Annotated in this window: 340 protein-coding genes, 6 tRNA genes and 1 pseudogene (2 of these 347 running past the window's edge); 206 read left to right on the plus strand and 141 right to left on the minus strand. The window is 40.9% G+C overall.

Annotated elements, in window-relative coordinates; translation table 11 throughout:
* On the plus strand, window positions 1-646 hold the 3' portion of the coding sequence (locus SY85_RS22205; protein WP_066407857.1) for a toxin-antitoxin system YwqK family antitoxin. Its footprint begins 71 nt before the window's first position; the window shows 646 of its 717 coding nt (coding positions 72-717); its start codon lies beyond the left edge, outside the window; it ends in the stop codon at window positions 644-646.
* A 351-nt stretch (window positions 647-997) separates the two neighbouring features.
* Here SY85_RS22205 and SY85_RS22210 read toward each other — a convergent pair whose 3' ends face one another.
* The 3 genes from SY85_RS22210 to SY85_RS22220 form a co-directional block, all read right to left on the minus strand.
* Entirely contained in the window at window positions 998-1,867 is an 870-nt protein-coding gene (locus SY85_RS22210; protein ID WP_066407861.1) for an alpha/beta hydrolase, read from the minus strand.
* Between the two features lie 386 nt (window positions 1,868-2,253).
* A complete protein-coding gene (locus SY85_RS22215; protein WP_066407863.1) occupies window positions 2,254-4,647 on the minus strand; it encodes a M1 family metallopeptidase in 2,394 nt (797 codons plus the stop codon).
* Between the two features lie 139 nt (window positions 4,648-4,786).
* A complete protein-coding gene (locus SY85_RS22220) occupies window positions 4,787-5,362 on the minus strand; it encodes a HupE/UreJ family protein (protein WP_099459405.1) in 576 nt (191 codons plus the stop codon).
* Between the two features lie 81 nt (window positions 5,363-5,443).
* Here SY85_RS22220 and SY85_RS22225 point away from each other — a divergent pair, with 81 nt between their 5' ends.
* A complete protein-coding gene (locus SY85_RS22225; protein WP_082886654.1) occupies window positions 5,444-5,983 on the plus strand; it encodes a DUF6702 family protein in 540 nt (179 codons plus the stop codon).
* A 10-nt stretch (window positions 5,984-5,993) separates the two neighbouring features.
* Here SY85_RS22225 and SY85_RS22230 read toward each other — a convergent pair whose 3' ends face one another.
* Complete coding sequence (locus SY85_RS22230; RefSeq protein WP_066407867.1) at window positions 5,994-6,857, minus strand: sulfurtransferase; 864 nt, start codon at window positions 6,855-6,857, stop codon at window positions 5,994-5,996.
* A 131-nt stretch (window positions 6,858-6,988) separates the two neighbouring features.
* Entirely contained in the window at window positions 6,989-8,044 is a 1,056-nt protein-coding gene (locus tag SY85_RS22235) for a linear amide C-N hydrolase (protein WP_066407869.1), read from the minus strand.
* Between the two features lie 257 nt (window positions 8,045-8,301).
* Here SY85_RS22235 and SY85_RS22240 point away from each other — a divergent pair, with 257 nt between their 5' ends.
* Together SY85_RS22240 and SY85_RS22245 are read left to right on the plus strand one after the other, a co-directional pair.
* Complete coding sequence (locus tag SY85_RS22240; protein ID WP_066407872.1) at window positions 8,302-9,594, plus strand: aminotransferase class V-fold PLP-dependent enzyme; 1,293 nt, start codon at window positions 8,302-8,304, stop codon at window positions 9,592-9,594.
* Window positions 9,595-10,221: 627 nt separating this feature from the next.
* Window positions 10,222-11,115, plus strand: a complete 894-nt coding sequence (locus tag SY85_RS22245) for a cyanophycinase (RefSeq protein WP_066407874.1) — start codon at window positions 10,222-10,224, stop codon at window positions 11,113-11,115.
* 49 nt (window positions 11,116-11,164) lie between these two features.
* Here SY85_RS22245 and tyrS read toward each other — a convergent pair whose 3' ends face one another.
* Window positions 11,165-12,442, minus strand: a complete 1,278-nt coding sequence (gene tyrS, locus SY85_RS22250; RefSeq protein ID WP_066407877.1) for a tyrosine--tRNA ligase — start codon at window positions 12,440-12,442, stop codon at window positions 11,165-11,167.
* 200 nt (window positions 12,443-12,642) lie between these two features.
* Here tyrS and SY85_RS22255 point away from each other — a divergent pair, with 200 nt between their 5' ends.
* From SY85_RS22255 to SY85_RS22265, 3 genes are read left to right on the plus strand one after another with little or no spacing between them, the layout of a single operon-like run.
* A complete protein-coding gene (locus tag SY85_RS22255; protein WP_066407878.1) occupies window positions 12,643-13,776 on the plus strand; it encodes a putative type IX sorting system protein PorV2 in 1,134 nt (377 codons plus the stop codon).
* Between the two features lie 23 nt (window positions 13,777-13,799).
* Window positions 13,800-18,836 (plus strand): putative type IX secretion system sortase PorU2, encoded by a 5,037-nt coding sequence (porU2, locus tag SY85_RS22260; protein WP_066407880.1) that lies wholly within the window; start codon window positions 13,800-13,802, stop codon window positions 18,834-18,836.
* A 9-nt stretch (window positions 18,837-18,845) separates the two neighbouring features.
* The gene (locus SY85_RS22265; protein WP_066407881.1) at window positions 18,846-19,853 is read left to right on the plus strand and encodes an acyltransferase family protein; all 1,008 of its coding nucleotides are present in this window, start codon (window positions 18,846-18,848) and stop codon (window positions 19,851-19,853) included.
* Window positions 19,854-19,893: 40 nt separating this feature from the next.
* Here SY85_RS22265 and SY85_RS22270 read toward each other — a convergent pair whose 3' ends face one another.
* Complete coding sequence (locus SY85_RS22270; RefSeq protein ID WP_071892085.1) at window positions 19,894-20,508, minus strand: riboflavin synthase; 615 nt, start codon at window positions 20,506-20,508, stop codon at window positions 19,894-19,896.
* 75 nt (window positions 20,509-20,583) lie between these two features.
* Here SY85_RS22270 and rpsU point away from each other — a divergent pair, with 75 nt between their 5' ends.
* From rpsU to SY85_RS22340, 14 genes are all read left to right on the plus strand, one after another.
* The gene (gene rpsU / locus SY85_RS22275; RefSeq protein WP_066407882.1) at window positions 20,584-20,781 is read left to right on the plus strand and encodes a 30S ribosomal protein S21; all 198 of its coding nucleotides are present in this window, start codon (window positions 20,584-20,586) and stop codon (window positions 20,779-20,781) included.
* Between the two features lie 62 nt (window positions 20,782-20,843).
* A complete protein-coding gene (locus SY85_RS22280) occupies window positions 20,844-21,740 on the plus strand; it encodes a tyrosine-type recombinase/integrase (RefSeq protein ID WP_066407885.1) in 897 nt (298 codons plus the stop codon).
* A gap of 142 nt (window positions 21,741-21,882) precedes the next feature.
* A complete protein-coding gene (gene hpf, locus SY85_RS22285) occupies window positions 21,883-22,182 on the plus strand; it encodes a ribosome hibernation-promoting factor, HPF/YfiA family (RefSeq protein ID WP_066407889.1) in 300 nt (99 codons plus the stop codon).
* Between the two features lie 892 nt (window positions 22,183-23,074).
* Window positions 23,075-23,147: transfer RNA gene (locus tag SY85_RS22290), tRNA-Thr, on the plus strand.
* A 36-nt stretch (window positions 23,148-23,183) separates the two neighbouring features.
* Window positions 23,184-23,265: transfer RNA gene (locus SY85_RS22295), tRNA-Tyr, on the plus strand.
* Between the two features lie 49 nt (window positions 23,266-23,314).
* Window positions 23,315-23,387 (plus strand) — tRNA-Gly (locus SY85_RS22300).
* An 84-nt stretch (window positions 23,388-23,471) separates the two neighbouring features.
* A tRNA-Thr gene (locus SY85_RS22305) sits at window positions 23,472-23,543 on the plus strand.
* A 183-nt stretch (window positions 23,544-23,726) separates the two neighbouring features.
* Window positions 23,727-24,914 (plus strand): elongation factor Tu, encoded by a 1,188-nt coding sequence (gene tuf, locus SY85_RS22310; protein WP_066407891.1) that lies wholly within the window; start codon window positions 23,727-23,729, stop codon window positions 24,912-24,914.
* Window positions 24,915-25,027: 113 nt separating this feature from the next.
* A tRNA-Trp gene (locus SY85_RS22315) sits at window positions 25,028-25,098 on the plus strand.
* Window positions 25,099-25,180: 82 nt separating this feature from the next.
* On the plus strand, window positions 25,181-25,372 hold the full coding sequence (secE, locus tag SY85_RS22320; RefSeq protein WP_066407893.1) for a preprotein translocase subunit SecE: 192 nt from the start codon (window positions 25,181-25,183) through the stop codon (window positions 25,370-25,372).
* Between the two features lie 3 nt (window positions 25,373-25,375).
* Window positions 25,376-25,957 carry a transcription termination/antitermination protein NusG gene (gene nusG, locus SY85_RS22325; protein WP_066407896.1) on the plus strand — a complete coding sequence of 194 codons (582 nt, stop codon included), beginning with the start codon at window positions 25,376-25,378 and terminating at the stop codon, window positions 25,955-25,957.
* A 325-nt stretch (window positions 25,958-26,282) separates the two neighbouring features.
* A complete protein-coding gene (locus SY85_RS22330; protein ID WP_158513021.1) occupies window positions 26,283-27,851 on the plus strand; it encodes an LTA synthase family protein in 1,569 nt (522 codons plus the stop codon).
* Window positions 27,852-28,074: 223 nt separating this feature from the next.
* Window positions 28,075-30,528 carry a DUF5916 domain-containing protein gene (locus SY85_RS22335; RefSeq protein WP_226999100.1) on the plus strand — a complete coding sequence of 818 codons (2,454 nt, stop codon included), beginning with the start codon at window positions 28,075-28,077 and terminating at the stop codon, window positions 30,526-30,528.
* Between the two features lie 164 nt (window positions 30,529-30,692).
* Complete coding sequence (locus SY85_RS22340) at window positions 30,693-33,131, plus strand: DUF5916 domain-containing protein (protein WP_066407899.1); 2,439 nt, start codon at window positions 30,693-30,695, stop codon at window positions 33,129-33,131.
* A 3-nt stretch (window positions 33,132-33,134) separates the two neighbouring features.
* On the opposite strand, the gene proC is transcribed toward SY85_RS22340, so the two are convergent.
* Window positions 33,135-33,932 carry a pyrroline-5-carboxylate reductase gene (gene proC / locus SY85_RS22345; RefSeq protein ID WP_066407901.1) on the minus strand — a complete coding sequence of 266 codons (798 nt, stop codon included), beginning with the start codon at window positions 33,930-33,932 and terminating at the stop codon, window positions 33,135-33,137.
* A gap of 199 nt (window positions 33,933-34,131) precedes the next feature.
* Here proC and rplK point away from each other — a divergent pair, with 199 nt between their 5' ends.
* From rplK to rplL, 4 genes are all read left to right on the plus strand, one after another.
* Window positions 34,132-34,575 (plus strand): 50S ribosomal protein L11, encoded by a 444-nt coding sequence (gene rplK, locus SY85_RS22350; RefSeq protein ID WP_066407902.1) that lies wholly within the window; start codon window positions 34,132-34,134, stop codon window positions 34,573-34,575.
* A gap of 28 nt (window positions 34,576-34,603) precedes the next feature.
* Complete coding sequence (gene rplA, locus SY85_RS22355; protein ID WP_066407903.1) at window positions 34,604-35,299, plus strand: 50S ribosomal protein L1; 696 nt, start codon at window positions 34,604-34,606, stop codon at window positions 35,297-35,299.
* A gap of 40 nt (window positions 35,300-35,339) precedes the next feature.
* Complete coding sequence (rplJ, locus tag SY85_RS22360) at window positions 35,340-35,876, plus strand: 50S ribosomal protein L10 (protein ID WP_066407905.1); 537 nt, start codon at window positions 35,340-35,342, stop codon at window positions 35,874-35,876.
* Between the two features lie 126 nt (window positions 35,877-36,002).
* Complete coding sequence (rplL, locus tag SY85_RS22365; protein ID WP_066407911.1) at window positions 36,003-36,374, plus strand: 50S ribosomal protein L7/L12; 372 nt, start codon at window positions 36,003-36,005, stop codon at window positions 36,372-36,374.
* A gap of 75 nt (window positions 36,375-36,449) precedes the next feature.
* Here the strand turns inward: rplL and SY85_RS22370 are convergent, their stop codons facing one another.
* Window positions 36,450-37,376: a ComEA family DNA-binding protein gene (locus SY85_RS22370; RefSeq protein WP_066407912.1), complete on the minus strand. Its 927-nt coding sequence runs from the start codon at window positions 37,374-37,376 to the stop codon at window positions 36,450-36,452.
* Between the two features lie 236 nt (window positions 37,377-37,612).
* Between SY85_RS22370 and rpoB the strand changes: the two genes are divergently transcribed.
* Window positions 37,613-41,419, plus strand: coding sequence for a DNA-directed RNA polymerase subunit beta (rpoB, locus tag SY85_RS22375; RefSeq protein ID WP_066407915.1), 3,807 nt, complete (start codon window positions 37,613-37,615; stop codon window positions 41,417-41,419).
* A gap of 108 nt (window positions 41,420-41,527) precedes the next feature.
* Window positions 41,528-45,820: a DNA-directed RNA polymerase subunit beta' gene (gene rpoC / locus SY85_RS22380; protein WP_066407917.1), complete on the plus strand. Its 4,293-nt coding sequence runs from the start codon at window positions 41,528-41,530 to the stop codon at window positions 45,818-45,820.
* Between the two features lie 676 nt (window positions 45,821-46,496).
* Here rpoC and SY85_RS22385 read toward each other — a convergent pair.
* Window positions 46,497-46,754, minus strand: coding sequence for a GlsB/YeaQ/YmgE family stress response membrane protein (locus SY85_RS22385; protein ID WP_066407920.1), 258 nt, complete (start codon window positions 46,752-46,754; stop codon window positions 46,497-46,499).
* Window positions 46,755-46,890: 136 nt separating this feature from the next.
* On the opposite strand from SY85_RS22385, the gene SY85_RS22390 reads away from it, so the two are divergent.
* The 6 genes from SY85_RS22390 (at window position 46,891) to SY85_RS22415 (ending at window position 52,881) form a co-directional block, all read left to right on the plus strand.
* A complete protein-coding gene (locus SY85_RS22390; protein ID WP_066407922.1) occupies window positions 46,891-47,490 on the plus strand; it encodes an OmpH/Skp family outer membrane protein in 600 nt (199 codons plus the stop codon).
* Window positions 47,491-47,808: 318 nt separating this feature from the next.
* A complete protein-coding gene (locus SY85_RS22395; RefSeq protein ID WP_066407925.1) occupies window positions 47,809-49,257 on the plus strand; it encodes an APC family permease in 1,449 nt (482 codons plus the stop codon).
* Between the two features lie 4 nt (window positions 49,258-49,261).
* Window positions 49,262-50,251 (plus strand): bifunctional heptose 7-phosphate kinase/heptose 1-phosphate adenyltransferase, encoded by a 990-nt coding sequence (locus tag SY85_RS22400; RefSeq protein WP_066407928.1) that lies wholly within the window; start codon window positions 49,262-49,264, stop codon window positions 50,249-50,251.
* Between the two features lie 112 nt (window positions 50,252-50,363).
* On the plus strand, window positions 50,364-51,311 hold the full coding sequence (locus SY85_RS22405) for an isoaspartyl peptidase/L-asparaginase family protein (RefSeq protein WP_066407930.1): 948 nt from the start codon (window positions 50,364-50,366) through the stop codon (window positions 51,309-51,311).
* An 84-nt stretch (window positions 51,312-51,395) separates the two neighbouring features.
* Window positions 51,396-52,082 (plus strand): 2-C-methyl-D-erythritol 4-phosphate cytidylyltransferase, encoded by a 687-nt coding sequence (locus tag SY85_RS22410; protein ID WP_066407933.1) that lies wholly within the window; start codon window positions 51,396-51,398, stop codon window positions 52,080-52,082.
* A complete protein-coding gene (locus tag SY85_RS22415; RefSeq protein ID WP_066407936.1) occupies window positions 52,075-52,881 on the plus strand; it encodes an FkbM family methyltransferase in 807 nt (268 codons plus the stop codon). The genes SY85_RS22410 and SY85_RS22415 overlap by 8 nt, the downstream gene beginning before the upstream one ends.
* Before the next feature lie 72 nt (window positions 52,882-52,953).
* On the opposite strand, the gene SY85_RS22420 is transcribed toward SY85_RS22415, so the two are convergent.
* From SY85_RS22420 to SY85_RS22450, 7 genes are all read right to left on the minus strand, one after another.
* A complete protein-coding gene (locus tag SY85_RS22420) occupies window positions 52,954-53,886 on the minus strand; it encodes a hypothetical protein (RefSeq protein ID WP_066407938.1) in 933 nt (310 codons plus the stop codon).
* Complete coding sequence (locus tag SY85_RS22425) at window positions 53,886-56,735, minus strand: M1 family metallopeptidase (RefSeq protein WP_148661262.1); 2,850 nt, start codon at window positions 56,733-56,735, stop codon at window positions 53,886-53,888. The genes SY85_RS22420 and SY85_RS22425 overlap by 1 nt, the downstream gene beginning before the upstream one ends.
* A 63-nt stretch (window positions 56,736-56,798) precedes the next feature.
* On the minus strand, window positions 56,799-58,370 hold the full coding sequence (locus SY85_RS22430; protein WP_066407942.1) for a M1 family metallopeptidase: 1,572 nt from the start codon (window positions 58,368-58,370) through the stop codon (window positions 56,799-56,801).
* Window positions 58,371-58,427: 57 nt separating this feature from the next.
* Window positions 58,428-59,834, minus strand: a complete 1,407-nt coding sequence (locus SY85_RS22435; RefSeq protein WP_066410078.1) for a sugar transferase — start codon at window positions 59,832-59,834, stop codon at window positions 58,428-58,430.
* Window positions 59,835-59,842: 8 nt separating this feature from the next.
* On the minus strand, window positions 59,843-60,817 hold the full coding sequence (locus tag SY85_RS22440; protein ID WP_066407945.1) for a Gfo/Idh/MocA family protein: 975 nt from the start codon (window positions 60,815-60,817) through the stop codon (window positions 59,843-59,845).
* Window positions 60,818-61,007: 190 nt separating this feature from the next.
* A tRNA-Asp gene (locus tag SY85_RS22445) sits at window positions 61,008-61,081 on the minus strand.
* A 330-nt stretch (window positions 61,082-61,411) separates the two neighbouring features.
* Window positions 61,412-63,772, minus strand: a complete 2,361-nt coding sequence (locus SY85_RS22450; RefSeq protein ID WP_066407948.1) for a PAS domain S-box protein — start codon at window positions 63,770-63,772, stop codon at window positions 61,412-61,414.
* A gap of 422 nt (window positions 63,773-64,194) precedes the next feature.
* Between SY85_RS22450 and SY85_RS22455 the strand changes: the two genes are divergently transcribed.
* The gene (locus tag SY85_RS22455; RefSeq protein ID WP_066407951.1) at window positions 64,195-64,533 is read left to right on the plus strand and encodes a hypothetical protein; all 339 of its coding nucleotides are present in this window, start codon (window positions 64,195-64,197) and stop codon (window positions 64,531-64,533) included.
* 332 nt (window positions 64,534-64,865) lie between these two features.
* The gene (locus SY85_RS22460) at window positions 64,866-65,318 is read left to right on the plus strand and encodes a hypothetical protein (protein ID WP_148661263.1); all 453 of its coding nucleotides are present in this window, start codon (window positions 64,866-64,868) and stop codon (window positions 65,316-65,318) included.
* 427 nt (window positions 65,319-65,745) lie between these two features.
* Here the strand turns inward: SY85_RS22460 and SY85_RS22465 are convergent, their stop codons facing one another.
* Window positions 65,746-68,142, minus strand: coding sequence for a hypothetical protein (locus SY85_RS22465; protein ID WP_066407965.1), 2,397 nt, complete (start codon window positions 68,140-68,142; stop codon window positions 65,746-65,748).
* 899 nt (window positions 68,143-69,041) lie between these two features.
* Here SY85_RS22465 and SY85_RS22470 point away from each other — a divergent pair.
* The 13 genes from SY85_RS22470 (at window position 69,042) to SY85_RS22530 (ending at window position 95,353) form a co-directional block, all read left to right on the plus strand.
* Window positions 69,042-73,400 carry a hypothetical protein gene (locus SY85_RS22470; RefSeq protein WP_066407968.1) on the plus strand — a complete coding sequence of 1,453 codons (4,359 nt, stop codon included), beginning with the start codon at window positions 69,042-69,044 and terminating at the stop codon, window positions 73,398-73,400.
* A gap of 17 nt (window positions 73,401-73,417) precedes the next feature.
* A complete protein-coding gene (locus SY85_RS22475) occupies window positions 73,418-75,481 on the plus strand; it encodes a fibronectin type III domain-containing protein (protein WP_066407970.1) in 2,064 nt (687 codons plus the stop codon).
* A 9-nt stretch (window positions 75,482-75,490) separates the two neighbouring features.
* Window positions 75,491-81,142: a SprB repeat-containing protein gene (locus SY85_RS22480; RefSeq protein ID WP_066407972.1), complete on the plus strand. Its 5,652-nt coding sequence runs from the start codon at window positions 75,491-75,493 to the stop codon at window positions 81,140-81,142.
* A gap of 23 nt (window positions 81,143-81,165) precedes the next feature.
* Window positions 81,166-85,032, plus strand: a complete 3,867-nt coding sequence (locus SY85_RS22485; RefSeq protein ID WP_066407975.1) for a Tox-REase-5 domain-containing protein — start codon at window positions 81,166-81,168, stop codon at window positions 85,030-85,032.
* A gap of 7 nt (window positions 85,033-85,039) precedes the next feature.
* A complete protein-coding gene (locus tag SY85_RS22490; RefSeq protein ID WP_066407978.1) occupies window positions 85,040-85,753 on the plus strand; it encodes a hypothetical protein in 714 nt (237 codons plus the stop codon).
* A gap of 349 nt (window positions 85,754-86,102) precedes the next feature.
* Entirely contained in the window at window positions 86,103-86,801 is a 699-nt protein-coding gene (locus tag SY85_RS22495) for a hypothetical protein (protein ID WP_066407985.1), read from the plus strand.
* 170 nt (window positions 86,802-86,971) lie between these two features.
* The gene (locus SY85_RS22500) at window positions 86,972-87,646 is read left to right on the plus strand and encodes a hypothetical protein (protein ID WP_066407987.1); all 675 of its coding nucleotides are present in this window, start codon (window positions 86,972-86,974) and stop codon (window positions 87,644-87,646) included.
* A 127-nt stretch (window positions 87,647-87,773) separates the two neighbouring features.
* A complete protein-coding gene (locus tag SY85_RS22505; protein ID WP_066407988.1) occupies window positions 87,774-89,414 on the plus strand; it encodes an AHH domain-containing protein in 1,641 nt (546 codons plus the stop codon).
* Window positions 89,415-89,425: 11 nt separating this feature from the next.
* Window positions 89,426-90,088 (plus strand): hypothetical protein, encoded by a 663-nt coding sequence (locus tag SY85_RS22510; RefSeq protein ID WP_066407990.1) that lies wholly within the window; start codon window positions 89,426-89,428, stop codon window positions 90,086-90,088.
* A 477-nt stretch (window positions 90,089-90,565) separates the two neighbouring features.
* Complete coding sequence (locus tag SY85_RS22515) at window positions 90,566-91,261, plus strand: hypothetical protein (RefSeq protein WP_066407991.1); 696 nt, start codon at window positions 90,566-90,568, stop codon at window positions 91,259-91,261.
* A gap of 334 nt (window positions 91,262-91,595) precedes the next feature.
* Window positions 91,596-92,036 carry a lipocalin family protein gene (locus SY85_RS22520; RefSeq protein ID WP_066407997.1) on the plus strand — a complete coding sequence of 147 codons (441 nt, stop codon included), beginning with the start codon at window positions 91,596-91,598 and terminating at the stop codon, window positions 92,034-92,036.
* A 592-nt stretch (window positions 92,037-92,628) separates the two neighbouring features.
* Window positions 92,629-94,404, plus strand: a complete 1,776-nt coding sequence (locus tag SY85_RS22525) for a hypothetical protein (protein ID WP_066407999.1) — start codon at window positions 92,629-92,631, stop codon at window positions 94,402-94,404.
* A 151-nt stretch (window positions 94,405-94,555) separates the two neighbouring features.
* The gene (locus tag SY85_RS22530) at window positions 94,556-95,353 is read left to right on the plus strand and encodes a CPBP family intramembrane glutamic endopeptidase (protein ID WP_066408002.1); all 798 of its coding nucleotides are present in this window, start codon (window positions 94,556-94,558) and stop codon (window positions 95,351-95,353) included.
* 575 nt (window positions 95,354-95,928) lie between these two features.
* On the opposite strand, the gene SY85_RS22535 is transcribed toward SY85_RS22530, so the two are convergent.
* A complete protein-coding gene (locus tag SY85_RS22535) occupies window positions 95,929-97,344 on the minus strand; it encodes a PAS domain-containing sensor histidine kinase (protein WP_066408004.1) in 1,416 nt (471 codons plus the stop codon).
* A gap of 668 nt (window positions 97,345-98,012) precedes the next feature.
* Between SY85_RS22535 and SY85_RS22540 the strand changes: the two genes are divergently transcribed.
* On the plus strand, window positions 98,013-99,332 hold the full coding sequence (locus SY85_RS22540) for a DUF5690 family protein (protein WP_066408006.1): 1,320 nt from the start codon (window positions 98,013-98,015) through the stop codon (window positions 99,330-99,332).
* Here SY85_RS22540 and SY85_RS22545 read toward each other — a convergent pair.
* Window positions 99,329-99,784, minus strand: coding sequence for a response regulator (locus SY85_RS22545; RefSeq protein ID WP_066408008.1), 456 nt, complete (start codon window positions 99,782-99,784; stop codon window positions 99,329-99,331). The two genes, SY85_RS22540 and SY85_RS22545, sit on opposite strands and share 4 nt — an antisense overlap.
* Before the next feature lie 349 nt (window positions 99,785-100,133).
* Between SY85_RS22545 and SY85_RS22550 the strand changes: the two genes are divergently transcribed.
* The 3 genes from SY85_RS22550 to SY85_RS22560 all read left to right on the plus strand — a co-directional run bounded on the left by SY85_RS22550 (window position 100,134) and on the right by SY85_RS22560 (window position 108,922).
* Window positions 100,134-106,172 (plus strand): HAMP domain-containing protein, encoded by a 6,039-nt coding sequence (locus SY85_RS22550; RefSeq protein WP_226998940.1) that lies wholly within the window; start codon window positions 100,134-100,136, stop codon window positions 106,170-106,172.
* 103 nt (window positions 106,173-106,275) lie between these two features.
* Window positions 106,276-107,613 (plus strand): sensor histidine kinase, encoded by a 1,338-nt coding sequence (locus tag SY85_RS22555; protein ID WP_066408010.1) that lies wholly within the window; start codon window positions 106,276-106,278, stop codon window positions 107,611-107,613.
* A 256-nt stretch (window positions 107,614-107,869) separates the two neighbouring features.
* Window positions 107,870-108,922 (plus strand): hypothetical protein, encoded by a 1,053-nt coding sequence (locus SY85_RS22560; protein ID WP_066408012.1) that lies wholly within the window; start codon window positions 107,870-107,872, stop codon window positions 108,920-108,922.
* A gap of 7 nt (window positions 108,923-108,929) precedes the next feature.
* Here the strand turns inward: SY85_RS22560 and SY85_RS22565 are convergent, their stop codons facing one another.
* The 5 genes from SY85_RS22565 to SY85_RS22585 all read right to left on the minus strand — a co-directional run bounded on the left by SY85_RS22565 (window position 108,930) and on the right by SY85_RS22585 (window position 111,966).
* Window positions 108,930-109,571 (minus strand): hypothetical protein, encoded by a 642-nt coding sequence (locus SY85_RS22565; RefSeq protein ID WP_066408014.1) that lies wholly within the window; start codon window positions 109,569-109,571, stop codon window positions 108,930-108,932.
* A gap of 209 nt (window positions 109,572-109,780) precedes the next feature.
* Window positions 109,781-110,080 (minus strand): hypothetical protein, encoded by a 300-nt coding sequence (locus SY85_RS22570; protein WP_066408015.1) that lies wholly within the window; start codon window positions 110,078-110,080, stop codon window positions 109,781-109,783.
* A gap of 156 nt (window positions 110,081-110,236) precedes the next feature.
* Window positions 110,237-110,731, minus strand: a complete 495-nt coding sequence (locus SY85_RS22575; RefSeq protein ID WP_066408017.1) for a hypothetical protein — start codon at window positions 110,729-110,731, stop codon at window positions 110,237-110,239.
* On the minus strand, window positions 110,706-111,569 hold the full coding sequence (locus tag SY85_RS22580) for an AAA family ATPase (RefSeq protein ID WP_066408020.1): 864 nt from the start codon (window positions 111,567-111,569) through the stop codon (window positions 110,706-110,708). Before SY85_RS22580 ends, SY85_RS22575 begins: the two co-directional genes overlap by 26 nt.
* 94 nt (window positions 111,570-111,663) lie before the next feature.
* On the minus strand, window positions 111,664-111,966 hold the full coding sequence (locus SY85_RS22585; RefSeq protein ID WP_066408023.1) for a hypothetical protein: 303 nt from the start codon (window positions 111,964-111,966) through the stop codon (window positions 111,664-111,666).
* A 109-nt stretch (window positions 111,967-112,075) separates the two neighbouring features.
* Here SY85_RS22585 and SY85_RS22590 point away from each other — a divergent pair, with 109 nt between their 5' ends.
* From SY85_RS22590 to SY85_RS22605, 4 genes are all read left to right on the plus strand, one after another.
* Window positions 112,076-112,813, plus strand: a complete 738-nt coding sequence (locus SY85_RS22590) for a LexA family transcriptional regulator (protein WP_066408025.1) — start codon at window positions 112,076-112,078, stop codon at window positions 112,811-112,813.
* A gap of 373 nt (window positions 112,814-113,186) precedes the next feature.
* Window positions 113,187-114,185 carry an acetyl-CoA carboxylase carboxyltransferase subunit alpha gene (locus SY85_RS22595; protein WP_066408028.1) on the plus strand — a complete coding sequence of 333 codons (999 nt, stop codon included), beginning with the start codon at window positions 113,187-113,189 and terminating at the stop codon, window positions 114,183-114,185.
* Between the two features lie 106 nt (window positions 114,186-114,291).
* Window positions 114,292-115,194, plus strand: a complete 903-nt coding sequence (dapA, locus tag SY85_RS22600) for a 4-hydroxy-tetrahydrodipicolinate synthase (protein ID WP_066408035.1) — start codon at window positions 114,292-114,294, stop codon at window positions 115,192-115,194.
* Entirely contained in the window at window positions 115,187-116,329 is a 1,143-nt protein-coding gene (locus SY85_RS22605; RefSeq protein ID WP_066408038.1) for an alpha/beta hydrolase-fold protein, read from the plus strand. The genes dapA and SY85_RS22605 overlap by 8 nt, the downstream gene beginning before the upstream one ends.
* Here SY85_RS22605 and SY85_RS26175 read toward each other — a convergent pair.
* The 4 genes from SY85_RS26175 to SY85_RS22625 form a co-directional block, all read right to left on the minus strand.
* On the minus strand, window positions 116,311-116,541 hold the full coding sequence (locus SY85_RS26175; protein ID WP_066408042.1) for an ATP-binding protein: 231 nt from the start codon (window positions 116,539-116,541) through the stop codon (window positions 116,311-116,313). The two genes, SY85_RS22605 and SY85_RS26175, sit on opposite strands and share 19 nt — an antisense overlap.
* Window positions 116,531-117,433, minus strand: a complete 903-nt coding sequence (locus SY85_RS22615) for a ribonuclease Z (protein ID WP_066408045.1) — start codon at window positions 117,431-117,433, stop codon at window positions 116,531-116,533. Before SY85_RS22615 ends, SY85_RS26175 begins: the two co-directional genes overlap by 11 nt.
* Window positions 117,434-117,460: 27 nt before the next feature.
* Window positions 117,461-118,330 (minus strand): fructosamine kinase family protein, encoded by an 870-nt coding sequence (locus SY85_RS22620; protein ID WP_066408052.1) that lies wholly within the window; start codon window positions 118,328-118,330, stop codon window positions 117,461-117,463.
* Between the two features lie 66 nt (window positions 118,331-118,396).
* Window positions 118,397-118,780: an STAS domain-containing protein gene (locus SY85_RS22625; protein ID WP_066408054.1), complete on the minus strand. Its 384-nt coding sequence runs from the start codon at window positions 118,778-118,780 to the stop codon at window positions 118,397-118,399.
* 97 nt (window positions 118,781-118,877) lie between these two features.
* Between SY85_RS22625 and SY85_RS22630 the strand changes: the two genes are divergently transcribed.
* The 3 genes from SY85_RS22630 to SY85_RS22640 all read left to right on the plus strand — a co-directional run bounded on the left by SY85_RS22630 (window position 118,878) and on the right by SY85_RS22640 (window position 124,003).
* Window positions 118,878-121,406, plus strand: coding sequence for an ATP-dependent Clp protease ATP-binding subunit (locus SY85_RS22630; RefSeq protein ID WP_066408055.1), 2,529 nt, complete (start codon window positions 118,878-118,880; stop codon window positions 121,404-121,406).
* Between the two features lie 88 nt (window positions 121,407-121,494).
* On the plus strand, window positions 121,495-122,181 hold the full coding sequence (gene cmk / locus SY85_RS22635; RefSeq protein WP_066408057.1) for a (d)CMP kinase: 687 nt from the start codon (window positions 121,495-121,497) through the stop codon (window positions 122,179-122,181).
* 319 nt (window positions 122,182-122,500) lie between these two features.
* On the plus strand, window positions 122,501-124,003 hold the full coding sequence (locus tag SY85_RS22640; protein WP_066408059.1) for a T9SS type A sorting domain-containing protein: 1,503 nt from the start codon (window positions 122,501-122,503) through the stop codon (window positions 124,001-124,003).
* 97 nt (window positions 124,004-124,100) lie between these two features.
* Here the strand turns inward: SY85_RS22640 and SY85_RS22645 are convergent, their stop codons facing one another.
* The gene (locus tag SY85_RS22645; RefSeq protein ID WP_066408061.1) at window positions 124,101-124,811 is read right to left on the minus strand and encodes an FKBP-type peptidyl-prolyl cis-trans isomerase; all 711 of its coding nucleotides are present in this window, start codon (window positions 124,809-124,811) and stop codon (window positions 124,101-124,103) included.
* Between the two features lie 69 nt (window positions 124,812-124,880).
* Between SY85_RS22645 and SY85_RS22650 the strand changes: the two genes are divergently transcribed.
* Both SY85_RS22650 and SY85_RS22655 read left to right on the plus strand, forming a co-directional pair.
* Window positions 124,881-126,086, plus strand: coding sequence for an MFS transporter (locus SY85_RS22650; protein ID WP_066408063.1), 1,206 nt, complete (start codon window positions 124,881-124,883; stop codon window positions 126,084-126,086).
* Window positions 126,087-126,088: 2 nt separating this feature from the next.
* Window positions 126,089-126,526 (plus strand): acyl-CoA thioesterase, encoded by a 438-nt coding sequence (locus tag SY85_RS22655; RefSeq protein ID WP_066408066.1) that lies wholly within the window; start codon window positions 126,089-126,091, stop codon window positions 126,524-126,526.
* Here the strand turns inward: SY85_RS22655 and SY85_RS22660 are convergent, their stop codons facing one another.
* A complete protein-coding gene (locus SY85_RS22660; RefSeq protein WP_066408068.1) occupies window positions 126,527-127,897 on the minus strand; it encodes an exonuclease domain-containing protein in 1,371 nt (456 codons plus the stop codon). It lies immediately after the preceding gene.
* Between the two features lie 60 nt (window positions 127,898-127,957).
* On the opposite strand from SY85_RS22660, the gene SY85_RS22665 reads away from it, so the two are divergent.
* Entirely contained in the window at window positions 127,958-128,908 is a 951-nt protein-coding gene (locus SY85_RS22665) for a class I SAM-dependent methyltransferase (RefSeq protein ID WP_066408071.1), read from the plus strand.
* A 51-nt stretch (window positions 128,909-128,959) separates the two neighbouring features.
* On the opposite strand, the gene SY85_RS22670 is transcribed toward SY85_RS22665, so the two are convergent.
* The 3 genes from SY85_RS22670 to SY85_RS22680 form a co-directional block, all read right to left on the minus strand.
* On the minus strand, window positions 128,960-129,784 hold the full coding sequence (locus SY85_RS22670; RefSeq protein WP_066408074.1) for a M57 family metalloprotease: 825 nt from the start codon (window positions 129,782-129,784) through the stop codon (window positions 128,960-128,962).
* A gap of 266 nt (window positions 129,785-130,050) precedes the next feature.
* On the minus strand, window positions 130,051-130,875 hold the full coding sequence (locus tag SY85_RS22675) for a M57 family metalloprotease (RefSeq protein WP_066408077.1): 825 nt from the start codon (window positions 130,873-130,875) through the stop codon (window positions 130,051-130,053).
* A 242-nt stretch (window positions 130,876-131,117) separates the two neighbouring features.
* Window positions 131,118-131,945, minus strand: a complete 828-nt coding sequence (locus SY85_RS22680) for a M57 family metalloprotease (RefSeq protein WP_066408079.1) — start codon at window positions 131,943-131,945, stop codon at window positions 131,118-131,120.
* 169 nt (window positions 131,946-132,114) lie between these two features.
* On the opposite strand from SY85_RS22680, the gene SY85_RS22685 reads away from it, so the two are divergent.
* Window positions 132,115-134,703 carry a S8 family serine peptidase gene (locus tag SY85_RS22685; RefSeq protein ID WP_066408081.1) on the plus strand — a complete coding sequence of 863 codons (2,589 nt, stop codon included), beginning with the start codon at window positions 132,115-132,117 and terminating at the stop codon, window positions 134,701-134,703.
* 50 nt (window positions 134,704-134,753) lie between these two features.
* Here the strand turns inward: SY85_RS22685 and mdh are convergent, their stop codons facing one another.
* Window positions 134,754-135,683 (minus strand): malate dehydrogenase, encoded by a 930-nt coding sequence (gene mdh / locus SY85_RS22690; protein ID WP_066408083.1) that lies wholly within the window; start codon window positions 135,681-135,683, stop codon window positions 134,754-134,756.
* Window positions 135,684-135,873: 190 nt separating this feature from the next.
* Window positions 135,874-136,383 (minus strand): TlpA family protein disulfide reductase, encoded by a 510-nt coding sequence (locus tag SY85_RS22695; RefSeq protein WP_148661264.1) that lies wholly within the window; start codon window positions 136,381-136,383, stop codon window positions 135,874-135,876.
* A 583-nt stretch (window positions 136,384-136,966) separates the two neighbouring features.
* Between SY85_RS22695 and efp the strand changes: the two genes are divergently transcribed.
* The 3 genes from efp (at window position 136,967) to accC (ending at window position 139,622) form a co-directional block, all read left to right on the plus strand.
* Window positions 136,967-137,530, plus strand: coding sequence for an elongation factor P (gene efp / locus SY85_RS22705; protein WP_066408090.1), 564 nt, complete (start codon window positions 136,967-136,969; stop codon window positions 137,528-137,530).
* A gap of 167 nt (window positions 137,531-137,697) precedes the next feature.
* Window positions 137,698-138,183: an acetyl-CoA carboxylase biotin carboxyl carrier protein gene (gene accB / locus SY85_RS22710; RefSeq protein ID WP_066408092.1), complete on the plus strand. Its 486-nt coding sequence runs from the start codon at window positions 137,698-137,700 to the stop codon at window positions 138,181-138,183.
* 101 nt (window positions 138,184-138,284) lie between these two features.
* Complete coding sequence (accC, locus tag SY85_RS22715) at window positions 138,285-139,622, plus strand: acetyl-CoA carboxylase biotin carboxylase subunit (protein ID WP_066410081.1); 1,338 nt, start codon at window positions 138,285-138,287, stop codon at window positions 139,620-139,622.
* Window positions 139,623-139,674: 52 nt separating this feature from the next.
* Here accC and SY85_RS22720 read toward each other — a convergent pair whose 3' ends face one another.
* Both SY85_RS22720 and SY85_RS22725 read right to left on the minus strand, forming a co-directional pair.
* A complete protein-coding gene (locus tag SY85_RS22720) occupies window positions 139,675-140,256 on the minus strand; it encodes a DUF1542 domain-containing protein (RefSeq protein WP_066408099.1) in 582 nt (193 codons plus the stop codon).
* Between the two features lie 98 nt (window positions 140,257-140,354).
* Window positions 140,355-141,023, minus strand: coding sequence for a metal-dependent transcriptional regulator (locus tag SY85_RS22725; RefSeq protein WP_066408102.1), 669 nt, complete (start codon window positions 141,021-141,023; stop codon window positions 140,355-140,357).
* Between the two features lie 94 nt (window positions 141,024-141,117).
* Here SY85_RS22725 and SY85_RS22730 point away from each other — a divergent pair, with 94 nt between their 5' ends.
* On the plus strand, window positions 141,118-143,427 hold the full coding sequence (locus SY85_RS22730; RefSeq protein ID WP_066408103.1) for a TonB-dependent receptor: 2,310 nt from the start codon (window positions 141,118-141,120) through the stop codon (window positions 143,425-143,427).
* Between the two features lie 2 nt (window positions 143,428-143,429).
* Here SY85_RS22730 and SY85_RS22735 read toward each other — a convergent pair whose 3' ends face one another.
* Entirely contained in the window at window positions 143,430-144,626 is a 1,197-nt protein-coding gene (locus tag SY85_RS22735) for a hypothetical protein (RefSeq protein WP_066408106.1), read from the minus strand.
* An 855-nt stretch (window positions 144,627-145,481) separates the two neighbouring features.
* Here SY85_RS22735 and SY85_RS22740 point away from each other — a divergent pair.
* A complete protein-coding gene (locus SY85_RS22740) occupies window positions 145,482-146,216 on the plus strand; it encodes a hypothetical protein (protein WP_066408109.1) in 735 nt (244 codons plus the stop codon).
* Between the two features lie 169 nt (window positions 146,217-146,385).
* Here the strand turns inward: SY85_RS22740 and SY85_RS22745 are convergent, their stop codons facing one another.
* Genes SY85_RS22745 through SY85_RS22755 form a run of 3 tightly spaced genes read right to left on the minus strand, consistent with a single transcriptional unit; the run spans window position 146,386 to window position 150,568 of the window.
* Entirely contained in the window at window positions 146,386-147,210 is an 825-nt protein-coding gene (locus SY85_RS22745; RefSeq protein ID WP_066408115.1) for a type 1 glutamine amidotransferase, read from the minus strand.
* A gap of 50 nt (window positions 147,211-147,260) precedes the next feature.
* Complete coding sequence (locus tag SY85_RS22750) at window positions 147,261-148,892, minus strand: amidohydrolase (RefSeq protein ID WP_066408117.1); 1,632 nt, start codon at window positions 148,890-148,892, stop codon at window positions 147,261-147,263.
* A gap of 26 nt (window positions 148,893-148,918) precedes the next feature.
* Entirely contained in the window at window positions 148,919-150,568 is a 1,650-nt protein-coding gene (locus SY85_RS22755) for an amidase (RefSeq protein WP_066408119.1), read from the minus strand.
* A gap of 63 nt (window positions 150,569-150,631) precedes the next feature.
* Between SY85_RS22755 and SY85_RS22760 the strand changes: the two genes are divergently transcribed.
* Window positions 150,632-151,651: a proline iminopeptidase-family hydrolase gene (locus SY85_RS22760; protein ID WP_066408121.1), complete on the plus strand. Its 1,020-nt coding sequence runs from the start codon at window positions 150,632-150,634 to the stop codon at window positions 151,649-151,651.
* On the opposite strand, the gene SY85_RS22765 is transcribed toward SY85_RS22760, so the two are convergent.
* The 3 genes from SY85_RS22765 to SY85_RS22775 all read right to left on the minus strand — a co-directional run bounded on the left by SY85_RS22765 (window position 151,648) and on the right by SY85_RS22775 (window position 154,351).
* On the minus strand, window positions 151,648-151,911 hold the full coding sequence (locus SY85_RS22765; RefSeq protein WP_066408130.1) for a hypothetical protein: 264 nt from the start codon (window positions 151,909-151,911) through the stop codon (window positions 151,648-151,650). The two genes, SY85_RS22760 and SY85_RS22765, sit on opposite strands and share 4 nt — an antisense overlap.
* 130 nt (window positions 151,912-152,041) lie before the next feature.
* Window positions 152,042-153,154 (minus strand): carboxylate-amine ligase, encoded by a 1,113-nt coding sequence (locus SY85_RS22770; protein ID WP_066408132.1) that lies wholly within the window; start codon window positions 153,152-153,154, stop codon window positions 152,042-152,044.
* 126 nt (window positions 153,155-153,280) lie between these two features.
* Window positions 153,281-154,351 carry an ATP-grasp domain-containing protein gene (locus SY85_RS22775; RefSeq protein WP_066408135.1) on the minus strand — a complete coding sequence of 357 codons (1,071 nt, stop codon included), beginning with the start codon at window positions 154,349-154,351 and terminating at the stop codon, window positions 153,281-153,283.
* A 916-nt stretch (window positions 154,352-155,267) separates the two neighbouring features.
* Between SY85_RS22775 and SY85_RS22785 the strand changes: the two genes are divergently transcribed.
* On the plus strand, window positions 155,268-160,028 hold the full coding sequence (locus tag SY85_RS22785; RefSeq protein ID WP_148661265.1) for a translocation/assembly module TamB domain-containing protein: 4,761 nt from the start codon (window positions 155,268-155,270) through the stop codon (window positions 160,026-160,028).
* Between the two features lie 111 nt (window positions 160,029-160,139).
* Here SY85_RS22785 and SY85_RS22790 read toward each other — a convergent pair whose 3' ends face one another.
* A complete protein-coding gene (locus tag SY85_RS22790) occupies window positions 160,140-161,339 on the minus strand; it encodes a bifunctional 3,4-dihydroxy-2-butanone-4-phosphate synthase/GTP cyclohydrolase II (protein WP_066410085.1) in 1,200 nt (399 codons plus the stop codon).
* A gap of 175 nt (window positions 161,340-161,514) precedes the next feature.
* Here SY85_RS22790 and SY85_RS22795 point away from each other — a divergent pair, with 175 nt between their 5' ends.
* Window positions 161,515-164,826, plus strand: coding sequence for a TonB-dependent receptor (locus SY85_RS22795; protein WP_066408141.1), 3,312 nt, complete (start codon window positions 161,515-161,517; stop codon window positions 164,824-164,826).
* Between the two features lie 103 nt (window positions 164,827-164,929).
* Here SY85_RS22795 and SY85_RS22800 read toward each other — a convergent pair whose 3' ends face one another.
* From SY85_RS22800 to ggt, 4 genes are all read right to left on the minus strand, one after another.
* Window positions 164,930-165,778 (minus strand): alpha/beta hydrolase, encoded by an 849-nt coding sequence (locus SY85_RS22800; protein ID WP_066408143.1) that lies wholly within the window; start codon window positions 165,776-165,778, stop codon window positions 164,930-164,932.
* Between the two features lie 193 nt (window positions 165,779-165,971).
* Entirely contained in the window at window positions 165,972-166,658 is a 687-nt protein-coding gene (locus tag SY85_RS22805; RefSeq protein ID WP_066408145.1) for a porin family protein, read from the minus strand.
* 49 nt (window positions 166,659-166,707) lie between these two features.
* Window positions 166,708-167,220: a DUF1572 family protein gene (locus SY85_RS22810; protein WP_066408148.1), complete on the minus strand. Its 513-nt coding sequence runs from the start codon at window positions 167,218-167,220 to the stop codon at window positions 166,708-166,710.
* Window positions 167,221-167,236: 16 nt separating this feature from the next.
* Window positions 167,237-168,952 carry a gamma-glutamyltransferase gene (gene ggt / locus SY85_RS22815; RefSeq protein ID WP_066408150.1) on the minus strand — a complete coding sequence of 572 codons (1,716 nt, stop codon included), beginning with the start codon at window positions 168,950-168,952 and terminating at the stop codon, window positions 167,237-167,239.
* 174 nt (window positions 168,953-169,126) lie between these two features.
* On the opposite strand from ggt, the gene SY85_RS22820 reads away from it, so the two are divergent.
* The 3 genes from SY85_RS22820 (at window position 169,127) to SY85_RS22830 (ending at window position 177,284) form a co-directional block, all read left to right on the plus strand.
* Window positions 169,127-171,967, plus strand: a complete 2,841-nt coding sequence (locus SY85_RS22820; protein WP_066408152.1) for a TonB-dependent receptor — start codon at window positions 169,127-169,129, stop codon at window positions 171,965-171,967.
* Between the two features lie 218 nt (window positions 171,968-172,185).
* Window positions 172,186-174,711, plus strand: a complete 2,526-nt coding sequence (locus tag SY85_RS22825) for a M14 metallopeptidase family protein (RefSeq protein WP_066408154.1) — start codon at window positions 172,186-172,188, stop codon at window positions 174,709-174,711.
* Between the two features lie 83 nt (window positions 174,712-174,794).
* The gene (locus SY85_RS22830) at window positions 174,795-177,284 is read left to right on the plus strand and encodes a PIG-L family deacetylase (RefSeq protein WP_066408155.1); all 2,490 of its coding nucleotides are present in this window, start codon (window positions 174,795-174,797) and stop codon (window positions 177,282-177,284) included.
* Window positions 177,285-177,300: 16 nt separating this feature from the next.
* Here the strand turns inward: SY85_RS22830 and SY85_RS25740 are convergent, their stop codons facing one another.
* Window positions 177,301-177,543 carry a hypothetical protein gene (locus SY85_RS25740; protein WP_066408157.1) on the minus strand — a complete coding sequence of 81 codons (243 nt, stop codon included), beginning with the start codon at window positions 177,541-177,543 and terminating at the stop codon, window positions 177,301-177,303.
* A 20-nt stretch (window positions 177,544-177,563) separates the two neighbouring features.
* On the opposite strand from SY85_RS25740, the gene SY85_RS22840 reads away from it, so the two are divergent.
* The 7 genes from SY85_RS22840 to SY85_RS25800 all read left to right on the plus strand — a co-directional run bounded on the left by SY85_RS22840 (window position 177,564) and on the right by SY85_RS25800 (window position 189,425).
* Window positions 177,564-179,312 (plus strand): sodium:solute symporter family protein, encoded by a 1,749-nt coding sequence (locus SY85_RS22840; protein WP_066408158.1) that lies wholly within the window; start codon window positions 177,564-177,566, stop codon window positions 179,310-179,312.
* Window positions 179,313-179,315: 3 nt separating this feature from the next.
* The gene (locus SY85_RS22845; protein ID WP_066408161.1) at window positions 179,316-181,112 is read left to right on the plus strand and encodes a MutS-related protein; all 1,797 of its coding nucleotides are present in this window, start codon (window positions 179,316-179,318) and stop codon (window positions 181,110-181,112) included.
* Between the two features lie 438 nt (window positions 181,113-181,550).
* Complete coding sequence (locus SY85_RS22850; RefSeq protein WP_071892086.1) at window positions 181,551-184,961, plus strand: SusC/RagA family TonB-linked outer membrane protein; 3,411 nt, start codon at window positions 181,551-181,553, stop codon at window positions 184,959-184,961.
* Window positions 184,962-184,995: 34 nt separating this feature from the next.
* Complete coding sequence (locus SY85_RS22855; RefSeq protein WP_066408163.1) at window positions 184,996-186,468, plus strand: RagB/SusD family nutrient uptake outer membrane protein; 1,473 nt, start codon at window positions 184,996-184,998, stop codon at window positions 186,466-186,468.
* A 17-nt stretch (window positions 186,469-186,485) separates the two neighbouring features.
* Window positions 186,486-187,388 carry a zinc-binding metallopeptidase gene (locus tag SY85_RS22860; RefSeq protein ID WP_066408165.1) on the plus strand — a complete coding sequence of 301 codons (903 nt, stop codon included), beginning with the start codon at window positions 186,486-186,488 and terminating at the stop codon, window positions 187,386-187,388.
* Window positions 187,389-187,428: 40 nt separating this feature from the next.
* Window positions 187,429-188,733: a DUF4302 domain-containing protein gene (locus tag SY85_RS22865; protein WP_066410086.1), complete on the plus strand. Its 1,305-nt coding sequence runs from the start codon at window positions 187,429-187,431 to the stop codon at window positions 188,731-188,733.
* Window positions 188,734-188,819: 86 nt separating this feature from the next.
* Window positions 188,820-189,425: a hypothetical protein gene (locus tag SY85_RS25800; protein ID WP_066408167.1), complete on the plus strand. Its 606-nt coding sequence runs from the start codon at window positions 188,820-188,822 to the stop codon at window positions 189,423-189,425.
* Window positions 189,426-189,612: 187 nt separating this feature from the next.
* On the opposite strand, the gene SY85_RS22875 is transcribed toward SY85_RS25800, so the two are convergent.
* From SY85_RS22875 to SY85_RS22905, 7 genes are all read right to left on the minus strand, one after another.
* Entirely contained in the window at window positions 189,613-190,653 is a 1,041-nt protein-coding gene (locus tag SY85_RS22875; RefSeq protein WP_066408169.1) for a PorP/SprF family type IX secretion system membrane protein, read from the minus strand.
* A gap of 45 nt (window positions 190,654-190,698) precedes the next feature.
* Window positions 190,699-195,507, minus strand: a complete 4,809-nt coding sequence (locus tag SY85_RS22880) for a PKD domain-containing protein (protein WP_066408170.1) — start codon at window positions 195,505-195,507, stop codon at window positions 190,699-190,701.
* Between the two features lie 259 nt (window positions 195,508-195,766).
* The gene (locus tag SY85_RS22885; RefSeq protein ID WP_066408171.1) at window positions 195,767-196,354 is read right to left on the minus strand and encodes a hypothetical protein; all 588 of its coding nucleotides are present in this window, start codon (window positions 196,352-196,354) and stop codon (window positions 195,767-195,769) included.
* Window positions 196,355-196,378: 24 nt separating this feature from the next.
* On the minus strand, window positions 196,379-197,140 hold the full coding sequence (locus SY85_RS22890) for a hypothetical protein (protein WP_066408174.1): 762 nt from the start codon (window positions 197,138-197,140) through the stop codon (window positions 196,379-196,381).
* 196 nt (window positions 197,141-197,336) lie between these two features.
* Window positions 197,337-198,173, minus strand: coding sequence for a DUF2911 domain-containing protein (locus SY85_RS22895; RefSeq protein WP_066408176.1), 837 nt, complete (start codon window positions 198,171-198,173; stop codon window positions 197,337-197,339).
* A 113-nt stretch (window positions 198,174-198,286) separates the two neighbouring features.
* Entirely contained in the window at window positions 198,287-199,555 is a 1,269-nt protein-coding gene (locus tag SY85_RS22900) for an energy transducer TonB (protein ID WP_066408179.1), read from the minus strand.
* Complete coding sequence (locus SY85_RS22905; protein ID WP_066408181.1) at window positions 199,536-200,138, minus strand: RNA polymerase sigma factor; 603 nt, start codon at window positions 200,136-200,138, stop codon at window positions 199,536-199,538. The genes SY85_RS22900 and SY85_RS22905 overlap by 20 nt, the downstream gene beginning before the upstream one ends.
* Before the next feature lie 84 nt (window positions 200,139-200,222).
* Between SY85_RS22905 and SY85_RS22910 the strand changes: the two genes are divergently transcribed.
* Entirely contained in the window at window positions 200,223-202,136 is a 1,914-nt protein-coding gene (locus tag SY85_RS22910; protein ID WP_066408184.1) for a vWA domain-containing protein, read from the plus strand.
* A gap of 479 nt (window positions 202,137-202,615) precedes the next feature.
* Window positions 202,616-202,975 (plus strand): rhodanese-like domain-containing protein, encoded by a 360-nt coding sequence (locus SY85_RS25745; RefSeq protein ID WP_158513022.1) that lies wholly within the window; start codon window positions 202,616-202,618, stop codon window positions 202,973-202,975.
* A gap of 298 nt (window positions 202,976-203,273) precedes the next feature.
* Here the strand turns inward: SY85_RS25745 and SY85_RS26130 are convergent, their stop codons facing one another.
* Complete coding sequence (locus tag SY85_RS26130; RefSeq protein ID WP_257739091.1) at window positions 203,274-203,399, minus strand: hypothetical protein; 126 nt, start codon at window positions 203,397-203,399, stop codon at window positions 203,274-203,276.
* 487 nt (window positions 203,400-203,886) lie between these two features.
* On the opposite strand from SY85_RS26130, the gene SY85_RS22920 reads away from it, so the two are divergent.
* Window positions 203,887-204,282 carry a hypothetical protein gene (locus SY85_RS22920; protein ID WP_066408187.1) on the plus strand — a complete coding sequence of 132 codons (396 nt, stop codon included), beginning with the start codon at window positions 203,887-203,889 and terminating at the stop codon, window positions 204,280-204,282.
* A gap of 91 nt (window positions 204,283-204,373) precedes the next feature.
* Here SY85_RS22920 and SY85_RS22925 read toward each other — a convergent pair whose 3' ends face one another.
* Window positions 204,374-205,525, minus strand: a complete 1,152-nt coding sequence (locus SY85_RS22925; protein WP_066404563.1) for an IS4 family transposase — start codon at window positions 205,523-205,525, stop codon at window positions 204,374-204,376.
* Window positions 205,526-205,884: 359 nt separating this feature from the next.
* Window positions 205,885-206,955 carry an IS110 family RNA-guided transposase gene (locus SY85_RS22930; RefSeq protein ID WP_066408189.1) on the minus strand — a complete coding sequence of 357 codons (1,071 nt, stop codon included), beginning with the start codon at window positions 206,953-206,955 and terminating at the stop codon, window positions 205,885-205,887.
* Window positions 206,956-207,438: 483 nt separating this feature from the next.
* Between SY85_RS22930 and SY85_RS22935 the strand changes: the two genes are divergently transcribed.
* The 5 genes from SY85_RS22935 to SY85_RS22955 all read left to right on the plus strand — a co-directional run bounded on the left by SY85_RS22935 (window position 207,439) and on the right by SY85_RS22955 (window position 210,277).
* Window positions 207,439-208,008 (plus strand): REP-associated tyrosine transposase, encoded by a 570-nt coding sequence (locus SY85_RS22935; RefSeq protein WP_066408191.1) that lies wholly within the window; start codon window positions 207,439-207,441, stop codon window positions 208,006-208,008.
* An 89-nt stretch (window positions 208,009-208,097) separates the two neighbouring features.
* The gene (locus tag SY85_RS22940; RefSeq protein WP_066408192.1) at window positions 208,098-208,340 is read left to right on the plus strand and encodes a hypothetical protein; all 243 of its coding nucleotides are present in this window, start codon (window positions 208,098-208,100) and stop codon (window positions 208,338-208,340) included.
* A gap of 192 nt (window positions 208,341-208,532) precedes the next feature.
* Window positions 208,533-209,018: a hypothetical protein gene (locus SY85_RS22945; protein ID WP_066408194.1), complete on the plus strand. Its 486-nt coding sequence runs from the start codon at window positions 208,533-208,535 to the stop codon at window positions 209,016-209,018.
* 348 nt (window positions 209,019-209,366) lie between these two features.
* Window positions 209,367-209,864, plus strand: coding sequence for a RidA family protein (locus SY85_RS22950; protein ID WP_066408197.1), 498 nt, complete (start codon window positions 209,367-209,369; stop codon window positions 209,862-209,864).
* Window positions 209,865-209,998: 134 nt separating this feature from the next.
* Window positions 209,999-210,277: a hypothetical protein gene (locus SY85_RS22955; RefSeq protein WP_066408200.1), complete on the plus strand. Its 279-nt coding sequence runs from the start codon at window positions 209,999-210,001 to the stop codon at window positions 210,275-210,277.
* A 102-nt stretch (window positions 210,278-210,379) separates the two neighbouring features.
* On the opposite strand, the gene SY85_RS22960 is transcribed toward SY85_RS22955, so the two are convergent.
* Together SY85_RS22960 and SY85_RS22965 are read right to left on the minus strand one after the other, a co-directional pair.
* Entirely contained in the window at window positions 210,380-210,670 is a 291-nt protein-coding gene (locus SY85_RS22960) for a hypothetical protein (RefSeq protein WP_066408202.1), read from the minus strand.
* A 401-nt stretch (window positions 210,671-211,071) separates the two neighbouring features.
* Entirely contained in the window at window positions 211,072-211,683 is a 612-nt protein-coding gene (locus SY85_RS22965; protein WP_066408206.1) for a hypothetical protein, read from the minus strand.
* Between the two features lie 676 nt (window positions 211,684-212,359).
* Between SY85_RS22965 and SY85_RS22970 the strand changes: the two genes are divergently transcribed.
* Together SY85_RS22970 and SY85_RS22975 are read left to right on the plus strand one after the other, a co-directional pair.
* Window positions 212,360-213,154 (plus strand): T9SS type A sorting domain-containing protein, encoded by a 795-nt coding sequence (locus SY85_RS22970; protein ID WP_066408208.1) that lies wholly within the window; start codon window positions 212,360-212,362, stop codon window positions 213,152-213,154.
* A 59-nt stretch (window positions 213,155-213,213) separates the two neighbouring features.
* The gene (locus SY85_RS22975) at window positions 213,214-214,197 is read left to right on the plus strand and encodes a T9SS type A sorting domain-containing protein (protein WP_066408211.1); all 984 of its coding nucleotides are present in this window, start codon (window positions 213,214-213,216) and stop codon (window positions 214,195-214,197) included.
* A 96-nt stretch (window positions 214,198-214,293) separates the two neighbouring features.
* Here the strand turns inward: SY85_RS22975 and xerD are convergent, their stop codons facing one another.
* A complete protein-coding gene (gene xerD / locus SY85_RS22980; RefSeq protein ID WP_066408214.1) occupies window positions 214,294-215,199 on the minus strand; it encodes a site-specific tyrosine recombinase XerD in 906 nt (301 codons plus the stop codon).
* Between the two features lie 203 nt (window positions 215,200-215,402).
* Here xerD and SY85_RS22985 point away from each other — a divergent pair, with 203 nt between their 5' ends.
* Together SY85_RS22985 and SY85_RS22990 are read left to right on the plus strand one after the other, a co-directional pair.
* On the plus strand, window positions 215,403-215,906 hold the full coding sequence (locus SY85_RS22985) for a YkgJ family cysteine cluster protein (RefSeq protein ID WP_066410088.1): 504 nt from the start codon (window positions 215,403-215,405) through the stop codon (window positions 215,904-215,906).
* A 72-nt stretch (window positions 215,907-215,978) separates the two neighbouring features.
* Complete coding sequence (locus SY85_RS22990; protein ID WP_066408216.1) at window positions 215,979-216,587, plus strand: XAC2610-related protein; 609 nt, start codon at window positions 215,979-215,981, stop codon at window positions 216,585-216,587.
* A 132-nt stretch (window positions 216,588-216,719) separates the two neighbouring features.
* Here the strand turns inward: SY85_RS22990 and SY85_RS22995 are convergent, their stop codons facing one another.
* Window positions 216,720-217,076 carry a YraN family protein gene (locus tag SY85_RS22995; protein ID WP_066408218.1) on the minus strand — a complete coding sequence of 119 codons (357 nt, stop codon included), beginning with the start codon at window positions 217,074-217,076 and terminating at the stop codon, window positions 216,720-216,722.
* Between the two features lie 41 nt (window positions 217,077-217,117).
* Between SY85_RS22995 and manA the strand changes: the two genes are divergently transcribed.
* Window positions 217,118-218,338 (plus strand): mannose-6-phosphate isomerase, class I, encoded by a 1,221-nt coding sequence (gene manA, locus SY85_RS23000; RefSeq protein WP_066408220.1) that lies wholly within the window; start codon window positions 217,118-217,120, stop codon window positions 218,336-218,338.
* 69 nt (window positions 218,339-218,407) lie between these two features.
* Complete coding sequence (locus SY85_RS23005) at window positions 218,408-218,959, plus strand: DUF6580 family putative transport protein (protein ID WP_066408222.1); 552 nt, start codon at window positions 218,408-218,410, stop codon at window positions 218,957-218,959.
* Window positions 218,960-219,301: 342 nt separating this feature from the next.
* On the opposite strand, the gene SY85_RS23010 is transcribed toward SY85_RS23005, so the two are convergent.
* From SY85_RS23010 to SY85_RS23020, 3 genes are all read right to left on the minus strand, one after another.
* On the minus strand, window positions 219,302-219,973 hold the full coding sequence (locus SY85_RS23010; RefSeq protein ID WP_066408223.1) for a Dph6-related ATP pyrophosphatase: 672 nt from the start codon (window positions 219,971-219,973) through the stop codon (window positions 219,302-219,304).
* Between the two features lie 2 nt (window positions 219,974-219,975).
* Window positions 219,976-220,449 carry a ribonuclease HI gene (gene rnhA / locus SY85_RS23015; protein WP_066408225.1) on the minus strand — a complete coding sequence of 158 codons (474 nt, stop codon included), beginning with the start codon at window positions 220,447-220,449 and terminating at the stop codon, window positions 219,976-219,978.
* Window positions 220,450-220,723: 274 nt separating this feature from the next.
* Complete coding sequence (locus SY85_RS23020; protein WP_066408226.1) at window positions 220,724-222,343, minus strand: acyl-CoA carboxylase subunit beta; 1,620 nt, start codon at window positions 222,341-222,343, stop codon at window positions 220,724-220,726.
* A gap of 111 nt (window positions 222,344-222,454) precedes the next feature.
* Here SY85_RS23020 and SY85_RS23025 point away from each other — a divergent pair, with 111 nt between their 5' ends.
* From SY85_RS23025 to SY85_RS23060, 8 genes are all read left to right on the plus strand, one after another.
* On the plus strand, window positions 222,455-223,045 hold the full coding sequence (locus SY85_RS23025) for a biliverdin-producing heme oxygenase (protein ID WP_066408229.1): 591 nt from the start codon (window positions 222,455-222,457) through the stop codon (window positions 223,043-223,045).
* Complete coding sequence (locus SY85_RS23030; RefSeq protein ID WP_066408230.1) at window positions 223,018-224,547, plus strand: GAF domain-containing protein; 1,530 nt, start codon at window positions 223,018-223,020, stop codon at window positions 224,545-224,547. The genes SY85_RS23025 and SY85_RS23030 overlap by 28 nt, the downstream gene beginning before the upstream one ends.
* A gap of 60 nt (window positions 224,548-224,607) precedes the next feature.
* Window positions 224,608-229,155, plus strand: coding sequence for a chemotaxis protein CheB (locus SY85_RS23035; protein WP_066408232.1), 4,548 nt, complete (start codon window positions 224,608-224,610; stop codon window positions 229,153-229,155).
* A gap of 135 nt (window positions 229,156-229,290) precedes the next feature.
* Window positions 229,291-232,368 carry a peptidase MA family metallohydrolase gene (locus tag SY85_RS23040; RefSeq protein ID WP_066408234.1) on the plus strand — a complete coding sequence of 1,026 codons (3,078 nt, stop codon included), beginning with the start codon at window positions 229,291-229,293 and terminating at the stop codon, window positions 232,366-232,368.
* Window positions 232,369-232,657: 289 nt separating this feature from the next.
* Window positions 232,658-236,107 carry a pyruvate carboxylase gene (locus SY85_RS23045; protein ID WP_066408236.1) on the plus strand — a complete coding sequence of 1,150 codons (3,450 nt, stop codon included), beginning with the start codon at window positions 232,658-232,660 and terminating at the stop codon, window positions 236,105-236,107.
* A gap of 104 nt (window positions 236,108-236,211) precedes the next feature.
* On the plus strand, window positions 236,212-236,607 hold the full coding sequence (locus SY85_RS23050) for a hypothetical protein (protein WP_148661267.1): 396 nt from the start codon (window positions 236,212-236,214) through the stop codon (window positions 236,605-236,607).
* A gap of 291 nt (window positions 236,608-236,898) precedes the next feature.
* Window positions 236,899-238,017, plus strand: a complete 1,119-nt coding sequence (locus tag SY85_RS23055) for an alkaline phosphatase family protein (protein WP_066408240.1) — start codon at window positions 236,899-236,901, stop codon at window positions 238,015-238,017.
* Between the two features lie 84 nt (window positions 238,018-238,101).
* The gene (locus tag SY85_RS23060) at window positions 238,102-240,666 is read left to right on the plus strand and encodes a family 20 glycosylhydrolase (RefSeq protein WP_066410089.1); all 2,565 of its coding nucleotides are present in this window, start codon (window positions 238,102-238,104) and stop codon (window positions 240,664-240,666) included.
* Window positions 240,667-241,056: 390 nt separating this feature from the next.
* Here the strand turns inward: SY85_RS23060 and SY85_RS23065 are convergent, their stop codons facing one another.
* The 3 genes from SY85_RS23065 to SY85_RS23075 all read right to left on the minus strand — a co-directional run bounded on the left by SY85_RS23065 (window position 241,057) and on the right by SY85_RS23075 (window position 248,590).
* Window positions 241,057-242,121, minus strand: a complete 1,065-nt coding sequence (locus tag SY85_RS23065; protein WP_066408242.1) for a sensor histidine kinase — start codon at window positions 242,119-242,121, stop codon at window positions 241,057-241,059.
* Between the two features lie 4 nt (window positions 242,122-242,125).
* Entirely contained in the window at window positions 242,126-242,698 is a 573-nt protein-coding gene (locus SY85_RS23070) for a cupin domain-containing protein (RefSeq protein ID WP_066408249.1), read from the minus strand.
* Window positions 242,699-243,214: 516 nt separating this feature from the next.
* On the minus strand, window positions 243,215-248,590 hold the full coding sequence (locus SY85_RS23075) for a PAS domain-containing sensor histidine kinase (RefSeq protein WP_066408251.1): 5,376 nt from the start codon (window positions 248,588-248,590) through the stop codon (window positions 243,215-243,217).
* A 419-nt stretch (window positions 248,591-249,009) separates the two neighbouring features.
* Between SY85_RS23075 and SY85_RS23080 the strand changes: the two genes are divergently transcribed.
* Entirely contained in the window at window positions 249,010-251,568 is a 2,559-nt protein-coding gene (locus SY85_RS23080; RefSeq protein WP_066408253.1) for a CheR family methyltransferase, read from the plus strand.
* Window positions 251,569-252,057: 489 nt separating this feature from the next.
* On the opposite strand, the pseudogene SY85_RS23085 reads toward SY85_RS23080, so the two are convergent.
* The 5 genes and pseudogenes from SY85_RS23085 to SY85_RS23105 form a co-directional block, all read right to left on the minus strand.
* A pseudogene (locus SY85_RS23085) lies at window positions 252,058-253,094 on the minus strand (chemotaxis protein CheB).
* A 117-nt stretch (window positions 253,095-253,211) separates the two neighbouring features.
* Window positions 253,212-254,219: a chemotaxis protein CheB gene (locus SY85_RS23090; RefSeq protein ID WP_066408255.1), complete on the minus strand. Its 1,008-nt coding sequence runs from the start codon at window positions 254,217-254,219 to the stop codon at window positions 253,212-253,214.
* Between the two features lie 188 nt (window positions 254,220-254,407).
* Window positions 254,408-254,878 (minus strand): hypothetical protein, encoded by a 471-nt coding sequence (locus SY85_RS23095; RefSeq protein WP_066408259.1) that lies wholly within the window; start codon window positions 254,876-254,878, stop codon window positions 254,408-254,410.
* A gap of 299 nt (window positions 254,879-255,177) precedes the next feature.
* Window positions 255,178-255,519: a hypothetical protein gene (locus tag SY85_RS23100; RefSeq protein WP_066408262.1), complete on the minus strand. Its 342-nt coding sequence runs from the start codon at window positions 255,517-255,519 to the stop codon at window positions 255,178-255,180.
* 363 nt (window positions 255,520-255,882) lie between these two features.
* A complete protein-coding gene (locus SY85_RS23105) occupies window positions 255,883-256,317 on the minus strand; it encodes a response regulator (RefSeq protein WP_082886663.1) in 435 nt (144 codons plus the stop codon).
* A 527-nt stretch (window positions 256,318-256,844) separates the two neighbouring features.
* Here SY85_RS23105 and SY85_RS23110 point away from each other — a divergent pair.
* The gene (locus SY85_RS23110) at window positions 256,845-257,084 is read left to right on the plus strand and encodes a KGG domain-containing protein (protein ID WP_082886664.1); all 240 of its coding nucleotides are present in this window, start codon (window positions 256,845-256,847) and stop codon (window positions 257,082-257,084) included.
* 110 nt (window positions 257,085-257,194) lie between these two features.
* Here the strand turns inward: SY85_RS23110 and SY85_RS23115 are convergent, their stop codons facing one another.
* Entirely contained in the window at window positions 257,195-258,082 is an 888-nt protein-coding gene (locus tag SY85_RS23115) for a cyanophycinase (RefSeq protein WP_066408265.1), read from the minus strand.
* A 135-nt stretch (window positions 258,083-258,217) separates the two neighbouring features.
* Here SY85_RS23115 and cphA point away from each other — a divergent pair, with 135 nt between their 5' ends.
* On the plus strand, window positions 258,218-260,827 hold the full coding sequence (cphA, locus tag SY85_RS23120; RefSeq protein WP_066408267.1) for a cyanophycin synthetase: 2,610 nt from the start codon (window positions 258,218-258,220) through the stop codon (window positions 260,825-260,827).
* Window positions 260,828-261,168: 341 nt separating this feature from the next.
* Here the strand turns inward: cphA and SY85_RS25515 are convergent, their stop codons facing one another.
* The gene (locus SY85_RS25515; protein WP_148661268.1) at window positions 261,169-261,408 is read right to left on the minus strand and encodes a hypothetical protein; all 240 of its coding nucleotides are present in this window, start codon (window positions 261,406-261,408) and stop codon (window positions 261,169-261,171) included.
* A 397-nt stretch (window positions 261,409-261,805) separates the two neighbouring features.
* Here SY85_RS25515 and SY85_RS23130 point away from each other — a divergent pair, with 397 nt between their 5' ends.
* Window positions 261,806-263,353: a hypothetical protein gene (locus tag SY85_RS23130; RefSeq protein ID WP_066408273.1), complete on the plus strand. Its 1,548-nt coding sequence runs from the start codon at window positions 261,806-261,808 to the stop codon at window positions 263,351-263,353.
* Window positions 263,354-263,546: 193 nt separating this feature from the next.
* Here the strand turns inward: SY85_RS23130 and htpG are convergent, their stop codons facing one another.
* From htpG to SY85_RS25520, 6 genes are all read right to left on the minus strand, one after another.
* Window positions 263,547-265,454 carry a molecular chaperone HtpG gene (htpG, locus tag SY85_RS23135; protein WP_066408276.1) on the minus strand — a complete coding sequence of 636 codons (1,908 nt, stop codon included), beginning with the start codon at window positions 265,452-265,454 and terminating at the stop codon, window positions 263,547-263,549.
* Window positions 265,455-265,755: 301 nt separating this feature from the next.
* Complete coding sequence (locus SY85_RS23140) at window positions 265,756-267,042, minus strand: cation:proton antiporter (RefSeq protein ID WP_226999101.1); 1,287 nt, start codon at window positions 267,040-267,042, stop codon at window positions 265,756-265,758.
* Between the two features lie 143 nt (window positions 267,043-267,185).
* Window positions 267,186-269,894 carry an AsmA family protein gene (locus SY85_RS23145; RefSeq protein ID WP_066408278.1) on the minus strand — a complete coding sequence of 903 codons (2,709 nt, stop codon included), beginning with the start codon at window positions 269,892-269,894 and terminating at the stop codon, window positions 267,186-267,188.
* Window positions 269,895-270,596: 702 nt separating this feature from the next.
* A complete protein-coding gene (locus SY85_RS23150) occupies window positions 270,597-270,851 on the minus strand; it encodes a hypothetical protein (protein WP_066408280.1) in 255 nt (84 codons plus the stop codon).
* A gap of 913 nt (window positions 270,852-271,764) precedes the next feature.
* Window positions 271,765-272,181, minus strand: a complete 417-nt coding sequence (locus SY85_RS23155) for a response regulator (RefSeq protein ID WP_071892087.1) — start codon at window positions 272,179-272,181, stop codon at window positions 271,765-271,767.
* A 224-nt stretch (window positions 272,182-272,405) separates the two neighbouring features.
* Window positions 272,406-272,627: a hypothetical protein gene (locus SY85_RS25520; protein WP_148661269.1), complete on the minus strand. Its 222-nt coding sequence runs from the start codon at window positions 272,625-272,627 to the stop codon at window positions 272,406-272,408.
* 231 nt (window positions 272,628-272,858) lie between these two features.
* On the opposite strand from SY85_RS25520, the gene SY85_RS23160 reads away from it, so the two are divergent.
* The 3 genes from SY85_RS23160 (at window position 272,859) to SY85_RS23175 (ending at window position 276,141) form a co-directional block, all read left to right on the plus strand.
* Entirely contained in the window at window positions 272,859-273,089 is a 231-nt protein-coding gene (locus tag SY85_RS23160; protein WP_066408284.1) for a DUF3820 family protein, read from the plus strand.
* Between the two features lie 599 nt (window positions 273,090-273,688).
* Window positions 273,689-274,621: a hypothetical protein gene (locus tag SY85_RS23170; protein ID WP_066408288.1), complete on the plus strand. Its 933-nt coding sequence runs from the start codon at window positions 273,689-273,691 to the stop codon at window positions 274,619-274,621.
* Between the two features lie 50 nt (window positions 274,622-274,671).
* The gene (locus tag SY85_RS23175) at window positions 274,672-276,141 is read left to right on the plus strand and encodes a T9SS type B sorting domain-containing protein (protein ID WP_066408290.1); all 1,470 of its coding nucleotides are present in this window, start codon (window positions 274,672-274,674) and stop codon (window positions 276,139-276,141) included.
* 107 nt (window positions 276,142-276,248) lie between these two features.
* Here SY85_RS23175 and SY85_RS23180 read toward each other — a convergent pair whose 3' ends face one another.
* From SY85_RS23180 to SY85_RS23190, 3 genes are all read right to left on the minus strand, one after another.
* Complete coding sequence (locus SY85_RS23180; RefSeq protein ID WP_082886665.1) at window positions 276,249-277,511, minus strand: T9SS type A sorting domain-containing protein; 1,263 nt, start codon at window positions 277,509-277,511, stop codon at window positions 276,249-276,251.
* Between the two features lie 37 nt (window positions 277,512-277,548).
* Entirely contained in the window at window positions 277,549-279,147 is a 1,599-nt protein-coding gene (locus SY85_RS23185; RefSeq protein ID WP_066408300.1) for a tail fiber domain-containing protein, read from the minus strand.
* Window positions 279,148-279,244: 97 nt separating this feature from the next.
* Window positions 279,245-281,209 carry a DUF8202 domain-containing protein gene (locus tag SY85_RS23190; protein ID WP_066408302.1) on the minus strand — a complete coding sequence of 655 codons (1,965 nt, stop codon included), beginning with the start codon at window positions 281,207-281,209 and terminating at the stop codon, window positions 279,245-279,247.
* 1,125 nt (window positions 281,210-282,334) lie between these two features.
* Here SY85_RS23190 and SY85_RS23200 point away from each other — a divergent pair.
* The 3 genes from SY85_RS23200 (at window position 282,335) to SY85_RS23210 (ending at window position 284,763) form a co-directional block, all read left to right on the plus strand.
* On the plus strand, window positions 282,335-282,556 hold the full coding sequence (locus tag SY85_RS23200; RefSeq protein WP_066408304.1) for a hypothetical protein: 222 nt from the start codon (window positions 282,335-282,337) through the stop codon (window positions 282,554-282,556).
* Between the two features lie 599 nt (window positions 282,557-283,155).
* Complete coding sequence (locus SY85_RS23205; RefSeq protein ID WP_148661270.1) at window positions 283,156-283,368, plus strand: hypothetical protein; 213 nt, start codon at window positions 283,156-283,158, stop codon at window positions 283,366-283,368.
* Between the two features lie 240 nt (window positions 283,369-283,608).
* Entirely contained in the window at window positions 283,609-284,763 is a 1,155-nt protein-coding gene (locus SY85_RS23210; protein WP_066408308.1) for a lipase family protein, read from the plus strand.
* Between the two features lie 103 nt (window positions 284,764-284,866).
* Here SY85_RS23210 and SY85_RS23215 read toward each other — a convergent pair whose 3' ends face one another.
* Window positions 284,867-285,433 (minus strand): HD domain-containing protein, encoded by a 567-nt coding sequence (locus SY85_RS23215; RefSeq protein ID WP_066408309.1) that lies wholly within the window; start codon window positions 285,431-285,433, stop codon window positions 284,867-284,869.
* A gap of 245 nt (window positions 285,434-285,678) precedes the next feature.
* Here SY85_RS23215 and SY85_RS23220 point away from each other — a divergent pair, with 245 nt between their 5' ends.
* Complete coding sequence (locus SY85_RS23220; protein WP_066408310.1) at window positions 285,679-286,734, plus strand: BON domain-containing protein; 1,056 nt, start codon at window positions 285,679-285,681, stop codon at window positions 286,732-286,734.
* A gap of 120 nt (window positions 286,735-286,854) precedes the next feature.
* Window positions 286,855-287,085 carry a hypothetical protein gene (locus SY85_RS23225; RefSeq protein WP_066408311.1) on the plus strand — a complete coding sequence of 77 codons (231 nt, stop codon included), beginning with the start codon at window positions 286,855-286,857 and terminating at the stop codon, window positions 287,083-287,085.
* Between the two features lie 293 nt (window positions 287,086-287,378).
* Here the strand turns inward: SY85_RS23225 and SY85_RS23230 are convergent, their stop codons facing one another.
* Window positions 287,379-287,594, minus strand: coding sequence for a hypothetical protein (locus tag SY85_RS23230; RefSeq protein ID WP_066408313.1), 216 nt, complete (start codon window positions 287,592-287,594; stop codon window positions 287,379-287,381).
* Between the two features lie 157 nt (window positions 287,595-287,751).
* Between SY85_RS23230 and SY85_RS23235 the strand changes: the two genes are divergently transcribed.
* The 3 genes from SY85_RS23235 to SY85_RS23245 all read left to right on the plus strand — a co-directional run bounded on the left by SY85_RS23235 (window position 287,752) and on the right by SY85_RS23245 (window position 291,018).
* Complete coding sequence (locus SY85_RS23235; protein ID WP_066408315.1) at window positions 287,752-287,970, plus strand: hypothetical protein; 219 nt, start codon at window positions 287,752-287,754, stop codon at window positions 287,968-287,970.
* Between the two features lie 713 nt (window positions 287,971-288,683).
* Window positions 288,684-289,919, plus strand: coding sequence for a hypothetical protein (locus SY85_RS23240; protein WP_066408317.1), 1,236 nt, complete (start codon window positions 288,684-288,686; stop codon window positions 289,917-289,919).
* Between the two features lie 586 nt (window positions 289,920-290,505).
* Window positions 290,506-291,018 carry a UpxY family transcription antiterminator gene (locus tag SY85_RS23245; protein WP_066408319.1) on the plus strand — a complete coding sequence of 171 codons (513 nt, stop codon included), beginning with the start codon at window positions 290,506-290,508 and terminating at the stop codon, window positions 291,016-291,018.
* Between the two features lie 11 nt (window positions 291,019-291,029).
* Here the strand turns inward: SY85_RS23245 and SY85_RS23250 are convergent, their stop codons facing one another.
* A complete protein-coding gene (locus tag SY85_RS23250) occupies window positions 291,030-291,752 on the minus strand; it encodes a DUF4184 family protein (RefSeq protein ID WP_066408321.1) in 723 nt (240 codons plus the stop codon).
* Between the two features lie 85 nt (window positions 291,753-291,837).
* Between SY85_RS23250 and SY85_RS23255 the strand changes: the two genes are divergently transcribed.
* From SY85_RS23255 to SY85_RS23350, 20 genes are all read left to right on the plus strand, one after another.
* Entirely contained in the window at window positions 291,838-292,848 is a 1,011-nt protein-coding gene (locus tag SY85_RS23255; RefSeq protein WP_066408323.1) for an SDR family oxidoreductase, read from the plus strand.
* Between the two features lie 35 nt (window positions 292,849-292,883).
* On the plus strand, window positions 292,884-293,711 hold the full coding sequence (locus SY85_RS23260; protein ID WP_066408324.1) for a polysaccharide biosynthesis/export family protein: 828 nt from the start codon (window positions 292,884-292,886) through the stop codon (window positions 293,709-293,711).
* A gap of 9 nt (window positions 293,712-293,720) precedes the next feature.
* Window positions 293,721-296,105 (plus strand): GumC family protein, encoded by a 2,385-nt coding sequence (locus tag SY85_RS23265; RefSeq protein WP_066408326.1) that lies wholly within the window; start codon window positions 293,721-293,723, stop codon window positions 296,103-296,105.
* A 101-nt stretch (window positions 296,106-296,206) separates the two neighbouring features.
* Window positions 296,207-298,003 carry an ABC transporter ATP-binding protein gene (locus tag SY85_RS23270; RefSeq protein WP_066408328.1) on the plus strand — a complete coding sequence of 599 codons (1,797 nt, stop codon included), beginning with the start codon at window positions 296,207-296,209 and terminating at the stop codon, window positions 298,001-298,003.
* 32 nt (window positions 298,004-298,035) lie between these two features.
* Complete coding sequence (locus tag SY85_RS23275) at window positions 298,036-298,884, plus strand: glycosyltransferase family 2 protein (RefSeq protein WP_071892088.1); 849 nt, start codon at window positions 298,036-298,038, stop codon at window positions 298,882-298,884.
* Window positions 298,885-298,978: 94 nt separating this feature from the next.
* The gene (locus SY85_RS23280) at window positions 298,979-299,698 is read left to right on the plus strand and encodes a glycosyltransferase (protein WP_066408335.1); all 720 of its coding nucleotides are present in this window, start codon (window positions 298,979-298,981) and stop codon (window positions 299,696-299,698) included.
* Window positions 299,683-300,162: a glycosyltransferase gene (locus SY85_RS23285; RefSeq protein ID WP_257739146.1), complete on the plus strand. Its 480-nt coding sequence runs from the start codon at window positions 299,683-299,685 to the stop codon at window positions 300,160-300,162. The genes SY85_RS23280 and SY85_RS23285 overlap by 16 nt, the downstream gene beginning before the upstream one ends.
* A complete protein-coding gene (locus tag SY85_RS23290; protein ID WP_066408340.1) occupies window positions 300,159-301,259 on the plus strand; it encodes a glycosyltransferase in 1,101 nt (366 codons plus the stop codon). The genes SY85_RS23285 and SY85_RS23290 overlap by 4 nt, the downstream gene beginning before the upstream one ends.
* Window positions 301,260-301,287: 28 nt before the next feature.
* Window positions 301,288-302,460 (plus strand): glycosyltransferase, encoded by a 1,173-nt coding sequence (locus tag SY85_RS23295; RefSeq protein WP_066408343.1) that lies wholly within the window; start codon window positions 301,288-301,290, stop codon window positions 302,458-302,460.
* A gap of 86 nt (window positions 302,461-302,546) precedes the next feature.
* Complete coding sequence (locus SY85_RS23300) at window positions 302,547-303,668, plus strand: hypothetical protein (protein WP_226998941.1); 1,122 nt, start codon at window positions 302,547-302,549, stop codon at window positions 303,666-303,668.
* Window positions 303,669-304,706 carry a polysaccharide deacetylase family protein gene (locus SY85_RS23305; protein WP_066408347.1) on the plus strand — a complete coding sequence of 346 codons (1,038 nt, stop codon included), beginning with the start codon at window positions 303,669-303,671 and terminating at the stop codon, window positions 304,704-304,706.
* Window positions 304,707-304,717: 11 nt separating this feature from the next.
* Entirely contained in the window at window positions 304,718-305,716 is a 999-nt protein-coding gene (locus SY85_RS23310; RefSeq protein ID WP_066408349.1) for a GNAT family N-acetyltransferase, read from the plus strand.
* A gap of 52 nt (window positions 305,717-305,768) precedes the next feature.
* Entirely contained in the window at window positions 305,769-306,938 is a 1,170-nt protein-coding gene (locus tag SY85_RS23315) for a glycosyltransferase family 4 protein (RefSeq protein WP_226998942.1), read from the plus strand.
* Window positions 306,901-307,518 (plus strand): sugar transferase, encoded by a 618-nt coding sequence (locus tag SY85_RS23320; protein WP_148661271.1) that lies wholly within the window; start codon window positions 306,901-306,903, stop codon window positions 307,516-307,518. Before SY85_RS23315 ends, SY85_RS23320 begins: the two co-directional genes overlap by 38 nt.
* Window positions 307,515-308,480: an ATP-grasp domain-containing protein gene (locus SY85_RS23325; RefSeq protein WP_066408352.1), complete on the plus strand. Its 966-nt coding sequence runs from the start codon at window positions 307,515-307,517 to the stop codon at window positions 308,478-308,480. Before SY85_RS23320 ends, SY85_RS23325 begins: the two co-directional genes overlap by 4 nt.
* On the plus strand, window positions 308,464-309,153 hold the full coding sequence (locus SY85_RS23330) for an HAD family hydrolase (protein ID WP_066408354.1): 690 nt from the start codon (window positions 308,464-308,466) through the stop codon (window positions 309,151-309,153). Before SY85_RS23325 ends, SY85_RS23330 begins: the two co-directional genes overlap by 17 nt.
* Window positions 309,154-309,217: 64 nt before the next feature.
* A complete protein-coding gene (locus SY85_RS23335) occupies window positions 309,218-310,372 on the plus strand; it encodes a DegT/DnrJ/EryC1/StrS family aminotransferase (protein ID WP_066408356.1) in 1,155 nt (384 codons plus the stop codon).
* Window positions 310,373-310,503: 131 nt separating this feature from the next.
* Window positions 310,504-312,561 (plus strand): polysaccharide biosynthesis protein, encoded by a 2,058-nt coding sequence (locus tag SY85_RS23340; RefSeq protein ID WP_066408358.1) that lies wholly within the window; start codon window positions 310,504-310,506, stop codon window positions 312,559-312,561.
* 11 nt (window positions 312,562-312,572) lie between these two features.
* Window positions 312,573-313,652 carry a hypothetical protein gene (locus SY85_RS23345; protein ID WP_066408361.1) on the plus strand — a complete coding sequence of 360 codons (1,080 nt, stop codon included), beginning with the start codon at window positions 312,573-312,575 and terminating at the stop codon, window positions 313,650-313,652.
* A 289-nt stretch (window positions 313,653-313,941) separates the two neighbouring features.
* Complete coding sequence (locus SY85_RS23350) at window positions 313,942-314,940, plus strand: glycosyltransferase family 2 protein (protein WP_066408363.1); 999 nt, start codon at window positions 313,942-313,944, stop codon at window positions 314,938-314,940.
* 234 nt (window positions 314,941-315,174) lie between these two features.
* Here the strand turns inward: SY85_RS23350 and SY85_RS23355 are convergent, their stop codons facing one another.
* Window positions 315,175-316,167, minus strand: coding sequence for an SDR family NAD(P)-dependent oxidoreductase (locus SY85_RS23355; protein WP_066408365.1), 993 nt, complete (start codon window positions 316,165-316,167; stop codon window positions 315,175-315,177).
* Window positions 316,168-317,376: 1,209 nt separating this feature from the next.
* Here SY85_RS23355 and SY85_RS23360 point away from each other — a divergent pair.
* The 6 genes from SY85_RS23360 (at window position 317,377) to SY85_RS23385 (ending at window position 324,991) form a co-directional block, all read left to right on the plus strand.
* Window positions 317,377-321,054, plus strand: coding sequence for a PKD domain-containing protein (locus tag SY85_RS23360; protein WP_066408367.1), 3,678 nt, complete (start codon window positions 317,377-317,379; stop codon window positions 321,052-321,054).
* Between the two features lie 222 nt (window positions 321,055-321,276).
* Window positions 321,277-321,876, plus strand: a complete 600-nt coding sequence (locus tag SY85_RS23365; RefSeq protein ID WP_066408376.1) for a TetR/AcrR family transcriptional regulator — start codon at window positions 321,277-321,279, stop codon at window positions 321,874-321,876.
* A gap of 65 nt (window positions 321,877-321,941) precedes the next feature.
* Window positions 321,942-322,574: an NAD(P)H-dependent oxidoreductase gene (locus SY85_RS23370; protein ID WP_066408379.1), complete on the plus strand. Its 633-nt coding sequence runs from the start codon at window positions 321,942-321,944 to the stop codon at window positions 322,572-322,574.
* A gap of 55 nt (window positions 322,575-322,629) precedes the next feature.
* A complete protein-coding gene (locus SY85_RS23375) occupies window positions 322,630-323,205 on the plus strand; it encodes a DsbA family protein (protein ID WP_066408381.1) in 576 nt (191 codons plus the stop codon).
* Window positions 323,206-323,901: a DsbA family oxidoreductase gene (locus tag SY85_RS23380; protein ID WP_226998943.1), complete on the plus strand. Its 696-nt coding sequence runs from the start codon at window positions 323,206-323,208 to the stop codon at window positions 323,899-323,901.
* Between the two features lie 55 nt (window positions 323,902-323,956).
* Window positions 323,957-324,991 (plus strand): LLM class flavin-dependent oxidoreductase, encoded by a 1,035-nt coding sequence (locus SY85_RS23385; protein ID WP_066408384.1) that lies wholly within the window; start codon window positions 323,957-323,959, stop codon window positions 324,989-324,991.
* On the opposite strand, the gene SY85_RS23390 is transcribed toward SY85_RS23385, so the two are convergent.
* Window positions 324,988-327,645 carry an MGH1-like glycoside hydrolase domain-containing protein gene (locus SY85_RS23390; protein WP_066408386.1) on the minus strand — a complete coding sequence of 886 codons (2,658 nt, stop codon included), beginning with the start codon at window positions 327,643-327,645 and terminating at the stop codon, window positions 324,988-324,990. The genes SY85_RS23385 and SY85_RS23390 overlap by 4 nt on opposite strands.
* Window positions 327,646-327,691: 46 nt before the next feature.
* On the minus strand, window positions 327,692-328,852 hold the full coding sequence (locus SY85_RS23395; RefSeq protein WP_066408387.1) for an MFS transporter: 1,161 nt from the start codon (window positions 328,850-328,852) through the stop codon (window positions 327,692-327,694).
* A 1,133-nt stretch (window positions 328,853-329,985) separates the two neighbouring features.
* Here SY85_RS23395 and SY85_RS23400 point away from each other — a divergent pair.
* On the plus strand, window positions 329,986-332,217 hold the full coding sequence (locus tag SY85_RS23400; protein ID WP_066408388.1) for a bifunctional alpha,alpha-trehalose-phosphate synthase (UDP-forming)/trehalose-phosphatase: 2,232 nt from the start codon (window positions 329,986-329,988) through the stop codon (window positions 332,215-332,217).
* Window positions 332,218-332,526: 309 nt separating this feature from the next.
* On the opposite strand, the gene SY85_RS23410 is transcribed toward SY85_RS23400, so the two are convergent.
* On the minus strand, window positions 332,527-333,927 hold the full coding sequence (locus SY85_RS23410) for a HAMP domain-containing sensor histidine kinase (RefSeq protein WP_066408392.1): 1,401 nt from the start codon (window positions 333,925-333,927) through the stop codon (window positions 332,527-332,529).
* Window positions 333,928-333,931: 4 nt separating this feature from the next.
* Window positions 333,932-334,621, minus strand: coding sequence for a response regulator transcription factor (locus SY85_RS23415; RefSeq protein ID WP_066408394.1), 690 nt, complete (start codon window positions 334,619-334,621; stop codon window positions 333,932-333,934).
* A 170-nt stretch (window positions 334,622-334,791) separates the two neighbouring features.
* Between SY85_RS23415 and SY85_RS23420 the strand changes: the two genes are divergently transcribed.
* The 4 genes from SY85_RS23420 to SY85_RS23435 all read left to right on the plus strand — a co-directional run bounded on the left by SY85_RS23420 (window position 334,792) and on the right by SY85_RS23435 (window position 343,174).
* Window positions 334,792-336,402, plus strand: a complete 1,611-nt coding sequence (locus SY85_RS23420) for a tetratricopeptide repeat protein (RefSeq protein WP_066408396.1) — start codon at window positions 334,792-334,794, stop codon at window positions 336,400-336,402.
* A 785-nt stretch (window positions 336,403-337,187) separates the two neighbouring features.
* On the plus strand, window positions 337,188-342,305 hold the full coding sequence (locus SY85_RS23425) for an MBG domain-containing protein (RefSeq protein WP_066408399.1): 5,118 nt from the start codon (window positions 337,188-337,190) through the stop codon (window positions 342,303-342,305).
* Between the two features lie 12 nt (window positions 342,306-342,317).
* Window positions 342,318-342,722, plus strand: a complete 405-nt coding sequence (locus tag SY85_RS23430) for a hypothetical protein (protein ID WP_066408401.1) — start codon at window positions 342,318-342,320, stop codon at window positions 342,720-342,722.
* Window positions 342,723-342,976: 254 nt separating this feature from the next.
* On the plus strand, window positions 342,977-343,174 hold the full coding sequence (locus SY85_RS23435; RefSeq protein ID WP_066408403.1) for a hypothetical protein: 198 nt from the start codon (window positions 342,977-342,979) through the stop codon (window positions 343,172-343,174).
* A gap of 374 nt (window positions 343,175-343,548) precedes the next feature.
* Here SY85_RS23435 and SY85_RS23440 read toward each other — a convergent pair whose 3' ends face one another.
* Window positions 343,549-344,727 (minus strand): MFS transporter, encoded by a 1,179-nt coding sequence (locus SY85_RS23440; protein WP_066408406.1) that lies wholly within the window; start codon window positions 344,725-344,727, stop codon window positions 343,549-343,551.
* Window positions 344,728-344,931: 204 nt separating this feature from the next.
* Between SY85_RS23440 and SY85_RS23445 the strand changes: the two genes are divergently transcribed.
* From SY85_RS23445 to SY85_RS23460, 4 genes are all read left to right on the plus strand, one after another.
* The gene (locus SY85_RS23445; protein ID WP_066408414.1) at window positions 344,932-346,209 is read left to right on the plus strand and encodes a TCR/Tet family MFS transporter; all 1,278 of its coding nucleotides are present in this window, start codon (window positions 344,932-344,934) and stop codon (window positions 346,207-346,209) included.
* A gap of 419 nt (window positions 346,210-346,628) precedes the next feature.
* Window positions 346,629-349,037 carry a TonB-dependent receptor gene (locus tag SY85_RS23450; RefSeq protein ID WP_066408417.1) on the plus strand — a complete coding sequence of 803 codons (2,409 nt, stop codon included), beginning with the start codon at window positions 346,629-346,631 and terminating at the stop codon, window positions 349,035-349,037.
* A gap of 353 nt (window positions 349,038-349,390) precedes the next feature.
* Complete coding sequence (locus SY85_RS23455; RefSeq protein WP_066408418.1) at window positions 349,391-350,665, plus strand: zinc dependent phospholipase C family protein; 1,275 nt, start codon at window positions 349,391-349,393, stop codon at window positions 350,663-350,665.
* 605 nt (window positions 350,666-351,270) lie between these two features.
* Window positions 351,271-352,506 (plus strand): exo-beta-N-acetylmuramidase NamZ family protein, encoded by a 1,236-nt coding sequence (locus tag SY85_RS23460; protein WP_066408420.1) that lies wholly within the window; start codon window positions 351,271-351,273, stop codon window positions 352,504-352,506.
* A gap of 178 nt (window positions 352,507-352,684) precedes the next feature.
* Here SY85_RS23460 and SY85_RS23465 read toward each other — a convergent pair whose 3' ends face one another.
* The gene (locus SY85_RS23465) at window positions 352,685-353,491 is read right to left on the minus strand and encodes an SDR family NAD(P)-dependent oxidoreductase (protein WP_066408423.1); all 807 of its coding nucleotides are present in this window, start codon (window positions 353,489-353,491) and stop codon (window positions 352,685-352,687) included.
* Between the two features lie 151 nt (window positions 353,492-353,642).
* Here SY85_RS23465 and SY85_RS23470 point away from each other — a divergent pair, with 151 nt between their 5' ends.
* Window positions 353,643-353,891: a hypothetical protein gene (locus SY85_RS23470; RefSeq protein ID WP_066408425.1), complete on the plus strand. Its 249-nt coding sequence runs from the start codon at window positions 353,643-353,645 to the stop codon at window positions 353,889-353,891.
* A gap of 168 nt (window positions 353,892-354,059) precedes the next feature.
* On the opposite strand, the gene SY85_RS25525 is transcribed toward SY85_RS23470, so the two are convergent.
* Window positions 354,060-354,584: a hypothetical protein gene (locus SY85_RS25525; protein WP_148661272.1), complete on the minus strand. Its 525-nt coding sequence runs from the start codon at window positions 354,582-354,584 to the stop codon at window positions 354,060-354,062.
* Between the two features lie 119 nt (window positions 354,585-354,703).
* On the opposite strand from SY85_RS25525, the gene SY85_RS23480 reads away from it, so the two are divergent.
* The 4 genes from SY85_RS23480 (at window position 354,704) to SY85_RS23495 (ending at window position 358,620) form a co-directional block, all read left to right on the plus strand.
* Window positions 354,704-355,744 carry a BON domain-containing protein gene (locus SY85_RS23480; protein WP_066408429.1) on the plus strand — a complete coding sequence of 347 codons (1,041 nt, stop codon included), beginning with the start codon at window positions 354,704-354,706 and terminating at the stop codon, window positions 355,742-355,744.
* A gap of 282 nt (window positions 355,745-356,026) precedes the next feature.
* Window positions 356,027-356,953 carry an AI-2E family transporter gene (locus SY85_RS23485; protein ID WP_148661273.1) on the plus strand — a complete coding sequence of 309 codons (927 nt, stop codon included), beginning with the start codon at window positions 356,027-356,029 and terminating at the stop codon, window positions 356,951-356,953.
* A gap of 207 nt (window positions 356,954-357,160) precedes the next feature.
* Window positions 357,161-358,297, plus strand: coding sequence for a Gfo/Idh/MocA family protein (locus SY85_RS23490; protein WP_066408434.1), 1,137 nt, complete (start codon window positions 357,161-357,163; stop codon window positions 358,295-358,297).
* A 116-nt stretch (window positions 358,298-358,413) separates the two neighbouring features.
* A complete protein-coding gene (locus SY85_RS23495; protein WP_066408438.1) occupies window positions 358,414-358,620 on the plus strand; it encodes a hypothetical protein in 207 nt (68 codons plus the stop codon).
* A 44-nt stretch (window positions 358,621-358,664) separates the two neighbouring features.
* Here the strand turns inward: SY85_RS23495 and SY85_RS23500 are convergent, their stop codons facing one another.
* Entirely contained in the window at window positions 358,665-359,717 is a 1,053-nt protein-coding gene (locus SY85_RS23500; protein WP_066408441.1) for a YihY/virulence factor BrkB family protein, read from the minus strand.
* Window positions 359,718-359,995: 278 nt separating this feature from the next.
* The gene (locus SY85_RS23505; protein WP_066408444.1) at window positions 359,996-361,444 is read right to left on the minus strand and encodes an NAD-dependent succinate-semialdehyde dehydrogenase; all 1,449 of its coding nucleotides are present in this window, start codon (window positions 361,442-361,444) and stop codon (window positions 359,996-359,998) included.
* 442 nt (window positions 361,445-361,886) lie between these two features.
* On the opposite strand from SY85_RS23505, the gene SY85_RS23510 reads away from it, so the two are divergent.
* Together SY85_RS23510 and SY85_RS23515 are read left to right on the plus strand one after the other, a co-directional pair.
* Window positions 361,887-362,882 (plus strand): glycosyltransferase family 2 protein, encoded by a 996-nt coding sequence (locus SY85_RS23510; protein ID WP_066408446.1) that lies wholly within the window; start codon window positions 361,887-361,889, stop codon window positions 362,880-362,882.
* A gap of 74 nt (window positions 362,883-362,956) precedes the next feature.
* Entirely contained in the window at window positions 362,957-364,627 is a 1,671-nt protein-coding gene (locus SY85_RS23515; protein WP_066408447.1) for an ArnT family glycosyltransferase, read from the plus strand.
* Window positions 364,628-365,275: 648 nt separating this feature from the next.
* Here the strand turns inward: SY85_RS23515 and SY85_RS23520 are convergent.
* The 3 genes from SY85_RS23520 to SY85_RS23530 all read right to left on the minus strand — a co-directional run bounded on the left by SY85_RS23520 (window position 365,276) and on the right by SY85_RS23530 (window position 367,325).
* Complete coding sequence (locus SY85_RS23520; protein WP_066408450.1) at window positions 365,276-365,794, minus strand: GAF domain-containing protein; 519 nt, start codon at window positions 365,792-365,794, stop codon at window positions 365,276-365,278.
* A 179-nt stretch (window positions 365,795-365,973) separates the two neighbouring features.
* The gene (locus tag SY85_RS23525) at window positions 365,974-366,669 is read right to left on the minus strand and encodes a DUF4397 domain-containing protein (protein WP_066408453.1); all 696 of its coding nucleotides are present in this window, start codon (window positions 366,667-366,669) and stop codon (window positions 365,974-365,976) included.
* 224 nt (window positions 366,670-366,893) lie between these two features.
* Entirely contained in the window at window positions 366,894-367,325 is a 432-nt protein-coding gene (locus SY85_RS23530) for a hypothetical protein (RefSeq protein ID WP_148661274.1), read from the minus strand.
* A gap of 246 nt (window positions 367,326-367,571) precedes the next feature.
* Between SY85_RS23530 and SY85_RS23535 the strand changes: the two genes are divergently transcribed.
* Window positions 367,572-368,453: an AraC family transcriptional regulator gene (locus SY85_RS23535; RefSeq protein ID WP_066408457.1), complete on the plus strand. Its 882-nt coding sequence runs from the start codon at window positions 367,572-367,574 to the stop codon at window positions 368,451-368,453.
* A 136-nt stretch (window positions 368,454-368,589) separates the two neighbouring features.
* The gene (locus SY85_RS23540) at window positions 368,590-368,928 is read left to right on the plus strand and encodes a DUF983 domain-containing protein (RefSeq protein ID WP_236938260.1); all 339 of its coding nucleotides are present in this window, start codon (window positions 368,590-368,592) and stop codon (window positions 368,926-368,928) included.
* Between the two features lie 169 nt (window positions 368,929-369,097).
* Here the strand turns inward: SY85_RS23540 and SY85_RS23545 are convergent, their stop codons facing one another.
* Window positions 369,098-369,535: a VOC family protein gene (locus SY85_RS23545; protein ID WP_066408459.1), complete on the minus strand. Its 438-nt coding sequence runs from the start codon at window positions 369,533-369,535 to the stop codon at window positions 369,098-369,100.
* Between the two features lie 351 nt (window positions 369,536-369,886).
* Here SY85_RS23545 and SY85_RS23550 point away from each other — a divergent pair, with 351 nt between their 5' ends.
* The 3 genes from SY85_RS23550 to SY85_RS23560 are packed head-to-tail and all read left to right on the plus strand — an operon-like array spanning window position 369,887 to window position 377,486.
* Entirely contained in the window at window positions 369,887-372,208 is a 2,322-nt protein-coding gene (locus tag SY85_RS23550; RefSeq protein WP_071892090.1) for a GH92 family glycosyl hydrolase, read from the plus strand.
* Between the two features lie 8 nt (window positions 372,209-372,216).
* Window positions 372,217-375,123: a DEAD/DEAH box helicase gene (locus SY85_RS23555; protein WP_066408461.1), complete on the plus strand. Its 2,907-nt coding sequence runs from the start codon at window positions 372,217-372,219 to the stop codon at window positions 375,121-375,123.
* Window positions 375,124-375,176: 53 nt separating this feature from the next.
* Window positions 375,177-377,486 (plus strand): GH92 family glycosyl hydrolase, encoded by a 2,310-nt coding sequence (locus SY85_RS23560; protein ID WP_066408463.1) that lies wholly within the window; start codon window positions 375,177-375,179, stop codon window positions 377,484-377,486.
* 138 nt (window positions 377,487-377,624) lie between these two features.
* Here the strand turns inward: SY85_RS23560 and trhA are convergent, their stop codons facing one another.
* Window positions 377,625-378,305, minus strand: coding sequence for a PAQR family membrane homeostasis protein TrhA (trhA, locus tag SY85_RS23565; RefSeq protein ID WP_082886667.1), 681 nt, complete (start codon window positions 378,303-378,305; stop codon window positions 377,625-377,627).
* Window positions 378,306-378,581: 276 nt separating this feature from the next.
* Here trhA and SY85_RS23570 point away from each other — a divergent pair, with 276 nt between their 5' ends.
* Window positions 378,582-379,457, plus strand: coding sequence for a hypothetical protein (locus SY85_RS23570; RefSeq protein WP_148661275.1), 876 nt, complete (start codon window positions 378,582-378,584; stop codon window positions 379,455-379,457).
* Here the strand turns inward: SY85_RS23570 and SY85_RS23575 are convergent.
* The 7 genes from SY85_RS23575 to SY85_RS23605 all read right to left on the minus strand — a co-directional run bounded on the left by SY85_RS23575 (window position 379,454) and on the right by SY85_RS23605 (window position 386,574).
* Window positions 379,454-380,278, minus strand: a complete 825-nt coding sequence (locus SY85_RS23575; protein WP_066408472.1) for a class I SAM-dependent methyltransferase — start codon at window positions 380,276-380,278, stop codon at window positions 379,454-379,456. The two genes, SY85_RS23570 and SY85_RS23575, sit on opposite strands and share 4 nt — an antisense overlap.
* On the minus strand, window positions 380,275-381,741 hold the full coding sequence (locus SY85_RS23580) for a B12-binding domain-containing radical SAM protein (RefSeq protein ID WP_066408475.1): 1,467 nt from the start codon (window positions 381,739-381,741) through the stop codon (window positions 380,275-380,277). Before SY85_RS23580 ends, SY85_RS23575 begins: the two co-directional genes overlap by 4 nt.
* A gap of 6 nt (window positions 381,742-381,747) precedes the next feature.
* A complete protein-coding gene (locus SY85_RS23585) occupies window positions 381,748-382,794 on the minus strand; it encodes a radical SAM protein (protein ID WP_071892091.1) in 1,047 nt (348 codons plus the stop codon).
* On the minus strand, window positions 382,795-383,520 hold the full coding sequence (locus SY85_RS23590; RefSeq protein ID WP_066408477.1) for a class I SAM-dependent methyltransferase: 726 nt from the start codon (window positions 383,518-383,520) through the stop codon (window positions 382,795-382,797).
* On the minus strand, window positions 383,513-384,106 hold the full coding sequence (locus SY85_RS23595) for a methyltransferase (protein ID WP_158513023.1): 594 nt from the start codon (window positions 384,104-384,106) through the stop codon (window positions 383,513-383,515). The genes SY85_RS23590 and SY85_RS23595 overlap by 8 nt, the downstream gene beginning before the upstream one ends.
* A gap of 75 nt (window positions 384,107-384,181) precedes the next feature.
* On the minus strand, window positions 384,182-385,681 hold the full coding sequence (locus SY85_RS23600) for a B12-binding domain-containing radical SAM protein (protein ID WP_066408486.1): 1,500 nt from the start codon (window positions 385,679-385,681) through the stop codon (window positions 384,182-384,184).
* A complete protein-coding gene (locus SY85_RS23605; RefSeq protein WP_158513024.1) occupies window positions 385,678-386,574 on the minus strand; it encodes a glycosyltransferase family 2 protein in 897 nt (298 codons plus the stop codon). Before SY85_RS23605 ends, SY85_RS23600 begins: the two co-directional genes overlap by 4 nt.
* 78 nt (window positions 386,575-386,652) lie before the next feature.
* Between SY85_RS23605 and SY85_RS23610 the strand changes: the two genes are divergently transcribed.
* The 3 genes from SY85_RS23610 to SY85_RS23620 are packed head-to-tail and all read left to right on the plus strand — an operon-like array spanning window position 386,653 to window position 389,689.
* Complete coding sequence (locus SY85_RS23610) at window positions 386,653-387,651, plus strand: polysaccharide deacetylase family protein (protein WP_066408495.1); 999 nt, start codon at window positions 386,653-386,655, stop codon at window positions 387,649-387,651.
* Window positions 387,641-388,591, plus strand: a complete 951-nt coding sequence (locus SY85_RS23615) for a GNAT family N-acetyltransferase (RefSeq protein ID WP_066408497.1) — start codon at window positions 387,641-387,643, stop codon at window positions 388,589-388,591. The genes SY85_RS23610 and SY85_RS23615 overlap by 11 nt, the downstream gene beginning before the upstream one ends.
* Window positions 388,592-388,597: 6 nt before the next feature.
* Window positions 388,598-389,689, plus strand: coding sequence for a glycosyltransferase family 4 protein (locus SY85_RS23620; protein ID WP_082886668.1), 1,092 nt, complete (start codon window positions 388,598-388,600; stop codon window positions 389,687-389,689).
* Here the strand turns inward: SY85_RS23620 and SY85_RS23625 are convergent.
* The 3 genes from SY85_RS23625 to SY85_RS23635 form a co-directional block, all read right to left on the minus strand.
* Window positions 389,677-390,639, minus strand: coding sequence for a glycosyltransferase (locus tag SY85_RS23625; RefSeq protein ID WP_158513025.1), 963 nt, complete (start codon window positions 390,637-390,639; stop codon window positions 389,677-389,679). The genes SY85_RS23620 and SY85_RS23625 overlap by 13 nt on opposite strands.
* Window positions 390,640-390,727: 88 nt before the next feature.
* Window positions 390,728-392,389, minus strand: coding sequence for an ATP-binding cassette domain-containing protein (locus tag SY85_RS23630; RefSeq protein ID WP_066408504.1), 1,662 nt, complete (start codon window positions 392,387-392,389; stop codon window positions 390,728-390,730).
* 269 nt (window positions 392,390-392,658) lie between these two features.
* Window positions 392,659-392,886, minus strand: coding sequence for a hypothetical protein (locus SY85_RS23635; RefSeq protein ID WP_066408506.1), 228 nt, complete (start codon window positions 392,884-392,886; stop codon window positions 392,659-392,661).
* Between the two features lie 298 nt (window positions 392,887-393,184).
* On the opposite strand from SY85_RS23635, the gene SY85_RS23640 reads away from it, so the two are divergent.
* The 9 genes from SY85_RS23640 to SY85_RS23680 all read left to right on the plus strand — a co-directional run bounded on the left by SY85_RS23640 (window position 393,185) and on the right by SY85_RS23680 (window position 400,700).
* Complete coding sequence (locus SY85_RS23640) at window positions 393,185-393,742, plus strand: YciE/YciF ferroxidase family protein (RefSeq protein WP_066408509.1); 558 nt, start codon at window positions 393,185-393,187, stop codon at window positions 393,740-393,742.
* Between the two features lie 381 nt (window positions 393,743-394,123).
* Window positions 394,124-394,837 (plus strand): RNA ligase family protein, encoded by a 714-nt coding sequence (locus SY85_RS23645; protein ID WP_066408512.1) that lies wholly within the window; start codon window positions 394,124-394,126, stop codon window positions 394,835-394,837.
* A complete protein-coding gene (locus SY85_RS23650) occupies window positions 394,815-395,921 on the plus strand; it encodes an AAA family ATPase (protein WP_066408514.1) in 1,107 nt (368 codons plus the stop codon). Before SY85_RS23645 ends, SY85_RS23650 begins: the two co-directional genes overlap by 23 nt.
* Before the next feature lie 328 nt (window positions 395,922-396,249).
* Entirely contained in the window at window positions 396,250-398,166 is a 1,917-nt protein-coding gene (locus SY85_RS23655) for a cytochrome-c peroxidase (RefSeq protein ID WP_066408517.1), read from the plus strand.
* 51 nt (window positions 398,167-398,217) lie between these two features.
* The gene (locus SY85_RS23660) at window positions 398,218-398,592 is read left to right on the plus strand and encodes a c-type cytochrome (RefSeq protein ID WP_066408526.1); all 375 of its coding nucleotides are present in this window, start codon (window positions 398,218-398,220) and stop codon (window positions 398,590-398,592) included.
* 689 nt (window positions 398,593-399,281) lie between these two features.
* Window positions 399,282-399,536: a PepSY domain-containing protein gene (locus SY85_RS25530; protein WP_226998944.1), complete on the plus strand. Its 255-nt coding sequence runs from the start codon at window positions 399,282-399,284 to the stop codon at window positions 399,534-399,536.
* A 199-nt stretch (window positions 399,537-399,735) separates the two neighbouring features.
* Complete coding sequence (locus SY85_RS23670) at window positions 399,736-399,939, plus strand: hypothetical protein (RefSeq protein WP_066408533.1); 204 nt, start codon at window positions 399,736-399,738, stop codon at window positions 399,937-399,939.
* 207 nt (window positions 399,940-400,146) lie between these two features.
* Window positions 400,147-400,392, plus strand: a complete 246-nt coding sequence (locus SY85_RS23675) for a hypothetical protein (RefSeq protein ID WP_066408535.1) — start codon at window positions 400,147-400,149, stop codon at window positions 400,390-400,392.
* Entirely contained in the window at window positions 400,389-400,700 is a 312-nt protein-coding gene (locus SY85_RS23680; RefSeq protein WP_066408537.1) for a hypothetical protein, read from the plus strand. Before SY85_RS23675 ends, SY85_RS23680 begins: the two co-directional genes overlap by 4 nt.
* Window positions 400,701-400,881: 181 nt before the next feature.
* Here SY85_RS23680 and SY85_RS23685 read toward each other — a convergent pair whose 3' ends face one another.
* Window positions 400,882-402,363 (minus strand): S41 family peptidase, encoded by a 1,482-nt coding sequence (locus SY85_RS23685; protein WP_158513026.1) that lies wholly within the window; start codon window positions 402,361-402,363, stop codon window positions 400,882-400,884.
* 577 nt (window positions 402,364-402,940) lie between these two features.
* Window positions 402,941-403,900 carry a S1C family serine protease gene (locus tag SY85_RS23690; RefSeq protein ID WP_066408542.1) on the minus strand — a complete coding sequence of 320 codons (960 nt, stop codon included), beginning with the start codon at window positions 403,898-403,900 and terminating at the stop codon, window positions 402,941-402,943.
* Between the two features lie 443 nt (window positions 403,901-404,343).
* Here SY85_RS23690 and SY85_RS23695 point away from each other — a divergent pair, with 443 nt between their 5' ends.
* The 4 genes from SY85_RS23695 to SY85_RS23715 all read left to right on the plus strand — a co-directional run bounded on the left by SY85_RS23695 (window position 404,344) and on the right by SY85_RS23715 (window position 408,733).
* Entirely contained in the window at window positions 404,344-406,188 is a 1,845-nt protein-coding gene (locus tag SY85_RS23695) for a cytochrome c oxidase subunit I (RefSeq protein WP_082886670.1), read from the plus strand.
* 26 nt (window positions 406,189-406,214) lie between these two features.
* Window positions 406,215-406,820, plus strand: a complete 606-nt coding sequence (locus SY85_RS23700) for a hypothetical protein (RefSeq protein ID WP_066408543.1) — start codon at window positions 406,215-406,217, stop codon at window positions 406,818-406,820.
* 86 nt (window positions 406,821-406,906) lie between these two features.
* Entirely contained in the window at window positions 406,907-407,248 is a 342-nt protein-coding gene (locus SY85_RS23705) for a hypothetical protein (protein WP_148661276.1), read from the plus strand.
* Window positions 407,249-407,599: 351 nt separating this feature from the next.
* Window positions 407,600-408,733, plus strand: a complete 1,134-nt coding sequence (locus SY85_RS23715) for a hypothetical protein (RefSeq protein WP_066408547.1) — start codon at window positions 407,600-407,602, stop codon at window positions 408,731-408,733.
* 101 nt (window positions 408,734-408,834) lie between these two features.
* Here SY85_RS23715 and SY85_RS23720 read toward each other — a convergent pair whose 3' ends face one another.
* A complete protein-coding gene (locus tag SY85_RS23720; RefSeq protein ID WP_066408550.1) occupies window positions 408,835-409,965 on the minus strand; it encodes a fatty acid desaturase family protein in 1,131 nt (376 codons plus the stop codon).
* A 446-nt stretch (window positions 409,966-410,411) separates the two neighbouring features.
* Here SY85_RS23720 and SY85_RS23725 point away from each other — a divergent pair, with 446 nt between their 5' ends.
* The 10 genes from SY85_RS23725 to SY85_RS23770 all read left to right on the plus strand — a co-directional run bounded on the left by SY85_RS23725 (window position 410,412) and on the right by SY85_RS23770 (window position 426,264).
* Window positions 410,412-411,596 carry a thioredoxin family protein gene (locus tag SY85_RS23725; RefSeq protein WP_066408552.1) on the plus strand — a complete coding sequence of 395 codons (1,185 nt, stop codon included), beginning with the start codon at window positions 410,412-410,414 and terminating at the stop codon, window positions 411,594-411,596.
* 149 nt (window positions 411,597-411,745) lie between these two features.
* Entirely contained in the window at window positions 411,746-413,272 is a 1,527-nt protein-coding gene (locus SY85_RS23730; protein ID WP_066408554.1) for a S1C family serine protease, read from the plus strand.
* 170 nt (window positions 413,273-413,442) lie between these two features.
* The gene (locus SY85_RS23735; RefSeq protein ID WP_066408555.1) at window positions 413,443-414,084 is read left to right on the plus strand and encodes an RNA polymerase sigma factor; all 642 of its coding nucleotides are present in this window, start codon (window positions 413,443-413,445) and stop codon (window positions 414,082-414,084) included.
* Window positions 414,085-414,089: 5 nt separating this feature from the next.
* Window positions 414,090-415,130, plus strand: coding sequence for a hypothetical protein (locus SY85_RS23740; RefSeq protein WP_066408556.1), 1,041 nt, complete (start codon window positions 414,090-414,092; stop codon window positions 415,128-415,130).
* Window positions 415,131-415,204: 74 nt separating this feature from the next.
* Window positions 415,205-416,860, plus strand: a complete 1,656-nt coding sequence (locus SY85_RS23745; protein WP_082886672.1) for a caspase family protein — start codon at window positions 415,205-415,207, stop codon at window positions 416,858-416,860.
* Window positions 416,861-416,942: 82 nt separating this feature from the next.
* Entirely contained in the window at window positions 416,943-420,674 is a 3,732-nt protein-coding gene (locus SY85_RS23750; RefSeq protein WP_066408560.1) for a CHAT domain-containing protein, read from the plus strand.
* A 357-nt stretch (window positions 420,675-421,031) separates the two neighbouring features.
* Window positions 421,032-423,248: a caspase family protein gene (locus SY85_RS23755; RefSeq protein ID WP_066408562.1), complete on the plus strand. Its 2,217-nt coding sequence runs from the start codon at window positions 421,032-421,034 to the stop codon at window positions 423,246-423,248.
* Window positions 423,249-423,281: 33 nt separating this feature from the next.
* Complete coding sequence (locus SY85_RS23760) at window positions 423,282-424,463, plus strand: CHASE2 domain-containing protein (protein WP_066408565.1); 1,182 nt, start codon at window positions 423,282-423,284, stop codon at window positions 424,461-424,463.
* Complete coding sequence (locus SY85_RS23765; protein WP_066408567.1) at window positions 424,464-425,333, plus strand: hypothetical protein; 870 nt, start codon at window positions 424,464-424,466, stop codon at window positions 425,331-425,333.
* A complete protein-coding gene (locus SY85_RS23770) occupies window positions 425,326-426,264 on the plus strand; it encodes a hypothetical protein (protein WP_066408568.1) in 939 nt (312 codons plus the stop codon). The genes SY85_RS23765 and SY85_RS23770 overlap by 8 nt, the downstream gene beginning before the upstream one ends.
* 314 nt (window positions 426,265-426,578) lie before the next feature.
* Here the strand turns inward: SY85_RS23770 and SY85_RS23775 are convergent, their stop codons facing one another.
* Window positions 426,579-426,998 (minus strand): hypothetical protein, encoded by a 420-nt coding sequence (locus SY85_RS23775; protein WP_148661277.1) that lies wholly within the window; start codon window positions 426,996-426,998, stop codon window positions 426,579-426,581.
* Window positions 426,999-427,235: 237 nt separating this feature from the next.
* Here SY85_RS23775 and SY85_RS23780 point away from each other — a divergent pair, with 237 nt between their 5' ends.
* Window positions 427,236-429,182 carry a sensor histidine kinase gene (locus SY85_RS23780; protein ID WP_066408570.1) on the plus strand — a complete coding sequence of 649 codons (1,947 nt, stop codon included), beginning with the start codon at window positions 427,236-427,238 and terminating at the stop codon, window positions 429,180-429,182.
* A complete protein-coding gene (locus SY85_RS23785) occupies window positions 429,148-429,780 on the plus strand; it encodes a response regulator (protein ID WP_082886673.1) in 633 nt (210 codons plus the stop codon). The genes SY85_RS23780 and SY85_RS23785 overlap by 35 nt, the downstream gene beginning before the upstream one ends.
* Before the next feature lie 407 nt (window positions 429,781-430,187).
* On the opposite strand, the gene SY85_RS23790 is transcribed toward SY85_RS23785, so the two are convergent.
* Window positions 430,188-432,449: a TonB-dependent receptor domain-containing protein gene (locus tag SY85_RS23790; protein WP_066408575.1), complete on the minus strand. Its 2,262-nt coding sequence runs from the start codon at window positions 432,447-432,449 to the stop codon at window positions 430,188-430,190.
* Window positions 432,450-433,519: 1,070 nt separating this feature from the next.
* On the opposite strand from SY85_RS23790, the gene SY85_RS23795 reads away from it, so the two are divergent.
* Complete coding sequence (locus SY85_RS23795) at window positions 433,520-433,849, plus strand: HPF/RaiA family ribosome-associated protein (RefSeq protein ID WP_066408577.1); 330 nt, start codon at window positions 433,520-433,522, stop codon at window positions 433,847-433,849.
* A gap of 199 nt (window positions 433,850-434,048) precedes the next feature.
* Entirely contained in the window at window positions 434,049-434,447 is a 399-nt protein-coding gene (locus tag SY85_RS23800) for a GreA/GreB family elongation factor (protein ID WP_066408580.1), read from the plus strand.
* A 221-nt stretch (window positions 434,448-434,668) separates the two neighbouring features.
* On the opposite strand, the gene SY85_RS23805 is transcribed toward SY85_RS23800, so the two are convergent.
* Window positions 434,669-435,322, minus strand: a complete 654-nt coding sequence (locus SY85_RS23805; protein ID WP_066408581.1) for a hypothetical protein — start codon at window positions 435,320-435,322, stop codon at window positions 434,669-434,671.
* 356 nt (window positions 435,323-435,678) lie between these two features.
* On the opposite strand from SY85_RS23805, the gene SY85_RS23810 reads away from it, so the two are divergent.
* A complete protein-coding gene (locus SY85_RS23810) occupies window positions 435,679-436,599 on the plus strand; it encodes an NAD-dependent epimerase/dehydratase family protein (RefSeq protein WP_066408582.1) in 921 nt (306 codons plus the stop codon).
* Between the two features lie 163 nt (window positions 436,600-436,762).
* On the opposite strand, the gene SY85_RS23815 is transcribed toward SY85_RS23810, so the two are convergent.
* Both SY85_RS23815 and SY85_RS23820 read right to left on the minus strand, forming a co-directional pair.
* Window positions 436,763-437,692: a pseudouridine-5'-phosphate glycosidase gene (locus SY85_RS23815; protein ID WP_066408584.1), complete on the minus strand. Its 930-nt coding sequence runs from the start codon at window positions 437,690-437,692 to the stop codon at window positions 436,763-436,765.
* A gap of 438 nt (window positions 437,693-438,130) precedes the next feature.
* Window positions 438,131-438,802 (minus strand): hypothetical protein, encoded by a 672-nt coding sequence (locus SY85_RS23820; RefSeq protein ID WP_148661279.1) that lies wholly within the window; start codon window positions 438,800-438,802, stop codon window positions 438,131-438,133.
* Between the two features lie 141 nt (window positions 438,803-438,943).
* Here SY85_RS23820 and SY85_RS25750 point away from each other — a divergent pair, with 141 nt between their 5' ends.
* On the plus strand, window positions 438,944-439,081 hold the full coding sequence (locus SY85_RS25750) for a hypothetical protein (RefSeq protein WP_158513027.1): 138 nt from the start codon (window positions 438,944-438,946) through the stop codon (window positions 439,079-439,081).
* A gap of 43 nt (window positions 439,082-439,124) precedes the next feature.
* Here the strand turns inward: SY85_RS25750 and SY85_RS25535 are convergent, their stop codons facing one another.
* From SY85_RS25535 to SY85_RS23845, 6 genes are all read right to left on the minus strand, one after another.
* Window positions 439,125-439,316 carry a hypothetical protein gene (locus SY85_RS25535; RefSeq protein ID WP_148661280.1) on the minus strand — a complete coding sequence of 64 codons (192 nt, stop codon included), beginning with the start codon at window positions 439,314-439,316 and terminating at the stop codon, window positions 439,125-439,127.
* Between the two features lie 343 nt (window positions 439,317-439,659).
* Entirely contained in the window at window positions 439,660-439,923 is a 264-nt protein-coding gene (locus SY85_RS23825) for a hypothetical protein (protein WP_066408597.1), read from the minus strand.
* Between the two features lie 146 nt (window positions 439,924-440,069).
* The gene (locus SY85_RS23830) at window positions 440,070-440,357 is read right to left on the minus strand and encodes a hypothetical protein (RefSeq protein ID WP_066408604.1); all 288 of its coding nucleotides are present in this window, start codon (window positions 440,355-440,357) and stop codon (window positions 440,070-440,072) included.
* A 320-nt stretch (window positions 440,358-440,677) separates the two neighbouring features.
* Window positions 440,678-440,992, minus strand: coding sequence for a hypothetical protein (locus SY85_RS23835; RefSeq protein WP_066408607.1), 315 nt, complete (start codon window positions 440,990-440,992; stop codon window positions 440,678-440,680).
* Window positions 440,993-441,447: 455 nt separating this feature from the next.
* Entirely contained in the window at window positions 441,448-441,744 is a 297-nt protein-coding gene (locus tag SY85_RS23840; protein ID WP_066408609.1) for a hypothetical protein, read from the minus strand.
* 34 nt (window positions 441,745-441,778) lie between these two features.
* Window positions 441,779-442,087: an RNA recognition motif domain-containing protein gene (locus SY85_RS23845; RefSeq protein ID WP_066408612.1), complete on the minus strand. Its 309-nt coding sequence runs from the start codon at window positions 442,085-442,087 to the stop codon at window positions 441,779-441,781.
* Window positions 442,088-442,381: 294 nt separating this feature from the next.
* Here SY85_RS23845 and SY85_RS23855 point away from each other — a divergent pair, with 294 nt between their 5' ends.
* The 4 genes from SY85_RS23855 (at window position 442,382) to SY85_RS23870 (ending at window position 445,291) form a co-directional block, all read left to right on the plus strand.
* The gene (locus tag SY85_RS23855) at window positions 442,382-442,678 is read left to right on the plus strand and encodes an RNA recognition motif domain-containing protein (RefSeq protein ID WP_066408616.1); all 297 of its coding nucleotides are present in this window, start codon (window positions 442,382-442,384) and stop codon (window positions 442,676-442,678) included.
* Window positions 442,666-442,956: a hypothetical protein gene (locus SY85_RS23860; protein ID WP_066408617.1), complete on the plus strand. Its 291-nt coding sequence runs from the start codon at window positions 442,666-442,668 to the stop codon at window positions 442,954-442,956. The genes SY85_RS23855 and SY85_RS23860 overlap by 13 nt, the downstream gene beginning before the upstream one ends.
* Before the next feature lie 165 nt (window positions 442,957-443,121).
* On the plus strand, window positions 443,122-444,201 hold the full coding sequence (locus tag SY85_RS23865) for a fatty acid desaturase family protein (RefSeq protein ID WP_066408619.1): 1,080 nt from the start codon (window positions 443,122-443,124) through the stop codon (window positions 444,199-444,201).
* Window positions 444,202-444,529: 328 nt separating this feature from the next.
* On the plus strand, window positions 444,530-445,291 hold the full coding sequence (locus SY85_RS23870; protein ID WP_066408620.1) for an NYN domain-containing protein: 762 nt from the start codon (window positions 444,530-444,532) through the stop codon (window positions 445,289-445,291).
* 167 nt (window positions 445,292-445,458) lie between these two features.
* On the opposite strand, the gene SY85_RS23875 is transcribed toward SY85_RS23870, so the two are convergent.
* Window positions 445,459-445,773, minus strand: coding sequence for an RNA recognition motif domain-containing protein (locus tag SY85_RS23875; protein ID WP_066408624.1), 315 nt, complete (start codon window positions 445,771-445,773; stop codon window positions 445,459-445,461).
* A 315-nt stretch (window positions 445,774-446,088) separates the two neighbouring features.
* Here SY85_RS23875 and SY85_RS23880 point away from each other — a divergent pair, with 315 nt between their 5' ends.
* The 3 genes from SY85_RS23880 (at window position 446,089) to SY85_RS23890 (ending at window position 449,493) form a co-directional block, all read left to right on the plus strand.
* Window positions 446,089-446,361 (plus strand): hypothetical protein, encoded by a 273-nt coding sequence (locus SY85_RS23880; RefSeq protein ID WP_066408626.1) that lies wholly within the window; start codon window positions 446,089-446,091, stop codon window positions 446,359-446,361.
* 704 nt (window positions 446,362-447,065) lie between these two features.
* Window positions 447,066-447,704 (plus strand): reverse transcriptase domain-containing protein, encoded by a 639-nt coding sequence (locus SY85_RS23885; protein ID WP_158513028.1) that lies wholly within the window; start codon window positions 447,066-447,068, stop codon window positions 447,702-447,704.
* Window positions 447,705-448,275: 571 nt separating this feature from the next.
* Window positions 448,276-449,493 carry a glycosyltransferase gene (locus SY85_RS23890; RefSeq protein WP_066408629.1) on the plus strand — a complete coding sequence of 406 codons (1,218 nt, stop codon included), beginning with the start codon at window positions 448,276-448,278 and terminating at the stop codon, window positions 449,491-449,493.
* Between the two features lie 5 nt (window positions 449,494-449,498).
* On the opposite strand, the gene SY85_RS23895 is transcribed toward SY85_RS23890, so the two are convergent.
* The 3 genes from SY85_RS23895 to SY85_RS23905 are packed head-to-tail and all read right to left on the minus strand — an operon-like array spanning window position 449,499 to window position 452,279.
* The gene (locus SY85_RS23895) at window positions 449,499-450,320 is read right to left on the minus strand and encodes a glycosyltransferase (protein ID WP_066408631.1); all 822 of its coding nucleotides are present in this window, start codon (window positions 450,318-450,320) and stop codon (window positions 449,499-449,501) included.
* Window positions 450,313-451,431, minus strand: coding sequence for a UbiA family prenyltransferase (locus SY85_RS23900; RefSeq protein ID WP_066408633.1), 1,119 nt, complete (start codon window positions 451,429-451,431; stop codon window positions 450,313-450,315). The genes SY85_RS23895 and SY85_RS23900 overlap by 8 nt, the downstream gene beginning before the upstream one ends.
* Window positions 451,432-451,439: 8 nt before the next feature.
* Window positions 451,440-452,279, minus strand: coding sequence for an ABC transporter permease (locus SY85_RS23905; protein WP_066408635.1), 840 nt, complete (start codon window positions 452,277-452,279; stop codon window positions 451,440-451,442).
* Window positions 452,280-452,539: 260 nt separating this feature from the next.
* Between SY85_RS23905 and SY85_RS23910 the strand changes: the two genes are divergently transcribed.
* Window positions 452,540-453,724, plus strand: a complete 1,185-nt coding sequence (locus tag SY85_RS23910) for an ABC transporter ATP-binding protein (protein ID WP_066408636.1) — start codon at window positions 452,540-452,542, stop codon at window positions 453,722-453,724.
* Window positions 453,725-453,827: 103 nt separating this feature from the next.
* Here the strand turns inward: SY85_RS23910 and SY85_RS23915 are convergent, their stop codons facing one another.
* The 8 genes from SY85_RS23915 to SY85_RS23950 form a co-directional block, all read right to left on the minus strand.
* Window positions 453,828-454,877, minus strand: a complete 1,050-nt coding sequence (locus tag SY85_RS23915; protein ID WP_066408641.1) for a prenyltransferase/squalene oxidase repeat-containing protein — start codon at window positions 454,875-454,877, stop codon at window positions 453,828-453,830.
* Window positions 454,878-455,232: 355 nt separating this feature from the next.
* Window positions 455,233-456,228 carry a phytanoyl-CoA dioxygenase family protein gene (locus tag SY85_RS23920; protein WP_066408644.1) on the minus strand — a complete coding sequence of 332 codons (996 nt, stop codon included), beginning with the start codon at window positions 456,226-456,228 and terminating at the stop codon, window positions 455,233-455,235.
* Window positions 456,229-457,307: 1,079 nt separating this feature from the next.
* Window positions 457,308-457,871, minus strand: coding sequence for a hypothetical protein (locus SY85_RS23925; RefSeq protein ID WP_066408646.1), 564 nt, complete (start codon window positions 457,869-457,871; stop codon window positions 457,308-457,310).
* A gap of 59 nt (window positions 457,872-457,930) precedes the next feature.
* On the minus strand, window positions 457,931-458,539 hold the full coding sequence (locus SY85_RS23930) for a DUF417 family protein (protein WP_066408648.1): 609 nt from the start codon (window positions 458,537-458,539) through the stop codon (window positions 457,931-457,933).
* A 65-nt stretch (window positions 458,540-458,604) separates the two neighbouring features.
* Window positions 458,605-459,438, minus strand: a complete 834-nt coding sequence (gene ygiD, locus SY85_RS23935) for a 4,5-DOPA-extradiol-dioxygenase (RefSeq protein WP_066408649.1) — start codon at window positions 459,436-459,438, stop codon at window positions 458,605-458,607.
* An 88-nt stretch (window positions 459,439-459,526) separates the two neighbouring features.
* The gene (locus SY85_RS23940; protein ID WP_066408652.1) at window positions 459,527-460,276 is read right to left on the minus strand and encodes an SDR family NAD(P)-dependent oxidoreductase; all 750 of its coding nucleotides are present in this window, start codon (window positions 460,274-460,276) and stop codon (window positions 459,527-459,529) included.
* A 122-nt stretch (window positions 460,277-460,398) separates the two neighbouring features.
* Window positions 460,399-461,061, minus strand: a complete 663-nt coding sequence (locus SY85_RS23945; RefSeq protein ID WP_066410107.1) for an NADPH-dependent F420 reductase — start codon at window positions 461,059-461,061, stop codon at window positions 460,399-460,401.
* A 110-nt stretch (window positions 461,062-461,171) separates the two neighbouring features.
* Window positions 461,172-461,373, minus strand: the 3' end of a protein-coding gene (locus SY85_RS23950; RefSeq protein WP_066410113.1) for a Crp/Fnr family transcriptional regulator. Its footprint extends 380 nt past the window's final position; only the last 202 of its 582 coding nucleotides appear in the window; its start codon lies beyond the right edge, outside the window; its stop codon occupies window positions 461,172-461,174.

Raw genomic sequence — 461,373 nt, forward strand, 5'->3', positions numbered from 1 at the left:
CAGTGCTAAGGGCGATACCCTGAACTGTACTGATATGAAAGGAGTGAAACAAGGGCCTTGGGTGGTGCGAGTAGACAACCTGAGAGGTGAGCGGGGGTATGAAGAAGAAGGATTTTTTAAAAATGGTGTCAAAGAAGGTACCTGGAGACGTTTTTCTCTGGAGGGCGATTTGATAGCCATTGAAAACTATCGTTGGGGCCAAAAGGATGGACGTAACCTTTATATGACATATATGGGTGAGCCTTTGCGTGAGGAGAACTGGCGCGCTATTGACCCACAGAATCCTTATGATACGGTGAAAGTGTATGACGTTAATGACCCCACGAAAGTAGTGGGTACCAAAGTGGTTAAGATAGAAACACTGGCAGTTAAACATGGTACCTGGAAATATTACGGTGAAGGTGGCGTAGTTGAGAAAACCGAAGAATGGGTAATGGATAAGCCCAAGGTAAAAGAAACAGCTACTGCCGCTACTGGTGTAGAAGATGATCTTGCTCCGATAGACGTATCGACTGGTAAAACAGCTACTAGTGCAAAGGCGACTGATCCTAAGACATCAAAAAAGCCACAAGCCGTTTTAGATTATGAAAAGAAGAATTCTGGTAAAAAGAAGATAAAAGTGCGTGATGGAAGTACGGGGGGATGATTAAGGTGAGTGGTGAGAAAGGGTTGACAGGTTGATAAGTTGACAAGGAGAAGATTAATGAACAAGGAACAAGAAATGATGAAGGAAGAAGTAGGAAAAATTCGAAAGGGGAAATTCGAAATGGGAAAGGAAGAAAGAAGGAATGTTCAATGCTCAATTATCAATTATCAATGTTCAAGGTACAAGGCACAAGGAAGGATGAGTGAGGAATAAGGAGTAATGAGTGAGGAGTAGGGAAGTTATTAAATTGGCAATATAGAGAAAGCCCCGGAGTGCCGGGGCTTTTCTGTTTTATATAATTTGCTGAATAGTAAAGACTATTTCACTTCTAACGAACTCACCATTCACCACTCACATTTTCCCTTCCTTAGCTTTCTCTCCACGCTTCAGGGCTTCTGCATTAGACACGCCATTACGATCAAAATAGTTTCTGAAATACAATAGCTGATACTCTACAGCTGTGCCCCAATAGGTCCAATCGTGTTTTCCGGGCCGTTCTGTATAGTCGTGCGGAATTTTTAATTGTAACATTTTTTGATGGGCCATGCGGCTCATTTCGATAATAAAGTCTTCGGTGCCGCAGTCCATAATAATAGCAATAGAATCTTTAGGGTAATGATCCATTTGCCCCATAATGGAATATTGATGCCATAAAGCTTTATTCGTCGTATCGCCTAAAAGCTTTTCAATCCGGTATTTGTTTGTAATATGTTCAATAGATAATGCTCCACTCATGCTACCGCAGGCGCCAAAGAAATCGGCATGACGAAAACCCAGGAACAGTCCGCCGTGGCCACCCATACTCAAACCTGTTATGGCCCGGGCTTTACGGTCTTTAATAGTGCGGTAAGTAGCCTCTATATAAGCGGGTACTTCGTTGGCTATATACGTTTCATAGCGCATGGAGCTATCAACTGGGCTGTCCAAGTACCAGCCAGCGTAATCGCCATCGGGGCAAACTATCAGTACCTGGTAGGTATCGGCATGTTTCTGCAGCTCGGGTACACGTGTAATCCAATTCCAAAAGCCACCAGAGTAGCCATGTAGTAAATAGATAGTAGGGAAGTGGTTGTTTTTATTCTTATACGTGTCTGGCTTAATGACTACACACTTAATATCCTTACGCATACTATTGCTGCGAATGGTTACCGTATCTACAGTACCTGCCTTGGCAAACGTGCTAATGATGATGCTACATACTAAAAGAAAGAGGGTGCGCATGTGTTGAACCTATTTAAAATTTCAAGTTAAGGCTTTCAGCCAAAAGAAAAGGAAATTGCCGATTAGTAGTGTAAAATTTCTTTATATGAATATGGGGTATTGTGCACTTTATCCAACTAAAATATCAACTCATTACGTTGAACAAATTAAAAATAAAATGACTCGGTAATTTGGATGCAGAGTAGAATACAACATTTATCATCTCGCTGTCTTTCTTTTTAGAATAGAGAGAATGGACATGTTTGTAAATAGATTCACTCCTATGATTACTACTATCTATCCCTATGATTGCTAGTAGTCCAATCCTATGTAAAGGTGCTCTGACAAACATTAGTGCAAAGAAAAAGCCACTCTTTATGAGTGGCTTTTTCTTTTATAGGGATCTATTAGAAACCTTTTTTCTCTTGTGCTTTTTGCATTGGGTTTGGTCCTGGTACTGAACCACGAGCCGGGCCACCTTGCTTTTGCTTAAATACCTGGAAGCGGCTAGGTGTAACATTTGCACTACCCCAGCTATTATTAGCTTCGTTGATATCTGCTGTTTCGCGCATTGGATCCAGCTTGATAGACGCTACTTCTTTATCTTTCACGAAGAACTTGGTAACCTTGTTCTCATTATGGCGCCATACCTGCGCAGGAATGCGATCTACTTCTTTAGAACCATCCTTATAGGTCCACTCAATGATGATTGGCATAACCAGACCACCTTTGTTACCAAAGCTTAACTCGTAGAAGTGTTTATTAGATAAGCGTTGCTTTGTAGCTTCATCAACAGCTTCTGCGTTAGCAGGAACAATCGTTGCATAGCTAGTGGTGTCATAAGCCTCTAAGCCGCGGTCATATTTCCAATAGAAATCACGTAAGCTGGTATCTACGTCTGTTAAGAATTTAATATTGGGATCCTGGCGGTTACGAATCTTTGAAATGTCTTCAAAGCTGTTTACCTGAGGTTCAGCCAATTTTCTTTTCACGGTAGCATCCTGTAAACGTGTTTGCATAGTAGCGGTTGGAGAGAAGTCAACACGGGCGTATTTAACGCTATCTAAAGAGATATCCGTTACATCTGTGCTGTAGAACCAACCTCTCCAGAACCAATCCAGATCTTCAGCGCTGGCATCTTCCATAGTGCGGAATAAGTCGGCAGGAGTTGGATGCTTAAATGCCCAACGGCGTGCATACTCTTTGAAAGCATAGTCAAACAGCTCGCGACCCATGATCGTTTCACGTAAGATGTTCAAACCTGTAGCTGGCTTCGCATAGGCGTTAGGACCAAAACCAATAATGTTTTCAGAATTGGTCATGATCGGCTCTAATTGATCTTTAGGCAGCTTCATATAGTCTGTGATAGCGAAGGCTGGTCCACGACGAGAAGGGAATTTGTTATCATACAATTCTTCTGTCAGGTATTCAACAAAGGTGTTCAAACCTTCGTCCATCCAAGTCCACTGACGCTCATCAGAGTTGATGATCATTGGGAAGAAGTTGTGACCTACTTCATGGATGATTACACCCAACATACCATATTTTGTCTGCTCAGAGTATGTACCATCTTTTTCTGTACGGCCATAGTTAAAGCAGATCATTGGATATTCCATACCGTTGTTAGCTTCAACACTGATAGCTACAGGGTAAGGATAAGGAATAGTAAACTTAGAATAAGACTGAATGGTGTGTGCTACTGTTTTAGTAGAGAATGGACGGTACAAACCATACGCTTCTTTACCATAATAGCTCATGGCCATTACTTTTTTACCCTCTATGATAGTAGGCATGGCATCCCAAACCAGTTTGCGAGAGCTGGTCCAGGCAAAGTCACGAACGTTATTAGCGTTGTAGATCCATGTTTTAGTTCCAGTGCTCTTGTCTTTTTCGTTCTCTTTAGCTTCTGCCAGTGTAACTACTTCTACTGGCTCTTTAGAAGTTTGGGCTTTTGTCCAACGAGCCAATTGAGCCGGAGATAAAACTTGTGCATAGTTCTGACACTCACCTGTTGCACCAATTACGTGGTCAGCAGGAACGGTCATTTGAACCTTGAAGTTGCCAAATGTTAAAGCAAACTCACCACGTCCAGTGAACTGGTGGTTTTGCCAACCTTGGAAATCTGAATAAACGCAAAGGCGAGGATACCACTGCGCCATGGTAAACAAATGGTTACCATCTTCTGGGAAATATTCATAACCACCGCGGCCACCTTCTTTCATGCGGTCGGAAATGTTATAATTCCAGTCGATATTTACAATAGCTTTCTGACCAGGTTTTAATGGTGCAGGAAGGTCTACACGCATCATGGTTTTGTTGATCACATACTTCAGCGACTTTCCAGTAGCATCGGTAAGCTTAGTGATGTTGAAACCAAAACCGTTGTCTTTGCCGGTTTCTTGCAAACTTTCCAGGTTCTGCGCACTTATTTGGCGTGGCATCATGCTGCTGGATTGGTAGTTAGCATTCTTTGTGGAGCTGTGCTCATTTTCATCTAACTGGAACCACAGGAACGTTAACTCGTCTGGAGAGTTGTTGTAGTAAGTAATAGTTTCACTACCTGTCAGGCGTAACGCTTTTTCATCCAAAGAACACTTGATGTTGTAATCGGCACGTTGCTGCCAATACTTTGGACCTGGAGCACCACTGGCGGTGCGATACTCGTTAGGAGTAGGCAGAGTAGAACCTAGCTGCTCAAACTTGTTCGCGTGATTTGAGCCTGGATTGTTCTGAATGTTTTGTGCAAACAGTAAGCCGCCAGTTACTAACTGTAGGCCACACGCCAGCGCAACTTTCCTCATTTTAGACATGTGTTTATTTAATTTATGGTATAAAACAGAAAAACGAATTTGAAATTTATTATTTGATATTATTGCCCTCTTCTCACTTATTATTCATCCCTTAATACTCATTTTCTGGCAGCTCATAGCTTTTCTCCTCTTACCACGGCAATCTTTCCACGGCAATTTTTAAAGCTACAATAAATCCGGCTGAAGACAACAACCATACCCAGTAGCGCCGGTTTAGTTTGATAAAGTAAATGAAAAGATACGCTACCAGCAGAATTCCTAACACCACTACCACCTGTCCGGCCTCCAAACCTAAGTTGAATTGTAATAAAGGCCAAGCTAAATTTTCATCTTTTGCCAGCATGAAGCGTAAAGTATTGGCAAAGCCCAAGCCGTGGATCAACCCGAAGAACAGCGCTAGCGCATAATTCCATCTAATACGATTAGGGTTATAGTCCTTACTAAAGAAGTTAAAGGCTGCCGTAAGTACAATGGTGCAGGGTATCAGAAACTCTACCCATTCGGTAGGGACTTGAATGATATTTAAAGTGCTTAAAGCCAGTGTAATGGAGTGGCCAATAGTGAAGGCTGTAACCAACACCAGTACTTGTTTCCAATCTTTTATGGTATACACAGCGGCCAGCACTAAGATAAATAGCTGGTGGTCCAAGGCGTCGGCACTTATAATATGCCGCCAGCCTTCAGTAAAATAATTCAGTTCTTCCATCAGGGTTTTTCTTTTAACCTTTTCTATATTCCCGCCTTTAAAATAAATCGCATTTTTGTATTGATAAAAATTATTCTGTCAATGGCGCTTCTATCATTTAAATGGTTATTCATTTCCTTGTTTTCCTTGTTCTCTCTTCAATCGCAGGAGCATAGCATAGTTGATAAAGGTACAGAGAGTTTTCACCCCTTTTATGTAAGTGTGACTGAGATCAATCATAATGCTAAGGAGAAAACCCTAGAAGTTAGCTGTAAGATCTTTGCGGATGATTTGGAGGCGGTGTTAAAACAGAATTATAAGACAAAGGTTGACCTGGTTAGCCCGCAACAACATGAGCAGATTAATAAGTTTATAGGCGATTATATTACCAAGCATTTGTCCTTTATAGCTGATGGTAAACCAGTTAAGCTTACTTATGTAGGTTTTGAAAAGGAAAGTGAATCGGTGTATTGCTATTTTGAAGTGGATAACCTTCCTACACTTAAAAAACTAGATGTTAATAATAGCATTTTGCAAGACTTTAACGATACCCAGATCAATATCATGCACGTTATTGTAAACGGTAACCGTAAAAGCTACAAACTAGATTATCCAAATAAGCAGGCCAGTTTTGCTTTCTAATTAAACCCATTTAGGGTTTATCGCCAGTATTAATGGGGCGGTCTGTTCTGGACCATTCTCCCCACGATCCTACATATAATTGAGCACCGGGCATACCCGCCTGCTCCAATGCTAGCAGTGTATGGCAGGCTGTAACGCCAGACCCGCAGTGCACTATGATGTGATCCATGGAGCGGTCACCTACAACTGGTTTATAGGTTTGGGCTAATTCATCTCCAGTTCTGAAATCATTTTGTGCGTTCAGGTTTTGACTAAAGGGAATATTGATAGCTCCGGGAATATGACCGGCTACTAAATCAATAGGTTCGCTTTCTCCTCTATAGCGATAAGCATCGCGCACATCGATTACTACATAATCAGGGTTCTTGCTTACGGCTTCAACGGTTTCAATGGAAGCTGTAGGTAGTTGCCAGTCGGTAACCGGGTAGGGCATGGTGGCTTTAGGATGCGTTACTTCTGTGGTAAGGGCAATGCCAGCTGCCACTGCCGCCTGCAAGCCACCGTCCAGCACATAGACATTTGAGTGGCCTGTGGCCCGCAGCATCCACCAAAAGCGAGCGGCTGCATTAGCGCCACTTTTATCATCATATACCACCACGGTACTAGAAGGTGTAATGCCCAGGCATCCTAAGAGTGCCGCGAAGGAACTGATACTCGGTAATGGATGCCGACCTCCTTTAGCAGCGTCTTCAGGCTTTTCTGCAAGATCTTGATCCAAATCTACAAATTGAGCATGTGGTAAGTGACCGGCCTGGTATTGGGAAATAGCTTGTGGGCCAGATCGTGCATCAATGAGTATATAATTTTCTGCAGCCAGTGTTTGAAACTGTTTGATAGAAATGATCGGTGTAGGAAAAAGAGGTTTGGCGTTCATACCTCTAATGTAAGATTTCTGTTAGAGAGAATATGAGTCTAATAAACAGATTGAAGACAACTGTCGATTGACAGTCTTATTTCATTTCTCTGTTAATAAAATTCATAATAGTAGCTTGTTCAGGGTAAATACTATTTATGATCACACTGTATTGTTTTGAAATAGGCGGCAGCTTGCGATATAGATGCTTCCGGAATATCAATATTCTTTTTGCTTTCACGAGCCGATTGTTCAATCAGCTCTTTATTTTGCTGGAAAGAAAGTGGGGCAAAATAGGTGGCAATATCTCCCTTTTGTTGACGCTGAAGAGGGTAGTACAAAGTGGAGTTGTTACAAGTGAAATCTACGTTCTTAAAAGAAATTGATTTTCGTTGTTGTGCGTCCTGTGTTACAAAATGTACTTGCTTATTTGTAATGTCATATACAATACGCCACTTTGTATATGATCCTTGTGCTACGTTATCCAGAATACTAAATGCATAATCAACAATAGGCTTGTTGGTGGTTGTTGTTTGAAAGTCTTGCACCATACGGCAAGCGGTAGCAAAGCGTTCAACAGAGTTGTCGGAATATCCATTTGAGCTACCATGCAGGCTTACCTGGCGTTCAGCCTCTTCATAAACGGTATTGGTTAATACCGGGTTAGAAAGATCCTTTCCGCTGTGTACTTTCATTTTGCCATTAATAAACTCAATAGTGGCAGCGTTACCGTTAGCATCAGCTACCAAATAGTGAAGGGGGGCAGCATTATCGCGGCTAATGCGGATAGCGCTGTCAGTGGCAATCACTTCACTAACGGTAGTGCAATTGTCTAACTGGTACTGGATCCACTGCAGCTCATTCATGGCAGCACGTTGATCAGCCCTTGGGTACGTGGTTTCAGTTAGCCACATCAGTTCTACCACCAGGCCTTTTTCATTCATGCCACCATGCGGAAACTCTTTGCCAAATTGGTTAAATGTAATACTGCCACATTTTGATATCCATGTTATGGCTTTTTCACCAACGGGTGTAAAAGATGTTTTCTTCACACCTCGTGCATTGATCATTACCGCCCCGTTACCTGTTACCCAATCGTAGTTTCTGCCAAATACCAGTTGTCCATCTTTCTTTAATAAGAAGGTAGAGCAAGCATACAGAAAAGAGGAATATAAGATCAGGAAAAAGAGGGCAAGCGCTTTTCTCATACTATAAGTTACTAAACCTATATATAATTTAGAAGTTAATTAAGGATACCAGTTTGCATGTTTATAAGTTCATTTGCTCTAGAGTTCACCAGTAATTTAAGGAACTTGTAAACTTGTGAACAAGCGAACTCTTGAGCGTTTTTAAGGACGCTTTTTTTTATTTCTCAACTGTAGTTGCTTGTATCTTTTGCCTGACATAACACATTTGTCTAACCTGTTTTGCTAACATTGACTATATTTAGTCAAACTTGCTGCTGATGCCTAACCGTCGCTCTTTCTTACAAAAGGTAGGAATGGCTTCTGCCTCTGCCTTTTTTACTGCATTAACGCAGCCTTCGTGGGCCCGCCAACTGGATCGGGCTATGAACGAATACCATCTGTTATCAGCCGATCAATTGGCTGAAGAGGAGGATTTTTGGTATTACATACAGCAAGCCTTTACCGTTTCTTCTTCTATTATCAATCTCAATAACGGAGGGGTGTCGCCGGCACCTAAAGTTGTGCAGGACGCTATGAAGCGGTATTACGATCTCAGTAATGAAGCACCTAGTTATTTTATGTGGCGCATTTTAGATCAGGGCCGGGAAACGCTAAGAGCCAACCTAGCGGGGCTTGCCGGCTGCAGTGCAGAGGAAATTACCATTAACCGCAATGCATCTGAGGGCTTAGAAACTGTGATCTTTGGCTTGCCGCTGCAACGTGGCGATGAAGTGGTGGCAACTAAGCAGGACTATCCCAACATGGTCCATGCCTGGCAGCAACGCGAGATCAGGGATGGCATAAAAGTGAACTGGATCAACCTGGAGTTGCCTAGTGAAGACGAGAACTACCTGGTACAGCAGTATGTAAAGGCCTTTACTCCCCGTACCAAGCTGGTACACATAACCCATATGATCAATTGGAACGGGCAGGTAATTCCGGTCAGAAAGATTGCTGACCAGGCAAAAGCCAAGGGTATAGAAGTGTTGGTAGATGGTGCTCATACCTTTGCCCACCTCAATTTTAAAATACCCGACCTCAATGCCGACTATTTTGCTACCAGCCTGCATAAGTGGCTCTATGCACCTATTGGCAGCGGTATGTTGTATATAAAGAAAGATAAGATCAAGAACATTTATCCCTTATTTGCCGCCGACAACCCACATAAAGATGATATCCGGAAATTTGAAAACCTAGGTACTCGTCCCTTCTTTATTGAGCAGGCCATTGGTAAAGCCATTGAGTTTCACGATATGATTGGTGCCGAACGGAAAGAAAAGCGACTGCTGTATTTGAAGAATTACTGGATGGAAAAAGTAAAGGACCTGCCTAAGGTAAAGCTTCACACCTCTCTAAAAAAGGAATGGGGTGGGGCACTAGGCCTGGTATCGTTGGAAGGCAAAAAGCCAGCAGAATTGGACAGTTTTCTTTTTTCCAAGTATAAAATACACACCACCTCTATAGAATGGGAAAACATTCATGGGGTACGTATAACTCCCAATGTTTACACCACCACCAAAAACCTCGATGTTCTCGTTGAAGGCATTACCCAATTTGCCCGTAGTGTTTGAGGGAAAGAAGTGAGAGGAGTCCACGGTCGACAGACGACAGTCCATGAAAAGAGAGTTAATGGTCATTAGTCAATAAGTCATTGGTCAGTGAGTCATTAGTGAACCTTTAGTGAAGGTATATAGGAGGAGTAGAGGAGGATATACTCTGCAACTCCTCCGTAACTCCTCTATAACTCCCCGGAAAGTGACCACGGATTAATAGGATTTATAATGAATGAATGGGATCTCAGAGCGGGAGGTTCCTGTGCGTGAGTGCTCCCCTTTAGGGGTCGGGGGCTTGCTAGGGCCTGCCTCTCCTGTGGGTCTCTTGTACCTCTCCTGTACCTAGTCTGTACCTCTTCTGTACCTCTTCTGTAGGTAAGTCCGTACCAACTGCACAGAAAAAGCCCTCTACCTGCCTTCCACATTCACTACTCCTCCTATACTCATTCATTACAAATCCCTCCCTGCTTAATTATTCCCTTCTCGAGGCTCCTAGCTCATCGTTAATGGCTTTCTCCTGCTGGTACTAGTTCTATAATCTTAATTCTAACCTCTCTCATAACTTTCACAAGCCTTTTGGGCGAATACATTAAACTATTGCTCTGTTTTAGGGTTAAATTTGTAGAGCTAATATCCTAATGAAAAATGCTAAATCCTAAAGGAAAACTTATTGCGGTTGGAGGTGCTGAAGACAAAGGCACAGACCTGGAAACAGGGGAAATCCACCGCAACAACCTTAATTTTTTTGAACTGGGCATTCTGCGCCGCATTGTGGAAGAAGCCGGCGGCAATTCAGCCCGTATAGAAGTTATTACCACGGCTTCTACGATTCCCACAGAAGTAGGGGATAATTACCTGAACGCATTTGGCAAGATTGGTTGTGAGAATGTGGGTGTGATGCACATCCGTAACAGGGCAGATGCCACCAATGAAGAATATTTGAATCGTATTCGCCAATGCGATGCGGTAATGTTCAGTGGCGGCAACCAGCTGCGCCTAACAGCCACTTTTGGCGGTACAGAGTTCTTGAATATCCTGCTTAATCGCTTTCAGTACGAAAACTTTGTGGTGGCTGGCACAAGCGCAGGAGCCATGGCCATGAGCAATACCATGATCTACGAAGGAAATGCCACGCGTGCCCACCTGAAAGGGGAGGTGAAGATCACTACCGGTCTTGGTTTTATAGACGATGTGATCATCGATTCTCACTTTGAAAAGCGTGGGCGTTTTGGTCGCCTCGCACAAGCGGTGGCTACGAACCCATCCTGTATAGGACTTGGACTAGGTGAAGATACCGGTATGCTAATCACGGATGGTAACAGGATGGAAGCCATTGGTAGCGGGCTTGTTATTATTGTTGATGGTCATGAAATTCAGCATAGTAATGTGGCTGATATTCCGGAAGGCAACCCAATTAGTATTGAGAACCTAAAGGTTCATTTCTGTGAAAAGGGTAATGGTTATATCCGCAACAGCCGGAAGTTCTTGATGGAAGCTAAGGAGGGTGCTTTGATTAAAAAGCAGATAGAAGTTGAATAACCGAATTTGTATAAAGTAAAAGGGAAGCTACTGCTTCCCTTTTTAGTTCTTATTGTGCTGAAACCAGGTAGTAATTCTTTTTTCCTTTCTGCACCAATAAATATTGTTCATGAAGTAGAAGAGAGCTGTCAACTGTATACTGTATATTGTCAACTTTTTTCCTATTAATGCTTACGCCACCGTTTTGGATCATTTTGCGGGCTTCACCCTTACTAGGGAAGATGCCCGTGTCGGCTAGGAAGCTGATGATATCTATACCTGTAGCTAGTTGCTCCTTACTCACGTTCACTTTTACAATGCCTTCCATGCCTTCCAGATCTTCAACACTCAGGCTTTCTGCCGGTGCATTTTGCTGGGCAAACAGTTTTTGAGTGGTTTCAATGGCTTTCTGGTAAGCCTCTTCACCGTGAACAAACTTTGTCACTTCCTCGGCCAAACGCTTTTGCAATACACGCTTGGAGGCGTCTTTTTGGTGTTCGGTAGTTAATTCGTCTATAATTTCCTTAGGCAGGAATGTAAAGATCTTGATCCATTTTTCAGCATCTGAATCAGCGGCGTTTAGCCAGAACTGGTAGAACTGGTAAGGGGTTGTCTTTTCCGCATCCAGCCAGATATTGCCGGATTCTGTTTTGCCAAACTTTCCGCCATCAGCCTTGGTAATCAACGGGTTAGTGAATACAAAAGCCTCTCCACCTACTTTGCGGCGAACCAGTTCGGTACCGGTGGTCATATTGCCCCACTGGTCGCTACCGCCCATTTGTAGCTTACAGTTTTTGTTCATGTATAACCAGTAAAAGTCATAGCCTTGCATCAATTGGTACGCAAACTCGGTATAGCTGATACCGGTTTCGCCTTCTATGCGCTTTTTTACACTATCCTTGGCCATCATATAGTTCACCGTAATATGCTTGCCAGTATCGCGGAGGAAGTCAATAAAGGAAATGGACTTGAACCAGTCGTAGTTGTTAGCCATTTCAGCGGCATTAGGCTTAGATGGGTCAAAATCCAGGAATTTGGCTAGCTGGTTGTGTACGCCCTTAATATTTTTCTGTAAGGTGGCTTCATCCAATAAGTTGCGTTCCTCGCTTTTCATAGAAGGATCGCCAATCATGCCGGTGGCTCCACCCACTAAAGCAATAGGCTTATGTCCGGCTTTTTGCAAGTGAACGAGCAATAGAATGGGTACCAGGCTTCCAATATGCAAACTATCGGCTGTAGGGTCAAAACCTATATAGCCGGTTGTCATCTCTTTTTGCAGTTGTTCTTCGGTACCAGGCATAATGTCGTGGATCATGCCACGCCACCGTAATTCTTCTATTAAATTCATGGAAATGAAGCTTTAAGGCGCAAAAGTAAGGGAGTATACAATCTTAAGATAGATTATACCGTTTTAATATATGGTGAAATAACTCTCAAAGCGGCTTGAAAGCTGTGAATTGTAGGGTTTAAAGTATAATTTTGTTTTGCAACCTAAATTGACTGACGATTCGTCCCTAAGCAATTGTTGCTTATAAGTAAACATACCAAATGAAAGTTAACCTACTGCTCGCTACAATCTGTACCTCCTTCACGTTGATTGGAAAGGCACAATTTCGCAAATACTCAAATGAATTTCTCAATATAGGTGTTGGGGCCCGCGGGTTGGCCATGGGGAGTGCTCAGGTGGCCTCTGTGAGTGATGGAACTGCCGGTTACTGGAATCCAGCTGGATTAACTGGCGTTCAAAATGTTCCTAGTGTGAGTGCTATGCATGCGGAATATTTTTCAGGTATTGGAAAGTATGATTATGCGAATTTAGCTATACCAATGGCTGGCAATAAGCGCACATTAGGACTGACAGCGATTCGGTTTGGCGTAGACGATATTCCCAATACTTTATTTTTGGTAGAACCAGATGGAACTATCAATTATAATAACATAAAGGAGTTTAGTTCTACTGACTATGCTTTTTTGCTTTCATTGGGCCAACGGTTGCGTCAAAGCGAAAACAAGAATGTGAATTTTGGAGTTAATGCAAAAGTGATTCACCGCAGCGTGGGTACGTTTGCCAAAGCATGGGGATTTGGCTTAGACGCCGGACTTCAGATTCAGGCCAAACAGTGGCGTTTGGGCTTTGCTGCAAAAGACATAACGACAACGTTCAACTCTTGGACATTTAACTTCACAGAGCGCGAGAAAGAGGCGTTATACTTAACGAATAATGATATTCCTGTAAAATCTACAGAAATGACTGCTCCCCGGTTAGTGGCGGGCTTGGCACGTGATTTTAAGTTTAATAAAAAGTTTAGTTTATTAGCGGAAGCTAATTTCGATTTTACGTTTGATGGACAACGTAATACGTTAGTAAGCACTGAAAATGTAAATGTTGATCCGAAGATAGGTTTAGAAGCTAACCTAAGTAATGTGGTCTTTTTACGGGCTGGTGTAAATAATTTTCAAAAAGCTCTGGCAGATCAGGATACACTGAATCAAAAGAAAGTGTGGATCTATCAGCCAACGCTAGGTGCCGGCTTTCGGTTACAGAATGTGCACATTGACTACGCCTTTACCAACCTGGCTAACCAATCCAATGCCTTGTATACCCATGTTTTCTCTCTCCAATTAGATCTGGTTAAACCAAAAAATAAAACCAATACGAAAACCAAAGCGAAAACAAAATAATCCTGCTACCCAAACACTCTTATATGAAAAAGTTTTTCGTCTGCTTACTGATACTCTCAGGCTTTATTTCTAAAGCGCAGGTATATAATAACGAATGGATAGATCATTCAAAAACCTACTATAAGTTTAAAGTAGGTAAAACGGGTCTGCATCGCATTCCTCAAACTGTTGTTTCTGCTGCGGGTTTAGGTAGTACGCCTGCAGAATACTTTCAGCTTTGGCGTAATGGTACCCAGGTACCTATTTATACAACCGTTTCTTCTGGCCCAATGTCTGCCAGTGACTATATAGAGTTTTGGGGTGAAATGAATGATGGTAGACCCGATAAGGAATTATATAGAAATCCGGGATACCAATTGAATGATAAGTATAGTTTGTTAACAGATACTGCTGTTTATTTTTTAACGGTAGACCCTGTTGTTTCTAATAATTTACGATTGAGAGATGTTGCCAATAATGTGGGAGGTAATACGCTGGCTCCAGAGCCTTACTTCATGTACACTGTTGGCAATTATTTTAATAAGGCCAGATTAAATAATGGTTATGCTGTCAATGTCGGCGAAACACTATATTCTTCTTCATATGATAGAGGTGAGGGATGGACTTCCGCAGAGATAGGGGGGACGCCACACACGTATACTTTTTCTGATCTGAACGTATCTACAACTGGCCCTGATGCCAAATTCACAATTGCTCTCTCTGGAAACCGGGTAAATCCACGCAGTTATCGTGTAAAAGTCAACAGTGACTCCCTACTAGGAAAACAGATGGATTACTATAACGATAGCAAGGACTCGGGAACTTTTTCTGCTAGCAAGTTAGCAGCTACAAACAAGGCTCTCATTGAAGTGGCACAAATTAGTAGCGTTGGATCGGATGCAATGGTTATTCACAAATATGAGTTAACCTACCCTCGGCAGTTTAATTTTGGCGCGCAACAAAATTTCGAGTTTGCATTGCCTGCTAGCGCCTCTGGCAATTACTTGGAAATTAAGAATTTTAATTTTGGGTCAGTTGCTCCAGTTTTATATGACCTAACAAATGGCAAACGATATGTAGGCAACATTTCTACACCTACCATTGTAAAAGTAGTATTAGAGCCGTCTTTGGCAGATCGGCGCTTGGTGTTGGTATCGCAGGTAGCAGCAAATAATACTTCTATTGCTTCTTTGGAAACGCGCAAGTTTGTAGATTATGCACAAGCCAGCAATCAAGGTAATTATATAATCATAACCAATTCATTATTGGTGCCCTCATCAGGAGCTAATCCTATTGAAGATTACAAACAGTATCGCAGTTCAGTTGAAGGAGGAAGTCATTCTGTAGTAGTGGCAATGATTGATGAATTGGTAGACCAGTTTGCTTTTGGAATTAAAAAGCACCCGATGGCGGTTCGGGACTTTCTTCTTTATGCGCGAGAGCAATTTACAGTAAAGCCGAAGAATGTTCTGTTAATTGGTAAAGGAGTTAATTACGTCCATCAGCGGGTATATGAAAATTATGCCGATTTAGATAAACTCAACCTGGTACCAACATTTGGCTGGCCGGCCTCGGATATATTGTTAGCTTGTGATAAAGGGTATGCTATTCCAAAACTTCCGATTGGTCGATTATCTGTAGTTAGTCCAACGGAAATAAGCGACTATTTAAATAAAATAAAAGAGTATGAGTCTTCACAACGTGTATCTTCTCCGCTAGTTAAAGACAGGGCTTGGATGAAAAATGTTATGCATGTAGTTGGGGCTAGTGAACCGAGCTTGCAAAGGATACTAGATTATTACATGCAAGGCTATAGCAATACAATATCAGATACTTTATTTGGGGCGAAAGTATATACCATTTCAAAAAACTCGCCTGAAGTCGTTCAGGAAGTGAATAATGGTTTAATTGATAAATTATTTGAAGACGGGTTAAGTCTAATTACTTATTTTGGTCATTCATCGGTTACTACTCTGGCATTTGATCTAAATGGTCCAAGCAAATATAATAATCCAGGAAAGTATCCTTTTTTTGTTGCATTAGGTTGTATGGCTGGGGACTTTTATAACTTTAACACTACACGTTTTGTAAACAAAGAAACACTTTCTGAAAAATTTGTTTTAGCACCCAAGCGAGGCTCTATAAGTTTTATTGCCAGTAGTTCTTACGGTATTCCCCATTATCTGGATATCTATAACAGTAGATTTTATAAGAATATTTCAGTAAACGGTTACGGCGAATCTATAGGAGAAAGTATGAGCGCCACAGTATCTCAAACAATGTCTTATACAACTCAGGAGGACTTCTATGCAAGGTCCACCTGTGAGCAAATAGCCTTACACGGTGATCCTGCACTGAAATTAAATTACTTTTTGAAACCAGATTTCGTAATCGAAGAACCAAATTTAAGAGTTAGTCCAAGTTTTGTATCTGTAACAGATAAGACGTTTAGTTTAAACGCCAAAATCTTAAATATAGGTAGGGGCATTAACACCGATTTGATTGTTGAAGTAAAACGTGAACTCCCCAATGGATCTTCCGGAATTATTTTTAGAGATACTATTCCTGCTACCCGTTTTGAAGATTCAATTCATGTTTTAATTCCAATTAATCCAATATCTGACAAGGGGTTAAATAAGTTAACGGTTACGATTGATCCGGAAAACTTAATAAATGAAAGTTACGAGACAAATAATACCATTACCAAAGAGGTAGTTATTTATAACGATGAGATTCATCCTATTTACCCATATAATTACTCTATTGTAAATAGACAGGGAATAAAACTTATAGCTTCTACTGCTAATCCTTTTGCAGAAGAGAAAGAATATAGACTTGAAGTAGATACCACAGAATCATTCCAAACACCGCTATCTGTAAAAACAATAAAAGCAGTAGGAGGGATAGTTGAATTTAATCCTGGTATTACATTTAATGATAATTCTGTTTATTATTGGCGGGTAGCCCCAGTTTCTAGCAGTATACGTACTTGGAATTCAGCCTCATTTGTCTATATCCCTAATCATGATTTAGGGTTTAACCAATCTCACGTTGATCAACATCAATATTCTGAGAAGCAACAAATTACGTTAAACAAAAGAGGCCGTTGGAATTTTGATTCTGTGCTACAAAATTTAAATATTCGCAATTGTGTAACTATTTCAGCATCCTCTGCTGAAACAGACTTTAGTATTGCGATCAATGGAGATAGAAGCCTCTTACGAAATGCTTGTGGGCGTTCTATTCTGGCTTTTAATGCGTTTGACCCTAAAACCTTTAAAATGTTCCAAAATGATAAGTCTGGAAAATATGGAAATATAAGTTGTGGCAGGCCTATGTCTGATTGGACTTTTGAGTTTGATTATTTGACATCAAGCTCACGCAGACTCGCTAGAGATTTTATAGATAGTATTCCTAATGGATATTTTGTTGTTGTAAGAAATATAATGAGGTATACTCAAGTGGGCGGGTTTGTTAATGAATGGATGGCTGATGAGTCAACAATGGGTGCAGGGAAAACACTTTATCATAAATTAAAAAATGCGGGCTTCGCAGATCTTGATTCATTCTATCGTCATAGGGCATTTATATTTATATATCAAAAGGGTAATTCTGGATTCAAACCAGTTTCAATGTTTTCTGATAATGAATATGATGTCATAATGCTTTCTCAAAACTTTAAAACTCCTGATTCCATTGGGCACATAACTTCTCCATTATATGGTCCATCAAGAAAATGGAAGCAGGTTAAATGGGACGGTTATACTGCAGATCAGGTTAGTACAGATAAAGTAACTTTTGATATAATAGGAGTGCGTCCTGATGGAAGTTCTCAGACATTGTTTGCAAATATTGATCCTGTAGAAAAAGGTCAGGATGTTTCTACAATTAATCCTATTGATTACCCCAACTTGCAGTTAAGAATGACAAGTAGGGATAGCATAAACTATACACCTTATCAGTTAAATTTTTGGCGAGTGACTTATGACCCTGTACCAGAAGGAGCTGTGGCACCAAATATCTTTTTCAACATGAAAGACACTTTTGATGTAGGAGAGCCTGCTACTTTGAAACTAGCTTATAAAAATGTTAGTGATGTAAAATTTGCAGATAGTATAAAAGCAAAACTAACAGTAACAGATCGCAATAATATAACTCATACGCTAAGTGTGCCAAGACAAAAACCATTGATTAGCGGCGATACTTTAATCCTTACTTATGATATTCCAACTCAGAACCTTGAAGGAAACAATACATTGTTTGTTGAATTAAATCCAGATAGAGATCAAAATGAACAGTATTATTTTAATAACAATGTTTTCCATGATTTCTTTGTGAAGGGGGATACTTTAAATCCTGTTCTTGATGTTACTTTTGATGATAGGCATATTTTAAACGGTGATATTGTTGCGGCAAAGCCTAGGATTCAAATCAAACTAAAAGATGAAGCACGATATATGTTATTGGACAATGAAAGTTTGGTGACCGTACAGGTAAAATACCCAAATGAACAGACGCCAAGGAGTTTTAATTTTAATTCAGATACATTAAGGTTTACTAAAGCAGTAGAAAGCTCTGGTTCAGAAAATGAAGCAACTATAGACTTTATGCCTGACTTAACAGAAGATGGAGATTATGAGCTGATTGTTTCTGGCAAAGACAAAAGTGGTAATAGAGCGGGTGAACTTGAATACAGAGTGAACTTTCAGGTGGTTAGGAAGCCAATGATTTCAAATATGCTGAATTATCCTAACCCATTTACAACTTCTACATCTTTTGTATTTACAATTACAGGTTCAGATGTGCCACAAAATCTCCGAATCCAAATAATGACTATTACAGGAAAAGTTGTTCGTGAGATTACAAAAGAAGAGCTGGGAAGATTGCATATAGGCAGAAATATTACAGAATATAAGTGGGATGGAACAGATCAGTACGGGCAAAAGTTAGGTAATGGGGTATATCTATACCGCGTGATAACCAACCTGAATGGAAAAGCATTAGAAAAATATAAGTCTGCTAACGGAGACACAGATAAGTATTTTAATAATGGATATGGTAAAATGTATTTGATGAGATAATTCTGTGATTTGAAGAAGTATTTTGAAGAGTTAGACAGTCTCAGGTTTTTCATATTTATTATGATTTCAGCCCATCATATTGGTGTCTGGCAATATGATCATGGGCATACTTATTTTTTTGCTTTGTCTGGATTTTTAATTGGACATACCACATTCAAAAGGCTTGAGCTTAACCAAGCATTTTCAATAAAGTATTTTTTACTAAATAGGATATTGAGAACATTTCCTGTCTACTTCCTTGTCCTTTTGATTTGTGGTATTTCCTATCTTATATTTCAGTTTTTAGGAAAGCATATTTCTATTAATGACTATTGGTCATATTTTTTCTTTCTACAAAATTACTTTGCAGGCGATGCCTTGTTTATACTAAAAAATCTTTGGGCAATGGCTGTAACAGAGCAATTGTATCTTGGATGGGGTATCCTGATGGTTCTGTTCAGAAAAAATATGATCACTTTATTACCCTGGTTGGCACTTAGTTTTACTATTCTAGCTTTCATGGTAGGGTGTTTTACCAATAATGTCTATGAAAGTACGCTCTCATATGCAGGAATATTTTGCTTCTCTGCTTACGCCGCGAGTTTTTATTTTACGAAAAACAAGATTTTTCGATTCATTTATAGTTTAAGCTCAAACACTATACTATTTTTTGTCAGCCTCTTTATAGTTGCTTTAATTAGCGGATTTTATTTTTTAGCAGGCATAGGCTATCTTTTAAAGGAGCATATAATGACATTTTTGTTCTGCGGCTTATTGATGTTGGTTTGTTTTAAAAAAGATGGAAACTTTCATATTCTAGCCAATAAAAAAGGGCGCTATTTAGGCAAATTGTCTTATGGGCTTTATTGTTACCATGCTTTTGCTATTACAGCGGTGCTTATGTATAGTAATTATAAAAAGTGGGAGATAAATCGAGTTGGACTTTTTTTAATAGCACTATCACTTACAATTATTATTTCTACTATTAGCTATGAGTATTATGAAAAACGATTTCTTAAACTAAAGCATACAATTTAATAATTGTCACTATACCAATGCAACGCATTAATAGTTGTCTTTAATTTTTTAAAGATAAATTCCTTACTATATACTTACCCACCATATCAAATTCCAAGTTCACTTGCTCACTTTCCTTTAAATATTGTAGTATAGTATGTTCATAAGTATAAGGGATGATAGCAACGCTAAAAGTATTCTTTCCTACATTATATACAGTCAAACTAGTGCCATTCAAACTAATTGAGCCCTTTTCTATTACAAGGGGGGCAAAGTTTTCTGAGAATGAAAAGGTGAACTCCCAACTCCCTTTTTTGTCTTCTATCTTTTCGCATATCCCGATTGTATCTACATGCCCTTGGACAAAGTGCCCATCTAACCGGCTGGAGGGCAATAAGCTACGCTCAATATTGACAAAGAAACCTTCTCGCCATTGATTTAGAGCTGTTTTTTCAAGCGTCTCTTGTACTGCTGTTACTCTATGGCTGTCGCCCCGAATTTCTTCAACAGTAAGACATACCCCATTATGGGCTATACTTTGATCTACCTTAAATTCAGAAGATAGAGGGGATTGAATCCAAAATGTCTTATTCGTCCCATTGATTTCTACCTCTTTAACCTGGCCTAAAACCTCAATAATGCCTGTAAACATGGGGCAAATTTCGGGTTTTTGCATTTTATTTTGGTTTGATGTTAAAAACCTTGCTATCTTCGCGTTTCCAAAAAAAATTATTTAAAGGAGGTATAACGCATGTTAATCATTGATTCTAAGGACTGCGAGAACATAGACAAAGCTTTGAAGAAGTATAAAAAGAAATTCGAAAAAGCTAAGATCTTATTGCAGTTGCGTGAGCGCCAGTCATTTACTAAGCCATCTGTAAAACGCAGAGGTGAAGTATTGAAGGCGATCTACAAACAACAGATTGCCAGCGGAAAAATTGAAGGTTAATACCTCTTTCACCGATAGTAAATAGCTGCAAGGTTTTTATATCTTGCAGCTATTCTTTTTTTATGGCCATCGCACATCCAATTATTCAACCCTTCCTCGATTATCTCAAATTCGAGAAGCGATTCTCGCAGCACACTATCCTTGCGTATGAGAATGATCTCACCGCTTTTTGGGACTTTATCATTACCCAGTATGGTGAGCTGAAGCTATCTGAAATCTCCCATTTATATATACGTACCTGGTTAGCGTCTTTAAAAGATGCGGGCCTAACGGCCAAAAGTATCAATCGCAAGATATCTACCCTCAAGTCCTATTTTAAGTATAACATGAAAGTAGGCGAGGTGGAGCAGTCGCCTATGGTGAAGATCATTGCGCCTAAGAACGAAAAGCGGTTACCTCAATTTGTGGCCGACAAGGATATAAATACGCTATTCCAGCATGTGGAGTTTCCTGACAACTGGCAGGGAAAAACTGAATACCTACTACTCTCTATCTTTTACCAAACCGGGATGCGCTTAAGCGAGTTGATCAACTTAAAAGAGTCAAGTATTTCTTATTATAATCAAACCATACGGGTTTTAGGAAAAGGCAGTAAAGAAAGGGTGCTTCCCGTAAGTGGTGAATTGCTGGCACTGATAAAGTCATATTGTGCTGAAAAAGTGGCTTTGGATAAGGGCAATACTGAGAACTTGTTAGTTACGGAGAAAGGAAAACCGCTGGCACCTCGGCAGGTTTATAGCATGGTGAAAAAATATTTAAGCCAAGTCACCACTATAGAAAAGAGAAGCCCGCACGTGCTGCGCCATACATTTGCTACCCATTTAGTCAACAATGGCGCTGATTTAAATGCTATAAAAGAGATGCTGGGACACAGCAGTTTAGCCGCCACACAGGTATACACCCACAATACCATTGAAAAGCTGAAGAATATACATCAAAAAGCACATCCAAAGGCTTAAAATTATTTTCCACATTTCACATTTTTCTGCGTATTTCTTTTTGTGAGTAGAAGAGCTATTACTAACTTCATAGGGAGTCCTATGGACACACCCTTAACATTGAAGCTCTTTATTTATTGTTTCACGATTTAAAATGAATTCTATGAACGTTCACATTCAAACAGTTCACTTTGATGCTGACAGCAAGTTAATAGCCCATGTAGAAGAAAAATTGGCAAAATTGACGCAATTTCATGATCGTATCATCAAAGTAGACGTGTTTTTAAAACTGGATAACGTAGTACACACCATTAAAGACAAAATCGCTGAAATTAGAGTGCATGTGCCCAGAGCCGACTTTTTCGTGAAATCTACTAGCAAATCATTTGAAGTTTCTTTCGACGAAGCCTTCGAATCACTTGTGAATCAAATCAAGCGTAAAAAAGAAAAGCTTGCCGCATAATACTTCAAGACCTCCTTCGGGAGGTCTTTTTATTTATACCCATACCATTTCCTCAATAATTTATTTCTGCCAACTGATTTATAAATTAAGCATCCTTACGGCTAGGCTACATAAATTGCTTTTTATGCCAACAAATTGGAATCTAGGATGATAACCTATAAAGGTTAAGGTTACCCGCCAGGAAATGAATTGATATATTATATCTCTCGTTTCATTTTAGATCTACATCTAATATTAATGCTAGTTGTTTCCGTATCCATTGATGCTAAATGCATCTTCAATTTTCTTTATCACTAAAAGCAATGGCGCAGCCAAACCTTCCCAATTTCTAATCTTATGTCCGTAGCCTGTTTTCAGCTTGGTCTTGTTCCGGTTTTGTTTTACTCAACTCCGTAAGGTTACGGAGTTGAGTAAAACAAATTCAGAATGAAGCCAAAGTAATTTCAGATTGGTACCGAACTAAGAAAGTACAATAGAGGAGGAGTATCCTTACGAAAGTATTTGGTTAGATGAGAAATAGGCTATCGTATAGGAGATGTTTGTTACATCTATCCAACTCAATATTCAGGGATCGCCCTGGTCGACTTTTTTAATAGCAAGGTGTACAAGCCGCCATCTATTCGAAGGGACGCTTCATTTAAAAAAGTTGGTACAAAAGAGTGCGTTTAATGAGAGGTAGTAGTCCGGTTATCTTTCATTTATGCATTGTAGCAACCATCTATTTAAAAATTTTTTTAAGAAATTGAATGCGTGGAAATTAGAAGAATCAAGGGTTTTAGAAAAAATGAAAAAAAAACTTGCTGAAAAGTTTTGAAAATTTTTTTCAATTGCAGAATTCCTTTACTTTTGCCTTCCCAAAAACAAGGGGTAGTTCTTTAACAACACAAAAAATGCCACTTTAGCTCAGCTGGTAGAGCAACTGATTTGTAATCAGTAGGTCGTTGGTTCGATTCCGACAAGTGGCTCAATACTGGCGCATATGGTGGAAACGCCATTCAGTAGGGCAGGTTCCAGAGCGGCCAAATGGGGCGGACTGTAAATCCGCTGTCTTCGACTTCAGTGGTTCGAATCCACTCCTGCCCACTAGTTCTTTACATTATTAGTTATTAATTGATAATTAATAATTGAACAAGCGGGAGTAGCTCATTTGGTAGAGCGATAGCCTTCCAAGCTATAGGTGGCGAGTTCGAGCCTCGTCTCCCGCTCTTTTGAGTTGTCGGATTGAATGATGACAGATGACAGAACGTTGCCACTGTCAACCTATAGCGGTCAACTGTCAGCTGACACAAGCCGTTGTAGCTCAGTGGTAGAGCACTTCCTTGGTAAGGAAGAGGTCTGGGGTTCAATTCCCCATAACGGCTCAAAAAACATTAAATAGGTTTACTACTTGATGTTATAGAAAGGACCAAAAACATGAAGTAAGAGTTGCTAGCAATGGCAATTCTCTTTTTTCATAAAGAATAACCTTCAACCAGCCTTGGCAGGGTGGAGGATAAATTTGCGATAATAAATATTTAAGAACTCCACAACTAAAAACGATAAAGATGGCAAAAGAGAATTTTAAGCGGGATAAACCGCACGTTAACGTTGGTACCATCGGTCACGTAGACCACGGTAAAACCACTTTGACCGCTGCTATCACTACCATTCTGTCTCAGAAAGGTTTAGCAGAGGCTAAGAAGTACGATGAAATTGATGGTGCTCCTGAAGAAAAAGAAAGAGGTATTACCATTAATACAGCTCACGTTGAGTATCAGACGGCTAACCGTCACTACGCTCACGTTGACTGTCCTGGTCACGCTGACTACGTAAAAAACATGATTACCGGTGCTGCGCAAATGGACGGTGCTATCTTAGTTGTGGCTGCTACAGATGGTCCTATGCCTCAGACAAAAGAGCACATTCTTTTGGCTCGTCAGGTAGGCGTACCTCGTATCGTTGTTTTCATGAACAAAGTTGACTTAGTTGACGATCCAGAATTGTTAGAGCTTGTAGAAATGGAAATCCGTGACTTGTTAAGCTCTTACGGTTTTGACGGTGACAATACTCCAATCATCCAAGGTTCTGCTACTGGCGCTTTAGCTGGTGATGCAAAATGGGTTGCTAAGGTTGAAGAGTTGATGGACGCTGTAGATACTTACATTCCATTGCCTCCTCGTCCAGTTGATCTTCCATTCTTGATGTCAGTTGAAGACGTATTCTCTATCACTGGTCGTGGTACTGTTGCTACTGGCCGTATTGAAAGAGGTCGTATTAAAGTAGGTGAGCCTGTTGAGATCGTAGGTTTGATGGATGCTCCTTTAACTTCTACTTGTACAGGTGTGGAAATGTTCCGCAAACTATTAGATGAAGGTGAAGCTGGTGATAACGCAGGTCTGTTATTACGTGGTATCGATAAAACTCAGATCCGTCGCGGTATGGTTATCGTGAAGCCTGGTTCTATCACTCCTCACACTGAATTCAAAGGTGAAGTATACGTACTGAGCAAAGAAGAAGGTGGTCGTCACACTCCATTCTTTAACAAATACCGTCCTCAGTTCTATTTCCGTACAACTGACGTAACTGGTGAGTGCGTATTGCCAGAAGGTACTGAAATGGTAATGCCTGGTGATAACACTAGCTTAACTGTAAAACTGATCCAACCAATCGCCATGGAGAAAGGTTTGAAATTCGCTATCCGTGAAGGTGGTCGTACAGTAGGTGCTGGTCAGGTTACTGAAATCTTAAAATAAGCTTTAAGCTCTAGCTTTTAGCTTTAAGCCGAAAGGCGTTGCAAAAGATTCCTATATTTGCAAAATAACTCTAAAAGCTATTCTGCCTCCAAGCAGGATAGCTTTTAACTTCTACGGGTGTAGTTCAATGGCAGAATAGCGGTCTCCAAAACCGTTGATGGGAGTTCGAATCTCTCCACCCGTGCTAAATGATTTGATATTTTAAATTTGAGGTCTTAAATTGCTAACACAATTTCAAATATCAAACTTCAAATCTCATATTCTATATGAACAAAATTTCTAACTACTTCAGCGATTCTATTAAAGAATTGACAGAAAAAGTGACCTGGCCTACATGGACACAGTTGCAACAATCTACGATGATTGTTCTGGGTGCTACCTTGGTTACCACTGCTATTGTAGGTTTAATGGATTTCGTGGCTGCAGGTGGCTTGAATTTTATTTACAAATTGTTCTAATTGATGGAGTCAACTACACAAAATACACAGTCACAACAGCAAGAGACCAAATGGTATGTACTACGTGTGGTTAGTGGCAAAGAGCGTAAGGTAAAAGAATACTTAGATAAAGAAGTATCAAGAGGGGGCTGGGACAATATCGTTAAACAGGTATTTCTTCCAGTAGAGAAAGTGTATAAAGTGCAGAATGGTAAAAAAGTAATGCGTGAGCGCAACTATTATCCTGGTTATGTGATGATAGAAGTGGCTGACGGTAAATTAAACGACGATTTAAGAGATACTATTAAAAATACCTCTAACGTTATTCACTTCTTAGGTAAAGACAATCCAATTGCTTTACGTAAAGCTGAAGTAAATAAAATGTTGGGTAAGATGGATGAAATGGCTGAAGCGGGTGGCTTGAGCATGAGTGAGCCTTTCATTGTTGGTGAAACGATCAAGATCATCGAAGGTCCTTTCAACGATTTTAATGGTGTAATTGAAGAAGTTAATGACGAGAAGAAGAAATTGAAAGTAACTGTAAAAATCTTTGGTCGCTCTACACCTGTTGAGCTAAACTACATGCAGGTTGAAAAGTTGAGTTAATTACAAAATATTTCATAGAAAGCCATCCTACTTTTGGATGGCTTTTTTTTTTCGTACTATGTTAAGCAGAGTTAGATTCTTATTGGGCTATTTATCTATTTGGGTAATACTATTCGAGTTATTTCGACTACTATTTCTGCTTTACCATTTTGATGCTGCTCATCAATTGTCGTTTTCTACCCTCATTCAAACTTTTTGGTATGGATTACGAATGGATTTGTCTACGGCAGCCTATGTTACTTTGCCCGTTTGTCTATTTGTACTTATAAGTCTCTTTGTTCCTTTTTTTAGGAAAAGGTCTCTTTACTTTATATATACAGCTATTGTGCTGCTGTTAACTGTATTAATAGTTACAGCCGACCTAGAGGTTTATAAGCAGTGGGCATTCCGTATTGATGCAACTCCTTTAAAATATCTCAATTCACCAAAAGAGGCGTGGGCATCAATCAGCCACTTGCCTGTATTCTGGATTCTGCTGGCAGTGACCATTTTTTATGTGCTTTTATTAGCTGCATTCAAAAAAGGTATCGCCCGACTTATCTACCTCTTAAGTAAGCCAATTCATTGGGGAGTTGGGGTACTGTCAGTTAGTATGTTTTCGGTTTTAATGATTGTTGCTTTACGTGGTGGACTACAATTAGCTCCTTTAAACCAAAGTACAGTTTACTTCAGTACAAACAATTTTGCTAATCAGGCTGCTATTAATGCTTCCTGGAATTTCCTGCATGGTGTTATGAATCAATCAGGAGTGAATCGGAATCCGTATAATTATTTCTCGTCAGAAAAAGCAAAGCGAACTGTAGATAGTCTATTTAAGACATCCGGAACAACACCAGCACTACTAAATACTACAACACCCAATATTATTCTGATCATCTGGGAGAGCTTTACAGAAAAAGCTACTCACCTTGCTATTGATGGTACAGAAGTAACACCCGGCTTTAATCAGCTAAAGAAAGAGGGACTATATTTTAGCCAGTTATATGCAAGTGGAGATAGAACTGATAAAGGACTTGCAGCTGTACTAAGTGGTTATCCAGCTTTGCCAAACGCCTCTATTATCCGAACACCCAATAAGGCAGCCAAGCTGGCTGTTTTACCAACTCTATTAAAAGAAAGAAACTACCAGATTCCTTTCTTTTATGGGGGAGAACCTGAGTTTGCCAATATCAAATCATACTTATTACATGGGAACTTTAATCCCTTGGTAGATGTTAGCGATTTTGATAAAAAAGATCAGAATTCAAAATGGGGTGCACATGATGGCGTGGTGGCTAATCGCATGTTACAATATGTAAACAGCGTTAAAGCACCATTTTTTGCTACCTGGCTTACTTTAAGTAGTCATGAACCCTTTGAAGTACCAGAAACACCAGCCTTTAAAGGCAATGATAATACATCAAAATTCCTCAATTCATTACACTATACCGATCGGGTACTTAGTGATTTTATAGAAAAAGCGAAACAGCAGCCCTGGTGGAAAAATACACTTGTAGTTGTTATTGCCGATCATGGGCACCCACTTCCGGAGACGCCCCATCGGATTAATAACTTTAAAATTCCCATGTTGTGGTTAGGTGGAGCATTGAAAGCCTCAGGTACGGTTCATGATAAGGTTATGAACCAAACAGACTTGGCAGCTACCTTATCGGCTCAATTAGGAATAACAAATGCATCATTTCCTTTTAGTAAAAATAGTTTTGATACTACTTCAAAGCCTTGGAGCTTCTTTTCTTTCAATAATGGCTTTGGCTGGGTAACACCTACAGGTTATGTTCTTTATGACCATGTAGGTAAACAAGTAATTGAAAAAGGAGGGCAGATGGATACTACAAGTATAGATGATGGAAAGGCCTTACAGCAATTTATATATTCTGATTACATCAATAAATAGCTCCCAATTACGGAAAGTGGATTGATTTACTCAATTCATACTTGAAAAACTACAATTCATCGGTGTAATAGATGAAAACAGATGCTTAAGTGACAACTTCGCGACTATTTAGCCTTTTATCAGGCGGCATCTATATCTGTTGAAACACTGTAAAGTCCATATCTCCCCACAGAATATTTTTGTTTCTGTTTCTACCCATATTTTTTATTGGCGGCTTTTGTTTGTGCTACTTCTTGGGACTTGTTTTAATGTACGAGCCTTTGCTCAAAACGTTTCAAGAGAATTATCCGCTACCCGAAGTGTAGGTCCCATAAAAGTAGATGGTATTTTAAACGAAACTGCCTGGAAAGAAGCTCTGCCTGCCACCCATTTCATAGAAAGTAGACCATATGTTGGGAAAGCGGAAAGTGAAGTGAATAAAACGGTCGTTTATCTTTTATACGATGCTTACGCTATTTACGTTGGGGGTACTTGTTATGAGCCATCAAAAGATAGTATTTCCAGGGAGCTGGTAGGTAGAGACAAATTGGGAATCAATGATTTTATTTCTGTAGCTTTTGATCTATATAATGATAAGATCAATGGCGTCGGTTTTTTTGTAACCCCTTATGGAGAGCAATATGACGCCAAGTACTCAAACTCTGGTGATGAAGATGGCTCCTGGAATGCCGTGTGGGACAGTGAGGCTAAAGTACATCAAGACGGTTGGAGTTTTGAAATGCGTATTCCGTATTCTGCCTTACGATATAGTAAACAGCCTGTACAAAATTGGGGTTTGCAAATAACCCGACGGCGCACAAAAGCTGGGCAACAGTTAGTGTGGAACCCTATTAATCCTGAAATAAATGGTTTTTTAAACCAGGCAGGAATGTGGAAGGGAATACAAGTAACAAAGGCTCCCGTTCGATTATCTTTCTCTCCCTATATAGCAAGTTACATCAATCATAATGGGACTGTTGATGCTAACAGAACTAGCTCTTCATTAACCGGTGGTATGGATGTAAAATATGGAATCAGCCAAAGTTTTACATTAGACATGACCTTAGTTCCAGATTTTGGCCAGGTAAAAAGCGATAACAAAGTGCTTAACTTATCGCCTTTTGAGGTGCGCTATGAAGAGAACCGAAGTTTTTTTACAGAAGGAACAGAGCTCTTTAATAAAGGTGACCTTTTTTATTCCAGAAGAATTGGGCAGCAGCCAATACACTATTATGCCATACAAGACCCGCTTAGAGAAGAGGATCATGTTCAGGATAATGAAGTGATCATCAGCAATCCTACTGAATCAAAACTGGTAAATGCTACAAAGGTTTCCGGCCGTTTGCATAAGGGACTCGGTATTGGAGTTTTTAACGCTATTACTCAACCCATGTATGCTATAGTTGAAAATGATAGAGGGGAAAAAAGAAAGATTCTTACAGACCCATTGACCAATTATAACATCACAGTTTTGGATCAGACACTGAAAGGCAATTCCTCTATATCCTTCATCAATACTAATGTTTCACGTGCCGGAAAGGATTACGATGCTAATGTTAGTTCAGCACTACTTAATCTAAATAACAAACATAATACCTTCAACTTTTTTGGTAATTTTTCGCTGAGTAAATTATTCTATCCGGACTATACTCTTAGCGGTTATGCTCATACCATTCGGTTAGCAAAAACAAGTGGACGTTTCTTGGTTAATGTCACGCAGGATTTACAAGATCAGAAGTATAATAAAAACGATCTGGGGATCAACAATACCAATAACTATTTAGATCACAACTTAGGCATAAGCTACAATTGGTGGAAACCCACTTCTTGGTATAACCAATTAAGTATCAATTCCAATGCAGCTTATAGTCGTCGTTATTTACAAAATGACTTTCAACGGTTTCAGGTATACTTTTTTGTAAGTGCACAATTGAAAAACTTGTGGGGTGTGGGTAGCTATGTCAGTTATAATCCTGAAGGCCATGACTATTATGAGTCGCGCAATGGGAGTTTGTTTATTAATACTGCAAGTGTAGGATTACATGGGTGGGTTGAGACAAACAGGGCTAAGAAATACAACGGGAACGCATATTACTGGGTTTACATAGACAAGTTATTCAAAGCAAGGCGCTATGAGTTTGGGCTGGCGCATCAATATCGATTTAGTGATAAGTTCTCCTTAAGTCAAGGTATCAATTACTATCCTTATTTTAATGAAGCCGGTTATTATTCAAATTATAGTAACCCTGGTTCATGGAGAACTATGCCGGTTCTACTTTTCTCAAAACGTGACCGCAATACGGTAGAGAATACATTTCAAGCAAAATATAATTTTAATAAACGGTCTGGTATCAGCTTGAGGGTACGTCATTATTGGAGTCAGGTGGAACATAAAGCATTTTTTGATTTAAAAGAGAATGGACTGTTAGAACCAACTGTTGTTCAAGACGTGGAAGTGCGCAATCAAAATCAAAACTTCTTTAACATCGATATGGCTTATTCTATGCAGTTTGCTCCAGGAAGTTTTATCAATATTGTTTGGAAGGAAGCAAGTACAACCTATAACGATCTAATTAGCAGCAGCTATTTTTCTAATTTTAAGAGTACTGTCTCAGTACCGCAGATCAATAATTTATCTGTCAAAATACTTTACTACTTGGATTGCCTGGCATTAAAAAAGCGCAGAAAGCTGAATTAGACTTATTTGCAATTGTTTTTTATTCTCTTTCTTTGCTGCTTTTAGTTTTTCGCCGTTCATCAATCGAAAGACACCTGTACATAAAAAACAATAAAAACTCAGTAACAAAGTTGTAATTAACACGTCTAAGGAATTATTGTTAAAACTTTTCGGCACAAATACACATGAGACTCTTTTTTGCTTGCCTATTTACACTGTTTATAACTAGCTTGTCGGCACAAAGCCTGCCTAAGCAATTGCCTGCACATCGTACAACTGCTACAATTAAGTTAGATGGATTACTGGATGAGATGGATTGGAAGGATGCTGTGCCTGCCACCGGCTTTGTAGAGTGGCGTCCCAATGCTGGCAAAATAGAAGACTCTGCAAATAGAACTGTTGTTTATTTACTATACGACAATACATCTGTTTATATAGGCGGCTATTGTTATGAACGCACAAAAGACAGTGTTTCAAGAGAGTTGATTGGTCGCGACCAGGTTGGGGTCAATGATTTTGTTGGTGTTATTCTAGATACCTATAATGACAAAATCAATGCAGTGGGGTTTTATGTAACTCCTTATGGGGAACAATTTGATGCCAAGTACTCAAACTCAGGCGATGAAGATGGTTCCTGGAATGCCGTGTGGGACAGTGAGGCTAAAATACATCAAGACGGATGGAGCTTTGAAATGCGTATACCATATTCGGCACTACGCTTCGTTAGCAAGGATCAACAAACATGGGGGTTAAACATTACACGACGTAGAAATAAGACCGGGCAGCAGTATATGTGGAATCCGGTAGACCCTCAAAAAAATGGTTTTATTAACCAAGAAGGTGAATGGGCAGGTATTGGTAAAATTGATGCTCCTATCCGTTTATCATTTTCACCATATTTGTCAGGCTATGTGAATCATTATCAGCCAGATACAAAGCAATGGAGAACATCTATCAATGGTGGCATGGATGTGAAATATGGTATAAGTGAAAGCTTTACGTTGGATATGACCTTGATTCCGGACTTTGGACAAGTGCCGTCTGACGCTAAGGTTTTAAACCTCTCTCCATTTGAAGTAAAGTACCAAGAGAATAGGGCGTTCTTTACAGAGGGCACTGAGTTGTTTAACAAAGGCAACTTATTTTATTCCAGAAGAATTGGGGCGGAGCCACTTCGTTATTGGGATGTTGAGAATATGGCCGGAAACAATATTAAAGTAATTGAAAATCCAGCCAAGGCCAAGTTGCTGAATGCGACTAAAATATCGGGTCGTACAAAGAAAGGGCTAGGGATAGGATTCTTTAATGCTATAACAAAGCCCATGTTTGCTACGATAGAAGATGAAACATCGAAAACACAGACAAAGATTGAAACGAACCCCTTAACAAACTACAATATTGTTGTTGTTGATCAAACGCTAAAGAATAACTCCTCGGTTTCTTTTATTAATACTAATGTAATGCGCAGTGGCCATGATTATGATGCTAATGTCAGCGCGGCACTGTTTAATTTCAACAATAAAAAGAATACCTACAACTGGAATGGAAAAGTATCTGTAAGCAGGCTATTAGGCGATGCTGTTAACAATACAAACGGGTATTCGCATAACCTTGGCTTTGGGAAAACAGGAGGTCGCTTTAACTTTCAGCTAACTCAAGAATTGGTAGATGATAAGTACAACATTTCAGACATGGGGTACTTTACAGCTATCAATTATTTTGACCACTATTTTTGGATGGGCTATAAGTGGACTAAACCGGGTTCATGGTTTAACCAATTGCGTATCAACTATAACCTAGGTCATAGCATGCGATTTACAGGTAATAAGTACCAATCTCTTTTTACCAACGTTAACTCTAATGCACAATTAAAGAACTTAGCTTGGGTAGGTGGTTTTATTGGTTATAATCCAGAAGGCAATGATTATAATGAGCCAAGGAAAGGCGGCGATCTATACTTTACTACTTCTAAGCGTTGGAATTTAGAAGCCTGGTATGAAAGTAATAGCGCCAAGAAATACTCTTTTGGTGGAGATGTGTTTGCCGGCTTATACCAAATGGAAAAAGGAAGAAGCTACTTCATTAACTTGTATCATAAATACCGCTTCAACGACAAGTTTTCCTTAAGTCAATCTATCAACTTTCAGCCATTTTATAATAATGTAGGTTTTGATGGCTTCGATGGCGATCAAGTTGTTTTTGCTTTACGAGACCGCAGGACAACTGAAAATTCTATTAGCGCTAAGTATAATTTCAATTATAGATCTGGTATTACGATACGTATTCGTCACTATTGGAGTGAAGTAGATAAAAGCCGTTTTTATCAATTGAATAAAGATGGCTCAACTAGCGCATATACGCCTGGCAGCACTTATAATGGTGGTGACGTAACCTTTAACCAGTTTACATTATTTGCAGAATACACCAAGCAGTTTGCTCCAGGTAGCTTTATCAATATCGTTTGGAAAAATGAAAATGATAACGATGCGACAATGGCTAATCACCAATATTTCAAAAACTTTAATAGAACGATATCAGAGCCTCATTTAAATAATCTATCGGTACGCGTATTATACTACCTTGATTATTTAGATCTTAAAAAATGGCGTAAAAAGAAGGCCTAACCATCAGCCTTTAATAATCTTATTAAAGCTTGCTGCTATTCCTTTTATAAGGGATGAACTGAAACCTTGGTGTTCCATTTCATTAAGTCCGGCTATCGTGCAACCCTTAGGGGTGGTTACTTTATCAATCTCCTGTTCAGGGTGGGTGCCTCTTTGAAGCAACAATTCTGTAGCACCTTTAACTGTTTGTGCAGCTATTAAACTGGCAGTGGCGGCATCAAAACCTATTTCTATACCGCCTTGAATATTGGCGCGGATATAACGCATTGCATAAGCTGTACCGCAGGCACCCAGTACCGTAGCCGCATCCATAAGCTTTTCATCTATCACAGTTACTCTGCCTAGATTACTAAATAGTTGCTCAACAAGTTTTATGTGATCGAGCTGAGCGTTTTGGTAGCTTAGACAGGTCATACTTTCTAAAACGGCAATGGCCGTATTGGGCATGGCCCTAAAGAGGGGAAGTTTTTTTTGAAGGACACTTTGTATGTCTTCAATAAAAATGCCTGTAACTACTGAAACCAGAATATGTTTATCGGGGTGTAAATCATTTTTGAGTCCTTCCAGTACTTCCTTTATTTGAAAAGGTTTTACAGCTATAATTACCAGATTACTATTTTGAATGGCTTCATTGTTATTGGCTGTAACTTTTACTCCTTTCTTCTCCAGCTCCCGTAAGGTAGATGGGTTTCGCTTAGTAATATATATATCAGAAGCTTGCGAATAGTTACTTTTCAATAAACCCTCGGCAAGGGCTACTCCGAGGTTGCCGCCACCAATTATGGCCACTTTTTTATTCATAAATAGTTGTTTGGAAACCTGAAGTTATAATGGGCTTAACAAAAAAACACTTGAGGTATGCCAATTTTTAATGTGGAAAACCTACCTTTGCGACCCCAAAGTAGTTCTTTATCGTCCGTTTCAAACGGAAATTGAGGAATTTGGGAGACCCGGTAGTCGCTGAGATGAAGGGTCGCTTGAACCAATAAATCAGAAGAAAATGGCAAAAGAAATCACTGGCTATGTAAAGCTTCAGTGCAAGGGTGGCCAAGCAAACCCTGCACCTCCAATTGGTCCAGCATTAGGTTCCAAAGGTGTTAACATCATGGAATTCTGTAAGCAATTCAATGCTCGGACTCAAGATAAAATGGGAAAAGTACTTCCTGTTTTATTAACTGTTTACTCAGACAAGTCTTTCGACTTCATTATCAAAACTCCTCCTGCAGCTGTACAGTTAAAGGATGCCGCTAAAATTCAAAGCGGTTCAAAAGAGCCAAACCGTAACAAGGTTGGTAAGGTAACTTGGGCTCAGATCGAAGAGATCGCAAAAGACAAGATGCCTGACCTGAATGCGTTTACTTTAGAAAGCGCCATGAGCATGGTAGCTGGTACAGCGCGTAGCATGGGTCTGACTGTTGAAGGTCAAGCTCCATGGGAAAAATAAGTTTTGAACCTCTTAAATGAATTGAAAAATGGCTTTCATTCCTAAAAAAAGAAAAGCAGTAAACGGTAAAGTTGATGCCAACAAGGTATACAGCTTGAAAGATGCTTCTACTTTAGTAAAAGAAATAAATACAACAAAGTTTGACGCTTCCGTTGACTTACATATCCGTTTAGGCGTAGATCCTAAAAAAGCTGACCAAGCTATCCGTGGTACAGTTACTTTACCTCACGGTACTGGTAAAACAAAGAAAGTATTAGTGCTTTGCGGCCCAGATTTGGAAGCTGCTGCTAAAGGTGCCGGTGCTGACTTTGTAGGTTTAGATGAGTTTGTACAAAAGATTGAAGGTGGTTGGACTGATGTTGATGTAATCATCGCTACTCCAGCTGTAATGCCTAAGATCGGTCGTTTAGGTAAAATCTTAGGTCCTCGTAACCTGATGCCAAACCCTAAAACTGGTACAGTTACTAACGATGTGGCTGGTGCTGTAAATGAAGTTAAAGGCGGTAAGATCGCGTTTAAAGTTGATAAAGCTGGTATCATCCATGCTTCTATCGGTCGCGTTTCTTTCTCTCCAGAAAAAATTGCTGAAAACAGCCAAGAGCTGATCAACGCAATTATCAAGGCAAAGCCTTCAACTGCAAAAGGTACTTACCTGAAAGGGTTGACTATGGCCAGCACAATGAGCCCTGGTATTACTGTAGACACTAAATCTTTTGTTCACTAATTCAGGTGATTAATTCACTAATCATCTAAAACTTATTATCATGACTAAAGAACAAAAAAATGAAGTAATAGAAGCGTTGAAAGAGAAATTTTCTCAATACAACAACTTCTATGTTACCAATACTGAATCCCTTTCTGTTGAGCAAGTAACCAAATTGCGTCGTGCTTGCTTTAACAAAAATGTGGAAATGCGTGTGGCTAAGAACACGCTGATCAAGAAAGCATTAGAATCTTTAAATAACGAAAGCTATACTGGTGTTTACGATTCTTTAAACAATGTAACTGCTTTGTTGTTTTCTGAAAATCCAAAAGAACCAGCTTTGATCATCTCTTCTTTCCGTACGGAGAGCAAAGGTGAGAAGCCTGAGCTGAAGGCTGCTTTCATCAATGGTGATATTTACACTGGCGACAACAACCTGGTTACATTAACAAAGATCAAGACGAAGAACGAGTTGATCGGAGAAGTTATTGGCTTGTTGCAATCTCCAGCGAAGCGTGTATTGGCTGCTTTGTTGCACCATCACGAAAAGCAAGCTAACGGTGGCACTGCTGAAGCAGAAGCACCTGCAGCTGAATAATTAGCTAATTAGCTAATGTGAAAATTAGCTGATGATATAACCCAGGCCTGAGGGTCAATAAAGGCAAATTTTTTTAATAACATCCTCCGGAGTCTAAAACAATGAAGGGGGAAAAAATTTTAAACAATGGCAGACGTTAAACAACTTGCTGAACAATTAGTAGGCCTTACTGTTAAAGAAGTACAGGAATTGGCTGATTTCATGAAATCTGAGTACGGTATCGAGCCTGCTGCTGCTACTGTAGTAGCTGGTCCTGCTGGTCCTGCTGCAGCTGCTGCTGAAGAAAAAACTTCATTCAATGTTATCCTGAAAAGCGGTGGTGCTTCTAAACTGAACGTAGTTAAGATCGTTAAAGACTTGACTGGTTTAGGTCTGAAAGAAGCTAAAGATTTAGTAGACGGTGCTCCAAAACCTGTTAAAGAAGGTGTTGACAAAGCAACTGCTGAAGACATCGCTGCTAAGCTGAAAGAAGCTGGTGCTGAAGTTGAAATCGCTTAATTCTATTTCAACAATATACTAGAACCCCGCATTAGCGGGGTTTTTGTTTATAAGGGCTCGTTATCAATCTCTCATTTAGAGAATAAAGTAGGGTGAGATCTTAGTGTAAGTGGCCTCATCAATAATGAGTATCTTCTTTAAATCCTCAATAGTTTTAAATTCTCCGTGCTGGTTCCGGTATTCTATAATTGCATTAGCCAATTGCCATTTAATGTAAGGGTGGGCCTTTAGCTCCTCTTTTGTTGCAGTATTTAGGTTGAACTTTTTGACTGAAAGTGTATTTAACTGTAAATATCCTTTTATGGCTTGATAAGTTGAGTCTGGCAGGCCATAGGTTTCTTTAATTTGCTCAATTGAATGGAATCCACCTAATTTGTCTCTGAAGTTTACAATTCGGTTGGCTAACTTACTGCCAATGCCAGGAAGAGCAATGTAAGCTCCTGTATCTGCACTGTTTATATCCACTATTTCTATTTTTTTCTCTTTCCTTTCATATGTGTAGGTTGGGTTGGTATAGTTGCGTTCATATTTGCTCTCTACCGAAGTAACTTGAATGTAATTAGCTATGTAGTTATAAAAACCTTCGGGCAAACCCCATATCTTTTGAAGATCTTCCGGTTTATAAAACCTTCCACCTTTGTTCCTATAATTGATAATTGTTCTAATGGTTCGCTCTCTAAGTCCCAACTTAGCCCACCCCTCAGCTGGTAATGTATTTGGATCAAAAACAAAGCGTTTACCTTTGGTAAAACCTGGCATACTGCTGGGCTCATAATTGTAAGAGGTAATACTTCTCGTTTCTGAATTGGTTTCATTTTGGTGTTGTACAGTATCCAGCATACGTGCAATGGTTGGATCAATAGGGGTAGGGGGATGGTAAGTACGGGAGAAAAACCTGGGCAAAAAGCAGATGATCAGGATCAAGGATAAAACAAAATAAATTCCTATTCGGTCCTTTTTAGTAAAAGTCAGATAGTCTCGAAGGATTTGTTTCGGACTCATGCAGTTAGTTTGATTTCTGAAAATTATCTAAAAATTTGTGGCTTAATATTTGTTGTCGTGAAAAATTCTGGTTTTCCCAGCAAAATTCTTACTTTTGCTGTCCTTTAGTTTTGGCCAAAAACAATTTTGACGTTACAATACATTCTCAAGTAATTGATTTTCAATAGCTTTTATTTTTCAAATAAGAGCCTGAGAAAGTCTTGTCTCGTTTAAAACAAAAACCGGTTTTTATACATATGTCTGCTACAACAATGAATCAAAGGATCAATTTCGGAAAAATTGGAAACATTGCCGATACTCCTGATCTTCTGGCAGTTCAAATTCAATCCTTTAAAGAGTTTTTTCAGCTTGAAACAACTCCTGACAAACGAAACATTGAAGGCCTGTTCCGTGTGTTTAAGGAAAACTTTCCTATCACTGACACCCGTAACATTTTCGTTCTGGAATTTTTGGACTACTTTATCGATCCGCCTCGTTATACTATTGAAGAGTGTATGGAGCGTGGTTTGACGTACGCTGTGCCTTTAAAAGCAAAGCTGCGCTTAAGCTGTAATGATGAGGAGCATATCGATTTCCAAACAATCGTGCAGGATGTATTCTTAGGAAATATCCCCTACATGACTCCACGTGGTACGTTTGTTATCAACGGTGCTGAGCGTGTAGTAGTTTCTCAATTACACCGTTCTCCTGGTGTATTCTTCGGTCAGTCAGTTCACCCAAACGGTACTAAGATTTACTCTGCGAGAGTAATTCCGTTCAAAGGTGCCTGGATGGAATTTGCTACAGACATTAACAATGTGATGTATGCATACATTGACCGTAAGAAAAAGTTCCCGGTAACTACTTTATTGCGTTCAATTGGTTATGAAACCGATAAAGACATTCTGGAGTTGTTCGGAATGGCTGACGAGGTAAAAGGAGATAAGAAATCATTACAGAAGTTTGAAGGTCGCCGCTTAGCTGCGCGTGTATTACGTAGCTGGGTAGAAGACTTCGTGGATGAGGATACCGGTGAGGTGGTTTCTATTGAGCGTAATGAAGTGATCTTGGATCGTGATCAGATCTTAGATGCAGAAGCTATTGATACTATTTCTGAAATGGATATCAAGAGCATCTTCGTGCAAAAAGAAGATGTAGGTGGCGATTACGCTATTATCTATAACACGTTAAATAAAGATACCTCTAACTCAGAGCTGGAAGCCGTACAGGTAATCTACCGTCAATTGCGCGGTGCTGATGCTCCTGATAACGAAACAGCGAGAGGTATTATCGATAAATTATTCTTCTCTGATAAGCGTTATGATCTAGGTGAAGTTGGTCGTTATAAGATCAACCGTAAGCTAGGTTTGCACTCTCCTGTTGAGCAAAAAACGCTGACAAAAGAAGATATCATTGAAATCATTAAGTATCTGGTTCGCTTAACTAATGGTAAAGCGGAAATTGATGATATTGATCACCTGAGCAACCGTCGCGTACGTACAGTAGGTGAGCAGTTATACGCTCAGTTTGGTGTAGGTCTTGCTCGTATGGCTCGTACTATTCGTGAAAGAATGAACGTACGTGATAACGAGGTATTTACGCCAGTTGATTTGATCAATGCCAGAACACTTTCTTCTGTAATCAACTCGTTCTTTGGAACTTCTCAGTTGTCTCAGTTCTTAGACCAAACCAACCCGCTTTCAGAAATCACGCATAAACGTCGTATTTCAGCGCTCGGACCAGGTGGTTTAAGCCGTGAGAGAGCAGGTTTCGAGGTACGTGACGTACACTATAGCCACTATGGTCGTTTGTGTACTATTGAAACACCGGAAGGTCCAAACATTGGTTTGATCTCTACACTTTGTGTACACGCTAAGATCAACGAGATGGGCTTCATTGAAACGCCTTACCGTAAAGTTGATAACGGTAAAGTGAACATGAAGCAATTGACTTTCTTAAGTGCTGAAGAAGAAGATACGGCAAAGATTGCACAGGCTAACGTGCCTGTTGATGAAAAAGGCAACTTCGTTGAAGATAGAATTGTGAGCCGTGAAACGGGTGACTTCCCAATTCTAGATAAAAACGAAGTAGAATATATGGACGTAGCACCTAACCAGATTGTTGGTTTAAGTGCTTCATTGATTCCGTTCTTAGAGCATGATGATGCTAACCGTGCCCTGATGGGATCAAACATGCAACGTCAGGCTGTACCATTATTGCGTCCAGACGTACCTGTTGTAGGTACTGGTTTGGAAGCTAAGGCAGCTCGTGACGCACGTATTCAGATTCATTCGGAAGGAGAGGGTGTAGTAGAGTTTGTTGATGCAAACGAAATTCATGTTCGTTACAATCGCAACGATGAGCAACGTTTAGTTTCTTTTGAAGATGATTTGAAAGTTTACAGACTAACAAAGTTCATTAAGACTAACCAAGAAACTTCTATCAACCTGAAGCCTGCTGTTAAGAAAGGACAGAAAGTAGTAGAAGGCGATTTCTTAACTGAAGGTTATGCAACTCGTAATGGTGAGCTGGCCTTAGGTAAGAACCTGAAAGTAGCCTTCATGCCTTGGAAAGGTTACAACTTCGAGGATGCGATTGTAATCTCTGAAAGAGTTGTAAAAGAAGATATGTTTACTTCAGTTCACATTTCTGAATATGAACTGGAAGTACGTGATACGAAGTTGGGTGAGGAAGAATTGACTCCAGATATTCCAAACGTTTCTGAAGAAGCTACAAAAGATCTGGATGAGAATGGTATCATTCGCATTGGTGCTCAAATTAAGGAAGGTGATATCTTGATTGGTAAGATCACTCCTAAAGGTGAATCTGACCCAACACCAGAAGAGAAGTTATTGCGTGCCATCTTTGGTGATAAAGCTGGTGATGCGAAGGATGCTTCTCTGAAAGCACCAAACGGTGTGGAAGGTGTAGTGATCGGTAAGAAACTGTTCCAGAGAGCGAAGAAAGATAAGAACGCAAAAGTTCGTGAGAAAGCTGCCATTGAGAAGTTAGAAAAAGTACACGAAAAGAATGTGTCTGATCTAATGGAAGTATTGTTGGATAAACTACTGACATTATTGAAAGACAAAGCTTCTGCAGGTGTTTCTAACAACTTTGGCGAGGTGTTAATTGGTAAAGGCTCGAAGTTCACTCAGAAAAACCTTTCAGGTATTGACTACATGAACGTTAATCCGTTGGGTTGGTCTGGTGATGCGAAGATTGATGATCAAATCAACATTCTTCTTCACAACTATAGCATTAAGTACAACGAAGAACTAGGTCGTTACAAGCGCGAGAAATTCAACATCTCTATTGGTGACGAATTACCTGCAGGTGTACTGAAACTGGCTAAAGTATACATCGCTGTTAAGCGTAAGCTGAAAGTAGGTGATAAGATGGCCGGTCGTCACGGTAACAAGGGTATCGTTGCTAAGATTGTTCGTGCTGAAGATATGCCGTTCCTGGAAGATGGAACTCCTGTGGATATCGTATTGAACCCGCTGGGTGTACCTTCTCGTATGAACCTTGGACAGATCTATGAAACTGTGTTAGGTTGGGCTGGTATGGAATTGAGTACCAAGTTTGAAACGCCAATCTTTGATGGTGCTTCAACTGACGACATTGCTAAGTTCTGTGAGCAGGCTGGTATCCCAATGTTCGGTCACACATACTTGTATGATGGTGAAACCGGTGAACGTTTCCACCAGAAAGCTACTGTGGGTGTTATCTATGTTATCAAACTTCACCACATGGTGGATGATAAGATGCACGCACGTTCTATCGGACCATACAGCTTGATTACTCAACAGCCGCTGGGTGGTAAAGCGCAGTTCGGTGGTCAGCGTTTCGGTGAGATGGAGGTTTGGGCTTTGGAAGCATACGGTGCATCTAACATCTTACAAGAGCTGTTAACGATCAAGTCTGATGATATCATTGGCCGTGCTAAAACGTACGAAGCCATTGTGAAAGGTGAAAATATTCCTCGCGCTGGTGTACCTGAATCATTCAATGTATTGGTACATGAATTAAGAGGCTTAGGCTTGGATTTAAAATTCCATGACTAATAAGATCGTGAAACGTGAGACTCTAAATGTGAAAGTTTGAGTCTCGCGTTTCTTGATTCATTTTTCGCGAAAAAAGAATTAGAAACTTCAAATTAGAAATCAGCTAATATGGCTTTTAATAAAAGAGATAATCGTCCAAGACCATCGTTTTCAAAGATTACGATTGGTTTGGCTTCTCCCGACAGCATTTTAGAAAAAAGCTTTGGTGAAGTACTAAAGCCGGAGACCATTAACTATCGTACCTATAAACCTGAAAGAGATGGTTTGTTCTGCGAAAGAATTTTTGGTCCCGTAAAAGATTACGAGTGTGCTTGCGGTAAGTATAAGCGTATTCGTTATAAGGGCATCGTTTGCGACCGTTGTGGTGTAGAGGTAACTGAGAAGAAGGTACGTCGTGAGCGTATGGGCCATATTAAATTAGTAGTGCCTGTAGTTCATATCTGGTATTTCAAATCTCTGCCTAATAAAATTGGTTACCTGTTAGGAATGAGCTCTAAGAAATTAGAGTCTATTGTTTACTATGAGCGTTTTGTAGTAATTCAATCAGGTATCCGTGCTGATAAAGGTCAGAACTACGGCGACTTATTGACTGAAGAAGAGTATTTGGACATTTTGGATACCCTTCCAAAAGATAACCAATACCTGCCTGATGAAGATCCTAACAAGTTCGTAGCCAAAATGGGTGCGGAAGCTGTTAGTGACTTGTTGGCAAGAATCGACTTAGATCAGTTGTCTTATGATCTACGTAATGCAGCAGCAACAGAAACTTCTCAGCAACGTAAAGCGGACGCCTTAAAGCGTTTGTCTGTTGTAGAAGCTTTCCGTGATGCACAAACAAGAATTTCTAACCGTCCTGAATGGATGGTAATGCAATACATTCCGGTAATTCCACCAGAACTGCGTCCGTTAGTGCCGCTGGATGGTGGTCGTTTTGCGTCTTCTGACCTGAATGATTTATACCGTCGTGTAATTATCCGTAACAACCGTTTGAAGCGTTTGTTAGAGATTAAAGCGCCAGAAGTAATCTTACGTAACGAAAAGCGTATGTTACAGGAAGCGGTTGACTCTTTATTTGATAACAGCCGTAAGTCTAACGCCGTTAAAGCGGAAGGTGGCCGTGCCTTGAAATCACTTTCTGATGTATTGAAAGGTAAGCAAGGTCGTTTCCGTCAGAACTTGTTAGGTAAACGTGTTGACTACTCTGGTCGTTCTGTAATTGTAGTGGGACCTGAGATGAAGTTGCACGAGTGCGGTTTGCCAAAAGATATGGCTGCTGAATTATTCAAGCCATTTATCATTCGCAAGTTGATTGAAAGAGGTATCGTAAAAACAGTGAAATCAGCCCGTAAACTGGTTGATAAGAAAGAGGCTGTGGTTTGGGATATCTTAGAAAATATTTTGAAAGGTCACCCGGTAATGTTAAACCGTGCCCCAACGCTGCACCGTTTATCTATCCAGGCCTTCCAACCGAAGTTAGTAGAAGGTAAAGCGATTCAACTTCACCCGTTGGTAACAACAGCCTTCAACGCCGACTTTGATGGTGACCAAATGGCGGTACACGTGCCTCTGAGCCATGCCGCTATCTTGGAAGCTCAATTGTTGATGTTGGCTTCTCATAACATTTTGAACCCGCAGAACGGTACGCCAATCACCCTTCCTTCTCAGGACATGGTACTTGGTCTGTACTATATTTCTAAGGGTAAGAAATCAACTGAAACTGAAAAAGTTCGTGGTGAAGGAAAAGCTTTCTATAGCCAGGAAGAAGTTATCATTGCTTACAATGAAAAGCGTGTAGATCTACATGCGCATATTAAAGTAAAAGCAAATGTGCGTCAGGGTGAGCAATTGGTAAACAGATTAGTGGAAACTACTGTAGGTCGTGTATTGTTCAACCAATTCGTTCCATACGAAGTAGGCTATGTAAATGCCTTGTTGACCAAGAAAAACCTGCGTGAGATCATTGGTGATATCATTAAGATTACAAACGTTCCAAAGACGGCTAAGTTCCTGGATGATATCAAACAATTAGGTTTCCGTATGGCGTACTCTGGTGGTCTGTCATTCTCTATCAATGACTTGATCATCCCAGATATTAAGCAAGAATTACTGGATAACGCGAAGAATGAAGTAGACGAAGTGTGGGAAAACTACAACATGGGTCTAATTACAAACAACGAGCGTTATAACCAGATCGTAGATATTTGGTCTCGTGTGGATACCCGTATCACTGAAACATTGATCCGCGAATTAGCAACGGATAAGCAAGGTTTCAACTCTGTATACATGATGTTGGATTCCGGTGCCCGTGGTTCTAAGCAGCAGATCAAGCAGTTGGCTGGTATTAGAGGATTGATGGCAAAGCCACGTAAATCTGGTTCTACTGGTTCTGAGATCATTGAAAACCCGATCCTTTCCAACTTTAAAGGTGGTCTGAACGTATTGGATTACTTTATCTCTACGCACGGTGCTCGTAAAGGTCTTGCGGATACGGCCCTTAAAACAGCCGATGCCGGTTACCTGACCCGTCGTCTGGTAGACGTTGCACAAGATGTTGTAATCACTGAGGAAGATTGCGGTACACTACGTGGTATAGCTACTTCTGCATTGAAAGATAACGAGGATATCATTGAGCCATTGTCTGACCGTATTGAAGGTCGTACTTCAGTACACGATGTATATAATCCTGTAACGGAAGAATTAATCATTGCGGCTGGAAACGAGATCACTACTGATATTGCGAACTTGATTGAAGAAGTTGGTATTGAAACAGTAGAAATCCGTTCTGTACTGACATGTGAAGCCAAGCGTGGTACGTGTGTGAAGTGTTATGGTAAGAACCTGGCAACAGGTATTCTGGCTCAACGTGGTGATGCGGTTGGTATTATTGCTGCACAGTCAATCGGTGAACCTGGTACACAGTTAACACTACGTACCTTCCACGTGGGTGGTGTGGCTGGTTCTGCTTCAGTAGAATCTACATTGCCAGCTAAGTTTGACGGTACAGTGCAGTTTGATGGTGTACGTTCAGTAACAACCACGAATAACGAAGGTGATAAAGTACAAGTAGTAATTGGTCGTACAGGTGAAGTGAGAATCGTAGACGAGAAGAACGATCGCTTGTTAATCACTAACAACGTTCCTTACGGTGCTACTTTATTAGTGAAAGATGGTCAGAAGATCAAGAAAGGTGATGTAATCTGTACATGGGATCCATTCAATAACGTAATCGTAGCTGAACAAAATGGTAAGCTGAAGTTTGAGAATGTGCTTGAAGGTATTACGTTCCGTGAAGAGGCTGATGAGCAAACTGGTCACCGCGAGAAAGTGGTAATTGAAACCAGAGATAAAACTAAGATTCCATCAATTATTGTTGAAGGAAAAGATAAGAAATCATACAACTTACCTACAGGTAGCCATATCGTAGTTGACGAAGATGAGGATGTAAAAGCAGGTCAGGTTATTGTGAAGATCCCTCGTGTGTTAGGTAAGTTGAGAGATATCACCGGTGGTCTTCCACGTGTAACCGAGTTGTTTGAAGCTCGTAACCCAAGTAACCCTGCTATCGTATCTGAGATCGATGGTGTGGTAACCATGGGAGCAGTTAAACGTGGTAACCGTGAGATCATCATTGAAGCAAAAGATGGCGTAACCCGTAAATACTTAGTTCCATTGACTCGCCAGATCCTGGCACAAGATGGTGACTTTGTGAAGGCTGGTTCTCCATTATCTGATGGTCAGATTGCACCGCAGGATATTCTTTCTATTCAAGGTCCATTTGCCGTACAACAGTATGTGGTGAATGAGATCCAGGAAGTTTATCGCTTACAAGGTGTAAGAATTAACGATAAGCACATTGAGGTGATTGTGCGTCAGATGATGCGTAAGGTATCTATTGTAGATCCAGGTGATACGAAGTTCTTGGAAGATGATCTGGTTGATAAGTTTGAGTTCTTAGAAGAGAATGATTACATTTTCGATAAGAAGGTAATTACTGAAGCCGGAGAATCATCAAGAATGCGTCCTGGTCAGATTGTAAGTCTGCGTGAGATTCGTGAAGAGAATTCAATTTTACGTCGTAGCGATAAGACGTTGGTTGAATACCGTGATGCGAAGCCGGCTACATCTGCTCCAACCTTGTTAGGTATCACGAAGGCTTCATTAGGTGTAACCAGCTGGATTTCTGCAGCTTCGTTCCAAGAAACAACTAAAGTGTTGTCTTCAGCTGCGATCCAAGGTAAGACCGACGACATGCTAGGCTTGAAAGAAAACGTGATCACTGGTCACTTAATACCTGCAGGTTCTGGTCTGCGTGAATTCGATAACTTCATAGTAGGTAGCAAAGAAGAATATGAATTGCTGCAAACAGCTCGTGAAGCCATGAATTTCGACGAAGAAGAATAATCATTTATAAAGGCTTTTTATTAAGAACCCCACTTTTAGTGGGGTTCTTTTTGTATATAGCAATATTCATTTAAAAAAGCTTTACATGGGGACGGTTGGATTGTCCAGCTCAATTATATTATCAAAAGACTTCCAAGTGGCATTCATTTTTAGCCATTACATTATATCTGTTTTAGTTATTGCTATGGGCAATGTTGTTTTAAACTGTAAGAAAGGCTGCTATTTCGTACCTTTATAGACTACGCATTTGATTAATTATCGCCCTTCTTATTATACTTTTCTTTACTATTTCTTATGGGTTTATAACAGTAGATGGATAGCCTGATACGGGTCTAGTACGGGTAAGGTACGGGTAAGGTAGGGGTGAGATACGGGTGAACCTACAGGCTACCATGACGTTACTATGGCTTTACATAGGCTTTGCTATGAAGGTACATAGGCGGAGCTGTGAAGTAGTAGAGGAGTGATTATGGAGGTAGGCCATGGAGGAGTAGGATTGAGATTAGTCTGCCCAGCTATAATTTAGCATCATCTTCAAATTACCTGATAAACATTTATTCAGTGATCATAAGATTCTAATACGCTAATCAAAGTGCGTTTTAATAGCTTATCCCTTTAATAAAATGACCTCGTAGTTACAAGTACGAGGTCATTTTATTGTGTTTATTATGCTTTGCTATCGTCGACTGCCGGTGATAGCCGTATAAATAGCCAAGGCCAAAACTGCACCGCCTGTGGCTACTAAAATACTGTAAAGATTAAAGCCATCAACTGTGCCCCAGCCAAACTGGGTGGCTATCCAACCGCCTAAAACAGCACCAATAATTCCAATAAACATCGTAACAAAACATCCCTGAGGATCTCTACCCGGATGAAGGGCCTTTGCAATAGCCCCAGCCACTAAGCCTAGCAGCACCCATGAAATAATACCCATACCCTTTAATTTAAGCTTTAACAATTATTAGCCTTTACGCAAAGGGTGTACCTGCTGTTAATCGTTTGAAAAAGTTGTTATTGTAAAAGCGCGTCCGTATCATTTTGCCCCTTATTTTGCACAAAATTGTTCTTGAATGAAAAACGGCTTACTTATTTTAAACGTCGTGCTTTTAGCATTGGTTGGTGTTCTTTTTTACCTACATTTCTCTTCTAAGAACCCATCAGCTGCAAAGACTGCTAATAATCAAACAACTGCTGCTGCCAATACTCCCGGTTTTAAGATTGCTTATTTTGAAATGGATTCGGTAGAGAACTCCTTTCAAATGGTAAAGGATGTAAAGGCTGAACTGACAAAAAAAGAAGAAGCTATTGGATCTGAATTAGAGCGTTTAGAAAAGAATTACCGTAGTAAGGTAGCCCAATATCAAGCGCAAGCTCAAGGTAACAATATGACGCAGGTGCAATCTGAGATGGCTCAACGTGATGTTATGCAAATGCAGCAAAGTATGCAAAGCCGTCGTCAATCACTTGAGCAAGAGTACCAAGATCTGCAAATGCGTAAGTTGAAAGATGTAAAAGCTAAGATTGAAGATTATCTTAAGCAGTATAATAATGATAAAAATTATACTTACATTTTTGCGTATGAGCCAGGTATCTTTTATTATAAAGACACTACTTATAACATTACAGGAGATATTATTAAAGGTTTAAATCAACTGTATACAAAGAAATAAGATTACTGATACCGCAGATTGAGTATGAAGTTTGCGGATTGATCATAAAGTATTTTAAAGAAGGTCCCGCCATTTGGCGGGATTTTTCGTGACCGCGGATTTGATGGATTTATGGGATTAACAGGATTACCATTTTTTAGAATAAATGATAGTATGCTGGAGGAAGAATGGATTGGAAGTATTTGAAAAGATGAAAAGGCTTGTAATTCGTTATTTCTGGGCTTATAAATGGGGTAGTTGTCTAAATCCTTGAATTCTGTTTCAAAATCATATATATCAGCGGTCTTTCTTATCTTGACGTAAAATTGATTGCTAGTGATGGAAACTATTGAAACTATTGCCACGCCTCAAAAGGCCATTCAAGAGGATAAAGATTTTAAACGGTCTTTGGGGTTATTAGATGCTACGATGATTGTAGCAGGCTCTATGATAGGGTCGGGTATTTTTATTGTGAGTGCTGATATAACCCGTAATGTAGGAAGTGCGGGTTGGTTAGTGGCTGTGTGGTTAATAACCGGCTTTATGACCATAACGGCAGCTTTGAGTTATGGTGAGTTAAGCGGCATGTTCCCTAAAGCTGGTGGTCAGTATGTGTATTTGAAGGAGGCCTATAATCCACTTGTTGGGTTTTTGTATGGCTGGAGTTTCTTTGCCGTAATTCAAACGGCCACTATTGCCGCAGTGGGTGTGGCTTTCGCCAAGTTTACCGCCTACCTGATTCCCTCGTTAAGTGAAGACCTGGTAGCAATAGATCTAGGGTTTCGAACCATATCTCCCGCGCAATTATTATCCATAGTTGTGATTGTTTTACTTACTTATATCAACACCCGTGGGGTAAAGAATGGTAAGATAATCCAGACCACTTTTACCATGACTAAGCTTTTGAGCCTGTTTGGTTTGATTGCATTTGGCTTGATCATGGCAAAAGGAGATGTATGGACAGCCAACTGGAGTAATGCATGGGATTTACATGGATTAGCAAAAGATGGCAGCGTTACATCTTATACAATGGTGGCGGCATTGGGTGCCATAGCAGCTGCCATGGTAGGCTCAATATTTAGTAGTGATGCCTGGAATAATGTAACCTTTATAGCCGGGGAGATTAAAAACCCTAAACGCAATATTGGCTTGAGTTTATTCCTGGGAACTCTTATTGTAACACTGATTTATGTAACTGCCAATATTATGTATACGGCAGTTTTGCCTTTACAAGAGATTGCTGCTGCTGATAAAGACAGGGTAGCTGTAGCCGCTTCTCATGCCATCTTTGGTAATGTTGGAACTATTGTAATAGCCTTAATGATCATGGTATCTACCTTTGGCTGTAACAACGGATTGATCCTGGCAGGTGCCCGTGTGTATTATACCATGGCACAGGATGGATTATTCTTCAAGCAGACGGGGCATTTAAATAAGGCTGCAGTACCAGAGACCGCGTTGTGGATTCAGTGTATAGCTGCATGTATCTGGAGTTTGAGTGGAAACTATGGACAGCTGCTTGATATGATATCTTTTGTAGTGGTGATGTTCTACATGCTTACGATAGCTGGCATTTTTATCTTGCGCAAGAAGCGCCCGGATATGGAGCGTCCATATAAAGCATTTGGTTATCCTGTAATGCCAATCCTGTATATTCTGATGGGATTAGCTTTCTGTATTTTATTGATCATCTATAAACCTGAGTTTACATGGCCAGGTTTGATCATTGTGTTAGCTGGAATTCCAATTTATTTCATTGCTTTGTCGCGCCAAAAAAGGCTTGTCTAACTAGATGAAGGATTTACAGCAGTTATTTGCAACGTTTAAAGAGGTTAAAGTAGGAGTGATTGGTGATGTGATGTTGGATACCTACATGTGGGGGCATGTGGAAAGGATTTCACCTGAAGCACCTGTTCCTATTGTTTCACTGGATAAGAAAGAGTACAGAATAGGTGGTGCAGGTAATGTAGCGTTGAATTTGCATTCATTAGGCGCACAAGCATATGTATTATCAGTAACGGGAAAGGATGAAGATTCCGTAAACCTGAATGCCTTATTTGCACAATGTGGCATTAATGTTCAATACTGTATTCAAAGTACAAGTAGAATTACAACCAATAAAACGCGCATTATTAGTCGCAATCAGCAAATGATGCGATTGGATAATGAAATTACATTCGACCTAAACCGGGAAGAAGAAGCCGCTTTATTGGACAAGGTTGAGCAATTCATTGTAGCTGAAAAGCCTGATATTATCATCCTTGAGGATTATAACAAGGGTGTGTTGACTGAAGCCGTCATTAGAAGTGTGATTAGCATTTGTAAAAAGGCTGGTGTATTAACTGCCGTAGATCCAAAGCGCAAGAACTTCTTTACTTACAAAGGTGTAGACCTATTTAAGCCTAACCTTAAGGAGGTAAAAGAGGCGTTAAACATGCTCTTTACGGATGCTGATCATGCGTTGCTGGAAAGTATCCACGCAGAACTGCATAACCTGTTGCACCATAGGATCTCCTTTATTACGCTTTCCGAAAAAGGGGTGTTTTATAAGGATGGAGAGGAAACTAAACTGATTCCTTCGCATGTGCGGAACATAGCTGATGTTTCAGGGGCGGGTGATACGGTAATTGCTGTAGCCGCTTTGGTATATGCTGCTACAAAAGATGTATACCTGATGGCCGCTATTGCTAATATTGCCGGGGGACTGGTTTGTGAAGAGGTTGGGACAGCTGCCATTGATCCAAAGCGTCTATTGGAGGAGAGTGAGCTTCTTATTCAATAAGACAGTGCTCTGTTCTGCATTAACAAGAATTACAACATCAATTGCGCCTTCTTTCATTGTAAAAAGGCGCAATTTTGTTTATTAGATATTCACTTTCAATACTTAGATACTCATGTCGACATTTACAATAGCTATACATGGCGGTGCTGGTACCATTTTGAAAGAAGATATGACGCCGGAGTTGGAAAAGGCGTACATGGATGCACTTAACGATGCTTTGGAGGCGGGGTATGGAGTTTTGCAAAGAGGGGGAAGTGCCGTAAATGCTGTGAAAGCTGCTTGTATTTTGTTAGAAGACAATGTCTTGTTTAATGCGGGTAGGGGCTCTGTTTTTACTAAACAGGGATTGCAGGAAATGGATGCTGCCATTATGGATGGCGCCAATTTAGATGCAGGAGCAGTTGCCGGTGTACGTAATGTGCGTAATCCTATTGCATTGGCCATTGAAGTAATGCAGCATAGTAACCACGTTTTCTTAAGCGGGCAAGGAGCTAACGATTTTGCTTTACAACAGGGCATTAAGCTTGAGGCGGATGATTATTTCTATTCACAGTTTCGGTATGATCAATGGAAAGCAGTGAAGGATACCGACGACTATGTGATGGATCATCAGCATGAGTCAAAGGATGAGTTGATACGTGATAAAAAGTTTGGTACCGTAGGAGCTGTTGCCTGTGATAGTAATGGAAATATTGCAGCGGCAACAAGTACTGGTGGTATGACCAATAAGAAATGGGGACGTATTGGAGATAGTCCTCTTATTGGTGCTGGGACTTATGCTAATAACGCAACCTGCGCCATTAGTTGTACAGGGCATGGTGAGCTATTTATCCGCTCTGTAGCGGCCTATGATGTTAGTTGCCTGATGGAATACAAAGGCCTCAGCCTACAAGATGCTATGGACATAGTAGTGCGGGATAAATTAGTAAAGATTGGTGGGGAAGGGGGGATGATTGGTGTAGATGCAAAGGGTAACTTTGCTATGCCCTTTAATAGTGCCGGTATGTATAGAGGCGCTAAAAGTAGTATGGGACGATTTGAAGTTTTGATTTATAAATAAAGTTTTACAATAAACAAGAGAAATCTATTTAATTTTCATTGCTGGTAAATGCCAGACAAATAAAGGCTAATTAATTAAAATGCTATGAAGAAATATGCAATAATCGTTGCTGGTGGTGTTGGTACAAGAATGGAAAGTGCAACGCCTAAACAGTTTCTCCTTTTACATGATAAGCCAGTTCTATATTATACCATCAGAACTTTTTTGGAGGCATATGATGATTTGAAAATCATCCTAGTGCTTCCTGAAGATTATACAGATATGGGGCGTGAGATTATTGATGCTTACTTTGATTATAACCGCATTCAAATTACAGCAGGTGGAGAAACCCGGTTTCATTCTGTGAAAAATGGTTTGCGGTTGTTAGATGAAGATGGGATTGTTTTTGTACATGATGGGGTACGTTGTTTGTTAACAACTGAACTTATTCACCGTTGTTATGAAAAAGCATTAGAAAATGGAAGTGCCATTCCTGTGGTGCCAGTAAAAGATAGCGTACGCTTACTATCTGGCGAGAGTAATGAGGCGATAGAACGCAATAGGGTAGTTTTGGTTCAAACTCCTCAAACTTTCCACAGTCGCATCTTATTACCTGCCTTTGAAATTGATTACAAAGAACGTTTTACCGATGAAGCATCTGTCGTGGAGTCCTTTGGATTAAAAATAGAACTGGTGGGAGGCGAGGAAAATAATATCAAAATCACTCGACCTATTGATTTAGTAGCGGCAGAAAGTTTACTCTCTATGGCACAATCACTTCATAATGATTAGTCGATTGAACCTAGCTGTTTCAAAGCTTTTGTTCTGTTATAAGATATCTTTAAACACATTAACATTTTTAAAGTTACTCTGGAATACAAAGCGGTTTTCATTGTTTCCAAATCAGTCGTATTTAATTAGTGAAATACCAACTTCTTATGAGCTAAAGTTGAATGGTTTTGTGCGTGAGTTATACTTGCGTACTTATGCTGGGGATATTGCAATACTTTATGAGATTTTTTGGCAAAAAGCATATGATAGATTTACAATTAATTATGCCTCTTTAGAAACAATTGTTGATCTAGGCGCAAATGTTGGATTAGCAAGTTTGTTTTTTAAATCCGTTTCTCCTCAAGCCAGCATCTTAGCAGTAGAGCCCGAAAGTAAAAACTTTGAGGTTCTTCAAAAGAACTTGAAAAAGATAATTAACTCTGAAAATATAATTGCCATAAAAGCTGCGGTGAACTATGTTGATGGTCCTTTAGCGTTGAAAAGAGAGCGCTTTGCATTTAATACCAAAATTGATAGTTCATTTAAAGGGGAAACTATTGAAGGTATTTCTTTAAATACGCTTTTTAACAGATATAATCTTCGTAAGGTCGATTTACTTAAAATAGATGTAGAGGGGTTTGAACATCAGATTTTTAGCGCAAATTTAGATTGGATAGATAAGGTTGAAAATATTATTATTGAAGTACATTCAGAAAAAGATTATCGTACCTGCATTGATACACTTACTCAAAAGGGATTTACTATTAAGCCTCTAAAACAAAATATTGAACAGGAAAATATTTACTGGGCATCTAGATAGGTTTACATTTATCTAGATGCTTTCTTATCAATTAAGAACCCAATTTTTATATAAATGTGGGACCAGCTCATTTTATTTTTTTAACCACCTGATAGGTTTAGGCAAACTGTTTCTTCTGATATGTAAATATTCTATAGGGTAAGATCCAAATTGAAGATCAAAAAAAGCAATGCCTGGTAAATCGGAGCCTTCAAACCGAAAGATCTTTTGTGAGCCGGCAACATTTTGAATAGCAGCATCGGTAAGTGCATAAAAGGCGCCGATGCTCTTTCCTTTTTCAGTACTTCCTCCGAGGATAGAATAAACAAATCTTTTGTCGGTATAGAGCAAATAAAAGCCAAGAACCTCATTACTCTTGGTGTGGGCCATATATGTTTGGGAGTTGTTTTTGCTAAAGTTGTTTATTGTCTTTTTAAGGTTTGTATAAACGCTATCGGGAATAATTCTATTCTTTTTTTCATACTCGTTAATGTAATGATCTATAACATCATTTGCAGAAACCCCTTTTGTGATAATTATTCCTTCTTCTTTTGCCTTTGCTAATTTTCTTTTTGCTAATCGACTATAGCCTTGATAGAGTTTATCATAAGTATCTAACTTCAAAAAGATATTTTTTCTCTGTCTCAGTTCTAAGTGTTGGTGGTTGTTATAATTACAGACCTTATTCCTTTCATTGAGATCTAAATCCCAGTAAAGAAATTTGGCGGGAATAGCATTCAGAAATTGCCCGACTATTTCTTTCGAAACAATATTACCAAATACTCCTAGCGTATTTACAAAGTAGGGCTGGTATAAATAGTAAATGAAGTACTTCCGTCTCCAAGGCAAAGGCATTACCGCTTTGTAGTCATCCAATATCAGGGCATCCCAATTGTCGCACATGGCATCCAGGTAAAAAGAATAGCCATAGATCAAACCATTATCCGCATTGTCTATACATGCATCCCAGCGAGTACGATCAATTTCATGCTGTCGTAGGTATTGTATGTTACCTGAAGTTGGCATTAGAGACCCAATTGTTGAGTTAATTTTTTGACATCATTATAATGCAGGTTAATGCTAAATGTCATGGTTTTGAAAAAACGATTATTCGGGTACATGGACTTTGTATAATCACTGAATACCTGACTATAAATGATTGGGAAGTATAGATTGATTGTTTCTTTAAATAAAGGTACATGCAGCCCAATATCAAATAAGAATCGATCTGTGTCAGCTTCTGGTTCCCACGCTTCTGCATATGTTCCAATGTCTGCAAAGACGTGCAATGGAATTTTAATAGGCAATATTGACAGCGGATTAAACTTAGAGGGTATGGATGTATTTAGATTAATAGCAGCTAACCAATTACTGGTTTTCCCAACTTTGTTGGATAAAAGGTCCGTCTTTATTTTAAACCCACCATCTCTTATCATGAGTTGTTGGCTGGCCAATCCTTCAAAGCGGTTGCGACCAATAAAGTAATCACTGTAGGTGTAATCTTCTTCACCGTTTGGACCTGAAAGATTCAGGGCATAACGATCTATGTAATAGCCGTAAGGATAGGTTTTATTTTCATTATAAAAGAACTTTCCTGCAAATACACGTACATCCAGACCACCTTCTTTGTAATTAAAGAAGTAGTTTCCTTCTAAGGCTAGTCTTACAAAGTTTTGTGATGCCTGTGCTGTGAAGTTGGCCGCATAGGGATATAGGGCTCTGGTATTTTCAATACCTAGTTTCAGTTGGTGAATGGTTAAGTGAAGATGCTCCTTGTTAACAACATCTACTAAAGTAGTATCTCCATTCTCGAAAATGGAATCAGTTGAAAGGCGCAAAGGCTGCTCGTTGATCAAGTAAGATTTCCATTGCAAATACTTTCTTGAAGTAGATTGTAGCGACTTCTCTTTGAAGGTGAGCTCAAAGCCTGGAACTACTTTACTAAAACCAAATACGTGCCGTGTGTTTGTGTTATCGGTAAAATCATTATTAGAAAACTTTGATGCATTAACAAAGACCTCTGCTTTTTGAAATCCTTTTTCTGGATAAATAGCATAACTGATCTTTCCAATTCCGTTTAATGAATTTGCTCCTGTACTATATAGGGGAACTAAAAGATACTGTAATGAAGATGGGGGCAGCTTATAGTTAGTAAAGACACCACCAATCATGATTTTATCATAGACATTAAAACCTAGTGCTGGAGAGATCAATAGTGTATTCTTGGTCGGTGTTTCCATATAAGCCTTAATACTTTTGGGAAGGAATGGCGTTACAATACTAAACTTACCACCATCCTTTTGCGGTATGTTGCCTTTTGTATACAAAAGAGGAAATACTTCTGTTGTATCTGCTTTTAAGTATTGAGCCAAACTTGCTTTAAAATCTGCTGGCTGTGGATGTTTAAACTGCCATTGCTGATAATAATGCTGCATGGCATTTTGGAAAGTAGCTGGACCTAACTTCTTTTCAACCAGTTGTAGCCATTCACTCGTTTTGTAATAAGAAACTAGCTGGTAGTTTTCTGCCGTCATTTTATCGGCAGGGGTAACTATAGGTTGATCGTGATGTGTCTTGACTAGTGTTTGTAATAAAAGATTTTCTCCTGTAGGATTAGTGCCATATTTCTGTTGAGCATACTTTCTATCATAAAATGTGTTCACACCTTCATCCATCCATGGGTTCTGACGTTCATTGCTAGCCAATATGCCATAAAACCAATTATGTCCAATTTCATGCGCTAGTGTGATGTCTAAATCCTTTTCTGTAGCTGAAGGCGAAATAATAGTAATGGTAGGATATTCCATACCGCCTCCAAAACTTTCTGGCCCCTGTACGGCGCTCAATGTAGCATATGGATATTCGCCTACTTCGACGGAATAAAAGCGCAGTGCGTCTTTTGCTAAGGCTACACTGTTCTCCCAATCAGCTTTATTGGCAGAGGTATAAAAACTATGCACATTAACTATTTTGCCTGAAGCAAGTTGACATGTATCACTATTGACTATAAAATCTTTATTAGCAAACCATGCGAAGTCGTGCACATTATTTTGTAAGAATTGTAATGTTTTGGTAGCAGCGTTTGCTATAGGTGTGGATGTATTTTGAGGGGATTTTTGCTTTGCTGACTTACTAACTGGTTTCTTTGCTAATGTTGAAGCACTCTTTGTGGGTTTGGGTGCTTCTTTAAATTGTTTAGTCTTTAACCATTCTTTTTCTTCTTCATTTTGTAATATACCAGTAGCTGCCACTACATACTCTTGAGGTACAGTGATACGTACGTTATAATTACCAAACTCGCTATAGAATTCTCCCTGATCTAAATAAGGCATAGGGTGCCAACCATTATGGTCATAAACCGCAGGCTTTGGGTGCCATTGGGTGACTTGGAAGGTTTGTTTGTCATAGCCACCACGTGAATAATTATAAGGCAGCTTTACATGGAAAGGTGTGGTGATTACAGTTTGCTGCCCAGGTAATAATGGAGTTGGTAGCACAAGTTTTATGATATCAATATGCTCTGGATGATCTTCAATTTTAGAAGAAACGCCATTGACTTTAAAATCCAGTTGGTTGATATAGCCTCGCTGTTCTTTATCTGCAAAGTAAAATTCCGTATTACCATTTTGCAGGTGCTGATTGCTAAATGCCGTGCGATCTGTTTTATAGGCATTCGGCCAAATATGGAACCATATATAGGTAAGCGTATCTGGCGAATTATTATAGTAGGTTAGCTTTTCAAAGCCTTGTAATGTCTTGGTCTGATCATTTAGGGAAACTTCAATAGTGTAATCTACTTTCTGCTGCCAATATTGGGCTTTAGAAATGCTACAAAGAAAACATAGAAGTACAAAGGTGTAGGCGGCTCTTTTCACGCGACTAATGTATAAAAAAAGCACCGACAATGCCGGTGCTTCTCTTACTTGTTTTATGGACTATTATAAGTTACCCTTCTTTTTGAGCGCTGCAAAAAAGGAAGTTAAATCCTGACCAATGGCTTTTTCTAATGAAAGTTTCAAATCTTCAGGATAAGGATGTTTGAACTTCCAGTCGTTGAAGTAGGTCTGCATGCCTTTATCTACCTTCTCTTTACCGTACTGTTGTTCTAGTAAATGAAGCCAAACAGCTGTCTTTAAATAGGTAATAAGGCCATATTCCTCCTTGCTTTTAAAATCACCAGCAGGAATGTCTATTGCTTCTTCCATGGGAATTTGAGTTTGTGCTGCATAGTAAAGAATATCCTGGTATTCATTTACAGGCTTTTGCTTAATCTCGTTTGGTACGCTATTACCAAAAACAGAGTTGAACTTATATAGTTCAGCTTCATAGCGGAATTGGTAATAAGTGTTCAATCCTTCATCCATCCAGGCATGTTCTCTTTCATTGGAAGCCAAAATACCATAGAACCAGTTATGGCCTACCTCATGTGCAATAACACCATCCAATTGCGGCTCATCGGCCTCAGGAGAAGTAATTAAGGTAATCATTGGGTATTCCATACCGCCAGACATATCATTCTTGGGGCCTTCTACTGCAGCGGCAACGGGGTAGGGGTATTCTCCCAACCAGTTAGAATAGTGGCGGATAGCACTTTCTACATAGGAAGCGCCTTTTTCCCAGTTTTTATTGCCATCTGGGTGATGGTAGGCAAATGCATCGATGATTTTACCAGATGCCAGTTGCAAGGTATCATACTCTATTATAAAGTCTTTATCGGCAAATAGAGCAAAGTCGTGAACATTTTCAGCTATATAGCTAAGCGTTTTAGATTCTTTTGTATTTGTATACTTCTTATTGTTGGTGGTCGTAGCAGCGTTTTCTTTTCCTATTTTCTTATAGGTATCCAGTTCTGCTTTTGTTTGTAAAACACCGGTTGCACCTACTACATAGGAGCCGGGAACAGTGAAGTTTACTTTATAGGTGCCAAATTCACTGTAGAATTCGCCCTGATCCAGATAAGGGAAGGCGTGCCAGCCTTTACGGTCATAAACCGCTGGTTTGGGATACCATTGGGTTATCATGTATGATTGTCCATCATGACCACTACGTGAATTGTACGTGGATAGTTTTACAAAGAAAGGAGTCGTTATTGTTATCTTTTGTCCCGGAGCTAAGGGGGTAGGTAACAGGACTTTTACAATATCAATATTCTTAGGGTCTGCTTCCGTTTTTGCGACTATATCATTGACTTTAAAGTTTAAACTATCAATGTAGCCTTTGTCAGTTATAGCATCCCATCGCTTTTTACCATCGGACTCCCGGAAAAGTTGTTTGGCAAAAGCGGTACTATCATTTTTATAAGCGTTTGGCCATAAATGAAACCAAATGTATTCCAACTTATCCGGAGAGTTATTGGTGTATTCAATGGTTTCAAAGCCTTTGAGCGTATGAGCTTTGTCGTTTAAGTTAACATCTATATTATAGTTTACCTGTTGTTGCCAATAGGGTGTTTGTTGTGCAAAAGAAGTTATTGCCATTAAAAGGGCTGCAAACGAAAAAAGTCTCTTCATACGAATCTGTTCTTCCTATAAAGAACGGCTTTTTTTCTTTAACAGCTTGTGAAGGCTTTACTTACCTTTTCCCAAAAAAATGATGCGTAGGGTGTGTAATAAGATCTTAAAATCCAAGGCTAAGGAGATGTTTTCAATATAAATCAGGTCTAAGCGACTACGCTCAATCATTTCCTTTACATTTTCAGCATAGCCAAACTGTACCATACCCCACGATGTAAGTCCTGGTTTTACTTTCAAAAGGTATTTATAATAGGGGAATTGCTGAGTGATTTGATCGATGTAGAACTGGCGCTCTGGCCGGGGGCCAACCAGGGACATATCTCCTTTAAGGATATTCCATAGCTGGGGAAGTTCATCGAGCCGCCATTTACGCATGATGCGTCCCCAACGAGTAATGCGATTATCTTGGTGAGAAGAAAGCATCGGACCATTAGGCTCTGCGTCTACCACCATAGAACGGAACTTATACATGGTGAACGGCTTTCCTTTTAAACCTACACGCTGCTGAGTAAATATAATTGGACCTTTAGAGGACAGGCGTACACGTAAGGCAATAAACAGGTAAAGCGGAAAGAGAAGAAACATGCCAGTTATTGCTATTACTATATCTAATAAGCGTTTAATATTTTGCTGCCAGTCGGGCATTAGTCCGGTGTGTAAATCAATCAAGGCAGTTCCAAGTATATTACCAGGTTTTACAGAGCCTGAAAGAATATCTAGCGTATCGGGTTGCGCTTTTATCGTAACATCTTTTTCACTAAGTCTTTCAATTAGTTCTGTAAATACATTTTCATTTTTTGAGGCTGCTACTACTACACATTTAACCTGGTGTGACAGAATAACTTGTTCCAACTGATTTAACTCGCCAATTTTTGGAAGTGCAACTGTGAGTTGTTGTTGTTCAGATGTGGGTATATATCCGATTATTGTAAACCCTTCTTCTTTAAGCTGCTCTTTTGTAGACAGGTATAGCTGTTCTACATCCACATTTGAACCTGTAATAATTGCGTTAAACTGAACGACTCCTTTAGCCAATTGTTTCTTTGTCTGGTTTAAAAAGAAAAGCCTAGCAGAAAAGATTACAAACAGGTGTATGCTCAATAAAGACAAAAAAGCTTTGGGATAATAGGAGCTGCTGTCTGAAGTATCGTCTAGTAATAGGAGGAAAAACAAAAACATACTGCCGATACAGCAGCACACTAAAGTTTTAAAAAACTCCGCGAGTCTTGACTTGTGATACAAGGAATGATAACTGCCTACTAAGGCAAACATCACCAGCCAACCAAGAGGGATTAAAATAATGCCCTGCCAAAAATGATCATCAGTAAATAAATAACCATTGCTATTGAACAATGGTTGGTCCAATAAATATTTGCGCCAGAAAAAGAACAAGCCCCAAGCTAATGCGCCAGCTGTATAATCCAATATAGCATACCAGGAGGTCGCAATAGGCTTTTTCAAGGGCATTATTATTTTAAAGACAGGTTGTGATAGATCTTTTCTAAAATCTGATGGGCTACTTCCATAGCACGCAAACCATCAATTTCGTTAACAATTGGACGCGAATTGTTCTTAATTGCCTTAACAAACTCCATTAATTCCATCTTAATCGCATTCACCTGCGGCACCTGTGGACTGGTGATTGCAATGGTGCGTACGCCGCTTGGCGTTTCAATATCAAATGCAAAAGCATTGGCATCTTCAACACCTTTTAGCTTTATAATTTCGGTAGACTTGCTTAAAAAGTCAATGCCAATGTAGGCATCTTTTTGAAAGAGACGCATTTTGCGCATCTTCTTCATAGAGATGCGGCTGGACGTAAGATTGGCTACGCAGCCATTGTAAAATTCAATGCGTACGTTGGCAATGTCAGGCGTTTCAGTCATTACGGCTACGCCGCTAGCTGAAATATGTTTCACGTCGCTATTTACAATACTTAATACGGCATCGATATCGTGAATCATTAAATCCATGATAACGCTTACTTCAGTGCCACGTGGATTGAATTGAGCCAAGCGATGCACCTCAATAAACATTGGATGCAAGTCAAACTGATTAGCTGCTAAGAAAGCAGGGTTGAAACGTTCTACATGTCCTACCTGTAGTTTAACATTGGATTCCTGTACCAATTTTACCAGTTGCTGGGCCTCTTCTACGGTATTGGCCATTGGCTTTTCCACAAATACATGTTTGCCTTTACGGATAGCCTTTTCGCAAATGGCAAAATGGAAAGGGGTAGGAGATACTACATCTATAGCGTCTACGGCGTTTATGAGTTCGTCTTCATTGTGAAAACGTTTAAGACTATAAGTGTTTTCAATTTCTTTTGCGGTTTCATCATTTGGATCAAAAAAGCCGATTAAGGTGGCTTCTTGTATCTCTAACCAATTGTTAATATGAAATTTACCTAAATATCCTGCGCCAAAAAGGCCAACTTTCACCATAATTAATACTTAGAGGTTTCAAAGATAACAGCAAGCTTCTTAGAAAAGGTTTAAAAAAGATTTTGCGGCTACAGAACCGCTTTTTGTAAGCACTTCTTTTAACCAAGGAATTATAAAAGGTAGAAGTGCTTGAAGGGAATTAAAAGAAAAAAGCCTTACAATTTCTTGTAAGGCTTTTGTTTCTGTTTTGCGGACCGGACGGGACTCGAACCCGCGACCTCCGCCGTGACAGGGCGGCATTCTAACCAACTGAACTACCGATCCTTTTTCCGTTGGGGTGGCAAAAATAAGAATCTTTTTTATTCCACCAACAATTTTTGAAAAAAGTTTTTTCTTTTTTTTATCGAGCTCCAACTCAATGTCCCTATGACACTTGTGCTCATATTTTATGAATTCCTGAGGGCTCCTTTTTATTGGGGTGTTAAAGTTAAGCTTCCTGCCAATTTTATTCATCCGTACAATTCAGTAATAGAAATGGCGGATACGCTTTTATGTGGCATACTGATTTAAATAAGCCCTAAGTTTTGTGGCGAGAGCTCAAATTGCAAGATGGATGGGTGGTAAGGCAAGTTGGTAGAAGGTATACGAACGCGTTTAACCTGCCGGAATTTCGGCGATTAATGTACAACCCTTCCCAAGTGCTGAATTTACAACCAAGCTTCCGTTAAATGCTTGTACTCTTCTTTTTATATTCTCTAATCCGATTCCTGATTTTTTAAGAGAAGTATCAAACCCCTTTCCATTATCTTGGATGGAAAAGACATAGTTGTCTTTTTTGTGACTTAAACTGATTGTTACATCAGTAGCATTTGCGTGTTTCAGTATATTAGAAAACTGCTCCTGTAAAATGCGGTAGATTGCTAATTGAATATCGTTATTGACAGACCCTTTCAGTTTTTCAAATCTATAAGATACATGTATGGCGCTCGTGACATTCATTGTGTCAACTAAATCTTCCAGCATTTGTTTTAATGACAACGTTGAATCAATTACAGGAGCTAATTGGTGTGAAATTCTTCTTAATTCATCTATCGCGTCCTGTAGGTATTTTTTTACATTATTAATGATTTTTAGAGACGTATCCGGATCATTTAGTGCCATAGGAATGAAGTCTACATTCAATAAAGTAGCAGCTATGATTTGTTTTACATTATCATGCAGCTCCATACTGATTTGTTGTCGTTCATTTTCTTGTGCATCCGTTACAGCTTTACTAATTCTTTGTTCTTCTTCTACTTGTTCAGAAATATCTATGATTGTACCGATAACAGCCAGTTTTGATTTAAATGTAATGCTGGATACAATAATGTCTATATGCCGTAGGGTGCCGTCTTTTTTTACTGCTCTTAAGACATAATGGTCTGACGGCTTTTTGCCTGTAATTCTTTGCTGGTTTTTTTGCCGTACAGTTTCAAAGTCATCGTTGTAAATCAATTGTTCAAAAGTGACGTAGTTTAATAATTCATCTTTTGAATAGCCGGTTATCTTTTCAAACTCTGGGTTTGTATATATAAACTTGCGCTCTTGTAAAATAAAGACACCAACCAGTGTTTCCTCTACTAGAATTCTGAACTTCTCTTCACTTTCTTTCAAATCTATTTCCGCTTGTTGCTGCAATTTTTTTAATTCAATCTTTTCAAGTGCAAAGGCAATATTGCTAGTTACTTCAAGTAAAATATTGCGTTCTTCTTGAGTGAAGAAGAACGTTTCGGACATATAAAGTGTAAATACCGAATCTAATTTTGTGTTTACTATTACGGGTAAAGAAATGGCAGATCTATAGCTGCGTTTAAGCGCTTCTTCCTTCCACGGTAAATCGGGACGTTCATTAGCAATGTCATTACAGTAATTAAAACTGTGGCTATGTATTGCCTTTCTTGCTAACCAAGCTTCTGAGGTATAGTTATTTGTTAAAGCTTTAATTTTAATAAAGTAGCCATCTTCATCGCCGGCAAAAGTAATAGGAGTTAGGCTGTGTACTTCCTCACTAAAAGCGCCCATCCAAGCCATTTTGAAGTTGCCATACCTGATGGCTATTTTGCAGGTTTCCTTTAAAATGGTTTCCCGGTCTTCTGCTTTAAGCATCATTTCATTTATCGCACTTCTAAATTGAAGCAATCGATTCAGTTTGATAATTTCTTTGTTTGCCATTTTTCGTTCTGCTGCATTACCTAAAATATCGGCAATAGAATTTATCAGCGAACGTTCCTCTTTTAGAAAGGGCCCTTCATAGGCTTGAGGCATTTCTTTTTTGTAAAAAACCTTTACAACCCCAGCTAGCTCACCATTCAATTCAATATTTGCTTCTTGCTTCCACTCTGATTTTTCAAAGTTGTAAGACGTATATTCTTGATCTCCAAAATGAATTAGTGCACAGGTGATCTCTGGGTATTGGTAGGCCGCAGGAGTGATGTTGGCGCACTCCTGCATGATTTCATCTACTGTGTATTTCGGATCATTTGCCAGCTCTGATAATTGATAGAGACATTGAAGTTCCTTTACCCTTTCTTTGATTTCTGTATTCCTGTTAAGCAGGGTTTGTTCTGCCGCCTTCTTCTCTGTAAAGTCGATTCCTATTCCAAGAATACACTCTTCATTATTGTAAGTAAAGGGCATTATCGTAATGTAGTAAGTTAGCGTATGCCCTTTTTTTGTTTTCAAATTAATCTCAGCACTTGCTTTTCCCTTTTTAAAAGCTTCAACTCTTTTATTTAAAATTAAACGCACCTGGCTTTTGTCAACAAAGTCTGTGGTTTTCATTTTCCTCAGCTCATGATGGCTACAGCCAGTTATATTTTCTAAATTCTGATTCCATTTAAGAAGTTGCCCTTTTTTGTTTGCTAGGTAAAAGATGCCGGGTAAGCCTTCTATAAGTGCATCGGACAAATTCTTTTCAAAAGCTATGGTGTTGTCCGTACTAGTGACAGTGTTTTCGGTGGCCTTCATTTTTTTCATCTATTTAGCAATAGAAGCGTTTTGGATAAAATTTTAGGAAAAGTTGAATCTATTCAATATCAACATCCTGTTAAAACAGTCATCCTTCTGCGACATGAAAAAATATGCATATTTACCATTCTCTTTGCCATATATAAAAGAGAGGTGAAGTGGTATTTAAAGTTAGTCAATAATGCCGTCAAAAACTTTATAATGTTGATTCATTATGTAGTAGTTTATTTATAAAAAGCATCTGCTTTCTTTATTCACTTTGTAGGAAACAACGTCTTTATTCGCGTTTTACAGAAGCTAAATCGAACCTTAGAATTGCCGGTTAAATTGGGTTAAAGTTCTTTTTTGATATTCTGCATCAACATTTACAAACTCATCAATTGCTTGTATCATTTCTGATCAGTAGATTGTCATTATAAAAGCTAACCGATATGAAACTATTATTCTTAACCCTCCTTCTTTGTGGTGCAGGCATTTTCGCCTCCAATCAACTAAACGCTCAAACACAAAACAACAGTAAGTATGAAGAGCAATGGCCGCCAGTAATTGTCCTCAGGGCAGCAGAGCAGGCTGTGAATAATTCAACCAATTTTCCCGTTGGCACTTATGATTATTACTACTTTTTATTTTCCTTTTCTAAAGGCCTTTGGAAGACGTATGTAGAACATTATTCCTATAGTGCTGAGCCTTCTTCCTATTTAGGTATTGAAACCTTTTATTTTAAAAATAACGGGCAACAAGTTTTCGAGAGTAAAAAACTATCTAATTAAGTGTAGAGCAGATAACTCTTTAAGGCTACAACGATTTACTCTGCTATAGCGGGTATGAGAATTGCTGTACTTGAAAACAGCAAGCGAAATTACTCGCCATTTCCTCGTGTATTTGATAAAATCTGTTACTCAATGAATAATAGGGATAAATCTGTCAAATACCCCGAAATCGTTTTGAGTCTAATAGGTTAGTGCCTTTGAAAGCGCGGCGATTTCATGCTGCTTATTGATCATAACAATTGTATGACAAGGGGGGAGACAAATGTATTCTGCCTGTCAAATGACATAGTAAAGTATTATTTTGAATTATAGGTCAATAAACAACTTTAACCATGAAGCTAAAACACTTTCTATTGACTCTGACAATGGCGACTACACTACTATTTACAGCTTGCAAAAAAGATAAAGAGGATGACAGCACAACTACAGATGATGGTGTAAATGAAGAATTTGTAATGCCGACTGGTGAGCCTGCCAAGGTAATGGGCAAATGGCAGGTGGCAAGTATTACCACAAACAACCATTTTGCTGGCGTGGATCATATAGAGACCTACAATGGCACAGCTGCCGATTATGCTGAATTTAAGAATAGCGGTAAACTTCATACCTTTTTTCAAGGCGTATTAGATGTATCAAACTTTACCGTTAGAAGCGCAACTCAGATCACCATTGATGGTGACCCAGCTGATATAAAAGTATTGACCGATTCTAAATTGGTTATCTACGACAAAGACAAAACCGGCACATTTGGCTTTACAGAAATTACATACGATTTAAAGAAGTAAATAATCAGGTATACCTGATTATTTACTTCTTTGTACATACTAGCGCCTTTTCTTACACCTTTCCTACCTCTTACTGTCCTCCTCGTCGTAACAGGCTCAGGACTGCTTAGGTATTAGCTCGGTTAATTGCGTCTTTAAGCGAACTTGTTCCGACACAGTCTGGAACTTGATACTACGATGAGGACAGCTAGTCCACAGTAAGGTGTAGGTAAGCTGCAGCTACTTACTTATGAAAGGAAGCATTTACCTAGACATTAAAAAAGGAAAGGCTTACTAAAGGGTATTTGGCCCTTAAAATATTCTTTTAATGTCTTTAAATCAGCATTAGCTGCAACAAGCAATACGGATTGCGGCATGCTATGGTTAACATTCAAGCATATAGGTTTAAATAGTTTGATGTCAATAATGCATAGGTTGTATTGAAGCATTAATTTACTTTACCTATTTCTCTTTCCTCAATATTAATTTCTACCCGTATTGCTTTTAGTCCTTTAACGCCTTGAAGTTCTTCCAGTTCTAACGACTCAATATCTGGCTTCAAGATGTCTTTCTTTTGCAGAAATCGAATGTACTCCTCATATTCAGTTACCTCTTTTTGGTTAGAGTAAACAATAGCAATTTTGCCAGGCTGGGTTAAGCGTTCATCTGTTCCTTTTATATGTACTTTATCAAGGCGCTTTTTAATAATCTCATAACGAATATTATATGAGCCTTCTACATCAAATCGTCGCTCATCTCTTCGAAAGCTAATGGCTATTGGCTGGCTATGAATAAGAATCAGTTGAGTAGTATGCAAGGGTACTTTTAATTGAGAAAGAAGTTTTTGGGTAACCCGTGCAGTGCCAGCCATTGTTTTTAATTGCCACAGGCGTATGTTCTTTAAGTAGAACATGTCAAAAGGAATAGTAGGCGCAATTGTTTGGCCAATATAAATATTGTATTCAATACCGTCTGTACGGTACTTTTCAAAATAGTGTGGGTAAGCGCGTTGTATGGACTCTTCCTCTTCTTCAATATAAGTGAGCACAGCTTCATTAATAGCCATTACTGAACTTTCATAGTCTTGACGGTTTTGATACAGTCTGCTGTCACTTTGTTTTAGGAGATTGAAATAGTCGGTAATAATTTTTTCAGCCTGGTTATTTGTTTTTTGTAAATGAATGAATAACGGTTCTACTTCATTATTTAAAAAATCATTTATGGCGATCTCTTCTTCTGCTGTCATAGTATCTTCTAAAGACAGTCGTAAGTTTTCGTTTTTAAATTCCAAGCCTTCCAGTAGCGGTAATTGCATAATTGTTTGCAATTGGGTTAAAATATCTGCTACTACTACCAAATGTTCTTTTAGGTCTTTTTGAATGGCACGACTTCTTTCCAATGAAGAGTTGCGAATATCTACAGCACCATATAGAGGGTAAACATTATCAAACACTACGTTTGTTGTGCAGGCAGATTTGTCATTGTTATGCAAATGTGTCCAGGCTACCTCTGCAAACTTCCACTCTACAGATTGTTGTAAGGCGGTAAACTTTTCCCGGATTACTTTTTCTATTCGATCATTAAATTCATCTCGGCATTTAAGAACAGCCAGGGAAAGTAAAGGAATGGCAGGCTCCAGATCCATTACCGTTTGTTGGGTTAGTGCGTTTTTATGAGGAGAGGCTAATTCCAGATAACCAATTAAACCGTCACCGTTTAGCATTGGGTAATAAATATAACTTCTGGCGCCTTGCTCAAAAATAGAGGTTAAGAATGGCGCCATGCCCAACATTTCCTGGCTAAGATTTGTAATTGGCATTGGAACAGGGCGTTCTTTCAAAAAGTTGATAAATTGTCGGAATTCAGCTTGTTGGTCTGGAGTTCCATTCCTCCATTGCCTTGCCACAAGGCTGTGCATACTGGCCTGTGTATCTAAAACGATCTGACCATTAATAGAAACAAAGGGCATAATACCTATCTCCGTATCATTTAAGCCCACCAAGGCTTTTATAGCCTTCTTTACCTCATCCATAGCATCCATGCCACAAGATTCGCGCAGCAAGGCTCTCTTAAGGAGTTCAAGAGATTCGGTTTGGGTTACATCATCTGCTAACCATAAGCCAAATCCCTCTGCTTGAAAGAGATCAAGCGGCATCGTATTTAACTGTTTCTCCAAATCCAATATGCGGAAGGTATTCATACAAACTGCGCAGTCCTGAATTGGTGGCAATTTACCTTTTAGGTTTAAGTTAATAAAGCGCCGGTCATACTTTATCCGGTAGAAGCGCATCATTCCTGATTCCGAATCTGTGATTGGATATATGAGTTGTGGATCTTCGTTTAGGTGCATGCCATAAAACTTTTCCAGTACATGATCATAAATGGCTGCACATTGAATAGCTTTCAGCTCTTCTTTATCTAAGCCTGCTGGTAGTAGAATGTATTGTTCATCTGTATCCAGAAATAGTTTTTTAAAGTTGTCAGAATAATAAAACACTTTATACTGGTGAGGTGAAGCAAGAGCAAAGTTGTTCATGTCATGCCCTCCAATTACCGGGAATAGTGAAGTAGTTAATAACTCCATAAGGCTGGCATGCTCATCAATTAAATGCATATCATTGACCGGTTCCAATAATGTTCTTTTATCTTCAAGCTCCTTTATTAGCCGGCTATATAACCATTCTTTAGATTCTGAAACTAAAGAGCGTTTTTCTTTTAAATAACTTACAAAAGGTTTAAAAGAAATTTGGCTGTCAAAAGCTGGTAACGATTCACTAATAGTTGGTGATGCAGATAAAATTTTAGTCTTTTTGGGTGACTTCAGCACAGGTGTTTCGTCTAGCATAGAAAAGCATTTAAGTGACGAAAGGTTATGGTTTCAGGTAGCTTTACTAAGTTACAATTTTACCTTCTAAAATGGTCTTGAAAGTGCCTTTGTAACAAACGTAATGTGGTTAAGATTAAGTAGATGGGGTACAATTTATACTAGAAGACAAAAAAGAAGCTCTGCAATCTGTATCTATATAAAATATTTAGTGACTAAACATTTATACTGTTGTTATGGAAGTCTTTTATAATGTTTGCTGCTATTAAGACAAAGCTAAATTCTTGTGAGAAAGAGTTTAGCGAGTTTAAAATCTTTGTAAATACAATTGACGCATACCTGTCTGAAATATTAGTTATGATTTATGAATTAATACTACCTAGTGTTAGGTAAGTATTTATACTAGATTTAATTTTTAATAGTGAGAAGTGTTTAAAAGTATTTCTTGAAAAGAGTTGGTAATAATTTGATGTCAAGGTGTATATGTATAATTAAAACTGGTCATTAGTATAAATACTGAATTGCGTCGTATATGTACGGTTGCGCTTGAGCGTTACTGTCTATAGATTTGCAAGATAAATGGATGGTTATTCTATGAAAATATTTACTTCAACGCGTGCATATTCATTGCAAATAAATTTTATAATAGGTGCAAATGGATTATTTAATTCTGCAAACTCACTATTGCAATTGCTACGTCAGACCTAGTCAAAGAGCTTAACAATATTTCCGTTTACTCTGCTTGATTTTACTATATGGATTATCCGATTTTTTCAGCTTTAAATTATTGTTAATAGACCGTTCCTCTACTGCTTATCCTAGTTAATTTTTTCAGATAACTGCTTGATGGCTTCTAAACATTGCTGGCTTTTGTCATGTAATAAATTAAGAAGCATAATAAATTAATACCAAACTAACGCATGAGAAGTATTGCTTTGCTAAAGCCAATTACTGCTTTACTATTTTTCTTTTTCCTGACTTCTTTAATTCACGCGCAAGTATCTTCTAGCGCCTTACAGATTAATAGCCTTTTTCAAAAAATTCAAGCGGAGAATCGTTATGTCGGATCATTTAAAGAATCAGACTTAGCCTCTTTGCCTGTTGGCATAGCCAAAGAGATAAATGGTAAGCAATATTTAATTGTTATTGATAGTGCCCGCTTTACTACCCATGGTGCTTTCTTTAATGTGTATGCACAGTTGAACTTACCTGGGACAGATGAAACACTTGCATTCGCAGCTCGAAATGTGTCGTTTAATCCTGGGGGCATTAGTGTTTCTAGTGGTGCCCGCCTTGAATTAGTAAGCGAACATTCTATTAAAATTAGTGAGAAGGTAAAGCTGGTACTGCCAACTAGTGCCAATTATATTGAATGGGATTGCAATGGCTTCAAAAGTGTGAACCTGAAAGGTGTATTTGAGTTTGCTCGTGATTTTTTAGAGCCCTTATCAGATCAAGAACAAGTTGTAAAGGCAGATTTTCAAATTAATGCCAAAGATCTCAATAATATTTTAGTGCGTGTCGATATGTCGCCTTTTACATTGGCTGGCTTGAAGGATTTTGGCTTTGAAGTACAGGAGGCTGTTGTTGATTTAAGTGATATAGCTAATCCCGAAGAGATGATAATGGCCAATAATGAAGAAGGCGCCTTATGGCGTGGCTTTTATTTAAAGGAGTTGAACGTATGGCTTCCGAAAGAGTTTAGCAATGATAAAGGAGTGAGGCCAACTCTACACGCCAGAGATCTCGTTATTGATAATCGTGGAATGTCGGGTCGGTTTGGAGGAAGCAATTTAATACCACTGGGTAATGCTTCTGCCAGTGGTTGGCCATTGTCTGTCGAGTTGTTGGAGGTGCAACTGCAACATAATCGTATTAAGAGTGGAGGGTTAAAAGGAAAGATGAATATTCCTTTTTTAGGAGATGATCCATTGGCTTATGAAGCCAATGTGGGGCAAAGAGAAAATGATGTTTTTTACTCCTTTGCTTTACAAACAACAAAAGAAAAGAAATACGACTTTTTTGCGGGTGAATTGATCTTGGCCTCCAATAGTGAAGTGAAGATTGAAAAATATAAAGGACAGTTTGTAGCCAGTGCAGTTTTGCATGGAAGCCTTGATATAGCTAAAGGTGTTTTCAAAGCCCCTGGAATTCGCTTTCAGGATTTAACGTTAAGTTCAGAGAAGCCGTATGTTCATAAAGGGTATTTAAGTGTAGATGGAAATGTAGGCTTTAAGCTTGGTAGTTTCAAATGCGGGTTGGATTCAATAAGATTGGGCCTGGTAAATGGTGAATTGGCAGTTAGCTCCAAGGTTCGTTTGAATTTAATGGACGAAGCAGATAAGAGTTTTAGCGCTGAAACTCGAATAAAAGTAATTAGCCGATTAAGTGAGGAGAAGCAGCTGGTAACAAAGGATGGAATCGGTGCAGAAAATACAAAGCTGAAATGGACATTTGATAAGCTGAAGGTTGATGAAATTTCACTAACATGTAAATCAGGCGCTTTTGAATTGGATGGTACGATTGCGCTTTATGAAAATGATCCGGTGTATGGGACAGGCTTTAAAGGAAAGATTGCCATGCAGCTTCCGGTTATCAAAAGGGTAGAAGCGCATGCCTGGTTTGGATCTACAGATGAGTATCGTTATTGGCATGTGGATGCTTTTGTTCCTACACATATACCCATTGCGCCGACATTAGAGATTCGTAGGGTGTTAGGTGGGCTTTCTTACCACATGGAGCGCCCTGCACAATTTGACCCGTTTCAAAGCATGAGTAAGGATTCTGTTGGCCTGCAATCTGCAGATGCCTTACTAACCTATACACCCTCACGAGAAGCGGGATTAGGTTTTTTGGCTGGTGCAACTATTGCCACAAAGCCCTCGGCAGATGTTTTTAATGGGGATGCGATGTTTGAAGTCTCATTCTCGACTTCTGGCGGCTTCCGGTATGCACAGTTTGATGGAACTGGCTTTTTCTTTTCAGACGTGGCAAAATTGGGCAAAGAAAAGCCCAATGGTGATGGTGGCGGAGCTCCTGTATTTGCCAAACTATACATGCGCTATGATAACACTAATAAAAGCTTCCATGCTAGTGTAAAAACATATGTGAACATTTTAGGTTCTATAAAAGGAGTAGGCGAGCGAGGCCTTGTTGGTGAAGCTGTATTGCACTTTGATCCAAATGATTGGTGGATTTATATAGGGCGCCCTTCTCAGATGATGGGGCTGGATATTGCTAACCTGGCTGTAGTAAAAGGATATTTTATGGTGGGTACAAAAGTGGAGAATATGCCTTTGCCACCATCTGAAGTAACAAACCTGTTTGATTTTGGCAATGGTGATTTTATGGAAAAGGAAAATGCCCTTTCTACAGGTCGCGGTTTTGGATTTGGTGCACATTTCAGAACTGATTTTGGATTTGGCAAGGATGGTGGTTTTTTATATGCTTACCTAGGAGTGGGAGCAGGAGCAGACATTTTATTGCGTGATTATGGTGAAGCGCGCTGTAAAGGTGGCAATGGTCCTATTGGTGTGAATGGCTGGTATGCTTCGGGACAGGCGTATGCTTTTCTGCAAGGGCGTGTAGGTATCCGGGTTAAGGTCATGGGCTCAAAAAAAGAGTTTGACATTATTAATTTGGCTGCTGCGGCTCTTTTGCAAGCTAAGCTGCCTAATCCTTCCTGGTTCAGGGGCGCCGTGGGCGTGCGTTATTCCGTTTTGGGCGGACTTGTAAAAGGAAAAGTAACAGTTAAGGTAGAGCTAGGCTCTCAATGTGAAGTTATAAGTGGAAAAGAGATCGACGTAAAAGTTATTAATGATATACGGCCGGACAATGCTTCTAATGATGTTAGTGTATTTGCAGCTCCTCAGGTAGCCTTCAATATACCAGTAGAAAAGCCGTTTAGCATGATGAATAATGAGGATGTAGTGACGACCTATCAAATAAAGCTGGATGAGTTTACGCTAGTTGATAAAAAGGCCGGATCATTAAAAGGAAGCTTAGAATGGCATCCTAATAAAGATGCAGCTACCCTGAATTTCCTAGATATTTTACCTCCTAGTGCTGATCTCTCTGCTAGCGTAAAGGTTCATATTGAAAAGTGGACAGGTTCTTCATGGGTACCATTATCAGAGGGCGGTAAGGTCGATTATGAAACAAAAACAGTGAGCTTCCGTACAGGTGAAGCGCCTAGTAATATACCGGAGGAGAATATTGCGTATAGCTATCCAGTTCATCAACAGTATAATTTCTATACGAACGAATATGGACGTGGCTACTTTAAGCTAAAGAGAGGACAACCCTACCTGTTCAATCAAAAAGACAATAATGGCAGTTGGAAATATTACGTTCGCTTTCAACATGCAGACGGCACTTCTAAAGACGTTCCGGTAACTTATAATGCTACTGCTGCTCAACTGGACTTTGATATCCCATCACAATTGAAAACAGAATCGGTTTACAGCCTGATCGTTATCAAAGCGCCTGCAGATGGAGTTGCATCTACAGAGAATGTAGCGGTTCGTTCAACTACTGTCCAGCAAGGCGAAGACAGTACTTCTATTAATGAGAAGGTGCTGAAAGGCGTGGCAACTGCTGCCACAGAAACCTCATTATTGGACAGAAGTTTCCGTACCAGTAAATACCTGACGTTCCGCGACAAGATGAATGCGGCCGGCAACAGTATGGATCTCTTTGATATTGCGCAGAACTATATTACTGTAGTGGGTAAACGATATGATATTGATGAAACGTTTGACCGTTTTGAATTGGCTGGGATTGATGAAAGAACGCAACCCTTGGTTTTTGCAAAGGCGAATACGAATAACAGTTGGCTTCAGAATAAGTTGATACCATTGCTTTATCAATCCTATCCACTTGATAATACATTAACAATTGAGCAGCGCGATGTGAAGAAGTTGGGCACACCACCATTGGGTGCCGTGAGTGTGTTTAACAATGATCCTGCATTGTACCAATTGTCAGGTGAAGATGTTAATGCTGGTACGCCTGCGGGCAAAGCAGGGCGCTTCCGAATTATGTATTTCCTTTCCTATATAGGTAACCAGGATTATCATGAGTTGCTGGAAAAGGCTGTTAATAAATACTTGTCTACTAATGCTTTGCAGAATGTAATGCCACAAAGTGTGCAGTACTTATTCCGCACACCATTTCAGGATCTGGAATCTAATCAAAGCTATCAGGTAGAAGTTAACTATCGTTTGCCTGGGACCAATACTATAACTACTTCAATTACCTGCAATATCCTATTTAGATAATATTCGATTGTGTACGTATGAAAAAAGCTGTTAGTCTTTTAATTGCTGTCATTTTTCTTGCTTGTCATCTTCAAGCTCAACAACGTGAACATAGGGTTATAGCGTTAGCTAATCCTAAAGGAGACTCTATTGTGCTGAGATGGGCCCCTGCCAGTTTTATAACCTGGCAAATGGGAAACAAATATGGTTATTGGATAGAGCGGTTTGTTATAGCTAAAGATGGTAATGCTGCCAGCTTTTCTACCGCTTCTGCTTTTAAGCTAAACAATGCACCGCTGCGGCCCTGGCCAGAAGCACAAATGGAGAATGCAGCAGTAATAGATGAAAAAGTAGCTATAGTAAAAGAAGCCATATACAGCAAGGATTTTCAATTGACTTCGCCAGAAAAAAATATTGGCAATTACATAACACAGCAGGGCGAAAACGATGTACGTTATGGGTTTGCGGTACTGGCATGCGATCTTTCTCCACTGGCAGCACAAGCGGCTGCTCTACGTATTGTGGACCGCAATGTAAAGAAAGGGGAGCGATATGCTTATCGAATATCTGTAGCACAACAACCCAAAGGTCTTACCATTGAACCTGGTATCTATGTGACCTCTGTTAACGAACCAGTAAAGCTCTCGCCTCCACAAGAATTTGCTGTAACATTTGATGATCGTCTGGCTCGTTTGCAATGGTTGTCTGCCCTGGACAGAGGTATTTATACGGCTTATGTAATAGAGCGGTCTACAGATGGTAAGTCGTTTCATCCTTTAACAGATCTACCGGTTATTAACGGTAGCGAGCGTCCCGATGCGCAATTAAGCTTTTATACTGATTCCCTTACTGATAACGAGACTACTTATTACTACCGTATAAAAGGTATTACACCATTTGGTGAAACTGGTCCTTATTCTACTGTTGTATCGGGGTTAGGAAAGCCTATTTATGATAGGCCTTTTATTGATACTGTCATCATTCTAAACAATCAAAAACTGCAATTGAGATGGACCCTGTCGCAGGACTTAAAAAAGAAAACACAGTCTATTTATGTAAGTCGGGCTACAAAGGCAGAAGGCCCTTATCAGGATATCTCTCCTTTACTTATAAAAGACGTTGTTAGCTATGTCGATGAAAAACCTTATGCCAATACTTATTACCGTTTGAAGATCAAAACTATTGATGGACAGACTATTTATTCGTTGCCCCAATTTGGTCAAGTGATTGATACTATTCCGCCGGGTAGTCCTACTGGTTTGCAAGGAGCTATTGACCAAGGAGGAAAGGTACAGATTAAATGGACCTCTAATGCGGAAGCTGATTTACAGGGTTACCGGGTATTTAGGGCCAATGCATTGCATGAAGAGTTTGTAGAAGTGACGGATAAGCTTTTAACTAGAAATGCTTTTGTTGATTCTGTTATGGTAGAAACGCTTTCTGAAAAAGTGCACTATCGTGTAGTAGCCGTTGATAAGAATTTTAATCCTTCCGATTATTCGGCTATTCTAACCTTAGCGCGCCCCGACAAGATAGCGCCGTCTGCGCCAGTATTCATCACTACTAAAATGGTGGATAGTATACCAGCTATTCAATTGGCGTGGAAAACAAGTACCAGTGGAGATGTGATGAGGCAGGAGCTATACCGGGTAAACAAGTTGTTGAATCAACGAACGGCGGTTTTGCTTGATACTACTAATCAAATCAATCAATGGATTGATACGACGACTGTTTTAGGACATACCTATTATTACGAGTTGATTGTGTCTGATGAAGCAGGTAATTCCGTAAGTACTCGGACAGGTGATATTTATTTTGAAACAGGTTTCCGTCCTGCTATTAAAAGTTTGACCGCCCAGGTAGACAGAATGAAAAAGCAAATTGTTCTGGAGTGGAAAGAACGCTCAATACCTGATGTATATTATATCTATAAATCGATTAATAATCAACCATTGGTATTATTAAAAAAAGTAGATAATAAGGTAGCCTTGTTCATTGACGCAGAAATTAAGATTGGTAATACCTATACCTATAAAATTAAGGGGGAGTGGGGTAATGGGAATACTACACATATAAGTAAACCTATAACGATCACCTATTAACCTGACCTTATGCAAAAGTTTTACAAACAATTGATCATTGCTGTTTTCTTTGCCATTTTCTGCTCTATAACTACAGTGGCGCAGCCCATAAAAGTGGAATTGAAAATTACTAAGCTAAGCGCAAACTATACAGACGGAAGTAGCAATGGAAGTCGGTTCCGTTTTCAAGCATATACTTCATCATCTCTTATTTATCCTTGTATTAAGCGACCTGAAAGTTTTACATCGAGTGAAAGTATTTTACTATATCCAATTTGGTTGCCTAATGTTGCTACTGCCTTTAACATAGTAATGACCACGCATAATGAGCGTAAAGACGGTAGTGATGATTGCACTGCACAAGATATTTCTGATGTAAGTTTTAAAAAGCCTGATCTGCATGAGGCCTCGAGCTCCCCATTTAGTGTCGTATTAAGAAATTATGCTCCTGGAAAGTTTGTGCCATTAGAAAGGATAGAAGTAAACTTTGAGGGAACAAAAACATATGCTGATTTAGAGATTCGTTATACAATTCCAACACCAGAAACACCTATTATTTCCGGGACGGACTTTTGTGCAGATAATTTGATATCACTTAATACAGTTGTTAAGCCTAACCCTAGTGAATTACGATACGAATGGCAGTATGCTTTACCAGAGGAGGATTATGAAATACCTAATCCGGCTAAGGATCCACGGAATACTTATGATTCTTGGATGGGGGAATGTGGCCATTGGGAAACTGTTTGTGATATAGATCCTTGGGATGGTCGAGAAACTTGCAATGATGTTTGGTTTTCAGCAAATGATTGTGATCTGCCGACTACTGTTATGACACATTCTTGGCGAGCATTATCTATTGGAAACTCGCCGTACGACAATTTTGCTGTTTTTACTCCATTGAATCAAATATTTGGAGGCACGCTAACTGAGAAGAGAAATGCTTCTTTCCGTGTGCGGGCAGTAAGTGGTGAAGGACAGTACAGTGAATGGTCAGCTGAGAAACCACTTACATTTCTACCACCAGCGCCTGTAGCTGATAAAAGTAAATTCATCATTAAACCATCTTGTTCCTTCGATGCTACAGGAAGCATTACGATTCCGGCAGGTGCACTCCAATCTCAAAGTGGTCAGATCCGCTGGATTTTAAAAGCCGGGGAGCGTAATTCGGAACCTTGTAATGGGGAAGATTGCGGAGCATCCTATGTAGATGGGAGTGGTGGAGCTATTAATGTACCTACAGGAAGTGAAAAAATTGAAATTAGTGGTTTGGCAAAAGGCGGGTACACACTTTTGGTGCTAAATCCTGGCAGCACCTCTGGTAGTTGCTATAAGGCAGTTACAGAAATTTTTGTAGCTGGCCTGCCAGACCTGCAACTCGTACAAGATGCAGCCAGTAATGTTTCCTGCTTTGGGGGATCGAATGGTAGCTTTAAAGTGCATGCTACAGGAGGCGATGCATCCAGTGGTTATCAATTTAAACTGACCGCTACTGCTAATACACATTTAAATACTGATTTTGCTACAATGCCTGGCGGGGTATGGGAGCTATCAGGCTTGCCTGCTGATACCTATCGCATTGACTTAAAAAATACTTGTTCTCCAATTAAGTCAATTACTATAACCATCACTCAGCCTGCTGAGATAAAGGCTGAAATAAGTAACCGGCAACCTACCTGTAATACTCCATCTGATGGACGCATTACAGCTAATGTTACACAAGGTGATGGTAATTATGTGTACCAACTTTGGAAAGATGGCACTTTGGTTAGTGAAACTACTTCTACAGCAACCAATCAGACATGGGAGGCTTTAACCACTGGATCATATACTGTAAAAGTGTTAGATGCTGATCGTATTTCCTGTGCTGGCTGGCTTGGTACAACTACCTTGTCTGCTCCACCAGCTATTGATATCAATACCTTATCTATAGGAGGAGTTTCATGCTTTGGTGGTAATGATGGCAAGCTGGCGTTTACAGCAAAAGGAGGTAAAAGAAGCTATAGCTATCAGCTACAGGAAATATCAACCAGTAGCAATACTGCAAATACCATAGGTGTGTTTACTGGATTATTAGCTGGAAATTATGAGCTAACTATTACTAATGAGCCAGCTGCAGGCTGTATAGATAATTTTGTGAAGACCATTGTTGTGCCACAGCGTGATCCTTTGGATGTAAGCTTGAACGCTACTTCAATAAGTTGTAAAGGAGAGGCAGACGGAAGAATTAGTGCTACTGCTACGGGAGGTTCTGGTAACTATGAATACCAATGGCAATATTGGGATGGCGCTAGTTGGAAGAGCAATCCTTTCTGGTTCAGCACCGATACTGAAATTACAGCATTGGAGCCAGGTCGTTATCGTCTTACCATTAAGGACCGCGAGAGTGCTATTGATTGTAGTATTACATCTGGAGAGGTATTGATCACAGAGCCCACGCAACTTAAGATTGACAATATAACCATTAGCGATGCTGTATGTAAAGCAGATGGCGCGCGTATTGCCATGGCCGCCAGTGGGGGGAGTAGCGGATACCAGTACTATTATACTATTGACGGAGGGGCAACCTATACTGGTTTTTCTGGTAGCACGCCACTACATACTACTGGTTCTTATGCGCTGAAAGTGATCGATAGCAAAGGTTGTTGGGTGGAGAGCGATAGAGCGTATTCTGTGCTAGTGCCATCTGTTGCCTTAGGTTTTTCTACTACACTTTCCAATTTCAATGGTTGGCAAATTAGTTGTAAAGGTGCTGCTGACGGGCAGATAACCATTGCTGCAACCGGTGGTAATGAGGGTGGCTATAGTGGTTACTCCTATAAATTAAACAGTGGGGCATTCCAGACTAGTAATGTATTTGACCATTTGACTGCTGGTACGTATACCGTTACGGTTCGCGATGGCAGAGGATGTGAAGTTGTGAAGACCCTTACCTTGAAGGAGCCAGAAACATTAGGATTAGCTATTTCTAAAACCGATATTAATTGTTTTGACGCCAGTACCGGCGCTATCAATGCTACTATAGAAGGCGGTACTGCCGCCTATACATTAAAACTGAATGGGACAGCTGTAGTGCCTGGTATGTTCAATAACTTAATAGCAGGCGACTATACTTATATGCTGCAAGATGCCAATGGCTGTTCCTTTACCACCACCGTTACGCTGGTAAATAAGTTCCCAGCCTTAACCATAACCCGCGTAAAGGCTGCCGATATCAAATGCTTTGGCGAAAAGACGAATATTGAAGTAACGCCCGCGGGTGGTAATGGTGTGTATAGCTATGCCTATAGTGATAATGATGGCGTTACCTGGAAACCCTTTACCGCTGCTACGCTGTTTTCAGCAGGCACTTATAAAGTTCGTGTAACAGATGGTGTTGGTTGCACTACAACTTATGCAGACCCTGTTGTTATTACAGCACCAACGGAAGCATTAGACTTTACGTATACCTTATCAGATTATAATGGAAATAATATTTCTTGTTTTGGTGGCAGCAATGGCTGGGCAGCGTTGACCGCAACGGGTGGTAATGGAAGCGCTTATACGGGCTATGCCTTTGCCCTGGATGCAGGGGCTTTTCAAGACGCTCCATTATTAAATAGTATAAATGCCGGTGCACACCAGCTACAGGTAAAAGATGGAAGAGGATGTATTGTAAGTAAAACAATAACCTTCACACAGTCTACAGTAGCGTTGTCTGTGGCGCTGGTGAGTAAGCAGGATGTGACCTGCCAGCATGATAAGAATGGCGCCATTACCGTAAAAGGGACAGGCGGGACCGGCTTATTGCGTTATGCCTTGAATGGTGATACGCCACAAGACGCTGCTGTATTTACAGGGCTGGCAGAGGGTACATATACTGTATCGGTTATAGATGCCAACAACTGTAGTAACACTATTACTGTAACGATTGGTACTGTGCATACACCTATCGTTATTAATAGCGTAACAGTTAACGATATTGTTTGCAAAGGCGATAAGGGTCGTGTATTGATGACGGCGACGGGTGGCAGTGGTAGTGTCTTTTTTGAATATGCTGGCGATGACATGCTTTACAAGGTATTTACCAGTGGTGCTTCTTTTGCTGCAGGGCAATATCAGTTACATGCAAAAGATGCAGCCGGTTGTATACAGCCATGGGCTACGCCGGTTATCATAACAGAGCCAGCCACACCACTCAGCTTTACTACAACGCTTTCCGACTATAATGGCGTTAATATTTCTTGTGTAGGTCAGCGTGATGGCGAGATTCAACTAACACCTTCTGGTGGTAATGATCATACCTATAATGGCTACATGTATGCCTTGAATGGTGGTGCCTTTGCTGGTAGCTCACTGTTTACCAACCTGGCAGAAGGCATCTATCAACTGCGGGTGAAAGATGGAAGGGGGTGCGTGGTGCAGCAGGACGTTACTTTACGGCAGCCGACTGCCAGTCTTACACTGAGAGTGGTGCGTAAAACGGATGTTCTTTGCGCTGGTGCGGCAACAGGTTTGGTAGAGCTGGAAGCGCTTGGAGGGACAGCGCCTTATCGTTATAGTAAAGATGGTGTGACCTTCCAGTCATCATCAATCGTTGCCAACCTGTATGCAGGTACTTATGGCTTTACGGTGCAGGACGCTAATGGTTGTCAGCAGTTGCTTACTGTTACTGCTGTAGATAAGTATCCCGCATTAATGGCTACACACACGATGCTGCCGGTAAACTGTTTTAACGGTAGTGATGGCCAGGTGCAGCTAACTGTAAAGGGTGGCTTGGCTCCTTATTCTTATCTGTGGAGTGGTACTGCGCAAACAACACAACATTTGCAAAACGTGCCGGCAGGTACTTATACCGTAATCCTCAAAGATGCTGTTGGGTGTGAGTTGTCGCATACGGCTGCCGTTACTCAACCCATAGCAGCACTTACCGCTACATTAGCCACCAAGCCTGCCTGTGCTGGTAGTACAGGTGGACGCATAGCGGTAAAGGTTAATGGAGGTTCACCGCCTTACCAATATTCAATTGATAATGGCAATAGCTTTCAGGAAGAACCATTATTTACTTCACTTATAGCCGGCGCTTATGCTGTGGTTGTAAAGGACAAAAATGGTTGTACGTATAAAACAAGTGTGGTTGTTGCGCCTGCCAATGAAATGCCAACGGTCAACTTCCTGGTAGCTACGCGGCAAAATGCCTTAGATACATTAGTGATCCGGGAGGTATCCGTACCAGCTCCCGATTCTGTATCCTGGGCATTTGATCCAGCAGCTATAGTAATTAAGGCTGATGGGGTAATGCCACAAATACGTTTCCGCGAGCCTGGATCCTACTGGGTAACCATGACAGGCTATTTTAAAGGATGTGATTATACTTTACGTAAGACCATTGAAGTCAGGCCCTATGATCCGATTGCTGGACCGGTAACTCAGACGCCTGTGCGTATAATCGATACTGTGACATTGACACCGAATCCAAACGGCGGGCAGTTTGATGTGCAGGTACGCCTTGGTCGCAAGCAGAAGGTTATTTTGCAGGTACTGCAAATGGGAACCGGTAATGAATTAATGCGGAAAAATTATGAAGGCACCTTGCTTATTGAAGACCGCTTCTCGCTTGGCAATGTAGCCGGTGGCACTTATGTATTACGTGTTATTACAGAAAACGATAGCCAGGACGTGCTCTTCATCATTGCCCGTTAAGGAAACCAATCAAACTAATCAACATGCAGTCCGTACACACCATATATCGTAAAACGAGGTCTATCAGCCGGAAACGGCTGGTAGCTCGTTTTCTCAACCTGGTTCTTTTTAATTTATTCTTATCCTTTTTCACCTCGTCACAAACTATTCATCCTGTAACGACAGCGGTGCAGCTGGTGCCGCCTTATAGTGTGTACCTGCCGGACTATGCTGCTTCCGGGACGGACAAGCTGCGGGTGATCCTGACGCTGAATGACATCACCCAGTCTTCCTACCAGGTGAAGCTGGCTATAAAAGTGGAACTCAATGGGCGGCTGATCTTACAAACAGATCCCGCCTTTCAGCCGCAACCGATAGTGCTTATGCCGTGGCAGCCTGTGATAATTTCCGGTGCTATCTTAAGTGACTATTTGTCTACGGCTAATCTGCAATTTGCTGGTGGGTTTTCCCGAGAAAACTATGAACGCACCAAAGCGCTCCCTGAAGGCACTTATAAGATCAGTTTTACAGCTTATGACTATAACCGCCAAGTGCCGGTAAGTAATGAAGGCTATAATGTGTTCTTTTTCAAAAAGAGTGAGCCGCCTGTTTTGAACCTGCCTTTTCATAAAAGCCGTGTAGAGAGCAAGCAACCACAGTTCATGACATTCTCTTGGAGTGACAGAAATACTCCCGCTCTTCAAAGCGGTGCCTGGAATCGACCTTCTTACCGTTTTGAACTCTTTGAAGTACGCCCGGCAGGTAGTAATCCGGAATACATTGTACGCAGTAGTAAACCGCTTTTCAGTACTACTACCGATGCGGCCACTTTGATCTACGGCCCTGCGGAGCCCCTGTTGCAGGATAGTATGGAGTATGTGTGGCGGGTGCAGGCCATTGACCGGGAGGGCCGGGAAGCCTATAGCAATGGAGGCTATTCTCAAGCCTATTTATTTACGTACGGCGGTCAAGATCCGTTCATGTTAAATAATATTGGTCGGCCTGTATTGAATGGCGAAGCCTTAGGAGAGCGGAGTGGACATTGGAATTGGAAAGTCTCTAACCAAAGTAAGGTAGAAGGATGGAAGATTCAATATAGAAAGTCCGCAGCCAATGGACAACAGTCTATAACCGACGCAGAACAGTGGACGTGGAATACCGAAGAGACCTCAGACACAGTATTCTCACTGTTTAACTTAGAAGGTGACCATACTTACGAAGCACGTGTGCAGGCCCGGGTGAAAGGGATCTATGGGCCTTGGAGCGACATCGCTAAATTCCATACCTCACCAAAACGAGTATTTGAGTGTGGGCAACAATATGATCAACAACCCTTAGATAATGCACAGCCGCTGCAAGTGGCTACTGCTGGTATGATCATACGGGTCGGGGATTTTGACATGCAGCTCCTAAAAGTAGAAGGTAGTAGTGGTTTCTTTTCTGGCTATGGTGCAATAACTACTCCACTGTTAGGTTTTCAGGTGAATGTTAAGTTTACGGGTATTGGCATCAATGATAAACTGGTGATGACCTCGGGGGAGGTAGTGGCATTGAGTGAGCCGATGGAGGAGTGGGTGAATGAGCGCCTGGAAGTGCAAAAAGATGTACAGGTGATCAAGGGCTGGGGGGAAACGATGCCTGACTTTGAAGCGGCTTCGCTGGAGGCGTTACAGGACTTTGTTCAAGAACTATTGGGTATAGAAGATGGCATTTGGAACGACACCTATGTGTATAGCGAAAAAGAGCGGGCCGAAGTCAAGGGCTATATCGGGGAGGTAAAAGCCGCGGTGCAGGAACTTAGTGACAGCGACTCCTCCAATGATGGGGCGGCAGCCACCAAGCTGCGGAAGACCTTACAAGCGGCAAAACCGCTCTTGCAAAAGCTCTCTGATAATATTGGCAAAGGCGTACTGGTGAGATTAGGGCTGATACGGGATGAATTATATACGACGCTAATTGAAGAACACATTCAAATACTAGAGCAGGCTACAACTGAGACAGTCCAAGAATCGGCTAGTCATGATAAAGGACCGAACATCAACCTTTACGATTGGATAACAGGTAACCCTACTTGTTGGGATAACTATCCCCAAGATAAGAAGTTGGCCATATTGGCATTCTTAAAGAAACACCGTAAGGACAAAAGCCTCTTTGAGGACTTTAAACAGGCATTGGATGCCGCGATCCGGCAAGAAGAAGCCATCCATAAAAGTATTGAGGAATTAGAAAAGTACGTGGAAGAATGGCGTAAAGATCACCCCGGTGAGCAAAAGAAGGTGTCTGATATTGTGGGCAACCTGCAAGCGTGGATTGGGGTGAATCGCGATTACTTCTGTGGCATTATTACTACTCTCTGGCAACGAGCACAACTTGCAGGGAAGTTTGCTGACGAACACACCCCTGTAATCCATAAAATCAGCTCTATTGCTGCAGCGAAGCTATGGAACAATGAGTTGAGTCAGTGGTTAAGTCAGCATGCCATCAGTGCCAAAGTCTATTTGCACAAGGTAGCTGGGAGCGACGTGGACATCCGGCAGGCGGCAGGCAGTAAAACAGTTGGAAAGGATGACGCGGCCAAAGAGTTTGATGAGGGTGCGTTTAGTCAAAACGTGGCCTTATGGATAGAGCACAATGAACAAACCGGGGAGATGGAAGTGTACCTGAAGTTCCGCAACGGCTACTTACAGCCGCCCCAATTTGCCAAGGGTAGAAGTGGAGATTGGTTTGCCCAGAAAATCATTGACCGCATAAACAAGAAGTTAGCGAGAAGCAATTGGGATCAGCCTATTTTACGAAAACAGGAATTAGCTGGAGATATAGATGGGCGCTACCGTAGTGAGGAAATGGATGTACTGCAATGGGCAGTTTTTGGTATGGAGGAGTTAGGGTATGTAGTTAATAAAGCCGAGATCAACCCTCATTTGTGGAATGATATAGATGATAAAGCAGCCTATAGTAAGAGCGTGCTTAATGTATGGGCTCCCATAGCGGCCGGTGGCGATCAGGGGCTCCAGGAAGTAAAAGACCTGTATGAACTGGTAGACTTTGCGGGCGAAGTGATTGAAAACCCATCGGTGGTCAAAGACATTTACAACAGTGTGACCAGCCTCTCGTATGAAGATATCAAGGGGATGGTGCAAAAGGCCTATGAGGAAAAAAAGGCGCAGTATGAAAAGGGTGGTACTGTGATGCAGTACCATACGACCCGCGATGGCATACAAGCTGTAATGATAGTAGCAGCTGCCGCGAAAAACCTGCCCGGTATCATAAAAAAGGGAGGCAATGTCCTGCAAAATCTTAAGCAGCTATTGAAGGAAATCCCCCATGCCGATGTAAAAGCCAAAATCAGAAACCTGGATCAGCTATTGGCGCAAAAGTTTATGGAGGCTTTTGAGGGGGTGGATAATAAACTCAAAGAGTTGCTAAAGGCCAACCCCAAGGTATTTGATGCCTGGGAAAGAGTGGCAAAGGCTGATGTGGAAGGGTTAGAGTTGAAAGTGAAAAAGTTTCCTGTAAATAGTAAGCGACCAGATGTTTATAACGCAGCTAAGGAATACCAAAAGAAGTTTAGTGGTGATGCAGACCTGAGTTTTGATTTGGATGGAGTAAGTTTTGATGATTTCAAAGACGGTGTCTTATTAGATGCCAAATTCGGTTATGGTAAAAGTGTATTTATAAAAAGTATTGACGATTTTGAAGAATATTCAATTGAGGTTATTAATAAAAGTTTAGCAGATAAATTAATTGAACAGGCAAGACGTCAACTTTTAGTTGCTAGTAAAAAGGGTCTAAAAGTCGAATGGAGAGTATCAAACCGGTTAGCTGAAAATGGAATAACAGAACTATTTACTAAAGAAGCCTTAAATAATCCTTTATTCAAAAACATTAAAATTGTGTTCGAAAAACCGTAATTCGATTATGAAGAATCAATTTTTTATATCACTAAATTGGGATGACCGGAAGTTAAATCTAATGGAGGTTTCGGAGCTGCTTGCATCTTTTCTTATTTGGATTGCTAGGTATGATATCCACTTTTTGAAAATGAATATGTTAATGAAGGGCAAAGATGATGTTGTTATAAATACTATTGAATTAGAAAAGAGTGGGACTTTAATAAACTTAATACAACAGTGTTTATACGAGAATAAAGAGGTGGAATTAAAAGATATTGGCAAAGAGTATCTTTTGAATTCAAAATTTGAAGAAGAGGTTGGATTTACTACTACATTTTATAGTGGAGGAGTTGAGCTTGAACAGTTTGTTTTTAAAGTGACAACAGGAGCGTATGATTTTCCCGGTAACGGAGTCTTTATTGATTTTCCTAATTCTTTTTCTTCAAGCTTTGAATGGTATTTCAACTTATTTAAAAACTTAGTTGAGTTCTTTAATCCTAAATGGGGAGCAGTACTTCTTAAGTTTATGATAAAAGAGCATTTGCCGTTTAGACCACCTGGCTATATTACTTACTATTCTAATTCAGTTAAAGTCCCTGACTTGCCAAGTTGGGTTAATATTGATCGCGGTAAAAATGGACGCATTCTAACACTAGATCATGAAAACATTCTTAGTAATAAAGCTACTTACCAAAAGTACAAACAATTGATAATGGACCTCGTGGCTTTATTTAGATAGTATATGAAGATATTGCTTAAGCCATGGATATGTTTGGGAATCAGTTTTATCCTCTGTGAGCTCCCCTTATTTTAGTGCCAGGGTCAGTTAGAGTTTTTTGCGGCGTTGTTGGTGTTCTATTTATGTGGTCTCTATTCTCAAAGCGACCTACACCAACAACTGGATTGGAAAGACTGATGTACAGTAAGTTGGGGGATTGGCAAAACCAATAACAGGTGCAGTTTTTTAACATAACTAACAGTTCTTGCATTTAGCTGTTGGTGCAGCTACCGCACGAGGCTAGACGAAACACCAACAGCGGCGTAAAAGGATCGAACTATAACCTTATTATTAAACCAATAAAGCCATAATGAAACAAATAGATAAACTGATTTTAAAGGAAGTAAAGGGATCATTTAAAAGGTTAGGATATGAGCAGAAAGAAAAAGATAGACTGTATTTTATAAAACAAACAGAAGCCGGTTGTGAGCAAATAGGTATCGTAACCACCTATTGGGCAGGTGAATACAACGGCTTTTTTCTACTGAGCAAGAGAGTCAATGCTATTGAGAGCTGGCTATGGAGTTACAAAAATGAAATCGGAATTAGAAGTATAAAGGATGACATCGATGTTACAATTTCTTTTAGCATGAAGTATATGTGCCCTGCTATAGCAGGGAAACTAAACGAGATACGTCAGCTAACCATTAATCCAAGCCCTGAAGGTATTGCTTCATTTTGTCAATTGGTGGTAGAGACAATCGAGAATAAAGCAATGCCACTAGCCGATCAGTTTAATGATATTCATTTTCTAGAACAACAGATACGCTCGGCCTTAAAGGATTACAGCGACTTCTCTGTAAAAAATAAAGAAGACAACTTATACAGCTTTTTAAATCGATTAGGACACAATTTCCGAATGCTAGTAATTGCCAAGCTGGCTGGTGTAGCGGATTATGAAATGATTTATGAAAAGTTACTAGACGAATCCGTTAAGTGGGCTAATGAAAAGGCTTTTTTTAAAGACTATCCTTCAGTGATGCAAAGTTTGTATCAAGACTTAGCATAACAGCTTAAACAAGCCTTTACAACCGTTAAGCCTTTCCTGAGGAAAAGATATAGTATGTCTATGATTCAGAAACGACGACATTCTTTGAAATAATAAGTAAGTAGCATATAGTAGCAACTCACTATGGTTTAATATGATTGGCTGGTTATTAAGATGAAATAGATGTGTAAATGAAAAATCTGCAAAAAGTAATAGCCCAAAAGCTGGCGGAGCAATTAAACAATTATGGGTTTGTCTATAAAAATAAAAATAGCTTGGTTAAAGATGACGATGTGTTTTTTACAGAAATAGGATTAGACTCTTATTCTAATGGAACAAGTTATTATTTCACGCTAATAATAATACGCACCTTCAAGCGAATGGAAAAAATGATTGCTCCCAAGCTTGATATAGTGGATAAGATGCGAAGGCTGGGTAGCTCCTCAGAGACATTGCGTTTTGATGAAAATACTGTAAGGGGCATCTATAATGTTGGAACAAGATATGGTTTTGAGCCTACAGAAGCAGGTATTGAGAAGCTAATGGGAGATGTGCTGTATGTATTTAAGCACAAATTTTTTCCTTTATTGAACACGTTACAATCTTATGAAGATCTGCATGCCTTTATTAATACACCACCCGAGTATTATGAATATAATTGTAAGTATTTCAGCTTCGATGGTGGTATACTGTTTCGAAAGATGATTGTTGCTAAGCTGGTTAATAAAGACTATGATGCTGTTTGTGATTGGGTATTGAATGATATGATTGAGCAACGAATGAAAGCAGCCGATAAAGACCAGTATGAAAGATATAAGGGGGTTTATTATGATCTTAAAGAGCAACTAGATAAAGGCGAGTATTAAGTATCAATACTCTTTACTGTCTGTATAGGTAAGGAGCATCAAGATATTTACGCCTTTGTTGGTGTTCTGCGCCGGGTTATGTGGATAGGCTTCACCAACAAAAGCGCTGTAGTTCTTTGACATCAGTATGAGCTGTCATTATTGGCTGTTGGTGCAGCTACCGCACAGGGCTCTCCGAAACACCAACAGGGGCATAAAAATCAGTGCTGCTGCAGCTCAGAAGCTTTGGAACAGCCCGCTGAGCCAGTGGTTCAGCCAGCATGCCCTCAACGCCAAAGTCTATTGGCACAAGGTAGCTGGGAGCGACGTGGACATCCGGCAGGCGGCCGGAAATCAAACAGCAGGAAGGGAGGCGGCGGCCAAAGAGTTTGATGAGGGTGCGTTTAGCCAAAACGTGGCCATCTGGATAGAGCACAATGAACAAACCGGGGAGATGGAAGTGTACCTGAAGTTCCGCAACGGCTACTTGCAGCCGACCCAATTTGCCAAGGGGAGAAGCGGAGATTGGTTTGCCCGCAAAATCATTGACCGCCTTAACCAAAAGCTGGCGAGCAGCAATTGGGACCAACCAATATTAAACAAACAGGAAATACCGGGTGGAGCGGATGGTCGCTACCGTAGTGAGGAAATGAATGTGCTGCAATGGGCCGCATTTGGTATGGAAGAACTCGGTTATGTGGTCAATAAAGCCGAGATCAACCCTCATTTATGGAATGATATCGATGATAAAGCAGCTTATAGTAAGAGTGCGCTTAATGTATGGGCTCCCATAGCGGCCGGTGGCGATCAGGGGCTCCAGGAAGTAAAAGACCTGTATGAACTGGTAGACTTTGCAGGCGAAGTGATTGAAAACCCATCGGTGGTCAAAGACATTTACAACAGTGTGACCAGCCTCTCGTATGAAGATATCAAGGGGATGGTGCAAAAGGCCTATGAGGAAAAAAAGGCGCAGTATGAAAAGGGTGGTACTGTGATGCAGTACCATACGACCCGCGATGGCATACAAGCTGTAATGATAGTAGCAGCTGCCGCGAAAAACCTGCCCGGTATCATAAAAAAGGGAGGCAATGTCCTGCAAAATCTTAAGCAGCTATTGAAGGAAATTCCCCATGCCGATGTAAAAGCCAAAATATCTAATCTTAGTTCAGAGCTGATTACCAGATTTGTCGAAGATTTTGGAAATGCCAGCACAAATTTATTAAAGCGATTAAAAGAAGACCCGTTTGTTTTTGATGATTGGTATGGTTCTTTGCAGTCTGGTTTTAAACGTATTAATGTTAATGGTAGATTAGACCAGTTTGGGGAATATGCCATAGAAAGCATCAATAATACTAAGCTCAAATGGAAAAAGTTAAATGGTAAAATTGATTTTGGAGATAGAAAGGATTTGAGAAAAGTACTTAACCTTACAGATGAAGGGATGGAAGCGCATCATAAGCTTCCTTGGAAGGTTTGTGAAAATAATCGAGTTATCCAAGAAGCGGCTAAAAATGGTTTCCATCCGAATATGCCTGAAAATGGAATAAGTCTGTCGAAATATAAGGCGGGAGACTTAGATGAAGTAGGGCTTCATGCAAATCATCCTAAGTATGATGAATGGGTAAATAAAAAATTGAATGAATGGAGTGCTTCAAAGGGTAATAGATTTACGCCAGATGAAGCAAATCAATTTATACAACAAGAATTAATACCAGATTTAGATGAACTAATAAATGCAGCAAAAAGTTCAAATAAAAATTTGAATGACTTTTTTAGGGACTTGTTTTAAACAAAAACACAATGGAGTTTTACATATTAGATAACGCAAATGAACCTAGTATTACAGGTAACGTATATCCTCAGGTAGCAAACTATCGAAATTGGTGTTATGACAATTATGAGTATATCGTTTCACAGCTTACCCCTGATCAACTGCCCGAAAAAGATTTTTCTCTTGATTATTTAGAGCTTGATACTAAGGCAGTTTTAACTGATTTTATATCAGTATATAATCCTATTTGGGGATTTATAATTAGTGATAAAGCCAAAGAAGTATTTGATGGTTGCAATTTGCCTATTCACAAGTACTTCAAAACTATATTGAAGGGTCAAGAGTTAATTTATACAAATTATAATTGGCTTTATTTGGTTTCTGAAGTTGGCCATAAGGTTGATTTTAAAATGTCAAGCTTCAAATTGATGAAAGGATTTTTATCAAAACAAATTGATGAAAGGGGCTTTTCGTCGGTAAATGAAATTGCGGAATTTCAGAAGTTGAATAGCAGAATGAGAATTCTCCCAAACAAAGTTTATATCCAATCTAGCGATGTTTCGACTGATATTTTTAAGATTGGCATGTTCAATTTTGATTGGATTGTTACTAAGAAACTAGTCGATAATCTAAAAAGTAAAGGTGTTACAGGTTATATAGCAAAGAAAGTTGATTGGTTATATACAATTTAATGATTTATTATAATATCTAACCCTATATATAGCTCAAAGAGTTAAAGGGGATTTGTATTGATATTAACAACTTGTAAAGATGGGCGTTAGTATTTCACTCTTACTAACATCTGCTGTATTGAATAAAGGTCCAAAAGCGAGTTATTGGAAAAACTTTATCTAGATAAACTCAAAATACTAAACAGTATATAAAAAAAACAATATGATAAACTAGTAGAATATTTTTTGCGCCGTTGTTGGTGTTCTATTTATATGGTCTCTGTACTCAAAGCGACCTACACCAACAGCTGGATGGAAAGAATGTTGTGCGGTAAGTAGGGTGATTGGCAACACCAATAACAGGTGCAGTTTTTTGCCATAACTAACAATTTTTGCATTCAGCTGTTAGTGAAGGCAACCACGCAGGGCTAAACGAAACATCAACAGCGGCGTAAAAGGATCGAACTATAACCTTATTATTAAACCAATAAAGCCATAATGAAACAAATAGATAAGCAGATATTGAAAGTGATAAAAAAAACATTTGAAGAATTAGGCTTCCAACAGAAAGAAAAGGACTTACTCTCTTTTAAAAAGATGACGGAAGCTGGCTTTGAACATATAAGTATTGTAACGGCTTACTGGGCGGGAGAATATAATGGATCTTTCGGTTATGCCAAAAGGCTTGATGTAGTTGAAAGTCCACTATGGAAATATAGAGAGCAGATCAGATCTAATTATAGAGAGGATATTGATGTTACCTTATTTTTTAGCATGAAATATATGGATTCTGCTATAGCGAGGAAACTAAATGAAATGCATCAGCTAACCATTGATCCCAGCCCTGAAGGCATTGCTTCATTTTGCCAGTTGGTAACGGATACAATCGTAAATAAAGCAATGCCTTTGGCCGATCAGTTTAATGATATTCAATTTCTAGAACAGCAGATACGTGTTGCTTTAAAAGAGTATAGTGACTTTTCTAATGAGAATAAAGAAGCAAACTTGCTCAGTTTTGTGAATCGTTTGGGACATAACTTCCGGATGCTAGTAATTGCTAAGCTAACTAGTGTAGCGGATTATGAAATGATTTATGAAAAGTTGCTAGATGAATCCGTTAAGTGGGCAAACGAAGATGAATTTTTTAAAGACTACCCTTTTGTAATGAAAAGCTTGTATAAAGGGTTAAGCTAGGAGTACACTGCATCTTATCAGATACTAGTCTTCCATATGTATGCGGTTGTGTACACTGGATTGCATCATGATTTTAGCTCTTTTACTAACCTATGCTAAAGGAAAAGCCCACTATAGTGGTACGTGTCATTCAGGAAGCAAAAGCTCTCATGTAAAGCCAAGCGTAAATAGTGGCTAATTGTAGCTTTTTGCAAAAGAAAGACCATTTTCTCATCTGGTTGTTGCTTAGGCTAGCGTTATAGGATAACCGGTATACTAATAGCAGCGTAACTGTGGGCAGTAATGAAATGATTAAAATATTGTAACTCTTTTTTTAAAACCAAAACCAATTATTATGAAGAAAGCAGTGAAGCTTCTCTTTGTGTTATCTCTGTTTAGTCTGTTTGCTACGTCTTGTAAAAAAGACAAAGATGACCAGTCTTCTATTGTTGGCAAATGGGGTTTATTTGAAGAGACCGTAAAAACCTATCTTAACGGCAATCTTTCTAATAGCAGCACAGAGCCTGTAAATTCTACAAACAAGGAATTGTATTATACTTTGGAATTTAAAGCCGACGGTAAATATGTAATCGAATATATAGATGAAGCTCCTGAAAGTGGCTCATATCGTATTGAAGGTGCTAAAGCCTACATTAAAGGGGATGGACAAACTAGTAAAAAGGCCTTAGATTGGAGTGTTAACAACAACGAGTTAACCATAACTATCATCGACGAATCTGCCGGTCAAGGGAGCAATTTCCGTAAAGAGTATATTTCAAAATACAAAAAGAAGTAAGTAACATCAACTAATAAAGAGTGCTTTCTTACCGGGCGCTCTTTATCTGGTAATACCAGTTTTAACCATTACCTATTTTGACTAATAAATACCCTATCGTAAATGTGTATTCAGACGTTGGGCCTATACCTGTCAATAGAGTTCTGTATAGAAAAGAATAACCAAAAGCTTTATACTTCATTAAGGATTAATAAAAGTCTATTTCAAAACCAAAACTAACTACAATGAAAACAAACAATATCTTACCCCTATTATTACTTGTTGTATCAACAACAACTGCTTTTGCTCAAAACAAGAAAGCGATGATGCGCCTGAATCTTCTCCATTAGAAGAAGTAAACGGCTATGTGATTACGACAAAAGGTGATATTCTTTATGGAAAGATATCAACATCGAAAAGGGGCCGTGGTGGAACCTGAAAAACGTAAAAGAAACAACCGCAGATGGCAAGGCTGCAAATACACAATGGATGCTGCCAGTTACAAAGTAATTGCATACTCCGGCACCTCCACTATTCATTGAGCTAGTTCCGATAAATACATTACTAGTTCAATCTTGCTATTGATTCGTTTAACCAAAACTATCCCAAAACTATGAAGCGATGCTATAAATACTTTTTACTTTTAACACTCAGTAGTACTTACGCTACTGCTACCTGTGCACAGGCGCTAGACCAGCTAGGTATAAAAAAGGGCGTCAAGATTAATGGCTCTGTTAGTGCCAATACAGTGGCTTATATGGCTGCCGGTATTGATTCACGAAGAGATCCCTTTAATTGGTTCTTGCAAGGCAACTTGAATCTTTCGTTGTTTGGTTATAGCATGCCCTTTTCGTTTAGTTACAGCAACCAGAATAGAAGCTTTTCGCAGCCTTTTAACCGATTTCAGTTTGCTCCGTCGTATAAGTGGGCTAAGGCTTACTTGGGTACTACAAGTATGGCATTTAGCAATTACACTCTGGCGGGGCATATGTTTGATGGTGTAGGAGTGGAATTAAGTCCCGGAAAGTGGCGAGTGTCTGTTATGCAAGGACGACTGCTAAAAGCCGTGCCTTTTGATATTGCGAATAAAGAATCTTATAACAGCGCGGCCTTTGAAAGAAAAGGGTATGGTATAAAGGCAGGATTTGATAATAATGGTAACAGTTACAGTTTCAGTTTGTTTAAAGCTCTTGACAATGTCGGTTCACTAGAGTTTATACCTATTGATGCTACGCTTAGCCCAAAAGAGAATGTAGCAGCAGCAGTAGCCGTTCGGCAAACCATCTGGAAGCGACTCTTTATGGATATGGAGTATTCAGTTTCTGCATTGAATAGAGATGTCCGTTCTTCGAAATCTGTTGAAGATAGTAGTAGCAATAAGGGACAGTATAATTTTTTAAAATCGTGGTTATCACCTACTCAAACAACTACCTATTTTGATGCTTTGCAATCAGGCATTGGATTTACTGGAAATTTTTATAATGTGCAGTTGCGTTATGAAAGAGTGGCGCCGGGCTATACCACGCTAGGAGCCTACAATGTAATTAATGACTTGCGGAATATAACAGTTGCGCCTACACTACAACTGTTTAGCGGACGCTTGAACTTAGCTGCCAACGCTGGTGTGCAGGACAATAACTTGGATAGGGATAAGGCAAGTACTACACATCGTTGGGTTGGAAGTGGTAACCTAAGCTTTATGCCTAATGAGAAATGGCTGTTCAATACATCCTATTCCAACTTTAGTACAATTACACGTGTGCGTCCGTTAACAGATCCTTTTTTTAATAATCCACTCGATTCACTGAACTTCTACCAGGTAAATACAACCTACAATGGCATGGCATCTTATAGCTTTGGTAGTAAAGAAGTAAAGCATAGCATGATGACTAACCTAAGTTATCAAAAGGCTAGTGATAAGCAATGGCAGCCACAAAGCCAGCAACAGCAGATAAGTGCTTTTTATACTGGCAATATAGGGTATACCTACAACTTGATTCCCAAAGGGTTTTCTTTAACGGCAGGAGGCAACTATTATGTTCAAGAAGCGCCTGATATGCAAACAACATTCCTGGGGCCTTCCATTAATGCCAGTAGGGTATTAATGAAAAAGAAATTACGTTTGAGTACTTCATCGGCCTACAATATTACACATGCTACTATAAGCGGTGCTTCTACTAAGAGTGCTGTATGGAATGCCGGTTTTCAGGCGTCGTTTGCACCTAAAGCGAGAGAAACAACAAGTGTTACTGATAGTGAGAAGAAGAAGGGCATTAATGGGAAGCATGCTATCAATGTTGCCGTTAATTATTTAAACCAATCAGCAGTGGCTAACCGCCCCTCCTTTAGCGAGCTGACTGCTACTGTAGGCTATAATTGGAGCTTTTAAGCAGTGTAGTAGTAGTGTGTAAACGTTTCGTTTTCGTTTGCAACAGTTTATAAGTATCTGCAAAAGCATTTATGAATAAACTCTTTTTGAAATGCAGTAGTTTCAATTATATAATTGAGGATTGTAGTTTTGTTAGTACTAATAAACTGCCATGCTTTCCAACCCTATTAAATTTATTGCCGGCTTTTTGCTTTTGTTCTCTTTGTATCATGCTGCTGAATACTTCGTTTTGTTTACGTATAACCCAGGAGCCTTTCTAGCGTTTCAATTAGTGTTTTTTATAGCAGCTTGGATGTTGGCTAAATGGCAAGGTTACAATGGCCCGGCAGCTTGGGGATTAGATTTGAGAAAAGGTTGGTTCATTAATTTACTACTCGGCATGGTAATGGGATTGGTGCTCTATGGCGGAACGTTTGCTATAAGTACTTGGTTAAAAAGCGAGGAAGTGTTTCAGGTGCCTTCTCTCAAAGACATCTGGCCACAATTGGCACTCTTTGGTTTCGGTACGTTATTCTCATCGTTTTCAGAAGATGTACTTACTCGAGGATACTTGTATAAACATTTAGCCAATAAAACATCCGCATTGGCTTTTGCATTGATTTCTTCAATAATCTATTTGTTAAACCATATTTATCGGTTAGGCGATGGGGCGGCAACCTTGTCTTATATTTTCTTACTAGGTGTTCTATTCGTTATACCTGTTTTATTAACCAAGCGCCTTTGGCTTACTGGTGGTATGCATTGGATTGGTAACACAACCTTTTTTTATACCCATACTATCATGTCTGTAAAAGATGGAACTGGGAGCTTATTGCCTAATACTATTTTTTGTATTTGTATACTTGTTTTTATCCCAATGGTTGTATTAGTCATTCACTTATGTAAGGGGCAATTAATTTATAATGGGGGCGATACACAAAAAAACTTCACAGTTACTGATGCTGCATAATGGCAAGTGTATATAAGAGATATCTTCTCAACACAGTATGCTATTGGTTTGGTTCAGTTTTAAAGGAGATATGATATTTTGATTGCCAATGCACATGAATGTCCTGTTAAAGCGTATTCTCCTCCCTAAAAAGCTAAGTGATTAATTAAATAAAGCAGGTAAACTATTGCAATGATTCCAATTGCAGATGTAGTAGCGTTAATGGCTAGCCGAACTTTTCGATTATGGTTTGATTTGCTGATCATTTTACTACAGGTTTAAGAATGGTGGTCATTGTGTTCTTATACCGGGTACGATCAGTTGGTTCGTTTGTATAGGATAAAAAGGTAAAAGCTAATCCAGTTGGATAAATGAGCGCTAATTGGTTTTCAGAAGTGTACTACTTAAATTCTTATAGGGGAGTGGGAGTGGAAAACTTGAAAAACAAGTGCTAAAGAATAGCTTTTCAAGCCTGATGGTTTGTTACAGATGAAGGTAATAATGAATGAGCATTTATACAATAGGTCAAGAAAAAATACTAGTAATTGAAATCGCTATTCATTACAATGAGCGTTGGAGTAAATAAATATGTTTTTCTAGGTGTTAAACATACAGGTTACAATACAGCCTTTTCCCGGCTCGCTTTGAATATATAATTGGCCGTTAAGGGCTTCAGCCCGTGTGGTCATGTTGGTAATGCCGATTCCCTGGCGTTGCAGTTTTATATCGAAACCTTGGCCATCGTCCTCTATACGTAAAGTAATTAAGTATGGCTCATTAGTAATATCTACTTTAGCATGTTTTGCATTGGCATGGCGCAATATATTGGATAGCTGTTCCTGTAAAATTCTATAGATACCTAAATGCAGCTCGGTGGGTAATGCGTTTTCTTTTGTGCCAAACCCTATAACCTTCAGTTTTATTTTTAGTTTATTGGTATCGGTAATCGATTTGATCAGTTCTTGTATTGATTCTTTAAAACTAATATCACCCAATGTGGGTGCAGAAAGCGACCGCGAAATGGCCCTGATCTCGTTGATGCAGTCAGTAATGTATTGAATAGATCTTTGTTGTAGTTCCAAGGTGTTAACCTCATTACTGAGCCCCATTTCCAAATAAAGCTTAACTGTTGTAAGCACCTGATTTACATTGTCGTGTAGTTCCCTACTAATTTTGGCTCTTTCTTTTTCTTGTGCGTCTATTACAGCTCTGGTTAAAAATCGTTTGTGAAGTTCTTTTTCAATTTCCAGTCGTTTTTCCAATAAAACCTTTTCGGTTATGTCTTGCGAAACACCTCTAAGCTTAATTATGGCACCTAGTTCGTTTCTAATGATGGTGTAGATGGTATTTACATAAATAGTGCTGCCGTCTGGTTTTACAAAACGTAGTACGTATTCTGATTTATCTTGTGTTTTAAAAGAAGACAATTCTTTCCATAAAGAGGCTTTGTCTTCGGGATATACAAGTTGGCTAAATTTTTCCATAGAAGGCACCCCAAATGTCACTTTATCCAATTCGAACATTGTATACATACTATCCGACCAATAAATCGATTGGTCTTGTAAATTATATTCCCAGTAGCCCAATTTGGCAATTTCCTGTGCTTTCTCGAGCTTCTCGTGCTGATCTGCTATTACATGTGCTTTTTGCTTCCTTTCAGTTATATCACGGCCAATGGCATAGGCAATTTGTTCATTTGGTTCATATATAGTTGACCACTCCATTTCTACAAGAGTGCCGTCTTTTCGTACGTACCGGTTTTCGAAATTGGAAACGAATTTTCCTTCTGCGATGGCTTGATGTGTTACCTGTAAGGTATGCTCTAAATCACCTTCATAGATAAGATCAAATATGTTACACCCAATTAGTTCTTCTGGTTGATAGCCCCAAATTGTAGTAGATGCTTTACTAACCATTAAAAAAAGACCTTGTGCATCCAGAATGCAGATTACATCTATTGATAAATTGAATAGCTTGTGGAAAGAGTGTAGTTCAGCGACTTGATGTGGCATTGCTATGCTTCTTCTTCAATATATGTAATATTTGTAACATAACCTTAGATCGAAACTATGGAGGCGTAAGGAAGGGAAATAGCTGATGAATGCTAAGAGAATGAAAGAGAGAAAAGAGGAAAGAAGAATATTGAACAAGGAACAAGGAAGGAAGAATAATGAAGGAATGTTCAATGCGCAATATTCAATGTTCAAGGCACAAAGTCCAAGGTGCAAGGAGGAATGTTGGAACGGGGATTGAGGGAGATGAAGGGAGGCGGCGTAAAGGTGAGCTGTATTTTGTATCTTTATAGCCTTCTCTTTTGGAACAGTTTCAGCTCTTCTTATTGCATTTTTTTTTACTATTTCTTGTTTATTTATCATGGCTACCGGTTAGCTCAGTACGGGCTAAGATACGGGTGAGGTAGGGCTCAGGTAGGGCCGAGGTACGGGTGAGGTACGGGTGAACCTACAGGTTCCCTACAGACTCATAGGACGTTACATAGGCTTTACTATGAGGTTAGGATGAAGTAAGGTGGATTGGAAATTGGGGATCGGGGGGAGATTAAGGGATTAGGGAGAGAATAAGGAAGCGTGTTGTGTCGTATTTTGATGGGAAGCTCTTCACTATTTCCGTAATCCAAAATACTATGCTATTTTACTACATCAAGAACAGACCACTATAATTGATGGAAAATCATTCTAAGACAAAACCTTTTACGGCACAAATGCTTTTGGCAGCTGTTGCAGCCTTTTGCACCTATACCTGCATGTTTGCGTATCGCAAGCCGTTTACGGCAGCGGGCTTTGATGATATTTCTTTGTTGGGTGTTAATTACAAAGTGTGGCTGGTAATTGCGCAAACGATTGGCTATACCCTGAGTAAGTTTTATGGCATTCGCTTTATTGCAGAACTTACTCATCGGCGGCGGGCGCGGTTGATTGTAGGGTGTATAATTGTGGCCTGGCTGTCGTTGTTGTTTTTTGCTATCATTCCACCTCCATACAATATTCTTTTTTTTATAATCAATGGCTTTCCCTTGGGTATGATCTATGGCTTGGTGTTTAGCTACCTGGAGGGGAGAAGGGTTACAGAGTTTTTAGGTGCTGTGTTAGCTACCAGTTTCATTTTTGCTGCTGGGTTTACCCAATCTATTGGCAAATACCTGATGGAGGCATTTCAATTAAATGCCTGGTGGATGCCCTTTGTAACCGGTGCTGTTTTTATTGTACCTACGATAGTTTGTGTAGCCTTGCTTGACAAAACCCCGCCGCCTTCGCCCGATGATATTGCGCATCGTACGGAACGAAAGCCTATGAATAAGAGTGAGCGACGCGCTTTTATACAACGCTTTCTTCCCGGGCTAGTGCTTTTAATTACAGCCTATGTGCTATTGACCATATTACGGGACTACCGAAGCAATTTTGCTTCTAATATTTGGAATGAACTGGGGCAGGGAAAGGATGCAAGCATTTTTACCAAAACGGAGTTGCCGGCCTCTTTAGTTATTTTGGTTTTAATGAGCACCTTGGTGGTTGTGCGCAACAATATAAAGGCCTTATTGATCAACCATTATATTGTGCTATTTGGATTCTTGCTTTCGTTGGGGGCTACTCTGTTATATTCCTATGGGTATTTGTCTCCCTTTGCCTGGATGGCAACGCTGGGGGTAGGATTGTATATGGGCTATGTTCCATTCAACTCAATTTTATTTGACCGGTTGATAGCTTCGTTTCAGCATGTTAGTAACGCGGGGTTTTTGATCTACCTGGCTGATTCCTTTGGTTATATTGGTAGTGATGCTGTTTTAATAGTAAAAAGCTTTTTCCCACAACAACATTCATGGACCAGTTACTTTATAAACCTGGTTATTATTCTATCTCTTGTGGGAATAGCCTTAATGATTGGCTCTATTATCTATTTCAACAGGAAATATTCTATTTATAATCTTTCTGCTGTTTCAATTAATGATAAAGTAGAAGAGAAGAAAAGAGAAGTGAACGTTTAAAGCGTGTGGCCGTCACAAAATGTCAGCATTTCTTTAGCAAGAGAAGAAATACCAGATATATCGCTTGGCTTTGTAAAATAGGCCCTAGCGCCTAATTGAAGGCAGGCATCACGATACGTATTTGAGTTAGAAGTACTCCATACTACTTTAGGCACATTGTAGTAGCGTTCCTTTTGGGAAAGAAATTTCAGGATCTGGGCGCCGTCTGCTTCCGGCAAATTATAATCCAGCACAATAAGGCAAGGTAAAACGGTAACAGGGAGCGTTTCTAAAAACTCAATTGCCTTTTTTCCATTGGAAACACTTTGTATTTGGATCGTATTGTTGTGTGTAGAGATAGCCTCGGTAAATAATTCCTGGTCATCAATATCATCTTCGGCAAGAAAAATGAATGGTGCGGCTGTGTTAATTATATGCCTTTCTCCATTTATCGTTAGCACCTCATGATTCATGTTAATATTTGTGGAAAAAGAATGACAGTTTTTGTAAAGGTATCATAGTTAAACGGCCTCTCCTACAATTTAAGGACTCCTGTGGATTTCGTTTGTTGGGTGAATCAGTGAAAACACTTAGATATTGCTTAGTTATTTGACTTTTTAGAAGTGCTTAACACAAGAATTAACCCTATAGGATACTTGAAATTGGATACTTTTCTGTAGGTTTGGATTTCCCAATCGACCCTTAATTATGAGTAACGAAATGCCAACCACAAATGGCTCTGCACAAGAGCCAGTTGAACTTATTGTACCTGATACCTCTGATACAACCCCAGGTTCAGGCACTCCCAAAAAAACTAGGAAAGTGAAAACCAAAATTGAAACAGTCCCCCCTGCGGCGGATGGCGAAGTTTTGGACAAGAAAGAATTGTTGCGTGTTTTATCGGAAGTGCGCAATGGTAATTTCTCTGCCCGTATGCCAGTGGACCAGACAGGTATTCCTGGAAAAGTATGTGATACACTTAATGAAATAATAGCCCTTAACGAACAGCTGATGTCGGAGCTGACCAAGGCAGGAAAGACCATTGGTAAGCAAGGTAAGCTGAACCATAGGGTAGAACTGCCTTATGCCCGTGGCTCCTGGAGTACAGGGGTAGAGGCTTTAAATGGCTTGATCTCTGACCTGGTGCATCCAACGATTGAGATTGCGCACGTAATCTCATCCGTGGCAAAAGGTAACCTATCGCAGGAAATGACGCTTCAGATAGGCGATCACGTGCTACAAGGGGAGTTTGCCCGTATTGCCCGCGAGGTAAATGATATGGTGAAACAGTTGAATTTGTTCTCCATGGAGGTAACGCGTGTGGCCCGTGAGGTAGGTTCTGAAGGTAAGCTGGGTGGCCAGGCCCGTGTAAAAGGGGTAGCTGGTGTATGGAAAGACTTGACGGATTCGGTAAACCAGATGGCGGGTAACCTGACAGCCCAGGTTCGTAATATCGCCGAGGTGACCACCGCGGTGGCTAAAGGTGACCTTTCTAAGAAAATTACGGTGGACGTACAAGGAGAGATCCTGGAGTTGAAAAACACGATCAATACGATGGTGGATCAGCTAAACTCGTTCTCTTCAGAGGTAACGCGTGTGGCCCGTGAGGTGGGTACGGAAGGTAAATTGGGCGGACAGGCTGAGGTACAGGGTGTGGCCGGTACGTGGAAAGACTTGACGGACTCGGTAAACCAGATGGCCTCTAACCTTACGGCACAGGTAAGAAATATTGCCGAGGTAACGACCGCGGTGGCGAAAGGTGATTTGTCGCGTAAGATCACCGTGGACGTAAAAGGAGAGATCCTCGAGCTGAAAAATACAATTAACACGATGGTGGATCAGTTGAACTCGTTCTCTGCCGAGGTGAGCCGTGTGGCTCGTGAGGTGGGTTCTGAGGGTAAGCTGGGTGGTCAGGCAACGGTAAAAGGTGTAGGGGGTGTATGGAAAGACTTGACTGATAACGTAAACCAGTTGGCGGGTAACCTGACCACGCAGCTGCGTGACGTATCTAAAGTAGCAACCGCCATCGCAAATGGTGACTTGACGCAGAAGATCACGGTGGACGTAAAAGGAGAGATCCTGCAGATCAAGGATGTAATTAACCGAATGGTGGACCAGTTGAACTCCTTTGCCTCAGAGGTAACCCGTGTGGCCCTAGAGGTAGGTACAGAAGGTAAACTCGGTGGCCAGGCGAAAGTGCAAGGAGTAGGTGGTACGTGGAAGGATCTGACAGACTCGGTAAACCAGATGGCCTCTAACCTTACGGCACAGGTACGTAACATCGCCGAGGTAACGACTGCGGTGGCCAACGGTGACTTATCTAAAAAGATTACGGTTAACGTACAGGGTGAGATCCTGGAATTGAAAAAGACCATCAATACGATGGTGGATCAGCTTAACTCGTTTGCCTCTGAGGTAACGCGTGTGGCCCTTGAAGTGGGTACCGAGGGTAAACTCGGTGGTCAGGCCAAGGTACAAGGTGTGGGTGGTACGTGGAAGGATTTGACGGATTCAGTAAACCAGATGGCATCAAATCTAACGGCCCAGGTGCGGAACATTGCGGAAGTAACGACGGCGGTAGCGAAGGGGGACCTTTCCCGTAAGATCACGGTGGATGTGCGTGGTGAGATCCTGGAGTTGAAGAACACGATCAACACGATGGTGGACCAGTTGAACTCCTTTGGTTCTGAGGTATTCCGTGTGGCCCGTGAAGTAGGTTCTGAAGGTAAGTTGGGTGGACAGGCGGATGTACCTGGTGTGGAAGGTTTATGGAAAGACTTAACAGACTCTGTAAATAAAATGGCCTCTAACCTGACTGCGCAAGTACGTAACATTGCCGAGGTAACAACGGCGGTGGCCAACGGTGACTTGTCGCGTAAGATTGAGGTGGATGTAAAAGGAGAGATCCTTGAATTAAAGAACACCATTAATACGATGGTGGAACAATTACGTGCCTTTGCCTCTGAGGTAACGAGGGTTGCCCGTGAGGTAGGTACGGAAGGTAAGCTGGGTGGTCAGGCCAACGTACCGGGAGTAGGTGGTACGTGGAAGGATTTGACGGACTCTGTGAACCAAATGGCTGGTAACCTGACCGCGCAGGTACGTAATATCGCCGAGGTGGCCATTGCAGTGGCGAACGGGGATATGAGCCGTAAGATCACGGTGGACGTACGTGGTGAGATCCTGCAATTGAAAGAAACTCTGAACACGATGGTGGATCAGTTGCGTGCCTTCGCTTCTGAGGTAACCCGTGTGGCCCGTGAAGTAGGTTCTGAAGGTAAATTGGGTGGTCAGGCCTTCGTACCAGGTGTAGCCGGTACGTGGAAGGATTTGACGGACTCCGTGAACCAGATGACTGGTAACCTGACATCGCAGGTGCGTAACATTGCCGAGGTAACGAAGGCGGTGGCATCTGGTGACTTGTCTAAGAAAGTAACTATTGACGTAAAAGGAGAGATCCTTGACTTGAAAAATACCATCAACACGATGGTGGACCAGCTGAACTCCTTTGCCTTTGAGGTAACGCGTGTGGCCCGTGAGGTGGGTACAGAAGGTAAGCTCGGTGGTCAGGCTGAAGTACAAGGTGTGGCTGGTACGTGGAAAGACTTGACCGACTCGGTGAACATGATGGCCTCTAACCTGACCAACCAGGTGCGTGGTATCGCTAAGGTGGTAACGGCGGTGGCCACTGGTAATTTGAAACAAAAACTATCTATCGTATCTCGTGGAGAGGTAGCCCAGTTAACGGATACCATCAACGAGATGATTGATACACTTGCCACCTTCGCCGACCAGGTAACTAACGTGGCCCGTGAGGTGGGTGTGGAAGGCCGATTGGGTGGTCAGGCATCGGTGCCGGGTGCCTCTGGTATCTGGAAGAATCTGACAGAGAACGTAAACCAGTTGGCAGAAAACCTGACCACACAGGTGCGTGCGATCTCTGAGGTGGCATCGGCGGTAACCAAGGGTGACTTGACACGAACGATTCGTGTGGAGGCAAAAGGAGAGGTGGAAGAATTGAAAGATACCATCAACCAAATGATTGCCAACCTGAAAGAAACCACACTACGAAACCAAGAGCAAGACTGGCTGAAATCTAACCTGGCGAAGTTTACACAGATGTTGCAAGGTCAGAAGGATCTGAATACGGTAACCCGTCGAATTCTATCAGAGTTAGCACAGGTAGTAAATGCACAGCAGGGTATGTTCTATATATTAGAACAAGATGAGACTGCTATTAACCAGAAATTGAAACTGTTCTCGTCCTTTGCATACGATGAAGAACTGAATCTAAATAAAGAATTCGCCATCGGTCAAGGCCTAGTAGGGCAGTGTGCCGTGGAGAAAGAAAGAATATTGTTGAAGAACGTTCCTAAAAGCTACTTGAAAATTGGTTCTGGCTTAGGGCGTGCTACTCCAAAGAATGTGGTAGTATTACCGGTACTGTTTGAAACGGAGATCAAAGCGGTAATTGAGCTGGCCTCATTCGATGACTTTAGTGAAACACACTTGGACTTCTTAGGTCAGTTGACCGAATCAATTGGTATCGTATTGAACACCATTGAAGCCAACTCTCGTACAGAGGATCTGTTGGAACAATCACAGTCACTGGCAGACGAATTGAGAAGAACGAACGAAGAATTACAAGATAAAGCCCACCTACTGGTAAAACAGAAAGAAGAGGTGGAGGAAAAGAACAAAGAGGTAGAAGAAGCAAGAAAGTCGCTGGAAGAAAAAGCCGAGCAGCTACAGCTTACTTCTAAGTATAAATCTGAGTTCCTGGCGAACATGTCGCACGAGTTGCGTACGCCGTTGAACTCACTGTTGATCCTGGCGCAGCAACTGTATGAGAACCATGAAGGTAACCTGAGTGAAAAGCAGGTACGTTATGCGAAAACCATCCACAGTTGTGGTGATGACCTGATCCAGTTGATCAATGACATCCTTGACTTGTCGAAGATCGAGTCTGGTTATATCTCTACCGACTTTATCAACGTACGCTTCAACGAAATCACATCGTTTGTGGAAACCACGTTCAAGCATATCTCAGAAAGCAAGAGTCTCAAGTTCTCCATTGAAATGGATCAGAACCTGCCGGATAAGCTGGAAACAGACGTACAGCGTTTGAACCAGATCTTGAAGAACCTGTTGTCTAACGCCTTTAAGTTTACTGAAAAAGGTGGCGTACGCTTGAGGGTTTATGAAGCTCACAAGAACTGGAAACAGCTCAATCCAAGCCTGGATAATGCGAGTAAAGTGGTGGCCTTTGAAATTAAAGATTCCGGTATCGGTATCTCTAAGGACAAGCAGAACATCATCTTTGAAGCCTTCCAGCAAGCTGAAGGTTCTACGTCCCGTAAGTATGGTGGTACCGGTTTAGGATTATCCATCAGCCGGGGTTTAGCGGACCTGTTAGGTGGTTCTATTGAACTGGAGAGTGAACCAGGTAAAGGAAGTACGTTTACGCTGTACCTGCCTATCGACTACAATCCACAGCACGTAAGAAAAGAAAAGCAAAGCTCATTAACAAATACTTTGACCATTAGTGAGTACCAGGTAGCCAGCGATAATGAAGAGACCATCCAGACTGTACAAACGGTAAAGCTGCCAGAAACAAGAGATTTGGAAGTAGTTAGTGAAATCATCAATGAAACCGGTGATGATCGCCATAACATAAATATGGGCGACTCTGTAGTGCTGGTTGTTGAAGATGATCTGCGGTTTGGAAAGATCATGATCGAGAAAGCGCACGAGTTTAATCTGAAAGTGGTTGTGGCTACATCCTTTGGCGAAGTCTTTGACCTGGCCAATAAGTTTACACCGATAGCAGTAACGCTTGATGTGAAACTGCCAGATGCCAGTGGATGGAGAATCCTTGATCTGTTCAAGAACGATATTAACTTCCGTCATATTCCTATTCACCTGATCTCTGGTGAAGAGAATCGCTTACTGGCTATGCAACGCGGTGCCAGAAGCTTCCACCAGAAGCCATTGAAAAATGAGGCATTGCAGGTGTTGTTCAGTGATATGGTTCGGTATAGGGATCATAAGCCGAAGAATCTCTTACTGGTAGAAGACAATGAGCTGGATTCATCGCAAATCGCCAAGATCCTGGATAATGGTGAGGAGATAGATATTGAAATTGCCAGCACAGGTACGCAGGCATTAGAATTGATTAAAGAGAAAGAGTATGACTGTATCATTGTCGACTTCATGCTCCCTGATATTGGTGGACTGGATTTTGTAACACAGATCAACTCATTGAAGAAAGTGCAGATGACGCCGGTGTTGATCTACTCGGCTAAAGACTTTTCTCCAAAAGAAAAGACGCAGCTGAAGCAGTATGCCAATCGCATCTTGCTGAAGGACGTGCAGTCGCTGGAACTGTTGTTAGAAGAAACGGTGATGCACTTGCATCTGGATCATAAGAACCTGCTTTCTGAGAAACGTAAAATCATTGAGAATCTGCGCTCTCGTGAAGATGTATTGATAGGTAAAAATGTACTGGTAGTGGATGATGATGTGCGTAACCTGTTTGCGTTGACCACAGCCTTTGAACGGTATAACATTAATGCCATTACAGCAGAAAGTGGACAAGAGGCGATCAATATCTTAATGGAGAACGACACTATAGATATTGTACTCATGGACATTATGATGCCGGAAATGGATGGATATGAAACCACACAGAAGATTCGTAGGGAGCATAAGAATACGAAGCTGCCAATAATAGCAGTAACGGCTAAGGCGATGAAAGGAGACCGTGAGAAGTGTATTGAGGCGGGTGCATCTGATTACATCACTAAGCCTGTAAAAATTGATCAGCTACTATCGTTGATGCGTGTGTGGCTTTATAAATAAGTGAAGTTTGAGTCCACGGGCAACAGGCGACAGTCCACAGCAAAATTTCTACTGTTGACAGTCGTCTATGGACTGTGGGTTTCTTTCACGTAATACCTTGTAAATGGAAACTATCAAGACAGAAGATCTTACTAATAAAAATCCAATCAAGATACTGGTAGTAGATGACCGGGAAGATAACCTGTTCTCTATTGAAACCATATTGGATAGGGATGGCTACCAGATCCGAAAGGCCAATTCTGGCAGGGCAGCATTAAAAGTTTTGCTCACCGAGCAGGACTTTACCCTTATCCTTATGGATGTGCAAATGCCGGAAATGAATGGTTTTGAAACGGCCAGCTTGATCTATGCTCGTGAAAAACTAAAGCATATTCCTATCATCTTCATAACGGCGCACAACCATGATGAAGAGTATATGTTTGAGGGTTATAAGATGGGGGCTGTAGACTTCATTTACAAACCTATCAATCCTGAGCTGTTGCGTTTTAAGGTTAGTGTGTTTGTTGACCTGTACCGGAAAACACACCAATTGATGATTCAGGAGCGGAAACTGATGGCCGCAAATCTGGACCTGGAAAAAGAAATTGAAGAGCGACGCATAAATGAAGAGAAGATCCATTTACTGAACGAGCAGTTGCTGATGAATAACACCGAGCTGAAAGCGATCAATGAAGAATTAGACCGCTTTGCTTATGTGGCTTCGCACGATTTGCAAGAGCCGCTCCGTAAGATCCTGATCTTTAGCGATGTGGTAAATATGAAACTGAAAGGGCAGGTAGAGCCTGATGTTCAAAACAGTCTGGATAAGATCATTAATGCCTCTAACCGAATGCAAAAGCTCATTAACGATCTATTGCAGTTTTCAAGACATGCTAATAATGTTGATGAGTTTCGGAAGGTTAACCTGAACGAAGTGTTGGCCAATGTGCTTAATGATATGGAAATGGATGTCAGAAAAAAAGAAGCTCGTGTACAGGCCACTGACTTGCCCGTTGTATGGGGGGTGCCCAGTTTGTTGCATCAACTCTTTCAAAACCTGATCAGTAATTCGTTGAAGTTTAGCAAGAAAGATGTACAACCTACTATAAGTATTTATAGTGAGGTGATTAAGCAGGTCAATTCAAATAGCCTTACGAATGGCGCTCAGCCAAATTCCTTTTACCGGTTATACATTAAGGATAATGGGATAGGGTTTGATGCTAGGTATGCAGAAGAGATATTTGTAGTGTTTAAACGCCTTCACAGTTATCATGAATTTGAAGGAACAGGCATTGGTCTCTCTATCTGTAAAAAGATAGTGGAAAAGCATAGCGGCCAAATAGCAGCAGATGGCAAGCTGAATGAAGGCGCAACATTTATAATAACATTGCCAAAAAAAGATTGGGCCGGTCTTGAGCAGAATAGCACTGTTTCCAACCAATTAGCTGCGCACCAAGCGTAGAAATAAATGCGCATCCTTTATTTAGGATGTATTGAACTAACACCACTTACGGCAGAGCTTGCTGCTTTGCTATAGGTGGTGTTATTTTTGTTTGCTATATTGTTTTGAATCCCATCTGGAACAACCAACATTTTTCTTTCTCCTATGTAGCCATCCTCCCTAATTCCTAAGAAAGGCAAAATACCGACCCGGAAATAGATGTCAAGTACGTGTAGTGCCTAATGTGCTATACGGTTGTCAACTTAAACAGTGACGTATGAGGCCTTTTTACCTTTTTTATATATTCCTAATAATTAGTCCGTTTGCTAATAGTCAGCAGTTTAGCATAAAAGATTTAATTGATTTTACAAGCTATTCTGCCAATAAGTTTGATAATCACATTGCCAAAAAAGACTTCAGGCGAGACTATTATGCTCCACAGGAAAGTGTGTCTATTAGTAATTATGTTCAAAAGATTAAGAAGGGTGATTCAACAATACGGTCTATAGCATATGGATCAACTAACGGGAAGTTTAGTATTCATTATCAGACTTCATCGCAAGGGGAGCGCGAGGCCTTAAAGCAACAATTAGCTGCCGTTGGATTTCACTCTTTAGCCAATTCCGCTACTACAAGTGATGAAGGTGTAATGATGCAGCAGGGAAACTTAAGGGCTTATTCCACTGTGGAAATAAGGGATAGTGTTCCCCTTTATACCTTTATTATTGAACGTAAAGAATTGCCCAAAGCCAAGGATATTCAGTTTGCGGAAGATTTGTTGTCTATTCCTTCTCATGAATATCTATCCTATGTATTTGGAGCGGATGCTGTAAAAAAAGATGTCTTTTACTATTCGGACACGGATACTAATAAGTGCACTGTTTTGTTTCCCAACTCCAATAAGCAGGTCATTTTTATCTGGGATGATGAGGCAAACTATAGCAATACCGCCTTTATTCTAATAGGTGGACAGTTGCAAACCACAAATACGGCACAGACCAATTTATCAATAGAACATAATCTCTGGCATTCCCGGCAAGGCATTTACTCTGGTATGACATTGAGGGAATTGCAAGCATTGAATGAGGGCCCTATAAACTTCTATAGTTGGGGGCAAGAGCAAGAGGGAATGTTGGCGCCAAAGAACCATGGGAGGATTGATTTTACCAAGGTGGGTGTGGTCCTGAACTGTTTGAATTGTAGTGATGGACGTTACCAGAAGACGAGTGTAGTAAGTTCTGATACACAGATACAGCAGGATAAGAAAATCTATGTGTCTACGATTATCATAATACCGGAAAAAGAGAAGTCGGCTACGGCCTCTCGGTAAAGAAGCCTTAGCCGCTCATTTTCTTTGTCATATCTACAACCACGCCCTGGTGAAACAAATCGTTGAGTTGTGTAGGCTCTGGAGCAATGCGTGCTACCGGTCCTATTTGTTTCAATTCCAATTCTTGTTGTTCTTTCAGTTTCAGGTATGCCTGATGGCGGGCCTGACGATAGCGTTCCAGCAACTGTAAAATCGCTGTTGTATTTACCAGTGTTTTAATGGCTCCATAGTGATTGACTTTAGCGCGTTGTAAAAAGAGAATCACATCTTCTAGTGCCAGGAAGTCTTCATAAGAAGAAAGCATGATCTCGCAAGCCAATACACTTACTTGTGTGTCAGTAGGCTGCTTGTAGCGCGGAAAGCCTAAGGATGCAATAAACTCTTTTAAGATCATTGTTAAAAGTTTATGCATGGTCTTGTTACCATACTTTAAGATCAAGCCCGGTATACGATCTTCAAATGGTATAGCCAGCAAGGCATCATAGCGTACGGCGTTGTCTGTCTGGTATTGCTGGCTAACCAGGTTCGCTATCATGGTATATTCTACCGTTGATGTGAACAGGCGGGAGGATGTGCGTTTGGCCTTTGGCTTATCAGAAGCCGGCTGCGCTACTTTGCCTGTGGTTTTATAATTTATTTTCTTGATCATTGTGTAGTAGTGTTTTCATTATTTGAAGAGTAGGATCGTGAAACGTCAAATGTGAGACGTGAAAGAAGATCGCTTATAACGTAACTCTCATTTAATGCTTCTAGGTTGTTTTGTGGAGAAGCAGGTTAACTGATAGGTAAGATGCTCACGTTTGGCGTTTCACTTCTCACGAATCCCTACTCACCATTCACCACTGACCACTCACCGTCTTAGCTCGCTTTTCTGTACTGCACGCTCATCATGCGGAGGCGTTGGTACAAGCTGCCTATGACTAGAGCGGCATTATCGTCTTCCATTTCTAATTGGTGCCACTCGGAGTCGCTATCCATTACATAGATGTCGTCTTTGGGACTTACTGCTACCGCCCATGCAGCAAAAGGGAGGGAGTGAGGGGTTACTTTTATTTCAATGGCATGATCGAAGTATAGATATTCATGACCCACTAGCTCTTTAATAATAGCGGCACATTCTTTATAAATGGTTGGTGTCATAGCTTTTGTGTTTTTCATGGTTAGTGGGTCGGATTGTGAAACGTCAAACGTGAGACGTGAAAAGGGTCAATTGTAGTGTCGCTCTCGTTTAATGTTTCAAGACTAGCTTAATAAAAAACTAACGGTTTATCATAGGTTCACGTTTGACGTTTGACGTCTCACGATTTCCTTTAGTTAGCCTCGTTCCAGCGTTATTCGATACGTCGACCTGGATGATTTAAAAGCTCCTTCAATCACTTCGCCTGTCTCATGGTCTACGCCAATTCTGCCGGGAGCAACGCTACGTAAACGTTCTTCTAACACTTTCTTTTGTTCTTGTAAAGCCTGGATCTGTGCTTCCAGTTGGTTCCATTCGTCATTGTTGCTGTAGTCGTAGTTAACACCGGCCTCACACATTTCAATCTTGGCTCCGCTAGTGGTAATCAGCCTGCCATGATGTTTTACTAATTCATCGCGCAGGAAATGAATGTAACGTTCATCTTTCCGCATGGTCTTTACAAATTCATCCATTGCCGCTAAGGCTTCGGCCACCTGAAACACGTTACCGTTTTCCAGTACATGCTCCACGGAGTTATCAGCCAGGTCGCGTATTTGTTTTTTGTTCAGCCCTTCCTGTATGGAAGGAAGTCCCGCCTGGGCAGGATTATGCTGCGCTAAGTGTCTTACCATTGATTTGTGATCTACGGTTAGTAATTAATTGTTGTAACAGCGGATTGGTATCGATTTCTACTTTGTTCTTGTTATACAGTTCTACCAATTCTTTTTGTGTGCTGCACTGTTCCACCTTGTCGTACCAGGCGCTGCCGGGTTTTACCGAGTTGAACACTTCTTCACCCTGCTCACACCATTTTGCTATTATTTCACCGGTTTTTTCTGAAGGAACAAAAGCTGGCTTATCGATGAACAGTCCTGTGCGATCTTTACTTGTCCAGGCGTTGTGTTTGGTATCCATTTCCAGGTTGATGGTCAGCTCATACTCAAAGCCTTCCCTGGTAATTTCTTTCAAGCCACTCTTTTCAACCTTAACGCGTCCATTGTTGTCTTTAGTCATCTCGTAATCCTGTTTGCGGCGCACCGTAGTAATGATATGCGATGGGCTGTGCAGGATTGCCTCTAAAAATGCCTGGTGGCGAGGTGTTACCTTAGCCCAGTCCTGGTACTTACCGCCAAGGCTTTCTACAATTTCTAAACATCCACCTTTACCATCCCATTCGTGCGAGATGCTGTCGACAATAATTACTTCCATACCTGCTTTTTCGCAGGTGCGAATTGCTTCAATATAACGTTCTGGTGTAAACGGCGCCGTTAGTGGCAGTACATTGAAGTTGCCCAAGTGTGCATACAGGTCGGCGCTGCCATTTTCGGTGTCAATAACAGCTACCTTGCCCAGATCGCCACAAAGGCCTTTTGCAATTTGTATGGCACTATAGGTTTTACCAGCGCCAGATACTGCAGATAGTCCTAAGCGGATCTTGGCTTTCTTTCGTGTTGCTTTTCTTAATTCCATTGTATATCGTATTTAATCGTACTCGTGTGATGAATGATGAGTAATCAGTAATGAGTGACTGATTTGTTCATCACTCATTATTCATTGCTCATTTTTACGCAGCCTTGTTCATGCTATTCTCCAACTGGTTGGCGAAGTAGCGGATGGCGGCTTCTTCTAGATCTTCCAGTACGCCGGTCACTTCCAGTACTGGTTTTATATCTGTACCGTTCCATCTGATAAACTCAATGTCTACGGTATAGCGGTCAAAAACATCAATAGGGCTGGCAGAAGGATTGAAATAACCGATGCCTTCGATCACTAAATCACCCACATGTTCTGTTACGATCTTCAGGTCCTTCACCACTTTATGCTTAAGTGGATAGTGAAAAATGAATTCCTTTTTGAGCTTATGCATAACCACTTGGATTTGTGAATAAATACACTAAATTTGTGAATAATAAAGTTACATAATTTCACATTATCCACATAATATTCACATTTAAATTCACAATTGGTTAACACATATGAAAACTGAGTATAACATAAAGAATATCAGGCAGTTGTATAACCTTACCCAAGAGGAATTTGCTACTGCATTGGGCATAACACGTGAATTGGTCAATAAAATGGAGAAAGGCAAGTGTGGCGTGAGTAAGGCCACGAAATTGCTCATTAATAACTTCATAGAGGAGCGAAAAAGTGAAGATTATTCACATTCAATTGTTAGCGATGTGCAAATTTTTGGTACGGCGCATTCTAAAACGCGTAACCTGCCTTACTACTTAGAGCGCAGAGAGCAGAAGAAAGAGGTGCGCCAGTTGGAAGTGCCCCTGGTTGGTATTAAGGCGCAGGCGGGCTACGTAAAGGCTTATGAGCAAACGGATTATTTAGATACCTTAGAAAAATACTCTTTGCCTCCTGGAGTGAACCCTACAGGAGCTGTTTGGAGCTATTTTGAAGTAGACGGGGAAAGCATGGAGCCTACCTTGTTTGCTGGCGATCTTATCCTGGCTACGATGTTGCCGCATGAAGACTGGCCCGATATCCGCAATTTTAGCGTATATATCATATTAACCGGGGAACAGCTGTTGGTGAAACGCGTTTACCAGCTTAATGATAAAGAATGGGTACTGATCTCGGACAACGAAGACGTAGCTCCACAAATGCGTATCCTTGTAGACGATATCAAGCAGGTTTGGACATTCCGCCGCCACATACGCTCTCGCGTACCGCAGCCAAGGGAATTTAAGATTACGGCATAAGGGATGGTCAAAACCAGGATTTGGGGAGATTAATGGATTAGGAGGAAGGAATAATGAACAAGGAACAAGGAATGATGAAGGAAGAAGGGAGGGAATGTTCAATGCTCAATTCTCAACGATCAATGTTCAATAAAGAGAGAATAAATTGATAAATGAAAAGCACTTCAATTAGGGAGTGCTTTTCATTTATAGTCAGCCCTTCATTTCTTGGTGTCTTTTAATCTTATCGCCTTTGCGTGAAACCTGATCTCCTTTTCTCTGTGCGAAACCCTTCCCTGCGCCCCCGGCGCCTCTGTGTGACACTAATTTTCAAATAACAAATTAACAATTCCCTAAAGCTGCTTAATTTTAGCGCCACTATTGATACTTGCCTATGCCATCTAATGCAAACAGACAGTTCCTGGATTTTGAGAAGCCTATTAAGGATTTGATCGATGAGATTGAACGTCTGAAACACGCCGCTGAGCAAAAGAAAATTGATTATTCTGAGCAAATTGCCAAACTGGAAGAGCAAATATTGGAGCGTCGTCAACAGATAACGCAAAACCTGACCAGCTGGCAAAGGGTGCAATTAAGCCGTCATCCGGATCGCCCCTATACCTTGAAGTATATTGAGAAAATGACTGAAAACTTTGTGGAGCTGTATGGCGACCGCAATGTGAAGGACGATAAAGCCATGGTGGGTGGATTTGCCCAGCTAAATGGAGAAACCGTAATGTTCATTGGTCAGCAGAAAGGGATCAATACCAAGACGCGTCAGCTGCGAAACTTTGGTATGGCCAATCCTGAGGGGTACCGCAAAGCGCTACGCCTGATGCGCCTGGCCGAAAAGTTCAACAAACCCATTGTTGCCTTAATTGATACACCGGGTGCCTATCCGGGCCTGGAAGCAGAAGAGCGTGGACAAGGGGAAGCTATTGCCCGCAATATTTATGAAATGATACGCCTGAAGGTGCCGGTAATTGTCGTAATTATTGGAGAAGGCGCCTCTGGTGGTGCACTGGGTATAGGCGTGGGCGACCGCGTATATATGATGGAGAACACCTGGTATACGGTAATTTCTCCTGAAAGCTGTTCTTCAATCTTATGGAGAAGCTGGGATAAAAAAGAAGTAGCTGCCGAGCAGCTGCGTCTGACAGCCGATCACATGAAAGGCTTTGGACTGGTAGATGATATTATTCCTGAACCAGCTGGTGGTGCGCACTGGAACTACGATGTGGCTGCCCAGATTTTGAAGAACCATTTAATTAATGTTTTAAAAGAGCTGAAAGCCATTCCTACTGAAGAGCGCATTAATCAGCGTATTGATAAATTCGGCCGTATGGGCTTCTGGGAAGAGGCGGCTTTGGAAATTCCTGGAGAAGAAGCATAGTTATCGGGATCCGGGAAACGGCAATCGTGAATTTAGAAATTCATTTTCGATTGCCGATTCACAATTCACGATGCATTATTGACACTAAGAAACTTTATAAATACTCATGGTTAGAGATATTTTAAGAGGAACGGGTGTGGCATTGGTAACACCGTTTCAAGCAGATGGCTCTGTTGATTTTGATAGCCTGCAAAAGCTAATCAATTTCGTTATAGAAGGTGGGGTGCAGTATGTGGTAACCTTGGGTACTACAGGTGAGACTCCTACCTTGTCAAAAGAAGAAAAGCAAGAGGTTGTTCAGGCTACTTTTTCAACTGTTGCTGATCGTGTGCCTGTAGTGATTGGTATTGGTGGTAACAATACTAACGAGGTGGTAAAAGAATTGGAAGCATTTCCAATTGAAAAAGCGGCGGCTATCCTATCTGCCAGCCCCTATTATAACAAACCTTCCCAAGAAGGAATTTATCAGCATTACCGAGCAATGGCCCAGGCAACCAACCGGCCTATTCTTTTATACAATGTTCCTGGTCGTACAGGCAGTAATATAGCACCTGCAACCGTGGTGCGCCTGGCTAATGATTTTGAGAACATTGACGGTATTAAAGAAGCTAGTGGCAATATGGGGCAGTGTATGCAGCTATTGCGTGATACGCCACAGGACTTTATGGTAGTGAGCGGTGATGATAATTTAACCCTGGCCCAGATAGCCTGTGGTATGGATGGTGTGATCAGTGTGGCTGCTAACTGCTTCCCTAAAGACTTTACTGGTATGGTAAATGCCGCTTTAGAAAATGATTACGTTACAGCGCGTTCTCTGAATAATAAATTGTTGTCAGGTTATGACCTGCTGTTTGCTGAAAACAATCCGGCTGGTGTGAAAGCATTTTTAACCGAACTAGGTATCATTGAAAACAACCTGCGTTTGCCTTTGGTTCCACTAAGCGATCGCATTTATGAGCAAGTGAAAGAGTACCTGGAATCACTTCGCCAAAAAGGAATTCATGCATAAATGGTTATTGCTAGCTGGCTTAGGCTTAGCTGGCACATTGCAAGCACAGTTTCGCATTACTCTACTTATTAAAGAATTACCTTCTTATCATCAATTAAATGAGCCTGTATTTATTGCAGGCTCATTTAATAACTGGAAGCCGGATGAGAAAACGGCCCAACTAGAAAAAGACGCTAGCGGTGTCTATCGTATTTCGTTTGTGGCGCCTCCTGGGAAACAAGAATTTAAGTTTACCCGTGGCAGTTGGGAGCGTGTGGAATCGGGCCAGAATGGATCTTCCGTTGCTAACAGGGTGCTAACGGTTTCATCGGATACTACCATTGAGGTATCTATTTTGCATTGGGCTGATCATTTTCCTAAAAAGCCTAAAGTGAGTACTGCCAGTAAGAATGTGCATTTAGTTGATACTTCGTTTTACATACCGCAGCTGTTGCGTTACCGCCGCGTAATGATCTATTTACCGGAAAGTTATAACCGTAGTAATAAGACCTACCCGGTATTGTATATGCATGATGGGCAGAATGTGTTTGATGAAATTACGGCATTTGCAGGTGAATGGGGGGTAGATGAGGCCTTAGATACCATGAATGCCCAATATGGTGAAACCATTGTGGTAACTATTGATAATAGCAGTGAAAAGCGGATAAACGAGTATTGTCCTTATGATATGCAGCAGTTTGGAAAGGGGGAGGGGAATCAATACGTTGATTTTTTAGTTCATACACTAATGCCTTATATCAACCGGCATTATAAAACCAAACGTTCCGCTAAGTATACATCTATAGCAGGAAGCTCAATGGGTGGCTTGATTTCCTTTTATGCTCTATTAAAATACCCAAATAAGTTTGGCGCCGCTGGTGTGTTCTCACCAGCCTTTTGGGTGGCACCTGCTCTGAAGGAGGATATTGAAAAGAAAGCCAAGAAAGTAAAGGGGCGAATGTATTTCTTTGCCGGCAAACAGGAAAGTGAACATATGGTTACGGACATGTTGGGTGTATTTGAGCAAATGACACGCTTGTCTAAAGCGGATATTACCACCGTTATTCGTGCAGAGGGAAAACATGATGAAGCAACCTGGCGTCATGAGTTTCCTATATTCTACCATTGGCTTAGCCATTACAAATCCGGAAAGTAAATCTCAAAGGCTGTTTCATTATTTGGCGCGCTGAAGGCCTCAATAAAGCCATTATGATTTTGCACTATCTTTTTGCAAATGGTTAAGCCCTTGTCTGTTCCTTCATAGGCATCTTTTGTATGTAAGCGTAGGAATACTGTGAATATTTTTTGCGCAAAGGTTAGCTCAGAAAAAATACAACAATTTTGTTGGCTCAGCAGTTTAGACTTCATAGGTAACGCCTTCTATAGCCAGTTCGGTATTGGGAAAAACCTGGCGGGCTTCGTCTTGAAAGACATCCAGAGAATTGTATTTGGAACTAAAATGGCCAATAAGTAAGCGTTTTACCATGGCTTTACGGGCAAGGGCTGCGGCCTGCTTAGTAGTGGTGTGGTAACGTGAATAGGCCTTGTCCTGCATATTGTCCAAGTAGGTAGCCTCATGGTAAATGGTATCAAAGTCGTAGATGTGCTCTATCAGGCCTTCGTCGTAACGTGTATCGGCGCAGAAAGCATACCTTTTTCCTTTCCCTGGAGCTGCTGTAACCGTATCGTTTTTAATGACCTTTCCTTTGGGAGTAATATAATCCAACCCATTTTGCAAACTGCTGTAAAAGCTAATGGGGATTTGTAGTTTGCGTATTTGCTCTATTAACAACTTGCGTTTTCCCTCTTTTTCTTCAAAGCTGAATCCAAAACATGGAATACGGTGCTGGGTACGAAAGCATTTTATGCGGATGCGCTCGTTATCGACCAGGGTAGCATTTTCGGTAAGTGTATGAAAGAAGATGGGGTAAGAAAGAATAGTATCTGCTACCTTCAGCTGCATTTCAATAATCTGCTGTAAAGGCTCTGGTCCATACACGTGTATCTCTTGTTTGTGTGATAAAAGGCTGAAGGTATTGATCAGGCCTACTAAGCCAAAGTAGTGGTCTCCGTGGAGGTGAGAGATGAAAATATGCGAGATCTTACCTCTTCGAATCTTGTATTTGATCATTTGTATTTGTGTGCCTTCGCCACAATCCACTAAATAATTGGTGCCATCGTGAGAAACTACCTGGCTGGTAGGGTGTCTATTAAAGGCTGGGACTGCTGAGTTATTTCCTAAAATCGTCACAGATAACATGCGCTAAAATTACTAGTCTGAATCAATTTATTGAAAATCGCTGAGTGTGCTCTCTATTGAGGATAAATAACTTTTCCCAAACAAAAGCAAGTGAATTAAGAGTGGGTATAAATTACAAACTTTCCATTGTTCTTTATAGTTGGTGGGAAGAGGAGTATGATAGTGGTAGGCCTCATAAAAGGCTTTGTCAAAACCACCAAAAAGGGTTGTCATGGCCAGGTCTATGGAAGGATGGCCGTAATAAGTAGCTGGATCAATCAATACGGGCTGTTTATCTACAGCGCACAAATAATTGCCACTCCAGAGATCGCCATGTAAAAGAGCTGGTGATTGTTCATTGAAAATGCCTGGAATATAGGTATAGAGTTTTTGAAAACTTAAAAGATGATGTGTCGTTAGTAGTTGCTGGGAATGACACTGCTGAACGAGCGGTTCCAAGCGGTTTTGAATGAAAAAGGTTGGCCAATCTGTGGCTGATTTGTTTTTCTGTGGTAAGGAGCCCATAAAGTTATCTGTCTCTAGCCCTAAAAGTGATTGCGTATGGGAATGCAAGGCTGCCAATCCTTCACCAAAGCTTTTCCAAAACGTATGATTTGGTGTTGAGCGTTCTATCCACTCTAATAAAAGAATTTGAAAAGAATGGGTTTCGAGTAAGCCAATCACCTTTGGTGTTCTCAGTGGTCCAGCATGGTTTAGCAATTGCAGGCCGGCTGCCTCTGTTTTGAATAAGTGTGGAAAATTGGTAGCAGAATTAACCTTGCAGAAAAGAGTGCGATTATTAGCTGATAATTTAAACGTCTTGTTAATGCTGCCACCACTTGTTTCCTCTAAGTATATTTTGTTAACACTAAGTGTTTGACAAAGTTGTTGGTAGATAACCGGATCAATGGATATCATCGATTCGAATCATGGTTTCTGTGTAATGCGACCATTACTTTTAAAATAAAAAGAATTTCAGTAAACTTACTCTTCATCTTCATCGCCTAACAGTTCACGCTCTATCTCTTCCATTTGTACAATGTCCCAAGCTTCGCTCTCTGTAGGTGTTGTGTTCATCAGTTCTAACAGATTCTTTTGATCAAGAAACTGTTCCATATTGGCAGTAAGTTCACAAATGACAAATGAAGCTCCGGCATCATAAAACTGTTGCTGAGTTTTTACTAAATGCTCTGCGCCAGCCTCATCCATAGTGTTAACACTGTTTAGTTTTAATACTACATTTTTTATATCTTGTTGTAAATAGGTGGCCAGTTGTTTGCAAAGGTCTTCTGTCATATTAGCAGAAAGATGCTCAGATTCGACGCTAATGACATGAAAACGTTCTTTGGTATCAGTTTTGACTTCCATAATAAGTGCGAAATATATTGCGAAAAGTATTAACAGTTTGTCGTTAAACCTCGCATAAAAATATTCGTTATTATTGTATTAAAGCATAATTAATCAAATGGATAATAATTTTTCCTCGCAAGTAAAAGAAATCATCTCTTTCAGTAGAGAGGAGGCATTGCGATTAGGAAATGATTTTATTGGGACGGAGCACTTGCTTTTAGGTCTAATTCGGGAAGGCGATAATACAGCGGTACGCATTTTGAAAAGCAATAGCGTAGACTTGTATGAGTTGAGAAAGGAAGTAGAATTGGCTGTAAAAGATAAAACCGGTAAAAACATTGCTAATATAAATAGCCTGCCTCTCACCAAACAGGCTGAGAAGGTGATTAGAGTAACGGTACTGGAAGCTAAGGCGCTTAAGAGTCCAACAGTGGAAACCGAGCACTTGATGCTTTCTATTTTAAAAAACAAAGAAAACATAGCCACTCAGATTTTGAATCAGTTTGATGTGGATTATGAATCATTCAGACAGGAGTTAGGTATGATCAAATCAAATGATGTAAGAGCCGAATACCAGGATGAGGATGATGAAGGTTTTGAAGATGAAAAGAAATACTCTGGTTCAAAAGCAAGAGGCGGTGCCGCTGCTAAGAGCAAGACACCTGTACTAGACAATTTTGGTAGAGACATTACTAAGTTAGCCGAAAGCGGTACGCTGGATCCGATTGTGGGTCGTGAAAAAGAAATTGAAAGGGTTTCTCAAATACTTTCACGTAGAAAGAAAAACAACCCGATTTTGATTGGTGAGCCTGGAGTGGGTAAAACCGCTATCGTGGAAGGTTTAGCCTTACGTATAGTACAGCGTAAAGTGAGTCGCGTGTTGTTTGACAAGCGTGTGATATCTCTGGACTTAGCTGCATTGGTAGCTGGTACTAAGTATCGTGGTCAGTTTGAAGAGCGCATGAAGGCCATCATGAATGAACTGGAAAAGAATCGCGATGTGATCTTGTTCATCGATGAGATCCATACGATTGTAGGTGCCGGTGGCGCTTCTGGTTCATTGGATGCTTCTAACATCTTCAAACCAGCGCTGGCACGTGGTGAACTGCAATGCATAGGCGCATCTACGTTAGATGAATACCGCATGCATATTGAAAAGGATGGTGCCTTAGACCGTCGTTTCCAAAAAGTAATGGTAGATCCACCAAGTGTAGAAGATACTATTCAGATCTTGAATAACATCAAGTCTAAATACGAAGATTACCATAATGTAATCTATGATGATGAAGCGATCAATGCTTGCGTGAAGCTGAGTGACCGTTATATCACTGACCGTCTGTTGCCAGACAAGGCTATTGACGTATTGGATGAAGTAGGTGCACGTGTTCACTTAAAGAACATCAATGTACCTCAGAACATTTTGGACTTAGAGAAGAAGATTGAGGATATTAAGGTTGAAAAGAATCGTGTAGTAAAGAGCCAGAAGTTTGAAGAAGCTGCTGCTCTGCGTGATACAGAAAAACGTTTGGGTGAAGAGCTTGAAAGAGCGAAAGCACAGTGGGAAGAAGAAAGTAAGCACAAGCGTTACCCAATCGGTGAAGAAGAGATTGCCGAAGTGATCAGCATGATGACGGGTATACCTGTACGCAGAATGGTTGAAGCTGAAACGGAGAAGTTGCGGAAGATGGCCGATGATATGAGAGGTATGGTAATTGGGCAGGATGAAGCCATTTCTAAAGTAGTGAAGGCGATTCAGCGTAACCGCGTAGGTTTGAAAGATCCGAAGAAGCCTATTGGTACTTTTATCTTCCTGGGACCTACAGGTGTCGGTAAAACGGAGTTAGCTCGTTCATTGGCTCGTTATATGTTTGACTCTGAAGATGCCTTGATCCGCATTGATATGAGTGAATACATGGAAAAGTTCACTGTATCTCGTTTGATTGGTGCGCCTCCAGGATATGTTGGTTATGAAGAAGGTGGTCAGTTGACAGAGCGTGTACGCCGTAAGCCTTACAGTGTAATTCTTTTAGATGAGATTGAAAAAGCGCACCCTGATATTTACAACATCTTGTTGCAAGTATTGGATGACGGCCAATTGACAGATGGTTTAGGTAGAAGGGTAGACTTCAAGAATACCATGATCATCATGACATCAAATATCGGTGTACGTCAGCTGAAGGACTTTGGTGAGGGTGTAGGTTTTGCTACGCAAGCCAGAGTACAGAATGCAGATGAATTAGGAAAAGCCGTAATCGAAAAAGCGCTGAAGCGTACTTTCTCTCCGGAGTTTCTGAACCGTATTGATGATGTGATCATCTTTAACTCTCTGTCTAAAGAGAATATCTTCCAGATCATTGATATTTTGATGAAGGGTGTAATGAAGCGCCTGACAAATCTGGGATTCAGTCTGGAGTTATCAGAAGAAGCAAAAGAGTTTATTGCCGATAAAGGATATGATCATCAGTTTGGTGCTCGTCCGCTTCACCGCGCTATCCAGAAGTATTTAGAAGATCCTCTGGCTGAGGAAATCCTGAATATGCATGTGAAAGCAGGTGATGTGTTGAAGGCTGACTTGGATAAGGAAAATGGTAAGTTGGTATTCACCTTGGGTGAATCCAAACCGAAAGAAGAATCTAAAGCATAAACGGCTAAATTGTATAAAGCCCCGCAAATTGCGGGGCTTTTTTTTGTCATTCCATTAATACGAAGCAATTTTGTGGTAGCTGATAGATATGAAAAAGATTATAGTAACAATAGATGGTTGGTCATCTTGTGGGAAAAGTACCTTGGCCAAGCAATTAGCCCAGGAATTGGGGTATATATATGTAGATAGTGGAGCGATGTATCGGGCAATAACCCTCTATTTTTTACGTAACCATGTGGATTGGACAAATCCTGAAGAAGTGCACGAAGCATTAGAGAATATCTCGTTAGAATTTGTATTCAATCCGATCAGTGATAGGTCGGAAATGCACTTAAACGAGGAAAACGTAGAATACGTAATCCGCGACCTGGTAGTAGCTGAAAAAGTAAGTGAGGTGGCTGCTATTAAGGAAGTGCGTGAGTTTGCTGTAGCGCAGCAGCAGCAAATGGGCAAGGGGAAAGGCATTGTGATGGATGGAAGGGATATAGGAACTGTAGTATTCCCGAAAGCCGAATTGAAGTTGTTTATGACTGCTGATAACGCTGTTCGTGTAGAACGTCGATTTAAAGAACTTTTTGAGAAGAATCCTAATATTTCGCTGGAAGAAGTAAAGGCAAACCTCGAAATGCGTGATTACATCGATTCCAATCGTGAAGTAAGTCCATTGCGGAAAGCTGAGGATGCCATCATTCTGGATAATACTAATTTGACTCCTGAAGAACAATTCAAAAAAGCGTTGAGGCTGGTTCATGATAGCAGTAAAGCGATGGCCTAACCGAATTCTTTGTAGACTTTATTATACAAATGGCGCTTTAGGGCGCCTTTTTCTTTTTAAAATTACAGTTATGCTTTGGCGTAATACCGATGTGGCATAACTATTTAATAAACGTAAGGGACAAAGCTCCCGGCCGGGGTTGTGCGCAGTTACAATATCCTATAAGTTAAGCTGTTCCTACCTTATTTATACTTCAGTATTTCATTACCTATTGAATTCCATCCATTAGAATGACTTGGGCGTATGTCTATGCCTATTCATTCTCAGAGGTAATCCCTCCTGTACCCCAAGAAGCACAATAATTCTAAAAACTCTGAAAATGAAAAGATTTTTACACAGCTTAATAGCTATCCTAACTCTATTGTGTCTAAGCAAAAACTCCTCAGCACAGTCTTGTTTAATCAGTGATGCCGTATTTCAAAATGTACGTATTAATGAAGGCGGTATAGCAGACAGGAAATGTACAGCAACTTTCGATGCTAGTTTTACAATAGCTAACAACCCAAATAACAAGTACATTTTTATACAGACCTATATAGAATCGGCTACCCAAGACGGTCATAATGTACCAGGTCCTAACCCTAGCCCTTATCCGAATACATTTCAGTGCAAAGATGGGGTAGCTGGAAAAAAAGTTCCTCCGAGAGGAAATAAAGAGGTAGGTACTCCTTTATTAAATATTGCAATAGACAATAGCGGTGCTGCACCAAGCTTTACAAACTATGTTCTTGATCCAAGTATGGCAACGAAAGGAAATGTAGCCGCCTCTACCATTCAGAAAACAGTGTTGTCAAATGGAAATGTACGTTATGAATTAACAGGTATTCAAATGGAGCTGCCATATGATTGTATGACTTTAACTGAATACGTTTTTATTTCTAATTTTTTTACCACGGCTAGTGCTGATGCAACAACTGTAAATTGTGTAAACTGTGGCTTACAAACTCCACTACCCAATATCACAATTACCGGTATAACGAATTGTGATCTAGTAACTGCCAACATTACCAACCTTTCAGATAAAACGCAGCAGCTTGACTACGCTCTTTATGTAGATGCCGATGCAAACGGAGAGCTTCTGCCAACAACTTTAGGAGGAGCGGATATATTGGTTACATCAGGTAAAGTCACAGTTCCCCGCGGACAAACAAGAACTGCTACAGCAACTCTCACAAATAGTTTGGCAGGACAGGATGTATTTGTGGCAATTAACTTTGACGGTATGATTGTAAGCCAACTATTGCCCACCATTGCTTGTGCGCTACCTGGTCCTTTGCCGGTATCCTTAAAATCGTTTAATGCTAAGCGTGTAAATAATAACGCTACTTTAAGCTGGGAAACGGCCTCCGAAAATAATAACAAGGGCTTCTCTGTGCAACGCAATTCTGGAAATGGTTGGGTAGATGTATCCTTTGTAGAATCAAAAGCAACTGGTGGCAACAGCAGCTCTCTGCTAACCTATGAGTATAGTGAGGCAAATAATCAAAAAGGTGTTACGCAGTACCGCTTAAAGCAGGTTGATATTGATGGCAAATTCAAGTTAAGTGAAATACGTAGTATCAATGGTGTTAACCATGCTGGTAAAGTCATGGTTTATCCAAATCCGAGCAGTGATGGCAGCGTAAATATCATTTTTGATAGTGAGCGAGGAAACCGCGATGTGCTTATTTCCGATATGGGTGGTCGCATTATCAAACAATATCGGAATGTGAGTGCTTCTAACTTGCGTGTTGATCAACTAAGCCCAGGTATGTATTCATTACGAATTACAAACCAGGAAAATGGGGCGCAACAAATTGAAAAGTTGGTTGTAAATAAATAATATTTATTACAGAAAGGCGATACCTGTTAACTGCCTTTTATAAGTGAAATAAATAAAAAGGTGGTCGATTGACCACCTTTTTATTTTAGGAGATATATTATTTAGAACTACTAACTTTTAAAAGTTCAACTTCAAAGATCAACATAGAACCTCCGGGTATAGGACCTTGATCGTTAGGGCCGTACGCCAATTGGTAAGGTATATATAATTTGTACTTAGACCCTTCTGGCATCAATTGCAGCGCTTCTGTCCAGCCTCTGATTACACCTGTAACAGGGAAGGAAATTGGCTCGCCTCTTTTGAAAGAGTTGTCAAATTCATTACCATTCAGCAAGGTGCCAACATAATTAACCGTTACGGTATCTGCTGTTGTAGGCTTGGGGCCAGTACCTTCCTTAATTACTTCATATTGTAAGCCTGAAGCCGTAGTCTTTACGCCGGATTTGGATTTGTTTTGTGCCAGGAATTTTTCACCCGCATCAATATTAGGCTTTGATTTCGCCTCTTGTGCTTTATTGATACATTTCATCATTACGGAATTGGCCTGGTAGTCGTTCAGTAACAATGTCTTTTTGCCTAAAACGTCATTGATTGCTTTTGCCACCAATGAAGTATTCAGATTGGTAATACCTTGTTGTTCATAGAAGCTAGCCACGCTAACACCAATAGCATAACTGGCTGAATCGGTTAAGTTTTTTAAAGGCGAAGCCGGGGTAGTGCTAGTCGTTTTTTTTACAGGTACAGGCTTCTTTTGTGCCGCTGCTGTAAGCGTTACAAAAGCTGTTGCCATGATAAGTACTTTTTTCATAATTCAAGTTAAAGGACAAATTTAAGGGATCAAGCTTCAGACCTTGTAAAGGTTCCTTTAAATTCGTAAATGCTTCAGGCTTCCGTTGAATTATATAAAAAAGCATATACAGGTATTCCACGACCCATCTGGTGGCTTTCGCTGGTGATGTTCATTAACCGTAGCGGTACAATGGTTATTCCATTCCTGACGGTTTATTTAATCTCTAACGGGTATACACTTTCTCAAGCTGGGACTGTAATGTCTGCTTTTGGGCTAGGGGCTATTCTGGGTAGTTTTATAGGCGGGAAGCTTTCTGACCGTTTGGGGTTCTTTTGGGTACAGTTCTTTAGCTTATTATCGAACGGTGTATTTTTTATCATTCTGAGCCATATACATGGTTTCTGGTCCTTTGCCATTACTATTTTTTTATTGGCAAGTGTGGGTGAATCTTTTCGGCCTGCAAACGCGGCCGCTATTGCCGCTTATAGTACAGATAGTAGTAGAACAAGGGCCTATTCGCTTAATCGGCTAGCTATAAACCTAGGATGGGCCATTGGGCCTGCCATTGGAGGCTTGCTAGCTTATAATTTTAGTTATACAGCCTTGTTTTGGGCAGATGGATTAACCTGTATAGCCGCCGCATTATTACTATATATTTTTTTATTTCAATTTCACCAGGAAACAATCTCTCAAAAGGCTACACAAAAGGAAACTGTTATAGCAAGCAATTCTGCATACAAGGATAGGGTTTTTATGAAAGGGATGTTTTCGCTATTGCTAATCGGTATTTGCTTTTTCCAGCTGTTTAGTATGCTGCCAGTTTATTATAAAGAGGAGGTGCATCTTTCTGAAAACATTATAGGGTTGATCCTGGCCAGTAATGGTGTTATTATAGTGCTGGTAGAAATGATATTGGTGTATAAGTTGGAACATAGGCGACATCCACTTTTTTATATGGTTGTTGGTGCTTTGCTGATTGGACTTTCTTTTTTAATGCTGGCATTTGTACCGCAAATAGCTTTAGTACTAGTGAGTATGCTACTGGTAACCTTTGGAGAGATGCTGCTTTTCCCCTTTACCAATTCTTTTTGGGTATCGCGTACTAATAATTTCAACAGGGGTCAATATGCGGCTGCTTACTCCATGACCTTTGCTATAGCACAAGTGCTTTCTCCTATTTTAGCTTCTAAGGTGGTGGCTAAATCAGACTTTCCTATACTGTTTATAGGCGATTTTATTCTTTGTGGTTTCGCTGCCTTGGGTTTTCTTTGGCTACGAAAAAAAGAAGCTTAAGCATGGAAGAATTCAGCCGTATCGTACAAGTTCGCTGGTCAGACCTGGATCCTAACTTTCACTTGCGTCATTCGGTATACTATGACTGGGGCGCGTTTTGTAGAGTAGAGTTTTTAAATGAATATGGTCTTGATGCGCATGTTATGCAGAAACTGATGTTTGGTCCCATTCTTTTCAGAGAAGAATGTATATTCCGTAGAGAGATTCGTTCTGGTGATGAAGTGAAGATCAACTTGCAACTATTGCGCTCAAAAAAGGATTTCGCCCGCTGGAGTATTCAGCACCAGATCATTAAGAACGGTGATATACTTTCTGCTGTACTAACTGTAGACGGCGCCTGGATGAACTTAAAAGAGCGGAAACTGACGTCTCCTCCAGAGCAAGTATTTGAGGTATTTAACCAGATGCCAAAAACAGAAACATTTGAATGGTTGGCTTAATTAGCCAGGCAAGTGTTTGATCTGATCTGGAAAGTTGTTAATGTAAGTGTTTAATAACGTCCTTATATAACTGTTTTCCTTGTAGGGCTTAATATATTCAGCTATTGCCTCTTCAGTGATGGTGTCAAAGTTCTTGGGCAAATAGCCCATTCCAAAGAAAGAACCTTTTACCACCATGATGCAAGAAACTTCTTCGTCATTTAGACCCTTGTCTAATACAATATAGGAGGGGCGACTGGTAAGAGAGGCAATGGCTTGCAAAACCCTGTCGTTATAGGCCTTCGGGGCTTCCTTTTTTTCGCATGCGCCATGGCAATGGTTCTCAATCATTCCCTGGCAGTCATCATTGTCGGTTTGCATAAAACACAGCTTCGGGCAAAGGTCAAATTCCTTCATCAGTTTCCGTATCACACCATGCCCATCTACTTTATAATGGAAAGTATAAATGGGGTTTGAGTTCTTACGTTTTTTCTCTATGGCCAAGCGCATATAGCCCGCCTGGTCTTCATAGACAAAGATGCCATACACATCTTCCGGCTTTTTCTGTGCATTATTGAAGGAAGGCCATAGTCGTTTTATTTCTGTACTTTCTAATATGGCTGCCATCAGTTCTGTAGCAGTTGCCTGAAAGGAAATGGCATGAACATGGCGAACAAAATTCTGCTTTTGCTTACTATCAGAATTATTGCTAAAGTGGCTGTTAACACGCTTTTTTATGTCTTTGGCCTTGCCCACATATACTACCTTGCCCTTGCTGTCATGAAAATAATAGACGCCCGGTGTAGAGGGCAGGGCATCAAAATGAGCTTTAGGAACATTGGGCGGTAAGGTTTGTTCCTTGGAGTTGCGCTTTAAACTAGCTGTAATATGATCGTTGGTATCATTTTGTAATAACAGTTTGAACAAGGTGACAGTTGCCGCAGCATCACCACCGGCCCGGTGACGGTTTTCCAAATCAATACCCAGTGAGTGGCATAAGTTGCCTAAGCTATAGGAAGGGTAGCCCGGAAAAATCTGGCGCGATAGGCGTACCGTACACAGTTTCTTGGTGTTTAAGGTATATCCGTAAAGCTGTAAATGGTTTTTAACAAACGAATAATCGAAATTGACATTGTGTGCCACAAAAATGTTGCCTTGTAAAATGGTATATACTTTTTCGGCTATTTCCTCAAAATAAGGCGCATCGGTTACCATTTCATTGGTTATTCCTGTAAAGGCCTGAATGTAGCGGGGGATCTTCTGCCCGGGATTGACCAGACTTTCAAATTTTTCTATAACATTTTCACCATCAAATACTTGAATGGATACCTCAATAATGCCATTGCCAGCAGCATAACTCCCTGTCGTTTCAATATCCACGATGGCGTACATGTCGTTATAGTATTTTTGGGGCTTGTTAGAAAAGTGACCGAAGTTCTAAAATATTTAGCAATGAGCCAACCTTCCGGGAAATATTTAATGTTCTATAACAGGCTGCAGAAAGTATATAAGCACTTAAACAAGCAGGCTAGCCGGCAGGGCATCTCTTGTTTCCGCATCTATGATCATGATTTGCCTGAATTTCCGCTGATCATTGAGCTTTATGAGCAGAAAGTCTATGTTTCAGAATACAAACGCAAACATGCCTTAAGCGATGAAGAGCATGATGCCTGGTTAACGCAATGCCAGGAAATTATTGCAGAAGTTACCACTATACCTGTTAATGAGATTTATGTTAAACTGCGGAAGCGGAAAGAAGACAGGAAGGATCAATACCAGAAACTGGACCAGGCTAAAAATGAGACTATTGTCCATGAGGGAGGGCTAAAGTTTATAGTAAACCTTAGTGATTACTTAGATACTGGCTTATTCCTTGACCACCGTATTACCCGTGGTATGGTTAAAGAAATAGCAGGGAATAAGAAAGTATTGAACCTTTTTTGCTATACCGGTTCCTTTTCCGTTTACGCTATTGCTGGTGGGGCAGGGGCAGTAACATCGGTTGATTTGTCTAAGACTTATTTAGACTGGACGGAGCGCAATGTGATGCTTAATTTTCCTGAATTTACACAGCACCAGGCTATTCATGCGGATGTAAAACAATATTTAAAGGAAGCGGCATCTAATAGCTTTGACATCATTGTAATGGATCCGCCAACGTTTAGTAATAGTAAGCGTATGGAAGATATTCTGGATATTCAGCGCGATCATGTAGAATTGATCAACGACTGTATGCAACTGCTTACGGAGGGCGGCATTTTATTTTTTAGTACCAATTACCGCAAGTTTCAGTTAGATAGACCTGCTATAAAGGCCAATTCTGTTAAAGATATTACCAAGGCGACTACCCCTTTTGATTTTGCAGGAAAGCTGCACCGCCAATGTTTCAGTATCACAAAATAAAAAACCGCTGTAAGACTACAGCGGTTGATGTGTGTGTGTTTATGGAAAAAATTAATAAACGTATTTCAATGCTGTAACGTCTGAGCTGGTGAATGGACGGTTTACTCCGCTTCCAACACAGGCCAACATCCAGGAGTTAGCTGAAGGACCAGATGGAGTACCTGGAATAAATACAGCACCTACAGTAGATGCGCCTTCATTTGCATATGCACCGCCGCAGCTATAAGATCGGTCCATATAGTCGGTATGGCGGAAGCCAATGCAATGACCTAATTCATGCGCCATGATGGTAGCAATGTAGTTGACATTGCTAGAACTGGTGCTTGTGCTGTAATGATAGGTATTCATCTTTACCTGGCTATATGGTGCACCGCCGCCAGTAGGGAAGCCAGATGACCCCAGGACATTGCTTACTTCATAGAAAGCAACTACTGTGGTATTAGCGCCTGAAGTAACACGCGAAAAGCGTATAGTTAGGCCCTGTGCATTATAGCGACGGATAGCTTCATCCAAAGCCGCTGAAAAGACAGCCTGGTGGGCAGAAGAACTGTTGTTTAGCGCTACTTTAATAGTAGGGTAGGTGCTTGCTTTCACTACATTGTTTGTGCGATAATGTTCTTCATTAGCTACAACCATGTCGGGAGATGTAGGCTTTGACCTGAGATCATCTTCTGTTAGAACGATGTCACCTTCTACTAAGTAGCCGCCGTCTACTTTTTTTACGCCGCCGTTATAAAAGCCTGCTGCTTTTATCTGGCTTAGTGTTTCTTCAGATACCTCTGTTTGAGCATTTTCTTCTTTTACATCTTTTTTACAAGAGGTGATGGTTAGCGCCAATACGGCGGCAAGGGAAAGGGTTTTGAAAGTGTGTTTCATGTGTGTGTTTCGTTGAGCGTTTGGGTTAAAAAATGGTTTCGAAACATCAATTTATCACACTTAGAATTATGTTAAAAAAATATTAAAGCAACACAGTTGCAATCTAACGCTAATGTGTAAATGATACGCAAATAATTGAAAATGAGGTTTTTACTATTTTGATATAGTAAAAGTTACCTATTTGTTTTATATGTAATTGAAACCGAATAGCATTAAAAAGAGCCGCTGGATGCAGCGGCTCTTTTTAAGTGAAGTAATTCTACGAATTAATAAACGTAGTTTAATGCTTTTACATCATTAGAGTTGAATGGTCGATTTACATTGCTGCCAATACATGCCAACATCCAAGAGGCTGCATCCGGACCAGAAGGTGTACCAGGAATAAGTACAGCGCCTACACCATTTTTAGCCTGACCTTCATTGCCGCCACTACCACAACTGTAAGCTCTTCGCATATAATCGGTATGACGGAATCCAATGCAGTGACCTAATTCATGCGCAATAATTGTAGCGATGTAGTTGATATTAGTGGAACTGGTACTAGTGCTATAATGATAGGTGTTCATTCTAACTTGGTTATATGGTGCACCACTGCTTGTTGGAAAACCGGAAGAACCTAAGACATTGCTCACTTCATAGAAAGCAACTACAGTAGTATTGGGACTGGAGGTTACGCGAGAGAATTTGATAGTAAGACCAAGCGCATTATAGCGGCGAATGGCTTCGTCCAAAGCTGAAGAAAAAACAGCTTCATGTTGTGAGGAGCTGTTGTTCAACGCTACTTTAATAGTTGAATACGTATTGGGATTGACCAAATTAAACGTTCTGTACTGTTCTTCTTCTGCAATGATCATATTTGGCGAAGTAGGCTCAGATGCTAATTCAGCATCTGATAGGAAGATGTCGCCTTCTACTAAATAACCGCCATCCATTTTTTGAATATTATCAGTACTAAAACCTGCTGCTTGAATCTGGTTAAGCGTTGCTTCAGATACTGATGCTTCCGGGCTGTCATGTACATCTTTTTTACAGGAAGTAATTAATAGAATAGCTGTTCCTGCAACAGCAAGGATGTTTAAGGTGTGTTTCATATGTGTATTTTAAAGGTGAATAAGGGAGAAATTGGTTGGGTAGGCTATAGTCTAGCCAGTGCTAAATAAAATTAAACAACATATTTGCAAATTCTAAATAATATGTAAGAATTATAGAAGCTGTTGATAACGGATAAACTAAGGCGCTGGATGCTAATTATCAGCTTATTTACTGTGTTAAGTATGAAATTAAAAAAGCCGCTGTGTTTCAGCGGCTTTTTTAATGGTTGTATTTCTACGTATTAATAAACGTAAGAAAGAGCAATTTTATCATTCGCATTGAACGGACGGTCAACATTGCTGCCTACGCAAGCCAGCATCCAAGAGTTAGGATCGCCGCTGGTAGGAGTGCCAGGAATGTACACGGCACCAACACCTGTATTAGCCTGTCCTTCGTTTTGTTTTCTACCACCGCAGCTATAAGCACGGTTCATATAGTCCGTATGGCGGAAACCAATACAGTGACCTAGTTCATGAGCCATAATGGTAGCAATGTAGTTGACATTGGTGGTTGTAGTACCGGTGCTGTAATGGTAGGTGTTCATCTGCACCTGGTTGTAAGGATCGCCAGTGCTAGTAGGGAAGCCGGAAGAACCTAATGTATTGCTTACTTCATAGAATGCAACCACTGTAATGTCAGCTCCTGTAGTTACACGCTGAAAGCTTACTGTCAAGCCTTCTGCATTATAACGGCGGATCGCTTCATCCAACGATGCAGAAAAAGCAGCTTCATGTTGAGAAGAACTGTTGTTCAGTGCTACTTTAATCACTGGATGTTTGCTGGTGCTTACCAGGTTAAATGTGCGATACTGTTCTTCTTTCGCAACTACCATATTGGGTGAGTTAGGATTAGAAGAAAGAGTAGCATCATTTAACACGATGTCTCCTTCTACTAAATAACCACCTGCCACTTTTTGGGCACCATCTGTACTAAAGCCTAAGGCTTTGATTTGAGTCAGTGTTGACTCTGAAATGTCATTCGATTCAACATTCTTAACGTCCTTTGAACAGGCAGTCAATGTCATAGCAGCTACGCATACTGCTGCAAACGTTCTGATGATTTTTTTCATGTGTGTGTGTTGTGTGTGTTTAATGAAAAAAAAGAGGTTTAAGATATGTAGGAAAATGATTACGTTAACAATTTATTAACGCAACATTGTTGCAACAACATATTGATAATCACTAAGTATACAGTTGTGGTTAAAATCACATATTAAATTTGGTATATTGCTTACTACTATGAATCGTTTGCTGACCCTTACACTTATCTGTCTATTTATTTCACTATGTTCTAACGCACAACTTTCACGGCAAGATGCAGGTGTAAAAGTTTCAGCTTCCCTTTCAAAAAAGCTTTTGTCGGCAAGAGATACGGATAGCATTGATGTTTATGTCTCTTATACGAATGCTGATTCCATACAGGCCAGTGTTCGTTTTTTATCTACCTACCAAGCGGGGCGAGTTTCACTGTTGCGTACTAAGGTGAGCGAGCTGCAGCAGTTATTAAAAACCAAGCATATTCTTTTTGCAGATGCTTATGTGCCGCCTAAAGAAGAATTGACAACTGCAACACTAGATCTGGCAACTAACAAAATCAACTTGGCTCACAATGATTTCCCTGCTTTGAATGGAAGCGGGTTAAATGTTTCGATAAAGGAAAACTTATTGGATACTACCGACTTGGATTATATAGGCCGGTTTTTTAATACAGGATTGAATGCGGCATCGGTTACAGCGCATGCCACTATCATGGCTACTACTATAGCAGGTGCTGGCAATACTTCCTCATTTGGAAAAGGAGTGGCACCTAACAGCTATTTAACATCGTCAAACTTTGCTTCTTTATTGCCAGATGCTGATGCGGTATTTAAGCAAAATGGTATAAGCGTGCAAAATCATTCCTATGGCACTGCTATTCAAAACTATTATGGTCCAGAGGCAGCTGCTTATGATATCTCCGCCGCTAATAATCCTGAACTGCTTCATGTATTTTCTTCAGGAAACTCTGGTACGTCAAAGGGCACTGAAAACTATAATGATTTAGACGGTGTGGCCAACCTTACAGGCAATTTTAAAATGGCCAAGAGTATTCTCACAGTTGGCGCTATTGATTCTTTTTACCAGGTTTCTCCTCTTAGCTCAAAAGGGCCTGCTTATGATGGTAGAATAAAGCCCGAGTTAGTAGCTTTTGGTGAAGATGGCAGTTCTGGGGCCGCCGCTATGGTTTCAGGATCGGCCTTATTGGTGCAGCAAGCTTATAAGTTGAAGTACGGCCGTATGCCTTTGGCCGCCACTACAAAGGCTATATTAATAAATAGTGCTGATGATGTTGGCCAAAAAGGTATTGACTTTGCTTCTGGCTTTGGAAACCTGAATACGCATGCTGCAATAAAAACAGTACAAGAGGGACGTATGTTTGAGGGAAGCCGAAACGCTAATACTTCAGCATTTTTTCAAATTGTTGTCCCTCAGAAGGCCGCCTTATTAAAAGTAACACTTGTGTGGGCTGATCCAGCCGCTGCTGTAAATGCTACCAAGGCCTTGGTCAATGACTTGGATCTTACCGTTTCATCTCCCGATGGCATAAAATGGCTGCCATGGGTATTAAATAGCAAGCCCAACAAACAGTCTCTCCTGTCTGCTCCAGAACGTAAAACAGATACCTTAAATACCATTGAACAAGTAAGCATTGAAACGCCGGTAGCGGGTACATATACTATTCAAGTAGCGGCAAAGACATTGCAATCAACTTCACAGGCCTTTAGTATTGCTTACCAGATAGATTCAGCAGAAACCGTTTTTTGGACCTTTCCGGCAGCTACAGATAAACTGGAGGCAAATGCCACTAGTGTCATCCGCTGGCAAACGAATATCAGCAGCAGTGGCACCATTGAATATAGTACAGATAAAACCACATGGAAACCTGTAGCAAGTATTGCAGATATAGGTACTGGCTATTTTAAATGGCAGGTACCCGATATTACATCTACTGCGTGGCTCCGGTTAAAGACTGCAGATAAAACAATAATAACAGATACGTTTGTTATTAGTCACATCCCCACCATGGATGTTGGTTTTCAATGTGCTGATTCCTTTCTATTGCTATGGAACAAGCAGCCCGTGCAGCAATTTCAACTGTATGAGTTGAAGGATAAGTATCTCTCTACATTTGCTACAGTAACCGATACATTCAGCTTGCTTAAAAAAACACAACATCCTGCTATATACTACAGTGTCATTCCTATTGTAAATGGTAAACCAGGCCTCCAGGCTTCCATACTTAATTATACCGCTCAGGGAGTTAATTGTTATTTCAAAAGCTTCTACGTGCAGAGCCAAACGCCTAAAACGGCTATATTATCGGGTTCATTAGGTAGTGTGTATGGTGTGTCCGCATTGGTTTTGCAGAAATTAGTAAACAATGCTTTTGTAAATAATAAACCCATTGGTCAGCTGCAAACAAAACAGTTTGTTATTGAAGATTCCGATATGCATCAAGGACTTAACCAATATCGATTGGCCTTGCAACTAACCAATGGACAAACCATATACAGTGAAATAATAGGTGCGTATCAGTTCAACGGACATAACGTTATTATTTATCCCAATCCAGCCTCGCAGGGACAGCCTATACAAATTATCACCAGCAGGGCGGGAAGAACGGCTATCAAAATTTATAATAGTGCCGGGGCTTTGCTTAGTGAGATGCGTTTAAAGGATCTGAAGCAACAAATTCCGCCGCTCCGTTTGAACACGGGCATGTATGTAGTAAAAGTAGTTGATGAAGAAACCGGAGATATTTCTTCCCAGAAGATCATTGTATACTAACAAAAAAGCAGCGTTTGATACGCTGCTTTTTTTATAAAGGTATGAACTGATTACAGTGTCTTTAAAACATCGTTCATGTTACGAACGGAATCAGCGCTTTTGTTGAAAACCTCTTGCTCTTGAGCATTCAGCTTATAATCAACAATCTTTTCCCAACCATTCTTGCCAATGATTACAGGAACGCCTAAGCAAATATCATTTTGTCCGTACTCGCCATTCAACGATACGCAACAAGCAAATAATTTCTTCTCATCACGTACAATGCTTTCTACTAAAGCGGCTCCGGCTGCACCAGGTGCATACCAGGCAGATGTACCAATCAGTTTCGTTAAAGTAGCACCACCAACCATTGTATCAGCTACAATTTTTTGTTGTTGCTCTTCGCTCAGGAACTCAGTTACAGGAGCACTGTTCCAGGTAGCGTAACGGATTAAAGGAATCATAGTTGTATCGCCATGACCACCAATTACTACAGCATTCAAGTCGTTAGGAGAGCAGTTCAATGCCTGGCTCAAGTAAAACTTAAAGCGAGAGCTATCCAGGATACCACCCATACCAATGATACGGTTCTTTGGCAGACCACTGGTTTGCTGGGTCAGGTAAGTCATTGTATCCATTGGGTTAGAGATCACAATGATGATAGCCTCTGGAGAGTGCTGCAAAATATTTTGAGTAACGCCTCTTACGATGTTGGCATTAGTACCAATCAGCTCTTCGCGGGTCATACCGGGCTTACGAGGAATACCTGAAGTAATAACCACTACGCTAGATCCAGCTGTTTTGCTGTAATCGTTAGTGCTACCAGTAATTTTTGTGTCAAAACCTAACAAAGCAGCGGTTTGCATCATATCGATGGCCTTACCTTCTGCCAATCCTTCTTTAATATCCAGCAATACCAATTCTTCGCACAATTCTTTGCGGGCTATGTTATCCGCTACTGTTGCACCAACGGCACCAGCGCCTACAACCGTAATTTTCATTGAACTCAGTGTTTATGGGTAAAAATATAATTTGCGGTGCAAAGGTAGGGGCCTTGAGCTATGCAAATATTAAATTGTGTGATCGGCACATGAAGGGGGATAGCTGCAAGCTAAACGCTATACGCTGTACGCAAATGAATAGGCTCATAATGCGTGGCGCGTGCAGCGTAAAGCGTATAGCGTAAAGCCTTTACAGCTGCCCACTATTCTTAAACGTCTCAATAATCTTTTTTATCGGCATGGAGCCTTCGAAACCTTTGATTAGCTGTCCTTTTTTATCATAAAAGCCTAAGTAGGGGAGGCTGTGCATGTCATAAAAGCCCTGTAATATATAATAGATATCACGCCCTGCCACTACATTATCCAATTGGTTAAGGTGGTATTGCTGTACAAATGCATTCATTTGGGAAATGCTGTGCATTGTGGCCATAACTATTTGTATACCCTTCAACTCGTCTTTATACTTTACCAACTCTTCGGCTGTATGTTGGCAGTGGCTGCACTCTGGACTAAAAAGCATGATCAGTACAGGCTTCTTTTTAGGCAGATTGTCCTTTGTGTACTTGGTAGCACTATCGCCCAATAATAATTGTAAAGGGGGAAGAGTTGGATATTTTTTGTAGGGTGGCGTTGTGCTGTCTACTTGGGAAAGTCCGGCTATTGTACCTAAACAAAGGAAAAGGGTAATTAGAAATCGCATATCCAAAGAAACAAAAAGAAACTGAAGAGGATGATAGTTTTAAGGATTTGAAAATAGAAGCTTGGTATTTAAAATTGGACGTTCCATACATTGCCTCAATCTAAGTGGACAAGAGAGCCGCGGAAGAAGGGCTTGGCGGAGAAGGACGGGAACAAGAAACAAGGAATAAGGGAGGAAGAAGTAAGGCCTAGATGGGTTGCTACCAGTTTACCCTTTTTCCTACTCATTGGTCGACCTTTCTTTGGGATTTCTTCGAGACTTGTTCGAGAGTTCTTCGAAGCCGCCCGAAGGATTCCCGAACAAGTCTCGAAGAATCTCCGAAGAAAAGGGTTAAAAAGCCCCTGCAAAGGTCAAAACTGCCGCCTACAACCTAGGTGCCTTTCTAGCGTTACAGAAGGTAAAAAGCCTACTATTTATAGGTGATGATCCTATCAATCCCATAAATCCCATATATCCGCGGTTCTTTTTCTCCTTAGCTCTATGCGGAACCATTCTCTCCACAGGGTGAAACTTACCTAAGAAACTTGGCCAATAGTGATTTTCCGTTACTTTTGCCGCCTAAAACCGTAATACATACAATTTTATGGCAACTACTTCTGATATCAGCCGTGGCCTTATAATCAAGCTGGACGGCAGCCTTTATAAGATAGTGGAGTTTGGCGAAAACAAAACAGCGCGTGCTGCCGCTAAAGTGTGGGCTAAATTAACGGGTGTGGATAACAACCGTACCATTGAAAAAACGTGGAACAGTGGTGATACTATTTACCCTGTTCGTGTAGAGAGAAAAGAATACCAGTACCTATATAAGGATGATACTGGCTACAATTTCATGGATAACGAAACCTTTGAGCAGGTAGCAGTTGCAGAAGCACTGGTAGACGCCCCTCAATTCCTGAAAGAAGGTGATGTTGTTTCTGTACTGTTTAATACAGAAACAGAGACTCCAATGAACGTAGAATTGCCTGAAAAGATCGTGGTAAAAGTTACTTACAGCGAGCCTGGTTTAAGAGGTGATACGGCTACCCGTACATTGAAGCCTGCTACTGTTGAAACAGGTGCAACTGTAATGGTGCCTTTATTTGTAAATGAAGGTGAAATGATTCGTGTAAACACCAAGACTGGTGAATACGTAGAAAGAGTAAAATAATTGAACTAAGATTATTGGATATTATAAGATCATATGGAAAGCTTCTCGTAAGGAAGCTTTCTTATTATCAGCATTTTTTTTACATCATCCAATTATATCCTATAAATCGCGGTTCTTGCATATCTTAGCCGCCTGTTTAAACCAAAACCCCAAACAAATTGAAACAAATGGATTTCAAACAGATACAAGAGTTGATCAAGTTGGTTAATGAGTCCAACTTGGGCGAAGTAACTATCGAGCAGAAAGAATTTAAGATTTCTATTAAAGCAAAAGAGGAGCAAGTAACACAGATTGTTGCATCCAGCGTGACATCAGCTCCAGTATATTCTCAGTTGCCACAAGCAGCACCACAAGCTGCGTTGCCACAGGCTGCTGCACCAGCTGCGCCTGCCGCTGCTGCTGCTCCTAGCAATACAGTAACGATCAAGAGCCCTATGATCGGAACATTCTACCGTCGTCCGGCACCTGATAAACCCGACTTTGTAGACGTGGGTACAGAGGTGTCTCCAGGCAAGGTGGTATGTATCATTGAGGCTATGAAGTTGTTCAATGAAATTGAAAGTGAAGTAAAGGGTAAGATCGTTAAGATCCTGGTAGAAGATGCTTCTCCAGTTGAGTACGATCAGCCATTATTCTTAGTAGAACCTGCGTAAATATAATTTGGCGATGTGCTAATTTAGAAATTTGGTAATTCTTGTTGCCAGATATTCATATTCAGTTCATTGCCAAATCTTCAATTACCAAATTAAATACCGTGTTTAAAAAAATATTAATTGCCAACCGTGGCGAGATTGCTTTACGTGTTATCCGTACAGCTCGTGAAATGGGCATTAAGACGGTGGCTGTTTATTCTACTGCAGATAGAGACAGCTTGCATGTAAAATTTGCTGATGAGGCGGTTTGTATTGGTAAGCCTCAAAGCAGTGAATCTTATTTAAATATTCCGCATATCATGGCGGCTTGTGAGATCACCAATGCCGATGCCATTCACCCTGGTTATGGTTTCCTGGCTGAAAACGCTAAGTTCTCACAGATCTGCGCTGACCATGGTATTAAGTTTATTGGACCTACCCCAGATATGATCACCCGGATGGGTGATAAGATCACGGCCAAAGAGACCATGATCAAAGCTGGTGTACCCGTTATTCCAGGTAGTCAAGGTTTGCTGGAAAGCCTGGAGCAAGCTAAGGGAGAGGCTAAAGAAATGGGTTATCCTGTTATCTTAAAAGCTACTGCCGGTGGTGGTGGTAAAGGTATGCGTGTAGTATGGGAAGAATCTGAAATAGAAAGAGCCTATAACACAGCTAAAGCTGAAGCAGGTGCAGCCTTTAAGAATGATGGTATCTATATGGAGAAGTTCATCGAAGAACCACGCCATATAGAAATCCAGGTAGCTGGCGACCGCTATGGTACCGTATGCCACTTAAGTGAGCGTGACTGCTCTATTCAGCGCCGTCACCAGAAGCTGGTAGAAGAATCACCTTCTCCGTTTATGACGCCTGAACTGCGTCAGAAAATGGGAGAGGCTGCTAAAAAAGCTGCAGCCGCTATCAACTACGAGAGTGTAGGTACTATTGAATTCCTGGTAGATAAGCATCGCAACTTCTACTTTATGGAAATGAATACTCGTATCCAGGTAGAACACTGCGTAACGGAAGAAGTGATCAACTTCGATCTGATCAAAGAACAGATCAAGATAGCCCAGGGAGAAAAGATCTCTGGTAAAGATTATGAGCCTACAATGCATGCCATTGAGTGCCGTATCAATGCTGAAGATCCATATAACGACTTTCGTCCTTCACCAGGTAAGATCACCGTATTACACCAGCCGGGTGGACACGGTGTACGCGTAGATAGCCATGTGTATGCAGGGTATGTTATTCCGCCGTATTACGATTCTATGATTGGTAAACTAATAACGGTAGCACAAACACGCCAGGAAGCTATCGATACTATGTATCGTGCCCTGAGTGAGTATGTGATTGAAGGCGTTAAAACCACTATTCCTTTCCATTTGCAATTGATGCAAAATGAAAAGTTCAGAGCCGGTGATTTTAATACCAAGTTCTTAGAAACCTTTAAAATGCAATAAAGTAAAAACCCCGCGAAAGCGGGGTTTTTTGTTACTATAGAAAAAACACTACTTAGTTCTTTTTGCCTTTGCCTTTTCCATTATTTCCATTGGAATAGTTACTGCTTTTGTGCGGATTGCCTTTTCCTTTCTCCCAACCATAGTGGTTACCATTATTTCCTTTGTTTTTATTATTACCGTCGTAATCATCATCATCATGGTGACGGTATCTTCTATCATCATCACGACGATCGTTGTAATTGCGGCCATTAATCTGGCGAATCACACGTGCCCTGTCGTTATTCAGATCGCGGATAATTCTTTCTTTTTCAGCATTAGATAGACGTGAGTTATTGCGGATAGAGCGGATTTTAGCATCGTAATCGCGGTTTACCTGGTCTATCTGTGCCTGGCGGCTACCGCTGGTTGGGTAGGTACCAGGATAAGGATAATTGGTATTAGTGCCTTTTTCATCATAGATGCTCCGATCGCCACCTAAAATAACATCCCTGGAATTGCGGGTATCCTTATCGGTTTTAGTATCTGCGCCACCACCGCTTAAAATAACTCTTCTGGCTTTATCCTGCTCAGAGGTCTGAGCAAAGGCAGCTGTAACAGCGCCTACACAGAATAATAGGGTAACAATTTTTTTCATAGTTAGTGTTTTTATTTTCATAGATAACTAATAGAAAGACATGCCAGAGTAGCCGAAGTTTAAACTTGCTTTGTTAAAAGATTTACAAATGGATGGGTTTATTCCAGTGTGCTTACCAGTAAGTTGGTAGCTATCTTTTCACTTAGAATTACCTCTTTTTTTTGAATAGAAACGAGCAAGGAATTGTCAAAACTGTTCTGTTCCAGTAGTTTAACCTTTGTTTTAAGCTGAATCTGAAGTTTACTTAAAAGCTTTAAAAACTGGTCGTCGGTATCGTCTAGCCGAATAATCTCGTACATTTTCCCAATTTGACCTTCTGATAGAGGGATGGCAGCTGAATATTTGATCTTGCCCTTTTTATCGGGTATAGGATCACCATGAGGGTCAAAACTAGGGAATTCTAAAAAGGCCTCTAGGCGGTTAATAAGGTCATCTGATTCAATATGTTCTAACTGCTCAGCCAGGTCGTGCACTTCATTCCATTGGTAGTTTAGCTTTTCTACCAGAAATACTTCCCATAGGCGGTGCTTGCGTATAGTGAGCAGTGCTTTCTTTTTACCTTTTTCAGTGAGCGCTATGCTTTTATCGGCATGCACCTCTATATCATTTCGGCTAGCCAGTTTGCGCACCATTTCCAATACGGTAGCGGGGTTTAGGTCAAGAGTCTTAGCCAATGCAATATTGTTGACCTTCTTTACCTGCTTGCTGCTGAGCTTATAGAGTGCCTTCAAATAGTTTTCTTCTGAGTGATGCTCAAAGTGTCGCATACTTCAAAAATATAAATAGGTTTTGTATATTTATTTTATTTGGTATACCAAATAAAATATGTTGGGTATTTTAAAGATGGAATAACTTCGTTGTATGATTAGGCAGTTGAGCATTTTGGTTATAAGCTTATTGTGGGTGAGCGTCTGTTGTGGGCAATTGGATAAATTGAAGTTGAGAGGGTTGGTGCAAGCGGAGGGCAAACCATTAGCAAATGTTACCGTGCAGGTAAATAAGCAAGAAATCTTAACGGACTCTTTAGGCGCGTTTGTTATAGATCTTGTAACAGGTACTTACCAGGTAAAGGCTTCTATGGTGGGTTACGAGCCTTTTGCTAATAAGCTACTGTTCAAGGCTGATACAAGCTTTGTTATTGAATTGGAAAAGACGGTTACGGCCCTGAATGAAGTGGTTGTTACAGGTACAATGCGCCCAGTACAAAAGCTACAAAGCCCTATAAGCGTAGAAGTATATACGCCGCAATTCTTTAAGAAGAACCCAACACCCAGCATCTTTGAAGCTTTACAAGGTGTAAACGGCATACGGCCGCAGATCAATTGTAATGTGTGTAATACAGGCGACATTCATATCAATGGATTAGAAGGTCCTTACACTATGATCACGATTGATGGAATGCCTATTGTAAGCAGTTTATCGAGCGTATATGGATTGTTTGGTATACCGCATCAAATGATTGAAAGAGTAGAAGTGGTGAAGGGACCGGCTTCCGGGCTCTATGGGTCGGAAGCTATTGGAGGTTTGATCAATATTATCACGAAGTCGCCAGAAAGGGCACCAAGGTTTAGTGCGAACGTCATGACTACTTCTTGGCTGGAGCATAATGTGGATTTGGGCACCAAGTTTCAATTGGGGAAGCTACGCTCTTTAATTGGGGTAAATTACTTTAATTATACAAAGCCGATAGATAAGAACGATGATCTGTTTACAGATGTAACCCTGCAGCACCGCATTACTGTATTCAATAAATGGAGTTTAGAACGTAAGGCTAATCGAATTGCTTCATTGGCAGCCCGCTATTTTTATGAAGATCGTTGGGGTGGAGAAATGAATTGGAGTAAACAATACAGAGGAACTGATATATCATATGGTGAAAGTATTTACACCAATCGCTGGGAGTTGATTGGTGCTTATCAGCTGCCAATAAATACCCCTATTGTATTAAATTTCTCCAGTACGCAGCATGATCAGAACTCCTATTATGGCACTACGTTTTATAAAGGGGAGCAGCGTATTTCTTATGCGCAATTGTTGTGGAATAAAGATCTTACTGCCCGACAACATTTATTGGTAGGTGCAGGTGGACGTTATAATTTTTATGATGATAATACCGTGGCAACGTTTGATACACTAACAAAACATAATCAGCCAGAGTGTTATTTTATACCTGCTCTTTTTGTACAGCATGAGTGGGACTGGCGCGAGAATCATACCTTATTGACTGGCTTGCGTTATGATCACCATAGTGTGCATGGAAGCATCTTTACGCCGCGCATAGCCTATAAGTGGAAAGTAGATGACAAGCAGGTAGTTCGCTTAAATGCTGGTACTGGCTTTAGAGTGGTAAACCTGTTTACAGAAGAACATGCCGCATTAACAGGAGCACGTGCAGTGGAGGTGGAAGAAGAGTTGAAACCTGAGACTAGTTACAATGTGAATTTGAATTATACGGCTGGCTTTGGGACAGCGAGTAAGATCTTTCAACTAGATGGCTCAGTTTGGTATACTTATTTTCATAACCAGATTGCACCAGATTATGACAGTGACCCTAATAAGATCAAGTATTCTAACCTTAAGGGATTTGCCGTATCGAAAGGAATATCGTTATCAATAGACGCGAATATCCAACAGCGGTTAAAAGGAACCATTGGAATGACCTTTCAAGATGTAACGCGTACCGAAGAAAAGAAAGGGCAACGCATAAAGCAACGGCCGGTATTAAATGAGCGGTGGACTGGCACATGGGCCATAGCGTATACGTTGCCAGAAGCAGGTATTACATTTGATTATACCGGTAACATATATGGACCAATGCGACTGCCACTAGCCTCTGCGCATGATCCCCGTCCATCAACATCTCCCGTATGGAGCCTGCAAAACATTCAGGTTACTAAGTGGATCAAGAAAGGTGTTGAGGTGTATGGTGGTGTAAAAAACTTGCTGAATTGGACTCCTGCAAAGAGCAGTCCCTTCCTGATAGCCCGTTCTCAAGACCCCTTTGATAAAAAGCTGGATTATAACGGTGATGGGCATACGGATTTAGATGCTAATGGCCAAGTGTTGGTAACCGCCGAGAACCCATATGGGTTAACCTTTGACCCCACATATGTATATGGACCTAACCAAGGCATACGAGCTTTTGTAGGGCTTAGGCTAACATGGAAATAAAGTTATTGTTCAAATAAGGAAAACGTACCGCCAACCCATTCTTTGTCTTTGTTGTAGCGTACACCTACCATCTTCCCTTTACTTAAACGCGCCAGATTGCAAGTGGCAATAGGGCGCGGCGCTCCTGGCTCCCAGAAATAGAACAGGCGGATTTCTGCTTTGGCCGGTTCGTCTGGTGTTTCAATAACATTCGCATATTGCACTTTACGTTGTAGTATCCAATTTTCAGGATCAGGTATTTGTTCCATTTGCTCTTTAGTAACATCTATAATTACGCCTTGGCCTGCAAAAGAGAAGAGTGGTTTTACTACATAGTTCTCCAGATCGGCTGGAAGTGTTGTTACTGTATTTAAGAATTTGGTTTCGGGCACGTATGGATGATCTATAAAGGGCAAGGTATATTTACTAAGCCTGTAAAACCAATTAGGATGAGGTACCCAGGTAACATTGAGTTCTTGTTGAAAGATGCGGCCTTTTTCCTGTACTTCCTTAGGTTGTTGAAACAGATCATCAAATATGAGACGGTTGTAAATGCGTTCCACCTTAGTCTTTTGCCCATCGCGCATATAAAATAAGTCTTTGCCTTCCTGTATCAATTTGGTAAGGCAAACTGTTTTAATGCCTAAGAACTGTTCTGTGGCAAAGAAGTCGACACGCGTTTTTTGTTGCTCAGGAAATATTTCCAGTAGAATTACATTCTCTGGTTTGGCCTCTGCTACTATTATTTTACGCAACAGATCAGTATAGGATTCTCTATTAAACTCATTTAGGTAAATGGAATAATTATCAGGTTTGCCAAAATGCTTTTCATGCATCTCTGGTAATAGCACCTGCCAGGTAAATAAGGTAGGGAATCCTTGCATTTCTATCAGCTGTGGTTCCAGTTCTCCTTTTTCATTTTGACAAATGCCAAAGTCAAAAGCAATGAAGTGAGGATGAGCATCTTCATTGGGCACTTTAAGATGATCAGGTATGGCCCTTTCACTTTGTTTTTGATAGGCCGGTGTTGTAATTACATCAATTATGCTTTCACAAGCATTCAACATTTTTTGTGTAAAAGACGTAGGTATATAGATGGGTGTTTCGGCAATGCGGAACTCTAGCTGGTCGGGAAATATATTGCTTAAGTCCTTAATAAAAGCGTCATATTTTTCCTTTGTGAAATGCTCGTTATATTGTTTGCGCAATGCCGGAACCATTGTAAATAATTTGTAATTAAGTTAAGGAAGTTTTGATTTCTGCTATTTAGAAATTGGATCTCTAATGTAGTTCTATTTTGATCAGTTTGTATAAGCCTACAATGCTTCAATGTATAAATCCTGATTCTTATAATCTATTTATCTATCAGTTTCTATCTTTTCTTAAAGGTTAATTACCTCTCATTTGAGGGCTATTAATCTTTTAAATAAATAGTAGAAAAACAGATGAAGTTGACAACTTTTTAAATGCCGCGAATGTCTATTAGTTACTTCTTTCTCTATGAAGTATTATAGGCGGTAGAGGCTATCTTTTAAATGGCGTTTAAATAATAGTACAAGCGGTAGTAGTGTTAGCTCTGGCTCTAATACTTGAGAGTGCAAATCATGTTTTGATAGTGCAACAAGGGATATTGATCGGCAGCCTAAGTCATATAAAAATATGGATGAATGATAGTGTATTTAGAAGTTTAATTGCCTCTTCTGGTAGTGTATTTATAAGCCATAATTATATAGTTGCCGCTTGTCACTTTTCACTCCGTTGCTGAAAATTACAATACAAATTGTTAATGCAATCTGTAAACAAGTTACTGATGAAATGTAACTCATACTCTTTCAGTGAGAAGTGCTATTGTTATTTTCAATCCTATGTAATCCTTGTCAGTAGTGCATTTTAGGTAAATTGGTATTAAGTGCCAACCATCATTTACAACTTTTTATCGGCTATAATACACTACTACCTTTATGTTGTTAAGCAGTAGAAAGCACCTACAGATTTATTACTACCAAACTATCAGTCCAATGGAGCAGTTGTGATGTCCTCAGTGGTTTTATTCTTTCACTTCTAAAACAATTATTATGAGAAGAAGCGTTTTATCATTCGTCTTGATATTAATTTCTGCTTTTGTTTTGGGACAAGAGCAGAAGAGTTCAACCGCCTCTTACGTTATTTTGGAAAAGCAGCCCGCTGCAATGATCGTATTGCCTTATTCTCAGGACGTAGTTCTTGATGCGATGAAGGAATTTGAAATAAATGCATACAAATCCAAAAAGAACCAGTCGACCGCATATCAGGCGTTCGATAACACGGATTTAATGAAAAAAAATGACAAGGGCGCTCCAATGGTTTTTCAAGTTGGGCCTATAGATAATCAAAAGGATAAATCTGTAGTGTATTTGATGTTGGATGCCCCCATTGAAAAAGGCGATTATGCAGGAACAGTTAATGAATTTGCATTGAATGATGCGTTGGCTTATTTGGATAACCTTTCTGTAGCTGTTGGTATAATTGGCTTGGATCGGCAAATTAAGGAGTATACCGCCCAACTGCATAAGGTAGAGAACGTTCAGGAGCGTTGTGCTAAAAAATGTGAAAGACTGGAAGATAGAAAGATGGCTATGCAGGAAAAATTAGCGCAGAATAAGAAAAGTAGTGTATCTAACAAAGATCACAGACTGGATCAACGACTAAAAGAAAGTCAAGAAGACCTGGCCATGCAAAAAGCTACTGCTGATAAACACAGGGCTGATTTAGCTTCATTAACTAATCAGCGGAACAGCTATATCACCAATCAACACAATAGTTTTCGTTAAAAACTCTGGGCAAGAGTCTTTGGTTAAGTAAGGTAGGGATGCTATTACGGCATCCCTATTTGTATTTAAGTATATATGAGTTTAACTAAGCCCAATTGAAATGAATAGACTCAGAATAAAAAAGCAGCAATTGTAGAATTGCTGCTTTTTGTCTGTCTAAAGTATTTGTTTATGTCGTAGGTACAGTATTATGCTTTACCGCTAAGTCTAAGAAGTTAGGCAGTAGATGGGCATAGGTCCACATAATTTTATCGGGGTCATTCAACTGTTCAATCATGCTCTTCCATTTTTCTTCTCCATGTGTTTCTATTACAATCTTCTTTTTTTCTTCAGTCTGCAGGTACATACTCATACCTATGGCATCGGCCTCTGGATGAAATTGGGTACCCATCATGTACTTATTAAACCGGATGCCCATCATAGCTTGTAAATAGGGCACATGGGGCCGATATTTTTCTATACACAACACTTCTGCTCCTAATTGATCCAGTCGATTCCAGTTAGGGTCAATTACTTGCCAGTCGCGGCTGTCTACCACATAAAAAGGATCCTTAAGGCCTTTGAATAATGGGTCTACCTGGCCTTCTTTCAATACATGTACCGGGAAAACACCAAAGGCTGTAGACTTGCGCTTGGCAACAGTACCTACCCCATAATGACGACAAATCAATTGAAAAGAGTGACAAATGAAGAAAACAAACTTCTTATTGGGTTTTGATGGATTAGCATTCCATTTTTCAACTGCTGAAAACCAATTAAAGTACGCTGCTTCCCAATCAGAGCCAATACTCTCTAAAGGAGAGCCTGGTCCGCCGCTGGAAATGTAAATATCATAACTCATGTCAGGCACCTGGCAATGCTGACGCACATCAAATTCATCCCACTCCAGTTCCAGGCTGTGAAACTCGCTCCATTGATTGAGTATTTCACGAATACAGCGCATGCCTTGATTGGCATGGCCTTCATAGAGGTCTAATATTGCTACTCGGATCATTTTCTTTACTTCTAAAAAAAGAGGGACAAAGTTACCTTCTTTCTGGTAAGCTACTTGCCATACACACGGTTTCCGCCTATATAAGTAGCCAAAACAGTGGTTTTTAACACGTCTGTAGGCAATACAGTCATCAAATCGCGGTCTAAAATGACAAAATCGGCAAACTTACCCTTCTCTAGACTACCTTTTTCGCCTTCTTCAAAATTGCTCTTAGCAGCCCAAATGGTCATGCCGCGAATGGCTTCTTCCCGGCTTAAGGCATTTTCCATTTGAAACCCGCCTGCAGGATATCCCTTTGCGTCTTGGCGAAACACACTAGCCAGGAAGGTTTTGAAAGGAGAGATGTCCTCAACAGGGAAATCGGTACCTAATGGTATCCAGCCATTTTGCTGCAGCAGTTGTTTATAAGCATAGGCTCCTTTTACGCGCTCATTTCCTAAGCGGTCAGCTGCCCAATACATATCAGATGTGCCATGTGTAGGCTGTACAGAAGGAACGATGTTATTCTGACCAAATAAATCAAAATCGGCCTGGTTGATCACCTGTGCATGCTCAATACGCCAGCGCTTGTCATTTTTGCCTTTTAAGTATTTAGCGTAAATGTTCAAAATAGCACGGTTGCCAGAGTCACCAATAGCATGTGTACACATTTGGAAATCTTTGCTGGCAATGATATTGGCTACTGAATCGAAATGAGAAAGGGGGCTTAACAAAAAGCCATACCAGTTGGGACGATCAGTATAAGGCTGCAGCAGACAAGCACCACGCGAGCCCAGCGCACCATCGGCATATACTTTAAACGAGCGTACACTCAAATGATCGGTTTTGATCTTGCCTTTATCAAAGATGTAATCATAGTTCTGTTTGGCATCGCTCAGCATGGCATACACTCTCATTTTCAGTTCACCTTTCTTTTGCAGCGAGTCAATTGTCAATACTTCACGATAATCTAATCCACAATCATCAACTGTGGTTAAGCCTACTGCAAAGCAGTTTTGTTGTGCTTGGTCTAATGCTTTTTTTATTTGTGCAGGTGTTGCCGCCGGTATTTTGGATGATACTAGATCTACAGCGTTATCTATTAATACACCTGTTAGCTTACCATCTTTTACTTCTACTTCACCGCCTGTCAGCGTTGCGCCTGGTTTCACACCTGCAAGGTCTAAAGCCTTTTGATTGGCAATAGCGGCATGGCCATCAATTCGGGTTAGTATTACAGGGCGACCAGGAAACAGTTGGTCTAACCTTTCTTTTGTGGGGTATTGTTTTACGTCCCAATCATTTTGATCCCATCCTCTTCCAATCAACCAACCTTCTTGGTTCTGTTGGGCAAAGGCTTGCAATTTAGTCAAGATATCTTCCCAACTGGTTGTGCCAACAAGGTCGGCCGTTTGTAAGCCTAAACCATAACGGTAAAAATGGGCATGTGCATCGATAAGACCGGGGTAGATGACCTTGCCTGCGGCGTCTACTTTATCCTTTGCACTATAGTTAGTGGTAATGTCTTTTGTTGTACCAACAGCGGCTATTTTACCATCTTTTATGGCCATAGCTTCTGCAATAGAAAAGCTGGAGTCAACAGTATAGATCTTCGCATTATATACGATCAGGTCTACATTCGATGCCGTATTACAGGCTATAAAAACAAAAGAAACAAGTAGAAGTTTAATTAGAATTCTCACTGTATTAATTTAAAAGGGGTAATGAATTATTGTTTGAATAATGCAGGATGTTTTTTATTGTGATCTGTACGGTCCTGATAAGCCTTAGCAAACTCTAAGATAGATGCCTCATCATAGAGATTGCCCAAAAGTGTAATGCTTTGTGGATTGCCAGACTTGTTGAATCCAATTGGGAAACATAAGGCCGGATTTCCGGTAAGATTGGTAATGCTCAATTGGCTGCCAGCAAATGTAGGTACAATCACTACATCGTAATCCTTCATAAAGTCTTGAATCTTTTGGTTTAAGGTAGAGCGATAGCGATTGGCATTGATATATTCAACTGCTGGAATATAGCGGGCTGCCCGCCAGGTGTTTGGCCAAAAGTTCTTGTCTTGCCGCTCAATAAGGTCATCTCGATTGCTGCGAGTGAGTTCATCAAATGCAGCAGCGCTTTCAGCATCTAGAATAATACTTACTAAGTTATTATTGTACACACCAGAGTCAGGAAATGTAACCGGAACGATATCAGCTCCCAAGGCTTTAAAATCTTCCAGTGCTTTCCATTCCAATGCATCTTTATTTAAGCGTTTAAAGTAGTTTTCAGCATAAGCAATGCGCATTTTCTTTACATCCTTTTTTGGTGAATAGTTGAAAGCATGATTTACAGCAGAAGGGTCTTTGCTATCTGTTCCATGTATGGCAGCATATACGATAGCACAATCTTCAGCACTGCGACAAATAGGCCCCGCTTTATCTAAACTCCAGCATAAGACCATAGCGCCCGAACGACTTACTGTACCAAATGTTGGGCGTAAGCCTGTAGCTCCTGTGCGAGTGGAAGGAGAGATAATAGAACCTAAGGTTTCAGTACCAATAGCAAATGGAAGCAGACCTGCTACTGTTGTAGCTGCTGAACCAGCCGAGGAGCCACTAGAGCCTTGACGCAAGTTCCAGGGATTATTAGTCCTGCCACCAAACCACAGATCATTAAAGGCTAGGGCGCCTAGCGAAAGCTTGGCGCACAATACAGCACCGGCTTTATGGAGTTGCTCATACACAAAGGAGTTTTCATCAATGACCTGGTCCTTATATGGCGTCGTGCCCCAAGTGGTTTTATACCCTTTTACAGCAAAAAGGTCTTTAAGGCCATAGGGAATACCCTGCAAAGGACCGCGGTAGATGCCTTTTTTCAAATCGGCATCTGCTTGTTGCGCCTCTTTTATGGCCAGATCTTCAGTTAGCGTAATGACAGCCTTTAATGAATCATCCCATTTCTTTAAGCGGTCAATAAAGAACTGCGTAAGTTCTACAGAACTTATCTTTTTATTTTTTATTAAGGAAGCTAATTGGGGTATGGAATAAAACGCAAGTTCCGCACGGTTCTTTGGCAATGCAACATTTGTGGGTATGTTCCACACAATCTTTTGTTGTTGAGTAGGAATGCTAAAGCCAATAGGAGCGGGGTTATAGGCAAACGGGTACGCAAGGTGGTTAGGTGGCATGCTGCGGTGCATACCTGCATAAATGGCCGTGTAGTCATTAATGCTTTCCAACATAGAGTCTGCTTCTGCTGAAGTAAAGTTTAAATGAAACAGTCCAGCTGTTTTCTGTAATAATTGAAGGGAGTCTTGTTTCGTTTGCGATAAAGCAGGAACGGAAATAAAAAGGGTTAACCCAACTAGTAGTTGTTTCATGTGTATTGTGATAAGTATCAAAGTAAAAAAATAATATTATCTTTTAATCACGATCAAATTGTTATGCGAACTTTTCTATATCTGTCCCTGCTTTTTATTATAGCGGCTTGTCAGCAAAAACAAACAGCAACTCCTACAGTAGCCGAGTATTTTAATTATGGAGATACCGGAGTACAAACGGCAGGTATCAAAATGATACCTATACATACACCCGTTGGTAATTTTAAAGTATGGACCAAGCGGTTTGGCAATAACCCGCGCATTAAAGTCTTGTTGTTACATGGCGGGCCTGCCATGACCCATGAATACATGGAAGCGTTTGAAAGCTTCTTCCCTAAAGAAGGCTTTGAATTTTATGAGTATGACCAATTAGGATCTTATTATTCTGATCAACCTATCGATAGCAGTTTATGGACAATTGATCGTTTTGTTGATGAAGTAGAGCAAGTGCGAAAGGCGTTGGACTTAACCAATGATAATTTCTATTTATTAGGTAACTCCTGGGGTGGCATTCTAGCTATGGAATATGCATTAAAGCATCAGCAAAACCTCAAGGGCTTGATAATCTGTAATATGATGGCAAGTGCACCTGAGTATGGCCGTTATGCTGAAGAGGTTTTGGCCAAGCAAATGGATCCAAAAGTCTTAGATACGGTTCGTCAGATAGAAGCAAGAGGGGATTTTTCCAATCCCAAGTATATGGAACTACTATTACCTAATTTCTATCATGAGCATTTGTGTCGTCTTGCAGAGTGGCCTGATCCTTTCAATCGTTCACTCAAGCATATTAACAGCTCTATTTATACATTGATGCAAGGGCCTTCTGAATTTGGTATTGCTGGCCGATTGGCAAACTGGGATATCACAAAACGATTACCTGAGATAACAGTGCCTACACTCACTGTTGGTGCCAAATACGACACCATGGACCCGGAACACATGAAGTGGATGAGCACACAGGTAAAGAAGGGCAGCTATTTGTATTGCCCTAACGGAAGCCATTTATCCATGTGGGATGACCAGAAGGTTTTTATGGATGGTGTGATCAGTTGGATCAAAAAGGTAGACCAGTCAGCCAATTAAACCGTTGTCGTTTGCAAATGGGCTGCTACCGCATGCAGTATTTCATTCATTAATACTGAAGATTCATCCAACGTGGCGTTGGCAAAGATCAATTGATTGGGACCAGTGGAGATGATCTTGTTACCAGGCAATTGCTCCATGATATCACTTGGAAGCATACTAATTGTATACTCCATAAAGAAGGGCGTTTGTCTAACAGCAATCATGGCTGTTAACAACGCGTTTTCATAGGAGAAGTTGATGGTGAAAATACGGGCCATGTTTTATCCATTTTATTGCTGCAAGCATGATAATGGTGGAATGCTTGCTATTAATTATCAGCAAGTTTTTTCATGGTACGGTTTGTCTAAACAAGATACAAAAACAATCTGGAAATTTATTTAACGTGTATTAAATACCTGTTAGAAACTGACTTTGAATATAGTCTGTTACACTTACTAAATTTTTTGATTCTTCATACACTTTCAATTGGCGGTCGGCACCAGTTCCGTTCTCCAACATCCTGTGTACATAATCAATACGATGACGAGAGCCCAAATGATCCACTACATCATCCACAAAATCAAGTAGTTCATAAATCAATACACGTGTATTGATTTCTTCTTCTTTTCCAAAGTCGATTAAGTAGCCGTCAATACCATAGCGGCTGGCGCGCCATTTATTCTCATTGATCAAGGCTCGTGAATACTGAATGTAGTTCATGTTCTGTTGCCGCAACTTATAAATCTTGGCACATATTGCCTGAAAGAGAGCTGCAATTGTTATGGTTTCATCAACAGTCATCGGCACATCACAGATTCTGAATTCCACTGTATTGAAGAAGGGGTGTACTCTTAAGTCCCACCAGATCTTTTTGGCATTGTCAATACAATTGGTTTTCATCAGCAACTTTACATAATTATCATAAGCCTCAATACTTTCAAATGCTTCTGGAATACCAGTGCGGGGAAACTTGTCAAACACTTTGGTTCTGTACGACTTATAACCTGTTTTACGTCCTTCCCAAAAAGGAGAGTTGGTACTTAGTGCATAAATATGCGGGAGAAAGTAACGTGTGCTATTGGCAATATGATTGGCCATCTCGCGGGTTTCCATGCCTACATGCACATGCAAACCAAAGATCAAATTGCTTCGGGCTGCTTCCTGTAGTTCATTTACGATCTCATTGTAGCGAATATGATCCGTAATTAATTGGCTTTCCCAGTGTGAAAAAGGATGCGTGCCAGATGCACCAATAGAATGCCCTAAACTTTGTGCAATATCTGAAATGGTTTTACGTAACAGAGCAATATCTGTGAACGCTTCATCTATATTCTGACAGATGTCTGTCCCCACTTCTACTACGGCCTGGTGCATTTCAGCCTTCACCTTGTCTTTGATGATCTTTTGACCTTCGTGTACAATGCGTTGTTCATGACTTTGTAGTTCCCGGGTAGCGGGATCCAGTACCATGTATTCTTCTTCAACGCCCAGTGTAAAACTCTTATAATTCAGATATGCCATGTAGTAATTCTATTTTGGATATTGCTTTTCTTTTGTTTGTTAGTTTGGTGTAAGTTGTACGTGAAACGTGAGCTAGGAGATCCCTCTTTCACGTTTATCGTTTCACCTTTCACAAGTGGCCTCTGCCTAGCTATTATCTGCAGCTTGCTCTCCTTTTCCGCGTTTAGCCTTTTTAGCAGGAGCCTTTGCTTTGCTTTCCACTTTTGCGGGTGCTTGCTTTTTCGGTGCTTTCGCTTTCGGTTCACCTGTTAACGGCATTCCCGCTACACTATGTTTTATATAATTACCCCAGGTTAGATTATCCTGTCCATCCTTTTGGGCCAACGCTCTTTCTATTGCATAGTTAGCTGCCGTTTCTACCACCCATTCAAAGTTGTCCTCACCCACACTGGTGCGTTCAGCATCAGGAGCCGGATTGCCAAAATCAATGGCATAAGGTACACCATCACGCACTGCTAATTCCACTGTGTTGAAATCGTAACCTAAATAATGGTTGATGCGTAAAACAATTTCTTCCATTTGCTTCAAGCGCTCCTGCGATGGCGTAAAGTTCGCTTCATAACGCTGGTGGTGGGGGTTGCGTGGTTCATACGGCATAATACGTACATATTTGCCACCAATGCAATAGCAGCGATAGTACTCTTCAAAAACGATCTCTTCTTGTAGTAGCATTACCAGTTGCCCGGTTTCTGCATGCTTCTGGTAAAATTCATCCATGTTATCCAGGCGGTATACATTTTTCCATCCGCCACCGGCATAGGGCTTCATGTAGGCAGGGAAACCTACATAATTAAAAATACCTTCCCAGTCTAGTGGATAGGCCAGGTTGGCAAACGACTCATTCTTGGTATCTACAGGCAGATCGTAAGAAGGAAGGATGGCTGTACGGGGAACTGGTACGCCAATTTGCGTCATCAGGCAATTGTTGAAGTACTTATCATCGGCACTCCACCAAAAAGGGTTGTTGATCACAGCCGTTCCGGTAAGAGCTGCATTTTTAAGCCAGGTGCGGTAGAATGGAACATCCTGTGAAATGCGGTCTACGATTACTGCATAGGGCGTTTTTTCACCTTGTGAGGCCTGGTCAATGCGTATGGGTTCCGCAGTAATGCCTTCAATATTTTTACTATTGATCCGTTCAATAAAGGCCATAGGGAAGCTGCGTTCCTGACCATAAAGAATACCAATCTTTTTCATTCAGGGAATTTAAGGGTGTGTATCAATGGGCTTAAAGTACAAATTAATTTCTTTCCCAAAAAAGAAATTGCAGAGAGTGGGTTTCGCACAGAGCGAAGGAGAAAAGGAGAAAGATTTCAAAATTTCTGATTTGAAGATTTCAGAGGCTTTTGGTTTCATTTTACATGCGCCATCACATCCGTCAGTTGTAAAGGCTTTTACTGTCACCATGAACTTTGGTACACCCCATCTTTAGCGGGGCTCTAGTACCCAAAAAACAATCCCGGCAGCTAAAGTAACCATGCAGTAAAAACCAACGAATCCTGTTAATCCTACTAATCCCATCCATCCGCGGTCCTTCATCACCGAATCGTCAGCCTACCTTCATGGTAGCTTCCGGGTAAAGCCATAGTAACGTCATAGTAACGCCCTACTAACCTGTGGGTAATCTGTAGGTTCACCCGTACCTCACCCGTATCTCGGCCCTACTACAGCCCTTCCTTCACCCGTATCCCGAGTAGGCAAGTGCATTAAAAACAGTAAGGAAATAGTTAATAAAATTGCAATATAAGAGCCCTAGAACCAGGCCCAAGCGAAGTGTTCCAAAGATACAAAACCGCACCCCTAATTACCAATTTCACCCTTTTCAACTTGTTAACCTGTCAACCCTTTTCCCTCTTTTCTTCCAATCCCCAATTCCTTCCTCCTTGCCAACTACCAACTGTCCTCTGCCAACTTTCCCTGCCTCCTTGCCCCTCTGCGCCTCCGCGAAACCTTACCGTTTATCCCGATTTCACATTTTTTTCATTTAACCTTGCGCTGTCAAGTTTGTCCAACGTAGGCTAATGGTTATTTTTACAGCTAAACGGCGTTTACCCTGAGGAAGATCAGTAAAATAGTTTTAGGCATTATTCTATCCCTGCTCATTTTGTTATGTTTGACGCTTGCGTTCGTACAGACCGATTGGGGACAAAACTGGCTTGCCCGGAAAGTTACTGACCGCCTCTCTAAAGATCTTCAAAGCCGCGTCCACATTGATCATGTGCGCATTGGCTTCTTCAATAGAATGAACCTGAAAGGGGTGCTGGTGGAAGACCAGAATAAAGACACCCTCCTCTATGCTGGCACCGTTCAAGTTAATATTACCGACTGGTTTTTCTTAAAAGAACAGGCTGACTTAAAATACATAGGCCTGGAAAATGCTGTTATCAAACTGCAGCGGACCGATTCTGTATGGAACTACCAGTTCCTGGATAAATATATGGCCGGAGGCGGCGGAGGCACCCAAAAGAAGGCTGGTATTGAATTCAACCTTAAGCAAGTGGAGATGTACAACGTCTCCATTGTGCAGAAAGATGCATGGGTGGGGCAGGATTTCTATATAAAGCTGGGAGCGCTAAACCTAGATGCCAATACCATTAGCATTACCCGTAAACTGGTGGATGCCAACCAGCTGACGCTTGATCAACCCTATTTTCATCAATACCTGTATAAGGGACGTAAGCCAAAGTCCACCGCTATAGCTGTTACCGATGAGGGAAAGACTGTAGTGCGAGATACTTCTCTCCAATGGAACCCGGATAACTGGAATATGCTGGTAAAGTCCATTTCTATAAAGAATGGTACCTATCGCAATGACCGCGACTCGCTTACGCCAAGCTGGTCTTATTTCGATGGCGAACACCTGAACTTTGGAGCCATTACCGGTACAATAAATGATTTTCGCTTTGTTAAGGACACATTGCGTGCTACCGCGAATCTATCAACAAAAGAGCGTAGTGGCTTCACCGTTGAACGTTTACAGGCCAACCTGCGTTTTCACCCGCAGCTGATGGAGTTCAACGATCTCTTTATAAAAACAAACCGCAGTGTAATAGGCGATTACTTCGCCATGAAGTTCTCTGACATTGGCGACATGAACGATTTTATTCATGCCGTAACCATGAACGCCAACTTTAAGAACGCCTCAGTGGCCTCCGATGATATAGCCTATTTTGCTCCACAAGTTAAAGATTGGAACAAAATTTTTCAGTTAGATGGTAAGGCCAAAGGAACGGTAGATGCTTTGAGCGGTGAACATGTAAACATACGTGCGGGCTTCAGTACTGCCCTTCAGGGGGACTTTAGCCTGGTGGGCCTTCCGAATATCTATGAAACCTTGATCACGGTAAAAGCTGATGAATTACGCACAAACTATGCGGATGCAGTAACGTTTATCCCTGCTTTACGCGATATCCGCGCGCCTGATCTTAGCAAGTTGGGTGCCATCCGTTTTCAAGGTACTTATACCGGCTTTATCAACGACTTTGTAACCTACGGTACTATCCAAACAGCCTTGGGAACAGTTGTTTCCGATCTGAATATGAAATTACCACAGGGTAGTACACCACCAGTGTACTCCGGTAGCCTAAATACCAGTGGTTTTCAATTAGGCCAGTTCCTGCATAATACTGACTTGGGTATCGTTGCTTTTAAAGGCGATGTAAAAGGAAAGGGCTTTGACTGGAAGACACTAGACATGACCGTAAACGGAACGGTCAATAAAATACAAGTACAGGATTACACGTATCAAAATATTACAGCTAAAGGCAGACTTTTCAAACAAACGTTTTCCGGAGACTTTGCCATTAATGATCCAAATGCGCAGGCAAAAGGAAATGGAATGATTGATTTTAGTACTTCTGTTCCTTCCTTCAACCTGAAAGCTGATGTAACAAAAGCCAACCTGAAGGCCTTAGGCTTGGCCAATGAAGAATTGGAACTAAGCGGTCGTTTTGATGTGGATATGTCGGGAAAAGATATAGGCAGCCTGTTAGGAAAAGCCAACATTAGTGAAGCTACCTTGCTGCATAATGGCCAGCGTTTATCTTTCGACTCCTTATATATATCATCTACCTATGCCGATGGCAACCGTACACTGCGGGCGCGCTCCAATGAACTTGATGCTGTAATTGAAGGTAAGTTCGACCTGGAGACCTTGCCCGATGCCTTCATGCTTTTCTTAAACCGTTATTATCCTGCCTATATTAAGAAGCCGAAAAAAGTGCTGCCCAATCAGGATTTTACGTTTAAGATTGAAACAGGAGTGATAGAGGATTATATAAAACTCTTTGACAAGCGACTGAGTGGTTTTAATAATAGTAAGGTAGAAGGATCGCTGAATGTAGCCAGCAACTTGTTTAAACTGGATGCTACGGTCCCAGTGTTTAGTTATGATCATTATAGTTTTTCTGACGTGGTGTTAAATGGGGATGGAGATCTAGACCGATTATCACTTAACGGATCGGTTACCAATGCGATAATCAATGACAGTCTAATTTTTCCGCAGACCTCATTCACCATCAATGCCCGTAATGATATTTCAGATATTGTAATTAATACCACAGCCAATCAAACCATTAATAAAGCTGATGTATCTGCACAGGTACGCACGTTTGCCGATGGGGTGTTAGTATCCTTTAATCCATCCAGCTTTGTTATAAATGGTAAAACCTGGAATATAGAACAGGGTGGGGAGCTAGACCTCCGGAGTAATTCAGTGGTTCAAGGCACATTGGTGCTGCACGAAACGAATCAGGAAATACGTATCACTACGCTGCCTTCCGATGTGGGCAGCTGGAATGATATTCATGTAACCCTGCAGAATATCAATTTGGGGGATATCACGCCATTCTTTGTAAAGAGTAACCGCATTGAGGGCCTGTTGTCGGGCGATGTCACCATTGAAGATCCACAAGATCGCTTTAATATTATTGCAGACATTAAAACGGATCAGCTACGTGTTGATAATGACTCAATAGGGAAGGTAGAGGCTGATATGTTCTACAACAACAAAACCGGTTTGCTTACTGGAAAGGGTAATAACCTGGATCCTGATCACCAGATCCAGTTTGATATGGCCTTAGACTTTAAAGATTCTGCTCAACAGCATCGGGATCGTATTTCTGTTTTACCTATAAACTATCCAGTAAAGATCTTGGAGCGTTTTGTGGGCGGATTGTTCTCTGACTTGCAAGGGTATGTTACAGGCCGCCTGGATATTGTAGGAGAGGGGGATAACCGTAAATATGTTGGTAAGGCTCAATTAAAGGATGCTGGCTTGAAGGTGGACTTCACGCAGGTATTTTATAAGATTGACGATACGGAAATAGAGCTGAAGGAAGACCTTATTGATTTAGGGGTTCTAAGACTCCGAGACCGTGATGGAAAAACCGCTACAGTAAAGGGAACCCTAGCTCATAAGAACTTCCAGAATATGGAGTTTGATATTGAAGCAGAAGTGGATGGGCGTCCGATGGAGTTGCTCAATACTACCTATAAAGATAATCAGCAGTTTTACGGTCGTGCTAAAGGTACAGGCTTCTTTAAGCTATGGGGGCCGCAGGACGACATGAACATGTATATAGAAGCAAGGCCTTCTACTACAGATAGCTCCTACATTACCATACCACCTTCTAAATCGCGTGAAAGTGGTCAGGCAGATTTTATGGTGGAAAGAAAGTATGGTAAGGAAATGACAGAGAAGGAACTTTCAGGCTCGTCTTCTAATATTACTTACGAAGTAAATCTTACTGCTAACCCATGGGTAAATGTAGAGGTAATATTGGATGAACTAACGGGTGATATCATCAAGGGGCGTGGTACAGGGGAGCTGAACATTAAAGCTGGTACATCGGAGCCACTTTCTATCCGCGGGCGTTATGATATACAGGACGGGAATTATTTGTTTACGTTTCAATCCTTCTTTAAAAAGCCCTTTGTTTTACGCCCTGGCTCTAATAACTATATTGAGTGGACAGGAGATCCTTATAAGGCGCAAATCCGGTTTGATGCGGTGTATCAAGCTGATAATGTGAGCTTTACACCGTTGGCAAATAGTCTTTCCTTATCTGATCGATATCAAAACTTCCGTGGTGATGTAAATGTAATCACACAATTGAGCGGCGATCTGTTCCGCCCTTCGTTTTCTTTTAAAATAGAAGTGCCTGAAAATAGCCCGGCTGCTAATGAACCTTCTTTACTGTTTGGTCTTCAACAGATTGAACGAAATCCCAACGAAATCAATAAGCAGGTTACTTACCTGATCGTATTTAACTCTTTTGCGCCCTATGAAAACAGCGCCGGTGGCTATAAGCCGCTGAATGAATTTGCTTATAGCACATTGTCGGGTCTGCTCTTTGGTGGCGTAAACCGTTTATTAAACCAGCAGCTTTCTAAATTATTAGGTAACAATGATGTGAGCTTCAATTTTACGGGCTCTTTGTATAATCCCGATCTGTTAAACCAGGATAAGGGCTTAAATCTGCAGGCTAATGCTGGTGTAAGTATTGGGGTGCCGTTGAATGACCGCATTCAGGTTACGTTTGGGGGAACATTCAATATCCCGATCAGTGAATATGGACAATCTAACCTAAACCAGCAGTTCCGCCTTTTCCCGGATGTAAACGTGAATATGCTGCTTAACCAGTCTGGTTCTATCAGGGCTACTTTTTTCTATAACCAATCACCCTCTTTATTCCCAGGTTCAGGTCCCGCGGGTGATCCTGACCGACGTGCCGGTGCAAAGGTTTCGTATCGAAAAGAGTTTAATTCGCTAAGCGAGTTTCTGTTTGGCAAAAAGAAGGGAACACCAAAGGCTAAGGTTAAAGATTCAACCAGTAAAGCCTCCGATTCTACAACTGTTATAAATGGTCAATAAGTCATTGATACTGAAACAGAAGACATAAAGAGAAAGGCATCCCTCGGGATGCCTTTCTCTTTTATTGATAAAATATGATATTTCGAATTTCCTATTTAAGAGGATAAATCCTTACTTCAAAATCTCGTGTCCCAGTTTGTCACGCTTCGTTTCCAGGTAGCGTTCGTTGTGTGGATTGGGATCAATTTTCAAAGGCACTTGGTCTACGATTTCAAGGCCATATCCAATAAGACCCACGCGTTTTTTGGGGTTATTAGAGATCAGGCGAAGCTTGTGGATATTCAAATAACGCAGGATCTGGGCGCCTACACCATAGTCACGTTGGTCCATCTGGAATCCTAAGTGCAGATTGGCTTCTACGGTATCCATACCTTCTTCCTGAAGACGATAGGCTTTTAATTTATTCAGAAGGCCAATTCCTCTACCTTCCTGGTTCATATATAATATAACGCCCTTGCCTTCTTGCTCTACTAGTTGCATGGCTTTATGAAGCTGCTCACCGCAGTCGCAACGTAAAGAACCAAGGATGTCGCCGGTAAAGCAGGAAGAGTGAACTCTAACCATTACAGGCTCGTCTTCTTTCCAGTCGCCTTTGATAAGCGCCAGGTGCTCATTGCTGGTATTCTTTTCCTGGAAGGCAATCAATTTAAAGTGACCGTATTGTGTTGGCATATCTACCCGCACGATCTCTTCAATCAGGGAATCTCTTTTTAAGCGGTACTCGATCAGGTCTTTAATGGAAATGATCTTAAAGTCAAACTTTTCAGCTACTTCCAAAAGTTGGGGTAGGCGGGCCATAGTGCCATCCTCATTTAAGATCTCTACCAATACACCCGCTGGTTCAAAGCCGGCTAATCGTGCCAGGTCAGTAGTTGCCTCTGTATGGCCGGCCCTTCTCAGTACACCACCTTTTTTAGCGCGTAAAGGGAAAATATGGCCAGGTTTACCTAAATCTTCTGGATTGGTATTGGGGTCAATCAAAGCCTGGATGGTTTTGGCGCGGTCATGAGCAGAAATACCAGTAGTACATCCATGGCCTAAAAGGTCTACCGAAACGGTAAAAGCGGTTTCATGTAAGGCTGTATTATTATTGACCATGAGTTCCAGGCCTAGTTCATTACAGCGCTCTTCCAGCATAGGTACACAAATAAGTCCACGGCCATGCTTGCTCATGAAATTGATTACTTCAGGGGTGGCATTACGGGCTGCTGTAATAAAATCGCCCTCATTTTCACGGTCTTCATCATCAACAACTATGACAATCTTTCCGTTTTTTATGTCTTCAATCGCACTCTCAATTGTATTAAGCATACGGAATATTTGCGCAAAGGTAGGGTAGTTAAAAATGAATAATACGTTTAAACTAGTCAAATGAGCGTCACATCTGGCTAATCCGCGATCAATAAATAACAGAATGTTAATATTTGGTGCAATCTCTGCCATAAATAATCCCTTTCTTTGCAGCGCAAAAATTTAAACACTTTTTATGCTTAAGAGATTATTGCTTCTGCTAACATTAGCCTTTTTAACAGGGCCGGTGTTATTTGCGCAGGTAACCACCAGTAGTATGGGTGGTACTCTAAAAGATGGTGATGGTGCTGTACTTTCTGGTGCTACTATTGTTGCCGTACACACGCCATCCGGTACCCGTTATACTACGGTAACCCAGGCTTCTGGACAATTTACTATCAACAACATGAGGGTTGGTGGTCCTTACCAAGTTACTGCAAGCTATGTGGGCTTACAGTCTCAAACGTACAATGACATCTATCTTCAGTTAGGTCAAACATTCCTTCTGGATGCTGCACTGCCTAAAAACAGTCAAACTCTTGAGAATGTGGTGGTTACAACTTCCGGCAGACGTAATGGTATTATGAATGCTAACCGTACAGGTTCTGTAACTAACATTGGCGCTCAACAGATTAACCGTCTTCCATCTATTACTAGAAGCTTGAACGATTTCACTCGTTTAACTCCTCAAGCTAATGGTAATGCGATTGGAGGTGGTAACTCTCGCCAGAACTTTATTACTGTGGATGGTTCTGCTTTCAACAATACTTTCGGTATTGGTTCTAACCTGCCTGCTAATGGTAGCCCAATTTCGTTGGATGCGATTGAAGAAATCTCTGTAAACGTTACGCCGTATGACATTCGTCAAAGCGGTTTTATTGGTTCTTCTATAAATTCAGTTACCCGCTCTGGTACAAACCAGTTCAATGGCTCTGTTTACACTTACTTCCGTAATCAGAATCAACAAGGTAACAAAGCTGGTAAAACTGAGTTCCCAGTTCAACGCATGGACTTCAAACAATATGGTGCTCGTGTAGGTGGTCCAATCATCAAGAACAAATTGTTCTTTTTCTTAAACTTTGAAACGGAGAAAACAATTCAGCCTGGTCAGCAGCGTTTTGCCGCTACTGCAACTTCTGGTGCTGGTTCTTATGGTAGCAATTCTAACATTGCTCGTCCATTGGCTACAGAACTTGACGCCATTTCCGATTATTTAAAAACGAAATATGGTTATGATCCTGGTCCTTACCAAGGTTATGATTTTGAGTCTGATCGTACTAAGATCTTAGGACGTATTGACTGGAACATTACTGACAAGCATCATTTGAACTTCCGCTACAACCAGGTAGAAGGTAAAAGCCCTTCATTTGTAAGTACGTCTTCATCTAGTGCAGGTCCTAACTTTTCAACCGGCTTTGGTCGTACTGATATAAACGCGTTGCATTTTAGTAATTCTAACTATTTCCAGGAGAATAACTTCTATTCTTACCAGGTGGAGTTGAGTTCTAAATTCACAAACCGTTTATCTAATATCTTACGTGCTTCTTATAATAATCAAGATGAGCCACGTAGTTCAAACAGTACTATTTTCCCATTCGTAGATATCTTAAAAGATGGTTCTCCTTTCACTTCATTTGGATATGAGCCATTTTCTCTGGGTAACCTGCGTGAAGTAAAAACGATATCTGCTGTAGATAACGTAACACTGAACTTAGGTAAACACAACCTATTAGGTGGTTTGGAAGCTGAATTCAGCAAAACCAGAAATGGTTTCCAACCTTTAGGACAGTCTTACTATCGTTTTGCTTCTTGGAATGATTTCGTGAGTGGTGCAAAACCAATAAACTTTGCCCAAACTTTCTCTTTTGAGCCAGGTTATGAGCAAGCGTTCCCAACCTTTAAGTTTGCACAATACTCAGCCTATGCTCAGGATGAGATCACAATGAATCCTAAATTCCGTTTAACCTTAGGTTTACGTGCTGAACTGAATTCATACCCTGATGTAGCTGAAGTAAGAACCAACCCATTGGTAGCTGCACAAACATTTGCCGGTGGAGTAAAAGTTAACACTGGTGAATTGCCTGATCCAAAAGTTATGCTTTCTCCTCGTGTAGGTTTTAACTATGATGTATACGGCAACCGTACCTTACAAGTTCGTGGTGGTACAGGTATCTTCACTGGTCGCGTACCATTTGTATGGATCGTAGGTCAGTCTGGTAACTCTGGTATGTTGCAATTAAACCAACAATATTCAGGAGCTTCAGTACCGGGTGCATTCAATCCAAACATTGGAGCTTACCGCCCAGATGTAGTTCCTAAGCCTGGTACATTGATACCAAGTCAGGTTACTACTTTTGATAAAGACTTTACACTTCCTCAACAGTGGAAGACTAGCTTAGCTGTAGATTCTCGTTTGCCTGGTGGTATCATTGGTTCTTTGGAAATGATTTATTCAAAAGACATCAATGTGTTGTACTCCAAAAACGTGAACCTGGTAAATCCTGCTCCGCTTAACGTAGCTGGATACCCAGATAATCGTTTAATTTACCCAGACGCAAACAACCAGAAGTTCATTAATAACATCACTTCTAGTGGCGTTCCACAAGCTGGCGCAACAGGAGCTTATAATGTTATTGTTACAAGTAATGAGAATAAAGGTTACTATGCTTCTGCAACAATTAGATTGGAAAAGCAATTTAACCGTGCTTTCTTCGCTTCAGTAGCGTATACACATACACAAGCCGGCAACCTATATGATGGTAATGGTGATCAGCCTTACAATACTTGGAGCTTGATCAATTCAGTAAACGGTGCTAACATTCCTACATTAGATGTTGCTAGCTATACTGTTCCTAACCGTATTATTGCTTCTTTCTCTTATCGTAAGGAGTATCTGAAACACTTAGGTACAACCGTTTCATTGTTCTATGAAGGAGCTCACCAGGGTCGCTTCTCATATCTTTACAACAGTGACCTGAATCGTGATGGTTCAAACAATGATCTGCTTTACATTCCACGTAATGCATCCGAGATTACGTTTGTACCTCTTACTATCGGTTCTGGTGCTTCTGCTAAAACCTATACAGCTCAAGAACAATCAGACTTATTCTTTAAGTATATCGAACAAGATGATTACCTGAAAAGCCGTAAAGGTCAATACGCTGAACGTAATGGTGCATTACTGCCTTGGCGTAACCAGTTTGATGTTAAAATCCTGCAAGATGTATTCACTAACCTAGGTGGTAAAAAGAATACTATTCAGCTTAGCTTGGATATCTTCAACGCTGCTAACTTGTTGAATAGCCGTTGGGGCCAGACTCAAACTACTAACGCTGCGTCTTTGTTGACGGTTACCAATACTTCATCACTGACTCCAGGTGGTACTACAAAACCAACTTTCCGTTTGGCTGTAGATCGTAACAATCCTGTAACAGAAACGTTCCGCGATAACGCAAACCTTTCTTCTACTTATTACATGCAGTTTGGTATCCGTTATATCTTTAACTAATAGGATATAATTCCAAACTTCTAATAAAAAAGGCTGTCTTTAGACAGCCTTTTTTATTTATTAACTAATGAGGTAAAAATGAATACTATCGGATATAAAATGCTTAGCAACTTTCTGCTGGCGAAGAAGTAGGGAAACGCGAAGCTTTATTCCCCCATCCCCATTCAAGAAATGCCGGCAGGGCCCTTGCCCATGTTTCCACATCGTGCCGTCCATCTTCATAATTGATATAGTGAATATCTTTATCGGTATAGCCCTTCTTTTTCAATTCTTCTATTAGACCTAGCGTATCATCTATTGAATCAATGATCCCATTATTATTCCGATCGGCTGTTTCATCTTGTGAGCCCGTTGTGAAATAGAAGCGCTGACCTGCATGGTACTTACCCATGCGAACCTGTTGATGCATAATGCGATCTGTATCTTCATTATACCCTTGGTCCAGATCTTTAGACCGCCACCAAAGTGATCCAGAAAACACTCCAGCAATTGAAAATAGTTGCGGATAATTCCAAACCATATCTATTGCGGCTAAGCCGCCTAACGAAAAACCTGCATAGGCCATATCCAGATTCCCTTGCAAGTGATAGGTTTCTTTTAAAAGTGGTAATAATTCAAACAGCACAAATTGCGCATGTAATTCAGCCTTAGCACCTCTTTGCATAAAGTCTAATACTTTGGCGGTGCCATATTCCATTCGGCGGTCTTCTCCTGCATGGATACCTATACAAAAAAGAGGATGAATGACGCCATTGATAAGCAACTCATTTAATAAAGGAGCAAATGGCATTTTGGGCAGATCCTGCCCGTCGTTGATTAACAATAACGACAACTTATCATTAGGTGAAAAAGTTGTAGGCCGGTATATATCAATAGTCACATCCCTTTGCAAAAACTGGGAAGGCACGGTTATTTGTTCTACTACCAACGCCGCTAATTCTTTACACTGCATATACTCAAAAATACTATTTCCCAATAAGGCAAAATGTGAAAGATGAGTAGGGGCGCAGGTTGTAATAAGCAATAGTTAGTAGCTGTAGGTTCAGGTAAACGCTGAAAAGATCTAAAATGGGTATTCAGCTTTTAGAATAAAAAAAGGGAGTAAAAGAACGCTTTACTCCCTTTAAAAAATTAGTTATAGCTATCTATTTAGCATCTAAGGCTCTAGTATCAAATACATTCGGGTTTTTTCTGCCAAAATAGAATCCAAGGGAAAGGCCTAAAGCGCGATGCTTGGCATCTGGGCCAAAATCATTGTTATTCACACTGCCAAGTCCATGATCATAATGCCCAAATATGAAAAAGCCGCCTTGGCTTTCATAACCAAATTGAAGTATCGCATTTGTAGTAATTGGGCTATAGTACTCCGAGCCGAATTTCATTTGCCGGCTTTCCGTTTTGCCATCTTTGAATATCAAGTCCTCTTTGCCTTTCACTACAACATCAACACCGGGCCCAAAACGTACAAACAAGTGTGATGGTTCTTTGGATAGGTCTATCTGAAAGAGAGGGGCAATATTTATAGTATGAAAGGTCAGGTCGTTGTTGACTACATTGTAGCCAGGAATCACTGCTGAATCTGTCAGCTGCACTTTAAAGCCCCGTAGATTATACGAAATGGTAGGGGCGAAAAAGAGCTGGTTATCGAAAGGAACTTTCATAGAAATGGCGAATTGGGCACCAACCTTGCCTTCTGTTGATTGTTTTTTATCGCGTACTTTATAGGATGCCGTTGTCGATTGAACACCACCTGAAAGACCAATCTTGTTTTGAGAAAATCCAGGAAGACAATAAAGTATACCAAATGTGATTAAGGGTAAAATCTTATTCATAGCTACCGATTACCTAATAAATATATAGGTTAGAATTTGTTTTTTTTAGTCAATTGAGAATTAAATTCTTTGGATCCCCTTTAGGAATCGAAAGCGTTTGCCAGTTATTATTTAAGAGCCATTTGCCAAGGAAAACGATTTGGCCAATATGATAACTATAGTGTCCCAGTTGGCGATTAATCGCATCAACTACTGTTAATGACTCTGTGCGTATGGCTATTTTCTGTGTAAGTTGATCTGTCGTTAAAGATGCCAGCGTATCTAATACTAATTGCCAGGCTTCTTCCCACATAAGTAAAAGTCTTTCCCTGGAAAGATCATGTCGTTCAAACTCCTCATCTCTGTTGCGCCAGAGTTTTTCCCCATCCTCTGTTAAAAAGTTGGTCCACCTACTCAACATATTGCCATGTAAATGTTGAATGATCATGGCAATGTTGTTAGATGCTTCATTAGGCTGCCAATTCAATTGTTCTTCATCTAATTGAGCAAAGGTTTTATCACCCAGAGCTTTACACTCTTTGAAGCGCTTTATACAACTGTCTAAATAATCTTGTTCAATCATAAAGAGTTAGTCAGGCTTAAAAACCTTCTGCAGCATCATCACCACGACTATCCGCTACGGCTTCAAATTTACCATCATTTCTGACTTTAATAACCTCTGTTCGACCAATGGCTCCTCGTTCATTGAGTTTATACCCCATTTTTTGTAAGGCTTCTCTCACAGGATAAGGAAAGCCTTTTTCAATCTCTATCTGGTCAGGCAACCACTGATGATGGAATTTCGGTTTGTTTACGGCATCTTCTGTACTCAATCCAAAATCAATCACATTTACAATTGTTTGAAACACAGAAGTAGGTATGGTAGTTCCACCGGGGGTACCTACTACTAAAAACGGTTTACCATCTTTCAAAACAAGTGTTGGTGTCATTGAGCTGAGCATCCGTTTGCCGGGAGCTATGGCGTTTGCTTCACCACCTACCGCACCATACATATTGGGTACACCTGGCTTTACACTGAAATCATCCATTTCGTCATTTAGTAAGAAGCCTGCACCACCTACTACAGTTTTACTGCCATATGAATCATTTAAAGTAGTAGTTATAGAAACAGCGTTACCTTCTGCATCTATCACACTAAGATGTGTCGTTTCTTCGCTTTCTTTAGCAGGTATTTCTCCAGGTTGTACTGCTTCACTGCTACCCGCTTTATCGGGCATATAATCCTGCATTCTATTTTTCAGGTAAGACTCACTAACAAGTGTTGAAACAGGTACTTTAAAATAGTCTGCATCTCCCATAAAACGAGCTCTGTCAGCATAGGCCCTGCGCTCCACTTCAGTCATTAATTGTACGGCTTGTGGAGACAGAAAACCATACGATGCCAATGGCTTTTCTTCAAGCATTTTCAACATTTGGTTTATTAGCACCCCTCCACTACTGGGCATTGGCATAGATACAATGGTGTAGCCCTTATAGTTAAACTGGTGTGGTGTACGCCATTTTGCTTTGTAGTTCTTAAGATCGGCATAATCAATTATACCACCGCCACGTTTCATTTCATCCACAATCAGGCGAGCTGTCTCTCCTTCATAAAAGCCAGCCGCACCATTATCTCTTATGCGCTTTAAGGTATTCGCTAGATCTTTTTGAATCAGCGTGTCTCCCGTAACCCATGGAGCTGTTTTCTGAAATGCTGTTGTGGTAGTATTATATTTCCGGAGTTCTTCCTGCAAGCTGTTTAGCGAACGGGCCTCTCTTTCCGAAATAACAAATCCTTTCTCTGCTAAATCAATCGCAGGCTGGATCAGCTTTTTCAGTGGCAACTTGGCATATTTTAAACTCTCCACTAAACCCGCAATGGTGCCTGGAACACCACTGGATAAATGTCCTTTTACGCTTTTATTGGGGATCACATTGCCTTGTGGGTCTAAGTACATGTCTCGATGGGCTGACGCAGGCGCCATTTCTCTGTAATCCAGACTTACGGTTGAGCCATCTGCCAGCCGGGCTACCAAAAAACCGCCACCGCCAATATTACCGGCTGCAGGGTATACAACAGCCAAAGCAAGCTGAGTAGCAATTGCTGCGTCTATGGCATTCCCTCCTTGTTTCATGATCATAATACCTACTTTACTGGCCAAAGGGTGTGCAGAGGCTACGGCTCCCTTTTCTGCTTCTACCTTTTTATTGATCGTGTATTGATAAGGGTTAACATGACCAAGACTGCTTTTTTTAGGAGACGTACAAGCTGTAATTATAGATCCGGTGAGGAAAATGATAGATGCAACTCGCATATGATTATTTGATTGGGCGTCAAGTTAATGAATCGGTTTTGTATTACCATTAATCATATTTGTAGGAAGGCCTATGTTAAATACAGACTTATTTTGGTAATTTCAGCAAGAGCTAACTCCAATCTCCCCACGAAGGACTTCCGAACCCCGATTTTTTAAATTTAAAAACGGTTTATGAAGTCTATCTACTCAACTTTTTCCCGCCTGTTTATGCTGCTTTTTCTGGTTTTGGGCGTAAGTAGTATTTACGCACAACATGCAAGAATAAGCGGACAAGTAAAGGATCCATCAGGAGCGCCATTGCAAGGTGCTACTGTTCAACTAAAAGGTACCAAAATTGGTACGGTATCCGATGTCAATGGGGCCTATACACTTTCTGCAGCCCCTGGAAAATATACCCTTACTACTTCTTTTGTAGGTTTTTCTACACAGGAAATTGAAATTACCCTTGGTCAGAACGGCTTAACGCAGGATGTAGCATTGGTCAACACCGGGGACTTAAGTACGGTAACCGTTGTGGGATCCCGCAATGTTTCACGAACACGGATAGAAACGCCTGTGCCTGTTGACGTTATTCCGATTGCGCAAGTGGTAAATGATGTGGGACAGGTGGACTTGAACCAGATCATCAATTTTGTGGCGCCTTCTTTCCAGTCGGCCAGGCAAACCATTGCCGATGGTACGGACCATGTGGATCCGGGTCAATTAAGAGGCTTAGGACCCGATCAGGTATTAGTTTTAATAAATGGCAAGCGTCGCCATCAATCGGCTTTGGTAAATGTAAATGGTACGGTGAATCGCGGAACTGTTGGTACCGACATGAGCGCCATTCCAGCCACAGCCATTGAAAGGATCGAGATTTTGCGAGATGGAGCATCTGCGCAATATGGCTCAGATGCCATCGCCGGTGTGATAAATATCGTGCTGAAGAAAAGAACAGGTCTGTTGGAGGCAAATGCTAGTTACGGAATGTATAGTACCAGCTATGACAAAAACTTTCCTCTTTATAAATTAACCAACAAAGCCGACGATCCTTCCGTTCATGTGACGGATGGTGAAACCTTTCAAGGATCGCTTGGCTATGGATTCTCCTTAGGTAAAGGATATTTAAATATTACCGGCGAGTATATACGGCGAGAGCCAACTAATAGGACCGGCACCTATACAGGACCTGTATATCCAAACGTCAATGGTGTAAACAAGGATGATTCCATTATGGCAGCCCGGGGGCTGAACCGGGATTTTTTTGATATGCGTATCGGCAACTCTAAAATGAATGCCGGTGGCGCCTTTTACAATTTTGCCTATCCGGTGAGTGGTAAAACCGAGATCTATTTATTTGGAGGATATACCCGAAAAGATGGTACTGGGGCGGGCTTTTACCGGTATCCAAGTGGCATACCTACCAATGCTACTATATATGCTAGCCAAGCCTTTGCCCTATATCCAAATGGATTTTTGCCACGTATCAATTCTGAAATTACTGATTTCTCTACAGCTGTTGGAGTGCGTACCAAGCTAGGGCAATGGAACATGGATATCAGTAATACTTTTGGTCTTAACCGCTTTAATTTTATAATTGACAATTCAGTAAACTATACACAGTTTGCCATACCAGGCAATAAACAAACAAAGTTTGATGCCGGTGGTCTTAAATTCTGGCAGAACACTGCAAATCTTGATCTGTCAAAGAAATACGATGTGTTAGCTGGGCTGAATGTGGCTGCAGGGCTGGAATACCGCATAGACGCCTTTGGGATCAACAGTGGGGAAGAGGCTTCCTATAAAAATTATGATGTGAGTTCCAAAGCAGTAGCTGGCGCACAGGTGTTTGCTGGCTTTGTCAATTCAATAGGGGATGACAAAACAAGAAACGCAAAAGCTGTTTATTTAGATTTAGAGCAGGATTTTACCAATAAATTTCTGCTTACGGGTGCCTTGCGGTTTGAGGACTATAGCGATTTTGGTTCTACATTGAATTACAAATTAGCAGCCCGTTATAAATTCAGTGAGCAGTTTAATTTGCGGGCTTCTACTAGTTCTGGCTTTAGAGCGCCTTCTATGCAACAGCGGTTCTATGCCAAAACCAACACGCTGTTTGTGTCACAGGGAGGAACATTAGTGCCTGTTGAGAGTGGAACATTTACTAATGAAAGTGAAGCTGCCAAAATTCTAGGTATTCCTGAACTAAAGGAAGAAACAAGTCAGAACTATTCAGTTGGCTTAACCACACGGCCATTTACCGGATTCGAGCTAACGGTTGATGCATACCAGATCAATATTGATAACCGCATTGTGCTTACCAACAATTTCACAGGTGGTAACGATCCATTATTGCAAGCGGAATTGGATAAAGCAGGGGCGGGTGCTGCAAATTTCTTTACCAATGCCATAGACACTCGATCCAAAGGTTTAGAAGCAGTACTGACCTATAATACCAGCATTGCTAGAAAACATGCGTTGCGTACTGTTTTTGCGGCTACATTTATTGATAATGAAGTCAAAAAAGGACCAGATGGGAAACCCATTATACATGCAACCGACATCCTGATCAATAGCGGCCAAATAGGTAATTATTTCAACCGGGAAGATCAAAGCCGTATTGAGGTGGCCAATCCTAAAAATAAATTTAGCCTCATGTTTAATTACAAATACAATAAGTTGGGCGCTATGTTACGGTTTGTTCGTTTTGGCAAAGTGGAATATTTGGATCCTACAATTAACCCAGATAGCGCACATAAGTTTCCTATTAATGCATTTACAGGGCAACGAGAAACCTTAGACCAGACGTTTTCAGAAAAAACAGTCACCGACCTTTCTTTATCTTACGACATTACCAGCTATTTAGGTTTTACAATTGGTGCTAATAACCTGTTTAATGTCTACCAGGATAAACATACGCATTCTGGTAATGTTAGCCTGGGTCGGTTTATATATAGCCGAAGAGTACAGCAAATGGGTTTTAATGGTGCTTATTATTTTGCCAGGTTGCGACTTTCATTACCGACCAAGTAAACCCTGTTCTGTGAATTATTTGAACACTGCAAATTAATATCTTTACGTACATCGGTAAACGGTATTGTTTTACTTTCATATACTAATGAACTGTTGCTATGTAGTCGATTAACCTAAACCTTCTGATGGCAACGACCCTGTTTCTTAGCTTGCTAAGAACAGGGTTTTTTATTGTTGTGATTTGTTCGTTGCTTAAATTGCTCTTTTAATTAACTCGTATGCATAGAAAGCTCTCCGTATTACTTTCTCTTACCCTCTTTATTTTTAAGATAAGCTTTGGGCAACTGCAGACACCGGAACAATTTCTTGGATATAAGATTGGTACCCGTTATACACCTCATTGGCGTATAGTTGAATACTATAAACATGTAGCTGCCACTGTTCCGAATATGGTCAAGCTGCAATCATATGGACAAACAAACGAAGGTCGTCCTTTGTTAGTGGTATTCGTATCATCAGCCACTAACATCAATAACCTGGAAGCCATTCGTACAAATAACCTGGCTTTGGCGCAAGAAACGGGCACATCAGGAAATGTTGCAAATGCACCCGCTATAGTGTGGTTAAGTTATAACGTACATGGTAACGAAGCCTCTTCATCAGAAGCGGGAATGCTTACATTGTATTCGTTAGTAGACCCCGCAAATACAAAGACCAAACAATGGCTACAGAACACCTTGGTGATTATGGATCCCTGTTTAAATCCAGATGGCCGAGACCGTTATGTAAACTGGTTTAACTCAGTTGTTGGAAAACAAAACAATCCTTCGTTAGAAGCAAGAGAGCATCGGGAGCCATGGCCAGGCGGTAGAAGTAACCATTATAATTTTGATCTGAATCGCGATTGGGCCTGGCAAACACAGGTGGAATCACAGCAGCGTCTTAAACTGTTTAATCAATGGCTGCCTGAAGTACATGTTGATTTCCATGAGCAAGGCGTAAACCAGCCTTATTACTTTGCGCCCGCCGCCCAACCATATCACGAAGTGATTACAACTTGGCAGCGCGATTTTCAACGTGCTATTGGTACAAACCACGCCCGTTATTTTGATGAGAATGGATGGTTATACTTTACAAAGGAAGTGTTTGATTTACTTTATCCTTCTTATGGAGATACCTATCCTACCTATAATGGCTCCATTGGTATGACGTATGAGCAGGGTGGAGGTCCAGCTGGCGGCTTGGCAGCGATTACGGATGAAGGTGATACCTTAACCTTGATGGATAGAGCTACCCATCATTATACCACCGGGTTAAGCACAATAGAAGTAGCTTCAAAAAATGCTACTAAACTGGTAGATGAATTTCAAACGTTTTACCGCAATGCGGCTAATAATGGTATAGGCGAATACAAGTCTTATGTAATCAAATACTCGCAAAAAGACGAGCAACGGATTAATTCGTTATTACAATTGCTTTCTAAAAATGATATTCGTTTTACCAAAGGGCGCTCTGGCAACGCCAAAGGTTTTAACTATGACACGGGTAAAGAAGAGAACTTTTCTATAACCGCAGATGATATCGTTATTCCGGGCGCTCAGCCCAAGGGTACCATGGTAAAAGTGTTGTTTGAACCGCAAACACAGGTAGTGGACTCTGTAACCTATGATATTACGGCATGGGCCCTACCATATGTGTATGGTGTAAAAACATATGCTAGTCGTCAATCTATTTCAAATGCAGGAAACCCGACCAGCACTTATACTCCTGCTACTATAAACAATCCGTCAGCAAGCACATACGGCTATGTTATTCCTTGGATAGGAATGCAAAGTGTAAAACTGGTTGGTCAATTGCTTCAAAAAGGAATTAAACTTCGATACAGCGAACAACCGTTTAAAGTAGGTGGTCAGCAATTTGATAGAGGTGCTATCATTGTACTTCGCACAAGCAATCAAAGCCGTCCCGATTTGTGGAATGACGTGCGGAAGCTGGCTAATGAAAACGGTGTAACGTTGGCTTCTATAAGCGGCGGTTTCGTAGAAGCAGGCTTTGATTTAGGTAGTTCAAAAGTGCATCCAATGAAAGCACGCCGCATAGCTGTTTTAACGGGTGAAGGCATTAGCTCATTAGGGGCCGGGGAAGTATGGAACTACTTTGATAATGTGATAAACTATCCGGTAACGCTAATCAACGTTGCTGATTTTGGCAGAGTCAATTGGAGCCGTTACGACCTGGTTGTAATGCCTGATGGTAATTATCGTTTTTTAAGTGATAAAGCAATGACAGACCAGTTTAGAAGCTGGATCAGTAATGGGGGAAATGTAATAGCGCTGGAAGGTGCTGTAGGACAGTTAGCTAAATTAGATTGGACCATCAAATCCAAGAAGCCCGAAGAGAGCGAGTCCAAGAATATCTATGAGTCGTTACGTAAATATGAGAACAGGGAGCGTGATTATATCCCTACTATTACCCCAGGCTCTATTTATAGAGTAGAGCTGGATAATACTCATCCGTTGGGCTTTGGTTTTTCAAACTACTACTATACTTTAAAGCAAGACGATGCGATTTACGACTTTATCAAAGAAGGTGGCTGGAATGTTGGCGTTATCAAAAAAGAAAAGCAAGTAGCTGGTTTTGTGGGCTCGAAGCTCACCAACCGCTTACAGGATGGCTTACTTTTCGGTACGCAGGATATTGGCAATGGTTCCATTACTTATTTAGCCGATAACGTACTGTTCCGCAGTTTTTGGGAAAACGGTAAGTTGATGTTTAGTAATGCTGTTTTCTTAGTTGGACAATAAAAAAATGGTAATAATGATAACGGGTGAAGTTTTTCTTCACCCTTTTTATTTTATTTGATGCTGGAAGACAATAAAAGAAAGGCATGAAAAGACTTTTTACTCTTTTACTCGGCGTGGTTTCGCTACAAAGCATCGCGCAAACTTCTCCTACATCAGCAGACATATATGCAGGTTTACGGAAGCTGAACGTATTGGGCAGTGTTTTATATATAGCAGCACACCCCGACGATGAAAATACCCGGTTGCTTACCTATTTCTCTAAAGATCGGCTATACCGTACCGGTTATTTATCTTTAACTCGTGGTGATGGAGGACAGAATCTGATTGGTGACGAGCAAGGCGTAGACTTAGGACTGATTCGTACACAGGAATTATTGGCAGCCCGGAAAATTGATGGTGCCGAACAATTTTTCACACGTGCTTACGATTTTGGCTTCTCAAAGAATCCAGAAGAAACGTTCACCAAATGGGATAAAGACAAGATCTTATCCGATGTGGTTTGGGTGATCCGCCAATTTCAACCTGATGTTATTATTACTCGTTTTCCTACAACTGGAGAAGGTGGGCATGGACATCATACGGCTTCTGCGATCCTGGCAAACGAAGCTTTTACAGCAGCTGCTGATCCTAAACGATTTCCTGAACAACTTAAATGGGTACAACCTTGGCAGGCAAAGCGTATACTTTGGAATACGTTCAATTTCGGTAGTGGAAATACACAAAGTGAAGACCAGTTCAAGTTTGATGTAGGCGGCTTTAACCCGATTATTGGTAAAAGCTATGGCGAGATTGCAGCTGAAAGCAGAAGCCAACACAAAAGCCAGGGTTTTGGAGCAGCACGAACAAGGGGAGAGGCCATGGAATATTTTAAACCCACGGGTGGAACCGCGGTATCAACCGATTTATTTGAGGATGTAACTACATCGTGGCAACGCATAAAAGGCGGAGGAGGGGTGCAGCAAATCGTTCAGTCTGCACTAGCGTCGTTTGACTTTATGCAACCACAAAAATCAATACCTCAGTTAATACAAGTATATAAGGCGCTTGAAAAATTACCTGCATCTTATTGGAGATCGCAGAAGCTAAAAGAAACACAACAGTTAATAGTAGATGCAAGTGGTTTATGGCTAGAAACAGTTACTAATACTCAGTTTGCTGTACAAAATGATAGCTTACGTTTTACCACCACTTTAAATAATCGCTTAGGGTCAACAGTGGAATTGACATCCCTAACTGTTAACGCATTTGATACGGTTTTAAATTCAGAGCTCTCTAAGAATAAAAATGTGGTCATAAATAAAACCATGTTTATTCCTGCTTCAATAAAAGTTACACAGCCTTACTGGCTGCGCGACAAGATGCAAGAGGGTTATTTTACAGTAAATGAGCAGGAGTTAATAGGAAAGCCGGATATTGAACCCGCATTTACAGCAACGTATAATCTTGTTATTGATGGACTACCATTGGCCATTACAAAGCCGGTACGTTATAAGTATACGGATCCTGTGAAAGGTGAATTATATCAACCTGTAACAGTAGTACCTGCTGTAAGTATTCATACGCAACCGCCACTGGTTTTATTTAAAAAGGGTGAAGAGGAAAGTAAGCAGGTTACTGTTGAAGTAGGGGCCAACAAAAACATACAATATAAATCGGCCAATATCTTATTGCGTACCAGTACAGATGCTATTAACATTAAAGATGGTAGTGCTGCAATAGCAAAGGGAACTGCTCGTCCGGTGGATGTTTCCATTAAGCCAACTGTTGTGCCTGCATCAAGTGAAGAAGATTTTGCACTGCCATTTGTTACGCTTGACAATGATACTTCTAGCTATTATTTAGGGTTGTCTACTATACGGTATGATCATATACCCAATATCAGTCGCTTCTATACAGATGCCATAAAGTTGGTAAAGCTGGATTTGAAAACAAAAGGGAAACGCATAGGTTACATCGTAGGTGCTGGAGACCATGTACCAGAAGCCTTGGAAGAAATGGGATATGAAGTAGTGCTTTTAACTAATAAAGAATTGGCCCGTAATAATCTAAAACAATATGATGCTATTATAGCAGGTGTTAGAGCGTACAACACAAATGACTGGCTGAATAAGCATTATGACAAACTCATGAAGTATGTGGAAGAAGGCGGTAACCTGATTGCTCAATACAATACAAGTAATCAAATAGGCCCAGTAAGAGCTAAGATCGGGCCTTATAATTTTAATATCAGTCGTAATCGTATAACCGATGAAAATGCGGTAGTGAATTTTGTAAACCCAGGCCACCAGGTGCTGAATTTCCCTAATAAGATTACAAGCAAAGATTTTAATGGCTGGGTGCAGGAGCGAAGTATCTATCACGCAACTGACGTAGACAAAAATTTTGAGACTGTAATTAGTATGAGTGACCCTGGCGAACAGGCGGATGCCAATAGCCTGATCATTGCAAAATACGGTAAAGGCTATTTTACATACACAGGGTTAGTGTTTTTCAGGCAGTTACCAGCAGGAGTGCCGGGTGCCTATCGCTTGTTGGCTAATCTTATTGCCCTAAATCAGAAAAAGGAAATTTAATGCAGCAACAGCCGGATCAGAAACGTGGAAATATTGCTTTTGCATTTGTCATACTATTAGGATTAGCAATAGGTTTTCTTATAAAAAGGGTGCATGTAGGTTTATTGATAGGATTAGCAATAGGGTTACTGGCATCGGGATTATTGCGTAAACGTTGATCATGGAAAATAATAACAATAAAGTTCCGCTCTTTCGAACCTGGACGCAGTGGTATGTATTTGTCATTGTGTTCCTGGTTGCGTTGATCGTATTCTTCCATTTTTTTACTAACTACTTTTCATGAGCAATATCGATTGGCTAGTTATTATTGTTACACTGGCAGGTATCATATTATACGGCTTATATAAAAGTCGCACTTCTAAAAATCTGGAAGGTTATTTCTTATCAAACCGTAGCCTGCCCTGGTACCTGGTGCTGCTAAGCATTATGGGTACACAAGCCAGCGCTATTACCTTCCTGTCGGGACCAGGACAAGCGTATGCCGATGGGATGCGTTTCGTGCAATATTATTTTGGCTTGCCATTGGCAATGGTAGTCATCTGTATCACCTTCGTTCCACTTTTTAATAAACTGAAGGTCTTCACGGCCTATGAGTTTTTAGAAAAACGGTTCGATTCAAAAACCCGTTCGCTAACTTCTTTTCTTTTTCTTTTGCAACGAGGTGTTTCAACGGGTATTAGCATCTATGCGCCTTCCATCATTTTATCATCTCTCTTTGGTTGGGATATATTTTGGACAAATATCCTCATGGGGGGCTTATTAATTATTTATACAGTAGCAGGCGGCTCAAAAGCCGTAGCTTATACACAGCAAATTCAATTGGTCATCATTTTTGCCGCCATGTTCATGGCCGGGTACATGGTGGTAAAGCTCTTGCCAGATAATATTGGTTTTACAGATGCCTTACATATTGGGGGTAAACTAGGAAAGCTAAATGTAATTACATCGGGTACTACAGAAAAGGGCTTTGACTGGAATGATCGGTACAATATCTGGAGCGGTGTAATTGGTGGCTTTTTCCTGGCGTTATCTTATTTCGGTACCGACCAATCGCAGGTAGGGCGCTTCTTAACAGCACAGAATAACACGGAAAGCCGCTTAGGTTTGTTGATGAATGGGCTGATAAAGATCCCGATGCAGTTTTTTATTTTATTAATCGGTGTGTTGGTTTTTGCCTTTTACCAGTTTCAGGCTACGCCGCTGTCTTTCAATTCTAGTTTGGTTCAGGATGCAAATAACTCAATATATAAGGGTACTGTACAAGAATTGCAACATCAGTACGATTCTATAAACGGTCAAAAACAGCAAGTGGCTTTGCAATTTGCTGCAGCTGTTAAAGCTGATCAGCCTGAAGCCGAAGAACGCTATAGTAAGGAGTTAAAAACATTGAACACTGAAGCTGAAAAGTATAGGGCTCAATTCAAACAAATCAGTCGTAACGTTAGTTCTAAGGATACAAATGATACAAACTATGTGTTTCTTTCCTTTGTAAAAGAGTATTTACCCGTTGGACTGAAAGGGTTATTAATTGCTATTATCTTTTTAGCGGCATGGGGGTCTATTGCTGCGGCATTGAATTCTCTGGCAGCTAGCACCTTTATTGACTTTCATAAGCGATTTTCAAAGGAGGTAGATAGTACGGCTGAATACCGCATGTCTAAATGGTACACGTTAGGGTGGGGCTTATTTTGCATTCTTGTAGCGCAGTTTGCCAACCAACTGGGACAGAGCTTGATTGAAGCCGTAAACGTTTTGGGATCATTGTTCTACGGTGTAATATTAGGTATCTTTTTAGTAGCCTTTTATTTAAAGCGTATTTCGGGAACCGCAGTATTCTGGTCGGCAGTTATTGCAGAAGTGCTTGTTATTACTTTGTTCTTCAACGAAAAGATTGCTGGGCTTTCTTTCTTGCCCGATATAAGCTTCCTGTGGATGAATGTAATTGGCGCCTTTGCCGTCATTCTTTTAAGTTTGACCATACAAGGTTTTGTCAAGAAAGAAACCAGTGAACCGGCCTATCAATTTTAAAGTATGCTAGATCTTTCCCCTCATAGCCAGTATGAACAACGCAAGCAGCAGCATGTTCAAATCTTACAAGCATTAAAGCATAAGCAAAACGTTTTAGGGTGGACACGTTTGGCTACTATTATCATCGCTGCTATAATAGCCTACTTCACATTTTCAGGTTTTGGAGTCTTAGGCTGGCTGGTGGTTGTTATTGCTATTGCGGCCTTTCTAGCTATTGTCAGCATTGATACTTCTAATAACACGGCTATTGCTTACACCAATCATCTTATTGAGATCAATAAAGATGAGCTGCATGTTTTGCAACATAACTACCAACACCTTTACGATGGTAGTGGCTTTCAGCCAGATGAACACCCATACGCAGCTGATATTGACCTGTTTGGCAAGTCCTCCATCTACCAACTAATAAACAGGGCGCAAACAGAGCAGGGGAGAGCGCTTTTGGCTGACAATTTAATTAATCAGCTACCTATAAAAATGGTAAACGAGCGTCAGGCTGCCATTCAAGAATTAGCGCCTCTGTTAGAGTGGCGTCAGCGCTTTCAGGCAACAGCCAAACGCACACCTGTAACACAGACCATTCAAAAAAAGATTAGCAGTTGGCTTGACCAGGACGAAGCTGTTTTTACCAGTCATAGCTGGCGCTTTATTCTTCCTGTTTATTCGATTATTACTATAGCTACAGCTATCGGCGCAATAATGGATTATATACCAGCTCCTGTCTTCTCTTTTTTATTTCTGGTATACTTCATTACTGGTACACTGATAAGCCGGAAAGTAATGAAGGCTTATTTACAACTATCGGGTATTGTACAATCTGTAGATACAATATCAGATTTGGTGAAGTGCATAGAGGAGAAGCGCTTCACATCTTCTTTATTAACTGGATTACAGCAAGGCATTCAGACCAATCAACAAAAGGCATATATACAAATTAAAGAACTAAAAGACATATTAAATCGATTTGATCTCCGGTTGAATGTCTTTGTCTTTATGGTGTTGAATAGTTTCCTTCTTTGGGATGTTCGTCAAATGCGGGCTTTGAATAAATGGAAAGAAAATAGTAAAACAGTCCTACCCAAAGCTTTCACAGCCATCGCCGAGTTTGAAGTGGTCAACAGCTTAGCTACCTTGCATTTCAACCAGCCACAATGGGCGCTTCCTATTTTCGAGGACTACTTTACCCTGCAAGGTAAAGCCATTGGGCATCCTTTACTGGCAGCTTCTAAGCGTGTAACCAGCGATTTTCAATTAAACGGTAAAGGAAAGGTAGCATTGATCACCGGTTCTAACATGGCAGGTAAAAGTACCTTTCTCCGTAGTTTAGGAGTAAACCTTGTATTAGCACAAATAGGGGCACCAGTTTGTGCTACCAGCCTTTCATTATCTTCTATGGGTTTAATGAGCAGTATGCGAATTGCGGATAACCTGGCTGAAAATACGTCAACCTTCTACGCCGAGCTGAAAAAACTAGAGTCAATTATAACAGCCGTAAAACAACACCAGCCTATGTTTGTATTGCTGGATGAGATTCTGCGTGGCACTAACTCGCTCGATCGGCATATAGGATCAAAAGCACTGATCCGGCAATTGATCAAAGAGCAGGCCGTTGCTATCATAGCCACGCATGATATTGAGCTTACTAACCTGCAGGAAGAATTCAGCAATGCTATTGAAAACTACCACTTTGATGTGCAGGTAGAGAATAACGAATTATACTTTGATTATAAGTTAAAGCATGGCGTTTGCCATAGCTTGAATGCTTCCCTGCTAATGAAGAAAATAGGCATCGAGTTATGATGCCTATTTTCTTGTCTGTTTTTCGCTGCTGTCGGATACCGTTTTTATTAAACGAAAATGTAATCTGATACCGTTCCTACCAAAAAAATAGCTTCCTGATAAACAGCGGATTGACTTTAACGTTAAACTTCAGTATCTTGATCCTCAATGGGCAGGAGAAGTTTCGGATCCTATAACGGCTTTGCCGGAATAGTGGTCTGAATATCTCCAATACACTGAATGTGAGGTTTGGGAATGATTAATCGACGTCCCGCCGAAATTGTTTCAGTAAGCGTACACATGAACTAATCATTGCTTTCTAATTGGCTACAGGTATGGCGATGCCTGCCCTCAGAATATTGAGTATCTAACGTGAAGAGCCAAGCAAATAAAATGGTATTTGCCGAGTCATCGCATTTCCACTCTTAAGTTTTATAACACTCCAAATATTATCGGTTTATGATTCATCATGTGAAGGGTCGCCATCTTTGGTCTGTGAAGAATAGGAGATGGCTGTTTACATTACTGCTTCCTTCTGTATTCTCGCTTACATGTATTAATGCCTTGGGGAATGCAGGTATCCGGGGTATTCCTTTTCAGGATACTATTCCAGCTACTAGAATTACAGGTAAGGTTTTGAACGCTGAGGACGGCGTTCCATTGGCCGGGGCCTCAGTAGAAAACCAGCGTACCAAGCGAGGAACAGTATCCAATGCAGCGGGGTTATTTTCAATAGAGGGCAGAAGAGGTGACAATCTAATTTTTTCTTTTACGGGTAGGGGCACACAAACCATTGCTTATACCGGGCAAAGTTCACTGGATGTTGCGCTTAACAAGGTTGATGGTGAATTGGGGGAGGTTGTTGTTACCGGCTTCCAGCGACTGGATAAAAAGAAGTTTACCGGTTCCGCAGCTACTTTAAAGATGGATGATATTAAAGTAACAGGTGTAACAGATGTAAACCGTTTGCTGGAAGGGCGTGCCGCAGGTGTATCAGTTCAAAACGTTTCCGGTACGTTTGGAGCAGCGCCAAAAGTGCGGGTTCGTGGTGCTACCTCCATTAATGGCGATAATAAACCGCTTTGGGTAGTAGATGGCGTCGTACTGGAAGACATCGTTAATATTTCCAATGATCAGCTGTCAAGTGGAGACCCAACAACTTTATTGGGATCATCTGTTGCGGGGATCAACTCTAATGATATTGAAACAATTGACATCCTCAAAGATGCAGCAGCTACTGCGCTTTATGGTGCCAGGGCCATGAACGGCGTGGTGGTTATTACTACTAAAAAAGGTCGTTCTGGAAAGCCCACTGTTGCTTATACAGCCAACTTTAGTACCCAGTTAAAGCCCGTTTATACTGATTATAATATCATGAACTCCGCCCAACAGATGTCAGTCTTGGGTGAATTAGAAAGAAAAGGGTTCTTGAACTCAGATGTCTTAAATAGGGCTGACTACGGCGTTTATGGACAAATGTTCAATAATCTGAATGCGCTGGGTGCTAATGGTCAATTCCTTTTGCAAAATACACCGGAGGCAAGAAAAGCATTCCTGTTACGCTATGCAAATGCCAATACCGATTGGTTTGATATTCTCTTTCAAAATTCATTGACGCAGGAGCATTCATTAAGCATTTCAGGTGGTACCGACAAGTCTCAATCGTTCTTCTCCACCAGTTTTTATTATGATAATGGTTGGACCATTGCGGATAACGTAAAAAGGTATACGTTGAACTTCCGCAATAATTATTCGTTCAATGATAAGTTAAGCACTGGTTTTTTAGCAGTAGGTTCGGTAAGACAACAAAGAGCGCCGGGCACGCTTAACCGCAACAGCAACCCCGTTTCTGGTCAGTTTGATAGAGATTTCGATATCAACCCCTTTAGTTATGCCTTGAACACAAACCGGGCTATGACGGCTTATGACGAGAATGGCAACCTGGAATACTTCAGAAGAAACTTTGCTCCGTTTAATATCATCAACGAATTAGCAAATAACTATATAGACCTGAGTGTGATGGACTTGAAGCTGCAAGGTGAATTAGGCTATAAATTTAATAAGCACTTGCGTTATGAATTTATAGGCGCCCTACGCTATGTGAAGTCATCCAGAGAGCATCAGATCACTGAAAACTCCAACATGGCGAACGCTTACCGGGCAAACGAAAACGCTACGGTGAATAAAGCCAATAAGTTCTTATACCAGGATCCTGACCACCCTGATGATCCGAAAGTAGTAGTGTTACCTTATGGAGGGTTCTACAACCGTGCCGAAGACCAAATGAAGAACTTTGATGTGCGCAATAGCCTTAATTATAATCAGACCTTTAATAGCGTACATGAAGTAAGCGCTTTATTGGGGCAACAAATAAAATATACAGATCGGCAGAATTTTGAAAATACTGGTTATGGTTATCAATATGAGAACGGAGGCATTCCATTTGTGGATTACCGCATATTGAAGCAAGCGATCGAATCGAATTTTCCCTATTATGGAATGTCTAATTACTACGATCGTTTCGCAGCATTCTACTTAAACGCACAATACACTTTTGATAAAAAGTATAACCTGTATGGAACAGTGCGCTATGATGGATCTAACCGCTTAGGTGCATCACGTAGTGCACGCTGGTTACCTACCTGGAGCTTTGGTGGTGCCTGGAACGTGGAACGGGAACATTTTATGGAAAATGTACGCGTTTTTGATTACCTGAAATTGAGAGCCAGCTATGGTATCACGGCTAACTTAGGACCTGCTACTAACTCTGCTGTTGTTTTGAGAAGCGGTATTACTAACCGGCCCTACGCCGATGAAAGGGAATCGATCATCAGCCTCGTAAACCTGGAAAACGCAGATCTTACCTGGGAAAAGAATTACCAGGCCAACGTGGGTGTCGATTTCGGTTTGTTCAAAAACCGTCTTACAGCCAGCGTGGATGCGTATAGCAGAAGAAGTTTTGATTTAATTAGTCGTGTTAAAACATCAGGTGTTGGTGGTGAAGCTTATAAGGCAGCTAACTACGCAGATATGAAATCGCAGGGTTTTGAATTTCTGTTAAGCGGACAAATCCTGAAGCAACAAAACTTTGATTGGAAATCCACACTTACGTTTGGCTATAACGAAACACAAATTACAAATGCGCAGAATGTGCCTTTGATCTGGGACTTAGTAAAACCAGAAGGAGGCAACCGCCAAGGGTATCCAGTTAATAGTTTGTTCTCTATCAAATTCAAAGGACTTAATCCATCTACTGGTATTCCTGAATTTATTGATGAAACAGGTAAAGTAAGCCAAAGCGTATACCTGCAAGATGATAAAATAGATCACCTGGTATATGAAGGACCAGTTGATCCTATTATAACCGGCGGTTTTTCTAATACATTCAGCTATAAAACCTTATCACTGAATGCATTTCTTACTTACCAGGCAGGAAATAAGATCCGCTTATACCCGGCCTTCCGCAGTGCATACGTAGATCTGGATGCTATGTCAAAAGAATTCTATGATCGCTGGGAAATGATCGGTGATGAACAGATAACAAATGTGCCAGCTATATCAGATGGTCTTTATACCTATTTAACCAGTGGCGCCTATCCTTACAACAACTATAATTACTCAACAGCAAGGGTAGCCGATGGTGGCTTTGTACGTGTTAAAACGATCTCACTGACCTATCAGATGGGTAAGAAAATGCTAGATCGTTTGTCCTTCCTGAAAAACTGTTCCATCACGGCAGCCTTGAATAACTTCTGGTTGCTTTATTCCGATGAAGCGTTAAAAGGACAAGATCCTGAATTCTTTAATGCTGGTGGGGTGGCACAGCCTATTCAAAAGCAAGCTGCACTATCAATTAAACTGGGACTATAAAGAGTTATTACTAAAATCCTAGAAACAGCAAATAATGAAAAATAGAGTCATTCGAAATATAACATACACCGTTGCAGGAATAGTTGTTCTATCATCCTGCAATAAATTCCTGGAAAAGGAGCCTGATAACAGGGCCACGCTGAATACGCCAGAAAAAGTGTCACAGCTTTTAGGAACTGCTTATCCAGGTGCCAATTATATTCCTTTTATAGAAACGTCAACAGACAACGTAGGTGATATTGGATTTGGCGACGCCGGAAGTGCAGATTTGACTACCGCTAATGCTGATGCCTACTTCTTTAGAGATACACGGTCAATTAGTGAAGATAGTCCGGAGTTTTACTGGTTTGCTTGTTACAAGGCTATCGCCGCTTGTAACCAGGCATTGGAAACAATAGGTGTGCAAACAGACCAAGCTGCTTATCAGGCACAACGTGCCGAAGCTCTTGTGGCAAGAGCCTATTCCCATTTTATGTTGGTGAATATCTTTTCGAAGTTTTACGATCCAGCTACTGCGGCATCAGATCCTGGGATTCCTTATGTAACTGTTCCGGAAAAGAATTTTATTAAGCAATACAGCAGAGGTACCGTAGCATCAGTGTATGAAATGATTGAAAAAGACTTGTTGGCAGGATTGCCTTATATCAACGATAATGCCTACACTGTTCCTAAATACCATTTCAATCGGGCCGCAGCAAATGCTTTCGCTGCCAGGTTCTATTTATATAAGAAGGAATATGACAAGGTCTTAGTATATGCTGGACAGGCAGTGCCAAATAACAATTTTCTGCCTAACCTCAGACCTTGGAATACAGAGTATAGTGCCATTGGGTTAAATGATATTGCTCCCCGTTATGCTAAAGCCACAGAGAATGCCAACCTGCTTTTGGCCGAGACCAACTCTTACTGGTTCCGCACCAATGTAGCAGCCCGCTATGCCATGACACCCGAAATAAGAAATCAGATTTTAAGAACGGTACCTGTAACAGGTGGATCTTGGGCTATGCCTACAGGTTCGTATACTGATAATCACTTTGTTGTTCCTAAGATCAGTGAGTATTTCGTAAAGGTTTCTGTAAACGCTGAAATTGGTAATGGATACGTAATGGTTCCACTATTTACGGTGGAAGAGGTGTTGTTTAACATGGCTGAAGCCTATACGCAAAAAGGCCAGTTTAGTAGTGCTATAAGCTTGTTGAACACTTACCTGAGCACACGGATAAAAGGCTATTCGGCAGCTTCACACACACTGACAGAAGATAAGATCAGAAATTATTATGGTATAGCAGATGTACAGCTAGGCTTGCTTGCTACCATTCTTGCTTACAAGCGTACCGAGTTTATTCACGAAGGGTTGCGCTGGTTTGATCTGCTGCGCTATAAAGCACCTGTAACACACCGGACAACTACTGGTGAAACCTATACGCTGGCTCCAAACGATCTGAGGCGTGTTTTTCAGATTCCGGCAACAGCTAAACAATCCGGTGTTGAACAAAATCCAAGATAACTCTATAAAAAATATTTATGCGACTAACTAAATTCTTATTATCCCTTCTTGCTGCAGTGAGCCTGTTTTCCTGCAAAAAAGAAGACCCTTTGCATGTTGATGATATACCTGGTCTGGGTGGAGATACATGGGCAAAGGGGCCTATTGATCAATGGCTGCACGATACACTTACAGTGCCGTTTAATATAGCCACTAAATACAAATGGGACCAGTTTGAACTGGAGATCAATAAAACCATAGTACCTCCTAAAGAAGAAAAGGTGGTACCAGTAATGCGGTCAGTTAAAAAAGTATGGATAGATCCATATATCGCAGAAGGGGGAGAACTTTTCTTTAAAACATATTCACCCAAGTTTTTTGTTTTGGCAGGTAGTGCCAGCTGGAACCTTGATGGTAGTATAACGCTTGGTACCGCTGAAGGGGGCCGTAAAATAGTATTGTACTTACTGAATGAATTTAGAAATAAAACAATGGCTGGTTATGTACCGGCTGATTCTTCTGTGCCTAAGCAAATGTTCCATGTGATCCATCACGAGTTTGGTCATATCCTGGACCAGAACATACGACGACCAGTTGAATTTGATGCGGTTTGTCAAGGGTTTTATACCAGTGATTGGATCAACACGAATGATATAGAGGCTCGTAAAGATGGCTTTGTTACCGCTTATGCTTTATCAAACCCATTTGAAGACTTTGTAGAAATGATTTCTATAATGATGATTGAAGGCAGACCTGGTTTTGATAAGATCGTAAACAGTATCACCGGCACCAGCGTAAGAGGTACCACTGCAGAACAGGCAAAAGCTAAACTACGACAGAAAGAAACTTTGGTTGTGAACTACTTCAAGCAGGCATGGAAGATTGACTTTTACTCCCTGCAGGCAAGGGTAAGAACCGCCATTGAAAAAGAACTTTATTAATAAGAACGCTCAACCCGTACAAAACGGTAAAAAGTATTACATGAAACGCAATATTATATTTTTCCTCTTCCTGGTACTCCTTTTTTCTGCTTGTAAGAAAGAGGATGATACTTTATTCGAACAATCGCCAGACGAAAGGCTCAATGAGGAATTGAATAAATACCAATCGGCATTATCAAGTTCACCTGCGGGATGGAAAGCTACCTTGCTTCTTAGCAGTGGTGATGTTTACAATTTTCATTTCCGGTTCAATAATACCAACAGGGTATTTATGTTTGCCGACATAAACAGTGAAACGGCTGTAAAAGAATATGAAAGCAGTTATCGCCTGAAAGCGTTGCAAACTCCTTCTCTGTTATTTGATACCTATTCATACCTCCATATACTGGCCGACCCTGATGCTAGCGTAAATGGGGGCACTTATGGGCAAGGGCTAGGAGCAGATTTTGAATTTTCCCTTGACTCTCTTGTTTCAGAAACTATTTATCTGACCGGTAGAAAAAATGGTTCAAAACTCAAGTTGATAAAGGCCACTCAGCAAGACCTTGATGTTTGGCAAAATGGTGGATGGGCTAAGGCTTTGTCTTTTGAGAATGTCAATAAGATCCTGAATTATTTCAAGAGAGTAAAAATTGGGGGGAAAGATTATGAAGTAAGTGTGAATTTGCTAAGTCGCATAATCACTTTTACATGGATTGATGGAAGCGGTACACCCAGGCAATTCTCTACCGAGTACAACTACGGTTCAGGAGGTATTATTTTGAAAACGCCTTTTAATACAGGTAGTGAAGTTGTTAATCTGATAATAATAAATAGCTGGGACGGCACTAATTACATTTTAAATGTTTCCATAAATGGAACTGCAACTACGATTGCAGGTGCTGCCAGGCCATTGGTGGTGGATGCCGCTGCCCCTAGGCGTTGGTGGCAGGACGCTGCTAATATCGATGCTTATTGGATTACCCAGGACGGCTTTCATGTAAATGGTGTTGATGATGCTTACGGTCTTAAAACCCTTGATACTAAATATTACTATTTCATATACTGGCCTGCTTATGATCCCGGAAGCAATGATCTGTTTGGACCAGTATTTATCGATGCCGCAGGCACTGGGTTAGAACTGAGATATGGAGCAGCACCCAATATACCTCAGTTTACTTCTGATGGCCGCGCTGTGTTTACATTGCTAGGAAATTATGGCCCATATCCAACCACAGGCCCGGCCGCTCAAACAAGAACGCAATTGCTTTCTTCTCAAGGTTATTATTTCGTACAGACAGGTGACAGAAGCTATGATATGGTGAGCGCCGCAGATTCTAAGATCTGGGTAAGCTGGGTGCGTTAAGCACAAATGTGGATTCGGATCGATCCGTAGCCCGATGTAAACACGTACTAATTATATTATAAACTCAACACTAAAAAATCAAACACATGAAAAAAAGCAACACCCTTTTTCCCTTATTTCTTAGTATAGTTCTGGCTGTAACTATAGTGTCTTGTCAAAAAGGAGAGGATGGCGCTCAAGGTCCTGCTGGCCCAGCTGGTCCGGCTGGTGCTGTAGGTGCTCAAGGTCCTGCTGGCGCTACTGGCCCTGCTGGTCAACCAGGAAGTTCAAATGTGATTTACTCAAATTGGCTGGATGTACCCTATGCGGCCGATACTATACATACAGGAGCTGTTATAGACACTTTAGGCTTTATTGCACTCATAGATGCACCTAAATTGGTTGACAGCATTATTAATAAGGGTATAATTAAAGTTTATTGGAATGCAAATACAGCCGCCGATCCTACTGTAGTGGCACTTCCTTATTTTGAAACCGGAGCTATGTTTAATGCCCCTCTAACAATTAATACCTTTTTTAAAGTCCAAAAGATCTTTCTGTACGCCAATTTTAATGTGAGCTCTTTCACACAACAAAACCAAAAGGTATGGCAATATCGCTATGTGTTAATTCCTGGTGGGCAAACAGGACGAAGTAATATTAACTGGAATAATTACGCTGAAGTGAAAGCTTACTTAGGCCTTAAGGATTAAGCAATAATCTAACAGCTATAATACCTCAATTAAACATTTATAGCCCTGCCTTCTGGCAGGGCTGTTCGTTTTAATTGCAACGGCAATCATGTTCATCTTCTTATTAAACAAAACATGTGAACATGTGAACATGTGAACAAGTAAACATGTGAACTCATAAACGCTCTACAAACTTCTTTACACTTCCTCAAAATCGCGGACATAATAATACACCCTTGGTCGAATTGGGACGATCCAGAAAGCTTCGGTAAACGATTGAAAGTTCAGACCCTCCACGCCCTATGCTTGCCGTTTTTAATGTGGAAATATTTACGTCGTAGCTAAACGCGAATGAAAGCTTTTCTTTATCCAGTTTAACGACCGGTGCTATAGCATCCTTCCAACGAAGCATAGTACCAACATGCAAAACATATAAAGGCCCTTCATAGGTTTCGGCCAGCTTGAGTGAATAAAGAATTCCTCCAAGCGTTTCTTTAAAACTTCCCTGCATGCTTTGGTCTGCCTGTATCGTTAAATAGCTTTGATCATTAATATTCATTTTTGTGCCTATAGAGAAAACATACTTTGGCTTGATCTCTACATTTGCATTTCTATAGAAACTGCTCTTAGGGCGATTTACATGATGATAGGCGCCACCCAGGAAGAAAGTGTTATTGTCGCCGTATTCGGTGTTATAGCTAACTCCAACACTTCCATCAAAATAAGATTGATTGACATTAGCCAGGTTTTCCCCTGGTAAGTTACGTGGGTCTACGCGGGTACCATTGTACTGCATATCGGTAGTAACCTTTGTCAGATCTATTCGTTTTTGAACAAGGCCTGCCATGAATCCAACAGACAGGTAAGAACTTCTATCGCTGCTCAACGACTTGTGGTAATTGATGGCCGGCAGAAGATGTGTTTGCGTTAAACCAGCAGATCCAGCTTTGTCGTATAAAACCTGTCCGGCAATCGTATAGTAGTTGTCGGTTTGGCCTACAGGCATTTTATATTCAACATTAAATGATCCTGTTCGGTAGCCGTTTACAAAGCTATTCCATTGATCACGGTATACACCTTGTATGCGAATGTCTCCTTCAAAAAGCCCGGCAAGCGCAGGGTTTCGCAATAAGGGTGTTTCAAACAATTGTGAGAAATGTATATCCTGTGCTTTTGTGGGTATAGATAAATGGAGGAAGCTAACCATACACAATGCCATCCATTTCATACCTGGTTTCTTAGTAGTCATAAATACAGAGGCGTTTTATAGGATATTGGTATTAAAGATGTAACCTTATCGCAATAAGGTTACATCTCCTTTAAATGTTAATTGGGTACCGTTTTCGCAGATCACGTCGATGATGTATACATAAACGTCATAAGAAGCCAGTTGGCCTTTAAACTTGCCATCCCATCCCTTGGATCGGTCGTTTACTTTAAAGTTGGCGCTTTCAAAAACGGCCTCGCCCCAGCGATTGAAAATGCGGAAGGTTTTTACCGATGCCAGGCCCCGGCCTCTTGGGTAAAACGCTTCATTATAACCGTCACCGTTAGGCGAGAAGGTATTAGGTAAAAACATATTTTCTCCTTTGCAAACAGTAAAGAGTGTGATATTGTCTTCTGCAATACACTTTCCTTTATTTTCTACCTGGATCTTATAGGTTGTATTCAGCTTTGGAGTAGCTACCGGGTCAGGACAATCGTTACAACTTAAGCCCAATGATGGCGACCATTGGATGGCTGTAACATCTGCAGACAGGGTCGGTTTAAGTTGATAAGGGAAGCCTACGTTTACTTCCACGTTGGCTCCAAGCTCTACTGTCGGATAGGGGTACACGGTCACAGGTACCGTAGCTGTGGACGTAAAGCATCCATTTCTGTCGCGCCCGGTTACCGTATACAAAGTAGTAGACGTTGGGTTGGCAATAGGTTTATCGGATGTTGGTTTATCCAAACCTGTTGCGGGTGTCCACTGGTATAGATCGGCACCGCTGGCTTCTAAGCCATACTTCTCACCAACACATAATGTGTCTCCTTTATTAGCTGTAACAGTAAATCGCTGCTGAACGGTTACTACTATTTCATCTGAAGTTTTACACTGTAAACTTCCATGCGTGTCAATACCTTCTACTTTATACTTGATAGTTGCAGTAGGATTGGCAACGGGTGTAGCGCAATTAGTACAGGATAGTGAAGTGGCCGGCGACCAAACATAGCTTTGTGCGCCTGTTGCTTGCAACGTTTTGGATTGATCTCTACAGAGTATGAAGTCTGCTCCGGCATCTGTCTTGGGTAACGGATGTACTTTGGCGTTATGAATCACTTCATCCATACAACCAGATGAATTGGTTAAGCGAAGCTTAACGGCATAATCACCGTCATTTCCATACATGATCGGCGTTGGATCCTTATCTGTAGATAACTGGCCATTAGCAAAGTCCCATGACCATTGGAATAATGTCGATGTATCACTATTGTCCAGGTGACCATTAAACTGGAAAGTGGCCGGTACGCAAGCCTGGTCCGGGCCTGTAATTTTTGCCTTGGGCGATTGTACAATTTTTACTTGGCCTAGCGCTTCTGCAATACAATGGTGTTTAGTTTCCACCAGTACTTTTACAGGATACAAGCCTGTTGCAGAATAGCCATATTTATAAGTATTGGTTGTTCCCGTAGCACTATTTCCATCTCCCAATGTCCAGGTATAAGATTCTATCAGATCGTTGGTAACAGGGGAGGCGGTTAGGTTTACTTCACCTTTATCACAAAGCAGTACTTTGTCGAGTGTTAACCCTGTGCTGATATCATACACTTTTATAGGATGGTCCCCAGTGATCGGGACCTGACAACCAGCAACATCTTTCAAGATCATTTTTGGAACATACTCACCTGGCCTGGTGTAGGTGTAATCTATTTTATTATCTGGGGTAGTAATGGTATTTCCATCATTTAAGTCCCAAATGAAAGTGGCTATATCTTTTGTATTACCGGTCAGGCTAATTTTTACAGGTGTGCAGCCTTCACCATCTGTATAGGTAAACGTTCCTTTAGGGCCAAGAACCTGTATCGTTTGCTTGGTAGTTGATATACAACCACCGTTACCGGTTACGGTTAGTATGGCTTCATAATCGCCCGGATAGGTATAGAAATGGTCGGGGTTTTTATCTGCCGATTTTGAACCATCGCCAAAATCCCAAACCTGGCCAATATAATTCTTGGAATCATTAACAAAGTTGGAAAGCAATGGTGGGCAAGAACTAAACACGCCTGTAGTAGTGATCTTGGCTACAGGATCATATACTTTAATATACTTTAAGGAGTCAGCTTTAGCAATACAACCAAAGCCGTCTGTTACTACCAGCTGCACATCAAACTCACCCTCGGCTGTGTAGTTGATCTTAGGATCAATATCGGTGCTGGATTGTCCATCACCAAAGGTCCATTGGTAACTAATGCCTACGCCGGTAGAGGTGTTGTTAAATTGAATGTCCTTTGTGGTACAGGATAATTTATTGGGAGAAGTAAACGAAGCCTGCGGATCTGCAATAGTTATCAGGTTTGTTTTGGTTACTGTTTCGGTACAACCTTCATTATCCGTTACGGTCATCTTTACGGTATAAGTGTTACCCTTCGTATAAAGATGATCAAAGCTGGGTGGTGTTATAGATTCTTTACTTCCATCACCATAATCAACTTCCCATTTAGTAAGCGGGTATGCAGGATCTGAAGGATTTGAATTATCAGTAAAAGAGACTGTATTGCCAATACAAATTTCTGTTTTAATAGGCGTAAAGTCCGGACGGGGAGCTATTACCTTCACCTCTTGGCTTAAAGAAATAAAACAGTCGTTAATATCCCTGATGCGTACATCTACTTTATAAGTTCCCCGGTTTGCATAGGATTGTTTCCAGCTGGTAGTCCCTGCAAATGGTGGTGCATAGTTAGGAACCCAATTATACGATTTTACATTGGCAGGATCGGCACCCTTTATCTCGTAAGTTACGTCTGCGTTTCTACAAATAAGATCATCGGTTACAGCCAAGCTTATCTTATCATCAATGACCTTAATCGTTTTTTTTGTGGTATAGCTACAGGTGCTATTTGTAACCGTAAGTTTTACCTCGTAAATGCCTTTAGCTGCATAGGTATGGGTAGGGCTTTGATCAGTAGAGGTAGCGCCATCGCCAAACTCCCAAAACCAGGTTTCTGGTAAAATGGATAGATCTGCAAATGTTTTGGTAAAGGGATCTGAACACATGTCTACAGCGAACCTGGCAATAGGAGCCTTTACATTAACCATATCTGGAATGGTCAATGTAGAAGGGCAGCCATTACTAAAAGCGGTAAGTGTAATATTAAATTTGCCAATTCCATCAAACGCATGGTTGGGGTTTTGGAGCGCTGAAGTAGTTCCATCGCCAAAGTTCCAGAGCCAGCGATCTACTGGTGGTGTGGCTGTAGAAAGATCGGTGAATTGAGCCGCTACAGAAGCACAGAAGTCAGTTGGAGAAACTGAGAAGTTCACATTGGGTTTATCGCCAACCTTTACGCCATCCGGGATAGTTATTTTATATGTACACCCTCCTTTTGTTTTATAGGTTAAGGTTACGGCGAACTTGCCTGTTTTGGTATAAATATAGGTAGGTGTCTTTCCTGTTGCTGTCCCTCCGTCACCAAAATCCCATTGGTAATCTGTAATAGGGTCAACGGTATTTATATCAAGAACTGGAGTAACCCTAAGAGGTACACAACCTTCTGTGGGGAGGTTTATAATTGCAACTGCCGGAGCTTTTATTTTGATGTAATCTTTCTTTTCAATCAATTGGGTACAGCCTGCTTTGTTAGTGATGCTAAGACGTACAGTATAAAAGCCAGGAGCAGTATAGGTGTGTGACGGGTCCTTGCCGGCTGAGGTTTTGCCGTCACCAAAGTCCCAGTCATAAGTTACTGCATCGGGTGCATTGCTAGTAAAATTGACTGTATATGGCTGACAGTTTGCCGTATTATCGGCTGTAAATTCTACTGTTGGTCGATTGATAACTTCAATGGTCTTGGTTACAGAACCCTTACAGCTACCAAAGTCATTGTTCAAGGTAACCGTGTAGATGCCTACAGCACCATAGCTTTTAGTAGGATTGATCTCTGTTGAAGTTGTTCCATCGCCAAAATCCCATGCTGCGCTAACAGGAGAGGGGACAGAGGAATTCGAAAAAACAACAGGCTCGTTAATACAGGTAATGGCCGGTGCTGTAATACTGGTGTTGGCTACTCCAACTTTCAATATTTGTGTTTTAGTGGTACTGCAGCCTTTATCGTTGGTCGCCGTTAGTTTGATAGTATAATCGCCGGCTACAGCAAAGGCATGCGTTGGATCTTTATCAGTAGACGTGCTACCATCACCAAATTCCCAGTAATAGCTTAAGGTTCCAGTGCCGGTACTGGAATTATTAAACGTATACGAAACCGGAAGTGTACAACTGGAAGGGGCACTAACCGTAAAGGATGGTTGTACACCATCGTTAATGGTAATGTATTTTAAAAAGGTTCGGGTAGAAGAGCATCCAAAGCTATTTGTGGCTTGTAGCGATACGTGGTAGACACCGGGTATGTTATACGTATGGTCTATCACATTGGCGCCATTTGATGTTTGCCCATCACCAAAGTCCCAAAGCCATGAGGAAAGCGTGCCGTCTCCTGGCGTACTTTTATCAGTAAAGGTCACCTTAAAGGGATAGCAACCAGTAGTTCCTGAACTAATTAGGTCAACACTTGGCGAAGCATATACCGTTATATATTGTGTTTTGGTGATGGTATGGCTACCAGAGGCATTTTTAACCTCAAGTGTTATCGTATACGTGCCGGGGTTAAAATAGGTGGCAGAAGGGTTTTGGAAAAAGGAGACCGTTCCATTACCCAGATCCCATTTCCACGCTGTAGGATTGCCGGTAGACTCATCAGTAAACTTTACCACCAGCGGCGCACAACCTGATAGCGGCGTGGCTGAAAAATTGGCCGATAGCTGTGCGTGGCTTATAGAGAACTGTAAACAAAAGAATAAAAGCCATAACAGTTTCCTGCCAGGTACGGTAACAATTAGTTTCATAGCGATAGTTTCGGTTCGTGTTTTTTAATAGGATTGGGACTCCACAGCACAAGGGTGCTGTAAACAGTTAGTATTCACGGGTAGGATAAAAAGGATTTAAATACAGATAAGGCGCAAAACTAGGAAAGCGGTCTTTGGAATGAATTAAAAAAAGATGACTTGTAAGTTTTGGTGGTTGAAATGCTTATAGGCTCGGTGAAAGAGCCTATAAGATATCTCAACTATTATAAAGAGGGAAAACTTTCGGTAATGTATAGTGTTATTGAAGCATTTTGGCAATCTGAGTGGCCGGTATTGTGTTGGCCATTTTTATCACCTGGTCCTGGGTGTAGCCTGGCGCTTTGAAAGTTATTAGGTTATTGTGCAGCGGTAGTTGTACTTCATAATCCGGTTTGTCGGTGTTGCTGCCAACTTTTTGCACAACTGCTTTGTAGCCGTCAATCTTAATTACTTTCTGATCGCCGGTATTGGCAATGAATGGTACAGAAAGTATGGCATTGAACGTGCCTATTAATGGTGAGTTAGTTATAAGGTCTAATGAGATCATTTTATCGCCTGTACCATATTCACGGTGTATGGACGTACCGATAAAACCTGAGGTGGCCATCACCTGGTCTTTGGCTGTACTGGCCATCTGATCTTCCATCTTAGTGGGTAATATTTTTAATACTTCTTTGCCAATGACCATGTCAATCTCTTGTAGCATTTGCTGCATAGCAAAACGGGAGTCATCCAGTTTGCCGGCTGCATAGGCGCTTCGGGCTGTAGTAACCTGCTTGGCAAATTCCTGAGAAAAAACAGCGGATGTTAATAGGGATATTATAGAGAGAAGGAATAACTTTTTCATGCTTAGTCGTTTTGGAGGTTTAGATTATTTTTCGCCTAACAGCTTTTTAATTTGATCAATGTCCAACTGGTTGGCTGCGGTCATCATTTCCTGCTCAGTGGCAAAGTTGATGCCTTCATATACTAACAGGGATGTTTGACCTAAAGGCACACTGAGTTTATACCCCGTGCTTTTGTCAAATTCAATAACCGCCCGGTTGCCTTTTACCTTGGTCTGCTTCCAGTTTTGCTGTTGGTTACTGCTCTCTGCATAACCACCATTGGTGAAGTATAAGTTGACAGCCTGTAGTAATACAGCGTTATTGGCAATACCTATATTTAATCGCTTGGCATCTGTGCCATACGTACGTTGTATGGTAAGTCCTTGCCAGCCCCAGCTTACACTGGCCACTTTGTCTTGTGTGGTGTCTGCCTTCAGGCCGGAAATAGAAGCAGGCATTGATTTCAATACCTGGTGGCCAATCTGTAGTTCTACGCCTAGCATAGCTTGCTGTACAGAATACCGGGCTTCACTGTAATTGCCACTCTTGAAGGCTGTTTCTGCCGATGTCAGGTTTTCATTTACGTCGGGCGGCGTAATCACAAGACCTTCGCCGGTTGTATTGCCTGTATTTCGGTTGCTATTTCCGCTATTGGTAGAAGATGGGGTGCTGGCAGGAGTGGCTCCGGCAGCATTAACTGCTTGGTTTACCTTGTCTTTGACCTTTTTAAGAAGACCTTGTGCATTTGCTGGTGTTTGTAGGAATGCAGCAGATAGCCAAAACAGGAGGATAGTTTTGATTCTCATGGTGATGAAATTTGGTTAAGGATTGCAGAATTGCGGGGTGCGGGAAATAACAAAGCTACTATCTAAATGGAGAATTCAAAGCCAGGTTCCATTTATTTTGAATGTGTAAAAGCCTTGCTACTGCTGAGTTTGAGAGCGGCGGGAATAAAAAAAGCGGTGAAGATCTTCACCGCTTTTTTACTAATAAAGTAGGTGGTTATTTCAATGCCGTTAATAACTTCTCATTCAGCTTTACATAATCCTCGTTCTTGGCTTGTTTTGCCAGTTCCATAGACTTGTTAGCTGCTACGCGCGCATCTTCTTTTTTACCCAGCTTAGCTAAAGCATTGGCACGCTGATGATGAATCCAATAAGCTGTAGGATTTTGTTCTACTGCCTTATCAAACCACGCCAGTGCCTGGTTCAAATCCCTGCCACTCTCCATGTAGTACATAGCGGACTGGTAGTATGGACGGTTGTCTTTATTCATGACATTATCAATCTGTGCCATGATCTTTTTGTCAATATCAGAAGTAATAGGAACGTTTACAGCTGTTTTGTCCCACACGATCTGCAGGTCAGTGCTGCTAGGCTTTACATTTACAAACTGCATGGTAAATGTTTCCTGGCTGTCATTCAGTTTTGAGGACTTCACTTTTACACGGGCCACATCGTCTTCCTGCTTATAGCCGTCAATACCCCAATTGGTAAGACCCTTATTGATCACAATTTCCCACTCATTTTCTGTAGGGATTGTATACAGTACGTATTCGCCGGCTTTTACATCAGTGCCACCCACTTTTACATCGTCTGCAAACTTGATACGGGTAGCTGCATTAGCGCCAGTACGCCATAATTTACCGTAAGGTACCAGGTCGCCAAATACTTTACGTCCTTTAATATTGGGGCGGGAATAAGTGAGTTCTACCGAGCTAATGCCAAATTCTTGTTTAATAGTTTGGGTAGGGCTTGGTGCAGGTGTTTTAATGGGTTGCGCATCTGCCACCATAAGCGTTAGAAGGGTAGCGCTACAAAAGAAAAATTTCTTGAACATAGCTGTTGATTTGCAGCAAATGTAACTGAAGAAAGCTCAATACCCTAAACGTTAAGCAAATTCCAACTATCAAATTCCAAACTCAAAATTCGAAATCCACTTAATCCGTGTACTTAGAAAGAGATCTTCACCTTCCCATTCTTACGCTTTTTCTTTTTCCATCCAGGACCTTCCTGTAGTAAGCGGATGGCTTCTTTATCGCAAGAAGTACAAAGCGATTTTTCTACCTTAATGTTTACCGGCTCGCCATTTTTATTTACATCAAAAGATAGTTCTACTTCGCCCTTTATTTGCTTGCTGGTTACTTCCTCTGGTATTTGAATATTGTCTGCTATATAGTTGTTGAAAGACGACCATCCATTTTCCGGTTCTAAATCTTCCACTTCTTTTTTGGTTTGCGCATCAGAAGGGCGGCCCGTTCTAGCCCTTTTAACGCCATAGCCAGTTACAACCACTTCATTTAAAGCAGCCGATGATTCATTTAATACAACGATCTTTTCTTCTGCTGGGTTATTTAAGGCTATGCGGTTGGTTTCAAACCCTATTGCGGCAATTGTGGCATTGAGCACTGTGTCGGGGGTTGTTAACGAAAACTGTCCTTGTATGTTAGTGGTAGTACCGGTAGGCTTCCCATTGATCATAACACTGGCGTTAGGTACCGGGTTGCCCTTGGTATCCAGTATTTGTCCTTTAAAGGTATGTTGGTAGGATGCCCGGTTCTTTGCAAAACTGTTAGAGGCTGCTACTTCCTTTTCGGCTATTACATCAGCCGCCTTCAAGGATAATTTGTTTTCAGCAGGCGCACTCGCTATAGCCACTGGCGCTACCATCGGCGTTGTTTTACTTACAATGGCTTCATCTGTCTGGCGTATTGGTTTGTTTGTTGTTTTTGCAACAACCGGCTTAGGTCTGCTCTTTTCAATTTTTAATGCAGGTATCTGCGTTTCTTTCGTTTGTACTATAGCGCTACTGTCAATTGTCGCTGGAGCGGCTATAGTGGCTTTATTTGGCTCTTCTTGTTTTTCTGGCATTGCCTTATGCGTTACCGCCAGGTTCTCTTTTTTCGTAAACGAGAATTGGTAAACGGTCCAGCCAGCGCCAGCCAATAGTAAGAAAAGCGCTGCTACACGTATCCATGGCTTTAAGAAGAAAAGTGGATACACACGTTTACGTTCTACTTTATTAGCCAACTGTTGCTGCAGGAAGGCCAGGTCGGATTGTGGGGTAGAAGTATGCTGATAGCCTTCTAAGGCATCGGCCAGGAAGGGATCATCCAGCGCTGCTTTTTCCAAAGCATGCCGTTCCTGCATAGATAGGGTGCCGGCATAATACCGTTCTATATCTGCTGCAGTAAAACCTGGGTTATGATCCGCTTGTTTCATTTTTTAAAGTGGTTTCTAAACTTCTTTTTTCCATGCACAGCTTTAAATTGCGCCGTCCATTCTGTATAAAGCTTCTTACCTTATTCCATTCAATGCCTGTTTGGTCGGCTATTTCATTATAGCACTTGCCCTGCAGGTAAAACAACTCAATGACCTGGCGTTGCTCACTGATCAATCGCTCCAGGCAATACTCCAGTTGTTTAAAACTCTCCTCTTTCTCAAATACACCGTCAAGATGCACATTTTCTTCCGATTGCATAAGCCCAGTATCCATTTTAACCAAAATCGTTTTCTGGGCACTGCGCAGACGCATCAGGCAGTGGTTTTTGGACACCTGGTACAGCCAGCTTCTAAAATTCTCAATTTCATGCTTCTGCACCTTGCTTACCAGCTCCTCAAACAGGTTGATCACGGCATCTTTTGCATCCTCAGGCTCTTTCAGGTATTTTAAACATACACCATATACCAGGTCCATATAGCGCTGGTACAAGGTGCCCAGCACTTGCAGGTCGGTCGACTGCTTATACTGCTGCACCAATTCAGCATCGGTTAATGGAGACGATATGTTTTTGAGAAAAGACAAGAGGATAAAATTAGCCGAAATATTTTTTTATAAGACTTATGTAATTGCAAAAATAGCTGCATCAATAGGGCAAAACCATTTTATATGAGAAAAGTATTCCTGCTTTTAGCTCCTGTGATCTTGATGTTTTTGGCATTTCGTACTATAGCAGACCAAACTATATCGGGTACTGTTACTGACGCCAACGGCAATGGTATATCCAATGTGACGGTACAAGTGAAAGGAACCAAAACGGCCACAACAACAGATGCAAAAGGTCAATTCTCAATAACCTATACCAATGTTAAGGCAGTATTGGTGTTTTCAGCAGTAGGGTACGAATCGGTGGAGAAGGCGGTAAAAGGACAAACGAGTTTGAACATAACATTGAACGCTAGTCAGCAAAACTTGCAGGAAGTAGTAGTAACAGCCTATGGTACAAAGCGAATGCGAAAAGCAACGTTTTCAGCACCTTATGCCAATTCACAAGTTGTGCAAGGAGGAGCGGCAGGTGTACAAATAAGAGGCGTTAATAGCATTTATGGCTATAATGGGGAGAGAGAACTTAATACGGAAGATTATGATCATATAGCTGAAAATGGCTTTCATAAAGTAAGCGATGATCCACTATCTACCTTCTCCATAGATGTAGATGCCGCTTCTTATAGCAATGTGCGTCGCTTTTTAAACAATGGTCAACTGCCACCAGCAGGTGCTGTACGCATAGAGGAGATGATCAATTACTTCCGCTATAACTATACAGCGCCTACTGGCAAGCAACCTTTCTCTATTACTACAGAAATGGCGGCCTGTCCATGGAATACCAAAAACAAACTGGTGATGATTGGCCTGCAAGGCAAAAAGATTCCCATGGAGAATCTGCCCGCTTCTAACCTGGTATTCCTGATCGATGTATCGGGCTCTATGCAAGGCCCTGAGCGCCTGGGGTTAGTGCAGTCTTCCATGAAACTGTTAGTGGATCAATTGCGTGAAGAAGACCGTATCTCTATTGTCGTATATGCAGGTGCAGCTGGCATGGTACTGTCGCCCACCAGCGGTGCCAATAAAGGCAAGATCAAAGATGCGATCAATCAACTGCAGGCAGGTGGTTCCACTGCTGGTGGCGAGGGCATAAAGCTGGCCTATAAAGTGGCAAAAGAGAACTTTAGAAAGGATGGCAATAACCGCGTGATCTTGTGTACTGATGGCGACTTTAATGTAGGTGCCAGCAGCGACGATGAACTGGAGCGCCTGGTAGAAAAAGAGCGGGAGAGTGGTGTGTTCCTGACGGTGTTAGGCTATGGTATGGGTAATTATAAAGACAACAAGATGCAGAAGCTGGCCGATAAGGGTAATGGTAACCATGCTTATATCGATGGCATTGGTGAAGCCAAAAAAGTATTGGTGAGCGAGTTTGGCGGTACACTGTTTACCATTGCCAAAGATGTAAAGCTGCAGGTAGAATTTAATCCTGCTAAAGTTGCTGGCTATAGACTGATTGGTTATGAAAACCGTATGCTGAATAAAGAAGATTTTAATGACGATAAAAAAGATGCGGGTGAGTTAGGCAGTGGCCACACCGTTACCGCACTGTATGAAGTAATACCTGCAGGAGTGGAAAGCGAGTTCTTAAAAGATGTTGATCCACTGAAGTACCAGAATGTAAAAGCAACAACCAATACAAGCAAGGATATTCTAACTGTGAAGTTTCGATACAAACAACCCGATGGTAATAAAAGTGAATTAATAGAACAACCTGTAATCGACCAATCCATTGCCTTTGACAAGACATCCGATAATTTCCGCTTTGCTACAGCAGTAGCCAGCTTTGGTATGTTACTGCGCAACTCTGAGTTTAAAGGTACTAGCGGTTATGCGCAAGTGTTAAACATAGCCAAAGCAGCCAAAGGTACAGATGCGGAAGGGTATAGAGCTGAATTTGTAAAGCTGGTGCGTAAGGCCGCAGAATTATCAAAAGCGAAAGTAGAGGAGGAAGAGGATGTGGTGGTGAATGAGTAAAGTTAAGAGCTGCGAGTGGTGAGGGAAGGGGTGACAAGTTAACAAGTTGGAAAGTTGACAGGGGAAGAAGTACAAAGCAGGCTACAATAGTCTTTAAGATTAATGTAGTCTGCTTTGTGCACATTGTGTTTTGTCCCCGCCGTGTCTCCATTTTATGACTTTGCGCGTGGCTGTGACACGGCGGGATTGTAAAATAATAATACAGGCTCTCTCAAAATGTAAGTGCCGGGCTGATGAGCCTTAGTAAAACATTAGAAAAAAACATTGCTTGTTTCGTTATGAGTGGCAGAGTGGTCTTGCAAAACCGTTGTAACTTGGTAGTACTTATGCAACATATAGCTCTTCTACTCATCCTACTAATTAGCGTAGTCAATACGAATGCGCAACAAGCCAACAAGGAAGTTTATAAATGCACTCCATGCGGTAGTGATTGTGATAAAGCAGAGTACAGTGCGGAAGGGAAATGCAAACACTGCAACATGAAGTTGGTGCCTGCTTCAACCATACATTTTGAAGAAATTGCTCCCTCTACTATTTGCAGCTACATAGCAAGCCACCCAGATGCAATCTTGCTGGATGTAAGAACCAATGGAGAATACGAAGGCACAGCCAATCCAAATTACGGTACCTTAAAAGGTGCTATAAATATTCCCATACAAGAACTTTCTCAACGACTTTCAGAACTGGATAAGTACAAAGACAAAGAGATCCTGGTATATTGCTCTCACAGTCACCGGAGTCCACAAGCCGCCTATTTGCTAACACAAAATGGCTTTATTAAGGTAGTGAATATGGCAGGAGGGATGAGTGTGGTACAAGATACTACCTGTAAGAAATAAAGAACTTACTATCTTATTGTTCTCTAAGATCATAACCTCACTACAGAGTATCCTATATTGCAACGGATATTTATCGCCATTGTTGGTCTTCGGTGTGTGGTTGCCGTTGTTGTGTCTTTTGAGCAACAACTAACGATCAGGTAGCTTTCTTTAAAGTTCTGCTGTTAATGAAAACACCAACAGCAGCGTATAAATAAAAAAAAGCCCGCTTTTGTGGGCTTTGTAAAGTTGTTTACGGGATATGGATTGATTTTCATACACCGTTTATCAGTACATAAATTTCTAGTGATTTAAATCGCTATTTAACATGTGCACCGACACCTACCTCATGATGTTTGGTGCCTACTCGTCCCGATGTACTGCAAGAACTAATAGAGGCACCAATTATCATAAGCATAGCTACGATAATTGAGTACTTTTTCATACTATATATGTTTTAGTATATAGCAATAAAAACTATGCCATTTACGCCTTTATGGTGCCGCTACCGCACAATGACTGTGAAGAACGCCTGCAAGGGTCTAAGAGTGGTTTTAACAAGGTGGTAAATATGGCTGGCGGAATGAGCATGGTATAAGATACTACCTGCAAAAAATAGTATCGTTAAGTTATCCATATTAATTCTCGTGCTCTCTGCATCTTATGCCGGTGAGTATGTGTAGTAAGTGTGGAATAGAATTCCTGTAACTGACTAAGTTGGTAGGAAAGGAGTTGCGTTTTTAGGGTTAACGCTTGGTGTGAAAATATGCGCTTTTTATGTTAACGGTAACAAAGAAACGCAAGTGAAAGGGGCTAATAATAAATGGTTTGCAACTCAGCCACAACTCTTAGCTAACAGCAAAAACAGGCGTATATTTGGGAGTTAGCGGAAACTTTGCAAACATCAGTTTTGAAGTCAACTATGCCAAAGCATGACTGTAACAAGAAATCACATTAAAATCTTTTTTGCAATAATTCTCATAGCCTGTACTGTTGCTTATGCTGTCAGATTTAGAAAGGCATCTGAATTAGAGGAGCATGGCACAATTACTACTGGATATGTTACAAGCGTTTGGGATGCTTACAAGGGATGGACACGCTTTAAGTATTATTACTTTCACAATGGAAAAAAGATTAAGGGAAGCGATTCTTACAAAACCCTCTCTTTTACCATTAAAGACTCGCTGGTAGGAAAAGCAGTCCCAATTCTATACGTGCCAGAAAACCCGCAAAATAACAAGTTACTATTGACAGAGGCCGATTTTAATGGCCTAAATAAAGAATTTCCTGATAGTTTGAAATGGATTCAACGGTATGAGAAATGGTAAGAAATAGCCCCTTAGCTATCCGTAGTGTTTTTACAAATTATAAACGACCGCTGTCCGGAGTTTGCAACCACAAGTGTTCGAAACCTTGTTTTTAGCTGGAGTTCCAAAGCGGAGCGGCTTTACGGGGATCACCACCACACAGGGTTACAATGGTTTTAATGATTTGGTTTTCCAGTTCAATTTCAAATTGCAGTCGGGCAATCTTATAGCTGCTAATGTGATTGAGTTTCTTGTAGGCGATGACCAGGGCCGCTACAATTAAGGTCATGTAGATCATGACCTGGATGCCGTTTTCTGTGCGACTGACCAGGTGGGCGGCACTGAGGTGTTGCTTGATAAATCGAAAGAAGACTTCAATGTCCCAGCGCCTGCGGTACCATTCGGCCAGGGTGTACGGGTTTTCCTCCATCAGGTTCGTGATCAGCCACAGCGCTTCGCCGTTTTGGGTCAGCGTAGCTTTGATAACCCGGTACGTATACTGGGTGGTTTTGCCTTTTCGTTTATAGAGAAAGCCCTCTTCATCACCGTATACCTTAACCGAAGATTGGCGGGGCGCTCGTGGCAAGGGGCGGCAGCGCTTCAACTGAAAATAAATATTGGTCTTGGTGCGGCCCACAAACCCCTTGCCGGCCGTGGTAAACCGGTCAAAAGCGTCGCGCAACTGCAGGCCCCGGTCAAAGACCACCACACCGTCTTTTAAGTACGCCGCTTCATCAATGAGGGCGGCCAGCGCCTTGTCTTCACTGATGAAGGTAGACTGGGTATACACCTTGACCGAGGCGGGTAGGGAGCCCTTTAAAGCCACGCTGTACTTGGTGTGCCCCTTGGTGAGGTTGGGGCCGTTTTGCAGCCCCCCGGCCAACAGGCGGGCCGACAGCGCCACATAGGTGCTATCGACCCGGGTAAGAGCTTTTTCTTCCCCGAGCACTTTGGTGTAGAGGGCGGACACGGTGGCAAACAGTTTTTCAAAATAGGCAGCCCGCATGGTGCAGATGCGGTCACGGATGGAATTGTAGCGGCTGTGCAGGGTTTCACTGTGGGCAAAGGACTTAAAGGAGGCGGACGCTAGAAAACTTTCCATCACCCGCAGGGAAAGCTTTTCGGAGTTGAGCATCGAAAACAAGATCAGCTTGAACATGATCTCGCCGGAGAGTTTTTTGACCTGGTGGTCCACCTGGGTGGTAACGGCTAAAGCCCTCAGGCAGCGCGCCGGCAGGAGCTTTAGCAAAGCAGCAGCTGTCATGCTCAATAGACGTTAAACGCCCTGCTAAGGTTTCGAACACTTGTGGTTTGCAACTCCGGACTTTTAAACAATCAACCTGTAACAAAGCAAAACAGGTATCAGGCATATTTCCTTAAGTTTACCGCTATGCCTGCCGGTGGTTACAAAATTGACAATCAGGATGCTTCGGTTTCACAGCCGAGTCTCCTTTGCCTGGCTGTCTTATCCTGAAATAGGTTTACCCTCAATCTGGCGCAAGGTACTGTCAAGAAAACCAAATTATTCAGGCACTAATTTTTAATACCTTTGTTTTCTTAAAGAAGACATCTGCCGATACTTCGATGGCTGTCTATCTTGTTTAGCCCAGGCGTTTGCCCGGGCTAATTTTTTGTCCCTTGCCCAACCAATGCCACCGAAGGCGCTGCGGCTGTATCGCCTAATGCTGGCCCCGGTATCTTATCGATAAAAGCTTCGTTGTTTTTCCAAAGTGCATAGATGATCATAAGCAGTTTTTTCTGTACCGCTGTATACGCTTTCATTTTCAGCTTACTTCTTTCATACACCCTTTGATAGAGGTTTTTAAAAACACCCACTTCATATTTAATCATATTAAAAGCCGGAAAATGCAAGCACCTCCGGATCCGGCTATTGCCCTTCTTGGATATTTTTGTTTTACCTACCCGCTTACCGGAGTCGTTGGCCACTACATCATAGCCTGCATAACTGACCAGTTGCCCCGCACTTTCAAAAGCCGCAAAACCATTGGTCTCTGCTACAATTACGGCCAGGCTTTGGCAGCCCAGTCCTTTGATGCTCCCGATCTTTTCAAATTTTTGTTTTAAGGCCGGATCAGCATCGATAAGTGCCTGCACTTTTGTTTTAAGTGACGCTTTGTTCTTTTTTAGAACCACTAGTTGCTTTTGCAGCATCTTCTCCAGGTCTTTATCGCGGAACATGCCATGCTGCAGGGCGTGCAACTGATTGGACAGCGCGATGGCTTGCTCGGTAAGGTTTTGAATCTGCCGGGTCACCAATCGCAGCCGGTAAATGTTGGCCGATAAGGGTTGCCACCGGCTGCACTGTTGTTCGCAGGCCATTTGGGCAAGGCCTTTGGCATCAATACGATCGGTTTTTGAGTTCAGGCCCAGCGACTCTTTATATTTCCGGGCTTTGTTGGGAAGCACAACGGAGAGATCGTATGCTTTGGTGTGCAGGTACCAGGCCAGCTGCTCATAATAGACCCCCGTTGCTTCCATTAAATAAACCGTCGGCAAAGGGAGCTTCTTGTGTTTCGTACACCAGGCATCGAAACGATCAAACCCTGTTTTGTCATTACTAAAACTGCTGCGTGCTTGAATGATAACGTGCTGCTGGCGGTCAATTACACTTAAACAAACATCAAAGCTGTCCATGGCCATGTCTATACCAATACCATACTTCAATAAATCCATACCTGAATTTGAAAAATGAATACGCAGCAACGTTTTCTTTAGTAGCCTTCTCTCATATTTTATACAAGGTTAGCAGCTCTGTAAGGCGGCTACCTTTAAGTACTGTTCAGGCTTTAAAAGAAAAAGCAATTAAGGGAGGCCTTGCGCTCAACATAGCGATGCTTGTTTAGTATGCGTACTGGTTACTTAATTGCTTTGTTGCTATAATGAAAAATAATCTTTTGCAATGATATGAGTATGCAGCCTGGCCCATTGCCGCTAAGCGTACTTGTGCCGCACTTTTAGAGTGGTTTTGCCATCGGCACAATGCTTAAAGTCTTTCGTGAAAAGTTACGACCCGTCTTCTACCACGGCACAAGTACCCTAAGCGGCCAAAGCCCTGCGGCATACTTGCGCCAGATGCTCCGCGATGCTTTCCTATTGTCATATTCATAGACCTGTCTGCTATTTGCGCTTATGCCTTGTTGTTATTAGTTTTACCCGATGAGCCGTAAGTACAAGTTCCGGGACAACGACCAGCTCTATTTTGTCTCTTTTGCCGTGGTGGGCTGGATCGATTTGTTTATCCGCACCGAATACAAAGACATCCTGCTCAAAAGCTTCCAGTACTGCAGGGAGCATAAAGGCCTGGAGTTGTATGCCTACTGCATTATGACCTCGCACGTGCACCTGATCATCGGCTCTCAGAAAGAACCCATGGCGAACATCATGCGCGATTTAAAGCGGCATACCTCCGAGCAGCTGCATAAAGCCATTCAGCAACACCCGGGCGAAAGCCGGAAAGAGTGGATGCTGCAGCTGCTGCAGCAGGCCGGAAGCCAGAATTCCAACAACCGCGGGTTTCAGCTTTGGCGGCAGGACAACCGGCCTATTGAGTTGCGGGATGCCCATCGGTTGTACCAAAAGTTGAACTATATTCACCGCAACCCGGTAGCGGCTGGTTTTGTGGAAAAGGAAGAAGACTGGTTGTACAGCAGTGCCCGGAATTACTTTGGGTTGAAAGGTTTGATAGAGGTTACTCTCTTAGAGCCGCAAGTAGTAACCGTTACGTAGCGTCTTACAGCGCGGCACAAGTACGCAGCGCGGCAAGGGCCAGGCGGCATACTTGCGCCAGTGTCGGGGTTACCTGCTTAGAAAACTGGATGAAAGAAAGTCCAGAAGAACACAAGCAGTTATTTCCAGACTTAACAGCTACTAACTTCATTTTTGATAACGTAAGTCAAAAACTAACATTCTATCAGTACGATCAAAAGACGTTTATTTTAAGAACACACTACAATTTATTTACTGATAAACCAAAGGATAGGAATAAACCTGTAGGGTGGTATGCCTTAGATGTAAATCAGGATGGAGAAGTGGTTGATGATTGGCTTCACTTTGATTAAAACGTTTGCTAACACAGGTTTCCCCGAAATACAGGAAACGAAGCATAGGCTCAGCTAACCAATTCTATTTATCTTCATATTAAACCTGAGGCTACAGAAGCACAGACTGCCTGTACTTCGTAAAGCCCTTCACGTTAGCAGCAACCTTGAGCAATCCATATAAACATGAGAGAGCATAACAAACGGTGGTTAATGAGTGTTATGAAAACATCGGGCAGCAAAAGAGAGCGTGTCCATAATGGGAGTTATGCTGACGAACGCCATTTGCAAAAAACAAAAGATTATGACGACTTGCCATCTCATGAGAGCATTAAGACCACTCAGAAATTTGGAAATGGAAAAATCAATTATGGACTACTTGTCCGATTCCTGCGCAATCAAGTAGGCAACGATTGGGACCAGGTATACTCTGAAATTATTTCCAGAATACCAACTAAGCTATTAGACTACAAAGAAATGGTCTTTTGGTTTGTAGCAGATAATGTAGATATTATTGATGGTCGACCTTGGAACAAGAAAACTCAACAATTTATTTGGACAGGCGAGTCATTTGGGCCCGTTCACCATACAGAAATAAAGCAAGCACCTGAGTTCCGGGAATTTTATGTAGATCCCCAAACGAATAAACTGGTTCATATCGAGCAGAAGGCTTTCAAAAGAATTTGCAAAAGAGATTAAGTATGAAAAGGGCAGCTGCTAACCCTTAGCTATTCGTAGTGTTCTACAAATTATAAACTGCGGACAGCGTGAACTATAATTTAATCTTTTACTACGAATAGCAAGGGCTATTTGAACCCCATTATACAAGCTGCATTAATAGTATATTTTGGCGCTGCGTTAAATAAGCACGGCAGGTAACATCGGCTTGTCAATATGCTGGCTGACGACCAATCATCGTACTTTTTTTCTCTAATCAACTTTATCTAACTTGCCAAGGCAGACGGAATTCTACTGTCAGTACATCGGAAGGCCCTGTTCCGTCATGCTAAAGTACCCTTACGGTTTCACCACCAAAACACTAAAACCATGGTAAGGATTGCTTTATTTGGCCTTTTAATTGGCTCTTCAATTCTTAATAGCTGCAACAACGCTGACAATACGAAATCAACAGCAGAAAGTGAAAGAAAGAATACAGACACACTTGCGTATTTTAACCTGCGTCCGGCATTGGAAAAGGAGTATGGCTATACGCATGCTGTAAAAATTGGAGACGATCTTAAAATTTCCGGAGCAGTTAGCATGAATGAATCAGGAGTCATTGTTGCGCCGGGCGACATGGAACAACAGATGAAAAATTGCTACAGCGATTTAGAAACGATCTTACAACATTATGGATACACGTTTGACGATGTCGTGGTGGAAAATATCTACACAACTAATATGGCCGATTTTATAAAGGTTTCTGGCTTTCGTAACACTATTTATAAAAAGCAATTTCCGACAGGTACCTGGCTTGAAGTTAAAGGATTGGCAGTATCGGGGCAGCTGATTGAGATTGATATGGAGGCCCACAAGACGAAATAGTAATCATCGGTCCCCCTTGTGTCTCCTCTTTCTAGTAAATGCTAAGGCGAGGGACACGGTGGCCTGGCGAAATAATTAGACCTATATTTGACCCATTACAACGTACAAATAAGTCTGTGCTTTAAGCTTTGTTAATGGATACCAGACCTTTTGAAATCATTGCTTTTTTATGCATTGTCCTGTTGTGTTGGAGAGTATATATTGCTATCCGATTGGATAGAATGCGAACAGGTGGAAAAGTGTTTTTTACTAAATTCCTTTTTGGTATATATGCACTTGAAGCGTTGCTACCTATACTAAGAAATGGTGATAGTAAAGAAGAACATCAACTCATAAAAACAGCTAACAGATTAGTCATTCTATTTTATGTATTAGCTGTGGGCTTCTTTATTGCTGTAAAGTATACAGTCTAAGCAGGGCTTCACCGACAGGTTTATGGCTTGGCGAGCCCCGCTAATACTTGAGTATCCAATTAATTAATGGAAATGTTCAAACTGTTTGAATGCTTTCACAGGCTAGCTTCCCGCAAACGGTGTCCCAAAGATGCCCACGGCCAATTCTGCCCAAACAAGTAAAAACGCTATTACTATTGCAACACAGATGGCTATGCGATAATCCAGCTTTCTAACCTTCCTGATTACAAACTCACACGCCAGGCCAGTGCCAAGCAGCAACACGCCCATAATAAGAAAGTCGCCTAGCTTCCAATCCACTTCTGTGGTAAACTGCATAGCTATGAAGGGTATAAGTAATAAAAGAACTACAGAGAGTAGAATGCCAATCAGTCTTTTGTTTTGTGTAATCATAAGTGATTTGTTTAAGTATAATTTGTTAGGATAGTTTGGTTGTTAGAAATTCGTTAGCATACGATTAATCTTATCAAGCCTTTCATATTGCTCTTTGTATTTCTTCTACTTGTCCAGTTTCTGCCCTTATGGTGCTTTAATTCACTTTGCAGTTCAAAGTAAACGAAAGTACTTTGTATTTCAAAGTAATTGTGGGGAAATTTATCTAAATCTTTATCTAGAGGCCCCTAATAGGGGGAAGCAGCAATCTTGAGGCTGAGGTTTTGTATACTACTTTAGAATAATTTACGGTCTCGGCAGGAGCTTATTGGCCTAGCCATATTACTAGATCTAAAAGAAAAGCTGACAGCAACTTAGTACCTAGCTCTAGCATCCTATCTGCTTCAATCTCTTAAGGGCAATTACCACCCACTGCATGTCCAGGTACTATAATATCCTTGGGTAGCATACAAGCTCGTACCACTATCTTGTTTAGTCGCTATTGCTTTTGGCTTGACTACCTCTTTCTGTAATTGTCCCTGCTCACTCACCTGCCAGGACGATAAGCGGCCAGTAGTAAGCTTTTTGCTTTTGCGTTTGGGTTTAGGTGGAGTATAAGCTGGTAGTGAAACCAATTTGGGTGCATTATCTGTTTCTACAGTCATCGTAGGGATAGTCTGTTCAACAGTTGGCTTCACCTTTCCAAACTCCTGCAACAGTAAGGCCTTGATCTTTTCCTCCGTCATGCCTTTGCGCAACATCCGTACGGCCTTACCTGTTAGCTTGCCAAACAGCCCATGTTTGCGCACTGTCTTGGGCAGGGTGTAGTACCACTTGCGCACCATTTTAGAAGCCTCCTTGAACTCCCGCTTGCGCAGGCACAGCAGTGGGTAGTGTTCGTCCTGGCTCATGCGTTTTTTGGTACCAGTGGTGGGTTCGCCTTTTAGGCGCATGTAGTACCTGCCGTTCATCTGGTAAAACACCATATCGTCAATGGTGCCGGTAATAAAGAGTGGTCCTGCCTGTCGTGCCATAGGGTTGTTTTTTTAAGTTTAATACTAAACTATTTAGTAAAAATAACCCTTCCTTTTTATCCTTACAAGCCGCAGCCTCTTTAGTTATACACATGTAAATTGCCTTGAATGTCACACGCCGGCCCCCTCGAAGAGCAGCCCTCTTGCGCGCTCCATCCGGATGCCGGCTGTAACGCCTCTTGCTTTTGGCAGGCGTAATTTATTTCAGCAGCTGCTCTCCCTCTCCAATCAGCCATCAGCCATCCTTACATCAGCCATATTCCCGCAAATCCTTAAATCTCCCCCAATCCCGGTTCAGACATCCTCCACCTTACGTCATACGTCCTTCATAGTAACGTCTAGGAAACGTCCTATAAGTCAGTAGGGAACGTGTAGGTTCACCCGTACCTCACCCGTACATCAGCCCTTCCACAGCCCTTCCTTGGCCTGTACCACGCCACCTGGCAACCGGTAAGAGTTCATTAGAGATAATAAAGAAAATGGAATAAATAGAGTCGAAATAACTCTTGTAGAGAAGACGCTAAAGATACAAAAACTATAGCTCAACACCGTAAGCCATAATCGCTTTTGCAGGCATATTATTAATAGTTATGCTAATAAGTTACTATCGAAAAAAACGTACATACAAATTATGTAATAGTACCAACAAGGGCATCCTGTAGAAAACCGCAAGCTTATGCACAAGTTTACACTTTCTATTCCTACGCCTTGCCACGAAAATTGGGATCAAATGACACCGGTTGAAAAGGGACGGTTTTGTGCCTCTTGCCAGAAGACAGTGATTGACTTTACTAATATGACCGATCAGCAACTGGCTGCCTATTTTAAAAAGCCAACAGGGAGTGTTTGTGGACGTTTTGTAAAAGACCAACTTGAGCGGAATATCACAGTACCAACTAAACGTATTCCTTGGCTGCGCTACTTCTTTCAGTTTACATTGCCAGCTTTTCTGTTTTCTCTGAAAGCAACTGGGCAGAAAGTGGAACGTGTTGAAAAGATTAGCATTGTTCATAGTAAAACTGATTCACCCATTAATAAACTCAGTCAGGAGGTTACACGAGATAAGCTGCAATACGATACAGTGAGAAATGATATGGCATTAACGTCAGCGTTACAGGGTATTGCAGGAGGAGTAATGGTTATACATAATCCGAAAAGAACTAAAAAAGCAATTCCATTAATCAGTAATGCAAAACAAGATACAGCCTTTAATCAATTTAGTGTATATCCTAATCCTGCACGATCAAATGGTACAGTTACTATCGATTGCAAAAAGTTGGCAAGAGGAGCGTACTCTATGCAAATCGTAGCCATCGAGGGAAGACCGGTATATACAAAGCAGCTGGAGCTGGAACAAAAGGGAGGATTGCTACGTACCGAATTACCTGCACTTACACCTGGCCAATATGTTATCACCCTCACGAGTATTGATTCTAAGAAAGTATTTACCGAAAAGATTCAAGTATTATAAATCTATACGAACCGTATGGAAATTTTTGGTGTGTGCATCTTATAAGAAACCGCTTGTTTATGAAGAAATTCAACCTTACTATACCCAAGCCTTGCCATGAAAACTGGGACCAGATGACGCCAGAAGATAAGGGCCGCTTTTGTGGTTCTTGTCAGAAAACGGTAGTTGATTTTACGAATATGAGTGACCGTGAGTTAGCCGCTTTCTTTAAGAAATCAGTTGGTTCAGTATGTGGCCGGTTTCACCAGGATCAATTGAATCGCGAGATCACTGTTCCAAAGAAGCGCATCCCCTGGCTGCGTTACTTCTTCCATATTGCCTGGCCAGCGTTTATTGTGATGTTGAAGTCGTGTGGGCCTAAAGACCGCGTGGTGGGAGATGTAGTTCCAGATATTTCATTATCTAATGGCGGTGCAAAAGAAAATCTAACTACGATTGTGACGATGGGCATGCCGCTTTCAGTACCAGAAGAAAATATCCCACCTCCACCTGTTGCTGGTAAAGTAGTGGCCTCAGAAGAGTTTTGCGCATTTAGTGGAATTACCGGTGATGTTGTTTTTGCACCAATTGATTCTGTGGAAGGAATTGACACTACTGCATATGTGTTGTATGAAGATTGTTTTGGAATAGGTGTTGAAATAGATTCTGCTGTTGTAGCAGATACCACTATAAGCAATTATGATCAAGATGGCATTGATACGATTATTTCTGTTGCACCGATTAAAACTGATAAGGAACCGGCAGCCCATTTGGTAACGGATACAAATGAATCTGAAGTTCATTCAGTAATCGCCTACCCCAATCCTTCACGCGCTGGTAGTATCTTGAATCTAAAGTTTGCAGAGAAGGAATTTACACCAGTATCTATACAATTACTGACATCTGGCGGCCAACGGGTGGTACATAAAATGTTGGGGAAGTCTGACTATTCAATGCCTTGTACACTTCAATTGCCCTCCAATCTAACCAGTGGTATTTATTTTATTCAGGTACTGTATGCAAATGGTTCTAAAGACAAAGCAACAGTGATGGTGAGTCAGTAGAGAACGTATTTAGTTGACAGTTGGTAGTTGGCAGTTGAGAGGCTCTATTTCTGACTGTCAACTATCGACTGCCAGTTATCATTTGCGTGGTTCTGCTTACTTATTGGTAAAAGCCGGATGATAATTCTCTAATGTCTTGCGTAGATATTCACGATCCAGGTGTGTGTAGATCTCTGTAGTAGTAATGCTTTCATGTCCCAGCATTTCCTGCACCGCACGCAAGTCGGCGCCACCTTCTACCAGGTGCGTAGCAAAGGAATGGCGGAAGGTGTGGGGTGAGATGGTTTTCTTCAATTCGGCTTTTGCTGCCAGGTCTTTAATGATCAGGAAGATCATTACTCGCGTTAGCCGGCTTCCTCTGCGGTTGAGGAAAAGTATATCTTCTTCACCCGACTTTGGTTTTATAGTATTGCGGATATGCTCCCGGTAAATGCCAATGTATTTGATGGCATCGCTACCAATAGGCACCAGCCGCTCTTTGTTGCCTTTACCAATTACACGGATAAAGCCTACATCTAAAAACAACTGTGATATTTTTAAGTTAACGACCTCGCTTACACGAAGTCCGCAGCTATACAGTGTTTCCAAAATAGCCTTATTACGTCCGCCTTCAGGAGTGCTTAGATCAACTTGTGAAATGAGCAGTTCAATCTCTTCAAAGGAAAGTGTATCGGGTAGGTGGCGTACCAGCTTAGGTGCTTCCAATAAAGTGCTGGGGTCTTTCTTGGAAATATCTTCCAGTAAACAGAATTTATAAAACGTGCGGATACCTGAAATGATACGGGCTTGTGAGCTTTGCGTCATACCCAGCTCTGCAATCCATTTAATGAATTTCTGTAAATCAGCAAGGGTTACCTGGTCGGGTGTTTTTGCCAACTGCTGGTCTTCTAAAAAAGTAGTCAGCTTCTCTATGTCGTTCAAATAGGCCTCAATAGAATTATTGGCCAGCGAACGCTCCAGCTGCAGATAAGCTTTAAATCCTTTTTTATAGGGCAACCACATTTAATTGCAGATTTGAGATTTCAGATTTGGCTACAAGCTGCACGCTGCACGCTGCACGCTGCACGCAAAGAGTGACCGAATGATAGGACATCCTTTCACGTCTCACGTTTCACGGCTTAAAGCGTGCAGCGTGCAGCTTGCAGCTTTCAAAAGTACATCCATTCTTCAACGAAATGCCTATCTTAGGGAGAGAAGCATTCCCTATGTCGAATTATCTTAAGAAGTTCAACCTGAGTGTGATCCAGAGCCGTTCCCGCCTGCGTCGTTTCTTAACTAAGCTGGAGAAGCAACCACCTAAGACATTAGACCTGATAGCGGAAGAAGTGGATAAGGAGGTATGGGCAGAAACCAATTGCCTGGCCTGTTCTAACTGCTGCCGTAATATGACACCTACTTATACCTTCCAGGACATAAAGCGGATAGCCACCCATTTTAGAATGAGCATTAGTGACTTTAAAGCCAAGTGGCTGTACAAGAACAAGCAAGGCGAGTGGATGAATGTCAGCCAACCCTGCCAGTTCCTGGACCTAAAGACCAATATGTGTTCTATCTATGCCATCCGGCCACAAGACTGTGCCGACTTCCCCCACCTAACGAAAAAGAAGATGGTGGATTATATGCATGTGCACAAACAAAATGTACAGTATTGTCCGGCTACGTTTAAGATGGTAGAGAAGATGATGGAAAGGGTAGGAATACTTAGGTGAAAATTCCAAAGGAGAAAAAACAAATACCAAAATCCAAATGCCATCCTTCAGGTCTTAAATTCGAAAAACGAAATGCGAAAAGGCTATTCAAGGAGACTGTTTTACCCTACGTTATTATTCTTGTTTTCTTCACTTGTAGTTGGGCAGTCTTATGGGCAAACATCACTTCAGAAAAAGCAGGCTCAAACAATTATTTCCCATTTAAAAAGCGGTGATGGCAATTATGAATACCGGGTAGGGGCCAGGGATACACTAATGGATTTAAATGGAGACGGTTATAAAGACCTCTTAATTGAGTACTATGCCGACTCTGGAACAGGCCTGAAAAATAGGGTTACTGTTTATTTATACGACAACATAAAGAAAAAGTTTAAGCCATGCGAACAGTTAAGCTCCTTAGCTAATCCTACTTTTTACTTTGACAAAAAAATAGTTGTAGGATACTATGTAGGAAATGGTGGCGGTGATGCTACCAAACTAAAATGGAAGGGGCACCGGTTAGACACCTTAGAACATATTGATATTGACATTACCATCCCTGACAAAGTGGCCATTTACACGTTAACCTCAACCAACTACCAAACTAAAAAGACGTCGGTTAAAACCTTGCAAGTTATGGCCCTACCTAAAGAGTACAACTATTGGTCTTATCAGCCACTAATCAAGTTAGAAACCCCTTAACGTGATCTTAAATAAGGACAGTAGATATTCCATATCTTGGAAAGAGTCTCCTTTTCTTGATGTATCACCCTAAGATATGGAATATCTGGTCGTTGCTTCTTCAAACCTCAAATTCCAAATTTCAAATCTTTTCTACAGATACACATCCTCAATCAAGAAATAATCCGGCTTTTGATTCCGGTATTGATTAATAGCTAAGATATCGTACTGCACATGGCGGTAATGGGGATGTTGGTGCAGGAATTCATTGGCGGCATTAAGCAGGTACTGGAACTTCTTTTTAGTAACGGCTTCCTCGGGGTGGCCATAGATTTTAGAGGATCGCATCTTCACTTCTATAAAATGCAGCTTATCTTCTTTCAGGGCAATGATATCAATCTCGTAGTGGGAAAAGCGCCAGTTGCGGTGCAGTAAGGTATAGCCTCTTTCACTAAAATAAGCATCTGCCAGATCTTCTCCCGTTTTACCAAGGGTATTGTGTAACGCCATGCGTTATCTTTAGCCCCAATTTAAATCAATCCAAATTAACCGTGCAACGAATCTTTAAGCTGGAAGGAAAAGTGCAGCAATATGCCTGGGGTGGTTATGACTACCTGCCACAACTATTAAATCAGGAAAATAACGAAGCGAAACCCTTTGCTGAATACTGGCTGGGGGCGCATCCCAATCATCCGAGCAAGGTGCTTGTTAGTACGCCTACTGAGGCGGTGGGTGTTACAACTGAAAACCTGGATGCCTTTATACAACAGGATGCTACTAATGTACTAGGTGTGCCAGTTGAAGAGCGTTTCCATGCATTGCCCTATTTATTAAAAGTGCTGGATGTGCGCCAGATGCTTTCCATACAAGTACATCCTTCGAAAGTAGAAGCCGAAAAAGGATTTCTGCTGGAGAACGAGGCTGATATACCTGTTACCGCCTCTAACCGCAATTATAAAGACGATAATCATAAACCGGAGCTGATGGTAGCCTTGGGCTCCTTTTGGCTGCTACATGGGTTTAAACCGGAGGCAGAATTAAAACAAGTCATTGATCGTACGCCCGAATTGCAGTCGCTGGCGCCTGTATTTGAAAAAGAGGGATATAAAGGGCTTTATGAAAAAGTAATGACCCTGCCCCAAGTAGAAGTAAATGCCCGGCTGGAGCCTTTGGCCAAGCGGGTAGTACCGTTGTACGAAGCCGGAAAACTGGCTAAGTCGTCTGAAGATTTTTGGGCAGCAAGAGCTATCCAATCGTTTTGCAAAGACGGCCAGTACGACCGCGGAATTTTTTCCGTTTATTTTTTTAACCTGCTGAACCTGCAAAAAGGGGAGGGGATCTTTCAACCCGCCGGTATGCCACATGCTTACCTGGAGGGACAAAACGTAGAGATCATGGCCAATTCAGATAATGTATTAAGAGCAGGACTGACCGATAAATACATAGATGTGCCTGAACTATTGAAGCATACTGAATTTGTTGGTACTGTTCCGCAGATCATAAAAGCTTCAGGATCAGAAACCTTTTACGAGGCGCCGGTTCCGGAGTTTGGCATTTACCAGTACGAGGTGGAAGCCGGGTATTTAAAAACGCTATTGACTGACAGTGCTGAAATCTTCCTATGCCTGGAAGGGGAAGTGAGTTTGACAGCTGCGGGGGCTTCTCTATCCATTCGTAAAGGGGAGGCTGCATTTGTTTGTGCGCAGACAGAAGTGGAACTGCAGTCTGGTGCTGGCGGAAAGGTTTACCGGGCTACTGCAGGATGTGTATAACCCTGTAGAAAATTTGCCGTGTACATAAGCTTTCTTCCATTATTTTTGTCGCTGTTTAAAAGAACATACATGAAATTTAATAAATCGCTCTGGGTTGCTATTGGCTTGTTGATCATTGTAGGATCTGTATCACGTTTGTTTGGCTTTGCGCCACAGATTGCTATGGCCATTTTTGGTGGAGCTATGATAAAGGATAAAAAGTTGGCTTTTGTAGTGCCAATGATCTCTATGCTGCTTTCTGATGTATTGATGGAAGTATTGTTTGTTAATGGCTATTTCCCTTACAGCGGTTTTTATTCAGGTCAGGTTACCAACTATGTATTGTTGGCTTCTTTAACCTTGTTTGGTTTTATGGTGAAAAGCTGGAATGTAGCACGTATTGCTACAGCTGCAGTAGCTGCACCTACTACCTACTTCCTGATCAGCAATTTTATTGTTTGGGCAAACGGTGGTGGCTATAGCCGTCCTAAAAACTTTGGTGGTTTGATGATGTGCTATACAGACGCATTGCCTTTTTACCGTAGCTATTTAATTAGCACATTAGTATTCTCTGTTATTTTCTTTGGAGGCTACTACTTAGTACAACGTTTTGTATTGAATCGAAATACACAAATCGCTTAAAACAGAAGCCCCGCAAAATGCGGGGCTTTTTTATTTCCCGTTGTGAGCGCTTCGCGCTAAATTGTTTCACGCAGAAACGCGGAGAGCGCGGAGATGAGGGTTTCGCACAGAGGAAAGGAGAAAAAGAGTTTCACGCAAAGGCGCAAAGATTAAAAGACGCTAAGAAGTGGCGGGATATAAAAGAAAAGCACTCCTACATCGGAGTGCTTTTTTATTTGAGCTTTTCTTATTCTTTAAGTTACTTTCTCGGCGTCTCTGCGCCTCTGCGTGAAATCCTTGTTCATTATTCTCTTCCCTGTCAACTGCCAACCATCATCTGTCATCTTCTCTTCTCCCTAATCCCTAAATCTCCCCAAATCCCGGTTCAGACAATTTCAGCGTCGTAAACCAGTAGTTGCTATGCTGAACAGGGTTAGATGTGGTAACTTTTAATGGATGATTAAACAAAGGGCAGTTTTTGACCAGTGTATGATACTCGCCATTCTCGCCACAAGCATCTACACCTAATGCTTCCAGTTCTGCAATCATATCTGTTGTTAATGTTCTGCCTAAGAAGGAAGGACCCATTACTTCGTTGCAGCTAACAATAATGGTTTCCAGTCCCCATTGCAGCATTTCCAATACCAATTCTTTCCGGTTGCGGTGCCAGATAGGAAGAACGGCTGTTAAGCCGGCATTATTACAGACTTTCTCTTCCCACTCTTTGTGCGCATCCAGGTCAATATCGCCAAAGATGGCGTGAGTAAGTGCATGCTGCTGCTTTAGTTGTGAAAGCGCATTGGTAAAATGCTGTTCATACTCCTGCCAGGAGGCGGCGATCATGTGAATAGGCAAGCCCATGGCCGCTGCCTGTGCCTGCAGAATAGAAGAGGGGATGCCGTGTGAACGGGAGATCTGGCCTGCTTCATTTAATACATTCAATAATACTTTTGGCTGCAGGCCTTGCTGCATGGCCTGGTGTGCAGCAAAACAGCTGTCTTTACCACCACTCCATGATACTAATGCGGTTTGCATATTTATAAGGATTTCATTTCAGCTTCATACACATCGTCTACCGCCAGGTTCTTACCATCGGCAGCAGCCGTTGCCAGTTCATCGCAGCGATTATTATACGGATTATCGGCATGGCCTTTTACCCATACAAATTGGATGTTGTGTTCTTTGGCCAGGTGATGGTATTGCAGCCAGAGGTCTTTATTCTTTTTGCCGCCAGCAAAGTTGGTGGCGATCCATTTCTTCAGCCACCCTTCTTTAATGGCTTTTACAATGTATTGGCTATCGGAATAAATGGTAATGTTCAGTCCTGGCTTTTTCAAGGCTTTCAGACCTTCAATCACCGCCAATAGCTCCATGCGGTTGTTAGTGGTCATGCGAAAACCACCAGAAAGCTCCATGCGTTTGTTCTGATACATGAGAATGGTTCCAAACCCACCACGGCCTGGGTTACCGCGGGCCGCCCCGTCTGTATACATAATAATAGATGCACTCATAAATAGGGTGCAAAACTATTGGAATTTGGAATTTGAAATTTGATATTTGGAATTTGAGATTAGGTCTTAAACTCTTCCCTTCGTATTTCGATATTTACTTTTCGGATTTTCCAATATAAGACTGCTAAATGACTACAAAAGTTTGCAAGCTCAGACACCGGTCTCAGACAGTTTGCAAACTTTTGAAGTTGATATCTGATATCAATTTCAACTTGATAGAATGACTACTTGCACATTCAAATCTCAAATTTCAAACTTCAAATCTCAAATCCCCTCATACTTGGAACACTCCCACTTTCAGGTCTGGTATCTCAGGGTTTTGATTAGCTGCGTGTAAGCCTTCAGAGATCACCTTTCTTGTATCTATAGGATCAATAATGGCATCTACCCAAAGGTGAGATGCTGCATAGTACGGCGTGGTTTGTTTTTCGTACTTGCTCTTGATCTTATTCAACAAGTTGCTTTCATCTTCAGGCGATACTTCTTTGCCCTTCGACTTCATGGCGGCTACCTGTATTTGCAATAAGGTCTTGGCGGCTTGTTCGCCACCCATTACAGCGATCTTAGCAGTAGGCCATGCATAAATAAAGCGCGGGTCATAGGCCTTGCCACACATGGCATAGTTGCCCGCACCATAAGAGTTGCCTATTACAATGGTGATCTTGGGAACAACCGAGTTGGCCACAGCATTTACCAGTTTAGCACCATCTTTAATAATACCAGCGTGTTCACTACGGCTACCTACCATAAAGCCGGTAACGTCTTGCAGAAACACTAACGGTATTTTCTTTTGATTACAGTTTAAGATAAAGCGGGCGGCTTTGTCGGCGCTATCGTTGTAGATCACGCCACCCATTTGCATTTCACCTTTCTTATTCTTTACGATCTTGCGTTGGTTGGCCACTATACCTACGGCCCAACCATCTATACGCGCATAGCCGCAAACGATAGTCTTGCCATAATCCTTTTTAAACTCATCGAACTCGGAGTTGTCAACCAGGCGCTCGATCAACTCCACCATGTCGTATGGCTTGCCACTATCTGAAACAATGGTATATAGATCTTCTGAAGCTTTAGCTGGTGCTTTGGGTTCTGCACGATCAAAGCCTGCCTTTTCTTTATGGCCTAGTTTATCAATGATCTTCTTTACCTGGTCCAGGCATTCTTCTTCTGTATTGAACTTATAATCGGCAATGCCTGATATTTCGGTGTGTGTTACGGCACCACCTAAGGTTTCAATATCGATGTCTTCACCCACAGCTGCTTTTACCAGGTAGGGGCCAGCCAGGAAAATAGAGCCAGCGCCTTCTACCATCAAGGTTTCATCGCTCATGATAGGTAGGTAGGCGCCACCAGCCACACAGGCACCCATAACCGCAGCAATCTGTGTGATGCCTTGCGCGCTCATACGGGCATTGTTATAAAAGATGCGTCCAAAATGTTCTTTGTCGGGGAAGATCTCATCCTGCATGGGCAGAAATACACCAGCGCTATCTACCAGGTAGATAATAGGCAAATGGTTCTGCATGGCAATCTCCTGCAAGCGTAAATTCTTCTTTCCTGTAATGGGAAACCAGGCACCTGCTTTTACGGTTTGATCATTGGCTACAATCACACACTGACGGCCACTCACATAGCCTGTACCTGCTACCGTTCCCCCAGCCGGACAGCCACCTTGTTCTTCATACATTTCCCAACCAGCAAAGGCGCCGATCTCAACAAACGGCGTGTTTTTATCAATGAGGTAATCAATACGCTCACGGGCAGTAAGCTTGCCTTTTTCTTTTTGCTTGGCAATGGCTTTCTTGCCACCACCTTCATATATTTTGTGGAGATAAGTATTTGTCTTTTCAACAAGGGCTTTTAAACCAGTGCTTTGAACCTGTGTTTCCATAATATGCCATTAAGGGCAAACAAATATAGGAGGAAGGAGGATGCGCGCCATCAACCCAAAAAATCTAATGTTTAACAGCGCAAAATGCCGCATCTTCCTTATTTTTAAAAAATGTTTGCGAGCGAAACCCTTACACCCTTAGCGCAACATGTAAAGAAGCAGACAAATGCAGAACACATGGCACTGGAAGACCTGATAGTGCCACAGATTCAGTCGGTACAGTCTGTTAATGATTATGCGCAGTTATTGTCTCTCTTTTATGGCTATAATAAGCCGGTAGAACAAGCCATTCATGCCATCATAGATGCTTCTGTATTGCCCGATATTGCTAAGCGGCATAAAGCCCATTTATTAGTAGATGATCTGAAAGCTTTAGGCTTTTCTCAAACTCCTAAACTTTGTGATAATATTCCATCCATACAATCTTTAGAAGAAGCTTTTGGCGCACTTTATGTGTTAGAGGGCTCCACCTTGGGGGGCAAGAGTATAACCCAATTGCTGTTGAAGACCAGGCTGGATCTACAACCCAGCCACTTGCGTTTTTTCAATGCATATGGAAAAGAAACAGGCCCTATGTGGATGGCATTTCTTTCTCAATTGAACACCTTTACCTCTGAGGCGCAACAAGCAATGATCATTGACGCCGCCAGGGAAACCTTTATAAAATTCAAGCAGTGGATACTACAAGTACGTCAGTCGTAATAAAAAGAAACGAAGCCGAGGTTTGTGGCCGTGTACCCTTACACCAAACCAACCAGATACAACCACACGGAGCGGTGCTGGTGGTAAAGACAGTTGATTGTACCATTCTGCAAGCCAGCGAAAATATTGAGACGTTTTTAGGAGCGCCCGCTACAAATGTGGTGGATACTCTTTTGTCCAATTATATTCCTGCCAATCAGTTTACTGCCTTACAAGTGCGGTTAAAGAGTGCTGCTATCGATAAAGTTCCCTTGGTGTTGACCAGTAACGGTGCTGACATATTAGCCCTGTTGCAAACGCAGGAACCTTATTTTATTATGGAACTAGAGCGATTGGATAAAGGCGTTGCACAGGACTCTTTTGTGGATATTTACCAGGAAGTGAAGTATGTTATGGCAGAGCTGGAGGGGGTAAAAACAACAGATGATACGTGTAAGATTGTAGCCCGTGAATTAAAGCGGATTTCTGGCTTTGATAAGATCATGATCTATCGCTTTGATGAAGAATGGAATGGGGAAGTGATAGCAGAGGAAAAAGAAGAGGGGATGGAGGCCTACCTTGGATTGAAATTTCCAGCCTCCGACGTACCTAAGCAGGCGCGTGAACTTTATCGTAAAACGCCCTATCGCTTAATTCCAAATGTAAATTACCAGCCAGAGAAGCTATACCCGGTTATTAATCCGCTGACACAAGGATTTACCGACTTAACCAATTGTAACCTGCGTAGTGTGGCTGCGGTGCATTTAGAATACTTGCGAAATATGAAGGTGTCAGCATCCATGTCTACCCGGATATTGAAAGATGGACAGCTATGGGGCTTGATTGCTTGTCACCATCGGGAGCCAAAATATTTGTCGTACCAGGTTTGTTCTTTATTTGAGATGCTATCATCTGTTGTAACCAATAAGATAATGGCTGTTCAATACCGCGATGCTTATCATTATAAGACCGATCTGCAATTCCGGTTAAGCAAGATCATGGAAGCCGTATATCGTAAAAATGACCTTATAGGCGGACTAATAGACCAGCAAAAAGAGTTGTTAGATCTTCTTGGTGCAGATGGATTGGTTATTAATACAAGCAAGCAAACTGAGTCTTTTGGTACTACACCCGACCGCATGGAAGTTGAGGAGCTGGTATATTGGTTACAAAGTCAATCCATAAACAAGCTCTATCACCAGTCCAGGCTTACGGGCGTATTTGAAAATGCAAGTGCTTATGCCAAAACTTGCAGTGGTTTATTGGCCTTGCCCATACAAGCAGAAAAAGGGTTTTATATACTGGTTTTTCGTTCAGAGGCTGTGCAAAAGATCAATTGGGGCGGCAATCCCAACGAGGCTGTTCAGTTTGAAAAGGACAAAAAGAACTATCACCCACGCAATTCCTTTAAGCTCTGGCAGGAAACCGTATTTAATAAAGCTAATCCATGGAGTGAGGAGCAGTTGCTGATTGCAGAACAATTGCGGAATTTTGTCGTTGAATATCTGCTAAACACTGTTTAACAATTGTAAAAAGGAGAATTTACTAATTTCGACTATATACCCTTAATCCTGTAGTAAATTATGAAGCCAGTCACAACTGACCATGAACCACCCTATATTGTAGCTATTGGAGCGTCGGCGGGTGGGTTAGAAGCAATTCATGACTTCTTCGACAATATGCCGGTTAATGGTAACCTGGCCTTTGTTATCATACAACATCTATCACCCGATTATAAAAGCTTATTGGTAGAGCTTGTATCTAAGCATACCAATATGAAGGTATTAGAGGCGCAGCACGATGCAGCGGTTGAAACACATTGTGTATACGTAATACCTAACAATAAGCTGCTCACCATTGAAAACGGACGCTTGCAACTTAGCCAAAAGGTTATAGATAAAGCGCCGAATACAGCCATTGATACTTTTTTTAAGTCGTTAGCCAGGGACCAGGGTTCAAAAGCTATTGCTGTTATTTTATCTGGAACGGGAAGTGATGGCACAAAAGGTGCGCATGCCATACAGGAAAACGGAGGATTAGTTATTGTGCAAGATCCTATTAGTGCCAAGTTTGATGGTATGCCTAACAACGCCATTGCTGCTGGCTATGCCGATTATATTCTTTCGCCTGAATTAATACCAGAAGAAATCTTTGCCTATACCAATGAGCAACCGGTAAGAAGCGGTATAAATGGTAAGCCTGACGAAAAAGCGTTGCCAGAAGTATTAGGGCTTATAGAATCACACTGTGGTCACGACTTCCATAATTATAAAGCTCCCACCATCTTACGTCGTATCAGCAAGCGTATGGGGCAATTAGGAAAAAAGAATTTTTCAGAGTACCTCGAACTATTACGTGAATCGCCTGAAGAATGCAAGATATTGGGAAAGGAATTTCTGATTGGCGTAACAAAGTTCTTCCGGGATCAGGCTGCTTTTGACATACTAAAAGAAGAAGTATTACCCATTGTTTTTAAATCGAAACAAGAGGACGATGTATTGAAAGTTTGGGCAACTGCCTGCAGCACGGGGCAGGAGGCATATAGTATTGCTATATTATTGAATGAATATATCAGCCGCCACAACAAGGAGGTTGATATAAAGATCTTTGCTACCGATATTGATGCCGATGCTGTTGAATTCGCTTCAAAAGGTGTTTACCCGATGGCCGCAGCCAGTGAAATGGATCCGATGCTGGTGAAAAAGTATTTTACATTGCACAGTGGACAATTAACGGTTATTCCCCAGTTGCGTAAGCAAATTGTCTTTGCGCGCCACAATATTTTAAAAGATCCGCCTTTTATCAAAAACGATATAGTTACCTGCCGTAATATGCTGATCTATATGAATCAGCTGTTGCAGCGAAAAGTGCTTTCTACTTTGGAGTTTGCACTAAATGCTGGTGGATACCTGTTCTTAGGGCCAAGTGAAATTCCTTCAGTGATCAAAAACAACCTGGATGAAGTAAATGGAAAGTGGAAAGTATTCAGAAAAATAAAGGACGTGAGCCCTTACCAGGGTGAGCGGTTTACCAGTGGGTATACGGTGCGGAGTACAAGAGAGAGCAAGTTAGACTTTGGAGAAAAGAGTCGCCCAAAAGCAAACGTGCTGGCCGAGGACTTGCAATCCATATTAACTGACCAGTTTGGCTTTGCTGCTATTTATATAGATGATAATTATGAGATCAAAGATGCGGTAGGTGATTTTCGCCGTTATTTATCACTCCCGGATCGCATTGCCACTTTGAATATCTTGAAGATGGTTAATTCAGATCTGTCGGTTGCTTTGAATACGGCTATACGCAAGGCAAAAAAAGAAAATCAGCAAGTTACCTTACAGCATGTTCGTATTCGGGAAGAGAACACAGAGACGTTTGTCAACCTGTTTGTTAAGCCTGCTAAAAGCGAGCCTTATATAACGATTGTATTTGGTGAAAGCCATGAAATGACGTTTAATAAACCAGCACCAGCTTTTGATCCGCATCAATCGGAGTCTGTTTCTTATATCAATGACCTGGAGGAAGAACTAAAAGAAGCAAAGCTGAATTTGCAAATGGCTGTAGAGAGTCTGGAAACGACAAACGAGGAGTTGCAAAGTTCAAATGAAGAGCTTCTTTCGGCCAATGAAGAACTGCAAAGCTCAAACGAGGAGTTGCAATCACTAAATGAGGAATTACATACGTTAAATACGGAACATCAGTTACGTATAAAAGAACTGATAGAGCTGAATGATGACCTCAATAATTATTTCCGTAGCACAGAGATCGGGCAGGTATTTGTAGATAAGGACATGCGTATCCGCAAGTTCAATCCTGCGGCAGTTCAGTTAGTGAACCTGATTGAATCAGATATTGGGCGACCAATTGAGCATATTTCTACCAATATCAAACAGGAAAATCTGAATGAAGAAATAAAAAAAGTGATTCAAACGAGTGATATCATCGAAAAAGAGGTGCGCCTCGGTAATCAGCGCATTTGCCTCATGCGTATTCTGCCCTATGTTCGGCAGGATAACGTAACCGATGGAGCGGTAATCTCTTTCTTTGATATTACCAACTTTAATGAACTGAATAGCATTATCAAAGGTGTGTTTAATGCCTCTATTAATTCTATCATGGCATTGAAAAGCATTCGGAATGCGAAGAATGCCGTGGCGGATTTTGAGTGGTTAGCAGTAAATAATGCCACTGCCCAATTATTATGTTTGGAGGATAATTCCTATATAGGACAGTCTGTAAAGAAAACCTGTCCTCAGTTATTACGAAACGGTTTTTTTGAAAAATGCGTTGATGTAGTAGAGGCAGATCAGCCAATGCATATAGAAATGTTGCTTGAAGTAAATGGGGAGGATGAGTGGTTTGAAGTGGCGGCTACTAAAATGATGGATGGTTTAGTGATCACCTTAAATAACATCAATGAGAAAAAGCTGGCCGAACAAAAGATCCGTAAGGGTTATAGTGACCTGCTCATTGCCCGGGAAAATTTAAAGCAGCTAAATGTAAGTCTGGAATCAAAAGTGGCTGAGCGTACACAGGAACTAAGTGTCAGCGAAGAACGTTTCCGGCTGATAGCCCGAACAACAAGTGATGTAGTTTGGGATTGGAACCTGGTAAACAGCCAGATCTGGTGGAGTGATAGTAAAGCAAGAGTTTTTGGCTATGATAATATAGATAATGTTACCGCTGCCAGCTTCTGGCTGAATAACATTCATCCTGATGATAAAGGCAGGGTAGAAAAAAGCTTTAATGATGCTATCAATAAAGGTGCTTCTGAGTGGGAGGAGCAATACCGCTTTAAAAAAAGGGATGGCAGTTTTGCCGTGGTTTACAATAAAGGTGCTGTAATTACTGATGAAGCAGGTATGCCTTACCGCATGGTGGGTGCTATGACCGATGTAACGCATGTGGAAAGAGCTGAATTAACGCTGAAGCAAAAGAATGAAGAGCTGCAAGCGTTGATCGAAGAATTCAAGTTTGTAACCGACTTCATGCCGCAAATGGTATGGGCTACACAGCCAGACGGTTATCATGATTTCTATAACAAGGGCTGGTATGACTACACGGGTTTAGATTATGAAACGACTAAAGACAAAGGCTGGTCGCTGGTATTACATCCGGATGATTATGAGCGGACATGGGAAATATGGAAGCACTCATTAGAAACGGGTGAAGTCTATGAAACGGAGTACCGCCTGCGTCGTTATGATGGTGTATACCGTTGGTTCCTGGCCAGGGCATTGCCCTGGCGTGATGAAAATGGAACCATTGTCAAATGGTTTGGTACCTGTACTGATATTCACGACCAGAAAGAAATGGCTGACGTGCTGGAACAGAAAGTAAAAGAGCGTACACAAGAACTGCAAAAAACGAATGCCGCGTTGGAAGTAACCAATGCCGAGTTGTTCCAATTTGCCTCAGTAGCCTCTCATGATCTGAAAGAGCCTTTGCGCAAGATCCATATGTTTAGTACCCTTATTAAGGACCGGTACTTAAAAGACATTAATGAGGGGGCTAGCGATTATATGGAAAGAATCATTAGTTCTTCGGCCCGTATGACCAAGTTGATCAACGACTTACTTTCTTACTCCCGGTTATCCATCAAAAGCTTGTTTGAACCAACCGATTTAAATGCTATCGTCAACGAAGTAGTAGCTGATCTGGAGCTATCCATTCATGAAAAACAAGCCGTTATAGAAGTAGGTCCTTTGCCCGTAATAGATGCGGTACCAGGACAAATACGCCAGGTCTTTCAAAATATAATCAGCAATGCCTTAAAGTTTTCAAAGGAAGACGGACAGCCACATATTCGTATCAAAGCAGAGGTAGCCGCTGGTAAAAGCCTGGACCCTGATATAAAAAGCAAGGAGGAGTATTGCCAATTAACGGTACAAGACAATGGAATTGGCTTTGATGAACAGCATGCAGATAAAATATTTACCATCTTCCAACGGCTGCATGGTAGGGAGAAATATGAGGGTACGGGCATTGGATTAGCCATCACTAAAAAGATCGTTGAACGACACAACGGTTTGGTACATGCTAAAAGTAAGCCCGGCGAAGGAAGCACTTTTACATTTGTTCTTCCCTTAAAGCAGAAGGCTGTAACAACTACTTCTGAAAGCATATCTAACTAACACATTTTCAAAACATAGTAAGCAGGCATCATTATCTTTTGGTGCCTGTTTTTATTACCGGTAGGACTTGGTTTTTGTCTTTGTAATGGTTCAATTCTTGCATGGTTTCCAGCAGTGAAATTGAAACTCAGCTATATGCAGTCCCGGTTTTGGAGAACAATCTTTCCCCTATATAAATACTTACTGGTTGTTCTTGCCTTTTCTTATTCCCTTCCTGTGAAAGCACAATATTTTGGAAGGAACAAAGTCAACTATAGAAGATTTGAATTCCAGGTTTTGCAATCTCCACATTTTGAGATCTATCACTACTTGAATAATGTTGCCAGCCGCAATCGCATAGCACAAGCAAGTGAGCAATGGTATCGTATACACCAAACCATTTTCAAGGATAGTTTTGAGTTGCGTAATCCCTTGTTAATTTATAATACACATGCAGAATTTCAGCAAACGCGGGCTATAGAAGGACAGATTGGTGTGGCCACCGGTGGTGTAACTGAAGCATTAAAGAACAGGGTGGTAATGCCCTTTATGGAGTCAAACGCACAAACTGATCATGTTCTGGGTCATGAACTGGTACACGCCTTTCAATATCATTTGATACAGGATACGTTAACCTTAAATGCAGTAAATAATATTCCGCTCTGGATGGTAGAGGGCCTGGCAGAATACATGTCAACCGGGCCAATAGATGCGCACACAGCAATTTGGTTGCGCAATGGCGTGGCTACAAATAAACTGCCAACACTTAAAGATCTTACCAACAGGCCTGATGAATACTTTCCCTATCGTTGGGGGCAAGCCTTTTGGACCTATACAACGGGCGTATATGGTGATAGCATCATTCGACGGTTGTTTATTCAAACAGCAAAGTCTGGTTATGAGCAGGCTATTAAAAACCTGTTTAAGATTGATGAAAAGGAATTCTCTAAACGATGGAAAACAGCTATAACAAATGCTTATGCTCCTTTGCTGGCAAATACACAGGCGCCTCCTGGTAATGAATTGATACAAAAGAAAAATGCAGGAGAGCTGAATATTGTCCCTGCCTTAAGTCCAGACGGAAAGCGCATTGCTTTCTGGACAGAGAAAAGTCTGTTTAATATCGACTTGTTTGTTGCCGATGCGGAAACGGGCAAAAATCTAAAACGAATTACCACCAATACATTTGGGTCGCATATCGACGAATACAGTTCCTATGAATCTTCTGTAGCCTGGTCGCCGGATAGCCGACAGATAGCTTTTGTAGCCTTTGCTAAAGGACGCAATAGTTTGGTCATTGCCGATGTGAGCTCCGGAAAAATGGTCAGGGAAATATTTGTGCCTGGTGTATCAGCTATCAGCAACCCAACCTGGTCGCCGGATGGAAATACAATTGTAATGACTGGACTGGTAGAGGGGCAAGGTGACTTGTATGCCTATGATTTAAAGGCAAGCAAGGTGCGTCAACTCACAAAGGATAGCTACTCAGATATGCAGCCATCTTATTCTCCGGATGGTAAGTGGATTGTATTTGCTACTGATGCGCAAAGTATAGGAGATAAATACCTGCAACACCGTTTTTGGCACAACCTGGCCTTGCTCAATGTACAAACTGGTGCAGTTACTAATCTTGACATCTTTAATGGCGCCAATAATTTAAACCCCATATTTGGTGCAGATAACAATATCATTTACTTCTTGTCGGACAGAGATGGCTTTCGCAATATGTATTCGTACAACCTAGCCACACACCAGCTACTACAGCGTACCAATTTGTTTACCGGTATTACAGGGATTACTATGTTTTCGCCGGCTATCAGCGCTGCACGCCAGGTAGACCGCATTACTTATAACCACTATACGGGTGATAATTATAACATCTTTTCGGTGCATAGCAGCGACCTGATAAGAATAGAAGTAAACGCAGGAGATGTAGATTCAACGGCTGCCACCTTGCCTCCCTTTAATCGCGTAGGAACAGATATCGTTAAGAACAATATAGAAAATACGCCCTTTGGATTGGTGGATGTAAGATCGTTAGACCAAGTGCCTTTCAAACCCAAGTTTCAATTGGATTATGTAGGTAGTACGGGAGTGGGCGTAACTACCGGTCGATTTGGTGGTGGCTTGGCGGGTGGTGTTAATGGAATCTTTAGCGATATACTGGGTAATAACCAGCTCTATGGGGCTATTTCCTTAAACGGTGAAATATATGATGTGGCTGCCCAGTTTGCTTATCTGAATAGAACCAGCCGTATTCAATGGGGTATAAGTATTTCACATATTCCATATTTATCGGGTGGTCAAACGGTATTCCTGGATACGATCACCAACCATAGCAACGATACTGTATCTGTATATAATTATGCCTTGGATCTATTGCGGACGTTTGAAGACCAGGTACTGGCATTTGCCATACATCCCTTTTCACAAACTAGCCGACTGGAAGTAGGGGCGTCATTTGCGCGTTATTATTACCGCCTGGATCGCTATAGCGATTTTTATGATGCTGCCACTGGCGCCTATGTAGGAAACGATAAAGAGCGCCTGGAAACGCCTAGCGGTTTCAACTTAGCCCAAGGCTATTTTGCTTTTGTAGGTGATAATGCCAATTTTGGAGTTGCTGCTCCATTAACGGGCCATCGGTTTCGCGTTGAAGTAGCTCAATACCTGGGAGAAGTTACACAAAGCAACCTTACCGCCGATTATCGCCGTTATTTTCGGTTAGCCCCAATTACATTGGCAACCCGCAATATGTATATAGGTCGCTTTGGCAGGGATGCTGCCAGTGGCATTATACCTCCATTGTACTTAGGTTATGCCAATTTAATACATGGCTATAATGCACTTGACTTTACGGATCAAAATGCCAATGTAAACAAACAGCCCCTATCTATAAATGATTTGATCGGAAGCCAGCTATATGTGGCCAATGCCGAACTGCGTTTGCCATTTACAGGTCCTGAACGCTTGGCCCGGATCAAGTCGCGCTTTTTCTTGTCAGATCTGAACCTCTTTACGGATGGGGGCGTGGCCTGGGGAAATTATGAAGGATTTTATAATTCTACAGGCGGACGCGACTTTGCCGATTCCAAGATCATTTTAAGTAGCGGCGTTTCCTTGCGTGTCAATGTTTTGGGCTATTTGGTGTTAGAACCCTTTTTTGCTATACCCTGGCAGAATGGTGGATTTAAGAACGGAAACTTTGGACTGAACCTATTACCGGGCTGGTAAGGTTTTTATATACTAGTTAGAACCTGTTTTTAGATTTATATAGAGGAGTGCCACGGTTATAGGCGGTGTGTACAGGATTTTAAAACTCGAGGTAACCGTGGCACTCCTCCAAAAAGGAGGTATGGTAAACAGAAACTAAAATCTTACACTGGCTCTTATACAGGAACATGCTTTGTGATGCTTTCACAAAGCATGTTTTGTTTAGGGATATACGAGTGTGTACTAAGTACAATTTGAAGTGATCTAACAAAACAATTAACTAACATTATTAAACATTTACTCCCTTTACATGAAACCCAAAACCATCCGAAAATTACTCGTTGCTAATCGAGGTGAGATCGCTATCCGCATCTTACGTGCTTGTACAGAATTAGAAATTGAAACGGTTGCCGTATACACATATGAAGACCGTTATTCACTACACCGCTATAAGGCTGATGAAGCGTACCAAATAGGCGCCGATGAGGATCCGCTGAAGCCCTATTTAGATATAGAATCTATCATTCATGTGGCTAAAGATTGTGGTGCCGATGCTATTCATCCCGGTTATGGCTTTTTGTCGGAGAACTTTGAGTTTGCACGGCGTTGCCGGGAGAGCGATATAATCTTCATTGGCCCTGATCCGGAAGTAATGCAACAATTAGGCGATAAGGTACTGGCCAAGCAGGTAGCCCGCCAATGTAATGTGCCATTGATTGAAAGCAGTCAGCAACCGTTGACCAGTTATGATATTGCCGAACAGGAAGCTGCACGTATCGGTTACCCAGTTATGCTAAAAGCAGCTGCTGGTGGTGGTGGCAGAGGCATGCGTGTCATTCGGAGTGAAGAGCAATTGGGAAAATCATTTGATGAAGCACGCCGTGAGGCCAAGAATGCGTTTGGTGATGATACCGTGTTCTTTGAGAAGTTCATTGAGAATCCTAAACACATCGAGGTGCAGATAGTGGGCGACCACCATGGAAATATTATGCACCTGTTTGAGCGCGACTGCAGTTTGCAGCGCCGCTTTCAAAAGATTGTAGAAGTGGCACCAGCCTTTAACCTGCCGGAGTCGGCCCGGCAGGAAGTGTATAATTACGCGGTAGCCATTTGTAAGGCGGTTAACTATAATAACGTTGGTACTGTTGAATTCCTGGTAGATCAATCTGGTAAGGTGTACTTCATTGAAGTGAACCCTCGTATACAGGTAGAGCACACCGTTACAGAAATGATCACCGGAATTGACCTCGTGAAAACACAGATTCGTATTGCACAAGGCAACGAATTGCATGGTGATGTAATAGCGCTACCAAAGCAAGATGCCATTCGTATTAATGGTTATGCCATACAGTGTCGCATTACTACAGAAGATCCGGAGAATGATTTTATGCCAGATTATGGAACGGTATTGGCCTATCGAAGTGCTGAAGGTTTTGGTATCCGATTAGACGAAGGCAGCGTATACAATGGCGTTAAGATCTCTCCTTTCTTTGATTCGCTCTTGGTAAAAGTAACCGCGCACTCTACTACTGTACATGATGCTACACACAAGTTGAAAAGAGCATTGAATGAGTTCCGTATACGTGGTGTAAAGACCAACATCCGGTTCTTGTTAAATATTATTTCACATCCTGAGTTTATAGCAGGTAATGCCACGGTTAATTTCTTACAACAACACCCTGATATATTCACGTATAAGTCGGCTCAGGACAGAGGTACCAAAACGTTGAAATACCTGGCTGAGATCACGGTAAACGGGCACCCCGATGTAAAGCATCCGGATAAAAACAAGCAGTTTGAAAAGCCACTGATCCCGCCGTTTAATAGAGATCTGCCAATACATGTGGGTACGAAACAATTGCTCGATGATATGGGACCAGAAGCGTTTAGTGAATGGTTGTTAAAGGAAAAAAAGATCCATTATACGGATACTACATTTCGCGATGCACACCAGTCACTATTGGCTACCCGCGTACGCACCATTGATATGCTGAAAGTGGCAGGCTCTTTTGCGCAAAACTTCCCGCAAACCTTTAGCATGGAAGTATGGGGCGGTGCCACATTTGATGTATGTATGCGTTTCCTATATGAGGATCCCTGGAAGCGTTTGCAACAGTTCCGCAAAGCCATTCCGAACATCTTATTGCAAATGTTATTGCGCGGGGCCAATGCCGTAGGGTATAAAGCCTACCCCGATAACCTGGTGGAAGAGTTTGTGGCTAAGAGTTGGGAGAATGGTATTGATGTCTTCCGCATCTTTGATTCGCTCAACTGGATGCCCAATATGGAGAAAAGTATTCAGGCGGTACGTAACAGAACCAAAGGATTGGCTGAAGTGTCTATGTGTTATACCGGTGATATACATGACCCTTCCCGCACTAAGTATACGCTGCAATACTATAAGCAGTTTGCTAAAGACATTGAAAACAGTGGGGCGCATATACTGGCCATAAAGGATATGAGTGGTTTATTAAAACCGATGGCGGCTTATGAATTGGTTAGCGAGCTGAAGCAGATGGTCAAGATACCGATACACCTGCATACGCATGATACTTCTTCGCTGCAAAGCGCCACGTATTTAAAAGCCATTGAAGCGGGTGTGGATGTTGTGGATTGTTGTTTAGGTGCCATGTCGGGACTAACGTCGCAGCCTAACCTGAATGCTATTGTAGAAATGATGCGTTTCCAGGAGCGTGATAATCCCTACAACATTGAGGTATTGAATCAACACTCTACCTATTGGGAAACAGTAAGAGAGTATTACTATCCCTTTGAAAGTGGTATGAAGGCCAGCAGTGCAGAAGTGTTTTATCATGAAATACCTGGTGGTCAGTATTCCAACCTAAAGCCGCAAGCCAACTCTCTTGGTTTAGGTGATAGAATGGAAGATATCAAAAAAGCCTACCGCGACGTAAATAGTTTGTTTGGTGATATTGTAAAAGTGACGCCTAGTTCAAAAGTGGTTGGTGATATGGCGCTTTTTATGGTGACGGGCAATCTCTCGAAAGAAGACATTTTAAAGAAGGGGCATGCGCTCTCATTTCCGGAATCTGTCGTCTCCATGTTTAAAGGCGATATTGGACAGCCGGTAGGAGGCTTTGATCCAACCTTACAGAAGATCGTTCTTAAAGACATTAAGCCATACACTGACAGGCCGAATGAGCATTTAAAACCCATTGATATGGATGCTGAATTTGAACGCTTTCAGCACCGGTTTGGCGATGATGTTACCTACACAGATCTTCTTTCGTATATGCTATATCCAAAAGTGTTTGAGGAATATTATCAGAAAAGAAAAGAGTATGGTGATGTGTGGCATATTCCAACGCTTAATTTCTTCTATGGCTTGAAGGATGATGAAGAAACACTCATAGAGATCGATAAAGGGAAAAGCATATTGGTACGCCTGCTTACTTGTAGTGAGCCGGATGAAGATGGAAAGCGTAAAGTATTCATGCGCCTGAATGGGCAAACAAGAATTATTGAGATCAAAGACCAGAGTCTGAAAGTTGTTGTGCAGGAAAATGAAAAGGCAGATCCTGGCAACAGAAAACATATAGGCTCTCCACTACAAGGCAAGTTATCACAACTCTTAATCAAAGAAGGAGAGGAAGTGAGGGCCAATCAACCACTGTTTATAATTGAAGCTATGAAGATGGAAACTACCATTACCGCCACTGAAAAAGGGGTAGTAAATAGGGTAGTGCTGCAGCCTGGAAAAATGGTAAAAGCTGACGACCTGGTATTGGAGATCCAATAAGGGTTAATATTAAAGACACAATTTGCTCATGTACTGTTCATCTGGCGTTCATCGTCTGGTAACATGGCTTTTTCATCTTTGTCTTGTTCTAAAACCTCAAGCATATGAAATCGCTAAACAGTATCATGAGCAAATTCTTTTTAAGTCTTTTTCTAATGGTAACAGTGCCTGCCAGTATCAATACACTTCAGGCGGCTATTCTTCATGAAAAACAACCGCCACTTTCTATTCGGTATGTAGGCAAGGTGGAGGATATGTTGTTGTTTGATGTAAACTTCGATAACGATAATGCAGGTCGCTTCCGCATTATTGATGAGTTTGGTAATACCTTGTTTGACGAGAAAGTGCAGTCCCTCGTTGGTGTAAAACGTTTTAAGATAAAAACCGAAGGCGCTAGAAAAATTCATTTTGAAACTACAACCAAGGAAGGCATTCAACGCAAGACCTTTGTAATTGCTTTCCACGTGGAAGAAAAGCTAACTGTTACGGAAGTGGAATAGTCTCATAAGAAGTTCTCAATAGACGTTGGTTATTTCGTTAGAGTGACAAATAGGTATTTATAAAAATTGGCAAACATGTCTTCACATTTTTGAATACAAATAAGTTCAGGATGACCTGAAACAGATACTCCCAGAGGGTATAATCTTGATAAACCAAATTGCATTCTGCTAATCGGTGGTTTTCTTAATCATCTTTTAATCTACCGCAATCCTATTTCATCAATTATGGCATAGAATTATTAGTAGTTAATGTAGACTAGCCGACATCTAGACTAACACTAATCACACGTTATGAAGCTCATCTTTGTTTTGGGTCTTCTGGTTTTATGGAGTAAAGGACTTGGCCATGCCGATGGCACGGAGGTAGTAGATAAGCCAAATGGTAACAACGTCTTTATCATAACACTAGACGGCTTTCGCTGGCAGGAATTATTTAAGGGAGCAGATTCTGCTATTTTAAACGATCCGGAATTTACAACAGACTCTATTAATGCAAAAGCATTGTACTGGCATCCCGATCCCGCCGTTCGTCGTGAAAAACTGATGCCTTTTGTATGGAGCGTTATTGCTAAGCAGGGACAGTTGTTTGGAAACCGCAAGTATGGTAATAAAGTAAATACAAAGAATATATATGCCGTATCGTACCCAGGGTATAATGAAATTTTCACCGGAGCAGCAGACCCATTTGTTTCCACTAATAAAAAAATAAAGAACAAAAATGTTAACCTGCTCGAATACATAAATAAGATACCCGAGTATCAAAACCACGTTGCCTCATTTTCTTCGTGGAATGTTTTTCCCTATATTTTAAATGAGGAACGTAGTAAGGTATATATCAACTGCGGTTATCAACCACATACCCAGGGAGAGCTGACCAAAACGCAAATGGCACTCAATGCGTTACAATCACAACCGCAATTTGAAGATCAACACGAACGGAGCGATTTGTTAACCTTTTTGGCAGCCCGGGAGTATATTTTAAAAAATAAACCCAAGGTGATGCATATTGGTTTGGGAGGAACAGATAGCTATGGTCATCAACGCAAGTATGACCAGTATCTCAAAGAAGCTAACCAGGCCGATCGCATCATTGCCGACCTGTGGTCCCTGGTACAAAGCATGCCTTGCTACAAAGGAAACACCACTTTTATCATAACAACGGATCATGGCAGAGGAAATAAAACAGATACCTGGTTTAAACATAGTGGATTCGTAACTGGGTCTTCTCAAACCTGGATCATGCTGCTAGGCTATAGGGTAAAAGCCTTGGGTGAATTAAAAGGGAATATGCAATTGTTTCAAAAGCATATTGCAGGTACAGTTGGCTATTTATTGGGCGTACGATCCTTTAGCCACAAAATGCTACCCGTTACTAGCTTTGAGGGCGAAAACTTATTAGCTGCTAAATAGTAATTGTAAAGATTTGTTGGAAAAGGCTATCAAAGTATGATAGCCTTTTTTAATGTTATTTTTGACGGATCATCAATTACAGTTATGAGATTATCTGTTCTATTATTTGCACTAGTGGTATCGCTGACAACCATGGCTCAAAAGCTGTCGTTCCCAAACCAGCAGTTGGCAGCCAGCTGGGAGGTGATTGAAAACAACTATGCCGGTAAACGCCAGTTCCTGGCTGCGTTTACATTTAAAAACAACAGCAATGTTGCCCTTCCCGCTACCGGCTGGAGCCTATTCTTCAACTTTCCCCGGTTGATCTATAAAGATTCGGTATCGCCTCAAGTAAGGATAGAACATATAAACGGTGATTTTTACCGTCTTACGCCAACTGCCGCATTTAAAGGACTGGCGCCCAAAGATTCACTGGTTGTTACCTATGTGGCTGGGGCCTGGGCAGTAAACATAACAGATGCTCCCGGAGGTTTATATATCGTTTGGGACGATATGCCTGAGAAAGGCTACACGCTTACCAACTATACCGTAAAACCCACCACACAACGGAAGCAGTACATGCGGTATAACGATGATAAAGTAGAACGGGTTACTGCTGAAAGGATCTATGCACAAAATGCAAGCATTGTAGATCTGCCAGAAAATAGTCTGCCGAAAGTGTTTCCTACACCGGTAAGCTACACAGAGGGTAACGGTTCATTTCTGCTGGATAACAAGGTGCAGATTACTGCCGACAACCGGTTTGAAAAGGAAGCACAATACCTGCAGCAGGAGCTAAAGCCTTTAATTGGCGAACTCGGCAGGGCTACTAGTAATGCGAATGGTAAGCAAATACAACTCCTCTATAAAGAAATGCCCAATGAGGCGTATGAGTTGACGGTGACTTCAACCGCTATTACAATAACAGCTGGTTCTGCCGTCGGCGTCTTTTATGGCATACAATCCTTAAAGTCAGCATTACCGGTAAATGCCTGGAAAGCACAACAAAAAAGTCTGGCAGTACCAGCCATGACCGTTGCTGATGCACCGCGCTTTCCCTATCGATCTTTTATGCTGGATGTGGCTCGTAACTTTCAAACTAAAGAAGAGATCTTTAAGACGCTGGATCTGTTAGCGCTATACAAACTCAATGTCTTCCATTTCCATTTTAGTGATGATGAAGGCTGGCGCGTAGAGATCCCGGGCTTACCAGAATTGACCTCTGTTGGTGGGCGTCGTGGTCATGCTTCTAAGGATGGCGATTTCCTGCATCCCTCTTTTGGTTCTGGGCCTGATTTTAATACTTCAGGTACCGGCCATTATACCCGGCAGGATTACATCGATATTTTGAAGTATGCCAAGGAACGCCATATACGTGTTATACCAGAAATAGAAACTCCAGGGCATGCACGAGCAGCTATTGCTTCCATGACCACCCGTTACAACCGCTTGGTTAAAGAAGGCAAGCCTAAGGAAGCCGCTGAATACCTGTTGGTCGATCTGAATGATAGTTCGGAGTACCGTTCTGTGCAGCGTTGGACTAATAATGTCATTAACCCAGCGATGCCTTCTGCCTATCGTTTCATGGAGAAGGTAACGGATGAGTTGATCGCCATGTATAAAGATGCTGATGCTCCGCTGGAGCGTATCCATTTTGGTGGAGACGAAGTACCTGCAGGTGTATGGACAAAATCGCCTGCGGTAAAAGCATTGATGCAAAAAGACTCTAGTGTAAAAGAAGTGAATGACTTATGGTATTACTTCTTTGGTCATATCAACGACATGCTGAAGCGTAAAGGATTGTTGTTGTATGGCTGGGAAGAGATTGCCATGCGTAAAACAAAACGTGATGGCAAAGCCATGTACATTCCAAACCCTACTTTAGTTCATAACAATATTCAGGTAGACGTATGGAATAATGTAATTGGATGGGGCTCAGAAGATCTGCCTTACCAGTTGGCGAATGCAGGTTATAAAGTGATCTTATCGCCTGTTTCCAATATGTATTTCGATTTGTCTTACCAGAAGGAGTTTGATGAGCCAGGACAGTATTGGGGGGGCTTCCTGGATATGGATAAGCCTTTTTATTTTATTCCGTTTGATTACTACAAGAACTCCACTCGTGATATTGATGGTAATGTAGTAAACCAGTCCTTCTTTGAAAATAAAGCACGATTGACCGATTATGGTAAAGAACAGATACCTGGTTTACAAGGTTTACTATGGGCTGAAACATTAACCAGTGCGGCAAAGATGGAGTACCTGTTGCTCCCTAAATTGCTAAGTTTATCTGAGCGTGCCTGGAGTAAAGATCCTACATGGGCTACCGAAAAGGATAGTACAAAAGCGCAGGCACTATATACACAGGCCTGGTCGCAGTTTGTGAATGTATTAGGTAAGCGTGAGTTGCCACGACTGGATTATTTCAAAGGTGGTTTCCAATACCGCATACCTACGCCAGGCATCGTAAACGAGGGTGGTACAATAAAAATGAATACGCAAATCCCTGGCTTTGCTATTTATTATACGACTGATGGCAGTGAGCCAACGTTAAAGAGCAAACGTTATTCACAACCCGTACCGGCAACGGGAACTATCAGAGCTCGCTTATTTACACCAAGTGGAAGGGCAGGGCGCACAGTTGCACCTAGTCTACAAAAAACAATGTAAGTCGCTGTTAGTTATGACTCTTAACAATAAATAAACAAGTGCATAATAGTTAGGTAACACATAAAGAGGAGCTTTGCGCTTTCTCATGTGTGTTTAAAATATCAAACCCCTGTTTTTACAGGGGTTTTCTTATGTAGGAAATTTGGAATTTGAAGTTTGGGATTTGAGAAAGTATCGGTTAGATATCTCTTTCGAGAAAGGTGAGACGTGAAAGGAAGGCTGCAAGCTACAAGCTGCACGCTCCAAACTCCTTCTGTGGTTCGTGAGACACGAACCACAGAAGGGAGAATTTGAAATTTGTGGTTTGGGATTTGGAATTTGATCCAACTTTCGGATTTCGATATTTCTATTTTCGGATTTCCAAAACACTTCCATGGAGATCAGTATAACCTAGGATTTAAAATCAATACTAAAATGAGCTGTGTTTTCAATGAGAGGCAGGCTTACTTCAAAGTATTTCCCATCATTTTGGATCAGGATGTCAGATTGGTGTAACAGCTTATACTTACTGGCAATATTGGCCAGGCCTATCTTGGTGGAGATAATGTATTGCTTGCTTTTGAGTTGAATATTGTTCCGTACCGTTAGATGACCTTCTTTGCTGGCTATTTCAATTCGTAGGGGAGAGGCCTTTCTGAGTACATTGTGCTTGACGGCGTTTTCCAGCAGCATTTGTAGCGTTAGTGGTGGAATCAGGCTGTCCCAGCGGTTTTCTTCTATATCTATTTCCAGCGAAATGGCGTCGCCAAAGCGCGTCTTTTGTAAATGAAAATAGGAGCGTATATACTGTAGCTCCGTTTCTATTGTAACCAGGCCTTGCTCATTATTGCGCAACAGGTAACGGTATACATTACTCATTTCGTCAACAAAGTCCTCCGCCTGGTTGGGATTTTGTGCAATAAGAGAGGATAGGGAGTTAAGGCAGTTAAATAAAAAGTGAGGATTTACCTGCGCCTTCAGGCTTTCAAACTGGCTTACTAAGTTGGCCTGTCGCAAGGCTTCTTTTTCTCTAACATCATCGCCCCAGCGTTTTTCGATATAAAAGGACTCAAAGATCACAAAGTAGATAACATCGAACAGGATACCGATGATCATGGCCCACTTTAGCTTGGTACTATCTACGGTAAAGCCATAGACGCCTGTATATTCATACGTATAGAAAACAGCCCACATGGCCACTGTGGTAATAACTACGTAGGAAGAAATGAGAATACAGGCACGTAGAAGACTTTGGTGGTAATGTGGAAAGCGGTCCCGCACATAGAACATGAATTGAAAAAGCAACGCCACAAATACATTCCCAATAATGAAGTTGCAGGCATATACCGTAAGAAACAGGTTGAAGTCTTGCAGGTATTCTTTGTCAAACTGTAAATAGCCAACAATATATACCAGCAACGATAACAACGACATGTTGGTAAACTGCTCTTTTCTATTGAGTTTGAAATACCTCATGTCCTTAAATGCTATTTGGCTTTTGAATCCATGTTGGACAATATTTTGAAAGAAGTTCCTGTGCAATGCCTTTTTTGCGCGCCTGCCTAGCCTTCCATTTTACCCAAGGATGAATGAATGTATGGGCGCTCATAAAATAAGTATCGCCCATTTCCATTAGTAACGCAGTGGTAGTATAGTCGTGCGGTATTCCATCTGCATTTACTTTATTATCATCGGCCAGGCCCGATAGAATACGGCACATATTTTCAAACCCTTCATGTCCTGGCGTAGTCACCAGTCTGTAACGTACGGTATGTTTAGTAGGGTTGAATATGCCATGTACCACTCCCGGTTTAATGGTATAGCTTTCGCCTTGGCTTAACTTGATGATGTCCTTTCCACCCAAATAGATATAAAGTGGCTTTTCCAGGGCCGTAAACGTTTGTGTGAGTATGCGGTGATAATGAAGGCAGTTTGTTCCATCGGGCAGCATAATACCTTCATCCATACTGTAATCACCATTCGTTTCAGCGGCCATGGCTAGTACCTCCACTTTTTCTTTAGTAACAGGATTGACCAGGATGCGCTCGTTCATATACCTAGTAAAAATATCCTATCACATAAGCTTTCTTTTCTAAAGCGGTGTCAACTGACATATTTGGTACATGAACTGGCAGCAGTAAGCATTTGATATAACAGCTTGAAACAAAGCCTTTAATGTCATTGTTCCAATGACGCAGTTGATTGCGTAATGGTACCTAAGTAGGACAACCGATATATCATTAAAAAAGAAACAGGGCATCTATAATGGATACCCTGTTTTCATGCAGAAAAAGACCAAATAGTTAATAGAAGCCTAGTAGGTAAAACTTAATATGGCTAATGCCAACGCTGCATAAATCAAAATTCGTTTCATGGTTAAGTTTAAAGTAAAGTATAGGATTGCGGAATTATGCTGCAAAATTGTTGCCAGCACCTCTTAGCAATAGGTTTCACACTGTTGTGTACATCTGTTTTTTTATTGGTGCAGGGTTTCCTCAATTACATATAGGATTTGGAGTTTGGAATTTGTTATTTGTTATTTGGAATTTCCCATTTCGGATTTTTCCTTTTAATAGATTGGAAAATAACAATAGAAAACAGAACCATCGCCAGGAATGCTTTCTACAGTAATGAAGCCTTTATTATTCTCCATGATCTTTCGGCAAATAGCTAAACCCATACCCGTACCAGAGTATTCTCCCCTTGCATGTAGTTGCTGAAACATCTTAAAGATCTTCCGTTCATATTTCTGGTCAAACCCTATACCGTTATCATGAAAGGCCAGTTTTAAATATTCCTGTTTTGGTTGTGCAAGCGGATTATTAACATTGCGCTCAAAGTCTGCACTGATTTCTATAAAGGGTTTATTACCTGGCTTTTGAAATTTGATAGCATTGTGAATAATGTTCTTGAATAAATAGAAAAGCTGATTGCGATTGCTGGTTATGGTAGGCAGTGGCTCTGAAATAATAGAGGTTCTTGTTTTGGATATCATCTCTTCCAGGTCTTCTTCTACAGCCTTTAAAACTTCATTCAGGTTAATGTCTTCATTGTTTCGGGTATCTGTATGGATCTTTGTCAGCACTAATATATCATCGATCAGCATGTTTAATCGATTAACAGAAAGGTTCAATCTCTTTAAAAAGTCTTGTCCTTTTGTGGAAAGATTTTCAGTCTCACGCTCTAAAAGCCAATCACTAAACGTATGTATTTTTCGCAATGGTTCTTTCAGATCGTGAGAGGCTACAAAGGCAAACGTGGATATTTCTTCATTGCGTTGTTCCAGTTCAATATTTTGCTGTTGCAGCAGCAGGTTCATATCCTGTAAGGCATTGGCATATTCTTCTTGGCGGCTCACATCGTGTATGACAATCAATACTCCATAGATCTCACTTTGTTCATTTTTTAGCGGCACAAAAAAGAACTCACAAATACGATTGGTATAGACACTCAGTTTAGCTGGCAAATACATAAACTCGCCTGCAATAGCGCGTTGAAAGGAATGTATCAACGTAGCGTCCTCGGCTACCAGGGGAAATAGTTCAATCAGGTTTTTATTAATAGCATTTTCTATAGATAATCCATAAAGCTCTTCACAACGGCGGTTCCAGGTTTTAATCTGATAATCTTTATCCAATACGATAACAGCATCCACGCTTGATTCAACAACCGCTTCGGCAAATGAAGTGCGCTCTGCTAATTGATCATAAAGGGCTCTTTCTTTACTGATATCCTGCACCACACTAATGTATTGTATTACTTGTCCATTGGCATCACGTTTAAATACTTTGCCCCTGGAGCGGAACCAGACTACTTTGCCGTCAATAATTTCACGGAAGTCGATGGTGCGAACTTCCTGGTCTGGTAGTGTTTTAAATGCCTGTATGAACTGGTGCATGTGTTCCCGATCGTCCGGGTGTACACGTTCTAATAATTGATCGTAGGAGAGGCGCAGGGTTTCCAGGTAGCGGGCTTCATCGTCTTTATAAGCCTGGCGGCTCACATAGGTAATACGGTTTACCGTAAAGTCAAATACCATGATAAAGTCTAAGGAGGCATTCATTACTTCTTCCATGAATTGCCTGTTTTCCTGTAGCTCCAATGCAGCCTGTTTCTGAACGGTAATATCCTGCAATACAGATAAGATCATTTTAGGATGGCCGGGTTCATTTGAAATGAACGATTTACCACGATTGATCAGCCATTTGGTTTTACCCTTCTTGGTTATCACGCGATATTCTAACGTAACAACTTCTCCTATTGAAGCTTCTCTTAAATGCTTATTGAAGTCAACCAGCGCTTGCTGGTCCTCGGGGTGAATGATTTTTTTCAGGCGGCCTTCAAACCCCATTTTTTTCATTTCCGAAACACTATACCCCAAAAGTCCTTCTATAACTGGCGGGTTGATGTAGCTGGCTTTATTCTGGCTCAGGTCAAATACCGTGATGGCATCTGGTGCTGTATCAGTTACCTGCTGTAGAAAATGCTGGCCTTTTAGGATCTCATTTTCTGCTGTTACCAGGTCGGTAATATCCATATCTATGCCTACCAGTTTTTGCACTTGCTTCTGATCGTTATAAATAGGGGTGCCTTTGCATTTGATCGTTCTTATTTTACCCGCTATTTGTATTTGTAGTATTTCTTCAAAAGGGGTGAAGTGTTTTGTTAAATGGTCAACAATGCGCTGAGCTTTGTATTCATCCTCTGGTATAGAAATGGGAAGATAGACCTCAGGTTGTACAGGGGTGCCAGGTGGTATATTGAACATTTGATACATACCATCCGACCATAAGAAAATGCCTGTGTCAATAGTATATTCCCAGCTGCCTGTAGCCGCTATTTCTTCCGTTTGTTGCAGTAAGGTCAGGTTTTTCTGACGCTCGGCCTGCGCGGCCAGGCGTGCTGTAATGTCTTGCGCCAGCCCGATCAACTTTATGGCCTTTCCTTCTTCATCAGAAATGACCCTGCCATGTACTTCAATGGTACGCGTTTCTCCCTTTGCATTATAAATGCGTTGTGTATAGTGGTAGGGTTGATTGTCTATGATGCTTTGTTCTATTATTTGGTTTACCTCCTCAATGTCTCTGGGATAGGATCGGGAATTTACAAAGTCCACAGTTGGTTCAAACGACTGGGGCGTTTCTCCAAATAGGCGGAACATGCCATTGGAAAAGCGGAAGCTTGAAGTGGCAAGGTCAAATTCATAACTTCCAATAGCAGCTACTTCTTCTGAGCGCTGTAGTAGGGCTTCGCTGGCTTGTAGTTTCTCCTGAACATCTTTTATATCCTGCCGGTCGTACATTAAGATGATGACGCCACCTGGAGAAGGTGTGGCCGAAAGAAATACCCATCGTTTAAATAGCTGCGAAAAGTATTCCGTCTCTACTTTTATCCTTTTTTCACAAGCGGCTACAATGGCCCTATGACCTTCTGTGCCTATGGCTTCAGGCGCAATATCCCAAAACACCTGGCCCAGCATTTCGGCATGGGTTCTTCCAAAGTACTCTTCTGCTTTTTTATTGATGTACTTGAACCGGTATTCCAGATCGGTCTCGATAAAGATGGCATTTACCAGGTTAATAATATCTGCAGATCGCTGCTGTTGCGCTATCAGTTCGTATTCCTGGGAAAGGTCGTGTGTGATCCATAGCACCGACCTTACTTCGTCGTTCGTACCTTTTACGGGAACCAGGTAGGTTTCAAAATATTGCTGGGCATTTTCAATATTCGTTGCATCAGTAGGGATATAAACGATTTCGCCACGAAGTGCTTTCCGGAATTCATTATACGATGGGTCGTTAATAAAGGCAGGGAAAACTTCCAGTATGTTCTTGCCCAATACTCTTTCCTTTGGTAGGTTGTAATATTCTTCAGCCCGCTTGTTCCAATAGGTATAGTTCATATGGCGGTCAAGCACTACTACCCGGTCTACCGAGGCTTCAATCATACTTTGTATAAACTGGAGCCGCTCCGTTAGGTTTTGGCGTAGCTTATGCTCCTCAGTAACATCGTGCAGAATATGAAGGATACCTACTACGTTTTTATTATCATCATATAACGGAAGCATGTGCAGGTCCATAATATCTTTGGTAAGCACAGTATGGGCTCCTGTCTGGTGAAAGGGATGGCCTTTCAAAACGTTGTTAAACTGGCGGATCTTTTCTTCTGTCTGTAAGGCTGGAAAGGTTTCAAAGAAGTTTTTGCCTAATACCAATTCCCGTTTTTGTTTGTAATAGCGCTCACAATGCCTATTCCAAAAGAGAATGTTGTTTTCGTTGTCGGTGATCAGTATCCGGTCAGGTAGGTGCTCGGTTAGCAAGTCGGCTAATTGAATGCGCTCTGACAACTCCTCTTGTAATTGATGTTCTTTGGAAATGTCTTGAAACAGGCCAATGAAGATGCGCTTGTTTTCATAATGTAAGAGTTTGAACAACGCTTTAACGCGACGAGAAACCCCGTTGCTGCTGATTACCAATTCACAATTAGCTTCTTCTTCATCCTCCAGGGTCCTATTCAGCGAGTTGGTAAAGGCGTTTCTGTAATCAGGATGAATCTGTTTGAGCAGGTAATTTTGGTTTAAGAAAATACTTTGAGGCTTGAGGCCTAAGAGTTGGTACATACCATCGCTCCAGAAATGTTCTTTGGTGGCATGATCCCACCACCAGGTACCTATATGTGCCAGGTTCTCCGTTATAGATTGCCGGTATTGAAAGAGTTGGTAGCTTTCATTCTTTTCACGGAGCTTCTTTTCCAACGATTTTATATGGGTAATATCCTGGATGGTACCAAAAAGGCTCAGTCTTTTATTTTCATCAATAACTGATTTCGCCTGTAAGGAGACATAGCGTTGCTTACCATCGGGCCGTATGATGCGGTACTCGATATCATCTGCTTTATGTTCCGTTTTTAATTTATGGTAGAAGGTGTCTACCAATTCACGGTCTTCGGGATGTACATAGTTGATGAATAACGATAAGCCTGCATTAAAGGGCTGTGGCTTTAAGCCGTATATATAATAGAAGTTATTGGAAGGAGTGAACCTTCGGGTTACCAGGTCAAGCTGCCAGAAACCACTATGACTATTGCTCTCACTAAACTGCAACCGTTTTTTAAGAAACCAAACCTGCTGGTTAAACTTTTGTAGGAAATCCTCAGACTCTTTTTGCGTGGTATAATCCTGTACAATACCTTGTAATAGCTTTTGCCCGTTATCCGTAAAGGTCCATTGGATTACATTTCTTAAATAGCGTTCCACATCATTTTCCGTTAAGATGCGGTATTCCAGATGTAACGGTAATTCTTCCGTAAGCGCTTGTTCAATAGCTTCCTGAACGGCATCCCTATCCTGAGGATGAATATACCGGGTGAAGGTGTTTAAATGGGCGTTGATACTTTGAGGGGCCAGGCCATGAAATAAATAGATCTGGTCGGAATAGTAAACCTCTTGCGTTGATTTATTATAATACCAAATGGCATTGCCGCAGATTTTAGCAGCTTCCTCAAATACCAGGTTTTTTTGTCGGAGGCTGGCCAATTCTTTCCTCAGCTCTATTTGTTCTGTAATAGCCCTTAATTGTTCATGGTCGGGTAGCGCCAGTTCTTGCGGGGCAAGCTCTGAAAGAAAAATATGTTGGCCAGTTAATGTTTTGATTTCCCCATAGGTAGTAATGATGCGGAACTTTAGATTGACCTGTTTCACCTTTTCTATTTGTTCAACAGCAGCCTTTACACCGGAGAGGTCTTCAGGATGTATAATTCCTTTAGTGCCTTCGAAGGTTAGGGGGAAGGCGGCCATAACATCGCTACAGTAAACGGCAAAAGATGTCATATCCCACTGCCAGGTGCCAGAAAGGGGGATCAGGTGGGAGTCAATGAATAAAACAACTCTTCTTATGTCGAATCCTTCGGTAGAAGAATGCATGCGGCTTTCCAAAACTTCTTGCACAGTTATTCCTATGTTGTTTATTTCTATTGGAAAAGTATAAGGCTAGTTCCGGCGCTTTACTTTTCCCGTTAGTAATTTCATAGGACAAAAGGATAGGATGAGATATACTCGATAAACCAAATTACAGTTTAGCCCAACAATTCAATTTTCGAATTGTTAATAACTGGAATCACTGGTTTTAAAAATAGTTAAACAAAGGGCTGTGGATAACTTCGCTAACAATCGTTCTTTTATCAAATTACTAAACTAATCAGTAACTACGAAGATTTCTTTTGCATTTTATTCCAACATATAGATACTATACCTTTATGGTAGGGTGTAAGGCGTATCTTTTTTGGTAGTTTATATTCTTATAATGTATTCACTTTCATACCTTAACCTACCCTTATTTTTGGACACCATATTAAAATATATTTTATATGCCATCCACCAATAATAATCATGACTTTCCCGTAGTGGCCATAGGCGCGGCAGATGGAGGTACGGAAGCCATGATGACCTTGCTTGAAAACTTACCGCAGAATACAGGTATGGCTTTCTTTTATTTTCAGATAAACGGTATTGAGAGTGATGCTGCTAAACAATTAACTGGCGCAACAGAAATCCCGGTGATAAAGGCCGAGGAAAATATAGAAGTGAAGCCGGATCATTTGTATGTGATCGATCCCGACAAGCCACAGATGCTTAGTGATGGTGTGTTAAAGCCAATGGTTAATCTGCCAGAAAGCCCGCATGCCGGTATGCCGGTAAGTCAGTTCTTTACTTTGTTAGCCGATCAATTGCAGGAAAAAGTTATTGGCATATTGCTTTCGGGAAGTGATGTGGATGGCACATTGGGCTTAAAAGCCATCAAAATGGGAGGCGGGCTGACCTTTGTTCAAGATGGCACGGCCAACTTCTCTACCATGCCCAAAAATGCTATTTCACAAGGAGTGGTGGATTTAGTATTGTCACCAAAAGAAATTGCTGAGGAACTGATCAAAATTGGGCATCAAAAGGAGATTTACTATACAGCTATGAAAGAGCTTGACGAGGGCGCAATCTCCAACAATGATGAGTCACTTAAAAGTATTTTAAACCTGCTCAACCGCAACATTGGTGTTGACTTCTCCGGCTACAAGAAGACGACAATCAAACGGCGCATTATACGCCGCATGATGCTGCACAAGCTGGATAACTTAAGAGATTATATGGATTACCTTAAGAAGCACTCTGGGGAAGCCAATGCCTTGTATCAAGACCTGCTGATCAATGTGACCACGTTTTTCAGGGATCCAGACACTTCTGAGTATTTGAAGGATACTTTGTTTCCAAAGATCATCCAATCTAAAACAATTAATGACCCGATACGTATTTGGGTGCCTGCTTGTTCTACCGGCCAGGAAGCCTATTCTGTAGCCATGATGCTAATTGAAGCACTGGGCGATAAAGTGACCAGCATGCCCGTACAGATATTTGCTACCGATCTTAGTGAAGTGGCCATTAATAAAGCCCGGTTGGGTATCTACAGCAAAGATGATGTAATTGATGTTTCACCAAAACGCCTGGAACGTTTTTTTAATAAAATAGATGGCAGTTACCGGATCATTAAAAGCATACGTGATATGTGTGTGTTTGCTACACATAACATTGCTAAGGATCCGCCTTTTTCCCGTTTGGATCTTATTTCCTGCTGCAACTTCTTGATCTATATCGATAGTATTCTTCAAAAAAAGATCATTGCTACGTTCCACTACTCATTGCTAAATAATGGCTATTTGGTACTGGGCAAGTCAGAAACAGTTGGCGCCTCAGCTTATCTTTTCTCACAGGTGGAAAAGCATTTCAAGGTCTTCAGTAAAAAGAAAGATGCTACGGCAAAGGCTGCGTTTGAAATGAATTATCGTTTTCCAGAAACCGATCGGTCGTTTGGAACAACCCGTAAGCAAATGAGTCAAAAAGTTAAAAATGATGAAGTGGACTTAGATCGGGTAATAGATCATATACTGCTAAAGACTTATACCCCCGCTTGTGTGGTTGTGAATAATGATCTGGATATTCTTCAGTTCCGGGGCTCAACGGGATTGTATCTGGAGCCCTCACCCGGCAAGGCCAGCCTTAACCTTATGAAAATGGCCCGGCAAGGCTTAGGCTTTGAGCTGCGCAACCTGGTACACAAAGCTAAAATGTCAGGTGCTCCGGCTAGAAAAATAGGAATGGAGATTTACATAGAAGATAAAATTCAACGGATCAATATTGAAGCGACACCAATAAAGACCGAAGGAGAGGATGCCTATTTTATGGTGCTGTTTACGCCAGCACTTTCTCTACCTGATGATGAAGAGCTGGGTGATGTAAAGGACAAGCGGGTAAAGCAATTAGAAGCTGAACTGACGGCTTTACGGGAAGACATGCGTTCTATCATAGAGTCACAGGAAGCAGCCAATGAGGAACTCCAATCGGCTAATGAAGAAATTGTATCTAGTAATGAAGAACTGCAAAGCATAAACGAAGAGCTGGAAACGTCAAAAGAAGAAATTGAGTCTTCTAATGAAGAACTGATTACAATTAACCAGGAGCTGCAGATGCGCAATGAACAACTGGCTGAAGTGCAGGAGTACTCTGAAGCCATGTTCAACATCATTCGTGAGAGTGTACTAACACTGGATAAAGAATTGCGGGTGAAGACAGCAAACCGGGCGTTTTATAAAACCTTTAAAATAAACGAAGAGGATGCGGAAGGCCGCTATATTTTTGAACTAGGCAATGGAAAATGGAATATTCCTAAACTCCGAAAGTTGCTCCATGATATCATACCCACCAATACACAGTTTTTTGGTTATGAGATCGTGCACGAGTTTCCAAATATTGGTGAAAAGGTCCTGATCATTAACGCCCATAAGGTTGCACAGCGTATTCATGGACAAGAATTAATATTACTTGCAATAGAAGATATTACAGAGTTTAGGCAGGCGCAAAGAGCGAATAATAAGAAGTAGGAGAGGAAAGCTATGAGCTGTGAGGAGGGAGCTGCAAGCTGCACGCTGTAAACCAAACAGCCGAGGGAAAAGAATATTGAACAAGGAACAAGGAAGGAAGAAGGAAGAAGTAGGAAAAATTCGAAAGGGGAAATGCGAAATGCGAAAGGAAGAAAGAAGGAATGTTCAATGCTCAACGCTCAATGATGAGTGATGAGGAATGAATAAGGAGGAAAGGCACAAGGGGCAAGAAACAAGGAACAAGAAAGGAAATGTTCAATGCTCAATTTTCAATGTTCAAGGTACAATGAAGAGAGAAGGAATTGATAAATGTAAAAGCACTCCAATTGCGGAGTGCTTTTACATTTTAAAAAATGCTTGATCTTGTGGTTTTGTGTGTTAGCGCTCCCACTCCTTTAGGAGAGAGCTGGGGTGAGGTTTCTCACGTTTTACGTTTCACGTCTCACGATAATTGGCGTGTAGCTTGCAGCCTGCAGCTTACCGCTTCTCTCATATCTCCTCTTCTTGCTTCTTTTCGACTGCCGTTTCTGCCTTTTCTAATTTTTGGAGAAAAAAGGTGCGTAGCCATTCCGCTCGTTGGTGCGACTGTCTGGACTTACGGAAAAAATCCTCGGCTTTTAGCTTTTTCCCTTGATTGTTCAGTTGGTGTCCCATTTGTTCATAAAGCAATACGGCTTCTTCCAGGCCCTTGATAGTTTGCCAGGTGTTGCCTTCTATCTTGTCAGTTAATCCGGCCAATAAGGCATCTGCTGTAAAGCCGTGACCCGTATGGCAGCGGTAGCGGATCAGGTTGCCTTCTCTAATTTCGGTTAATGCACCGTTACATTCCGGGCATGTAAATGGTGTTAGTTTGCCCAAGCCTAAAACTCCCATACCTGAAGCATTTTTTTGTAAAGCAATTTCTGTTTCAAAACGAACACGTTTGGCCTCTTGTTGCGTAATGTTGTTCTTATAAACAACCTCCTCTTTGGTTAACCAAATCAGTAAGGAGCCTACATCTTTCATGGCAACAATATGGTCTACCTCCACTTGTTCTAAAACATTATTTGGCATACTCGGAAATTCGGCATCCTGTGGGTTTTGAATAATAACAGTTCCTCCAAAACGCTTGATGTTCCAAAGACCGGAAGTACCATCGTCTAATAAGCCAGATAAGATGATGCCGATAACCCGAGGACCATACTCATAGGCTACTGAACGAAACAGAGCATCAATAGATGGCCGGAAGCGGTTTTCTTTTGGACCTTTTTTACTAAGATATGGTCTTGTTCCAAGATCATATGATGGTCGGGAGGAGCTATATAGATCCGGTTTTTTTCAAAGCGCTCACCATCTATGGCATGTGTTGCAAATAAAGATCCACTACGGTTTAGTATGTATGGCAAGTTGCTGTGCGAGTGGGCAAGGATGTGTTGTACAATAAATAATGTAGCGTTCAGATCTACCGGTAGCGAACCAACAAGGTCTGTTAAAGCAGATACACCTCCTGCCGATGTGCCTATAACAATAATATCTCGGTTAGGCATAGCAGTAAACGTTTTGTACTGATATGTATCTTATGATCAACTCTTACTATAAAGTACGAAAAAAAACAGAATAAGCTTGAATTATCTAAATGCTGGGCTTACAAAATGATGCAGGCTTTATGGATTGTCTTGTGTACTGAATAACAATTGTTTTAAACGGTCGATGTGTTTGTTCAATTCCTGTATACGCAACTTTTTTTGTTCGGCGCTGCGCACCCAGCCTCTGCGTGTTTCTTCCTCGCTTATTTTTTGAAGCAAAAACCGTCGTTCGTCCATCATACGCAATGCAATCCAGAACGTTTCTTCCAGGGCTTTTGTTTGACGGATCAGTAACTCGTCTTGATTAAACAAGTGGCCGGTATGACACCGATAGCGTATAAGTCCATCATCGTTCATTTCCCATAATACACCTCCACAATCAGGGCAGGTAAACTCGCTTTGTTCACCCAGCGGTTTTACATTGTCTATTCCCAGCGCTACATGTTCGGCTATTTCTGCTTCTGCCAAAACCCTTGGCGGTACAGTTACACCAGCATTGATGCCGTCGTTTGTTGTTTCTTCTAATAAAATACCCATGTCGGAAAGTGATGCGCAATAGTTGGGGGTGAGAATATTTAAAACTGCATTTGGCATATCGGGATACTCTGCTTCTTCTGGGTTTTGCACGATGCAGGTACCCCCGCATTCTTTAATTGCCATCATGCCGTCAGCACCATCCTGCAGCAGGCCGCTAAGAATAATACCTATCGATCGACCTTTATACGCTACTGCGGCAGATCGGAATAGTACATCAATGGAGGGGCGCCAACGATTTTCAGGTGGGCCCTGGCCTAATAAAATATGCCCATTTTTAATTAATAAATGTCTTTCAGGAGGAGCAAAGTATACGGTGCCTTTATGAACAACCTCATCGTTTTCTGCCATCTTACATTTAAACCCACTGTTACGTTGCAGCCGTTGTATCAGGATCTCCTCAGCCGAAATATGAGGTAAGTGTATAACAATGCAAACGGCTGCGTTTATGTTTTCATTTAATTGAGCACATAATTCAAAGATTGAGTTTAACCCACCCGCAGAGGCTCCCACCACAACTAAAAACTTAGGGCGTTCGATTGCTGTTTCCATTGCTTATTTTGCAGCAATAGCTATGCCCCGATGTAGTCTTCAGTTAGTGATTAACAAAAAGCATAGGTGTTCCTGGGTTAACAGGTTGACAAGTTGACAAGTTGACGAGTTGAAAAGTTGACAAGTTTATTTGCTAGTTGCATGAAACAAGTAAGCTTGTAAGTTCTTTTGCGAACATCTTACGATAATCAAGTGCCATCTGTATACGCACTTGTCGGCAGCCTTGTGTGCTTTGCTTTAGGCACATGGAGTTTTCCATTCTGCTTCACCTTCCAGTGGGAGAGGTAGCGTGCTTGTTTGGATTTATGCTTACGGGTTGAAGCAGCGTGCAGCGAAGGAGTTGGTGTAACGGCTACGGTTGACCTATTTTCAGGTAATGACGTCTTCTCATTAGTTGATGCAATAGGTGGGGTTGTGGTTTTATTTGAGGTTTTTGGAATTAACGTATGACAGTAGGCAATCAGTAATTCCTGTGCTTCTTCCTTGGTCTTGCCCTGGTACAACCACTTATTTACCATGCCGGTTAGCCTGGCAAACAAGCCGGGTTTGCGCACGGTCCCTGGAAGCTGGCGGTAGTATACGCGCTTCACCATTTTGGAGGCCACGCCAAACCGGTCGGCATTGGCCATCGTGCGCTTGAGGTTAGGATCCTTGCGCATCTTTTTAGCGCTTTTATAATCCCCTTGGAGCGCAGGTAATACGTATTGCCTAACTTATAAAAGATGATGCCATCAATGGTGCCGGTAATGAAGACGGGGCCTACTTGTTTTGCCATGGTGTACGGGTGCTTGTTACGGATGAATTGTTGATGAATGTATGCTAAATATTTTAGTAAATCTACCCAACTAAATGCCCCTTTCAAAACCTTGCACCCTCTTTATTTATACACATGTAGGCCACTTCTAATATCATTAAACCCTCCGCGTCTCTGCGTGAAACCAAAAGCCCCGGCTTTCTCCTAATCCCAATACCCTAATTCCCAATTCCATCTCTCTTCATTGAACATTGAGTATCGAAAATTGAGCATTGAACATTTCCTCCCTTCTATATTCATCATTCCTTGTTCCTTGTTCATTATTCTCTCCCTCCTCTCTCCCAGGTTTCTTGTACCTCTCCTGTACCTAATCTGTACCTCTTCTGTAGGTAAGTCCGTACCATCTGCACTGCTAAAGCCCTCTACCTGCCTTCCACATTCACTACTGCTCCCACCATCCTCCCACCATCCTCCTACACTCCTCCTACCGGCATCCATAAATCCTAAAATAAAATCGTAATAATCAGAGCCGAAAAATGCTCTCAAAGTGAAGAGGTTGAAATGTACTTATTCTCCCTTTTAGGCAACAGCAGATGCTGAAACAAGTTCAGCATGACAGCGAGAGACAATATGAATAGCAGTTTGTTTTATAGCCGTAGTCTCTGAGATCCTTCGCTATCGCTCGGGATGACAAAAGCAAGAGGCATTATGATTGGCAGTCTGGTTGAGAAGGGAGGAATGAAACCTGACATCAGAAACTTGAAACGATATCTGCGTCATCTGCAGCACATCCTCTGTCAACTTATAAACTAGTCAACCTGTTAACTTGTCAACTCTTCTTCTCATAACCCTTCTCCATCCTAAAAATCCTAGTTCTCCTTATTCTCTCTAAATCCCGGTTCAGACAAATTAGGCTGCCACCACCTGTTCTGGTTCTGCTATTTTCTTTCCTTGGTATTTAGAAAATACAAACTGCAGCGCCGTACTCATCTGAAGTAAAGTGTTGGGTTTAACTAAGTAAAAGTCGGCGCCTAGCTCTTCACATTTTTCCTGGTCACCTGTATAGGCAGACGTAGAACAAATGATAACAGGTATATGGCGCAGTGTATCTATATTTTTTAACTCTGCTAAGCATTCCATACCATTCATGATCGGCATATTGATATCTAAAAAGATAAGGTCGGGTAACACAGCATTTTCCTGGCGCAGCAGTTTTAAGGCTTCTAAACCATTAGAGGCAAACTGACGCTGTATGGTAGGATCAATAAGACCAGTGGCTTCATTAAAAATAGCCTGGTCATCCGCATCATCATCTATAAAAAGAACCACATTGGGTAGCATCATATTTGTAGAATTTATTAGTAGTTAAATGATGGGACAGGATTAGTTTTTAAAAGCGCGCCGCAAAGATATTTGAAATTAACAGAGTAGGTAAGAAAAAACTCTTAATAATTGTTAATTGATAAATGTTGAAAAACAGTTGTTGAGCTTATGCATCGATTTGATAATCAATTAAATATAGCGGAACATTTAGAAGGGACAGGCTGGTTCATTATCCACAGCTGTAAAGACAGCGCATTTAGCAAACATGAGGTAATAGGTTGTCAATAACTTATACCACAATTTGGCACGCATCCCTGCTGTAGACTCTGCTACGCAAAAAAACTTGCATAGCTCATCATTTTGGGGTATATTAGTAGAGCTCCAGTCCTTTTTAAGCAAAAATCCCCCTATTTCATTACGGCACTTTTTTTATTAGTAGAAAGTATAGCCATTTCCAAATCTGTCTCTTGAAAAATACTGTTAGTGCTTTTTTCCTCCCTGTGTTGACCCTTAACACATTTGATTTATTAACCAGTAAAACAATCATCATGAGAGAGAATCAGAACGAAATGGGCCAACAGAAGTCTAAAAGAGGCTTTGCTGCCATGGATAGAGAAAGACAACGTGAAATAGCAAGAGAGGGTGGAAAAGCAGCCCATCGCCAAGGTGTTGCTCATCGTTGGACATCTGAAGAAGCCCGTGAGGCTGGCCGTAAAGGCGGAGAGCGTTCTCGTAACAGCCGTCAGGGTGGTGCTGAAAGTAGAGGGCCAAATGAGGGTATTCTATAAATAGAGTTCACTAAGTCACATTAATCTGAAAATTCTAAGTAAAAGCTGGGGCATGTACCTGGCTTTTACTTCGCTACACTTTGTATTGGTGTATACTATAGGAGGTATTTCTATCTCTTCAGCACCCCTTTATTAATGCCGTGCTCTTCAAACGTTACGCCTGTATACTTACGCTTATCCGCTTCAAAAACATCGGAATGCGACAACAGGTGCACAATCATATTGCCTATAGAGATCGGCATGCCATCGCGTATCTCTGAAATATTATTGAAGTGTATTTTACTGCCATCTAGTATCACTACACTACTAGAACCAATAGCTTTAAATAGGCATCCCTTCTCAATGATAACACCTGTGTCTTCACCTAATCCTAAGCCAATAGCACCAGGTTGTTCTGCTATAGCCTGCGCTAATCGTCCAAAACGACCACGTTTATCAAAGTGGGTATCTATAATCACATTGTTGAGAAAACCAAAGCCCAGGCTAAACATCACTTGTCCTTTAAAGTAAGATCGTGTGGGGTTACCACCACAGATCATGTTATTGCTCATAGCAGCTGCACCGGCACTGGTTCCGGCTATCACAATAGCTTCATCCATATAGCGAGCTTTCAATCTTTCCAATATGGTTGTTCCGCCTAGTATAGAACACAAGCGTAGTTGATCACCTCCGGTGAACATGACAATATCACATTCGTTAATACGCTTGATCAACTCGTCATTAGCTGCGGCATCCCGCTTACAAACTTTTAAATGACCAATTTGCTTACACCCTAATTTTTTAAAGGCTTCTTCATATTGAGCATAATATTCGTCAGGAATGGAGGATGCCGTTGTGATGACCTCAACAACGGGTGCTTTTTTCTTAGCTAGTGCCACCACGGCATTTAAAATACCATACTTCGTAAAATCCAGTTCATGCTCTTGTCTTTCCTGGTCGTCTATTCCTCTATCTTCTGCGCCGCCAATAGCTACCAGTATACCTTTTGGATGAGTCATAAAATTAAGGTGTATTAAAAAGCAGTGTTTCGAAAAAGCATGCCACCCGTGTTTAACAAAAGGAAAATACACGCAATAGAAATTTGGCATAAAGATTTAATTGGAAGAAGGAATAAAAAACCCAGGAGGGAATGCATGCTACTCGACAATATGATTGTATTGCGTGGGCCCAATTATTGGTCCACCAAGCATCACCAACTCATAGTGATGAATGTCAATTTTAGCAACACTCAATTCTTATCACAAACCATTATAAATGATACCTGCAACCAACTACAAAAACTATTTATAGCTTCCAATACAGAGCCTCCTGCTTTTTTAATAAAAGACAATAATGCAGCTACTTCTTTAGCGCAATGCCTGGCCCAGCTGGCTATTGGGCTGCAGCAAGCTGCTGGTATGCCTGTAACTTATTATGCTGTAGAAGCGGCTAACAAGCCGGATTGTTACTCCATAGTCTTTGAGTATACAGATGAAGAGGTTGGACGCATTACGGCTCAAAATGCGATAAGGATTTTTGAGAACTGTCATCGTGGAGAAACTTGTTCTATTAAAGAAGAAATAGCTACTATAAAGAAAGTATGGCAGGCCAACCGGCTTGGCCCTAGTACACACTCGATTGTACAAGAAGCGTTGCAGCGGCGTATACCTGTAATGCGATTGGATGATAATGCCTATATACAATTGGGCTATGGCGCCAATCAAAAGCGCATAGAGGCTACCGTTGCCAACACTACTGGCTGTCTGGCTTCCGATAAAGCCTGTAATAAGCATGAGACCAAACATTTGCTGGCCGATGCCCTGATACCTGTTCCTGCTGGTGTGATCATAGAAAAAGAAGAAGAGCTAGCCAATGCCATTCAGGAAGTCGGTTATCCATTAGTGTTAAAGCCATTAGATGGGCAGCAAGGAAAAGGAGCTGCTATCAATATAAAGACAGAAAGCGAGGCTGTTGAAGGATTTAAGCGTGCAAAACAACACGCACCAAAAGTAATAGTAGAAAAATACATTGTGGGGTGTGACTTCCGTGCGTTGGTGATTGACTACAAGTTTGTGGCTGCAGCAAGGCGTACGCCCGCCGCCGTTATAGGGGATGGTAGACATACCATTCGGGAGTTGGTAGAAATAGCTAACAATGATCCCCGTCGTGGTGATGGCCATTGTAATGTATTAACCAAGATTATTCTTGACGATGCGGTAGATGAATTGCTGGCCAAAAGAAATTATACTGTGCAAGCAGTACCGCCAAAAGGAGAGGAAGTATGGTTGAAAGCAACAGCTAACCTAAGTACTGGTGGTACAGCTACTGATGTAACAGATTGGGTACATCCGGCCAACCGTATTTTATTTGAGCGTATTGCGCGAACCATAGGCCTGGATATTTGCGGTATTGATATTATGGCACCTGATATAGAAACACCAATCGTTGAAAATGGTGGTGCTGTTATAGAAGTGAATGCCGCACCCGGTTTCCGCATGCACCTGGAACCTACGTATGGGCACCCTCGTAATGTAGCTGCACCTGTAATAGATATGCTGTTCCCGCATGGCGATAGCCGGATTCCAATAGTAGCGGTAACTGGCACTAACGGTAAGACCACCACGACACGCCTGATTGCCCGCATGGCGCAGCAGGCTGGATTCAATACCGGCTATACCAACACTGATGGTATTTACATTAACACAGAGCGTATTTATAAAGGTGATTGTGCAGGGCCAGGTTCTGCACAAGTGCTGCTGAAAGATTCATCCATAGAATTTGCTGTTCTGGAAAGTGCCCGTGGCGGTATTTTACGCTCTGGATTGGCCTTTGATCAATGTGATTGTGCCGTAGTGACCAATGTGGCAGAAGATCACCTGGGGTTAAATGGTATAGACACGCTAGAGCAACTGGCCCGTGTGAAGGCGGTTGTGCCTAAGAGTGTAAAACGGCATGGCTATGCTGTTTTGAATGCTGATGATGATCTCGTGTATGCCATGAAAGAAGAACTGTCTTGCAACATTGCCCTGTTCTCTTTGTATGCGGATAATGTGCGCATACAGAAGCATTGCGAGGCAGGCGGATTGGCAGCTATCCTAGATGAAGGATATCTTATGATCCGAGATGGCAACCGCTTGATTCCAGTGGAATTAGTAGAGAATATACCATTGACCTATGGAGGGAAAGCGCTATTTAATGTTGCCAATGTGTTGGGCGCAACGCTGGCGGCCTATGTATCAAACCTTAGTATGCCAGCTATCCGCTGCAGTTTGCGAAACTTTATCAGCTCGCCGGAAACAACTCCGGGTAGACTGAACTTCTTTGATTTTGGGGAGTTTAAAGTACTGATGGATTATGCGCATAACCCACATGGCGTGCGGGCATTAGGCGAATTTTTAAAGGATATACCTGCTACAGAAAAGATAGGCATTGTAACAGGTATAGGCGACCGGCGTAATGAAGATATTATAGCCTTAGGGAAGGAAGCGGCTCTGGTCTTTGATACCGTTATCATTCGCTATGACGATGATTTGCGTGGTAGAACCGACTTTGAGATTGGTTCACTATTGCGGGCTGGTATTCAAAGTGTAAAGAGAAATACCAAGGTGTTATTCTCCACAGGCGAAGTGGAATCGGTAGACTATGCCCTCTCTCTGGGCAAGCCCGATTCTTTGGTGGTAGTATTGGTTGATAAGGTGGATAAGGTGTTTCACCACATCTCCCAAAGGCAGAAAGCGCGCATGGAGCAAAAGATGTCGGCGTAGAGGGAGGTCTGCGCGGCGAGGGGCAAGCAGAATATTGAACAAGGAACAAGGAATAATGAAGGAAGAAGGAAGCTAAGAGAAAGAAAAGAGTGGAAGGAGATAAGGAGGGAAATGATCAATGCTCAACGCTCAATGTTCAAGGTGCACTTAAAAAAGAAAGGAAAATAAAAAAGCACTCCTTGAATAGGAGTGCTTTTGTTTTATAAAGAGGTTGGCTGTTTGGCTGTTTGGCTTGCAGCGTGCAGCGTATAGCTTGCAGCTTCCCTCTCAAGCATCACCTCCCACGTTTCACAATGGGCTGTTTTGCTTGGAGCTTACAGCGTGAAGCTTGCAGCTTCCCTCTAGCATGCATCAAACCAATCAATAGTCGGTGGCGCCGGAAAAATTTCCTCATCCTGCTGATCGTGGATGGTAGAATATTGTCCCATATAGCGGTTGCAATGGGGGCAGTAAACCTCGCGGATGTGCAACGGCTCGATCTCTTCGCTTTCTTTAAGCTGAAAGCCATGACCCTGCCAGCCACAGGTAGGGCAATACATTTCTTCGTTCTGATAATGGCAGTGGCTTACAAGTGTAAACATTTAAAATGAGTTGAAGCTGGAAAAACAGTACTGGCTTTAACATTCTGCTTCAAAACTTGTTCCCAATTACTAACAAGTTATTAAAGAAGGGAAAGGCTAACGGTTAGATAATATAGTTTTAGGGATTATTGGCTACTTTTGACAGGCAAAAAAAAAGCCCATCTGTAGAAACAGCGGGCGTAAACGATTGCTTGCTATATGAATGTAAAAAACTTAAAGTCGCGTTTGAATCAGTGGCGTTTAGGTTTGCTTACCTGTTTGCCGAACTTGATAGCACAAAAATAAAGTGCGGCGGACACCATTTTCATACAATCTATATCTTGTTTTACAACTTGCAAAGGGTTTCTGTTTTGTTAAAACCCTTGCTGGTATTGAGTTTTAGTCGAAAGGAGTTACGATGCCCAACCGTTCTATAGATACTGTGTTTCAATTGGTACAATCGCTTCAAAAAGCCGAAAAACGTGCTTTTAAGCTCTACATTACCCGAAATTCGGGTAATGCGGACCTGAAAGTCATTCAGTTATTTGATGCTATGGACAAGCTGAGTGATTATGATGAAACCCTTTTACTTAAAAAAGTACCGGCTGTAAAAAAGCAGCAGCTTTCTAACCTGAAAGCCCATTTATATAAAGAGATCCTTTCCAGCCTTCGTCTGCTGAAGACTGATGATAATATTGACATCCAGCTGCATGAGCAACTGGATTTTGCCCGTATTCTCTACAATAAGGGGCTTTATCACCAAAGCCTGAAGATCTTAGATCGTTTGAAAGAACAGGCGCGGTTATACAACCAGGATAGCTTCTTGATACAGATCATTTCATTAGAAAAGAAAATAGAAACACTGCACATTACGCGCAGTATACAGGACAGGGCTGATCAGTTGGCCATTGAGGCCAATGATATTCATGAAAAGCGCCGCGTTATTACGCAGCTGTCAAACCTGGCCTTGCAGCTATACAGCTGGTATGTAAAGAATGGCCATGCCCGTAATGAGAACGATGAAGAAGATATCAAGGCCTTCTTCCGCAGCCATCTTCCCGAGAAGCCCTTTGAGCTTACAGGTTTCTACGAGCGTTTATACCTTTATCAAAGCTATTGCTGGTATGCCTTTATCCGTCAGGATTTTCTGATGTACTACCGCTATACGCAGAAGTGGGTGGACCTGTTTGCCGAGCAATCCTTCATGATTGAAATTGAAACAGGGCATTATATTAAGGGGTTGCATAACTTATTGAATGCGCATTTTGATTTGCGTAATGATTACCAGTTTGAGCGTACCCTGCAGGAGTTTGAGGCTTTTTCCGAAACGGCTGTTTGCCAGCAACACGATAATACCCGTATTCAAACCTTTATTTACCTCAATATTGCCCGGTTTAACCGGCATTTTATGAGAGGCACATTTGAAGAAGGGTTGAAGATGGTGCCTTTTATAGAAGAAAAACTGGAAGAGTATCATCCATTCCTGGACCGGCACCGCATCCTGGTATTTTATTATAAAATAGCCTCCTTATATTTTGGAAATGGTAACTACAGCAAGGCTATCGACTACGTTCAGCAAATCATTAACTGGAAAGTAGACTTGCGTAATGACCTACAATGCTATGCGCGATTGTTGTATTTGATGTCGCACTATGAGCTGGGGAACTTTGAAATCTTGGATTCCCTGACTCGCTCTGTGTATCGCTTTATGTCGAAAATGGAGACGCTGACCAAGGTAGAAGAGCACATGTTCCAGTTTTTGCGTAACACTACTTTATCACCTCGCCAGCTTAGGCCGGAGTTTCAGAAATTATTGGATAAGATCAAGGGACTGGAAAAGAATCGTCATGAAACCCGATCTTTTGCTTATTTAGATATTATCTCCTGGCTGGAAAGTAAAATTAATGACAAGCCAATGCCCGTGGTGATTGCTGAAAAGTATCGCCAGCGCAAGCATCGTCGCTAAGTTGCCGCTGTCTCCTAAAGGGGAACTTAGGTCACAGCGGTTGTTGTTTCGAGAAACAGTATTTTAGAACTAAGTATAAATTGTATAAATAAAAGCACCCCAATAAGGAGTGCTTTTATTTATAAGCTAACATTATTCTTTCAGAAACCCACTCACCATTCATCACTCACGTCTCATCACTCACCACTCACCATTAAGCCTTATCCTGATCTCCAATCATGTTAACACTGCGCTCAACAAATGCTGTTAGGTCAGCTCCTTTCAGCATGCCTTGCGATAGTAAGGCCAGATCGAAAGCTTGTTTTGCTAAAGCTGTTTGCTGTGCCTCATTGCCGGCATTTAAGATGCGGTTGATCAACTTGTGATTTCCATTGATGGCTACTTTGTAAGTGTCGGGCAATGCACCATAGAACTGCATGCCACCGCCGCCCATACGAGCCATTTCTTTCATGCGGCGCATCCATTCTTCCATAGTAATGGTAACTGGCAGTTCATCGGCCGATAAGCCTTCTACCGTTACACTCATATTGCTGTTGTTGATAGCCTTTTCAAAGATCTCTTTCACCTTGTTAGACTCGTCTTCTGTCAACACATGGCTTAAGCTATCATCTTTTTGAATCAGGCGATCCAGTACATCTGCATCAACACGCTTGATGGATACCTTTTCTAACTTCGTTTCAAGGTGCTGGATAAAGTGGTTGTCTAAAGGTGAGTCCATTACCAGCACATCGTAGCTACGCTTAAGTGCTGATTGGATAAAGGCATCTTGCTTTTCAGCATCGTTAGTATATAAGTATACAACGCGACCTTCTTTATCTGTTTGAAGCGCCTTTACTTTCTCGTTATACTCGTCTAAGGTGTAAAACTCTTTCTTGGTATTGGTTAACAATAAAAAGTCTTTAGCTTTCTCATAGAACTTCTCCTCGCTGATAGCACCATATTTTACAAACAGGCCAATATCGCTCCACTTCTCTTCATAGGCTTTGCGGTCTTTGCGATAAAGCTCACCTAGTTTATCGGCTACTTTACGTGTGATGTAAGAGTTGATCTTCTTTACATTGCTATCAGCTTGTAAGAAGGAGCGGCTAACGTTCAATGGAATATCCGGAGAGTCAATAACACCGTGTAACAGCATCAGGAACTCAGGAACAATATCTTTTACTTCGTCGGTAATGAATACCTGGCGGCTGAACAATTTGATTTTGTTGCGCTGGAATTCAAACTCGTTCTTCAGTTTAGGGAAGTACAATACCCCTGTCAGGTTGAAAGGATAATCTACATTCAGGTGAATCCAGAACAGTGGGTCTTCTGCCAGTGGATACAGCTCGTGATAAAAGTTCAGATAATCTTCATCGTTTAGCTCAGAAGGCTGTTTGGTCCAGATAGGGTTGGGGTTGTTGATGATGTTATCAATTTCCACCTGCTTGTACTTGGTTTCACCTTGCTCATCTTCACCATCAGGCATACTGGTGGTGCGGGTACCAAACTGAATAGGTACAGGTAAGAACTTGGCATACTTGTCCAGAATTTCCTGGATGCGGTGCTTTTCTAAAAATTCCTCGTTCTCGCTGTTGATATAGAGGATAATATCAGTACCTCTTTCTGTACGGTTGCCATCTGTGATCTCAAACTCGGTGCTGCCATCGCAGATCCAACGGGCAGGTTCTGCACCCTCCTGGTAAGACAGGGTTTGAATTTCTACCTTGTCAGCCACCATGAAGGCAGAGTAGAAGCCCATACCAAAACGGCCAATGATCTCATTTGCATCTTTGGCTTCTTTGAACTTCTCCATGAATTCGGTAGCACCAGAAAAAGCGATCTGGTTGATGTATTTCTTGATCTCCTCGGCGGTCATACCAATACCTCTATCTGAGATGGTAATGGTCTTTGCGTTCTCATCTACAGAAACAATTACGCGCAGGTCGCCCAGCTCTTTATTATATTGACCTAAAGAAGAAAGACGCTTTACTTTTTGGGTAGCATCTACAGCGTTACTTACCAGCTCGCGCAGGAAGATCTCGTGATCCGAGTACAGGAATTTCTTAATGATTGGGAAAATATTCTCGGTATGAATGGAAATGGATCCTTTCTCTTGTACCATAGTATATGATTTGTTCTTTGTTATTAGAGTTATATCAATTTAAATTAAGTAGTGCGTTTATCTGATGACAACTGGCTGTTGATAGTTGCCAACTGTCCACTGTCCACTAATTACGCCATCCCTTATTGAAAAAAAGTAATAGTCCTTGCCCATCAAGGCTTGTTCCAAAGAGGGGAATCTTGTCAGATTGACAGCAATATTAGGGTGTTTGCTGGTAAAGCTTACCGTTGATCAGCATGGACTTGTCATTCTTTCTGATTACTGACGGCGCTTTAGACACTATCATCGCTGATGCGACAGGTTATGCTTGTCTGAAATTATCCTTTACTTCTTTGATATGAAGCGGCTGGTTAAATTGGCTTTCCAGCTTTTTCATGGTTTTGGAGGCAGTAAGCCCATGTAACACTAAGGATAAGAGAACGATAAATGCCACGATGGCCCAAAGCTGGTGCATCAACGGGAAACGGGTTTTTTCAAATGCAAAAGCCAGGTAAAAAAAGGAGCCCATACCGCGGATACCAAAAAAGCTGATGCCCAGTTTTTCTTTCAAGTGTAAATGGCGTGTGCCGATCAAGCCAAGCAAACCTGCTACAGGTCGTATCAATAGTACAAAACCAAAGGAGAATACGACCATGGGCAAGGTCAAGGGTTTTAAAATGCCGCCTACAATACTGCCGCCAAAAAGAATGAGTACAATGGCTAATAGTATGCGTTCAATTTGGTCGGTAAAGTCGTGCAGCTTGCGGTGATAATTATGGCCAAGCTCATAGTTGCGCAGCGTAATGGCCGTTACAAAAACGGCGATAAAACCATATCCCTTTACCATTTCGGTTAAGCCATAAACTAAAAGTGTTGCTGATACTGCTACAAAGCCATCGCGGATCACCACAAAGTTTCTCTTTTCAGGCAGGTAGAAAACCAGGCGGGCTAGGAGCAGGCCGATGCCTACGCCGCAAGCAACACCAGCAGCCAGGCGGTACAAAACATCGCGGGTAAACCATAAAACCAGGTTTTCGGAACTGCCGCCAATACCTATGGCTGCTACTATGATGGCCAGCCAGGTAAAGGGGAATGCCATGCCGTCGTTCATGCCGGCTTCTGCCGTGAGGGAGAAACGAACGTTATCCTTGCTCTTTTCCAACGGTGGACCCACTTGTACATCAGAAGCCAATACAGGATCGGTTGGAGCTAATACGGCACCTAACAAAAGAGAAGAGGCGAGATCAAAACCCAATAACCAATGAGCCACCCATGTCACAGCGGCAATACATACAATCATGGTAAAGGTGATCAGCCGGAAAGGAACCGCCCAACTTTTTAATGAAAAAGGTTGATCGATCTTAAGCCCCGTACCCATTAGGGAGATGATCACTACCAATTCTGTCAGGTGTAGGGCTTCCTTATCATGAAGTATAGGATTGGGCTTAGGTAAGTGATCCACCAATTCGTAAAGAGCTATACCAAATAGTACATAAATAATGGAGTAGGAGATTTGGGTTCGCTCCGTTATAGACGGCATCCAGGCCATGCCCAATGCCGCAATTCCAATAAGGGTTATGCTAATGATATAACTATCCACGCCCTGCACTTCCAAAAAAGGTGCCTTTGTATGAAAACTGGTCTTGAACTTTGGATATAAAAGAAAATACCGGCCTTAAAGGCCGGTATTTTAAATTTCCCGTATCACATTGCCGATTGCCGATTCTCGACTCCCGACTCACGGTTGTCCCCTCACTGCTGAGGTTCAGTTTCTTTCTTTTTCTTTTTGAAAGGGTTAAAGCCTTCAATAAGCCCCTTACCGGTTTCCTTTAAGTTGTTCTTAATATCTGTGTTGGTGGGATTAGTAGTATCCTTACCTAAGAGCTTGTTTTTGATCTCATTGCCAGCTGCTTGCACCACCTGGTTTTTTACGGATTGCAGGGTGTCTTTGACAGCTGTTTTAATTGCGGTTTTGGTACTGTCTACTTTTTGCTGGGCAAAATCAAGTGTTTGTTGTTTAAGATCAGCAACAAGGTCGTTACCTGCTTGTTTCAGATCTGTTTGAAAAGTTGGTTTTAATAAGGTGCCACCTACTTTTACATTCAGGTCTACTACATCGCTGACTTTGGCAGGTACACCTTTTTTGTTAGCCTGCGCCACTAGGTTGTTTACCAGTTGGTTTCCTTTATCACCCATCAGGGCGCGTGGCACTTTCAGGTTCAACCCATACGCCAGGGATTGGTCCAGACCGTGCATGCCACCAATTTCCATGTCAATATCTTTTACATTCAGCTTAAAGGGTTTGATAGCTACCTTACCATTGGCAAACTCAATACGATTCTTAACATCTTTGAGTGTAATGGTTTCCAGTTCTTTAATATTTAAAGTGCGGGCCAAGCCTTCTACGGGGGCAAACTTTTTTAGAACGCCTTCTAATAACAACAGGTTGCCTTGTCCGGTTAGTGAATTCAGATCAGGCATCATGTTTTCACCCAGCTTTCCTGTCATGCTCATTTGAGAAGACACCTTGCCAGATAGGAACTTAGCAATGGGCATTAACATTTGAACAGTATTGAAAGCATTAAACGTCTTTTCAATGTTCAATCCTTTAACGTCATAAGCCATGCTGATATCCGGATGCTGTTTGTCTACCTTGGTAGAGTAGGAGCCGTTAACGGCCATGCTGCCATCCAGCGCGTTGGCTGATACGTTTTGCAGGTGTACTGTTTCATCCGCAATACGTAGTTTACCCGAAAGATTATCTAGGTCCACTTTGTCATAACGAACTTTATCCACTTGAGCGTTGATATCAAAGTTGATATTATTAGGTACCAGGAAAGGAGCTGAGGTAGTACTGGATGTAGAAGTGGTTGTTGCGGTATCTGTTGATACACCCATCCAGTCATTCAGATTTACCCGGTCTGCTTTTACGGTTAGCTGTCCATCCAATGGTTGGTTGTTCAGCATATATGGTAGTAGGTTGTTTAATACACCATTACCAGCAAAGTTGGTATTCAGGTATTTCCCATTGATATTATTTAAGGTAACATTCTTTGGATTGAATGTCAGTAGCAGATTGTTTAAAGCTACGCCATCAGGGTAATCTTTAGAAGCATAGAGAAAGTCTTTCAATTCCATGGTGCCGGCCGCCTGGAAGTTTTCATACTGTTGCTTTTGGAGTGCTTCCATGGTTCCCTTTACAGCTACATCTGCATTGAGTAATCCTGTCAGTTTAGTACCGGCCTCCATTTTAGCAAACTCTGTAACCTTAGAAAGGTTCAGACTGCCTTTGGCTGCGGCATCTATAAACAATTGACTTACAGGATTCTTAATCAACAAGCGGAAGTCAAAAGGTGCATTGTCCATTTCTATGTGGCCTTTGTGAATGTCAACCACTGTATGATCGGCTACACCATCTTTATTTTCAATCTGTAGGGCCAGGTGGATGTTCTGTAGGGGCTTTGGAAGGTCGGGGTATTGGAAAAATCCATTCTCAATGCCTAGGTTAAGCGCATAGGCTGGAAGCTCTGTGGCAGAGTAGCGGCCTTTTACAAAGCCATTGAAAATGGCCTTGCCGCTTGTTTTTACTTTATCAAAATCGTGCTGGTAGACAGCAGGAATAAGAGACAAGAAATGCTTGAACTCAGTAGAAGGCGCTTTAAAGGCAATGTCCATATTATAAGTACTGTCGTTTACAAGCTGAAAGAATCCTTCCGTAGCTAATGAAAGCGCGTTAATATGTATGTCATCTGTTTTAAAGCGGTATGTGTTGGTTTTGTTATCTACTTCAATATCTGCAGCAAGCGATGTTTTTACCTTGGCCAGGTAAGGAATGGCGGCATAGGTAAAATTGATAGCATCGGAAGATGTAGATGTTTTCAATGTGAAAAGATCGGAGCTAAAGTCGCCGCTGCCTTCATGATTCAAGTTGTCAACGGACAGGTGCATATTGGAAACTTCGTCATCATACCTGATAAACCCCTTGGTGATGGCATAATGCTGCAAGGCCAGTTGAAAGGAAGTGGTATCGGTGGATGGTGTAGCTGCAGCGGTGTCCGGTTTGGTAATATCCCAGTTGGCCTTACCATCTGCTCCTACAATAGCATGTATGCGCGGTTCGTCAATAGTAATACTGTATATTTTATACTCTTTGCCATTGAGAAGGCTGTTGAAGTTGACAGCTACATCTATAGATTGAGCAGCTAATAAAGTATCCTTGGCAAATATGCCAGTGCCCACTACCTGTAGATCTTCTATGGAAACGGCCACTTTAGGAAAATGGCGGATGAAGGAAATGTCTATATCCGAAAAGTCGACTTTTGCTGTCAAGTTTTCGTTGATCTTTTCCTTTGCCAGTTTAATGATCTTGCCTTTGAAGAGGAAAGGGGCTGCAAATGCTATTGCCAATAAGATTACAAAAGAGATAGCGGTGATTTTAAGCCCTTTTTTTAATGCTGTCATAGGGATTGGGTTTAGCGGGTCGATTTAGATGACCTTTTTCAAAAATAGGCAAAAAAAAGTACCCTGTAGAAGGCGCGCTTCGCGCTGGTTGGTTTCGCGCAGAGGCGCAGGGAGTGCAGAGAGAGAGGAACCACAGAGATACTGGGGCAGGGAGGGGCACAGAGGAACTGTGGCTTGCAGGTGGCGCAGATAAGCTCAGAAGAAGTTGCAGGTGTCTGGTTTCACTCTTTCCTGCTCAACCAGCCTGCTAGTCATAACGCCTCTTGCTTTTGTTATCCAGAGCGATAGCGAAGGATCTCAGAGACTACGATTTTACAACAAACTGCTATCATAGTAACACTTGCCTGTCACTCTGAACTCGTTTCAGGGGCTGCTCCTGTGCCAACGGAACTGTCGGAATACATTCTATCTACTCCATTTTTTTATTGTTGCTTAAACCATCCATGAACTTCTAAGTAAATGTTCCTTAGCCTATAATTCTCGAAGTGTAAGCTGCATGTTGATAAAGACAATAGGGTTGAAAGGGCGACTTGGAAGCAAAAGACTCTATAAGCATTAGATAGTACAATCTGAATACAATGTGTTTTCCTTCTGTCGAAGTATACTGCGAGGAAATGACAAATAGTATACGCTAACAAAGCTGCAGCGTTCTACCGTCGCCATACCAGTTGCGGAGCTCCGTTACTGTTATACCTTCTTCGATTAAATATTCGATAGTAAAGGGGCTATATCAATTCGTTTTAAATAAGGTTCTAGATCATGGGTGTCCTCAAATCCCTTAATGATTACACACTTATCTTTATCCTTTGGGTAAAAGAGCTCAACATAAAAACTATTAAGTTGAAACAGTAATACCGTATAATCCATAAAAAGGCGACTGCTTAAATAAATGCCATCGTCTAATACCATTTCCTGTTGGGCTATCTGCTCCAGCACACTAAATTCCTTCAACTGCATAGCTCACTTGGTTTATAGTGGGCAGTCACAAAGAAAATGCCGTTGAGCAAAAATGCTTTGGTTTTACATCTTGGTACGTATTCTGTATACCGGGGAGGTATTCCTTCCTCAGTGTGGATGGTAATAGCGGTCTGGTTTCTACACCTGGGAATAAATAATCCTCTTTTCAATAGAAAAAGGCCTATTTGTAAGCGGAACATAGTAAAGGCATTGTCTTTGATTTATAGAGCATAGGTGGAATTGATGATGAATACGGAGTAGTGCTATAGGTTAGTTGTAGAAATGAATAATGTAGGGGAAAACCAAGAGCCGCCCCAGTAATGTAAAGATGCGAATGCAGGTAGCGATTATGAATGTAAAGAGAAGAATGAACGCATTGGATTAAATTAAAACAGGCGGTTCACATGTTAACTGACACTTTAATCGTCAGGGCCCTATGTCGCAATAAAACGCATTAAACTTTGTGGTGGATGGTGCAGAAGGATTGGGTGAAAGGTAGTCGTAAGGCTACCTTTCTTTGTTAATCTATAACTCAATTGTTTGAATGTTTTAGTTGCTACTAAAAGTTATGCTGTTATAGAGCTTTATCTAACACCAATACCTTAAAGTAAAGCCTAAATCCTAAAGCCATACACTGAGCGCAGTCCAAAGCCACATCAGGGCAAAAAGTAGAAAAGATAAATAGTGATGGAACACTTACACACCACGTCCGCTAGTCCAGTTTATCATACTATCCAAACAATCCGCGGTCAAAAAAGCCCTATGAAAATAGGGCTCGGAATCAAAAACATGCCGACTTTATAAGATCGACCTGATAAAACTGTATAAAAAGGTTTCGTATCTATAAGAGAGAAGCCAAATTGGTTAACGTGACATTTAAAAGACTTCAACAACAGGCTATCTCTGCTTTTATTTAATAAAGAAAAGGCACAACCGCTGCTACATAATAATTACCGCCAGCATATACTTCTCTAATGGCCTTTAACATCTCCTCCGGATTGCTGTGCTTTAAAAGATATCCATTGGCTCCAGCTTCCCGCATGGCCTTTACCATTTGAGGTTCATCCAAGAGGCTAAGCGCAATAACTTGAATTGTTGGAAAGCGCTCTCTGATGATCTTGGTAGCCGTTAATCCATCCATAATGGGCATTTGGATATCGGTTAAGACAATATCTGGTTTGAGGATTTCTGCTTTTTGTATTAAATCATTGCCGTTTTGCGCCTCGCCTATCACTTCAATATCTGGGTGCAGATTTTTCAACATCCAAACAATACTGCTTCTAAACAACGCATGATCTTCTGCAATTAAGAGACGAATAGGGGTTCTCACTAAGTTCGAATTAAAACACAATTGTACAGCTTGATCCAATAAAAAACAACCGTAATTGTACTGAGATATTACATGCTCGTAAAATTACGGTTGCGGCTATGGTGAAATTACGCTGTGGCCTTCCTGGTGCAGGTTTTGGTAGAACGCAACCTAATTACCACACCTTTCGACACGTAATTTTCTTATTCAATTTTTAAGTGGATTTACTATCCCGTTTCTATCAGTTATTTAGAACCCGGTTTGGAAATAAACCGTTTCCAAAGTTGCATAATGAATTCGTTGTTCTCCTCCGTCGTAGTTTCATCTTTAATAATTAATAAATTATTATCGTCAGGAGAGGAGGATGGGAAAAGTTCTGTAAGTCGGCCTAAATACAAATTGTAGAGCTGTTGGTAGTGGACATACAAATAATCCATGAAGTTTGGTAAACGGTAGGGGTGAAACATAAGTTTTCGTTTTTATTATAGATTTAGAAATAATCAATAAAGCTGCACTACATGGCACATTTAAATATAAAAAAAGTCATTGCCTTTTACACTTAAACGCTCAGATTGGCAGTTGGTAGTGGTGGGAAAGTAACGTAATGAAAAATTAGGAAAAAAACTGATCAATTACTAAAAAACGAGAAGTAGTTTATAATATTATATTGCGGGCCTTTTTTAATGTAATTTATAGCTATGCAAATTCCTCAACAGCCAGATGCTTCACTTCTTTTAGACCTTGTAAAAACAAAAATGCCTTTTGGCAAATACAAGGATCGGCTGTTGTGCGACTTACCAGTATCGTATTTGGAATGGTTTAGCCGGGAAGGCTTTCCTAAAGGTAAGCTGGGTATGCAGTTGCAAACCCTCTACGAAATTCAGTTAAACGGCTTGGGTGCTTTATTAGAGCCACTAAAAAAGATGTAAACCTTTATAATCTGAGGCTGGTGAAAAGAGCCCTATAAAAATAGGGCTCGGAATCAAAACATACCGCTCATATGAAAGCAGCGACGTTAACTGTAAAATCTTTCTTGTAGTTTCTGTTGAAAATGGGCGATGCAGATAACTTATTCCCAACTTCCTTTATTGTGATTTGTAATCTTATCGAACAAACGTTGACACCTGATGATATAGGAGCTCCCATGAACTTGCCCAGCAAGTTTCTAAGAATTGGCCATTTCCATATGTTTGAACGATTCCATAGAAGGGTAGGTTTCATTGGGTGAAGTCCGTTTGCTATAAAGCTCTTATGAAACAAGGATGCAAACAGCGGTAAGCTTTGTGAATTGTGCAATTTATTCTATGAACTGTTTAAAAGGTAGTTGAAATGTGCAGGTTGAAAGTTGCATTGTTACCTTTTGGACTAACGATCACTATCAGCTATAATCAGTATGCCCTTGGTACTACTACGTAATTTAAAAATTGCGTTCTATTTGTTTGTCATCTGCTAAAAGGAAAAGATAGATTTACGGCTTTATACAGGGGATAAAATGATCCTCTAATTTTTTAAAGCTAATTCTATCAAAATGCTGCGTCTCTTATTCTTAATTGCCTTATTCTCTATTTATACAACTGCATCTGCAAAGAGGCTATCTAATAATAGTGATAGCACAAATCCGCCGCAAATTTCAGAAGGTGTTCTACGCACTCGTGTTTCTTTTCCTAATAACCCTATGAATGAGTTGCTATCGTTAATTGACTTTTCTAAGGGCAATATTCAAGATCAATTACGCCGGTTACAAGACGCACAGCAAAGCGAAACGTATGCAAAGAAAATAGAGGCTCAAATTGGTAAAATGACAGCCGCTGAGCAACAAGCAATGGGGCAAATGATGATGGCTGCGATGATGAGTCCTCTTTATGCAACTATTAATTTTGACCAGGAAAAAGCATTAGCCAAAGCTTTTGCTCTTAATTATACCTTGGAAAGTTTTATGAATACCCAAGAGGGAAAGGGTAAAATGGTAGCAATTGCCAACGATAATAATAATTCAGCTGCTATTACATTCTCTGCTAAAAACTTGCAGGAGGCTTGGCAGAAAGAACAAGTTGATGCCAAACAATACAATATACAATGGCTTAATACAGTTGAAGTGGTTAGTGGATTGCCTTGCAAAAAAGTGGTTTATACATATAAAGGAGGAAAGGATAAGGCTGGTCAGTTGGTGGCATATAAACTTATAGCGTGGTATTCTTCACAAATCAGCAACCGGATCAATTTTGCCCATCCATTTTACTTAGATATACCAAATGGTGTTTTAAAAATTGAAGTACTTTATGATGCCGCTGGTAAAAATCGTATGTTATATGAAGTAACTGCCATTGAACAGAAAAGATTACGTGCTTCAGACTTTGTACTAACGGATATTCACCCTGTTGAAGATTGGGATGCAAACCCTGTACAAGCTTCCATGAATATGTTGAATGTGTTTATGAGTCAAGCGAAGAATGACCAATAAGTAAATATGAAAAATAGCTACTTTTAAGATACTCATTTGTAGCTTAAACAATGGCCCAACCAAGATTAGCTGCGTTTTTCCGGTTAGCTTATATCGGATTTGCCTTATTTTTTGTATTGCAAATACAAGTTGCGCAAGCACAATTGTGCAATGGTAGCTTAGGAGATCCGGTAGTCAATATCACTTTTGGCCGAGGGCTTTCCCCTGGCCCTCCACTTCCGGCTTCTGTTACATCCTATAAATACATCACTACTGATTGTCCGGATGATGGTATGTATGCCTTGCGAAATGCCTCAAATAATTGTTGGGGCAGTTGGCATAATTTGCCATCAGACCATACCGGCGACCCTCAAGGCTACTTTATGTTGGCCAATGCAACGTTTGCACCAGGAGACTTTTATGTCGATACGGTAAGAGGACTTTGTGGCAATACAACTTATGAGTTTGCGGCCTGGCTGATGAACCTTGTTCGTACACCAAATCAAATTCAACCCAATGTTACATTTAGCATCGAAAAAACGAATGGTACTGTTCTTGGCATGGTACAAACGGGAGACATTGCCAGTTCTGGTAGTCCGCAGTGGAAGCAATACGGCTTAAGCTTTAAAACACCTCCAGGGATTTTTGAAATAGTGTTAAGAATGCGTAACAATGCACCGGGTGGTGTTGGTAATGACCTGGCATTAGATGATATTACGTTTCGGCCTTGCGGCTCTGCTCTACGTTCAACTATTGTTGGCAATATGGATACTGTAAATATTTGTGAGGGTGATCCAACTTCTTTTACGCTAAATGCTAACAGCACCTCTTTTTTTTCAACCCCTCTGTATCAATGGCAGCTGAGTAAAGATAGTGGCCAAACATGGATGGATGTTCCTTTGGGAGTAAACTTAAGCCTGCAGACAGGCCCTCTTAATAAAGGCTTCTATTGGTATAGGATGACAGCTGCTGAGGAAGAAAATATGAACTTGAATTCTTGCCGCATCGCGTCAAATAGTGTGGTAATTAATGTGCATGGAAAACCAGTAGTAAATGCAGGCCCTGACAAAGTAGTTTTTAAAGGATTTACTGCAGTTTTAGATGGACAGATTAGTGAGGGTTTTACCGATTTTACATGGCAACCGGCACAATATATAGCGAATGAAAACACACTGTCACCTACCATATTCCCTGACAAAGACGTGATATTTAGATTAAGTGCGGCTACTCCTGCGGGCTGTAAGGCTAGTGATGATGTTTTTATAAAAGTTGTCGGAGGTATATATATCCCAACCTCTTTTACGCCTAATGGAGATCAGGTTAATGATGTGTGGCGAATACCTTATTTGCAATTTTTACCCGATGCAGAAGTCTGGGTGTTTAACCGGTATGGTCAAATGGTTTATCACAGTAAGAATACATCGGCAGAATGGGATGGTACGTACCATGGAAAGCAGCAGTCTACAGGTGTATTTATATACCAGGTAAAACTTAAAAAAGATACTCCCCCTTTAAAAGGAACTTTGACATTAATCAGGTAGATAGGTGAATGACTGCTGCAGCTGTATTTAATATTAAAATAAGTTAGCTAACACATAAAAAAAGGGAATGCATGGCATTCCCTTTTTTATTGCAAGGCCCCGTTGTTTTATTTCACAAGCAAAAACTTTTGTTGCCAGGCCTTGCGCGGTCCATTACCATCTGGCAATGTTATGAAATAGGTGCCTGGGTTTAGGGCTGTTAGGTCTATGGTCTTGTTGTTTTGAACAGTAAATGTTTTAACAATAGTGCCATTGGCATTGCTAATAAATCCTTGCAGTTGAGTCACTGGCTTATCGATATGAATGCGTAACTGATTGTTAGCAGGATTGGGTCCAATAACGATTAAAGACTTCTCAGTTGCTATTACAGCCGCTTTTGTTCTTGATTGTACATTTTTGGATGCCTCAACGGTTGCCAGTGCAAATTGTCCAAAAGAAGCTGTCTGTTTCAGATTTGCAATGTTGTAATCTACTTCAAGGCCTGTTATGCCTGGAGCAGTGCCTTCAGGAATACCCCAGTCAGCTTGATTAGCGTTACCCAATCGATTAAGAATTATCGGGCTATTAATAGAAGTATTGGTAGAACCTCTATCAAGTTTTAAATCATAGCTTCCTGTTATCCTGGTAGTTGCATCTGGCGAAAGTTCCCATACGCCCTCTTGCAATACAGCTTCAAATGGATTGCTGTTTTTGATAACCTGCAAGTGTGTGTTAGCACTAGGTCCAGGCACAAAGGATACATCCAGAAATTGAATATTTAAAGGATTGGTCATTAAATTATCCAATTCTGCCACAAAGGCTTTTTGTTGATTACCAATAGGAAACGAATAGTGATTCACCGTTGATGGTGAAAGATGTCGACGCAACGTACCATTGAACCAACTGAGTTTAAATCCTGAGTTGGAAAATGATGTACTGATCGCTTTCTCTGATGGGTCTAAAACAATTGCCAGGTTGGACTGCGTATTGATTTTCCCATTCACTAATATCCACTGATCGGCGGAAACCGAAGAATTAAGATCAAAATCTTTATTATTTACTTCCAGTTTGCCTAGCTGATTCATAGTGGCTATGGATTGGCGGCCTGCCCCTGTAAATCTTACCAGGCCATTGCCATAATGGTAACTTTTGGTAGTAAGATCCATCCAATTTGCAGATATTGCTTCGCGATCTTGGGTAATTTCAATAGTGCCGCTATTCTGCAATTGGCTTCCAACTCCAAGTTGTAAATTTCCTTTTATCGAGATCAGTGCATTAGCCTGAACGGTAATAGTTGCCCCATTTTGCACATAGAGTGCATCCTGGGCCTGTATTAAACAGGGCATAAGGATGGTGGTTAATAAATAGGATCGTATATGGAATGAATTCATTGCAATATGTTTTGCTGATTATAGAATACTTGTCTGATTATTTCAACTTCTCTTTAATCATTCTGACTTCTTCTAACAGTTTGGCAATTTGCTGTTCCTGTAGTACGATCTTCTGTTGTTGCTGGTCTATAAATGTCTGTTGTTCCTGTACTGCTTTTACCAGCGGCACAACAAAGGTCTCATAGCTTAAGCTGTAATGGTCACTGCTATTGCTTGGCTTTTTAATACCATTGAAATTATAACCAACCTGTGTAGCCGCTGTTTCTACTTCCTGTGCTATAAACCCAGTACGGCGTATGGCTGCCGCCTCATTGTAACTATTGTTTAAGGAGGTATTGTTGGAAATGAATTGTGCGTATTCCGGATTGGTTTGTGTATCAAATGCTTTTGCGTTCAGCTGATAGGTAACAGGGCGCAATTTCAATATGAAATCCAACCCTTTTACGTTTTCCTGTACATTAAACTTATAGCGGCCATCCGATAGTTTGGTGAACTCTCCAAAAGATTCAACAACGGTAACAGCTGCATTGCCAATACGCACTTTGTTGGAAGCGTCAACCTTAGCACCAAAGCCTAAAGCCATAGCATTGGTTAAGTCTGTAGCTGCCACATCGGCGCCTGTGCCCAATGCAGTGTTGTTGTTGCCAACCGTATTGCCACTTAACGACCCATTGCCTATGGCTACGTTTCCTGCGCCAACGGTGTTTTTATATAAGGCAAAAAGCCCATTGGCTGTATTGTTATTACCCTCTGTATTGTAATATAGAGCCGATGTGCCCACGGCGCTATTGCCAGAGCCAGTGGTATTGCTGTAAAGAGCACGTGTACCGTTGGCTGTGTTTTCATTTCCAGTTGCATTGTTGATCAACGCATTGGAGCCCGTGCTGACATTACGTGTACCAGTGGTATTGCTATATAGCGCACCTACGCCAATTGCAGTATTGTCGTTTGCTGTGGTATTGAGATAAAGGGCTCCTCTACCTACTGCCACGTTACTATTACCCAACGTATTGCTGTATAATGCCTGGTAGCCATAGGCCGTATTGCTTCCACCAGCAGTATTACTATACAAGGTATTCATGCCTGTTGCAGTATTATAACCTCCGGTTGTGTTTTTGAACAAAGACATATAGCCTAAGGAACTATTATTGACACCGGTTGTATTATTGAATAGTGCTCGAAAGCCCATAACCGTGTTGGCATTGCCCGTTGTATTGGAGAATAGTGTATGATAGCCAAAAGACGTATTGCCCGTTTGGCGATCAAGCTGACCAGCCTTTGTATTATTGATCCGGAACTGTAATGGCTTGTCATCTGAAGTGCCAATAAATTGTAAAGCAGGGTCTGTGCCGGCATTTCCAGATAATAGCCAGCCTGTCTTTACATCTTCCAATGGCTGAAAGCTGCCATTACCTCTTAATACATCTTTACTGTTGCCTGTAAATTTTAAGGAATAAAGCACGCCGCTACTGTTATGGCGCACCAGGCCGCTATCCATAGCCAAAGTGTCTATACGCATACCACCGGCAACGTGTAATTTGTTTTGAGGATCGGTTGTTCCGATCCCTACGTTTTGTGCATGGGTAGCTGAAGAGGCAGAAAGCAGCAATACAATGCCGCTGAGCAAATGTTTCATGATACAGATTTAAATGAGAAAATGGTTTATTAATGGTCGTAGGATAGGGGTATAGGGCCTATGCAATCTTTTACAGCTTAGAACTTTGGCCTATTGTTCAGAGCCCTTTATTTTTAAAAACTTTTACCGTTTGTGTTTGGTTCCCTTGTGTGATGGATATGATGAAAAGACCAGTAACTGGGGGTATGTATGGAGTAATATTGATCGTATTGTTTCCTTTTTTCACTGCAAGAGGTATTGTTTTAATAACTGAACCATCGGTATTGGTAATGCTAACTTTAATAAGATTGCTCTCTATAGCCGTAAAGTGTAGCTCCAGTTTGTTATAAAAAGGATTAGGAGAAGCTGAAAGATTTTGATCTCGGAGTACTCTTTTTACCTGAACTATATTGCTGAAAAACTGGGTTGAGCTTTGGTTGTATTCTTTGATCCTATAAAAAGTATTGGCGCTTGGGTTATTGGAGATAGTATAACTGTAGTGTCCATTGGTGGGTGGCTGAACGGCCAGGTGCAAAAGCTTTGTAAAGCGTATACCATCTTCACTTTCTTCAATATCATAACCGGTTACCATTTCAGAGGCATTTGTTTCCCAATCTAGCTGAATGAGATTATTACTAATCGAGGATTTTAATAATAATTGACCTGTTTGAAGGGTGATCAGATTTGTCTTTGTTACAAAGGCAAAAACCTGGTTATTGGCAAGATGTACATTGTCAAATACTACCCGGTTTCCAATAATAGAAGTTGGTGTTTTGAAGCTAACATGCCCGGTTGTAAAATTGCCATCGCCATCTTCATCAATGATCATTACTGTTTGTGCAGCACTACCTGTTGTAACAATCCCGGTTAGATCAAAGCTTAATTGCACGGGGCCAGGATCACCTGTAAGTTGCACCTTCCACTCCCTGCTTAAACGCCTGGCTTCGGAAGTCATGAATGTAGGCATATCAGATGCTTGTTCCGCTAAGACTGCTCCGTTATTGCCAATCACTAGGAACTCCAAATTGTCTAAGTGAGCTGGATTAGAGATAATGATATTGCCTTTGCCACTCTGCCCAGTGCCATCGCCAGACCCTGTATTCATGCTGTTGGCAATCGTTTGATTTAATCGTGAATTATCATCTCTGCCTATGCCAAACACATCATTGGGATGGGCAGTGTTGCCTACACCAGACCAATAAACAGTGCCCGATACGCCATCCCAATTCGAAGCATAGTAAGAGGGGCGTACGCCTGACGTTTGCAACATTACCCCATATTTAAAGGCCAGGTAGGAGAAGATTTTTGCTCTTTTCACCCCACTGATAGGTTGGCCAAATACAATCAGTTCTGCGACATCGCCGGAAAACGGTTCGCCAAAAACAGTGCATCTTCTTCCTAGTACATTCTCTACGGTAGCAATATCTCTAAAATTATTTCCTACTGTAGCTATAGTAGGAGTGCCATACTTTAAGTGGTCAATTATCTCAAGATCATTCTTCTCTTGATTAAGTACATTCAATTGAGTTATTAAGAAATTACCCGGTGTGTAAAGTTGCACAATACCTGCACCTGCACCGCCCACAGGCCCGTAAGGGACCGTGTCAGTAGTTTCAAATTGGCCGCCATATTTTGTTCCAAGAGTATTTGTTTGAAGAGCACAGCCACGGTTGGGGCCGACGCAGCCCCACTGCGTCCAGACACGAAAGCCTGCACTAGTGGCTCCTTTCCATACGGCAAATACAGTATAGGAATCGTCATGTTCCACTAATGGTGCATTGAGGAGGTTGGGACCTACTAATTCCTGGGCGCCGGAAAAAGTAACAGCAGGGTTGAAGTTGAACTTGCTATTCGAAATTAATGGACGCTTGGTGCCAGTAGAGGTAAATATTTTCGTGTTATTGTTGGCATATGTCCAGCTGTTAATAAGATTTCCAGGGGCTAGATTTAAGGTTGAGGAAATATCGGCTCTTAACCACATTTCCAAACTGTCTGTTACGCCTACACCTCCAGGGCCTTGGCCAAAACAGAAGAGGGGTATGAATAAAAAATAAACAAATAGGTTTAATAGGTTTTTGTGCATAGTGGTATGGATGAGTTAATAGCGCTTCGTATAGTAGATGAGCCTATAAATAGGCTCTTGAAACTGTAATAACAGTTTGTTTAAGGGGTCAGCAAAACTACTTTTCCTGCTTAGACAGGATATTCGTACTACTACCGGATTATATATACTGTGGTAATAACGTAAGTAAGCTTAATTGTATAGTAAGAATAGGGAATGAGCTGATAGTAGTAGATCGTATTGGAACGGCTATTGAATAATACTTTTTATAGGTAGCGTTTTACCTTTTTTAATTAATGTTTGCACATTGATCTGTTGTATCTTTGCATCTCGCAAGACAAAAAGAAGGGCCTTTTCACTGGTTGGCGTTGGAATCTATACCTTATCGAAAATACAATCCCTGCCATACGAACAATTTGCTACTCTTTTTAAGACTTTCCGTACTATTTATCCTGTCCCTTTTTAGCAAAACAGCTGTGCCCTATTAGCAAAACAACCCTTTGAAGCAATCTATCCGTAAAAGAAAACAATACAATTGTCGTTTCTTTCTATAAAACTACTTTATAAGCCCTGCCATTTTTGGCGGGGCTTTTTGTTTTACTGCCTATGGTAATCTATAAATAAAAATCCCCTCTGGGAGGGGATCAATACGGTGCTCTGATTCAAACACAGCCGTTCCTTTAAGCAATATTTTTCAAAGGATGGATTGGTTGTTCCATAAAGGTACTGGTTAGGTTATTCTATTACGATATTGGAGGTTGGTAGGAGTTGGACTTAAAACGGGCTTAAAAGGGTACGTGACCAAGATTAAAATCAAAAAGACACGGTTTAGGGCTTTTTTTCTATGGATATTGGGGAATGCTCCACAAAACTATAAGCTCTGCAGACTTATGCAAGAGCTTAGTACCAATGTTGAGTTATTCACATTCTTATTTGTGTATGATAATCAACTAGATATAAATTGATATTTTATTTATCAACAATCTGGATTGTATTCTATACGGCTACCGTAGAGGTATGACGATTTTCAGTTTGAATTCTGATGACGCTTACTGGTATATGTACAGCTAGTGAAAAAGCTTAAGATCTTGTTTTCTCTGAATTTTAGTGGCACCAATTTGGGGAGTATTGTTCATAAAAAGAACTATGGTCAACAGAAAAGATGCAAAAAAGAATACTCCAATTGATCCGCATTTAGACACACCATCAGAAGCGAATCGCGAAAAACACATCAATTTCCTGGAAGTGGAAGAAGAAAGCGCTAATCGATCTGATAATGATCAGGTAGATGATTTTGCCAGTGAACGTAGAAAAGAGTGGGAGAAAGGAATAGCTGAAGGAAAAGAGGCACGGGATCGGGGTGAATGAATTAAATAACCTAGCGATTAAATTTCAGCAACTGGTATTGGAATACGAGTTCTGGTAAGTGCTTTAAAAAAATAAGGGCCGAAGTGGAAACTTCAGCCCGTTTTTAATCCGTACCCTATGAAAACTGTTTCTAACTCAACAAATAAGGTGCCATTAATTACAGATTATCAAGTTTTTGTACTGAAAATTTCTATTATTTTTTAAATTATCTGTTAAGGAATTAAATGTCCTAACAAGTAGTAGTTAGTTGAAGAGCAAACACTTGTAAGATGCTTTTTAGCAAAATATAAAATCTATCTTATCCCAACGACGCAGGCTTCTAATAAGAAAATTTAGTGGAATACATTTCTAGATGTTAGCATTACTACTAATAGAAAGCAATCGTAGATTTACTAGTTTCTTATATATAGACAAGAGTAAGTGCTAATATGTAGAGGCTTGTAATAGTTGTCTGTGCAACTTTTGATAATTTTTGGGTGTAGTAGTTTTACGATCGGCGGATGATTAACCGCCAATTAACTTCGGTTATTTGGCGTTTAATCATCCAGAATTATAGTCTACTTAATTTTCTCATAGTGCACACAAATAATAAAACAAGTTTGGTCTCACTCTTTGTAGAAGGGCAGCCGATTGTTTTTGAAGTAAATAAAGAACAGCAGGTTTTTCATTTTGAACCATTGTCTAGCTGGAAAGATCTGACAGCACCGGAAAGCTTTTCTTTAGAGTGTCAGGATAAAACCTGGTCTACCCACACAGACATAGATACCGATCTGTTCTATCAAGCTGTAGAGGAAGTAGAAAAGATGTTTTAAGTCTTCCCTCGTTGGCGTCAATAATTGAAGGTTGTTACTTTACACTTCGTTTTGGGCGTCAAACCATCTAATTGAACGTTCCAATAAAGTTTTGAACAAAACTTGTAAAAAGTACCTCTCTCTTTTGTTACTCCTTTTTTCTATAGTAGCGCTGATCTCCTGTTGACCTTTGTAGATTTTATCTGCCAATTATAAATACTCTATGGTTTTGATTCCTTGGTTGCATGCTTAATTTTAAGTATGGATACGTATAACCGCTATAGTAGAAGTATTAGGGGGAGTATTTTCTGTTTTCTATTACTGTTTAGTGGTTTTGGCTTCACGCAATCCCTACAACCGGGTTTTCAAACTCAGGAATATGCCGATGCCCTTGCTATCAATTTTGGAAATTATGATAGTGTAGTAACATCAGAAGGACGTATTCCCGCTTACAAATGGCACTACCGCTCAAAAGTAACCGGGTTAGATAACCGCTGGTGGATGTGGTTAAGCACCGATGGAAAAAGGGGCATAATTACTATTAGAGGTACAGTAGCCACTACATCCAGTTGGCTGGCCAATGTATACGCGGTTATGCAACCTGCCATTGGCGATATTAAGATCAATGACAGTGTAACCTTCCATTATCAACTGGCAGATAGACCCGATGCCGCCATACATACAGGCTGGCTGCTTTCCTTAGGCTCTATGGCTGGTGATATTGAAAAAAAAATACGGGAGCAATATGCAAAAGGGGTTAAGGAGTATATTATTACAGGCCATAGCCAAGGGGGAGGAATTGCCTACCTGTTGCGCTCTTATATTTATTATCGCACCAAACAAGGAGCCCTACCTTCAGATATCATCTACAAAACCTATTGTAGTGCAGCTCCAAAACCCGGCAACCTGTTTTATGCGTATGATTATGATTATATTAATAAAGGTGGGTGGGCCTTTACTGTGGTTAATGCTGCTGACTGGGTACCCGAAACGCCAATAAGCATACAACAATTCAGCGACCTAAATCCGCTAAATCCTTTTGTGACGATCAAAAGTGCACTTAGCCAACAGCGTTATTTTGTTAGGGTTTATGCCAATATGGTTTATAATAAGCTTAATAAAAGTACCCGAAAGGCAGCCAAGCGGTATAGAAGGTATTTGGGGGATAAAGTAGGGAAGCAGGTAAAGAAAAAACTTTCACAATTAGATGGAATCAACGCAATAAGTACTATGAATTATATGCGTGCTGGTACACCAATCGTGTTAATGCCAGACATGGAATATTATACGCGTTTCCCCGATGACCCTACAAAAGGAGCAGGTATTTGGACCCATCATACATTTGAAGCCTATTACCTGTTATTGAAAAAAGATTATGGAACAGTTACACAGGGGCATTCACTACTGGTTGAATAAATGATTGTATGTTGGGTAATCTTTTTCCTCCTTTCTGCTAAACGTACGAGTTAAATCTATTAAGGCTATTTAGGATAACATAATTAAAAGGTTACAATAGCTTCTATTCTATTTCTATTAGCTTTAGTAAACACACATTAACGGTATCTGTTGCCCGCCTGTACAAATCCGGATTGCCTTTTGGCATCCGCTTTAATAATACGCTGCATTCCCTTAAAAAGCGATTGGCGAACTCCGGATCTTGTTCTACAATTCCCTTGCAATTGTCAATGATATCGGCATATTTTACAGTTTGTGCATCGGCACTGGTCTTTTCAATCCGGTCGGCCTCCATTTGCTTTCGCTTATTACGGTTCCATGTTGGATTACGCTGTTTGCTATACACATCTGTTAGCTCAACAACCAACTCTTCTGTTTGTTGAGCTTCATTTTCATTCATAACCGTTTGCAAAAACTGCTTCAGTTCATTTTGATCCACATCTGTATCTTCTAACACATCGTGCAGGAGAGCTGCTGCTAATACCGGCAATTCTGTATTAAACAAACTGCACATTTCCATAACTCTTACAGGGTGCGCAATAAAGGGTTCAGGGGAATACTTACGCTGTTGGCCATTATGTGCCATTGCTGCAAATTCTTTTACCTGCTGGAGTGCTAACGCTGTATCCATATTACTTACCTCACGTTTTTCATGGTGCAAACATTACACCCTTTCAGGTAGATTGTTGCAACCTGTATATTATTTAGGTAGGATTATGATGAATGTATTGGGGTAAAATAGACAGGCAAGCTGATCAATAATAGTAGTCAGTTAACAAATATTTACTGCCCTATAAATGACTTCTAATTAGACTTAAAGGCATAGTTTTTTCTATGATTTTGCGTTAACCAGTTAACTATTAAAATCAATAAACTATGGCAGATAATAATCGTAATAGAGGTGACCAATACTACAGTGGTAACCAGGAATGGCAGGCCAATAGAAACCGGATAAATCGTAATCGGGACTTAAACCAGTATCATGAGGATGTAGAACGTTTTGGCAATGCGGGTTATAGTGGAAATTATAATAGAGAGGATGATGATAATCGGATGGATTATGGCAATTATCAAGGTCGTGTAAACTACATACCTGATAACGATGACAACCGACCCGATTATGAAAGTGGTGACAGGTATGGCAACCAATACGGGGGAGGTTATAATCAAGGTAGTAATATGGGGCAGCAGCGTAATCAGTGGGGAAACCAATGGGGCACCTCTTATGGCTCTTCCTATGGCAATCAAACGCGGCAATCTGATCAAGGCAATTATGGTGGGCAATCGGGTTGGAGAAGCGTAAATGATCTGAGTGGTGGATATGATATTGACTACAACAATCGCAATGAAAACTGGCGTCGTGGAGACCGCAATTGGCAAGATGACCGCCAAGATCAATATGGCAATAACTCCAGCAGAAGACACGATGTGAATTATGGTGGTAATGCAGCTAATGACTGGAACAATGAAGTACGAAATAAAGACGATCGCAGTTGGTGGGATAGAGAACGTAGAGATGTTTCTTCATGGATGAGTAGCAATGAGAACTATAGAGAGCCAAGAGGTAATCGCAATTATCCAAATTTGGCTGGAGAACATAGAGGTAAGGGCCCTCGAGGTTATCAACGTTCTGAAGAGCGTATCCGTGAAGATGTGTGTGATCGATTAAGTGATGATGCTATGTTGGACGCATCTGAAATAGAAGTAACAGTTAATGGCGCTGATGTGGTTCTTTCTGGTACTGTTTTAAGTCGGGAGGCTAAGCGACATGCTGAGGGTCTGGCTGAATCTATTTCTGGCGTACGTAATGTAGAGAATCGCATACATGTGGGGCGTATGGATGAGCTGGAAGGAAATTATACAACGCGTCAGATTATAAGGGCGGCAGGAAATAATGAGTCTACAGAAGAAAATAGACGAAATAAAAAGTAGAAACAAACAGCAGACGGCTTTAGCCGACTCCTGATAGATGAATAGCTAGGTGTAAAATGGACAGCGAACAATGCGTTTATACCTAGCTATACTTTTTAAACAGAATTAAATGATTTGTTTATGAAAGAAGCAAAAAAGAACAGTCAACCACAGCAAGAAAGAACTAGCAATTCGGAATTCAACAGGGGAGAAGATACTGTAGGTAGAGCCTATCATAGAGATGACGCTTTCGATATTAGCCATGTAGACCGCCAGGAAGGGGCCATGCATCATGGAGTATTGGGCGGAAACTTTGAGTGTGAAGAAGATAATGAGGAAAGAACTACAGATAAGAATGATACAAATAAATAGAGCCTCAAACTGAGGCTCTATTTATTCGATATTTATTACTAAATGATCAATTATCTCTTTTTTGTTTGCGGTGGCGTTTTAGGAATAGGTACTAAAGCCGGTTTCTTAAGTCCAAACAAAATAGATAACACGTCTCTCCAATTCATAGAATATTGTTTGATGGGTGATTGATTAAACCTAATAATTGCGTTATAAACATCTAATTTAAATAACAATTCTGTGCCGTTCTAATAAAAAGGCATAAAATCTACTTTTTTAACAAGATATAGGAGTGATTTTACTCTAATTCTAGATTATAAGCCTTGATAATTACCGCCAGGTCCGTCTGGACTATACGACCGGGGATAATGCGTTCTTGCTGGTGCATTTACACCAGGTTCTCCATTGATCAGTTTTGTAAAATGCTTATCTGAGGGCTCTGTTTGTTGCGGATTTTTGTTAATAGAAACTACACGCAGTTCATTAGCACTTCTGTGGCTGGCAGCTTCGGTGATGGTCAGGTCTTGCATGCTTGCACAAGAGCAAAAACTATTCCCATATCCGCGATAAATAGCTGTATTTCAATAGAAAATATGGTAATGAAATCTTAAAAACTCTTGCTGGCTCTACAATAGAGCCCAATTTGCGGCAGGGAACTTGAAGCATTTTATAAAAAATAATACCATTATGAGTCAGGCATTTGTAAAAGAAAGTGAGGAACAATGGCTACATGAGATCGCACCTACTCTCCCCGCTTTGGTTATTTACCTTACCCGGGAAAATAATGGCATAAGAGTTTATGAGAAGGAGCACTTAGTAGATCCAAAAACGGGAAAAGATGTATATCGGATGAGTAATGGTCTTTCTTACTCAAAAGATTCGGAAGGCCGGTGGTGTATTATATAATAAAGACTACAACTAACAAAGTGTAAAGAAAGAGCCTCTATATAGATAGAGATAAATAGTTGTAGACTGATCAGAAAAACTGTCTATCCTTTACATTTTATCGTTTAAATACACTTGGCTTTATAGGTTAAATAAAGGATGTTTTCTGCTCCTTGCTGTGGAATGGAAGTCCTCAACGTCATCCTTTGTTCGAGACCGCTTCGAGACTTCTTTGGGATTCCTTCGGGCCACTTCGAAGAAGTCTCGAAGCAGTCCCGAAGATGAGGACTGCAAGAGGTAGGAAAAGGGTAGGCTGTATGGCTTATTAGTAATGTAAGTGTGGAATTATATTTATGGTAACAGGTGTCATAGAGTAGGTAATACAGTTAAGGGATACGGTAAGTTCTATAGTTTGGGGAGAATTTTGGAAAAGGCCTTGTTACTTGTGTGAATAGTTAATAAAGCTTATTGTAGAGAATTATTTGCAGTTGTTGACATGAACAAGAGCTTTAATTCAAACAGAAATGGTAGTAAAACAGAAAGCAACTTTATCTTAAATTGCAGGCCCCATTATCTAGCGGGTAGGGTAGAGCGAAAAATATTTGATTTTGTGGATAAATAGTAGGTATAATTATATTATATTAGATATTTTAGAGTGTCTTTCAACCATCTGTGCTAAACCATTCGTCTAACCATTCTTCCTAAAAAGCCATTTATAGTTTAAACTATCCAGCATGAGCAATGGCTTTTCGTTGCAGCGAACCGAAAGTCCGCACCATATAAAAGACGCCCTCCAAGAAATAGTAAAAGAAGAAGTAGCAGAGACCTTTGGACACACAATTGCTTCCTCCAGGGATTGTATTCGATTGAGTGAAGAAATATATACAAAGACTTCTTTTAAAATCAATTCCAACACGCTCAGGCGCTTCTTTGGTTTAGTAAAAGCGCAATACCCACCCTCTCTTTCTACGCTAGCTATTTTGGCTAATTATTGTGGTTATCATTCATTAGATGAATTGAGTTTAGTGAAAGAAAAAGCCGCTAGCGGACAAACCTCAGTTGATGAAAAAAATATACTGCATTACCTGGTAACCCTTTTTTCATCCATTCCACATGGTAAGTCTAGCGCTGAAGCATTCTTTATCCTGGTAAAGAATACTATAAAATTTATTTCCTTGTCAGAGGAGCTAGCTAATAAATTTCAGCGCGCCATTGCAAAAACCAAAAATGGGCAAGAGATCTATTTTGAGCAATATATTCAAATGGATAGGCTAAACTCTTTTTATGGTGAGGGACTACGCTATTATCTAAGTGAAAATAAATCAGTGCAGGGTCAGATTTTTGGCTATTCTTTACTATGTATACGTGATTGGCTATCTCTGGATCATCTAAGCTTAAAAAGGCGGTATGAACAACTTAAAAAACTGACCTTGACTAAAAGGGCAGATCCGCTTATTTATGGTTATTACTATGCAGCACATCTTCTTTATGCAGAAGAATACCAGCTAGACGCACATAAGATTTTAGCAGATGCCTACAAAGTACAATTGGAGCTAAAATCAAATGGCAAGTCGCTTTCCCTGTCTCAATCGTTTGAATACATTATGGCTGGCGTTCTGGTATGGACACGGTACTACCAAGATGCGATCTTTTATATTAATGAAGCCTACTTGCGGTACTCCAAGGTAGCTTTGGCTATAGATAAAATATGCTTTAACCGACTACTATTGCTTAAATCAACGGCTTATGCAAAAAGTGGAATTGTTGACGAGGCAGAGCGGCTTTTTGAGCAAATACGGCCTTCTCAGTTTTCTTTTCTTACTAAAAAAACAGATACCATTCTATACTTATTACTGGCCCGCCGTTTAAAGAAAACCAATAAGAAGCTGGAAAAACAGCTAGATGAGCTTATCAAAGAGACAGGCTTCCGAAAGCTAAAAATGCTAACAGAAAGCACCGGGCAGAATTAATAGACTAAAGAGAAATAAAGCTGATAAAAAGTATCAGCAATTGCAATTTGTAGAATGTTTTTTAGCTAGGCAGTACTTAGAGTGTGTATTATTGATCGTAATCTATGCATTTTCTCCACATTCACAGATCTTCTCTTATCAACTTATTGATCAGGTTGATTGAGATTCATTACTTCTTTACGGCTACTTGTACATAACCACCTTGTTTTGTAGACTTCTAGAGAAAAAACGGGAAAGTTTATGCGCATATACTCCTGAAAGGGAATTCCTTGCTTATTCTTTTCAAGTTTGTAAGGTTATTTTATTTTAATCGGCTTCTTACGGTATGCTCTTTGTATAAGATGAGATGCCTTTCTAAAATGTTGAGTTTTAGCCTTTCCTTTTCCTACTGAACTAAACCGCACTGAAAAACAATGTGATGTTTCCTAAACAAATGCTTAGGGCTAACGCATAGTATACCCGTTTTAAGCGTGTTGTTTTGATTACAGACTTCGATCTGCTCGGTACAATTATGTAGTTGAGATGGGCGCAGCCTGTGCCAATAGAAGTAGTTAATGAAAAAGTGAAAAACCTAAACCAAATGAAAATGACACCATACAGAAATTGGTACGCTATCTATACGCGTCCACGGTGGGAAAAAAAGGTAGCAAGTTTACTTGAACGGAAAGGCATTGAATGCTATTGCCCTTTAAATAAAGTTCCAAAGCAATGGGCCGATCGAAAAAAAATTATTTATGAGCCCCTTTTCACCTCATATGTTTTTGTGTGTATATCAAATGAAGAAACTGTTCCTGTCAAGGAAACTGATGGTGTTTTAAATTTTGTGTATTGGTTGGGTAAGCCTGCTGTCATTCGGCAAGAAGAGATAGAGGCCATTAAGCAGTTCTTGCAGGAGTATGAAACAGTTTCTATCGAACGCACAGAAAGCATTAATCCAAACGATAAGATTCAAATCATAGATGGCCCTTTAATGATGCGAGAGGGTAGAGTAATGGAAGTGGGACATAAGAAAGTAAAAGTTTTGATTCCCTCAATTGGTTTCAACCTTGTTGCTGAAGTTGAAATTACCAATATTGCCAAAATGAAGTCGATAGCTTAATAATGTTTAAACTATTTGATTGCTTTTGGTGATAAGAAAGCCATTAATACGAGTGCTATCAAAAATGCTGATATCGCCGGGATTACAACGTCTTCAATTTCATGAGAAATACCGAAAAATAATCGCACTATAAAAATGCCGATGGTTAGAAGAGCAACATTTTTCCAAAAGGAGAAATAATTTTTATTAACGCCAGTTTTAGGATCTGAAGGCAATTGCCAAAGTGCGTAAAATATTATTAAACCACCTACAATAGAGCTGGCTACCTGTAAAAGCATATGGACCTCAATGCGAAACGTGCCTACAGGAATAGCGGCTGTTAATAGCGGAAGATATTTGACAAAATAGCCATTCTCATGAGTAAAGCCGTCCCAGGCCAGGTGAGAAATAATGCCAATAATTAAACAGGCTATTACTATTAGCCAGTGTTTTTTAAAATAAAAATTCCAATTAAAATCAGTGTATTGATTTAAACGCCTTTGAAAGTCAATAGGGGCGTTATGGATAAGTGGATTGCGGACCACATTGTGAAAAAGGAAAGTGAGTAAAAGAGCCAGTGGGGTATCAATCCATAGAAAACCAGACCAGGTATGGGTATATACTCGCTTGTCTGACATTCTTATAAAATATTCAAAGTCAGGAGCTATGCTCCCTGCTATTAAACCAGTAAGTGATAAGCCTTTAATTCTATTTAGAGGTAAAACAATAGCTGGATGGCAAAAAGTAAACGGCATAATAAACTATAAATAAATGAATTGAGGACGTAAGTAATGGTTCCTCAGCAAATTATAAACCACTTCACGAATACCCTTAGAATTTATGTACCAGGAAAAACACCATCAGCAGGATATCAGTACCGCTAGCTTTTTAGTAACCGGAGGGGCCGGTTTCATTGGTTCAAATATTGTTGAATACTTGCTCTATCATGGAGCTGGAAAAGTAAGAGTTCTAGACAATTTTAGCACTGGCTCCCCCAAAAACATTGAGCCTTTTCTGAACCATCCGGCTTTTGAATTGATGGAAGGCGATATAAGAGATTTTGATACCTGTGTTTCTGCGCTAAAAAATATTGATTATGTTTCCCACCAGGCCGCTTTAGGCTCAGTTCCCCGCTCTATAAATGATCCTATTACCTCGAATGCCGTTAATGTTAGCGGTTTTCTTAACATTCTGGTAGCTGCCCGAGATTCAGGAGTAAAGAAAATGGTTTATGCTGCCAGCTCCAGTACCTATGGTGATCACCAGGCCTTACCAAAGGTAGAAGACCAAATTGGTCAACCCTTATCGCCATATGCTGTTACTAAATATGTGAATGAGCTTTATGCCAGCGTTTTCTCCCGCACTTTCCAGTTTCATACAATTGGTTTACGTTATTTTAATGTTTTTGGTCCCCGTCAAAATCCTAAAGGACCCTATGCGGCTGTTATTCCATTGTTTGTACAAGCCGCACTGAATAACACAGCACCAGTGATTAATGGTGATGGTGAGACCAGTAGGGATTTTACATATGTGGAAAATGCTGTACAAGCTAATATCAAAGCAATGCTAGGCAGTGACAATACTTCACATGAAGTAATGAATGTAGCTTGCGGAGAACGTACTACGTTAAATGAGCTTTGGCACTATATTAGTAAGTATGCTAACGTTGAGCTGCAACCGGTCTACCAAGAAGAACGATTGGGCGATGTAAGACATAGTCTTGCAGATATCTCTAAAGCAAAAAATCTAATTGATTATACACCCTTAGTATCTATAACGAAAGGCTTAGCAACAACAGTTAAGTGGTATGAATCTGCGCTGAAACCACTTGCTAATGAAGCCATCCTTTAATATCATCCACTTATTCATTTAAAATTATGGTACACATGATTAGGAATCTTTTTGCTCTTAAAGTTCATACTCCTATTGTTGCAATATTGGTGATGCTCATATTTTCTGCTTGTTCTTCTACCAAAGAAATGGAATACTTCCAGGACTTACCTAATACTACAGTAGCTAAGTTGGCTGAAATGCCTGATGATCAGCGGGTGATTGCAAATGGTGATGAAATCAATGTTGTATTTGTTGCCAAAGATGATGCAGCAGCTGCCTATTTTAATAAAACAGCTTTAACGAATGCAGTAACAACTGAGAGCGAAAATCTATCAAGAACTTCTTCCATGAATTCAAATTCAGGTTCCGGTATGAATTATTTGGTTGATGCAAATGGTTATATCGAATTTCCTCAAATAGGAAGAGTGCGTGCAGTAGGTATGACCTCTGGGCAATTGAAAGAAGCCTTAACTAAGATGGTGTCTGATAAACTAAAAGATCCTATTGTAGACGTACGCTTTAATTCATTTCGCATTTCAGTTATAGGCGATGTACGCAATCCTGGAACGTATACACTGTCTATGCAAAAGCCAACCTTGCTAGAGGCATTAGCAGCCGCAGGAGACCTGGCCCCAACTGCAAAGCGTTATGACGTGCAGCTTTATCGTGATTACAAAGGCGAGCGTAAGATTACCCGGATTGACCTGCGTAAGCAAGACGTGTTAAATAATCCTGACGTGTTCTTAATGAAACACAATGATGTATTAATTGTAAAACCTGCCATCAATACGATAGCCAGAGAAAATGTAACCCGATTTACGGCTATTACAGGTTTGGCTATAGGTATCGTTACACTGGCATTTACTATTGCTAATAATTAATCTATTACTATGGAGCAGCAACTACTTCTTGATGGTGAGAATGAGAAGAGTTTTGATATAAAAAGGCTTTTTTCAAAAGTCGTTAAGAACTTTTACTGGTTTCTTATTTCTGTTATTCTCTTTGGAGCCGGTGCCTATATTTATTTACGTTTTACCCAGCCTTTATATGAAGTAAAAACGAATGTTCAGGTTAAGTTGCCTTCAGAAGGTGCCAATAAGATTGGGTCTGCATTTAATGGCTCTGGCGGCGGAGCGGAGGAAGGCCCTGACCTTAGTAGTGAAATTTTAAGATTTCAGTCTTATTCCTTAGTTGGTGAAGCCGTAGATTCATTGAAGTTGCATATAAGGGTATCCAAGGTAACAGAAAAAGCACCCAAGCCGCTAGCATTAGATGCCTTGCCGTTTTCTATAAAATTAAAAAGACAAGATACAGAAACTGAAAGTCCACTTTATAAGTTAACATTTGACAATAGTGGATACAGTTTAGCTACTGAAGCAGGTACTATAAAAGGTGATTATTATAAGCCTTTATCAATTAATGGGGACCAGTTGATCATTCAGCCAAAGGATTCAATGGTTACTGCATTAGGAGGCCAATATGAGTTTAAATATTTAGGTCGTCAAAATACCATTAAAACCTATATTTCTAGAATAAAGGTTGAGCCTTCCAAGAGTGCTGGTCCTAGTATATTGGAAGTGACTATTAAAGATGAAGTACCTACACGGGCAAAAGAGTTTGTTAATGTGCTGGTATACAATTTTGATTTAGCAAACCTTGATTATAATAATCAGGCGCTTCGTAAAGAGCTTAACTTTTTGAATGATCGACTGGTAACAGCTACTGCCGAAATGGAAGATCAATCAAAGAAAGTGCGTGATTTTAAGGCGCGTAACCAGGTATTTGATGTATCTGCTTCTGCTGGTCAGCTTTTGGGTAACCTTCCTGTGATTGATGCTAAAAAGACAGATAATATTCTAAAGTCTGATCTACTGAATTTAGTAGAGAATAATATTAAAAGCTATGATGGGCAGGAAGAGATTGTGCCGAATAGTAGCGGCTTGCAGGACCCTGTATTAGCAGATCAGATTGGCAAGTACAACCAATTGGTATTACAAAAACGTGCTGTTCAAGATAATGGTGCTAGCAAAGATCCAAGATTGCCTGCCATTAACGGGCAAATGGAGGAACTAAGAACGAATATTTTAAAGAGCGTTCAAAATATCCGTAAAGAAGTTCGAGCTACATCAAGTTCTCTTGCTACACAAGAGCGATCAATCACTGGCCGTTTTAGTAGTATGCCTGCAAAAGAAAAAGAGTTGGCAGAAATGAACCGCTTGCTGGATATCAAGAATTCGCTATATACATTTTTATTGCAGAAGACTGAAGACAAGAAGCTGGAGTTAGCGGCAAATGAAATTGTAAGTTCACGAATTATAGATAATGGCGCCGATAACGCAACGAAGGTGCCTAAACCGTTAATGATCTATGGAATAGCCTTGGGTATCGGTTTCCTATTGCCGCTAGTCGTTATTGCTGTTCGCTTCATCATGAATCAAAAGGTGGAAACACGTCAGGATGTTGAAAGTTTAACCAGTCTGCCTATCATTGGAGAAATAGGTAATGTGTCTAAAAATCAACCTGAATTAATAATTACACCTACCAATGTGTCTTCTGAGGCCGAGCAGTTTAGAACATTGCGCACCAATATTTCCTACATGGCTTTAGGAGCCAAGCAAAAAACATTATTGATTACTTCCAGTAAAAGCGGCGAAGGAAAAAGCTTTGTAAGCTTAAACCTAGCCAATAGTATTGCAATAAGCAATAAGCGCGTGGCCTTGTTGGAGTTTGATATGCGAAATCCTGGATTAGCTGCTAAGCTAAACATGGAAAAAAGCATAGGGATAGCCAATTACTTACATGGTGAGGCATCTATAAATGAAATTATTCAGCCAGTGCCGAGTTCTCCAAACTTGTTTTTCTTAGGCTGTGGTAATCCGCTTCCTGAAGCCCCTGGTGAATTGATTTTGGATGAGAAAGTAGAAACCCTCTTTACGTATTTGAAGCAAAACTTTGATGTTGTTGTGGTTGATACACCTCCTGTAGGTCCGGTGTCTGATGCATTGACCTTAGGACGTTTTGCTGATATATCTTTCTTTGTTATCCGCCATCGTCATACACTTCGTTCAACAATGAAGTTGATCAATAAGCTGAATGACGGTAAAAAACTTCCACGTCTTACTTTAATTATTAATGGCGTAATGGATAATAAAGAGTTCAGCTATGGAAATGACTTTGGCTATGGCTATGGCTACCAGGCAAAGGAAAACAGGAAAGGCTGGAAAGGTATTACAACTATTCGAGTTAGTAATAAGCGTTCCGAAACCATCAACTAAATGGAGAGTGCTATTACTTCCTAAAAAAGGTAATAGCACTTCTAATTCCCTTCTTAATTGTAGCCTAGAAAAGGGCTGCATGACATCCTTGTACCAACGAAATGAGACTTTCTTATAAAAACAACTTTGCCGGATATTTCAAATTCTACTACAATATAGTAGGCAACCGGCTTCTGGTATATCTGGGACTTAGTATTGTTATCAGCTTTTTGGATGGCATGGGCTTATCTATGTTCATTCCGTTATTGCAAGCTGTAAACAAGTCTGGTAACCAGCCTTCTAATCAAGAGTCATTAGGACAGTTGCATCATCTTACCGATTGGATACAAAGTTTGGGCTTTGATCTAACTATCACTACTGTTCTGTCAATATTAGTTCTAACCTTCCTTATTAAAGGTGTTATAAAGTTTGTTCAGCTTAGCTATTATGCCAGCTTGAAAATGATCTTTTTAAAGAAGGTTCGTTATAAACTGTTAAACAATTTGGAGAATCTGTCATTTAGTGCCTTTCTAAAAGTTGATGCAGGAAAGATCCAAAATACGATGACAAACGAAGTTGGGCGTTTGTTTTTGACAATGACGTCTTATTTCAGTGCTGCCCAGTCATTTGCCATGTTGGCCACCTATATCTTCCTGGCATTTATTAGTAATTACCAGTTTGCCATATTGGTATGTCTCGGTGGTGTTTTATCTAACGGTATCTATAAAACACTGTATAAGAGAACGAAGAAACTTTCTATCAAGATATCTGAGAAAGGAAGCAGCTTCAATAGCTTTCTGATTCAGGCTGTGCATTATTTTAAATACCTAAAGTCAACCAATCAATTCTCTAGTTACTCAAAAAAGCTGAAGGACGTTATAGCCCAAACAGAGATATTGAATAAGCGAATTGGTTTGAATAAGGCTATTGCTACAAGCATAAAAGAACCTGTAATTATAACCATTGTGAGCCTGGTTATATTGTTGCAAGTGAATTGGATGGGGGCCACACTCGATTCCATTATTCTTACACTTTTACTGTTCTACAGGGCATTAACTGCTCTTGTTGCTGTACAGAACGATTGGCAAGGTTTTATTGAAAATGTTGGTGGAATTGAAAGCATTACTACCGTTTCTGCTGAAATGGAAGGTGAAAGAGAAACTATAGGCAGCGTACATCCGGGCCAATTGAAAGATCAGGTTCTTTTTGATAATGTTTCATTCAGCTATGGCAGTAAGAAAGCCTTGGATGGCGTAACGATAAGTTTACCTTACAAGCAAACGATTGCACTGGTAGGAGAAAGCGGATCAGGTAAAACAACTATCGCCAATATGATCGCAGGGCTGTTACTACCAGATGAAGGAACAGTGTCTTTTGATGGTATTCCATTTAAATCTTTGAACTTAAATCAATACAGAAATAAAATAGGCTATATCTCTCAGGAGTCTGTCATTTTCAATGATTCCATTTACAATAACATTACGTTCTGGGCAGAGCCAACTTCACAGAACCTGCATCGTTTTAATAAAGTGTTAGAGATGGCCTCTTTAAAAGGTTTTATTCAATCATTGCCTGATAAAGAAAAAACGCAATTAGGTGATAATGGGATTTTAATTTCTGGAGGACAAAAGCAACGTATATCAATTGCAAGAGAACTTTATAAAGAATGTGAAATCCTCATTTTTGATGAAGCTACATCTGCACTTGACTCTGAAACGGAACGAGTTATTCAAGAAAATATTGAAAAGCTGCAAGGCTCCTATACAATGGTACTTATTGCCCATCGATTGTCCACTATAAAAGGTGCGGATGTCATTTACCTGTTGGAGAATGGAAAACTTTCGGCTTCAGGTTCTTTTGAAGAAATGATGTCTTCATCTACTCGATTTAAAAGAATGGTTTCGCTGCAAAGCGTTTAATAATTAATCACTCACCCTAACCCTTATACTATATGATTTCAATAATCACCCCCACTTACAATCGTAGAGACCTATTACCGACAACTATTAAAAGTATTCTTGCGCAAACATTTACTGACTGGGAATTAATTATCATGGATGACGGATCAACCGATGATACTGCAAAAGTCATTCAACCTTATTTGAAAGATTCACGAATACGTTATTATAAAAAGGAAAATACGGGGCAGCCACATACACTGAATGTAGGATTTACTCATACCCGGGGAGAGTTTATCACCTTTCTGGATAGCGATGATGAAGCGTACCCTGATTGGCTCGCCACAGCTCATAGAAATATCAAAGGCGATACAGGGATTGTTTGTGTAGGTGCTATCCGGAAGTTTGTGGATGGTACAGAGCTTAAGGAAAGTGTTTATGATTATAAATTTTATAATGATACCTATAAAGTAAAGTTTACATGCGGATCATTGTTTATTAGATCATCTGTGTTTAAGGCAATAGGCGGATATGATGCAGAACTGAAAGCCAATATACAAACTGACTTAGGTTACCGCATATTGGAACGGTTAAAGATCGATGGGTTAAAAGTTGTGGGTTTAAATGAGTATCTGGTGCAGATCAATATTCATAACGGACCCCGTATTCGCACCAACTGGGAGAAAACAAGAACGGGTGGCATTCAATACTATCAAAAGCATTTGAAATATTTAAAAGAGAATGATCCACATGTGTTATCGGGTATTTGCAGCTCCATTGCTTATTCAAGTTACAAGTCTAAGAAAAGAACAGAAGCGATCTGCTATTTAGCAAAGGCCATATGGTATAATCCATCACGTCTTACTAACTACGCCCGTTTAGTAAAGTATAGTGTATTATAGTGGTAGCTATAAACCTGAGTATAAAAGAATAGGAGTGAACAATTTCTCTATTCAAGTTAATGAAGTTGACAACAGTTAAATTAATTGCTATTAAATGAACTGGAAGACAAAGGATGTATTCCTGTCTAGTAATAATCTTACTTTTTTACCAAGGAAAAAAGTTTTGTTTGTAATCGATACACTTGAGCTAGGTGGCGCAGAGCAAAGCCTTCTGGCAAACATCTCACGATTTAAAAATACTGAGGGTATTGTTTGCCATTTATATAAAGGCGAAACATTGAAGCCAAAGTTTATAGAGAAAGGTATCAAAGTACATTCTCTAAATATTGAAAAACAGTATGGATTTGGACAGGCATACGAGCAACTAAAGGCTATTGTTAAAACAGAGCGTCCCGATCTAATTGTGGCTTATCTTACTCGCTCAGAGCTTGTAGCCAGACTTGTTGGGAAGTTCAATAATATTCCCGTTATCGGAACATTTGTTCATGATTTGTATGCTAAAAAAACACATCAGCATCTTTCTTGGTTAGCAAAGAAGAAGGTGTGGTTTTTTAAACAATTGAATAAGTTGACTGCAAAAGTCTGTATAGGGTTTGTTGCCAATTCACAATTCATCAAAGAAAGCAATGCTAAACAATTGGCGGTTCCTTTAAGCAAGATTAAGGTTATTAACAGAGGGCGGGATAGTTCTCTTTTTGCCTGTAAAGATCTGGATTTTAAAAGGAGTGATATTACCATACGATTTGTAAATGTTAGCCGGTTGATTCCTATTAAAGGACAATTGGAGTTGATAAGCGCATTCAAAATTTTGTAGATAAATATCCCTATTCCGAATTGCACATTATAGGTGAAGGTGTAATGCGGGAAAAGCTGGAGCGAGCCATTAAAGAATATGAACTAGAAGAAAAAGTTGTTTTGCTGGGGGCTAGAAATGATGTTCCTGCTTTACTAGCATTATATGACTGCTTTGTTTTTCCAACACATGTTGAAGGGTTTAGTGGCGCCTTAGTAGAAGCTATGTTTGCCGGATTACCTGTATTGGCAAGCGATATTCATCAAAATAAAGAAGCCGTAACACATATGGAAACGGGCTACTTATTTGAGGTTGGGAATGTTGATGCCATCACAAACGCATTTTTCTGGTTTAGAGACAATGAAGCATTTGCCAAAACATTGGCTAAAAATGCAAATACTTTGGCTAAGGATCGTTTCGAGCTTGATAATATAGCAAGGGAGTTTGAGCAATATTTACATAACGCAATTATTCATCAGAATTGAGAGTTCTTCATCTTGTTCAAAAGCCGCAACTGAGAGGGGCTGAGATTTTTACATCTCAATTATCGCATCATATAAACCAGTCAGGGCATAAAGCCAGTATCGCTTTTGTGTTTCCAGGTAGTGGGGAGTTGCCTTATCAGACTTCATTTTTTCATCTAAATGGGAAGTCTAAAAGAAGATTTAATGATATTCAGGCGTGGAGAAGGCTGGCACAGATTATAAAAGAAGAGAAACCTGATATTATACAGGCGAACGCTGGCGATACCTTAAAATATGCCGTCTTTTCAAAGCTGCTTTTCCGTTGGAAGCAACCTATCGTGTTTCGTAATGCAAGTACCATTAGTCTTTATATTAAGAAAGGCCTGGTAAAGAAGTGGAATGGCTTTTTCTTTAAACATGCCGCAAAGATCATTTCCGTAAGTAATGTTTCTGCCAATGACTTTGCAATGGTATACCCACAGTATAAACATAAGATTACAACGATTCCCATTGGTATTGAGTCGCAAAACTCTCCCGAAGGAAGCAACAGTCAATTAAATCCACAATCAACATATTCTTATCCCACACTAGCGCATGTGGGTGGGTTTACACACGAAAAAAATCATACAGGCCTGATTTCAATATTTGAGCAACTAATTCAAAAGCATCCTTCAGCAAAGCTTCACTTAGTGGGAGATGGGCCTTTGCGCACGAAGGTGGAGGCGTTGGTTAAAGAAAAGAACCTACAGGAAAGCGTTCTATTCCATGGTTTTCAGAACAATGCCATGGATTATATACGAAATGCCGATGTGCTTTTGTTGCCAAGTCTAATAGAAGGCTTGCCTGGTGTAATATTGGAAGCCTTCTTTTGCCGTACACCAGTTGTTGCATATAATGTGGGTGGAATTAAAGAAGTTGTTATTCCGGAGCAAACAGGTTATTTAGTTCCTAAAGGTGACGAGCAAGAATTTGTTATCTCGGTTGAAAAGGCTTTGCATAAGGGTTCTAAAAATAGCATGATAATTGACAATGCTTATCAGTTAGTAACATCCAAATATCTCAATACACAAATAGCGCAAGAGTTTTTAAACGTATACACTTCTGTAATTGCTGCCTAGTTACTGCAATTTATTTCAAACAAACAAAATGAAAACTGTATTGAAACAACATTCTGATAATGTAGTATTAAAAGCTACACGATCAGTTCCTGTTCTACATATTATTAAGTCATTAGGAAGGGGTGGGGCTGAGACCTTACTGCCAGAAACGCTACATCAGCATAATAAACAGAAATATCAATTTCATTATATCTACTTTTTACCTTGGAAGTACCAAATGGTGGGTGCAATCGAGAAAGCTGGTGGAACAGTAACTTGTTTATCGGCTAAAAATAATATTGCCATTTTGCGTAAGGTCTTTCAAATTGTACGCTATGTTAAAAAACATAAAATTCAACTCATTCACTGCCACCTGCCCTGGGCTGGCATTGTAGGACGACTGGTCGGAATACTTACTGGTGTTCCCGTTATTTATACTGAGCACAACAAATGGGAACGCTATCATAAATTAACCTATTGGTTAAATAAATTCAGCTTTTCCAGTCAGCAAAAAGTGATTGCCGTTTCTGGCGATGTGGCAAAATCTATACAATCACATTATAAAGGCCACAATCCACAGGTACAAGTAGTTGCCAATGGTGTTGATATAAAAAAGTTTTCTCCAGAAGTAATTATTGATCGAGATGTTCGAAAAGAGTTAGGTATTCCAGCCTCTGCAACTGTAATAGGTCTGGCTTGTGTTTTCCGTAAGCAAAAACGAGTGCCTGTATGGCTAGAGATCGCTCAAAAATTACGTAGTCAATTTTCTGGTACACATTTTATTATAGTAGGTGATGGTGTACTCAAGGATGAGATCCAAACAAAAGCAAATGAATTAAATACTCACGATTATGTACACTTCGTAGGCATGCAAACAGAAATTAGACCTTATTTAAAAGCCATGGATGTATTTATGATGTCGTCGGAATTTGAAGGCTTGCCCATTGCTTTAATGGAGGCAATGAGTATGGGTTGTATGCCGGCTAGCACGTCTGCTGGTGGTATAGGCGAATTGATCAATGATAATGTAAATGGAGTATTGGTACCTGTAAATGAACCAATGCAGCTAGTTTCTCGGTTATCTGATTATTTGAGTTCACCTGGGGAGATTAAAGCAAAAGCCGTTGCCGCACGTGAGACCATTGTAAAGGGCTTCAGTATGCAAAAAATGGTTAGTGAGATTGAAACAATTTATGATAACATTTTAAATCAGAGATCTTGATAGGGGCTATTTTGCTCATATTCGTGTTGTACTTCATGACGCAACCCTTGTTGCAAAGTTTGAAGCGGGGGAAACGGTGGTTTTCAATGAATACCATGAACAACTTGTTCTGGTATCATATGTTTTTTGCTGCTGTTTACTACATAATGACCTTGACCTCAAGATCTGACTCAGTCGGTTACTATCTGAAGCCTCAGTACCTCAGTAACTGGTTTGAGGCCTATGAAACGGGTACGAAGTTCATTGAGTTCATGGCTTATCCCTTTATCAATTATCTCATGTTTACTTATGAGATGATGATGGTGTTGTTTGCCTGGATTGGTTATTGGGGGTTTGTGTATTTCTATATCTTCTTTAAAGAGAACATAAAATACAAACATACATTTCAAGGATATGACCTGATTAATGTGTTCATATTCCTACCTAATATGCACTATTGGACAGCCTCTCTTGGAAAAGGCGCTCCGATATTTCTGGCGCTTGCCATGGTAACATATGGTTTAAGCAATTTGAAGTTAAGAAAAACGGCTTTGATACTTGGGCTTTTATTGGTTTACCATGTGCGGCCACATATCTTTTTATTTATGGTAATTGGTATTGTGGTTGGCCTGTTTACGGGGAAACAAAAAGTGCCCTTTTACCAGAAGTTTCTTGTTTTTGCCGGTAGCGCTGTTGCTTTAGTGGTCATGTATGACCAGATTATAGGTTTTGTAGGGCTGGATGGTTCAAATCTTCTAGATAGCTTCGATCAGTTCTCCAATAAACGCTCTTTTGAATTGGCGAAAGCTAATTCTGGTATAGATACCTCCAATTATCCGCTGCTCCTTAAACTTTTTACTTTTTGGTTTCGGCCTTTATTTGTAGATGCTCCAGGCCCAGTTGGATTGATTGTGTCATTTGAAAATCTTTTGTACCTCTATTTAGCCCTAAAGTTGTTTAGCGGAGGATTTGTAAAGTTTATGACTAAGAGCTCAGCCTTAGTGAAGACAGGTGCTGTAGTGTTCTTGGCTACTTCACTGGCTTTGGCTGAGACGCTCTCAAATATGGGGATCATCATTCGTCAGAAAAGCATGGTCATGTATTTCTTATTATTTATCATCATTTCATTTATGGATTATAAAAAAGAGATACGGGTGAAACGGAAGCAACGTGTGTTGGAGCTTAAGAAAGCAAGAGAGGTAGAGGATTTACAATTAATACAAGCATAGATGGCTGGCGTATTTACGATATCATTGGACTTTGAATTGCATTGGGGCGTTTTTGATAAAAAAGATCGTGATGCCCGTAAGCAATGTTATCAGAACACTTTACTGTTGATTCCAAAACTGTTGGATATTTTTAGCCGGTATGATGTGCATGTAACCTGGGCTACTGTGGGTAGTCTATTTGCTGCCAATCGTGAGGAATGGGAATCACTAAAGCCATCAATTGAACCTGATTACGTAAACACCATTTTTTCTCCTTACAAATGGATTGAAGAAAATGGCTTAGCTGATACTTTTAAATGGGCACACTTTGCGCCAGAAGAGGTAAAGATGATCATGCAATACCCCGGGCAGGAGTTAGGAACCCATACATTTAGTCATTATTATTGTGCGGAGCCACAACGCGTAGCTGGTGCATTTCGAGCAGATCTGCAAGCAGCAAAAAAAGCAGCTGCCAAGTTTAATACAAACTTACGTTCGCTTGTTTTTCCACGTAATCAGTTTAATGAGGAATACCTTAACGTTTGTTTTGAGGAAGGTGTTGAAGTTGTGCGCTCTAATCCAAACAATTGGTTTTGGACACCTGTTTCTAATGATGGTAACAACTTGTTGCGAAAGATCTTTAGAACCGGTGATGGCTATCTGAAAATGGGCAATCGCACTTCTTATTCTTTGCAATCAATAGTTGTGAAGGAGGGGGAGCCTATACAATTGCCGGCTAGTCGTTTGTTGCGCTCTTGGAGTCCCTCTTACAAGTTTACAAATAAGCTGCGTCTTCGGCGGTTGATACAAGAAATGCGAGAAGCGGCTAAACATAATGAATGTTACCATCTCTGGTGGCATCCGGAGAACTTTGGAGACCATCCAGAAGAAAACATAAAAGATCTCTTAACCATTTTGGAGGCTTATCAATTGTTTAAAGACAAATACGGCATGCAAAGTTGGAACATGGGTGAATATATTCCCCGCTTAAGAGGCAATACTTCAACAGCCCAATATCCTAGTGTGGAACTGTTTAACAAAGAACATATCACCATTTAAGTAAATCTTCCATGAATATCAGAATTGCTGGACCTGCTGACCGGCCGGCTATTATTGAACTCCTGCGCCAATCATTGGGGGAGTCAACCGTGCCTAAATCTGAAGCCCTGTGGTCCTGGAAACATGAACAGAACCCTTTTGGACAGTCTTACGTTTTATTGGCGGAAGAAAACGGAACATTGATCGGCCTACGGGCATTTATGCAGTGGGATTGGCAATGGCAAGGTAAACGGTATAAGGCCATTCGCGCCGTGGATACCGCTACACATCCTGCACATCAGGGTAAAGGTATTTTTAAAAAGCTAACCTTGCAACAGGCAGAAGCTTGCAAGCAAGAGGGCGTGCAGTTTGTTTTCAATACCCCTAATACGCAAAGTAAGCCTGGTTATTTGAAAATGGGATGGGTGGAACAAGGCAAAATGCCATTGAAATTTAAGATCGTACAACCTCTGGCTTTGGGTTATTCTATGATGTTTAACAAAAAGAAGGTAAGCTCCTATAAAGACGATCCAACCCCACACATGCAATGGCCTGAATACCTTTTTCAAAAGGTTGATCAGGCAGTAGCTGGTGATGATCAACTGTCAACAGCTGTATCGGGTGCTTATGTAAAATGGAGATATGCAGAAAATCCATTAGCCAATTATAATTATGTCACTGATAATGAGAACTTCCTGGTGATCTTGCGTATGAAGGACCATTTCTTTGGAAAAGAGTTACGGATCTCTGACTTTATTCTTTTAAAGAAAGAGGCTTCTTCTAAAAAGGTGAGTGCTCAGATCAAAAAAGCTATTATACAATACAGCCGGAAAAATAACGTGCGCTTTATTTCTTTATCAGGTCAGCAATATCAACAATATAAAGCTTACTTCAGTTGGATGGGATTTGTTCCAGTACGTTCATTAGGTCCCATTGTTACTTTAAAGGACTTGAATATGAACAGCAATTTTCCTCAATTGCTGGATGTTAATAATTGGGCGTATTCATTGGGTGATATGGAACTGTTCTAATTGTTTACTATTTATTTTTTGGATTATGCGAAGTGAGAATACGCTCATTAGAATGACAACTGTCCCTATCTCCTTGAAGGTATTGTTGCGACAACAGCTGCATTTTATGAATGACTACTATAATGTATTGGGTGTTTCTTCACCGGAAAAGGAACTGGATCAGGTAGCAGCTGCTGAGGGGGTAAGAACTGCGCCCGTGGAGATGACTCGTTCAATTACTCCTTTGAAAGATCTAAAGGCCTTGTGGCAGCTATATAAGCTTTTTAAGAAGGAAAAGCCATTAATCGTTCATACGCATACGCCTAAAGCAGGATTGTTAGGTATGTTGGCCAGCCGGTTGGCAGGGGTGCCTATTCGATTGCATACAGTAGCAGGGTTGCCATTAATGGAAACGGAAGGTATCAAAAGAAAAATACTGGAATTGGTGGAGCAATTAACTTATTGGTGTGCACATAAGGTTTATCCCAATTCCAAAAATTTAGCACAGTTCATTATTCAGAACCGGTTTTGTGATGTTCAGAAGTTGAAAGTGTTGGGTAACGGAAGTAGTAATGGGATCAACACAGACTTTTTTATAAAGTCAAACGACATCAGTGATCAGGCCGCAACTATTAGGGAGAAGTTAGGGATTAGCGATTCTGATTTCGTTTTTGTATTTATTGGTCGTTTGGTAAAAGATAAAGGTATACAAGAACTGGTTGATGCATTTACTGCTTTACATAAGCGCCATCCACATGCCAAACTGTTATTAGTAGGGCCCTACGAGCAAGCATTAGATCCTTTGCCTGAGGCTACAGTAACAATGATTCAAAAGCACCCGTCAATTATACAAGTTGATTTCCAACAAGACATCCGGCCTTATTTGGCAATGAGCTATGTATTGGTTTTCCCTTCTTACCGTGAGGGTTTTCCTAATGTGCCGATGCAAGCTGGGTGCATGGAACTGCCTGCTATTGTTACTGATATCAACGGTTGTAACGAGATTATAGAGGATAAAAAGAATGGGCTTATTGTACCAGTTAAAGATTCTCAATCTTTGGAAGTCAGCATGGAACGTTTATTGGTAGATAAAGCCTTATATCTCCAATTAAAAGCAAATGCTCGCCCTATGATCACGGAGCGGTTTGATCAAAAGCTTTTGTGGAAAGCTATTTTAGAAGAATACCAGGAATTACAAGCAGCATATGAAAGTGTATCAAAATTATCTCAAGCGATTGCTTGACCTAACATGTAGTCTTATTGCCTTTTGTTTTTTGTTGCCTATTGGTTTAATTGTCACTGTATTACTTTTTGTGGCTAATGATGGCAAACCATTCTTTTTTCAGCGTCGCCCAGGAAAGAAGGGGAGTGTCTTTTTATTAGTGAAGTTTAAAACCATGAATGATCGAAAAGATGCTAACGGACAATTGTTACCTGATGAACAGCGTTTGACAAGTTTGGGAAAATTTATTCGCAAAACCTCATTGGATGAGCTACCTCAATTGATCAATGTGATCAAAGGTGACATGAGTTTAGTTGGCCCACGACCATTATTAGTAGAATATTTACCGCTATATACATCATTTCAAAATAGAAGACATGAAGTAAAGCCTGGAATTACTGGCTGGGCGCAAGTAAACGGCCGTAATGCTATTAGTTGGGAAAATAAATTTGAACTGGATGTATGGTATGTAGACCACCTTTCTTTGGCATTAGATTTTAAGATACTATTTCTGACCATTAAAAAAGTCTTTAAAACAGAGGGTATTAGTCAGCAAGGTCATGCTACTATGCCAATCTTTACAGGAGCAAGCCAATCATGAATATTCTGATTACATCTGCTGGCCAACGTGTTTCTCTGGTCAGGGCATTTCAGAAAGAGCTGAAAACATTATATCCAACTGGTAAAGTGTTTACCACGGATATGTTCCCACATCTTAGTGCAGCATGCAATATTTCTGACAAATATTTCCAGGTAAATAGAGTTACAGACCCTGGTTATATAGATGAGCTTCTTGTTTTGTGTGTATCACATAAAATAAAGATGGTAGTTCCTACCATCGATACAGAGTTGTTGGTGTTAGCTAAGAATAGGGAGCGATTTGAAAGGGAAGGCATTCATTTAATTATTTCTTCTGTTTCATTTGTAGAGCAATGCCGCGACAAACGAAAGATCAACAGTTTCTTTCTTGACAGGGGTATTGAAATTCCCAAACCTGTTGACAAGAATAGTCCAACATTTCCCTTGTTTATCAAACCATATGATGGGAGTTTGAGTGCTGATACTTATTTGATACAGGGAGCGGAAGGTTTGCGAGACTACCATTTAAGTAATGAACGATTTCTGTTCATGGAATATATCGACAAGCAGGAACATGATGAGTATACAGTAGATATGTACTTTGGTCGAGATCATCAGGTAAAGTGTATTGTGCCTCGCAAGCGTATATTGATAAGAGCAGGGGAGATCAATAAAGGCGTTACCTCAAAGAATGCAATTGTTCCTTTTTTAAAAGAGAAGCTTGGGTCAATAGAAGGTGCTGTAGGATGTTTAACGGTGCAAGTTTTTTTGAATAAGAATACCGGCCGGATAATTGCTATTGAGATTAATCCGCGCTTTGGAGGTGGATACCCACTTAGCTATAGAGCGGGCGCAAACTATCCACTTTGGCTAATACAAGAATATTTTAATAATCAAGTTATCAACTATACTGAAGAATGGGAAGATAGTATGCTCATGCTTCGTTATGATGATGAAATAATTGTTCATGCAGCTGGAAATTAACACGAATAGCTTTTTTGTATTTGATCTTGATGATACACTTTTTCAAGAGATAGACTACTTGAAGTCTGCATACAGGCATATTGCAAACCTTCTGCAACCTAGAATTTGTTGTGATCTGTATGAGGAAATGTTTGCGCGGTATAAGAAGAAGGAGAATGTTTTTTTATGGATTATAAGCCAATATGGCCGGTTTATGCGCGATGTTGATATAAGTTGGTTTTTAAGAGAGTATCGGGAGCATCAACCAGAAATTAAGTTGAAGCCTGGCGCAGATTCTCTCTTGCAATCGTTGAGAGAATTAATGATACCGATGGGTGTGGTAACTGACGGTAGGAGTATTACACAGCGTAATAAACTACAAGCGTTAGGTATTGAGACCTTTTTTGAAGATATTATTATTTCTGAGGAGTTTGGTTCTGAAAAGCCGGATGCTCGCAACTTTCAATATTTTGAAAATAAGTATCCTAATAAAGAATTCATTTTTATTGGCGACAATCCTACAAAAGATTTTATTGTTCCACAGCAATTAGGTTGGACAACTATTTGCATAAAAAATTGTGGATACAATATTCATAATCAGGACTTCAGCATTTGTCCAAAGCCTAATTACATAGTTTCCTCCTTGCAAGAGATTGAATTGCTTTTGCCTTCTACGATGAATATTGCCTGCTAAAATTGCCTGTACTATAGGGCAAATGAATAAATAATTACTTACTGATCTTAATAAAATTGGATTTATGAAACCCAAGATCTGGCTTTCTTCCCCACATATGGGCGATAAAGAATTGTGTTATGTAAAAGATGCTTTTTCCTCTAATTGGATTGCTCCATTAGGGCCAAACGTGGATGGTTTTGAACAAGACCTTCAATTGTTCCTGGGCGAAGATGTGCATGTAGCTGCTTTAAGTTCAGGGACAGCTGCTTTACATTTGGCGCTAATCATATTAGGCGTAAAAGCGGGCGACGAAGTCATTTGCCAGTCAATGACCTTTTCTGCTTCGGCTAACCCAATCGTTTACCAAGGCGCAACACCCGTATTTGTTGACAGTGAAGCACAAACGTGGAATATGTCACCCGAATTTTTAGAGGTGGCCATCAAGGAGCGTATAGCACTGGGAAAAAAGCCCAAAGCCATAGTTGTTGTGCATTTATATGGAATGCCAGCACAAATGGATAAGATTATGAGTATTGCGAGGAAGTATGAAATACCGGTTGTGGAAGATGCGGCTGAAGCGTTAGGCTCAGAGTTTAAGGGACAATCTTTAGGTACATTTGGCGATATCGGTATTTTCTCTTTCAATGGAAATAAGATCATCACCACATCAGGTGGTGGAGCACTAGTGTCTGCCAACGAGGAATACATTAAAAAAGCCCGGTTCCTATCTACGCAAGCGCAGGATCCCGCACCTCATTATCAGCATTCTCAGATTGGCTATAACTATCGTATGAGTAATATATGTGCTGGTATTGGCCGTGGGCAGATGGAAGTATTGAAACAACGTATCTGGCAACGTAGAAGTAATTACCAGTTTTATAGAAATGCGTTTGCTGGCATTCCCTATATAAAGTTTTTGGAAGAGCCTAATTCAGCGTATTATTCAAACAGATGGTTAACTGCAATTACAATAGAGGGTGCATCTGCGACGCGCGAAGATGTTCGTATGTGCTTAGCAGGTAGTAACATTGACTGTCGCCCTTTGTGGAAACCTTTACACTTACAGCCCGTTTTTGAGCAAACACCTTATTATGGAAATGATTGCAGTGAACGCTTATTTGAAAAGGGTTTGTGTTTACCATCAGGTTCAAATTTAACTGAAGATGAGTTAAATAGAGTTGTGGCACAGATTTATCAGGCAATTGAAGTTCCCAATGCAATAGGTGCATTGATTTAAGAATTATACGTTATCCATTTTCCTCTAAAACCAAAATCAGTTTATCGTCTATTGAAATTACATTTTTGATATTTCCACATCCTATTAATGCCAATGGCCGTTTACCCTATTAATCTCACAACCCTAAGGCCATGGAAAGATTATTGTTAAGTTCGAGAGCGGTACCCCGGTGGGTGATCTTGTTGCTAGACCTATTTATTAACACATCCTCATTTGCTCTTGCTTATTTTATAGTAAAGCATTTCGAGTTCTCTGAAATTTTACGAGGACATTTTTTGATCTATACTGGAATCTACTGTGCAACAGTAGGATCAGTTTTTTATGCTATGCGTATTCATACCTGCCTGATTCGTTATTCTAACGTAACAGATATGCTGCGCATTTTTTTCTCTGTTTTGATTTCCAGTTTAATTTATCCGGTAGTAATTAAAGTAACGATTGCCGATCATTTAAGTATTCATTCTTTGGATATCGGAGCGGTACTTCTTGTCAACTTCTTTATTGCCTCTTCTTTGTTGATCATGCTACGTACTGCCATAAAAGAAGTATTTTTTTATGTGAGACGGATGACTGCTAAACAGTCAAGAGAAAACGTATTGATCTTTGGTTCTGGTACCCAGGCAATATTACTAAAGCAGGCTATCGAATCCAGTCATAACAATCAGTTTTCTATAGCCGGATTTATAGACACGCGTTTTGGTATCATCAATACTTATATACAACAAAAAAGAGTATTTGGCCTTAAGGATCTGATGGTATTGCATACAAAGAAGAATGTAACCAAGTTAATTGTGATGAACGAGCAATTAACTTGTGGTGATAAAAAACTAGTAATTGATAAATGTTTGCAACTAGGTATTAAGGTTTTGACTGTTCCACCTTCTGAGCAGTGGTTGTCAGGTAAGCGTATTGCTTCAGAGCAAATCAAAGAATTGAAGATTGAAGATCTGCTGCAACGCGAACCCATAGTCATCGATAACCAGAAAATTAGCCAAGATCTGAAGGGGAAGCGTATACTGATTACGGGTGCTGCTGGCAGTATTGGTTCTGAAATTGTTCGGCAGGTACTTACCTATAAACCTGAAATGGTTATTCTTTGTGATCAGGCGGAATCAGCTATGCACGAGATACAGCTAGAGGTAGAGGAAAAATTTCCTGGCGTACAGATCAAGACCTTTATTGGTAGTATCAGAGACTATAACCGAATTGAGCTTCCGTTCAAAAAATATCATCCTCAAGTTGTATTTCACGCCGCCGCTTATAAGCATGTGCCTATGATGGAGCATCATCCATCAGAAGCTATATTGACCAATATAATGGGAACAAAGAATGTGGCGGATTTAGCTGTATTATACCGGGCAGAGAAGTTTGTGATGGTTTCTACGGATAAAGCCGTGAATCCAACAAATATTATGGGTGCAACTAAGCGTATTGCAGAAATGTATGTTCAATCATTAAGCAATGCTTTAGAGGGAGAGTTTGAAAATGAGCTTCATAAAATTGTAAATGCGTTAAGCAGAAACACGACTTCCTTAAAGCCAAGTGTTAAAACAAAATTTATTACAACTCGCTTTGGAAATGTGCTTGGCTCTAATGGTTCTGTAGTGCCTCGTTTCAGTGATCAGATTAAAAAGGGTGGACCTGTTACAGTAACAGATCCTGAAATCACTCGCTTTTTTATGACAATACCTGAGGCTGTGCAACTGGTGTTAGAAGCAGGTACCATGGGAAAAGGTGGAGAGATTTACATTTTTGATATGGGCAAGCCTGTAAAGGTTGTTGATTTAGCACGCAAGATGATCCAATTGAATGGCTTTGTTCCAGATGACGATATCAAAATCGTATTTACAGGATTACGACCAGGTGAGAAGTTATATGAAGAGTTATTAAACAAAGAGGAAGTGACCCTGCCAACTCACCATGAAAAGATTAAGATCGCAAAAGTAATTCCCTGCTCTTGGCAAGTACGTTCAAAAATTGAGGAGTTGATCAATATGTGTTTCCAGGAAGAGAATGAAAGCTTAGTTAGGACGATGAAAGATTTAGTGCCAGAATTTATAAGTAAAAACTCTAGGTACGAGAAGCTTGATAAGCCTAATGCAGATCTATTGCCTTCTGTTATCAAACGCGAAGGAAAAGTTACACTAGTGAAAATAAGTCCAGAAGGATTACCCAAGACACAGCCCTAAACCATACGCTGATGAAAACGTTACTGGAGTGTGAAATGGATTATGTAGCTAATCCACACTTGATGCAGATCTATTCCGGTTTTTTTGAATTGCAGAAAAAAGGAATTATCAAATTGAAAGTAAGGCCCACAGGAAAATCAACCACTGGGCCACATATACTGATCGTTAAAGTAAACAATAAGTATAAAGTGGCTTATGATGCATTGGATGGCTTCTCTTGGATAGTTGGTGGCAAAGAAGAGAACTTATCCTATTTCCAAAAAAGTTTTGATGTAGACTTTTATTTTAAAAGAAGCTTTCATCAACTATTACATCAATATAAGCCAGCAAACTGCCAGGTTCTCCCATTAGGACTTAATTATAATATTTATCCCAGTTGTAATATGCTTGCCTTTAATCCTTCATTTGGGGATAAAGTGAAGTATGTTATGAAGTCTAATAAACTGCTTAGAAAACTTGCAAAAAAGAATTTTTTCTATTCACAGGACTTTGAATATTTCCCAACAAAACATGCTGTTGATCGTATCCTGTTTCTGACCAGGGTGTGGGATCCTGCAGAAGCACGATGGGAGGGATCACGTTCGCATCGCGAAATGGTGAATCAAACAAGGGTAGAATGTATTCGGTTGTGTCGAAAAGAGTTCGGTGAGCGTTTTACGGGAGGCTTGATTGCAGATGCTTATAGTGAAAAATATTATAGTGATTTGATCATGCCGGGCGAGTATACTAGTAAAAGGCGATTCTTGCAGGCAGTGAGAGAACACTCCATTTGTATTGCAACCACAGGACTGCATGACTCTATAGGTTGGAAGTTTGGTGAATACGTAGCCGCTTCAAGGGCAATTGTATCTGAGCCACTACAATATGAATTGCCAGGTGAATTTGGGAAAGATCAAAATTACCTGGAGTTTCAAACTCCCAGTCAGTTAATTGAACAAATTTATACGCTCCTAAATAATAAGGAGAAGATACTTAAAATGATGAATGCTAATAAGGATTACTATGACAATTTTGTTAAACCAGAAAAGCTGGTTTTGAATACATTATTTCAGGTGATAAATCATAGTGATAAGAAGACAAACCTAGCCTAGCATTTTGAGTGAATCTGATCAAACCTCTAATCCTCAGATTGTAATGCCTAGAAAGGTATTGTTTTAAAAATTAATCTACTATCTGTTGTAGTTCTTTTGAAAGATGTATCAGCGCCATAAAATAAAAAGTTGTTTAGAGCCTTACTTCTTCGTGCAAGGAAACTAAGCTCATTTTATTTAAAGTTATGGTGACGCTTTAGTAAATAACAATGATTCATAAAGTTTAAAATATGCATAATGTTCCGCTTCCAGAATATTATACATATGGACAAAGAATAAACCAATAGGAATGAACCAAGTAAAGATGATGACCAGTAATCTCCCGAAAGTTTCTGTATTAATGCCCACATTGAACTATGCCCGCTTTTTACCTGAGGCCATTGAAAGTGTGTTAAATCAAACGTTTCATGATTTTGAATTGATCATAGTTGATAATGGCTCAACGGATGAAACGGATGAAGTAGTAAGTCGCTACTTAAGTGATAAGCGGCTGCGCTATTTTAAAAATTATGAAAAAGGAATGGCTGGTAATTGGAACAAGTGCCTTGAGTTTTCTAAGGGAACTTACCTGAAGTTTCTGTGTGCTGATGATAAGTTTCACCCTCAGTTATTAGAGAAGTTTGTTTCCATTATGGAAGCTAACCCCCATGTTTCTTTAGTAACATCTTATAGAGAGAATTTTGGAAGAGCGGCCACTACAACAGACGCACGCACGCTAGAAGCTTGGAAAGCCCGCAAGCATTTATTGGATGGCAAAAGAGCCATCCATGATACACTTCATACTTTTAATTGGATAGGGGAACCTACCGCAGTCATGTTCCGCCGCTCTAACCTTAAGCTGGGGTATTTCAGAAAAGACCTGGTATGGCTATGTGATTGGGAGATGTGGTTGCGACACCTGACGGTAGGCGATTGTTATTTAATTCCAGAAGTGCTTTCTTATATACGCAAGCATCCCGGTTCTGGAACAGAATCCTTGACAAAAAAGGGATATGCCAATTATTTTGAGGATTATGACTTTTATAAATCATTAGCGTATAATAATGGAGATGATTATGCTATTTCAAGAACAGAAATGCAAGCTTTACTAAAGCACCGCGCTCGCAATTGTGCAAAAGCCATGTTGAAAAGCTTAGGCAAACTAAATCAGAAAACATTTAGAGAGGTGTTTGTTAAAGGCTTCAAGATTGCCTATTCAGAGCGAGTAATAGCAGATACTTTGTTTCAGGTAAGTCTCAATTCACTAAAAAAGAAAAAAAGAAATAGAGCAGACAAAATAGCAGCTTAAAGTTGAGGACGGGGAGTGGAAACTTTCTAGATTAAAGGTCATCACCTATAACTTAAACTCAAGTTATAGGTGATGACCTTTTTTGTTGGCTATACTTTTGGTTTAGCTTAGTTAAGCTTGAATACGCTTTTTCAGAACACCTGATGTTTACTATATAATAGAATAAAGAAGTGCAGCTGAACGAGCTGCACTTCTTTATTCTATTAATCGTTATTAGTTAGTTACTTTTAACTGCTAATGAAACTGAGGGAATGCCAGATAGGCTTTTTCAAAGCCTAGCTCATTGACTTTCCATGAGTAAAAGCGTCTTAAGCCCTCTTGTAATTTGATTTTTGGCTCATAGCCCAGTATTGCTTGGGCTTTGCTGATATCGGCACACGTATGAAGCACATCGCCCTGCTGCATGGATATATACTTCAATAAGGCTTTTTTCTCACACACTCTTTCTATAGCATTCACCAATGTTAGCAAGGGCGTTGGTGCATTGTTGCCCAGGTTAAAGACTTCACAAACGGACTGATTGTTCAATACATATTCCATAGCCCGAACAATACCATCTACAGTATCGTCTATATAGGTATAGTCTCGCGAGGTAGAGCCATCTCCATAAATAGAGATAGGTTGCTGCTTTTCTATGGCATTGAAAAACTTGTGGATAGCAAGGTCTGGGCGCTGGCGGGGTCCATAAACTGTAAAGAAGCGTAAAGCAGCACTATCTATTTGATAGAGGTTGTGGTAGTTGTGTAAAAGTAACTCACATGACTTTTTTGTAAAGGCATATGGGGAAATAGGGAAGTCGGTAATACTGTCTTCACGATAAGGAGAGATAGCTTTATCCCCATATACAGAAGAGGAAGAAGCAAACACAATCTTATTAATATTCTTCTCCAGCATGAAATGTAGGATATTCAGCGTGCCGTTTATATTGGTGTCTATATATCCCTGTGGGTTATCAATTGAAGGACGTACGCCAGCCTTGGCTGCCAGGTGGATCACTACATCAAAATTGTCGCTTATAGCCGATAAATCTTCTTTATTGCGGATGTCAGCCTCATAAAACTGGAATAAGCTATTGCTTTGAAGCTGGCGAAGGTTTTCCTCTTTTATACTACGCTGGTAGAAATTATCAAAGTTGTCAATCCCTACGACTTTGTGGTGCTCTTTAACTAATCGCTCACACAAGTGGCTCCCAATAAATCCGGCACAACCAGTTACAATAATCTTCATACTGAATGATGTTCTTTTTAAATGTTAGCGGCTTGGTTTTACGTTAAAGACTACTGGAGGTATTCGGATTGTCTTTACAGAGGTATTGGGATTGGTGTTCGGTTGTTTTTAGCAGAGTATCGTATTAGTATAAATTTAATCTAATTATTGAAAAGCTCTGCCCATTTTTGATTCTCTAATCATTAGCAACTGTAGTGCCAGTAATTCATTAGGAAAAATGGGGAATAGTAATGCAAGTCATTCAATAAGTAGCTAGCAGCGACACTTAGAAAGCCAGTAGATTAGATGCACTTAATTATCCTGACCTGAGTCTTGTTGAGCCCCGTTGGGCCCTTCTTTTTGCAAACTATACCCAGATTGTGGAATATACCTGCTAAAGCTTGGATATGGGTATCTCATGGATTATTTCTGTTTAGGAGCCAAGGGGCAAAGCATTCGTTTTTAATTTTACTATCCAGGAGGTAGCTTTTCTTCCCTGTAAGCCGAAAGGTCTCGTCTACACCTTGTTGTGGACTAGCTGTCCCCATCTTAAGGCAAAGCTCACGGCAGGGTCGCCTCAACTTCGGTTAAAGTGTGGTTAAAGCGAGCTAATACCGAAGCTGTCCTGAGCCTGATACGACTATGAGGACAGCAATGGGTAGGAAAGGTGTAGGAAAAGGGTAAGTCGAAAGGCTGTGATCGGAGGACATTACAAGAGAATTGGCCGAATCATTACAATGGTTGGATAATAGTGCGGCTAATTCCATCTTTTACCAAGCGTTTTCAGGCTTTAAATAAAGCATTTAACCCCAAAGTGCAAGGATTAAGGCCCGAGTAACGGGCTTTTGTATATGGTAAGCTATTTACCTATCTATTGATTTTATACCAGTAACCAGTATGCGTAGCGGAAGGAATTATAAGTAGAAATACTGAAGAGGTTATAGTGTTTTAATGAGTCATTTTTATATAAAGCGACCCAATGGTTTTGAGAATAGTGCCTTTTGTTCTAATTTTTCACTAGGAACGGAATTTCTCAGGCTTTTATCTACATCTAAAGTAAGTATCTAACAGGTTGGTCAGTTCTTCTAATTGTTAATTGTCGTTTCATTTTATTGTCAAAGTTTCGTTTCTATCCCTACGTTGGAATTTTAGGCATTGTTATTGATGAGGTGCCGACGAATTTCCACATAACGTTTCTCCCTAACCGAAACGCGAAACCTGCTAACACTTATGAAAAACCTAACCTCTCGGCGGAGATTTATCCGCGATTCATCATTAACGGCATCAGGGCTTGCCTTTGCCTCTATAGCCGGTAATAATCACAAAGCTTTAAAAGAGCTGGCTATTGGTTGTGCACCAGCCAAAGCGGCTCAACTTTATGGTAGTATGGGAAGTGTGAAGTCGGGTAATTGGTCTGACCCAGCAACCTGGGGTGGCCGTGTGCCTACTGCTACTGATACCCCTCTTATTGCCACTGGTCATACAGTTAGTTTCGATGTGTCCTCTGCAACTGTGTCTGGTATAAATATAAATAGTGGGGGCATTTTAGCCTTTGATGCCTCTAAAACCGTTACACTGCAAAGCAGTCAAAACATAGTAGTGCAAGGTGAATTAAGAATACGTCCTAATTCCGCCAGTCAAATTCACACCTTACGTTTCGTTGATATTAATGAAAAGAATTTTGTTGGTGGTGGTATGGATCCGCTTGCTTCTGATGTTGGCTTGTGGGTAGTGGCTACAGGAAGGCTGGATATTGTAGGCGCCGAGAAAACATCCTGGACGAGGGTAACCGATACCGTTGCTGCAGGAAGTGCTTCCTTTTCTTTAAAGGAAACGCCAATAGGATGGGCGGCAGGTGATGAAATTGTGTTAGTCCCTACCAATAAGCCGAGTATTAATACCTTGGTATGGGATGATGCCTCGAATAGCCATAAAGACTTGTATCGCCCCAATTTTGAACAAAGAACCATCAGTTCAGTTAATGGATCTTCTGTAGCGGTTAGCTCTGCTTTTACGTACAACGTCCATCAAAAAGTGGTTAGTCCCGATGGACCGACCTGGACGGCCGAAGCGCTTAATTTGAATCGTAACGTGCGGATTGAAGGAACAGCAGCGGGTAGAACACACATCTTCATTCATGCCAATGTTCCGCAAACCTTGCAAAATGCTGCCCTACGCTACATGGGACCCCGAAAGGACCAGGACGGCAATGGGAGAACAGATATGATTGCCGGGCGTTATGCTATACACTTTCACCATTGTAATGATGGAAGCATTGGATCTCAGGTTACCGGTAATGTAGTTTATCAGTGTGGAAACCATTCATACGTTCCACACGTTTCCAATGGCATCAACATGAGTAATAATGTGGCTTATGATTGTTTGGAAATCGCCTTTTGGTGGGACTTCGGCCATTTATCGCATAGTATTACCTGGAACAATAACCTGATTGCCTTGAATCTATACGTGCCAGGCTCAAAAGATATGGCTGGCAATGAATCTGGCGTACTGTTTACAGGTGGGGGCATGCTATTGGGCATGGGAGACGACAATGTGGCGATGGGAAATACAGTAGTATATGCCGGTGTGGGAGATACCAGTGGTAAAGGAGGCTTTATTTGGGAAGCCAATAATGAAGGCATTTGGGATTTTGAAAACAACCTGGCCCACTCCAACCATATTGGTATACGGGTTTGGCAGAATACAGTGCGTAATCACACTGTTTTTCACCAGGAGTGTTATAATAATGTACGTCACTTATTTCATGGCGCTTATGGAAATGCCTATACGTATAGAGGCGGGTATTTCTATGATGGGGAAATTGAAGTGAAAGCTTCTTCTGCTAATACGGCTGGTGTACGGTTTGAAAGCGTAAAGTTTCACAGTGCAGGGAAATATCCGCATTGTATCATAATAACACGTTCTGCTATTCCTTCTGGTGATAGATGTGAAGATCTTTTTCTGAACTGTTCTTTTAAAGGGTATACTACTTCAGCCATCCGGAATGAAGCCGGTGGTGTTATTATGGATGGACTGCAGTTAAACGAGCGCAAGGGGGTGGCCATGGTGATGTGTGATTTTGACGGTGGACAGCCCTGGAGTTTTCGGTATGAAGGTCCTGATCCTCAATATATCACTAATGCTACCGGCTGGTTTCGTATCCAACCTAAGTCTGGGCAGTCGCAAATGATTGTAAGAGGGGTAGCTACTTTGCCGATCATTACAAACATAGGTGCCTTTTCGCCCACCTTAGTAGGAACTGGAAAAGGGATAAAGGGTGAGTATTTTAATGATGCTGAATTCAAGAACAAAGTATTTGAACGCATTGATTCTGTGATCATGTTCTCTGAGTGGTATGGCGATGGGGCGGCTCGTTATAACCTGCCCATTGGTGTGCATCATAAAATTACCGGTACGCAACATTCCGTTCGTTGGACTGGAAAAGTGCAGGCACAATATTCAGAAGCCTATATGTTCCGCTTACAAGGAGCTGGCGGTTATCGCATCTGGATTGATGGAGTAATGGTGTTGGATAAATGGCAGGAAAAGTATGATGATTCAGATAAGTTCTATTCTAGTCCGGTTCAATTAGCGGCTAGTAAACTTCATGATATTAAAGTGGAGTATTATAGTAGTGGAGGGAAGACAAATGCACAGTTGTTCTGGAAAAGCCCAAGTATGGAGCAAGAGGTGTTGGTCCCTCAGTCCCAACTATATGCTGAAGCCATTCTGGATAGCAGTACCGCTCTTGTGGCACCTAATAAAGTTCCTGTTGCAAATGCCGGTGTAGATCAGAGTATAACGCTACCAGTGAATATGGCCACATTAAACGGTTCGTTGTCCAGCGACCCTGATGGAACAATTGCTGTTTACAAATGGAGTCAAGTGAGCGGCCCCGCTCAATTTACTATAGCTGATGCCAGTGCTGCATCTACTACTGTATCTAATTTGGCGGTGGGCATTTATACATTTCGATTAACGGTAACTGATAATAAAGGCGCGACAGCGACTGATGATGTGGTGATTTCTGTAACGGATGCATTAAACAAAGGGCCGGTAGCACATGCTGGCTCTGATATAACGGTTGTGTTGCCTGCAAGTAGTGTTTCCTTAAATGGAAGCGCGTCCAATGATCCCGATGGTACCATTGCTTCTTATCAGTGGACAGAAGTGAGTGGGCCTTCGCAAGCATCCATTGTAAGTGCTGGAGGGGTTACAACAGCTGTAAATGGCTTAGTAAAAGGCGCCTATACCTTTCGTGTGCAGGTGAGTGACAATAAAGGAGCTATAGCTACCGATGAGGTAGTAGTGACGGTAACTGATGTTGTAAATCGGGGTCCAGTGGCCAATGCGGGGGCTGACCAGGCGATTACCTTACCTATGAGTAGTGTGACGCTGAACGCCTCCGGATCTTATGATCCCGATGGAAGTAGTGGAGGAACGATTGTGTCTTATCTATGGACCAAGATCAGTGGGCCTACGCAGTTTGCACTTTCTTCTGCCAGTGCGGTAACACCATTGGTAAGTAATCTGGTTGAGGGCACCTATGTATTCCAACTGAAAGTAGCTGATGATAAAGGGGCAACTGCTACAGATGATGTAACAATTACAGTACAGCCTAATATTTCTAGTGGACAAAGTGGTGTCTTGGGTTTTACCTTATTAAGTCGCAATCCAAGTTCTGGTAGGTATAAAGTAAAGATCAATGGTAGCACTGCGGCTAGGGATGGAGCCATAACCGTGTGCGTATACAATCAGTTTGGAAAAGAGATGGCCCTGTACCGCAATAAAATAGATGGTGATATCATTGATGTGGATATTACCAAGGAGCAAAACGGGCAATACTTTCTGTGGGCCATTCAGAATGAAAAAACAACCAGGACATGGATCAGCAAACAGCCTGATTAGTCAATTGTTCTGAGATCATCCTATTTCATAGCCAGCCTGGAAAGGCTGGCTATTTTACTATAACTGCCATAGTATTTCAGCATTGATCACTTGATTGATGAGTATTTCAGTCACCCTAAATGGAATGTTAATCTATGGTTCCTTAAATCGATGTTTGAACGTTGAATAGGAGAATTTCGTAATTTTGCTAACGCTGTTAGGAAAAATAGCAGCTATTAAAGAATGGGAGTTGCAGAACGTAAAATAAGGCAGAAAGAAGAGGTGAAGGCCTCTATTCTGCGTGCTGCGTGGGACTTGGTAGGAAAGGAAGGGTGGCAGGCGCTTTCTATTCGTAAAATAGCAGATGCTATTGAATACAGTGTACCCGTAATCTATGATCACTTTCAAAACAAGGAAGCTATTCTTCTGGAGTTTACGAAGAGGGGCTTTCAGTGCCTGGATGATGAGCTGTTAAAAGCTAGAAGTCGCTATGAAGAACCTGAGCAGCAATTGCAGGCCATGGCCTATGCTTATTGGGACTTTGCGTTTAACAACAAAGCTTATTACCAACTTATGTATGGTTTAGGAATGCCCACTTGTGAAACCGTAAAGGAGACTGCTGAGTTAAATACGTTTACTGAGCTGATACTAGAGCCGGTGAGGCAGTTGATAGCCAATGGTAAACATCCTGAAGCTGATCCCTATTTAAAGCTGCATACCTTTTGGTCTATGTTGCATGGATTAATATCCATTGCTATGATGGATAAAGAAAATAGAAGAGATAATCTGAATACGATGGTTTTAAAAGACTTTATGACCGGGTTTATTTCCGGGATGAAGTGATAAGCCATTTTTTTGACCATATACCTAACACTGTTAGGTAAAGTTTTATAAATCAACACACACGTATGAAATTAATTGATGCACTGAACTGGCGCTATGCTGCCAAGCGAATGAACGGTGAAAAAGTACCTCAAGAAAAAATAGATACTATACTGGAGGCTACACGATTGTCAGCTTCTTCTATGGGGCTTCAGCCTTATACCATCCTGGTAATAGAAAATGAGGAATTGAAAAAGAAGCTTCAACCTGCAGCCTATAACCAACCGCAAATTGTAGAAAGCTCACACTTATTAGTATTTGCAGCTTGGGATAATGTAACAGAATCGAATGTAGATGATTACCTGAAGAATATTGCTGAGACAAGAGGTGTTACATTGGAAAGTTTGGAAGGCTTTAGAGCTTCATTAATGGGCATTGTAAATGGGCGTTCACAAGAGCAGAAATATGAGTGGGCTGCCCGCCAGGCATACATAGCCTTTGGTACAGCTATAACGGCAGCGGCAGTAGAGCAGGTAGATGCTACACCAATGGAAGGATTTAACCCAAGCGCCGTTGATGAAGTATTGAATTTAAAAGAACAAGGAATACGTAGTGTAACCATATTGGCACTTGGCTATCGTGACGCGGAAAAAGACATTTTGGCGAAAGCAAAAAAAGTACGTCGTCATAGAGAGCAATTGATCCAAAAGGTTGCGTAAGAATGAGTAACAGAGACAGATTAGGCTATGCCTAATCTGTTTAAACTATTTAGATATGAAATATCAAAAAGAAATACTGCCTGTCATAGAACCAAAAGATGTTTTTACTGGTAGTGCTTCAGCGCCAATCACTATTACTGAATTTGGTGATTATGAAAGCGAAGCATGTGCCAAGGCTCATGAGGTGGTGAAACAGTTACTGGAAACATATGATGGCAAGGTGAAATTTGTTTTCCGCCATTTCCCATTAACCAAGATCCACCAAAAAGCGCATAAGGCTGCTGAGGCCGCTATTGCAGCAGCACAGGAAGGTAAGTTTTGGGAAATGCATGAGGAGCTTTTTGCTAATCGCAGAAACCTGGGGGTTATCAGTTTAAAGTCGTATGCCAAAGAGATTGGTACTACAAACAAACGTTTTCTAGACGACCTGATTAACGGTACCTATGGCTGGAACGTGCAAGGAGACCTGATGGAAGGTCTGGAAAAAGGTGTTCGAGATATCCCGGCTTTCTTTATCAATAATCAAAAATTAGAAGGTGATCCAACTTTCAAAAACCTGAGTAAGGCCATTGAAACAACTATGGCAGAAGGAAAGTTGTCATCCATTCACCCTAAAAGAAAAAGTGCATAAATGATGAAAGTAGAAATTTGGTCAGATGTTGTTTGCCCATTTTGTTATATCGGCAAACGCAAGTTTGAAAAGGCGTTAGAAACGTTTAGTAATAAAGAGCAAGTAGAGATTGTATGGCGAAGTTTTCAATTAGATCCTACTACTAAATCTAACCCCGGTAAGTCGGTAATTGAGTCCTTGGCAGAGAAGAAAGGTTTGACATTAACTCAATCGCAGCAGATGCATGCACAGGTAACCGCTATGGCTAAAGAAGTAGGTTTGGATTATCAAATGGATAAGTCGGTTATCGCCAACACATTTGATGCGCACCGCTTATCCCTATTGGCCGCTACGCAGGGGTTACAAAATAAAATGGAAGAGCGCTTATTTGCTGCTTATTTCACTGAAGGAAAAGATATAGCTAATAAGGATACGTTGGTAGGTCTGGCTAAAGAGGTAGGTTTGGATGAAGCAGATGTAACCAATATGTTGCAATCCAATGCGTATAATGATAAAGTAGAAGAGGACATACTGGAAGCACAACAGGTAGGTGTTAGAGGTGTTCCTTTCTTTGTTTTTGATAACAAGTATGCCGTATCTGGTGCGCAGCCAACGAACGTTTTCTCGCAGGTATTAACGAAAGTGTGGGAAGAGCGTGTTGCATTTGAGGCAACAGAATTGGGAACCGTATGTACACCCGACGGCGTTTGTAATTAGTTATAGCTAACAACGCCATTTAGTATTCAATCCGTAGAGAGGCAAATCAAATAAAGTGAATACACAAAAGAATTTAGCAGATATACCCGTATCAGTTTTAGACCTGGCAGGTGTAAAGTCTGGAGAAACACCCAGTCATACATTTAAAAACAGTTTAGACTTAGCGCAGCATGCAGAAAAATGGGGGTATACCCGTTATTGGTTTGCAGAGCATCATAATATGGAAAGTATTGCCAGTGCGGCGACTAGTGTATTGATTGGTTATGTGGCAGGCGGTACATCTACTATACGTGTAGGTTCGGGTGGTGTGATGCTACCTAACCATGCGCCATTGATCATTGCCGAGCAGTTTGGAACACTTGAGTCCCTATATCCGGGTCGCATTGACTTGGGACTGGGGCGTGCTCCGGGAACCGATCAATTAACTTCTTTTGCTCTTCGCAGAAACATGAATGCTTCCGTTGATGATTTTCCCAAAGATGTTATTGAGCTACGCAATTATTTTACACCTGAACTACCCAATCCTCGCGTGCGCGCTTTTCCTGGTGAAGGATTGCATATTCCCATTTGGTTATTGGGTTCCAGTACCTATAGTGCTCAACTAGCGGGTATTTTAGGAATGCCTTTCGCTTTTGCCAGTCATTTTGCACCAACGCACTTACATTCTGCATTACAGATCTATCGTGACTCCTTTAAGCCCTCTGACATTTTGAAAGAACCTTACGCTATGGCCTGTGTAAATGTAATGGCGGCTGACACCGATGAAGAAGCTCAATTTCTGGCTACATCGTATTATCAATTGGCTATGGGTATTGTGCGCGGTACTACTAAACCTATTCAACCGCCAGTGGAGTCCATGGAAGGCGTATGGTCGGAATATGAAATGGCTGTTGTGCAGCAGATGGCAAAGTATGCCTTCATTGGTTCGGTAGATACGGTGCAGCAAGGCATGCAACAATTCCTAGATGAAACAGGTGTAGATGAACTGATGGTCGTGTCTCATTTTTATGATCACAAGGACAAGCTAAATTCTTATAAGCTGGTTAGTGATCTTTTTAAAAAGACTAAGGAACATGCATACAGCCTTTAACGAGCTGTATGCATGTTGCCATTCACAACTTCTTGTGGTATAGTAGCTGTTTCGCTCTGTGCATATTCCCTTATCAATTCCGCTACCAATGCTGTCCAGCCGGTTTGGTGACTGGCTCCTAATCCTTTTCCTGAATCGCCATGGAAATACTCATAAAATAGCACCAGATCCTGATTGCCTTCCTGTTGATAAAACCAGTTATAGGAATCATACAGACGGCGATTGCCATCTTTATCTTTTTCAAATAGACTAATCACTCTTCTGGTCAGTTCATCGGCCACCTGGCAAAGGTTCATGTGATTGCCAGAGCCGGTAGGGCATTCTACTGTCAAGCTATCGCCATAAAACTTACCGTATCGTCTAATGGACTGAATGATGATGAAATTGATAGGTAACCATACTGGTCCGCGCCAGTTAGAATTACCACCAAAGATATCCGACGTGGAGTCGCCTGGATCATATTGAATGGTGTATTCATTGCCATGTACCGTTACCGAGTAAGGGTGTTCCTCATGGTATTTAGATAGAGCACGTATACCTCCTGGAGAAAGAAACTCTTTTTCATCCAGTACTCGCTCTAATAAATACACCAAGCGGTCTTTACGCACTAGCGACAATAAGATATTCTCTCTGTCGCCACGCTCTTCATTGGGCCAGAATTTATTGTTCTTCTTGCGGTAGTTCTCAAACCAAGTGGATCGTTTTTTAAAATCCTCTAATTGATTGAGCGTGCGTCTGCCAATAGTAGACACGGCAAACAAAGGGGTGAGACCCACAATGGATTTAATACGCAAGGGGGTTGGTTCTGATCCCGGTATGCAAAGCACATCATAAAAGAATTTGTCTTCCTTATTCCACAAATGGTGTTCATTCAGCGATTCTGCAATCAGTACGAAATGCTCAAAGAATTTGGTAGCCGTATCTTCAAACGATTCATCGTGTAGGGCAATCTCCAAAGCAATATCCATCATGTTCAGCGCATAGGTACCCATCCAGCTGGTGCCATCGGCTTGCTCCAATTGCATATTGTCGCCATGATGGCTACGGTTGAATACCCCAATATTATCAAGGCCTAAGAAACCTCCTTCAAAGATGTTATTACCATTTCGGTCCTTGCGATTGATCCACCAGGTAAAGTTGATCAGCAGTTTTTGAAAGATCTTTTTCAGGAACGTAATATCTCCAACTCCTTTCTTACGTTTTTCTATGCAATAAACTTCTAAGGCGGCCCATGCATGCACGGGTGGATTTACATCACTGAAGTTCCATTCGTAGGCCGGTAGCTGTCCATCGGGCTTCATATACCATTCCCGCATGATCAACAATAACTGCTGTTTGGCAAAGGCTGGGTCTACAACCGCTATTGAAATACATTGAAAAGCCAGGTCCCAGGCTGCATACCAAGGATACTCCCATTTGTCGGGCATGGAGATAATGTCCTGGTTTTTCAAGTGCTGCCAATCATTGTTACGCCCTGTCATACGGTGTGGCATAACCGGCGTGATGCCATCACTTCGGGTCAACCACTTCTCTACATCAAACGCATAGAACTGTTTACTCCAGAGTAAACCTGCAATGGCCTGACGTTGAATGTTGGCCATGTCTGCACTCATATTACTAGGTAATATAGAGGCATAGAACTCGTCAGCTTCCTGCTTGCGTATCTTGAAGAGTTGCTTGAACTCATATGGAAAGGGATGATCTTCTGGTGTATCCGTGAGCCGGCAGTAAATAGATTGTGTAGCACCTGCGGCTATCTTTAATTTGTACACGCCAGCAGCCTTGGTTCCACATTTTTTATTGCGTAATACTTCCTTATTCGTCCCTTTTATAATGGCATCCTGGAAAGCATCTTTTGTAAACAGATCCTTGCAAGGCTCGCCTGTTACGATGGCTGTATTAGTAACGTTATTGGTAAACAACAAGTCCTGAGGCTCTTGCCAATAGAAGAAATATTTGCCCAGCTTTTCATGTGTGGCAGTTACTGCATTGGCGTCTGCATAAGTAATTTGGGGTTTTTCTGTTACACCCAGTGTAGCCTGATGTGAAAACCAAAGTGTAGGCAGCACGGTAATGTCGGCTGCCTTGTGATAGCGGTTGGTAATGTCAATCTTGATAAAGATATCTGCGTCTGACTGCTTGGCGTAGGAGATCAATACGTCAAAGTATTGATTGTTGCGAAAGATATCGGTATCTAAGATCTCATACTCGGGTTCCTGTTTCGAGCGTTTTTGGTTTTCTTCCCGCAGCTGCTCATAAGGGAAGGCGCGCTGAGGGTACTTATACAAGTATTCCATGTAATAATGACTGGGTACATTATCCAAATAGTAATACAACTCTTTTACGTCCTCGCCATGATTGCCTTCACCATTACGTAAGCCAAATAAGCGCTCTTTTAATATCTTGTCTTTGCCATTCCATAGGGAAAGGGCAAAGCATAAGTTTTGAAAGTGATCAGATATGCCCGCTAAGCCATCTTCGCCCCATTGAAATGTGCGGCAATGTGCGTGGTCAAATGGAAAGTATTGCCAGGCGTTGCCGTCCTGACTATAGTCTTCACGAACCGTACCCCACTGCCTTTCACTTAAGTAAGGCCCCCATTGCGCAATAGGCGATGTGCTATTGTTCTCCAAACGCTCGTGTTCTGTTGTCATAGATAATAATATTAGTAAATACGGATTTTCATTATTAAACTGGATCTTAAATAGAAGGCTTTACCCGGCTAACTACATATGTTACCAGAATGCCCATTAGTGCTACATAAGCAAAAGAGAAACGCAGATTGGAAATACCTGCAATAAATCCAATAAGCGGCGGTCCCATTAAAAAGCCCAGGAAGCCAATGCTTGAAACGGCTGCCAGAGCCTGGCCTGTGCTCATCATTTTTGATTTACCCGCTTCACTGTAAACCAAAGGCACAACCGAAGACACGCCAAAGCCTACCAGTAAAAAGCTTATTATGGAAGAGATCAGGTAAGGAAATAAGGTAGCCATAGTTAAACCAATACCAATCAGTATGCCACTTAGTTGAATGGTCTTTTTAAATCCCAATTTGCCAGCAACTCGGTCAGCTATAAACCTCCCTGTTGCCATAGTGCACATAAAAGCGGTATAACCTGCACTAATCCACCCATCTTTAGCACCAATTACTTTTTGGAAATAAATACCACTCCAGTCAAACATGGCTCCTTCACAGATCATGCAGCAAAATGCAATTACGCCTAATAGAAACAGTGATTTATCTGGCTTTACAAATAATTTGTGGGATGTGGCAGAACGCTGTTCATCAGGTAATAGATACTGAAAGCTCAAGGCAAGTCCAACGATAATCACAGCTGCAATAATCACAAAATGATTTAGCGGAATAATAGCATTGCCAATCATGAATGCACCAATTCCTGCAGCGGTAAAACCAGCCAGGCTCCAGAGTCCGTGGAAAGAGGCCATGATATTGCGTTCATATTTGGCTTCAACACCAACAGCTTGTGTATTAATGGCAATATTGGCTGTATTGCCAGCCATGCCAAAAACAACTAAGCCAGCGATCAGTAATATAGTACTTGAAGCTAATCCTAATGTAATGAGGGTAAGACCGTACAACAGGATGGCATTGGTGGCAACGCGCTTGCTGCCATATTTATTAACCAACCAACCGGAAAAGGGAAGGGCTAGCATAGAACCTACCGGCAGGGCAAATAAAACGCCTCCTAAGGCCGCATCAGATAAATGCAGACTTTGTTGAATGCTTGGTATACGGGATGCCCAGGATGCAAAGCAAATGCCTTGCAAAAAGAATAAACAGCTTACAGCAATTCTATAGGCTCTCTTGGATTTTTCTAATGATAGTAGTAACTCAGTCATATCAACTTTTAGATAAGCTTTCTACAATTAAGGGCAAGGATCAACAGTATTTAATACACTGGAATCCTACTATTCATATATCAGCAATATATACATCTGAAAGTGGTAGTTCCTGTTGAATCGGCCACAGGTATCGTTTCTTCGATGAAAATCCGTATTGTGTACATGATACACAAAGATAAGGCCATAATGTTTATGGAGCTAATGGGTTGATTGGGAGAGGGGCTGTACGCTACACGCTGAGAAGGGTTGACAGGCTAGCAAGTTTATAAGTAAGAGAATATTGAACAAGGAACAAGGAGGGGAGAATGATGAGTGAGGATTAATGAGGAAAGAAATGTTCAATGCTCAATTTTCAATGTTCAAGGGACAATGGAGGGAAAGGGTGTGAGTGGTGAGTGGGGAGGGTTTTGTATTTTTAGGGTTCTTCACTTTGGATTGATTCTCAGGCAACTAAATAAAGTATTTTCTAAATGATTTATGGATGCGGGTAGGGGTAGTATAGGAGGAAGGTAGGAGGAGTAGTGAATGTGGAAGGCAGGTAGAGGGCTTTTTCTGTGCAGTTGGTACGGACTTACCTACAGAAGAGGTACAGGAGAGGTACAGAAGAGGTACAGGAGAGGTACAGACTAGGTACAGGAGAGGTACAGGAGACCAGGAAGATAGGAGGGAGAGAATAATGAACAAGGAACAAGGAATGATGAATATTGAATGAGGGAATGTTCAATGCTCAATTTTCGATACTCAATGTTCAATGAAGAGAGATGGAATTGGGAATTATGGATTGGAAATTGGGAGAAACAGCTAATAGGTAGGAGTAGTAGTAAGTTAAGTTTTAAGCTGTAAGAAATATAAGGGCAAGGCTATTTGGCAGATATACAAACAGAAGCCCTTGTAGAAAACAAGGGCTTGTTAACCAAAACTAACTGCTTAATGTGAAACAAAATCGAGCATAAAGGTAGAGCCATACATTGCTTTCTGTGATTAGAATTTAATTAAAAGAAATAGCTGTTTGTTGTCTTCGCGTATGTGTCAACAAGTTTAATTCTTTTCTAATGTTATTTTAATTGGCTCCTTTTGTGCGTCCACTAGCTTTATTGTTATCCACCCTTAACAGATTTCAATAGCTACTTATGGATGCAAAAAGATTGTTTATTGTTGCCAACCGACTGCCCGTTACTATTTCAGAAACCAAAGGTGTTAATCCTTGTTCAGGAGGCTTGGTATCTGCTATTAACAGTTATCTATTACACGCAAAGGAAAGCTCTGGCCAAAGCTTTAATGAAATTTATTGGGCAGGTGTGCCGGGTTGTTCTACCAATATTTGGGATAACTTTAGTGGACAAGTCAAGCATTCAGACTTTGAGCTAATTCCGGTATTTGCCAATAACAAAGATTATGACGGGTATTACAATGGTTTTGCAAATTCTGTTCTCTGGCCTTTATTCCATTACTTCCCTTCTTATGCTGAATATGACGCCGAACATTTTCAACAATATCAATTAGTAAACGAACAGTTTGCTACTGCCCTAGCAAAACAAGTGCGGCCGCATGATGTAATATGGATACATGATTACCATTTAATGCCACTGGCTAAACTATTGCGAAAGGCTTGTCCGCAATTAACTATTGGCTTCTTTTTGCATATTCCATTTCCTTCTTTTGAAATTTTTCGTTTGCTACCCAGGTCTTGGCAGCAGGAGCTACTGGAAGGATTGTTGGGCGCAGACTTAATTGGCTTTCATACCATTGATTATGCTACTCATTTTTTGCAAAGTATGCAAATGGTGCTTGGATTGGATAGCGAACACCACGTTATTCGTTACCAAGACCGCTTAGTAAAGATTGATGTTTTTCCAATCAGCATTGATTATAAGTACTTCCAAGATGCTTATGATACTGAAGTTATAAGCAGAAAGCGTTTGGCATTAAAAGAACAGTTTGCTGGTAAAAAACTGCTCTTTTCAATAGACCGGTTAGATTATACTAAGGGTGTTTATACAAGGTTGCTGGCGTTTGAACAGTTTTTGCGGCAACATCCTGTTCATCACAATAAGGTGCACATGATAGTAGTGGTGGTGCCGTCTAGAGACAATATTGTAAAGTATGCCGAGCGAAAGCGCATGATCGATGAAACGATTAGCAGAATAAACAGCCAATTAGGGAATATACATTGGCAACCGGTGATCTATCAATATACGTCATTGGAGTTTGAAGATATGATGGCACTATACACTACTGCAGATGTGGCAGTAGTAACGCCACTGCGCGATGGTATGAACCTGATTGCAAAGGAGTTTGTGGCATCACGTAAAGATGGCCAGGGCGTTTTAATTCTAAGCGAAATGGCGGGCGCTGCCAGGGAGCTTACCGGTGCTCTTACCATTAATCCCAATGATTTTGGTGAAATGGCGGATAAGATAGGGTTGGCTCTGGAAATGGATGCTGCTGAACAGCGCCAGCGATTAGAACGCATGCAGGAGCGATTGCGTGCATATGATGTTAGTACCTGGGCAGAAGATTTTTTAACCCAACTAAAGGTTATCAAACAAAAGCAACAGTCATTTCAGATTCAATTTCTAGATGGGTATACACGAAAGCTATTACTTGAGTCCTATCAAGCTACTAAAAAACGCTTATTGTTGTTAGACTACGATGGCACGTTGGTGCCATTTTCCTCTAAGCCCAGCGAAGCAAAACCAAGCGAAGCCTTACTGCAGGTGATAAAAGAATTATGTGATGAAAAGAAAAATGAGGTGGTAATTATAAGCGGCCGCAACCGGGCGTTTTTGGAAAAGTGGTTTGGCTCGTTCCACATTGGTCTTATAGTGGAGCACGGTGCCATGGCTCGTTCTGTAACGGGGGAGTGGACTTCACAACTGGCAAACGATAATGAATGGAAAACTGTTATTCAGCATATTATGGAGCAATATGTAAAAAGGTGTGCCCATACGTTTACTGAAATGAAAGATTTTTCGGTTGTTTGGCACTACCGTAACGCTATTCCACAGCAAGCCAAGCTTCGTGCGGCGGAATTGCTTACAGAATTGCATGAATATACACGGCATCTGGATTTGCAGGTATTGTTGGGTAACAAGATCGTGGAAGTTCGTAAACATGGCGTAAATAAAGGCGCAGCCATTCAGCATTTACTACATGACTGCAATTATGACTTCATACTAGCTGCTGGTGATGACAATACAGATGAAGATATGTTCAGGGCTTTGAATAATGTAAAGAATTGTTATACTATAAAGATTGGTGCTGCTGCCTCATTTGCCACGTATAATTTGTCAAGTCCGTACATGATGGTAGCCTTGTTACAAAACCTAAATCATTTCAAATCGCAACCAATAATCCTTTGATTATTGGTTGCGTAGTTAGCTGCGTTTATATTTTTTCTTTTTTTGAGGAATGGGCGCTTCTTGGGCTAATGGTTTTGTGGGTAGCGGCTTTATATTGACCGAGAGTAAGGAATCATTTTTTATGATCAGTTCACGATTCAGGGATTTAAATGATTTGTTTTGTTTGTACAATATGAAAACAGAAGCAATTAAAATGAAATTGATTGCCAGTAAGGGGAATATGAAAAATCGGGGTTTCATGCAAATATCAATACTTGACAATATCCATGCAGAATATTAGCTACAGATGAAAGTGGCATTAGAAAACGATTAAAAGGTGGAATTGTTTTTTAAGGAAAGCGCTGTAGGTAGTGTTATGATAAACGATGAGCCTTGATCTACTTGTGATTGTACCTGTATAGTGCCTTTATGCAATTTTATAATGCGGCCGGATAAAGATAGACCGAGGCCAAATCCTTCTTCATTAGTATTCTCTTGTACCCGGTAAAAAGGTTGGAAGATGTTCTGCCACTCCGGTTCTGGTATACCTTTTCCCTTATCTGTAACCGTTACTTCTACCGCATCCTGGTTATAGGCAAGGGTAATTCTCGCTTTATGGTCCTGCGAGTATTTGCAGGCATTTATTACAATATTTTTTAGGGCTAGAAACAACAGTGCTTCATTGCCAAAAACAATTAGCTGTTCTTCGTTCTCGGGTAGGTTTTGAAAGTCCACTACCACTATGTACTCCTTTTTGAACTTGCTAACTTCTGCAGGCATTTGCAGTACAATTTCATCCATGCGAACCTGTGCTATTTCCAATCCGCCGGCGCTACCAGAAGCTTTAGCAAACTCCAGCAAGGTTTGTGTTAGCCGGTTCATTTGTTGTACATCCTGATAGACTGACTGTATAATGTTGCGGTATTCACTAGCCGACCGTTCTCGTTGTAGGGCAATTTCCAGCTGGCTAGAAATGGAGGTAAGGGGAGTAGACAGTTCGTGGGAGGCGTTGGCAATAAAGCGCTTTTGCAGATCAAAGCTTTCCTGCAAGCGGTTCAATAACTCGTTCATCGTCGTTGATAAGTGATACCATTCATCTTGAACTGTGCCTGTTTGAATACGTGTGGCAAGGTTTTGCGCTGATATTTCAGACACTTCGTCGGCTATCTTTCGTACAGGGCGCAATAGGCCTTTTGAAAAAAGATAACCACCAATAAATGTCATTAAAATGCCTCCAAGAAAACTGAAAAACAGTACGTGGGTTAAATATTGTAAGTATTTTTTCCCTTCTACATCATTTGCTGCCACTACTATTACGATGCGTGTGGTTGGGCTAGTATAGTGATAGGCAATGGCATCTTTAGTACCTTCTGCAAAATAGACTGGTGAATTTACCCGGCTATCATCAAGGGTTTGCTCACTGATTGATAATGTATCGCCTGGCTTATCCGAATAACTATAGATACGGTGATTCTGATAGTCGTAGGCCTGAACGGTTTTGTCTTTTAATGTGATGGTAGTAGAAGAATCAATACGCCGTATTAACTCTTTATCAAAAATTTCTGCCTGACTCAATAGTCTTGCTGTAGTTATAGCACGGTTGGTTAGGCGAGCCCTAATACTATGGATGCGGGAGGTATAAGAAAAATAGTAGGCAGATGTGCATACCAGGCACAAGATCAAACATCCCAGTGCAGTAAATAAAAGCGTTATACGAAGGCGTACCGGCATGATCTTATTTATCCTTTAATACATAGCCCATTCCCACCTGCGTTTGAATCAGCTTAGGGTCAAAGTGTTTATCTACTTTATTTCTCAGGTAGCTAATATATACATCTATAACGTTTGTATTTGTATCAAAGTCAATGTCCCAAACGTTTATGGCAATGTCTGCGCGTGATACTACACGGTTTTTGTTCCGTAGCAAATACTCTAAAAGCTGAAACTCTTTAGCAGTTAAATTGATTTTCTGATCTGCCCGTTTTACCTCCTTGCTATCGAGGTTCATTTCCAGGTCTGCTGCTTTTAGTAAGGTGCCTACCGGGAAGTTTTGGTTCATGGTGCGTTTTAATAGCACTCTGATCTTTAGCAATAATTCTTTGAATTCAAAAGGCTTTATAATGTAATCATCAGCGCCGGCATCGTAGCCTTCTACTTTGTTATTCAAGCCACTTAGCGCAGTTAGCATAATGATGGGTATGTGCTGATTCTCTGCGCGTATGCGTTTGCACAGCTCGTACCCATTGATGCCTGGCAGATTAATATCCAGAATAACCAGGTTAAAGGAGTGTGTCTGAAATAGCCGATACCCGATAGTGCCATCATAGGCTACCTCTACATGGTAGCCATTTTCAATAAGCCCAAGCTTAAGGGTATCTGCAATTTTTTGCTCATCTTCTACGATTAGTATTTTACGATCTTCCATGTGCTTTACTGTACGTATCAGCAAGTTACATTATTCGACGTAGAGGAAATGTGAAACCTGATTTTCGCCTTTTCTTCTAATACTATTCTAATCTATTCTTAATTAATGGCTAATTGATAGAAGCTACATTGTGTGCATAAAACGAAACACACACCAAACAACACGAACGTATGAAATCGATTTTAGTCACCCTTTTAGTAACAGGCAGTTTAAGCATTGCGGCTCAGACGGTAGATGAAGGCAGAACCTTTATAGGATATGAGCGATATCAGAGTGCAGCAAACACTTTGCACCAGGTGATAAGTAAAGAGCCTGGAAATGGAGATGCCTGGTACTGGCTGACTCAAACCTATGCACAAACCAATAACCTGGCAAAAGGAATTGATAGTTTGAAAAAGGCAGGAGCGGATGTGCAGGGACAACCGCTGTATAAAGTGGCATTGGGTCAATTGCTTTTAGCAGAAGGAAAAGCAGTTGAAGCACAGCCCTATTTCGATGCCGCTTTAATTGAGACCAAGGAGAAAAATGCTACTGTATTAGCCGCTGTGGCGCGTGCTTATATAGATAGCAAGTCGGGTAACTATGCAGCTGCCATAGAGCTGTTGGAAAAAGCAAAGAAGCGAGACAAGCGCAATGAAGAATACGATATACTGATTGGTAATGCATATAGAAGAATGGGTAAGGGATCTGAAGCTTTTCAGGCCTATCGCGAAGCATTGAATAAGAATGAGCGATCTGCTGCAGCCAACTACCTGTTAGGGCTCATTTTTGTAACTCAGAAAAATGCTGACATGTACCTTGAGTACTTCAATAAAGCATTGGCTGCCGATCCTAACTATGCTCCAGCCTTGTACCAGTTGTATAACCATTACTTCTACGTAGATGCTACTAAGTCCATGGACTACTTCAAGCAATTTCAGGCAAAAGCAGATGCTACTCCACAAATAGCTGTATGGTATACGGATCTGTTGTATTTGAATAAGCAGTATGATGAAGCAATTGCCAATGCTCAAAAGTTATTGCAGCAACAGGAAAAAGAGCCACGCTTATACAAGCTATTAGCCTATAGTTATGCGGAGAAAAAAGATTCAACTGTAGCCATGACGTATATGCAGCAGTATTTTGCCTCCGAAGCGGATAGCAATATGGTGATGAAGGATTTTGAAACGATGGCCCGTTTTTATTCCAGTACCCCTGGTAAAGAAGATTCAGCGCTGGTATATTTAGAGAAAGCGGTTGCATTGGAGAAAGATTCTGTAGCACGATATGCTGCCTATAAAAAACTAGCTGCTGCTGCCTTGGAACAAAAGAACTATGCACAGCAGTCGAAATGGATGGGACTCTATTATACTGGCAATGATAAGGCCACCAACCTTGACTTGTTCAATTGGGGGCTGGCGAATATTAGAAGCGGCGACTTTGAAATGGCTGATTCTGTTTTTGGTATGTATGTAGGTAAGTATCCAGAGCAAGGCTTTGGTTATTACTGGCAAGCTCGTGCAAATGCTGCAATTGATTCAACAATGGCGCAGGGATTGGCCATTCCTCACTATCAAAAGCTGGTAGAAGTGATTGGTGATAAAACGGATGATCAAAATAATAAGAAGTGGTTGATAGAAGCGTATGGCTATTTGGCAGCCTATGAAACTAATACGCAGAAAGATTATGCAGAGGCTGTGGATTATTTTGAAAAACTATTAAAGGTGGATCCTGAAAATGCAGATGCTAAAAAATATATAACGGTATTGGAGAAGCGGATGCAAAATAATGATGGAAAGTAGGTGGTTTTGTATTTGGTTTCTACTCATGAGGTGCCCCGCCATGCGGGGCACTCACTATTTATATAGGGTCTATTTATTGTTATCTATTGCATGTTATAGAATGCGGCGAATTACAGTTTGTCGATTTGTTTTCCTTGTGCTACATTGACAGTTAGCTACATCCCACCAAGCAGAAGAAAGTCCCTACTGAAATATTATACACCATCAGCCATTACTTTATTGGAAATACAAAGGGTGGTGTTCCTGCGGACTGTAGAAATTATTCTTGTGTTAAGGCTGGCTAATTCGTATATGGTATACGGTTACTATTGTTATTAAGTATGTATAACTAAACATTAGAAGCTGATATAAATATTTAATTTAATAGATGGTGGCTCCGTGTATCTTATTAGCTACCTGCTGTAAAGTCGTGACTGGCCTTCTTTTAACCGGTTATGTATAGTAAAAACATATATGTGTATTAATGCAACTATTGCTTTGGTTCGGACAATATTTTTGTTGCTTCAATATCAAACTAATCCGTCTTATGAGAAAACCTTTACTCACTGAAGTAATGGCCCAATGTATAGGTTGTTACATTTTTACCAAGTATCTAACCCATATACAATTAGCCTATCAACAAACTCCTTAATTGTTAATTAAGCGACTGATTGTAGCGCACTTTTCTTGTTGACATCTTCTTAGTCCTTATCATCACTGTTTTCATTCAGTAGCAGTAAGATACTTCCTGATATGTAAAGCAGTACTATGTCAAAACTGTAATTTCTTTCATCAATTCTTAAATAATGAGAAATCTCTACCCTTTAGCAAGACGCTTGCGGATAGTTGCGAAAACTATTAGCAGCAGGCTGTCACTGTTTTTTTTACTCTTTGGGTTATCGGTTGTTTCAGCTAATGCCCAAACTACAAGGTATGTGAATGCCAGCGCCAGCGGTGCCAATGATGGTACATCCTGGGCCGATGCCTATAATGATTTGCAGGCTGCCTTAAATTCGGCCGTAAGCGGCGATGCAATAAAGGTTGCTGCGGGCACCTATATGCCGAGTGTTGATCCGGATGGTACGGGTGTTACCCGCAAACAGACCTTTATGCTGAAAAGCGGCGTCGAACTTTTAGGTGGTTACAATGCCACTACAGGCGTTAGAGATGTAAAGGCTAATAAAACCATCTTAAGCGGGGATCTGGATAACAATGATGTAGGGTTGACCAATAATACCAATAATGCTTACCATGTGGTAGCGGCCAAGAACCTGGGCGCAGCTACGCTACTGGACGGTTTTACGATTTCGGGTGGTAATGCCAATAACCAGAGCACTACGTTTTTAGTTGATGGCGACAATGGCCTGGGTGGGGCAGTCTACATGTATGGGGCCAGTACAAACCTGACCATCAACAACTGCGTGATTGAAAATAATTACAGCATTAACGGTGTGGTAGCGATTCTTCGCTCCAGCAGTCCGCTGGTGACCAACTGCGTATTCTCTGCTAACTCGGCAACGAGTGGGGGCGCGGTGCAAACCAACAGTGGCAGCGGTACATCCAGTTTTGTCAATTGTCTTTTCGTGCGCAATACCGCCGCTTTTGGATCGTCTTTCGATACTTATGGTGGCAATATCAGCCTTGTCAATTGTACGTTCTACAAAAACACGGCAACCGTGACGTCAAGCGGGTATGAGGGGACAGTACGTATCACCAGTGGTTCAACCCTCACGATGGTGAACAGCGTTGTTTGGGGTAACACCAAGGCCGGCAATCCGGACGGGATTGCCATACATAGCAGCGGCGGCAGTGGCACGGTAAGCTATTCCACTATGGATGCGGCCGGCAGCGGGTATACCGGTAGCAATAACCTCAATACAGATCCGGCTTTTAATAATGCGGCGGATCCCGATGGGGCCGATAATATCTGGATGACTGCCGATGATGGACTGCATTTGCGTGCGGCTTCTCCATCTACTAATACCGGCAATGATGGAGGAGTATCTATAGCCACAGATATTATAGGAGCTGCCAGGAAACAAGGGGTGGTGAACAGGGGCGCTTATGAAACCGTGATGCCAGCTGTAACCCTTTATGTAGATGCCAGTGCGTCAGGCTTGAACGATGGTACTACATGGACAAATGCCTATACCAATTTACAATCGGCATTAGCTGTAGCAGTGAGTGGTGATAAGGTTCTAGTTGCTGCGGGCACCTATACGCCGAGTGTTGATCCGGATGGTACGGGTGTTACCCGCAAACAGACCTTTATGCTGAAAAGCGGCGTCGAACTTTTAGGTGGTTACAATGCCACTACAGGCGTTAGAGATGTAAAGGCTAATAAAACCATCTTAAGCGGGGATCTGGATAACAATGATGTAGGGTTGACCAATAATACCAATAATGCTTACCATGTGGTAGCGGCCAAGAACCTGGGCGCAGCTACGCTACTGGACGGTTTTACGATTTCGGGTGGTAATGCCAATAACCAGAGCACTACGTTTTTAGTTGATGGCGACAATGGCCTGGGTGGGGCAGTCTACATGTATGGGGCCAGTACAAACCTGACCATCAACAACTGCGTGATTGAAAATAATTACAGCATTAACGGTGTGGTAGCGATTCTTCGCTCCAGCAGTCCGCTGGTGACCAACTGCGTATTCTCTGCTAACTCGGCAACGAGTGGGGGCGCGGTGCAAACCAACAGTGGCAGCGGTACATCCAGTTTTGTCAATTGTCTTTTCGTGCGCAATACCGCCGCTTTTGGATCGTCTTTCGATACTTATGGTGGCAATATCAGCCTTGTCAATTGTACGTTCTACAAAAACACGGCAACCGTGACGTCAAGCGGGTATGAGGGGACAGTACGTATCACCAGTGGTTCAACCCTCACGATGGTGAACAGCGTTGTTTGGGGTAACACCAAGGCCGGCAATCCGGACGGGATTGCCATACATAGCAGCGGCGGCAGTGGCACGGTAAGCTATTCCACTATGGATGCGGCCGGCAGCGGGTATACCGGTAGCAATAACCTCAATACAGATCCGGCTTTTAATAATGCGGCGGATCCCGATGGGGCCGATAATATCTGGATGACTGCCGATGATGGACTGCATTTGAATAATCCGTCGCCTGCTGCTGATCAGGGTGATAATTCTGCTGTATCGGGTATCGCTACTGATATAACCGGGGCGACCCGTATCCAAAATGGTACAGTGAACATGGGGGCATATGAAACTGTAGTTACAAAAACACCGCAGACTGTTTCTTTTACTGCTGGTGCTACCGTAACGAAAATTTATGGGGATGCTTATACAGTAAGTGCTACAGCCAGCTCTGGTCTGTCAATTACCTATACTATTATATCTGGCCCTGCTACCATAAGTGGTAGTGCCATAACTTTTACTGGCACTGGTTCTGTAGAAGTAAAGGCTGTTCAATCAGGCAATGCAACATATGATCCTGCTGAAGCAACACAAACCATTACGGTAATTAAAAAGGCGGTGACGGTAACCGTTGATGCCATTAGCAAGACTTATGGAGATGCCGATCCTACGTTGACCTATACTAATACAGCGTTGGTTACTGGTGATGCCTTTACGGGTAGTTTGAAACGAGATGCAGGAGAGAGTGTGGGCACGTATGCTATCAATCAAAATGATCTGGCTTTAAATAGTAACTATACATTGACCTTTGTAGGTGCAGATTTAACTATTGGTGCTAGAAGCATTACAATCAAGGCCAATGATGCCAGCAAGTTTGTTGGAGAAACCAAAACATTTACAGGCAATGAGTACAGCATATCTTCAGGTACATTAGCTACGGGTGATGCTATTACTAGTGTTAGCTTAAGTAGCAATGGAGAACCTGCTATTGCTTCAGCTGGTACTTATCCAATAACAGTTGGCGGAGCAGCTGGCATACCAACAAGTAATTACAATATTACCTATGTGGATGGTACCCTTACTGTAAATCCTTGTACAGCCATTACAATCGATATTCCTCCGGCAGATCAAACGGTTTGTCCTGGTGGTAATGTAACATTTACCGTGTCGGCAACCGGAAGCGGAATGTCTTATCAGTGGTTGAAAGATGGTGCTGCAATTTCCAGCGCTACTAGTTCTTCCTATACGATATCTTCTGTTACAGCTGGACATGCTGCCAATTATAGTGTTGAAGTGTCTAATGGATGTGGTACTGTAACATCGTCTGCAGCTACGTTGTCTGTAAACGTTAGTACAAAGATAACAGCACAACCGGTTGCTAAAAGTGTATGTGAAACCGGTCCTGCTAGCTTTTCGGTTACAGCCACAGGCTCTAACCTGACCTACCAATGGTATAAAGATGGATCACCTATTTCAAGTGCAACATCATCTACTTTATCATTATCATCAGTATCAGCTGCCAATGCTGGTAACTACAGTGTAGAAGTAAGTGGTGATTGTGGTAATGAAACATCAGCAAGTGTAGCGTTAACTGTACTGCCTATTACAGCTATAAGTACAGATCCGGTTAGTAAGGCGGTGTGTGAAGGCGGAAGTGTAAGTTTCTCAGGAAGCGCTACCGGAACCGGTATCGTTTATAAGTGGCAAAAAGATGGAAGTGATATTTCCGGTACATTCTCTACTAGCTATACAATAGCTACTGTTACAGCTGCTGATGCCGGTAACTATAGGTTAGTTGCAACCAGTGCGTGCGGTGTTGCGACATCAAATGCGGCAACCTTAACGGTTAATTCCATTCCAGCTACTCCAACAGTAGGCACAAGTAGCGCTACAACCTTCTGTGTTGGCGGTAGTGTAACGTTGACCTCGTCCGCAACATCGGGTAACCAATGGTTTAAAGATGGTGCTGTTATTGGTGGTGCGACAGCTCAAACCTATATAGCTACTACCGGCGGTTCATATACTGTACAAAGTACTGTAAGCACATGTCCATCGCCGGTATCTGCTGGTACAACTGTAACAGTGAATCCGATACCAACTGCGCCTACTATTAGTGCCGGCGGAGCGTTAAGCTTCTGTTCAGGTGGCAGTGTTACGCTAACATCATCAGTTGCCAGCGGTAACCAATGGTATAATGGTAGCACACTACTTACTGGTGAAACGGGTCAAACCTATACTGCTACTACTAGTGGAAATTATAATGTTAAGGTGACAGCTTCTGGTTGTACATCTACGGCTTCGGCCTCTACAATTGTAACTGCAAATGTTACTCCTGCTACACCTACTATTTCTACCGGAAGCAGTACTACGTTCTGCTCGGGTGGTAGTGTGACGTTAACATCGTCTGCTGCCAGCGGTAATCAATGGTATAAAGATGGTGCAGCCATTGGCGGTGCCACTGCGCAAACGTATACAGCCACTGCAGGTGGTAGCTATACAGTTAAGGCCACTTCAGGCAGCTGTACTTCTTCAGCATCTGCTGCTACAGTGGTTACTGTAAACGCAACACCAGCTACCCCGGTGATCACAGCTACAGGTAATATACTTACTTCATCAGCTACTGCCGGCAACCAGTGGTACTTAAATGGAACAGCGATAACAGGAGCTACCAATCAAACCCATCGTGTACAGGCTTCTGGTCTGTATAAAGTGAAAGTAACTAGCGGTGCATGTTCCAGCACGTCTGTTGATTACAACTTTGTGGCTACCCGAATTGATAACCCAGGTACAGGAAATGGAGAAATATTTCTGTATCCAAACCCTGTGTTGAAAACGCTGACAGTGAAAAATGCAGCAGGGCACAAACTGCTGGTGCGTATCTATGATGGCTTTGGTAAAAAAGTGCACGAAAGCAAATTGGTGACTTCACAAGGTAGCATTGATGTGCAGGGCCTGAGCGCTGGTATTTACCAAGTAGTGGTTACTGACCAAGCCAGTGCAGATTCTAAACCGTTTACTTATACCATTGTAAAACTTTAATCTTCTGCAACTATGAAATTTTTGATAAGAACTCTACTAGCAAGCCTGTTTGCCCTATGGCTTTGTAATTGTGCTGCTCCTGATCTGGGCGAATTGGGTGTGGAACAAGACCTGGTGGTGGCACTGGATCCCGATGCGGGATCCGCTATAGCCCGCACCTTAGGTACCACTTATGATTTTAAAGTGCTGGTGAAAAGCTCCATGCCACCCCAAGGGGTAACGATCAGTGTGGTCTATCGCCAGGATATAGACAATGCGGTGGTTTTTTCTCAGAACTATACCACTAAAACTTCGCCGCAGCAAGTTACCATTACCAACATCCCCTTTAACGAAGTGGGCACTGTAACGATAATTGTAACCTCGAAAGGCGAACCTGACAATACCGTAACCAAGACCTTTAAACTGGTACGGAAGTAGGAAAATCTGAGTTATATTTTAAGAAAAGGGGCAGCCAATTGGCTGCCCCTTTTCTTATTGCTATTGATTACTGTAGAGCTTATAATGATTAATTATTCAAATTTCTGTAATATGTACTAAGTAAAAATGATTAGACCGGTGACTCGCATTTGCAAAAAAGGTAATAGCTTCTACCTTTGTTTTTCACTTAAACTTTGGGCTATAGGTATAATGCATATAGCCTAGTTAGACACCAAATACCTATTGATAATTCTATGAAGACCACATTACAATTCTCTTCACTTCTTTTGCTGACTGGCTTTCAGTCGGAAATTAAAATGCGCAGCTACCGAATCAATACATCCGATTTTACACTTGCTGGTGTTTTTTCGGAAGCAGAAATTGAACTGGCTGAAGAAAGCTACAAAGCCCTGTCTGTGCATTCTGAAGCGCCTATGCAAAAGGTAGCTTAAGCAATTTGTTATTCGTTGAGCCTAAGTGAGCTGTCAGCTGCAAGCAAAGCGCTTCGCGCTAGTAGATGTTCCGCAGATTGCGCTGATGGACGCAGAATTGGAACCACAGAGGCTCTGAGGGCAGAGAGATGCACAGAGGATATTTTCTGAACCATGATTTGGGGGAGATTAAAGGATTACTGAGAAATGGGATTGGAATTTTAGAGCAAGGGTTCTTATGTCTTTTGGGGTAATCTTTCGGTGTGTGATTCCTGCTAAAGACGGGGTATACCACAGATGTTTTCTTCGACAGGTTAAGATCAAGTAACCTGACATTGAGAGGCATTACTGATTGCATCCAGGTAGAGAAGGACAGGGTGTAGCTTGAAATCCTTCTAATTGCTTAATCTGCGATTAGGATGTTTTACTATTAGATAGCCCAACCCAATTACGCAGCAGACTGCTGTACCGTAAAATATATAAGGCACGACGTTCAGATCATCCTGAAAGACCAGTCCTGCCAGCCAGGCTCCCAATCCAATACCCGCTTCCAGGGCGATATACATAGTAGCCATTCCGCGGCCGCGGCGGTTCTCATCACTCAGGTCGGCTGTCCAGGCTGAAATGGCAGGTGAGATCAATCCTGTGCCCATGCCATACACAAAGGCACCGATCAAAAGGGTGGTAACTGTGGTTCCTGCACCCATAATAAAAATGGCGAGAGCCATTAATACCAGTGCTATCTTGAGCGCATACACCCTTCCTTTACGATCTGAAAGTTTGCCAGCTAAAAAGCGGATCAATAAGGATGATAGGGTATACACGATATAAAATGTGCCCTTGTTGGAAATGCCCAAGTGATCGCTCCAATCGGGAATAATGGTTAGTATAGCGCCATAACTGATATAGCCTAAAAACGTAATTAAAGCAGCTGGTAGTACCAAGGGTTCAAAAATATCTTGTCCTTTGATCTTTAATAGCTTAGGATGGAAACGTTGCTTTTCGGGGTGTGTTTCTTTTAGGTTGGCCAGAATTCCAATAGATAATAGGGCAAACACCGATGAACAATAAAACAGGATATCGATCGAGTATCGGGCAGTTATAAAACTTCCAATAGCCGGACCAATGGCCAGCCCCGTGCTAAAGCAAATGCCATGAATGCCCATAGCTTCACCCCAGCGGTGCGCTGGAATAATATCGGCAATATAAGCCGCTGTAGCCGTGGGTTTGAAGCCGGTAGAGAAACCATGAAATAAACGCAGCAATAAAAAGCCAGTTACGGTAGTAAGGACTGGGTATAGCAGGCCACAAACAAAGCAAACTAAAGAACCAACGGCCATTACTGGTACGCGACCAATAGTATCTGTTAAGCGTCCACTAAAGGGGCGGGAGATACCTGCTGTTAATGTAAATAAAGCAATGATGTAGCCTTTGTAGGCTCCGCCGCCCATACTGTTTAAGTAGGCGGGCAGTTCAGGAATCAGCATGTTAAAGCTGGAGGAAAATAGAAAGGAGCTGGTACAGAGTAACCAAAACTTTAACGTGAAAATTGATTCCTGCGAAGGATGAGCCATGGTGTTCGTAGTGAGCGCGCAAAGGTAGCCGCTTTAAAGGAACATTAGGCTGACTGTATTTGAAATCACAATAATCAAAAATTATTCATTACTACTAATTGATTATTAAGGGGAGCTTGGGATTGTCATGCAGATTGCCTTGGCGGAGCCAATAAGTTTAGGTAGCATTGTGCTCTTTTTTCGTGTAAAACGCCTCCACCACATATGTCTTCTTCAAAGAAAGCCGCTATTGGTTTTATATTTATTACCCTGCTTATTGATGTTACAGGATTGGGATTGATCATTCCAGTTTTTCCTGATTTAATTAAAGAATTGATACATGGCGATAATAGCGACGCCTCTCGTTGGAGTGGTTGGTTGCTGGCCGCATATGCGATCATGCAATTTGTATGTGCGCCTATATTGGGAAACCTGAGTGACAAATATGGTCGCCGACCAGTGCTCTTGCTTTCCTTATTGGGTTTTGGCGCTGACTACCTGTTCCTTTCATTTGCGCCTACCATTGGCTGGCTGTTTGTGGGGCGAATCATTGCCGGTTTGTTTGGAGCTTCTTTTACTACCGCATCTGCCTATATAGCCGATATAAGTACTGATAAGGACCGGACACAAAACTTTGGAATGGTTGGTGCCGCTTTTGGACTGGGCTTTATTATTGGTCCGGTGATTGGTGGTTTGCTGGGTGGCTACGGAACACGCGTACCCTTTATGGTGGCGGCGGGTTTAAGCTTACTGAATGCTTTGTATGGGTATTTCGTATTGCCGGAATCATTGCCAAAAGAAAAGCGCCGGTCATTTGATTGGAAACGAGCCAATCCGGTAGGTTCGTTGTTGCATTTGAAAAAGTACCCCAGTATAATTGGTTTAATGTTCTCCCTATTCTTTGTATACATAGCAGCACATGCCGTGCAAAGCAACTGGGGCTTTTATGGTATTGAAAAGTTTGGTTGGAGCAAATCTATGATCGGTATTTCGCTTGGTGTGGTGGGCTTCCTGATAGCTGTTGTACAAGCTGGTTTAACAAGGGTAATAATACCGAAGTTGGGTAATGTAAAAAGTATTTACATTGGTTTGTTGTTGTACACGATTGGGATGTTCCTGTTTGGTATTGCTACCAGCACTGTATGGATGTTTGCCTTTATTGTGCCTTATTGCCTAGGTGGTATAGCCGGGCCGGCCTTACAGGCGGTAATTGCAGCGCATGTGCCATCTAATGAACAGGGCGAATTGCAAGGAGCACTAACTAGTGTTATTTCCATAACTTCTATTATTGGTCCGCTGGTAATGGCTGGGCTGTTTGCGCATTTTACCAAGAAAGGTGCTGCTGTTTATTTTCCTGGTGCGCCCTATATGCTTGGCGCACTACTAATGCTGATCAGTACGATCATCGCCTACAAAGCTTTGAAACATGAAAAGCATCGCATTAAAGACATTGAAAAGGAGTTGTTGTTAGAAGAAGTGGAAAGCAAGGCGGCAGAAGCGTAGCGCGAGAATGGTGAATGGTCAATAGTGAATAGCCAACACACGCCCCCAGCCGCTAAAGGGGGAGCGCCCGCGCGGCAAGAGCCAGGCAGAATATTGAACAAGGAACAAGGAATGAAGAATGAAGAAATAGAAGAAATGCTCAATGATCAACGATCAATATTCAATATTGAGAGAAAGAATTGATAAATGAAAAAGCACTCCCTTAGTGGAGTGCTTTTCTATTGATAGACATTTCTTTTCTTATCCTTTTCTCTGTGCACTATCCTTCCACTACGCTCTCAACACTATTGTGTGACATCTTAGTTCAATTCTTCCAATTCATCCTCACATCTTCTCACTCCATACACTTTTCTTTCCGCTCCTGTAACAACACTAAACCTTATGCGTATTAGAGATAGTTTTAAAACCAACCAACTGAAATGAAGAATCAAGTTTACCTGCTTTTGCTAACCCTTTTAATTGCAAATGCAACTTATAGTCAATTTGCTATTACCGGGACTATAAAAGATAGCGCCCAGCAAGTGGTGATACCTTTTGTGAGCGTATCGTTGTTTAAAGCTTCCGATAATAAAACACCGGTAAAAACTATTTACAGTGGTAAAGACGGGAAGTTCTCGTTGTCAGCGGATACTGGCCACTATTCATTAGTACTTACGCATACAGCCTATGCTAAGAAGGTTTTGACTCTTCAAAAGCAGGTTGGCAGCAATGTGGATTTATCAGCCATCTATCTTAACCCTGTGGCTGGACAGTTAGGTAATGTAACTGTGAGGGCTACACGTCCATTGATTGAGCAGAGCAACGATAAGATTACATTTAATGTAGAGAATGACCCTGCGGCTAAAACTGAAACCGCTTCTGATATCTTGCGTAAAACGCCATTGGTAACAGTTGATGGAGAAGGCAATGTGCAATTGAATGGTCAATCTAACTTTAAGATACTGTTGAATGGAAAAGAGACCGCCATGTTTGCACAGAATGTGAAAGAAGCATTGAAAGGGTTTCCTGGTGCTCTCATTGTAAAAATTGAAGTGATCACTACACCATCGGCCAAATACGATGCTGAAGGAGTAGGGGGGATCATCAATATTATTACCAAGAAGAAAGTAGCAGGGTACAATGGCTCGCTGAGCTCATATTATAGCACGCTAAATAATTACAGTGAGAGCATTAACCTAAATATTAAAACAGGCAAAGTGGGTGTTACAGGTTTCTATAGCTTGAGTGGTAATAGGCCGCAACAGAGTTATAGCCTATCAGAAACAGTAACCTATGATCCAACGGCATTCACTAAGCGCTTTTTAGATGGAACCCGTACAAGGAACTCGTTTTATAATTCCGGAAATCTTGAACTCAGTTATGAGCTAGATAGTTTAAATACAATAGTAGCTTATGGCAACTTAAGTGGTGGGCACTCTAAGGCTTTACTGGATCAACAAATTATTACTCAGTTTACTTCATCATCATCTGCCAGTACCCTTAATCAGGATGTAACCGCTGAATATCCAAGTTCTGGGGTTGGTGCCGATTACACTAGAAAGTTTGCACGCAAGCCAGAGCAGGAATTGAGCTTACGATTCAACGGGCAGTTTAGTCGCAACGAGGATGTAAACAGTAGTGTGCAGGATAATCCAGGGCAGGACCGTTTTGTATTGAACAATAGTGAGTCGCGCAACAAGGAATACACCGTTCAACTGGACTTTGTCAAGCCATTGAAAAAGAGTCAGCGATTGGAGACAGGTGCAAAGATCATTGCCCGAAAAGCAGAATCTGACTTTGAAAGCTTAATCAAATACAATCAGTCTGAACAATATGCGAGCAACCCTAGTAACACTGATCGTTTTCAGTATGACCAGCGGGTGTATAGTGGTTATGGTTCTTACAGTGTCAATGTGAAGAAATATGGCATTCGTGTAGGTTTGCGTTTAGAGCATACTACTGTAGATGGCGACTTTATTAGTTCCAAAACGGCCGTATCGCAAGAGTACACCCAGTTGATTCCCAATGTCAATATCAGTCGGAAGTTTTCGTCAACACTAACCTCCGTTTTATCATACAACCAACGTTTGCAACGACCTTATATCACCAACCTGAATCCTTTTGTAAATAATAATGACTCGTTGAACATTAGTTACGGTAATCCTGGCTTGGGGCCGCAAGTATTGCACACCTTAACGTTGCAAAACCGCATTACAAAGGGTAAAACCTTTATGAATCTGATGCTCTATGGTAGTTACAGCAACGATTTGATTACCCAGTATGTTAATTATAATAAGGCTACTGGCGTTACTACAACAACTAGTGGAAATGTGGGCGCTGAGCGACAGTTTACCATGAGCTTCAATGTCAATACGCCTATTGGTAAGAAGGTGAATGTATTTACGAGTGTGTTGGGTAGATACAACAAGACGAAGAACACTATGACTAAAACGGATGAAGTAGAAAGCTTTAGTGGATCGGCCTTCGCGGGCTATTCGTATCGTGTTACAACTAAGTTCACCTTTAGTGGAAGTGGTGGTGTCAATCAAATGCCGCAGACCTTGTTGAGTAAGTCTGCTCCTATGGTATTTTACCAGTTCAACTTTGGCTATAAATTCTTTGGTGAGAAGCTATCGGTTACAGCCAACTTCAATAACATGCATAGTAAGTACTTTGACTATAAGAACACCATCAATAACGTCAGCTTCCAAACAGTGAATACGAACCGAAACTTATATCGAGTGGTATATTTTGGAGCGACATGGCGCTTTGGAAAGCTAAAAGAGCAAGCGCCTAAAAAGAAAGGTGTTACTAACGATGACCTAATTGGCGGACAGAGTAATGGTTAACCATCGTGCGCATGGATCAAATGGCCGGAAAGTAATTCCGGCCATTTTTGTGCCGCAGATAAGTGGGATGTAGGATGGATTAGCAGGATTTAGAAGAATGGCTGATGTGAGGATGGCTGATTTAGGTTGATAAGTTGAAACGTTGACGAGTGAGTGTGGAGGCATTGGAATTAGGGGAGTCTGATCTTTTCTTTACTACAAGAATTCTCACTTCGATAAACTGAGGATCAAGTTCAGGGTGAAAATCAAATGCATAATAAGGCTAGTAATCCTGTTAATCCTATAATTCCCTTATATCTGCGGTCTCTTGGACCTTTTTTTGCATTACCCTATACAGAACCATACTTTATGTAATGCGAAAACCCTTTGTGATTGCGCTTTGTGCGTTGTTATTGTGGTCAATATTGGTACCTGAAAAAGCTGCAGCCTATTCTGTGCTCACACACCAAGCCCTGATAGATGCGGCATGGGACAATTATTTAAAGCCCCTGTTGAAGCGGAAGTATCCACATGCGACGGACGAAGAATTGCGGCAAGCTCATGCCTATGCATATGGCGGAGCTATTTCACCTGATATGGGTTATTATCCACGTGGTAGTAAGTTTTATACCAATCTTACGCATTATGTGCGTAGTGGTGATTATGTAATGGCATTGTTGAAAGAAGCTAGAAACCTGAATGAATATGCGTTTGCCATTGGCAACCTATGTCACTATGAGGCGGATATGTATGGTCACAGCATTGGAATTAATCGTAGTGTGCCTGTGATATATCCAAAGGTGGAAGCTAAGTATGGTGACCTAGTTAATTATTCCGAAGACCCGATAGCACATATGCGCACCGAGTTTGGCTTTGACGTATTGCAAACAGCTAGAGGCAATTATGCTTCCCGGCAGTATCATGATTTTATAGGCTTTCAGGTAGACACGGCTGTTATGGAGCGTGCCTTTTACCAAACGTATGGCCTGCATTTGAATCAGGTATTTAAAAACTTTCCTAAGGCCCTCAAAATGTTTCGCTGGTCGGTGGCTCAATTCTTTCCTGCCATTACCCGAACGGCGTGGGCTACTAAAAAAGCAGATATAAAGAAGCTGAATCCTAATGCTACTGCGCGTAGTTTTAAATACCGCATGGAGCGCCACACGCATAATAAATCCTTTGGTAAGGAAGACGAGCCACCAGCATGGGGAACCACATTTGTTTCTTTCCTGATTCGGATTGTACCTAAGATTGGTCCCCTGCGACCCTTAAAGTTTAAAACACCCGGACCAGATGCCGAGAAGTTTTTTATTGAAAGCTTTGATGCTACCTTGAAACATTATGCTGCTTCATTAAAACAACTGGAAGAACAAAAACTGGTGTTAGTTAACATTGATTACGATACTGGGGAAAAGACAGTCATTGGTGAATATGCATTGGCTGATGATTCATATGGTTGTTTGCTGTTGGCGTTGCATGAACAAGGATTTGCCAATACATCTTCCAGTTTGCAGCAACAATTGTTGCATTTCTTTTCTAAGCCGCAGGTTATAGATGGTAACAAACGGGCTATTGCGCGACAGGATAAGATCAATACAGCTTTAGAGGAGTTGAAGCGAATGAATGGAATGAATGTTACTTATCAATAGGGAGGTGGATTTCAAGATATCAGAGCGTCCAGATTTTAGATTGGCGATTGCGGATTGAGGGGGAATGCCGCTTGCTTTTAGTATCTTTAGGGTCTTCTTTTAAGGCGTTTTCTGCCTTTCTTATTACGCTTTTCTTTACTATTTCTTATGGGTTTATAACGGTGGCCGGATGACGACATACGGGTCAAGGTACGGGTGAGGTAGGGCCAAGGATCGGCTAAGGTACGGGTGACATACGGAGTTACTATGGCTTTTATACGGAGTTACCTAGGCTTCTATACGGAGTAACCATGAAGGTGTAGAGGAGTGGTAGTGAAGGTATAAGCAAGTAGTAAGCAAGGAAGAGTGGCTGATAGCTGATTTTGGGATGGCGGCTTGATGGTATAGCGGGCATGATGAAGAAATATAGGGAAGATCCACTATTGCACCCCAATGATTAAAATAGATGACAATCTGGTGTTTGGTATTTGTGTCCTGGATTTTGAGCGTTAAGCATTTCCGCATTTTGTAATTCCTATTTCTAAATATCCCTTCTTCCCTTTTTTCCTTTGTTCCTTATTCCTTTCCTCATACTATCTTTAGCACTCATTTAGAATTGCTTTATTATGAAAAAACTTTTAGCGGGTTTTTCGTTGGTTGTGATGGCTGTTGTATACAGCTCTTTTAATCAACCTTCCACCTTGACTGAATCTTCTGTCAGCAACGATACAGGTAAGGTAATTAAAACAGGTGCTGATCAAACAGAAAAATACCTGCCTTACCTGAAAGGGAAGCGTATTGGTATTGTAGGTAATAAGACCTCGATCATTGGTCGGACCCACTTGGTAGATAGCTTGCGGTCATTGGGGGTGAATATTGTAAAAGCCTTTGGGCCGGAACATGGCTTTCGTGGCAATGCCAGCGCAGGAGTGAAGGTGCAAAATGAAGTGGATAGCGCTACAGGTATTTCTATCATTTCATTATATGGTACAAAACGTAAGCCTTCTAAAGAAGACTTGTCGAATGTAGACTTGATGGTATTTGATATTCAAGATGTAGGCTGCCGTTTTTATACCTACATCAATGTACTGGCTGATGTGATGGAAGCCTGTGCAGAAAATGGGAAGGAGCTACTTATATTGGATCGTCCTAACCCCAATGGCTATTTTGTAGATGGCCCTGTGATGGATATGAAGTTGAAATCAGGAATTGGTAAATTCCCTATTCCTATTACGCATGGTATGACCATTGGTGAGTTTGCTCAAATGGTAAATGGTGAAGGCTGGTTGCCGAATGGACTGAAGTGTAAGATCAAGATCATACCAGTAGCTAACTACAATCACGATATGCCGTATACATTACCGGTGCCGCCATCGCCTAACCTGAACACCCCACAATCGATTTTATTATATCCTACTACCTGCATTTTTGAAGGAACCATATTGAACTACGGAAGAGGAACGTATTTTCCTTTTACTGTGGTAGGTGCTCCTGACTTGAAAGGGAAGTATGAATTTTCTTTTACTCCGGTTAGCATTAAAGGTATGTCTGAAACGCCACTGTATATGAATGAGGTGTGCTATGGCTTAGATCTCCGCAAAGTTGATTTTGACAAGTTGCGTAAGGACAAGAAAATACAGATCCAGTGGATCAAAGAAATGTATAAGGCGTATCCAAACAAGGAGAAGTTCTTTGATTATAAGCAAAGCAAGGAGATAGGTAATGTTGACTTTCGTACAGGTGATTCAAAATTCAAAGAGCAGATCATTGCAGATGTTCCTGAAGAAGAAATGCGTAAAAGCTGGGAACCGGCGTTGAGTAATTATAAGAAGATGCGGGAGAAATATTTGATCTACCCGTAATGGAATTGCAGATTTTAGATTAATGTCGGAATTGATAAAAATTGATTTAAGAATGTAAGAAGAAAGATTTGATATTTGTTTTATTGCATTAACTTTATAGTGCTTTACTAACACCATTGCCTATATAAAAAGGCCGGTATCACTACCGGCCTTTTTTCTTTTAGATATCAAGTCTTGCTTATTCTTTCTTGTTATTATCTTTTGGCTGCTGTATTTTATTCAATTGCTCGGCCAGTATAGTGTCCGGCATTACATTGCTAGCAGTTACCATAGCTTTATTCTTTATTCCCGATACAATCTTATCATCACCGTTCATTAATGCTTCATATCCGTCCTTAGCTACCTTGGCTGGGTCAGACATTCTAGAATCCATGATTTTAGACTCTTGCATATGTGCTTTGTTAAAGAAATCGGTAGCTGTAGCGCCAGGTTGTAAGGCGGTCATGGTAATATTTGAATCCTTCAGCTCGTTGATCAATGCCTCTGTAAAGCTCAATACATAAGCTTTAGTAGCATGGTAGACGGCCTGCCAAGGCCCAGGTAGTTCGGATGCAATGGAAGCGAGCTGCAGTACTTTACCTTCGTTTCGTATGATCATGTCGTTTAGGAAAAGATAAGTAAGAGCAGTCAATGATGAAATATTCAATTGAATGATATCCAACTGTCGATGAATATCAGACTCAACAAATAATCCATACTGTCCTTGTCCGGCATCATTGACCAGAACGTTTACCGTAATGCCTTTTGCTTTTACCTCATCATAGAGATCAAAAGGAGCTTTGGGGTTAAACAGGTCTTTTGCTATAGCTATTGTCTTAATGCCGTGTTGTGATGCCAACTCCTGTGCTACCTTTTCAAGATCTTCTTGTGTGCGTGAAACCAGGATGAGATTATAACCATCCTTAGCAAAGAGTTTAGCCAATTCATAACCGATGCCCATAGAGCCACCTGTTATCAATGCATATTGATTATTGTTTTGTGCCATAGAATATAATTTAGAAGGGGCAGAAAGTAAAGATTATACCATATTCAATCTTTATCATTAAAAAAAGTTCTAGCTCTGTTGTACTTTACTGTGTGAGCTAAGAGTCAGGCACTATATTTTCTTTCTTTTATGTAATCGTAAAACAATAAAAATGGCAAACAGTAATCGGGGACGCCGGCGCGATGACACTGGCCCTAAGCAAGATCGAAGCAGCAGGATAAACAGAGGTCAATCAAGCAATCAAAATACACAAGGGCGTAGGCAAGATGATACCGGCACGCAACAAAGTGAGCCGAACGTTACCAGGCAAAACAGAGGACGTCGTGAAAATGTAAGTGATCAAAGCAAAGAGCAAAATAAAGATACTGATCAGTCTCAAAATGTAGATGGAGGCATTTAAGTAAAATGAGACAACTGTTAGGTAGGCTGATTTTTACAAAAATGCGTTTACGCCTAGCTGTCAGTAGAGCTACCCATTGATCAGGATTTCTGATGCAGCGCATGTGTATTATTTGTGTTGCTGAGTTTTTCCTGATTCGATTTAATGTTTTTGGCACTGTATTTTCGGTTAGTCAGGCTTTGTAAACCTCAAAAAATCAATGTTATGGCAGAAAACAACAGAAATCAGGGCGGACAGGGTAATCGTGCCAGTAATGTGGGTAACCAGAGCAGTCAACAAGGTGAACAAGGTAACCTGCGTCAAAGTGGAAATATAGGCAAACAGAGTGGACAGGGAGGACAGCAGCAGGTAGGAAGCCAGCGTGATCAGAATCAAAATAGTCAGCGTTCTGGCAACCAAGGTCAAAGTTCTCGCAGTGAAAGCGACAAAGGACAAAGCATCTAACAAAAGTTGGTATTCGATTTCTAAAATACACCCAGGTGCCATGTGCCTGGGTGTATTTATTTTATAAATGCCAATGTTTTCCTTCCCAGATCGTTTATGAAGCTTTTCTTGTTTTAACAAAAAATAAAATATCAGATTTATCTCTCCAGTAAGTATAATGGCATATGGTAAATGCAAATTCAATTGCTGTACTTTTTGAGCAATAGCATCATTCATTCTGGGGAGCTGAACAAGAATGTAACGTGCCATCAGGCCTCTATTTGTTTGAATATTTCAATGATTCTTATACTATACAAGCAGTAACCGCAGGCACAGGTTTTGTGCGTAAAAGCAGAGAACTACTTTTTCAACTTTAAAACTATTTGGTTATGGCAGACAACAATCGAAATTGGGGTAACCAATCTAATCAGTACAATCAGGATTGGGAACAAAACCGCAATCGTTACAACCAAGGTGATGATAGTCGTAACCTTGAAAACTATGGTGACTATGGAAATGTAAACTATGGCAGTGATTATCATCAGAACCAAGGCATGCGGGGCAGCTATGGTCAGAATGATTATGGAGGCGCTTACAGCAGTGATTATGGTAGCCAATATGGAAGTGGTTATAATGAAAGTGATTATGGTAACCGCAACCGAATGCAAAATGAGGGAAGCTGGAAAAATATGGGAAGCTCTTACGGCAGTCAGCAAAGGCGTGTAGGCGACTGGGATAGAAATAGAGAAAATATGGGAAGTGCGGGTATGTATGGTGGCGACTTTGGACAGGAAGATTGGGATCGAAATGACTATAGAAGTAATGTAGGCAGAAGTAATGTAGGCAGAAGTAATTATGGCTTGAAAGGTTATGGAAACCGTTTGAACACTTCAGGAGGTTCTGGAGAAGACTATAATAGAGGGATGGGACGTTCGGGTTACAGCAATATGGACAGAAGTCAAAATCGGGACTTTATGGGTGCCGGCGAAACTCGTGATCGTAGCTGGTGGGATAGAACCCGAGATGAGGTGTCGTCATGGTTTGGTGATGATGATGCACAACGGCGCAGAAGAGTAGATGATCAAGCCAGTGGAGGATATAGAGGTAGAGGTCCTAAAGGCTATCACCGCTCTGAGCAACGTATACGGGAAGATGTATGCGACCGCTTGAGTGAAGACGATTGGCTGGATGCTTCTGATATAGATGTGAAAGTACAAGGCGAAGAAGTGATCCTAACTGGATCAGTACATAGCCGAGAAGACAAGCGACGTGCTGAGGACCTGATTGAAGTTATTTCTGGTGTTAGAAATGTGGAGAACCGCTTGCGTGTAGAGCATGGTGAAAGTGCGTCAAGTAGCGGAACAATTGGAAATACTTCAAGTTCTACCAGCAATAGAACAACCGGTACAGAAAGAAACCGGAATAAATAAAAGAAAAAGCGAGTAAGAAAGGAAGCGTCTCTTGTTGGAGGCGCTTTCCTATTTAAGGCGTTTCTTTTCAATACAACCTGTCTTTATTTTTAGCGAGTATAAAGAGCATCACCATTTGCTTTACGTGGAACAATCTTTTCAAGTATTCATGAAGATACGTTGGCTTCTAAAACTCCAGAGATGGGCTTATGAAAGAGCAATTGGTAAAAATTCAACAGGACCTTATTCTTTCTGGTACTGATTACTGTTGTTCTTTACTATGGCAAACCTGTATAAATTCCTTTGTTTTTTGCCATCATGCTGGCCATGCTAATGGCACTGGTATGCCGTAAGCTGGATAGTAAAGATTTGCCACGTGCGGTTTCCTGTGTGATCTGTGTTTTTATTCTGCTCATCTTCTTTTTGGGTATGTTAGGAATCATGGTAGTACAGATCACCAGTTTTATAGGCGATATGCCGCGGTTAGAAGAACAGTCTAACCAGCTGTTATCGTCTATACATACCTACATAGAAAGGCGCTTTAATATACCTACAGCTCAGCAGATTGCATTTTTACAACGGGAAACTCAGAATCGTGGAAAGATGCTAAGGGCTTCTTTGACCAATATGTTAGCCACCTCTATTCAGTTGCTGATTAGGCTTGTGATCATGTTGGTTCTTACCTTTTTAATGCTCTTTCATAAAGAAAAGTACTATGCCTTCTTTTTAAAATTTACCAATGGAAATACGCAACAGGAGAAAGAAGAGGTATTGAACCGCATTGGGAAGGTGTCTCAACATTACCTGGTAGGACGTGCTATATCTATTCTTACCCTGTTTGTACTTTATACAATTGCATTGAAGGTAATAGGCATAAAGAACGCCCTGTTACTAGCTGCTGTTGCAGCCTTAGTAAATATTATTCCCTACCTGGGACCCATTTTAGCAGCTGTTTTCCCATTTTTAGTTGCGCTGGTTACAGAGCAAACAGCTCAGCCTGCTATATGGGTACTGGTGAGCTTTATGCTGTTCCAGGCTTTTGATAACTATTATGTAACTCCCTATTTCTTAGAGGGAGAAGTTAGTTTAAGCTCCATAGCTACTATTGTAAGTATGATCTGTGGCGGATTTGTTTGGGGCGTAGCTGGTATGATCCTATTCATTCCTATGTTTAGCATTGTCAAAATCATATTTGACCAAATACCTGGCTATTCCATTATGGACATTTAATTAGTGACCAAGGTAGTAAACCATCAAAGCATCTAGGCGCCTGGTTTCGGAAAGTATTTAGCCATGGAAAAAACAAGGCGTTTAGAAGAAAGCCAATTGTCATTGTTGATAATCCGGATACATAATCCTTCGTTTCTTTCATAGAATTTCTAATAGTGATGCAACTGGTATGATAATTATGCCGCCTTTTATACAGAAGCTCTTACCATGAAACCACTAAAACCACCTTATACACGCCGCCAATTTTTACATGATGCATCGCTAACGCTGTTTTCAATGAGCAACCTAGCTGCACTGGGAGCCTATGCTGATAATACCAATGTGCAGCGTGAGAAAATGCTGTCTGTTCATAAAGCCAAAGGCAAGCTGGGAATAGCCTTGGTAGGTTTAGGTGGCTATAGTGGCGGGCAATTGGCGCCCGCCTTGCAGGAAACTCAATATTGTTATTTGGCGGGTATTGTTACAGGTACACCTAGTAAGGCTGTAGAATGGAAGCAGCGGTATAATATACCTGATCGAAACATCTATAACTATCAAACCTTTGATAAGATCAAGGATAATAAAGACATAGATATTGTATATGTGGTACTGCCTAATGCCCTTCATGCCGAATATGTTATCAAGGCAGCCAAAGCAGGCAAGCATGTTATATGCGAAAAGCCAATGGCCATAACCGTAGAAGATTGTGACCGAATGATAGCCGCCTGTAAGGAAGCCGGTAAAATGTTATCTATAGGCTATCGCTTACATTTTGAGCCACACAACATGGAGATAATGCGTATAGGGCAGAAAAAACAGTTTGGGAGCATAAAAAGGCTGATAGCCGAAAATGGATTTTCAGGCGCTGGTGGATGGCGATTGGATAAACAACTGGCAGGAGGCGGCCCATTGATGGATGTAGGTATTTATTGTGTGCAAGGCTGCCGTTATACAACAGGAATTGAACCTGTAGCTGTATGGGCACAGGAAGGCCCTAAAACAGACCCTGACAAATTTCGCTCGGTAGAAGAATCACTTACCTGGCAAATGGAATTTCCGAATGGTATTATAGCTGAGTGTAAAACCAGTTATGCGCAATCAATGAATGTACTACGAGCTGAAGCTGAAAACGGGTGGGCCGAGCTATCGCCTGCTTTTGCTTATGGTGGTATCAATGGCAAGACATCAAAGGGCGATTTGAACTTTGGACAGGTAAATCAACAAGCCCGGCAAATGGATGATTTTGCACAGGCCATCGTAAACAATAGGCCCACACCTGTACCGGGTGAAATGGGGCGTCAGGATGTGAAAATATTGCAGGCTATTTACCAGGCTATGCAAAGTGGTGAACGGACTACTATTTGAGTTTAATAATATTCTAGCCAATAACAATTCAGCGTGCAAAGACTAATGAGCGTTCTTAAAAGATATTGCTATCAAACAGAATCAAGAACATTTTTTCACCTTTCAATCTGATTAGTATGCAACGCGATAAGCAACCATCTAATGAAGAAAACCTGGACCTGCGATTGGTTCAGGAGCATTTGAATTTAAGGGAGTATGCTGGCGATTCAGAAGATGATCAACTAACCAGGGATCAGGCAAATGAGTATATAACGGATTGCGACAGGAAATTAATGGGGCGGGCAAGACCAGAAGACAATAATTCGAAAAATATGAGAGGTTAAAGGGGGAGTGAGGTTCCCTCGCAGAAGTTAAAGCCTGGCCAGATTCAAGTCTCATTTGAATCCTTGCTTTGTTCTATTTTGCCTGGATGCTTGCTGGTGTCCTCATCTAGACGGTTTTTCACTCGTTGTAAGGCTTTCTCGGTAGTAGCTGCCACCTCTTCGTTTTCCTGTATACTGTGTTTTTTACTTTCCACTTGTACGGTTTGAAAAATCACAGCGTATACATTGGGGCGGATCTCTGAACCATACCGGATGGCGTAACATTTAGTGAACTCGGCGCCATAATAAAGGATCATAGCCGAGTAGTATACCCACACAAACAAGACAGCTAATGAGCCCGCGGCACCATAGGCAGAACCAATATTACTTCGGTTGATATAGAAGGTGATGCCGAATTTGCCAACCATAAAAAGAACGGCAGTGAATAAGGCACCTGCTGCTACATCTTTCCAGTGTAAGATAGCGTCGGGCAATACTTTAAAGATGATGGCAAATAATATAGTTGTAATGAAAAGCGTAGCAAGTAAGTTGCCTACATAAAGGAGTTGCACAGACTCTCTCGGAAAGAGTCGTTCTAATTTACCCATAAGTCCTTCTACCGCTGTATTAATAATGAGTGATACTAACAAGATAAACCCTAAGCCCACAACCAGTGAAAATGAGAGTAAGCGATTGAACAACATTCTTAACCAACCTCTTCTGGATTTTACTTTCAATCGCCAGATCAAGTTGATTGATTCCTGTATTTCTGAAAAAACAGTAGTAGCACCAATAAATAAAGTGGTAAAGCCAATAATAGCGGCCAACGTATTGGCACCGCTGTGCGTAGCGTTCTTTATGATCTCTTGTATTTGGAGTGCAGCTTCGCTTCCTACCAATACCTTTGCTTGTTCATAAATCGTTCCTTCTGCTGCCTGCTTACCAAGGAAAAGGTTGGCCAGGAAGATGACCACTACCAGCATTGGGCCAATAGAAAATATGGTATAGTAGGCCAACGCTGCACTCAGCCGGGGTACACTATCCTTCATGAAGCCGATACCGGCACTTTTGAGCACCTTGCCCAACCCTCCAATTGTTATTCTTTTCTTTCTATTCATTCCTGATTTTAGTAAAAGCTACTTTAGTTGTATTGGTGTTGCAAATAGCAAACCAGAGTGCTGAGGTCTAAAGGCTAAGAGGAAAAAGATAGGGAAGGAGAAAAGGAGAGAATGCTGCGAGAATGAAATAAGGAATGAAGAAGGGGGGATTGGATTTATTGCGAGATAGGATGATCAATACCTACTCCTTGTATTCCTTTACGTAGTTGTGTTCATATGAAAGAGGTAGTATTACTTATAGAGTTAGGTGCTGACAAAAGAATATAGCTCTACAATTGTTACTTAACTACGCCTCCAAAGCATAGGTATTTGATCTCCATAAAATATTCCATTCCATATTTTGATCCTTCGCGTCCAAAGCCTGATTCTTTAACACCGCCAAAAGGCGCTACTTCTGTAGAGATCAGTCCTTCATTGATACCCACCATGCCGTACTCCAGGGCTTCAGCTACGCGCCAACATCGGTTTACATCTTTACTATAGAAATAAGATGCCAGTCCATATTGCGTATTATTGGCCATTTGTATGGCTTCTGCTTCTGTATGGAAACGGAAGATGGGAGCAACAGGGCCGAATACTTCTTCCTTAGCAATGATCATATTGGGTGTAGCATCGCTAAGAACTGTTGGCTGAAAGAATAAGCCCTCCAGGCTCTTTCCTCCAGTAAGAATGTGTGCTCCTTTATCAACAGCGTCTTTGATATGCTCTTTCACCTTATTTAATCCTTTTTCATTGATCAATGGCCCTACTTGCACGTCCTTGTTTAATATGTCACCTGTTTTCAATTCTTGAACGGCTCGTGTAAACTTTTCTGTAAAGGCATCATAAATACTGTCTTGTACCAATATGCGGTTGGCACAGACGCAGGTTTGTCCGTTATGGCGATACTTTGAGATAATAGCACCTTTTACAGCGTCATCAAGATCCGCATCTTCAAAAACTATAAATGGGGCATTGCCACCTAGTTCTAATGACAGCTTCTTTAATGTTGGAGCACTTTGTTCCATCAGGATCTTTCCTACGGCTGTTGAGCCGGTGAAGGAGAGCTTGCGTATCTTTTTGTTTTCACACAGCTCTTTACCTATTTCACTGCTATTGGCAGAAGTAACGGTATTGTATACACCAGGAGGAAAGCCGGCTTTCTCTGCCAGGTAAGAGATGGCCAAAGCTGTCAGGGGCGTTTCTGATGGTGGCTTTACTATAACAGGACAGCCAGCGGCTAGTGCAGGTCCTACTTTACGTGTGATCATGGCCAAGGGGAAGTTCCAAGGGGTGATAGCTGCGGCTACCCCCACGGATTGCTTGATCACAACCAATCGTCTATCTTTTGTATGTGGAGGAATCACATCGCCATAGGCACGCTTGGCTTCTTCTGCAAACCATTCAACAAAAGAAGCTCCATAGTTTACTTCACCTAGGCTTTCCGTGATTACTTTGCCCGACTCAATGGACATTAAATGAGCAAGCTCCTCTTTACGTTCCATTATCAGATTGAACCAATTGCGCAATAGTGCTGAGCGTTCTTTGGCTGTAAGATCCCGATATGCAGGCCAGGCAGCATCGGCAGCATCTATGGCCTTGCGTACATCTTCCCGATCCATATCTGGTACTGCTGCTATTACCTCTCCTGTTGCCGGGTTGATCACTTCAAAAACTTTTCCGCTAGTAGCTGCTAACCACTTTCCATCAACAAAGGCCTGAGAACGGATAAGGTTGTTTTGTTTCATGTAATCAAGTTGAAGTATGAATCACTATCCATTTGCCTGATCGTTCATTTACGATCCGTCATTTAAGCCACTGCGAAAACAGAATTGACTGAAATGGATGTAATGTTTGTAAAATAAAGCGATTTCACCTTTCAACCACTTGAAATAATTATGCCTATACTTCATTGTTTTGTCGTTAGGTTGTGTAAGTGATATTCAGTTGAAAGAAAATAAAATGGTTTATTTAATGGAGTCAATTGATGAGATATAAGGCAAAGGAGTGTATCGAACTAAAAGAGTGCCCAAATAAAAATAAATAGTGAGGATACTATCATAAAACGCTTGCTCTACTGGCATTTAAAGGTTGCCGGATGGTTAAGAGAAGCTGATGTTTGGAATGTGTTGGGGTGAAAATCTATTAATGCAAATAGTAAGCTTGAGCTGTATTAATTAAATTAGCATTATGCTCACTACGCAAGCCTCAGCTTTAGCACCTGAGTTATCTCTTATCATACCAGTTATGAATGAGGAAGAAAATATTTCTCCTTTGTTTTCAGCTGTCCGTACAGCCTTGCAGGATCTGTCTTACGAGTTGATAATAGTAGATGATGGGTCTACTGATCAAACTAAAAAACGCATACTGGAATATGCGGATGCAAAAACTATTTTAGTAGAACTGCGTGGAAATTATGGTCAAAGTACGGCAATAGCAGCCGGTATCGATCACTCCAAGGGCCGTTATATAGCTATGATGGATGGCGATCTGCAAAATGATCCTACCGATATTCCTTACATGTTAAGCCTCTTAAAAGAAGGCGATTGGGATATGGTGGCCGGCAATCGCGTAAACCGTCAGGATGGTTTACTCTTACGAAAAATTCCCAGTAAAATAGCCAATGCCCTGATTCGTAATATGACAGGCGTATACATTAAAGACTATGGTTGCACGCTAAAAGTGTTTCGTCGGGAAATAGCAGAAGACCTGGGGCTTTATGGTGAGCTCCATCGTTTTATGCCGGTGTTAGCTAAGCTCCAAGGCGCGCGAATTACACAGGTAGATGTAAAACATTTTCATCGTCGCTTTGGAAAAAGCAAGTATGGCATCAACCGGACATTCAAAGTGTTGTCGGACTTAGCCCTGATGGTTTTTTTGCGCCGCTATATGCAAAAACCAATGCACTTGTTTGGAACATTTGGTTTCATTGCATTTGGCTTAGGTGTGCTTATAAACCTGTATTTGTTGGTGTTAAAGATAATGGGGCAAGACATATGGGGGAAGCCGCTGTTGATCTTTGGGCTGATCCTGTTATTGGGTGGTATTCAGCTAATCACTTTTGGTTTCCTGGCCGAAATGTCGATGCGCACCTATTACGAATCGCAGCGCAAGAAAACCTATAATGTTCGAAGGGTGTATACAAAAGAAGAACCTAATACGGATACATTGGAAATTACAGTTTAAGGTGGGCTCCTGTTTTTGTTTAGGTTGTTATATTGTTAGTTGGGAAGGCTGTTATTATTAAAAGTTTAAAACACATGGGCATCTCCTTACGTATTGTAAAAGCGCTGATAGTTGTATTCATGATCATTGCCTATATCAGAGGCTTGTTTATCCCGATCATGAATAACAATGCGGCCCATCATGCCAATATTGCCTTGCACATGTATTTGACAGGCGATTATGTGAATCTAATAGATAGGGGACAGGATTACTTAGATAAACCACATTTATTATTCTGGACAGCTGCCTTTGCTTATCACTTATTTGGTGTTACTTCTTTTGCCTATAAGTTCTTCTCCTTTTTATTTGTTATTGTAGGTGTATACTCCACCTTTCGACTTGGTAAATTACTGGTGGATCGTAAAACGGGTATTTATGCGGTTTTGATCTTAAGTTCCTCCTTTGCTTTTATTCTATCTACCAATGATGTTCGCATGGATGCCATGGTGGTATCCTGTATTGCTTTTTCTACCTGGCAATTGCTGGAATATTTCTTCCATTCCCAACGATCAGCACTTCTGTTAGGTGCATTGGGACTAGCATTAGGCTTTGCAACCAAGGGAGCAGTAGCGATTGTTTTGCCCGTAATGGTGGTTGTTTTTTATTTTGTACAACAACAAAAATCAAAAGCGATTTTAACCTGGCGCTGGCTGCCATTGGTATTGCTAACTGTTTTATTTCTTTTACCCATATTTTACTGCTTTTATTTACAGTTTGATATGCACCCTGAAAAAGTAGTACGGGGTATGAAGGGAAATTCCGGAATACTGTTTCTGCTATTTGGACAAAGCTTTCAGCGTCTTACTGGCTCTGGCTGGGGAGAGCGTTCCTCGGACCCCTTCTTTTTGCTTCACACATTTTTATGGGCTTATTTACCTTGGTGTGTATTGGCTTATATAGCCTTGTTTAAAAATATTAGTGAATGGTTTCGCGTGAAATTTCGGTTTATAGATACTACCGAAGTTGCTCTAACCGCAACACTTACAATTGTTTTTACCCTGATCTCTTTCTCCCGTTTTAAAAACGCGCATTATGTAAATGTGCTGTTTCCATATTTCGCTGTTATTACTGCCCGCTATTTAGCTACAGCGAGTCTAAAGGCCATTCGTAGGGTGTTTTGGCTGCAGCTGGTCATAGGTCTTTTACTAATGATAACGATAGTTACACTAAATCAATGGGCCTTTCCGTTTAAGCAATTCTATAGTGTTGGAGGAGCTGCTCTGATCTTTGTATTATTCCTGATGTTGGTTCTAAATAAAACAATGGAATTGTCGGCCAAAACTGTCTGGCTTTCATTTGCAGCCATAGTCTTTACTTTTTGGATATTGAACTTTAATTTCTACCCACAACTTTTGCCTTATCAATCCGGCCATGGAATGGCCAAGCGTGTAAAGGAAGCTGGTATTGATCCTAAAAAGCTCTATTACATTGATGATGAAAACGAGCGTAACTACAGTATGGAGTTTTCGCTGCCAGCATTACTGCCTGTTATTTCTATAGATTCATTGAAAAAGATTCAGGAACCCATTTATTTGTTTGCTCACCCCTCGCAGTTAGAAAGTTTGCGCCAAGAACAGGTGCCTTTTGATACCGTTATTCGCGCCAGCCATTATAATGTATCTACTATAAAGGGCTCCTTTTTAAACCCGGCTACGCGTGCTAAAAAGCTGAATTCTCAATTCATCATAAAAGTTGGCGCCAAGTAGGGGCCTTCCGGCTCTGGCTAGAAAGTGAACTACTGAATAAGCCAATTCCGGCCATTTAAGGAGAGCATTTGTAAAGAGAATTTATAGGGGTGACATGACCTTAGTGGGGCATTTACGACCTTTTTCTCTTATGCCACTCCTATTTATCCTGTATATATCTCGTCTCTATTAGGGGCGAGATATATACGAGACATATACGGGTTATATACGGGTTATATATGAGATATTCCTGGATCAGCGAGTGGTAAATGGATAGGGAGGGAGGTCAAAGCTTAAGTAAGAAAAGGGCTAAATGGTACATCTGTAGCGGTTTTGGCGCTTAAATACCGATTAAAGGGTATTGGGCTGCTTTACTGAATTCCGTTGCTTTGCGGAAGATTTAGTTGAGTATACATCCTTACCCGGAAAAGCGTTCGATACCAAAACCTATTACTTTTCAAATAGCTTATTTAAATAAGCAATACGCGACCAAAACTAATTGCTTTAAGTGACCCTGCTTTATATAGGCAGGGTCTTTTTTATACCTAATAATAGCTATTTGCTGTAACTAAAAACCCAATAAGGAAGGTGGCAAAAAGAAGCAATTGAAAATAAAACCCTAAAGAGCGACCTTATAATGGTAATTGATCGTCAGCTAGTTAAGGCTAATTAGAGTAGGGATTTGAGCCGGGATTTAATTTGTAGCATGGCCTTATCTGCAAAGTTTTTTAGTGTGGAAACTTCTTTTTCTGATAGTTGCCTGGGCTGTTTATCTACTATGCAAACAACACCCAATGCATAGCCGTCATCAGTAATAATGGGAGCACCAGCATAAAACCGTACTCCAAAATCACCGGAAATAAGTGGATTGGTTTCCAACTCTGGGACCTGTAGTGTATCTGGATATACAGTAGGATGATTTTTTAATAAAGCCAGTGAACATAAACTGATGTTTCGGGGTATTTGCTCAATGTTTGGAATGCCTACATTGCCCGGAAATGCCACATGATCTTTATCAACAACAGAAACGAGTGCAATGGGAGTATGAAATGTATCAGCTACAGATTGGGCCAAGTCATAAAAGTATCCCTGAGGCAAACCATTGACCAATTTATAGCGTTTGAGGGCTTTTAAACGGTTTTTCTCATTGAGCGTATGAAAATCGATTTCAACAGAAACATTTTCCATAAAATCCGCTTTTTGGGTTGAGAAATAGGCTGCCTATACAAAGCTAGTTTTTTGCAAACTATTTAGGTACACATCTCTTAGTAAAAAACAGATATGGTGGAAACAAGCTGAGCAATGCCTTTAAATAGGTAAAGCCGCTATGATTTAGCGGCTTTAATCTAAAAGGAATGTGTGTTGGCCTATTTATTAAGAATAATTTGAGCACCTAAAGCTTGTGCTCCTGTGCCTCCCACAAATCCTTTTGCAAATACTGTATAGATCTTACCTGCTGTTAAAGTGATATTGGGTAATGGCAATGCGACAGTTTTGGTACCGGCTATTCGTACTTCCAAATTGTAGGTGCCAGCATCTACAGGCGTAAAGTTGGCTAGCGTGGCAGTCGTTGACTGGTCATTAAACGTTCTATTGTTAAAAAGTACTGGCCCATCGGTTACTGCAATGTCCACAGCAGGTGCATTGGGGCTGAAATGGAAAAAGCGCACATGTGCTTTGCCGGATGCCGGTGCTGTAAGATTATCCCCAACTACTGCAGGCTTGATCTTGTTCACAGAATCGATAGCAAATACAGAATAGTAATTATTGGCTGTAAGCGGAACGTTGGCATCTATCACATACGTAGTTGTGCCAGCAGGTGATAGCTTAAAGTTAGCTGTGCCAGCATCTACAGGCGTATACGGGCTGTTGTTGGGGTATGATACATTGGAGAGAGCTACTGCGTTATTAATGCGTACATCCACATTGGGTGCATTGGGTGAAGCGTGTACTACCATAACCTGTGCTTTCTGCTGTTCTATATCTCCATTATCATCCTCACAGGAAGTAATAAAGATGCTTAAGGCTAACCAACCGAATGTTTTTAATAATGTCTTTTTCATAAGTTGCATTTAGGAAGATTAACAACAGCTATAGAATAAAGTTGAAAGCTGGTTAGCCTTTTTAAGGAAAAAGAGTGGAAAAAAACTGCAGCCTGGTTGCCTGTTTATTGTTTGCTTTGGTGCGATGATTAGAGGTTCAACAAAACAAAGGCCGCTTTATATAAAATAAAAAGGCCCAGCAATAGCTGGGCTTTACAATAAATTGAAGGTAGCTGAACAGTTAATTATTGTTCGTCTACATTCATGGAAATTTCTAACTGTATGCTTTTGCCTTTCTTGTATTCTGCAATAGGAGAAACCAAGTCGTAAAGACCGCTATATTTTGTTTTTAATAAAATGCCTTTTTGGTGCAACGATTCAATGGCTTCGTTGATCTTGGAGGTAGATTTCAAAGGCAGCTTATCTTTTAAAGTAGCCGGGTCAATATCTAAAAAGCGACCAACGCGTTCGCTGCTATTGGCATGTTTCAGAATTTCCAGCTCAATGCTATTAATATTAAGCAGTGTCTTCAACAAAGAATAATAATCTTCTTCTGCTTGTTTGGGGTCTAGTGATTTTTTGGCCTTAATGGTTACTTTATCGCCTCTTTCACTAACGTCAAACTGATAAGCATTTCCACTGTTTGCACTTTGCTCCGGTTGCTTTGCTTCTTCCATTAGGTTTGATTTTTGGCAAAAGTAAGGAGTTTGGTAACGTTTAAAGTGCTCACTTGCAGAAGAGTAGTTTTCGGAAATAAATTTGGATTTCTCTTCCAAGCGCATATCGTACTAAATGGATATTACAATGAAGTAGTTATTGTCTTTTATATCCTCAATCAGTAAAAAGTACCATAAATGCACTAAACTGTTCCATTCTCAGGGCTCAGCTTAAAGTAACTTTATCCAACGAAAGAGATCAGTAATATGGCAAAAGCTTCTATCCCGGTTTATGACATCTGTTCCATTGATCAGCGTACACAAAAAGACTTGTTGATTGAGCGGTTTGGCTCTTACCTGGAGAAACATTACCATAACCTGCATCGCCCACACCGTCATTCTTTTTATCACCTGGTATTATTTACAAAAGGGAAAGGCTCTCATACAATTGATTTTGAAAAGTTTCCTGTGCAACCTTACCAGATCTACTTTATGATTCCGGGACAGGTACATAGCTGGCATTTTGAAAGTAACGTTGATGGCTATATTGTTCATTTCAATGATGAACTATTTACCACCTTCTTACAAAACAGCCATTATTTGGAGCGCTTCCCTTTCTTTCGAGGTAATAGTGCCGATAGTGTTTGTCTGCTGCCAATATTATCTCATAACCAGGTAGCAGACCTCTTTGAAACGATGCTGGAAGAGATGAAAGAGGGTAAAGAGCAGAATCTGGATGTTATAAGATTGAAGTTGCTGGAATTGTTTATAACAGTGGACCGTAACTGCCATTATAAAAATGTACGGCAAATACCACAACAAAAAATGCAGTTGCTAAGAAGTTTTCAGCATTTGATCGATAAGCACTTCCGCACCATAAAGCTGCCAAAAGAGTATGCAGAACTTTTGTATGTAACGCCTAACCACTTGAACGCATTGTGCCAGGATCTGTTGGGTAAAACAGCAGGGGATCTGATTCGTGATCGTGTATTGTTGGAAGCCAAACGTTTGCTTACCAATGCAGATCTTACAGTTACTGAAATAGCTTATGATCTCAACTTTCAGGACAATTCTTACTTCAACCGATTTTTTAAAAAGAATGTGGGAATTACGCCTGATGATTTTCGGAAAAACTTTATCAACCAATAAATACTTACCTATGTGTGCGCAATATAAGACTAATGAGAAGCCCGGACTCTTACTTAGTGTTTTAAAATGTAAGTGTACCCGCTGTCGTAGAGGGGATATGTACCAAACGGCTAATCCCTACGATTTAAAGAACTTCATGAAGATGAATGAACGTTGCCCTGTTTGTGGACAACTGTTAGATTTGGAACCTGGCTTTTATTATGGTACCAATATGATCAGTTATGCATTGGCCTTTTTAATGAGTATAGCTAGCTTTTTCCTTTGGTGGGCCATTATTGGGTTTAGTTTTGAAGACAACCGGCTTTTCTGGTGGATTGGCATTAACGCTTTTCTTTTAATAGCCCTTCAACCGCCGTTAATGCGTATATCCCGTACTGTTTGGCTGGCTTTCTTTGTACGCTATAGCCCAAAGTGGATGGAAGGAGATGTAGTAGCAGTAGAACGTATCAACAAAGAACAAATGGCTAACTGGTAGTGCAGAGGCTTTACATTGCTAAGTGCTATTAAAACAGAAGCTTCAAGATATAAATTCCAAATATGGTGTTTGTTCTTGTACGTACTAAAAAGGGGAATACAAATAAAAAGCACAAGTATAAAGTATACTTGTGCTTTTTATTTGTTAGTCTGTTTGTATAAGAGATTGCTTACTTCTGCTGGTTATAATCGTAATTAACCATCCAGTTGATTCCAAACTTATCGGTAAACATGCCAAAGAAGGCACCCCAGAAAGTTTTTTCCAATGGCATTTTTACCTGGCCACCAGCTGATAAACCATTAAATATTCTTGTAGCATCTTCCTCGCTTTCAGCATTAATAGAAAGCTGGATATTGTTACCTTCCACGGTGTGCTTGGCCCAATCGCCGCCAACATCACTGCCCATCAATACGGTTTCCTTACTTATGGGTAGGGAAATGTGCATGATCAAGTTGCCATCTATTTGGCTGGCATGCTCTCCCTCAGAAGGTGGCATGTCTTTATAGCGTCCTACATATGGAAACTCTCCGCCAAAAACGGATTTGTAGAAGTTAAATGCTTCTTCACAATTTCCTTTGAAATTGAGATAAGGATTGATTTGTGGCATTGTTGTTTGGTTTTAAAAGTGGATGAAGGTAAGACTTCATTTATTACTTGACTTTCTTTTTAAGCTCGTTTTTTTACTACATTAAGAGCAGGTAAAATTTACTATGTAATTGATATTTTAATCAAGATTTTCGTTTTTTTCTGGCCAACATACGATGATATCTGCTTTTGAGTATCTGCTGCATTATTATACAGAATAGTTACTAACTTATGAATATGATGGGTTAGGTAATTGTGAATATCGAAGCAGAGAGATTGCATTCTCGAGTTGCATTTCTAAGTACTTTAGCCGGCTAATAAAGTTGCCTAGACGATAAGGGTAACTTGCACCAATTTCCAAAAGCACAAAATTATGAAGGTGAGAGGCGCTTTGTTGTTAACAGCGTTAAGTATGAGTCTAATGGCCAGTTGGGCGCAAAAGAAAACAGCCAATTGGATACAATATGTTAACCCATTAATTGGTACCGAAAAGATGGGGCACACTTATCCTGGCGCCACCGTTCCTTTTGGAGCGGTTCAGTTAAGTCCAGATACCGATACCATTCCATACGCCGTTAATGGTAAGTACAATCCGGATGTTTATAAGTATTGTGCTGGCTACCAATATACAGATCCAACTATTGTTGGATTTAGCCATACACATTTTAGCGGTACGGGCCATTCTGACTTAGGCGACTTTCTTATTATGCCAACTGTGGGCAACCTGCAACTGAATCCTGGCACTGCCGCTGCTCCGGAAACAGGTTATCGCTCAAGGTTCTCTCATCAAACTGAAGTGGCAGAACCCAACTATTATAAGGTGAAGTTGGAGGATGATAACATTCTGGCTGAACTTACTACAACTACTCGTGTAGGTTTTCATCAATATACCTTCCCAAAAACAGACCAGGCGCATATTATCCTTGATCTGATGCATGGCATTTATAACTACGATGATAAAAATGCCTGGACCTACTTACGTATTGAAAATGACACATTGGTTACCGGCTACCGTCAAACGATTGGATGGGCGCGTACACGTACTGTGTATTTTGCTATGACCTTCTCCAAGCCGTTTGTGTCTTATGGTAATAATGACTTTTCGGCAAAGCAACCGTATAGAGGTTTCTGGGGACGATTTGATCAGCGCCACAACTTTCCTGAGATAGCTGGCAAGCAGCTGCGCGCCTATTTTAATTTTAAAACAGAAGAAGGTGAGGCCATTAAAGTAAAATTTGCGCTTTCGCCGGTTAGTACTGCCAATGCCTTAGAGAACTTACGAAGAGAGATTCCTAATTGGAACTTTAACCAGGTAAAACAACAAGGGCAAGATCTGTGGAATATGGAGCTCGGAAAGGTAGATGTGAAACTGGCAGATAAAGGCGATATGATCAATTTCTACACAGCCTTGTATCATTCGTTTTTATCTCCGACAGTTTATATGGATGTGAATGGTGATTATAAAGGTTTGGACCAGAACAGGCACCAAGCAAAAGGATTTACAAATTATACCACTTTCTCCTTGTGGGATACTTATCGTGCCTTGCATCCGTTGTTTAACATCGTGCAGCCTAAACGTAATCGCGATATGATCCAATCTATGCTAGCGCATCAGGAGCAAAGTGCCGAACATATGTTGCCGATCTGGTCGCACTATGCCAATGAGAACTGGTGTATGAGCGGCTATCATAGTGTGTCTGTGATTGCTGATGCTGCCATTAAAGGGAATGTGGGTTATGATTTAAGCAAAGCTTTAGATGCTTGTGTACAAACAGCCAGAACCAATTACTTTGATGCATTAGGTGAGTATCGTAGGTTGGGTTATGTACCAGAAGATAAAAGAAGAGGAATTTCCGTTTCTACTACCTTAGAGTTTGCCTATGATGATTGGTGTATAGCGCAACTGGCTAAAAAGCTAAAGCGGAATGATATCTATGATGAGTTTATAAAGCGTTCAGCTAATTGGCGAAATGTATATGATTCTTCTATCGGTTATATGCGTCCAAAATTAAGCGATGGCAGTTTCCGTAAAGAGTTTGATGTACTATCTACCAACAACCAGGGTTTTATAGAAGGTAATGCCTGGAACTTTAGCTTATATGTGCCGCACGATCCTAAAGGCTTGATCAATGCAATGGGAGGTAACGAACGATTCATTCCACATCTGGACTCTTTATTCACCATGCACCTGCCGGATCAATTCTTTGAAGAAACAGAAGACATTACTCGGGATGGTATCATTGGTAATTATGTACATGGCAATGAACCGTCCCACCATGTAGCATATCTGTACAATTTTACCAATCAGCCTTGGAAGACACAAGAGCGGGTGCGTATGATATTAAAGAAGCAGTACCGCCCAGCGCCAGATGGCCTTGGCGGTAACGATGACTGTGGTCAAATGAGTGCCTGGTACATCTTTAGTTCGATGGGTTTTTATCCGGTAACGCCTGGTTCAGATCAATACCAGTTGGGTAGCCCGGCTGTATCACAAGCAACCATTAAACTGGAGAATGGAAAAACGTTTTCCATTCAAGCCATCAATCAAAGCGAGAAGAATGTATATGTGGAGAAGGTATTGCTGAATGGAAAGCCGTTAAATAGGACTTATCTCACGCATACTGATCTGATGAATGGAGGTAGTTTGGTTTTCTATATGTCGCCAAGTCCAGTTACGCTAGCTAAGGTTAAATAGAAGTAGCTATGTACAACTCGATTACAGAAGTGAAGGAATTGCTTCTGCTCAACAAGCAACAGGTGCCCTCAATACTGGGGACAGCCATGGTCGATGGGGCATTGATTGTTGTGTTTCGGCAGTATCGTTTTCACAAACAACTAAGTATTGAGTTGTACCAGGCTTCTTTTACCCAAGCAGGGAAAGTAAAGAACCCATTAGTATTGGTTTCACCGTTAGATCAGATCTGGAAACGGGAGGATGCTAAAGAATTAAAGTTCTTTTCAGCAATCAGTCGTTTTCAGAACCATCCCACTATGGTTCGGTCGGCGGCTGATCTGGATGCTTTGAAAGCGGTAATGGAAAACCCACTTTCCTTACGTTGCTTTTATCATAACACCGAGTTCTCAGAGAATATTGTGGCAGGCTCGTTGAAGGTGGTTGTAATAGGCGATACAATCAATAATGCTACACTATGGGTAAATAAAACGGCTTCAGACTATACACTTCACCTGCAGCTAACTGTTAATGAGGAACAGTTGGAGTGGAAAGATGTAGAAGTAAAGTATGACTACTTTATCATTCATAATGAGCAATTGCATTTGCTTGGAAACCTCACACTTCTAAATCTTGTTCAGTTTTTTAAACCGTATAGAAATGGGATGACCATTCCTGCAAGTCAGTTTGCAACCTTTCAAAAAGAAGTACTTGCCAAGTTAGAGGACAAGGTGACGGTTACCTACACTTATATCCAAGCTGCAACGGACGAGCAGCAGTTAGAAAGTGATATTCATGGTGCTATAGAGAAATATATCTATTTGTCTGACCTGGAGCCTTATGTTATAATTAATCCAGTAGTGCGTTATGGACAGGTAGATATACCTGTTCTTTCTAAAAGACAGATCTATATAACATCTACCAATGGTGAGCAGCTCTTAGTGCAGCGAAATGAAGAGTCGGAAGCCAAGTTTACAGCTCTTTTAATCAGGCAACATCCAGCGCTTTGGGACCAATTGGAACATGACTTGCCTTACTTCTACCTGAATCGAGAACAGTTCCTGAACGAGAATTGGTTCCTGCAGGCCTTTGAGGAGTGGAAACAGCATGGCATAACGATACTTGGCTTCAATCAATTAAAGCGAAATAATCTCAATAGCAACAAGGCTACTATAACTATTAAGGTAATCAGTGGACTCAATTGGTTCAATACAGAGGTGGATGTGCGTTTTGGAAAGAATAAAGCACGCTTAAAACAATTGCAGCAGGCCGTTAGGAACAAGAGTAAGTTTGTTCGCTTAGATGATGGTACGCTGGGCATACTGCCACAGGAGTGGTTGGATAGATTAACGGCTTATTTAAATGCTGGCCAAATACACGAAGAACAAATCCAAACGCCTAAAATAGCATTTGCCTCTATTTCAGAATTGTATGAAAATCAAATGCTGACGCAAGAGGTTCAAAATGAGCTGGAGTTATATGCAGTGAAGCTTAAAGAACCAGCTACTATCAATGACGTTGACGTGCCCGGATGCTTACATGCCACACTCAGGCCATATCAGTTAGAAGGGCTCCGTTGGCTGAACTTTCTGGATGACCATAATTTTGGTGGCTGCCTGGCAGATGACATGGGGCTGGGCAAGTCCATTCAGATCATCGCTTTTATATTATTACAACGACAAAAAGTAGCGCGTAACATCAATTTATTAGTGGTACCAACATCGCTGCTCTTTAACTGGCAGGTTGAATTGGAAAAGTTTGCACCTTCTATTAAAGTCTATACATTGTATGGTGCAAACCGGTCAGTTAATCACAAACGCTTTGAAGATTGTGAGGTGGTGCTGACCTCTTATGGAACGTTGCTATCGGATGTTGTGCTTTTACGGAAATTTACATTCAACTATATCTTCTTAGACGAGTCGCAAAATATTAAGAATGTAGAATCCCAGCGTTACCAGGCGGTTTCTTTGCTGCAATCGAGGAATAAGATTGTTATTACAGGTACGCCTATTGAGAACAATACGTTCGACCTGTACTCACAACTTTCATTTGCCTGCCCGGGACTGTTAGGTAACAAACAGTATTTTAGAGATACCTATGCCATTCCAATAGATCGATTCAAAGAAAGCAAGCGGGCACAAGAGTTACAGAGGAAAGTAGCACCTTTTATTTTGCGCCGCACCAAGCAGCAGGTAGCAGCTGATTTGCCAGAGAAAACAGAAGTGGAATTGTATTGTCCAATGGACGCAGAACAACGTAATATCTATGAGGCGTATGAAAAAGAGTTTCGCGAGTTTATTTCAGCGCAGGATGGTGATGAGATCAAGAAGAATTCCATGCATGTATTAAGAGGATTGACCCGTTTAAGGCAGATCTGCAATTCGCCATTATTATTGGGCGAAGAAAAATTGAATAGTGATGGCTCTTCAAAAATTGAAACACTGGTAGAGCAAATTGAAACAAAAGCACCCCAACATAAGATCCTTGTCTTCTCTCAGTTTGTAAGCATGCTAAACCTGGTACGTAAGGAACTGTTGGCACGCGGGATTGGCTTTGAATATCTTACCGGTAGTACGAAGGACCGGCAAGCAGTAGTAGAGAACTTTCAAAAAAATGAAGATGTCCGTGTATTCCTGATTAGCCTGAAGGCCGGAGGGGTTGGGCTTAATTTGACAGCTGCTGATTATGTATACCTGGTAGATCCATGGTGGAATCCTGCCGTTGAAAACCAAGCCATTGATCGCACATATAGGATTGGGCAGCACAAAAATGTAATGGCCATACGACTGATTTGTCCTGACACTATAGAGGAAAAGATTCAGAAGCTACAAGCAACAAAGAAGGAAATGACGGCAGAAGTTATCAAGTCAGACGAGGGATTCCTGCAATCGCTCAGTAAAACAGATTTGCTTTATTTGTTGAATACCGCAAAAGAATAATTAGATTACGATATAGCCCGGCTATCGTATTTTTATAATGACACAAACCACACATGAAAAAGCTATTGTTTTTAACCGTTGCACTATGTAGTTTAAATACATTGTTTGCTCAAATGATAACGAAAGTAAATGATCCTGTAGAATGGATCAACCCTTTAATGGGTACGGACTCCAAGCCTTCTTTATCAAACGGTAATACTTATCCCGCTATTGCAGTGCCTTGGGGCATGAACTTCTGGACTCCGCAAACAGGTAACATGGGCAATGGTTGGGCTTATACCTATGCATCAGATAAGATCAGGGGATTTAAGCAAACCCATCAACCTTCTCCTTGGATGAACGATTACGGACAGTTTGCTATCATGCCAGTAACTGGTAAGTTGCGTTTCCGGGAAAACGATCGAGCTAGTTGGTTTTCACATAAGGCTGAAGTGTCTAAACCCTATTACTATAGTGTATACTTAGCCGATCATGATGTGACAACTGAAATCACTCCCACAGAAAGAGCTGCCCAGTTTCGGTTTACATTTCCTAAAAGTGATAGTGCTTTTATTGTCATCGACGCTTTTGATAAAGGTTCATATGTAAAGATCCTTCCTGAACAAAAAAAGATCATCGGTTATACGACACGCAATAGCGGTGGTGTGCCGCAAAACTTTAAAAACTACTTTGTTATCTATATTGATAAGCCTTTCACGCAAGCTAATACTTGGCGCGACAGTACAATGCTGCTTGACTCAATAGAAACTACCGCTGCTCATGCTGGTGCTGTTGTAGGCTTTAAAACTGTAAAAGGCGAGAAGGTGCAGTTAAAAGTTGCTTCTTCCTTTATCAGCTTTGAACAGGCCGAATTGAATTTAAATAGCGAGCTAGGTAAGGATGCATTTGATGTAACAAAGGCTAAAGCTAAAGCAGCCTGGAACAAACAGTTGAATAAAATACTGGTAGAGGGAGGAACGATAGATGAAGTACGTACCTTCTATTCATGTATGTATCGTACGTTACAGTTCCCACAAAAGCATTACGAAGTAGATAAGTCAGGCAAAATAGTACACTATAGTCCTTATAATGGGCAAGTGCTGCCAGGTTATATGTTTGCGGGAACAGGTTTCTGGGATACATTTCGTGCACTGTATCCTTTTTTGAATTTTGTTTATCCATCAATCAATCGTGAAATGCAGGAAGGATTGGTGAATGATTATAAAGAAGGTGGCTTTTTGCCCGAGTGGTCTAGTCCTGGTTTTAGAAATGTAATGGTAGGAAATAACTCTGCTTCTGTGGTAGCAGATGCTTACCTGAAAGGCTTACGCGGATATGATATCAATACTTTGTACCAGGCACTGTTACATGGCGCAAATAACGAAGGACCCTTAACCGCTGTTGGTAGGAAAGGAGTAAGCTTTTATAACGATCTGGGTTATGTTCCCTATGACGTGGGTATTAATGAAAGCGCTGCCCGTACGCTGGAATATGCCTATGACGATTTTACTATTTATCAATTGGCAAAAGCATTGAAGCGCCCGCAAGCCGAAATTGAATTGTATGCACGTCGCAGTCAAAACTACCGCAAGCTCTTTGATGCAGAAAACAAACTGATGCGCGGGCGTAACAAAGACGGTTCTTTCCAGTCGCCATTTAATCCATTCAAGTGGGGCGATGCATTTACAGAGGGTAATTCTTGGCATTACTCCTGGAGTGTATTTCATGATATAGAAGGACTGAAACAATTAATGGGAGGTAATGACCAGTTTGTACGAATGCTGGACTCTGTATTTACAATGCCTCCTGTGTTTGATGAAAGTTATTATCGTGGCGTGATCCATGAAATCCGCGAAATGCAGATCATGAATATGGGCCAATATGCACATGGTAACCAACCCATACAGCACATGATCTATCTTTATAACTATGCTGGACAGCCTTGGAAAGCCCAATACTGGATACGACGCGTCATGGAGCAGCTATATAAAGCCACACCTGATGGTTATTGTGGTGATGAAGACAATGGGCAAACGTCTGCTTGGTATGTATTTTCTGCAATGGGTTTTTACCCTGTATGTCCGGGTACCGATCAATATGTATTGGGTACGCCCTTATTTAAGAAAATGACCATTGCTTTGGATAATGGGAAAACGCTTGTGATTCAGGCACCGGAAAGTAGTGCAGAGAACAAGTATGTTCAGGAACTGCGGTTTAATGGTAAGGCGTATGATAAGAACTATGTTAACCATTTTGAATTGCTTAAAGGCGGGGTCCTGAATTTTTCTATGGGGGCAATGCCAAATAAGGCCAGAGGTGCAAAGGCAAATGCTTTTCCTTATTCGTTTTCAGTGGAGCAGAAGATTCCTCAGTCAAAGCCATAAGATTTAACCATTGGCCTGACCAGAGTGTATTAAAAACCCAATAGGCACCGATTCTAAAGTATACAGAGCAGCCATTAGTGGCTGCTCTCTTTTGTAATCGAGTCTGAGTTTTTGTTACTTAATTGCAATTACAACCAGTTAAATGCATTGATAGATTGAGACATAGTGCGCCACTGTGCCGCATAGCACAAAGCAATGCCATAGTGAGTGAAAATAATAAACACTACTTCTTATATAAAAGTAAACGCCCACCGTATAACTAAGACCACCACCTATGACCCACCAAAGTGTGACACGCGGCATATTTTGGCTAATGGGATTATAAATAAAAAGCAGCATCCACCCCATAATTAAATAAAACAAAACAGAGAGTAATTCAAACCGGTTAGTAAAAAATAATTTTAAAAAACTACCTGCAACAACAAGGCTCCACATGATTATCAGAAATATGGAAGCTGCCGTATGAGGGAGAAAACGTATGACTATGGGCGTATAAGTGCCGGCAATGAGAAAATAGATGCTAATATGATCACTGATTAGAAAAGCACGCTTGAGCTTTTTATTTTGTACAGAATGATATAAGGATGAACTGGTATAAACCATGAGCATGCCTATGGCAAATGTGCATACAGCTCTAAAGCTGGCATTTGTACCAACATCATAGGCGTATTTTAATAGAAAAGGTGAAGCGATAATACAAAATAAAACACCTACAGCGTGTGTCGCTGCGTTGAGCATTTCCTCTTTCTTGGTTTGGCAACGGCCCGGTGCGTTACAATAGGCATTCACATAACGAACAATCCTTTTGATCTGGTACATATCGATCAGCTTTACCGATTATATAAGGATCTGCGCTAACCTTTTAGAAAGGTTCCAAAAAAGAGCCATAATTACTAGTCGATCAAAATAAAGTAGGACAAAATATTTTAGGCAGAGAACAATTTATTTAGCTATTTATCGGAAAGCAGGCAACTCTTCCTTACAGTTTTTCGTATATTACTAATAGGATATATAATGCCTATTCGATAACTGTACTTTGAAACAAAACCTACCCGAATGCGAAATTGCTTGCTAAGTACTCTTACATACTTCGATATGTTTCATTATCCTTTAACTGCCGATGAACTGTATGCATTTTGTGCAAAGGCGGTTGACAGACAGAAGCTGGAAGTCGAATTATCTGAAATGGTCAGTGAACAGTTGATCTTTCATACGGATCGTTTTTACAGTCTATGTCCTGGTAATCAATTGGCAGAAAGGCGCATAAAAGGAAACAAGGCTGCTATCTCTCAATTGCAAATTGCCTCTAAAATTGCGTGGCTTATTTCTCTTTTTCCATATGTGCGTGGGGTAGGCATTTCTGGATCTTTATCAAAAAATTTTGCAGACGAATCTTCGGATATCGATTTCTTTATCATAACGGCAAAGGATAGATTGTGGATATCAAGGACCATATTAATGTTGTTTAGAAAGATTTGGGTGCCGTTTGGAAGAGGAAAGTGGTTTTGTATGAATTATTGGGTGGATGAAGCTGGTATAGAGATTGTTGAAAAGAATATTTTTACAGCTATAGAAATTGCTACTCTTGTGCCGATGTGTGGTGAAAAGACATTTGAAGATTTTTTTGCAGCCAATGAATGGACAAGAAATTATCTGCCTAATTATGTGGTGAATAACAAGTTTCTACGTGTAAAGAATAATTGGTTAATGAAAAGACTGCTTGAAACAGTTTTTGATTTGCCAATATTTAACAAGCTTGAAAGGAGATTAATGTTAATTACAGGAAAACGATATAAAAAGAAAACTGAAGATGGACAGTTAAATAAAAAAGGTATTCTTATTGGTATGCAAGCATCCGAACGTTATTCTAAACACAATCCTCAAAATTTCCAGTTTGTCCTACTAAAAAGGTATGAACAAAAGCTGAATGATCTCCTCCAGAAGGTTTCAAAGCATGCAGCAATCTTTTAGTTCTTTTTCCGGAGGGATATGATGTAATAATCTCCAATATATTTCCACGGCCAGACTGACTTCCATCTATTTTCCAGATTAGTTAGAAAGCGATATAGCTTTGGTCTTTTTTGAGGGAAGCGCTCCAAGTACGACGGGGGTACAATGGTACATAATCCTTCTACGCGTAATACTTCCATTTTGTCTTTCAACTGGTTAATGATATAGGATGGCCTGTAATACCAGCACGTAAAATACTTTCCCTCTAAGTGAGCAGTAACTCCTTTACGGCTGAATGTTCTTCTAAAAGCTGTTTTGAAATCGCCTTTCAATGCCAATAGTGTTTCCCATAGACAAAAAGGAGGCAGGATTACTAAGGTTGCAATACCGCCAGGATTTAATAAGGGGGGCAATGACTGTAATACCTTATCTAATTCACCTGTACAATTAAGTCCGGCAAAATTGGAAAATACCAAGTCGTAAGGCCCTTCCTGTTTTAATTGGTCCAATGCTGTAAAGGAACGTAACTCATGACTTATTTTATTTGTCAGACCAGCATTCTCAACTTTTTCGATCAATGTTTTTTGCATAGCAGTAGCAATATCGGTTGCATGTACTTGATGCCCCATTTGGGCAAACCAGATAGCATCTTCTCCTGTACCGCTGTTTAATTCCAGGATAGTGCTGTTGGGAGCAAGAAACTGGTTTACATGATCTCTTACTCTTTTCCTTTTGTATTGAATAATGATGTTGTCAGAATAGATAGCATCAAATATTTCCGATTGTTTGCTAAATGCTGCAGCTGTCTGTTGCTCATTTACATTCGCTGAAATTATGTTCATGCAGAAGGATTTTCCAGTCGTTTTAGTTTTATTTTTTCAATATAGGTAGCAGGAATATAATAAAAGCCTGACAGTGCCTTTTTGAGAGTAAAGCGGTTTGTTTTGGATGGATGTCGTATCAACTTCTTGAAATGGTCAAACGCTATGTGTTTACGAAAGCTTTTATGCGTATAGCGATGAAGTTGTTTGTAAAAGGCGGGTTGAAAAGTATTTTTAAACATCAGGACCAATTCATCAGAATCTGTCCAATTTGATTTTTCAATCAGATCTGCTTTTACTTTTTCATAAAAACCAGTTCCAGGCAGCGGGTAAGAAACAGAAATACCAATTTCATGCGGCAACAATTTGTTGATCATCTTGATGGTGAGATCAATATCCTCCTTGGTCTCGCCCAAGTAGCCAAATTGAATAAAAAAGGCAGGATGAATACTGTTAGTTTTAAGCAATCGGGTAGCTTCTTGAATTTGTTGTATGGTAGTGCCCTTATCCATGGCATCCAGTATTTTTTGAGAACCACTTTCAGCTCCCATCCATACATTAGCACACCCAGCACGGGCTAAATCTTTTACATAGTTCTCCTGTATTAATAAGTCGGCCCTGGACTGTATCTTGAATGTAAACTGGAGTTGTTCTTTTTCAACCAAATCGGCAAACCGGTTTACCCAGCCGGGTTTCAATCCAAATATGTCATCGCAGAACCAGATATGGTCATAATTAAACGTTTCCTTCAGATACTTTAATTCCCGTACAACATTTTCCGGAGACCTTGCATTGTAGCGGTTACCATAAATTGGTTTAGCACACCAGTTACACTTAAAGGGACAGCCTCTCGTAGTGCCAATATTCATGGAGAAATACCCGGCATGCTTTAGCCATGTGTTTCGATAAGGTGTAATATCTAATAAATCCCAGGCAGGTAATGGTAACGAATCCAGGTCTGTCATTACAGATCGCTTTGCTGTTTTAAAAACACCGCCATCATGTAAGTAAGCAAGTCCTTTTATTTGATCAATGTCAGTCTGATTGATCTGGAGGGCCGTCAGCAGTTCAGATAAGGTCATTTCTGCTTCACCTAATAATATAAAATCTGCGCCTTCCTGTAAATATTTTTCAAAATGATCAGTGGAATCAGAGCTGGAAACAATGACAGTGCATCCATTTGCCTTGGCCATCTTGATCATGGAAAAAGCGGCCTCACGCATATTGGTCAGACACATTTTGGTCAGGTAATTAAACCCATCATCGTAGATCACAAGTACATCAGGCTTGGTTGCTTCCAGAGCTGGAATGATCTCTTCTGGTCCATGGGCAAACATGGTATCAAACAGGTTTACCGTATAACCCTTCTCACGTAATACAGCAGCCGCATACAAGGTACCCAAAGGGGCGTAGGGTTGGCCTGTATTCCATTGCTTGGGATCGAAGCGTAAAAAGTACGAATGCGTAAACAGAATGTTTTTCATACCAGACTATATTTTTTTCCAGGCAGGAAGATTCAAATAACAAACACATTGTGCGCAGGTAGTGTCTGTATCCATATCCAATGACTTTCGGAACTGGTAGGCTTTGGGACTATTGAGCAAATTCTCCAGCGTGTTTTCATGTATGTTACCTATGGAGTCATGAAAAAAACAGGGCCTTACATTACCATCAGCCTCTATAACCGTTGATACCCATGGGGCATTACATTTCTTACTGGGAAATGGAATAAGCCCATAAAATGCAGCATAGTGATCATAAATCAGTTGAAGCTTTTGCAGCGATTCTGCAATATAACCTTGCTCAATATCCTGCTTATGGTATTCGGCTAGAGAAAGGAGCGTTTTCTGCAATTCATTAAGCTCTGTTTGAGTTGGAACAATTTCACTTTGCCGTTCTCCTGTCCACAACACATCACGGTTGAAAGCATGACTGCTCACATCGGCAGGTAGAAAACTAACCTGGTTGATACCTATTTCTTTTGCTGTGTTGATAATGGCGGACCATTTCTTGAAATTGAGCCTATGTATAACTGTCCTTGAAGTGATACGATAGGAGGGCGCTATTGCTCTAATGGCTTGAATACCTTCTTTCAGCTTGGAGAAGGCTTCTTTGATATTTCGTATCGTATTATGCGTCTCTTCATCTCCGTCCAAAGAAACAATGACATCATCTATATGCTCCACAATTTGTACGGCATATCTTTTTAGTGATATGCCAGTAGATAACAAGCTGATTTTGATGTTTTCTTTCTGCAGCATCCGGCATAGATCAAAGAATGCTGGATTTAATAGCGCTTCTCCTCCAGACATCAATATCCTGCTCGTTTTAAACTTTCTTAAAGAAGTCAATAAGCCTTCCACATCTTTTTCAGTTAGTTGCTTGAGGTTTTGATTACCTTTCCAAATGTCACACATTACACACCGGCAATTACAGGCGCTATGTGGCATCAAAATAACAATAGGCAATGTTGTGATCTTATGGGATCGCAATGTTTTATAGCGGTGGTAGGTATAATATAGTGATTGTTCCAACATTTATTTAGATATACAAATCCACGGAAATGGATTGATTTTAAAAACCTTGTTGATGAATGATTTGGGGGAATACAAGATTTTGTACTTGTAAGGTTCCAGGCTTGCCGTTGAATGATGAAAATAATAGGCCTTCATGCCTGGAGCACTATTGGCGTTAAAATATACTTTGCTTCTTTCCTTTGCCAGTGCACATTCTTCCACATTATAAAATGGTGTATCAATGATGTGAACTTCTCCTTCCTCTTTTAGCTGCCCAAAACAAGCATTTAGAATTTTTCCAACTGACTCGAAATACTGAAAGGCGGCTGCAAAGACAATGGCGTCAAACTGTTCATTTAAACATACATTACTTATGTCCCCATAAATAAATTGAAGATTCGCTCTCGTAAATACCCGATTCGCTTGTTCAAGTTCCATCGTATTTATATCCATCCCAACTACCTGCACATTTTGAACATTGGCAAGTTGGTTCGATAACCACCCATTACCACAACCAATTTCCAGAATGCGGTAAGGCTTGTTCTTTTTCGAAAAATAGTTTACTAACCATTTGCAGGATCTGCCCCTTATCTTCCATTCATTTTTTAAGTGGTGAGACTTAGAAACCAATGGTAGTTGAGCCACTACTTCATCACTATAAATTCTGCCCTCCTTGTCCCTCAGGTAAAGATATTCCTGCTCAAAGTCGTAATAATTAGGGGCAGTATCGTTTATTAGCCTATGCATTTATGGGCGCAATCTTGTAAATAAAGTTTTTTTCTAAAAGGTTATTTCTTGAATACACGCAATTCAGTTGAAAAGAATTTCTCCAAGCAATCGATTGTATCATCTCTAGGTCACAACCATCGCATAGAATCATGAGTACTTCAGATGATGAATGGATGTAATTACCCAGATCTTTAAACAGTGCTTGAAAATATTCACCGCCCTCACCACAATACCAGGCGTAATCAGCATCCGTAACGGGCTTTCTTTTATAATAGGGCGGATTGATAGAAATGATATCAAACGCCTGCTGTGGGATAGCCGCAAACAAATCAGAATGAAGGATATGCATCTGCACGTTATTGACCGCCGCATTATTTTGTAAAGCTTGTACAGCAATGGTATTAATATCGCTTGCTACAACCTTTGCTCCTTGCTGGCTCGCATATATAGAGATCAGTCCACTTCCGGCACCTAATTCCAAAAAATGCTTATCAGTAAGACCGAACTTATTGAGGTACTTCAACAATAGCTTTGTACTAAAGAAAAAGCCCGGGTGAAAAACCTGCGGCGGGATCGTTAATACAATGTTTCGGTACCTATACATTCTTGTGCTGGAAAGATATTTAACTAGCAAAGGCTTATAGGTTTTACCAACTATATATTTGACAACCCCTCTCATTTAAAATCCTTCTATTTCTGGCTGACGGTATTTCCAAAGCCGCTGCATGGCCTTTATCTCATAAGGCATCTTATGAAAACCTGTTTTATAGCGGACAGCTGCAACCGTACGCATCAGTTTTCGTTTAAAGCCTGTTAATCGGATATCAGATACTGTCGGGTAATAACCATTCAATACCGTTTCAAAATCTTTTATTTTATCCACCATTTCTGGGGTAAGCCAAGGCGTGAGCGGATTTTTGCGTAAATCAAACTGTTCCCATTCCGGACCAACCCAATCCTCCAGCTTTTCTGGAAATCGAAAGCCTGCCTTTAAAACACGCTCATACATATCCGTTCCTTCCGTTGGCACAGGACTGTATACATAAATCACGATCTCCGTATTAGGATTAATAGACTTGATCTCCCTAATGAATGCAATATCAAAGTCTATTTGCTTCATTACCTGCTCTGGGGTGTCGGCAGGTGTTCCCAATACAAAAGAGTACTCCGGTATAATGTCAAACTTTGCCATGCGGGCTGCAAAGGCCCGGATCTGTTCTGCCGTTTGAGTGCCTCCCTTATCCATTTTTTTAAGGATCTCGTCATTGCCGGTTTCTGCACCAAAAAATATCATCTTACACCCCGACTCTCGCATTAAAGCCAGCGTTTCATCGGAGTATTTGTTGATAGTGTCAATTCTGCCTTCTCCCCACCAGATCATTTTTTCGTTCATGATCAGTCTTGAGAATTCAGCTGTTCTTTTTTCCGAAACAAAGAAATTATTGTCATGAAACTCTATAGCATTTCCGCCATAGTTGTCTTTAAGATATTTAATGTCTTTATAAACGTTTTCAGCCGACTTACTTTTCCAGCGACCATTATAGATAGGAACCACAGCGCAGAAGGAACATTTGAAAGGGCATCCAACGCTGGAGTGATAGGCAATGGTCTTTGTGCCCAGGTAACTTTTGCCTAAGTATCTGCCAAGCGGGTAAAAACCATTCAGTTTCTCGTAGGGTAGTGGTGATAACTCGTCCTGATCATATAATTCGTCCTTTCTGGTTTTGATAATGTCATCACCACTTTTATAAATTAGGTTTGAGATTATTTCATAGGGCTCTCCTTTTAGCAACGCTTCCAATAAAGCAGGGAAACTTTTATCGCCTGGGCCATTTATAATAAAGTCCACATAGCCCGAATTCAAAACCGATTGCGACTGATTGGAAGGAAAGTAGCCTCCCCAAATCGTAATAATATCCTGAAAAAGCTCTCTGATTTTCTTTGAAACCGGTATGGCCTGTTTTAACTGTGGGCCAGGCATACAGGTGCAACCGAAAAATTTAAACGCGCCAGTTGACAGGTAATGGTTGATTTTTGGCCAAGGGTCCGCTTCCATGTTGCCATCAACGATCACATAGTCAAATAACCCCTCAACAGAAGCGGCAATAGAGAGTATGGAGTTCGGAATCCTGGGTTTGGAGTTAGCACTCCTGGGATTAAATAACAGCAGTTTGTTCATAGCGGCTTCTGGGGCTTGACCTTCAAATATATTTTCACTAATGAATATACGTAGCGAGGGTAAAAAAGGTTGGCTGTAAAAGAATTTAAATAATGGGTGAGCGCCTTTTTCCTATTGCCTCTCCCTTCATGTAATTTTCCCAATTTTAGATGGGCTATACCCTTGGCTTGCCGTAAGGGCTTCTTTTTTACCATTCCATTGTTATACAGATACTGATAGGTAGCAAGATATTCCTCATAATTCTCAAAAGGAATTTCCTTACTCATATTGGTATCATGTACCCGGCGCAGGACCAGCGGCTCATAAAGGATACCACAATCATAATGATAGGCCAGCCTCATGTGAAAGTTAAAATCACCGGACCGCATTGTCTCATCATAATGGCCAACCTTATCAAAACAGCTTCTTTTCATTACTAACACAGACCCATATATCAGAAACCGATTGGCCGTTATCCGGCTAAAAATAGATTCACACCGAACGGTATTTTGAAAAGGGTAGGCATGATAACTAAGGATTTCTTCTCCTTTGAACGTAGTGACATCCGTTATGGAAAAGCCTATCTCCGGATTCTTTATGAATAAATCCATTTGCTTTTGGAGTTTGTCTTCCTTCCACAGATCGTCCGAATCCATATAAGCAATAAAACTTCCCTTGGCCTTGCTTAAAGCATAGTTTTTTAAGCGTCCTGTATATCCACACCGCGGCTGATAAAAATAGCTGATCCGGGTATCCTTTATTTCTAAAACCCGCTCTCGTGTGTCGTCATCAGAACCGTCGTCAATAATTAGCAATTCAAAGTTGGTATACGTTTGGTTCAATATGCTGTGAATGCATTCCTGAAGAAGCTTTGACCGGTTATAGGTAAGGAGAATGATGCTAACCATATTCATAGAATCAGAATGATCTAATATAAAGTAATTTCTACTGAAAAAAGCAACCGGTTTACTTTTCATCCGTATATTACTGCAATGGTTTTAGTAACGCAAACCTTCAAAAAGGCCCGTCAAAAATTCAAGTATACCAGCAATGATCTGAAGTACACTTTGGGTTGGAACCAATCTTTTGAGAAGGCAAGAGGCAAGCGGATTGTCATTTATCATGGTGTTTGTCAGAAAGACCATCTTCGGTTTAATAATATCTTCCTTACGCTGAAAACCTTTGAGGACCATTTACGCCTTTATAAAAAATACTGTCATGTAGTGTCTCTTAATGATTTTTATGAAGACCGGCTCTCAAACGACCGTTTTAATGTCTGCCTGACATTTGACGATGGCTTTTCCAATAACTTTAAATATGTGTTTCCTCTTTTGGAGAAGTATGAGATGCCAGCTACTTTTTTTATAACAGCAATACGGGATACAGATCATGACATCTTATGGAATGATTTCCTAGCCATTATTAAAAAATATGGCCCTCGGTCCATTCAATTTGCAAATGAGGTATTTGTAAAAGACAGGCATTCTAATTATCATGCCCGTACCTCTGGAAAATATTTAAAAGACTATTTACGCGAGCAACCTTTTAAACTGAAAGAGGAATTCATTAAACAATTTTATTCAACCATTCCTTTACATAAAGAAACGGACTACTGGCAGCAGATGACCGCACAGGAAATAAAACAACTGTCCTTGTCAAAATGGACCACAATTGGTTGTCATGGGTATTATCATAACGATTTGGCTACCCTATCAACCGATGATGTCAGGCAGGAGTTAGGTAGCTCAAAAACCTATTTGGAAAACCTTATAGATAAAGAAGTAAGGTCGCTTGCATTTCCCTACGGTTCGTACACGCCTGCTGTTATTAACGAAGCCAAGGCCTTAGGATTTACACAATTATTGGCGATGGACTTTTTATCAGCTACCGACACGTGCGACACTACCATGAAGGAACGTTTTACAGTCAATCCCTTTATCTCTTCACAAAACCAGTTATTAGCTACAATAAAAGGATCCTATGATTTCTGATGTTGCCACCAAGGGGTACCAAATTGAACGATTGGGAAAGGATAGAATACGCGACCTTGAACGGTTATATAAGGCTGTTTATAAAACGGCTCCCCCGGAAAATTATTACCAAAATAAATATAACACGGCCTATACAGGGGTAGAACATATTGGTTATCTGGCGTATAATCTGCAGGGACTGCCTATCGCTTATTACGGGGTTATGCCTTGCTTTATCCAATATAAGGGTGAGATTATATTATCGGCCCAGTCAGGTGATACAATGACGCATCCTGAATTTAGAAATAGAGGATTGTTTGTGGAACTTGCTGAGGTGACCTTTGAGTTATGTAGGGAAAATGGAATACCATTCATCTTTGGCTTTCCAAACCAGAACTCCTATCACGGCTTTGTTCAAAAGTTAGGGTGGCAGGTGACTGAGACTATGGAATGCTTTTCGCTTTCAGTAATGACACTGCCAATAGCTGCTGCCACACAAAAGTTTAAATGGATCAAACCGCTTTATAAACAGTATTCGAGATTCGTTGTAAAGCGTTACAGAACTACAGAAACGGGGCTCCCTAATTCAATTTTAAATGAAGGCTTTGGAGGTGTTTACCGTGATAAAAATTACTTGCAGTATAAAACGTATGGCAACACGTTTGTTTTGCAGATTAGCAAAGCGAAAGTTTGGGTTAAAATCAATAATGCACTCATGATAGGTGATCTGGATTTAGCCGGAGAGGATTTTGAAAAGACAATGGCTGTTATTCGACAAATAGCTTTGAAACTTGGAATTAAACAGATTTACTTTCAAGCATGCGTAAATACACAGTTGAATACTTTGTTTAAACAACGCTTTAAAAGCATTCCATCGTACCCCGTAATTTTCAAAGATCTGGGTACCGATATTTCCTTTGAGCAGATCAAATTTACTTTTGCAGATATTGATATATTTTGATTGCCTATGAGACTTATTTCCATGAGTTATATCAATGTTCCTGAGTTCAATGAACCCTTTAAATGGGTTTACCGGATCAGAGGTTACGTAGGTGTGCTTGATTCGCTTGCAAAATCAAATGACGTTATCAGTATTGATCAGATCAACTATTCAGGCGTCCATTTTGTAAACGGTGTACAGCATTACTTTTTCAACAATGGAAAAAGAGTAACCTATTTTCCTCGCCGCTTACATAAATTGTTGAGAGAATGGAAGCCAGATGTAGTGATCGTTCATGGTATGCACTTTCCATTGCAGATCATCCAGCTAAGGCTCTATCTTGGAAAAGACGTTAAGATCATTGTTCAAAACCATGCTGATAGAATTCCTAGATTTCATAAGAAGCTCTTTCTAAAGGTGGCAGACAAATTTATAGATGCTTATTTTTTTACATCGGGTATCATGGCAAAAGAATGGATTGGCCAAGGATTGATTAACAAAGAAGAAAAGGTAAAGGAAATTATGATGGGCTCTTCGGTCTTTGAGCCAATGGATAGGTATGAGGCCATGCAAAAGACTAGGGTAGAAGAAACGCGCAATTTTCTTTGGGTGGGAAGGCTTGATGCCAACAAAGATCCGGTCACGTTGGTAAAAGCCTTTATTGATTTTTCTGAATCGCATGCCAATGCTAAACTGTATGTAATTTACCAGTCCAATGAATTACTGAATGAAATAAAAGACCTTATTCATAATAGTGGCAATAGGGCTGTTCAACTAGTAGGAAAAGTAGCGCATGATGATATTCAGCTATGGATCAATAGCGTTGATTATATCATTTCAACATCACACTATGAAGCTTTTGGGTTGTCGATTGTGGAAGCTATGTCCTGTGGATGTATCCCTATTGTAACTAATATTCCTTCTTTTCAAAAAATTACGGGCCTTTCAAGTGGTATATTGTTCGAGCCTGGTAATGTCAATGATTTAGTATGCGCATTAAAAGAAGTTATTAATAAAGATATTGTTCAGGAAAGGGAGAGAACACTTCAGCAATTTAATAACCATCTGTCCTTCGACGCTATTGCCAATAGCATTACAGTGGCCGTTCAATCCTTGTAGTCAAAAGCTTTCATCATCGCCTTTACACTGTCTTCCATTGAAAACGCCAGTACGGATTTGTTTCTGGGAGATGAAGTTTGCAAGACTGCTAGAGCCTTCTTAGACATTTCTTCCAAATCGCTCACTATATGCCAATTGGCGATTGGCTCTTGCATTGGCCTGCAAAAACTGATCACTTCCGCACCGGCATACAGCGCTTCTATACACACGCTGCCAAAACCTTCGTAGGACGAAGGGTGTAAAAACAGCTTGGATCTTTGCATAAGGTGAAGGACTTCCTTATGCTCCTTTTCTCCCGTCAACACTACATTTTCGATTAGGTCAAGCTGTCGGATCAGTTCTTTTAATTTCTTTTCTTCATTGCCTTTGCCACAAATAACAGCTTTTATTCCAGGTTGGAGTTTTTTTAGCTGGTGCACCACTTGAAGAAATACGTCATATTGCTTCAGCGGAATGAGAGATCCTGCACCCATTACATCTATGTCTTTTTCTGATGGAGGTGCGTTAAAAAGATTCTTATCTATTCCTATAGGAACAACATGCGAAGGTTTTATTCCATGATTTTTAAAGAAACTGTCAGCCAGGAAGTCAGACATGGCCACCAATTCATCTCCTGAAGGCCGGATCCATTTCACAAGGCCGTTTTCTATTTTAGCATCCTGCCCCGATATCCAGCAACGGTGTTGGATATTATGTCGCTTATCAAACCAAGAACCTATCAGTGCCGCTTCAGTGCACCAAAAACTAAGAATCCCTATAACGTTTTTTTGTTTTCGGAGCATTTTTAATTGGTGCCAAACTTTTGTCCAGATAATAAGCTTGGAAAGCTTACGCTTATTTCTTCCAGCCAGTGATATGACCTGTACACCATTCCATTGGTAAATGGACTTTTGAAATGGATACTGAAAAGCAATAATGACAATATCTAAGTGAGGAAACTGTTCTTTCAACAGCCGTACGAACAACTGCTTGGGTGGCAGACAGGCCGTGTCGGCTTCATCCTTCGGGAATCCCGGACTTAAAATAACAAGCGTTTGTTTAGGAAGCATGCAGGTTAATCATTTTATTACAAACCGTTAAGCTGTGTGCATTATGTGAGATCAGGATGATCATCTTTCCTGCCTGCGCTAATTGTTGGCAATGTTCCAATATCTGTTTTTCAGAATCCGGGTCCAGTTCATTAAAGGGCTCATCCAAAATGATTAGATCAGCCTCTTTATACAAGGCCCTTGCTATATTTATCCTCTGTTGCTGCCCGCCGCTAATGTTTTTACCGCTTTCGTTGATTTCTTTTTGCAGTCCCTCGGGAAATTTGTTAATGAAAGGCTGCAGCCCGGAAGCATTTATCGCATAGTCAACTTTACCAGCATCATAGCCATTCTCACTTAAAGTGATATTCGCCAGTACAGTATTATGCATCAGGAAAGGCTGTTGCTTTACATAGGTGATCCTGTTCCAGAATTGTTTTCTTTCACTTTCAGCAACAGGTTGCCCATTAAAGTATATAGAACCTTTCCCAATAGGTAGAAAACCTAGCAATAAATTAAGCGCCGTCGTTTTGCCTATCCCTGAATCGCCTTTGATACCCACTATATCGCCGGAGGTTATAGTAAAACTTAACTCGCGAAGAATGGTTCGGCCTTCATAATGAAAGACCACCTTTTCAAATCGTATATCACGCAGTTGGGTATTAGTTACAGGTTTTTTTATAGCTTCAGAAATCAATGATATTTCCGGGATAGCAAATTCGTAGGCCTTTATTTGCCCACTTAGGTTTAAGAGTTTTACAATGCCAGGGATGATCTTATAGGCTGCCGCCATAAAAGCCCCAATGGTTACAATCTCTACACCGTTTTTAGAACCTGAAGTAATATTGATTGTAATGAGTATAAAGAAACCTAGTATGGCAAAGACTTCCACTATACGGGAAGAAGTTCCCTGTACTATTTGAATTTCTGTTAGATGCTTGTTTAGCTTTTGACGATAGGTTGAATAGCGGTTAACAAAAAACTGCTTTCGGTTATGAATATTGCTTTCAACATAGCTGGATAGTGCTTCGTGCAGGTACTGCAAGGTTATCTCTCCATTTGTTTTGATGTTAAAACGAGCATCCTTTAGTTTTTTCTTTATGAAATAGCCCAGAAGAAATACAGGCGGTAAGAGAAAAACGAAAAGCAATATAAATAGCTGTGTGTTGAAGATCAGTATAGCTATGATCGTTAACACGACTAAGATGCTTTCCGTAATGACCTGTTGAAAATTGGATAGCACATGATGGCAGAATTCAATAGGCAACTGCCCAATCCGACGTACATGAATAGCAGAATCGGCATACACATAATCCGTGTAAGAGCCATCCAGGTAGTTGAATAGATTGTTGTCGGCAAGTCGTGATGCTACATTATAAACAAAGTTGTTTTGGGTTTTTACATGCAGATAGCCAGCAAGGTTTTTTAGTAGGAAGACGAATAATAATAGCAGGATCAAGGCAAACGATTCTTTATTAACTAGCCAGAGGGGTAGTACTGAAAAGAAAGAAGGAAGTGCGTGACCTGTATAGAAACCAACAATAACAACTAATAGGGCAAGCGAAACGATGTCGGCTATACTGATGAAAAGACTGAAGAAGGCAAGCAAATAAAACTTACGTTTTTCTTCCTTGGTTAAAACGCCTATAGTTTTCCTGAAGGTTTGAATCATATTGATACCTGAATCAGATAGCTATTCGTATAGCAATATAAGATCAAAGCACAAGGAGAACAAATCTTAGCTTGCCTAACCTAAATTAGGCCTAAAGCAGTAGAAAGGTGCTATGCGTGGGTGCTCTGCGCCTTACGCGGCCCAAGGGCGTGCGTCTTGCATCTCAAAAACAAACATCCACTCTTGAGCATATAACGCCTGTCTGTTAGCTGTACAATATCAGTTTGGAAGCGTTTTAGCAATATATTCTTTCTTGACCAGGCTCGGATCTAGGCATGGCCTTTTTCCGCTTCACTATCTCTGTCTTTATCTTCTTTTAAGTTGGCAGATTGATACTGTAAATTATCTGGATCAGGTTTGCCAAAGCTTTTATTCATTTGTTCAGCACCCTTTGGTGGATGTTGCACATGCAGACCAGAAGCATCTGTTGTAGAATCAATATTTCGTTGGTCTTTTTGCTGATCTGTATTTCTATTTTGATTACGGTTGTCTTCCATATTTAATCAGTTTAGTAAAATGATTACCGTAAAAAGGATGCCACAAACAGCACAGTAAGCTACTAAAATGAGGGCAGTTACTATTCAACTTAATATTGGCCAAGAAGATTGCTACTCTGCAATAATTACTAAAGTGCCGAATAGCAATTAATGAAGAAGATTAACTATAATTGATATAACGCTAACAGTAAGCAGTGAAAATGGACTCTGTACTGAAGCGGCTTAATTCTTGTAGCTTTTTGAAAGAAATTAAATACATCAAGCAATTAATTGTGATCCCTGATTAAAAACTGATCATATGGCAATAGAAACGAAAACATCAAATAGTATTGCAGCTGACTCTAAGTTGAGAGAGCTTTTTATTGACCAATTACAAGATATCTATTGGGCCGAAAGAAAACTAGTAAAAGCATTAGGCAAGATGCTTGATGCGGCTACAACAGCGCCATTACGTGAAGCATTCCGAAAACACCAGGATGAAACAAGAAATCATGTGACTCGGTTGGAGCAAGTATTTGAAAGTATTGGTGAAAAGGCCGATACCACCAAGTGCCCAGCTATGGCTGGTATTATAGATGAAGCCAATGATATTATAGACGAAACGGATGCCAGCTCTAGCCAGAGAGATGCTGGCTTGATCATTGCGGCGCAAAAAGCTGAACACTACGAAATTGCTACTTATGGAAGCCTGGCTCAGTTGGCTGAAATCATGGGTTATATAGAGGCCAAAAATTTACTAGGAACAACATTAGATGAAGAAAAAGCAACAGATGAACATCTGAGCCAGATAGCAAAAAGCGGCATCAATTATAATGCTGTACTGGAAAAAGAAGATGATAAAAATGATGTACTCTGATAACAATTAGTTTATCTTTCCTTAACTGTAACGTATTAGCTTCTGCCAGTGTGTAGAAGCTAATCGTGATTTGTTGGTTACCTGCCCAGATGTTTGGAAAGAGTCATAGTATTTTACTTAGATTTTTAACCAAAAGGTCACATCTAAAGTGGCCTTTTATTTTACTTTCTAATTCCACTTTAGATAAGATAAGAGGTAATGAAAAAAAGTTGCATCTTTGCACCTTATTCAAAACCAGTTTTAATCTTGCGTCATGTAATCGCTGCATCATAATCTTTCTCAGTAGGACCTCCTTTTGGAGCGTCAAAGCGATTCTATTATCCAAACATTTTTAAGAAGGCTTTTAATAGTGTAGCTTTCTGCAAACGATAACCGTTTTTTATGCATTCTGAAAAATACGGTCGTACCTATCATTACCCTTTTTCACCGGGCACCACCAGCGACGATCGGATGAATGATGATTATTGGAACGACCTGCAACAAATACAAACACTGGTTCATACTGAAAAGCTGGATGGGGAGAACAACTGCCTGAATAAATATGGTGTGTTCGCTCGCAGCCATGCGGCACCCACCACTTCACCATGGACAGCCGCACTACGCGAATTTTGGCAACGTATAAAACATGAATTGGGAGATCTGGATATTTTTCTGGAAAACCTATATGCCGTACACTCTATTGAATACCGCAATCTAGAGCATCATTTTTATGTATTTGCCATTCGAGAAGGCAATCGGTGGCTTAGTTGGGAAGAGGTGAAGTTCTATGCTGGTCTGCTGGACCTACCAACTGTGCCGGAAATTGAGATCGAGCAAAGACCCAAGGACAAGACTGCGTTTGAACAAAAGATCAAAACAGTAGTTTCCACGGCAGGTGCGTTAGCCCCAGTGGATACTGTTACAGGAAAGCCTTGCACCATGGAAGGTATCGTTAGTCGCAACGCCGCTGCCTTTCCTACTCATGCATTTGCCCACAACGTTTTTAAGTGGGTGCGAAAGGAACATGTAAAAACAAACGAACACTGGACACGTAATTGGAAACGGGCAACATTAAATCACGAAGGAGGGCCGTATGTGGACATTAGCAGCAAATAAAGACTGGTCATACCTGTGTCAATCGTTTGACTGGGTAAGGGCAATGGAGGGTGTGCTACAAGATCCTATACACCATGCAGAAGGCGATGTAGCTATACATACGCGCCTGGTATTGTCAGCCTTGCTTTCATTGGAAGGATACCAGGCATTGCCTGCACAAGAACAAGAGATCGTTTGGGCGGCAGCGCTACTGCATGATGTAGAGAAGCGCTCCACTACAGTGCAGGGAGATGATGGTAGCATTACGGCAAAAGGGCATGCTAAGAAAGGTGCGCTAACCGCACGTTTACTGCTATACACACAAATTCCTACACCCTTCGACATACGCGAGCAGGTAGTAAACCTTGTACGCTATCATGGTTTGCCGTTATGGGCTATAGAAAAGACCAACCCGACTAAGGCTGTCATCGAAGCCAGTATGGTGGTTAATACAAAATGGCTTTCGTTATTAGCCAGGGCCGATGCTTTAGGGCGTATATGCCAGGACCAGCAAGACCTGTTGTACCGCATTGACTTGTTTGAGGCACTTTGCCAGGATAATCAATGTTGGGGAGTGGCTAGGGCTTTTACTACACCAAATGCCCGTTTCCAGTATTTCCGTAAAGATGAAGGCTATCCAGATTTTGTGCCCTTTGATGATTTCGGCTCCAACGTGATCCTGCTTTCTGGCTTGCCGGGTGCAGGTAAAGATACCTATGTGTTTCACAATTACCGCCAATGGCCGGTGATCAACCTGGACCAGATACGCCGGGAGCATAAGATTGCTCCTACCGACAAAAGCGGCAATGGGCGCGTGATACAAATGGCAAAGGAACAAGCACGTGAATACTTGCGAAAGGGAGTCGATTTTGTGTGGAATGCTACTAACGTTACTAAGAACATGCGAGAGCAGCTGGTAGACTTGTTTGTAACCTATAAGGCCTATGTAAAGATCATGTATGTAGAAGTGCCTCACCGTTTGTTACACCAGCAGAATAATAGCCGTGAGGCCGTTTTACCCTATGCTGCCGTAGAGCGATTATTGATGAAGCTGGAAGTGCCAGCACCTTGGGAAGGGCATGAGGTAACATATTATATCAAGTAATCGTAATCTAGGGTTGTGATTTGCTTCCAAAGCTTATTCAAACAAGATACCCTAATTAATTGGGTTATTGGCCTAAGCGAAAAAGCTTAGGCCAATTTGATTATGCTAGCGTAGTTATTGTCGCTACAAACGGTGCTTGGCGGTAATGATGAGACCTGCCAAATTGTACCAAAACAAGCCTTTATCAAGCGTTATCCCTATATGTTAGCGTTGTTATGATTTGTTAGTGGATTTGTTTATTTTGTATAAACAGTTTTCTAGTTCGAATAGACTTTTTCCTGCGAAATTCCTTCCGTGCCAAGAAATGCCACCCCACAAACTGCGGAAGATGAAAAAGCTGGCCATTCTTTTCTGTGTTATAACAATTGTAAGCGGACTTGCTTTCCGTATGAATGGAGGTAGCCGTTATAATGAACTTTATACTACCCAGATACAACGCTTTATAGACCAACAAGATCATTTGCTAAAATCCGTTGAAACAGCCGATCTTTCTTCCGAAAAAGACATACATACAATACTGGATCAACTCGAATTAGCCAGGCTAAAGCTTAAAGAAAATGACTTTTGGTTGCGCTATCTGAATCCTATTCTTTATCGAAAGATCAATGGCCCGTTGCCTATTGAATGGGAGACAGAAGTGTTTGAAAAATTTGAGAAACCTTATAAAAGAACAGGTGCAGGTCTTACATTAACCGAGCTGTATCTTGGAGAAAAATCTATTAATAAAGATTCCTTAATTTCTTTGATTCAGATGGCTATTGATGCTTCAAAAGCTTTTGAGGCAGATTCTATTACTCATAATCTCTTGTCGCATGACCACTTTTTCCTGGCGAACCGGCTTTTTATATTAAACCTGGCCTCTATTTACACTACTGGTTTTGAATGTCCTAATACAAAGAATGTAATTGTGGAATTGCGTCATATGCTGGTGCATGTAAAAGATATTTACCAGCGTTATAATCAAAGCTTTTCGTCTGCACCATTAACAACAGATTATCTCGATCTGTATGATAAGACCATTGCTTTTGTAAATAATCAGCCTTCAGACTATACACAATTCAATCACTTCTCCTTTATAAAAGATTATGTAAATGGATTGTTTAAACGAAATCAGCAGTTCATTAATGCTTATTCAGTGACGTCTACTAGCTATAATGACTATACCCTAAGTGATCAGTGTTTTTCCATTTTCGATAAATCCCTTTACCAGGGTCAAAATACAAAAGGCATTTACTCGCCTATACATGAAGCTGAAGTTTTAAATGAGATAAAGCAGGTAGGGAAATTGCTTTTCTTTGACCCTATTTTATCTGGGAATAACAAACGAAGTTGCGCTTCCTGTCATAAGCCTGATCAATATTTTACCGATACTTCCGCTCAAGCTAATCTGGAATATGGGCAACAACAGCTTCTTAGTCGGAATACCATATCATTGATGAATGTGACGTTTAATCATTTGATTATGATGGACGGTAGGCATATTTCCTTGCAGGACCAGGCAACTGAAGTAATGATGAGTGGAAAGGAAATGAATAGTAATGAAAAGGAACTGATCGATAAAGTATTAAGCTGTAAAGAGTATAAAGAGGCATTTAAGCGGTTTTTAAAACGGACGCCAGAAGAAAAACAAGTTACATTATCGCACATTAATTCCGCACTTACGCTTTATTATGGCGACTTCAGTAACTATTATTCGCCATTTGATGATGCGATAAATAACGATAAGCCACTAGGTGAAAAAGAAATCAGTGGCTTTAACCTATTTATGAGTAAGGCGCAGTGTGCTACTTGTCATTTTGTGCCGCAGTTCAATGGAGTAAAGCCACCTTTTATCAGTTCAGAGTTTGAAGTAATTGGTGTTCCTGAGGATGCACATTTTGCAAAACTAAGCAGTGATAGTGGTCGGTATAAAGTAAATCCTGCAGGCGAGACACTGCATGCATTCCGAACAGGTACTTTGCGAAATGCGGCACATACAAAACCCTATATGCATAATGGTGTATTGAAAAGCTTAGAAGAAGTTCTTGACTTTTATGATGCAGGTGGTGGAGTTGGCAAAAAGCTAGATGTAGGCAATCAAACTCTTTCGGCAGATTCATTAAAGCTAACCCCGGACGAAAAAGAAAAAATCATTGCTTTTATCCATTCCTTAAGTGAAAATAGTAGAACAGAAAAGCCGCCATTAAAATTACCTGCGTCATCTAATGAAAAATTGAACCTGCGCAAAGTTGGCGGTGAATATTAGCTTGGAAGGAAAGGATAAAAGGGATTCATTACACAAAAAGCTTCTGATTGTATGCTTACTAAAATACGAACCACCATACGGTATGCTATTTCACTTTGTACGGCAGCTTTTCTTTTAGGAATGTGCAGTACTCAAAATAAAGTGGAGTATACTATTGGAACAGATGTTTCGGAAGCCAATAAGAAACTATTTATTGAAAGGGCCGAAAAAGGAAGGATACTTTTTAAGGAGCATTGTTCTGGCTGTCATGGTATCTATTCAAAAGGCAAAGATGGTATTCCCAATTTTACCAAGCAGCAAATTGATGATTACCATGCCAGGTCGGTCATCGCCTTTAAGAGTCACACTTCGGTACGTGATCTAAGTCCGCAACAGTTAGACTATGTATTAACTTTCTTGCGCCTGAGGAAGGTTCAAAATGACTAGGGAGGGATAGCTGCGAGCTATGTGTTTTGTGAATGAGAGGCTGCACGCTTAAAGCCAAGCAGCTATTCTGTGCGCCATCGCCTTTCACCTACAAAACCAAACCCTATTTTGTATCTTTAGATCTCTTCACTTTGACTTGGTTCTCAGGTGGTTGCATTAGAATTTCCTTTAATTATTGATGGATGCCGGTAGGAGCAGTATAAGAGGATGGTAGGAGGAGTAGTGAATGTAGAAGGCAGGTAGAGGGCTTTATCTGTGCAGTTGGTACGGACTTACCTACAGAAGAGGTACAGAAGAGGTACAGACTAGGTACAGGAGAGGTACAGGAGACCAGGAAGATAGGAGGAATTGGGAATTAGGGTATTGGGGATTAGGAGAAAGCCCGGCTCGTGAATGGTGAGTGGTGAATGGTGAGTAGCCGGCACCTCCCAGCCCCTAAAGGAAGAACCCACGCTCATAAGTCTTCCTTTTAAATGTCAAAGGACAAATTCAAAATTCCACTTATATGAGTCTCACTTATAGAGGAGTTGCAGAGGATATCCTCTGCAACTCCTCTATAATAGTCTTACTATACTTCACCACTGATGCTCTAACAACTCAATACTCACCATTGACCAAATGACTTACTCACCATTCACCACTCACCCAATGACCACTGACTATTGACTTGTTATTTTGACCAGTATAGTTTGAAAGAATTGTCTGCACAGAGTTATTATGGTCGCTATAAAGATGCCGTAGTTGCTGATAAACCCATTCGCATGAACTATGATCTTCACACCGGTGCTATCAGGGGTATAGCAGGTAAGATACTGGTGTTTTGTGCGAGTCTTATTGCTGCTTCATTACCTGTAACCAGGTTTTATATCTGGTGGGGTAGGAGAAATAAAAAGAAGGTAGCAAAGCCTGTAGCTGTAAATGCAAATTTGGCTGGTTCTATATAATCAGACTGTTTGTTTTATAATGGTGGAAGCGGGTATCCTTATTTTGTATAATTGCATAAGGTACCCGCTAGCTTTTAGGATTGAACTGATATATCATTTGATTTTTTATCTTTAAGTGAATAAAATAATACAGTTGCTGATTCTATCAATCCACTTTTAAGTAGTGGTAATAAACCTGTGAAATTTGAAACTAACTGCCATGAACACTAAGAAACATTTAAAAGACCTATTTTTCCTTTTGGTGGCTGGATTTATTGTTGGATTTGCCTGCTTTGCTATAATGTATTGGGTGTTTAGAAATGACTACAAAGAATGCTTGACCTTTGCATGGATAGCGGGTGGTGCGGGTATAATAGCTGAATACATAAAACCTTATTTGCCAAAGAAGCGTCAGCAGAGCTGATTAGATGTAAGAAGGGCTTCACCGTGTAGTCTTTAAAGCATGTGGAGGTCCCACGTCTTCCTAAAGTCGTCATGTTCCAATCTGTTCAAAATTTCCACCCGGTCTAAATTCCGCTAGGAAGATTTATTACTTATTTGATTATTTTAGAATGGCGGATTTCTATCAGTTGCTATACTGAACTATACGACCCTAAAAAACCATAACTAAATGAAGCTTCTTCGAACTGTTTTAATTTCTCTGGGCGCCATTCTGATATTATTAGCCGTAGTTGCAAATATTATAACCCCTGTAAACATTCCTGAAGATGAGGGTGCGGCATATATAAGCGGAACGATTGTAGCTAGATTATTATTTTTTGTACCAGGCGCGCTTCTTTTATTTTTTGCTAATAAGATCAAAAAAAGATTGAATAAAAAGGCCATTAATGCCTTATTGGAGTCTTTACCACAATGAGTACGTTATATCAACTCTATCAGCAAGCCATTCTTGTAAACAATAGGTACTCAATAACATCCGTATCGGGTATTCAAGATTTAGGAACATATGAATACAATGAGGATAATTACAATAAGGCGATTACATTACTTAACAACGGTGATCTAGATAAAATAAATGAACTTACTCCTGCAGCTTCAATTTGGGGGGAAGACATAACTATAATTCAATTCAATGATCAAAATGGTAAGTTATATCTAGCCCTTATATATGACTCTGGCGATTTGGCTCAAAACCCTGAAGTGCTTCACATTGTTTTGTTATAGGTAAACTTTCGAAATAGATTCCGTTATTGCCGTGTCTCTAATGCCAAGCCATTGTGAGCTGGTTGGGACACGGCGTAGTACTTAAGGTGTCGCGCCCTCCATGTGCATAAAAGCTACAGAATGCTGGCGCAGCTAAAGCCTAAACAAATTTGTTATTTAATACTTAAGCATCTATATAACCTTAATCTTTTTTGTTGTTTAAAGCCAGGTTGTTTTTTTTCGCTAAATCTTTCAGAACCCATTTTATTGCATCAGCCGTTTTTTGAGGGATATAAATATCAGGCTTTATGCCTGTTGGGTTCAAAGGATTTGTTTTGATGTCTTTTGAAAATAGGGTAGGATACCCGAAATAGTAGGTAGTATTTTCTTTACAGCCAAACGGTACCATGTTGATGTTTTGATAATCAATCATTCCATATGTGTTGTCTCCATAAAATACAACCCGGCTACTATTTTCCTTCATCCATAATACAAAAGCCTCTGCTGCACTGCCCACACCTTTATCCATAATAATGGCAATCTTTTTAGGAAAAGCTTGCACAACTCGGGTTGCTGTATCTGGAAAAGGATTGTAATAAGAAAATTTCAAAATAGACCCAATATTTCTTTTAATAGCAGTTGCCAAGCTGTCGTAGTACTGTATACCAGCTGTATCTTTTTGTTGCTTATAATAGGTACTAAAATTGGCAAAATAAGTAGCATTGTCTTCCGAAGCAAGCATAAAGAAATAGTCTTCTTTAGGATCTATTTTCGGAGGAACGATAACCGTATTGGCAATGTCATAGAGCTTACCCCAAATAAAATTGCCACCCAAGTTTCCTCTTATATCAATAATTAGATTTTGTGCGGTGTTGATTTCTTTTTCATATCGTTGAAGTAAACTGTCTAAATAAGCACCATTGATTAATGCGGAGGGTATTGTCAGCAACACATTGTCCTTGTCAATAGGTTTGAGTATAGGCAGTTGAGGATTATTGGCATTTACATAGTTAAGTTCAGCATTCTCGGGAGATGTTTTTATAAAGCGATAGTTGCCAAATGGCAGCACAACATTTTTATAAATGTGTACGTTGTTAAAATGGATCTTGGCAAAGTCATTTCTATATAGGGCAATATTATAATTGCCTTCCTCATTTTTTTCTATTTCCATTTTCACCATACCCGGTTTCCATTTTTCAATTTTAGAGTTTAAGACCACAGCTTCAAAATGGGTAGCATCTTTTTTAATAACCGCCATTTTATAATCAGTATTCTGCCAGGTACCAACAATAGCATCTACATTTTTTTGAGGGTTTATTGCTTTTTCAAATTGAGTTGGAGTTGCATATCTCAGTAATTGCAGGGCTATACTATCACTTTGTTTTGGCGTTGGACTAGCTGGAGATTCAAAAACAAACAAGTGTCCATCTTTAAAGAAAGAAACATACCTGTCAAGTATAGAAAAACAATTATCAAAAGAAATAGGAATGGCTTCTTTTCTTACTTGCGCTTTTAGTTTAATATACGAAGTGCTATCCTGCTCTTTTACTTTATGGATAAAGCCTGCATAATTACTTTCTGTTTTTGTAATTAGGCTTTCAAGCATTGTTGAGCAACCACAGGATTGCGCTATTACGGTGTTTGTTGTAAACGTAAGTAGCGAAAGAGTAAGCAATACTTTCATCCGTATTTTAATTTTCATTGGAAGGTGACATTGGAGGGTAAACGTAATTAAATTAGAAAGAAGTTTATTGTGATGTTTGAATGAGCTGTGCAAATTTTATGGTAAGTTGAGCTATCGGGTGTATAGGCTTCCTCAGTAATTTTGCTGCATACATGCTACTTTTAAATAGCAGTCAAAGCCTAAGCAGGGTATTCACTGCTTGCCTTTATTGCGCAGGGAGACGCCTTTTATGCAATTAATGCACTCATTCAAATAGCTTAGATTCCTTTAGTGCAGCTGTCAGTTGCTTCCTTCGATAAGCTCAGAATCAAATTCAGCATGAAAAGTCAGAGGCATTATTGTAGCCATTTGGTTTCAGGTTGTGGACTCTGAGATTCATCACGGCGTTCAGAATGATAAATGCAAGAGGCAGTATAGTTAGCCGTCTTTCCCTTTCCTTGAATATTGAGAGTTGAGCATTGAACATTACCTCCTTTTCTCCTTCCTCCCTTCAAAATTCTTCATTCCTTGTTCCTTGTTAAATATTCTTTTCTCCCTAATCCTTTAATCTCCCCAAATCCCGGTTCAGACAATAGCTTCAATTTCCAGATGCCTCCGGAACAATTACTTCCTGTACCAGGTGGCCATTACGCAATAGCCCGATTTGAGCAGGAAGTCCGATGGTGTCTTCTGTTAAGTAGGTAAACAAGGAATCAATAGATGTAACCGGCTTGCCATTGAACAGCACAATGATATCGCCATAGTGTAGTTTGTTGTGGTTCAATTTATTCACCTTCACTACTTCAAACACATACACGCCGCTTGTGTTAGACAGTCGGTTTACTTCCCGCATGCGTGGCGTAAGGTTTACGGTTTGGCCAGCTACACCAATAATAGCGCGGTGCACTTTCCCCTTCATAATTAACTGGCCAGCAATAAGGGAAGCCAGGTTAGATGCTATAGCAAAACAAATACCCTGTGCTGATGAAATAATGGCTGTATTTACGCCAATAACATGACCTTGCGTATTGAGCAAGGGGCCTCCTGAGTTTCCAGGATTTAAGGCCGCATCGGTTTGAATCACATCGTCAATAAGGCGACCATTACCGGCTCTAATACTCCGACCTATAGCGCTGATAACGCCGGCTGTTACGGTTTGCTGTAAACCGTAGGGGTTGCCAATAGCAATGGCAATCTGGCCGGGCACTATTTGTTTGGAGTCTGCAAAAGCTAAAGAAGGAAAGTGGCGACCATCCACTTTTAGAACGGCTATGTCGGTGGATGGATCAGAACCTTTAAGCTCAGCCTGTAGCGTAGTGCCATCATCCAGCGTAACAAATAAGGCTTGGGCATCTGCACAAACATGGTGGTTGCTGATGATGTAGCCATCGGATGAGATCAAAAAACCTGAACCCGTAGCTTCTTGCCCAGGATGACCATTGGTAGATTTCTGATTGCGTATATGAACAACAGCTGGCGACATAGAACGATACACCGAACTGACGGTATCGGAATAGGCATCTAATAGCTGAACATCTTGTTGAGTAAACTGTATCATGAATACCAATAACCCAAGCAGTGTACCAATGCCTAAAGTCTGTCAAAACGACTGTAGTAAAGAGTGTACAAGTCCCTCTTTATCTCTTTCCCCTTCTTTATCCTCTTAGCTAACAAGAATTGATGAGTTGCTTAAACTGCGTAGATGACGGTTTGTTAGTCATTGAAAAGTGCTGTTGAATTCTTAAAGACCAAGGCAATACAATCTCTTCAGTGTTTGAACAGCGCATATGCGAGTGGTCTATAAAAGTTTCCCTTTTCTCCTGTAGTATGTAATTCGTATCATTTTTTCTAGCTTTGTTGTTACTGCCATTACAATCTCCCTTTAAAAACAGCATAACCGTCCTTTTGATGTATCAGGAATGAATAGTATAATCAGCTATTCTGCTTGATAGCATGTACTCTCCTTTTTATTCAGAATAGGTTCGTTAAACAGCACTTTATATGGAACATCAAGAGCATCATTCTGATCAGCCCCATCCAGTCAGTTCGCCACATGTAACGCATGAAGGTTATCATGTGGAGCATGATGGTAATGGGCATGGCCATTACCATCCTAAAGAGACTTTTATTACCAAATATGTTTTTAGTCAGGATCACAAGGTGATTGCCAAGCAATTCCTGATTACCGGTATGCTTTGGGCCATCGTTGGATCGTTTATGTCTGTTTTATTCCGTTTGCAATTGGCGTATCCAGATCAAACCTTTCCCATCCTAGAAACCTTTTTAGGCCATTGGGCAAAAGGTGGCCAAATTCAACCAGAGTTTTATTATGGCTTGATCACTATGCATGGAACCATCCTTGTATTCTTTGTATTGACGGGGGGATTGAGTGGAACCTTTGCCAACTTTTTGATTCCCCTACAAATAGGGGCAAGAGATATGGCTTCGCCACTCTTGAATATGCTTTCCTATTGGTTTTTCTTCTTGGCTAGCGTAGTATTATTTTCTTCTCTGCTAATAAGCACAGGACCGGCTAGTGGTGGTTGGACTTCCTATCCTCCATTAAGTGCCTTAGGACAAGCAAATGAGGGATCTAAAGTTGGTCAGGACCTGTGGATCATTTCCATGGCACTTTTCATTGTATCACAATTACTAGGAGGTTTGAACTATGTATCTACCATTTTGAATCTTCGTACAAAGGGGATGACCATGACCCGGTTGCCATTAACCATCTGGGCCTTGTTCTTTACAGCTGTATTAGGTATTCTATCATTCCCTGTTTTGCTGTCGGGAGCATTGTTGCTCCTGGCTGACCGTCATTTGGGCACCAGCTTCTATCTGAGTGATATCGTTGTAGCTGGTCAAGTGTTGCCCAACGAGGGGGGGAGCCCAATACTTTACCAACACCTGTTTTGGTTCCTGGGTCACCCTGAGGTATATATTATCATCTTACCAGCAATGGGTCTGGTGAGTGAGGTAATGAGTGTGAATGCTCGTAAGCCGATCTTTGGTTACATGGCCATGGTGGGATCATTATTTGCCATTACTATACTTGCTTTTTTAGTATGGGCACACCACATGTTCGTGTCTGGTATGAATCCATTCTTAGGCGCCTTCTTTGTACTGTTAACCTTGTTGATTGCTATTCCTTCCGCGATTAAAGTATTTAACTGGTTAACAACGCTGTGGCGGGGTAACATACACTTTACGCCAGCCATGTTATTTGCTATTGGTTTTGTGAGCATGTTTATCTCTGGTGGTTTAACGGGTATTTGGTTAGGTAACTCTACAATAGATATGCATGTTACGGATACTTATTTTGTGGTGGCTCACTTCCATATTGTAATGGGGGTATCTGCCTTCTTTGGCATGTTTGCCGGTATCTATCATTGGTTCCCTAAAATGTATGGCCGCTATATGAATCATACCCTAGGTTATATTCACTTCTGGGGTACTATGACCTGTGCCTACCTGATTTTCTGGCCTATGCACTATCAAGGTTTGGCCAATGTCCCTCGTCGTTATTATGACTTCCGTTTGTGGAGCTCATTTAATCAATTTGACGATCTGAATAAGTTCATCACCTTTGCTACTATAACAGCATTCGTATTACAATTGTTGTTCGTGTTCAATTTCTTTTATTCCATTTTCAAAGGAAGAAAGTTGCGCACATTAAATCCATGGAATGCTAATACGCTGGAATGGACAACCCCCATTCGGCCTGGACATGGCAACTGGCCAGGAGAAATTCCTGAAGTTCACCGATGGGCCTATGACTATGGTAAAGATGGCAGAGATCATATACCACAAACGGAGCCCGTGAATCCGGATGAGACACAGCATTGATCTTCCACCATGCAAATAGGTTTTGTATGCGCCTGATAAAAGTTTCTGAGGACTTAAATAAGCATCAACCCAAACGAACCAATACAGAAACAGTAGCCTTGCTCTTGATGGGTACTTTATTGCTTCTTTTTATACCTTTTATTATTGAGCTGGCCCTCACTAAATCTGTAGCAAAGAATGGTGCTGTTTTTTATGTGCCGGGCGAATTTGGGTTAAGCACTATGGCAGTATTGGCCAGTACCTGGGGTTATTCTTATGCACAACGATCTAAAGAAAACGACAAGCCACTTAATTTGAAATATGCACTACTGGCAGTACTTCTTTTGGGACTGTTATTTTCTGGTTTGCAGCTATTAGGCTGGCAGCACATTTTTAATAAGGATATGAAGGCGCATAATATGCATATCCTGATGGTAGTTGTAGCGGTGCATGGCATTCATTTTTTAATTGCCCTGGGGCTTGTTACCGCACTATTGATAAAAATAATAAGGATCAAAACGGCGGCCGATACTTACATCTATTTTTTAAATCCCCGGCATCAACTCTTTTTTAAAACCACAGGCCAGTACTGGGACTTCTTAGGTTTTCTGTGGGTAGGGTTGTATATTATTATGCTGTTAAAAACAGTATGATCTTATAGTAATAAACTGATCCTGTAATGGGCAAATGCATGATAACTTGATTTGTGACAATTAGATCATTATCTAAAATAGAAAGAATGGAATCTCCTCATCTCATGAATACGCTTTCAAATGTTATTCACAAGCTTCAGAAAAAAGGGCTGGGTAATGATTTTAAATGGAATCATAAAGGATTTACACTAGATGGAAAAAAGTATTATCAGCCGCACGAGCTCTCTATAATCAAGATCTATCGGTTTGAAGAATTCACAAATCCCGATGATCTCTGTGTGTTATACTTAATTGAGACCAATGACCATATGTATGGGTATATACTAGATACGTATGGTGTATACATGAACCATACAGGTGATTTTAATAATGCACTGCGGCTTATTCCGGAACGCCAACACGATGACCAGCTGTTATTTGAACTTTGATGAAGGTAGAAGCAGGGCTTTACCTAGCCTGCAGTTTAATAGTTATAAACAGTACGCATTTGTTTACTTAAGCAACTAGAACAATTCCCGGCAAAGAAGTAGGCTAATCGTTAAAATAAAAAAAATACTTCAGGTATTCTTGTAAAAGGTCTTCTTTTGCTTTTTTAAAATGGGTTGGCATCTGGGCTATTTCTGGATTCACCTTTAAGAAGAAGTGTACAAACTGATGTCTGTTTGAGTGTTTTATGTCAAATTTTGAGGTTAAGGAGGATAGTGTGAAGGGTTTGAAACTCAAACAGATTGTTTATAAATTAGAAACAATTATCTACTGAAATTATCAGAAACGCTGCTATGACGATCTACGAAGTTTTGAATATAAAACTGGAAAAAGAATTTAGTGATTTGCCAAAGCACCTATATAAAAATGATCCTAACTGGATCAGCACTTTAGATAGTGATATAAAGTCTATTTTTGACTCTACTATAAATCCATTCTTCAAACACGGAAAATGCACCAGGTGGATTTTAATGAATGATCAAAAGCAAACCATTGGCCGCATAGCAGCATTTATTGATTTTGAGAAAAATAAGGACGGGCAAATTCCTTATGGAGGAATGGGCTTTTTTGAGTGTATTGATGATGAACGCGCTAGCAATCTATTGCTTGATACGGCAAAAGAGTGGCTAAAAAAACATGGAATGCAAGCCATGTATGGTCCTATCAACTTTGGTGAAAATGATAAGTTTTGGGGACTGCTTGTAGATGGGTTCCAGTCGCCAAGCTATGGAATGAACTATAATCCGCCTTATTACAAAGAGCTTTTAGAAAAGTATGGATTTAGCAAAGCATATGATCAATTAACAAATGTGCTAAATCCTAAAAAACCATTGCCAGAACGCTTTACGCGTATATCGGACTGGGTAAGGCATAAGAAGGATTATTCTTTTCAACATTTTAAGTCGGCGCAAAAAGAGAAGTTCTTTGCTGACTTTATCGAGATCTATAATGATGCATGGGATGGTTTTGAGAATTTTACTCCCATTGACTTGCCTACGATACGTGACTCTTTTCGGCAAATGAAGCCCATTATGGACGAGAAGATCATTTGGTTTGCCTACCATAATAACGAGCCCATTGCTTTTGTTATTTGTATGCCTGACGTCAATCAGATCTTAAAGCATATAAAAGGGGATTTAAACCTGTTTAATAAGCTAAAGTTCCTTTGGGTAAAGAAGACAAAAACAATTGACCGGATAAGAATTACCGTAATGGGGTGCAAGAAAAAGTTTCAGAATCATGGTATCGAATCAGCTCTGATTCGCTGCCTGCAGGAGGAGGTTCTACCCCGACAAACGATTAACGAAGTGGAGCTAGCCTGGGTTGGTGATTTTAATTCAAAAATGCTTGCCATTCACAATGCTACAGGTGCTGTAAAATCAAAAGTGCACCGCACCTACAAGTACTCATTTGATGAGAAGTTGTAGCTGATGATAGTTGGCAGATGATGGATGATGGATGACAGATGAAAGCTGTTGGTTGACAGTTAGGTATAGCCATCTGTCCTCTGCCAATTCCCAACTCTGGCCTACATTGTTTCTTCAAAAATGGATTCCGAAACACGATTCCTTTTTAGCAGCCTATAATGATTCTTTAGAGAGGTCTTTAAGGAATACTCCCGGTAAGGTAGTTGATACATCTGTGCGTAACGCTTCAGGCATTGGGTGATCTCTGGGTAATAGATATGATTCACATTGGGAAACAGGTGATGTGCCACATGATAGTTAAAGCACCCCATAAAGAAACGCGTGAAGAAGTTATCGTTAGTAATATCGTTTGTAGTAAGCATCATGTGGGTCATCCAACTATGCGGCAACTTATTCTGTTCATCGGGTAGTGGAAATTCGCTCTCTGTATTAGCATGTGGACTTAGTAATACCAACAGGGAAAAAATGCTGGCCGTAAACAACATAATGGCAAAAGCCGCTATACATTGCCACCACGTAATTTCTAAAACCAATTTGGGCAATACAATCAGGTAGAAGAAAAATACAGTCTTGAAAATAAAGAGCTTAACATACTCAATAGATGGTATGTCAATCAGTCTTCGCACCGTTCTTTTGCTGTTGAAAAAGTCTTTGAAATCACGCACCAGTAGCCAGTTTGCTAAATAAAAAGGGTAGAGGAGTGGCAGATAAATATGCTGATATCGATGGAAACTAGAATAAGTGCCATCTGGGAAAACCCGGAATAGGTTGCTTTGTTCAATATCGGTGTCCCAACCATTTACATTGGGGTAATTATGATGAAAGCGTATATGGCGTTGCTTCCATATAAAGCTGTTCGCTCCTAACAGATCAAAGAAATAGAAATAGAGTTTGTTTAGCCAGTCTGTTTTGAAAATGGCACCATGCGCTGCGTCGTGAATGATATTAAGAAAGTTCATGACAATCAGTAACCCAAGAATAAAATAGCAGGTATAAAACACGAATGAATGATTTCCCCAGATCAAGGCAGCTGCATATGTAATTATATACAAGAGTGGAAAAAGAATGGCTTTTAACCAGATTTCGCCTGCTCTTTTGAGACCCTGTTTAGTAATAATCGTTTTTACCTCTTCTCTTAATTGTCGAAAGATCTCTTTATCGGCAGTAGCTGGAAAACTTGGTTTTGATACGGTATTAAAATCCTTTTCTAGTGAAGTGGCTCGTACATCCATAACACTATGTTTTTTAAAACCTACTCAAAATTAAATCCTGAAAATCGATGGAGCAAGCCCATCATGCCAATGTATTCAGCCCATTTTTTAAAAGCCGACGTTAGTTAAACGCCCATTTAAGCTTTTAGTTTCTGTTTTCCATAGCTCCTGAGAGGAAGAAGTGCCACGGTTGCAAAGTGTTTTAAAAGCCAATAAAGGCAGCTGATAACCGTGGCACTTCTCCATAACACTAAAATTTTAAACAGGCTCTAAATTGACTTTTTCAAAGGCCATGAAAAGTCATAGTGTATAGGTGGAAGAAAATGGGGCCCCTGAAAAATATTTTTTAAAAAGTCCCGGTTTCCTGATGATATTTTTTTAGGTCAGCTATTAACGAATAGAACGGGTTAAATATCCGGTTCAAGAAAATCAAATCGTTCGCTGATTCTAAATCAAAATCATTTAAGATGAAGAAACTCTTTTTTTTATTCGCCTGCGTCCTGGTTGCCAGTAATGTATTTGCAGAGGGTATTCGCTTTGTAGAGAACAAAAAGTGGAAGGAAATACTTGCCCAAGCTAAAAGGGAAAATAAACTCATATTCTTGGATGCTTATGCCAGTTGGTGTGGTCCATGCAAGTATATGCAGCAGAAGGTTTTTACTTCAGTATCTGCTGGAAGCTATTTTAATTCCAAGTTTATCAATGTAAAAATGGATATGGAAGAAGGAGAGGGTGTCCAATTGTCAGAAGAATTGAATATCACAGCCTATCCAACCCTATTTTTTGTCAATGGTAATGGAGATGTGGTTCATAAATATGTTGGAGCATTGGATGTTGAGAATTTTGTAGAATTAGGTAAAACAGCCAGTAATCCTGAAACACAATATTTCACCTTAAAGAATAAAGCGGCAGGAGGTAAACTTACACCTAAGGCCTTTCATGAGTGGGTTGAGAAGGCCGATGATATGGAAGATGAAGATGTAGACAGCCTGGTTACCAATTATTTAAAAGTAACAACCTATCCGCTTGTAGAAAAAGAAATGTTGCACATAATGCTCGAACATGCGCCTTCATTAACGATAAATCAGCTAGACATTTTACAAGCCAACCGGCGCAAAGCCCAGGAGCTTTTAGGTGTGACCAAAGAAGATTTTGAAAAAAGTTTCCTGCGTCAGGTAAGGGCTACTGCGCTTGTTCAATCATGGAAAAACGAAGAAATTGATTTCGCTGTTTTTAAAGGCTTAATTACGCAATACTTCCCCGAAAAAGTAGCGTTGGAGCATCAGAAAATGAAAGTAAAGTATTACTTCTATAAGGAAGAATCGGAGAAAGGACTACAGGAATTATTAGCTTGTTTAAAAACAACTTCTTTACGTCTTTCCGCATCAGAATTAGGTGATTTGATCTTCGCTTATTCAGATAAGATAGCTAAAAGTAATTATGCCAATGAGTTTATAAAGCAAGTTGAGCAATTTACGCTACTGCCTGAAGACATAAATAAGACCTATTTTAAAGATTGTGCGTTACTTATAATTTATTACAGATTGAACAATAAGGAAAAAGTGGCAACACTTTCGGCTAAGATACTGGCCAATGAAAATACCCCGGAAAACTTGAGAGAATCCGTATCCTCTTTGAGTAAAGACAAATAAATAATATCCTGGAAAGGCATCCATTTTCATATGTTGTTGGTTGTGAGCAAATTGGCTGAAGATGCCTATTCTAGTGAATTTTGTTGCGAAAAAGTAGGTCTGGAAAGCTATATCTTTGTTTTAATTGTTAATATTTGAAACGAGTCCCAATGATCACTGCTAACTGCTATCGAAGGTCAATCCTTCTCTTTGTTCTACAGGTATTTGCGATCCAGGCCATTTTCGCACAACAACGGCCGCCAGTTACAAAAGTTCTGGAAAATGCACTCGGTGCTGTGGTTACAGTTGGTGTTTTTGAAACCGATATGGCCAAAAAGACCTTAGGCTTCCGAGGCAATCCAGTTGAACAAGCCTATGCTAAAATGCTTGATCTGAGTGGCGCATCTGGTTCTGGTTCTGGCTTTTTTATCCGCTATAATAACCGTGCACTGGTAATTACTAATGCCCACGTTATTGAGCAAGCTGCTGATAAAGAAGGTAGTATTTATGTATATACCATCAACCGTTCTAAGTACGAAGCCAAAATAGTAGGTGGCGATTCATTTTATGATCTGGCCGTATTGGAATTGGTTGATAAACCAGGCGATGAAGTATCGTTCTTAGAAATTCGACAGGCTCCTGCTCTTGTAGGAGAACCCGTTTATGCGGTAGGTAACCCCCTTGGAGAATATCCGTATTCAGTTTCTGAAGGGATCATTAGTGCCAAAAACCGTGTGCGGGGTGGTCTTACCGGAAAGTTTGGCTTTTTGCAAACAACGGCCACTGTAATCTGGGGTAACAGCGGCGGACCATTGCTGGATGCAGAGGGAAAGGTGCTAGGTGTTAATTCACAGATTGCGTTCGCTGACCGTGGCGGTAGCTCTATCTGGCAACCACAGATCAATTTCGCGCTGGAAGCTGGAATAACCTATCGTTTGATCAATGATATCCTTACCAACAATGGCGTAGTAGGCCGGTCTTATCTTGGAATTGAGCTCATGCAACGTAAGCTACCTTTTCAACCAGGAACAAAAGAATACACTTACTATTCTCAAAAGTTCACACCCGATACCTATCCGGTTCTGAATAAAGTGTTGGATGGTGCACCAGCTGCTGCTTTAAAACCCTATATAGGCCAGCAGGTGGTAAAAGTGAATAGTGAGCCAACACGCAATATTGAAGAAGTTTTAGGGGAGTTGGAAAAAAGTAAACCCAATCAAAAAATCGAATTTACTTTCCAAAAAGATGGACAAAAAACACAGGTTTCAGTAAACGCCGGTGCTTTGAGTTCATCTGGTTCTGCCAGCTTGGGTAAGTGGTTTATGCAAATGGCAGGTGCCAGGTATGTTCAGGATGAGAACATGCTCTCGTTGAACTTTACCGGCGGCGAACAGAATGGGCAGTCTTTAGACTTTGCTGCAGCCCGTGGCACGCAGGCTGCTGGTCAGGAAGCTCCTCTTACTGGAGAGTGGCTGGTACTGGGTGTAGGTATTTATCGCGAAAACTACGAGTCCCTATGGCGTATTAATGACATTGCCGATGTGGGTACAGCTGCACGACTTACAGGTACTTCTGGTAATATTGATATGGTTTTATTTAAAAAAGGCGGCCAGCCTGGTGTTGCCGAGAACTATAAAATCAAGAAAATTTCTATATCAGGAACGAGTTACATTCAGCAACAAACGCTTTGGTATTAATTATCAGTTGTTGAACTAAAAAATCAAATGCTTAATAACAGCCTGTTTCAATGAAGAAGACAGGATAGCAATAAGGACAGAGAAATAAAAGGTAAGAATTGCTTCCTTGAGTTTCTCTGTCTTTTTGATTTTAGCAGAACATCCTCAAACTAAAATGATAATTTACAAGCATGCAGTGCAATGACATTCATGATCCGGAATTGCTGGTAACCTTTTTCAGGTCGGAAGATGAATCCACCTTAAGTAGAACATTACGTTGCTTCCGCCACCTGTTCTTTTCTGATTTTAAAGGCTTTTCCTATAACAAGATCTTTTCCTATAAGCAGTATGCAAGTGATAAAGCCAGCGAGTTAACCGAGGATGGCTTTAATTACGGACTCACCCAATTTTATTTATTTATTCGCAAAAACGGCTTTTCTAACCAAGGTGCTACTGTAAAATCACTATTCTTTACTTTTTGCCTGAATCAATTAAGAGCTTTAACCAAAGCAAAAGAACGTTACAATGCCTGGCAGATCAGTAGCGATCCCAGCAAATTGGTGGAAAACGAAACCGGAGCGCAGCCTTATAATTATAAATCGGTACAGGAAGAACTGCATGAATTGGACCAGGAGGCTGAATTATTCCGCAAAGCTTTAGAAGAATTGGGTGAACGTGGACGTAACCTGATTATATGGCGAAAAGTAGACCGGTTAGACAATGAAGAAATTGCAAGACGTACAGGTCTGGATCCGGTTAGTATAAACAATGAGGTATACCGTGCTTTTATTAAGTTGAAGAAAATTATCCAGGTACTTCAAATTCAAAACTAAAAGCAATGGGAATTACAGAACAACAATACGAAGACATACAGAAGTACCTGGATGGACGAATGCAGCCGGAAGAGCTGGTAGCCTTTGAGCAGCAATTGCAAACTGACCCCTTGTTAAAGGAGTTTCTGCTTTTTGAACAGGAACTACGTTTAAACCTGGATTATATTCAGGATAATGCAGGCCCTAAATCTTCTTCAGACTTAGCGGAAAGCAATTCTCAATTTGATGATCCTGCGTTTATCCTCAATCTGATTAAACAAGGCAATAAGAATGAAGCCGGCGATAAAACAAACAGTAGTCCATCCCCGCTACATGTAGTTTCTAAAGAGGAGTCTCCCGTAGTTCGAGAGAATACCTTGCATTCTTTCCCTTTTGCAAGATATATGGCAGCAGCGGCTTGTTTAATATTTCTGGCAATGGGAATTTTATGGTTGGCTTCCAATAACAATGAGCCACAAACCGTAGCAAAAACAAATGGAAGGGAAAAGATAGATTTGACAGGCGACTCCAAAAAGGAAACGTCTACGGCTTCTACTACAAGCGATACTTCTAAAAGCACAGATCCGTTTATAGCAAAAGCTAACACAGCAGCTTTATTTAAAAAATATTATAAGCGTGAGGAAGTTCCTGCACAAATCCCCGAGCAGCTAGCCGACGCACTGAATGATTATAGTGCAAAGGATTATGTAACCATTCAACAGATCGATCTGGAAAACCTTCCTAAAAGCAGGGGCGCAGAAGCTGTCGAAGGTCCTCAATATGTTAAGGAGATAGGGACTTACTTTAAAGGCCTTTCTTACATAGAAACAGGAAACCACCTTCAAGCAATTACCAAGTTGCAATGGATAGCAGATAGTGCAACAAATAGTCAGCTAAAGAGTAGTGCGCAATGGTATTTGGCGCTTAGCTATCTGAAAATCGGCAACACAGGAAAGGCTATAACGCTGTTGACAGCTGTTTCGAAAAATGTTAAGGCAGTTCCATTTAAAAGAGATGCAGAAGAAATATTGGTGGCTCTGAAAGGAGCGAAGAAGCAGGCTGAATAATAAATCGGTAAACCCATTTTGTAATTAATAGTTTTAGCTGGAAACGCTTTTTGCACAAATAGTAAAGGGAGCTTATGAGAAAAAGTTTACTTTTTATTCTTTCAATGTTAGGGTTTGCCTTCGGCCATGCGCAGCAAACAAGTAGAGGTACGCAGGTTATTAAAACGAGCCATTCTGAGGGAAAGACCTACGGACTGGTGATCGGTATTTCGGATTACGCTGAACTACCCAAGTTAAATTTTGCCGATAAAGATGCAGCTGAGTTCTATAGATATTTAATACAAGCAGTTCCTACCCAGGATACCGGTAACCTGGTACTGCTTTTAAATAGGGATGCGACAAGGGATGCGATTGCCGACAGGCTTTATGATCTTACAGAAAAGGTAAAAGCAGGCGATAAGGTTTATGTTTATTTCAGCGGCCATGGTGATATGGAGCAATTGATACAAACCGACAATTGCCTGTTGCTATTAAGCAACAGCCCGGTTAAAAATTATTTGCGCAAGTCGAACGCTTTTTTGGATATCAATCTGTTTCGGGAATTTTTCCGCTATTGGAGTGACAAAAATGTCAGGACGATTTTTGTTAGTGATGCTTGCCACTCGGGTGGACTTACAGGAGGGGAAAGTGGCCGGAAAAATACGGTCCTTAGTCTAACACAAACATGGGCTAAGGAAATAAAACTTTTATCCTGCCAGGCAAACGAAGTGTCACTTGAAGGCCCGCAGTGGGGTGGAGGCAGGGGCCTGTTTTCCTATTATTTTATATTGGGTTTGAAGGGCCTTGCGGATAAGGACAATAATGCCGAAGTAAGCCTGTTTGAGTTGGATAATTTTTTAAGGGATCATGTAAGTGCTTCTTCCCGTCAATCGCAAATTCCAGTAGTACAGGGTGATTTTAGGGCCGTTGTTAGTAATGTAACCGCGCCTTTGCTTACTGCTGCTAAAAAGGAAATAAGTAAAACCTCCTCTGATGAATTTAAAGCTATTGCTTTAAGAGGTGGCGATGGCTCTTTGCTTTCTTTACTGAAGGATTCTGCCTCAAAAAGCCTTTATTTAGCGTATAAAAACAAACTAGCCGCCAACCAATTATTGCAACCAGAAAATAGTTCTGCGTACTACTATTTTCAGCAGCTTAACAAGGATGATGTAAATGAGCTTGTACGAAAAAATATGTGCATCGAGTTGATTGAGGCGTTGCAAAAACCTTTTGACAATCTCTTGGACTATGTGTATGAAGATGCTTATGAAAAGCTGGGGTTTTATGAAAAGATAGAAATTGAAAAACAACTTACTGTAGCTCTTTCACTTTGCGGTCAGAACAGTTCTATTAGCAAAAAGATCAAGTCTAAGCTACTTTTTTTACAGGCTTGTGAATTGTCATCACAAATGGAGAGAGGTGTTGCTAATTACAGAAACAATGAACTGATGGAACAGGGGATAAGCTTATTGTCACAGGCAATAAAAATTGACCCTTTAAGTCCCAACTTGTATATGCGTCTTGGGGATTACTATCTCTATTCCAACCAGCTAAATGAAGCGATAAAGGCATACCGCCAATACCAGCAATTACTACCGAATGATGAACATTCGTACAACAAGTTGGGAATGGCTTATGTGGCAAAGAAAGAATATGATCTGGCTATTGAAGCATTAAGAAAAGCCATTCGTATCAATCCAAACTATTGGCAAGCCACCGAGAACCTGAGGTTGGTGATGGCGACAAAATGATAATAGGAAAAACTTTAGAGCAGGATTTTATTTCAATTTAAATGTTTTCTTTTTCAGTATTGTACTTACAAATAAGCTATTAATGAAGTTTCTGATTACGTTGAATGTTGTCTTTTTACTTGCTCTGATTTTTCCGAGTAAAAGAACCGCATGCCAGGAACTTTACAGGATAGCAAAGGACCACTATTATGCAATAGAAAGTGACTCCACCAAAAAAGATTCGACGCTATTTTATGCTCATGAAACCAGGAAATATGCAGAGCAATTCTTTGGGCAATCAAGCATACAGTATTTAGCAAGCTTAAACCGGGTAGCTACTACACTGTTCTATAAGTTTAATCAATATGATTCTGCAAAGCAGGTTTGGCTAAATATTGTGGCAAAGATCCAGTCAACACCAGATAGTAATTATGAAATACAATCGGATATTTATTGGAACCTTTATGTAAATTCTTATTTAGAGAAAGACAAAAGTCTGGATAGTGCCTTCTATTTTGCCAATAAGTATTTGTCTTACCAACAACAAGTAATAAATAAGCCGGTAGATCTCATTAATGAAATAATTGCAGTCGCTTATAATTTTGACATTAATAAAGAAGACAGTGCTACTGCACTCTTTTATAGCCGCGCCTTAGAATTGCGAAAGGAAATATGGGGTGCCAAAAATGCGGAGATCACCAAGCAGTTAGATTCATTGATTCAAACTGTCTTTTCTGAAACTTCATATGATTTTAGAAATGATCTGTACAAGGTTGGTGACACTACTTATACTTATTATCAATTGGACTCAATTGGCAGGTATTATAGCAGGTCCGATGCCTCCAATGAGGAATTTCAGTCGGCATTATCTTATTTGATCAGAGCGAAGGATCAAGCCATACTAGATTATTCCGACAGTAGTCATGAATTCTATAAGAGCTTGCGATTATTGGCTAGCTATTTCAATGAGTTTCCGGAAGCAAAATCAATATCCATTTATTGCCTCAATACAATTCTAAATGATTTAGAAAGTAGAGGCAAAATGAAATCTATTGATTATGCAGATGCCTTGTTTGACCTAGCTGAACTCAAACATGAACAACAATATGAAGAAGCCATAGCTATTCTTGAAAAAGTGTTGCCTATTTACCAAAGTCTATATAGCCAAAAAAGCGAGCCCTACATTAACTGTTTAACCAGTTTGTCTTGGTGGTATGCAAAGAGTAAAGAAGATCAGCAGCGGGAACATTTAGCTTTTCAGAGTATGACTCGTGCAGTTGAATTGGCCAAAAGCACATGCGGAATAAATACCATTTCTTATTTAGAGGTAAAAAAGGACTTGGGAGCTTTGTATAAGTATGATGGCAGGTTAGATGAAGCAGAAAAAACGTTGTTAGAAGTATATAAAACCTACAATGAAAAATTTCATCCAGCTCCAACCGATGAATTCTTAGAAGAGCTATGTGTTCAACTACATTGGGTTTATGGGTACAAATATGAACTTTCTAAATGGCTTTTTTGGTTAAATAAATGCGAGGAGATCAAAATAGCAAAAGGTGATACACTGAGCTACGATTATTTGAATATTCTGGACAATATTATATCTGCCAACCAGTATATTAATAACTGGGCCCAGGCTAAAAAGTATTTGGATAAACAAGAAGCAGTACTTAATTATTTGAATGATACTTCGTCTGTAGAGTATGCTTTTTCTCTTATGGCGAAAAAGGATTATTATATACATACAAAGGAATATGACAAATGTGAATCCCTATTTCAAAAAATAATAAGCATACAACAAGAAAGATTTGAAAAATATAATGACAACAATTCACATAGCGGGCTGGCCTCTGCCTACATGGATTATGCAGACTTCAATTTTCTGCAGGGCAATTATGATAAAGCATATGAGCTTATTCAACCTTATTTAACGTATCTAAGAGCATGGAATTATGATTCAGCTGCCGGGGCAACTGACGCCTATGAAAGATTAGGCGCCTATTTTTTGTACAAAAAACAAGCAGATAGTGCCTTTCATTATTATGACCTGGCCATTCAGTGTCAAAAGAATTCTTTTTTTGAACGCTCTGAAATATATTTTAAAGCGCAATCCAATAAAGCCTTAGCCTTTTGGCATTTTAATCAAAGTGAAAAAGCCGAAGAACTTCTAGCCAGTGCTTGCGAGAGTATTAAAGAGCAAATGATTAAAGGAATGGCAGGCTTTAGTGAGAAGGAAAAACAAACCTATACCACTACACTAAACGAGGTTCTCAATAAATATCACAACCTACATCATACGATCTATCAGGCTGAGCCTGTCACTAACAAGCGCGCCTATAATTTTATTTTACAGTCAAAGGGACTGCTTTTGAATACTTCTCTTTTTGTAGAGAAGCAAATTAAAGCCTCCGCTGATAAACGTTTGCAAAACACCTATGCCGACTTAAAGCAAACGAAAACAATGCTTGCGAAGGTGTATCAACTGGGCGAAGCGCAAAGCGATGGTATTTCCCTAGATAGGCTGGAAACAAGAGCAGCGCGCCTTGAAAAGGCCCTTTCTGAACAATCGAATGTATTGGCTGATTTTCAAAAAGCCAACCAGGTTTCTTTTAGCGAGGTGCAGGCTGGTTTACAGCCAGGAGAAGCGGCTATTGAATTTGTCAGCTTTCCCTATTTCAATGGAACAGATTTCACTGATTCCTTGTTGTATGCCGCATATATTGTCAAAGCGGGTTTAGATACCCCAGTATATGTACCGTTAAATGGCGTGGCAGGAATGAATGCTTATGTTCAAAATCAACAATCAAAGAGCAGAGGAGGTGTTGTAATAAAATCGCAGGAACGGAAAGAAACATTTAAAGAACTATACCAATACATCTGGCAACCACTAACTCCGTTTTTGGAAGGTGTTAAAAAAGTTAGCCTGGCGCCTGATGGCATTTTGAATAGTGTTGCTTTTGCTGCCTTACAGGATACTGGTGGACAATATTTGGTAAACAAATATGATCTCAAGATACTGTTAAGTACCAGAGATATAGCACAGAAAAACAAAACCCAACAAAGCCAGGCCGCTAGTGCGTTATTGTTTGGAGGCGCGAAATATGATTTAAAGCCGATACCAATTAAAGATGCCATCAATGGTCACCGGTCATTGCCTGATGATTTAAACGGTACACAGGGTTGGAATTATTTACCTGGCACCTTGTCGGAAGCTGTATCTGTGGGGCAAATTTTAAAGAAACAGGGAGGTAAGGTCGTTACCATAGTAGGAGAAGCTGCTTCTGAGCAACAATTTAAAACAATGAGTGTTCGTGAAAAGCCATCTATCATTCACATTGCAACACACGGTTTCTACTTTCCTGTAACAACGGAGTCTGGCGTAAGCGGTTTGATACAAAAAACATATTCAGCTTCGGATAATCCCTTACTGCGTACAGGCTTATTGTTTTCCGGAGCCAATTGGGCATGGCAGGGCAAGTTGGTTAAGGCCAATCAGGAGGATGGAATATTAACAGCCTACGAGCTTTCCAATCTTGACCTAAGTGCTACAAAGCTGATGGTTCTTTCGGCCTGTGAAACGGGAGTAGGGGAGATACAAAACGGAGAAGGGGTTTATGGGTTGCAGCGGGCTATACGCCAGGCTGGTGTTTCCAAAATGATTGTGAGTCTTTGGCCTGTTCCGGATAAGGAAACAGCCGAAATGATGCAGTATTTTTATTTGGAGTTATCTAAAGAAAAGGAAATCCGAACTGCTTTTAAAAAGGCACAGATGAACATGCTGAAAAAATATCCTGGGGAGCCATCACTTTGGGCGGGCTTTACCTTAATAGAATAACAAAGTTTAGCAAACGAAAAGATGTTCTTTCTATGGGTGAATCCATCCTAACGTGTATCGGTAAGTTCATAAACGTTAAAAGTTTGGGGCGAAATGGCTTTAAATGGGCGACTGGCTTGACTTTCATGAGTAGGGATTACATTCATATTTGTTATTTTTTTACATTTGCCAGCAACTAAAACTAGCTTATGAGCCGCTCTGTACTGCTAACCATATCTCTCTGTTTAGCAGCATCTAACTTGAGTAAAGCCCAATCTAGTTGTTTGCCAGCCTATTGTAACATCATTTGACTATTTAAACAGAAACTCTTTAATAAATCACTTTTCCAAATCGAGTCCGTCACTATAAAAAAAATACATGAAAAAGCTATCCATCCTTCTTTTCAGCTTCACGTTTGGGTTAACCGCGTTTTCCCAAACGTCAAGAGCTTTGATCATTGGTATAGATACGTATAAGCCTGAAAATGAAGCGGCTGTTAATACGGAGAGAATGTCTTGGCCTAACCTGGACGGATGTGTCAACGATGCCTCCTCTATGAAGGACCTGGTGACGGCTAAATATGCTTTTCCTGCAGCTAATATCGTAACGCTATATAATGACAAGGCAAACCGGGAAAATATCATTAACCAGCTTAAAAAATTGATTAGTGAGTCCAAAAAGGGGGATGTGGTATTTATTTATTACGCTGGCCATGGCAGCCAGATGTATAACTCCCTTTCCAAAGAGGCGGATAAAAAAGATGAAACGATTGTTCCTTCCGATGCCTATAAAGGGGCTGCTGATATCCGTGATAAAGAACTGGCGGCCTATTTCAACCAATTAGTTGATAAAGGTGTTGTTCTGACAGTGATTTTTGACAGTTGCCACAGTGGCTCGGTTGGGCGTGGACTACTTACTGATCCTCCAAAAGTTCGTTTTATTGAAGAAAATACGCAGGATGCAAAAGATGCTTCTGAGCCTATAAGACCAGAGTCTCGCGGCGCTATGATCTTTTCGGCTGCACAAGATTTTGAATTTGCAAAAGAGCAACGCGATGAGAACAACATTCCTCACGGCGCCTTCACTGTAGCTTTATTGAAAGCCTTACAGCAACAATCTCCTGATGCTTCCGTATCAAGTATCTATTCCAGTGTAACAGCCATTATGAAATATTATGGAAAGACACAGGAACCAGTTCTGGCCGCTAATGAGGCTCGCAGAGCAGGTACTTTATTTGGCTTAGCAAAAGGGGCGGTAAAAAACAAGCTGACCATAGCTTCCAGCAAAATAGAGGCTGAGGGTGTAGAACTTCAGGGTGGTTTTGCATTTGGATTAGCAGAAGGTGTTAAGCTGGCATCACTGAATTCAACAGATACGCTTGAGATCATACAAATGCGTGGTGCTAATAAAAGTCTTGCTAAGGTATTGACCGGCGTACCGAAAAATATTAAGCCAGGTACATTATTTGAAGTGATCAACTGGGCCTCCAGCAAAGCCCCGGCTTTAAAAGTCTATGTACCTGCAAATGGAGTGAATGAAGCACAACTTCAAGGATTTGTAAAAAATGTTGGAACCAATAAAAGTCTGAAACTAGTTGGAGATATTACAAAGGAGATACCTAATACTATCTATACATACGACGGAAGTCAATGGTATGCTTCTGATGCTAAAGCTGGAAAAAAGGCTGTGGGAGCAATGCCTACAAATGCAGCCTTCAAATCTTCGTCTAGCAGTGCTTCCAGCGCTTTTATCAACCTGCCACCTTCTGCCCAATTGGTCAAGGCATTTGAAAACAAATTCAAAAGTTTTGACAACATTGTAGTGGTTAATCGTCCAGAAGAATCACAATATACATTGGTAGGTAGTCTCTTAGATGGTAACAAGCTAGGGTATGCGTTGGTCAAAAGCCAGGTTACTGTTCAAGATACAACTGAAAGTCTCCCTGCACGTACGGACTTTGTTGTGTATGATGGAAGCGAGGCGTCTGCTACAGTCGTTGCGGAAAAACTGTCTGAGTACGCTTTCCGTATTGCCAAAATCAGAGACTGGCTAATGCTTTCAGCACCAAGCGGTGGACAAAACAAGTTTCCTTTTAAATTAGGTTTCAGACATTTTACCTCTCAACAGCCTTTAACAACTGATAAAGTAAAGGTTAACGATACACTTTCCATTTATTTCGAAGCCGAAAAGGATTATTCAGAATGGAACCGAAAGAAAAGATATATATATGTATTTAATATTGACAGCAAGGGCAAAATGAGCCTGTTGTATCCTAGCCTGGAAAGTGGAAACGTAGAAAATCGCATGCCTGCTACAAACGATGACGGGAACCCTGTAGAAAAGACGCACCTGGCTGACATCCTAATTACTCCGCCTGCTGGAGCTGATAACTATTTCCTCCTGGCCTCGGAAGAAGCGATCAGCAACTTAAGTGCATTTGAGCAGGAAGGCGTATTAAGTAGAGGAAACGATAATACAAAGGGTAAAGGCAATCCACTGGAGTCGCTATTGTTTACCGGCTCAAAAACACGTAACAAGGTTATAACACCGGTGAACTGGTCAATATTTAAACTTGTTCTTCGTACTGCCGAATAAGTCATATCTCGTACCACTGATTAAAAAGCATTGATGTTTAACTATCTATTCAAAAAAGACACACTGCTGGCTACTATAGCAGTGTTTTTTATAATGGGCCTATTATCACTGTTGCCCATTAATACACATGTATTGGATCCTATTAAGTTTGCTTTGCAGGACTTTGACTATAACGATCTGGCCTATTCGCGCATGGGTAAGAACAGAGAAACCCCTATCGATACCAATATCGTAATCGTAAATATTGGAAATGCCGGTAGGCAAGAAATTGCTGCCATGATCCAAAAGGTAAATGAGCAACACCCCAAAGTAATAGGAGTGGACGTCTTATTCAACGCTCCAAAAGGAGAGGCAGAAGATTCCTTACTAAAAGCGCAGATTACCAATAATCCTAAGGTTGTTTTGGCATATAATCTACATTCAAATGGAGAGGCAATCTCTCATGAAGGATTTTTATATGGTCAGGCACCAAATAAAGGTTTTGCCAATTTTATAGGCGAAGAAGGTGGTGTGATCAGACACTTTGCACCTACTATGAATCAAGGATCAAATGATTATTCCTTCTTTGCTGCTTCCATTGCAAAAGTTGCCGACCCACAAGGGTATCAAGAACTGAAAAGCCGCCATCAACCCATAGAGATTATTAATTATACCCACACTTCTGAAAAGTTTGTAGTTGTTGATGGCCAAGAGTTGTTAAATGGAGAGATCAATAGTGTTTCATTAGCCAATAAAGTAGTCTTATTAGGATTCGTTTCTTCTGAAGAGGGTAGTGTGCTTGACAGGCATTTTACACCCATGAATAAGAATTCCTTTGGAAAAACCTTACCGGATATGGAAGGGGTTTTTGTACATGCCAATATCATTCGTATGATCCTGGATAAGGACTACATTCGTAAAGTGCCGGCATGGATTACCTGGACACTTGCCTTTTTACTATGCTGGCTGCACATGAGTCTTTTCATCAAGTATTACCTGGAAAGACATCTTTGGTTCCACCTGGTGGCTAAAACCGCACAACTATTTTCGGCTATACTTTTTGTTTACCTGGCTTTATTGTTCTTTTATAAGTTCGATACAAAGGTTAACCTTACGCCTTCATTAGTGGCCATTATACTGGCTGTTGATGTCCTTTATTTTTATGAAGCCTTCTGTACATGGTTGAATAAAAAGTATCATTATAAATCGGTATTTGCTCATGCTAAACATCATTAAATGAAAAACATACTTCTTTGGATATTTCTCTTCGCTTCAATGATCGTGCACGCACAGGATGCTGAGTTTATCGTCTATTTTACCAAGGGTAAGGTTCTGAAAACAGTAAACGGGAGCAAAGCGCTTCAAAAAGGTGATCGCCTGGGCAGAGCTGATGTGTTACAAGTGCCGGACAAGGCTGAAGTGGTGCTGATCTGCAAAAGCTACAATACCGTGCGCATTAAGGCCAAAGGCCGTTATACTGTACAAAGCTTGTTATCTCAATGCAACCAAGCGAAAACTTCGTTTTCAAGTTCCTATTTCCATTACATATGGGATGAACTAACGCACGTTCATGGCTCACCGGAGAAAGATCCTTTGAAATATATGCACAATACAGGTGCCGTAAGCAGGGGCTGCGCTATGGTGCAAACAAGCCTACCGGTTGATACGGTACATTATGTTTCCGGCCAATTGCCTATTTACTTCAAAACAGCGCATAGGCGGCCACACGTTAGTGTATACAACGATATTCAGGAAGGCGCTTTATTAGTAAAGGAAACGTTGGGTAACGATCCTATACAAATGGACTGGTTAATGACAAAACTGAAAGGTGAGGGAGAGTATTACTGGCAAATAACGGATGCCGATGGTACCAGTTGTGAGCGCAACTACTTACGTGTATGGAATGGCCGTGAATACCAGGCGGCTGTTGCCCAATTGTTAGCCTCTGTTATTACTACAGAGCCTGCCGAAACGGCTTATATGAAAGGTTATTTGCTGGAAGAGAAACATTTTTTAGCAGAAGCCTTTAAATATTATCAGCAAGCTGCAAAACTGAATTCAAACAACACGATCTATAAAAAAACATTACTGAGATTTTATGAATAAGCATATCTGTTCCCTGGCCACCATTTCATTGATGGCCTTTTCATTGGCTGGTTGTATTGGTTCCAAATTGGGGTCAGCCAATAACAAAGAAAAAGTGCAAATGAATATCAAAGAGAAAGTTGATGTGATTGACTATGCACTTCTTAAAGAGCAAACGGTGCCTAGCTTTGCTAGCAGAGGCCAGTCTAGAGGACCAATGACCGGGCTTACACTAGGGGCGGTATCACTGGCTACCAATGCGGTGAAACAAATGATAGCTAAGGATAAAAAGAAATATACGGCCGAATATGATTATGCCTTAACTGACCTATACTTCTATGACCAGCTATCAACGGAAAATCCATTTGACCCCATTGGTATGCAGTTCAGTGGCTTCCGCCTGGTGCGCACCTTTCAAAATAAAGGAGTAACCGATACGGCTATGATTGCCGATTTTGAGTTGGATGCTACTAACCCTTATGAGATCATCAACAATTCCATCTTCCGTCTTAAGCTAAAAAGCCTGCAGTTGAATTATGCTAAAGCAAAAGTGCCAGCGAATAATAAGCTACTGAATATGGATTTTGAGATCAGCTTTCATACTTCTTATGTAAACGGACAGGGCGTTCTATTTAAGAACATTGAGTTGGGTAAGTTTTACTTTTTCTTACGTAAAGCACCCTTAGATAAAAATGAGGAGGGGTATACTGCCTATTTTGAGAAGTTAAAAGGAAAAAAGCTGGAAGGACAAAGCTTTATCGTACCTCGTTCTTTTGGTTATCACATGTCTAATTCCAACACGGTGGAGCCCGCTTATAGCCAAGGCGCTTATACGATCCAGGTTAAAGTGAAGGAAAGTTCTAAAAACACTTTCGTAAACCAGATGATCATTGATAATTCAAATAAGCTGGTAGATGCACTGGGCGATCAGTTAAAGAAGAAGCTGAAGTAATACCAATAAGTGATCTAGGCATATTTCTGTTGCAAGCTTCTTTATAATCGTTTTGTTTATTGTGTGTAAGAGCAGGAATTAGTATAGCGATACGACATAACCGAAAAGCAAAAGGCATTGATGTTTAAAAAGAAGCAATAATGATCATCAGATGTATGTTAGTGATTTTTACCAGAAGGAATGAGGTCGGCACCAGTAGATAGGGTAGGTGAGAAGTCTGAATTTGACTAACAATCGCGTTCATCTTTAATGTTGTATAAATAAAAAGGCTGCCCAAGGCAGCCTTTTTATTTATAATGCTAGATCAAATTTAATTAATCTGCAGTAGAATACTTTAAGTTAAAGATATAGCTAGATCTGCAGTCTCCTGAAGCAGACCATTCTGTAGTACCGCCTGTAGAAACACAATAAATAGTAGTGTAGCCACTTCCTACAGTAACTGTGCCTTTACCATACGCGTCTACTGTGCCTCTGTAGGTTCCGTCTACATAAACTTTAACATACAAACCAGTGTAGTTATCGAATGTTACAGAACAAGATGCACCTCTGCTCTTTTCTACTGGATTATCAGTAGTAGGAACATCGGATTTAATGTTTGGATTAGCACCGCGGCTAGCTTCCACTTTCTTTCCGATAACATCAATTTTTTTAACTCCTTTAGATTGTGCCTGGCTGCTTAATGCGGTGAAAAGTACGGCAAGAAGCATGAAAACTGATAATGTAACTTTCTTCATAAGCTTGATTTGATTAAGCGCAAATGTATCCGTGCAGTGTGATAAAAACAATATTTCTAAGTAGTATTTTTTGAACATCCTTAATGAAATTGCTTTAAATCATTGTCAGTGAATAACATCTCTTTTTTGTGGTTAATAAAATGTCGTGTAATTATTACGGTTTACGCATCAAATATGACATAGTCATTTATATAATAAAATACCTAGAGGAGGGTATTTTCTATTTCTGTTCATTTAATGTCTAAACAAAAGCTACTTTTATTTGCTATTGCTTCCATGGCTAGAACTGCTTTATACTTTTTTCGCTCCCTGATTCTGCTACTTCTTTTTATGTTGATGGCGAAGCCTGCTGCTGCGCGCATTACATTATCCTTAAATGGGCAGGAGCTTTCCTTTCAGCAGATGCCTGTTGGATGGGTATTCGATTCTTCTGAGAATAGAGAGATTGAACGCTGGCGGCGAATAAGCACTGAAATGGAGTACTTAGATGCCAGCAATCTAAAAATGAGCTATGCTCCAGGGATGTACTGGCTGTACTTGGATTTGAGCAAACTACCTACCTCAGATTCGGTGCTTTATTTGGAGGTTAGAAATCCGCATATCAATTACTTGGGTGCCTGGTTACTTTCAGGTTCTACAGTTGTAAAGCAATATGCACTAACTGGCGACCATATGCCTTTTGAAACCCGTAATGTCAATCACAGCCAGTTTGTGTATAAACTGAACCTGCAGAACAGGAACAATCTGCAGTTAGTGTTATTGATAGACAAACGTTATGAACAACTTCACCTGCCCCTTAATTTTTATAATGAATATGGATTTATAAAATACCAGCGTAATGCTAACCTTTTGGCAGGCCTTTTTATAGGAGTTCTCGTGTTTATCCTGCTATTTACACTATTCTTATATTTTAACATCCGGGAGAAACTATACGTTTACTATGCGTTATACGTATTAATGGTGACAGGTTATATTTTCAGTGACCTGGGTTTTTCGTTCATGTACTTTTATCCAGATCTGCCTTCTATTGCTGATTTTTCTCGTCCCATTACATTATCACTAGCTCCCATATTTTATATTTTGTTCAGCCGGAGTCTCCTTCATGTTAAAGTGCATTTTCCCAAAATGTACCGGTTTACGAATTACTTTCTTCTGTTTTTTGTTGCCTGCTTCATTGTGGGCTTTGGGATTCCCAATGCAGGTACTGTACGTACCTTCTGGTTGATTTTCATGCAGGTGATGATGCTTATTTCCATTCTCACTGTTTTTATTTTTTCAATTGCTTCCCTCCGGCGCGGCATAAAATATTCTGTCTATATTATAATCGCTACGCTAATATTTACCCTCTTTACGCAGATTTACATGCAGTACATAACGGGTAATCTGCAGGATATTTTTTTAACCCGAAATGCAGTAAACATCGGTTTTTCTATTGAGCTGATCCTACTTAGCCTGGCGCTTTCCATACGTTTTAAAAATTATAAACTGGAAGCCGAAGAACTCCTGGTAAGACTGAACAAACAGCAGGAAAATATTTTCAAAACCATCAGTAACCATCAGGAGCAGGAGATGAAGCGGCTTTCACATCTTCTACATGATTCGGTAGGCGCTGGTTTGTCTTCCATTAAATTTAACCTGGAGGTGGTGAGCAATGAGCCCGTACAGAATGCGGCTATTTTAAAAAGCACCATTGAAGATGTATCAACACTTACAGACGAGATCAGAAGTATATCGCATACGCTTTCTCCATTGCTGCTTCAAAAGAAGGGATTACTCAATGGGCTAAAGCACTTGACAGACAGGTATAACCGCACCGGGAAGATAAAAATTTGGATTGAATCAATTGGTAGCCAGGATAGTGCATCGTTCCAGAATGAACTGCTTATTTTCCGGATTGTACAGGAGCTGCTACAAAACGTGATCAAGCATGCTGGTGCTACAGAAGTGATGATCCAATTGATTATTGAACCCCAGATTATTTCAGTGCTGGTGGAAGACAATGGCAAGGGTTTCAACAAAGCTGACATAAAGGATGGTCTGGGCTTTACCCAGATTAAGGAATTAGCTACATTTGTAAAAGGACGTTTTGAAGTGCGCAGTGAGATCAATAATGGATGCAGTGTATCTATAGAATTCCCGAACATACCAAATGAAACAACAGATAAGAGTGCTACTGGCGGATGACCACCCTATGTTTCTTGACGGGGTAAGGAATGCCCTTTCCGCATTTGAAGATATTGAGCTGGTAGCTTTGTGTACAGACGGAGATGCCGTACTGGACTCGGTTAAAAAAGTGCCTGTAGATGTGGCTGTCCTCGACATTAATATGCCCTTGCAAAATGGTATAGCTCTGGCAAAGATCATCCGGAATGAATATTCGCATATCAAGGTAGTGTTTCTCACTATGTACCATCCTTCAACCTTGGGGAATGAAGGCATAAATAATTTTGCATTAGGTTACGTACTAAAGAATTCCGGTAGCCAGGTATTATACGCAGCTATACAATCAGCGTTTAAAGGGCAACGCTATACAGACCCCAAATTAAAAGATGTGTTGCCAAACGAAAAACATGAGGTATTTCCCGATGCTATTAAGCTTAGTCAAAGGGAAAAAGAGATCATCAAGCTGATTATAGAAGGAAAGGGTAGTAAAGAAATAGCGGACCTTCTTTTTTTAAGTGAACTAACGATTAGTACCCACCGTAAAAATATCAATCGTAAGTTGGGGGTGAGCAATCTTGCCACTCTTATGATCCGCGTGAGAGGGCTGGACCTTGATTAAACCTCTTTACAGGATAGAACACTCTCTTGGAAGTTTGAAAACGCTCTCTTTTCCTTTGTTGTTGCTTATAACTCGGCTATACCGTATTATTGAAATTCAAAGGGTTATTGTAAAATACCTACGATAGATCGCAGGTAGACCCACTCGATTTTCAAAACTGTATTTATTTGGTTGCGGGGCTGCTTATTACTGCTCGGCAACTTGGAACCGCTACAGCTATCAGTGATTCATAGGCTGATTCATTAACGAATTCTTCCTTGCTCATTTTCCAGTGCGGAACTGCGGGAACGGGGCCCTTTTACGCTGTTATCTGCAAACTTATAAGTAAAGTTGAGCCGCAGTTGCCTGGTTTCGTAATAGCCGTAGCTGCTTAAATAAAAGCCCTCAAATTCTTGAACGGACCTTGACTAGCTTCCTTTATAAATATCACTGAACACTAATCGTAGTGTGGCCTTATTGTTTAAGAACGAGCGTTGAATTCCCAGATCCACTTGACTGACTCCACGGCTGATTTCATTGGCACCTGTAAGTCTTCGCGTTGTCAGAGACCCCGATACTTCAGCGAGTAGGCCATGGGGTAACTTAAAGCGTTGCTGCAGGCTTAAGCGGCTGGCCAGTTGCTTAAGTTCAAGGTGGCGGTGGGCATCCAGGCTGATTTGATTATGGAGTTGATACAGTGTACCGTTGAAGGTCATCTCCCACCATTTTTTAGGGCTATAATTGTGTGTTACAGATAGAGACAGGTTTTGTTGGTTGCCCAGGTTCCTTGGAATCATGACAATCTTTGCCGTTTCAAGCGTATCGGTAATGCGGGTACTGTATTGGTCGGTGTAAGCATAATGAAGTCCAATAATAGTAGCACTTTTATAGACATACTGCAGTGAGGACCTATGGGTAAGTTGTGGTTGCAAATAGGGATTGCCCTGCCAAAATGAAAGTTCATCCAACAGGTAAATAAAGGGGTTCAGATCCTGATAAGCCGGCCGGTCAATGCGCCGGGAGTAGGCCAGGGAAAAGCTATGCCCCTGTTTTGGTTTAACCGATACACTAAAGGAGGGAAATAGGTTAGTGTAGTGAATGGGTGTCTGTTTTGTGGAGTCCCTACCGTCTAACGTAAAGTATAAATCTCCTTGGGAAGATGCATTCTCCAGCCGTAATCCGCCCTGGAAAGCCCATTTGCCTCTTGTTTTTTTGTAATTGACATACGCGCTGGTAATTTTTTCAGTAAAGCCAAACTCGTTAGTGCGGCGCTCATCCAGGCTGTCTTCGTGTGGAAGCCGGTAGAAAAAGCGGGCCCGGTTATCGGAGGCAATCTCCGAATACTTGGTTCCCACTTCGAGTGTTCCCTTCCAGAGGTTAGTGGAATAATCCGCTTTCAATGCTTTCAGGTCAATTAAAATATCATTGAAGGAGTGATAAAAGTTTTCGTTGAGGGGATTATACTGGGCATCGCTGTATATATTGGATTGCAGGTTGGCGTTGCCTTTATCAAAAGAGCCGTAATCGGCGTCGACGTTCAGTATCCGGCCCTTTGCATCTTCATACTTGTAATTCAGATTGACATTATACCGCGCTGTTCGTTGGTAATAGTAATCGTTTTCGGCATACAGGCGCTTTTCAATAACCGGTGATTGAGAAGAACCAATTGTTGTCTGAGTACGGGTTATACCGCCACCCACTATAAAATTGCTGTTGACCAGCAGGCCAAGCGTATTATTTTTATTTAGGGTATAATCAATGCCAAGCCGGGCACCCAGCCTATTGCGTTTGTCAGTATCATCAGTGGCGCTCCTGTAGGTCTTGTTATTTTGAATGCGGTCAGAGCCATACAAATAGCTGGAGTTTCCCAAAAAATGGTTGTAGCCGCCGTAGATGTTGAACCGGTTCTTTCTATAGTTAAAACTCAGGTCCTGGTTTTGTCTAACATACACACCATAGGCCATGCCGGTGGTAATGGTACCATTGAAGCCTTTAGCCTGTGTCTTGTTGGTTTTAATATTAATGATACCAGAAGATCCTGATGCATCGTACTTGGCCGTAGGGCTGTTCATGATCTCAATGCTCTTAAGAGATGAAGCAGGTAGTGCTATTAAGAGGTCCACTAACTCTTTTCCCGAGAGATAGGTTTGCCGGCCGTCCATAAGAATCAATACGCCGGCCTTGCCGTTTAGGGTGATCGTGTTGTCAGTATTGACATACACCCCGGGTGTCTTTTTTAAAGCTTCCAATGCGCTGATACCTTGCGCGTCAATGCTTTTACTCACGTTGTAGGTGATCGTATTGGTGCTGGATTCAATTAGTTGTTGTCTGGCTTCTATAACTACTTCCTGTAGCGCCTGTGTAGAGGGATGTAAAATAATGTTGCCTACTTCTTTACTAGCAGGAGAGAAGGGGCTGGATCGGTATTCGTAATAGCCAGAAAAGCTAACAACGAGCATACAACTGTCCGTTGCATAATAAGTAAGGAGAAAACGACCACTGCTATCAGTAGCACCTTTTGCAACTTCCTGTTGTTTTAGGTTCAACAGCATAACAGTGGCCTGCGGTAGGGGCCTTGCATCTTCGCCTATTATACGTGCACTAAGCTTCAACGTAGGTTCTTGACCATATGTGAAATTGATAGTGAAAGCGGCTAATAAAAGCAGCAAGAAATTAGTTTTAACAGGCACGTTAGAATGTTTGGTATGAGAACTAAAGTATTGAGTTCGATCAAAGAAAATGGAAAATAACCATAAATGGTATTGGCTACTGGCATATTTGCCTTTTACTAACAAAATAGTATAGCAGTCAGGGCTTTGGAAACTTATTATTGTTAAGCGAAGGAAGTTACGTCTGAATTAATTTTATCAACCTTCAGCCCAGTGCTATAATAGCAACCTCCTTAGTTAAGGACAGCTTCATTTATTCGATTTTTTTGCTGCTTATGGGCAACTGCTTCAGTCAGGTATTGAGCTTCTCGCTAGATATTGGGTGCCTTTAAAAGATCTTTCTTATAGTTGCGGAGTTGCACATACGCTTGACGGCTAATATCATCTTAAAAAAAGCTATGTGTTTTCAATGTAAACTTTACGTATTCTGATACTGTTGATAGATTTACCACTAGCTTAAAGTCATTTGTTTGTACAATAGCGTGCAATATATAGTGGGCTTTTGATGTTTGTCTCAAGGACGACAAACATCTAGATCTAACTTGCACTTGCACCAGAACGACTTCCTGTTTATTTTTCGTAATATTGCAGTAGTGAAAGGCAGTAACCTACATATTAAACATAGCCATGCAGCAGCATATGTGATGGTAGATATGCGGGATTGCTACACGCACTCTTTTCCGGAGTTTATGCCTTTCTGCCTTGATCTGTATTACTTCTCTTCTTACAAAAGACTCCTTTTGTCTTAATAGTATCAGCACCTAACACTTTTGATCAGCCATGGTTTGTCCTAGCCTGTAGTATTTCCTTAAAAGGTTTATAAACCTTGATGCCTAACGCTACGCACTATTGTAGCTTTTGGTATAAACATATAGCCTGTATTTCCTTACAAACAAGATGAGAAGGAAAAGTTACAAATACTAAAGCGGCTCCAAACTTAGGAAATTTATTGACCATTCACCATTTACGATGCGGTGGCTTGGTGCTGTTATCTCTTACGCTCAATTGCATTAGCGCAGGCTAAATAGGCTTGTGCAGTTCAATGCTTTGCAATCTTTTATCATTATAAACGACTTCTAAAATTTTAAGTTATGAACGTAGAAAGAAACTATGGAGGAATGAAACTAGACATTCAAACCACTGAGGTTAAAACGAATGACTATTTGGAGCAAAAGATCCATAATCTTATTAAAAAGCTACAAATCTTTCGCCCTGATATAAGCTGGATGGATATTTATCTAAAGAGTAATGATGACGCAGCTCGCCCCAGAACCGTCGTTGTTCGATTAGGCATTCCTGGTGGTGATTTCCATGCCACTGACACTGGTGAGCGGTGGAAAATGATCCTCAAAAATGTTGAAAAGCGATTGATCAGGCAAATAGAGAAAAAGAGAACACTATTATTGAAAATGGCCAGCTAGATAAAGCCTTTGCGTTTACATCAATAATAAAGTGAAAGTTATGCATAGTTAACCTTATTGGTATTACATCGGAAACAACATTTTCCTATTGTAAGATCTTCTACAAGTTGTTCCCTGGAGTTATATCCAGGGAACAATTTTAATGGCCGCACTTTAGCTGAGCCACTTATCATTCATATCACTAATTAAAACAAAAGCCATGTTAGCAATACAGGAAAATAGATTACTCATGGTTATACAGGACTATCATCAATTGATGGATTACTTAAGAAAGAATAAGGGTTTAATAAATGATGGTCGAATAGCATCATTGGTAAGAAGGATTGAACAAGCCAATGTGTTATGTGAAGATGAGTTGCCTTGGAACGTAGCTTGCCTGAATTCAAGGGTGAGCATACGGGATAAAATGGTTCGCCTGGATTATACCTACACAATTGTACTTCCAGAACAGGCAGATCATCGCAAGTGTAAAGTGTCTGTGTTCTCACCAATTGGCAGTGCCTTATTTGGTAATAAGCGAGGCGATGAGATTTTCTGGCACGCTCCAAACGGCAAAAGGTATTTTACCATTACGGCGGTATCTCGTTACGTAAAATAGGTTGACCAATTAGTGGGGCCTTTTTGGAACGCCTTTTATTCTTGCGAGTATACTTTGCCTTGCTGTCAGGAAATGAGCTTCGTTGGGAAGAAGGAAAACAAGAGTATTGACGGTGGCATTGTTTTCATTCCTTTGTTTATACATTGAATTTTGTTTGCTGTTTTACATACAGCTTTATGCTTATCCAATTCTTTGATAGTGTTGAATAGGGCTTGTGTCTGCTATTTTTGATGTTGATCGGTGTTTTCAATAATGCTATTGTTCTTTCGGAACAAAAGGGCAAGCAGTAGCATAAAGAGCGGTGCCGTTACAGCCCATGGAAAACCCAAGAGTAGCAGTTTGTAAGAATAGGTGGGATAGAAATAAACAATGGCGATGAAAGGTGTAACCGATGCGTGCGCTATAAATGCACGACGTACCCACTTTTCAAATCCTTGCTTTTTAAAGACGGGAATGGCAATCAAAGTGGCAAGGCCCATAAAAATGTAACCCAGCGCATCAAAATTCCAAAATAGGGAGTGTGGTGTTTGTTGAAGCACACGCACTACTCCCAATTGACCTTGCAGGGTCATGGGGATAACAGTGGCTAACTGTACCACGTAATTGGCGGTAACAAACACGGCATACAGGATGGTGAAGAGTACAGCGGCATGGCTCCAGTACTTTTTATCTTCAGGTGTGATGTAATGAAGGGCCAGCATTTGAAGGACAAAAGGAATCACGATGCAAAGGGAGGTGCCGTAAATAAGCATTTCATCCATTGGATAGGACAGGGCACCATAAAGCTGTAGAAGTTGAACGATGACGTAGGCTACAGTAGCCATACAAGCAAAAAGACCTGACCAAAAGCCAATTCTTTTGATGAAATGTATCATTAGCTTTCGTTTGAATAAAAATACTTTTGGCTTCCGCCTTTATCTATGACCAGCATTGTGGAAAATATGATATCGCTCATGGTTTTGCTACTCCCGCAATAGTCAACTGTAAGAGGAGCGTCTACGCCTGCTTTCTAGCCAAGTTCACGTCTGCTGCACAATAAACAGATGATGAGGCTCTTCGGAGGAATAAAGAATACGCAAGTACATTTCTTAACCCTGTTTCATTGTTTTGTCTAAAAAAGAAGTATTCCTTTGTTATGAATACGGAATGAAATGCCCAATTGGCCGTAGTGGCAACTGTATTTTAATATGTTGTTTCCTTATTCAAAGAAAACTGCAAATACAATAACGATATGCAAACCATCCTTGGCGCTAACGGACAAATTGCTGGAGAATTAGCCAAAGCGTTGTACAGAAATTATAAAACCGCTATTCGACTGGTGAGTCGAAATCCTAAAAAAGTTAACGATACGGATGAAGTATTTGCTGCCAACCTGTTGGAGGCACAGGCAACCGATAGGGCTGTACAAGGGAGTGAGATTGTTTACTTGACTGTCGGCTTGCCAATGGATGTGCAGTTGTGGGAGAAGCAGTTTCCGGTGATGATGCAAAATGTAATTAATGCTTGTAAAAAACATGGTTGCAAATTGGTCTTTTTCGATAACACGTATATGTATCCCAAAACCAGTACACCGCAAACGGAAGATAGTCCATTTACACCTGTTGGTAGGAAGTCTGTTGTGAGAGCGCAGATAGCAACTCTTTTATTGCAGGAGATGAATAACAGAAGCATAGAAGCCGTTATTTGCCGGGCACCTGAGTTTTACGGACCGGACCAAACCCAGAGCCTTACGAATACTTTGGTTTTTGATAAAATCAAGCAAGGCAAAAAGCCGAAAGTGCCCCTCAGGGACAACACGCTGCGAACCCTAATCTGGACACCTGATGCCAGCCGGGCAATGGCATTGATTGGCAATACGCCGGATGCTTTCAACCAAACCTGGCACCTGCCCTGTGATGACCACCGACTTACCTACAAACAACTGATAGACTGTGCCGCGGAGGTTTGTCAAAAAGAGATGAGCTATAACGTTATACCAATGTGGGTGTTTAAATTGGGTGGATTGTTCAACAAACAGCTACGGGAAGTGCAGGAGTTGCTGCCTCGCTATAAGTATGATAACCTATTTGTTTCTGATAAATTTAAAAGCCGCTTTCCTGATTTTAAAATTACTACCTATCAAGAAGGTATTGCTAGCATCATTAATGGGTAAGACACAGAAAGCAGTCGTAGATTATGAAAAATTGTATTGATTGTTACCTGTACTTGGTATAAGTTGTAGATGCAGCTACTGCACATAGGCCTGGCGAGACACCAACAACGGCGTGAAATTCTGGATGTTCAGTCAAACCCCACTCAACCTCTCAACTTTAGTTTTAAACGATCTCCTTTTTAGAGATGTTTGCGAAGGCATTGGCGATTTCAGCTCCCAGTTGGGCATTGTGCCGGATCAGCGCTATGTTGGCCTGCAGGCTTTCTCCTTTTGTATGTTCACTGATGTACCTTAACAGGAACGGCGTGAGGGCTTTCCCCCTGATATGTTGCTTTTTGGCGGACTCCAAGGCCTGATGAATACAGCTCTCTATCTCCGCAGCTGGTACTTCCTGGTTGGCTGGAACAGGGTTGGCAACCAGAACTGCTCCGTTGAGGCCCAGGTTCCATTTGGTGTGTAGCAAGGCTGCAATTTCGTCTGGTGTATCCACACGGAGAGGAGAACGGAAGCTGCTTTGGCGGGAATAAAAACTGGGGAATTCATCCTGTCCCACTGTCACCACGGGAATGCCCTTGGTTTCCATATATTCCAGGGTTAAACCAATATCCAATATTGATTTCACACCGGCAGAAATGACCGCTACGGAAGTGTGTGCCATCTCAGTGAGGTCGGCAGAAATGTCCATGGTGGTTTCAGCTCCCCTGTGCACGCCACCGGTGCCGCCGGTCACAAATATCTTAAGCCCAGCCATGGAGGCGATGCGCATGGTAGCGGCCACCGTGGTGGCACCGAGGAGTTTTTTGCTTAGCACATAAGGCATATCGCTCAAGCTCACTTTCCACACACCGCTGGCCTGGCCCAGGTAATCTATCTGCGCTGGAGTAAGGCCCACATGGCATCTGCCCTCCAAGATGGCAATAGTGGCCGGCACAGCTCCTGCTTCTTTCACAACAGCTTCTACCGCTAATGCCGTCTGGACATTCTGCGGGTAAGGCATGCCATGAGCAATGATAGTGGATTCCAAGGCCACTACCGGCCTTCCTTCGGCTAAAGCTTGTTGAACTTCAGGATGTATTTCTAAAAAAGAATGCATTCAGTAAGATAATGTTTTGCAGCGGCTTTTAAGCGTTCTCACGAAATAGAAACCGGCCCTTCTTTAAAGTTTAATCTCACGGTCAAGCTTATGTGTTGCAGGAGTGAACTCGGTGGCTTTTATTGGCAGTGGCTAGCAAACGGCGTTTTTTCTAAAGTAATGCCAAGTCCCTGCAGTCGCACAATGCCCAAGCATAGGAGAGGCGGCTGGGAAAAAGCATGAACAATTGAGATTTTCTCACCATTACAAAGACTGAAGCAGAAGCGTATTCGTAGGCAGTGCTCTTACTACCTTGTAAGTTGTTGGTGGGCAGTCGCACAAAAGCCCAGCAGAACGCCAACTACGGCTTAAAATTACCGATTGTTTTAAGGGGAATCACATTGCCTTCTGGTGTAATTCCTTTCCCTTGTAAGTAGAATTAATTAAGAAGCTGAATAATTAATTTCTATTTCCAGCGCTGTCTTGAATAGGTGTTGGAATCTGGATAAGTGAATTTGAAGATTGTGTATAAGGACTGCTATCCTGTTTAGCAGTAAGAGGCGGCGTTTGAGTTTTAATTGGTAACTTCTGGGTACTTACTGTGTTTTCAATAACTATGCATTTATGCCCTGGTTGACCATGTGGAGGGTTTGAGCCATTAGATATTTTGGTGGTTGGAGGCATGGATGCCATTGTTTCAGAAGTAGCAGGAGAAAGATTGTTAACGTTTAATGGTGCACCTACAGCTAGGTCGCATCTATGACCAGGAAGGCCATGTTCCGGATTTAAAATAGGATCAACGCTTTGTGTCAAATTCTGTCCAATGGCAGAAAGCTGTGTGCTCTTATTATTTCCTAAAATCGTAGGAAAATTACCAGATTGTAAATTTGATGCTGTACTAGATGGTGAATTTTGTAAGGGAGCACCTACGGGAACATCACATCGGTGGCCAGGCTTACCATGTGCCGGATTAAATTTTAGTGAACTTGCTGATATAAAGTTACTATTTGTAAAAAAGTCTGCTTTAGGATTGTAGGTTCCATACTTTTCATAGCGATCCGTGTTGTCGCAAGATACCATTGAAAGTCCTATTATACACAGAAGGGTAACCGGAAGAATTGAGTATCTCATATGGCTGCTATTATATGTTAAGTAAGAAACATATCGAAAGGGATAGGGTGACTCTGGGTGGCAAGTTACTGAATGCAACCTCCAACTATTCATGCAGTTTGAATACAAACTGTAGCACAATGCTAAACTTAAAAAAAACTGTTGAAAGAAGCAATAGCAAAACTGGCTGAAAAGCTGGAAGAAACTATTTCAATGAAAGAGCAGCTCGCGGCGAGGCGAATCCTACAGGAGAAAGCAGAAGGGCGCTTTGCCTCCAGCGCAATCAACCGCATAATATAATAGCAGGTAATTAGAGACCAACGTTAAACATCCTTTCAAAGGTCTACAACTGGGATATACGAAGGGAGAGCGGTTGTTTCTCACGGTAGGCCTCAATTGCCTGAAGAACGTTGGTGAGCAACTCTTCAGCGCTAGCTAAGTGCGGGTAATTCAGCAAATGACCGTCCATGGTGTCAAAGGAAATGCGTCCACCAGGAAGCAAGTGGTGCAACGATTCATCTGGAAGATAGACCATAACGGTGTGCGTACCCTGACACTCAGTGATGGAGACAACAGCGGTATATGACTGCTGCTCAAACGAAAACGACGTTGTGAATAAACGTGCCAAAGCATGTGTTTTTAGTGATCAAACCGAACTGGTTGAACTAAGCTGCTATGGTAAAAAGGTTGGCGGAAAAACGCAGGTAAGACAACAGAGAAGAACAAAGAGAAAATCCTAATGGTACCCTTATAAATCGGTAACGGGTAGAAAAAGAAAAACGATGGGAGAACGTTAACACCAAAGCAGAGGTGTGGATTAAGTAACTCTTGACTACAATTGTTGACCAGTGAAAATTGCGCTATTCGAGTTGAACGGCTTATGTAGACAAAGTTGGATCCTGCACCGTTACTCTCCAACCTCTCTTTTCAAAATAAGTGAGGAGCGTATCAAACGTGAAGGATTTTGATCCGTGATCAATTTCCATCTGCGCCATGATGTGTTCGCTTTGGGCAATAACCTTAGCTAACCTTTGGGTGCCGGCGCTAACACTGGCGGGTGTAACAGAGACCTTCCCGTTGTTGTAAGAAACAAGAAGTTTGATCAGGTATCGCTCGGCAAGGAAGATGGAGGAAGTACTCACTAAACTGGTTTAAGGTGGAGCGAAGATAGTTTGTGGCGTTCATTCGAAACAATATTGGTCACAACCACTGTTTGACAACAAAAAAAGGTAGCTCCACCCGAAACTACCTTCACAAGCTCACTACTCCTTCTGCACTAAACCGGTATCTATATAGAAACATAGGGTGTTCTCGGTCTTTGCTCAGAACCAAGGGAGCCTCCCCCTTTGGTCAGTTCCGACTGTACAGCGTAGCAGAGGTCGTCCATCAGTTCTTTTTCTTCGCTGTCGCCTGTACAGTGCCGCCCCTCTTTTTTAAAGTGTACCATCAGAGGAGGACCATTGTCACTGGTACCTGCATACTTTTGAAGACCCGCTTCATAACTACCGTCTTCGTACATTGTTACAGTGTAGTGAGCCAGTGCACTTCTGTATAATACTACCGCTGTAACTTCCATGGTCTTCGTTAGTTTCTAACTATAGGGCAAACCCAGTGCCGCAGCAGTAATTCCTATGTCTCCGTTTAAAATACTCTACTGTCTAGGGATTCACAGCATCAGTGGGGATATAGTTGACCACTTTGTAGAGGTCTGTGCTTGACTTGAGGCCGGTTATAAACACTGCAAAGGAGGATACTGGAAAGGAAATTTATTACTTTAAAGAATTGGAGAGTGTATTTCATTCAAATATTCTGAGGTCATAGGTAAGGAACGAAAGACTTGATGTTTTGATCTTATCCGTTAACTGGAATGTTATAACTCTGCAAATTTGCAATGCCTTAGGCTTCGCCTTCCAGTAACCCCATCAAATCCTTCATGCTGTCCTTCAACATGCCAGAGCCCTCGTCAAAGAGGTCGTCTTTCTGCTTCTTGGAAGCCTTGTTATCGTTCGACTTTTTGAGGGAGGTGCGGATCGGGTCGAGCAACTCGAAGAAGGGAGCTACCAACTGTTCATACCGGGCATTGGCCTCCAGTGTTGTCAGTAAGTCTTCGTAGGCATCCAGGATGCCGTAGATCTCCTTGACGTTATCAGCCGTATGACGGCGTGGAATGCGGTCGAATAATTCCTGTAATTGTTCGTTGTTGGTACTCATGTTATTAGGTAAGGTGTGTCGAATATAGTATTGAGCTTACACTTTAAAGAAGGGCGCGTGTTCTTATATGTAAAATAATTATGTACAACAGAGGTTTGTCTAAAGCAATCTGTCGTTGATCAGATGTCATACATTGGCAAGTTGCTTTTGGTAAACTTTCCATTTACGTAGGTTTTATACCTCGCTTGTAACTATTGCTCTGAAAAACTAGCAATGAAGTATGAGTGCGTTCAGTTGCCCAAATTATTATTGTTATATACCAATCTAACTATCATTTACAAGTGATAATTATTCTCGCTTAATATTTCGGGCATCCGGCTAGCCGCCATTTGAAGGTTCGGCTAAAAGATCTGAAAGGTATAGTTGTCTATTATTGAGTTATAATTAATGTAAAATAGCTACTTAAAAAGTAATAGATATGAAGTAAAGTAGGCGTTGTATGCGCAAGTCTTGCCTTAAAGCGACTTGACTTTTTGCATAAACTCATTGATATACTCTTTGATCGATTGGCTCAAGGAAACACTCAATTGGTTACGGTTAGTGCCTTCTGCCTGCTCCAGCAACTCCAGCGCAATCGAATTTAACCGGGAATGTAACTGGCTGACATAGCGGTTTTGCAATTGCTGGAAGACATTTTCATCACCTTGCCGGTCAACAGAAGCAATGGAATGCCTGAATTCGCTATAAATAGAGAAAAAGACATTTCTTGCTCTGTCGTGAAATAAAACTCTTTGTTGTTCAAGTCCTTCCATACGTTTTGAAAAGAAGGTTAAAGAAGCAGAAGCTTTAGTTCTTTCGAAATTGATACCCTTTCACTGCAGGGTTCCCAACTTTATAAGACCCCTTGTGTCCTTCTTTGTTTTCAGCCACTCTGACTGTTACGGCAAGGCCTTGTATTTCACGTGCATCCAAAGCTTCTATAGCCGTTAAGCCTTCCTGTTCGTTAGGCATATTTACATAACCAAAGCCCCGAGACTGGTCTGTAAATCCATCGATAGCAATGGTTGCTGATTGTACTTGGCCATATACAGAGAACAGGTCGTTCAAATCATTGTCTGTTATTGCAGTATTTAAATTACCAATGTAAATATTCATAGAAAAGGTATTTGGTTAATGAAAAAGATTTGAGAAATAAGCAAGAGAGAGGAAAGAAAGAGTTAGCAAAAGTTCCAATTCGGATGCCGGGAGCTCAAATAATATACTTGAAGGTAGGCTATTTCTATAAGCTATGCGAAGAATTCTTGTCCCTTCTGATTAAGAAAAAGCCAATTGTGAGAATTAAAGTCTACCTTCAATAGGTGCCCCGGGTTATATAGCACCTAAGTATTAGATCATCCCACCTTTTCTTTTACTGCGTTGCCTTACGCGTTTTCTCATTAATAAGAACTTATGAATATAGAAGTAACGAATCTAAATCTTAGCTTAATAGATGCAGATATACAACGTCTTTTTACACCATATGGAGAAGTCAGTAGTGCCAGAATTGTCAGAGATAAATTTAACAATCGCTCCAGGGGTAAAGCTATTATAATGATGCCGGTGGAGCGGGAAGCACAAAAAGCCATCTCTAGCTTACATGGCTATACCTTGATGGGTAAAGTAATTTATGTAACAGAAATGCCGAATGCAGATGAAGAACGATCTTCTGATTCCTTATTTTTAAAAAGATACACATGGTTACAGTAACGGATAGGAGCCGGCTAGTGGCAATACGCAAAAGTCTGGACTTATTGGGTAGTAAAGAGAGTTCTTTTTTACGTGTAGAACTATTGTTCTTTGATGCGCTTTCCATTGCCAGAGCGTATGGTAACGACCTGCACGTAAACACTATTCTGGCTTCATTGAAAAATGTACAGCAAGGTGCCTACGAAAAAACCAAGGAGGTTTGTAAAACCAGCCAGCAGAAAGAGCGGCTGATTCGTCAGTTCATAGTACAGTTTAAAAAATCAATCTCAGGAAAATAAAGCATAATAGGATAGCAATTGGCTATCAGAAACATTCCCTCTTTTAAATACAAACTAACAAACGGTAAAGCTTTCACAAAAGGAATACATTAACAGTATAGGCTAAGTTATTCCGGTACCTTCCACTTAATCTCAATAATTTTTTAAGAAACCCAGTCCTACCTTATGGCAAAAGTCAGCTTCAATAATTCTAACCAGGTGTTTTTTGCTTCATTGAAAAAAGCTGTTGATACCTATTTCAGATCGCAACAAATAAAGAAGACTGGCAACTTTCAGTTATACCTGAAAACAACTATTCTTATACCAACAGCACTGATCCTTTATATCAGCCTTCTTGTATTTAGGATGCCTGCGCCCGGTAGCTTGGTGCTTTGCGCCCTTCTAGGCGGTGTTTTAGCCAGTATCGGATTCAATGTCATGCATGATGCCTGTCATGGCAGTTACTCCAGTAAAAAATGGGTCAATAGCCTACTGGGTCTTACCTTAAACGCTTTGGGCGGAAATGCTTTCTTCTGGAAACAGAAGCATAATATCCTGCATCATACCTATACCAACATTGCCGGTGTAGATGATGATATTGCCCAAAGTAAGTTGTTGCGTCAAAGCCCAGCACAGGAATGGATACCCTTGCACCAGTACCAACATCTTTATCTCCCCCTTGCGTATTCACTGACCCTATTTATGTGGGTTGGTATGCGCGACTTTGATAAGTATTTTAAAAAGCGCATTCACAATACGCCCATTCAGAAGATGGCAATCGGGGAGCATATCATTTTTTGGTTAAGTAAGTTACTCTATATCGTCTTTTATATCGTAGTTCCCGTTCTCTGTGTGGGATGGTTGCCTTGGCTGATCGGTTATATAACGATGGCAATGGTTATGGGGCTGGTATTAGCATTTGTCTTTCAATTGGCCCATGCTGTAGAAGGGCCAGAGTTTGATGCGATAGGCTTGGAAGACAAAGTGATTGAGTCGGAGTGGGCAATACACCAAATAAGGACCACCGCCAACTTTGCTCCAAAAAGCAAGTTGATCTCCTGGATGGCAGGAGGGTTGAATTATCAGATCGAGCACCACCTTTTTCCACGTATTAGCCATATTCATTATCCGGCGCTTAGTAAAATTGTACAGGAGCATTGTCGCAAGTTTAATCTGCCATATCATTGCTTTCTTACAACGGGACATGCTGTTGCCTCTCATGTTCGAATAATGAAGCAGTTAGGCAAGAAGCCAGTAGAACTGTAGGCTAAATTCACTTTGTATCTTTTACTATAAAATCATCGCTAGCTAGACCTGACTAAGTTCAAGGGGCTAAGCCATTATTAGTGCATAGCTTGTATGCGCTGCAGAGGCTTAACGGGTGGTTTTGAAATGGGCGACAGTGCATCAATAAGTCGCTTATTTATTTATAAGATTTAATGGTCCGCTAATGATATGGTGTTTATGGTACGGCAGCCTTGGTTTTATAAGTGTTATCTTTAGTTAGCCTTTTATTATTGGTTGTAAGTTAATTGGCGGATGCTTTTGTAAAGGACAAAGAATCTTTATTTAAAAAATCTTCATTAGCAGCGTTATGGAAACAAATAAAGACCTCAAGCTAGCTGTACTCATTGATGCAGACAACGTACCCTACGCCCATGTAAAAGAGATGTTTGAGGAAATTGCCAAATACGGAACACCTACTTTTAAACGCATCTATGCCGACTGGACTAAGCCCACGGTGGCAGGCTGGAAAAAAGTACTGCTGGAAAATGCGATTACACCGATTCAGCAATACAGTTACTCTACCGGAAAGAACGCCACAGATAGTGCCCTTATTATTGATGCCATGGATATATTGTATACTGGCAAAGTGGAAGGCTTTTGTATTGTGTCTTCCGACAGCGACTTTACAAGGTTGGCCACTCGGCTGCGCGAGGCTGGCATGAAAGTAATTGGCATCGGAGAACGGAAAACCCTGAATCCTTTTATTACTGCTTGTGATAAGTTTATCTACCTGGAAATTTTAAAGCCCGACATAACCATTGAGCCGGAAGAGCCTGGTACACAGCCAAACAAACGCTCCTCGAAGCTTCACAGTAAAACGCAGCCAAAGATAGAGCCTAGCGTACTAAAACTACTCAAGGATAGTATTACTGACCTGGCAGATGAAAACGGTTGGGCCTTTTTGGCAGAACTAGGCAATTTGATGCTAAAGAAAAAGCCGGACTTTGATTCCCGCAATTATGGTTTTGCCAAAATGCTGCCCCTGATCAAAAGTTTAAACCAGTTTGAGATAGACGAGCGCGAAACTGGCAAAAGCAATGTAAAACACATCTACATTAGGAAGAAGTAACATTAAAGAATAACCGCTGATGCAACTTTTAAATATATAAAAGCTCTTAACCTATAGGCTCTAACAACATTATAATGCACGCAACGATTTAACTATATACCTTTTTTGTACATAATCAAACAGGCCTTGGATAACCAAGGCCTGTTTGATGTTATCGGGAAAATCTATTAATATCTATTCTTATTGTAACCACCGCCATTATTGTTACCGAAAGGATTGAAGGCACGCGCAGGACGGTCTTCTTTTGGTTTGGCTTCCATTACTTTAATGGTTCTGCCTTCTACCGTAGCACCATCCAGTTCTGCAATCGCTTTGCGGGAAGCTTCCTCATCAGCCATTTCAACAAAACCAAAACCACGAGAGCGGTTAGTCATTTTGTCCATAACAACTTTAGATGATGTTACTTCACCAAACTCAGCAAAAAAATCTCTTAAGTCTTCATCCTGAATGTTGAAGCTTAAGTTTGAAACATAAATGTTCATTCTTAAAAATTGATAATTGTAAAAAAAACATTGAGAAAGGCAAGCAGTAAGAGACTAATTAAGATGCAGATTGCTAAGCAGAATAATTAATGAATACTAATGCGAGGCTCAAATTAACTAGGTGAAGGTAGACTTTCTTTTCTTCATTACAGCCAATATTATCACAAAGCTAGGTAAAGCAAATCCAGATACGGTTATTTGCTGCTACATTTGAATACTTCCATTAAGCTTTTAGCAGATAGTCTACAGTCCAGCCTCTCATTTATGACTTACTTCTATACGCTTTTGCCAAAGAATAAACATTGCACACCAATTATGAACATAGAAGACATCCAAAAATTCCTGGACAATAAAATCTCCACGGGCAATGAACAGGTAAAGATTTCTTTCAAAAAAAGAGAAGCCGTTTACGGCCTGTTTATAAAAGAGCATAAAGATTACCGTGATCTAAAGTCGAAGAACTTCTGGCGCATTGTGCCACTAACCCAATTGGAGACTTATCAAAGAACCAAAGATATTGGTCTGGCTAAGATTTTCCACGGGTCAGAGTTTTCAAAGCTGACCATTAGTACTACTATTATTATTTAATAACCTTCCAAGATACCTATGGTTGTGTCTTACACTTCGAACAACCACGAAGGGGTGAAATATTATCGCAAAACTTCCCAATTGGTGTTTATCTAATACTTTTAAAGCCAACTGCTAACGTCTGGGTACTATTACTTCTCAGAAAAGTATGAATAGTTCTGGTGATTGTACGTAGTGTGGAAACTATATTGAATCATCTATTTAGTAAAAGTCTCTTTTGTACCTTTTGCCCTGAAGCTTTGGGTCGAACCACTGACTTTTTGATAAAGCTATAGCGTCAATCTTAAACGTTTAAATAAGTCAAGTCGAAATTATCATTCATAAATAATACTATTCCAACATAATATTTGCGGCGCAAGCCGAACCTGGAGATCCTTGCTGGAAAAGGATGAATAAGTGTTAAATCAAATTCTGTTTTATAAAATAATTACGCCGGAATCATATGACTCCGGCGTAATATTAGTGCCCAGGCCTAGCTGCAGTTCTAGTGTGCCACGAATGAAAGGCGTTTAGTTCTATTCAATGCTGGGTAAAAGATGGTAGTAGGTCTACCGCATACGCCGGGCAGACGGAGTATGCAAACCACTGCATGCTGCTACAATCAAAAGTTGTGGTGGTGAGCGATGCAGCAAAAGGCTGTGTTTAGCATTGACGCTTTGGAGAGGTGCCGTAGCAACTGTTATAAGTATGATTGAGTGGTGGATGTGGACATCAAAGGCTTCTTTGATAACATTAACCATGAAATTATGATGGAGCTCTTGCAAAAGCATACGGATCAAAAGTGGGTGTTGCTTTACGTGGAGCACTGGCTAAAGGCAGGCGTAGCGCATGAGGATGGCCGTGTTGGCATTAACGAAAGAGACACACCGCAAGGTGGTGTGATCTCACCGCTGCATGCTAACATTTACCTGCATCACTGTTTTGATGTGTGGATGGATCCTATCTGTCCGCACAATGCTTTTGAGCGGTATGCTGATGATCTTGTAATCTATGCGAGCAGTAGAATGGAAGCTGAACTTTTGCTAGGAAAGCTGAGAGAAAGGATGATGAAGTTTAAACTGGAACTGCATCCGGAGAAACTCTATCACAGACGTAGTTCACAGCCGCTGGAGCAAACAGCTTTAAAGCTCAATCCAAAGATCAGGGGCTGGATTAATTACTTCTCCAAGTACAACAGGTACAAGGTGCTGAATGTATTCATGTACCTGAACACACTCATTAAAAAGTGGATTAGAAACACGTACAAACTGCGAAGCATTAGCAGGGTAGTGAACAAGTACAACGAGATGGTAAAAGCAAGTCCTGAGATGTTCTACCATTGGAAACTGGGAATAACGTATTGATTGAATAACAAGAGCCGTGTGAGGTGAGAATCTCACGCACGGTTCTGTGAGAAGCTTGGGCTGCAATGCCCTTGCTTACTCGACACTTTGGGCTTGAGGATTTGAAAATGATGACTAGGTATAATACTGTTATTACAGAGGCAGGTAGGACTCTCTCACATAAATACTATATAACTGCCTAATTAAATGCTTTCCCAACACGATAAAGAAAAAATTGATTGAGTTAATTAGCTGAATTGGCTAGTGAATACTATCAGTGTACATGAATAATAGTTTGTTTATCTGAGCTATTGTTTTTTTAATGCCAATTCATTAGTCTCCAACAAGATACACGGATATGAATTCATAATTTTAAAATTTTCTCTTTGTTAGACCTTTGAAAAGATATTCAGGCAATAAACAATTTCCCTAGTGATAAGAATAGTAGAAAGTTAAATAGATTAAAGCTACTATGGTTAATTATCACTTATCATATAACCTATACAGTTAGTGCATACATAGAAATAATTAATCGTTTTATATGTGTAAACATTTATATATTTAATTTGCAAAGTTTAAAATGTAAGTTTCCTTGTCTGTATTCCTACAATTATATACACAATTATATTTAGGTGGTGGTATTCCAAAAGTTATCGAACAATTAGGTAACGACTTCAAAAATACTACTTCTTATACAGGCCTTTTTGACACTACTACTCCTTCCTATCTGAATGTTCCAAATATTGTTCAAATTGGGTCGCCTTATCAGTCAAAATTCAAATTGCTGGCATGGTACAAGCGTTTCAGAAGCTTAAAAGAAATTAAAAAAGACAAAGGTGTTACAGTCACAGTATCCCATACTCCATGGCTTCATCTGTTAAATACTATTGTTGGAGGAAAGGATAAAAAGATCTTATTGTTTCACACTTCTCTTACTTCTTCCAACGCATTTACTCTGTGGCAAAGAATTTTAATTAAAGCAATCCTATTTCTTTTCTCCAATCAAACCTATGCCTGTATAGCCGTAAGCGTAGAGTTGGAAAATGAATTAAAACGGATTCCTCGCATAAGAAATAAGGTGACCCATATTTTCAACTATTTTGAATTAGAAGAAATCTTTCAAAAATCCAAAGAGCCACTTGCTTTTGAATTGGATGAAATCTTAAATAATTATTCCGTATTTGTTACTGCCGGCCGGTTACACTCGCAAAAGAACTTCACGTTTTTAATTGAATTATTTGCCAAATTAAAAAAAGAAAAGAAGTACTACGCCGCCAAACTTTTAATTATGGGTATTGGCCCTGAGTTGGAAATGCTGATGGAATTAGCTCATTCAGAGCAATTGGTAGCTGTGCAATTGAAAAGCGCAGGGATGGGGGATCTAAAAAAAGCAGATATTATTTTTGCTGGTTACATGGCTAATCCTTATCCTGTCTTACGGAAAGGCGCATTGTATATTTCAACATCATTGTATGAGGGGTTCCCAATAGCTGTTTGTGAAGCATTGGTGTTACAGAAATTGGTGATTATCTCTGACTGCCCAACCGGACATGTGGAAATCATTTCTGGCAGTATTACTAACGGATATAATATCGGCAAAAACCCATTTGGCATATTGTTACCTTTACGCAACTTGCCTAAAAAACAAGCGCTGCATCAATGGCATACTTTTATGGTTGAAAATAGTGATTTAATTTTAGGCTGTAATGGAAATCAGGAAAACCATTACAGGTTTTCTAAAGAACATAAACAGCAGCAGATCATGAAATGGCAAAGAATGATAGAACCTGCTTTTGTCAGTATCGCTTAATGAAATTATTCATCACTTCTTACACCCAATAATCTAAGGTTTCGCAAAATGTTTGAATGATACAACCTGTTTTTAAAGCATTCTTTTTTAGTAAACTTATTTTGCAATAACCCGTGTTCTTGCATTAAACGGGCTAGTGTACTTTTGTATTTTATTTGGTTTTTATCAAATCCATAGTGTCTCCAGGCCTCATTTTGCCAATGAATAAAAAAATAAGACGCTGGTATCTCCATCTCGGAAAGGACAAATTTTGATGTGTTTTCAAACCATTTATCAGGGTTACAGAGATCAGTTAAGATGTATTTTTCGAGCCTATGTCGTTTTATGTTTTTTTCTAAAATAGCTATAGGCTTATGCCAGTCAGTATTAGTGGCATCTACTTCTCTGAAAGCTTCTTCAAAACAATCTAACATTACCTGGCTCCCTTGCGGGCATTTCATTACATTTCCTACCACTAACAAGTTGTGATGGTTGCGAAAAAAAAAGGATTCTGGAAGATCAAAGTATTTCAAACAGGTAATGTCCATATCAACCCACCAGCCTCCTTTTTCATACAATAGCTTATAACGGAATATGTCTGAAAATCCGGCATAGCTACCTTTTCCGTGCCCGAGTGTGCTTGGATTACTATAGTGAAAAACTTGTGTTTTCGGTATGATGCTGTTGGCATCTTGTATCACTACACCCGTGGGGATAGACGTTTCTATAGGTTCGTACACCCACAAATGAAATTGATGGCCCTTATTCGTGAATGAGCTGAGTGTTAGTAGCTCTAACTTGCTTAACGTAGTTCCAATCCATAGTCCATGCACAATTGTATTATCCATTAAAACGTTTGTCTTTTCTTTTTTGAATAGCTACCTGAATGAATATAGAAGCAATTGAATGATTGTTTTTTAAATACCGGCGTAAGAGCCTTATCAGACCTTTTTTTAAATAGTAGTAATTACGTTGTAAATGATGCACTAAGATTTTAAGCTGCGATGGAAAAAGGAAGCTATGGATGCCAATAGCCCACAAGAAATGCAGGTCAGTAAAGCACAGATAGGTCAACAGGAAGTAAGGTATCCAGCATTGATAAAACTCGTTAAGAATAATATTACTTATAAATTGATAATCGGCAGGTAACTGGTATCCTCTTTCCCTGATCATAACCAGCTCACGGAAATAGGAAAGTAGAGCGTGTACAATAAATAAGGGAAGCAGGAATAGAAATGGCTTGCCCAAGGCACTACATGCTACGATCAGGAAGAGCACCTCGATTGGGCTCAGAAATTGTTCTATCAGTCTTTTGATACGTCGCTTTCCCTTTAGTGTTACAACAGTTGAAATGCAGGCTTTTATATCGCTGTTATGGTCGTGAAGTTGATGCGTTAGTATATTTCTGATGCCCACAACGGCTAACCAGGCAACGCAGCTCGTAATAACTAACAGTGAAGGTTGCCCTTCAAGAAAAAACAGCGTGCCGATCCAGAAGGGAAGAATAAAACCATAAAGGGTATCCGTTATCACTGCCAGCCAGCCCCTTTCTTTCAGTCTGACCGGCGGGATGCAGTAAAGGTTTAATAGGATGGCTTCCAGCATGAATAGATAAAGCACCGTATGGGATAGGTGTAAAAACAAATAGGGCAATGCACTTAGTGCAAGCGAGAGGAGGGATAGTAGTATAAACTGCAGTATGGAAACATTTTCCAGCCTATTATGTTTTCCAGCCAGCTTGTCTGCGGCAATATCAAACCAGTCGTTTAAAAGGTAACCATAGGTTGCCAGGCCTATATAAGAGCAAAGGAAGAGGGTAATTGTTGTGAAAGAAATAGAAGTATGCTGAATGATGCAGGCAGCATAGCTTATCGAAAGAATGAATGGTGTTTTATATGACCACCATTCATTGAAACGAAGCCTTACCGGAGAAAATGATGATATGCTGTTGGTCTTCATAGGTAAATTTACATTCGTTCAACAAATAGATCCTGGTAGCGGGTATAATAATATAATCCAGAAGCAAATAGACAGAAGGTCAGGATAGAGCTGGGTAACCATTCTATTATTGGTGCAGGAACATCTAAAAGTACATAGCGGTAAAGGGCAAGTACCGAGGCCAGGGGATTCAAGGATAAGATGGTCTTTAAGGGAGCCGGTACCATCTCTGGCATATAAAACACAGGAGTGATCCAAAGCACATACCCTAAGAACACAAATAGCAAATGGTGTATATTAGGATTTCTTATTAGAAAAACGTTGCTCCATAAGCATAAGCCAAGAATAAAGACCAATTGAAAAAAAGTAATAAAGGGTAATAAAAGGAGCTTCCAGCTAAGAGAAGGAGAAAAATTCAGAAACCCTGCACAAATGAAGAATACAAGTAGTATGATAATTAACTCCGGAAGGCATACTAATGTTCTGTAAATAGGAAATGATAAACGTGAAATGGTAGACTTTTGAAGCAATATCTTATCGGCTTCCACTGCTTTTCCGGCACTGTGCATGGTTTCAATGAACGGTAACCAGGTCAGGAAGCCAGAAACAATGATAAGCGCATAGGGTAGGGAAGGGTGGGTGGATTTTAATACAAACACAAATACATATAAGTAGATCAGTAATTGAATTACAGGCCGGAAACCTATCCAGGCAAACTTAAAGCTCAACTTTGAAAATCGGATCGCCATTTCCCGTTTGGCCATCACCCAAAGTACAGGTCGTTCTTTCCATACCGCCTGTAAGGACTGAAACATGCCAGAAGTAGCAGGGGTAATGACATGCTCAAATTTACCTGTAGTGTTGTTCATAAACAATATAATAAGGGTAGTATAATATTATCCTGCTGCATATACCTATTGATTCAAGGGTAGAATGATAAGGAAAATATACTATACCTTCTCCATTTATAAGTTTGTAATATTGCGCTTTGTAGAAATAGGACTGTATTCGTTAGCGTTGTACATTTTTAAATACCTTTTTATAGTACAACGTTCAACCACTTGACAAAATGAGATCATAAGTCTTATAGCTGGTCTAAAGAAATTCAAATAGTAAAAATAAATCTAAATTGTCGATTCGTACGAGTATAAAGGTTGAAAACATTTCCAAAAGCTTCTTTATAAATAATAAAGAAGTGTATGCTTTAAAGGACATTTCTTTTGAAGTAGCTGCGGGTGAAGCCTTTGGTATTGTTGGTAGAAACGGAGCTGGCAAAAGCACACTATTAAAAATTCTCTCCGGCATTATCAAGCCTACCAATGGCGTTATTAGATACAATGGTCGTATTTCCTCCATTTTGGATTTAGGTTGGAGCTTTCATCCTCAGCTCTCTGGATGGGAAAATATGATGTTGACTGCACAGTTGTTTGGTATTGCAGCCGCTGAAGTAAAGAAGAAAGCCGAAGAGATTATGGAATTCAGTGAACTGGATGCAGAAACGCTTAGTCGCCCGGTATATACTTATTCCAATGGTATGTATTTACGGCTTGCTTTTTCTACTGTCATCACATGGCCGGGTGATATTCTCATCTTTGATGAAGTGCTGACAGTAGGCGACGCCATGTTTGTAATTAAGTCGGCAGAAAAATTAAAAAGTCTTAAAGAAAGGGGTCATTCTATTATTCTTGTAAGTCATGAAATGAATCAGATCAATAACTACTGCGACAGGGTAATGTTTATAGATAAAGGTCAATCTATTTATACCGGCCGGTCGGATCTGGCCTTGAATGAATACCAGGAGTATTTTAACCCTTACAGGGATATGGTACCGGATTATGTACCGAACGGTTGTACCTTGTTGAAGGTCAACATTGAAGTGAATAAGACAAAGATGAATAGTGGTGAAATAGTAGCGGCTGATAAAGATATTAAGATCATACTCCATTTAGCGTTGGATCATACAAAAAGCAGGAAAGATTTTGGTTTGATAATGAATGATTGCCAGGGCGTTCAGTTGTTTGGAGACGAAACACTAGACTGGCCAGTAACTGCATTGGGAGGGAACTGTACAATTGAATGGATGATCCCGGCTAACCTGTTAAATACAGGTTTATTCAAAGTATATCTATTCTGGTTTGAAGATAGAAAGCTCGTTGGCAACACTTCAGTAATTAATTTTTCAGTAGCCTCCGATAGACCTGAAAGAGCTGCCTCTCAGGTCAAGCAGCCCTTTTATTTAAAGGGTGCGTTACGTCCTTATAATAGTAAACCCTTTGAAACTACATTGCAACCACTACGGGTGTCTACCAATTAAGTATTAGATCATCTATATTATATTCCAGTTAATTATTTGTGGTCACTTTTATAGGAGCTAAGACTTCCTCCTGTAATATCCATGTTGATATCAGTTATCAATTTTATACTTCCACTTCAACCTGGTTCTGAAACTTTTGAAGTGCCTCTAAACAAAAAGCAGTTGTTAGTTCTTCAGAGCCCCACCCAATTAGCTTCTTGGGCCCCCCATAATAAAGGATTCTTCTTTGCCAGCAACCCGCTTCCGATTGCGTATCGAGTAAGAGTTTAATTTGATTGGTATAAATAGTTATCGGAGCGTTAAGATCTGCTAATGCACATATGGCTAGTGCGGTGTCTAGCACACTGCTTCCGAACATTCCATTAGGCAAAGTTGCGCTTAATATTTTATCTATTATGAGTTTTCTACTTGGCTCCAAGTCTGAAATGCCCGCTTTATAGTTCCTGGCAATAAAATAATAAATGCTGAAAGGATTGCGATACCACTTATCACAATCGTCTTCCTTGTTTTCTTTTATAATGTTATTCAGATAACCTACAATTGGTGCCGTTGTTTTATTATGGCCCAAATAAAACAACACATTTGCATTTACTGCTGCATCAATGTCATTACGTTCGCATTCCATTTGCCGCCAGAAAAAATAGGTGCTCACTGGCTGAAGTAGTTCAGACCTTACCAGGCGTATATAATCACGATTGTGCTTTTGTTTAAGTCGAAAGGATAACCACGTATAAAACAAACCCTCTTTATTTCTATTAGAAGTAATAAGATTAATGTTTTTACCCCTGATCCATTTGATTCCATTCTTTTCTAAGATGTAAGACACGCAGCAGGTATCATCTAAGTCGGCGGGAATTATTGAATGGTAACCATGAAGTTGTGTATAATGCTTCCATGCTCCAGGTCCCTTCATTTCACGTAACAAGAAGCCTGTACTCAGGCTGATCATTTCATTAACAAAAGCATTCTTTGCTAAAAAGCCCAGAGAATAACATATTAAAGCGGTTGAAAAAACCGAACTGTCAGGCGTACAGTTAATGTGCATTTCATCATCAGTGGCGGTGAATGCACGGAATTGTCCATTTGGATATTGATACTGTTTTAGATATTCAATACCTCGCCTTATAGCATCCTCTATATTCAGTTGGTCCATCTACGGTGTCTAATTGAAAAGATATAATACATAGTTAGATTAATACAAATATTACAGTACGTAAAACAACTGTGATCTCATAATGTTATGTTTGTTCTTGCTAATCGTATCAGTTGGAATAATTAGAAAGTTCCCTGCCTTTCTTAAACCTTCATTAACGGATGTTGCAAGTATATTGGTATCCAGCAGTGCAAACCAATACTAAGTCTGTAAGCTAAAAAAGACAATATTTAAATGAAATTAATTCGCTTATTAGCTGGGTACTATATTTTGTAATTCCTCGCTAGTAGTCCTGCAAATCGGGGAAACCTTCGAGCTACAAAGAACTTGGATGGGCGTCAGAGACCTGGCATGCTCATGAAAACATCTTCTTAAGACGCCGGTTTACGCCACGCAAAATTCTTCCTGCAGTAAACTGATTAGATGAGGCATCGGAAGCTATATATGTTTCCTCTGGTTTCCACTCGCCATTATAAAGACGTTCGCGAATAGCAGGCCCCTTAACTAAAAGTTCTAAAAATCGTTTGTAGGTGATTTCGCGATTTGGGTTTGGTGTGCTACGCGACGTATGAAGGCCGGGCGGTGGTTGCAAGACAGCGTCAATGGAATGGTCGACGAAGAAATTTTTGCTTGTCGGATAGACGTCAAACTGTCCGGTAGCACTATTCAAGATATACAAGGACGGCGTGTGACCCGCAGGATAGGTTTCGATTTGAATGGCCACACGGGACGTAGTACTATTGTTTTGAGGCGACCAGTGAATGAGCGAATCGCAAAAGATAACAGCCTCGCCTACCCCTACATCAATAGGTAAAAGGTGTTTTTGAATAAGACTGTCCTCAAAATCAGCAAAGAAGGGCCGACATAAAGGGCTAGCAATATCCGGCACGACCTTGTGACTACCTGGTATCACATGTAGTGTGCCGTTTTCAGCTGTAGTATCCTGCAACGGCATCCAGATCGTGAGTGTTGTATGTTCATGGTCTAGTACAGGCCAATTCTGGTGGATCTGGAAGCGTCCCTTACCTGGAGGCTTCACATAGAAATTACCAACCAGCATTTCGTAATTATTGAGCACTGCATCAAACCTCGGAAAAATATACCGGGCAATAATGTCCTGCACATGCTGCTTATACGTGCGATCAGTATCAAGAAAGGTGCAGTGGTAGGAGGAGACATTAAGTGGGTTGACTGGGTTTGTATCGGGATCGAAACCATCGGCAGGCGTTAGTGCCTGGAACTCCTGAAGCACTTGTGCCATAAGCTCGGGCTCGGCACAAGCTATTTTAACAAAGCCATCACGAACGAATTGCTGCTGCAGTGTATCAGAAACGAATATGTTGCGATCCATGGATAATTGTTGAGGGATGAAAGTACGATTTATATTTTGGCCGATAACAATAAGCGCTGATATCTAAGATCGCAAATGAAGTGCACGGCACCGGCTTTCCAAAATGACAGCTAAACCTAATCTTCCAATAATCAATAGCAATCGACTACGGAAAAGTAGTCAACTGATATTAACTCAGACTTCTGTCATTTCAGTAAGCCTCCTTTTGTTAGGCGCGCTTTATACCCCTTACTCTTAAATACTTGCTGTATATTGGTCAGTAGGTTCTGCATCGAAAATCAATGGTGCTGTTTAGTAGATAAGTACCACTATTAAATTCTGTTGCGTTAGAAAACTATTAGTATGTAAACCTAGCCGATAAATCCTTGCTTTACAAGGATGTGAAACAAAGGCTATTTGTAAGAATAATTACACCGTAATAGTAATACGTCGGCGTAATTCTAGAGCCCAAGCCTGATTAACAATAGTGATCCAAATACTTCCACGAAGGGTTTGCGCAAAGGCTCTCGTCACCATCGCGGCTTTGCGTTTTTTATTTTATCCGCTTTTGCGAGAGAGCTCACATCGCTACTAAAACAAAAAAGCCCTCGGGTTTTATCGGAAAGCCTTTATGCACAGGCCTAACCGAAGTTCGAACTTTTGGTTTAAAGTCCTAAGAAAAGTAGCAGATTATCAGTATGTTATTGAGTGGTCATAACTATAATGCTCAATTCCCCTTTTAGCCATTTCTTTGCATCAATAGGCGATAGCATTAGTATTAAAACTACTCTTTTTGTTATAGTTTCAGAAAACTGCAGACTCAATCAATGGCGTAAAAAAATATTCCGGTTTGAATGTGAAAACAATCCTTTCAATTATCTATTCTTTACGTCATCTCTAACTAAAGTTGTGGTAGTAAAGGCAAAGTGCAATTACTGCGGCCCTTTGATTTATGAGATGCTGGAGAAGCTGATTTAAGAAAGTAAAAAGTTCAACTGAAGCTTTTGCTACCTATTGAATGCATATACAAACTGCCAAAGCGCCAAAATACTTTTAAGTGAATGTTTATAGTTGGCAGACGCTTCAAATTGAGTGAGCAATTAAGGAGAGTTGTTTAATTTAATCAACTGCACTTTACATTTTGATAGTTTGTCAAATAATGTTCTATTACGTTTATGAGGCTGCCATTCATAAAGCAGCAGGTCTGCAGGCCTCCACAAGGCAACCCAGGCAAGAATAATAAATAACTCTCGCAGGGTTAACATCAATGCATTTTCAGGGAGAAGGCTTTTTAACATTTTAGTCAGTAAAAACATAACGATCAAAAAAGCAAAGCCAATGGCCAAACTTCTTAACCCGCGTCGTACAATTGCCTTTATTTGATGAATTTCTTTTTCGCGTTTGCTTCCAAAATGATCTTGAATAATGGACCAAATCTCATTCTCATGCAGAGTGCTTTCTTCCTCGGTTAGTATCGTTATTTGCAAACCTGAACGGGATTTCCATTTTTCTGCTTCGTCAATAAGAAATTCTTCTATGTCTGGATGCAGCAACCGCTTGCAGGATAATGGAGTTGCAGATTGATAAAAAAGATCCTGCACTTTTTGTACTCTCAGTATTATATCATTGGCTTTTTCTTCCAGAAAATGATTTTGTTTAACCAAAGATCGGAAATGGAACAATTCTACCTATGTTGCAGCAATATTTCTGTTCTTTTATATGACTAATTGATTGAAGTATTTTGATTGATCTTGAGAGCTTCACTTTGATATACTATTTGTTTCGCATTGTCTGATGCGCAAATAAAACCTGCTCCCAACATAATTACATCTTTTATCACCAATCTTCCTGCGGCCGATAAATAGGGAAATCCATATTGCGGAGTAGTGAAATCTCCACCTAAATTAGAAACAAACGCCTCGGGAGTAGTAATTAAAAATGACAGCGTTACCAATGACATCCCAACTGTCAAAACTCCTCCTAACAGGCCAACTTTTGCGTTCCAGATTCCTGACAGAGTCAATACGCCAATGATCACTATCACTATACCCAACCCATATGAAAATGAATAAGTTCCGTTTTTCTTGTGCCAATCAATATTTTTTTGAACTGTTTTCCCTTCAGGATTTTTATATTGTTTGTATTCAGGCGCCTTTTGGTTATAAAAGAAATTCATCAATGGACTGTTGGCAACAAATGGAACAATGCCATCAGCTTCATATTGAAAAGCCTTGAGCCCTCCAATCCAAACCATTACTATTAGAATAGCTATACGTGTCAGGTTAATAAAATGAGATTGACTGTTTGCTAGTAATCCTATGAGTTTTTTCATTTTAAGTTGAATTTTACATTCTGATTAAATAGGGCCAATATTTCCACGTCTTAGAGAAATACTTATTATCCAAACTTTACTGAGGTCATGGTAAGCGAGCCACCAACTGCCTTATCGTTAAAGAAGGAAATATCATCTTTGCTTCCCTTTAATGAAAGTGTGTAAAGCAGTGGCCAGTAGTGCTCGGGGGTTGGAATTGATAACAAAGCTTCTTTTCCTAAGGATTGATAGTTGATCAAATGATCATGCTTTCCATTAGTAATCAGTTCTTTAAATTTTTCATTCATCTTCAAAGCCCAGTCATAGCCATATTCCCTCTCGTTTAATTTGTCCCAAGCTACCATTCTTAAGTTGTGCACCATGTTGCCGCTGCCAATAATCAACACACCTTTCTTCCTTAAATCGTATAACTCTTTTGCCAGGTCATAATGGTATTGCGGACCTTTCGTATAGTCAATGCTCAATTGTAATACAGGAATTTTGGCATCAGGATACATATGTCTTATTACGGTCCATGCGCCATGATCCAATCCCCAATCATGATCCAGTTCAACCTGTGTTGATGTAATAATCGATTTTGTTTCAGCGGCTAATTGGGAATCACCGGGAGCAGGGTATTGCACGTCAAATAATTCTTGTGGGAATCCGCCGAAATCATGAATTGTCTTAGGGAAATCCATTGCGGTAATCCTTGTTCCTTTACTTAACCAATGTGCTGATATGATCAGAACCGCTTTCGGTACTTCAATTTCTTTTGCCAATGCTTTCCAGCGTTGGCTGAATTCATTGTCTTCAATTCCATTCATTGGCGAACCATGGCCTATAAAAAGAACAGGCATCAGTTGTGCCTGCTCTTTTAGTTCACCAGTGAATCGGTTGAATGCTGATAAATTTGTCATGTTGTTATTCCTTAGTTTAGTTTATGCTTTTCTTTTTGGTGTGTAGATTTAATACTAATGTTTTCTGACTGTTTAATAATAGCACTGATTATTGTGCTAAATAACCACCATCTGCCGGGTAATAACTACCGGTAACAAAAGATGATTTAGAAGAGGCTAGCCATAAAATCAATTCGGCAATTTCTTCTGATTCACCCAATCGGCCTATAGGATGTAAACCTACCAGTGCATTTAGTGCTGTCTTGTCAAGGGAACTCACAACCAAAGGCGTTTTTATATAACCAGGACCTACTGAGTTAATGCGGATCTTTTTGTCAGCATATTCCAGAGCGGCAGCTTTTGTTAGCCCCACTACACCATGTTTGGCAGCAACATAGGCAGGTGAGAATTTTGTTCCTGTACTTCCAAGTATCGAAGCAATGTTGATAATACTACCACCTTTTTCAAGCATTGCGGGAATTTGATAACGTAATCCGTAGAATACGCCTGATAAATTAATATTAATCACTTGTTGCCATCCATCAATTGGATACTCCCCTGTGGCTGCTAATGGGCCACCAATGCCCGCATTGTTTACTGCAATATCCAATGCGCCGTATTTTTCAAGGGTTTTCTTAACCAAGGCCTCGTTTTCTTCCGGCTTTGAAGAGTCAGCTTTAATATAAAATGCTTCTCCGCCCTCTTTTTTGATTTCATCTACTGCACTATTTCCATGTGCCTCATTGATATCAGATACAACTACTTTAGCGCCTTCTTTTGCAAATAATTCAGCAGTTGCTTTACCAATTCCGGAGCCTGCTCCGGTAATTATGGCTACTTTGTTTTCTAATAGTTTCATATTCTTTTGTTTAAGGTGAAATAATTTTTATAGTACTTATTATACAAACCCTCTGTTGACTTTAATCCAAACACATTACTTCGATTGTTTGAATGTTTTGAGCCATTCTTTTGTGAATACGATTAGTTGTGTAAGATTTTCCAGCCCGCCAGCCAGTTGTAATTAGATTTCATGCCCAGTTGAATCAATAAGAGCTGCATATGTTCCAGCGTTCTACTTACAGAAAGATCGCCTGCAACGATGGGATTAAAGCCTGCTAAACTTACTAGCGCTTTTACTGATTCCAAAGCGTCACCATCATTACCCGCTATAAAGGCATCCACTTGCTTCCCATCAATGACAGGAGTGGAAAAGTCAGCTGCGAAAGTGGTATTGAAAGCCTTTATAACTTTTGAATTAGGAAGTAGTTTTTGTAACTCTTCCGCTGCGCTGGTACCAGGAGCCGTTACTAATCCATTGTATGTTTCATTTAGTGGATTAGCAATGGAAATCACGATTTTTTGATTGGCCACTTCTTTGATGTTTTCAGCAATTTCTTTTTCAGCTTCAAATGGAACGGCAAGAATGATAATGTCAGCTTCCCAGCTTGCTTCTGTTGGACAAGGTGCTGCCTCCACATCGGCTGCCATATTGTTGCTTTTGATCTCTTTAACCAGATTATTCAATTTGCCCTGGTCGCCGGATTTTAGCAGCAAACGATAGTTGCCTTTTAAAAGTGATTTGGAAATGGCAGAGCCCATATTGCCGGTAGCTCCAATAATTGCTATGGTTTGTTTTGTTTGCATGAAAATTAAGTTGATATGCAAAGCTACCATAACACCAAGCCCCGCTCCATTGCATTTGAGCAAGAAAATGCATTGATATTTGTCAATGAAAAATATTGACCAAAGTGGGCTTACTTACGTGACGTGATCCTCTTTCTAACCCGGCTTAAAGTTTCCGGACTTAAACCCATGTAAGAAGCAATCATATGTTGTGGCACCCGTTGAACAATATGCGGGTAAAGTGAAATGAAGCTTTCATATCTTTCTTCAAGTGTAAGGCTAATAATGGAGGTTAACCTTTTTTGCAAGGCGATATATGCTCCTGTAATCTGC

Origin of the sequence: Flavisolibacter tropicus (assembly GCF_001644645.1) — a bacterium.
GTDB classification, from domain to species: Bacteria; Bacteroidota; Bacteroidia; order Chitinophagales; family Chitinophagaceae; genus Flavisolibacter; species Flavisolibacter tropicus.

What these genes read in the sequence shown, in the direction of transcription:
- SY85_RS22630 (WP_066408055.1), top strand. Translation starts at nt 118,878, where the DNA reads ATGGATAATAATTTTTCCTCGCAAGTAAAAGAAATCATCTCTTTCAGT.
- SY85_RS22810 (WP_066408148.1), bottom strand. Translation starts at nt 167,220, where the DNA reads ATGATTGAACAAGATTATTTAGACAGTTGTATAAAGCGCTTCAAAGAG.
- SY85_RS23540 (WP_236938260.1), top strand. Translation starts at nt 368,590, where the DNA reads ATGAAGATGAATGAACGTTGCCCTGTTTGTGGACAACTGTTAGATTTG.
- SY85_RS22935 (WP_066408191.1), top strand. Translation starts at nt 207,439, where the DNA reads ATGAGCCGTAAGTACAAGTTCCGGGACAACGACCAGCTCTATTTTGTC.
- SY85_RS23115 (WP_066408265.1), bottom strand. Translation starts at nt 258,082, where the DNA reads ATGACTCATCCAAAAGGTATACTGGTAGCTATTGGCGGCGCAGAAGAT.
- SY85_RS22460 (WP_148661263.1), top strand. Translation starts at nt 64,866, where the DNA reads ATGAAGCTAAAACACTTTCTATTGACTCTGACAATGGCGACTACACTA.
- SY85_RS23820 (WP_148661279.1), bottom strand. Translation starts at nt 438,802, where the DNA reads ATGAGATACTCAATTCTTCCGGTTACCCTTCTGTGTATAATAGGACTT.
- SY85_RS23855 (WP_066408616.1), top strand. Translation starts at nt 442,382, where the DNA reads ATGAATATAGAAGTAACGAATCTAAATCTTAGCTTAATAGATGCAGAT.
- rpoC (WP_066407917.1), top strand. Translation starts at nt 41,528, where the DNA reads ATGGCTTTTAATAAAAGAGATAATCGTCCAAGACCATCGTTTTCAAAG.
- SY85_RS23875 (WP_066408624.1), bottom strand. Translation starts at nt 445,773, where the DNA reads ATGAACATTTATGTTTCAAACTTAAGCTTCAACATTCAGGATGAAGAC.
- SY85_RS22500 (WP_066407987.1), top strand. Translation starts at nt 86,972, where the DNA reads ATGAAAAATCTGCAAAAAGTAATAGCCCAAAAGCTGGCGGAGCAATTA.
- SY85_RS22660 (WP_066408068.1), bottom strand. Translation starts at nt 127,897, where the DNA reads ATGTACGCCATCGTGGATATTGAAACGACAGGGAGTTATGCTGCTGGC.
- SY85_RS22895 (WP_066408176.1), bottom strand. Translation starts at nt 198,173, where the DNA reads ATGTTCAAGAAATTTTTCTTTTGTAGCGCTACCCTTCTAACGCTTATG.
- SY85_RS23780 (WP_066408570.1), top strand. Translation starts at nt 427,236, where the DNA reads ATGTCTAAACAAAAGCTACTTTTATTTGCTATTGCTTCCATGGCTAGA.
- SY85_RS23395 (WP_066408387.1), bottom strand. Translation starts at nt 328,852, where the DNA reads ATGACTGAGTTACTACTATCATTAGAAAAATCCAAGAGAGCCTATAGA.
- SY85_RS23880 (WP_066408626.1), top strand. Translation starts at nt 446,089, where the DNA reads ATGAACATAGAAGACATCCAAAAATTCCTGGACAATAAAATCTCCACG.
- porU2 (WP_066407880.1), top strand. Translation starts at nt 13,800, where the DNA reads ATGAAAAAGTTTTTCGTCTGCTTACTGATACTCTCAGGCTTTATTTCT.
- SY85_RS23025 (WP_066408229.1), top strand. Translation starts at nt 222,455, where the DNA reads ATGTTTGCGAGCGAAACCCTTACACCCTTAGCGCAACATGTAAAGAAG.
- SY85_RS23940 (WP_066408652.1), bottom strand. Translation starts at nt 460,276, where the DNA reads ATGAAACTATTAGAAAACAAAGTAGCCATAATTACCGGAGCAGGCTCC.
- SY85_RS23305 (WP_066408347.1), top strand. Translation starts at nt 303,669, where the DNA reads ATGGCTGGCGTATTTACGATATCATTGGACTTTGAATTGCATTGGGGC.
- SY85_RS23460 (WP_066408420.1), top strand. Translation starts at nt 351,271, where the DNA reads ATGAAAAAACTTTTAGCGGGTTTTTCGTTGGTTGTGATGGCTGTTGTA.
- SY85_RS22670 (WP_066408074.1), bottom strand. Translation starts at nt 129,784, where the DNA reads ATGAAACACACTTTCAAAACCCTTTCCCTTGCCGCCGTATTGGCGCTA.
- SY85_RS22875 (WP_066408169.1), bottom strand. Translation starts at nt 190,653, where the DNA reads ATGACTACTAAGAAACCAGGTATGAAATGGATGGCATTGTGTATGGTT.
- SY85_RS23400 (WP_066408388.1), top strand. Translation starts at nt 329,986, where the DNA reads ATGGATGCAAAAAGATTGTTTATTGTTGCCAACCGACTGCCCGTTACT.
- SY85_RS23280 (WP_066408335.1), top strand. Translation starts at nt 298,979, where the DNA reads ATGAACTGGAAGACAAAGGATGTATTCCTGTCTAGTAATAATCTTACT.
- SY85_RS23265 (WP_066408326.1), top strand. Translation starts at nt 293,721, where the DNA reads ATGGAGCAGCAACTACTTCTTGATGGTGAGAATGAGAAGAGTTTTGAT.
- SY85_RS23080 (WP_066408253.1), top strand. Translation starts at nt 249,010, where the DNA reads ATGCCATCCACCAATAATAATCATGACTTTCCCGTAGTGGCCATAGGC.
- SY85_RS22955 (WP_066408200.1), top strand. Translation starts at nt 209,999, where the DNA reads ATGGATACCAGACCTTTTGAAATCATTGCTTTTTTATGCATTGTCCTG.
- SY85_RS23275 (WP_071892088.1), top strand. Translation starts at nt 298,036, where the DNA reads ATGATTTCAATAATCACCCCCACTTACAATCGTAGAGACCTATTACCG.
- SY85_RS22480 (WP_066407972.1), top strand. Translation starts at nt 75,491, where the DNA reads ATGCAAAAGTTTTACAAACAATTGATCATTGCTGTTTTCTTTGCCATT.
- SY85_RS22485 (WP_066407975.1), top strand. Translation starts at nt 81,166, where the DNA reads ATGCAGTCCGTACACACCATATATCGTAAAACGAGGTCTATCAGCCGG.
- SY85_RS23525 (WP_066408453.1), bottom strand. Translation starts at nt 366,669, where the DNA reads ATGAAAAAGACATTATTAAAAACATTCGGTTGGTTAGCCTTAAGCATC.
- SY85_RS22530 (WP_066408002.1), top strand. Translation starts at nt 94,556, where the DNA reads ATGCTTTCCAACCCTATTAAATTTATTGCCGGCTTTTTGCTTTTGTTC.
- SY85_RS22745 (WP_066408115.1), bottom strand. Translation starts at nt 147,210, where the DNA reads ATGATCCGAGTAGCAATATTAGACCTCTATGAAGGCCATGCCAATCAA.
- SY85_RS23560 (WP_066408463.1), top strand. Translation starts at nt 375,177, where the DNA reads ATGAAAAAGCTATTGTTTTTAACCGTTGCACTATGTAGTTTAAATACA.
- SY85_RS22910 (WP_066408184.1), top strand. Translation starts at nt 200,223, where the DNA reads ATGAGAAAAGTATTCCTGCTTTTAGCTCCTGTGATCTTGATGTTTTTG.
- SY85_RS22945 (WP_066408194.1), top strand. Translation starts at nt 208,533, where the DNA reads ATGAGTGTTATGAAAACATCGGGCAGCAAAAGAGAGCGTGTCCATAAT.
- SY85_RS23245 (WP_066408319.1), top strand. Translation starts at nt 290,506, where the DNA reads ATGACACCATACAGAAATTGGTACGCTATCTATACGCGTCCACGGTGG.
- SY85_RS23535 (WP_066408457.1), top strand. Translation starts at nt 367,572, where the DNA reads ATGGCAAAAGCTTCTATCCCGGTTTATGACATCTGTTCCATTGATCAG.
- xerD (WP_066408214.1), bottom strand. Translation starts at nt 215,199, where the DNA reads ATGTGGTTGCCCTATAAAAAAGGATTTAAAGCTTATCTGCAGCTGGAG.
- rplA (WP_066407903.1), top strand. Translation starts at nt 34,604, where the DNA reads ATGGCTTTCATTCCTAAAAAAAGAAAAGCAGTAAACGGTAAAGTTGAT.
- SY85_RS23295 (WP_066408343.1), top strand. Translation starts at nt 301,288, where the DNA reads ATGAAAACTGTATTGAAACAACATTCTGATAATGTAGTATTAAAAGCT.
- SY85_RS23315 (WP_226998942.1), top strand. Translation starts at nt 305,769, where the DNA reads ATGACAACTGTCCCTATCTCCTTGAAGGTATTGTTGCGACAACAGCTG.
- SY85_RS22885 (WP_066408171.1), bottom strand. Translation starts at nt 196,354, where the DNA reads ATGAAAAAGTTATTCCTTCTCTCTATAATATCCCTATTAACATCCGCT.
- SY85_RS23715 (WP_066408547.1), top strand. Translation starts at nt 407,600, where the DNA reads ATGACGATCTACGAAGTTTTGAATATAAAACTGGAAAAAGAATTTAGT.
- SY85_RS25535 (WP_148661280.1), bottom strand. Translation starts at nt 439,316, where the DNA reads ATGGTCTATCTTCCAGATGAATCGTTGCACCACTTGCTTCCTGGTGGA.
- SY85_RS23300 (WP_226998941.1), top strand. Translation starts at nt 302,547, where the DNA reads ATGAATACCATGAACAACTTGTTCTGGTATCATATGTTTTTTGCTGCT.
- SY85_RS23915 (WP_066408641.1), bottom strand. Translation starts at nt 454,877, where the DNA reads ATGGACCAACTGAATATAGAGGATGCTATAAGGCGAGGTATTGAATAT.
- SY85_RS22370 (WP_066407912.1), bottom strand. Translation starts at nt 37,376, where the DNA reads ATGAGTCCGAAACAAATCCTTCGAGACTATCTGACTTTTACTAAAAAG.
- SY85_RS23435 (WP_066408403.1), top strand. Translation starts at nt 342,977, where the DNA reads ATGAAGACCACATTACAATTCTCTTCACTTCTTTTGCTGACTGGCTTT.
- SY85_RS23050 (WP_148661267.1), top strand. Translation starts at nt 236,212, where the DNA reads ATGAAATCGCTAAACAGTATCATGAGCAAATTCTTTTTAAGTCTTTTT.
- SY85_RS23630 (WP_066408504.1), bottom strand. Translation starts at nt 392,389, where the DNA reads ATGATTCAAACCTTCAGGAAAACTATAGGCGTTTTAACCAAGGAAGAA.
- SY85_RS23070 (WP_066408249.1), bottom strand. Translation starts at nt 242,698, where the DNA reads ATGAACGAGCGCATCCTGGTCAATCCTGTTACTAAAGAAAAAGTGGAG.
- SY85_RS22235 (WP_066407869.1), bottom strand. Translation starts at nt 8,044, where the DNA reads ATGAGAAAAGCGCTTGCCCTCTTTTTCCTGATCTTATATTCCTCTTTT.
- SY85_RS23870 (WP_066408620.1), top strand. Translation starts at nt 444,530, where the DNA reads ATGGAAACAAATAAAGACCTCAAGCTAGCTGTACTCATTGATGCAGAC.
- SY85_RS23020 (WP_066408226.1), bottom strand. Translation starts at nt 222,343, where the DNA reads ATGGAAACACAGGTTCAAAGCACTGGTTTAAAAGCCCTTGTTGAAAAG.
- SY85_RS22490 (WP_066407978.1), top strand. Translation starts at nt 85,040, where the DNA reads ATGAAGAATCAATTTTTTATATCACTAAATTGGGATGACCGGAAGTTA.
- SY85_RS22795 (WP_066408141.1), top strand. Translation starts at nt 161,515, where the DNA reads ATGCTTAAGAGATTATTGCTTCTGCTAACATTAGCCTTTTTAACAGGG.
- SY85_RS23170 (WP_066408288.1), top strand. Translation starts at nt 273,689, where the DNA reads ATGCTGCGTCTCTTATTCTTAATTGCCTTATTCTCTATTTATACAACT.
- SY85_RS23620 (WP_082886668.1), top strand. Translation starts at nt 388,598, where the DNA reads ATGAGACTTATTTCCATGAGTTATATCAATGTTCCTGAGTTCAATGAA.
- SY85_RS23225 (WP_066408311.1), top strand. Translation starts at nt 286,855, where the DNA reads ATGAAAGAAGCAAAAAAGAACAGTCAACCACAGCAAGAAAGAACTAGC.
- SY85_RS23235 (WP_066408315.1), top strand. Translation starts at nt 287,752, where the DNA reads ATGAGTCAGGCATTTGTAAAAGAAAGTGAGGAACAATGGCTACATGAG.
- SY85_RS22230 (WP_066407867.1), bottom strand. Translation starts at nt 6,857, where the DNA reads ATGAACGCCAAACCTCTTTTTCCTACACCGATCATTTCTATCAAACAG.
- SY85_RS22665 (WP_066408071.1), top strand. Translation starts at nt 127,958, where the DNA reads ATGAGCCAACCTTCCGGGAAATATTTAATGTTCTATAACAGGCTGCAG.
- SY85_RS22880 (WP_066408170.1), bottom strand. Translation starts at nt 195,507, where the DNA reads ATGAAACTAATTGTTACCGTACCTGGCAGGAAACTGTTATGGCTTTTA.
- SY85_RS23220 (WP_066408310.1), top strand. Translation starts at nt 285,679, where the DNA reads ATGGCAGATAATAATCGTAATAGAGGTGACCAATACTACAGTGGTAAC.
- SY85_RS22775 (WP_066408135.1), bottom strand. Translation starts at nt 154,351, where the DNA reads ATGAAAAAGATTGGTATTCTTTATGGTCAGGAACGCAGCTTCCCTATG.
- SY85_RS23180 (WP_082886665.1), bottom strand. Translation starts at nt 277,511, where the DNA reads ATGAATTCATTCCATATACGATCCTATTTATTAACCACCATCCTTATG.
- SY85_RS23555 (WP_066408461.1), top strand. Translation starts at nt 372,217, where the DNA reads ATGTACAACTCGATTACAGAAGTGAAGGAATTGCTTCTGCTCAACAAG.
- SY85_RS22850 (WP_071892086.1), top strand. Translation starts at nt 181,551, where the DNA reads ATGATTCATCATGTGAAGGGTCGCCATCTTTGGTCTGTGAAGAATAGG.
- SY85_RS23500 (WP_066408441.1), bottom strand. Translation starts at nt 359,717, where the DNA reads ATGAATAGAAAGAAAAGAATAACAATTGGAGGGTTGGGCAAGGTGCTC.
- SY85_RS23685 (WP_158513026.1), bottom strand. Translation starts at nt 402,363, where the DNA reads ATGAAAGTATTGCTTACTCTTTCGCTACTTACGTTTACAACAAACACC.
- SY85_RS22540 (WP_066408006.1), top strand. Translation starts at nt 98,013, where the DNA reads ATGGAAAATCATTCTAAGACAAAACCTTTTACGGCACAAATGCTTTTG.
- SY85_RS22430 (WP_066407942.1), bottom strand. Translation starts at nt 58,370, where the DNA reads ATGAAGAGACTTTTTTCGTTTGCAGCCCTTTTAATGGCAATAACTTCT.
- SY85_RS23680 (WP_066408537.1), top strand. Translation starts at nt 400,389, where the DNA reads ATGAGTACGTTATATCAACTCTATCAGCAAGCCATTCTTGTAAACAAT.
- SY85_RS23260 (WP_066408324.1), top strand. Translation starts at nt 292,884, where the DNA reads ATGATTAGGAATCTTTTTGCTCTTAAAGTTCATACTCCTATTGTTGCA.
- ggt (WP_066408150.1), bottom strand. Translation starts at nt 168,952, where the DNA reads ATGCGAGTTGCATCTATCATTTTCCTCACCGGATCTATAATTACAGCT.
- secE (WP_066407893.1), top strand. Translation starts at nt 25,181, where the DNA reads ATGAACAAAATTTCTAACTACTTCAGCGATTCTATTAAAGAATTGACA.
- SY85_RS22840 (WP_066408158.1), top strand. Translation starts at nt 177,564, where the DNA reads ATGAGCAATATCGATTGGCTAGTTATTATTGTTACACTGGCAGGTATC.
- SY85_RS22940 (WP_066408192.1), top strand. Translation starts at nt 208,098, where the DNA reads ATGAAAGAAAGTCCAGAAGAACACAAGCAGTTATTTCCAGACTTAACA.
- SY85_RS22695 (WP_148661264.1), bottom strand. Translation starts at nt 136,383, where the DNA reads ATGCGATTTCTAATTACCCTTTTCCTTTGTTTAGGTACAATAGCCGGA.
- SY85_RS22730 (WP_066408103.1), top strand. Translation starts at nt 141,118, where the DNA reads ATGATTAGGCAGTTGAGCATTTTGGTTATAAGCTTATTGTGGGTGAGC.
- tyrS (WP_066407877.1), bottom strand. Translation starts at nt 12,442, where the DNA reads ATGAATTTAATAGAAGAATTACGGTGGCGTGGCATGATCCACGACATT.
- SY85_RS23495 (WP_066408438.1), top strand. Translation starts at nt 358,414, where the DNA reads ATGCAACGCGATAAGCAACCATCTAATGAAGAAAACCTGGACCTGCGA.
- SY85_RS22820 (WP_066408152.1), top strand. Translation starts at nt 169,127, where the DNA reads ATGAAGTCTATCTACTCAACTTTTTCCCGCCTGTTTATGCTGCTTTTT.
- SY85_RS22215 (WP_066407863.1), bottom strand. Translation starts at nt 4,647, where the DNA reads ATGAGGAAAGTTGCGCTGGCGTGTGGCCTACAGTTAGTAACTGGCGGC.
- SY85_RS23445 (WP_066408414.1), top strand. Translation starts at nt 344,932, where the DNA reads ATGTCTTCTTCAAAGAAAGCCGCTATTGGTTTTATATTTATTACCCTG.
- SY85_RS23515 (WP_066408447.1), top strand. Translation starts at nt 362,957, where the DNA reads ATGGGCATCTCCTTACGTATTGTAAAAGCGCTGATAGTTGTATTCATG.
- SY85_RS23425 (WP_066408399.1), top strand. Translation starts at nt 337,188, where the DNA reads ATGAGAAATCTCTACCCTTTAGCAAGACGCTTGCGGATAGTTGCGAAA.
- SY85_RS23690 (WP_066408542.1), bottom strand. Translation starts at nt 403,900, where the DNA reads ATGATACAGTTTACTCAACAAGATGTTCAGCTATTAGATGCCTATTCC.
- SY85_RS23610 (WP_066408495.1), top strand. Translation starts at nt 386,653, where the DNA reads ATGGTTTTAGTAACGCAAACCTTCAAAAAGGCCCGTCAAAAATTCAAG.
- SY85_RS23465 (WP_066408423.1), bottom strand. Translation starts at nt 353,491, where the DNA reads ATGGCACAAAACAATAATCAATATGCATTGATAACAGGTGGCTCTATG.
- SY85_RS22765 (WP_066408130.1), bottom strand. Translation starts at nt 151,911, where the DNA reads ATGGCCCGTATTTTCACCATCAACTTCTCCTATGAAAACGCGTTGTTA.
- proC (WP_066407901.1), bottom strand. Translation starts at nt 33,932, where the DNA reads ATGAATAAAAAAGTGGCCATAATTGGTGGCGGCAACCTCGGAGTAGCC.
- nusG (WP_066407896.1), top strand. Translation starts at nt 25,376, where the DNA reads ATGGAGTCAACTACACAAAATACACAGTCACAACAGCAAGAGACCAAA.
- SY85_RS23375 (WP_066408381.1), top strand. Translation starts at nt 322,630, where the DNA reads ATGAAATATCAAAAAGAAATACTGCCTGTCATAGAACCAAAAGATGTT.
- SY85_RS23740 (WP_066408556.1), top strand. Translation starts at nt 414,090, where the DNA reads ATGGGAATTACAGAACAACAATACGAAGACATACAGAAGTACCTGGAT.
- accB (WP_066408092.1), top strand. Translation starts at nt 137,698, where the DNA reads ATGGATTTCAAACAGATACAAGAGTTGATCAAGTTGGTTAATGAGTCC.
- SY85_RS23470 (WP_066408425.1), top strand. Translation starts at nt 353,643, where the DNA reads ATGGCAAACAGTAATCGGGGACGCCGGCGCGATGACACTGGCCCTAAG.
- SY85_RS23130 (WP_066408273.1), top strand. Translation starts at nt 261,806, where the DNA reads ATGCCCAACCGTTCTATAGATACTGTGTTTCAATTGGTACAATCGCTT.
- SY85_RS23805 (WP_066408581.1), bottom strand. Translation starts at nt 435,322, where the DNA reads ATGATACATTTCATCAAAAGAATTGGCTTTTGGTCAGGTCTTTTTGCT.
- SY85_RS22860 (WP_066408165.1), top strand. Translation starts at nt 186,486, where the DNA reads ATGCGACTAACTAAATTCTTATTATCCCTTCTTGCTGCAGTGAGCCTG.
- SY85_RS25525 (WP_148661272.1), bottom strand. Translation starts at nt 354,584, where the DNA reads ATGGCACGTTACATTCTTGTTCAGCTCCCCAGAATGAATGATGCTATT.
- SY85_RS22450 (WP_066407948.1), bottom strand. Translation starts at nt 63,772, where the DNA reads ATGAAAAAAATGAAGGCCACCGAAAACACTGTCACTAGTACGGACAAC.
- SY85_RS22400 (WP_066407928.1), top strand. Translation starts at nt 49,262, where the DNA reads ATGAAGGATTTACAGCAGTTATTTGCAACGTTTAAAGAGGTTAAAGTA.
- SY85_RS23865 (WP_066408619.1), top strand. Translation starts at nt 443,122, where the DNA reads ATGGCAAAAGTCAGCTTCAATAATTCTAACCAGGTGTTTTTTGCTTCA.
- SY85_RS23605 (WP_158513024.1), bottom strand. Translation starts at nt 386,574, where the DNA reads ATGAATATGGTTAGCATCATTCTCCTTACCTATAACCGGTCAAAGCTT.
- rpoB (WP_066407915.1), top strand. Translation starts at nt 37,613, where the DNA reads ATGTCTGCTACAACAATGAATCAAAGGATCAATTTCGGAAAAATTGGA.
- SY85_RS23455 (WP_066408418.1), top strand. Translation starts at nt 349,391, where the DNA reads ATGCGAAAACCCTTTGTGATTGCGCTTTGTGCGTTGTTATTGTGGTCA.
- rpsU (WP_066407882.1), top strand. Translation starts at nt 20,584, where the DNA reads ATGTTAATCATTGATTCTAAGGACTGCGAGAACATAGACAAAGCTTTG.
- SY85_RS23215 (WP_066408309.1), bottom strand. Translation starts at nt 285,433, where the DNA reads ATGGATACAGCGTTAGCACTCCAGCAGGTAAAAGAATTTGCAGCAATG.
- SY85_RS23815 (WP_066408584.1), bottom strand. Translation starts at nt 437,692, where the DNA reads ATGCATTCTTTTTTAGAAATACATCCTGAAGTTCAACAAGCTTTAGCC.
- SY85_RS23615 (WP_066408497.1), top strand. Translation starts at nt 387,641, where the DNA reads ATGATTTCTGATGTTGCCACCAAGGGGTACCAAATTGAACGATTGGGA.
- SY85_RS22465 (WP_066407965.1), bottom strand. Translation starts at nt 68,142, where the DNA reads ATGCTAGACGAAACACCTGTGCTGAAGTCACCCAAAAAGACTAAAATT.
- SY85_RS22420 (WP_066407938.1), bottom strand. Translation starts at nt 53,886, where the DNA reads ATGCCAACTTCAGGTAACATACAATACCTACGACAGCATGAAATTGAT.
- SY85_RS22655 (WP_066408066.1), top strand. Translation starts at nt 126,089, where the DNA reads ATGGAAGAATTCAGCCGTATCGTACAAGTTCGCTGGTCAGACCTGGAT.
- SY85_RS22390 (WP_066407922.1), top strand. Translation starts at nt 46,891, where the DNA reads ATGAAAAACGGCTTACTTATTTTAAACGTCGTGCTTTTAGCATTGGTT.
- SY85_RS23840 (WP_066408609.1), bottom strand. Translation starts at nt 441,744, where the DNA reads ATGGAAGGACTTGAACAACAAAGAGTTTTATTTCACGACAGAGCAAGA.
- dapA (WP_066408035.1), top strand. Translation starts at nt 114,292, where the DNA reads ATGGTTAGAGATATTTTAAGAGGAACGGGTGTGGCATTGGTAACACCG.
- SY85_RS22735 (WP_066408106.1), bottom strand. Translation starts at nt 144,626, where the DNA reads ATGGTTCCGGCATTGCGCAAACAATATAACGAGCATTTCACAAAGGAA.
- SY85_RS23005 (WP_066408222.1), top strand. Translation starts at nt 218,408, where the DNA reads ATGAAATTTAATAAATCGCTCTGGGTTGCTATTGGCTTGTTGATCATT.
- SY85_RS22865 (WP_066410086.1), top strand. Translation starts at nt 187,429, where the DNA reads ATGAAACGCAATATTATATTTTTCCTCTTCCTGGTACTCCTTTTTTCT.
- SY85_RS23945 (WP_066410107.1), bottom strand. Translation starts at nt 461,061, where the DNA reads ATGCAAACAAAACAAACCATAGCAATTATTGGAGCTACCGGCAATATG.
- tuf (WP_066407891.1), top strand. Translation starts at nt 23,727, where the DNA reads ATGGCAAAAGAGAATTTTAAGCGGGATAAACCGCACGTTAACGTTGGT.
- SY85_RS22585 (WP_066408023.1), bottom strand. Translation starts at nt 111,966, where the DNA reads ATGCATAAGCTCAAAAAGGAATTCATTTTTCACTATCCACTTAAGCAT.
- SY85_RS22615 (WP_066408045.1), bottom strand. Translation starts at nt 117,433, where the DNA reads ATGTTATCTGTGACGATTTTAGGAAATAACTCAGCAGTCCCAGCCTTT.
- SY85_RS22510 (WP_066407990.1), top strand. Translation starts at nt 89,426, where the DNA reads ATGGAGTTTTACATATTAGATAACGCAAATGAACCTAGTATTACAGGT.
- SY85_RS22685 (WP_066408081.1), top strand. Translation starts at nt 132,115, where the DNA reads ATGAATCGTTTGCTGACCCTTACACTTATCTGTCTATTTATTTCACTA.
- SY85_RS22800 (WP_066408143.1), bottom strand. Translation starts at nt 165,778, where the DNA reads ATGCAGTGTAAAGAATTAGCGGCGTTGGTAGTAGAACAAATAACCGTG.
- SY85_RS23700 (WP_066408543.1), top strand. Translation starts at nt 406,215, where the DNA reads ATGCGCCTGATAAAAGTTTCTGAGGACTTAAATAAGCATCAACCCAAA.
- SY85_RS22760 (WP_066408121.1), top strand. Translation starts at nt 150,632, where the DNA reads ATGCGAACTTTTCTATATCTGTCCCTGCTTTTTATTATAGCGGCTTGT.
- SY85_RS23900 (WP_066408633.1), bottom strand. Translation starts at nt 451,431, where the DNA reads ATGAAGACCAACAGCATATCATCATTTTCTCCGGTAAGGCTTCGTTTC.
- SY85_RS23250 (WP_066408321.1), bottom strand. Translation starts at nt 291,752, where the DNA reads ATGCCGTTTACTTTTTGCCATCCAGCTATTGTTTTACCTCTAAATAGA.
- hpf (WP_066407889.1), top strand. Translation starts at nt 21,883, where the DNA reads ATGAACGTTCACATTCAAACAGTTCACTTTGATGCTGACAGCAAGTTA.
- SY85_RS23380 (WP_226998943.1), top strand. Translation starts at nt 323,206, where the DNA reads ATGATGAAAGTAGAAATTTGGTCAGATGTTGTTTGCCCATTTTGTTAT.
- SY85_RS23150 (WP_066408280.1), bottom strand. Translation starts at nt 270,851, where the DNA reads ATGCAGTTGAAGGAATTTAGTGTGCTGGAGCAGATAGCCCAACAGGAA.
- SY85_RS23575 (WP_066408472.1), bottom strand. Translation starts at nt 380,278, where the DNA reads ATGAACATAATTTCAGCGAATGTAAATGAGCAACAGACAGCTGCAGCA.
- SY85_RS23860 (WP_066408617.1), top strand. Translation starts at nt 442,666, where the DNA reads ATGGTTACAGTAACGGATAGGAGCCGGCTAGTGGCAATACGCAAAAGT.
- SY85_RS23160 (WP_066408284.1), top strand. Translation starts at nt 272,859, where the DNA reads ATGCAAATTCCTCAACAGCCAGATGCTTCACTTCTTTTAGACCTTGTA.
- SY85_RS23095 (WP_066408259.1), bottom strand. Translation starts at nt 254,878, where the DNA reads ATGCGCAAGGATCCTAACCTCAAGCGCACGATGGCCAATGCCGACCGG.
- SY85_RS22950 (WP_066408197.1), top strand. Translation starts at nt 209,367, where the DNA reads ATGGTAAGGATTGCTTTATTTGGCCTTTTAATTGGCTCTTCAATTCTT.
- SY85_RS22495 (WP_066407985.1), top strand. Translation starts at nt 86,103, where the DNA reads ATGAAACAAATAGATAAACTGATTTTAAAGGAAGTAAAGGGATCATTT.
- SY85_RS22580 (WP_066408020.1), bottom strand. Translation starts at nt 111,569, where the DNA reads ATGGAATTAAGAAAAGCAACACGAAAGAAAGCCAAGATCCGCTTAGGA.
- SY85_RS22890 (WP_066408174.1), bottom strand. Translation starts at nt 197,140, where the DNA reads ATGAGAATCAAAACTATCCTCCTGTTTTGGCTATCTGCTGCATTCCTA.
- SY85_RS22280 (WP_066407885.1), top strand. Translation starts at nt 20,844, where the DNA reads ATGGCCATCGCACATCCAATTATTCAACCCTTCCTCGATTATCTCAAA.
- SY85_RS22415 (WP_066407936.1), top strand. Translation starts at nt 52,075, where the DNA reads ATGATTAGTCGATTGAACCTAGCTGTTTCAAAGCTTTTGTTCTGTTAT.
- SY85_RS23730 (WP_066408554.1), top strand. Translation starts at nt 411,746, where the DNA reads ATGATCACTGCTAACTGCTATCGAAGGTCAATCCTTCTCTTTGTTCTA.
- SY85_RS23055 (WP_066408240.1), top strand. Translation starts at nt 236,899, where the DNA reads ATGAAGCTCATCTTTGTTTTGGGTCTTCTGGTTTTATGGAGTAAAGGA.
- SY85_RS22975 (WP_066408211.1), top strand. Translation starts at nt 213,214, where the DNA reads ATGAAGAAATTCAACCTTACTATACCCAAGCCTTGCCATGAAAACTGG.
- SY85_RS23505 (WP_066408444.1), bottom strand. Translation starts at nt 361,444, where the DNA reads ATGAAACAAAACAACCTTATCCGTTCTCAGGCCTTTGTTGATGGAAAG.
- SY85_RS23775 (WP_148661277.1), bottom strand. Translation starts at nt 426,998, where the DNA reads ATGAAGAAAGTTACATTATCAGTTTTCATGCTTCTTGCCGTACTTTTC.
- SY85_RS23635 (WP_066408506.1), bottom strand. Translation starts at nt 392,886, where the DNA reads ATGGAAGACAACCGTAATCAAAATAGAAATACAGATCAGCAAAAAGAC.
- SY85_RS23720 (WP_066408550.1), bottom strand. Translation starts at nt 409,965, where the DNA reads ATGGATGTACGAGCCACTTCACTAGAAAAGGATTTTAATACCGTATCA.
- SY85_RS23800 (WP_066408580.1), top strand. Translation starts at nt 434,049, where the DNA reads ATGTTAGCAATACAGGAAAATAGATTACTCATGGTTATACAGGACTAT.
- rplL (WP_066407911.1), top strand. Translation starts at nt 36,003, where the DNA reads ATGGCAGACGTTAAACAACTTGCTGAACAATTAGTAGGCCTTACTGTT.
- SY85_RS22565 (WP_066408014.1), bottom strand. Translation starts at nt 109,571, where the DNA reads ATGATCAAGAAAATAAATTATAAAACCACAGGCAAAGTAGCGCAGCCG.
- SY85_RS23670 (WP_066408533.1), top strand. Translation starts at nt 399,736, where the DNA reads ATGAACACTAAGAAACATTTAAAAGACCTATTTTTCCTTTTGGTGGCT.
- SY85_RS23830 (WP_066408604.1), bottom strand. Translation starts at nt 440,357, where the DNA reads ATGGAAGTTACAGCGGTAGTATTATACAGAAGTGCACTGGCTCACTAC.
- SY85_RS23600 (WP_066408486.1), bottom strand. Translation starts at nt 385,681, where the DNA reads ATGAACAAACTGCTGTTATTTAATCCCAGGAGTGCTAACTCCAAACCC.
- SY85_RS23365 (WP_066408376.1), top strand. Translation starts at nt 321,277, where the DNA reads ATGGGAGTTGCAGAACGTAAAATAAGGCAGAAAGAAGAGGTGAAGGCC.
- SY85_RS22410 (WP_066407933.1), top strand. Translation starts at nt 51,396, where the DNA reads ATGAAGAAATATGCAATAATCGTTGCTGGTGGTGTTGGTACAAGAATG.
- rnhA (WP_066408225.1), bottom strand. Translation starts at nt 220,449, where the DNA reads ATGAGTGCATCTATTATTATGTATACAGACGGGGCGGCCCGCGGTAAC.
- SY85_RS23045 (WP_066408236.1), top strand. Translation starts at nt 232,658, where the DNA reads ATGAAACCCAAAACCATCCGAAAATTACTCGTTGCTAATCGAGGTGAG.
- SY85_RS23175 (WP_066408290.1), top strand. Translation starts at nt 274,672, where the DNA reads ATGGCCCAACCAAGATTAGCTGCGTTTTTCCGGTTAGCTTATATCGGA.
- SY85_RS23200 (WP_066408304.1), top strand. Translation starts at nt 282,335, where the DNA reads ATGGTCAACAGAAAAGATGCAAAAAAGAATACTCCAATTGATCCGCAT.
- SY85_RS22440 (WP_066407945.1), bottom strand. Translation starts at nt 60,817, where the DNA reads ATGGTGAAAGTTGGCCTTTTTGGCGCAGGATATTTAGGTAAATTTCAT.
- SY85_RS22555 (WP_066408010.1), top strand. Translation starts at nt 106,276, where the DNA reads ATGGAAACTATCAAGACAGAAGATCTTACTAATAAAAATCCAATCAAG.
- SY85_RS23310 (WP_066408349.1), top strand. Translation starts at nt 304,718, where the DNA reads ATGAATATCAGAATTGCTGGACCTGCTGACCGGCCGGCTATTATTGAA.
- SY85_RS22240 (WP_066407872.1), top strand. Translation starts at nt 8,302, where the DNA reads ATGCCTAACCGTCGCTCTTTCTTACAAAAGGTAGGAATGGCTTCTGCC.
- SY85_RS23650 (WP_066408514.1), top strand. Translation starts at nt 394,815, where the DNA reads ATGTGGACATTAGCAGCAAATAAAGACTGGTCATACCTGTGTCAATCG.
- SY85_RS22900 (WP_066408179.1), bottom strand. Translation starts at nt 199,555, where the DNA reads ATGAAACAAGCGGATCATAACCCAGGTTTTACTGCAGCAGATATAGAA.
- SY85_RS23330 (WP_066408354.1), top strand. Translation starts at nt 308,464, where the DNA reads ATGCAGCTGGAAATTAACACGAATAGCTTTTTTGTATTTGATCTTGAT.
- SY85_RS22575 (WP_066408017.1), bottom strand. Translation starts at nt 110,731, where the DNA reads ATGGTAAGACACTTAGCGCAGCATAATCCTGCCCAGGCGGGACTTCCT.
- SY85_RS25745 (WP_158513022.1), top strand. Translation starts at nt 202,616, where the DNA reads ATGAAGTTGGTGCCTGCTTCAACCATACATTTTGAAGAAATTGCTCCC.
- SY85_RS22470 (WP_066407968.1), top strand. Translation starts at nt 69,042, where the DNA reads ATGAGAAGTATTGCTTTGCTAAAGCCAATTACTGCTTTACTATTTTTC.
- SY85_RS23655 (WP_066408517.1), top strand. Translation starts at nt 396,250, where the DNA reads ATGAAAAAGCTGGCCATTCTTTTCTGTGTTATAACAATTGTAAGCGGA.
- trhA (WP_082886667.1), bottom strand. Translation starts at nt 378,305, where the DNA reads ATGTACCAGATCAAAAGGATTGTTCGTTATGTGAATGCCTATTGTAAC.
- SY85_RS23520 (WP_066408450.1), bottom strand. Translation starts at nt 365,794, where the DNA reads ATGGAAAATGTTTCTGTTGAAATCGATTTTCATACGCTCAATGAGAAA.
- SY85_RS22680 (WP_066408079.1), bottom strand. Translation starts at nt 131,945, where the DNA reads ATGAAAAAAATCATCAGAACGTTTGCAGCAGTATGCGTAGCTGCTATG.
- SY85_RS23060 (WP_066410089.1), top strand. Translation starts at nt 238,102, where the DNA reads ATGAGATTATCTGTTCTATTATTTGCACTAGTGGTATCGCTGACAACC.
- SY85_RS22645 (WP_066408061.1), bottom strand. Translation starts at nt 124,811, where the DNA reads ATGAAAAAAGTACTTATCATGGCAACAGCTTTTGTAACGCTTACAGCA.
- SY85_RS22620 (WP_066408052.1), bottom strand. Translation starts at nt 118,330, where the DNA reads ATGATATCCATTGATCCGGTTATCTACCAACAACTTTGTCAAACACTT.
- SY85_RS22725 (WP_066408102.1), bottom strand. Translation starts at nt 141,023, where the DNA reads ATGCGACACTTTGAGCATCACTCAGAAGAAAACTATTTGAAGGCACTC.
- SY85_RS23040 (WP_066408234.1), top strand. Translation starts at nt 229,291, where the DNA reads ATGCAGTCCCGGTTTTGGAGAACAATCTTTCCCCTATATAAATACTTA.
- SY85_RS22960 (WP_066408202.1), bottom strand. Translation starts at nt 210,670, where the DNA reads ATGATTACACAAAACAAAAGACTGATTGGCATTCTACTCTCTGTAGTT.
- SY85_RS22475 (WP_066407970.1), top strand. Translation starts at nt 73,418, where the DNA reads ATGAAAAAAGCTGTTAGTCTTTTAATTGCTGTCATTTTTCTTGCTTGT.
- SY85_RS26175 (WP_066408042.1), bottom strand. Translation starts at nt 116,541, where the DNA reads ATGAAGTCTAAACTGCTGAGCCAACAAAATTGTTGTATTTTTTCTGAG.
- rplJ (WP_066407905.1), top strand. Translation starts at nt 35,340, where the DNA reads ATGACTAAAGAACAAAAAAATGAAGTAATAGAAGCGTTGAAAGAGAAA.
- SY85_RS22385 (WP_066407920.1), bottom strand. Translation starts at nt 46,754, where the DNA reads ATGGGTATTATTTCATGGGTGCTGCTAGGCTTAGTGGCTGGGGCTATT.
- SY85_RS23695 (WP_082886670.1), top strand. Translation starts at nt 404,344, where the DNA reads ATGGAACATCAAGAGCATCATTCTGATCAGCCCCATCCAGTCAGTTCG.
- SY85_RS23785 (WP_082886673.1), top strand. Translation starts at nt 429,148, where the DNA reads ATGAAACAACAGATAAGAGTGCTACTGGCGGATGACCACCCTATGTTT.
- SY85_RS23770 (WP_066408568.1), top strand. Translation starts at nt 425,326, where the DNA reads ATGAATAAGCATATCTGTTCCCTGGCCACCATTTCATTGATGGCCTTT.
- SY85_RS23895 (WP_066408631.1), bottom strand. Translation starts at nt 450,320, where the DNA reads ATGGATAATACAATTGTGCATGGACTATGGATTGGAACTACGTTAAGC.
- SY85_RS23725 (WP_066408552.1), top strand. Translation starts at nt 410,412, where the DNA reads ATGAAGAAACTCTTTTTTTTATTCGCCTGCGTCCTGGTTGCCAGTAAT.
- SY85_RS23645 (WP_066408512.1), top strand. Translation starts at nt 394,124, where the DNA reads ATGCATTCTGAAAAATACGGTCGTACCTATCATTACCCTTTTTCACCG.
- SY85_RS23835 (WP_066408607.1), bottom strand. Translation starts at nt 440,992, where the DNA reads ATGAGTACCAACAACGAACAATTACAGGAATTATTCGACCGCATTCCA.
- SY85_RS22525 (WP_066407999.1), top strand. Translation starts at nt 92,629, where the DNA reads ATGAAGCGATGCTATAAATACTTTTTACTTTTAACACTCAGTAGTACT.
- SY85_RS22990 (WP_066408216.1), top strand. Translation starts at nt 215,979, where the DNA reads ATGCGAAAAGGCTATTCAAGGAGACTGTTTTACCCTACGTTATTATTC.
- SY85_RS23360 (WP_066408367.1), top strand. Translation starts at nt 317,377, where the DNA reads ATGAAAAACCTAACCTCTCGGCGGAGATTTATCCGCGATTCATCATTA.
- SY85_RS23270 (WP_066408328.1), top strand. Translation starts at nt 296,207, where the DNA reads ATGAGACTTTCTTATAAAAACAACTTTGCCGGATATTTCAAATTCTAC.
- SY85_RS22605 (WP_066408038.1), top strand. Translation starts at nt 115,187, where the DNA reads ATGCATAAATGGTTATTGCTAGCTGGCTTAGGCTTAGCTGGCACATTG.
- SY85_RS23325 (WP_066408352.1), top strand. Translation starts at nt 307,515, where the DNA reads ATGAATATTCTGATTACATCTGCTGGCCAACGTGTTTCTCTGGTCAGG.
- SY85_RS23745 (WP_082886672.1), top strand. Translation starts at nt 415,205, where the DNA reads ATGAGAAAAAGTTTACTTTTTATTCTTTCAATGTTAGGGTTTGCCTTC.
- ygiD (WP_066408649.1), bottom strand. Translation starts at nt 459,438, where the DNA reads ATGACAAATTTATCAGCATTCAACCGATTCACTGGTGAACTAAAAGAG.
- SY85_RS23320 (WP_148661271.1), top strand. Translation starts at nt 306,901, where the DNA reads ATGAAAGTGTATCAAAATTATCTCAAGCGATTGCTTGACCTAACATGT.
- SY85_RS22830 (WP_066408155.1), top strand. Translation starts at nt 174,795, where the DNA reads ATGAAAAGACTTTTTACTCTTTTACTCGGCGTGGTTTCGCTACAAAGC.
- SY85_RS23090 (WP_066408255.1), bottom strand. Translation starts at nt 254,219, where the DNA reads ATGGAAACAGCAATCGAACGCCCTAAGTTTTTAGTTGTGGTGGGAGCC.
- SY85_RS26130 (WP_257739091.1), bottom strand. Translation starts at nt 203,399, where the DNA reads ATGAAAAAGTACTCAATTATCGTAGCTATGCTTATGATAATTGGTGCC.
- SY85_RS22515 (WP_066407991.1), top strand. Translation starts at nt 90,566, where the DNA reads ATGAAACAAATAGATAAGCAGATATTGAAAGTGATAAAAAAAACATTT.
- SY85_RS23490 (WP_066408434.1), top strand. Translation starts at nt 357,161, where the DNA reads ATGAAACCACTAAAACCACCTTATACACGCCGCCAATTTTTACATGAT.
- SY85_RS22255 (WP_066407878.1), top strand. Translation starts at nt 12,643, where the DNA reads ATGAAAGTTAACCTACTGCTCGCTACAATCTGTACCTCCTTCACGTTG.
- SY85_RS23810 (WP_066408582.1), top strand. Translation starts at nt 435,679, where the DNA reads ATGCAAACCATCCTTGGCGCTAACGGACAAATTGCTGGAGAATTAGCC.
- SY85_RS23590 (WP_066408477.1), bottom strand. Translation starts at nt 383,520, where the DNA reads ATGCATAGGCTAATAAACGATACTGCCCCTAATTATTACGACTTTGAG.
- SY85_RS22855 (WP_066408163.1), top strand. Translation starts at nt 184,996, where the DNA reads ATGAAAAATAGAGTCATTCGAAATATAACATACACCGTTGCAGGAATA.
- SY85_RS23390 (WP_066408386.1), bottom strand. Translation starts at nt 327,645, where the DNA reads ATGACAACAGAACACGAGCGTTTGGAGAACAATAGCACATCGCCTATT.
- SY85_RS22790 (WP_066410085.1), bottom strand. Translation starts at nt 161,339, where the DNA reads ATGCTTAATACAATTGAGAGTGCGATTGAAGACATAAAAAACGGAAAG.
- SY85_RS23480 (WP_066408429.1), top strand. Translation starts at nt 354,704, where the DNA reads ATGGCAGACAACAATCGAAATTGGGGTAACCAATCTAATCAGTACAAT.
- SY85_RS23440 (WP_066408406.1), bottom strand. Translation starts at nt 344,727, where the DNA reads ATGGCTCATCCTTCGCAGGAATCAATTTTCACGTTAAAGTTTTGGTTA.
- SY85_RS22220 (WP_099459405.1), bottom strand. Translation starts at nt 5,362, where the DNA reads ATGGAAGAACTGAATTATTTTACTGAAGGCTGGCGGCATATTATAAGT.
- SY85_RS22920 (WP_066408187.1), top strand. Translation starts at nt 203,887, where the DNA reads ATGACTGTAACAAGAAATCACATTAAAATCTTTTTTGCAATAATTCTC.
- SY85_RS22995 (WP_066408218.1), bottom strand. Translation starts at nt 217,076, where the DNA reads ATGGCGTTACACAATACCCTTGGTAAAACGGGAGAAGATCTGGCAGAT.
- SY85_RS23640 (WP_066408509.1), top strand. Translation starts at nt 393,185, where the DNA reads ATGGCAATAGAAACGAAAACATCAAATAGTATTGCAGCTGACTCTAAG.
- SY85_RS22405 (WP_066407930.1), top strand. Translation starts at nt 50,364, where the DNA reads ATGTCGACATTTACAATAGCTATACATGGCGGTGCTGGTACCATTTTG.
- SY85_RS22675 (WP_066408077.1), bottom strand. Translation starts at nt 130,875, where the DNA reads ATGAAACACACCTTAAACATCCTTGCTGTTGCAGGAACAGCTATTCTA.
- SY85_RS22845 (WP_066408161.1), top strand. Translation starts at nt 179,316, where the DNA reads ATGCTAGATCTTTCCCCTCATAGCCAGTATGAACAACGCAAGCAGCAG.
- SY85_RS23345 (WP_066408361.1), top strand. Translation starts at nt 312,573, where the DNA reads ATGAAAACGTTACTGGAGTGTGAAATGGATTATGTAGCTAATCCACAC.
- SY85_RS22505 (WP_066407988.1), top strand. Translation starts at nt 87,774, where the DNA reads ATGAGCTGTCATTATTGGCTGTTGGTGCAGCTACCGCACAGGGCTCTC.
- SY85_RS22545 (WP_066408008.1), bottom strand. Translation starts at nt 99,784, where the DNA reads ATGAATCATGAGGTGCTAACGATAAATGGAGAAAGGCATATAATTAAC.
- SY85_RS23350 (WP_066408363.1), top strand. Translation starts at nt 313,942, where the DNA reads ATGAACCAAGTAAAGATGATGACCAGTAATCTCCCGAAAGTTTCTGTA.
- SY85_RS23210 (WP_066408308.1), top strand. Translation starts at nt 283,609, where the DNA reads ATGGATACGTATAACCGCTATAGTAGAAGTATTAGGGGGAGTATTTTC.
- SY85_RS22720 (WP_066408099.1), bottom strand. Translation starts at nt 140,256, where the DNA reads ATGAAAAAAATTGTTACCCTATTATTCTGTGTAGGCGCTGTTACAGCT.
- htpG (WP_066408276.1), bottom strand. Translation starts at nt 265,454, where the DNA reads ATGGTACAAGAGAAAGGATCCATTTCCATTCATACCGAGAATATTTTC.
- SY85_RS23795 (WP_066408577.1), top strand. Translation starts at nt 433,520, where the DNA reads ATGAACGTAGAAAGAAACTATGGAGGAATGAAACTAGACATTCAAACC.
- SY85_RS25515 (WP_148661268.1), bottom strand. Translation starts at nt 261,408, where the DNA reads ATGTTTACACTTGTAAGCCACTGCCATTATCAGAACGAAGAAATGTAT.
- SY85_RS22340 (WP_066407899.1), top strand. Translation starts at nt 30,693, where the DNA reads ATGAGACTCTTTTTTGCTTGCCTATTTACACTGTTTATAACTAGCTTG.
- SY85_RS23755 (WP_066408562.1), top strand. Translation starts at nt 421,032, where the DNA reads ATGAAAAAGCTATCCATCCTTCTTTTCAGCTTCACGTTTGGGTTAACC.
- SY85_RS23420 (WP_066408396.1), top strand. Translation starts at nt 334,792, where the DNA reads ATGAAATCGATTTTAGTCACCCTTTTAGTAACAGGCAGTTTAAGCATT.
- SY85_RS22560 (WP_066408012.1), top strand. Translation starts at nt 107,870, where the DNA reads ATGAGGCCTTTTTACCTTTTTTATATATTCCTAATAATTAGTCCGTTT.
- SY85_RS22925 (WP_066404563.1), bottom strand. Translation starts at nt 205,525, where the DNA reads ATGACAGCTGCTGCTTTGCTAAAGCTCCTGCCGGCGCGCTGCCTGAGG.
- SY85_RS22625 (WP_066408054.1), bottom strand. Translation starts at nt 118,780, where the DNA reads ATGGAAGTCAAAACTGATACCAAAGAACGTTTTCATGTCATTAGCGTC.
- SY85_RS22805 (WP_066408145.1), bottom strand. Translation starts at nt 166,658, where the DNA reads ATGAATAAGATTTTACCCTTAATCACATTTGGTATACTTTATTGTCTT.
- SY85_RS23920 (WP_066408644.1), bottom strand. Translation starts at nt 456,228, where the DNA reads ATGGATCGCAACATATTCGTTTCTGATACACTGCAGCAGCAATTCGTT.
- SY85_RS23675 (WP_066408535.1), top strand. Translation starts at nt 400,147, where the DNA reads ATGAAGCTTCTTCGAACTGTTTTAATTTCTCTGGGCGCCATTCTGATA.
- SY85_RS22595 (WP_066408028.1), top strand. Translation starts at nt 113,187, where the DNA reads ATGCCATCTAATGCAAACAGACAGTTCCTGGATTTTGAGAAGCCTATT.
- SY85_RS23105 (WP_082886663.1), bottom strand. Translation starts at nt 256,317, where the DNA reads ATGATGCTACCCAATGTGGTTCTTTTTATAGATGATGATGCGGATGAC.
- SY85_RS23415 (WP_066408394.1), bottom strand. Translation starts at nt 334,621, where the DNA reads ATGGAAGATCGTAAAATACTAATCGTAGAAGATGAGCAAAAAATTGCA.
- SY85_RS22590 (WP_066408025.1), top strand. Translation starts at nt 112,076, where the DNA reads ATGAAAACTGAGTATAACATAAAGAATATCAGGCAGTTGTATAACCTT.
- SY85_RS23845 (WP_066408612.1), bottom strand. Translation starts at nt 442,087, where the DNA reads ATGAATATTTACATTGGTAATTTAAATACTGCAATAACAGACAATGAT.
- SY85_RS23065 (WP_066408242.1), bottom strand. Translation starts at nt 242,121, where the DNA reads ATGAGGTATTTCAAACTCAATAGAAAAGAGCAGTTTACCAACATGTCG.
- SY85_RS23230 (WP_066408313.1), bottom strand. Translation starts at nt 287,594, where the DNA reads ATGCAAGACCTGACCATCACCGAAGCTGCCAGCCACAGAAGTGCTAAT.
- SY85_RS23510 (WP_066408446.1), top strand. Translation starts at nt 361,887, where the DNA reads ATGCTCACTACGCAAGCCTCAGCTTTAGCACCTGAGTTATCTCTTATC.
- mdh (WP_066408083.1), bottom strand. Translation starts at nt 135,683, where the DNA reads ATGAAAATTACGGTTGTAGGCGCTGGTGCCGTTGGTGCAACAGTAGCG.
- SY85_RS23340 (WP_066408358.1), top strand. Translation starts at nt 310,504, where the DNA reads ATGGAAAGATTATTGTTAAGTTCGAGAGCGGTACCCCGGTGGGTGATC.
- SY85_RS22755 (WP_066408119.1), bottom strand. Translation starts at nt 150,568, where the DNA reads ATGAAACAACTACTAGTTGGGTTAACCCTTTTTATTTCCGTTCCTGCT.
- SY85_RS23355 (WP_066408365.1), bottom strand. Translation starts at nt 316,167, where the DNA reads ATGAAGATTATTGTAACTGGTTGTGCCGGATTTATTGGGAGCCACTTG.
- SY85_RS22270 (WP_071892085.1), bottom strand. Translation starts at nt 20,508, where the DNA reads ATGCAAAAACCCGAAATTTGCCCCATGTTTACAGGCATTATTGAGGTT.
- SY85_RS23930 (WP_066408648.1), bottom strand. Translation starts at nt 458,539, where the DNA reads ATGAAAAAACTCATAGGATTACTAGCAAACAGTCAATCTCATTTTATT.
- SY85_RS23735 (WP_066408555.1), top strand. Translation starts at nt 413,443, where the DNA reads ATGCAGTGCAATGACATTCATGATCCGGAATTGCTGGTAACCTTTTTC.
- SY85_RS23760 (WP_066408565.1), top strand. Translation starts at nt 423,282, where the DNA reads ATGTTTAACTATCTATTCAAAAAAGACACACTGCTGGCTACTATAGCA.
- SY85_RS23240 (WP_066408317.1), top strand. Translation starts at nt 288,684, where the DNA reads ATGAGCAATGGCTTTTCGTTGCAGCGAACCGAAAGTCCGCACCATATA.
- SY85_RS23035 (WP_066408232.1), top strand. Translation starts at nt 224,608, where the DNA reads ATGAAGCCAGTCACAACTGACCATGAACCACCCTATATTGTAGCTATT.
- SY85_RS22535 (WP_066408004.1), bottom strand. Translation starts at nt 97,344, where the DNA reads ATGCCACATCAAGTCGCTGAACTACACTCTTTCCACAAGCTATTCAAT.
- SY85_RS22225 (WP_082886654.1), top strand. Translation starts at nt 5,444, where the DNA reads ATGGCGCTTCTATCATTTAAATGGTTATTCATTTCCTTGTTTTCCTTG.
- SY85_RS23765 (WP_066408567.1), top strand. Translation starts at nt 424,464, where the DNA reads ATGAAAAACATACTTCTTTGGATATTTCTCTTCGCTTCAATGATCGTG.
- SY85_RS22520 (WP_066407997.1), top strand. Translation starts at nt 91,596, where the DNA reads ATGAAGAAAGCAGTGAAGCTTCTCTTTGTGTTATCTCTGTTTAGTCTG.
- SY85_RS23370 (WP_066408379.1), top strand. Translation starts at nt 321,942, where the DNA reads ATGAAATTAATTGATGCACTGAACTGGCGCTATGCTGCCAAGCGAATG.
- SY85_RS22395 (WP_066407925.1), top strand. Translation starts at nt 47,809, where the DNA reads ATGGAAACTATTGAAACTATTGCCACGCCTCAAAAGGCCATTCAAGAG.
- SY85_RS23255 (WP_066408323.1), top strand. Translation starts at nt 291,838, where the DNA reads ATGTACCAGGAAAAACACCATCAGCAGGATATCAGTACCGCTAGCTTT.
- SY85_RS23705 (WP_148661276.1), top strand. Translation starts at nt 406,907, where the DNA reads ATGGAATCTCCTCATCTCATGAATACGCTTTCAAATGTTATTCACAAG.
- SY85_RS25520 (WP_148661269.1), bottom strand. Translation starts at nt 272,627, where the DNA reads ATGTTTCACCCCTACCGTTTACCAAACTTCATGGATTATTTGTATGTC.
- SY85_RS23660 (WP_066408526.1), top strand. Translation starts at nt 398,218, where the DNA reads ATGCTTACTAAAATACGAACCACCATACGGTATGCTATTTCACTTTGT.
- efp (WP_066408090.1), top strand. Translation starts at nt 136,967, where the DNA reads ATGGCAACTACTTCTGATATCAGCCGTGGCCTTATAATCAAGCTGGAC.
- SY85_RS23010 (WP_066408223.1), bottom strand. Translation starts at nt 219,973, where the DNA reads ATGCAAACCGCATTAGTATCATGGAGTGGTGGTAAAGACAGCTGTTTT.
- SY85_RS23410 (WP_066408392.1), bottom strand. Translation starts at nt 333,927, where the DNA reads ATGCCGGTACGCCTTCGTATAACGCTTTTATTTACTGCACTGGGATGT.
- SY85_RS22210 (WP_066407861.1), bottom strand. Translation starts at nt 1,867, where the DNA reads ATGCGCACCCTCTTTCTTTTAGTATGTAGCATCATCATTAGCACGTTT.
- SY85_RS25800 (WP_066408167.1), top strand. Translation starts at nt 188,820, where the DNA reads ATGAAAAAAAGCAACACCCTTTTTCCCTTATTTCTTAGTATAGTTCTG.
- SY85_RS23550 (WP_071892090.1), top strand. Translation starts at nt 369,887, where the DNA reads ATGAAGGTGAGAGGCGCTTTGTTGTTAACAGCGTTAAGTATGAGTCTA.
- SY85_RS22985 (WP_066410088.1), top strand. Translation starts at nt 215,403, where the DNA reads ATGTCGAATTATCTTAAGAAGTTCAACCTGAGTGTGATCCAGAGCCGT.
- SY85_RS25740 (WP_066408157.1), bottom strand. Translation starts at nt 177,543, where the DNA reads ATGGAAGAATACGATCAACGCAACCAGGAACACAATGACAAATACATA.
- SY85_RS23190 (WP_066408302.1), bottom strand. Translation starts at nt 281,209, where the DNA reads ATGCACAAAAACCTATTAAACCTATTTGTTTATTTTTTATTCATACCC.
- SY85_RS23145 (WP_066408278.1), bottom strand. Translation starts at nt 269,894, where the DNA reads ATGACAGCATTAAAAAAAGGGCTTAAAATCACCGCTATCTCTTTTGTA.
- SY85_RS23430 (WP_066408401.1), top strand. Translation starts at nt 342,318, where the DNA reads ATGAAATTTTTGATAAGAACTCTACTAGCAAGCCTGTTTGCCCTATGG.
- SY85_RS23580 (WP_066408475.1), bottom strand. Translation starts at nt 381,741, where the DNA reads ATGAAAAACATTCTGTTTACGCATTCGTACTTTTTACGCTTCGATCCC.
- SY85_RS22825 (WP_066408154.1), top strand. Translation starts at nt 172,186, where the DNA reads ATGCATAGAAAGCTCTCCGTATTACTTTCTCTTACCCTCTTTATTTTT.
- SY85_RS23545 (WP_066408459.1), bottom strand. Translation starts at nt 369,535, where the DNA reads ATGCCACAAATCAATCCTTATCTCAATTTCAAAGGAAATTGTGAAGAA.
- SY85_RS23570 (WP_148661275.1), top strand. Translation starts at nt 378,582, where the DNA reads ATGTTTCATTATCCTTTAACTGCCGATGAACTGTATGCATTTTGTGCA.
- SY85_RS23595 (WP_158513023.1), bottom strand. Translation starts at nt 384,106, where the DNA reads ATGTATAGGTACCGAAACATTGTATTAACGATCCCGCCGCAGGTTTTT.
- SY85_RS23530 (WP_148661274.1), bottom strand. Translation starts at nt 367,325, where the DNA reads ATGGAAGAAGCAAAGCAACCGGAGCAAAGTGCAAACAGTGGAAATGCT.
- SY85_RS22970 (WP_066408208.1), top strand. Translation starts at nt 212,360, where the DNA reads ATGCACAAGTTTACACTTTCTATTCCTACGCCTTGCCACGAAAATTGG.
- SY85_RS22740 (WP_066408109.1), top strand. Translation starts at nt 145,482, where the DNA reads ATGAGAAGAAGCGTTTTATCATTCGTCTTGATATTAATTTCTGCTTTT.
- cmk (WP_066408057.1), top strand. Translation starts at nt 121,495, where the DNA reads ATGAAAAAGATTATAGTAACAATAGATGGTTGGTCATCTTGTGGGAAA.
- SY85_RS22650 (WP_066408063.1), top strand. Translation starts at nt 124,881, where the DNA reads ATGCTTCAGGCTTCCGTTGAATTATATAAAAAAGCATATACAGGTATT.
- SY85_RS22965 (WP_066408206.1), bottom strand. Translation starts at nt 211,683, where the DNA reads ATGGCACGACAGGCAGGACCACTCTTTATTACCGGCACCATTGACGAT.
- SY85_RS23335 (WP_066408356.1), top strand. Translation starts at nt 309,218, where the DNA reads ATGAAACCCAAGATCTGGCTTTCTTCCCCACATATGGGCGATAAAGAA.
- SY85_RS23450 (WP_066408417.1), top strand. Translation starts at nt 346,629, where the DNA reads ATGAAGAATCAAGTTTACCTGCTTTTGCTAACCCTTTTAATTGCAAAT.
- SY85_RS23905 (WP_066408635.1), bottom strand. Translation starts at nt 452,279, where the DNA reads ATGAACAACACTACAGGTAAATTTGAGCATGTCATTACCCCTGCTACT.
- rplK (WP_066407902.1), top strand. Translation starts at nt 34,132, where the DNA reads ATGGCAAAAGAAATCACTGGCTATGTAAAGCTTCAGTGCAAGGGTGGC.
- SY85_RS22930 (WP_066408189.1), bottom strand. Translation starts at nt 206,955, where the DNA reads ATGGATTTATTGAAGTATGGTATTGGTATAGACATGGCCATGGACAGC.
- SY85_RS22455 (WP_066407951.1), top strand. Translation starts at nt 64,195, where the DNA reads ATGAAACTATTATTCTTAACCCTCCTTCTTTGTGGTGCAGGCATTTTC.
- SY85_RS22770 (WP_066408132.1), bottom strand. Translation starts at nt 153,154, where the DNA reads ATGGCATATCTGAATTATAAGAGTTTTACACTGGGCGTTGAAGAAGAA.
- SY85_RS22640 (WP_066408059.1), top strand. Translation starts at nt 122,501, where the DNA reads ATGAAAAGATTTTTACACAGCTTAATAGCTATCCTAACTCTATTGTGT.
- cphA (WP_066408267.1), top strand. Translation starts at nt 258,218, where the DNA reads ATGCTACTCGACAATATGATTGTATTGCGTGGGCCCAATTATTGGTCC.
- SY85_RS23750 (WP_066408560.1), top strand. Translation starts at nt 416,943, where the DNA reads ATGAAGTTTCTGATTACGTTGAATGTTGTCTTTTTACTTGCTCTGATT.
- SY85_RS22245 (WP_066407874.1), top strand. Translation starts at nt 10,222, where the DNA reads ATGCTAAATCCTAAAGGAAAACTTATTGCGGTTGGAGGTGCTGAAGAC.
- SY85_RS23185 (WP_066408300.1), bottom strand. Translation starts at nt 279,147, where the DNA reads ATGAAACATTTGCTCAGCGGCATTGTATTGCTGCTTTCTGCCTCTTCA.
- SY85_RS22570 (WP_066408015.1), bottom strand. Translation starts at nt 110,080, where the DNA reads ATGAAAAACACAAAAGCTATGACACCAACCATTTATAAAGAATGTGCC.
- SY85_RS23110 (WP_082886664.1), top strand. Translation starts at nt 256,845, where the DNA reads ATGAGAGAGAATCAGAACGAAATGGGCCAACAGAAGTCTAAAAGAGGC.
- SY85_RS23585 (WP_071892091.1), bottom strand. Translation starts at nt 382,794, where the DNA reads ATGTTGGAACAATCACTATATTATACCTACCACCGCTATAAAACATTG.